Origin of the sequence: Barnesiella sp. B2-R-119 (assembly GCF_023656675.1) — a bacterium.
Taxonomy (GTDB): Bacteria; Bacteroidota; Bacteroidia; order Bacteroidales; family Barnesiellaceae; genus Barnesiella; species Barnesiella intestinihominis.
In genome coordinates this window covers 1-461,373 of the sequence record NZ_JAMOKL010000001.1, presented here as the reverse complement: position 1 = coordinate 461,373, position 461,373 = coordinate 1, and the positions used below count along the sequence as shown (strand labels likewise).

At 42.8% G+C, this 461,373-nt stretch carries 326 protein-coding genes, 8 tRNA genes, 1 rRNA gene and 4 pseudogenes (1 of these 339 only partly in view); 177 read left to right on the top strand and 162 right to left on the bottom strand.

Going from position 1 to position 461,373, the window contains the following annotated elements; translation table 11 throughout:
* From NBH06_RS01690 to NBH06_RS01680, 3 genes are all read right to left on the bottom strand, one after another.
* A protein-coding gene (locus NBH06_RS01690) for an alpha-2-macroglobulin family protein (protein ID WP_250792485.1) crosses the window boundary here: on the bottom strand, positions 1 to 2,839 show its 5' portion. Its footprint begins 2,987 nt before the window's first position; only the first 2,839 of its 5,826 coding nucleotides appear in the window; the start codon lies at positions 2,837 to 2,839; the stop codon falls past the left edge of the window.
* Positions 2,840 to 2,916: 77 nt separating this feature from the next.
* Positions 2,917 to 4,107: a dicarboxylate/amino acid:cation symporter gene (locus NBH06_RS01685; RefSeq protein ID WP_250792483.1), complete on the bottom strand. Its 1,191-nt coding sequence runs from the start codon at positions 4,105 to 4,107 to the stop codon at positions 2,917 to 2,919.
* Positions 4,108 to 4,192: 85 nt separating this feature from the next.
* Entirely contained in the window at positions 4,193 to 4,876 is a 684-nt protein-coding gene (locus tag NBH06_RS01680) for a B3/B4 domain-containing protein (protein ID WP_021892294.1), read from the bottom strand.
* Between the two features lie 404 nt (positions 4,877 to 5,280).
* Here NBH06_RS01680 and NBH06_RS01675 point away from each other — a divergent pair, with 404 nt between their 5' ends.
* On the top strand, positions 5,281 to 6,045 hold the full coding sequence (locus tag NBH06_RS01675) for a hypothetical protein (RefSeq protein ID WP_155012097.1): 765 nt from the start codon (positions 5,281 to 5,283) through the stop codon (positions 6,043 to 6,045).
* Positions 6,046 to 6,703: 658 nt separating this feature from the next.
* Here NBH06_RS01675 and NBH06_RS01670 read toward each other — a convergent pair.
* The 13 genes from NBH06_RS01670 to NBH06_RS01610 all read right to left on the bottom strand — a co-directional run bounded on the left by NBH06_RS01670 (position 6,704) and on the right by NBH06_RS01610 (position 19,743).
* On the bottom strand, positions 6,704 to 7,672 hold the full coding sequence (locus NBH06_RS01670; RefSeq protein WP_008861226.1) for a FimB/Mfa2 family fimbrial subunit: 969 nt from the start codon (positions 7,670 to 7,672) through the stop codon (positions 6,704 to 6,706).
* 114 nt (positions 7,673 to 7,786) lie between these two features.
* Complete coding sequence (locus tag NBH06_RS01665; RefSeq protein WP_040295858.1) at positions 7,787 to 8,041, bottom strand: immunity 17 family protein; 255 nt, start codon at positions 8,039 to 8,041, stop codon at positions 7,787 to 7,789.
* Between the two features lie 110 nt (positions 8,042 to 8,151).
* Positions 8,152 to 8,574 carry a tRNA (adenosine(37)-N6)-threonylcarbamoyltransferase complex ATPase subunit type 1 TsaE gene (tsaE, locus tag NBH06_RS01660; RefSeq protein WP_008861225.1) on the bottom strand — a complete coding sequence of 141 codons (423 nt, stop codon included), beginning with the start codon at positions 8,572 to 8,574 and terminating at the stop codon, positions 8,152 to 8,154.
* Between the two features lie 6 nt (positions 8,575 to 8,580).
* Positions 8,581 to 10,122: a T9SS response regulator signal transducer PorX gene (gene porX / locus NBH06_RS01655; protein ID WP_008861224.1), complete on the bottom strand. Its 1,542-nt coding sequence runs from the start codon at positions 10,120 to 10,122 to the stop codon at positions 8,581 to 8,583.
* A complete protein-coding gene (porW, locus tag NBH06_RS01650; protein WP_284703167.1) occupies positions 10,109 to 12,880 on the bottom strand; it encodes a type IX secretion system periplasmic lipoprotein PorW/SprE in 2,772 nt (923 codons plus the stop codon). The genes porX and porW overlap by 14 nt, the downstream gene beginning before the upstream one ends.
* 50 nt (positions 12,881 to 12,930) lie before the next feature.
* Positions 12,931 to 13,755: a metal ABC transporter permease gene (locus NBH06_RS01645; protein WP_250792479.1), complete on the bottom strand. Its 825-nt coding sequence runs from the start codon at positions 13,753 to 13,755 to the stop codon at positions 12,931 to 12,933.
* A gap of 6 nt (positions 13,756 to 13,761) precedes the next feature.
* On the bottom strand, positions 13,762 to 14,178 hold the full coding sequence (locus NBH06_RS01640; protein WP_250792477.1) for a phospholipase: 417 nt from the start codon (positions 14,176 to 14,178) through the stop codon (positions 13,762 to 13,764).
* Positions 14,175 to 15,419: a 3-phosphoshikimate 1-carboxyvinyltransferase gene (locus NBH06_RS01635; protein WP_250792474.1), complete on the bottom strand. Its 1,245-nt coding sequence runs from the start codon at positions 15,417 to 15,419 to the stop codon at positions 14,175 to 14,177. The genes NBH06_RS01640 and NBH06_RS01635 overlap by 4 nt, the downstream gene beginning before the upstream one ends.
* Before the next feature lie 497 nt (positions 15,420 to 15,916).
* Positions 15,917 to 16,786, bottom strand: coding sequence for a YwqG family protein (locus NBH06_RS01630; RefSeq protein WP_250792472.1), 870 nt, complete (start codon positions 16,784 to 16,786; stop codon positions 15,917 to 15,919).
* Between the two features lie 91 nt (positions 16,787 to 16,877).
* Positions 16,878 to 17,243, bottom strand: coding sequence for a preprotein translocase subunit SecG (gene secG, locus NBH06_RS01625; protein ID WP_046410996.1), 366 nt, complete (start codon positions 17,241 to 17,243; stop codon positions 16,878 to 16,880).
* A 6-nt stretch (positions 17,244 to 17,249) separates the two neighbouring features.
* Positions 17,250 to 17,966: a hypothetical protein gene (locus tag NBH06_RS01620; protein WP_250792470.1), complete on the bottom strand. Its 717-nt coding sequence runs from the start codon at positions 17,964 to 17,966 to the stop codon at positions 17,250 to 17,252.
* A gap of 4 nt (positions 17,967 to 17,970) precedes the next feature.
* Complete coding sequence (locus NBH06_RS01615) at positions 17,971 to 18,468, bottom strand: LptE family protein (protein ID WP_008860999.1); 498 nt, start codon at positions 18,466 to 18,468, stop codon at positions 17,971 to 17,973.
* Between the two features lie 12 nt (positions 18,469 to 18,480).
* The gene (locus NBH06_RS01610) at positions 18,481 to 19,743 is read right to left on the bottom strand and encodes a sigma-54 interaction domain-containing protein (RefSeq protein ID WP_195330351.1); all 1,263 of its coding nucleotides are present in this window, start codon (positions 19,741 to 19,743) and stop codon (positions 18,481 to 18,483) included.
* A 532-nt stretch (positions 19,744 to 20,275) separates the two neighbouring features.
* Between NBH06_RS01610 and NBH06_RS01605 the strand changes: the two genes are divergently transcribed.
* From NBH06_RS01605 to NBH06_RS01565, 9 genes are all read left to right on the top strand, one after another.
* Complete coding sequence (locus NBH06_RS01605; RefSeq protein WP_250792468.1) at positions 20,276 to 24,235, top strand: hybrid sensor histidine kinase/response regulator transcription factor; 3,960 nt, start codon at positions 20,276 to 20,278, stop codon at positions 24,233 to 24,235.
* A 161-nt stretch (positions 24,236 to 24,396) separates the two neighbouring features.
* Positions 24,397 to 25,383, top strand: a complete 987-nt coding sequence (locus NBH06_RS01600; RefSeq protein ID WP_250792466.1) for a hypothetical protein — start codon at positions 24,397 to 24,399, stop codon at positions 25,381 to 25,383.
* A gap of 88 nt (positions 25,384 to 25,471) precedes the next feature.
* A complete protein-coding gene (locus tag NBH06_RS01595; protein WP_046410988.1) occupies positions 25,472 to 28,024 on the top strand; it encodes a LamG-like jellyroll fold domain-containing protein in 2,553 nt (850 codons plus the stop codon).
* Between the two features lie 26 nt (positions 28,025 to 28,050).
* The gene (locus NBH06_RS01590; RefSeq protein ID WP_407934804.1) at positions 28,051 to 31,251 is read left to right on the top strand and encodes a SusC/RagA family TonB-linked outer membrane protein; all 3,201 of its coding nucleotides are present in this window, start codon (positions 28,051 to 28,053) and stop codon (positions 31,249 to 31,251) included.
* 13 nt (positions 31,252 to 31,264) lie between these two features.
* On the top strand, positions 31,265 to 33,100 hold the full coding sequence (locus tag NBH06_RS01585; protein WP_046410984.1) for a RagB/SusD family nutrient uptake outer membrane protein: 1,836 nt from the start codon (positions 31,265 to 31,267) through the stop codon (positions 33,098 to 33,100).
* A gap of 158 nt (positions 33,101 to 33,258) precedes the next feature.
* Positions 33,259 to 34,824, top strand: coding sequence for a sulfatase family protein (locus tag NBH06_RS01580; protein WP_195330346.1), 1,566 nt, complete (start codon positions 33,259 to 33,261; stop codon positions 34,822 to 34,824).
* A 21-nt stretch (positions 34,825 to 34,845) separates the two neighbouring features.
* Complete coding sequence (locus NBH06_RS01575; protein WP_250792461.1) at positions 34,846 to 37,164, top strand: beta-N-acetylhexosaminidase; 2,319 nt, start codon at positions 34,846 to 34,848, stop codon at positions 37,162 to 37,164.
* 121 nt (positions 37,165 to 37,285) lie between these two features.
* Positions 37,286 to 38,803, top strand: coding sequence for a sulfatase family protein (locus NBH06_RS01570; protein WP_407934805.1), 1,518 nt, complete (start codon positions 37,286 to 37,288; stop codon positions 38,801 to 38,803).
* Between the two features lie 43 nt (positions 38,804 to 38,846).
* Positions 38,847 to 41,948: a glycoside hydrolase family 2 TIM barrel-domain containing protein gene (locus NBH06_RS01565; protein ID WP_462976637.1), complete on the top strand. Its 3,102-nt coding sequence runs from the start codon at positions 38,847 to 38,849 to the stop codon at positions 41,946 to 41,948.
* A 147-nt stretch (positions 41,949 to 42,095) separates the two neighbouring features.
* Here NBH06_RS01565 and NBH06_RS01560 read toward each other — a convergent pair whose 3' ends face one another.
* The 3 genes from NBH06_RS01560 to rsmA all read right to left on the bottom strand — a co-directional run bounded on the left by NBH06_RS01560 (position 42,096) and on the right by rsmA (position 45,206).
* Entirely contained in the window at positions 42,096 to 42,914 is an 819-nt protein-coding gene (locus tag NBH06_RS01560) for a lysophospholipid acyltransferase family protein (RefSeq protein WP_008860988.1), read from the bottom strand.
* A gap of 94 nt (positions 42,915 to 43,008) precedes the next feature.
* Positions 43,009 to 44,358: a magnesium transporter gene (gene mgtE, locus NBH06_RS01555; protein ID WP_008860987.1), complete on the bottom strand. Its 1,350-nt coding sequence runs from the start codon at positions 44,356 to 44,358 to the stop codon at positions 43,009 to 43,011.
* A 62-nt stretch (positions 44,359 to 44,420) separates the two neighbouring features.
* Positions 44,421 to 45,206, bottom strand: coding sequence for a 16S rRNA (adenine(1518)-N(6)/adenine(1519)-N(6))-dimethyltransferase RsmA (gene rsmA / locus NBH06_RS01550; protein WP_250792458.1), 786 nt, complete (start codon positions 45,204 to 45,206; stop codon positions 44,421 to 44,423).
* A gap of 136 nt (positions 45,207 to 45,342) precedes the next feature.
* On the opposite strand from rsmA, the gene NBH06_RS01545 reads away from it, so the two are divergent.
* The 3 genes from NBH06_RS01545 (at position 45,343) to NBH06_RS01535 (ending at position 48,554) form a co-directional block, all read left to right on the top strand.
* Entirely contained in the window at positions 45,343 to 46,383 is a 1,041-nt protein-coding gene (locus NBH06_RS01545) for a lysylphosphatidylglycerol synthase transmembrane domain-containing protein (RefSeq protein ID WP_021892039.1), read from the top strand.
* A gap of 29 nt (positions 46,384 to 46,412) precedes the next feature.
* Positions 46,413 to 47,882, top strand: coding sequence for an aminoacyl-histidine dipeptidase (locus NBH06_RS01540; RefSeq protein WP_250792455.1), 1,470 nt, complete (start codon positions 46,413 to 46,415; stop codon positions 47,880 to 47,882).
* A gap of 243 nt (positions 47,883 to 48,125) precedes the next feature.
* Complete coding sequence (locus tag NBH06_RS01535; RefSeq protein WP_229033589.1) at positions 48,126 to 48,554, top strand: hypothetical protein; 429 nt, start codon at positions 48,126 to 48,128, stop codon at positions 48,552 to 48,554.
* Positions 48,555 to 48,577: 23 nt separating this feature from the next.
* Here the strand turns inward: NBH06_RS01535 and NBH06_RS01530 are convergent, their stop codons facing one another.
* Genes NBH06_RS01530 through NBH06_RS01520 form a run of 3 tightly spaced genes read right to left on the bottom strand, consistent with a single transcriptional unit; the run spans position 48,578 to position 50,248 of the window.
* Positions 48,578 to 48,823: a DUF4834 family protein gene (locus NBH06_RS01530; RefSeq protein ID WP_250792453.1), complete on the bottom strand. Its 246-nt coding sequence runs from the start codon at positions 48,821 to 48,823 to the stop codon at positions 48,578 to 48,580.
* Positions 48,824 to 48,879: 56 nt separating this feature from the next.
* A complete protein-coding gene (pssA, locus tag NBH06_RS01525; protein ID WP_250792451.1) occupies positions 48,880 to 49,581 on the bottom strand; it encodes a CDP-diacylglycerol--serine O-phosphatidyltransferase in 702 nt (233 codons plus the stop codon).
* Positions 49,582 to 49,588: 7 nt separating this feature from the next.
* Positions 49,589 to 50,248, bottom strand: a complete 660-nt coding sequence (locus NBH06_RS01520; protein WP_195331286.1) for a phosphatidylserine decarboxylase family protein — start codon at positions 50,246 to 50,248, stop codon at positions 49,589 to 49,591.
* Positions 50,249 to 50,642: 394 nt separating this feature from the next.
* Here NBH06_RS01520 and NBH06_RS01515 point away from each other — a divergent pair, with 394 nt between their 5' ends.
* The 9 genes from NBH06_RS01515 to NBH06_RS13510 all read left to right on the top strand — a co-directional run bounded on the left by NBH06_RS01515 (position 50,643) and on the right by NBH06_RS13510 (position 59,200).
* Complete coding sequence (locus tag NBH06_RS01515; RefSeq protein ID WP_195633073.1) at positions 50,643 to 51,593, top strand: hypothetical protein; 951 nt, start codon at positions 50,643 to 50,645, stop codon at positions 51,591 to 51,593.
* Entirely contained in the window at positions 51,590 to 52,033 is a 444-nt protein-coding gene (locus NBH06_RS01510; RefSeq protein ID WP_008860978.1) for a type II CBASS E2 protein, read from the top strand. The genes NBH06_RS01515 and NBH06_RS01510 overlap by 4 nt, the downstream gene beginning before the upstream one ends.
* A gap of 23 nt (positions 52,034 to 52,056) precedes the next feature.
* Entirely contained in the window at positions 52,057 to 52,266 is a 210-nt protein-coding gene (locus NBH06_RS01505; RefSeq protein WP_008860977.1) for a hypothetical protein, read from the top strand.
* Between the two features lie 6 nt (positions 52,267 to 52,272).
* Positions 52,273 to 53,505 carry a HesA/MoeB/ThiF family protein gene (locus NBH06_RS01500; protein ID WP_250792449.1) on the top strand — a complete coding sequence of 411 codons (1,233 nt, stop codon included), beginning with the start codon at positions 52,273 to 52,275 and terminating at the stop codon, positions 53,503 to 53,505.
* An 11-nt stretch (positions 53,506 to 53,516) separates the two neighbouring features.
* Positions 53,517 to 53,891 carry a hypothetical protein gene (locus tag NBH06_RS01495; protein ID WP_021892045.1) on the top strand — a complete coding sequence of 125 codons (375 nt, stop codon included), beginning with the start codon at positions 53,517 to 53,519 and terminating at the stop codon, positions 53,889 to 53,891.
* A 433-nt stretch (positions 53,892 to 54,324) separates the two neighbouring features.
* Complete coding sequence (locus NBH06_RS01490) at positions 54,325 to 55,269, top strand: RluA family pseudouridine synthase (protein WP_195331278.1); 945 nt, start codon at positions 54,325 to 54,327, stop codon at positions 55,267 to 55,269.
* 133 nt (positions 55,270 to 55,402) lie between these two features.
* The gene (pheT, locus tag NBH06_RS01485) at positions 55,403 to 57,862 is read left to right on the top strand and encodes a phenylalanine--tRNA ligase subunit beta (protein WP_250792446.1); all 2,460 of its coding nucleotides are present in this window, start codon (positions 55,403 to 55,405) and stop codon (positions 57,860 to 57,862) included.
* A 34-nt stretch (positions 57,863 to 57,896) separates the two neighbouring features.
* Entirely contained in the window at positions 57,897 to 58,625 is a 729-nt protein-coding gene (locus NBH06_RS01480; RefSeq protein WP_008860972.1) for a YebC/PmpR family DNA-binding transcriptional regulator, read from the top strand.
* Positions 58,626 to 59,068: 443 nt separating this feature from the next.
* Positions 59,069 to 59,200: a hypothetical protein gene (locus tag NBH06_RS13510; RefSeq protein ID WP_284703166.1), complete on the top strand. Its 132-nt coding sequence runs from the start codon at positions 59,069 to 59,071 to the stop codon at positions 59,198 to 59,200.
* A gap of 42 nt (positions 59,201 to 59,242) precedes the next feature.
* Here the strand turns inward: NBH06_RS13510 and NBH06_RS01475 are convergent, their stop codons facing one another.
* The 3 genes from NBH06_RS01475 to NBH06_RS01465 all read right to left on the bottom strand — a co-directional run bounded on the left by NBH06_RS01475 (position 59,243) and on the right by NBH06_RS01465 (position 62,216).
* Positions 59,243 to 60,508 (bottom strand): leucine-rich repeat domain-containing protein, encoded by a 1,266-nt coding sequence (locus NBH06_RS01475; protein WP_250792444.1) that lies wholly within the window; start codon positions 60,506 to 60,508, stop codon positions 59,243 to 59,245.
* A gap of 197 nt (positions 60,509 to 60,705) precedes the next feature.
* On the bottom strand, positions 60,706 to 61,725 hold the full coding sequence (locus NBH06_RS01470; RefSeq protein WP_195331275.1) for a leucine-rich repeat domain-containing protein: 1,020 nt from the start codon (positions 61,723 to 61,725) through the stop codon (positions 60,706 to 60,708).
* 32 nt (positions 61,726 to 61,757) lie between these two features.
* Positions 61,758 to 62,216, bottom strand: coding sequence for a DUF695 domain-containing protein (locus NBH06_RS01465; protein WP_008860969.1), 459 nt, complete (start codon positions 62,214 to 62,216; stop codon positions 61,758 to 61,760).
* 187 nt (positions 62,217 to 62,403) lie between these two features.
* Between NBH06_RS01465 and NBH06_RS01460 the strand changes: the two genes are divergently transcribed.
* Complete coding sequence (locus NBH06_RS01460; RefSeq protein ID WP_250792442.1) at positions 62,404 to 63,288, top strand: SGNH/GDSL hydrolase family protein; 885 nt, start codon at positions 62,404 to 62,406, stop codon at positions 63,286 to 63,288.
* A 6-nt stretch (positions 63,289 to 63,294) separates the two neighbouring features.
* The gene (locus NBH06_RS01455) at positions 63,295 to 64,653 is read left to right on the top strand and encodes a DNA recombination protein RmuC (RefSeq protein WP_250792441.1); all 1,359 of its coding nucleotides are present in this window, start codon (positions 63,295 to 63,297) and stop codon (positions 64,651 to 64,653) included.
* A gap of 78 nt (positions 64,654 to 64,731) precedes the next feature.
* Here NBH06_RS01455 and NBH06_RS01450 read toward each other — a convergent pair whose 3' ends face one another.
* Both NBH06_RS01450 and NBH06_RS01445 read right to left on the bottom strand, forming a co-directional pair.
* Positions 64,732 to 65,649, bottom strand: a complete 918-nt coding sequence (locus NBH06_RS01450) for a bile acid:sodium symporter family protein (RefSeq protein WP_250792439.1) — start codon at positions 65,647 to 65,649, stop codon at positions 64,732 to 64,734.
* 237 nt (positions 65,650 to 65,886) lie between these two features.
* Complete coding sequence (locus NBH06_RS01445) at positions 65,887 to 66,942, bottom strand: endonuclease/exonuclease/phosphatase family protein (protein WP_250792437.1); 1,056 nt, start codon at positions 66,940 to 66,942, stop codon at positions 65,887 to 65,889.
* Between the two features lie 504 nt (positions 66,943 to 67,446).
* Here NBH06_RS01445 and NBH06_RS01440 point away from each other — a divergent pair.
* From NBH06_RS01440 to gltA, 19 genes and pseudogenes are all read left to right on the top strand, one after another.
* The gene (locus NBH06_RS01440) at positions 67,447 to 70,461 is read left to right on the top strand and encodes a carboxypeptidase-like regulatory domain-containing protein (protein ID WP_250792435.1); all 3,015 of its coding nucleotides are present in this window, start codon (positions 67,447 to 67,449) and stop codon (positions 70,459 to 70,461) included.
* 15 nt (positions 70,462 to 70,476) lie between these two features.
* Complete coding sequence (locus tag NBH06_RS01435) at positions 70,477 to 71,499, top strand: DUF5689 domain-containing protein (RefSeq protein ID WP_250792433.1); 1,023 nt, start codon at positions 70,477 to 70,479, stop codon at positions 71,497 to 71,499.
* Between the two features lie 100 nt (positions 71,500 to 71,599).
* On the top strand, positions 71,600 to 72,754 hold the full coding sequence (locus NBH06_RS01430; protein ID WP_250792431.1) for a DUF6359 domain-containing protein: 1,155 nt from the start codon (positions 71,600 to 71,602) through the stop codon (positions 72,752 to 72,754).
* A gap of 364 nt (positions 72,755 to 73,118) precedes the next feature.
* On the top strand, positions 73,119 to 74,324 hold the full coding sequence (locus NBH06_RS01425) for an ROK family transcriptional regulator (RefSeq protein WP_008860959.1): 1,206 nt from the start codon (positions 73,119 to 73,121) through the stop codon (positions 74,322 to 74,324).
* 134 nt (positions 74,325 to 74,458) lie between these two features.
* Positions 74,459 to 75,544 carry a DUF4434 domain-containing protein gene (locus NBH06_RS01420; RefSeq protein WP_040295819.1) on the top strand — a complete coding sequence of 362 codons (1,086 nt, stop codon included), beginning with the start codon at positions 74,459 to 74,461 and terminating at the stop codon, positions 75,542 to 75,544.
* Between the two features lie 2 nt (positions 75,545 to 75,546).
* The gene (locus NBH06_RS01415) at positions 75,547 to 76,950 is read left to right on the top strand and encodes a sugar porter family MFS transporter (protein ID WP_195492208.1); all 1,404 of its coding nucleotides are present in this window, start codon (positions 75,547 to 75,549) and stop codon (positions 76,948 to 76,950) included.
* Between the two features lie 16 nt (positions 76,951 to 76,966).
* A complete protein-coding gene (locus NBH06_RS01410; protein ID WP_021892059.1) occupies positions 76,967 to 78,130 on the top strand; it encodes a n-acyl-d-glucosamine 2-epimerase in 1,164 nt (387 codons plus the stop codon).
* Positions 78,131 to 78,147: 17 nt separating this feature from the next.
* Positions 78,148 to 81,204 (top strand): SusC/RagA family TonB-linked outer membrane protein, encoded by a 3,057-nt coding sequence (locus NBH06_RS01405; protein WP_250792429.1) that lies wholly within the window; start codon positions 78,148 to 78,150, stop codon positions 81,202 to 81,204.
* A gap of 11 nt (positions 81,205 to 81,215) precedes the next feature.
* Positions 81,216 to 83,003 carry a RagB/SusD family nutrient uptake outer membrane protein gene (locus tag NBH06_RS01400; protein WP_250792427.1) on the top strand — a complete coding sequence of 596 codons (1,788 nt, stop codon included), beginning with the start codon at positions 81,216 to 81,218 and terminating at the stop codon, positions 83,001 to 83,003.
* A complete protein-coding gene (locus NBH06_RS01395) occupies positions 82,996 to 85,050 on the top strand; it encodes a DUF6259 domain-containing protein (protein WP_250792425.1) in 2,055 nt (684 codons plus the stop codon). Before NBH06_RS01400 ends, NBH06_RS01395 begins: the two co-directional genes overlap by 8 nt.
* Positions 85,051 to 85,213: 163 nt before the next feature.
* Positions 85,214 to 86,476 carry a hypothetical protein gene (locus tag NBH06_RS01390; RefSeq protein WP_250792422.1) on the top strand — a complete coding sequence of 421 codons (1,263 nt, stop codon included), beginning with the start codon at positions 85,214 to 85,216 and terminating at the stop codon, positions 86,474 to 86,476.
* 85 nt (positions 86,477 to 86,561) lie between these two features.
* Positions 86,562 to 88,277, top strand: a complete 1,716-nt coding sequence (locus NBH06_RS01385; protein ID WP_250792420.1) for a phosphodiester glycosidase family protein — start codon at positions 86,562 to 86,564, stop codon at positions 88,275 to 88,277.
* A gap of 16 nt (positions 88,278 to 88,293) precedes the next feature.
* Positions 88,294 to 90,594, top strand: coding sequence for a beta-glucosidase family protein (locus tag NBH06_RS01380; RefSeq protein ID WP_250792418.1), 2,301 nt, complete (start codon positions 88,294 to 88,296; stop codon positions 90,592 to 90,594).
* A gap of 17 nt (positions 90,595 to 90,611) precedes the next feature.
* Positions 90,612 to 91,370: pseudogene (locus tag NBH06_RS13670) on the top strand (glycerophosphodiester phosphodiesterase family protein); the annotation flags it as partial.
* Positions 91,353 to 92,384: pseudogene (locus tag NBH06_RS13665) on the top strand (SGNH/GDSL hydrolase family protein); the annotation flags it as partial. The pseudogenes NBH06_RS13670 and NBH06_RS13665, both read left to right, overlap by 18 nt.
* Positions 92,385 to 92,402: 18 nt before the next feature.
* Positions 92,403 to 93,356: a DUF4855 domain-containing protein gene (locus NBH06_RS13660; RefSeq protein ID WP_284703170.1), complete on the top strand. Its 954-nt coding sequence runs from the start codon at positions 92,403 to 92,405 to the stop codon at positions 93,354 to 93,356.
* Between the two features lie 4 nt (positions 93,357 to 93,360).
* Positions 93,361 to 94,578 carry a hypothetical protein gene (locus tag NBH06_RS01360; RefSeq protein WP_250792410.1) on the top strand — a complete coding sequence of 406 codons (1,218 nt, stop codon included), beginning with the start codon at positions 93,361 to 93,363 and terminating at the stop codon, positions 94,576 to 94,578.
* A gap of 325 nt (positions 94,579 to 94,903) precedes the next feature.
* Positions 94,904 to 95,701, top strand: coding sequence for a sulfide/dihydroorotate dehydrogenase-like FAD/NAD-binding protein (locus tag NBH06_RS01355; protein WP_250792408.1), 798 nt, complete (start codon positions 94,904 to 94,906; stop codon positions 95,699 to 95,701).
* 17 nt (positions 95,702 to 95,718) lie between these two features.
* Complete coding sequence (gltA, locus tag NBH06_RS01350; protein ID WP_250792406.1) at positions 95,719 to 97,188, top strand: NADPH-dependent glutamate synthase; 1,470 nt, start codon at positions 95,719 to 95,721, stop codon at positions 97,186 to 97,188.
* A gap of 65 nt (positions 97,189 to 97,253) precedes the next feature.
* Here the strand turns inward: gltA and NBH06_RS01345 are convergent, their stop codons facing one another.
* Complete coding sequence (locus NBH06_RS01345) at positions 97,254 to 98,213, bottom strand: ROK family protein (RefSeq protein WP_250792405.1); 960 nt, start codon at positions 98,211 to 98,213, stop codon at positions 97,254 to 97,256.
* Positions 98,214 to 98,628: 415 nt separating this feature from the next.
* Between NBH06_RS01345 and NBH06_RS01340 the strand changes: the two genes are divergently transcribed.
* Positions 98,629 to 99,486, top strand: coding sequence for an enoyl-ACP reductase FabI (locus NBH06_RS01340; RefSeq protein WP_021892069.1), 858 nt, complete (start codon positions 98,629 to 98,631; stop codon positions 99,484 to 99,486).
* Between the two features lie 68 nt (positions 99,487 to 99,554).
* Here NBH06_RS01340 and NBH06_RS01335 read toward each other — a convergent pair whose 3' ends face one another.
* The 4 genes from NBH06_RS01335 to NBH06_RS01320 all read right to left on the bottom strand — a co-directional run bounded on the left by NBH06_RS01335 (position 99,555) and on the right by NBH06_RS01320 (position 103,737).
* The gene (locus NBH06_RS01335) at positions 99,555 to 101,822 is read right to left on the bottom strand and encodes a hypothetical protein (protein ID WP_250792403.1); all 2,268 of its coding nucleotides are present in this window, start codon (positions 101,820 to 101,822) and stop codon (positions 99,555 to 99,557) included.
* A gap of 18 nt (positions 101,823 to 101,840) precedes the next feature.
* Complete coding sequence (locus tag NBH06_RS01330; RefSeq protein WP_250792401.1) at positions 101,841 to 102,308, bottom strand: hypothetical protein; 468 nt, start codon at positions 102,306 to 102,308, stop codon at positions 101,841 to 101,843.
* Positions 102,309 to 102,312: 4 nt separating this feature from the next.
* The gene (locus tag NBH06_RS01325) at positions 102,313 to 102,822 is read right to left on the bottom strand and encodes a hypothetical protein (protein WP_021892071.1); all 510 of its coding nucleotides are present in this window, start codon (positions 102,820 to 102,822) and stop codon (positions 102,313 to 102,315) included.
* Positions 102,823 to 102,993: 171 nt separating this feature from the next.
* Positions 102,994 to 103,737, bottom strand: a complete 744-nt coding sequence (locus NBH06_RS01320) for a WG repeat-containing protein (RefSeq protein ID WP_008860940.1) — start codon at positions 103,735 to 103,737, stop codon at positions 102,994 to 102,996.
* A 229-nt stretch (positions 103,738 to 103,966) separates the two neighbouring features.
* Between NBH06_RS01320 and NBH06_RS01315 the strand changes: the two genes are divergently transcribed.
* Entirely contained in the window at positions 103,967 to 106,171 is a 2,205-nt protein-coding gene (locus NBH06_RS01315; RefSeq protein WP_250792399.1) for a sodium-translocating pyrophosphatase, read from the top strand.
* Between the two features lie 80 nt (positions 106,172 to 106,251).
* On the opposite strand, the gene NBH06_RS01310 is transcribed toward NBH06_RS01315, so the two are convergent.
* The gene (locus NBH06_RS01310; protein WP_250792398.1) at positions 106,252 to 107,439 is read right to left on the bottom strand and encodes a Gfo/Idh/MocA family protein; all 1,188 of its coding nucleotides are present in this window, start codon (positions 107,437 to 107,439) and stop codon (positions 106,252 to 106,254) included.
* A gap of 316 nt (positions 107,440 to 107,755) precedes the next feature.
* Between NBH06_RS01310 and NBH06_RS01305 the strand changes: the two genes are divergently transcribed.
* Positions 107,756 to 108,268, top strand: coding sequence for a ferritin-like domain-containing protein (locus tag NBH06_RS01305; protein WP_008860937.1), 513 nt, complete (start codon positions 107,756 to 107,758; stop codon positions 108,266 to 108,268).
* A gap of 90 nt (positions 108,269 to 108,358) precedes the next feature.
* Here the strand turns inward: NBH06_RS01305 and NBH06_RS01300 are convergent, their stop codons facing one another.
* A complete protein-coding gene (locus NBH06_RS01300; RefSeq protein WP_250792397.1) occupies positions 108,359 to 110,218 on the bottom strand; it encodes a portal protein in 1,860 nt (619 codons plus the stop codon).
* Between the two features lie 317 nt (positions 110,219 to 110,535).
* On the opposite strand from NBH06_RS01300, the gene NBH06_RS01295 reads away from it, so the two are divergent.
* A complete protein-coding gene (locus NBH06_RS01295) occupies positions 110,536 to 111,138 on the top strand; it encodes a porin family protein (protein ID WP_021892074.1) in 603 nt (200 codons plus the stop codon).
* A gap of 85 nt (positions 111,139 to 111,223) precedes the next feature.
* On the opposite strand, the gene NBH06_RS01290 is transcribed toward NBH06_RS01295, so the two are convergent.
* The 5 genes from NBH06_RS01290 to NBH06_RS01270 form a co-directional block, all read right to left on the bottom strand.
* Positions 111,224 to 111,877, bottom strand: a complete 654-nt coding sequence (locus NBH06_RS01290; protein WP_250792396.1) for a hypothetical protein — start codon at positions 111,875 to 111,877, stop codon at positions 111,224 to 111,226.
* Between the two features lie 16 nt (positions 111,878 to 111,893).
* Positions 111,894 to 112,466: a hypothetical protein gene (locus tag NBH06_RS01285; protein WP_250792395.1), complete on the bottom strand. Its 573-nt coding sequence runs from the start codon at positions 112,464 to 112,466 to the stop codon at positions 111,894 to 111,896.
* Positions 112,467 to 112,651: 185 nt separating this feature from the next.
* On the bottom strand, positions 112,652 to 113,572 hold the full coding sequence (gene miaA / locus NBH06_RS01280) for a tRNA (adenosine(37)-N6)-dimethylallyltransferase MiaA (protein WP_250792394.1): 921 nt from the start codon (positions 113,570 to 113,572) through the stop codon (positions 112,652 to 112,654).
* Positions 113,565 to 114,881: a hypothetical protein gene (locus tag NBH06_RS01275; RefSeq protein WP_250792393.1), complete on the bottom strand. Its 1,317-nt coding sequence runs from the start codon at positions 114,879 to 114,881 to the stop codon at positions 113,565 to 113,567. Before NBH06_RS01275 ends, miaA begins: the two co-directional genes overlap by 8 nt.
* A gap of 21 nt (positions 114,882 to 114,902) precedes the next feature.
* Positions 114,903 to 117,080 carry a S9 family peptidase gene (locus tag NBH06_RS01270; protein ID WP_250792392.1) on the bottom strand — a complete coding sequence of 726 codons (2,178 nt, stop codon included), beginning with the start codon at positions 117,078 to 117,080 and terminating at the stop codon, positions 114,903 to 114,905.
* A 372-nt stretch (positions 117,081 to 117,452) separates the two neighbouring features.
* Here NBH06_RS01270 and ruvA point away from each other — a divergent pair, with 372 nt between their 5' ends.
* From ruvA to NBH06_RS01255, 3 genes are all read left to right on the top strand, one after another.
* Entirely contained in the window at positions 117,453 to 118,034 is a 582-nt protein-coding gene (gene ruvA, locus NBH06_RS01265) for a Holliday junction branch migration protein RuvA (RefSeq protein WP_021892080.1), read from the top strand.
* A gap of 53 nt (positions 118,035 to 118,087) precedes the next feature.
* Positions 118,088 to 125,518, top strand: a complete 7,431-nt coding sequence (sov, locus tag NBH06_RS01260; RefSeq protein ID WP_250792388.1) for a T9SS outer membrane translocon Sov/SprA — start codon at positions 118,088 to 118,090, stop codon at positions 125,516 to 125,518.
* A gap of 176 nt (positions 125,519 to 125,694) precedes the next feature.
* Entirely contained in the window at positions 125,695 to 127,836 is a 2,142-nt protein-coding gene (locus NBH06_RS01255) for a glycoside hydrolase family 97 protein (protein ID WP_008860927.1), read from the top strand.
* A 60-nt stretch (positions 127,837 to 127,896) separates the two neighbouring features.
* Here the strand turns inward: NBH06_RS01255 and NBH06_RS01250 are convergent, their stop codons facing one another.
* Positions 127,897 to 130,470, bottom strand: a complete 2,574-nt coding sequence (locus tag NBH06_RS01250; protein ID WP_250792386.1) for a hypothetical protein — start codon at positions 130,468 to 130,470, stop codon at positions 127,897 to 127,899.
* A 361-nt stretch (positions 130,471 to 130,831) separates the two neighbouring features.
* Between NBH06_RS01250 and NBH06_RS01245 the strand changes: the two genes are divergently transcribed.
* Positions 130,832 to 131,731, top strand: a complete 900-nt coding sequence (locus NBH06_RS01245) for a Ppx/GppA phosphatase family protein (RefSeq protein WP_229090871.1) — start codon at positions 130,832 to 130,834, stop codon at positions 131,729 to 131,731.
* A gap of 3 nt (positions 131,732 to 131,734) precedes the next feature.
* Here NBH06_RS01245 and NBH06_RS01240 read toward each other — a convergent pair whose 3' ends face one another.
* Entirely contained in the window at positions 131,735 to 132,382 is a 648-nt protein-coding gene (locus NBH06_RS01240) for a cytidylate kinase-like family protein (protein ID WP_195633137.1), read from the bottom strand.
* A gap of 180 nt (positions 132,383 to 132,562) precedes the next feature.
* Between NBH06_RS01240 and NBH06_RS01235 the strand changes: the two genes are divergently transcribed.
* The 11 genes from NBH06_RS01235 (at position 132,563) to NBH06_RS01185 (ending at position 149,811) form a co-directional block, all read left to right on the top strand.
* Positions 132,563 to 132,940: a hypothetical protein gene (locus NBH06_RS01235; protein WP_195633139.1), complete on the top strand. Its 378-nt coding sequence runs from the start codon at positions 132,563 to 132,565 to the stop codon at positions 132,938 to 132,940.
* A 307-nt stretch (positions 132,941 to 133,247) separates the two neighbouring features.
* On the top strand, positions 133,248 to 136,910 hold the full coding sequence (locus tag NBH06_RS01230; RefSeq protein ID WP_250792385.1) for a T9SS-dependent choice-of-anchor J family protein: 3,663 nt from the start codon (positions 133,248 to 133,250) through the stop codon (positions 136,908 to 136,910).
* Between the two features lie 8 nt (positions 136,911 to 136,918).
* A complete protein-coding gene (locus NBH06_RS01225) occupies positions 136,919 to 139,510 on the top strand; it encodes a T9SS-dependent choice-of-anchor J family protein (RefSeq protein WP_250792381.1) in 2,592 nt (863 codons plus the stop codon).
* 139 nt (positions 139,511 to 139,649) lie between these two features.
* On the top strand, positions 139,650 to 142,214 hold the full coding sequence (locus NBH06_RS01220) for a T9SS-dependent choice-of-anchor J family protein (protein ID WP_250792379.1): 2,565 nt from the start codon (positions 139,650 to 139,652) through the stop codon (positions 142,212 to 142,214).
* Positions 142,215 to 142,427: 213 nt separating this feature from the next.
* Positions 142,428 to 143,249 carry a peptidylprolyl isomerase gene (locus NBH06_RS01215; RefSeq protein WP_407934809.1) on the top strand — a complete coding sequence of 274 codons (822 nt, stop codon included), beginning with the start codon at positions 142,428 to 142,430 and terminating at the stop codon, positions 143,247 to 143,249.
* A gap of 2 nt (positions 143,250 to 143,251) precedes the next feature.
* Positions 143,252 to 144,520, top strand: coding sequence for a M16 family metallopeptidase (locus NBH06_RS01210; protein ID WP_118687458.1), 1,269 nt, complete (start codon positions 143,252 to 143,254; stop codon positions 144,518 to 144,520).
* 21 nt (positions 144,521 to 144,541) lie between these two features.
* Positions 144,542 to 144,904: a hypothetical protein gene (locus tag NBH06_RS01205; protein WP_250792377.1), complete on the top strand. Its 363-nt coding sequence runs from the start codon at positions 144,542 to 144,544 to the stop codon at positions 144,902 to 144,904.
* Entirely contained in the window at positions 144,895 to 145,383 is a 489-nt protein-coding gene (locus NBH06_RS01200; RefSeq protein ID WP_250792375.1) for a CRISPR-associated endoribonuclease Cas6, read from the top strand. Before NBH06_RS01205 ends, NBH06_RS01200 begins: the two co-directional genes overlap by 10 nt.
* Before the next feature lie 83 nt (positions 145,384 to 145,466).
* Positions 145,467 to 147,269, top strand: coding sequence for a DUF349 domain-containing protein (locus NBH06_RS01195; RefSeq protein WP_046412204.1), 1,803 nt, complete (start codon positions 145,467 to 145,469; stop codon positions 147,267 to 147,269).
* Positions 147,270 to 147,399: 130 nt separating this feature from the next.
* Positions 147,400 to 148,782, top strand: a complete 1,383-nt coding sequence (locus tag NBH06_RS01190) for an undecaprenyl-phosphate glucose phosphotransferase (protein WP_008860914.1) — start codon at positions 147,400 to 147,402, stop codon at positions 148,780 to 148,782.
* A gap of 90 nt (positions 148,783 to 148,872) precedes the next feature.
* Positions 148,873 to 149,811: an EamA family transporter gene (locus NBH06_RS01185; RefSeq protein ID WP_046414407.1), complete on the top strand. Its 939-nt coding sequence runs from the start codon at positions 148,873 to 148,875 to the stop codon at positions 149,809 to 149,811.
* A gap of 8 nt (positions 149,812 to 149,819) precedes the next feature.
* Here the strand turns inward: NBH06_RS01185 and fmt are convergent, their stop codons facing one another.
* From fmt to NBH06_RS01165, 4 genes are all read right to left on the bottom strand, one after another.
* On the bottom strand, positions 149,820 to 150,788 hold the full coding sequence (fmt, locus tag NBH06_RS01180) for a methionyl-tRNA formyltransferase (RefSeq protein WP_250792373.1): 969 nt from the start codon (positions 150,786 to 150,788) through the stop codon (positions 149,820 to 149,822).
* A gap of 5 nt (positions 150,789 to 150,793) precedes the next feature.
* Positions 150,794 to 152,557, bottom strand: a complete 1,764-nt coding sequence (locus tag NBH06_RS01175; RefSeq protein WP_040295909.1) for a chloride channel protein — start codon at positions 152,555 to 152,557, stop codon at positions 150,794 to 150,796.
* Between the two features lie 70 nt (positions 152,558 to 152,627).
* Positions 152,628 to 154,040, bottom strand: a complete 1,413-nt coding sequence (locus NBH06_RS01170) for a sugar transferase (protein ID WP_250792371.1) — start codon at positions 154,038 to 154,040, stop codon at positions 152,628 to 152,630.
* Positions 154,037 to 154,600 (bottom strand): L-threonylcarbamoyladenylate synthase, encoded by a 564-nt coding sequence (locus tag NBH06_RS01165; protein WP_040295907.1) that lies wholly within the window; start codon positions 154,598 to 154,600, stop codon positions 154,037 to 154,039. The genes NBH06_RS01170 and NBH06_RS01165 overlap by 4 nt, the downstream gene beginning before the upstream one ends.
* Before the next feature lie 323 nt (positions 154,601 to 154,923).
* On the opposite strand from NBH06_RS01165, the gene NBH06_RS01160 reads away from it, so the two are divergent.
* The 3 genes from NBH06_RS01160 (at position 154,924) to NBH06_RS01150 (ending at position 158,487) form a co-directional block, all read left to right on the top strand.
* A complete protein-coding gene (locus tag NBH06_RS01160; RefSeq protein WP_021892098.1) occupies positions 154,924 to 155,739 on the top strand; it encodes a patatin-like phospholipase family protein in 816 nt (271 codons plus the stop codon).
* Positions 155,740 to 155,751: 12 nt separating this feature from the next.
* Entirely contained in the window at positions 155,752 to 157,470 is a 1,719-nt protein-coding gene (locus NBH06_RS01155) for an alpha-amylase family glycosyl hydrolase (protein WP_195342484.1), read from the top strand.
* A 78-nt stretch (positions 157,471 to 157,548) separates the two neighbouring features.
* Complete coding sequence (locus NBH06_RS01150) at positions 157,549 to 158,487, top strand: ribose-phosphate pyrophosphokinase (protein ID WP_008860906.1); 939 nt, start codon at positions 157,549 to 157,551, stop codon at positions 158,485 to 158,487.
* 358 nt (positions 158,488 to 158,845) lie between these two features.
* On the opposite strand, the gene dnaK is transcribed toward NBH06_RS01150, so the two are convergent.
* Positions 158,846 to 160,756: a molecular chaperone DnaK gene (gene dnaK / locus NBH06_RS01145; RefSeq protein ID WP_008860904.1), complete on the bottom strand. Its 1,911-nt coding sequence runs from the start codon at positions 160,754 to 160,756 to the stop codon at positions 158,846 to 158,848.
* Between the two features lie 347 nt (positions 160,757 to 161,103).
* On the opposite strand from dnaK, the gene mce reads away from it, so the two are divergent.
* The 6 genes from mce to NBH06_RS01115 all read left to right on the top strand — a co-directional run bounded on the left by mce (position 161,104) and on the right by NBH06_RS01115 (position 166,604).
* Positions 161,104 to 161,517, top strand: coding sequence for a methylmalonyl-CoA epimerase (gene mce / locus NBH06_RS01140; RefSeq protein ID WP_008860903.1), 414 nt, complete (start codon positions 161,104 to 161,106; stop codon positions 161,515 to 161,517).
* 4 nt (positions 161,518 to 161,521) lie between these two features.
* Complete coding sequence (locus NBH06_RS01135) at positions 161,522 to 163,075, top strand: acyl-CoA carboxylase subunit beta (RefSeq protein ID WP_195342485.1); 1,554 nt, start codon at positions 161,522 to 161,524, stop codon at positions 163,073 to 163,075.
* Positions 163,076 to 163,095: 20 nt separating this feature from the next.
* Positions 163,096 to 164,010, top strand: a complete 915-nt coding sequence (locus tag NBH06_RS01130; RefSeq protein ID WP_008860901.1) for an OadG family transporter subunit — start codon at positions 163,096 to 163,098, stop codon at positions 164,008 to 164,010.
* 25 nt (positions 164,011 to 164,035) lie between these two features.
* Positions 164,036 to 164,467: an acetyl-CoA carboxylase biotin carboxyl carrier protein gene (locus NBH06_RS01125; protein WP_021892102.1), complete on the top strand. Its 432-nt coding sequence runs from the start codon at positions 164,036 to 164,038 to the stop codon at positions 164,465 to 164,467.
* A 4-nt stretch (positions 164,468 to 164,471) separates the two neighbouring features.
* Positions 164,472 to 165,629, top strand: a complete 1,158-nt coding sequence (locus NBH06_RS01120) for a sodium ion-translocating decarboxylase subunit beta (RefSeq protein WP_021892103.1) — start codon at positions 164,472 to 164,474, stop codon at positions 165,627 to 165,629.
* A gap of 249 nt (positions 165,630 to 165,878) precedes the next feature.
* Entirely contained in the window at positions 165,879 to 166,604 is a 726-nt protein-coding gene (locus NBH06_RS01115; protein ID WP_250792763.1) for a DUF5131 family protein, read from the top strand.
* Between the two features lie 48 nt (positions 166,605 to 166,652).
* Here NBH06_RS01115 and NBH06_RS01110 read toward each other — a convergent pair whose 3' ends face one another.
* On the bottom strand, positions 166,653 to 167,549 hold the full coding sequence (locus tag NBH06_RS01110; RefSeq protein WP_250792369.1) for a helix-turn-helix domain-containing protein: 897 nt from the start codon (positions 167,547 to 167,549) through the stop codon (positions 166,653 to 166,655).
* A 156-nt stretch (positions 167,550 to 167,705) separates the two neighbouring features.
* On the opposite strand from NBH06_RS01110, the gene NBH06_RS01105 reads away from it, so the two are divergent.
* Genes NBH06_RS01105 through NBH06_RS01095 form a run of 3 tightly spaced genes read left to right on the top strand, consistent with a single transcriptional unit; the run spans position 167,706 to position 173,133 of the window.
* Entirely contained in the window at positions 167,706 to 168,740 is a 1,035-nt protein-coding gene (locus NBH06_RS01105; RefSeq protein WP_250792367.1) for an efflux RND transporter periplasmic adaptor subunit, read from the top strand.
* Positions 168,737 to 171,826, top strand: coding sequence for an efflux RND transporter permease subunit (locus NBH06_RS01100; RefSeq protein ID WP_250792365.1), 3,090 nt, complete (start codon positions 168,737 to 168,739; stop codon positions 171,824 to 171,826). The genes NBH06_RS01105 and NBH06_RS01100 overlap by 4 nt, the downstream gene beginning before the upstream one ends.
* A 14-nt stretch (positions 171,827 to 171,840) precedes the next feature.
* Complete coding sequence (locus NBH06_RS01095; protein WP_250792364.1) at positions 171,841 to 173,133, top strand: TolC family protein; 1,293 nt, start codon at positions 171,841 to 171,843, stop codon at positions 173,131 to 173,133.
* A gap of 103 nt (positions 173,134 to 173,236) precedes the next feature.
* On the opposite strand, the gene NBH06_RS01090 is transcribed toward NBH06_RS01095, so the two are convergent.
* Complete coding sequence (locus NBH06_RS01090) at positions 173,237 to 174,646, bottom strand: prolyl oligopeptidase family serine peptidase (protein WP_250792361.1); 1,410 nt, start codon at positions 174,644 to 174,646, stop codon at positions 173,237 to 173,239.
* Between the two features lie 353 nt (positions 174,647 to 174,999).
* Between NBH06_RS01090 and NBH06_RS01085 the strand changes: the two genes are divergently transcribed.
* The 4 genes from NBH06_RS01085 to NBH06_RS01070 all read left to right on the top strand — a co-directional run bounded on the left by NBH06_RS01085 (position 175,000) and on the right by NBH06_RS01070 (position 181,179).
* Positions 175,000 to 176,562: a M23 family metallopeptidase gene (locus NBH06_RS01085; protein ID WP_157260315.1), complete on the top strand. Its 1,563-nt coding sequence runs from the start codon at positions 175,000 to 175,002 to the stop codon at positions 176,560 to 176,562.
* Between the two features lie 16 nt (positions 176,563 to 176,578).
* Complete coding sequence (locus NBH06_RS01080; protein WP_195633170.1) at positions 176,579 to 178,222, top strand: dipeptidase; 1,644 nt, start codon at positions 176,579 to 176,581, stop codon at positions 178,220 to 178,222.
* 150 nt (positions 178,223 to 178,372) lie between these two features.
* Positions 178,373 to 180,124 carry a phospho-sugar mutase gene (locus NBH06_RS01075; RefSeq protein ID WP_155012259.1) on the top strand — a complete coding sequence of 584 codons (1,752 nt, stop codon included), beginning with the start codon at positions 178,373 to 178,375 and terminating at the stop codon, positions 180,122 to 180,124.
* A gap of 614 nt (positions 180,125 to 180,738) precedes the next feature.
* Positions 180,739 to 181,179 (top strand): hypothetical protein, encoded by a 441-nt coding sequence (locus NBH06_RS01070; RefSeq protein ID WP_008860888.1) that lies wholly within the window; start codon positions 180,739 to 180,741, stop codon positions 181,177 to 181,179.
* Positions 181,180 to 181,391: 212 nt separating this feature from the next.
* Here NBH06_RS01070 and NBH06_RS01065 read toward each other — a convergent pair whose 3' ends face one another.
* The 5 genes from NBH06_RS01065 to NBH06_RS01045 all read right to left on the bottom strand — a co-directional run bounded on the left by NBH06_RS01065 (position 181,392) and on the right by NBH06_RS01045 (position 187,397).
* The gene (locus NBH06_RS01065) at positions 181,392 to 182,972 is read right to left on the bottom strand and encodes a peptide chain release factor 3 (protein WP_118687448.1); all 1,581 of its coding nucleotides are present in this window, start codon (positions 182,970 to 182,972) and stop codon (positions 181,392 to 181,394) included.
* Positions 182,973 to 182,976: 4 nt separating this feature from the next.
* Complete coding sequence (gene rfbD, locus NBH06_RS01060) at positions 182,977 to 183,846, bottom strand: dTDP-4-dehydrorhamnose reductase (protein WP_250792359.1); 870 nt, start codon at positions 183,844 to 183,846, stop codon at positions 182,977 to 182,979.
* 13 nt (positions 183,847 to 183,859) lie between these two features.
* Positions 183,860 to 184,405 carry a DUF4924 family protein gene (locus tag NBH06_RS01055; RefSeq protein WP_195633174.1) on the bottom strand — a complete coding sequence of 182 codons (546 nt, stop codon included), beginning with the start codon at positions 184,403 to 184,405 and terminating at the stop codon, positions 183,860 to 183,862.
* 273 nt (positions 184,406 to 184,678) lie between these two features.
* Positions 184,679 to 185,170 (bottom strand): redoxin domain-containing protein, encoded by a 492-nt coding sequence (locus NBH06_RS01050; protein ID WP_250792356.1) that lies wholly within the window; start codon positions 185,168 to 185,170, stop codon positions 184,679 to 184,681.
* A 238-nt stretch (positions 185,171 to 185,408) separates the two neighbouring features.
* Positions 185,409 to 187,397: a BACON domain-containing protein gene (locus NBH06_RS01045; RefSeq protein ID WP_250792354.1), complete on the bottom strand. Its 1,989-nt coding sequence runs from the start codon at positions 187,395 to 187,397 to the stop codon at positions 185,409 to 185,411.
* 294 nt (positions 187,398 to 187,691) lie between these two features.
* Between NBH06_RS01045 and serB the strand changes: the two genes are divergently transcribed.
* The 4 genes from serB (at position 187,692) to NBH06_RS01025 (ending at position 191,572) form a co-directional block, all read left to right on the top strand.
* Positions 187,692 to 188,918, top strand: coding sequence for a phosphoserine phosphatase SerB (gene serB / locus NBH06_RS01040; protein ID WP_250792352.1), 1,227 nt, complete (start codon positions 187,692 to 187,694; stop codon positions 188,916 to 188,918).
* Between the two features lie 43 nt (positions 188,919 to 188,961).
* Positions 188,962 to 191,250, top strand: coding sequence for a patatin-like phospholipase family protein (locus NBH06_RS01035; RefSeq protein ID WP_250792350.1), 2,289 nt, complete (start codon positions 188,962 to 188,964; stop codon positions 191,248 to 191,250).
* 118 nt (positions 191,251 to 191,368) lie between these two features.
* Positions 191,369 to 191,442, top strand: a tRNA-Arg gene (locus tag NBH06_RS01030).
* Between the two features lie 56 nt (positions 191,443 to 191,498).
* A tRNA-Arg gene (locus NBH06_RS01025) sits at positions 191,499 to 191,572 on the top strand.
* A 101-nt stretch (positions 191,573 to 191,673) separates the two neighbouring features.
* Here the strand turns inward: NBH06_RS01025 and tatC are convergent.
* Both tatC and tatA read right to left on the bottom strand, forming a co-directional pair.
* Positions 191,674 to 192,519: a twin-arginine translocase subunit TatC gene (tatC, locus tag NBH06_RS01020; RefSeq protein ID WP_021892126.1), complete on the bottom strand. Its 846-nt coding sequence runs from the start codon at positions 192,517 to 192,519 to the stop codon at positions 191,674 to 191,676.
* Positions 192,520 to 192,622: 103 nt separating this feature from the next.
* The gene (gene tatA, locus NBH06_RS01015) at positions 192,623 to 192,853 is read right to left on the bottom strand and encodes a twin-arginine translocase TatA/TatE family subunit (protein ID WP_008860878.1); all 231 of its coding nucleotides are present in this window, start codon (positions 192,851 to 192,853) and stop codon (positions 192,623 to 192,625) included.
* Between the two features lie 146 nt (positions 192,854 to 192,999).
* Here tatA and fabD point away from each other — a divergent pair, with 146 nt between their 5' ends.
* From fabD to guaA, 4 genes are all read left to right on the top strand, one after another.
* A complete protein-coding gene (gene fabD / locus NBH06_RS01010; protein ID WP_021892127.1) occupies positions 193,000 to 193,881 on the top strand; it encodes an ACP S-malonyltransferase in 882 nt (293 codons plus the stop codon).
* Between the two features lie 272 nt (positions 193,882 to 194,153).
* Positions 194,154 to 194,870 carry an MgtC/SapB family protein gene (locus NBH06_RS01005; RefSeq protein WP_046410222.1) on the top strand — a complete coding sequence of 239 codons (717 nt, stop codon included), beginning with the start codon at positions 194,154 to 194,156 and terminating at the stop codon, positions 194,868 to 194,870.
* 2 nt (positions 194,871 to 194,872) lie between these two features.
* Positions 194,873 to 197,113, top strand: coding sequence for a monovalent cation:proton antiporter family protein (locus NBH06_RS01000; protein ID WP_250792348.1), 2,241 nt, complete (start codon positions 194,873 to 194,875; stop codon positions 197,111 to 197,113).
* 12 nt (positions 197,114 to 197,125) lie between these two features.
* Positions 197,126 to 198,649: a glutamine-hydrolyzing GMP synthase gene (gene guaA / locus NBH06_RS00995; protein ID WP_008860874.1), complete on the top strand. Its 1,524-nt coding sequence runs from the start codon at positions 197,126 to 197,128 to the stop codon at positions 198,647 to 198,649.
* 90 nt (positions 198,650 to 198,739) lie between these two features.
* Here the strand turns inward: guaA and NBH06_RS00990 are convergent, their stop codons facing one another.
* The 13 genes from NBH06_RS00990 to NBH06_RS00930 all read right to left on the bottom strand — a co-directional run bounded on the left by NBH06_RS00990 (position 198,740) and on the right by NBH06_RS00930 (position 225,955).
* Positions 198,740 to 200,959, bottom strand: coding sequence for a GH92 family glycosyl hydrolase (locus tag NBH06_RS00990; protein ID WP_229037026.1), 2,220 nt, complete (start codon positions 200,957 to 200,959; stop codon positions 198,740 to 198,742).
* A gap of 42 nt (positions 200,960 to 201,001) precedes the next feature.
* Positions 201,002 to 201,973, bottom strand: coding sequence for a glycoside hydrolase family 130 protein (locus NBH06_RS00985; protein ID WP_195331659.1), 972 nt, complete (start codon positions 201,971 to 201,973; stop codon positions 201,002 to 201,004).
* A gap of 70 nt (positions 201,974 to 202,043) precedes the next feature.
* Positions 202,044 to 203,372 (bottom strand): MFS transporter, encoded by a 1,329-nt coding sequence (locus NBH06_RS00980; protein ID WP_250792345.1) that lies wholly within the window; start codon positions 203,370 to 203,372, stop codon positions 202,044 to 202,046.
* Between the two features lie 44 nt (positions 203,373 to 203,416).
* Positions 203,417 to 205,483, bottom strand: a complete 2,067-nt coding sequence (locus NBH06_RS00975) for a glycoside hydrolase family 20 protein (protein ID WP_250792342.1) — start codon at positions 205,481 to 205,483, stop codon at positions 203,417 to 203,419.
* An 18-nt stretch (positions 205,484 to 205,501) separates the two neighbouring features.
* Positions 205,502 to 207,850: a beta-N-acetylhexosaminidase gene (locus NBH06_RS00970; RefSeq protein WP_250792340.1), complete on the bottom strand. Its 2,349-nt coding sequence runs from the start codon at positions 207,848 to 207,850 to the stop codon at positions 205,502 to 205,504.
* Positions 207,851 to 207,889: 39 nt separating this feature from the next.
* Entirely contained in the window at positions 207,890 to 210,160 is a 2,271-nt protein-coding gene (locus tag NBH06_RS00965) for a GH92 family glycosyl hydrolase (RefSeq protein WP_250792338.1), read from the bottom strand.
* Positions 210,161 to 210,206: 46 nt separating this feature from the next.
* Positions 210,207 to 213,554, bottom strand: a complete 3,348-nt coding sequence (locus tag NBH06_RS00960) for a glycoside hydrolase family 84 protein (protein ID WP_250792336.1) — start codon at positions 213,552 to 213,554, stop codon at positions 210,207 to 210,209.
* A 284-nt stretch (positions 213,555 to 213,838) separates the two neighbouring features.
* Complete coding sequence (locus NBH06_RS00955) at positions 213,839 to 217,681, bottom strand: endo-beta-N-acetylglucosaminidase (protein WP_195633245.1); 3,843 nt, start codon at positions 217,679 to 217,681, stop codon at positions 213,839 to 213,841.
* Between the two features lie 99 nt (positions 217,682 to 217,780).
* Positions 217,781 to 219,478, bottom strand: a complete 1,698-nt coding sequence (locus NBH06_RS00950; protein ID WP_008860863.1) for a SusD/RagB family nutrient-binding outer membrane lipoprotein — start codon at positions 219,476 to 219,478, stop codon at positions 217,781 to 217,783.
* 14 nt (positions 219,479 to 219,492) lie between these two features.
* The gene (locus NBH06_RS00945; RefSeq protein ID WP_250792334.1) at positions 219,493 to 223,071 is read right to left on the bottom strand and encodes a SusC/RagA family TonB-linked outer membrane protein; all 3,579 of its coding nucleotides are present in this window, start codon (positions 223,069 to 223,071) and stop codon (positions 219,493 to 219,495) included.
* Positions 223,072 to 223,182: 111 nt separating this feature from the next.
* Positions 223,183 to 224,115, bottom strand: a complete 933-nt coding sequence (locus tag NBH06_RS00940; protein ID WP_008860861.1) for a FecR family protein — start codon at positions 224,113 to 224,115, stop codon at positions 223,183 to 223,185.
* Positions 224,116 to 224,265: 150 nt separating this feature from the next.
* Positions 224,266 to 224,808 (bottom strand): RNA polymerase sigma-70 factor, encoded by a 543-nt coding sequence (locus tag NBH06_RS00935; protein ID WP_250792332.1) that lies wholly within the window; start codon positions 224,806 to 224,808, stop codon positions 224,266 to 224,268.
* 556 nt (positions 224,809 to 225,364) lie between these two features.
* Positions 225,365 to 225,955 carry an RNA polymerase sigma factor gene (locus NBH06_RS00930; protein ID WP_008860859.1) on the bottom strand — a complete coding sequence of 197 codons (591 nt, stop codon included), beginning with the start codon at positions 225,953 to 225,955 and terminating at the stop codon, positions 225,365 to 225,367.
* A 328-nt stretch (positions 225,956 to 226,283) separates the two neighbouring features.
* On the opposite strand from NBH06_RS00930, the gene NBH06_RS00925 reads away from it, so the two are divergent.
* From NBH06_RS00925 to NBH06_RS00900, 6 genes are all read left to right on the top strand, one after another.
* Positions 226,284 to 227,183 (top strand): glycosyltransferase family protein, encoded by a 900-nt coding sequence (locus NBH06_RS00925; RefSeq protein WP_250792331.1) that lies wholly within the window; start codon positions 226,284 to 226,286, stop codon positions 227,181 to 227,183.
* A gap of 294 nt (positions 227,184 to 227,477) precedes the next feature.
* A complete protein-coding gene (locus NBH06_RS00920) occupies positions 227,478 to 228,854 on the top strand; it encodes a tetratricopeptide repeat protein (protein ID WP_250792329.1) in 1,377 nt (458 codons plus the stop codon).
* Positions 228,855 to 229,080: 226 nt separating this feature from the next.
* Positions 229,081 to 230,970 carry a fibronectin type III domain-containing protein gene (locus NBH06_RS00915; protein WP_250792327.1) on the top strand — a complete coding sequence of 630 codons (1,890 nt, stop codon included), beginning with the start codon at positions 229,081 to 229,083 and terminating at the stop codon, positions 230,968 to 230,970.
* Between the two features lie 275 nt (positions 230,971 to 231,245).
* Entirely contained in the window at positions 231,246 to 232,598 is a 1,353-nt protein-coding gene (locus NBH06_RS00910; protein WP_250792325.1) for an MATE family efflux transporter, read from the top strand.
* A gap of 8 nt (positions 232,599 to 232,606) precedes the next feature.
* Entirely contained in the window at positions 232,607 to 233,257 is a 651-nt protein-coding gene (locus NBH06_RS00905) for an AlbA family DNA-binding domain-containing protein (protein WP_250792322.1), read from the top strand.
* Between the two features lie 98 nt (positions 233,258 to 233,355).
* Complete coding sequence (locus tag NBH06_RS00900; RefSeq protein WP_250792320.1) at positions 233,356 to 234,759, top strand: sulfatase family protein; 1,404 nt, start codon at positions 233,356 to 233,358, stop codon at positions 234,757 to 234,759.
* Positions 234,760 to 234,926: 167 nt separating this feature from the next.
* Here NBH06_RS00900 and NBH06_RS00895 read toward each other — a convergent pair whose 3' ends face one another.
* Positions 234,927 to 237,386, bottom strand: coding sequence for a phosphodiester glycosidase family protein (locus NBH06_RS00895; protein WP_250792318.1), 2,460 nt, complete (start codon positions 237,384 to 237,386; stop codon positions 234,927 to 234,929).
* Between the two features lie 487 nt (positions 237,387 to 237,873).
* On the opposite strand from NBH06_RS00895, the gene NBH06_RS00890 reads away from it, so the two are divergent.
* Together NBH06_RS00890 and rpe are read left to right on the top strand one after the other, a co-directional pair.
* Positions 237,874 to 239,373, top strand: a complete 1,500-nt coding sequence (locus NBH06_RS00890; protein WP_250792316.1) for a hypothetical protein — start codon at positions 237,874 to 237,876, stop codon at positions 239,371 to 239,373.
* 251 nt (positions 239,374 to 239,624) lie between these two features.
* Complete coding sequence (rpe, locus tag NBH06_RS00885; protein ID WP_195492100.1) at positions 239,625 to 240,275, top strand: ribulose-phosphate 3-epimerase; 651 nt, start codon at positions 239,625 to 239,627, stop codon at positions 240,273 to 240,275.
* A gap of 271 nt (positions 240,276 to 240,546) precedes the next feature.
* On the opposite strand, the gene NBH06_RS00880 is transcribed toward rpe, so the two are convergent.
* The 5 genes from NBH06_RS00880 to NBH06_RS00860 all read right to left on the bottom strand — a co-directional run bounded on the left by NBH06_RS00880 (position 240,547) and on the right by NBH06_RS00860 (position 244,457).
* Positions 240,547 to 241,740 carry a transglutaminase-like domain-containing protein gene (locus NBH06_RS00880; protein WP_250792314.1) on the bottom strand — a complete coding sequence of 398 codons (1,194 nt, stop codon included), beginning with the start codon at positions 241,738 to 241,740 and terminating at the stop codon, positions 240,547 to 240,549.
* A 13-nt stretch (positions 241,741 to 241,753) separates the two neighbouring features.
* Positions 241,754 to 242,488, bottom strand: coding sequence for a copper homeostasis protein CutC (locus NBH06_RS00875; RefSeq protein WP_229066021.1), 735 nt, complete (start codon positions 242,486 to 242,488; stop codon positions 241,754 to 241,756).
* Between the two features lie 289 nt (positions 242,489 to 242,777).
* A complete protein-coding gene (locus tag NBH06_RS00870; protein WP_195492097.1) occupies positions 242,778 to 243,407 on the bottom strand; it encodes a DedA family protein in 630 nt (209 codons plus the stop codon).
* 100 nt (positions 243,408 to 243,507) lie between these two features.
* Positions 243,508 to 244,089, bottom strand: coding sequence for a uracil-DNA glycosylase family protein (locus NBH06_RS00865; RefSeq protein ID WP_250792312.1), 582 nt, complete (start codon positions 244,087 to 244,089; stop codon positions 243,508 to 243,510).
* Between the two features lie 17 nt (positions 244,090 to 244,106).
* A complete protein-coding gene (locus tag NBH06_RS00860) occupies positions 244,107 to 244,457 on the bottom strand; it encodes a hypothetical protein (protein WP_008860846.1) in 351 nt (116 codons plus the stop codon).
* A gap of 111 nt (positions 244,458 to 244,568) precedes the next feature.
* Between NBH06_RS00860 and NBH06_RS00855 the strand changes: the two genes are divergently transcribed.
* The 3 genes from NBH06_RS00855 (at position 244,569) to NBH06_RS00845 (ending at position 249,306) form a co-directional block, all read left to right on the top strand.
* Positions 244,569 to 245,894: a DcaP family trimeric outer membrane transporter gene (locus NBH06_RS00855; RefSeq protein ID WP_021892155.1), complete on the top strand. Its 1,326-nt coding sequence runs from the start codon at positions 244,569 to 244,571 to the stop codon at positions 245,892 to 245,894.
* 273 nt (positions 245,895 to 246,167) lie between these two features.
* Positions 246,168 to 246,893 carry a polysaccharide biosynthesis/export family protein gene (locus tag NBH06_RS00850; protein WP_195241986.1) on the top strand — a complete coding sequence of 242 codons (726 nt, stop codon included), beginning with the start codon at positions 246,168 to 246,170 and terminating at the stop codon, positions 246,891 to 246,893.
* Positions 246,894 to 246,900: 7 nt separating this feature from the next.
* Positions 246,901 to 249,306, top strand: coding sequence for a GumC family protein (locus NBH06_RS00845; protein WP_046410271.1), 2,406 nt, complete (start codon positions 246,901 to 246,903; stop codon positions 249,304 to 249,306).
* 73 nt (positions 249,307 to 249,379) lie between these two features.
* Here the strand turns inward: NBH06_RS00845 and NBH06_RS00840 are convergent, their stop codons facing one another.
* Positions 249,380 to 250,570, bottom strand: coding sequence for an FprA family A-type flavoprotein (locus NBH06_RS00840; RefSeq protein ID WP_394368618.1), 1,191 nt, complete (start codon positions 250,568 to 250,570; stop codon positions 249,380 to 249,382).
* A 204-nt stretch (positions 250,571 to 250,774) separates the two neighbouring features.
* On the opposite strand from NBH06_RS00840, the gene NBH06_RS00835 reads away from it, so the two are divergent.
* Positions 250,775 to 251,464, top strand: a complete 690-nt coding sequence (locus NBH06_RS00835; protein ID WP_337761901.1) for an MIP family channel protein — start codon at positions 250,775 to 250,777, stop codon at positions 251,462 to 251,464.
* A gap of 55 nt (positions 251,465 to 251,519) precedes the next feature.
* Here NBH06_RS00835 and NBH06_RS00830 read toward each other — a convergent pair whose 3' ends face one another.
* From NBH06_RS00830 to NBH06_RS00815, 4 genes are all read right to left on the bottom strand, one after another.
* Positions 251,520 to 253,250, bottom strand: a complete 1,731-nt coding sequence (locus NBH06_RS00830) for a DUF4153 domain-containing protein (protein ID WP_250792308.1) — start codon at positions 253,248 to 253,250, stop codon at positions 251,520 to 251,522.
* A gap of 91 nt (positions 253,251 to 253,341) precedes the next feature.
* On the bottom strand, positions 253,342 to 254,262 hold the full coding sequence (locus NBH06_RS00825) for an NAD(P)-dependent oxidoreductase (protein ID WP_250792306.1): 921 nt from the start codon (positions 254,260 to 254,262) through the stop codon (positions 253,342 to 253,344).
* Between the two features lie 12 nt (positions 254,263 to 254,274).
* Positions 254,275 to 255,342, bottom strand: coding sequence for a 3-phosphoserine/phosphohydroxythreonine transaminase (gene serC, locus NBH06_RS00820; protein ID WP_250792304.1), 1,068 nt, complete (start codon positions 255,340 to 255,342; stop codon positions 254,275 to 254,277).
* A gap of 154 nt (positions 255,343 to 255,496) precedes the next feature.
* Entirely contained in the window at positions 255,497 to 256,768 is a 1,272-nt protein-coding gene (locus NBH06_RS00815; RefSeq protein ID WP_250792302.1) for a replication-associated recombination protein A, read from the bottom strand.
* A gap of 165 nt (positions 256,769 to 256,933) precedes the next feature.
* Here NBH06_RS00815 and NBH06_RS00810 point away from each other — a divergent pair, with 165 nt between their 5' ends.
* Together NBH06_RS00810 and NBH06_RS00805 are read left to right on the top strand one after the other, a co-directional pair.
* Positions 256,934 to 258,562, top strand: coding sequence for a sialidase family protein (locus NBH06_RS00810; protein WP_195342499.1), 1,629 nt, complete (start codon positions 256,934 to 256,936; stop codon positions 258,560 to 258,562).
* 141 nt (positions 258,563 to 258,703) lie between these two features.
* Entirely contained in the window at positions 258,704 to 259,162 is a 459-nt protein-coding gene (locus NBH06_RS00805) for a DUF4890 domain-containing protein (protein ID WP_250792300.1), read from the top strand.
* A gap of 80 nt (positions 259,163 to 259,242) precedes the next feature.
* Here NBH06_RS00805 and clpB read toward each other — a convergent pair whose 3' ends face one another.
* Positions 259,243 to 261,831 carry an ATP-dependent chaperone ClpB gene (clpB, locus tag NBH06_RS00800; protein WP_250792298.1) on the bottom strand — a complete coding sequence of 863 codons (2,589 nt, stop codon included), beginning with the start codon at positions 261,829 to 261,831 and terminating at the stop codon, positions 259,243 to 259,245.
* A 255-nt stretch (positions 261,832 to 262,086) separates the two neighbouring features.
* A complete protein-coding gene (locus tag NBH06_RS00795) occupies positions 262,087 to 262,908 on the bottom strand; it encodes a hypothetical protein (RefSeq protein WP_250792296.1) in 822 nt (273 codons plus the stop codon).
* Between the two features lie 413 nt (positions 262,909 to 263,321).
* Between NBH06_RS00795 and tgt the strand changes: the two genes are divergently transcribed.
* From tgt to NBH06_RS00780, 3 genes are all read left to right on the top strand, one after another.
* Positions 263,322 to 264,452: a tRNA guanosine(34) transglycosylase Tgt gene (gene tgt / locus NBH06_RS00790; protein ID WP_155012291.1), complete on the top strand. Its 1,131-nt coding sequence runs from the start codon at positions 263,322 to 263,324 to the stop codon at positions 264,450 to 264,452.
* Between the two features lie 11 nt (positions 264,453 to 264,463).
* Entirely contained in the window at positions 264,464 to 265,540 is a 1,077-nt protein-coding gene (locus NBH06_RS00785) for an LptF/LptG family permease (RefSeq protein WP_155012365.1), read from the top strand.
* Between the two features lie 104 nt (positions 265,541 to 265,644).
* Positions 265,645 to 266,139, top strand: a complete 495-nt coding sequence (locus NBH06_RS00780) for an RNA polymerase sigma factor (protein WP_155012292.1) — start codon at positions 265,645 to 265,647, stop codon at positions 266,137 to 266,139.
* Positions 266,140 to 266,229: 90 nt separating this feature from the next.
* On the opposite strand, the gene NBH06_RS00775 is transcribed toward NBH06_RS00780, so the two are convergent.
* Genes NBH06_RS00775 through NBH06_RS00755 form a run of 5 tightly spaced genes read right to left on the bottom strand, consistent with a single transcriptional unit; the run spans position 266,230 to position 271,628 of the window.
* Entirely contained in the window at positions 266,230 to 268,734 is a 2,505-nt protein-coding gene (locus NBH06_RS00775; RefSeq protein WP_250792294.1) for a TonB-dependent receptor, read from the bottom strand.
* Between the two features lie 45 nt (positions 268,735 to 268,779).
* Positions 268,780 to 269,520 (bottom strand): hypothetical protein, encoded by a 741-nt coding sequence (locus NBH06_RS00770; protein ID WP_250792292.1) that lies wholly within the window; start codon positions 269,518 to 269,520, stop codon positions 268,780 to 268,782.
* Positions 269,517 to 269,909 carry a GntR family transcriptional regulator gene (locus NBH06_RS00765; protein WP_046410296.1) on the bottom strand — a complete coding sequence of 131 codons (393 nt, stop codon included), beginning with the start codon at positions 269,907 to 269,909 and terminating at the stop codon, positions 269,517 to 269,519. Before NBH06_RS00765 ends, NBH06_RS00770 begins: the two co-directional genes overlap by 4 nt.
* A gap of 2 nt (positions 269,910 to 269,911) precedes the next feature.
* A complete protein-coding gene (locus NBH06_RS00760; RefSeq protein WP_046410298.1) occupies positions 269,912 to 270,772 on the bottom strand; it encodes a hypothetical protein in 861 nt (286 codons plus the stop codon).
* A gap of 7 nt (positions 270,773 to 270,779) precedes the next feature.
* Positions 270,780 to 271,628 carry an ABC transporter ATP-binding protein gene (locus tag NBH06_RS00755; RefSeq protein WP_250792289.1) on the bottom strand — a complete coding sequence of 283 codons (849 nt, stop codon included), beginning with the start codon at positions 271,626 to 271,628 and terminating at the stop codon, positions 270,780 to 270,782.
* Between the two features lie 166 nt (positions 271,629 to 271,794).
* On the opposite strand from NBH06_RS00755, the gene NBH06_RS00750 reads away from it, so the two are divergent.
* The 3 genes from NBH06_RS00750 (at position 271,795) to proS (ending at position 274,416) form a co-directional block, all read left to right on the top strand.
* On the top strand, positions 271,795 to 272,112 hold the full coding sequence (locus NBH06_RS00750) for a hypothetical protein (RefSeq protein ID WP_021892172.1): 318 nt from the start codon (positions 271,795 to 271,797) through the stop codon (positions 272,110 to 272,112).
* Positions 272,113 to 272,122: 10 nt separating this feature from the next.
* A complete protein-coding gene (locus NBH06_RS00745) occupies positions 272,123 to 272,818 on the top strand; it encodes an OmpA family protein (RefSeq protein ID WP_155012298.1) in 696 nt (231 codons plus the stop codon).
* 116 nt (positions 272,819 to 272,934) lie between these two features.
* Positions 272,935 to 274,416 carry a proline--tRNA ligase gene (proS, locus tag NBH06_RS00740; protein ID WP_195331731.1) on the top strand — a complete coding sequence of 494 codons (1,482 nt, stop codon included), beginning with the start codon at positions 272,935 to 272,937 and terminating at the stop codon, positions 274,414 to 274,416.
* Positions 274,417 to 274,503: 87 nt separating this feature from the next.
* Here proS and NBH06_RS00735 read toward each other — a convergent pair whose 3' ends face one another.
* The 12 genes from NBH06_RS00735 to NBH06_RS00680 form a co-directional block, all read right to left on the bottom strand.
* A complete protein-coding gene (locus tag NBH06_RS00735; protein WP_008860820.1) occupies positions 274,504 to 275,100 on the bottom strand; it encodes a hypothetical protein in 597 nt (198 codons plus the stop codon).
* A gap of 36 nt (positions 275,101 to 275,136) precedes the next feature.
* Positions 275,137 to 275,598, bottom strand: coding sequence for a hypothetical protein (locus tag NBH06_RS00730; RefSeq protein ID WP_147401619.1), 462 nt, complete (start codon positions 275,596 to 275,598; stop codon positions 275,137 to 275,139).
* 385 nt (positions 275,599 to 275,983) lie between these two features.
* Positions 275,984 to 277,174: a hypothetical protein gene (locus NBH06_RS00725; RefSeq protein WP_250792287.1), complete on the bottom strand. Its 1,191-nt coding sequence runs from the start codon at positions 277,172 to 277,174 to the stop codon at positions 275,984 to 275,986.
* A gap of 91 nt (positions 277,175 to 277,265) precedes the next feature.
* Complete coding sequence (locus NBH06_RS00720) at positions 277,266 to 277,454, bottom strand: hypothetical protein (protein WP_008860817.1); 189 nt, start codon at positions 277,452 to 277,454, stop codon at positions 277,266 to 277,268.
* A gap of 11 nt (positions 277,455 to 277,465) precedes the next feature.
* On the bottom strand, positions 277,466 to 278,344 hold the full coding sequence (locus NBH06_RS00715; protein WP_250792285.1) for a pirin family protein: 879 nt from the start codon (positions 278,342 to 278,344) through the stop codon (positions 277,466 to 277,468).
* A gap of 153 nt (positions 278,345 to 278,497) precedes the next feature.
* Positions 278,498 to 279,796, bottom strand: a complete 1,299-nt coding sequence (fucP, locus tag NBH06_RS00710; RefSeq protein ID WP_046416108.1) for an L-fucose:H+ symporter permease — start codon at positions 279,794 to 279,796, stop codon at positions 278,498 to 278,500.
* Positions 279,797 to 279,839: 43 nt separating this feature from the next.
* Positions 279,840 to 280,220, bottom strand: a complete 381-nt coding sequence (locus NBH06_RS00705) for an L-rhamnose mutarotase (RefSeq protein WP_250792283.1) — start codon at positions 280,218 to 280,220, stop codon at positions 279,840 to 279,842.
* Positions 280,221 to 280,236: 16 nt separating this feature from the next.
* The gene (locus tag NBH06_RS00700; protein ID WP_250792281.1) at positions 280,237 to 281,589 is read right to left on the bottom strand and encodes a rhamnulokinase; all 1,353 of its coding nucleotides are present in this window, start codon (positions 281,587 to 281,589) and stop codon (positions 280,237 to 280,239) included.
* Positions 281,586 to 282,224, bottom strand: coding sequence for a class II aldolase/adducin family protein (locus NBH06_RS00695; RefSeq protein WP_250792279.1), 639 nt, complete (start codon positions 282,222 to 282,224; stop codon positions 281,586 to 281,588). Before NBH06_RS00695 ends, NBH06_RS00700 begins: the two co-directional genes overlap by 4 nt.
* Positions 282,221 to 283,375, bottom strand: coding sequence for a lactaldehyde reductase (gene fucO, locus NBH06_RS00690; RefSeq protein ID WP_250792276.1), 1,155 nt, complete (start codon positions 283,373 to 283,375; stop codon positions 282,221 to 282,223). Before fucO ends, NBH06_RS00695 begins: the two co-directional genes overlap by 4 nt.
* A 70-nt stretch (positions 283,376 to 283,445) precedes the next feature.
* Positions 283,446 to 285,218 (bottom strand): L-fucose isomerase, encoded by a 1,773-nt coding sequence (fucI, locus tag NBH06_RS00685; RefSeq protein ID WP_250792268.1) that lies wholly within the window; start codon positions 285,216 to 285,218, stop codon positions 283,446 to 283,448.
* Positions 285,219 to 285,327: 109 nt separating this feature from the next.
* Positions 285,328 to 286,314: a GntR family transcriptional regulator gene (locus NBH06_RS00680; RefSeq protein WP_046416115.1), complete on the bottom strand. Its 987-nt coding sequence runs from the start codon at positions 286,312 to 286,314 to the stop codon at positions 285,328 to 285,330.
* Between the two features lie 382 nt (positions 286,315 to 286,696).
* Between NBH06_RS00680 and NBH06_RS00675 the strand changes: the two genes are divergently transcribed.
* On the top strand, positions 286,697 to 288,052 hold the full coding sequence (locus tag NBH06_RS00675) for an MFS transporter (protein ID WP_021892176.1): 1,356 nt from the start codon (positions 286,697 to 286,699) through the stop codon (positions 288,050 to 288,052).
* Between the two features lie 75 nt (positions 288,053 to 288,127).
* On the opposite strand, the gene gadC is transcribed toward NBH06_RS00675, so the two are convergent.
* Entirely contained in the window at positions 288,128 to 289,642 is a 1,515-nt protein-coding gene (gene gadC / locus NBH06_RS00670; RefSeq protein ID WP_008860814.1) for a glutamine/gamma-aminobutyrate antiporter GadC, read from the bottom strand.
* Positions 289,643 to 289,747: 105 nt separating this feature from the next.
* On the opposite strand from gadC, the gene NBH06_RS00665 reads away from it, so the two are divergent.
* Positions 289,748 to 290,458, top strand: coding sequence for a potassium channel family protein (locus NBH06_RS00665; protein ID WP_195241989.1), 711 nt, complete (start codon positions 289,748 to 289,750; stop codon positions 290,456 to 290,458).
* A 46-nt stretch (positions 290,459 to 290,504) separates the two neighbouring features.
* Here the strand turns inward: NBH06_RS00665 and NBH06_RS00660 are convergent, their stop codons facing one another.
* From NBH06_RS00660 to gad, 3 genes are all read right to left on the bottom strand, one after another.
* A complete protein-coding gene (locus tag NBH06_RS00660) occupies positions 290,505 to 291,824 on the bottom strand; it encodes an alpha-L-fucosidase (protein ID WP_008860812.1) in 1,320 nt (439 codons plus the stop codon).
* 118 nt (positions 291,825 to 291,942) lie between these two features.
* On the bottom strand, positions 291,943 to 292,905 hold the full coding sequence (glsA, locus tag NBH06_RS00655; RefSeq protein WP_250792266.1) for a glutaminase A: 963 nt from the start codon (positions 292,903 to 292,905) through the stop codon (positions 291,943 to 291,945).
* 4 nt (positions 292,906 to 292,909) lie between these two features.
* Positions 292,910 to 294,352: a glutamate decarboxylase gene (gad, locus tag NBH06_RS00650; RefSeq protein ID WP_250792265.1), complete on the bottom strand. Its 1,443-nt coding sequence runs from the start codon at positions 294,350 to 294,352 to the stop codon at positions 292,910 to 292,912.
* A 204-nt stretch (positions 294,353 to 294,556) separates the two neighbouring features.
* Here gad and NBH06_RS00645 point away from each other — a divergent pair, with 204 nt between their 5' ends.
* Positions 294,557 to 295,765 carry an MFS transporter gene (locus NBH06_RS00645; protein ID WP_046414303.1) on the top strand — a complete coding sequence of 403 codons (1,209 nt, stop codon included), beginning with the start codon at positions 294,557 to 294,559 and terminating at the stop codon, positions 295,763 to 295,765.
* Positions 295,762 to 296,694, top strand: coding sequence for a DMT family transporter (locus NBH06_RS00640; RefSeq protein WP_250792263.1), 933 nt, complete (start codon positions 295,762 to 295,764; stop codon positions 296,692 to 296,694). Before NBH06_RS00645 ends, NBH06_RS00640 begins: the two co-directional genes overlap by 4 nt.
* Here NBH06_RS00640 and NBH06_RS00635 read toward each other — a convergent pair.
* The 4 genes from NBH06_RS00635 to NBH06_RS00620 all read right to left on the bottom strand — a co-directional run bounded on the left by NBH06_RS00635 (position 296,687) and on the right by NBH06_RS00620 (position 300,727).
* Positions 296,687 to 297,616, bottom strand: a complete 930-nt coding sequence (locus NBH06_RS00635; protein WP_008860807.1) for an EamA family transporter — start codon at positions 297,614 to 297,616, stop codon at positions 296,687 to 296,689. The genes NBH06_RS00640 and NBH06_RS00635 overlap by 8 nt on opposite strands.
* Positions 297,617 to 297,766: 150 nt before the next feature.
* Positions 297,767 to 298,855 (bottom strand): phosphotransferase enzyme family protein, encoded by a 1,089-nt coding sequence (locus NBH06_RS00630; protein ID WP_046412737.1) that lies wholly within the window; start codon positions 298,853 to 298,855, stop codon positions 297,767 to 297,769.
* 16 nt (positions 298,856 to 298,871) lie between these two features.
* Positions 298,872 to 299,810: a sugar phosphate isomerase/epimerase family protein gene (locus NBH06_RS00625; protein WP_250792261.1), complete on the bottom strand. Its 939-nt coding sequence runs from the start codon at positions 299,808 to 299,810 to the stop codon at positions 298,872 to 298,874.
* A gap of 44 nt (positions 299,811 to 299,854) precedes the next feature.
* Positions 299,855 to 300,727, bottom strand: a complete 873-nt coding sequence (locus NBH06_RS00620) for a CE1 family esterase (protein ID WP_250792259.1) — start codon at positions 300,725 to 300,727, stop codon at positions 299,855 to 299,857.
* Positions 300,728 to 300,954: 227 nt separating this feature from the next.
* Between NBH06_RS00620 and NBH06_RS00615 the strand changes: the two genes are divergently transcribed.
* The 3 genes from NBH06_RS00615 to NBH06_RS00605 all read left to right on the top strand — a co-directional run bounded on the left by NBH06_RS00615 (position 300,955) and on the right by NBH06_RS00605 (position 303,047).
* The gene (locus tag NBH06_RS00615) at positions 300,955 to 301,767 is read left to right on the top strand and encodes a purine-nucleoside phosphorylase (RefSeq protein ID WP_008860803.1); all 813 of its coding nucleotides are present in this window, start codon (positions 300,955 to 300,957) and stop codon (positions 301,765 to 301,767) included.
* A 53-nt stretch (positions 301,768 to 301,820) separates the two neighbouring features.
* On the top strand, positions 301,821 to 302,861 hold the full coding sequence (gene thiL / locus NBH06_RS00610) for a thiamine-phosphate kinase (protein ID WP_008860802.1): 1,041 nt from the start codon (positions 301,821 to 301,823) through the stop codon (positions 302,859 to 302,861).
* A gap of 113 nt (positions 302,862 to 302,974) precedes the next feature.
* Positions 302,975 to 303,047, top strand: a tRNA-Phe gene (locus tag NBH06_RS00605).
* Positions 303,048 to 303,124: 77 nt separating this feature from the next.
* Here the strand turns inward: NBH06_RS00605 and NBH06_RS00600 are convergent.
* A complete protein-coding gene (locus NBH06_RS00600) occupies positions 303,125 to 303,667 on the bottom strand; it encodes a hypothetical protein (RefSeq protein ID WP_250792257.1) in 543 nt (180 codons plus the stop codon).
* A 300-nt stretch (positions 303,668 to 303,967) separates the two neighbouring features.
* Between NBH06_RS00600 and ung the strand changes: the two genes are divergently transcribed.
* Positions 303,968 to 304,630 carry a uracil-DNA glycosylase gene (ung, locus tag NBH06_RS00595; RefSeq protein ID WP_250792255.1) on the top strand — a complete coding sequence of 221 codons (663 nt, stop codon included), beginning with the start codon at positions 303,968 to 303,970 and terminating at the stop codon, positions 304,628 to 304,630.
* Positions 304,631 to 304,649: 19 nt separating this feature from the next.
* Here the strand turns inward: ung and NBH06_RS00590 are convergent, their stop codons facing one another.
* The 19 genes from NBH06_RS00590 to NBH06_RS00500 form a co-directional block, all read right to left on the bottom strand.
* Positions 304,650 to 306,089, bottom strand: coding sequence for a sensor histidine kinase (locus tag NBH06_RS00590; protein WP_250792253.1), 1,440 nt, complete (start codon positions 306,087 to 306,089; stop codon positions 304,650 to 304,652).
* Positions 306,090 to 306,103: 14 nt separating this feature from the next.
* A complete protein-coding gene (locus NBH06_RS00585) occupies positions 306,104 to 307,237 on the bottom strand; it encodes a sensor protein KdpD (RefSeq protein ID WP_250792251.1) in 1,134 nt (377 codons plus the stop codon).
* An 8-nt stretch (positions 307,238 to 307,245) separates the two neighbouring features.
* The gene (locus NBH06_RS00580) at positions 307,246 to 307,941 is read right to left on the bottom strand and encodes a hypothetical protein (protein ID WP_229033601.1); all 696 of its coding nucleotides are present in this window, start codon (positions 307,939 to 307,941) and stop codon (positions 307,246 to 307,248) included.
* Between the two features lie 106 nt (positions 307,942 to 308,047).
* A complete protein-coding gene (locus NBH06_RS00575) occupies positions 308,048 to 308,623 on the bottom strand; it encodes a K(+)-transporting ATPase subunit C (protein ID WP_250792249.1) in 576 nt (191 codons plus the stop codon).
* Positions 308,624 to 308,634: 11 nt separating this feature from the next.
* Positions 308,635 to 310,668, bottom strand: a complete 2,034-nt coding sequence (kdpB, locus tag NBH06_RS00570) for a potassium-transporting ATPase subunit KdpB (protein WP_008860747.1) — start codon at positions 310,666 to 310,668, stop codon at positions 308,635 to 308,637.
* Between the two features lie 16 nt (positions 310,669 to 310,684).
* Positions 310,685 to 312,391, bottom strand: coding sequence for a potassium-transporting ATPase subunit KdpA (gene kdpA, locus NBH06_RS00565; protein WP_250792247.1), 1,707 nt, complete (start codon positions 312,389 to 312,391; stop codon positions 310,685 to 310,687).
* 22 nt (positions 312,392 to 312,413) lie between these two features.
* Positions 312,414 to 312,494 (bottom strand): K(+)-transporting ATPase subunit F, encoded by an 81-nt coding sequence (kdpF, locus tag NBH06_RS13505; RefSeq protein ID WP_083855828.1) that lies wholly within the window; start codon positions 312,492 to 312,494, stop codon positions 312,414 to 312,416.
* Positions 312,495 to 312,793: 299 nt separating this feature from the next.
* Positions 312,794 to 314,131, bottom strand: a complete 1,338-nt coding sequence (locus NBH06_RS00555; RefSeq protein ID WP_195342561.1) for a sigma-54-dependent transcriptional regulator — start codon at positions 314,129 to 314,131, stop codon at positions 312,794 to 312,796.
* Between the two features lie 117 nt (positions 314,132 to 314,248).
* The gene (locus tag NBH06_RS00550) at positions 314,249 to 315,424 is read right to left on the bottom strand and encodes a LamG domain-containing protein (protein ID WP_195554814.1); all 1,176 of its coding nucleotides are present in this window, start codon (positions 315,422 to 315,424) and stop codon (positions 314,249 to 314,251) included.
* 27 nt (positions 315,425 to 315,451) lie between these two features.
* Entirely contained in the window at positions 315,452 to 316,963 is a 1,512-nt protein-coding gene (locus NBH06_RS00545) for a DUF4091 domain-containing protein (protein WP_250792244.1), read from the bottom strand.
* A 10-nt stretch (positions 316,964 to 316,973) separates the two neighbouring features.
* Complete coding sequence (locus tag NBH06_RS00540; protein WP_250792242.1) at positions 316,974 to 318,515, bottom strand: DUF4091 domain-containing protein; 1,542 nt, start codon at positions 318,513 to 318,515, stop codon at positions 316,974 to 316,976.
* Between the two features lie 10 nt (positions 318,516 to 318,525).
* Entirely contained in the window at positions 318,526 to 319,893 is a 1,368-nt protein-coding gene (locus tag NBH06_RS00535; protein ID WP_250792240.1) for a glycoside hydrolase family 27 protein, read from the bottom strand.
* 78 nt (positions 319,894 to 319,971) lie between these two features.
* On the bottom strand, positions 319,972 to 321,069 hold the full coding sequence (locus tag NBH06_RS00530; protein WP_046410334.1) for an FISUMP domain-containing protein: 1,098 nt from the start codon (positions 321,067 to 321,069) through the stop codon (positions 319,972 to 319,974).
* Between the two features lie 27 nt (positions 321,070 to 321,096).
* On the bottom strand, positions 321,097 to 322,566 hold the full coding sequence (locus tag NBH06_RS00525) for a DUF4832 domain-containing protein (RefSeq protein ID WP_250792238.1): 1,470 nt from the start codon (positions 322,564 to 322,566) through the stop codon (positions 321,097 to 321,099).
* Positions 322,567 to 322,625: 59 nt separating this feature from the next.
* Positions 322,626 to 324,155, bottom strand: a complete 1,530-nt coding sequence (locus NBH06_RS00520) for a RagB/SusD family nutrient uptake outer membrane protein (RefSeq protein ID WP_250792236.1) — start codon at positions 324,153 to 324,155, stop codon at positions 322,626 to 322,628.
* A gap of 13 nt (positions 324,156 to 324,168) precedes the next feature.
* The gene (locus NBH06_RS00515) at positions 324,169 to 327,600 is read right to left on the bottom strand and encodes a TonB-dependent receptor (RefSeq protein WP_250792234.1); all 3,432 of its coding nucleotides are present in this window, start codon (positions 327,598 to 327,600) and stop codon (positions 324,169 to 324,171) included.
* Positions 327,601 to 327,618: 18 nt separating this feature from the next.
* Entirely contained in the window at positions 327,619 to 328,632 is a 1,014-nt protein-coding gene (locus tag NBH06_RS00510; protein WP_250792232.1) for a FecR family protein, read from the bottom strand.
* Between the two features lie 116 nt (positions 328,633 to 328,748).
* Positions 328,749 to 329,315, bottom strand: coding sequence for an RNA polymerase sigma-70 factor (locus tag NBH06_RS00505; RefSeq protein ID WP_250792230.1), 567 nt, complete (start codon positions 329,313 to 329,315; stop codon positions 328,749 to 328,751).
* Positions 329,316 to 329,485: 170 nt separating this feature from the next.
* Positions 329,486 to 331,060, bottom strand: coding sequence for a beta-N-acetylhexosaminidase (locus NBH06_RS00500; RefSeq protein WP_250792228.1), 1,575 nt, complete (start codon positions 331,058 to 331,060; stop codon positions 329,486 to 329,488).
* A gap of 118 nt (positions 331,061 to 331,178) precedes the next feature.
* Between NBH06_RS00500 and NBH06_RS00495 the strand changes: the two genes are divergently transcribed.
* Complete coding sequence (locus tag NBH06_RS00495; RefSeq protein WP_250792226.1) at positions 331,179 to 333,557, top strand: TonB-dependent receptor; 2,379 nt, start codon at positions 331,179 to 331,181, stop codon at positions 333,555 to 333,557.
* Between the two features lie 81 nt (positions 333,558 to 333,638).
* On the opposite strand, the gene lpxK is transcribed toward NBH06_RS00495, so the two are convergent.
* Together lpxK and sppA are read right to left on the bottom strand one after the other, a co-directional pair.
* Positions 333,639 to 334,739, bottom strand: a complete 1,101-nt coding sequence (lpxK, locus tag NBH06_RS00490) for a tetraacyldisaccharide 4'-kinase (protein ID WP_250792225.1) — start codon at positions 334,737 to 334,739, stop codon at positions 333,639 to 333,641.
* A gap of 5 nt (positions 334,740 to 334,744) precedes the next feature.
* On the bottom strand, positions 334,745 to 336,490 hold the full coding sequence (gene sppA / locus NBH06_RS00485) for a signal peptide peptidase SppA (RefSeq protein ID WP_155012316.1): 1,746 nt from the start codon (positions 336,488 to 336,490) through the stop codon (positions 334,745 to 334,747).
* Between the two features lie 404 nt (positions 336,491 to 336,894).
* On the opposite strand from sppA, the gene NBH06_RS00480 reads away from it, so the two are divergent.
* A complete protein-coding gene (locus NBH06_RS00480) occupies positions 336,895 to 337,365 on the top strand; it encodes a GNAT family N-acetyltransferase (protein WP_250792223.1) in 471 nt (156 codons plus the stop codon).
* 24 nt (positions 337,366 to 337,389) lie between these two features.
* Entirely contained in the window at positions 337,390 to 337,833 is a 444-nt protein-coding gene (locus tag NBH06_RS00475; RefSeq protein ID WP_155012317.1) for a DUF4186 domain-containing protein, read from the top strand.
* Positions 337,834 to 337,948: 115 nt separating this feature from the next.
* On the opposite strand, the gene NBH06_RS00470 is transcribed toward NBH06_RS00475, so the two are convergent.
* Together NBH06_RS00470 and NBH06_RS00465 are read right to left on the bottom strand one after the other, a co-directional pair.
* Positions 337,949 to 338,272, bottom strand: a complete 324-nt coding sequence (locus NBH06_RS00470; protein WP_250792221.1) for a DMT family transporter — start codon at positions 338,270 to 338,272, stop codon at positions 337,949 to 337,951.
* Positions 338,273 to 338,454: 182 nt separating this feature from the next.
* On the bottom strand, positions 338,455 to 342,963 hold the full coding sequence (locus NBH06_RS00465; RefSeq protein ID WP_250792219.1) for a carboxypeptidase regulatory-like domain-containing protein: 4,509 nt from the start codon (positions 342,961 to 342,963) through the stop codon (positions 338,455 to 338,457).
* Positions 342,964 to 343,076: 113 nt separating this feature from the next.
* Here NBH06_RS00465 and NBH06_RS00460 point away from each other — a divergent pair, with 113 nt between their 5' ends.
* Both NBH06_RS00460 and NBH06_RS00455 read left to right on the top strand, forming a co-directional pair.
* Complete coding sequence (locus tag NBH06_RS00460; protein WP_147401620.1) at positions 343,077 to 344,810, top strand: tetratricopeptide repeat protein; 1,734 nt, start codon at positions 343,077 to 343,079, stop codon at positions 344,808 to 344,810.
* Between the two features lie 24 nt (positions 344,811 to 344,834).
* Positions 344,835 to 345,398 (top strand): annotated as a pseudogene (locus NBH06_RS00455) (Crp/Fnr family transcriptional regulator).
* A gap of 77 nt (positions 345,399 to 345,475) precedes the next feature.
* Here NBH06_RS00455 and NBH06_RS00450 read toward each other — a convergent pair.
* Both NBH06_RS00450 and NBH06_RS00445 read right to left on the bottom strand, forming a co-directional pair.
* Complete coding sequence (locus NBH06_RS00450) at positions 345,476 to 348,355, bottom strand: PD-(D/E)XK nuclease family protein (RefSeq protein WP_250792217.1); 2,880 nt, start codon at positions 348,353 to 348,355, stop codon at positions 345,476 to 345,478.
* 43 nt (positions 348,356 to 348,398) lie between these two features.
* Positions 348,399 to 349,580 (bottom strand): hypothetical protein, encoded by a 1,182-nt coding sequence (locus NBH06_RS00445; protein ID WP_250792210.1) that lies wholly within the window; start codon positions 349,578 to 349,580, stop codon positions 348,399 to 348,401.
* A gap of 230 nt (positions 349,581 to 349,810) precedes the next feature.
* On the opposite strand from NBH06_RS00445, the gene NBH06_RS00440 reads away from it, so the two are divergent.
* Together NBH06_RS00440 and NBH06_RS00435 are read left to right on the top strand one after the other, a co-directional pair.
* Entirely contained in the window at positions 349,811 to 351,769 is a 1,959-nt protein-coding gene (locus NBH06_RS00440; protein WP_250792204.1) for an ABC-F family ATP-binding cassette domain-containing protein, read from the top strand.
* Positions 351,770 to 351,873: 104 nt separating this feature from the next.
* Positions 351,874 to 353,904, top strand: coding sequence for a M13 family metallopeptidase (locus tag NBH06_RS00435; protein WP_021892208.1), 2,031 nt, complete (start codon positions 351,874 to 351,876; stop codon positions 353,902 to 353,904).
* Between the two features lie 63 nt (positions 353,905 to 353,967).
* Here NBH06_RS00435 and NBH06_RS00430 read toward each other — a convergent pair whose 3' ends face one another.
* The 6 genes from NBH06_RS00430 to NBH06_RS00405 form a co-directional block, all read right to left on the bottom strand.
* Entirely contained in the window at positions 353,968 to 354,309 is a 342-nt protein-coding gene (locus tag NBH06_RS00430) for a hypothetical protein (protein ID WP_021892209.1), read from the bottom strand.
* A gap of 409 nt (positions 354,310 to 354,718) precedes the next feature.
* Complete coding sequence (locus NBH06_RS00425; RefSeq protein ID WP_021892210.1) at positions 354,719 to 355,537, bottom strand: META domain-containing protein; 819 nt, start codon at positions 355,535 to 355,537, stop codon at positions 354,719 to 354,721.
* Positions 355,538 to 355,616: 79 nt separating this feature from the next.
* Complete coding sequence (locus NBH06_RS00420; RefSeq protein WP_250792193.1) at positions 355,617 to 357,302, bottom strand: efflux MFS transporter permease; 1,686 nt, start codon at positions 357,300 to 357,302, stop codon at positions 355,617 to 355,619.
* A 1-nt stretch (position 357,303) separates the two neighbouring features.
* A complete protein-coding gene (locus NBH06_RS00415) occupies positions 357,304 to 358,380 on the bottom strand; it encodes an HlyD family secretion protein (protein ID WP_250792189.1) in 1,077 nt (358 codons plus the stop codon).
* A gap of 44 nt (positions 358,381 to 358,424) precedes the next feature.
* On the bottom strand, positions 358,425 to 359,756 hold the full coding sequence (locus NBH06_RS00410) for a TolC family protein (protein WP_250792187.1): 1,332 nt from the start codon (positions 359,754 to 359,756) through the stop codon (positions 358,425 to 358,427).
* A 103-nt stretch (positions 359,757 to 359,859) separates the two neighbouring features.
* Positions 359,860 to 361,134: an NAD(P)/FAD-dependent oxidoreductase gene (locus tag NBH06_RS00405; protein WP_021892214.1), complete on the bottom strand. Its 1,275-nt coding sequence runs from the start codon at positions 361,132 to 361,134 to the stop codon at positions 359,860 to 359,862.
* 184 nt (positions 361,135 to 361,318) lie between these two features.
* On the opposite strand from NBH06_RS00405, the gene NBH06_RS00400 reads away from it, so the two are divergent.
* The 5 genes from NBH06_RS00400 to rplT all read left to right on the top strand — a co-directional run bounded on the left by NBH06_RS00400 (position 361,319) and on the right by rplT (position 366,794).
* Entirely contained in the window at positions 361,319 to 363,400 is a 2,082-nt protein-coding gene (locus tag NBH06_RS00400) for a tetratricopeptide repeat protein (RefSeq protein WP_195329781.1), read from the top strand.
* A 152-nt stretch (positions 363,401 to 363,552) separates the two neighbouring features.
* A complete protein-coding gene (gene thrS, locus NBH06_RS00395) occupies positions 363,553 to 365,493 on the top strand; it encodes a threonine--tRNA ligase (RefSeq protein WP_250792762.1) in 1,941 nt (646 codons plus the stop codon).
* A gap of 56 nt (positions 365,494 to 365,549) precedes the next feature.
* The gene (gene infC, locus NBH06_RS00390) at positions 365,550 to 366,080 is read left to right on the top strand and encodes a translation initiation factor IF-3 (RefSeq protein ID WP_250792761.1); all 531 of its coding nucleotides are present in this window, start codon (positions 365,550 to 365,552) and stop codon (positions 366,078 to 366,080) included.
* A 52-nt stretch (positions 366,081 to 366,132) separates the two neighbouring features.
* The gene (rpmI, locus tag NBH06_RS00385; protein ID WP_008860710.1) at positions 366,133 to 366,330 is read left to right on the top strand and encodes a 50S ribosomal protein L35; all 198 of its coding nucleotides are present in this window, start codon (positions 366,133 to 366,135) and stop codon (positions 366,328 to 366,330) included.
* A 119-nt stretch (positions 366,331 to 366,449) separates the two neighbouring features.
* Positions 366,450 to 366,794 carry a 50S ribosomal protein L20 gene (gene rplT / locus NBH06_RS00380; RefSeq protein WP_008860709.1) on the top strand — a complete coding sequence of 115 codons (345 nt, stop codon included), beginning with the start codon at positions 366,450 to 366,452 and terminating at the stop codon, positions 366,792 to 366,794.
* A gap of 424 nt (positions 366,795 to 367,218) precedes the next feature.
* Here the strand turns inward: rplT and NBH06_RS00375 are convergent, their stop codons facing one another.
* Entirely contained in the window at positions 367,219 to 368,358 is a 1,140-nt protein-coding gene (locus NBH06_RS00375; protein WP_250792186.1) for an HNH endonuclease signature motif containing protein, read from the bottom strand.
* A gap of 49 nt (positions 368,359 to 368,407) precedes the next feature.
* Between NBH06_RS00375 and NBH06_RS00370 the strand changes: the two are divergent.
* The 11 genes and pseudogenes from NBH06_RS00370 to NBH06_RS00320 all read left to right on the top strand — a co-directional run bounded on the left by NBH06_RS00370 (position 368,408) and on the right by NBH06_RS00320 (position 374,765).
* Positions 368,408 to 369,045, top strand: a pseudogene (locus tag NBH06_RS00370) (IS982 family transposase).
* A 294-nt stretch (positions 369,046 to 369,339) separates the two neighbouring features.
* Positions 369,340 to 369,891, top strand: a complete 552-nt coding sequence (locus NBH06_RS00365; RefSeq protein ID WP_155012326.1) for a DUF1599 domain-containing protein — start codon at positions 369,340 to 369,342, stop codon at positions 369,889 to 369,891.
* Entirely contained in the window at positions 369,872 to 371,224 is a 1,353-nt protein-coding gene (locus NBH06_RS00360) for a BT_3928 family protein (RefSeq protein WP_008860707.1), read from the top strand. Before NBH06_RS00365 ends, NBH06_RS00360 begins: the two co-directional genes overlap by 20 nt.
* 26 nt (positions 371,225 to 371,250) lie before the next feature.
* Positions 371,251 to 372,006: a triose-phosphate isomerase gene (gene tpiA, locus NBH06_RS00355; RefSeq protein ID WP_008860706.1), complete on the top strand. Its 756-nt coding sequence runs from the start codon at positions 371,251 to 371,253 to the stop codon at positions 372,004 to 372,006.
* 83 nt (positions 372,007 to 372,089) lie between these two features.
* Positions 372,090 to 372,593 carry an SPOR domain-containing protein gene (locus NBH06_RS00350; RefSeq protein WP_008860705.1) on the top strand — a complete coding sequence of 168 codons (504 nt, stop codon included), beginning with the start codon at positions 372,090 to 372,092 and terminating at the stop codon, positions 372,591 to 372,593.
* Between the two features lie 9 nt (positions 372,594 to 372,602).
* Entirely contained in the window at positions 372,603 to 373,211 is a 609-nt protein-coding gene (gene folE / locus NBH06_RS00345) for a GTP cyclohydrolase I FolE (protein ID WP_008860704.1), read from the top strand.
* Between the two features lie 111 nt (positions 373,212 to 373,322).
* A tRNA-Gly gene (locus NBH06_RS00340) sits at positions 373,323 to 373,395 on the top strand.
* Between the two features lie 46 nt (positions 373,396 to 373,441).
* Positions 373,442 to 373,517: transfer RNA gene (locus tag NBH06_RS00335), tRNA-Gly, on the top strand.
* Between the two features lie 22 nt (positions 373,518 to 373,539).
* Positions 373,540 to 373,621, top strand: a tRNA-Leu gene (locus tag NBH06_RS00330).
* Between the two features lie 24 nt (positions 373,622 to 373,645).
* Positions 373,646 to 373,729, top strand: a tRNA-Leu gene (locus NBH06_RS00325).
* Between the two features lie 187 nt (positions 373,730 to 373,916).
* Positions 373,917 to 374,765: a hypothetical protein gene (locus NBH06_RS00320; protein WP_250792181.1), complete on the top strand. Its 849-nt coding sequence runs from the start codon at positions 373,917 to 373,919 to the stop codon at positions 374,763 to 374,765.
* A 393-nt stretch (positions 374,766 to 375,158) separates the two neighbouring features.
* Here the strand turns inward: NBH06_RS00320 and NBH06_RS00315 are convergent, their stop codons facing one another.
* A complete protein-coding gene (locus tag NBH06_RS00315) occupies positions 375,159 to 375,803 on the bottom strand; it encodes a hypothetical protein (RefSeq protein ID WP_250792180.1) in 645 nt (214 codons plus the stop codon).
* Positions 375,804 to 376,100: 297 nt separating this feature from the next.
* On the opposite strand from NBH06_RS00315, the gene dnaN reads away from it, so the two are divergent.
* From dnaN to rlmB, 6 genes are read left to right on the top strand one after another with little or no spacing between them, the layout of a single operon-like run.
* A complete protein-coding gene (dnaN, locus tag NBH06_RS00310) occupies positions 376,101 to 377,228 on the top strand; it encodes a DNA polymerase III subunit beta (protein ID WP_195342571.1) in 1,128 nt (375 codons plus the stop codon).
* 28 nt (positions 377,229 to 377,256) lie between these two features.
* Positions 377,257 to 378,057 (top strand): 3'-5' exonuclease, encoded by an 801-nt coding sequence (locus NBH06_RS00305; RefSeq protein WP_008860701.1) that lies wholly within the window; start codon positions 377,257 to 377,259, stop codon positions 378,055 to 378,057.
* Between the two features lie 26 nt (positions 378,058 to 378,083).
* Positions 378,084 to 379,292: a bifunctional phosphopantothenoylcysteine decarboxylase/phosphopantothenate--cysteine ligase CoaBC gene (gene coaBC / locus NBH06_RS00300; protein WP_250792179.1), complete on the top strand. Its 1,209-nt coding sequence runs from the start codon at positions 378,084 to 378,086 to the stop codon at positions 379,290 to 379,292.
* Between the two features lie 54 nt (positions 379,293 to 379,346).
* Positions 379,347 to 380,246, top strand: coding sequence for a type IX secretion system protein PorD (gene porD / locus NBH06_RS00295; RefSeq protein WP_046416560.1), 900 nt, complete (start codon positions 379,347 to 379,349; stop codon positions 380,244 to 380,246).
* Between the two features lie 12 nt (positions 380,247 to 380,258).
* Positions 380,259 to 381,941 (top strand): DNA repair protein RecN, encoded by a 1,683-nt coding sequence (gene recN / locus NBH06_RS00290; protein ID WP_250792176.1) that lies wholly within the window; start codon positions 380,259 to 380,261, stop codon positions 381,939 to 381,941.
* A complete protein-coding gene (rlmB, locus tag NBH06_RS00285; protein ID WP_250792173.1) occupies positions 381,928 to 382,680 on the top strand; it encodes a 23S rRNA (guanosine(2251)-2'-O)-methyltransferase RlmB in 753 nt (250 codons plus the stop codon). Before recN ends, rlmB begins: the two co-directional genes overlap by 14 nt.
* 78 nt (positions 382,681 to 382,758) lie before the next feature.
* Here the strand turns inward: rlmB and NBH06_RS00280 are convergent, their stop codons facing one another.
* Positions 382,759 to 383,256 carry a hypothetical protein gene (locus NBH06_RS00280; protein WP_008860696.1) on the bottom strand — a complete coding sequence of 166 codons (498 nt, stop codon included), beginning with the start codon at positions 383,254 to 383,256 and terminating at the stop codon, positions 382,759 to 382,761.
* 49 nt (positions 383,257 to 383,305) lie between these two features.
* Positions 383,306 to 383,875: an N-acetylmuramoyl-L-alanine amidase gene (locus tag NBH06_RS00275; protein WP_250792167.1), complete on the bottom strand. Its 570-nt coding sequence runs from the start codon at positions 383,873 to 383,875 to the stop codon at positions 383,306 to 383,308.
* A gap of 299 nt (positions 383,876 to 384,174) precedes the next feature.
* Between NBH06_RS00275 and NBH06_RS00270 the strand changes: the two genes are divergently transcribed.
* The 3 genes from NBH06_RS00270 to NBH06_RS00260 all read left to right on the top strand — a co-directional run bounded on the left by NBH06_RS00270 (position 384,175) and on the right by NBH06_RS00260 (position 386,410).
* Entirely contained in the window at positions 384,175 to 384,870 is a 696-nt protein-coding gene (locus NBH06_RS00270; protein ID WP_250792166.1) for a hemerythrin domain-containing protein, read from the top strand.
* Positions 384,867 to 385,484 carry a response regulator transcription factor gene (locus NBH06_RS00265; protein WP_008860693.1) on the top strand — a complete coding sequence of 206 codons (618 nt, stop codon included), beginning with the start codon at positions 384,867 to 384,869 and terminating at the stop codon, positions 385,482 to 385,484. Before NBH06_RS00270 ends, NBH06_RS00265 begins: the two co-directional genes overlap by 4 nt.
* Before the next feature lie 143 nt (positions 385,485 to 385,627).
* Entirely contained in the window at positions 385,628 to 386,410 is a 783-nt protein-coding gene (locus NBH06_RS00260; RefSeq protein WP_250792165.1) for a Cof-type HAD-IIB family hydrolase, read from the top strand.
* 53 nt (positions 386,411 to 386,463) lie between these two features.
* Here the strand turns inward: NBH06_RS00260 and NBH06_RS00255 are convergent, their stop codons facing one another.
* The 3 genes from NBH06_RS00255 to NBH06_RS00245 all read right to left on the bottom strand — a co-directional run bounded on the left by NBH06_RS00255 (position 386,464) and on the right by NBH06_RS00245 (position 390,237).
* Entirely contained in the window at positions 386,464 to 388,329 is a 1,866-nt protein-coding gene (locus tag NBH06_RS00255; protein WP_250792164.1) for an alpha-L-fucosidase, read from the bottom strand.
* A 187-nt stretch (positions 388,330 to 388,516) separates the two neighbouring features.
* Positions 388,517 to 389,233 (bottom strand): LytR/AlgR family response regulator transcription factor, encoded by a 717-nt coding sequence (locus NBH06_RS00250; protein ID WP_046410424.1) that lies wholly within the window; start codon positions 389,231 to 389,233, stop codon positions 388,517 to 388,519.
* The gene (locus NBH06_RS00245) at positions 389,230 to 390,237 is read right to left on the bottom strand and encodes a sensor histidine kinase (RefSeq protein ID WP_250792162.1); all 1,008 of its coding nucleotides are present in this window, start codon (positions 390,235 to 390,237) and stop codon (positions 389,230 to 389,232) included. The genes NBH06_RS00250 and NBH06_RS00245 overlap by 4 nt, the downstream gene beginning before the upstream one ends.
* Positions 390,238 to 390,480: 243 nt before the next feature.
* On the opposite strand from NBH06_RS00245, the gene NBH06_RS00240 reads away from it, so the two are divergent.
* The 6 genes from NBH06_RS00240 to NBH06_RS00215 all read left to right on the top strand — a co-directional run bounded on the left by NBH06_RS00240 (position 390,481) and on the right by NBH06_RS00215 (position 401,336).
* Entirely contained in the window at positions 390,481 to 391,581 is a 1,101-nt protein-coding gene (locus NBH06_RS00240; protein ID WP_021892234.1) for an efflux RND transporter periplasmic adaptor subunit, read from the top strand.
* A gap of 9 nt (positions 391,582 to 391,590) precedes the next feature.
* Positions 391,591 to 394,734 carry an efflux RND transporter permease subunit gene (locus NBH06_RS00235; RefSeq protein ID WP_250792160.1) on the top strand — a complete coding sequence of 1,048 codons (3,144 nt, stop codon included), beginning with the start codon at positions 391,591 to 391,593 and terminating at the stop codon, positions 394,732 to 394,734.
* Between the two features lie 17 nt (positions 394,735 to 394,751).
* The gene (locus tag NBH06_RS00230; protein WP_250792158.1) at positions 394,752 to 396,113 is read left to right on the top strand and encodes a TolC family protein; all 1,362 of its coding nucleotides are present in this window, start codon (positions 394,752 to 394,754) and stop codon (positions 396,111 to 396,113) included.
* Between the two features lie 361 nt (positions 396,114 to 396,474).
* Positions 396,475 to 398,061, top strand: a complete 1,587-nt coding sequence (locus NBH06_RS00225; RefSeq protein ID WP_195492015.1) for a sulfatase family protein — start codon at positions 396,475 to 396,477, stop codon at positions 398,059 to 398,061.
* A gap of 56 nt (positions 398,062 to 398,117) precedes the next feature.
* Positions 398,118 to 400,520: a glycosyl hydrolase family 95 catalytic domain-containing protein gene (locus tag NBH06_RS00220; RefSeq protein WP_250792156.1), complete on the top strand. Its 2,403-nt coding sequence runs from the start codon at positions 398,118 to 398,120 to the stop codon at positions 400,518 to 400,520.
* A 345-nt stretch (positions 400,521 to 400,865) separates the two neighbouring features.
* On the top strand, positions 400,866 to 401,336 hold the full coding sequence (locus tag NBH06_RS00215; protein WP_250792154.1) for a hypothetical protein: 471 nt from the start codon (positions 400,866 to 400,868) through the stop codon (positions 401,334 to 401,336).
* A 350-nt stretch (positions 401,337 to 401,686) separates the two neighbouring features.
* Here NBH06_RS00215 and bglX read toward each other — a convergent pair whose 3' ends face one another.
* The 7 genes from bglX to NBH06_RS00180 are packed head-to-tail and all read right to left on the bottom strand — an operon-like array spanning position 401,687 to position 415,517.
* Positions 401,687 to 403,915 (bottom strand): beta-glucosidase BglX, encoded by a 2,229-nt coding sequence (gene bglX, locus NBH06_RS00210; protein WP_250792152.1) that lies wholly within the window; start codon positions 403,913 to 403,915, stop codon positions 401,687 to 401,689.
* Positions 403,916 to 403,937: 22 nt separating this feature from the next.
* Positions 403,938 to 405,716 (bottom strand): DUF5040 domain-containing protein, encoded by a 1,779-nt coding sequence (locus tag NBH06_RS00205; RefSeq protein ID WP_250792150.1) that lies wholly within the window; start codon positions 405,714 to 405,716, stop codon positions 403,938 to 403,940.
* A gap of 27 nt (positions 405,717 to 405,743) precedes the next feature.
* Entirely contained in the window at positions 405,744 to 407,960 is a 2,217-nt protein-coding gene (locus tag NBH06_RS00200) for a glycoside hydrolase family 3 C-terminal domain-containing protein (protein ID WP_407934810.1), read from the bottom strand.
* A 42-nt stretch (positions 407,961 to 408,002) separates the two neighbouring features.
* Positions 408,003 to 409,400, bottom strand: a complete 1,398-nt coding sequence (locus tag NBH06_RS00195; RefSeq protein WP_195554826.1) for an FAD-dependent oxidoreductase — start codon at positions 409,398 to 409,400, stop codon at positions 408,003 to 408,005.
* A 26-nt stretch (positions 409,401 to 409,426) separates the two neighbouring features.
* Positions 409,427 to 410,560: a glycoside hydrolase family 26 protein gene (locus tag NBH06_RS00190; protein WP_250792148.1), complete on the bottom strand. Its 1,134-nt coding sequence runs from the start codon at positions 410,558 to 410,560 to the stop codon at positions 409,427 to 409,429.
* Between the two features lie 47 nt (positions 410,561 to 410,607).
* Positions 410,608 to 412,284 carry a RagB/SusD family nutrient uptake outer membrane protein gene (locus tag NBH06_RS00185; protein ID WP_250792146.1) on the bottom strand — a complete coding sequence of 559 codons (1,677 nt, stop codon included), beginning with the start codon at positions 412,282 to 412,284 and terminating at the stop codon, positions 410,608 to 410,610.
* 44 nt (positions 412,285 to 412,328) lie between these two features.
* Entirely contained in the window at positions 412,329 to 415,517 is a 3,189-nt protein-coding gene (locus tag NBH06_RS00180) for a SusC/RagA family TonB-linked outer membrane protein (protein WP_250792144.1), read from the bottom strand.
* Positions 415,518 to 415,803: 286 nt separating this feature from the next.
* Between NBH06_RS00180 and NBH06_RS00175 the strand changes: the two genes are divergently transcribed.
* The 7 genes from NBH06_RS00175 (at position 415,804) to NBH06_RS00145 (ending at position 426,716) form a co-directional block, all read left to right on the top strand.
* The gene (locus NBH06_RS00175; protein WP_250792142.1) at positions 415,804 to 419,886 is read left to right on the top strand and encodes a hybrid sensor histidine kinase/response regulator transcription factor; all 4,083 of its coding nucleotides are present in this window, start codon (positions 415,804 to 415,806) and stop codon (positions 419,884 to 419,886) included.
* A 163-nt stretch (positions 419,887 to 420,049) separates the two neighbouring features.
* On the top strand, positions 420,050 to 420,886 hold the full coding sequence (locus tag NBH06_RS00170; RefSeq protein WP_250792140.1) for a glycoside hydrolase family 16 protein: 837 nt from the start codon (positions 420,050 to 420,052) through the stop codon (positions 420,884 to 420,886).
* Between the two features lie 324 nt (positions 420,887 to 421,210).
* Positions 421,211 to 421,705, top strand: coding sequence for a DUF8740 domain-containing protein (locus NBH06_RS00165; protein ID WP_250792138.1), 495 nt, complete (start codon positions 421,211 to 421,213; stop codon positions 421,703 to 421,705).
* Between the two features lie 12 nt (positions 421,706 to 421,717).
* On the top strand, positions 421,718 to 422,176 hold the full coding sequence (locus NBH06_RS00160; RefSeq protein WP_250792136.1) for a T9SS type A sorting domain-containing protein: 459 nt from the start codon (positions 421,718 to 421,720) through the stop codon (positions 422,174 to 422,176).
* A 7-nt stretch (positions 422,177 to 422,183) separates the two neighbouring features.
* Positions 422,184 to 423,455: a glycoside hydrolase family 16 protein gene (locus NBH06_RS00155; RefSeq protein WP_250792134.1), complete on the top strand. Its 1,272-nt coding sequence runs from the start codon at positions 422,184 to 422,186 to the stop codon at positions 423,453 to 423,455.
* A 31-nt stretch (positions 423,456 to 423,486) separates the two neighbouring features.
* Entirely contained in the window at positions 423,487 to 425,109 is a 1,623-nt protein-coding gene (locus tag NBH06_RS00150; protein ID WP_250792132.1) for a choice-of-anchor Q domain-containing protein, read from the top strand.
* Positions 425,110 to 425,132: 23 nt separating this feature from the next.
* On the top strand, positions 425,133 to 426,716 hold the full coding sequence (locus tag NBH06_RS00145) for a choice-of-anchor Q domain-containing protein (RefSeq protein ID WP_250792130.1): 1,584 nt from the start codon (positions 425,133 to 425,135) through the stop codon (positions 426,714 to 426,716).
* Between the two features lie 676 nt (positions 426,717 to 427,392).
* On the opposite strand, the gene NBH06_RS00140 is transcribed toward NBH06_RS00145, so the two are convergent.
* The 4 genes from NBH06_RS00140 to NBH06_RS00125 form a co-directional block, all read right to left on the bottom strand.
* Positions 427,393 to 427,465 (bottom strand) — tRNA-Lys (locus NBH06_RS00140).
* A gap of 129 nt (positions 427,466 to 427,594) precedes the next feature.
* Positions 427,595 to 428,287: an LrgB family protein gene (locus NBH06_RS00135; RefSeq protein WP_021892241.1), complete on the bottom strand. Its 693-nt coding sequence runs from the start codon at positions 428,285 to 428,287 to the stop codon at positions 427,595 to 427,597.
* Positions 428,284 to 428,649, bottom strand: coding sequence for a CidA/LrgA family protein (locus NBH06_RS00130; RefSeq protein ID WP_040295795.1), 366 nt, complete (start codon positions 428,647 to 428,649; stop codon positions 428,284 to 428,286). The genes NBH06_RS00135 and NBH06_RS00130 overlap by 4 nt, the downstream gene beginning before the upstream one ends.
* A gap of 36 nt (positions 428,650 to 428,685) precedes the next feature.
* Positions 428,686 to 430,593: a RecQ family ATP-dependent DNA helicase gene (locus tag NBH06_RS00125; protein WP_046412630.1), complete on the bottom strand. Its 1,908-nt coding sequence runs from the start codon at positions 430,591 to 430,593 to the stop codon at positions 428,686 to 428,688.
* A 226-nt stretch (positions 430,594 to 430,819) separates the two neighbouring features.
* Between NBH06_RS00125 and NBH06_RS00120 the strand changes: the two genes are divergently transcribed.
* Complete coding sequence (locus tag NBH06_RS00120) at positions 430,820 to 431,584, top strand: leucine-rich repeat protein (protein ID WP_046412628.1); 765 nt, start codon at positions 430,820 to 430,822, stop codon at positions 431,582 to 431,584.
* A gap of 109 nt (positions 431,585 to 431,693) precedes the next feature.
* Here the strand turns inward: NBH06_RS00120 and recJ are convergent, their stop codons facing one another.
* From recJ to NBH06_RS00100, 4 genes are all read right to left on the bottom strand, one after another.
* Complete coding sequence (recJ, locus tag NBH06_RS00115; protein WP_155012339.1) at positions 431,694 to 433,415, bottom strand: single-stranded-DNA-specific exonuclease RecJ; 1,722 nt, start codon at positions 433,413 to 433,415, stop codon at positions 431,694 to 431,696.
* Positions 433,416 to 433,701: 286 nt separating this feature from the next.
* Positions 433,702 to 434,190: a GNAT family N-acetyltransferase gene (locus tag NBH06_RS00110; protein ID WP_250792128.1), complete on the bottom strand. Its 489-nt coding sequence runs from the start codon at positions 434,188 to 434,190 to the stop codon at positions 433,702 to 433,704.
* Between the two features lie 127 nt (positions 434,191 to 434,317).
* Positions 434,318 to 435,244, bottom strand: coding sequence for a mechanosensitive ion channel family protein (locus NBH06_RS00105; RefSeq protein ID WP_008860660.1), 927 nt, complete (start codon positions 435,242 to 435,244; stop codon positions 434,318 to 434,320).
* 19 nt (positions 435,245 to 435,263) lie between these two features.
* Entirely contained in the window at positions 435,264 to 436,454 is a 1,191-nt protein-coding gene (locus NBH06_RS00100) for a clostripain-related cysteine peptidase (RefSeq protein WP_250792126.1), read from the bottom strand.
* Between the two features lie 113 nt (positions 436,455 to 436,567).
* Here NBH06_RS00100 and NBH06_RS00095 point away from each other — a divergent pair, with 113 nt between their 5' ends.
* The 14 genes from NBH06_RS00095 (at position 436,568) to NBH06_RS00030 (ending at position 452,015) form a co-directional block, all read left to right on the top strand.
* Complete coding sequence (locus NBH06_RS00095; protein WP_250792124.1) at positions 436,568 to 437,386, top strand: tetratricopeptide repeat protein; 819 nt, start codon at positions 436,568 to 436,570, stop codon at positions 437,384 to 437,386.
* Positions 437,387 to 437,476: 90 nt separating this feature from the next.
* Complete coding sequence (locus NBH06_RS00090) at positions 437,477 to 438,472, top strand: HU domain-containing protein (protein ID WP_250792122.1); 996 nt, start codon at positions 437,477 to 437,479, stop codon at positions 438,470 to 438,472.
* 61 nt (positions 438,473 to 438,533) lie between these two features.
* Positions 438,534 to 439,289, top strand: coding sequence for a TrmH family RNA methyltransferase (locus tag NBH06_RS00085; protein WP_250792120.1), 756 nt, complete (start codon positions 438,534 to 438,536; stop codon positions 439,287 to 439,289).
* 5 nt (positions 439,290 to 439,294) lie between these two features.
* Entirely contained in the window at positions 439,295 to 440,668 is a 1,374-nt protein-coding gene (gene radA / locus NBH06_RS00080) for a DNA repair protein RadA (RefSeq protein ID WP_250792118.1), read from the top strand.
* A 17-nt stretch (positions 440,669 to 440,685) separates the two neighbouring features.
* The gene (locus NBH06_RS00075) at positions 440,686 to 442,272 is read left to right on the top strand and encodes an NAD(P)/FAD-dependent oxidoreductase (protein ID WP_250792116.1); all 1,587 of its coding nucleotides are present in this window, start codon (positions 440,686 to 440,688) and stop codon (positions 442,270 to 442,272) included.
* A 9-nt stretch (positions 442,273 to 442,281) separates the two neighbouring features.
* Positions 442,282 to 442,989, top strand: a complete 708-nt coding sequence (locus tag NBH06_RS00070; protein ID WP_250792114.1) for an MBL fold metallo-hydrolase — start codon at positions 442,282 to 442,284, stop codon at positions 442,987 to 442,989.
* A 16-nt stretch (positions 442,990 to 443,005) separates the two neighbouring features.
* Positions 443,006 to 443,398, top strand: a complete 393-nt coding sequence (locus NBH06_RS00065; RefSeq protein ID WP_008860652.1) for a VOC family protein — start codon at positions 443,006 to 443,008, stop codon at positions 443,396 to 443,398.
* A gap of 209 nt (positions 443,399 to 443,607) precedes the next feature.
* Positions 443,608 to 445,044: a carbon starvation CstA family protein gene (locus NBH06_RS00060; protein ID WP_250792112.1), complete on the top strand. Its 1,437-nt coding sequence runs from the start codon at positions 443,608 to 443,610 to the stop codon at positions 445,042 to 445,044.
* A 15-nt stretch (positions 445,045 to 445,059) separates the two neighbouring features.
* Complete coding sequence (locus tag NBH06_RS00055) at positions 445,060 to 445,902, top strand: histidinol-phosphatase (RefSeq protein ID WP_250792111.1); 843 nt, start codon at positions 445,060 to 445,062, stop codon at positions 445,900 to 445,902.
* Positions 445,903 to 446,007: 105 nt separating this feature from the next.
* Positions 446,008 to 449,445, top strand: coding sequence for an isoleucine--tRNA ligase (gene ileS, locus NBH06_RS00050; RefSeq protein ID WP_250792109.1), 3,438 nt, complete (start codon positions 446,008 to 446,010; stop codon positions 449,443 to 449,445).
* A 108-nt stretch (positions 449,446 to 449,553) separates the two neighbouring features.
* Positions 449,554 to 449,937 carry a TraR/DksA family transcriptional regulator gene (locus NBH06_RS00045; RefSeq protein ID WP_008860648.1) on the top strand — a complete coding sequence of 128 codons (384 nt, stop codon included), beginning with the start codon at positions 449,554 to 449,556 and terminating at the stop codon, positions 449,935 to 449,937.
* A 182-nt stretch (positions 449,938 to 450,119) separates the two neighbouring features.
* Complete coding sequence (locus tag NBH06_RS00040; RefSeq protein WP_250792107.1) at positions 450,120 to 450,749, top strand: lipoprotein signal peptidase; 630 nt, start codon at positions 450,120 to 450,122, stop codon at positions 450,747 to 450,749.
* A 4-nt stretch (positions 450,750 to 450,753) separates the two neighbouring features.
* Positions 450,754 to 451,614, top strand: coding sequence for a DUF4296 domain-containing protein (locus NBH06_RS00035; protein ID WP_250792105.1), 861 nt, complete (start codon positions 450,754 to 450,756; stop codon positions 451,612 to 451,614).
* A 17-nt stretch (positions 451,615 to 451,631) separates the two neighbouring features.
* A complete protein-coding gene (locus NBH06_RS00030; RefSeq protein WP_021892258.1) occupies positions 451,632 to 452,015 on the top strand; it encodes a hypothetical protein in 384 nt (127 codons plus the stop codon).
* A gap of 128 nt (positions 452,016 to 452,143) precedes the next feature.
* On the opposite strand, the gene NBH06_RS00025 is transcribed toward NBH06_RS00030, so the two are convergent.
* On the bottom strand, positions 452,144 to 453,988 hold the full coding sequence (locus NBH06_RS00025; RefSeq protein WP_250792104.1) for a glycoside hydrolase family 13 protein: 1,845 nt from the start codon (positions 453,986 to 453,988) through the stop codon (positions 452,144 to 452,146).
* A 143-nt stretch (positions 453,989 to 454,131) separates the two neighbouring features.
* A complete protein-coding gene (gene gdhA, locus NBH06_RS00020; protein ID WP_046412598.1) occupies positions 454,132 to 455,466 on the bottom strand; it encodes an NADP-specific glutamate dehydrogenase in 1,335 nt (444 codons plus the stop codon).
* A gap of 172 nt (positions 455,467 to 455,638) precedes the next feature.
* On the opposite strand from gdhA, the gene NBH06_RS00015 reads away from it, so the two are divergent.
* The 3 genes from NBH06_RS00015 to NBH06_RS00005 all read left to right on the top strand — a co-directional run.
* Complete coding sequence (locus tag NBH06_RS00015; protein ID WP_046412645.1) at positions 455,639 to 458,620, top strand: PEP/pyruvate-binding domain-containing protein; 2,982 nt, start codon at positions 455,639 to 455,641, stop codon at positions 458,618 to 458,620.
* 11 nt (positions 458,621 to 458,631) lie between these two features.
* A complete protein-coding gene (locus NBH06_RS00010; RefSeq protein WP_021892262.1) occupies positions 458,632 to 460,203 on the top strand; it encodes a coiled-coil domain-containing protein in 1,572 nt (523 codons plus the stop codon).
* 765 nt (positions 460,204 to 460,968) lie between these two features.
* Positions 460,969 to 461,373: ribosomal RNA gene (locus tag NBH06_RS00005) — 16S ribosomal RNA — on the top strand; the annotation flags it as partial.

Sequence of the window (461,373 nt, the reverse complement as noted above, 5' to 3'; positions counted from 1 at the left end):
TATAAACGGAATAGAAGACATAGGCGTTTTTGAAAGAGCTTCCTATGGGAATTTTTACCGTTTCGCCTGCTTCGGTGGTCAGTTCGGTGCGGGGAAGCCATAATCCGGCAAAGCGGGGAGGCCGTTTGTCTTTATCGCTGTACAGCACGAAATTAGTTTCATTGCGAATGATACGCCCTGTTTCATCGTCGCTAAATGCCACGATACGGTAGGGGCCCGATTGCCATTTGGTAAAATCGGGATAGACAGCTTTCCCGTCGGCTGCGATGAGAACTTCGCCGACTTGCATTTTTATTTTGAGGCTGTCGAGATTTTCTTCGTCGGAGTCGTATAATGAATAGAATACGAGGCGGCAGGCCCGTTGTACGGTCTGTCCGTTGAGCGTATGAATTTCGGCCTTGATTTGTCCTGCCGATTTATATTTGTCGATATATTGCGGTGCGGAAATAGAAATGAAATAGGGGGAATCGCCCACTTGTACCGAAACGGATTGCTCTACCGTTTCGCCCGTAGGTGCGGTTATGGTCGCTGTGACAGTGTAGATATAGGCTTGTTCCTTATTGATATTTTCTTCCGAAGACTCTCGTTTCGGGATGAACGTGATGGCAAAGTTACCTGCTTTATCGACTACCGAGGAACCAGAAGCGATTTGTTCATGGGGGAGATAAAGCCGGAAGAACGGGTTCGTTCGGCGGGAAATCGTGTATTCGACTTCTGCTCCATCTTGCGGAACTCCGCTGTAACTGACTGCGCTACCTTTTATCGTGAGCGGTTTTCCAAAACTCGTTCCCTCTTTTACGGGGTCGAATTCGACCTTGAACATCGGTAACTTGTATTCGGCTACCGAAATGCTGAGCGCATTGGTCCAAGACCCATTGACTTGTATGGTATAATTCCCAAGCATGTTACCTTGCGGTACTACGAACGAGCCGTTGAACTGTCCGTATTCGTCGGTGGTTACTTCGAGAGTGGATAGTATCCGTGAAGAGGGATCGATGAATCGTACCGTACATTTCTCACGAGGTATCACGCGACTTTCTTCCGTGTTATTGACGTATCGTATTCCCGAGAAATAAACGGTCTGCCCCGGACGATAGAGCGAGCGATCGGAGAAAAGAGCGGTCTTTTTCTCTTTGTCGTATCGATCCCAATAGCCCGTGTAAGATAAGTCTGCAAGAGGTGAATAACCGTCTGTCGGAGTGGATATTTGGGCGAACGCATAATATCGGGTATCGTTCGTGTCGATTATACAGAGTCCATTCTTATCGGTTTTGAGCCGGCTTATCTCTTTGACTTGCTCATAGCTTCTGTTTTTTGCGGTGTAAACCGTGACATCGGCGTTTTGTATGGGTTTACCGGTTTGGGCATCGACAGCGAGCAGTTCCATGCTTTTTTCACCTGCACTGCGGACAATGGTTTTTATGCCCGATACCGTGTGGTTTACAGTCGAACTACCGGGTTTCCCGTCGATGAGCATTTCCACAATGTAATATCCGGGAGCGAGATGGGGAAAGGCGATCTTTTTTTTGTCGGGAATCAAAGAGAGCGGCCGGTTCAGTCCGTATTTGTGGGTATAAACACAGTTACTGCGATCCCAATCGTTTTGTTGCGGCCGGTATTGTTCTCTGGCATAGAACGACAGCGTGTCGGGTTGCCGATAGATATTTACGGTGAGTGTATCGACGTTGCGGAATGAGAGTTCTACGCTATCTGTTTGACCCGGATAAGAGACGTTGGGCAGATTGAAAGATGCTTCTTTCCCAGTGAGTCCGTTGCGTTGATTTTTGAGTGCGTTTATTCGGCGATATTTCGGAAAGTCTTTTATCCATCGGTTGCAAATGTCGAGGGCTTGTTTGGCGTCGTCGTATTTCCCGGATTCCCGTAGTTTCGAGACCAGAACGGTGGCGATTTCGACCGAGTAGGGTTTCGCCCGGTAAGCGTCCAGAATCGTTTTTAATTGACCGATGTAGTCGTAATAGGCCGAACTTTCATCGTAAAAATAGATATCTTCGCCGAGGTATTCGAGCCGATTCAGATCCCACATCATAAATGGAGCGGATAGTTCATCGGCGGCATGGAATTTCAAGGCATCGGCGTAGAGTTGCAAAATGCGGTTGTCCTTGACCGTTTTGCCAGAAGATACAGCGGCTGTAAATTCTTTTGCCGGGGAAAGAAGTTTTTGGCGGACAAGCGGTTGTATTCTGCTATATTCGTCCATTCCCTCGTATATTTCTATGGCTTCGTTCAGCACGAAGTCGTAAAGTGTAGGGCGGAAGAGCGAGTCGGTCCCTATGGAAAGCGCCTCTCGGTAACTCTCGACCGGCGTATTTTGTAAGGCTTCGGCCGGGGCCGTGGCTTGTGCGAGGAGCGTATCTATTTTTTCGGTAAACATGTTTTTGCTCCAAGACTCGACGGGTAACGAGAAATCGTCGATTTCGTCCCGCCAGCGTATCTGATAATTTCTGTCGAGATAGAGATTGTACATCTGAGCTGTTAATAGCCGTAGCAAACTTTGTTCGACAGGGTTCTCGGAACGATCGGCAAGATCGGTTGTCTTATCGATAATCGCCGGAAGACTGTCCCTGTCGATGAGGAGTTGTGCCGCAGATTGTTTGACAAGTGCAGCGATTACAGCCGGAGCATTTTGTTGGGACAGTGCTTTTTTTAAAGCGACCGTTGCCGAGTCGACGGCCGCTTTCGGTGCAATCTTGATTTGTTCTTCGGTCGATAATTTTTTCTTCATAGTATTTACGTTTGTCGTGCTTACCAGAGCATTTGCCCCGATGATAGCCCCTAACGAAAGGAGAGCTGCCACGATGATCCATATTCCTTTTTTCATGTCTGAAAGTGTTAATATGTTGGGTATTTATAAATAAATTTTACTTAATAGTATATATTTGAAAGACGGTTTTTGTTTTAGGAATGCTGCATGAGATTTTCTTTTTTCCCATCTATTCGGTCGACAATGACGGCAATGGCTCCGTCGCCTGTGACGTTGCAAGCGGTTCCGAAGCTATCCATCGCAATATATAGCGCTATCATGAGAGCTTGCGCCGTTTCGTCGAAACCCAGCATGCTTTCAAGTATGCCTAACGCCGCCATAATAGCTCCGCCGGGGACTCCGGGCGCTGCGACCATCGTAATGCCGAGCATGAGTATGAACCCACTGAAATCTGTCGTATTTACGGGCATGCCGCTCATCATCATAATCGCCATAGCACATGCCGTGATTTTCATCGTGCTACCCGATAGATGTATGGTGGCGCATAAAGGAATAACAAAGGTGGCAATGTTTTTGCTCACTCCGTTTTTAATGGTTTGAGCCAACGTGACCGGAATGGTCGCTGCGGAAGATTGCGTGCCGAGCGCGGTGGCATAAGCGGGAAGCATATTTTTCAATAATCGCAGCGGATTTTTTCTCCCGATGATACCGGCTAAGACGAATTGAACGAGCAGCAGAAGAATGTGTAAGATGAATATGACTACGATGATTTTGACAAAAACAGAGATAATCGAGGCGACTTGTCCCGAAACCGTCATGTTGAGAAATATCCCGAAAATGTGTAGCGGCAATAACGGTATAATGACTTTTGCTATAAGCAAGGAGACAATGTCGCGGAAATCGGCGGCGGCCATTCTCAGGGTGTTGCCTTTGACTACGGATAGTCCCAATCCAATACAGAAAGAGAGCAGCAGGGCGGTCATGATGTCGAGAGGGGCAGGCATCTCGACTGTAAAATAGGGCTTTAACGCCATGTTACCGGGGTTGTCTATTATCGCCGCTGTGTGTGCGGATTCGGTAATCAGTTCCGGGAAAACAGCTCTTCCACTGAAATAGGTGAAGAATCCCGAAAATACGGTGGAACCGTAGGCGATGGCCGCCGTGACGAGCAACAACCGTCCTGCGCCTTTCCCCAAATCGGAAATGGCCGGGATAATCAGTCCGATGATAATGAGCGGAATGGCAAAGGTGAGAAAGTTGCCGAACAGCCCGTTGAAGGTGACGAATATACGTGCGACGGGAACGGGCAGAAACTGTCCCAGCGCGATACCTGTCGCTATGGCGATGAGGACTTGCCACAGGAGGGAAATCCGAAATTTTTTCATAACGCTGATGCTTTTAGCAAAAATAGGAAAATATTCCCTTTTTGTCAAGGAAATGCAGCGCTATCTTTTACAGAAGTACTCGATCTTAATCGATGAAAAGGTCGGCCGAAACTATGTCTGTGCGGATATTCTCGGCAGAAGCGTATTGCCGTAGCAGCCCCGTTGTGAAGGCTATGGTTTCGTCGAGAGGCATTTCTTCGCCATAAGCATTGATTATAACGAACAAGTTTTTGGTGTCGAGCGTTATTTTAGTCCGTTCCTCGTCGCTGGTGGGCGTGCCTATACCTCCTTTATCGTCGCGGTAAACCGGGAGTCCTTCGATATTGAGAACGCCCCGGCCGATACCTCGGAAGATTTCTCCTTCTTTCCCGACTCCCAAAATGAGAGTGTCTCCTTCGATACGATCGGCATCGAAAGCTCCGATGGAGTATCCCGAACGGACAGAGACCAGATTGATGAGATCGACCAACGTATCGATGCGATAGATTCCCAGACCTCTGATAATGCGCCTGCAAAGGGCCTCGGAGGAAACTCGATACCGATTGGGGTCTTTACCGAAAGACCGATAGGCTTTTCGTGTGGCTTGTATAGCGGGTCGTTTGTTTATTTCGTCGATTTTGTAGGCGGCTGCGATGCGGGAGGCTTCGTCGTCTATTTGTTCCCACAGACGAGGGTCGGTTTCGGTATTGGTTACTTGTGCTCCGATGATACCAATTTTCAGGCCGGGGCAGACCTGTGCAAAATTGTTTTCGATACGAATGGTTTTCATGCGTTTTTGCTCTTTTGGATAAAAAAGATATTTCAGAAGCTGTTTTAAATTTATTGTAAATAATATTATCATTGCAGGCAGGTATGTTCCGGCCATATTGAGCCCCTGTCTCGCATCTTGAATCCCTTGATTTTTGTCAATAGCCCGCTATTGACTGCGTATCTCGGACTCCAATCTGCTTCAACATAGGTCTCAATCTGTCTCGGAATAAATTTAAAACAACTTCTCAAAATTAGCGAAAAATTACATTATTGTTGTTTTTGAGTTATGTTTTTTTCTTTTAATATATTATATTTGCATACGTTGCGAAAGCGGGTTGCACTCGGCATATTCAGAAGAATTTGTTTCTGATTGCGTTTGCACCTTCTTGGCATGTATTGAAAACACAATTAAATTTTGATGATATGAAATCACTACATCTGTCGCCCTCGGGCGCTCTCAAAAAGGGTTGGGAATTGACCAAGAAGCATTTTATCGTTATGCTCGGTCTGGTTTTGGGTTATATGGTTTTATTGTGGGTCATCAGCTTGCTCAGCGGAGCTGATACAACTACGTTTCGCTATTGGATTTTGTATTTAGTGAATCTGGTTTTGTCTGTGTGGGTCAATGCGGGATTCGCTAAAATTTTATTGAATGCATACGATGGGGAAGAACCTTCGTTCTCAGTATTCGGAGAATTACTCCCGAAATTGGGCGGACTCATAGGGGTGAATGTTATTGTTGCCGTTTGTTATTGTATTCCATTGGTGTTGGGCTTTATCGTTTTGTTTATCGGAGCGGGAGCAAGTGCGGTTTCTTTTAATTTAGCCGATCCTTATTCATTCGGACATTTTATGGGACAGGCATTCGGCGGAGTGACGGGTATTCTGTTTTTGGTGCTGCTTTTGGTGTCTTTTTATATTGCTTTGCGGTTGATGTTCGCCGTTTATGCTTACGTCGAAGATTTTTCTATCGGAGTCATGGGTGCGGTTCGTAAAAGCTGGACGATGACACAGGGAAACATGTGGACTATCCTTCTTTGTATTTTGATGATTATCGTTCTGAATTTATTAGGGCTCGTAGCTTTGATTATAGGTGTATTCGTAACTATGATTATCACTATGTTCATGACGGTGGCTATGTATCGCCAGATTAAAGAGGACGAGGAAATAGTAATCGTGGAGGAATAACGGATTGTCGTTTCTTCGGTATCTTCTCGATATTTGCGGCACACTGGGAGAGAGGTTGATGCCTTGATACGTTTCTCCTATTGCGGATATTTTTTAACCCCTCCGTCACTACGTGCCACCTCCCCTATATGGCTGGCGCCACATAGGGGAGGAGTTTTAAATATCTCCGATAGAGAAAACAGAAACACCTTGTAATGCTACGGGGCACGGCAGAGGGAGAGGTTGATGTCTTGATACGTTTCTCCTATTGCGGATATTTTTTAACCCCTCCGTCACTACGTGCCACCTCCCCTATATTACTCCGCAACACCCCGTAATGTTACGGGACACGGCAGGAGAGAAGGAGTAATATCAACAGCAGCAATAAATAGGGTATGCACCTCTTCCTCTGCTCATCGTAGATAAGATAGGGGAGGTGTTTTGCGACATTCTTTTATCGCGTAATTTGCCGGTAAGACAAGACGTATTCGACCTTCTCCTAAGTATCGAAGCAGGGGAGAAGGATAAATGCAATTCATTGCGTTCGCTAAAATTTATGTTTATTTTCCCCTTTGATTTTCTACTTGATATCCCGAGATAGGGAAATGGGGTTATCATACAAGAAAAGCGGTCAATTCTTTGACCGCTTTTCTTGTGTAAGTATAATATATATAGTTTGTTAATTTATAACAGGGAATTCGATAGTTTCGCTTATCTCGTTCCAGTCCTCGATAGAGAAGTCGCCGGGCGTTTCACCGGACATGATTTCTCCCAAAATGATGTTGAGAGTCAGTTTTGTGTTTTCCGAAAGGGTCGAACTTAAATTTTTGGAGAGTTTATGTTCGCTACCGTCTTCCAATGTAATGATCAGTTCCAAAGGAGGATTCTCGGCGGAGGGGAACAGCATGACCGTAGCGTTGCTCATGATTGTCCCGTCGGTAGAACGTTCCAGATTAAATTTTACTGTTTTGGTCTTGTTTTCAGTTTCGGCTGTATAGAAGTTCATCTTTTCGGCAATACCTCCGATACGAGCTTGAATGTTTGTAATCATAGGGCTGAAAACTTCGTTTTGCTTCATTTTTGCAATTATTTTAAGTCCGGCAGTTACACGCGTCAATGAAGCCTGTAAATCTTCTTTTCCTATTTGTGCCGGTTTTACAGCATGCACTAAATCATATACGGGCATGTAAGTATTATCGGTATTGGCCCTTAATCTGAAATATAAATTGGAAAGGTCAACTCCTTGCGTTATGCCGGGGGAGTTAATGGCCGGTGTATTATAAATGGGGTCATCGTATTTCGGAGTTCCCCAATATACCATATTGTATGTTCCCAGAGGAAGATGGAGCGGTCTATTGTATTCTCCATATACATGCCCGTCTAATATGGTATAGTATCCATTGAACACAGTTTTATTTCCGTTGATAAAGTTCCCGTAATAAATGGAAGTTTCGGCATTACACGGATAAATTTCGAGAATACCCGTAAACGGGTTTTGGTTAAGAGGGTCGGCGATACGGGCTCTTACTTCGGGGGTTACCAGTTGAGTCTCTTCCGGCGGTGTGGTGTTACTGTTTACATTGTCATCGTCTTTACAAGCAGAGAAGAGGACGAGAAAGGAGATTGCTCCCAACAAAAGTTTTTTCATAATGTTATTGTTATATTTTAATATTTGAGTCAATATGACTGAATCTATTTATATAACAATGAGGAAGAATTTTTGTTTTTATGGGGGTAAAGAGAGAAAAGGGGGCAATTTGATTTATCCGTCGATAATCGGGGTTTTTGATAAGATATCGAGAGCGATGACTACTGTCATATAGAGAATGAGACAGCCGATGATTCCATAAAGCCAACGGGCTTTTCGGCGGGAAAGTCTCGATGTGAGCATGCGGCAGTTCTTGCTGTTGAAGAACCAATTCCAGTCGGCTATCGCCGCACAGAGGGACAGTATGCCCGATATGAGAAACAGGCATAGAACGATGAGTGCAGGAATGAGTGCCGGAGTGTCGTTCATTGTGGTAGAGGGTTCAACATTTTTTTCCTGAGTATATTTCTCCTATTTTTCCGATACCTCGCTTGGCAAGAAAAATATAGGATTGGAGTTTCGGGGCGATACTATGATTTTCAGATGTCGAGTGTAATCGACCGGGCTCCGTTTTCGGTCTCGGCGATATGGACATTTACACAATCGTAGGGGAGCAGCTCTTCGATTTTGTCGGGCCATTCGATGAAGCAGAGAGCCCCGCTGGCGAAATAGTCTTCGGCTCCGAGGTCATAGGCTTCTTCGATTTTGTCGAGCCGGTAGCAATCGAAGTGGTAGATGAGTTCGCCGGTAGTAGCGGACCGGTATTCGTTGATAATGGCGAATGTGGGACTATTGACGGGGTCGTCTACACCGAGTTCTTCACAAACGGCTTTAATGAAAGTCGTTTTTCCGGCTCCCATGTTGCCGTGAAAAGCGAATACCGTATTGTCGCCCATGAGCTTAATGAATTGGCGGGCTGTTTCTTGTATTTGGTCGAGATTTTTTATCGTAAGCGTGTGCATGAGTTTTTATTTTTTTGTGAGTGTTATCAAGGGAATCATCATTTCTTCCATAGAGATGCCTCCGTGTTGGAACGTATCTTTATAGTACCCTACGTAGTAGTTGTAATTATTGGGGTATGCAAAGAAGTCGTGGTTCGTGGCGAATATGTAGGTGGAGCTGACGTTGGGCGACGGCAGTCCGTATCGTTCGGGTGTTTTGATTTCATATACCTGCTTGGGGTTGTAGCTGAGCGATTTCCCTACTTTATACCGTAAGTTGGTATTGGTATTTTTATCGCCGATTACTTTGATGGGGTTATTGACGTGTACCGTCCCGTGATCGGTGGTGAGAATGATTTTAAAATCTTTTTCGGCGATTTTGCGGAAGAGGTCGAGCGCCGACGAGTGGCGGAACCAAGACTCGGTAATGGAGCGGTAGGCGGCCTCCGAGGAGGCGAGCTCACGAATCATTTTGGATTCGGTGCGAGCATGGGAAAGCATATCGACGAAATTGAGCACGCAGACATTGAGTTGGTTATTCTCGATTTGCGGGAAGTTTTGAATGAGTCTTTCGCCGAATGCCGATTCGTTGATTTTATTGTAAGAGAATGTATATCGTTTGCGGAACCGGTCGAGCAGTGTCTGAATGAGGGGAGCCTCGTTCAGGTTTTTGCCTTCCTCTTCGTCCTCGTCTACCCATAGGTCGGGGAACATGCGAGCTATCTGGTTGGGCAGCAAACCGGAGAAGATAGCGTTGCGGGCATATTGCGTGGCTGTGGGCAGGATACTGAAATAGAGGTCTTCCTCGGCCGTAAAGTATTCGTTAAGCAGAGGTTTGATCACTCTCCATTGGTCGAAACGGAAATTGTCGATGAGTATGAAAAATACTTTCTCCCCGTTGTCGATGAGGGGGAAGACTTTGGTTTTGAAAAGTTCATGGCTCATCAAGGGATGCTCGCCTCCGGTAATCCACTTTTCGTAGTTTTTCTTGACGAATTTGGCGAAAGCGCTGTTGGCTTCGGTCTTCTGCATGGTGAGCAGTTCGTCCATATCGCTTTCGGCTTGTGTAAGTTCCAATTCCCAGAACACGAGCTTTTTGTAAACTTCGAACCAGTCGTTCCAAGAATAGGAGTCGTTTATCTGGCTGCTAATGTGTTGGAACTCCTGTCGATAGTCGCTCGATGTCTTTTCCAAGATGATCTCTTTGTGGTGGAGATTTTTCTTTATGGAGAGGAGAATCTGATTGGGATTGACCGGCTTGATGAGGTAATCGGATATTTTGTTTCCGATGGCTTGGTTCATGATGTTTTCTTCTTCGCTCTTGGTGATCATGACGACGGGAATCTCGGGATTTTCCATCTTGATCTGGCCGAGGGTATCGAGCCCGCTCAATCCCGGCATGTTTTCGTCGAGGATAATGAGGTCGAAGGTCTCATGAGCTGCTTTTTCAAGCGCATCTCGTCCATTCGATACAGTTGTGACTTCATATCCTTTTTGTTGTAGAAAGAGGATATGCGGTTTCAGTAAATCGATTTCATCGTCGGCCCAAAGTATTTTACCGTTTTTCATAAGGCTCTGTCGGTTGAGGATTGTTTTCAAGGAATAAGAAATAGTCTTCGAAACTGTATCCTTCGAGCAGTTTCTTGAAGTTATCCTCGCTGATCATTACGGGTCTTACTCCCGGCGGATAACGGAATGTTTCGCTGTTATCGAGAACCCGACGATAGTGGGATAACTCGTCAAAGTTATTAAATCCTTTGACAACTAACATACTTATTTCGTTAAAGGTCATTATTTCGAGGTCGAAATCTTTAATGACGAAGCTGGTGAAGTTGTGTTTCGCCACGTCGAAGAGTAATTGATTGGACGATACGCTGTCGGTCGCATAGACCAGAAGCAGCACGTGTGGTGCATTCAGGTCTTGTGTGAACGTTGCCTGAGCGGTATCGTTCGCCAACGTCGTCGTATCGTTGGTGAGCCGTGCCTTCCAAATCATTCCCCGCATGTTCCCGCTGCCTTCGGCAACCTGACGTCCCTGAGCGACTCCTTTGAGCATTGTGGTCGCCATAGGCGAAACGTCGGCTTGCGGGTAACGTTCGAGCAGATCTTTCAAGCCTGCTTTGAAATGGTCGTACTGTTTGTCACCGATGTAGGCCAGCGCATCGAGGAAAAGGAATTTGGGCATAAGCGGCGAGAGCGGATATTTTTCTTTCATGAAGGTCGTGTTCCCGTGTACCGTTCTGTTGTCGTTTTCGAGATAAGCGGCATAGGTGGCTTCGTAAATAGAATCTTGGACAGTGCTCATGCGTCGCAGATTATCCAAATAATGCGGATCGGCCATAGCTTGCGCGTAGGGGCTTTCGGGGAATACAGAACGAATCTTATCCCGGTATATCCCTGCGGTGACGACATCTCCGTTACGCATGTACATGAGGTACATGTTATAGTATACGTCGAGTCGGTAGGGGTTTTCGGGGAACCGCTCTTCCAATAAGTTGAAGTTGGCGATGGCCGCCGGGTAGTCTTCGAGTTTGTTTTTGAGGATAATACCCATATTGAACAAACCTTCGGCAACGACTTCGTTCGATGTTTCCATTGCCTCTGGTGTCATGGGTATTTGTTTGAGGTAGAATTCGGGTTTATGAGGATCGTCGGCCGCGTCGGATTGTATGCTGTCGGGGTTTTCTTCATCGGGGAGAGAATTGTCGGCCAAATCTTCGTTTTCACTGTTTCCCGATTGCTCGGCAAAGTCGCTCATGGAGAATCCCGATTTGTTGCGACGACGCCAGTCGTCTTCGAGTTTTCGGCTACCCCAAATCCGTTGGAATTCGGTTTTACCGGCAGAAACCATAGGCTTGTTATAGAAGTACCATGATTTGTCCCCAGAAAGAATCGTCGTATTTTGTTTGGCCGAGTTGTCGTTGTTGAATTGAGGCCCTTGTTGTTGGGCGAGATATTCTTCTCGCTGTTGTGCTTCGGCCTCTTCTTTTTCTTTTTTGATGAGGTCATCGATGATTTTTTGTATGGCTTTGTTCCGGTCGTCTTCACTCATGGCCGCCAAGTTTTGCAAACTGTCTTGCAGCTCGACATTTTGTGCATAGACAACCAGCTCGTCGAGGACGGACGATCGTCGGGAGAGCAGATCGTATTGGGGATAGTCTTCTTTCAGTTGGGGAATGGCTTCGGCATAGCACGGTTGGGCATCGACATACTTTCTTCTTTCGAAATAGAGATTGCCGAGCGTGATTTGGCAGATGGCTTTTTCTATGCCGTTACGAGTGCTCTTCTGGTTTGCCAAGCGGTAGTTTTCCATCGCTTTGAGCGTATCTTTGCGGGACAGGTAGAGATTGCCGATGGCGTAGTATATTTGATCGAGATATTCTTTGTTACGATCCCGGGAAGCCATACGGGTGAGTTTCTTCACTTCTTTCGAAATATCTTTCCCCGAATAGACTTCGGTTTGTTTGATCCGAGCATTGAATTCGGTTCGATAGGGTGGATTCATGCCGATGACTTTTCCGTATGTCTGGTATGCTTTCGTAGGATTTTGTGTGGCTGCATAGAGTTGCGCCAGCAGGAATGTCATTCGGATGCGTTGTTGTTTGCTCGAAGCAGACTTAATGGCCGTTTCGAGAAAAGGAATGGCTTTTTCGTATTCTCCTTTGTGAACAAGGTAATCGGCATTGACTGTCGCAAACCAGTTGTTTTGGGATTCGGGCAATTTCTCGTTGTTGATTTTGAGCAGTATATCTTCCGCTTCGTACAACCAGCCCATAGCGATGTAACACCGAGCTTGCCAAATGCGCGACTCTGCTACCAAATCGGGCATCCAAGTGAAATGGCGGGATATATAAAGGAAGGTCGCAGCGGCTCCGAGGAAATCGCCTTTGTAGTATTGTGCTTTTCCCATAAGTCTCCATGCGTTGTGAATAAACGGGTTGTATTCGTCCCGTTTCATATACTCCCGGTATTTGGGGTCGCTCATTTTTTTAGAATTTCTTTTCGGCCTTTTCTTAATGGAATGCAACTGTATGGCTTTCTGGCATTTCTCGATAGTCCGATCGAAACTTCCCGATGGTTGCGGATCTTTGGGATTTGCATAGGCTTGTGCCGGATGCATGAGCAGGAGGTCCGTGAAATTATCCTCGTATCCTTCTTCCATCTCTTTGAGTTGTTCTTTGTAATTTTCTATTCCGTTGAAATAGACGTTGTAGCGGGTGGTAAAGCTATGGTAAAAACGTGTCACCGCCGTATTCTTTTTCGTGGAACAAGATACGAGTGTAAGAACAATAAATAAACCGATAGTATGTAGTATTCTTTTTTTCAATCGATGTTATAGGGATAATGCTCCATTTTTTAAACTGAATTTTTCCTGTTTTATTGCTTTTTACCGGTTGCAGAATGTAGGTAGGAAGCTATAATTTTTACAACAAAATAGGCGATTATCAAGGTAAATACGATGGTTGCCCCCGCAGGGACGTCGAGCCAATAGGAGAGTAACAGTCCTCCTATGCCGCAGAGGAGATTGATTGCTCCCGACAGCCAAACGATATTTCGGAATTTGTGACAGAAAAGTTCGGCGATCATTTGCGGTAAAGAGAGTATGGAGATGAGGAGCATGATACCGACCAGACGAATGGTAAGAACCACGGCGGTCGCCACAAAAAATGTCATGATATAGTTGACGAGGCGTGTCTTGATACCGCGGGTGTGGGCAAAGTCGGCATCGAAAGCCGTATATACGATGGTCTTGTATTGCAACACGGTGTAGAAAATCAATAATGCGGCAAAGGCCGCAAAGATGAATATATCCATGCGGGTGATGGTGAGAATGTTTCCGAAAAGAAATTCCGTGAGCCCCGGTGTGTAGCCGGGTGTCATGAAAATAAAAATGATTCCGATTGCCATGCCTAACGCCCATACGACCGCTATGGCAGAGTCTTCACGAACCGATTTGCCCCGAGACAGCCATTCGACTCCCAATGCTGAAAGGATAGCGAAAACAAGAGCCGAAAGCGTGGGATTGATGCCGAGGTAATACCCTACACCCAAACCACCGAAAGATGCATGGGTTATGCCCCCGGTAATAAATAGCATGCGGCGTGCGACGATGTATGTGCCGATGATGGCACTTGTTATGGAAATGAGTAGTATCGCCCACAAAGCATTTTGAAAGAATGTATAATTGAGAATGTCTATCATAAGCAATTATTTGTCGATCGTTCTTTGTTCATTGACAACGAGCAATATTTCGTCTCGCAGTGAATCGGGGACGGCGATTTGCCGTAATTGCAAACTGCGTACCCACCCCGGCACATCTTCCGGTCGTAGCGTATAGAAAATTTCCCGAAAGAGTTCTATTTGTTCGGGTGTATAGCTGTCGGGGTCGATTCCTTTCCAAGCATCGAGCTCTTCGTCGTCGTAGTATTCTATTGTTTTGCTTACTCCGGCGAGCAGGCTGTCGCGTTCGCAAACGAGATGCCGTCCGCAACATTCTTGCGGAGGTTCCTGAATTTTGGTTTGAGCTATTTTATTAGTTTTTTCAACCTGTTTTTTTAAATCCCGTCGATGGAAATAGTAAGTAACAATACCTAAGAGTATGATGGCAGAGATGAGTATAATCATAATCGTGTTCCTTCTTTTTCGTCCTTTTCAAGCGAGAAGCCCGCTTTACAAAGGTCTTTCCAATAGTTGGGGTATGATTTATCCACTACCGAAATGTCTTTAATCTTTATTTCCGGGAAGAGAAACGCAGCCGGGGCAAATGCCATAGCCATGCGATGATCGTCGTAGGATTCTATGACCGGTGCAACCTTCGGAGCGATAGATTCTCCGTCCCATTCGAGCGATCTGTCCGAAGATATTAGTTTATATCCTAATTTAATAAGTTCGTTTTGTAGGGCGGATATGCGATCTGTTTCTTTTATTTTAAGGGTTTGCAGCCCTGTGAATTTGAACGGAAGCCCTATTAAACAGCAAGTTACGACAAGGGTTTGAGCCAAGTCGGGTTGCTCGGATAGATCCTGTTCGTATAATGAAATGGTTCTGTCCGATTTTCTTAGTTTTACGCCTTCCTGAGAAAACAGGCTGGAAACACCCAGAGGTTCGAAAAGTGCGGCTATGCGGGCATCGCCTTGAAGGCTTTTGTTCGAGAGATTCGGCAGGAATATCTCAGCTTCGGGTGCGAGTACCGCGATTTCATACCAATAGGAAGCTGCCGACCAATCCGGTTCTATTCGGAATTGCTTCGGGCAGTATCGGCCGGCCGGAACTCGTATGGTATTGTTGGAGCGGTGTGTCTCTATACCGAAATGAGACATCATTTCGAGAGTCATTTCGATATAAGGCGTAGAAACTATTTTGCCTGTGAGGGTCAGCTCCAATCCGTTTTGCATATAAGGTGCTATCATGAGTAGTGCCGATATGTATTGGGAGCTGACATTGCCCGGTAGAGAAAGCTCTCCGCCTCTTAGTTCTTTCCCAAAAATTTGCAAAGGGGGGAATCCTTCTTTGTCGAAGTATCGGATATCTGCTCCCAGAGAGCGTAGAGCATCGACCAGTATTTTTATGGGGCGTTGTTTCATTCTCTCGGAGCCCGATATGATACATTCGTAATCTCGTTTTTGAGCATAGTAGGCCGTGAGAAATCGCATGGCTGTTCCTGCTCCGTGTATATCGATCGAACTGTTTTTTTCCGTGAAAGCCTGTTTCATGACCCGTGTGTCGTCACAGTCGGACACGTTGGTTATCGGTATCGAATCGTCGCACAGGGCGTTTATGACGAGAGCCCTGTTGCTGATACTTTTGGATGCCGGCAGTTCGACTTCTATGTGGCAATCGTGTGGAGCAAAGACTTTGTAATTCATTTGTTCGCTGTGGGTTTTGTCGCAAAATTAGCAAAAAAAGAGGAATGGTATGTATCATTTCTTTATTTACCGATGAAGTATTTTTCATAAGTCTCTCTTTTCAACATCTTTTGTTTTTGTAGTCTCTTTTATTTTTTTTGTCGCATGGAAGAGAAGGGCGGATAGTTTCCTTGATACGTTTTCCCTGTTGCCGATATTTTTTAACCTCTCCGTCCTTCGGACACTTCCCCTATGACTGATGCCACATAGGGGAGGTGTTTAAAAATGTTCGAAGTGGATTTCACCCTCTCCTCCTGCTGTGCCCCACTGTCTCACGGGGTGTTTGTTGTCAAGCGAGATATAGGGCGGGTGTCGCGTAGTAAAGCAGGGGTTGATTTTTGTCAAAAATCTATTCGGCTGCTTGATTAACCATTCGCCGAGGGAACCGGAATGTGCTTGTCGGCAAGACATCGCTAAAATTCATGTTTCCCCCTTGATTTTCTACTGAGCCGAATTTTCTAATAGCATTGCAGCTCGAATTGAATTTGACTGAAATCTCGCCTTTCCAAGTCTCGTTGCCGGATATAAAAGTAAAGGCTTCCGCAGTCCCCGAACGGTATATCTACCTCTTCTTCCTCGATACAGTTGAGTTGCAGAAGTAAAATCCATTCGCGGGCAGACTTTTTGCTATATGTCTGTTGTTTCTCCTCTTGCGCTCTCGATTCGCATGCTTCGGCTATACCGTTTTGAATGAGTGAGGCGTATCCCAAGATACGTCCGGCCGATTCCATGTGGGGATATCCCCATTTCCCTAATTTTCGTTCTATGATATCCCAATCGGTATATGCGGTGTTGTCATCGCCTGTCATACCGACATAATCTTCCCAATCGGGAGCACAAGTATGTGCTGTGAATTTGAGTGCCATTTCGGGAAGCCTGTGTTCTTCCGGGAGATTGTCGGGGAAATCGGCCGGTACTAATTCGGAAATGGGAGTGGGGGTATATAATAGTTTTGCTCCCTTACTATTTCTCCACGGTTGATTCGTGAGATCATAAAAGAGATAGAACATGCCTTCGTGTGGAAGGAGATTGTCTGTGTCGTAAACCGATAGTTCTTCGCAAGATAGTTGCAGGAAAAACGGGAGAACGATGTGTTCGCCGTATTCATCGGTGTAGTGAGGCCATTCGAATTTTTTCGGTAAGGCCGGTTTTCCCCCGAATTTAGATTGTACGGGGGCTGCTTTTCTTTTTTCAAAATCGAAAAAGATTCCGTTACGAACAAGTGCCTGTATTTGCTCTTTGAGCTTTGCTTCGATTTCTATTTCCGAAGGTTTTTCATCGTTTCGGTTATGTCGGAAAAGATGCCAGAATGGTTTTGTGTCGTCCATGGTAAAAGTAAAATTTCGATTTGTAAAAAAATGCCCGAACACATTACGTTCGGGCTTGATATATGAAAATTTATAAAAGTCTTTTCATATTTTAGTTTGCAGGGGCTTCTTGAACAGGAGCCTCTTGTGCCGGTGCTGCGTTATTTCCGGTAGCAGGCGTTTCAAATCCGGGAAGAGCTGCCGGTGCTTCGGTATTTACAATGTCTTTAATTTCCGATACGGAAGATTGCTGCCCGTTGTGAGAAACGAATACGGTAGCTATGCTCAGAACCATGATAACAATAGCAAGGGTCCATGTCGCTTTTTCCACAAAGTCGGTTGTTTTCCGAACTCCCATGATTTGATTCGATGATGCGAAGTTAGAAGCAAGACCTCCTCCTTTTGATTTCTGAACCAATACAATACCTATCATCAGCAATGATGCCAAGATGATAAAAACGGTTAATACTACTGACATTTTTTATTATTCTGTTTTTATGTTAATAATCAATTTTTCCAAAAATCTTATTTGGTCTGCAAAGTAAATATTTTTTTCTGGATATTTCAAACTTAATTTTTTAATTATTTGCAATGCTTTCTCATATCGTCTTTGTTTGATATAGATTTTTGCTAAACTTTCCGTGAAGAAAGTGTCGTCGTTGCTGCTTTCGGAGGAGGCGGATTGTTCTGTATTCTCTTGATCGCGACCGGTTGTTTTCGGTAGAACGGCAGGAGATGGATTTGTCTCGTGCTCGTGAATCGGCGTTGCGACTAGATTGGCCTGTTCTTCTTCTTTTTGCAGGTTGCTTATATAGTCCGATTGAGCGAGTATATTGCCTGAAATAATTCGGTCGAGGCTTTCTTCTTCATTGCCTCGTTTTTGCTCTTTACGGTATGTCCCCAAAAACAGATCGATCGCTTGCATGGTGCTGTCGGTTCGGGGAGCTTTCGGATAGAGGTCGGCGAAAGATTCTCCTTCGACTCCGAGAATGGTCTCTAAGTGCGCATGAGGACTGGCGTAAATCAGAGCTTGTTGTATGCGCTTCTCGTCGGGCATGGCTCCCGGTGTGAATTTCAGATAGAGAAGTTGCGGGATATTGAAATAGGGATAATCCGCGGCCATTTGGTCGGCATCGGATTTCGAGATTGTTTCATCGCCAATCCCGTTTAGAAGGTTTCGTATTTGTTCCCGGGTTATCATAGTGTTACCAGTTGGCTACCGTCGCGTTGAAAATTTGATCTACCAGCTCGTCTGTGATTTGTTGAATAAGTTCATCTTGCACATCGGTTAACATTCGGTCGCTGGAAAAGTCCTTATACCCGGAGAATGTTTGGTCTATGTCATACTGAGGGTCTTTGGTGTTGGTGAATCTTACCCTTACAGAAATAGTCAGGCGCGTTTGCGATGCGTATGCGTTTTCTGTTACGGCTTGCGGGGTGAGGTCATAATTTGTGATTTCTCCTTCCAATTGCAGATCTCCTCCGCTGCTAACCATTTGTAATCGCGTTTGCCGGGTATAAGCGTTTTTCAATGAATTGGTGAACAACTCTTCCAATGGAGGGTAAACCAATGCCGCTTTAATGGGAAAGTTCGCTACCGATATGGTCTTGGTCGTTTCGTAATTGATCGAAGCTCCGTTGAATTTATAAGAGATACTGCATGACGACAGTATGACGAGTAATATAGTCGTTAAACGTTTCATTGTCGTGCGGCTCTATTCTAAGTTATATTCTTTAATTTTACGATAAAGAGTCCTTTCGGATATTTTTAATTCTTCGGCTGTTTTTTTCCGTTTTCCGTGATTCCGTAATAATGCCTTTTTGATGGTCTCTTTTTCCGTATCTTCGAGTGTTGTAGGTTGTTCCTCGATATATTCGGGTTCGTTGGGTATTATCTCTCCTACGGTGTCTTCTATGGCCGTTCGTTTGGCGGACGGGACATGTACCGGAACAGATGGTACAATAGGAGTAAGAGCCATCGATTGTGCGACAGGAACCGGTTGGGGTGTTTGAGCGTAAGAAGTTTGTCCCTGAATTTTCTCCCTCGTCAGTTCTTCTACTTTCGCATGTAGGTCTGCCAGCTCTTTTTGCATTTCGAACAGGGTCTTGTAGAGCATTTTTCTTTCTTTCTCGAAGAAGGAGTGCTCTTGTTCGTTCGAGGTGGCGCGAGCCGGTAATTTTTCGATATTATATTGGGGCAGATAGTTTTGCAACGTTGCTCCGTCTACGTCTCGATTTGTTTCGAAAATAGAGATTTGTTCGGTGATATTTTTTAGCTGCCTTACATTTCCCGGCCAACGGTAGTTGAGCAGTACGGTGCGTGCATCTTCCGTCAGCTGGATTACGGGCATTCGGTAACGCTCCGCAAAGTCCGTAGAAAATTTACGGAATAATAGGAGAATATCCTCAGACCGTTCTCTCAATGGGGGAATTTCGATGTGTATCGTGCTGAGTCTGTAATACAAATCTTCCCTGAATTTTCCTTCCGAAACGGCTTTTACCATGTCCAAGTTGGTTGCAGCGACGATTCTTACATTGGTTTTCAAAACAGTGGAAGAACCGACTTTTAGAAATTCTCCGCTTTCGAGTACGCGCAATAATCGAGCCTGAGTCGTGAGGGGTAATTCGCCGACTTCGTCCAAGAAAATTGTTCCTCCGTCGGCTTCTTCGAAATAACCTTTTCGTGCAGATAATGCGCCAGTAAAAGCTCCTTTTTCATGCCCGAACAATTCGGAATCTATGGTTCCTTCGGGTATCGCTCCGCAGTTTACGGCAATATACTTTCCATGCTTTCGGGAACTGTTGGCATGTATAATCTGTGGAAAGAACTCTTTTCCCGCACCGCTTTCTCCGGTAATAAGCACAGCCAAATCGATAGGTGCGATTTGTAGAGCTCTTGTAATGGCTCGAATCAGACCCGGAGCATTTCCTATAATGCCGAATCGTTGTTTGGTTTGCTGTATTTCTGCCGGAATCATCTGTTTTCTAATAAAAATGTATTTACAAACATAGCGAAAAGTAAATGCAGAACGAAATGAATAGATTCGTTTTTCATACTGAACCGATGCTATTTCCGCATTTTATGCAAAGATACATATTTTTCTATTTGTCGGGCAAAGCGGTAATGGGATTTATCGGCGAGATTTTATCGGTATCGAGGCTTATTTGAACTTTTTAAGAGAATTGTAATTCTTTTATTACTTTGGGAATAGGATAGAATTTCTTTTTACTTTAAAATTCATTATTCCGAATGTGGTATGGAAATTCTCGTGAAAATATATCGAAAGACATCAAGATTTTCATAATTTTGTTTTTAATTGATATCATTCTATGAAATCGTTTTTGAAATTTAGAGAGAGAGGAATATATTTGTATATGGCTAGTTATTTAGATTACAGAGGTTAATCTAACCGACACCGGGAAGAGATATTTAGGATATCGGAATCGGGGTGATAAAACCATTGAGGAAACTCGCTGTCGCCGTATTTTATTTTTGAATTTTTGTTTTGTATGAGAAGACGCTTGCTTTATATTTATCTCTTATTAATCGCAGGTATTATAGCGTGTGAGACAGTTATTGTCGAAGCGGCTCCCAATTTTTATTTCAAACAATTATCCCAACAAGATGGGCTTTCTCAAAATTTTGTGCGTTCTATCATGCTCGACCACGATGGTTTTCTGTGGGTCGGGACGAAGTCGGGGATAAGTCGTTTCGATTATCACGAGTTCAAGAATTATTCGTCTGTTCCCGATTCAGCCGCTTCTTTACCGGGCAATTTAGTTCATTTCATTGTTGAGGATGCCCGTCATAATATTTGGATTTCGACCGATAAGGGTGTATGTGTTTATCAGCGGGAAAGCGACGATTTCAAGACTGTTCTTTGGAGGCAGAAGGCTTTGCAGGCTCATTCTTATTTGTTGACTGACGATGCTCTTTTTTTGGGAGGAAGGGGAGTAATATACCGATGGGATTATCACCGGGCTGTCATGGATACGGTTCCTGTTCGGTGGAAAGATAAGTCATACGCGTTTTTCAATCACATGATACCGTGGTCGGAGCATTGCTGGGTATTATCGTCGAGATGGAACGGATTGTGGCTATTGGACTGCCGTACAGGGGAAATAGAACGACCGACGTTCTGTAAGGAGAAAGAGATTATGTCGGTCAAAGTCGATACCCAGGGAGATTTGTGGATTTCGCCCTATGGCAAGGGGCTCGACCGGTATATCGACGGCGGTAGAAAACAAAAGCATTACGATGTGTCGAACTCAGATCTAACCAATAATGTGATTCTCGATATAGAAGAGCGGGACGGTTCTTTATGGCTGGCTACCGATGGCGGTGGAATCAGTATCTTGAACTTGAAAGACGAGACTTTTTCCAATATTCGATATACGCCCGGCAATATCTATTCATTTCCGTATAGTTCGGTATTTTGTTTATATAAGGACAGGGACGACAATATGTGGGCCGGAACGATACGAGGTGGATTATTCGGCATCAAAGAGGTACATATGAGAACGTATCGCGATGTTTCTCCGGGCAATCATTACGGCATGAGCGATAAAACGGCATTGTGCTTATATGAAGATGAGGACGGAATTATCTGGGTCGGGACCGATGGCGGGGGACTGAACCGTTTGGAGCCGAAGAGCAATAGATTTACCCACTATCCCAATACTTACGGATATAAAGTTGCCTCGATAACCCGTTATAACGAGCGAGAATTATTGATGTATTTTTTTTCCAAAGGGTTATATTTGTTCGATAAACGTACGGGTAATTTAAGGCCTTTTACTTTATTGAACGATAGGCGTAACGAGGAGATTATACATTCGGGCATATCGGTCAATGTCGATTATTTCGATACCGATAAAATCCATTTATTTGCGGACAAGATATATACTTATGATAAATCGACGGGCTCTTTTACCATTGCGCATGTTGCCGATTCGTCTCGGTATTACGGTACGGTTCAGCGGTTTTATTCCGATAAGGATATTACCTATCTTTTTGGCCGCAATTATATCTTGCGGCTCGACCATGCGGAGAATGCTGCTGTGTGTCTTCTTGCTTTCGGTTCAAAAGCGGTCATCAATGCGGCTTGTAGGGACGACGAAGGAAACTTTTGGATAGGGACCGACAAGGGGCTGTTCCACTACGATGTGAATACCCGGGCGTTGAACGAAATAAAAACAAATATGTTTAGGGAGGTGACTTCGGTTGCCTATGCCAATCAATATCTGTGGTTAGGCGCCGACGGTCTGCTTTTCCGATATTCCATAGGCGAGGATAAATTTTTTATTTACGGCGAATCCGACGGCGCTATACCTAACGAATATTTGCATAAATCTACTTTGGTAACTCGGGACGGAGCTCACATTTATATGGGCGGTGTAACCGGACTTTTACATATCGATCGGGAAATATACAAGGAGTACAATTCCCTCTCTCCTTCGTCGGTCGAGTTGTCTGATGTTGTTCTCGATGGAAAATCGGTGATGAACAAAATGGGCGATACAGACCGGAGCTTGCGTGTTGCATGGAATTATACTTCGCTCACTTTGAAGACGATGGTACGGGAGAAGGATATTTTCAGGAAGAAGATGTTCCGGTTCAACATCGAAGGCCTCGGTCGATCGGAAATAGAAACTTACGACCATACTCTGACTTTATATACTTTGCCGGCAGGCACATATAGGGTAATGGCTTCGTGTAGTACGGAAGACGGCGGTTGGAGCCAATCCCGGTGCATATTGCAGATAGAGGTTGTTCCACCGTGGTGGAAATCGTTTTGGTTTATTGCTCTCGTGGTGATTGTAGCGGCCGGTTTGTGTTATTTGATGATAAGTTACACTGTAAAAAGAAAAAATTCCCGGTTGCAACTCGAAATGAAAGAGAGGGAACGTAAAGTGTATGAAGATAAGGTAAGGTTCTTGATCAACGTTAGTCATGAACTGCGAACACCTTTAACTTTGATTTATGCTCCGTTAAAGCGACTTTTAAAGAGCGGCACTGTCGATGATATGCTGAAAACACAGTTAATGCAGATTTTCAAACAGGCCCGTCGTATGCGCAATATCATCAATATGGTACTCGATATGCGGCGTATGGAGGTGGGATATGAAGCATTGCATTTGGCTCCTTATTCATTGAATGAGTGGGTAAGGGCTGTCATCGGGGATTTTTCGGAAGAGTTCGAGTCCAAGAAAATAATGCTTCTTTTCAATCCCGATGAGACGATAGATAAAATCTCTTTCGATAGAGAGAAATGCGAGATCGTATTGTCCAACCTGTTGATGAATGCATTTAAATTCAGTGAGGAAGGAACTGTGGTAACGGTCATCACCGAACGTAGAGAAAGTTGTGTGCGCATTTCTGTCAAGGATCACGGAATAGGATTGAACGAGAATGACCTATCCCATTTATTCACTCGGTTCTATCAGGGAGATCACCGGTTGAGCGGCAGCGGTATAGGTCTGTCTTATTCTAAGACTCTGCTGGTATTGCATGGCGGGGAAATAGGTGCATACAATAACGAGGACAAAGGGGCCACGTTTTGGTTTGAGTTACCGTTGGCATATAACGACGAAGATGTCGCATGTGCTCCGGGTATGTATTTGAACGATATAGGATATGCAACCGATATGCCGGAGACGACAGTTCCCGAAAAAGATTTTCCTCTCCAAGATTATTCTATTCTCATTATCGATGACGAGATGGATATACGTTCTTTTATTAAAACTTCATTTTCCGGTGTTTTTAAACAAATTTATACGGCCGATGACGGAGTGAACGGTTTGCATGTCGTTCATCAGTACCAACCCGATTTGGTGATTTGCGATATTATGATGCCCCACATGGACGGATTCGAATTTTGTCGTTTGTTGAAGAGCGATATTCAAATCAGTCATATTCCGGTTATCTTGCTCACTGCAAGGGATAACCCCGATAGCCTCGCAGCCGGATATAAATTGGGTGCGGACTTTTATCTTGCCAAGCCATTCGATGACGATGTGCTCTTGACTGTTATACGCAATTTGTTATGGAATAGGGAACAAATAAAAAACTATTATCGCGATGCCGTACAGGTTTCTATCATGCCTAAAAACCAGACATTCAGTAATGCTGACGAACAATTTTTGTTGAAATTGAATAAGCTGGTGTTGGATAATATAGATAACTCCGATTTAGATGTGAAGTATTTAACGGTCGAAATGGGCATGAGCAGAGCTTCTTTGTATAACAAAGTGAAGGCATTGACTGGTTTAGGCGTGAACGATTTAATCAATCGCATAAGAATCGAGCAAGCCATGAGATTGCTTACCGATACCGATATCCCGATCGCAGAGGTATCGGAGCGTATCGGGTTTTCCAATGCTCGTTATTTCAGCACCTGCTTCAAGCAGTTTACATCGATGACTCCTCGGGAGTACCGAGAGCAGAAAAGGAACGAGCCATCGGCTTAATTTCAAACGTTTTGTTTTTTCTCAATAGCCTGTTATACTTGTTTTAGACGATTTCGAAAATGATTTAGACAATTTCGAACATGCCTTTGTTAGGGGTGATTTTATATTTGCATTCGTGAAAGCAAATTATTTTATTGTTTAATTTCTTAATTCTTGTATGTATGAAAACGAAAGCATTACTTATTTCGACTTTATGTTTGCTGGGTGCTAATTATTCATGGGCTGCCGATGAAGATGTTACTCCCGGTCATTTGAAATTTGCCGATCAAGCGGTCGGCTCGTATGAATTTGTTCATTATTCTTCGCAGGGAGCCAATCCTGTTTCACCTTATCCTACCGAGAAGTTGAAAGAGGAGGGTACTGTCGTGTTGACCGGAGGTCAAGTTAAAAATGAAGATGCCAGTGTGGCCGGCTTTAATAAAGGGTGTCACATCGTTGCTTCGGATTATGGAAATATGTTGTTGATAAAAGGGGACGGTAGTGCCGAAGAACCCACATTGTCAGCCGCTGATGCTTTGGCCGGGTATATAAACGTCAGTATGTTTACACAAACAGATTTCCCGGTTAATACTCCGGTACGTTTCCATTTCGTGTCGAAAGTAGTAGGAGGTCCTATAACTGCGGATTATAAGATTTCTGTTTGGAATTTCGGAGGGGCAACGACCAATGTACCACTCCCCGAAACTACTACTTACAGTTCGATCGATACGAAATGGTGGCCGATATATGCCGATTTGAATATTGCCGGAATTACAGGCGACGATAGGATTCCTTTGCGGATACGGTACAATATTCCCGGAGGACACTTGGGCAATCGAGCCATTTATATCGCAACGATACAATTTACAGCTAATCCGAGCGGAGAATGTCCTGAGTTCGATCCTGTGAATTTCGATGGTTGGGATACCCCGAATGGATCACCTGCTACTGGTATTGACGCGATAGGTGAGACCAACGGATTCGTGGCATGGGATAGTCAGTATATCTATTTGAACGATATAGACTTCGGGACCGAGGTATTTATCTATTCGTTGAACGGTGCATTGGTGAAAACCGTGAAGGTAACCGATTCGTTCGTGGAAGTTCCGATGTCTCGCGGTGCTTATGTGGTGAAATATGGAAACAAAGCATCGAAAGTCGTGCTTTAATGACTTATAAATGAGATCTATAAAACCGAGGATAAATTTCCTCGGCTTTATTTTTCTTTGTTTTGTTATACTCTTAAATAAAATATGCATGAAAACGAGGATTCTTTTGCTTATTCTTTTCAGTTCGTTTTTTTATGGTTCGCTGTTTTCACAGACTACAAATTTTGCGTTACGTTTCAATGGTGACGGAAAAGTCGATTGCGGAACTATATCGGACTTAAATAATTTGGATCTTTATTCGGTTCAGTGTTTGGTGAATCCGTCCGAATGGGTGGAAAATGCTTATGTTTTTAAACGAGGAAACGGAGACGAAGAATATTCTTTACGGTTCGGAACCTCGGGGCAGTTGATTTATAAAACAGCGACACAAGAATTTATCGTAGCGAACGATTTGCCGATAGGTTCGTGGACGCAACTTACCATTTCGGCATTTGCCAATGGAATCGATGTGTGGACTAATGGTGAGAAAAAGTGGATTGCCAATACCGGTGGAGCAGTTATTCCTGAGACATCGGAGCCATTTGTCATAGGAGAAAACTTTAAAGGACGTATCGACGAATTCCGTTTCTGGAAAACGGAGATGCCGGGAGCTGAACCCGAGAACCTGATGTTCCGTAATACGGTGAACAAATTCCACCCGAAATATGACGATCTTCTGTTCTATTACAAGTTTGACCAAGACCAGTGCGAAGATATTGTGGATTATAAATTGGCACATCATGGCGAACCCACGAATGTGACGCGTGAAGCCGTTATCGATAACGATTACTTTAAATATAGAGTGGTAACGGGTTATTCTTCTTTCGTGCGTCATTGTGACCGTTTGCAGATAGATAGGGATATGCATTTGATGACTAATGATTTGATATTTCTCGATGCACAAGTGTCGGGCTATACCGGAGCAGTGACGATGACTTACCCCGATAATCAAGGTGTGCTGTCCAATGCTTCGTATGTGGCCGAATATGAAGGGCGAAACGGAGTTCTTCATTTGAATGGCGAAGGCGCCGGCATGAATGTGAGTGAAGAAGTTTTGCAGAATACCGGCGGGCTTCCAGCAATGAATTACGCTACTATCGAGGCTTGGATTTCTATTGAAGAATGGCGAACGGGGGCAGCGATTTTTAATAAGAGCGATGAATCCAATCAGTTTTCCATAAAATTGGGCGATGAGTCGAAGAAGGAATTGTTGGTAGGAATCAACGGTTATACGTATAATTTTGAGAATGCGCTCACTGCCGCAGGTTGGGAACATATTGCCGTGTCTATCGTTTCGACGACCGGTCGGGCTATATCCCGTATTCGGCTGTTTACCGATAGCGGAGCAAGTCAAACTTATGCCGATGACATTACGACGATACCCGACGAAGACGATTTTACATTTATGAATACTTCGGCCGATGCCGTTATTGGGGAGAATTTCAAAGGATACATCGACGAAGTAGCGGTTTGGGGAAATGCCCGGACAAGTGCCCAGATAGCACAGGATGCCGCCGGAACGTCTGGCGACCTCACTTTTCCCAGCGGTGGCGACGGAGCTATTTATTTGTTGTCGTATTGGCAATTCAATGATGCGGATAGCCCCGGGAAAAACACTCGGAGCTGGAAAGAACTGTTGTCGCAGATTAGGAAAATGTATGATGGTTACAGGGGCTTCAAGATACGTTTGGGTTTGATCTCTTCCGACAGTGAGAACGGGAACAAGGTGTGGCCTTCGCATATTTCGGATGCTGCATGGCGCGAACGATTGGCTGCGGACGTCGCCGAGTTGCTGCCTTATTGCGACGGTATAGATGTCGATTTCGAGTGGTTGTATAGCGGCGATTCGAGGTGGACTTCGGGATATGGCCCGATGGTAGAGGCTTTGCGTGCTGTTATTCCCGAGGATAAAGTGTTCAGTGTTTCGTTGCATCCGGTAGCTTATTTTCTGCCTACGAAGTGGATCGATATGCCCGATTATTATACCTTCCAGATTTATGGGCCTCAGGTGACTTGGTTTGCGTATGACAATTATGTTTCGGCGTATAATAAGTTTGTGTCGTGGGGATTTCCGAAAGAAAAAATAGGTATGTCTTATCCTACTACGGCGACGACAGGAAGCAACGTTACAGGATATAAAAATATTGTAGCTGCCAATCCCGATTTGTCTACCGATGCGAATACGGCGACTATGTCGGGGTCCTCTTATACTTTTAATGGTGTCGATTGCGTAAAGGACAAGATGAACTTCATTCTCGAACAGAATAGCGGTACAGTCATGTATTTTGACATGGGGAACGATGTGGCAGTTTCCAACCCGTTGAGTTTGATTCGTGCTGCGAACTCGGTTATTTCGGCCAATGTAGATACACTAATCACTCGGACAGACGGGGTGTCTTCACTGCCGGTTTTATCGAAAGAGGGAAAAAAAAAGACCAATCTCATTTGTAATGACCGGTCGGGGGAAATAGTAGTGCTTTCGACATCGGATGCCGATTTATCGCAGATCGCTTTTTTCTCGGCTTCGGGTGTCCTTTTTCGGGACGAAAGAATATCGGGAAAGCAATATACCATATCGACCGATCGTTTTTCTCCGGGTGTGTATATCGCTCGGGTGAGGTCGTCGGAAGGAGTAGATGTTTTTAAGTTCAGGATTAAATAAGTATCTTAAAATATAATTACATGAAAATAAAGGATATGATTAGACAGGCTTTGTCTGTTGTAATTGTCATGCTGTCGGGCATGCAAATTGCATACGCACAAAGTATAACCGTTCGGGGTAATGTCCGTGACGATGTTGAACCATTGATGGGCGTTACTGTACAGGCGAAAGGTACGACAAAAGCTGTGGCAACCGATTTGGACGGAAATTATACGATTTCTGTACCGGATAAGAATGCTGTACTCGTGTTTTCTTACGTGGGTTATCAGAAACAAGAAGTTAAGGTAGGTGATAAGACCGTTGTCAATGTGGTTCTACAAGGCGATGCCCAGTTGCTGGACGAGGTGGTCGTAGTGGGTTACGGTAGTGTCAAGAAAAGCGATGTGACGGGAGCTATCGCATCGATACGTCCCGATGAGATGGACGCTTCGAAGAGCGTGACTCTCGATAACTTGTTACAAGGTAAAGTTGCCGGTTTGGTGGTAGGGTCTACCAACACGACTCCGGGAGCCGCTACCTCTATAACGATTCGTGGAGCCAGTTCGTTACGTGGCGATAACCAACCGTTATATGTAATCGATAATATTCCTCAGGCCTCTACGGGTGAGTTCGCCGCTTCCGCATTCGGCGATGACGATTATCAAACCGCGGCCGATCCGTTGAGCAGTTTGAATCCTGCGGATATAGAGAGTATTGAAATTTTGAAAGATGCCTCGGCCACGGCGATATATGGGTCGAGGGGTGCTAATGGTGTCATATTGATTACGACTAAAAAAGGAAAGAGCGGTAAACCTCGCATAAACGTGAATGCTAACTTTACTGTTGCGAATGCCACTCGATTGTACGATATGTTGAATTTGAGCGATTATGCCGATTACCGGAATGCTCAGTCTGGTCCCGACGATCGCCAGTTCTTCAAATCGGGGAACGAGGTGCGTTATATTTTCTCGGGTGGAAAATACGACGAGACCGACCCTACTTCGTATCGCATATTGCAGGAACGGGATTGGCAGCGTGAGATTTATCGTACGGCTTTCTCACAGAATTATTCGGTCTCGGTGAACGGTGGTTCCGACAAGGTACGTTATTTTGTGTCGGCTTCTTTCAAAGATATCAACGGTATTGTAAAACAGACTGGTTTACAACAGGGGGACTTACGTGCGAATTTGTCGATGGACTTGTCGAAGACCGTATCGGTGGATTTGTCGTTAAGCGGGTCGTTGAAAAAGAATGATATGATGTCGGGTAGCAATGCCAACGGTGGAGCACAAGGATCGGTATCGGTAACCGCTATTACTTCCCAACCGTTTGAGTATCCCGCCGACGACCCTTCGTTGAGTGGTACGAACGGTATGGAGAAGAGGATCACTGTATTCAGTTGGTTGAATGATTATGACGACCAAACGACTGAGAACGCATTTCGTGCTTCGATGGACTTGAAGTGGAAAATATGGAAAGGCCTCACATATAATCTTCGTGCAGGTGGCAATTTGAGGGACGAATATCGTGCCCGTTGGTTCGGCACGGAGACTTTCCGGGGGAATAACGATAAAGGTTCTTTGGGTATCACCGATTTGAGCCAAAACAATATCACTGTCGAGAATATGTTGAATTATCATCATACGTTCGACCGTATTCTCGATTTAGATGTAACCGGGGCTGTTACTTATGACGATTACAATTATCTGAATAAGAGAACACAGGGCCGTCAGTTCTCCAATATGAGTTTCGGTATAGACGGATTGCACATGGCCGAACGCATATCTTACCTCGAACCCGTACAAAGAGACTATCAGTTACTCTCTTATCTGGGACGCGTGAACATGTCGTTCCTCGAAGGTCGTTATCTGGCGACGGCATCGTTCCGTGCCGATGGTTCGAGTCGTTTCGCCCGTGGACATCGTTGGGCATATTTCCCTTCTTTTTCATTGGCATGGCGTATGGAACAGGAAGATTTTATAAAGGATAATGTGCATTGGCTCGACCAGTTTAAGGTGAGAGTGGGATATGGACAGACCGGAAACTCGGCTATCGATCCGTATAGTAGTTTCTCGAATTATAGTCAAATTATAGACTATGCTAATGCTGTGGGTGACAAGGTTCTCGCTATGGCTGTCGATAAATTACAGAACGAAGGTTTGACTTGGGAAACGACCGAGTCGTGGAATGTCGGTGTGGATTTCGGGGTATTGAAAAACAGGTTGAGAGGTTCGTTCGACTTTTATAATAAAGAGACGAGAGACCTGCTCATTTCCAGAGTATTGCCGCCTTCGGCCGGTTTCCCGAGCATTTATTATAATTCGGGGAATTTGTTGAACCGAGGTATCGAGTTCAGTCTCGAAGCCGATATTATCCAAACGAAAGACTTTACATGGACGTTCGGGGGAAATATCGGAAAAAATAACCCGAAGATCAATAGTCTGGGTGTTTCGAGAGGTAATTTCGGTGTGTATGAGAATATATTGGCTTATGAAGGAAACTCGTTGGGTAACCACTTCGGGAATGCACACTTGTTCTGGGTAGGACATGAGCCGGGGCTATTCTTGGGTTATCAAACCGATGGAATCGTTCAGGAAGAAGATTTGCCGGCAAATGGCGGTTCGTATAATGTAACGCAAGATTTAAGTACGGGTGGAGCGCCTCAGGCTGGTGATATTAAAATCATAGACCAGAACGGAGACGGTGTGATCAATACCGATGACCGTGTGATTATCGGTAACCCGAATCCCGATTTTACTTACGGTTTTCAAACTCGTTTTACTTGGCGCGGTCTGAGTCTTTCGGCTCAATTTAATGGAGTGCACGGGAAGGATATGATCAATACCAATATTCGTTATCAAGCAATCCCGAACCGTACGGGTGGCAACTTGCGAACCGAGGCTTGGGTAGGCGCGTGGACTGCCGAAAACCGTTCGAACGCTTATCCGAGAGTAAATTATACATTGCCTACACCGGCTGTGTTGGATCGCTATGTAGAGGATGCCAGTTTCTTGCGTTGTACCGATATTACCCTTTCGTATAATTTGCCGAAGGCGGTGATGAAAAAGATCGGGTTTAATTCGATCAATATTTTCGGATCGGTTAAAAATGCTTTTATTATAACCGATTACAGTGGTTACGATCCTGAGGTTAACTCTTTTGCATTCGATGGTTTACGTCCGGGAGTGGATATGAGTTCGTTCCCTCATGCTCGGTCGTTTATATTTGGTTTGAATGTTTCATTTTAATATATAGTAATTTATGAAATCGCTAAAATATATAATTGTCTTGGGAATAGTGACGGGTGTCACTTTCTCTTCTTGTGAAGACTGGCTCGACGAGAATCCCAAGTACTCTGTGGATAATACCGTTATATTCGATTCGGAAGAGACCGCTAAGCAGGCGTTGAATGCTTGTTATGGCTATTTGACGACACAAGACTGTTTCGGACAGGGTGTTTATGAAATGTCAGTGGGGTCATCGGGGCTCTCGTGGTCGCAGACAAATGGTTCGGAACCGGACCGTTACGCTTCGTTGAATGCCACTACGGCCGGTGATGCCGTGCTGTGGGCTTGGCGAGGATTGTACAAAGCTATACAGGAATGTAATACTTTCATCGTGAATATGAATAACGGTTCGTTGAGTGAAGATCTGAAAGAAAACTACACGGCGCAGGCTTCGTTTATTCGCGGGTTGTGTTATTACTATCTTTCTATGATGTGGGGTGATGTTCCTTTGCGGATCGAACCGTCGGCGCATGATGCGATTTCGGAACCGAAATCGTCTTTTATCGACGTTGTCGGCCAGATTTTCATCGATTGGAAGTATGCGTATGACAATTTGCCGGAGAATGGCGAACACGTTGACGGATATATCGATAAGTTGGGAGTTGCCGCTTATTTGGCCAAACTAAATTGGATGCTTTCGTGTAATCCCGATTTGGCCGACCGCAAAGCCGATTATTTAGAAGATGCCAAATTCTGGTGCGATTTGGTTTATGGAAAGTATTCATTGCAAAGCCGTTATTCCGATCTTTTTGTAAACCATGTACAGAATTCGCCGGAATCTATCTTCCAGTTGAATTTTACTACTTCGTCGGATTATTCTTGGAATAGATTGAATTGGATTTTTGCTGCCGACAATGCATCGCCGGGTACGGCTTATCAGCGTATCCGTTCGACCAAAGCATTTCACGATCTGTTCCGTGGAACTTATCCGGGAGATCCTCGGTATGATGCTACGTTTTTGACTCGGTGGTACGATGTGAAAAACGGCAGTTCTTATCACTTGATAAGTGATTCGGTATATACTTATCCATATAAGACGTATAAGACCAAATCAACGAGCCGTGTAGCGGATGCAGTTGCTTATATCCCGTATGACCAGATGGCCGATCCTACTAACCCTACCGTAGAGGAATTGACGGTTTTGCAGGAACAGTTTTACACCGAGAATACGACGACAGGCGAAAAGAATGTCGTTAATTTGGTGGGACAGTTTGCGACGTCGGTGGGTGATCATGCCGGGTGGCCTTTATGGAAAAAACAGATCGATTTTAATTGTCAAGCGCAACAGAGCAACAACAATATCATATTGTACCGTTATGCCGACTTTTTGTTGCTAATGGCCGATGTGTATAACGAATTAGATGAAACGGATAGAGCTGCCAATCTGGTAAATGAGGTTTTGAGAAGGGCACGTACTTCGGTTTCGCCAGAAGCTTCGCAACCGGTTGACTTCCCCAGTGGATTGTCCAAAGACCAAATGCGTAAGAAAATATTTTATGAACGGTTGTTTGAGTTGGCTGCCGAGCCCGAGATGTATTTCGATATACGTCGAGGGGGAACGGAGACTTTGAAAATGGCATTGGAAATCGTGAACCGTCATGATATAACTTACGAGCATTGTGAAGGAGAGGCTCAACACAACAATCCGGATCAAAGGTTTAGAGATCGTTATTTCGGAGAGGATGCGACGTTCTATGGAAAAGTGAGCGACGAGAGTTTCTTGAAAAAGAATCTGCATTTACCGATTCCTCATTCCGAATTAAGTGCTAACGACGGATTGTCGGCCGCAGACCAAAACTTCGGATATTGATATACCGTATAAATAATGAATGACTCGGTTTTTCCGGGCATTCATTATTTTACAAAGTGTTTTGTGGAATACTTTCGTACACGATTCGATGTGTCGTAAATTGTATTCCTGTGCTATATTTGTGTCATATAAAATTATATAATATTATACCGTTGCTTATGAAATCGATCAGTCCTAATTTCTTTTACACGGCGGCTTCTTTTGCTGTATTGGGTGGTCTCGTTTCTTGTCAGAGTAGACAGAAACCATTGAATATCGTTTATATTATGACCGACGATCATACGTCTCAGATGATGAGTTGTTATGATACACGGTATATAGAGACTCCTAATCTCGACCGCATAGCGAAAGATGGAGTGAGATTTACCAACAGTTTTGTTTCTAACTCGCTCAGCGGGCCGAGCCGGGCTTGTATGTTGACCGGGAAGTTCAGCCATAAAAACGGGTTTACCGATAATACGACCTGTAAATTTGATGGAACTCAGCAGACCATGCCGAAACTGTTGCAGCAGGCTGGTTATCAAACCGCTATTGTCGGGAAATGGCATTTGGAAACATTGCCTACGGGATTCGACTTTTGGGAAATTCTGCCGGGTCAAGGCGATTATTATAATCCCGATTTTATTACGCAGACAAATGATACCGTGAATAAAAGGGGATATGTGACCAATATCATCACAGACGAGAGTCTCGATTGGTTACAAAACAAGAGGGATAGAAGTAAACCTTTCTGTCTTTTTATCCATCATAAAGCGATACACCGCAATTGGATGGCCGATACTTGCGATTTGAATTTATATGAAGATAAGGAGTTTACTTATCCCGAAAATTTCTTCGATACTTATGATGGTCGTTTGGCTGCCGCTTCGCAAGAAATGAGTATTGCAAAGGATATGGATTTGATTTACGATTTGAAAATGCAGCGATCTGATAAGGAAACTCCTTTAAAGTCGTTATACGAACAATTTTATGGGCGTATGGATTCGGCTCAGAAAGCTGTATGGGATAAATTTTATACTCCTATTATCGATAAATTTTATAAAGATGATTTGAAGGGTGAAGACTTGGTACGTTGGAAATACCAACGTTATATGCGGGATTATGCTAAGACGGTGAAGTCATTGGACGACAATGTGGGAAAGGTACTTGACTACTTGAAAAAGGAAGGATTGCTCGATAATACGCTTGTCGTATATACTTCGGATCAAGGGTTCTATATGGGAGAGCATGGGTGGTTCGATAAACGCTTCATGTATGAAGAGTCAATGCGTACCCCTTTGATTATGCGTCTTCCAGAAGGTTTTGATAAGCGAGGAGACATTCCTCAATTGGTGCAGAATATAGATTATGCTCCGACATTCCTCGAACTGGCGGGTGTTTCTGTTCCTTCCGATATACAGGGGGTGTCGTTGCTCCCGTTGTTAAAAGGAGAGTCGCCTGCCGATTGGAGAACTTCTCTGTATTATCACTTCTATGAATATCCGGCAGAGCATGCGGTAAAACGTCATTACGGCGTTAGGACCGATAGGTATAAATTGATACATTTCTATAACGATATAGATGTGTGGGAGTTGTATGATTTGCAAAACGACCCGATGGAGATGCACAATATTTTCGGACAAGAGGGAACCGAGCAGGTTACAGCCGATTTGATGAAAGAGTTGAAGCGACTGCAAGTCCAGTATGACGACCCTATTTTGAAAGAATTTCCTATTGGTGAATGAATAAAACGGTGAATGGTTAATATGAAGATAAGAAAAGCGTTAGTCTTAGGCTCTTTTTGGTTTTGTGCATCTTTTTGTATAGGAGCTCCGGTCGCAAATACCTTTTTACCTGTGGTTCCGGTTCCAGCAGAGTATTCGGTAGGTGAGGGATATTTCTATTTCAATGCCGATATGAAGTTCGGGGTTGAAAATGAATCTCAGTTACGTATGGTATCCGACTTTGTAACTCTATTGGGGCGGCAGACCGGTTTTATACCTAGCATTATGATCGGTTCCGAAACGGCCGATGTACGATTGAAAACAGTTACGTCTTTGCCCGATGAGGCATATAATTTGATCGTTACCTCGGAAAAAATTCTAATAGAATCTGCGGGCGATGCCGGATTCTTTTATGCTTTACAATCGCTACGCCAACTATTGCCGGTAGGTGTGGTAGAGGGCAAGAAGCAGAATAGAACGATGGAGTATAAAATCCCTGTGATGACTGTTAACGATCGTCCTCGGTTCGGTTATCGGGGGCTTATGATAGATGTATCGCGGTATTTCATGCCTAAGCACAATTTATTGAAGATTATAGATGCAGCTTCGTTTTTGAAAATAAATAAGATACATTTGCATTTGGTCGATGATAACGGTTGGCGATTGGAGATAAAAAAATATCCGCGATTGACGCAAGTGGGAGCTTGGCGGGTGAAACGCGACGAGCCTTTTCCGAATCGTAGGAATCAAGAGGAAGGCGAACCTGTCTCTGTCGGAGGGTATTATACTCAGGACGATATGAGAGAGATTATTCGATTTGCCGCATTACGGCAAATCGAGATTATTCCCGAAATAGAGATGCCGGCTCATACGAACTCTTCATTGGCTGCTTATACTGAATTGGCATGCCCGGTCGTAGATCGTTTTATCGGTGTGTTGCCCGGTATCGGTGGTAAAAATTCAGAGATCGTTTATTGTGCCGGTAATGACAGTGTCTTTTCGTTTCTGGAAGATGTAATTGACGAAGTGTCGGAACTGTTCCCTTCCAAGTATATTCATTTGGGGGGAGACGAAGCCTCGAAGGTAAATTGGGCGAAGTGTCCGAAATGTCGGGCTCGCATGGAGGCCGAGCATATAGAACATACCGAGGAGTTGCAGAGCTATTTCATGACTCGTATGAGCAATTATGTAAGGAGCAAGGGTAAAGAAGTGATGGGTTGGGACGAATTAACGAACAGCACATTGCCCGAAGGTGCGATTATTTATGGTTGGCAAGGTTTTGGAAAAGCGGCGTTGAAAGCTGCCGCACAAGGGCATCGGTTTATTATGACGCCTGCTAGGATTCTTTACTTTATTCGCTATCAGGGGCCTCAGTGGTTTGAGCCTTTGACCTATTTCGGAAATAATACATTAAAAGACGTATATACTTATGAGCCCGTTCAAGAGGACTGGAACCCTGTTTATGAGGATTTGTTGATGGGGGTACAGGCATCGATGTGGACAGAATTTTGTAATTCTCCCGATGATGTGGAATATCAGTTATTCCCTCGGTTATTGGCGTTGTCTGACATCGCTTGGGCAAAAAAAGGGACAAAAGACTGGTGCGATTTTTTGAAAAGGATCGATAAGGTTTTGCCTCATATCGAGGCAATGGACATTACTTGTGCCCGCTCGATGTACAATATAGATCATAAGGTTACCCCAAAGGGGAAAAAGTTGATGGTGGAGCTTTCGTGTATTAGGCCTGATGTAGAAATCCGATATACCGAAGATGGAACGGAACCTGTCGCATCGTCGAGTCTTTACGCTTCGCCCTTGACGGTAAAGAGTACGACCTGTATAAAAGCCGCGACTTTCATGAACGGAGAGAAAATGGGGGAGACTTTACTCCTGGATTTACAGTGGAACAAGGCTACGGGAAAAGAGGTATTGGCTTCGAATGAAAAACGATATGTGTTGACCAATGGTGTTAGAGGCAGTTTGCGTCATACCGATTTTGAATGGGCCGGGTGGTATGACGAAGATGCATCGTTTGTTCTGGATATGGGAAAAAGGACTCCGGTGAAAGAAGTTCGTATAGGGTGTATCACTAACTCTGGAATGGCCGTTCATAAACCTTCGCTAATTCGGTTATCTGTATCGAATAATAAAAAAACATTCGTTCCGGTAGGAGAGATTACTTTTTCTCAGGAGGATATTTTTAAGAATCGTACAGCCGTGGAAGATGCCGTTTTCAGTGGGTTGGATTTGAATGCCCGATACTTGAAGCTCGAAATGGAAAATCCCGGACTTTGTCCCATCGGAGATATACGTGAGGATCAGAAGATATGGATGTATTTCGATGAGTTGATTGTAAATTAAAATAATTAATACTTTTTTCTCCGGTTGTAAATAAATGGCCTGTTCGAGGGAAAGTGTAAAAAAATATGTTTATTTTAGTAGAAAAATAGATATGAAATCGATACCGTTGATATTACCGTTAATGGCACTCCCAATTTCGGGACAAGCCGAAAAGAGAGGGAACGTGGAGATGCCGCAATGTCCGAATGTCGTGTTCATCTATGCCGACGATATAGGCTATGGCGATTTAAGTTGTAATGGATCTAAGACTATAAATACCCCGAACGTGCAACGCATGGCTACCGAGGGAGTGAGATTTACTAATGCTCATAGTGCTGCGGCTACCAGCACACCTTCCCGTTATGCGATGTTGACCGGCGAATATGCATGGCGTAGGGAAGGTACGGGTATTGCCGATGGGGATGCGGGAATGATTATCCGTCCCGAACGATACACGTTGGCCGATATGTTCCGAGATGCCGGATATGCTACCGGGGTTGTCGGTAAGTGGCATTTGGGACTCGGAGATGAAAAAGGGACACAAGACTGGAATCAACGGTTGTCGCCGAATCCTGCCGATATAGGATTTGATTATTCTTATATTATGGCCGCTACGGGCGATCGAGTCCCTTGTGTATTCGTAGAGAATGGGGCGGTTGTAAATCTTGATCCGGAAGATCCTATTTATGTCAGTTATAAGCAGAATTTTCCGGGAGAACCTACGGGGAAAAAGAATCCTGATTTATTGGTTATGCATCCTTCGCATGGTCATAACCAAAGTATCGTCAATGGCATTTCTCGTATTGGATATATGAAGGGCGGAAAATCTGCGTTGTGGAAAGACGACCAAATTGCCGATGAGCTTACAAGCAAAGCCGTTTCGTTTATCGAGAATCATAAGGACGAACCTTTCTTTCTCTATTTTGCCACGCAGGATGCACATGTCCCCCGTGTTCCTAATGAACGCTTTGCCGGGAAATCGGGTATGGGGCCGAGAGGAGATGTCTTGTTGCAGTTCGATTGGAGTGTGGGTGAGATTTTATCGGCCTTGAAGAAAAACGGATTAGATAAAAATACAATTATTATCTTGTCGAGCGATAACGGCCCGGTTGTAGACGACGGATATGAAGACAAGGCTGTGGAGCTATTGGGAGAACATAAACCCGGAGGGCCTTTTAGGGGTGGTAAATATAGTTCTTATGAGGCCGGGACCAGAGTCCCTTGTATTCTTCGCTGGGTAGAGACAGTGAAGCCAACCGTTTCGGATGCGTTGGTATGCCAAATTGATTGGTTCGCTTCGTTTGCCTCGTTGCTGGGAACCGATTTACCCGAGGGGGCTGCTCCTGATAGTGAGAATTATTTAGATACGTGGTTGGGAAAAGAAGCCGAGGGGCGTCCTTATTTGGTTGAACAGAATGCACAAAATAATTTATCGATTACTTCCGGCGAATGGAAGTATATAGAACCCGGAAAAGGAGAACCATTCAATAAAAATGTCGGTATTGAAACCGGTAATAGTTCTCTTCCCCAGTTGTACAATTTGCATAAGGATTTGGGAGAGCGGAAAAATGTAGCCGAACAATATCCCGATGTCGTCGAAGAATTAGCAGCGAAATTATTGGAAATAAAAGACGGGCGAGTTGCTCTTCCGCTTAAATGATAACGGAAAAAATTTGTTGAAATATATCCATTTTAAGAATAAGATGATGAAAAATAATATCCTGTTTTTGATTTGTATGTTGTTGTGCCCGTTGGGAAAGACTTTCGCTCGGGTAGAGACACCGGAGTGGCAGAGCCAATATGCCATAGGCTTGAATAAATTGGCTCCTCATGCTTATGTTTGGCCGTATAAAGAGGGGGATATAAACAGCGTGCGGGCACAAAACTATGAACAGTCTCCTTATTATATGAGCTTGAACGGCACGTGGAAATTCAATTGGGTACGGAATCCCGATAAGCGTCCGGTGAATTTTTACCGTCCTGACTTTTATACCGGTGGCTGGAATGATATACAGGTTCCGGGGAACTGGGAATGCCAGAATTATGGTATCCCTATATATGTGAATGAGACATACGAGTTTGACGATCCGATGTTTCATTTTAAGAAAAACCCTCCTTTTGTTCCCTATGAGGATAATGAGGTCGGTTCTTATCGCCGTACATTCGTTTTGCCTGAATCTTGGATAGGACGTCGTATCGTCTTGTGTTTCGAGGGTGTTACTTCTTTTTATTATGTGTGGCTCAATGGGGAGCTTTTGGGATATAATCAGGATTCCAAAACCCCGGCTGAATGGGATATTACTAATAAGGTGAAACAGGGTGAGAATACACTCGCTGTCGAAGTTTATCGTTGGAGTGCGGGGGCGTATCTCGAATGTCAGGATATGTGGAGATTGAGTGGAATCGAACGCGATGTTTACCTGTATAGCACTCCCGAAGAGTATATTGCCGATTATAAAGTGGTTTCTCCGTTGGATAAAAATTTGTATAAAGATGGGGAGTTCTCTTTGGACGTGCATATAGGTGGTTTGAAAGGCCGACACGGCATAACGGTTCATTATGGATTATTCGATGCCGATCATCGAATGGTCGCACAGGACGGCGGTTCTCCGGTGCGAGACAGTATCGTATCGTTTGATGCGATTATTCCTGATGTTAAACCGTGGAATGCCGAGCATCCTTATCTTTATACGTTGGTTGTCGATTTGAAAGACGAGCAGGGGCAAGTAATAGAAACGACGGGGTGTCCCGTGGGTTTTAAAACCTCTGAGATTAAGAATGGTCGTTTTTGTATCAATGGAGTCCCTGTGTTGGTAAAAGGAGTGAATCGACACGAGTTCTCAGAACAGGGCCGTACGGTTAGTAAAGAGTTGATGTTGAAAGATATACAACTGATGAAGCAAAATAATATCAATACAGTGCGTTGTGCCCATTATCCTAATCAGTCCTATTGGTATCAGTTGTGCGATCGGTATGGTCTTTATGTTATAGACGAGGCGAATATCGAATCTCATGGAATGGGGTACGGTCCGGCGACTTTGGCTAAGGATACATCGTGGTTGAGTGCACACATGGACCGCACCCGCCGTATGTATGAGCGGACAAAGAATAATCCTTCGGTTACGATTTGGTCGTTGGGTAATGAAGCCGGTAATGGGATTAATTTTGAGAAAACTTACGAGTGGCTGAAATCGGTGGAGACTAACCGTCCGGTACAATATGAACGGGCAGAACAAAATTTCAATACCGATATTTATTGCCGTATGTATCGTAGTATAGACGAGATAAAGGCTTATCTTGCACAACCGGATATTTATCGCCCTTTCATTCTTTGTGAATATGCTCACGCTATGGGTAACAGCGTGGGGGGATTGAAAGATTATTGGGACGTTTTCGAGTCAGAACCGATGGCTCAGGGCGGTTGTATTTGGGATTGGGTGGATCAATCTTTCCGAGAGGTAGATTCCGACGGTCGGTGGTATTGGAGCTACGGAGGGGATTATGGTCCCGAGGGTGTCCCTTCTTTTGGTAGTTTTTGTTGTAATGGGTTGGTAAATGCTGTCCGGGAACCACATCCTCATTTGTTTGCAGTGAAAAAAGTATATCAATATATCAAATCTCGTTTGATAGATAACGAGAATTTGACGGTTACGGTCAAGAATTGGTATGACTTTACCGATTTGAAAAATTATACTTTGCATTGGAATGTGACCGCCGATAACGGGAACATATTGGCTCAGGGAGAGGTGATAACGGCTTGTGCCCCGCACGAGACGGTAGAGATTGTTCTTGGGAAAGTGAAACTGCCTCGTGATGTGAAGGAGGCCTATCTGAATCTTAGTTGGACTCCTAATCAAGCCTCGGCTTTTGTGGACACGAATTGTGAAGTGGCATATGACCAGTTTGTACTTCTTGCCAATTCCAAATATGAAGCAAAAATAGATTTACCGTCAGGTACAAAATTAGAAAGAGACGGATATACGTGGTTTAACGATAAAGTATCAGCTACGGTTTCTCCTGAGACAGGTGCATTGATTTCATATAAATATCGAGGTGAAGAATGGCTTTCACAACCGGTGGAACTATCGCTATATCGACCTTTGACCGAGAATGACAAAAAAGACAAACATGGAGGCATGCTTTGGAAGAAAGCGGGGTTGGATAAAATTTCCCAGAAAGTGACATCGATAAAGCCCTCTAAGAATGGTTTTACGGTCGATGTTTCTGTTCTCAACGCAAAAGACAATGAGATAGGAACCGGGAGCTTTGTCTATACATTGGATCGGAAGGGTATGTTAAAGATAAATACTGTCTTTACTCCCGATACAGCTATCGTGAAGTCATTGCCTCGGGTGGGATTGACATTCCGTATGCCTGTGGCGAATTGTTGCGATGTGACTTATTTAGGTCGGGGTGATTTTGAGAACTATGTAGATAGGGCTGCCGGGAAGATAGGAATTTATGAGACTTCGCCTTTCGCTATGTTTCATTATTATGTGATGCCCCAGTCTACCGGTAATCGCATAGATACCCGTTGGCTGGCGTTAACCGGAGAAAAGGGTAGTGGCTGGAAAATAATTTCCGACAAACCGTTCCAGTTCAGTGTATTACCTTACTCGGATATAAACATCGAAGCTGCTACACATATCAATGACCTGAATTTTGACGGTGAAGTGACAGTCCATGTGGATGCTGCACAAACTGGGGTAGGAACTGCGACTTGCGGACCGGGTGTGCTGCCTGTCTATTGGCTGCCGTTAGAATCCTATGAGTTTGATTTTACTTTTATCCCGGTAAAGGAATAAATTCGGATAGGTTTTGAACGGGGCGAAATCGGGAGCCGTATGATTATGGCTCCTTTTTATAGGTAGAGATTTTGCCACGACAGAAGAAAAGGAATCCGTTTTAGTGATTGTTACACTAAAACGGATTCCTTTGTAAATTTATAGTTATTATCGTTTTTTCAATTTATAGGTTTCTTGCTTTAAGAATTTCTCCAATTCTTTAATGGTGGGATATTGAGCCAACGTTTCGGGAGAAATGGCGTCTCCCACAGAGATGCGTATAGTTTTGTGTTCTTTTTTGAATACTTCGGCAGGTAATCGCATGGCGCACATTTTCCAACTGAATATCCTTAATATCGTATAAAATAGCGAGTTATGTCCATGAAAGAAAATGGGGACGACGGGTTTCTTTAATTGCTGAATCAATCTGATTATACTGGATTGCCATTCTCTATCTTCAATGCGAAGGTCCCATCTTAGTTTAGAGACAGCCCCGGCGGGGAAAAAGCCGAGAGGATGTCCGTTTTTAGCTTGAAGTAGAGCCTCTTTTATTCCATTGAGGGAGACTTTTCGTCTGTCTGGATTGGAGTAGGGGTCTACGGCAATGAAATTGTCGGACATGGCTTCGACATGGTTCAATATCCAATTGACCATGACTTTGTAGTCGGGGCGGCGATTGGCAAGTAGTTTGATGAGAATAACGCCATCGAGTGCTCCGAACGGGTGATTCGAGACTGTGATGAAAGCACCTTCGGGTAAGTTATCGAGTTTCTCTTCGTGGTCGATTTGGCAAGTGATGTCCAAATCGTCTATAATAGAATTGCAAAATGCTGCTCCCCGATAATCGCAGGAGCGATCGTACAAAGCATTGATCTCGTTGATTTTGCAAAGGTTGAAAAGGTATTTGAGAATCTTGGTTCCACTTTCGCTTTTGAACTGGGGTGCAATGTCTTGTAAATCGGATATATTTAATACGTATCTTTTCATTTTTGAGCTTGTGTCGGTTAAATCGAAAAGTGCAAAAATACAAATAACTGGCAGAATTTTACGGTTGATAGCGATATTTTATTCAAATAGGGGTTTATATAGAGAGCGCATAGCTGATACTCATGTAAATGAGCATACCTATAATGTCATTGGTGATGGTGATAAAAGGCCCTGTGGCTATGGCTGGGTCTATTTTGAATCGTTCGAGGGTTAAAGGGACGAGAGTCCCGAAAATGGAGGCAAAAATCACTACGGCAAACAAGGAAAGCGATACGGATACCGTAGTCGCTATATTGTCAAGGAAAAACCAGTTGTAAACGAATACGAGTAGGGATATCATGCAGGCGTTGATTAGGGCTACGCCTAATTCTTTGAATAATTGTTTCCCTGCTGTTTTTAAATCTAATTTACCGTTTGCTAAACCTTGTACTACGATGGCCGATGATTGTATTCCCACATTTCCTCCTGTACCGCCGATCAGCGGTATGAAGAGTGCTGTGGCCGGATTTTTAGCGATGTTCGATTCAAAATTTCCTAAGATTACCGAGTTTGCCAACCCTCCGACCATACCGATGAGCAGCCACGGTAGCCGGGCTGCCGTTTGAGTGAAAACAGTATCGTTCGATTCCACGTCTTGGGACAAACCCGATGCCAATTGATATTCACGTTCCGATTGTTCACGAACTTCGTCCATGATGTCGTCGACCGTAATCTGCCCTACCAAACGTCCGATGCTGTCTATCACCGGTACGGCTACCAAGTCGTATTTTTCGAAAGTCATAGCTACGTCATTGATAGGAGTATCGGTCTTTACCGATACAGGGTCTTTACGCATGACATGCTTTATCTTTGAGGCAGAGGGATTGGTAATCATTTTTTTTAGGGGGAAAACTCCTTTCAATCTGTCGTCATCGTCCACTACATAGACATAATAAAGCTGCCCTAGCTCTTCGGCTTGTATCCGCATTTGTTTGACGCATTCGGGCATACTCCAATTTTCGTTTACGACAACCATTTCTGTACCCATGAGACCACCGGCGGTGTCTTCATCGTATTTCAACAAGTCAACGATGTCTCCGGCTTGTTCTACGTCGTCGATGTGGGAGAGGATCTCTTCCTGAGCGTCTTCGTCCATTTCCCGAATGAGGTCCACGGCATCGTCGGAATCCATGTAGTCGATAAACTGTTTGGCGATGACTTCGCTTGGCAGTTGTTTCAACATTTTTTCCCGATCGTCTTCATCTAGTTCGAGAAGTACATCTGCCGCTTTTTCCCCGTCTAAAAGCATGTAGATATACTCTGCTTCATCGAGGTTCAGCTGTTGATATAGTTCCGCTATATCGGCCGGGTGCAAATCTTTCAGTAATTCACGGGCTTTGTCTTTTTCGTCGTTTTTAATGATTTGCTGAACATTTTGGATATATTCGGGTGTAAATTTATCCATGTTTTTCCCTCCTTATACTTTGAGACCGGAATGTCGTTTCCGTAAATATTCCGGTAGATTATTCATTTTATAATGTAACTTTCCAATAGATTTGTCAAATCTATGAATTGTTTGACCGATAGCCGTTCGGGGCGTTCGTTGAAAATCGGTTCTGCCAATATTTTACAATCTTGTCCGACCATACTTTTTAATGAGTTCCGCATGGTTTTTCGCCTTTGATTGAATGCGGTTTTTACGATTCGTTTGAATAGAGGTTCATTACAACCTAATTGCCGGACTTGGTTTCGTGTCATTTTGATGACTGCCGATTTGACTTTCGGTGGGGGATTGAATACGTGTTCGGGGACTGTGAATAAATATTTTATTTCATACCAAGCTTGCAGCAATACACTCAAAATACCGTAAGTTTTACTGCCCGGAGGGGCAGCCATTCGTTCGGCGACTTCTTTTTGAATCATGCCGCTGCAACAAGGTATATGATCTTTGTATTCGAGTACTTTGAAAAATATTTGACTGGATATATTGTAGGGATAGTTTCCTATAACGCAGAAATTTCCAGAGAACAACTTCGATAAATCGAGTTTTAGAAAATCTTCTTCTAAAATGTGTCCTTTCAATTCGGGAAAATTTTCTTGTAAATATTCAATCGATTCATGGTCGAGTTCGACGACTGTCAAATCGTGTCCTTTGGATAGGAGATACTGAGTTAAGACTCCCATGCCGGGGCCTACTTCAAGTATGGGGGTATTTTTGTAATTGTCGAGCGTATCGGCAATGGCTTGTGCGATATTCAAATCGATGAGAAAGTGCTGCCCTAACGATTTTTTAGGTCTAACTATGTAGCTCATGAAGGGTTTGTTTCAGTTGTCAGTCAATAAATTTTTTCTCACAGAGATTTTTCATACCTCTGCCAGCTACAAAGTTGAAGATAAACCTTTATCTTTGCAACCTACAAAAGTATAACAAATTTTTAAAACGGGAAAATTGAAAAGGATAATACGGGATATTGTAAAATATCTGCTTCCTCTGCTTTGTGGTGTGTGGTTGTTTTGGTATGTCTACCAGAAATTGGATATGAATACCATTTTTCAAATCCTCAAATCAGATGTGAATTATTTTTGGATTATCCTATCTATGGTTATTGCAGCATTCAGCCATATTGCCCGTGCGTTTCGCTGGCGTTTGCAGTTGCGAGCGTTGAATATAACCCCGTCGATGCGGGTTTTGATAAACGCTATTTTCGGCACGTATGCCATGAATCTGTTGTTTCCCCGGTTGGGAGAGGTTTGGCGTTGCGGTTATGTGGCCCAGCGAGAAAAGGCATCATTTACGAAAGTATTGGGATCTATGGTTTCCGATCGTCTCTCCGATACGATAATGCTCGCAATGCTTACGTTTGCGGTATTCATGATTCAAATGAAGCCGTTCCGTCAATTTTTGAATGAGAATCCTTCTATCGAAACAGGGGTGATGAATGTATTGACTTCGGTGTGGCTCTATGTTGGAATCTTTGTATGTATTGTCGCTGTCGTTTGGTTTTTCTATACGAACAGTCGGAGCAAGATTGTATTGAAGATAAAGAATTTTATGGCCAACATCTGGGACGGTTTTGCCTCGATTATTACGATGAGAGGGAAATTTTGGTTCGTATTCTATACCCTGTTTATTTGGTTCTGTTATTTTATGCAACTGTATGTCTGCATATTCGCTTTCCCCGGTATGGAAGATTTGACGGTCTCGGCGGTCTTGTTGCTTTATGTATTGGGTAGTTTGGGTATGTTACTTCCCGTGCAGGGCGGAATCGGGCCGTGGCATTTTGCTGTAATTGCCGGGTTGTCCTATTATGGCATAACCGGTAACGAGGCGGGGGCATTTGCTTTTGTGGCACATGGCTCTCAAATGGTGCTAATCGTTCTGATAGGTATATATGCCTTTATTTCGATGGCGTGTGACAAAAAGAAACCAAAGGGTGAAAGGATTATGGCAGAGGTCATGACTGAACTTCCAAAGTCGGATCGCCCTTAAAAATATTATTGGCAAATAAAATTTTCACTATGGACAACAAAATCACATCTCTTCAACCGCAGGCAGTATGGAAATATTTCAATGCGATTTGTCAAGTACCTCGTCCGTCGGGTCATCTCGATAAAATCACCGAGTATATAATGGGTGTAGGTCGTTCTTTGGGATTGGAGACCATTTTGGATAAGGCCGGGAATGTCATTATTCGCAAACCTGCCACACCCGGTATGGAAAACCGCAAGCCGGTTATTCTTCAAGGACACATGGATATGGTTCCTCAGGCGAATAAATCGGTGAACCATAATTTCGAGACCGATCCGATTCTTCCTCGTATCGACGGTGAATGGGTGAGCGCTACCGAAACGACATTGGGAGCTGATAATGGTATAGGTATTTCTTCGATTTTGGCGATTCTCGAATCGAAAGAGATACAGCATGGACCTATCGAAGCTTTGTTTACTAACGACGAGGAGACCGGTATGTATGGAGCCATAGGGCTTGAATCGGGTGAGTTGCAAGGTGAAATATTATTGAATACCGACTCGGAGCAAGATGGCGAATTGTATATGAGCTGTGCCGGAGGGGTAGATGTAAATGTTGAATTTAAATACAAAGAGGAGGCTTATACTCCGGTTGCTGGTGAGATAGCTTTGAAATTGACTTTGGGCGGATTGCATGGCGGTCATTCGGGTGTGGATATTCATTTGGGAAGAATGAATGCTAACAAGGAGATGTTCAGGTTCTTGAAAGAGGCTGTATCGGAGTATGGAGCTCGTTTGGCTCATTATAACGGAGGAACGTTGCGAAACGCCATACCGCGTGAAGCAGAGGCTGTGGTGACTATTTTATCAGAAGATAAAACCGATTTCATGGTCGCTGTCGATGAGTTTTTCTCCACTTTGAGACGGGAATATGGTTTTATTGAAGATAGGTTGGTTTTTAAAGCCGAGGAGGTTTCACTCCCGAAAACTCTTTTGCCGGAAGAGATACAAGACGATCTTATCAATGCCGTTGTCGCTTGTCATAATGGCGTGTATCGTATGATTCCTGATGCCCCAGAGGTGGTAGAAACATCGTCCAATCTTTCTATTGTGCGTACTTCGGAGGGGCTTGTCGAAATACAGATTTTGGTGCGGAGTTCGAGTGAAACCATGAAAATGGCTTTGGCATCGGAATTGGAAAGTACTTTTGCTTTGGCAGGAGCCAGAGTGGAGTTTGATGGTGCATATCCCGGCTGGGAACCTAATTTTAAATCGGATATATTGAACTTGATGAAAAAAATATATCCGCAAGTTACCGGAAAAGAGGCTGATGTAAAAATGATGCATGCCGGATTGGAGTGTGGTATTATCGGAGCTAATTATCCGGGATTGGATATGATTTCCTTTGGGCCTACTATTAAGCACCCTCACTCACCGAATGAAAAAGTTGAGATTTCTACGGTCGAGACTTTCTGGAAGTTGTTGGTGGCAGTCCTTGAAAATATTCCGGAAAAAGATTAAATACAATATTCGTTAAAAGCCGTCGATATGGAAAGCGGTATCGACGGCTTTTTTGTTTGTTGTATATGTCGTATATAAAAATGTTATCTTTGTGTGGAAAATAAGAGCCTTCCAGTAAGTTTTCCGCTGGTGTGAAAACAGGGCGTGCATTTGTTGTTCGACAAAGTGTTTTTTGTAATTGGATAGGAAGATACTTTTTGAAAAGTAGGATAATTTGAGTAAATTTTGAAAAATATAAATGAGATGGATAGTCATGTAAATCAAAATGAATCGAGTAACCAAGTCTCTGGCAAGGTGCGTCGATCATTCCGTCGTTTCATTCGGGTTGCCATTGTATTGCTCCTATTGGTTGGGGGAGCTTTTTTTTATGTACGTTATTATTTTGTCTTTGGGTCGGGGGTAAAAGCCGGTACTTTGAATTATGTCGTAAAAAAAGGATATGTATTCAAAACCTATGAGGGAATTCTCATTATGGAAGGTTTTCGCACCGAGAGCCGGGGAACGTTACAGTCCAATCAATTTGTCTTTTCTGTGGATAATGCCAATTTGGCAGACTCTCTCATGCGATTGAGCGGCCGTCATGTGGAGCTGAAATATAACGAATATCTTGGAGCTTTGCCCTGGCGTGGATATAGCAATTTTATAGTAGAAGAGATTTTATCTGTAAAGTAGAAAATAGATAATAAACTTATTATCTATTTCTCTTTTATATCTTCGAAATCTATATATTCTCCTTCGTCGTCTTGGATAACCTTTTTGTTCTTTTTCGTATGGGTGTACCATGTGGTACGCCCTTTGTTGTTTTGTCCCTGTTGTCCAAAGGGATCCTTGACGCTATTTTTCTTCCCGAAGAAGAACCGGAGGATAAGTTGAAATATACCTATAATGGGTACTATGAAGATAATAAAAGCTATGATGAGGAGCAGTCCAAGAGCATGCATAATTGATACTTGTTAAGTTTATGTATGTTAGAACAAAAATCGTTCCGTTTTTGTTGTTAATGCTTCTTGGCTGTCAACAGCGATAATATTATATACAAGCCTATTGTTGCGGCGAGGCCTGCCAGTCCGAAAAAGATAAGGAAAATTACGGCAGCGATTAAAATCAAGTAACGAAGATAATTTTCTTTTAACTTCAAGTTCTTGAATTTTAAAGAAAACATGGGAATCTCCGAAATCAATAGGAAAGAGAAGAGAATGACTAAGCAGACGATAGCGTATCCACAGGCTTTGTCCTCTATTTGTAAGCCGGCTTGACATATTCCTATCCAAAAAAGAGCGTTGGCAGGAACGGGCAACCCGATGAACGAGGTTGTCTGACGAGCATCGATATTGAATTTCGCTAAACGGAGTGCGGAGAAAACAGGAATGAGCAATGCGCTTAATGCCCACCAGATCTGATAGGAATCGTTTATTCCATGAAAGACACTGTCGTATAGCATGAAATGCATGGCCATGAATCCCGGTGCAAGCCCGAAGCTGATAAGATCGGCGAGTGAATCCAATTCTTTTCCCATCGGAGAGTAAGCATGGAGCAAACGTGCCGCCATGCCGTCTAAAAAGTCGAATAATGCGGATAACCCTATGCATAAAGCAACTATGTCGTACTCTCCTTTGTATGCGAAAAGACAGGCAAAACACCCTGAAAGGAGATTGAGACAAGTAATACTATTAGGGATATTTTTTGTAATGGCATTCATGAGAGCTTTATTTTAGACGGGCTATTTCGGTGAGGTCGCCTATTGTTTTATCGTGTAGAGCTACTTTAATATCGCAATCGAGCGGAAGGTACAAATCTACGCGTGAACCGAATTTTATAAAGCCCATGTGTTCGTCGATGTCACAGGTATCACCGACTTCGGCGTAAGTTACAATGCGACGCGCCACTGCACCGGCAATTTGTCTGACTAAGATTTCCTCACCATTTTCAGCCTTGATGACTACCGTGGATCTTTCGTTGTCTGTGCTCGATTTAGGTAAATAGGCTGCCATAAAGCGGCCTTGTTGATGACTTACATGGATTACTTTTCCGGCAACGGGAAACCAGTTGGCGTGTACGTTGAATATATTCATAAAGATAGAAACTTGCATACGTTTGTCATGAAAGTATTCATCTTCGAGAACTTCTTCAAGAACGACTACGACACCGTCTGCCGGTGCGACTATGGCATTTTTAGGATTACCTTTGAAATGCCGTTTGGGAGACCGGAAAAAATTAACTACCAGAAAGAAAAATATAATGGAGACGGCGTGGATTAGATAAGCCAGCCATGTTATTTTTATCCATAGATATACCGGCAAATTCAAAAGAGCCAGAATGATAAAAAGAATAAGTAATATATTTTTCCCTTCTCGGTGTATTTTCATTTTCATCTTTTAACTCGATTTAGAAGTAGCGAACAAAGGTAATAGTTATTTATGGAAAGACAAAAACAAGGACTCTTTTTTGTATGATTGGGAAAGTGAATGAGAATTATAGACCAGTTTAGAAGCTGTTTTAAATTTATTCCGAGACAGATTGAGACCTATGTTGAAGCCGATTGGAGTCCGAGATATGCAGTCAATAGGGGGCTATTGACAAAAATCAAGGGATTCAAGATGCGAGACAGGGGCTCAATATGGCCGGAACATATCTGCTTGAAATGATAATAGTATTTCTCAATAAATTTAAAGCAGCTTCTTATAATTAAATTTATAGTTATAAGTTTGTAAATGTCGATATCTTTTATTTATATTGCGTAATCATGAAAAACAAGAGATTATGGATATTGGGCGAATAGCTCATGGGGGCGTATATATTTATCGGGGGGAATTAGATTTCATGGCGAGGACAATATTGGATTCTCCTCACATGGAAACCGGCGGTAATTTGTTTGGCTATTGGACGCCGAGCGGAGATGCCGTAATCATGTATGTGTTGGGTCCCGGTAGAAAGTCGGTCTGTCGTTTTACCAGTTTTATACAAGATGCCGATTATTTGCAGTTGCATGCCGATAGATTATTCGAAGAGTACCATCTCTCCCATATCGGTGTGTGGCATTCGCATCATGGTTTGGGATTGTCGCATCCGAGCGGAGGCGATGTGCAATCGATACAAGAGGGTATGCTGGCAGACGGGCTGTCGCGGTGTATATTGGCTATTGGAATTTGCGATAGGGCAGGGGCCTCTGTCAATGCTTTTTCTTTTGTATGTACTGGCGAAGGGGTAAAGATGAACTTAGTGCCGTGGAATGTGGTGCAAGGAGACGGTTCGGTAAGGAGTCGTTATGATGCGGCTTATCGGGATTCTGTGATAATGCCGCAGGTCAAAGAGGCTGTGTATCATGGGTTGAATATGATTCCGGTACAACAGATGCCGCCGGAGAATGGCGTGACGTTCGATACCGGTTTTTGGTTGAATAATAAAGAAAACCGTTTGCAGTTGAAGCGTATCGTCTCTTATATACAGTCGAAATATTCCGCTGTGAAACTGTTGAAAGTAGATGACATGACTATTGAAATCAGATTCGATATACCTCGTCGGTCTTCTTGGAGGATTGTTTTCGATAAAGATTTTCCGAGTCGGGCGCCTTACGTTGTCCGGTATGAGGCGGGAGAAACTACTTCTTGGAGCTTGGGGGCATTGGGAAAAAACGGTACACCTCACTGGCTTTCGTCGTTTTCAGAGATGGGACAATCGGTTATTAACAGTTTAAAATATTTATCGATATGACTTATGACAGATATCAAATAGAATTAGGTGTATTGCAAAATTCGACGATAAAATCGAAACAGTACAAATTTATGGATATGGACACGCCGTATCCGTATTTGGCGGTCGCCATTCAGACTAATTCTCTACGATGCTACGTGGTGAAAATAGACCTTTCGGACAATTATCCCTATAATATACCGAAGGTTTTTATTACGAGTCCTAAACCCTTGTTGACGCGTTCCGGCGGTAGTATGCTGCAAGCCAGTCACAGTATGCATACGCTTACCGGAGAAAACGGCTGTGTGAGGGTTTGTCATTACGGTTATGAGGATTGGGCTCCGAATCGAATAACTTTGTATCAGATTATTATTAAGGTTCGCATTTGGCTCGAAATGTATGAATGTCATCTGAAAACGGGAAAGACGCTCGATGAATTTTTGAAAGGGGCAAATTATTGATCTATTAAAGAATATAACTAACTATGGGACTATTTGGAAAAAAACAAACTGACGATTGTGAAGATTTGGGTGAAGCTCTGGCTCAAACCAACAGTGGACGTAGAGAAGTAGAATTGGTTATCGGAGACGATGGAGAACTGGAAGCGATGACTCCCGATGAAGCGGAAAAAAGCGGAAAGGAAAAAGTGGGCACGACAATAGGAACCAAACCTTATTATAATGATAAAGAATAAGGTGCTATGGAACCGATAGTGTACATTTATCAGGATCATTTGCAGGATTTTTGGAATAGCGGGCAATCACAATGTTTCGGCGCTGCTTTTGAGTGGAAAGGCGAACAGGTTTACCATGTCTACATCAAGTATCCGCAGGTGGCTCCGACAGGATATTCCATGCCTTGTCTCTTTCGGGTAGTCGATACTGATGATTATGAAAAGGCCGAAGATGTGGTTTTGTCTGTTTATGCATCGATGCCGGAAGAGGCAAAACGAGTTCCGGTTGTTATTGTTTGCATTCATGTCGAAGACACGAAAGTCAGCTCTCGTGCTTTTATTGTCGATGACGGAAGAATCATCGAGGCGGTTGTGAAATATGTGCCTCGCAAGAGTGAGCTTTATACTCGCAGTAAAGGGCTACTCGAAGTGGGAGCGTTGGAGTCGAAAAAGGTCCTTATCGTAGGGTTAGGCAGCGGTGGCGCACCTATTGCCGTCGAGTTGGCGAAAGCCGGTGTAGGGCATTTTATACTGATGGATTTCGATCGTATAGAATTGCACAATATCGCTCGTCATATCTGTGGGGTGAACGAATTGGGACGGCTCAAAGTAAATGCCGTGAAAGATGCCATATTATTGAAAAACCCGTATGCGCAAGTAGAGACCTACGATATCGATATGAATAAGCAGCTTGATATTCTTGAAAAATGTGTGGCAGAATCGGATCTTACCATAGTTGCGACGGACGAGTATGCGAGCAGATATAACATCAATGCCCGTTTGGTGAAATTGGGTAAAGTGGGATTGTTTGGCAGGGCTGTCACTCGCGCCGAGGGTGGCGATATATTACGCGTAAGACCGGGTGGACCGTGTTATGCCTGCTTGACGGGGAATCCTATTTATCATCAGAATGACGAGATTACCGATGTGCGTCGGGCCAGAGAGTTGGGAGTTATACCGGCATATGTGTCGGACGAGGATGCTCATGCGATGGTTCAGGTGGGATTATCGACCGATATCGCACCGATTAACAATATGATGGTAAAATTGGCATTGAACGAGCTATCTCGTGGAATCGAGTGCGGCATATCTTCGCTGATAGAAGAGTTGACCTATGATTATTATATTTGGGCCAATCGTCGGGATTTCCAATTTGCCAACTGGGCTCCATTCAATCGGAATCCGAATAGACATTTGACGATACTCCGTTGGTATGGAGTAAAATTGAAAAAAGATTCCGAGTGCTTGGAGTGTAGATAGTTTTTGGGGCTATGGGCGATCGTATCATTACGTTGCGTAACGGGACTCGTGTGAATATGTCGACCGGTGAAATCATTTCACAGGGCAGGCCGCGATATCCTCACCGGCCGAGGCGTTCGTTTTGGCGAAGGGTAGGCGATGGCTTTTCTCGATTTTTCGGTTTTGTTTGGTCGGTGTTGGCATTTATTTTATCGGCTGTGGTTTTCATATGGAAGGCTATGGGGTATATCATTTTGTATGGAGGATTGTTGAGTATTATTGTTACGGTGATTTCTGTTTGGATTAGCGATGGTTTTTTCTCTGCGTTAATTGCCGGTGTCGTCAGTTTCTTTGTGTGGGGACTTGTCGTGGGTGTCGCTGATAAATTGGGAATGTTGCCCGATTAGAAAATGGGCATGGTTTATACTAATATTTACACTTTTTCGAAGCATATAAAAAGAGGGAAGTGAAGTTGTCTTTGCGATTGAATTAAACCTCCTCCACTGTGTTTTGCACAGCAAAATATAGGGGAGGTGTCCGCAAGACGGAGGGGTTAACCCTTACAGCCAAAAAGTCTATAAAATCTTTTCAACCCCTCTCCTCAGAAACTGCCGTTTCTTCGGTGTCTCTCCTATATTGCTAACGCAGCACCTCATAATGTTACGGGAAACGGCAGGGGAGAAGGAGGAACGCAATTCATCGCATTCGCCAAAATTCATGCCTATCCCCGTTGTTTTTTATAGAACCGTGTTAATGCGAAAATAAGCTATACTTCGGCATTTCCAAATAAATTTGTTTCTGCTCTTGGTTTACACTATCTTTGCACAAAAAATAAATAATATGCGCCAACCTTCCGATAAACGGCCCTTACGTCGGTTTTCCGAAAAAGATATCAAGCGTTTCAAAGTAGAGCACGACGATACATTGCTGAATTATCTATTGACTTTGTTTGGAGACAAAAGCCGCACGACAGTTAAATCTTATCTGTCTCACCGGCAAGTCGCTGTCAATGATATGCCGGTTACCCAATTCGACACGATGTTGCATGCCGGGGACGAATTGAAAATTAATTTTAAGCGAGGTTTCAGTGTGTTTAAACACAATCGTTTGAAGATGGTTTATGAAGATGAGTATATCATTGTCATAGATAAGGGGTATGGATTGCTTTCGATGTCGACAGAACGTATAAAGACCGGAACGGCATATAGTATACTCAGCGATTATGTGAAATCCCAGAACCCGGAGAACAAGCTGTTCATCGTGCATCGTCTCGACAGGGATACTTCGGGTTTGATGATGTTTGCTAAAAGCAAAGGAATACAGGAACAGTTGCAGCATAATTGGCACAATATCGTATTGGAACGTAAATATGTAGCAGTAGTAGAGGGCGTGATGGAGCAACCCGAGGGAATGGTTCGTTCCTATTTGACCGAAAATGCGGCTTTCCAAGTTTATTCGACCGATAATCCCGATGAGGGGCAGTTGGCGATTACTCGTTATAAGGTATTGGGAGGAAACAGCCGTTTTTCGTTGGTAGAACTCGATTTGGAGACGGGACGTAAAAATCAGATACGGGTTCACATGCATGATCTCGGTCATAGTATTATCGGAGATCGCAAATACGGTGCGCATGGCAGTCCTTTGGGACGTGTGGCTCTACATGCGGTTAAATTACGCTTTGCTCACCCGGTAACACGGCGTGAGATGAATTTCGAGACTCCCATACCGGCTCGATTCTTGTCGATAACATCGGGGACAAATAGAATAAATACTGCTGAGAAATAGCTTTTAGAACCTTTTAAATTGGTCGATAGCTTGGCTTTTTAAACAGTTTCTTATTAACTTTGGCAAAATTTTCGGAAGAGCTTTTTCAAGGCTTTTTCGGCGTTTTTTAGAAAGAAGATAAAATTAGTTCGTTATGAATATTTCGTATAATTGGTTGAAAGATTACGTGAATTTTGACCTTTCTCCCGAGGAACTTTCGGCAGCTCTCACCTCTATCGGTTTGGAGACCGGTGGAATTGAAGAGGTGCAAACCATCAAGGGCGGCCTTAACGGGCTGGTTATCGGTAAGGTTCTCACTTGTGAGGATCACCCCAACTCAGATCATTTGCACATTACTACCGTGGATTTGGGGGAATCCGAGCCTGTTCAAATCGTGTGTGGAGCTGCGAATGTCGCGGCGGGACAATACGTGGTAGTGGCTACGTTGGGTACTGTTTTGTATAGTGGTGAAGAAAGTTTTACGATTAAAAAATCGAAGATTCGCGGAGTGGAATCTTTCGGTATGATTTGTGCCGAAGACGAAATAGGTATAGGAACTTCGCACGATGGCATTATCGTGTTGCCGGGAGAGGTAAAACCCGGTACACTGGCCAAAGACTATTATAACATAAAGAGCGATTATGTCCTCGAAGTGGATATTACCCCGAATCGTATCGATGCAGCTTCGCATTATGGCGTTGCCCGTGATTTGGCCGCTTATTTGACACAAAGGGGTAAAGATGCCGGATTGCACAGGCCGTCGGTAAACGATTTCGCTATCGATAGAAAAGAGGGCGGTATCGATGTCGATGTAGCGAACCATGAAGCATGTATCCGGTACAGCGGAGTGACGATGCGGAATGTGAAAGTGGCAGAAAGTCCCGATTGGTTGAAGCAACGTTTGTCCGCTATCGGATTGCGTCCGATCAATAATGTGGTGGATATTACCAATTATATACTCCATGCTACCGGACAACCGCTGCATTGTTTTGATTTGAATCGAATTGCCGGAGGGAAAGTCATCGTGAAACCTGCCGTAGAGGGTGAGAAATTCGTCACACTCGATGAGGTAGAGCGTACGTTGACTTCCAACGACTTAATGATATGTAATGAGAAGGAATCGATGTGTATCGCCGGTGTGTTCGGCGGTTTGAAATCGGGTGTAACCAACGATACGACCGATATTTTCTTGGAGTCGGCTTGCTTTAATCCCACATGGGTGCGTAAGACAGCTCGCCGTCAAGGATTGAATACCGATTCGTCTTTCCGCTTCGAGCGTGGTGTCGATCCTAATGATACTCTATATGCTTTGAAACGGGCGGCTCTATTGGTGAAAGAATTGGCCGGAGGTGAGATTTGCGGTGAAGTTGTGGATATATATCCCAATCCGGTAGCTCCGTTCCCTGTAACCCTTACGTATGAAAAAATCGATACTCTCATCGGGAAACATATTCCGGCCGATACGGTCAAGAGCATATTGGACAGCCTTGAAATAAAGATCGTTTCTGAAACAGAAAAGGAACTTTCGTTGCAAGTTCCTACATATAGGGTCGATGTGCAGCGAGATGTCGATGTGATAGAAGATTTACTTCGTATCTATGGATATAATCATGTCGAAATATCCGATCGGGTACATTCCAGCCTTTCTTATAAGACTGTTACCGACCAAAGTCACCAGTTCCAAAATTTAGTTTCGGAACAGCTCACGGGGTGCGGGTTTAATGAAATCATGAACAACTCATTAACCTGTGGCGCTTATTACGACGATTTGCAAGTTTGGCCTCGTGCGCATTGCGTGGCTTTGCTTAATCCGTTGAGCAATGACTTGAATGTAATGCGCCAAACCCTTTTATTCGGTGGATTGGAAAGTATTTCACACAATATAAACCGTCGTCGGGCCAACTTGCGTTTTTACGAATGTGGTAATTGTTATTACTTTGACCCGGAGGCTCATAATGAAGAGAAAGTTTTGTCGGGTTATTCCGAAGAAAAACATTTCGCTTTGTGGCAGACCGGTAATCGAGTGGAAGGAAGCTGGGCGCATGCCGATGAGAAATCTTCGGTTTACGAAATGAAGGCTTATGTGGAGAATATTTTTGCCCGTCTTGGAATCGCCGGTGATATTATCGCGACACAGACAAGCGACGAGATTTATTCGGTAGCTTTGACTTATAGCAACCGGGGAGGAAAGATACTAGGAAAGATGGGGCTTGTCTCGCATAAGGTACTCAAACGTTTCGATATCGATGTCGAGGTTTCTTTTGCCGAGTTGAATTGGGATTCGCTAATGAAAATGGCTGCGAAACATGCGGTATTGTACAGCGAATTGCCTAAATTTCAAGCGGTGAAACGGGATTTGGCTTTGTTGGTCGATCAGGCGGTTTCTTTTGCCGATATCGAGAAAGTGGCTCGGGAAAGCGAGCGTAAATTGCTCAAAGAGGTCTATCTCTTCGATGTTTATGAAGGGAAGAACCTCCCCGAAGGTAAGAAGTCCTATGCCGTTTCGTTTATTCTTCAAGACGAGAATAAGACGCTTAACGATAAGCAGATAGATGCCATCATGAATAAAATTATAGCCAATCTTCAACAGAAATTGGAGGCACAGCTAAGATAATTCGATTTAATAAAATATAAGTAAAAGATATCCTATGGGAAGAGCTTTTGAATATCGTAAAGCCAGAAAATTGAAACGGTGGGGCAATATGGCCCGTACATTTACGAAAATTGGGAAAGAAATTTCTATTGCCGTTAAAGCCGGTGGCCCCGATCCCGATGCCAATCCGCGTCTGCGTGTATTGATGCAGAATGCCAAAGCGGCGAATATGCCGAAAGAAAATGTAGAACGGGCTATTAAAAAAGCTTCGTCGAAAGATGCCGGCGATTATAAGGAAGTGGTTTATGAAGGATACGGTCCTTTCGGTATCGCTATCGTCGTAGAAACTGCTACCGATAACACGACCCGTACTGTCGCCAATGTACGCAGTTATTTCAATAAAGCCGGAGGATCGTTGGGTACGACTGGTAGCCTTTCTTTCTTGTTCGACCACAAATGTGTGTTTCATATCAAACCCAAAGAGGGTGTCTCGGTGGAGGATCTCGAACTTGAAATGATTGACTATGGAGTCGATGAAGTGGAGGCCGATGAGGAAGAAATCGTACTTTATGGCGAGTTCTCGGAGAATAATAATATCCAACACCATCTCGAAGAGGCCGGTTATGAAATCGTCAGTGCCGAATTCGAACGTATTCCTAACGATGTGAAAGATGTAACACCCGAACAACGCGCTTCTATCGAAAAGTTGATCGAACGTTTTGAGGAAGACGAAGATGTACAAAATGTTTTCCACAATATGAAAGAAGAGGAAGACGAAGAATAAGAATAGAGTACAACTGTCTTGTGAAATAAATAAAAAGAGATGTTTTACCGACATCTCTTTTTATTTATAGTGCCATTTCTCCTTTATAGCTTCTCAGTAGGAAATCAGAGGGGATTGTACTTTTATATAATCTAACGATACAGAAGGTATTGCCCTCCTCCCCCCCAGTTTTGTTGTCAAACAAAATATAAGGGAGGTGTTCAAAGGACGGAGGGGTTAATTCTTACAGCCCAAAAATTCTTGAAATCTTTTCAACCCCTCTCCACAGAAACTGCCGTTTCTTCGGTCTCTCTCCTATATTGCTGACGCAATACCCCGTATGTTTCGTACAATAGGGGAGAAGAACAAACACGATAACCTCCTCCCTTGTGTTTTGTTGTCAAACAAAATATAGGGGAGGTGTCCGTCGGACGGAGGGGTTAATTCTTACAGCCCAAAAACTAATGAAATCTTTTCAACCCCTCTCCACAGAAACTGCCGTTACTTCGGTCTCTCCCCTATTGCTGACGCAACACCCCGTAAGGCTACGGGACACGGCAGGGGAGAAGGAAAATACAATCTATCGTATTCGCTAAAATTCATATTTACCCTCACCAATTTTTACTGAGCCTATTTGATTATAATATTATTTTTATGGTTCTCCCGGCATATTTGATTAGATAAATACCGCTGGGGAGGGGTATTTCGCTGTCTCCGTCCACTGCAAATGTTTTTATACATTTCCCGGTTGTGTCGTAGATACTTATATCTGTACCCGGTTCGATATTTCGAAATGCAATACTATTTTTGTTTCCGAAAATTTTTGCTTTGTTCGGTGAGGGGCGTTCTATTCCTGTGAAATCATTCTCCACGATGTTTTTGAAATTTTTCCATACTTCTGCATTTTTGTAGGCTTGTAAACTACCGGCAGGTACGTGCAGAGTGCATTGATTAAAAATGTCTGCGTCAAAGGTGTCCGTATATGAGTTTGTATGATAGGCTATCGGTGGAATTGTCGAGGAAGCGTAAATTTCTTTTAACGGGGCAGCCCTAAAAGCTCCGTAAAATATATCGGTAACACCTGTTCCCAATTTTAGGGAGACCAGATGATTACAATTCCAAAATGCAGATGTTGCTATGGTCGATACCTTATTGGGAATTACGATAGAGGTCAGACTTGTACAATTATCAAAGGTTCCCTCTCTTATTTCTGATAGATTTTCACTGAGTGTAATAGATGATAATGCCTCACAGCCACTAAATGCATTTTTACCTATTTCGTTGATACTATTGGGCAGTTCTATATATTTTAGGCTATCGCAAGAGAGAAATGCTTCTGCTCCGATTGTGGTGGTATTATTTCCTAATGTGATGTGCTTTAAATTCGGACAAAAATGAAATGTTGATTGTTCTATTTGGGTAACTCCATTGCCAATTATTACAGTTTTTAAACCAAAACTTGCATAAAAGGCATGATGCCCTATTCTTGTGACATTATCGGGGATATTGATATGGCCTAAGTTACAATAGCTAAAAGCTGACGGCTCGATTATCAAGACTCCTGATCCTATATCGATGGAGTCTAATGAAGAGGAAGTGAAGGCTTTTTCTCTAATTGCAATAATATTGTTTGGAATCGAAATTGTTCCGATATTGCACCCCAAAAAAGCTAATGGACCAATTTCTGTGACTTGGTAAGTTTTGTTATTAAATGTTGCTTTTTCAGGGATTATAATATCTCCTTCGTATTCATATTCGGTGGATCCTTCGTAAGTGACACTTACCGTCGAATCGGAGGTGATGTCGTAATAGAATCCGTCACATTCAAAGTCATAAGCGTGGATACTGGGATAAATGCAAAGAGCGACGAGGATAACGACTGTTCGAAGTAATGTATTTTTCATGGCTTTATCGTTTAGGATTTTACAAGAATATGAATAGTGTATGTTCTGTTGGTTGATGGAGCAGATTGTTTTTTTTGTTTAATGCAAGTATAATGAAAAAAATTATAAATTAAAATCTTGATTTGATAAAAATACGTTTTTTAGTATTATAATTCCTGTTCATTATAATTGATTCGAATAAAGAACAACGGTAGGCATCATTCTATATAAATGGTAAATTCATTCCAATAGAGGGCTGTACTATAACTTTTCTTCGCTCGTTTCGACGGGACGAATATTTTACAGCCGATGCGATTTACGTCTCGGAATGTATTTTCTCCGATCAAAGGCGGGTTGCTGTTTTTACAATGTATTTCAGTAAGGCTTTTGCATCCGGCAAAAGCGTAGTTGTTGATAGCGGTGAGCTTGCTGTGTAGTGTAAGAGTAGTGAGACTGGTACAGCCTGAGAATGTGTAGTAATTGATTTCGGTAAGAGTAGTTGGCAAGGATATATCCTTTAATTCGGTACAATTTTCAAAGGCTCCGATACCTACTGTTTTGACAGTCGAGGGGATGCTAATTTCTCGGAGTCCGCTGCAACCCGAAAAAGATTTATATCCTATTTCCCGAATATTTCCCGGTATTTTTATTTCGGTAAGGCTGATGCATTTGGAAAAAGTATAGTCGGATATACGTTGTAATTTCGATGGTATTTTCAGGGTATATAAACTTTTACAACCGGAAAAGGCATATTTTTCGAGATGTAGCAAAGAGTTGGGTAATTCTATATCATACAGATTGATACAGCCGGCGAATGCATACGCTCCGATGGATTTAAGTTTTTTGGGCAGGCGGACGGCTTGCAACCTTTCGCACCATCGAAATGCCGATGCCCCGATAGAATCGAGCGATACAGGGAGAATCACGGCCTCTAATTTTTCATGGCTGGAAATGGCATTATCCGGGAAGTAGTTGTTGGGCAGTACGACGCTTCCTACATCTAAGTAAAGTAATTCCGGCATTTGGCGGATATAGGAAATATCGCTATAATTTAGAGATCCTTTTACGGCTAATTTAGTAATACTGCCTCGTTGGCTCGGTACGATGATTTCAGATAGGGAGCCCGGTTCATTGACAGAGATAGTAGTAATATCTTCCGGTTCGTCTTCTCCATGTGAACATGCCATTTGAGCCGAAAACAGAATGAATATGCCTATATGTAAGAATGCTTTTTTCATTGTGCGAATGGACGTTCAGTGCTGTATCGCTTTCATTCATCGAGGTCTTCATCGTCATTATCCTGATCTTGAAGCTCGCACATTTCCCGATATTCGTTCCATTCGGGGTCTTTCTCGGTATAGATGGTGAGAGGTAACGTTTCGAACGGAGCGAGAGTTTCGTTGAGCATACGTCCGAATGCAGGTATATTGCGGGTATAAAATACCCATGTGCGTTCGCCGTCTCCGGTATAGATTCCTGTGAAAATGGCCAGTTTATCTTTTTCCATAGCCTGTTTCAATACGGTCTGCACTTCTTCCATCAGTTTTCCGGTAGTCTCATTGGGCATGCCTTTACTATCGGCCTCGTATTTCCATGTGATTTCAACACGTTCTTTGAACTTGCCCGATTGAATGAACGGTTCTATCTCGGTACGTCCCGAAACGACAATCATGCGGTCACTGTTTTCGGCTTCGGCAATGGCCGAGAACCATACATCTCCTAATTTCATGCGTTGGAATTTTGTCGGTTACTTGTACAAAAGTAATTATAAAAGTGTGAATAGTGAAATTTATCGTCTGTTTGTAGAGGTGTGATGCAGAATATTTATGCGGGAATGATTTTTTCGTTTGCCTCTGTTCGTGTTATTTAATATCTTTGTTGTCACATTGTTCAAATACAATTGTTTGTATAGGCTTATGAAATATTTCTCTTCTTACTTATGCCTTATCATCTTGTCGATAACGATGGCCTCGTGCGACAAATTTTTTGGAGAGGAACTAACCGACTTGATTTTCGATCATGGAAAATTTGAAATGCCTGATAAGGCTCTGTTTATTGGGAATTCTTTGCTATTGGGTAATGGCGCTTTCGGAATGAATGCAACCGACTCGACGAGCGATTATCATGCCGTTATCCAAAGAAAGTTTTTAAAAGCCAATCCAGCCTATACCGATACGAAATTATCGGGAGTCGATTTTGAGACTTGTGAAAACCGGGCTCAACAGATGGATTGGTTGGATAATAGATTGTGCCCCGTGTTGAGCGAAGATTTGGATTTGGTCGTTATACAGATTGGCGATAATGTAAATACATCGAGTAAAAGAGAAGCCTTCGAGCAAGGGGCAAAAGAGCTGATAGCAACCATAAAAGCCTATGCGCCTCGGGCTCGTATCGTGTGGATTTATGGCTGGTATGTATCGAATAGTGTCATCAAGTCTGTAAAAAATGCGTGTAAACAATATGCCGTGACCCTCGTAGCGATAGACGGCATTAACAAAGCCGGTAATCGCAGTTCGATAGGAACGGTTATCACCCGTGTGGAACCGACCTCTCAGTCCTTGAATTATACTCGTTATACCGTGTTGTCGGATAATCGGTTACAAGTAGATTTTAACGTCGGTGGAAAGAAATACAAAGCCATTGTGCAAACGGAAAGTTATAGCGATAATACCGAGGCTAAAACATTGACTTGGCAAGGATATGAAACGATAACTACCGATAAGGATATCGCTTCTCATCCGGGTAATAACGGGTTCGAGCAGATTGCACAACGATTTTTTGAGGTGTTGAATATAGATTAGATCATTATGATAGCAGTAGGGGTTGGTATATTGGTGGCTTTGGTTGCTACCGTGGTATTTTTTGTCGTGTATAATTCGAGTCGTAAAGGGTGGCAGCAGTCGCTGGCGGTACGCGAAAGCGAGGCGGCTGACTTGAAGGTACGCAACGGTGTGTTGGAGGCGCAGGTGAAAAGCTGTACGGCGCGGTTGGCCGAGGTACAGGCACAACTCGATTTTGCTAATCGGGAGCGAGAGAAACTCAATCGTGAGAAAGGCGATTTACAAGCTCGTAATCAAATGCTTTCCGAAAATATGGAAGTTCAAAAGCAGGAAGTCCAACGTATCCGGCAAGAGATGAACAACGAGTTCAAGGTACTGGCTAACGAGATATTGCAGGAGAAATCGAAGAGTTTTTCCGAGATGAACCACGAACGTCTCGCCGAAATACTCAATCCCTTGAAAGAGCGTTTGGAGGGATTTAAAAAGACCGTGGAAGAAACTTATAATAATGAGGCTCGCGAACGGTTTTCGTTGAAAGAACAGATTAAAGAACTGGTAGAGAGAAGCGAATCCATAGGTGCGGAGGCAAAACAGCTGACTCATGCTCTGCGTGGAGATTCCAAAATACAGGGTGACTGGGGGGAGATGATATTGGAAAGTATTCTCGAAAAATCGGGACTTGAAAAAGATCGGGAATATTTCGTACAGGAAACTTTGCGGGACGAAGAGGGACATACCATACAGGGCTCCGATGGGCGGAAGATGCGTCCTGATGTCATTATCCGTTATCCCGGTGGCGAAAATCATCAAATGGTGATCGACTCGAAAGTGTCTCTCACGGCTTATGTCAATTACGTCAATGCGGAAGATGCCGACGAAGCTCGATTGGCATTGAAGCAGCATTTGGTATCGGTGAGGAAACATATAGACGAGCTGGCCGGGAAGAGCTATCAAGATTATGTCGGGAAAGGCGATCATGTAATGATGTTTATTCCCAACGAGGCTGCCTATCTGGCTGCAATGCAGGCCGATCACGCTTTGTGGCAATATGCCTATGAAAAGAAGGTGCTTTTGTTGAGCCCGACAAATTTGATTGCCGCACTGAAACTCGTAGCCGATTTGTGGCAACGGGACAAGCAGACCCGCAATGCAATCGATATAGCCGAGGAGGGCGGAAAATTGTACGATAAGTTCGCCGGTTTTGTCGATGATATGGAGAAGATTGGTAAATCGTTGAATACGACGGCTATGGCTTATACCGATGCCATGAAGAAACTGAAAACCGGCAACGGAAATCTGATAGGACGTGTAGAGAAACTTAAAGTCATGGGGGTGAAAGCGAAAAAGAATCTTCCGGCGGTGAATGAGGAGGAAGAGGAAAATTAGCTTTTTATGTTTGAATTTGGAATAGTTTTGAGGTCGTTCGACCGGAAAAGATTCGATTTGAAAAAATGAAAACAGTTTCTAAGAGCCTTTCATTGTCTGCTTTTCTTTCAAGTAAAGTTGATAGCTATTGATGCTGTTCTGCCAGATGATATATGATGCCGGGCCTATCGATGTGATAGGCGACAAATAAGTGAGTGCCAGCCAAATGGCAAGCACGGTGTTTTTCTGTCCCAATCCTTGCGCTCCTGAAATTTTATCGCCGTATCGTCCACCTAATTTTCGCCCTATATAAAATTGTCCTATACAAACGATCAAAGAGAGGAGGGCGATAGCGATTTCGAGAGGTATAGCTTCCCTCCCTTGTCCGATGATGAATGTGACCGCTTTGCCCACTACAAGAAAAAGCGAAACTGCCCACATGTAAAACGATAGAGATTGCCGCTTATTCAGTACCGTGTGGATTTTGGGTAGGCATTGTCGTAAGAGGATTGCCACTCCTAAGGGTAGGATAAGTAGTGGTAACACTTTACTGCATATAGTTAGGAAAGAGTCGAGGAAAGAGATGTCGGCATGTATTCCCATGAACGAAAAAATAATCGGCGATAAAATGGCCACAGCCATATTGCTGATTAGACTGTATGAAATTAGTGTCGGGACGTTTCCTCCGAGCATTCCGGTAATGACGGGAGCGGCTGTCGCTGTGGGACAGAAAAGGCAGATGAAAGTTCCTTCCGCTATGATAGGATCCCAAAAATAAAGCGCACCGAATATGGTTAATCCACCGATAACCTGAACAGCGAGAAGCCAACCGTGTAGAGGTTTTATATGTAGATCGTTCGGGGAAATTTTACAGTAGGTAACCAACAGCATAGCAAAAATAAGGATAGGGGCCAGAAGTGTAGCCCATCGGGCTGTAAGGTCGGGGAGTAAATATCCCGCCAAACTTCCGGTAGCCATTGCGACGGGTAGCATATAAGTTTTCGCTTTCTGAGTCATGGGGCAATCCCTTTTGAAATTTCGACACAAAGATAGTGCAAATGAGGGCAAAAGCAAGCTCGCTTGACTTTGCCGAATGCAGCTTATTTTCGCATCCTGCGCAAAGATAGTGCAAATGAGAGGGTATATCATCGAATGAAGATAGGATAACTCGTCGTGTTATATTTTAATTCCGGAGAAAATGAAAAGAGGGGTGATAGAACAATATCACCCCTCTTTTTGTGTTTCGAGCTTTATTTATTTTATCTCTTTGGCTAAATAGATGAGAGTGGGGAAGTGGTCGCTGTAACCATTTAGATAAACTCCCGCAGCATGGGTCCGCAAAGGATAACCCTTGTACTTGCCTTCTTTTTGTTTTAGGAAATCCCGGTTGAATACTTCCGACCGGATATATTTCAAGGTGGAGCGATCTTTACCCAACAGATTTCCCGAAATAATGATTTGGTCGAATAAGTTCCAAGAGCCGTTATAAGCCAATGTGCCTATGCCTTTGTCGAACATTCCCCACATGGTATTGAAATATCCGCCAGCCTGAACATCTTGTTGTTTCTTTTGGGCTCCTAATACGGTTTTGCAACTGCGGTTCGACGGGTCGTCGTTGAGGTCGCCCATAATGATGACTTTCGAGTCGGGGTCGGCCGCTAAAAGAGAGTCAGCCAAATGTTTAGTCAGTGCGGCAGCGGCTTCCCGTTTTGGGCTCGATTGTTTTTCTCCGCCGAGTCTTGAAGGCCAGTGGTTGACAATAAAGTGTACCCGTTCGCCGGCCAATATTCCCGAAACGACTAATTGGTCGCGGGTATGAAGGTTGGGGAATTGAGGGGTATGAAGTCGTGCGCTACGGCTCGATTCGAGTGTAAATTGGTCTTTGTCATATATAAGACCCACATCGATTCCTCTAAAATCGGGAGAGTCGTAATGTACGATTCCATAGTTCCGTTTGGATAATTCGCCGGTATGAATCAAATCTTCCAATACTTGTTTGTTTTCTATTTCCGATACGCCGATAACGGCAGGTCCGTTTTTTAATTTGAACGGGCTGCTGTTGTCTGTGGCAAAATTGCTAATCGCATAAGCAAGGTTGTTGAGTTTATTCCGATATTTTAATCCGCCCCAACGGTACGACCCCGAAGGAGTAAATTCTTCGTCGTTCGTATTCGGCTGATTAATCGTGTCGAACAGGTTTTCAAGATTGTAGAATGCTACCGCATATATAGCGTATTGTTTCTTTTGTGCTTGTGTAACAGTCACTCCTGTCAAGAATACGGCTAATAGCAAGAATCCTATTTTTTTCATAGTTTGTGTGGAATTTTGTTTTTGAAATTTTCGACTTAAATTAAAATGTGGCGCAAGATAACTCTAATTTGACAAATAAGCGAAATTTTTTTAGGAATAAATCTCTATCGGCAGGAATAAATGCGTTTAAAGACATCTTTCCGTGTGCGACGTTCGTAAGAATCATATTATATCATTAGCTCTAATGTTTATGATGGAGATAATGTATTAGGACGATGGGTGAGATATGATTTAGCAGTTGTCGTTTAGAAAGGTATTTTTAACATAGTGATAGGTTTAATAACTTGAAAGTTAGCTTATTTCCCAAAATTTCTTGCATTTTGTCCGATAATTAACATTTTATATAGGGTTACAATTTAACACGATTGTAATAAATATTCCCAACGTAGAAGTTTGTATAATGGAAAATAATCTTTTAATTTGCAAATTCCTTTTCTGCCCCTTGATAAAAGGGGGAATAGGGTTGTAAACATAAACACAGTTATAATTAAACCTTTTGATGTAATGAATCGTAAACTATGGTTATTAATGACATGGCTTCTTGTCGTACCGGCTTTTGTTCAGGCCGCATCAGTAAGAGGTGTTGTCGTTGACTATGAAACAAACAAACCTATTGCGAATGTAAAAGTTGCGATACGGAACGTGTCGGCTGTTACGGATTTTGACGGAAATTTCGAGTTGAAGAAAGTTAGGGCAGGGTCTGTGGTTGTTGTATTTACGGCGGCTGATTATAAGGCTTATTCTGTCGACTTTGTGGTAAATGACGGCGTAAATACCTTGAATGCTTCTTTGCAACCTAAGAAAGCAGACAATACACTCAATCAACAGGTTCTCGAAGATAATGTTTTCGAGCTCGACGAGTCGGCGATAGACGATGAGGGCAGTGCCGCATCTCAATCGGCATCCTATCTGTCCGGCGCTGCCGACGATGTTTATTTGCAAGCGGCCAGTTATTCATATAGCCCTATGCGTTTTAATGTGCGGGGATATGAACAACGGGAATCTTCTACCTATATAAACGGACTTAACTTTAATGATTTGGAACGCGGCCGTTTCAACTATTCGAGTCTCGGTGGGTTGAACAATGCCATGAGGAATAAAGATGCCGTGAATGGTCTTGAAATGCCGGGATATGCTTACGGTTCTTTGGGAGGAACGACGAACATCAACACGCGGGCAACCAACTATGCAGCTGGTACGAATGTAAATGCCGCTTACACGAATCGTGCTTATAAATTGCGCGGACAGGCTATCTACTCGACCGGTATTATGGACAACGGTTGGGCTTTTACCGGGTCGGTCGTTTATCGTTGGGCCGACGAGGGACGCACGGAAGGAACCTTTTACAACTCTTTCGGCTATTTCCTTGCTGCCGAGAAAGTATTGGGCGACCATCGGTTTGCCTTGACGACGTTCGGTGCACCGACCAAACGGGCACAGTCGGCTGCCGTTTCACAGGAGGTTTACGATTATCGGGGAATTTATTACAATCCTTATTGGGGATACCAAGACGGAGAAAAGCGTAATTCCCGCATTGTCCACAGCTATGACCCTACGGCAATTTTTAATTGGGACTGGAAAATCGACGATGAGAGCAAATTGTCTGCCGGCGTAGGATTCCATTACAGCCAATACAGTAATTCGGCGATAGCTTTTTATAACGCGCCCGATCCCCGTCCCGATTATTACCGTAATTTGCCCAGTTGGCAATATTATCAGTTGGCGGTAGATGGTCCCGACGATATTTATAATGCCTATTACAAAGAGGTGAATAAGGGATTGGCCAATCAGATTGCCGATTTGTGGAGAGCCGGCGATCCCAATGTGACCCAGATTAACTGGAATGCGATGTATAGCGCGAACTATGCCAACAATGCCATAAATCCCAACGGAAGTGCCAAGTATATTTTGGAGCGTCGTCACAACAACTTGATGGAAATACCTTTGAACTTTTTGTACACCAATCAGTTGAACAGCGAACTCAAATTGACGGCCGGTATCGAAGCCAAATATGCGAAAGGAATGCACTACAAAACCATCGATGACTTGTTGGGGGCTAATCAGTGGATCGATATAGACCAGTTTGCCGAGCGTGACTTTACCGACAATCAGGACATTATCCAGAATGATTTGGACGACCCGAACCGAGCTGTTTATAAAGGTGATAAGTTCGGATATAATTACAATATGCATGTTATCAATGCTTCGGCATTTATACAGAACGATTGGAAATTACCCTTGTTCGATATCTATTATGCCGCACGTTTATCCTATACCTCTTTCCAACGTGAAGGTTTGATGAGAAACGGTCGTGCCGAGGTTGTTGGAGCCCGGTCTAAGGGCTTGGGTAAACAGATGTATTTTATAGATCCCAGTATCAAGGCCGGTGTCGTATATAAGATAGACGGACATAATCGTTTGTCGTTAAATGCTTTGGCGGAATCTCGGGCTCCGTTGGCCGGTTATGCCTATGTAGCGCCTCGTATTAAAGATACTCGTATCAGAGGTTTGAAATCGGAGAAAGTATTCTCGGCCGATTTGACCTATCAATTGAATACATCGATTGTAAAAGGTCGGGTAACAGGATTCTTCACGGAATTCCGCGATGGCGTAGAAAGTACGGGATATTATCACGATGAGTTCCGCACGTATGTAAATCATACGTTGTCGGGCGTGAATAAACGTCACTTCGGTGTCGAGGCCGGTGTGAGTGTGAAGTTGAACAGCAGCTTCACTATATCGGCGGCAGGAACGTATGGCAGCTACAAATATACCAACGATTGTATGGGAACGATGAGCGCCGAGAACGGTATGAATCTCTTTACCGAACAATTGCCGGTTATAGTCGACGGGCGGGCCGCTTCGACCGATTATACCGAAAAAGTTTACACCGAAGGTCTTCATGTGAGCAACGGTCCTCAGTTGGCCGCAAGCATTACGCTGGATTATTTTCACCCGAAGATGTGGTTTGCCGACATAACGCTTTCTTACTTCGATAACAATTACCTCGATTTCTCTCCGTCGCGTTTCACGCACATGAATATGTATGGCGGAAAATATCCCAATGAAGTGGGATTGGAGCAGAATTACAACGGTTATCGCATTATCGGTATCGATAAGAATGGCCAAACTTCCATGCTTTGGAGCTTTGATCAAAAGACCGGTAAACCGGTTCTTGTTAGGGATTATCACGGGAATAAAGGTTCCGATATCGTTAAGTACTATAATCAGAAGGAGATGATCGGTTCGCAGGAGAAACTTAAAGGCGGGTTCTTGCTCGATGCTTCGGTAGGTAAATTGATTTATCTCAACAATCGTAAGCAACAGTTGAATATCAACCTTAGCTTCAATAATATTCTCAATAATACCGGCATGATTACCGGCGGTTATCAACAAGGTCGTGTCAGCCGGGATAACAAGAGTGTAACCAAAGATATACAGTCGGTGGACAAATTCCCCAATAAATATTATTATGCTTGGGGCTTCAATATGTTTATCAATGTCGGTTTCAAATTTTAATAAATCGTTTAGAGTATGAGACAATTAAAATATATCGGTGTCGTATTTGCAGCTCTTATGCTGTTTACGGCGTGTGAAAAAGAGTTCGATGCCATTCCCGAAGATTTTGCTACGGTTCCCGAGGGCAGCGATGAGGCTTGGCCCCAGACGGTAACCATTCACGACCTTATCGAAAATTTCGATACGAAAGAGGGCCTGTTTACAATCGATACGATCGATTCTCCCAACGACATTATCGTTAGAGGCAGGGTGATTACCGATGACCGTGCGGGCAACGTATATAAATATTTCGTTATACAAAGTCTGGACGATGACCATACTTGTTTGAAAGTTTCGGTCGATGCCGGCAGTCTTTCGGGTATGTTGCCGTTGGGACAAGTGGTGGCCATTCGCTGTAACGGGCTGGTTTTGGGACGTTATGCGGCAGCACCCCAGTTGGGAGTACGCGGATATCGCAACGACAACAAGACTCGTGAAGAGCCCGGGCGTATCCCTTATACGCTGGCGATGAAACATATCCAGAAGATAGGAACTCCCGACCCTTCTAAAATAGTTGTGGAAGAAAAGACTTTGAAAGAGATCACCGAAATGGACAAGTATGGTTATTTCAAAATCGTGAAGATTAAAGATGTCTATTTTACAGGATACGATTCCGATGGAAAGGAATTGAACGATGAGATTCTTCCGTTCCCGTCGGACGGAAAGAATGTGACGGCCACTTTGGCGAAGTACGCTTTGAACCCTATTTTTGCGCCTTCTACTTATAGTGCCGATAAAAAATATAATATCGGGTTTCCGCGTTCTCGGGTGATTGCCGATGACAGTGGCAATACGGTAGATGTATATATCTCAACCAGTGAATACGCCCGGTTTGCCGATCGTCGCATTCCTACCCCCCGTAGCGACAACAAAGGAGAAATTACTGCGATTGCAGGCTGGTTCCAAGATAACGAGGATCGTGACGGAACTTGGCAGTTGACCGTACGGTCGCTGGATAAGCCGTTTGCCGATCTCAAAGGATTCGATTTCCCTCAATAGGGTGAGTCGGGCGCGAAATCAAATGAAATTGGCTATGCCGAGGAGCAACCTATTTTTGCATGAATCGTAATAATATTTTTAACCCCAAATAAATTTTAATATGAAAAAGATGAGAAAATTTGCATGGATTTTTATGGCAGCTATGACAGTTGCCGGATTCTCCGCTTGTTCGAACAGTGAAGACGAGGATCTGCCCGGTAAGGGTGGCGATGGAGGTGAGGGAGGAAATCCTAGTACTCCGTCGGTTGTTGTGAAAGATACGATTTATCAGTTCAACAATATCGAGGCAGATTATACGCCTATCAGTGAATTGTGCCCGGGTTGGACTCACGAGATTATTTCCCCGTCTGACGATGACCGTACATGGCAAAGTAAGATTTTTACAAATAAGACCGATAACTCGGTAGATAAATATATTCAGGCTACCGCTCACGATAGCACCGATAAAAATGCCGGTTTGGCTTATGACTGGTGGATGATTTCTCCGGCTTTGAATGTAAAGGATGCGGCTAAAAAAATCTTCTCTTTTTATAGTGAAGGTTCCTATTGGCAAGCATCTACCAAACTTGAAGTTTATGTGTTGAACGAGCCTAAATCTACCGCTTCGAGCAAGGAAAAACTTGATGTGAAGATTGCTACTTCTGCCGATGGCAATTTCAAATGGGTGGCTTCGGGCGATATCAGCTTGGAAGGAAAAGGCGATATCGTTTATATCGGGTTCCATTATGTGGCCGAAGGAGGCAAATCGAAATCTACAACTTATTGCATAGATGATTTTGCTTTTGGCCGTAATCAGGTAGCTCATTTCATCGAGGAAGGTGTAGAACCTGAACCTACTCCCGAAGTGGATTGGACAAAAGCTAAAACTGTTGCCGAGGCTTTGGAAATTGCAAATGGCGAAACTTTTGCGGTTAAAGGATATGTTGTGGGTTGTATTAAAAATGGACCTTCAAAGACTTCTTATAAATCGTTCGATGAAGCTAAACAAGCCGGAGATATAGAATGGGCTGGTGCTGCTGAATTTACTGGTTATAGCCAAGTATTTATTGCAGATAATGCAGAAGAGACAGATGGTTCGAAATGTCTTTTGGTAAAATTAAATGATACTGATGCCGCTAAGAGTTTGAGAGATGCTGCTAAACTTGAAGGCCATCCGGAGAGAATTGGTATGACTGTTTATGTTAACGGTCTTAAAAAAGCTAACTATGGTCTTCCCGGTATCCGTGAGATCGATGCTTTCAAAGTTGAGGAATAAATAAGTAAGAATTTAGATTCGTGGTGGAACGGAGAGTCGAATTCGGCTCTCCGTTCTTTTATTTATGAGATGATAGGGCATATCTAAAAAATAACTTTCTGTTTTGTGCGATGATATAGCGAGTAGATGTGTAGGATTACGGTTGGTTTCTGTCTGTTTGTAATCATAAAGGTGGTCGGTAATGAATTTGTCGATAAAAATATTAATAAATATATTTATTTAATTTCTCTGTTTTGAACAAATTTATTATTTTTACGGAAAGATAGCGCAAGCAGGAATAAAGATAAGTTTGACGGGAGTATTTCGATCGGGTTTGTTTTTTATTCCTATTTTATCAATGTAAGTCGAAAAAAGTAATCTCGTTATGCCTCATTTATTGTTGAAAGAGTTTGAGAAAGGGTCGAAAAATTCTCTTATAAAGAAGAGAATTATTACTCATTATATTCAGAATGGTTGTTCTACGATTACAGAGCTGTCCAAAGAATTGGATTTGAGTGTGCCTACTGTTACGAAATTTATCGATGAGATGTGCGGTAATGGCTACTTGAATGTCTATGGGAAGTTAGAAACGAATGGGGGAAGGCATCCCAATTTATATGGATTGAATCCAGAGTCGGGGTATTTTATCGGTGTAGATATTAAGCATTCCAGCTTGCATATCGGCGTTGTGAATTTCAGAGGCGACTTGATCGATAAGAAATTAGATGTGCCGTTTAAGAATGCCAATACCAAAGAGAGCTTGGATGCATTAGCTGGTATCATACAGAAGTTTATTAAAACTCTCTCGATTAATAGCGAGAAAATTTTGAATATAAATATCAATATATCGGGGCGGGTAAATCCTGCTTCGGGATATAGTTATAGTATTTTTAATTTCGAAGAGAGGCCTTTGGCGGAGGTTCTTCGGGAAAAGCTGGGGTATAATGTGACTATCGAGAACGATACTCGTGCCATGACCTATGGAGAGTACTTGCAAGGAAATGTGCATGGCGAGAAAAACATTATATTCGTGAATGTGAGCTGGGGACTGGGGATAGGCATTATTGTCGATGGCAGAATATATACGGGGAAATCGGGTTTCGCCGGTGAGTTCGGTCATGTCGTTAGTTACGATAATGAAGTATTGTGCCATTGTGGAAAAAAGGGCTGTCTCGAAACCGAGGCTTCCGGTTCGGCTTTAATTAGGAAATTGATGGAGCGGGAGGCGAACGGAGAAATATCTTTGTTGTCTTCCCGAATAAGAGAGAAGAATGCCCTTACATTAAAAGATGTGATTGCCGCAACGGAAAAAGACGATGTGATGTGCATCGATTTGATTGAAGACATAGGTAATAATTTGGGAAAACATATTGCCGGTTTGATTAATATCCTTAACCCGGAGTTAGTAATTATAGGAGGGGCTTTGTCTCTTACCGGGGATTATATTTTGCAACCGATTAAGACGGCGGTGCGAAAATATTCCCTCAATTTGGTCAATCGGGATACGACGATTGTGATTTCTAAACTTGGCGATAATGCCGGTTTGATAGGTTCTTGTCTAATATCGAGAAGTCGAATGTTCGAAGAATAAGTATATATAATAAAAATTTTTATTTATTCTGTGGTATATAAATAAAAATATACTATATTTGTAGGTGTAATAATTAAGTAATTAACATTTTAGCTTAACTATTGCATAAAACACAGTATATTTTTAGATATATCATGAATAACAGGAGAGATTTTCTTAAAAAAGTCGCACTTGCTGGAACCTCGGCGGTAATAGGTTCTCAAATAGAAGCATTGGGTAGTAATGGTGTGTCTTCGTCGTTTTCTGGAACCTCGGAGGGCGGTGGACTTATTGTCCCTAAATCTAATGGGTTGAAAATCACAGGGACGTTTCTCGACGAAATATCTCACGATATTCCACATCAGAATTGGGGTGAGAAAGAATGGGATCGGGACTTCCGGTATATGAAAGCCATCGGAATCGATACGGTCATACTTATTCGTTCGGGATATAAAAAATTTATTACTTATCCGTCTAAGTATTTGTTGAGCAAAGGTTGTTATATGCCGTCGGTCGATTTGGTCGATATGTTTCTTCGGCTGGCCGAGAAATATGGTATGAAATTTTGGTTCGGTTTGTACGATTCCGGTAAGTTTTGGGAAACCCGGGATATGACTTACGAGATCGAACATAATAAATATGTGATTGATGAGGTTTGGAAGAATTACGGGAAGTACAAAAGTTTCGGAGGCTGGTATATAAGCGGGGAAATCAGTCGCCAGACCAAAGGGGCAATCGATGCTTTCCGTGCTATGGGGAAACAATGCAAAGACGTTTCGGGAGGGTTGCCTACGTTCATATCGCCGTGGATCGACGGTAAAAAGGCGGTTCAGGCTTCGAGCGGGCGATTGACAAAGGCCGAATCTATTTCGGTGGAAACGCATGAACGGGAATGGAACGAGATTTTCGATGGAATACACGATGTGGTCGATGCTTGTGCATTTCAAGACGGGCATATCGATTATGACGAACTCGATGCGTTTTTTTCGGTCAATAAGAAACTCGCCGATAAATACGGCATGCAATGTTGGACGAATGCGGAGTCGTTCGATCGGGATATGCCTATTAAGTTTTTCCCGATTAAGTTCGATAAATTACGTTTGAAACTGGAAGCTGCGAAACGTGCCGGCTACGACAAAGCTATTACGTTTGAGTTTTCTCATTTTATGAGCCCTCAATCGGCCTATTTACAGGCTGGGCATCTTTATGATCGTTACCGGGAATATTTCGAAATAAAATGACCATGAAAAAATCATCGTATAATATCGGTTATATCTTGTTTCTGGCCGTTGTGGCTGCATGTGGAGGTTTCCTGTTCGGGTATGATACGGCGGTAATTTCCGGTACGATTAAACAGGTTACGACCTTGTTCGGGCTAAATGATATAGAACAGGGCTGGTATGTGGGGTGTGCTCTTGTAGGTTCTATCGCCGGGGTTGCCGTGGCTGGGACGATGAGCGATTGGATAGGTCGTCGGTTGACGATGATTTTCGCGTCGATTATGTTTTCGGTTTCGGCCATTGGCTGTGCATTGTGTGGAAGTTATCAATGGCTTGTTTTTTATCGTATTGTCGGTGGAATAGGAATCGGTATCGTTTCGATTGTTTCGCCGATGTATATCTCTGAAATAGCGGTAACCGAGTATCGGGGCCGGTTGGTTTCGCTGTATCAGCTGGCTATTACCGTCGGTTTTTTGGGAGCATACCTTATTAATTATTGGTTGTTGAGTGTCTCGGAGAGCACGAGATTCGATAGCGAGTTGATGAATTGGATATTTGTCGATGAAGTTTGGAGAGGGATGCTGGGTATGGAAACTTTGCCTGCACTCTTGTTTTTCATCATTTTGTTTATTATACCGGAGAGTCCGCGTTGGTTGTTGTTGCGAGGGAAGGTCGCCCGATCGGAGTCTATTTTCGGGAAGATTTATTCTCGGAAAGAACGGGCGAAGAAGCAGGTCGAGGAGTTGCAGGCTTATATAGCCAACGAGACGAAATCGGAATTCAAATATTTGTTCCAACCCGGAATTCTTACGGCTGTCGTTGCCGGATTATGTATTGCGATTTTGGGACAGTTTATGGGTGTAAATGCTGTTTTGTATTACGGGCCTACGATATTTGAAAATGCCGGACTGTCGGGAGGCGATTCCCTTTTCTATCAGGTTTTGATCGGTGTCGTGAATATGGGGACGACAATATTGGCATTACTCATCATCGATAAAATAGGGCGTAAGAAATTGGTGTACTATGGCGTCAGCGGAATGATTGTTTCGTTATTACTTATCGCTTTCTATTTCTCGTTCGGGGAATCGTTAGGCCTTTCGAGCATATTGATGCTGATTTTTTTCTTGTTGTATGTATTTTGTACGGCGGTTTCGATCAGTGCTGTTGTGTGGGTGTTGTTGTCCGAAATGTATCCGACGAAAGTGCGTGGTATAGCTATGTCCATTGCCGGATTTGCATTATGGGTAGGAACGTATTTGGTTAGCCAGCTTACTCCGTGGTTATTGGGTACGATAACTCCGGCCGGGACATTCTTGTTGTTTGCAGTCATGTGTGTGCCTTATATGCTGATTATGTGGCGCTATATACCCGAAACGGCGGGGAAATCTCTCGAAGAGATAGAAAAGTATTGGTTGTCGAGGAAATAGTTAAAATTTAGATATTATGGACTTTAAAGTGTTGGCAGAGCAATATAGATCGGAGCTTTTCGATTCTGTATTACCATTTTGGTTAAAGAACTCTCAAGATAAGGAGTATGGAGGTTATTTTTCCTGCCTCGATAGAGATGGTAGCGTTTACGATACAGATAAGTTCGTTTGGCTACAAGGGAGGGAAATATGGCTGTTTTCTATGCTTTACAATAAAGTAGAGAAGCGTCGCGAGTGGCTCGATTGTGCGATTCAAGGTGCAGAATTCTTGAAAAAGTATGGGCATGACGGGAATTACAATTGGTATTTTTCTCTCGATCGTCAGGGAAATCCTCTTGTAGAACCGTATAATATTTTCTCGTATACCTTTGCGGTCATGGCGTTCGGACAGCTGTATATCGCGACAGGTAACGAGGAGTATGCCGAAATAGCCAAGAAGACATTCGATATTATCTTGTCGAAAGCAGATAACCCCAAAGGTAAATGGAACAAGATTCATAAAGGGACTCGTGATTTGAAGAACTTCGCACTCCCAATGATTTTATGTAATCTGGCTCTTGAAATAGAACCCTTGCTCAGTACGGAGTGTCTGAGCAGAACGTTTGAAAATTGTATTCATGAGGTTATGGAGATTTTCCTCCGTCCAGAATTGGGAGGTTTGGTCGTGGAAAATGTTCTTGAAAACGGTGAGCTTTCCGATTGTTTCGAAGGGCGTCATATGAATCCCGGCCATTCGCTCGAAGCGATGTGGTTTATTATGGATTTAGGAAAACGGCTGAATAGGCCGGAGCTTATTATGAAAGCGAAAGATACGGCGTTGAAGATGGTAAACTACGGCTGGGATAAAGAGTATGGAGGCTTGTTCTATTTTATGGATATGAAAGGATATCCTCCGCAGGAGCTCGAATGGGACCAAAAACTGTGGTGGGTCCATATCGAAACGCTCATCGCTATGTTGAAGGGATATCAAATGACCGGCGATAGGGGCTGTTGGGAATGGTTCGAAAAAATCCATGATTATACATGGTCTCATTTTAAGGACAAGGAATATCCCGAATGGTTCGGTTATTTGAATCGCCGGGGAGAAGTGTTGCTCCCGTTGAAAGGGGGAAAGTGGAAAGGTTGCTTCCATGTACCGAGGGGGCTTTATCAGTGTTGGCAGATATTAGAGAGTATATAATAATTAACACATTTTTTATGAAAGCGTCTTATTCGAGTAAAAAAGGAGTTGCGAGAAATTTATTGTTTTTCTTGCTACTCTTCTTCATGCTGCCATCGATGGCGATAGCGCAATCGACGGTGAGAGGAATTGTTACCGATGATAACGGAGAACCGTTGCCGGGTGTAGCAGTTGTAAAGGACGGGACATCGCTTGCTGTTAGTACCGATATCGATGGCCGTTTTGCCATTAAAGCGAGCGAGGGTGATGTGCTGAAATTCTCGTATGTGGGAATGGAATCGAAGACTGTAAAGGTCGGTAAAGAAAATGAACTTAATGTAAAGTTATCTTCTTCTCTGACAGAGCTTGATGAAGTTGTCGTAGTGGGGTATGGTACACAGAAAAAAGTGAATTTGACCGGTGCGGTGCAAAGCGTATCGGGGCAGGACTTGATTCGAAAGAGTACCTCAAATTTATCGACAGCTTTGCAGGGAATTGTGCCGGGATTGTCGGCTGTACAATCGTCGGGTCAGCCGGGAGCCGATAACGCTTCTATCGAGATTAGAGGTATCGGTTCGCTCAATTCATCGACTTCTCCGTTGGTGCTAATCGATGGAGCAGAAGGCGATATGAATCGTATCGATATGAATACGGTAGAGTCTATTTCGATTTTGAAAGATGCGGCATCGGCTTCGATTTATGGTTCACGGGCGTCGAATGGTGTCATTTTGATTACGACCAAACGTGGAGCCGAGGGTAAGGTAAAAGTAAATTACAATGGTTATGCCGGGTTTTCGACACCGACCTACTTGCCCGAACCTGTAAGTGCAATCGAATATATGACTCAGATGGACAAGGCTTATGTCAATAATGGTCAGGATCCTGTGTATAAAGATATTATTGAGATATATAAAACTCAGGGAGCCGATAATTACAACTATTACGATACCGATTGGAAAGATTTGGTGTTGAAAGATTCGGGATTCCAGCAAAGTCATTCGGTGAGTGTGAGCGGTGGAACGAAGTTGTTGAATGTATTTGCCAATGCGGGGTATTATTATCAAAACGGTATAATTCCTAATAATAGTTTTTCGCGTGCTACATTACGTTTGAATACCGATATGCAGGTTCGGAAATGGTTGAAGGTCGGAGTCGATGCCCATATACGGCAAGCTACTGCTATACGTCCTTCTCAGGATTCTGCCTCAGGTATTATCGGGAGCATTCTTACCATGACTCCGATTACATCGGCATTGAACGATGATGGTACTTATGGTTACGGAAGAACCGGATATAATCCTTTGGCCATAGTGAACGATGGAGGTACTCGTAAAGATGTGGCTCCCGAAGTGACTTTCAGGGCTTTTGCCGAGCTTACTCCGTTGGAAGGTCTTTATTTGAAAGCCGACTATACTCGCCGTCAGGTGAATTCCGAGGGTGCTGTATTTATACGGCCTTACGATACTTATGAGGGAGGCCGTTTCATGATGACCTATCCTTCGACGAGCGATAATGGTACTCGACAAGAAGAACGTACGAAAACAGTGAATCAGCAGTTCATTGCTCAGGCTTCGTATGAGAAAACGATAGAACGTAATTATTTTAAGGTAATGGGCGTTTTCCAAGCAGAGAAACTTGATTATAATTATCTATTAGCCAGTCGTCAAAATTTCCAATACGATGGCTATGAAGATTTAATGCATGGCGATGCAACTACTGCCGGTAATTCCAGTAACCGATATGAGCTGGCGCAGTTGTCTTACGTTTATCGGGTAAATTATTCTTACGATAACCGGTATTTGATAGAATTAAACGGACGTTATGATGGAACTTCCCGTTTCCGCCCGGAGAGTAGGTGGGGATTCTTTCCTTCGGCTTCGGCCGGTTGGAGAATTTCGGAAGAGTCATTTTTCGAGCCTGCAAAGACTGTGGTGGACGATATGAAACTGAGGGTTTCGTATGGTACAATGGGTAACCAGTCTATCGGTAGCTATTATCCCTATGTGGCAGCCGTAAATAGTTTGTCGGGTACGGTCAATTATTGGTTCGATAAAAAACTGACGACCGGAATCGCTCAGGCTCAATTGGCTAACGAATTGATTACGTGGGAAAAGTCTAAACAGTTTGACGTGGGCTTGGACCTTACTTTATTCAAATCTCGTTTGTCTTTGACCGCCGATTATTATATTCGTAACATTAGCGGAATGCTTCAGCAATTCGATCTGCCTGATTTCGTAGGTATGAGCGCTCCGTGGCAGAATGCCGGTTCTATGCGCAATAACGGTTGGGAAGTTTCGATCGGTTGGCAAGACAAGATAGGCGATTTATCGTATTATGTGAAAGCGAATCTGTCTGATGTAAAGAATACGGTTACCAATCTTTACGGGAAAGAATATGATTCGTCGCCGACGATTACGCGAGAGGGAGAAGCACTTGGATCGTACTACGGTTATGTCGCCGACGGTTATTTCCAAAGTCAGGAAGAAATCGATATGGCCGATTGCGTGTATGGAGGGAACAAAGCGAATATCAAACCGGGTTATATACGTTATGTCGATGTAAATCACGATGGTGAGATTAACTCCAAAGACCGAGTTATCTTGGGTAATTCCACGCCTCGTTATGAGTATAGCTTTACGCTCGGCGGCCAATGGAAGGGAATCGATTTGTCTCTGTTTTTTCAGGGAGTCGGTAAACGTGATTTGTATTATTCCGGAGCTGGGGCAAGACCTTTGGTTCAAAACAGTACGATTTTCAAGAGCCAGCTCGATACGTGGAGCCCCGAAAACCCGGATGCGGAATATCCTCTTTTGTTAGTCGATGCAGGTTCTACAAATATGAATAATATTGTATCTTCATTTTGGATCAAGAGCGGAGCCTATTTGCGATTGAAAAATTTGACTGTGGGTTATACCTTGCCCAAGAAGTGGACGAACAGAGTGTCCATTGATAATTTGCGGCTCTATTTCACGGCTTCTAATTTGTTTACGATCAATAGTGGTTATAAAGGTTATGATCCCGAAACCGGTGTAACCAGCGGAGCTATGTATCCGGTGATGAAAACATTTAATTTCGGTATAAATCTTGATTTCTAAAAAATATGATTATGAAGACGATAAATAAGATAATAATCGCTCTGGCGGGGATTGCCTTCGTGGCATGTTCCGATTTTCTGGATACTCAATCTCCCTCTTATGACAGCGGTGGAATTTATGAGAGCGAAGCCGGATTGAAGGAGGGTGTCGTAGGTATTTACAATCTATTGTATATGGAGGGGACGTTTACGAACTCGTTGCATCGTCCTGCTGTCGTCACTATCGATAATTTTACGGGATTGAGTATGGAGAGAGCTCAGAATACGACCATTGGCGCAGGTTCGGGGTGTACTCCCGACAATAGTAGTATATTGGCGTATTGGTCTGGTTTGTATAAATTGGTTGCACGAGCTAATGCTGTAATTTATGGAGCCTCGGGAAATATTGAAAATATGAGCGATGAGGCTAAACGTTACTATGCCGAGGCGCGTGTATTGAGGGCTTATGCTTACTATAATTTGGTCGTTGCTTTCGGTGATGTTCCGTTTTTTACGAAACCGGCTACCACTGAGGATTATAATGCATCTCGCACTTCGAGACAAACAGTTATGGATTTTGTTATCGAAGAACTTGGATTGATTGCCGAAGAAATGCCCTGGACGGCAACAGAACGCGGCCGCGTGGATAGAGCTGTAGCTTATGGATTGCAAGCGAGAGCAGCTCTGTTTGCCGGCAGCCTTAATTTCGGTGGTAAAGCGATGGATTATTTTCGTACTGCCGCTAATGCCGCTAATCGAGTGATCGGACAACGTGATTTGGCTAAGAGCTTTGCCGATTTGTTTACCAAAGAAGGACAGACAAAATCCGATGTGCGTAATGAAATGTTATGGGAGTTGATGTATTCCGACCAAATGGCAAATAATACGAATAAATATCATTGGGTTGCATTGGGCAATGGTCCTCGTATGTTCGCTCAGACCGGACAACATCCGGGTAGTCTATTGGCCGATACGTATGAGTGCATCGACGGGCTCCGTATCGACGAGTCTCCATTGTATGACCCGAAAGCTCCGAATAAGAACCGAGACCCTCGTTTCGGTGCTACTTTGAAAATGCATGGCGATACGATCGACTATTATACGGCTTCGGGCACGAATAAATTTATAGTGGAAGCTTTTGCCAATCAGACTCAAATGTACAACGCGGCTTTAAAAAGATGGATGAAAACGAATAATCCCGATGTAAATGGAACGGCAGCATGGACGAGTTTCGTGTCCAATGGTTGCGGTTATTTATGGTACAAATATGTAGGTGGGCTTACCGAAGATTATTCGACGGTTACTTGTAACATTGCTATTATGCGATATGCCGAAATTCTGTTCACTTATGCCGAAGCAAAAATAGAATTGGGAGAACTCGACGATACGGTTTACGATGCGATTAATAAAGTGCGTCTTCGTGCCGGCATGCCAGAGGTTTCGTCCGATCGTAAAGGTAATATAGATAAAATGCGTCAGTTGGTACGTCGGGAAAGAAAGGTAGAATTGGCGATGGAAGGATTACATTTTGCTGATATGAGGCGTTGGCAAATTGGCGATTTGGAAAACGCTAAACCAAGTTATGGAGCGCCTTTGTCGACTGTGACGTATGCAGGTATGGAGGCAACCGATATTCCCAATTTCAAAACTAGCGACCGTCACGATTTGAATGATATCGCTTCGTATGATGCCTATTCGGATAAATTACACGTGAGGGATCAAAGTCGTTATTGGGACGATAAATTCTATTTGTGGCCGATCCCGCAATCAGAGAGAAATAAAGACCCGAATTTAACACAAAATCCAGGTTATAATGAATGATAAATGGTTCTTAGGAGCGAGAAGGGTATTTTTTGCCCTTTTCGCTTGTTGGGTAACTTTGCCGGCTTTTGCAACGCATAGAGCTTTGGTAGAGGAGACTGCTGATGCAGTGAAAGTTGGTAATGGCAGCGTGGAGTTGATAGTCCCGAAAGGAAAGGCTTTCAATATTCAATCGATGAAATTGAACGATGGAGAGGAAATGGTCGTTCCGTCGACGAATGCCATACCGTGGGTACTCACTTATAAAGGTATTCAAGGAGAAAATCCCATGTTGTTTCCCGAACATGGAGTCTATAAAGGTTATGAGGTGATACAAAACGATACCTCTGCTTCTGTCGTGTTCGTATGGGATATGCGTTTATCGTATGAGAAACGTATGTATCCTATTCGTATGAAAGTGACGGCTACCGATCATTCCGAACTGTTGTATTGGGATTTGACCGCCGATCTTCCTAAGGGTTGGGTTATTTCCAAAGCTCAATTCCCGCGTATAGCAGTAGTTCGCCCAAAAGACGGGAAGATGATTACTTCTGCCGGCTGGGGGAATGAATTTGATATGGCGACAGGAGGCGCCTATAAAGTAACTTATCCATCATGTACCGGCTCCATGCAACTGTTGTTGATGCATAACGGGGAGGGTTCTTTTTATTATGCGACCGAAGATCGTAATGCTTGCGGAAAGGAATTGCGGGCCGTGTGTGGAAGCAAGAGTGTTACTTTTGTGACGGAGGTGGTAACTTCCGAGGGGTGGACCGATGCCACGACCGGGCGTTTCGATTTGCCGTGGACTACTGTTGTCGGCTATAATCCAGACGGCTGGCAAGCTGCTGCACTGCAATGGTACAGGCCGTTTACATTTACATGTGAGTGGGGAAATAAATCATTGCAGTCTCGCAATATACCGCAGTGGTTGTTGGATAAAGATTTGTGGATACGTTCGAAAGGTGTTACCGATACCGTTATGGCGGCTATCAATAAGACGATCGACTTTTTCGGTGAAGGTATCGGTGTACATACTTACTATTGGCATAACTATCCTTATGATACACATTATCCCGATTATTTCCCGGCTAAACCGGAGTTTGAAGGAATGATTTCTACCATTCAAAAGCGGAAATGTCATGCCGTCCCTTATATAAACGGTCGATTGTGGGATCCCGCAGCCGATAGTTATACAGCTTTGAATGGAGCTTCTGCATCTTGCCGTAAGGCCGACGGTACGCTTTATACCGAAATTTATCCTACATCGAAAGTTTTGAATACAGTCACTTGTCCGGCTTCAAGTCTGTGGCACGAGATTATTATCGGGTTGGCCGATAAAATTCAAAACGAATTGCATACGAACGGGGTGTATATCGATCAGATTGCGGCTGCGGCTCCTCAGCCTTGTTTTGCGAAGAATCACGGACATGCCGCAGGAGGCGGAGATTTTTGGTATAAATCGTATAAAACTTTAATCGATTCGATTCGGGGCAATCATTTGAGAAAGGATAAAATTGTGTTCTCCGAAGAAAATTCGGAATGCTATATTCCTTTGTTCGATATGTTGTTGACAGTGAATACTCCCCATGCCAATTGTCGTATCGTGCCGTTGTTTCCTACGGTCTATTCCGATCGGGTGATAACTTGCGCCTACACTTATACTCCTACTGCCGACGTGACAAAAGGCGAGTTCCGTTATCAGAACATGCAATGTTTCCTGTACGGTTCTCAACTCGGTTGGGTAGACCCGACTCTATTGATGCGTGACGAGGCGAAGACAGAGGCTACTTTCCTGCGCACTTTGATGGAATTACGAAAGAAACAGCACGATATCTTTATCGAGGGACGATATATCAGAGAGTTTGTTCCCGGTGGTGACAATCCGCAGATCGATGTTCCCACTTTCGGAAAGAACCATGTAGTGATGGGTTCTGAGTGGCAGTCGAAGGGCGGGCAACATGTCTGGTATGTCGTAAATATGGATACACTGGCTCATGAAGTTATTTTACCATCTGGAAAATCCTTGAAAATGAAACCTTTATCGGGGAAAAGAATAAATCTCTGATAAAAAATACTATATAACCAAATTTTTTATACAAAAAAATTTGGTTATATAAATATTAGTCTATATATTTGAAATGTTAATAAATTTATTTATTAAATAAGTGATATATATCAAATAAATTAAATAAGTGAAAAACATATTATTAACTTAAATTGATCTAGAAATGAAGAAACAATTACTTTTAAGTGCAGTTGCATTATTCTCTGTTGTGGGAGTCTCTGCACAGTTAGCAACAATTACACAAGAATGGAAAACGCCAGTGGGTGATGCTACAAACATGCGTCAAGGAACGTATGCGAACGGTAAGTTTTATATTCAGAATAAAAATGATGGTACTGTCGATGTATGGACTAAAGACGGAAAAGAATCTACATTGACTTCCACGCAAGGTAGTATGGGTATTTGTGCCGATGATGCCGGTAATATCATCGTGCAGAATGAGAGTGGAACTTTCGGGACTCAGACGGGAGATTCTCGTCCTATCCGTATTTATCCTGCGGCAGGAGGAGAGGCTGTCGATATAACCTTGATATTGCCTTCTATGAGTGTAACCTGCGGACGTAGCGATTTTTTCGGAAAAGCTTCGGGTAACGTATTGAGCGAAGAAGGAGGTACATTCTATTTGTTGTGTGCGAATAGTCCGTATGTTTATATTCTGCCGATCAAGAATGGTGCACAAGATGTGGACAATATGAATGCAGTCGATGTGTCGGTCGCTTTTGAGAATAGCAATGACGGAACGTTAAAGGGTACAGCCTCTACTCAGACGATTGCTTATGAATATGATGGTGATATCATTATTCATGAACGTAAGTGTGGTGTGAAAAGAATGCATATCGAAGAAGACGGAAATGCTACCAAAGTGAAAGATTATACGATTGTTCCTTTGAAAGAAGAAACGGAAAGTATGACATGTTTTCCTACCGATATGGTTGGAAGCTGTTTCTTTACGATAGGAGATGAAGATTATCTGGTATATAGTCAGCGTTATTATTCGACAGAGGTTGCTTATGAGTCGGGCTTTGCTGTTTTACGTTTGAGCGACGAAGAGAAAGTGGCCGAAATGAAAAGTCAAGGAATGAATATTTTGGCCAATCCGGCGTTCGGACAGTGGTTTGCCGCAGTACCTGTTTCCGATACACAAGCCGAGATTTATCATTATTTCCCGGCCGCAGGAGCCAATAATGCGTTTATTTCGAAATATATATTCGATTTAGCTTCTTCGTCAGTAGAAGGTGTAGAGACTACCACGGCTAAGGTAGTTGCCAACCACGGAGAGATCAATGTAATCGGTAATGCCAATAGCGTGGAAGTTTACAACGTGGGAGGTATATTGATTAGCAAAGATGAAATGAATGTCAAATGTAATGCGGGTATCTATCTTGTAAAGGTAGATGGAAAAGTCTCCAAAGTGATTGTTCGTTAATTTAACAATCGATAAGTCAAAAAGGAGACACTTCATGAAGCGTCTCCTTTTTAATTCCGTTTCATAAACCAATAAATAAAAAACGATGAAAAGGCTGATTTCCTGTGTCTTTGCACTATTATATGTCATGACTGGTTTTGCATCCGGCACGTGGATATTACATGGAAAAGAGTATCGAGTAGATACATTGTATCATGCCTATATCGGTCCGGGCACGACTCAGACTTCTATAAAATTGGCTGGTCCTGTCAATCTGCGTGTGTTTTATACAACGACCGATTTGAAAAATGAAAATGTCGATGTGCGGGCTATCAAACATAAGGACACGCTCACGGGGCTTGGTACGGTATCGAATGCAGCGGAATCGCACAGTACGAGCAACCGTTCTTATTTTGCCGGGATCAACGCCGACTTTTTTTCGAGTTCTATGCCGTGCGGAATCACCGTAGTCGACGGTGAAGTGTATTGTAGTGATCAGGCCAGTGGTTGGTCCTTGTTTGGAATAGATGCCAACAAAATTCCTTACTCGGGAGGAGGCGATTTTTATGTAAAACTTACAGCTCCCGATTATAGTACGGCGGAGCTTAGTGCTATGAATTTGGAACGAGAGACGAATGGTTTGGTTTTGTATTCTTCGAGAAAAGGAGCGAATACAGGAACCGATAGTAATGGTTCGGAGGTCGTTTTGGTTCCCGATGGTGAAGGAAATTTTTTGACACCGGGTGCAACTGTGAGAATGAGAGTTCAGGGGAACCCGAGCCATGCGGGTTCTATGCCTATTCCCGATAATGGTTATATTCTTTCGGGTAGTGGTACGAAAGAATCTTTTGTAAGTAATTTAAGTGAGGGCGATGTGGTCGAAGTTCGTTGTGCGATTCGTTTTAATGGATTTACCGGAGGTAAAATACAACAGGCATTAGGTGGTTGCCCTATGCTTGTTTCGGGAGGTAAGGTTCTCGATACGGAAAATGCACTCGATCATTTGACTTCGGCTCAACCTCGTACTGCCGTAGGGTATAATGCTGAAAAGAATAAGCTGGTGATGCTCGTAGCCGATGGCCGAAGCTCTATATCGGTGGGACCTATTTCAAAAGTTTTAGCCGATATTATGATTTATGCGGGCTGTTCCGAGGCTATGAATTTCGATGGGGGTGGTTCGTCGACATTCTATGTAAAAGGCGAGGGAGTCATTAACCAACCTAGTGACGGTTCGGAACGTTCGGTGACCGATGGATTGTATTTGTCTACCGATGCTCCTCAGAATGATGTGACGATAACGACTATCCGCTTTATGGATTACGCCAAGACTTTGAATCAGGGAGATGCATATACTCCGGTTATTTATGGTTATAATCAGTATGGAGTATTGGTCGATAGAAATGTAGAAGGTGTTACTTTGTCGTGTGGTTCGAGTTTGGGTACAATAACGAATGATGGAACGACATTGAATGCTTCGGGTAGCGGTACTCACATGTTGACTGCTGGTTATGGAAATTTGACTACTACATTGTCTGTGACGGTGATTGGAGAAAGCGGAATTTCTTCGGTCGATAACTCGCAAGCATTAATGATTTATCCCAATCCGGTAGAGCAGGGTACGGCGGTTTCGGTAGATTTGCAGGAGGTTTCCGACGCTTTGTTGTCTGTGTGTCGGAGTGATGGCGTATTGGTAAGTCGTATTGCGGTAAATGCAGGAGAAAAAAGTGTGAGCTTTGATACTTCCGAATGGGATAGAGGTATGTATATCTTGAATGTTATCCAAGATAAAAATGTGAAGTCTCTGAAATTGATAGTAAAATAACGAATAGTTTTTGTGTATGAAGTGTGTAGATAGAGTTTGGATTGTTTTAGGCTTTTTGTTTTGCTCCTTAGGAAGTGCGGGAGGAAGTTTGCGTTTGGCAGAGGATAATATAGATGAGATTGTCAAACAAATGTCGCCTCGTGAAAAAGCAATGTTATTGGTCGGATGCGAGTCGTTGGTTTCAAAAGATTCATTAACAGTTTATGTGCCGGGTGCGGCTGGGTATACAAAAGCCTTTCCGCAATACGGCATACCTTCGACTGTCATGGCCGACGGTCCGGTGGGAGTACGTATTTTTCCTATTAAGGTTGATGGAAAACGTCATTATTGTACTTGTTTCCCGTCTTCGACTTTGCTGGCTTCTACATGGGATACTCAGCTCGTGGAGACACAAGCCGGAGCAATGGGCGAAGAGGCTGCTGTTTATGATGTCGATGTCATATTGACACCCGGAATCAATATTATGAGAAATCCGTTGTGCGGGCGTAATTTCGAGTATTTTTCAGAAGATCCTGTTTTATCTGGGCTAATGGGAGCCGCTATGGTGAATGGAGTACAGAGCCGGGGTATCGGTACAAGTTTAAAGCATTTTGTCGCCAACAATCAGCAGGTGAATAAACTGAATAACGATTCTCGTATCCCGGTTAAGGCTTTGCGTGAAATTTATCTGAAAGGGTTTGAAATCTGTTTGCAGCACTCGAACCCGTGGACGGTGATGTCGTCCTATAATAAAATCGGTGGAATATTGACTCAATCGAATGCCGAATTATTACGAACTGTTCTTCGGGAAGAGTGGGGGTATGACGGTTTGGTCGTATCGGATTGGTACGGGAAAAGGAATAGTCCAGAGCAATTAGAGGGTGGTACTAATTTGTTGATGCCCGGAGAAAAGGCGCAACTTGAAGAAATAGAAGCCGGAATAGAGAGCGGTGCTCTTTCGATGGAGGTTATCGATGATGCTGTGAAGCATATCCTCGACTATGTGGTAAAGACCAAAGCTTTTCGAAAGGACATTCATGCCGCATTACCCGATTTGGAACAGCATGCTGCATTATCCCGTTCGGTTGCCGGACAGGGTATGGTACTTTTGAAAAACGACAGTTGTGTATTGCCGTTGAAAGGGATAAAAAATATTTCTCTTTTTGGTGCAACCGCTTATCACTCGATTGCCGGTGGAGGAGGCTCTTCTAATGTGAATAAATCTCATATTGTCGATATTTCGACAGGACTCGAACAGGTAGGTTTTGTCTTGGATCGTTCTTTGAAAGACCTCTATACCAAGTATAATGCTTACCAAGAGGCGTTGTTGGTCGACCCGAAGGCAACCGATTGGGAACGTCTTTCGTATCGTCGGTATGTTTATCCAGAAATGGATTTGATGCCCAATAAGACACTGGTTGGGGAGCAAGCTAAATCGAATGATATGGCTGTTGTCGTGATAGGAAGAGGTTCGACCGAGGAGTCGGATAGAAAAGTGCATGATGATTTTAATCTTTCCGATTCGGAAATTTATATGATCGACAAGGTCTGCGAGGAGTTTCATGCTCGAAATAAAAAGGTCGTTGTATTACTTAATATCGGAGGTGTGGTGGAAACAGCTTCGTGGAAGAATAAACCCGATGCGATTCTTTCTGTTTGGTTTCCGGGACAGGAGTGTGGGCATGCTGTGGCAGATGTATTGACAGGAACTGTGAATCCGTCGGGGAAACTTCCGATGACATTCCCTGTAAGATATTCGGATATTCCTTCTTCTAAAAACTATCCGATTGTGGGAGAAACTCTAAGCGGGAAAAATTTTGATTATACCTCTTACGAAGAGGGAGTATGGGTAGGCTACCGATATTTTACAACTGTGAATAAAGCGGTTTCTTATCCTTTCGGGTATGGCTTATCTTATACCGAATTTTTGTATAGCGAACCTTCTGTAAAAAAAGAGAAGGGCAGGTGGGTGGCTAAAATAAAGGTTACGAATGTAGGAGCGGCAGAAGGCCATGAGTCTGTTCAGGTTTATGTGGGGGCAGAAAATAGAGCTTCGGAAAATCCTCTTCGTGAGTTGAAAGCTTTCGGGAAAACAAAATTGCTGAAACCGGGAGAAAGTGAGATACTTACAATGAATTTTACAGATTATGATTTGGCTCATTTCGATGAACCCTCTTCGTCGTGGGTATTGGAGAAGGGTCTGTACAAAGTAAGTTTCGGGGCTTCATGTGAAGATATAAGGTCGGTTCGGGATATAAAAGTGAAAAAACAACAAAGATGGGGTGTTAATCGTGTACTTAATCCTGTTGTCCCTGTCCAGACGATGACGATAGATTAGATAATTAATAATGGGAGATGAAGATAAAGTCTTTTTTGTGGATATTGTTGTTCGGGGTATTTTGCTCGAACAGTATGGCCGAGCTTCCTAAGGTGATAGCCCATCGGGGATATTGGAAGACACCTTCTTCGGCTCAAAATTCTTTACGGGCACTTGAACTGGCCGATTCGATAGGTGTGTACGGATCGGAATTCGATGTTTGGCTGACGAAAGATGACGTATTGATTGTAAATCATGATGCTGTTATAAACGGTATGGATATAGAGTCGTCTTCGTCGAAAATGTTGTTGAAGCAAAAATTGAAGAATGGAGAGACTGTTCCTACGCTTGATGCGTTTTTGAATAGGGCTAAAAAGTTGAGTGTGCGTTTGATTTGTGAGTTGAAGCCTCATAAAGATAAACAGAGAGAGGCCGAAGCCGTGAAACGAATTGTAGAGATGGTCAGAAAAAAAGGTCTCGAAAAACGGGTAGAATATATTACGTTTTCGGCCGAGGGTTTGTTGGAACTTATTGAGCAAGCCCCCAAAGGTACACCGGTGTATTATTTGAACGGTTCTCGGCTACCGAAAGATTTAAAGTCTATCGATGCGGCGGGACAGGACTATCATATCAATGTGTTTAGAAAGCACATCGGGTGGATAAGGGAATGTCATGATTTAGGATTGAAGGTAAATGTATGGACGGTCAATTCTTTGGAAGATATGCAGTGGTGTATCGATAGGGGTGTCGATTATATTACGACTGACGAGCCTGAACGGTTGCAAGAATTGCTCCGTTCACAGCGGTCGTTTCATGATGTAGCAGGCTTTCTTCCTGTATATGGAAAAATAAGAGATTGTAAGAATCCATTGTACTCTCGGCTTTCTTCCGATATGCAGCCGGCAGTGCGTAAAGCTTTGTGGAATTTGAGCCAGAATACGGCCGGATTGTATGTTCGTTTTAGAACTAATTCTACGAGTGTGGGAGCTAGATGGACAGTTAAATATAATAATCAGTTCAATCACATTACAGCGACGGCAGTCAAAGGGTTGGACTTGTATTGTCTGCAAGACGGGAAGTGGCAGTTCGTGAATAGTGCTATTCCTACCGGGAAAGAAAACCATGTGACGATCGTTAAGAACATGTTACCCCAAGAAAGAGAATTTATGCTCTATTTGCCGCTTTATGACGGTATCGATAAGCTCGAAATAGGTATCGACCCGGGGGCGGAGATTGTTGCGTCGGAGTTGAACAGTCCCGATCGAGAGAATCCCATTGTGATGTATGGGACGAGCATTCTTCAAGGAGCCAGTGCATCACGTCCGGGAATGGCAGCTACTAATATTATCGGTCGCCGTTTTGACAGAGAAGTCGTAAATTTAGGGTTTAGTGCAAATGCTTTTTTAGATAAGGAGATCGCCGAATTGATGAGCGAGGTGGAGGCTTCGGCATACGTATTGGATTTTGTGCCGAATGCGTCGGTCTCTCAAATAAAAGAGCTGACAATTCCCTTTTATCGTATTTTGAGAAAAAAACATCGGACGACGCCTATCATATTCGTGGAAGACCCTCAGTTTCCGAGTGCTGTTTATAATCGGGTGTTGGCCGATGAGATACGTGAAAAGAATGAAGCTTTGCAATTGGTCTACAAGGAGCTGCAAAAAGAAAAGGAGAAAAATATATATTACGTCCCGTCTCAGGCTTTGATAGGCGATGATTATGAGGCGACGGTCGATGGAATCCATTTTACCGATTTGGGACAATTTCGTTATGCCGAGTGTATAGGCGATTGTCTGGAACGAGCATTTAGAAAAAATACCATAAAGGATTTGGCGTTGATTTATCAGGGCGGAATAAATCGAATGGACTGGACGGAGGAACAGTTTCGTCCGTATGTAATGCATCAATTTCAAGATGGCCGAAAAGAATGGCTTTTTGACGGATTTCTCTTTTTGGAGTTTAGCGATGGGAAAGGCCGGCGTTATGCGCAAGGTTACGGTAAGGATGCAAGGAAGCAAGAATGGGAGTGGTTGTTACAAAGATTATTCGAGGAGGGAAAATCTTTGTCTGCTCTCGATGCTTGTATTGAGACTGTGAAAAAAGAGATAGGCGAGCCCGAATTTCGTCATCGGGTTGTTATCGGGTTACCAGCTGCCATGTTTAGACAGAGAGATTGGGGTGAATTGAATGGTAAAACATTGTGCTTTTTGTATCGGGAAGACCAAGTAGCCGCCACACGGTGGTACGTCGATAGGGTTTTGGAGTCTTTCCGTAATGCCAATTATAAGAATTTGGATCTTGCCGGTTTCTATTGGGTGGACGAGGATATTGCTTATAACGGTGATTTATCCTTGTCGGTGAGCGAATATATACATTCGAAGAATCTATTGTTTTATTGGATTCCTTATTGGAAAGCAGTGGGTTATGATAAATGGAGAGAGCTTGGTTTCGATATGGCCTATCTTCAACCCAACCATTTTTTTGAAGAAAATATTCCAGATTCGAGATTGGAAGAGGCTTGTAAAGAAAGTGAAAAGAACGGAATGGCTATTGAGATGGAGTTCGATTCTCGTGCATTATCTGATTATGAGCCGGTTTCTTTTCGTTCTCGAATGAAATCGTATATCGATGTTTTTAAGGATAATGGAGTCTTTTCTGATCTTCCGATTGCATATTATAGTGGAAGTAGAGCCATTTATGAAATGTATAAATCCGAAGATGAAAGAGATAAGGAAATCATGGACGAGTTGTGTGAATTGATTGTAGAACGACATAAAAAGTAAAATTATGAATAAGTTGATGAAAAGTTTATGTGGAACATTATGGATTGCTTTAATGTGCCAAAGTTGTGATTCGGCCGAGAGTTATGATCCGCCTATCGACTTGCAAAAGAGCTGTGTGGTGGAACGGATTGGAGATGCTCTTTATGTATCGTCGAAACTTGATGAAAGTAACGATATCGTATATGTATTTGAGAAATGTATGTTCAATAAGTTGTACACTTTTTCGAAGGTGGGAGTTGTTGCGAATAGTTCGAGTAAGCCGGTCGCTCACTCTCAAGATGTTGCAAGTATGACCTTATTGAATGAGGCAACTAGTGATAACATTGGTCCGTTTGAATTGATGGCTGGTGGTTGGTGTGGGGGTAATCATTCTTATGCAGATGATAATACGACCCGAACGGCTTTTACAGATAAAGTCATTATTAAATGTAACGATAAAGAGTTGACCGGAGATGCTGTGTTGAATGCTACCGATGTGAGAGTGTATGTGTGGAGTTATATTTACAATCCGGCTAGTGCCTATCAAGAAGATGGGAAATATCTTTTTTCCGATACCTTGTGTAAGGAGTTTAGCAGTTATAATATCTGCCGAAATACTATAAATGTAGAGGTGACTCATACCTATATGAATAAAAGTAGTGTTACTGTAAATCGTTATTATGGCATGCAATCGATGTTTAAAGACGAAGAATATACTTTTACGCCAGAAGGTGAATATATAGGTTGGATTCCACAGGCACAGGTCGATAGGTTTACAAAGACCAATTATCCTAATTTTCACCGATTTATAGAGAAAAGTTCGACCGCTTATCAGTCGGCACACATGTTTAATGAAGGTTTGGGAACAAGAGGAGAGGTTGATGCTTCGGACGTAGTATTTATCGGTAATTCTTATGGAAAGAGTTATCATAAAGTCATAGGCAGCAAATCGCGTTCGAAGGGTGATACGGACTATTGGAAAGGGGCTTATACGTGGTTTGTCTCTCCTGTGGCAGATGATGAAGATTTGCTTTGTTATTGCGGATATATCAGAGACAAAGAGGCTGTTTACATAGATTTTAAAAAAGCGGCTAATAGACAGATTGCTTTGCCGGAACGTTTTGTTGGTAAAGACTTTGCAATTTATGAAAGTAGTGAAGGTGTTTCCTGTAAGTGGAGTGAAACACAAGGAACTATAAGTGTAGTAGCGAATGAGGCAGGTAGCTGTGTAATCGTGTTTTGAAATGGTACAGTAGATGTAGTAGGGGCTGAACTTATTGAAGTTCAGCCTTTTTTTATTAAATTGTTATTGGTATTTGATTTTTAAATGTAATTCATTCCTTTTTAAAGTAATTGGGGTGGATTGTTATAGATGTATAAGCAGGGATAAATTTTATGTAAGGTATCGGAGTTTCATTAAAATTTAGCATCTTTGCATGAGATGTGAAAATGGGATGCGGTTTGGCATGATTAATAAAAGACAGATGAACGTAAATAGTCCTTGTCCGGGGTATTTTTCGGGAAGGAAATTTATAATTTTGTAAGAAAGAGAGATAATATAGAAATCGATGAATAAGATTGTAGCGAAAGAATATTTTTCGGAAAAAGTTGTAAAGTTTGTCGTAGAAGCCCCTCTGATTGCGAAGGCTCGTAAAGCAGGTCATTTTGTTATCGTGAGAGTCGGTGAGAAGGGCGAGCGTATTCCGCTTACGATTGCTGCTGCCGATGTCAAGGCCGGGACAATCACTTTGGTCGTACAGGCGGTAGGAAAGTCTTCTTCGAAATTGTGTGCTCTTAATCCCGGGGATTATATTACAGATGTGGTAGGTCCGTTGGGCAGGGCGACTCATATCGAAAAATTCGGTACGGTAGTTTGTTGTGGCGGTGGTGTCGGTTGTGCTCCCTTATTGCCGATTGTTGCGGCGATGAAGGAAGCCGGTAATCGGGTGATTACGGTGTTGGCCGCACGCACGAAAGAGCTGATTATTCTTGAAAAACAAATGCGGGAACATTCAGACGAAGTAATAATTATGACCGATGATGGTTCGTATGGTAATAAAGGTCTTGTGACACAAGGTGTAGAGTCTGTCATCAATCGGGAGAAGGTAGACCTGTGTGTGACCATAGGACCGGCGGTGATGATGAAATTTGTTTCTCTATTGACTCGAAAGTACGATATACCCACGGTTGCATCTCTGAATACGATAATGGTAGATGGAACCGGCATGTGTGGAGCATGTCGGATTACGGTGGGCGGAAAAACACGTTTCGTATGTATAGACGGGCCGGAGTTTGATGCCCATCAAGTGGATTTTGACGAAATGCTTATGCGATTGTCTTCCTATAAAGATTTGGAATCGAAGTAACAAGTTTTGTTATATTTATGAATAAAGAAGAGTTATCGGCACAACGTGCCGAAAAATGGAGAGAAGAGCTGCGTAAAAGTAGAAAGGCTAAGGAGCGTACCGATATACCTCGGGTGAGAATGAAAGAGCTCGATCCAGCTTACCGCATAACTAATCGGGAAGAGGTGAATTGTGGGCTTACACGTGAACAGGCCGTTTTGGAGGCTACTCGTTGCCTCGATTGCGTAGAGCCTCTTTGTATGACTGGTTGTCCGGTTGGAATCAATATACCGAAATTTATTAAAAATATAGAACGGGGCGATTTTTTGTCGGCGGCTCGTACGTTGAAAGAAACGAGTGCTTTGCCTGCGGTGTGTGGGCGGGTATGTCCACAGGAACGTCAATGTGAATCGAAGTGCTTTTATACTCAAAAATTGAAAAAAGAACCGATCGCTATCGGTTATTTGGAGCGTTTTGCCGCCGATTATGAACACGCTTCGGGAGAGGTCGCTCTCCCTGCCATGAAGCCCTGTAACGGAGTGAAAATAGCCGTAGTTGGTTCGGGCCCTTGTGGACTTTCTTTTGCGGGAGATATGGCTAAATGGGGATATAGAGTCACCGTGTTCGAGGCTTTGCATGAGATAGGAGGAGTTCTAAAATACGGTATACCCGAATTCAGATTGCCCAACGAGGTTGTCGACGTTGAAATAGAGAACCTTCGTCGTATGGGAGTCGAGTTTATGACCGATTGCATTGTCGGGAAGACGCTCTCGTATGACGACCTTCATGAGATGGGATTTAAGGGTATCATGGTGGCCAGCGGAGCCGGCTTGCCGAGATTCATGAATATTCCGGGCGAGAATTTGAATGGGGTGATGTCGAGTAATGAATATCTGACACGAGTGAATTTGATGGATGCCGCTAATCCCGATTCCGATACTCCGGTGTGGAGAGGTCGTAGAGTGGCGGTTATCGGAGGTGGCAATACGGCGATGGATTCAGTACGGACGGCTCGTCGGTTGGGAGCGGAGAAGGTTATGATAATCTATCGTCGCTCAGAGGACGAGATGCCGGCTCGTAAGGAAGAAATACATCATGCCAAACAGGAGGGTGTGGAATTTTTGACATTGCATAATCCTGTCGAGTACATAGGGGACGAACGGGGTAGGGTTTGTCAAATGCGACTTCAAAAAATGGAGTTGGGAGAGCCGGATGCTTCTGGTCGGCGTTCTCCTGTTCCTATTCCGGGAGCTATCGAGACCATCGATATCGACGAGGTGATTGTCAGTGTGGGAGTTTCTCCTAATCCGTTGGTCCCTAATTCCATAGAGGGCCTTGAAGTAACTCTGAAAGGGACGATTGTCGTCAATGCCGACACATTGCAGTCTTCAATACCTGATATTTATGCAGGAGGAGATATTGTGAGAGGTGGTGCTACGGTTATTCTTGCTATGGGAGACGGTCGGCGTGCTGCGGCTGCTATGCACAAGGCTTTGCAGGAGAAATAAATAAGTTTGTATTAAAAGAAAAGGGCTGCATTGCAGCCCTTTTCTTTTAATATATCTAATGCCGATTAGCTGGCTTCCCAGCCCAGAGCACTGGCTCCCAATACGGCGGCATCACTCTCTTTCAATTCCGAAAGTACCAGTTTTACTTTTCCTTTGTAAATAGCAAGCAGATTTTTTTCCATAGCTTCGCGGATAGGACGCATGATCAGTTCGCCCGACTTTGCTAATCCTCCGAACAGGACAATCATCTTGGGGCTTGAAAATGCGATGAAATCGGCGAATACTTCTCCTAAGATTGTACCGGTATACTCGAAAATCTCTTGAGATAGTTTGTCGCCTGACACGGCCGCATCGTAAACGTCTTTCGAAGTGATCTCTTGAATAGGAAGCTGCCGTAAAGTGGATTCGTCGTTGCGAAGTTCGAGGAATTCCCGAGCCGTACGTGCAACACCTGTGGCGGAGGTATAGGCTTCGAGACAACCCGTTCTGCCGCAACCGCAGAGGCGGCCATTTCCACGGCGTACGATTACGTGCCCGAGTTCTCCGGCAAATCCATCGTGCCCATAGACCATTTGTCCGTTAATGACGATACCGCTACCTACACCCGTACCGAGGGTAATCATGATGAAATCTTTTACACCGCGGGCAGCTCCATAGGTCATTTCACCGATAGCAGCGGCATTAGCGTCGTTGGTGATAGTTACCGGAATATTGAATTTTTCCCGTACCATTTGGGCTAAGGGGATTACGCCTTTCCACGGGAGGTTAGGTGCAAATTCGATTGTTCCGTTAAAATAGTTCCCGTTAGGAGCTCCTATACCTATACCGGCAATTTGATCGGTTACGTTTTCTTGCGCCAAAAGACGAGATAGTTCTTCGTGCAGTGCATTTACGTAGTCTGTTATTTCGGTATATTTCTGAGTCTTGATAGAACCTGTGGCTAAGATAGAACCGCGGGCATCAACAATTCCGAATACTGTATTGGTACCACCTATATCAATACCTACAACATATGGCTTACTCATGGTTTTGTGTGTATAAAATTATTATTTTAGTTAATTTCACGATACAAATATAATGAAAGATGATTGGTGGGACAAAATGAACAACAAGTTTTTTTATTTTGTCTTGTCCAAATCGAGACCTATATTTGATAAAGTCAAATATACGGATAAATTTTCGATGGGAGCTGCTTTTTTTATTCTAAAAGTATTTAATAAATGAAATATCCTTTTTGATGGTCGATGTCGTTTGAGCGAGTCATTGGTCGTTTGGTTTTGTCAATTTGTAAGTTGGAGATTATAAAGTGTTGAATTGTAATGTCGAGATAACAAAATCGAACTTTTTGTTTTGCGATTAAAAAAAAGTATCTATATTTGCAGCCGCAAAACGGCACAATATTGCACAAACTGTGCAATATTGTGCTTAAAAGTATAAATTATGAGTTATAACTTATTAAAGGGAAAAAGAGGTATTATTTTCGGAGCCCTTAATGAAATGTCCATTGCATGGAAAGTAGCTGAAAAAGCAGTGGAGGAAGGTGCAACGATCACTCTTTCCAATACGCCTATGGCAGTGCGTATGGGGGAGGTAAATACATTAGGTGAAAAATTAAATGCTGAGATTATTCCGGCAGATGCAACCAGCGTGGAGGATCTTGAAAATGTTTTCAAGCGCTCTATGGAGGTCTTGGGGGGTAAGATAGATTTTGTGTTGCATTCTATCGGAATGTCTCCGAATGTAAGAAAAAAGCGTCCTTATGATGATTTGGACTACGATATGTTATCCAAGACATTGGATATTTCGGCTGTTTCGTTTCATAAAATGATACAGGTGGCTAAAAAGATGGATGCCATTAACGAGTACGGCTCTATTTTGGCTTTGTCTTATGTCGCGGCTCAGCGAACCTTATTCGGCTATAACGACATGGCGGATGCGAAGGCTTTGTTAGAGTCTATCGCCCGTAGTTTTGGATATATTTATGGTAGGGAGAAAAATGTTCGAATCAATACTATATCTCAGTCTCCTACCATGACGACTGCCGGTAGCGGGGTGAAAGGAATGGAATCGTTGATGGATTTTGCGAATCGTATGTCTCCTCTTGGTAATGCCAATGCCGACGAGTGTGCCGATTATTGTATCGTAATGTTTTCCGATTTAACTCGTAAAGTGACTATGCAAAACTTGTATCACGACGGAGGATTTTCGAGTATGGGTATGAGTTTGCGGGCGATGACTCAATATAATAAGAGTTTCGATGAATATCGAAATGAGAATGGTGAGATTTGTTATGGATAAGTTTGGTAATTTGATTTAGATAGAACTGCCCCCGACTGTTGATCGACAGAAACAGCCGGGGGCGATTTTTAATCGTTTATGTCGGTCCTTTCTCCATATACGTGGTCATAGAATTTTTTGTAGTTTTTCCATTCTGGGTCGTTTTCCCACAAGAAACGGTATGTTTCCGGGTCGGATTCGGTTAGTGGTGTCCCTAAGTCGTCCGATTCGTTTAAATGCCGTTGTCGGATTTTTTTGTTCATCTCGGAAATTGAATCGTCCTTTTTTAGTGCGTTTTTGGAACGTATGAGAATGTTACGTATTTCTCTTTCCGAGAAGTTTAGTCCCGGAATGAATATTCGGAGCATATTTCTCAATTCCCCATAGATTTGATCCCATGCGGAAGACGATACGCCGTTACTCGCCAAATCGGCCAAATACTCTTCGGCATCGGTTTTTCGAGCATTCCACGAATTGCCTCTCAATTTCCATTCGGAGGGCATAGACCGATAGACTTTCATTAAAAATTCGTCTTTAAAATAAGAGTCGCCGAAAAGAGCATCAAGGCCTTGATGCCCTATCGCTTCGTGCAATAGGACTCTCTGCAATCTTGTGTAGGAAGGGATATTGTCGAGAACGATACCTATATTACCGTTGTGCATATAATATCCGCCTATTTTACCACCTTGTTTTTTTAGAGATCGGACGGAGACCGGTAGGTCGGACTCATGTTCATAAACAATAACGTTATCGAGCCCCATACGTTCGGCTAAATCTTTGGTTAGTCTGTATTTCCCACGTGTAGACATTTTTTGCCATACTTTATCTTTTGTCTGGTCCGGTATAATTGGGGCGAACGGATCGGGTTCGTTTATCTCTCTTTTTATTTTGCCGGTATTTTTATATTCTCCTACGGAGAAGGAATGAATCATGTCGGGCTCAATATCGGGTACGTTTATTGTATTTTTTCCATTGGGCGAAAGTACTTCGGCGATTTTGTTTTCCGGATCGTAGTCGAGGACTTCCCATGCAAATCCATGTTGGTCTACAAGGGCTGTGGTGGTTTGCTTGTTTCTCCGCATATTTCTTTTTTTCAGATTGATGGCTCGTCCCGTACCTCCAACGGAAGCACCGACCAAACTGCCCGATACCATACCGGTAGTAGCGTTTTGTAGGATCGATTCGAGGGTCGGATATTGTCCCGGTTCGTTGTAAATCGTTTCAGCCATATCGTGAGCGACCGAATTGAGAGCTTCGGCGGTTCCTCCTGTTACCGCATCGTTAAAGGTTCCTGCTATAAGAGCCGATTTATCGGTCTTTGACAGTTTACTCATTATTTTACTTATTTCAGTCTGTGCTGTTTGATTTTTAAGAATCGTCTTTTTGAAATATTCCGATGCTTTCTTTTTGGCTCCCGATTTTAGATTTTTAAGGTATCGGCTTTGTAAGATTGTGTCAAACAGGAGATCGGCTCCCATACAAATAGCTACGAATCCGGTACGTTGTCCATCGGTTAAACGTTGTCCTGTTTCTTGTTCGAAATTATCCAGTTCCATTTGTGCTTGTGCGTGGCTTTCGGCAACGGAAGAGGCAACATTAGCAATACCAGCAGCGATACCTGCCGGAGCGAAGGCGGCTCCGGCGGCAACCGGTATTCCCACTCTCCCTATATTAGCTATGATTTCACCAATAGTTGCCCAGCCTTCGGTTTCGGGAAAAGAGTTATTCGCTATGCGAGCTTCTTCCATGAGTTTTTTCCCTTCGTTTCCCCATCGGGCTGTCTCGGAGAGTTGTCTGTTTATTTCGTTTGGAGAAATATTCTCATTTCTTAATCGACGATATTCTTCGAGTCCTTTTAATTCAAGACGAGGACGATCGGAGGTACTGTGTTCGGTTTCATTTTGTAAAGAGTCTTCTTTATTTTGTAGTTGGGACTCGGTGCTTCTTTGATATTCGGGAAGTCGCTCCAACGCTTTTTGGGCGGCTTCGGACATTTCACTATCAGATAGTTTGTCTTGTATGTATCCTCGGGAATATTTTAGATCGTTCCAAATACGTTCGCCCGCTAGATTTATTCCTTCGGTTAAAGACTTTAATTTGCGAGGTGCTTCGATCGGGGTTTCCGGTTCGGGGTTTATCGGGTAGTCGGGTTTTAGGGGTATTGGTGTTTCTTGTTTAGGAATAGAGGGGAATGGTACAACCGAATTTTCTCCCGGTAACGGAGCTATGAAAGCGGGTGATTCTTCGTTCTCTCCATTTTCTTTTTTTCGATACCATTCTTGTAGATAGGGATTGATTAAATCCCAACCATATATACCATTACCTTCTTGTAGTAAATCGGGGTTTAAGGTGCTCATATTTTTATTGGAAATTTTTTAATGAATATTATTATCTAAATATTTGGCAAGCAGGCAGGCTTGTTGTAAAGGGTATCCGATGGATACCAATAGGTTGAATATGTGATGTTTGCGCTCGAACTCATTACGTCCCATACGAAAGGCTTGCAATAAAATTTTTTCGCTCAAAGGAGGGCAAGGGTGTTTCGGTTTGTTACGGTCAGAGATAAACGTTAACCATGAGAGATAGTTGAGGAACCTCTTTTCTTTTTCGGGATATGTTTTCGGAATTAAAACATCTGTAACCAGCTGTACCTCTGTATTATCCGGTTGATGTAACAGGTTTAACAGCTCTTTCAGCATTTCTACCTGTTCGTATGCTTTGCCTCTGGCCAGTCTTTTGGGTGATTGAGCTTGATAGGCTTCCAAAAAACTTTTCCCTTCGTTCATATAGTCTGCTAATGTTTTGGTCGGTTGCGAATTTTCTGTTGTAAAAATTGTATCCATGATCTTAAAATTGTGTATTTGGGTTGAACAGATTTTGTAGAGGATTGAAGGAGGGAAATGTTTTACCGAGTATATTGTTCATATAATCCGATTTCAACGGACGGTAAAAATCTTCCAAAGCACTACGGGCCGACAAATAATTTTGAAGCGTATTTTCTTTCCATGTCGCCGCTTGACTTGCTATTTGGCTGACGGCATTGCCGTATGCTTGGTTTTGAGATTTTTGGACAGTGACGACGGTCTCGGGTGTAGCTCCGGTAATGGTTGCCTTATTTTTTAGATTTCGGGTCGTTTCCGACATCTGTTCGCGTAGATTACCGAGTAACCCCCTCACGTCGGATCGATCGAGAATGTTACTGTAATAGTTCCTATTGAAGAGACTATCTAGTTGTGATAGTTTTTGTTCATAGCGTTTTTGATTTGTTTGAATGGTTTGTTGAGACTGTTTTTTATTCTTTTGTGAAAACAAATAGTTCCCTAACAGGGGAAGTGCCGTTAAAAATAAGTTTAGCATTTTAGTAAGTTTTTAGTTCGTTCGATTGTATGTATCTACTGCAAATATCTATGAGAAAGAGTGGGAAATTGTGGCAGGATCGAAAAACATACGGGAGGGGAAAATAAAAAGGCATCCGATGAAAATCGGATGCCTGTAAAATATTCAGATCAAGTTATTATAGTAGAGAGGTCAGATGCAATCCTCGTTTTTTACCCATGTACCTGTTTTGTCGATAACTCCCCAAAGCGTATCCATTTTGACTTCGGCGAATCCTTTTGAGAAAGAATCTGCTTCGTCATATAGGAACGGTAGAAATTCTTGCCCCGCTTTATCTATAAAACCCCATTTCCCGTTTTGCTTTACCGCTGCGACATCTTCTTTGAAATTCCAAGCATAATCATATTGCAAAGGTATGAGTAAATGTCCGGTTTTATCTATAAAGCCCCATTTCTCATCGACTCTGACAGCCGCCAATGATTCGTTGAAACACCAAGAATCGTCGTATCGAGGAGGAATGACAACTTTCCCCGAACAATCTACATAACCCCATTTATCATTTAGTTTTACCGGAGCCAGCCCTTCGTGAAAATCGTCGATGTGTTCATAAATAATAGGAACGATTTCTTTGCCTTCTTGATTGATATATCCATATCGGTTGTTTCGTTCTACCATGGCTAATCCATTATGAAAGGAACTGGCCCAGTCGTAGTCGAGTTTGATGACTATTAATCCGTGTCGGTCGATGTATCCATATTTATGATCAACTTTCACTGCCGCTATTCCTTCGTGAAAAGAATATGCTGCATCGAATTGAGGGGCGATAAATATCTTTTGAGTTTTTTTCTCTCGATACCCATATTTCCCAGATTCGTCTTTGAAAGATTCGAGATCGGGAAAACCTCCTAATGAATTGAATTTGGAACTATTTTTCATAAATAATATGGTAAAGATAAAAAGGAAACAAGAACAAATATATTTTTTTTAATTGTAACTTCCAAGAAATATTTCCAAAATGTTTGAATGTAAAAAGGAGGGTTTCATACCGATCGATACTGTTTTTTGAGGACTAAAAAACAAAAATTAGAGAAAAAGATTTGGCAGTTTATGCAAACCAACTTACCTTTAACCAGTCTAAAAATGTTAACTTAATTATATAATTGCTATGACAAATGCATTATTCTGGCTTGTGCCTATTTCTTCGGTATTAGCATTACTCTTTGCTTGGTATTTTTATAAGCAGTTGATGAAAACGGACGAGGGAACGCCTCAAATGAAAAAAATAGCTCTTTATGTTCGCAGAGGAGCTATGTCTTACTTACGTCAGCAATACAAGGTCGTGGGTTTGGTGTTTTTAGTTCTAGTGATATTGTTTTCTATCATGGCGTTCGGTTTTGGAGTCCAGAACAAATGGGTTCCGGTGGCGTTTCTCACGGGCGGTTTTTTCTCCGGCTTATCGGGGTATTTGGGAATGAAGACAGCCACTTACGCATCTGCCCGAACGGCTAATGCTGCCCGTACTTCATTAAATCGTGGACTGCGAATCGCTTTCCGCAGCGGGGCTGTTATGGGACTTGTCGTTGTAGGGTTAGGTCTTCTCGATATATCGTTTTGGTATCTTCTGTTGAATGCAGTGATTCCGGCAGAAGCTATGAATCCTGCCCATAAACTTTGTGTAATAACGACTACGATGCTTACCTTCGGAATGGGAGCATCTACTCAGGCTTTGTTTGCCCGTGTGGGAGGCGGTATTTATACAAAAGCTGCCGATGTGGGAGCCGATCTTGTCGGTAAGGTCGAAGCGGGGATTCCAGAAGATGACCCTCGCAACCCGGCAACGATAGCCGATAATGTGGGTGACAATGTAGGAGACGTGGCCGGTATGGGAGCCGACTTGTATGAATCGTATTGCGGTTCGATATTAGCGACATCGGCTTTGGGAGCTGCGGCCTTTATGGGAGCCGGCGAAACCGACATGCAGATGAAAGCCGTAATCGCTCCTATGTTGATTGCGGCAGTGGGTATATTGCTTTCTATTATCGGGATATTTTCGGTTCGTACACGGGAAGATGCAAAGATGAAAGATTTGTTGAAATCTCTCTCCTTCGGTACAAACCTCAGTTCTGTACTTATCGTATTCGCTACTTTTGGAATTTTATGGGCTTTAAAGTTAGAAAACTGGGCATTTATCGGCGGTTCGGTAATCGTGGGATTGTTAGTGGGGATTGTTATAGGTCGCAGTACGGAATATTATACCTCTCAATCCTATCGTCCGACACAGCGTTTGTCGGAGAGCGGGAAAACGGGCCCTGCAACAGTCATAATTTCGGGTATCGGGTTGGGTATGATTTCAACTGCCGTTCCTGTGATTGCCGTTGTCGCTGGTATTATCCTTTCCTATTTGTTTGCATCCGGGTTCGATTTATCGAATGTCACTCTCGGTTTATATGGTATAGGTATTGCTGCGGTGGGAATGCTTTCGACATTGGGAATCACGTTGGCAACCGATGCTTATGGTCCTATTGCCGATAATGCGGGAGGAAATGCTGAGATGAGCGGTTTGGGCGAGGAGGTGCGAAAAAGAACCGATGCCCTCGACTCTTTGGGAAATACAACGGCGGCTACCGGAAAGGGATTTGCTATCGGTTCTGCTGCACTTACCGGTCTCGCTTTGCTGGCTTCTTATATGGAAGAGATTCGTATCGGGTTGACTCGTATCGGAGAGACTGTGCTCGAATTTGCCGATGGTACATCGGTCTTGATTAGTGAGGCGACATTTACCGATTTTATGCGGTATTATGATATTACGCTGATGAATCCGAAAGTTTTGTCGGGTATGTTCATCGGTTCGATGATGGCATTTCTTTTCTGCGGATTGACGATGAATGCTGTGGGACGTGCTGCTGCACACATGGTGGAAGAGGTGCGTCGCCAGTTCAGGGAGATAAAAGGTATTCTTACCGGAGAATCTGAACCTGATTATGAACGTTGTGTAGCTATTTCTACTCAGGGAGCGCAACGGGAAATGGTATTCCCTTCGTTATTGGCGATTATCGCTCCTATTGCTACGGGATTGATATTCGGTGTATCGGGTGTTGTCGGGTTACTTATCGGTGGTCTTAGCGCAGGATTTGTTTTGGCTATCTTTATGGCGAATGCCGGAGGGGCTTGGGATAATGCCAAAAAGTATGTCGAAGAGGGTAATTTCGGAGGAAAGCACAGTGAAGTACATAAAGCGACGGTTGTTGGAGATACGGTGGGCGACCCGTTCAAAGACACGTCTGGTCCGAGTTTGAACATATTGATTAAACTAATGAGCATGGTCGCTATTGTGATGGCGGGATTGACGGTCGCTTGGAGCCTTTTGTAATAAAGGTTGATTTATAGAGTATAGAAAAGAGTCGCTCCGAAAATCCGGAGCGACTCTTTTCTATGTCTGTTCGAGATGGTTTAGAAATGGGGAAAGGGTATCGAAGTTCCCTTTTGAATGGATATTTTCGAGTAGGGCGATACTGCTGCCCAAGTTGCCATATCTTCCAACGTTGCCGGATAATTTTCCCGGCCTTGCAGAGCTTCACCCAAGACCCTTAGCATGATGTAGTCCATGCCTTGATGATGCCCGTCATAGCGAAGAGCTTCCGATTCCCATTGCTGCCAGAACCGATGTTTGTATTGCTCGATGTATTTATCTTCGGGTTCCCATTCCTCGAAAGGACTTAATCCATCGATGTAAATGGCATTTTTCTCGGCATTCCAAATCCCGTTGGTTCCTTGAACTTCGTAGTTGAGAGAACGGGGCCGCGGGAGAGTGGTATCGTGCAATAAGTTTATTTGAGCCCCGGAATCGGTTTGGAGTATCGAAGTGACGACATCGCCCATTCGAAATATGTGTTGTTGTATGTCGGTATATTTTAATCCTTTTCGCTTGGCCATACAAGCGTGGAGTCCTAATCCCGGTTTTGTGGAGAAAGACATGATGCTTTTTATATGGTCTGTATGATTGATATCAAGGAACATGCACAAGGGGGCTAATCCGTGGGTCGGATATAAATCGCCGTTTTCGGTTTCGTAATATTTCGATCTCCACTCTGATTCAGACCCATTCTGTACACCGAAGTTTCCGGTTTGATCTATGAGTATATGGGTGAGGTCATGTCGGTATCCTCCTTGAAGAAAGACCAAGCGACCGAATATCCCGGCATGTATCATGTTGTTTATAGCCAGAATATCGTTTCTGAATAGTGTGTTTTCAAGAGGAAAGACCTGCTTTTTATTCTGTCGGCTTTCATGGATAATATCGGGGTACTCGTCTATATCCAATGCTCCTTTCACTTCTATTGCGACGTGGCATCCAGATTTTAATGCCTCGATGGTTTGTTCTTTGTGGAGATGCCACGGGGAAGCTATGATGACGAGGTCTATCGTGTTTTCATTTAGCATTCGTCGATAATCGTCAGTCCCAGAATTGTAAATTTTAGGAATCTTTTCTCCCGCGAATAGTTGCGATATAATTTCTGATAGGTTGGGAGATATATCGCTGACAGCGATAATATCGAATAGATTTATTTTTTGCAAAAGGGTTATTAAGTACCGTCCCCGGTAGCCGGCTCCAATAATAGCTGTGCGTATGTTTTTCATTGCAGAAATTTTATAATTAAAGAAAAACTCTACAAATATAGCGAAAGACAAGTGTAAAGGCAAACGGAAATTTCATTTCCGATTTGACTCTGCCGAACCGTATCCTATATTCTACAAATATAGAGAAAGACGAAAAAAAGATAAAGCGACTAATTTCATTTTTATTCGAATCTCCTCTATACTCAATGACTCTAAGTATGGAGACGTGAATATCGGTTATTGAAAATATGGAAGTAGAATTATAGGTGTCGTGGTGAACCAACGAGATATCGCAATTGTTATTAAGGAAAGTTTTTAATCTAAAAGAGATATAATTATGGCAAAAGAAAGTGTAGCTATTTTGAAGGGAAGAATAGATGTATCGGAAGTTCTCGATGAGTTGAATGCCGCTTTGTCGGAAGAATGGTTGGCGTTTTATCAATATTGGGTGGGAGCCCTTGTTGTGAAAGGCGCTATGCGTGGCGATGTACAACGAGAATTTCAGGAACATGCTATGGAAGAGTTCGAACATGCTAAATTGATAGCCGACCGTATTATCGAGTTGGAGGGGGTTCCCGTATTGGATCCTAAGAAATGGTTCGATTTGGCAAAATGTGCTTATACTCCTCCTACTGATGTAGATGTAGTCAAGTTGCTGAAACAGAATGTCGCAGCAGAACGTTGCGCTATATTACGTTATCAGACGATCGCTGCATTGACCGACGGGAAGGATTTTACGACTTGCGATATCGCCAAACATATTTTGGCAGAGGAGGAAGATCATGAACAAGACTTACAAGATTATTTAGACGATATAGCTCATATGAAAGAATATGTGTTACAGAAGTAGTGTCTGTTTTGATTTATATTTATGGTTAGAGTTTAGAGACAGAATCCGCTTGGGATTCTGTCTCTGTTTCGATTAAGATAAACCGATCGTCTAAATTTGCGGTGCGGTGTTTTGTTGTGTCGATTCGGCTTGACTTTGATGGATAGCTTGCAGCAGTTTGTCGGCGAAAGGAAAGGCTCCGTTTTGCAGAAGCATTTCGAGCGATATTTTCCCGGAGCGAAACAGCTCCATAAGAAATTCGTTGGATGCCATTCTTAAAGCGGGTGTCGATAGTGTTTCGGCAATTGATAAATCGAATTCTGTATTACGAACTTCCTCTGGGGTATAGGTAGAGATTTCTTTTCCGTAATTGTTTCCTGCTAAGTTTAAATAACGGTTATCCGAGTAGAATTGCTGGATTGTTTTCATGATTTTTATATCCCGGTCTTCTCGGAATGTTTTGAACGACTCGAATAGATCAAGCAGATTGGTCGAAGAGTATTGTATTTGTTGGGCATATAGAGAGGCCGGAGTACCGGATTGGGCTGCTTTGCCCTGTATAGCACCGTGGACGCCGGATATGTCTTCGAACAAGCGCATTTGCAACGAAAGCATTTCATAAGCTCCCACTTGTGTGGCATTGACCGCTATTTGCTGGGGCATGGGAGAGCCCGGTCTGGGACGGAATAAAATGATACCGTTATATTTGGTCCACTCGTCGGCAATATCTTCGATTGTCATGCCATCGGGAATTTGATCTTCCGGGAATAGTAATACGCCTTTTGCGCTCGAACCCATGATAAAATCTATCATGGTAATCAGTCGGTTGATATACCTCTGCTGGTCGATTACATCTTCGACGAAGGCATGTACTTCACCGTCTATGAGGGGATATAGTTTAAACACGTAAGGGTGTTCTCCATGCCAGTAGGGAGTTTCTCCTTCGTCCAATAAGTCTCCCAGTGGGGAGAAGAAGCGATACCGCCATGTTTGCATTATACTCCATTCTGTTTCGATAAGCTGTGCAGTCTCTTCCGGTTGTCCCGATGTGCGAGCTTCGTGCACTCTTTTCCTATTTTCTTTGTTTATATCCTCGGCTCCTGTCACAGGTATGTGGTAATATTCACCGGAACGGAAATCGTGGCAGTTCAGTACTTCCCGACTTTCGAGTTTCCATATTTCTATGACTCGGCACATATCTTGATTGGCCGGCATAAAAAAATCGAGCCGGTCGATTGCTTTTGCCGTGAGGTTCTCGAAGTTGTGCCGTATCGTTTCATTGTCGGCCTCTGAGTAGATGTTACGTAATTGTATGGCACGAGCCCTTGACCCGAAAGAAAATCTCGATATTACTTCGGCGATAGACATGTCGTGTAGTTCGCCTATGAGAGTGCAATCCCAATGGCGGCTGTCCTCCATAGCGTTGAAGAATATTCGGTTCGGATTTATTTCATCTACCCAGACGTCGGTTTTTCCTCTACGGTGTCCATATCCTATTTTCTGGAAACAAATACCCGAAATCAAAAACTCTTCCAATGTGCGGCTATCGAGTTCTTGTAACCGATTATGCTGGTAGGCGTATTGGACGGCTGTGCTCATCAGTTCCCCCAAGCTCTGTTCCTGCCTGTCGCGAGCTATACATACAGGTTGGGTTTGGTTGTTTCTGAATTGCCCTAAAACGGCTTTGACCATTTGGCGGATCAGGTTGTTTTTCAGAGGAACTTTTCCTTGTTCCCGTATATACTGATCTTCGCTTACGACTCTGCCGTCGGGTAGTTTTATCAAGTCGTTCCATTGTTTTCCATAAGTATAGTCCCTGTTTCGTTTTCGCTTTTGCCTGAAATGTTCTATATTCTCCCATGCTTTTTGAGCCTGTAACAGTATCGGGTAGTGAGAGCGCTCTATTTCGTTTTCGGTTTTTAAAATATCGAGTTGTTTCATCGACGGATTTTTGTACGAATTATTTGCCATAGATTTTTGTTTTTAAGTTCGCTACAAAGAAAATAGTTGGTATTTTTATTTTTATGGCATGATTATATAAATATTCGTATTTTATATTATTATGTTGATGGCTTATGTAGTTGATAGATAATGTGTTGTGGGGTGTATCTTTGTGATGTGGAAGAAAAAGAATATAAATAGTTTTTATATATAGCTTTAATGGCTATATTCGCGCTTTATTAACATGCGATCAGTAAATATTTTGAAAAAAATTACTGAAGTTCTCCCCGCAGAAATTGTATTAAAATACCCCTTTGGAGAACTAGGTGTAACAAAACTAAAAAGAAATGAGAAAGATTTTATTGGTAGTCGCTACCGTGATGTGCATGGGTGGAGCTTTCGCTCAACTTTCTATGGGTCCGAAATTAGGTCTTAACGTCTCTTCTTTGACTGGAGATGGATCGAATTTCAGAGCAGGAATGAATGTGGGGATCTTTGCTAATTATCGTATTAATAAATTATTGGCGATTCAGCCCGAATTTTATTATTCGATGCAGGGGGCTGGTTTTGATGATATACCGGTTCTCACGAAAACTTTGGAATCGAACTATACTTCACACTATCTGAATATACCAGTTTTGTTGAAAATTTATCCGTGGGCAGGTTTGAATGTTCATTTTGGTCCTCAATTCGGCTTCTGTGTCGATGATGAATATAAAGCGAAGTTGGCGGGAAAAGAGATTTCGTCCAAAGATTTGGAACCATATGGATATGGCTATAAGGCTAAAACATTCGATTTTTCTCTTGCTTTGGGAGTTGGGTATGAGTTTGATTTTGGTATGACGATCGATGCCCGTTATAATTTCGGACTTTCTAATGTCTACGATGAGGAGGGTAGTCCTAATAATACAATGTTCATGCTTTCATTAGGCTATAAGTTCGATTTGTAAATAAGAAAGGGTTTTAAAATAGAATAGAAAAACAGAGGGATACATCGTTAACATGTATCCCTCTGTTTTTTAGGCTAATACTCTGCTAATCGAACAGAATTTTGGGGTTCATTTGGGACGGGCTACGCCACTGGATATCGTAGTCTTCGGCCAAAATAGCAGATAACGTCGGCCAATAGGCATGACAAAACCCCATGCCCTGAGGGTGTTCTTGTAATCTGGTATATGCTTTTGCTTCTGCTTCGTCGATAACCTCTTCCCAGCGGGCAGTCCATTCTACCGGGTCGTGTTTCAAATGTCCCTCGTCTTTAATTTTATCATATTCACCACGGTCGGCATACCATATATTTGTTCCTAATAGGCTAATTTCATGTTGAACGTCTTCGGTGATACCCAGTTCGTGACCAGTTTCTGCTTCGATACGATAAAGGGCTTCCCTTTCCAATTCGAGAATTTTTACAGATAGGCGAGGATGTGAAAATATAGTCCTTTTTATTCTGTCGCATGTTTTGTAAACGAGGTCATACATGCTCATTTCTCCCGTTTCGAGTAAAAGAGGCCCATATTGTAATACTTCACGTATGAGATTCGCATTTTGCCATGTGTTTTTGTTTCCCTTTATATTTTCTTCGGCCCAGAGACAGTTACAACGCAGTAGGTCGGCACGGGCTTCCATGTCGTTCGGGCTCTTCGCCAGTCGGCTAAGTAAGGTCTTGTGTTCTTTGGAGAAATCTATCATAATGTTTCATTTTTGGTTAACAGTAAGGTTCTGCAATATCGCTGGGACTGTAATAGTCGCGTAACCATTCGTGAGCCTCTGTACTACCCAGATTATCAGCAACGGCCATATATTCTGCGATAATTTCGAGCGACTCCGGTGATTGTTCGGCGATAGATTCGGCAATGAGTAAAGCAGAGTCTACATCGCCGTCTTGCATGAGATCCCAGTCGATTTTATCGACCGTGAATTGCCGAGAGCATTCGAAAAATTCGTCCCAGTGAGTGAGTCGTACTTGGGAGCAAATCAATTCGATGTAAAAATCTCCTTGACTGCCGGGGAGCACTTGTGGAACTTCGAAATGATATTTTGCTCCATCGGTCAATATTATCTTCGTGCCATTGTGTATAAAAGTTATGGAAGTATCGGTAGTTTCCAGAATTGTTACGGTTCCCCACGATGTTTCGAGATTCAGTCGTTCGATCAAATTCTCTCCGATCGCTAAACCATCTTTATCGAACGTATGGATTCCGGCGACTCTGTAATCATACGACCATGTTAACAACAGGCTATTCCAAAGAATTTCGACTTTTGCTTCCATACTACTCATGAGGCAAACTGTGTGATGAACATTCAATTTAAATAAGATGAAGTAAGGTTAATCCCTACACAGCCTCCCTTTTCGTGAAATTTCTTGCTTACAATATTCGTAAAATTTTTTGATATATGCAAGTAAAAATTTATTTTGTATTCTCGAAAAGAGCTCTTAATATTTATGGAACATATGGTATCGCATTATACCGACTGGGTTATCTTCTCATCTATCTTAGCTATTTTTTCATCGAGAGAGAGGGCTGCATCGAGCCAAAAAATGGAGAATCCCCGACGCTCCATACCCCGGAACCATGTCATTTGCCGTTTGGCGAATTGGTGAATCGCTATTTCGAGCAATGAAACCATTTGATCGTATGAGGTGCGCCCGATGAGGTACTCGGTAATATACTTGTATTCGAGCCCGTAGTAAATGAGAGATTCTGGATCGATGCCGCTGTCGAGCAAACCTTGAACTTCGGCTACCATGCCTTGTTCGAGACGATCGCGCAGACGTTGCGAAATTTTGGCGCGTCGGCTTTCCCTATCTATGTTCACTCCGATAATCAAAGCGTTTTTTACCGGATTAGGAATAAGTTTTTCGGGCTCTTGCCGAGAATAATATTCGGCTATTTCAATGGCGCGGATCGCTCGCTTACAAGTATCGGTGTCTGTTTGGTTGTGTAGAGTCTTGTAGTTTTTGAGTATCTCTTCCAATTCGGATAGTGATTTTTCAGCAAGTTTTTCGCGCAGGGCCTTGTTTTCGGGTACGGGGGGTAACGAGTACCCTTTGAGTACGGCTTCTATGTACAGACCTGTACCCCCGCAAAGAATGGGCGTTTTGCCCCGATTGATAATATCTGCGTAAGCGGTGTTGTAATCCCGGATATATTCAAATAGATTATATTTATATCCGGGTGGGCAAATATCGATTAGATGATAGGGAATAGCGTGTCCTTCATAGGTGTATTCGGATAAGTCTTTACCTGTACCGATATCCATTGAACGATATATCTGACGGGAATCCGCACTGATAATTTCGGTGTCGAGGTGGGCGGCCAGCGCCACCGCCAAAGATGTTTTACCGGAAGCGGTGGGACCCAATATGGTGATTAAATCAAGCATCGCAGCAATTTGATGAGGAACATTTTTTACCTAAAATTTTTCGAATCCATTTGTCTATACGGTATAAAAGGCGGTCATCGTTGTGACGGCTTACGTAAAGCCAAACCGGGTCATCGAATTCGATATCCAGCAAATTGATTCTACGTAATGTAAAGATAGGCTTATATCCTCTTATCGGATATCTCCTTTTTCCATTGCTGTAATAGGTACGGGCCGTATTGACAATCGTATAGAAACGGGCATAGATTTCTTTAAATAGAGGGTAAAGCCTGTTGCTATGGAATAATCTTGTTATTTCTTCTAAGGTGTACCAGCGGCCGTTATATCTGTTTAGTTTATTTTGATCCTCGTCCGAGATAAATAATACGTAATGTCCGACCCTTCGCCAAGAGTCTTCGGCGATAGCCGATGATATGTGGCGTAAATCGGGTTTTTCTATTTGAAGTTCTTCGCGTATGATTTGCCGGGCTTTTTGTTCCTCTTCTTCCTGCGTCGTACAATAGTCTGTATAACGATGTATAGGAATATCGAACCCTTTGCCGCTATTGAATTCTATTTCATCTCCTTTGTTTTCGATTAAGTAGATTTTTTCTTGACCTATGACCATAATACGAATTACCGTGAAAAAGTAATCCATATCGGGATTATTCGTTTTGTCGTTGATATAACGTTTACATTTTTTCTCGTGACTTTCGATAAGTTGTTGGATCAGCAGACGGCGAATAATTTCGAAGATAATGATAGCTATACTTAACCCCAGAGGAAAATAGAAGTAAAAATAATTCCCGGCACGGCTTTGCCTTTCCACGCCAAAAGCAAAGAGTATCCATGATAACATAGTTACTAATATAGAGCCTATTAGAATTAAGCGTACGATATAATGAGTTTCATAGCGGCTGAAATCTCCCAGTAAATGCCGTTCTCGAATCCCTCCTCGTTTCAAGATACACTGATAACAGAATGGGGGGTGTATATTCCGATGTTCGAACAGATATAATATGACAACCATGCAGGGAGCCCAAAAAAGTACGATAGGGATATTATAATACCCGAAAAGGAGCAAGAATGCTTTTGTTATTCCTCCAAATATCATAGACCACCCTGTTATCCACCCTATTATTCCACATCCTTTAAAAAAATGTATGTAAAGCCGGGAGAATATAGTCCATATAATACCGGCGATAATCGATGTCAGGACAATGACATTTTCTTTAAGCGATGGGGCTAATCCCCATACGAGAATAGCAGGCACCAATCCCAAAGAATAGATGGTAGACCAACTTATTTTGTTACTTTTTTTCTTTTCCATAGGGTTGGGATGCTATTCCTTTTATTTCAGTTTATCGAGGAAAAAGTTACATACTTTGGTATACAGATGATGACGGGTGTTGCAACCTCGTATATGGTGGTCTTTATTGGTATATATTTGAGTATCGAATTGTATTCCTGCTTCGATTAAAGCAGCGGAATATTGTAATGTGTTAAGATAATGAACATTATCGTCTGCTGTCCCCGATATAATCAACAAATCTCCTTTTAATTTTTCGGCATGAGTAATGGGGGCGGATTGTTCGTATCCCTCGTTGTTTTCATTCGGCGTACGCATAAAGCGCTCGGCGTAAATCGTATCGTAATAACGCCAGTCGGTTACCGGAGCGATAGCCACTCCGGCTTGATAAGTACCGTTGCTTGTGGACATGGCCATAAGAGTTTCGTACCCACCGTAACTCCAACCATATATACCTATGTGTTTGTCGTCTACATAGGGTAGGGTCCGCATGTATTCCGCTCCCGCTACTTGGTCTTCGGTTTCGAGTTTCCCTAATTGCATATATACAGAGGTTTCGTATGCCCGACTGCGTCCGCCGGTTCCTCTCCCATCGACGCAGGCGACGATAAACCCTTTGCTGACTAAGTAGTATTCCCAGTCTATTGTCCATTTATCCAGAACCGATTGGGAACCCGGTCCGCTGTATTGGGTCATGACTACCGGATAGCGTTTCGAGGGGTCGAAATTCGTGGGTTTCAAAATATAACCGTTCATTTGATCGCCTGCGTGATTGGGGCAGGTAAAAAATTCTTTGCGTGGCAAATCGGTTTGGGCGATTCGTGCTTTTAGCGTGGCATTGTCTTCCAGTGTGCGTATTACTTTCCCTTTGGCGTCGCATACGGTTACGAGCAAAGGTTCATTGCTGTTGCTGTATTTGTTGATAAAATAAGTACACGAGGGATTGAACGAAGCCTGATTTGTCCCGATTCGTTCCGATAATTTGGTTTCTATCCCTTTTTCATTTATTTTGTAAATGGCTTTGTAAAGGGGGCCTTCTTGATTCGATTCGTAAAAATAAGAGCGACTTTTTTCATCATAACCCAAAAATGCCGAAACGTTCCATTCGCCTTTGGTGATTTGTTTAGCTAATGTTCCATTATAATTGTATCGGAAAAGGTGTTGATAACCGCTACGACTGCTGGCAATCACGAAGAAATCGGGATAGAACGAGATATTGTCTAATATAGATTCTTCGATCCAAGCTTTGTCTGTTTCTCTCAATAGCAGTTTGCTGATTCCCGATTTAGGATTGACAGAGTATATATCCATTTCGTTTTGTGTGCGGTTTAGCGTGACAACCGCGAGTCTGTTCGGATCGGTCGTAAATTTGATTCGAGGTATGTAACTGTCTGATGATATAGGCAGTTTCATCGTTTTTAAGGCTCGTGTTTCGACGGTATAAGAGAGTACCGATACTTGTGAATTGGTCTCGCCTGCTACCGGATATTTGTAAGTGAATCTTCCCGGATATAGGGTGTATTCCGGGTATGTGGGACAGTAACCTTCGTAGAGAGAGAAAGAATATTCGGGAACATGGCTTTCATCAAATCTTACAAAAGCTAATGTAGCATCGTCCGGTGACCATTGCAGGGTAGAAGTAAGAGCGAATTCTTCTTCGTAAACCCAATCGGGAATCCCATTGATGATTTTGTTTCTCTCTCCGTCGCGGGTGACGGCTACTTCTGTACCGTAATCAAGTTTTTTGATAAAGATGTTGTTATCTCTTACAAAAGCGACCATTCGGCCGTTAGGAGAGTATACGGCAGCTTGTTGTTTCCCTCCGTCGGAAAGCGGTTTCAATAAGTTCCTGCGTATCTCGAACGTGTAATAAGTGGCTTTGAATGAGCGTCGGTAAATAGGTTCCGAGTCGGCATAAATTAATAGATGTTTTTCATCGGGGCTGAGAGAAAAACCGTCGAATTGTTCCAAATTGCATTCTCTGGCGGTTTTTACGTCAAAGAGGGTATCGACTTCGTGTCCCGTCCGGTATTCACATTTTACGATACGTGTATTCCCGTTTGTCGCTGTGAAATAATGAACGCCATCGGCTGATGGATAAACCTCTGCTATATCTTTGGACTGAAATTTCCCGGAAGTAATATCTTCCAATGTAATAGCTTTTACTTGAAACGTGAAAATAAAAATCAAAGAAAGGAAAATGAGAAATACTTTTTTCATTGTTGTATAGTGATAAATCTATTGTTACATAAGTGATGAACAGTTTCGACACTAAATTTTATTCATTAGATACAAATGTAATAAAGGTTGATAGCGGTTACAAATAAGTTGCTCGGTTTTAATGTCGAGACGTATATTTTATTAGGAATCAAAAGTAGGAAAAAATATGGATAAAAAATTATATATATAATATATTAACTATATCGAGCCGAAAATTCCGTTTGCCTCTGCGCTCGCCTTTCGCTATCTTTGTAAATACGAAGATAGGATGCGGCTCGGCATAGTCAAAACGGAAATGTGATTTCCGTTTGTCTCTGCACTCGCCTTTCGCTATCTTTGCAGTTTGAACAAAATGAATAAAAAGAGAACGATATGATAGAATATATTACGGGAGAGGTTACCGATTTAACTCCCGCCACGGCGGTTGTGGAGTGCATGGGAATAGGTTATTTGCTTAATATTTCGTTGAATACTTATTCTTGCCTTTCGAAAGGGCAAGCTACACGTCTGTATGTTTATGAAGCGATTCGGGAAGATGCCTATCAGCTTTATGGCTTTTATGACCGTCACGAACGTGAACTGTTCATATTGTTGATTTCTGTTTCGGGAGTAGGGCCCAATACGGCCCGCATGATATTGTCTTCATTGAATCCTTCTGAGTTGGAGCAGGCGATTGCGTCGGAGAATCTAAATTTATTGAAGTCGGTAAAAGGAATAGGCGCTAAAACTGCACAGCGTGTAATTGTTGACTTGAAAGATAAAATAAAACCTACCGACAATCCGTTAGTAATAAGTACGCCCGCAGCCTCGGAAATTTACGAGGAAGCTGTGGCTGCGTTGGTGATGCTTGGATTTTCACAGCCCCAATCGCAAAAAACAGTTCAAAAGTTATTGCGTGATACTCCTTCGATGAGAGTTGAAGAGGTAATTAAGCAGGCTCTGAAAATGCTCTGATACCGGCGCCGTCGCCTTTTGGGTAAAGGCGGGAATTTGTGTAGGAGTATCGAATGAGAAGACGGATAAGGATTGGAACAATAGTTGTGCTAGCAGTGAGCGGATTAGGAGCCTATTCCGCTTTTGCTGCTTTGCAGTCGGCCGATCCGCAAAGTTCATCGAGCAGTATATCGGCAACGCAAAGCAATAAAGAATCCGATTCCATACAAGTCCGTTATCCTGTCACTAAAACATCACCCGAATCGTACGATGAAATCGGGCAGTTAGCTCCGATGGATTTGAAAAATCCTTCTAATCTGAAAACAGAAGTAGAGTATGATGCCGAAACGAATTGTTATGTAATCCATACCCGAGTCGCCGGGGTTGATGTTTGCACTCCTTTCATGTTGTCGGCGGCCGAGTATAACGATTATACGTTGCGTAAATCCATGCAGCAGTATTATCGGGAACGAAATGCACAGAATTTTGCAGAGAACAGCAAATCGGAGTTTAATTTTTTGGATATGCAGTTCTCTCTCGGGCCATTGGAAAAAGTTTTTGGACCGGGTGGCGTACAATTGAAGACACAAGGTTCTATCGAGTTGAATATGGGATTGAAACATAACAAACTCGATAATCCCGCACTGCCGATGAGTTCCAGAAAGAAGACTTATTTCGACTTCGACGAGAAGATACAGGCTTCGGTAACGGCGAAAGTCGGTGACAAGATGTCGTTCAATATGAACTATAACACCGATGCGACTTTCGATTTCGACTCGAAAAATCTCAAATTACAATATCAGGGAAAAGAAGACGAGATTATTAAGAATATCGAAGCCGGTAATGTGAGTATGACCACGGGGTCGTCGTTGATACGTGGTAGTACGGCTTTATTCGGTGTAAAGACGACTATGCAGTTCGGTAAACTGACGGCTACCGCTCTTATTTCTCAACAACAGTCCGAATCGAAAACGGTCAATGCGAGTGGTGGGGCACAGACCACGCCTTTCGAAATCCGGGCAGACGCTTATGACGAAAACAGGCACTTTTTCTTAGCTCATTTTTTTAGGGACAATTACGATAAATTTGCTTCCAAACTACCTTATGTCTCATCGGGCGTGAGTATCAATCGAATAGAAGTTTGGATTACGAATAAACAAGGCAATTATGAAGAATCGAGGAATATTGTCGGTTTTATGGATTTGGCCGAAAATGTTCATATCGGTAACGACCATTGGATATCGGCTACCGCACAGCAGAATCCGATGAATAACTCCAACTCGTTGTATGCCGAGATTAAAAACGGTTATCCCGATGCTCGTAATATCAATTTGGTGACACAGGCTTTGGAACCTCTTTCTGTTTATGGTATCGAGGGGGGGCAGGATTATGTGAAAATAGAGAGTGCCCGGAAACTTGCTTCTTCTGAATATACCTTGAATTCCCAATTGGGTTATATCTCTCTGAAAAGTAAGCTGAATGCCGATGAGATGATTGCTGTCGCTTATGAATATACTTATAACGGACAGGTTTATCAGGTTGGGGAGTTTTCGGGAGATGTTACCGATACGGATCAATGTCTTTTTCTGAAAATGTTGAAGGGTTCTACCATATCGACCTCATTACCCATTTGGGATTTAATGATGAAAAATGTTTATTCGCTGGGGGCCTATCAGGTTCAGAAGGATAAATTCAGGTTGTATATTAAATATCAGAATGATTCTACGGGGGTAGCTGTAAATAATATACCGGAGGGGAATATATCCAATCGGACTTTGTTGCAAGTAATGAACCTCGACCGTTTGGATGCGAATGAGTCGGAATATTCCGATGGTATTTTTGACTACATAGAGGGGTATACGATTCAATCTTCGAACGGAAGAATTATATTTCCGGTCATAGAGCCGTTCGGTAGTCACTTGGCCGAAAAAATAGGAAATGCGGCGATAGCGGAAAAGTATGTTTATCAAGAGTTGTATGATTCGACATTGACTATCGCCCAGCAAGTATCGGAGAAGAATAAATTTATTATGACCGGAGAATATAAAGCATCTTCGGGCGCAGAGATAAGATTAAATGCGATGAATGTACCTCGGGGATCGGTGGTCGTTACTGCCGGAGGTATGACTTTGGTCGAAAATTCCGATTATATTGTGGATTATGCGATGGGTGTCGTGACGATATTGAACCAAAGTATAATCGAGGCGGGAACTCCGATTAGTGTATCGCTTGAAAATCAATCGATGTTCAATATGCAACGTAAGACAATGCTGGGACTCGATTTGAATTATGCGTTCTCCAAAGATTTTAATGTAGGAGCGACGATTATGCATTTGTCTGAAAAGTCCCTGACAGAAAAAGTAAATATGGGCGATGAGGTACTGAATAATACTTTGTGGGGAGTGAACTTGTCTTATAATACGAATTTTTTATGGTTGACCAATTTGTTGAATAAAATTCCGACTGTAAACGCAACAGCTCCTTCTACGTTGGCTCTCACGGCTGAATTTGCCCAATTGATACCGCATAAATCCAAAAACGGCAGCTCGCAGGGAACATCGTATATCGATGATTTCGAATCGACACAAACAGGGTTGGACTTGAAGTCTCCTTATTCGTGGACGTTGGCTTCCACTCCGTACGACCCTTCATCTGATGCTTTGTTTCCCGAAGCTCGCTATTCCAATGATATTCGTTATGGGCAAAATAGAGCATTGCTATCGTGGTATTATATCGATAGAATGTTTACTCAGAAAAACTCGACATTGATACCGGCTCACCTGAAAAATGATTTGGACCAATTGTCTAATCCTTATGTACGTGAAGTGAGTGTACGGGAAATATTTCCCAATAAGGAAATCAATTATGGAGAATCGACGACCTTACAGACATTGAACCTTTCATTTTATCCACAGGAACGGGGGCCGTACAATCTCGATGCCGATAATATCGACTCACAAGGACTTTTGTTGAATCCGGAGAACCGTTGGGGCGGGATTATGCGAAAAATGGATTATACCGATTTCGAATCATCGAATATCGAATATATACAGTTCTGGCTCATGGATCCGTTTTTAGATGAGAATCAGACTAATCATAACGGGGGAGAATTGTATTTTAATTTGGGAGAAGTGTCGGAAGATATTCTTAAAGACGGTATGAAGTCTTTCGAGAACGGTTTGCCTGTCGACGGTGATACAACACAGATAGCGACTACGGTGTGGGGAAAGGTATCCAAACGTCAGTCGTTGACTTATGCATTCGATAATACCAGTGGTGCACGGGCTTTGCAAGACGTAGGTTTAGACGGTCTGTCGAATGACGAGGAATATGGGTTCTCATCTTATAGAGATTATTTGAACAAGCTCGAAACTAAACTATCTCCGGCGGTAGTAGAGGCTATGCGACAAGATCAGTTTTCTCCGTTTAACGATCCGGCCGGGGATAATTACCATTTTTATCGTGGACACGATTATGACGATGCACAAACTTCTATATTGGATCGATATAAACGATATAACGGAACAGAAAACAATTCTCGGTCTCCCGAGGAAATGAATGATTCGTATTATCAGTCTTCCAAAAGCGTTCCTGATGTGGAGGATATCAATCAGGATAATACGTTGAACGAATATGAAAGGTATTATCAGTACCGCATATCGTTATGCCCCGATAGCTTGGAGGTGGGAAAAAACTGTATTACCGATAAACGGGAGACAACCGTCCGGCTCCGCAATGGTGAAGAAGGAAAAGCTGTGTGGTATCAATTCAAAATCCCTTTGTCTCGTCCTCAAAAGAAAGTGGGATCTATTCAGGATTTTAAGACGATACGTTTTATCCGCATGTTTATGACTGGTTTTGAGTGTGAGACACATTTGCGTTTTGCCACGTTGGAATTGGTTCGGGGTGAATGGCGGACGTATAACTATGCTTTGAATTTGAAAGGAGATGCTCCGGCTCAGGGTAAGATGGATATATCGGTGGTAAATATTGAGGAGAATGCAGGACAGGTTCCTGTTAATTATGTTTTACCTCCGGGGGTAACCCGTATCATAGACCCGGGGCAATCGCAAATAACTCAGCTTAATGAACAAGCCATGTCTTTGAAAGTAACCGATTTGCAGTCGGGAGATGCTCGTGCGGTTTATAAGAACAGTGGTATGGATATGCGTACGTACAAGCGGTTACAGATGTTTGTACATGCAGAGAAGCTGATTGACGATAAAACTAATTTACGAGATGGCGATGTGTCTGTATTTTTACGATTAGGATCCGATAGCAAATCGAATTATTATGAGTATGAGGTTCCGTTGTCATTGACGGAGCCGGGTAATTATAGCACATATAATGCACAAGATCAGGAAGCGGTTTGGCCACAATCCAATATGTTTGATTTCCCTCTTTCTTTGTTTACCGATTTGAAGCTGGAACGGAATGCAAAGAAGCGTATGGATAATTCGACGGTGACGTTTCAAACTCGTTATTCTAGTTATGATCCCGATAAAAATCAAAATAAGGTGACTATCGTGGGGAATCCTTCTTTGAGCGATGTTCGTACGATGATGATCGGTGTGAGAAATAATTCGAATGCAGCTAAGGATATAGTCGTTTGGGTGAATGAAATGCGTTTGACCGATTTTGACCAATCGGGTGGTTGGGCTGCCAAAGCAAATGTAAATCTCGGTTTGTCGGATATTGCTACGCTGAATATCGCGGGGCATGTAGAAACTGTCGGTTTTGGGGGGATAGACCAAAGCCTTACGGAACGTCGATTAGACGATTACTATCAGTATAATATAGCTACGATGGTCGAGTTAGGGCGTTTTTTGCCTGAAAAAGTCAAATTGAAAGCCCCGTTATTTTATTCGATTACCGAACAACGTACTTCTCCTAAATACAATCCGCTCGATCAAGATATCTTGTTGAAAGATGCTTTGGACAATGCGGGTAGTAAAGCCGAGCGTGACTCTATAAGTGATGCTTCGATAGAGAAATCGACTGTCGAAAGTTTCAGTTTGTCGGGAGTTTCTTTCGATATTAGGAGTAAGAATCCTATGCCCTATGATCCGGCTAATTTTTCTATCAGCTATTCTTATAATCGACAATCGAAACAAGACCCTACTACCGAATTTGAGAATACATACGATTATCGGGGTAGTTTCACTTATTCCTATACTCCTTTTGTTAAACCTTTTGTCCCGTTGAAGGGATTAAAGAGTAAATCTAAGCATTTGAAATTTTTGAAGGAATGGGAATTTAATTATTTGCCTAATAATATTGCGTTTAATACCAATATGTCGCGATATTATTATGAACAGCAGATTCGCGATGTGAGTGGATCGGGAGGAATGGCATTGCCGACGAGTGTAAGTAAAAGTTTTTTATGGGATCGGCAGTTCTCGTTGACATGGAATCTCACCAAGTCGATAAACCTTTCGTTGCAAACGATGACGAACGCTCATATCGAGGAGCCGGTCGGTGTGGTGAATAAACAGCTTTTCCCAGATGAATACGAAGCATGGAAAGATACCGTGTTGACCAGCATCAAGAATTTGGGAACACCGTGGAATTATAATCAAACTTTCAATGCATCGTATACGGCTCCGTTCAGCAAGATACCTGTTCTTGATTATTTGTCGTTTAATGCCAAGTATAACGCTACATACACTTGGGATAGGGGAGCCCAGATTTCAGAGGAAATAGATTTAGGTAACTCGGTGAATAATCAAGGGCAGTTGAGCTTTGACGGGCGTTTCAATTTTGAACAATTATACAATAAGTCGAAATATTTGCAGAAGATAAACAAACGTTTTTCTTCCAATAATAGAGCTGCGGCAGCGAAGAAAAATAGAAAATTCGAACGTACCATTTTGCTTCGGGAAGATACTACGGTTACTTTAAGGCATAATCTCAACAATAAGAAGGTAAAAGTTGTGGCGAGGGACGATGCCGGAAAGAAAGTGGCTCTGAGGACGAAAGTTCTCGATGCCAATAATGTAGTGATTCTCGATAAAGGGACCCAACGCTTGAATGTGATAATTACTCCTTCGAATAAGAATGAACGTAATTTCTGGAAAGAAGCAGCCGAATATTCTTTACGGGGATTGATGATGGTAAGAAATGCGAGCGTGCGTTATCGTAAGACCAATACTACTTCGTTACCTCTGTTTTCCCCGAATGTAGGCGATGTATTCGGGCAATCGACTTCGTATGGTCCTATGGCTCCCGGCCTCGATTTCGCTTTTGGTTTTACTGATGAGAGCTATGTATATCGGGCAAAAGAACGTGGTTGGCTTTTATGTGATTCCACGCAGATAAGTCCGGCGGTTATCGGTCGTACCGAAGAGTTTAATTTCGAAATAGCGCTTGAACCTATCCGGGGCTTGAAAATAAACTTGACAGGAAATAGAACAGACACGCGTAGTTCTCAAATGCAATTTATGTTTGACGATATGCCGACTGTACGAGGCGGAAGCTATACCAAGACACATATTGCATTGAAGACTGCATTTAGGAGTAGTTCTGCAAAAGACGGATATTCGTCGCAAGCATTCGATGATTTTTTGAAAAATCGGGAAATAATAGCGGCTCGGTTAGAAGCGCATTACGGATCGTTGGGCAATTATCCGAATAAAGGTTTTATTGCCTCTACCGGCTTTGGAGATAAGCCCTATGATTCGGCTAACGGCGGTGTGAATCGTAGTTCTGCCGATGTAATGATACCTGCATTTATTGCTGCATATTCTGGCCGTGATGCCCGTAAAATCGATTTGTCTCCGTTCCCGGGATTGTCGGCTATATTGCCGAACTGGCGAATTACTTACGATGGTTTCATGCAAATACCGTTTATAAAGAAACACTTTAAAGCGTTTACTCTATCGCATGCTTACCAGTGTACCTATGCTGTGGGATCATTTACTTCGTTCCTTAATTGGGTGGAATCAGACGGGGATTTCGGTTTCGTTCGCGATGAACTTACGGGCAATCCCATACCCTCTTCTCCATTCGATATATCATCGGTAATGATAACCGAGAGGTTCGCTCCCCTTATCGGGTTAAAGGTGACACTGAAAAATAATGTTACAGGCAATATAGAGTATAAAGATTCCCGCACGTTGACATTGAATTCGGCAGCCGGACAAATCGTAGAGGCGTCGACAACCGATTTTACAATCGGGGCCGGGTATAAGATCGCTAATTTTAATACGATTTTGAAATTGAAAGGGTCTCAAACAGGTGTTAGCAACGATTTGACGATCAATGCCGATTTTTCATTCCGCAAGAATCAGGCTCTTATTCGTCGTATCGAACAGAATTTTACTCAGGCAACCAGTGGAACTCGTACTACGATGTTGAAAGTGACGGCCAATTATGTATTGAGTAAACGTATTACGGTAGGGGCTTATTTCGACCATCAGATTAATACACCGTTAGTATCCTCTTCATCATATCCTATTACGAACAGCAATTATGGAATCTCGGTGAGATTATCGTTATTGAAATAAAAGGAATTTATATTTTAAGTTAAACAGGTCGTTTGTTTAAACTGTTTCTTCAATTATTCGTTTTTCTTAATTAAAGGAGGGATAGAGAAATTTTTGAGTCGGAGCTTAAACTCCTATCTTTGCAGTTGAGATGCTTCTCCGTAGTTTTATAAAACCCAAATAAATGTATTGAATAAATGAAACGACTGATTTTTATTCTTATGGCTTTGTTGTCTTATGGCATTTTGAGAGCCGAGACTTTGAAATCTCCTGACGGGAACATTGTATTAGATTTTGAATTGGACAATGGAGTCCCTGTTTATAAAGTAGATTATAAAGGTCGGCCGGTTATTAAAGAGAGTAAATTGGGATTAGAGTTAAAGTCGGGAAAAAATTTAACCGATGGATTTCGTTTGGCTGGTTCTGAGACATCGACTTTCGATGAAACATGGAAACCCGTTTGGGGAGAGGTAAAAGAGATTAGGAATCATTATAATGAATTGGAAGTAACATTGGAACAACCGTCGACCGATCGTCGTATGATTATTCGTTTCCGGGTATTTGACGATGGGGTAGGATTCCGATATGAATTTCCCGATCAGCCCAATTTGGATTATTTTGTGATTAAAGAAGAGAAGACGCAGTTTGCTATGGCGGGAGACCATACTGCTTTTTGGCTCCCGGGCGATTATGATACACAGGAGTATTCCACTGTGACGTCGAAATTGTCCGAAATCCGTGGATTGATGAACGAGGCTATTACACCGAATTCTTCTCAAACTCCATTCTCTCCTACGGGGGTGCAAACGGCTTTAATGATGAAAACCGACGATGGCTTGTATATTAATTTGCATGAAGCTGCATTGGTCGATTATTCTTGTATGTCGCTCGATTTGGACGATAAAAATATGATATTCGAGTCTCACCTTACACCCGATGCATTGGGGGATAAGGGATATATGCAAACCCCGGCGAAATCTCCGTGGCGCACGATTATTGTTAGTGACGATGCGCGTGATATTCTTGCATCCAAAATGACTCTTAATCTGAATGAACCGTGTGTCTATGAAGATACGAGTTGGATAAAACCGACGAAATATATAGGTGTATGGTGGGAAATGATAACCGGGAAAAGTACTTGGGCTTATACCGATTTGCCTCATGTGAAACTCGATTTGGTCGATTATTCTCGTTTGACGCCTAATGGACGTCATGCCGCTAATACCGAGCATGTAAAAGAATATATCGATTTTGCCGCAGAACATGGATTTGACGCTGTACTGGTGGAAGGTTGGAATATTGGGTGGGAAGATTGGATAGGTAAGTCGAAAGACTATGTATTCGATTTTATCACACCGTATCCCGATTTCGATGTAGAAGAAATAGAGCGGTATGCCAAATCGAAGGGGGTGAAAATGATTATGCATCATGAGACCTCGGGTTCGGTTCGTAATTATGAACGGCACATGGAGAAAGCATATCAGTTTATGAACGATCATGGCTATGATGCCGTGAAGAGTGGATATGTGGGAGATATTATACCTCGTGGGGAACATCATTACGGACAATGGATGGTTAATCATTATCTCTATGCATTGACCGAAGCCGCCAAGCATAAGATTATGGTGAATGCCCATGAAGCTGTTCGTCCTACGGGTTTGAGCCGTACTTATCCCAATCTTATCGGTAACGAGTCGGCGAGAGGAACCGAGTATGAATCGTTCGGGGGCAATAATCCCGACCATACCACTATTTTGCCGTTTACACGGCTTATCGGAGGTCCGATGGATTATACTCCCGGTATTTTCGAAACGGATATTTCTAAACTTAATCCCGATAACCACAGCTATGTTCGTTCTACTTTGGCTCGGCAACTGGCTTTATACGTGACCATGTATAGCCCTTTGCAGATGGCCGCCGATTTACCCGAAAATTATAATCGTTTCCTCGATGCTTTTCAGTTTATTAAAGATGTGCCTGTCGATTGGGACGACAGCCGTTATTTGGAGGCAGAGCCGGGAGATTATATTACGGTGGCACGCCGGGAAAAAGGTGGTAATAATTGGTATGTAGGTTCCACGGTCGATGAGAATGGGCATACGGCTCGTTTCTCCTTAGATTTCTTGGAGCCCGGGAAAAAGTATATTGCGACTATATATGCCGATGCTCCCGATGCTCATTATAAGGATAACCCGCAGGCTTATACGATTTGTAAATATATTGTGACGAACAAGACTCGTATCGTTCAGCCTTGTGCTCCGGGTGGAGGCTTTGCTATGAGTATCGAGGAGGCTACCGATCCAGCAGCTTTGAAAGGATTGAAAAACTATAAACCGTAGATTGCGGTAAGATGTGAATAGGAGGGTAGGACTTATACAATAAGTCCTACCCTTTTTATATTAGCGTAACCGATTGCTGATGATGTTTTCGGAGTAGATATCGACAGACGAAAGATGGAAATCAGAGGAGACGTTTCCGCAAAGAATAAGCCTGAAATATTTATATGCCGGACCTGTAAAACGCATGGGTAATTGCCCAGCTATTTTTGATGCGCTCGATATTTCACAGATTTTGGAAAAGTTGCCTTCGGCATCATTGCCTCCCCAAAGAGAAAGCAGGAGCTTTCCTTCTGACATCGAGAGCCGCCAGAAAACTTCTCTCCATTTTTGGTAATCTTCACTTTGGAGAGTAATTGGTCGGGATACGAGTGCGATTGGGGTTATCTCTGCTGATTCTTTTTGTAAATCGTAAACTTTTCCCTCTGCGTCTTGGGCGAGTAGATGACTGGCATCATAGAATAGGGAAGAGTACTGTCGGCTTATGCGATACATGTAGAGAGAAGAAATATGAATAATGAGACTATATTTGAGATCGGGCCTGCAACATATCAATTCTTTTTCGATTGTATTGTAGGCGATGATACTTCCTTGAATAAACTGAGATAAAGTCGTTTGATCGGTGGTCGCAGGAATTAATGTAGAGTTTATGTCGTGGTGATCGATTGGGCTATTGTTTTCGCAGGCGGTTTCGTCGAACGATAAGAGTTGTTGTATTTCGGAGCCTCGTATGATAAATAATCCTTTTGCCGTAGTAAACATAATCATGTCTTCGAGAGGGACGATAGGGTTTTCCGGCAGTATGGGTTCTCGATTCAGTTGATGTTGTGCTCCGTAACATACGATTCCGTTTCCGTTTTGCAAAGCCCATATTCCTTCTTCTGTAAATACATATAAGGGAAATTCACCGAACTGTCCTTCCGATAAAGCTGCTGTAATGGTCGCTATGCCTGTAATCTCTCCGTTCGAGATGGTATAAGTTTGTTCGGACGGGAATACAAACGGGTTTTCGAGTTCCGAAACCCGCAGTATATTAGGCTGTGTGTAAGTGTCATTTTCGGACAAGGGTATATCGAGTGGGGTAGAGGCCGGCAGAGAATCGTTTTCCAATGTGATTGCAGAGAGTGTCTCGTCAAGATAATCGGCCCTATTTTCATATTCGGAGGCTGTCAGTAGAAAGCTCCCTTTGTATCGGGTTTTCTCGCTTTTTACGACGATTTCCATTTTATAGGCGTTACTGTCGGGGTAAGAAATCAAAGGTGAAAGTTGATTGAAGAAATAGTTCGATTTCCCGTGCCAAACGACTTTGCATTCTCCTCTTTCGGTTTTGAGATAAGTGCAGATATAAGCACTGACAGTCTCGGCATTTTTGTTTCCCACGTTGAACAGACTGAGGGGAAATCCGGGAAAAAGTTTTTTCTTTAAGTTGGCTATGTGTAGTCTTTTGTTGTGTATATAGCTGACATGTGCTCCCGTAGAAAGCAGTGTCGTATTATCTGGCGAAAGAACCTCCTCGTGTATGAGTAAATCTGGCCGTATCTTATTTTCTATGGCGTACGATTCACCTTCCTTCCAGTCGCTCCAATCCTCTATGGTCGCTATTTTATAAAATAGAGAATCTTGTAAGTAGCGTTTCTTTATCTCTTTCAGGTCGAGAAACGAGATGTCTCCTTTCAGTAGAAAAGAGATCGTTTCGTTTTCTTCTGTACGTTCGATCGTAAATTTAAGGCCTTGTTGTTTTTGATCGGGTTCGAAGATCGTGGCTTCGGGAGAGACAAAAAAGTCTATACTTCTTACGATATCTTTCCAGTTGTCGAGATTGAATTGATGAATATAATATTTCAGGCTATAATTCCCGGCGATGATTTGTCCTTCATGAGAACCTAAGCAAAGATTGTTTGAATTTTTCAACCGTATGCTCATTTGATAGGGTTGTATGGGGTGTGGCAAAGAGACCATGACCGGAGCCGATGAAAAAATTCGGCTCCCATCATATAAAGTGAGGGCATAACGTATGAGTATGGGTTGTATGAAATAGTGCCGTTTCCATGCTTTTTCTTGTAGCTGAAAGAATGCATTGTAGTAAGCATCGTTGTAATAATTGATGTCTTCGGTGTCGAGTCGGGTCGGATTGCTGTATCCATGTTGAAAGGTATATTCGCTTACGAAGTAGGCATCGGTATATTCTACATAAGGGAAAAATGAAATTTCAGGTATGTCGGGCTTTTCACCCAAAAAGATATATTTTCCCTCTTTATAAAGTAAATAGTATATACTTTCGGTACAGATGATTATGAGTGTGTTTCCTATGGATTGAATAGACAGAACTTGTAGGTCGTTTAGCTCGAACAACTGGCTTGATTCTTTTTGGATATTTCCGTTTTCTTTTTTTATCAGAGCCTCATAATACAAGGTATTTTCATTTTCCGTTATATGATGCTCTCCGTCGTAGCAGATATGAACATAGACGAGCCGATGGTTTTTCTTTTCCGGAGTGTATAGATATTCCGGTGTCCCGACAGGTTTGAGGCAGTTTGATTGATTTCGTAAATTGACAATAGCTGTGCAATCTCCCGGCTGTGCCGAGTTCGGTGGGGAATAACGGTTCATGCCGTTAAATGTAATTCTCGATTTCATAGAGCTGGTAATTTTTCGTAAAGGTACACCCGGTATGCGGCTCTATTTTGGCATGATGATATTCTTTGAAAAAGAGACTCCTTCCGAAGCTATTGATTGAATTTTTGAAAATAAAAATAGGAAGGAGTCTCCTGTTTCCCGCTTTGGGGAAACTGCGCAATTGCCCAAGTATAACCAATCACTTCATTTATTGCGCAAATTTGTTCTTCTACTATGGTTTTCAAGGTAAAAACAAGTGATATTGAATGAAAGTTCATTTTTGGAGCGATTATAAATTATATGTTTTTGAATGAGACTTTATTTTTAATCGAGATGTTTTATTGGGGAAATGATTATCTTCGCTTATAGAATGAGAAACTTTATGGACAGACTTAATTTTGCGGCCATAGATATTGGCTCGAATGCAGTGAGATTGCTTATCAAAGGTATTTATCCGGGAGAGAGTGTATCGGATTTATCGAAAGTTTTTATTGTGCGTGTACCGCTGCGATTGGGACAAGATACCTTTACAAAAGGTCGTATTTCTACGGAGAAGACAGAAAAATTATTACGTCTCATGCATGCTTTTTCTCAGCTGATGCAGGTTTATAATGTCTTGTCTTATCGGGCTTGTGCTACATCGGCTATGCGGGATTCTTCGAATGGAGCCGATATTGTCCGATATATCTCGGAGAGAAGTGGAATAAATATCGAAATTATTAATGGTCTTGAAGAAGCACGTATCGTATATGACAGTCATATCGTGGACGAGCTGGAACAAGAGGGTGATTTTATCTATGTCGATGTTGGTGGCGGAAGTACCGAGATAAGTATAATTAGTGACCGTTCGTTACTCCAATCTCAATCTTATAATATAGGAACTGTACGTATTTTGAATAAAAAACTGAGCCGTAGTGAATTGTTCCGTATGTATAGGGATTTAAAGCGTTTGAAAGAAACGTATCGGCATATCTCTATTATCGGGTCGGGTGGTAATATCAATAAACTGCATCATTTGGCTGGCGTATCTGCTCGGGAGCCATTGACTGTGGAGCAGCTTTTGACCCTGAGGAATGAGTTGAATAGCTATTCGATCGTGGAACGTATCGACCGTTTTGCATTGAAACCCGACCGAGCCGACGTGATTGTACCTGCCGCCGATATTTATTTACAAATAGCGACGCATATCGGCGCACGAGAAATATGGGTTCCTACCATAGGAATCGTTGACGGTATTATTTATTCTCTTTGTTCCGATTACTTGAAAGAGAAAGAGAATTGATGCCTATTTCCTTTTCTCCCATTTAGGCCTCCCGTCTTTCTTTTGGATAAAATCGCGGATAAATATGGCTGTCTCTTCACTGCCCAATATAGAAGAATCGATAGAGAGGTCGTATGAAGAGGCTACTCCCCAACCCTTATCGGTATAAAAATTGTAATAAGAAGCTCTTAATTTATTTTTCTTTTCGGCGAGTTCGATAGCCTCTTTTCGAGTCATTCCTTGTGAGCGGCTGATGATTCTCTCAATTCTGTCTTCAAGGGGAGCATGTATAAATACATTGTAACATCGGGGGTATTGTCTGAGAATATAATCGGCGCAACGTCCGACGATGACACACGATTGAGTTTCGGCCAAATGACGAATGACGTCGGATTGAAATTTGAAAATGTATTCATTCGATAGACCTCCGTCGCCCCATATTCCTCCTGCTCCTGTGAGCCAGTTTATTGAAAAAGAATTTAATAAAGCGCTTGGAGCCCGCTCGTCGGCTTTCTCGAAATACTCGGTGCTGAGTCCGCTCGATTTCGAAGCCTCGTTGATTAATTCTTTATCGTAATAAGCTATGCCGAATAAATCGGCCAAACGTTTTCCTATTTCTCGTCCTCCGCTTCCGAATTGACGGCCTATGGTAATGATGAGATTGTCATTCATGATGGTTGTAGATTCGATTATTCATAAGCAAACATACATCAAAAAAATATTAATTCCTATATCAAGTATCTTTTTTTGTTTACAGAAGTTGTTTTTTAGGGTTTCTTGAACTGTTTTTGTGAAATATTTTGTTGCGAAGAAAGTTTTTATTTAATTTGTGTCATTCAAAAGAGGTCAGCTATGAATAATGATTTGAAAAAAATATTGAATAGTGATACTGATGGATTGCTCACCTACGAATATATTGCCAATCATATGGGCTCTTGTGATGAAGATATGCCCGTCCTAGCCGATAATATTATACGGGTAGATATGACGGGGCAGATTACGGTGAGTGCCGCATTATATTTGCACGCTACGGGAGCTGAGAAATATAGGGAAATTATTGACAAGCTCATCGCGGCTTCTTTGTCGAAAGATAGAGAACACAAATATATTGTCGATTTGTTGTCGGGGATTTGGGGTGAAGACTATAAGTCGCATGCAGAGGAGTTGAAGCAAGAAAGTGATAATTTCAGGCGTATTTATAAGCGTGTTTATGTGAACGATATAATTTAGTTTTTTGAAAAATAACAAAGCGGAGGCTTTCCCTAACGAGGGAAAGCCTCCGCTTTGTTATGGAACTTGAAGTATCGCTGTTACCATTTAAAATAGATATTGTCCGCTTTTTGGTGAAAATTGTTTTTTATTTGTATAAACATTCGTTTTTTATAAAAAAATAAGAGTGTTACGATAATATTTTTGTTGAAATATATAGATATTAATAATAAATTCTTATATTTGCTGCAAATAAATTAATAGTTATAATATTTCTGTTTGTTGCATGTAATGTAAATTTTATAATGAACCTAATAAATTATTTACAATGACAAAGAAAATTACGCTTGTTTTTGTACTCTTCTTATTTGTGTTTGGATTGCGTGCCGAATCTCTGTTGAATGAGGGATTTGAAGGTTGGTCGACGACGAACTTTCCGACCGGAGGTTGGACTGTAATCAACGACACCCAAGAAGGGGCTATTAATCATTGGACTGTCGATAATAGCAAATCGGCATGTGCCGGTTCAGTGAGTCTTTATTGTAACGGTGGTGAGTGGAATCCTATTGAGCCTGTGAAAGAAGAGTGGATAGTATCTCCATCTCTGACATTGAGTGAGACGAATTATAATTTGAGTTTTCTGTGGAAAGGAGCTTCGGCATCTGCATTTAAGAACGAATATGATTTTCAAGTGCGTATCACGGAAGACGATGGTGAAAGTTGGAAAACTGTTTTCTCTTTCCTTGATCAAAGCATGGTAGAAAATAGCGGGGTTGCCTTTCCCTGGACTGGATGGGTTACAAACACTTCCAAGATAAGTTTAGGCGCTTATTCCGGTAAGACTATAAAAATAGCTTTTGTACATTGTCTATTGGTCAGCGGCGCTGGTAAAGGTAATAGTATATGGGTTGATAATGTTGTCGTGGAAACGGGCGAAGCGATCGATGCTCCTATTGCAGATGTTAATCCCACTTCTTATATATTCGATGGAACCTATATCGGAGTAGGGAAATGGTCGGAGAAATTTGTATTGCGGAATAAGGGCGTGGGCAATTTGACGGTAAGTGGAATTTCTGGATTAGAAGGTTCCGACTTTTCAACCAATATGATTCCCTCGGAGGTTTCGTTGAGACCGGGTGTAGAGTATGAGTTTTATGTGAAATATACTCCCTCGTCTGAGTTGAGTAGTAAATCTGCTACGATGACTATCCATACGAACGGAGGTGACGTCTCTATCGTATTAGAAGGAACAAAGATAATTTTACCCGATGAATACAATCTGGAAAGTTTTGAGAGTGGAACGTTCCCGCCCGTAGGTTGGACTGCCGATAAAGGTTGGACCGCAAGCAGAACTTATGCTACGTCGGGAGACTATTCGGCTTCTTGTAGTTTTGCAGAGAATAACCCGACTTTGGTTTCTCCTCGTCTCGATTGTTCGACGGGTACTCACGAGTTGCAGTTCGACTATGCGAATGTTTGGGAGCCGACGGCAGATGATGCTCCTGCTCCTGAAAGCGAATTTGAAGTCTATTTTTCAAAAAATGGCAAGGAAACGTGGGAGAAAGTTGCTACGTGCGATTCTATCAACCAATGGTGGCACATGAAGCTCGATTTGGGAAGCCCGGCATCCGATAATTGCTATATCATGTTTAAATATGTACTCGATGTCGATTTGTCGGGTGGTTGGGACGATGAGCCTGAGTATGCGTCTACTTTCTTGGACGATGTAGTTTTACCTCCGTTCTATGGTAGAACTTCTGTTCCGGGAGCTGCAACTACCCCTTCTCCTGAAAATGGAGCAACCGATGTATTTAACGAAGATATTGTATTGTCATGGAACGGAGTACAGTTTGCTAAGGGCTATAAGGTATATGTTGGAACTTCTACCACAGATTTTTTGGTCGTTCCGGGTACAGAGGTAGAAGGTTGCACTTATACGATTCCTGTGTTGGACTATGCTACTACTTACTATTGGAAAGTAGTTGCTTATAACGATATGGGAGAGACGCAAAATCCTTCGGTGTGGAGTTTTACGACGCTTGCCGACCAAACGGTGAACACATTCCCGTGGTCTGAGGGATTTGAAGGTGACGTATTTCCTCCGTTAGGTTGGAAGAGCGAGAAAGAGGGATATACGGCATGGGATAGATCTAATTATAATGCATACGATGGTAAAAAATCAGCTTATATTTCTGCTGGGGGATCCAACGAGCAAGGCATTCTTCAAACACCGATGTTCGTTCTTCCTGCCGATAAAGATATGCAGGTTAGCTTCTACTGGGGAAATGCCGTTCCGTCTGGATTGACGAAATCGGTAAAAGAGACGATGACGATTAACAAAGATACGCTTTATTTCGAAATAAAATCCGATGGAACAACATGGCAGGAACTCGCCCATATTTCTTCCGCTCAGGCCGAAGGTCAAAAATGGGTTCGTCAGCGAATCGTTTTGTCCGATTATAGAGGTAAGAATGTGAATTTCCGTTGGCGTTACAGTGCAGTAGATTTTACAGGATCAGGAGGTGCTTTGGATAATATTTTGGTTGAAGAAGCTCCCGTTGGAGGAAAAGCTGTTATTAATGTGACTTCTTGGAATGCGGGTGATGTGAATTATAATAAAGCCGTTACTTCAAAGACATTGAATCTTTTGAACGATGGCGAGCAAACAATGAAAATCACCGATGTGTCATTTAAGAATAAAAATTTCTCTACTTCGTTGCACAAGGATTTAGTGTTAGACAGTCGTGAAAGCGTAGATTTCAATATCACGTTCGCTGCCGGTGAAACAGATGCCCTTGTAGAGGACGAGATGACTGTTACATTCGACAATGCTCCTGCTGTGACGTTGCCTGTTTCGGGTAATGCGTTGGGTATGTACACTCGTTATTTTAGTTTTGAAGATGATGAATTTGGTTCTGTGGCTCCCAAAGGCTTTACAACGGTAGATGCCGATCATAAAGCGACAGTTCAACCTCTTATGATAAACTATCCGAATATTGGGAATGCTTATGCCTATATTGTCATTAATCAACAACCGGAACCAGAAGGAGCCGATTGGAGGAATATCTATCCTCGTTCGGGAGACCAACTGTTAGCGACGATGGCGACTGCCGATGGGACAGAAGCCGTAGACTGGATTATCAGCGACCAAATGACGGCTCGAAATGATGCCAAGTTCCGGTTTTATGCTAAGTCGTATGATGGAGATAACACTTATCATCCGTGGGCTTATTTGACAGTATTGGTTAGTACGACAGATAACGCTGTGTCTAGCTTTACTCCATTGTCTGGATTTACATCGGTTCAAGTTCCTCACAAGAATAATAACGATAGTCAGACATCGTGGACAGAGTTTGATGTGGATTTAAGTGCATATGCTGGACAGAAAATCTATATAGCTGTTCGTAATAATACTCCGTCGAATGGTTTTGTGACTTTCTTCGATGATTTCTATTTCGAAAATTTTGAATATGTCAATAGTGACAATAGTGCTCCTTACTTTACTACGGTTCCTGAGACAACAGCAACGGTAGGGAAGAAATGGACTTATAACTATTCTGTGGCCGATCCCGATGGAGATCCGTTGACGGTGACCTTGCAGGGCAAACCCTTCTGGCTGAATCATACTCCGGGTACTAACGGCGGTACGATTACCGGCATTCCGGGGGCAGAACAAGAAGTGATTATGAAACTATCTGTTTCAGATGGTTCAAAGACAACTGTACAAGAAATTATTCTTGTTGTGACTGATGGTTCGGGAATCGAAGGCGTAAATGGTGATCGATTGACGGTTTATCCTAATCCTGTCGTTTCCACGCTCTATTTGAATGAACTGTGTGACAAAGTAGTGGTTACCGATATTTCTGGTAAACAGCTGCTTTTTGCCGAGCAAGTAGAAAGTGTAGACGTTTCGATGTTATCGTCGGGTATTTACTTTGTAACCATGCAATTGGGAGATCAAGTCAATACCACCCAAGTTATTAAAAGATAATTAATTCTATGGAAACTATGAAAAGTATGTTTTTCGCCTGTGCATTGTTGTTAGGCAGTGCAGAAACCTTTTCCGCTGAAAATCTTGTACTCAGCGAAGATTTTGAGAGCCAAACATTCCCTCCTTCGGGGTGGGTTGTAAAAGGTACTGAATTATCGGAAGATCTTGAATCGGGTTATGCGCATTGGAGCCTTAATTGGAATGAAGTGACGGGTTGCAGTATCGCTGGTTCGGGGTGTGCCGAAGTGATGAGTGACTTTAAAGAAGGACAGGCCGGTATTTCGAAGGAGGAGTGGCTTATTACTCCTGCCGTGCAGGTTGCTGATAATGCGTCGCTGTCTTTTACTTTTTGGTGTAACGCTTCATCGTTTATGACCAATAAATACGGAAGTTTTTTGGTGAAAGTTTCTACCGATGATGGAGATACATGGAGCGATTTGTGGAATGCAGCTTCTCAGGAAGATATTGAAAACTCTGGACTGACATGGCCGTGGAATAAAGATGCTATGGGGATAGAAAATAACTGGCAAAAGTTAACCCCTAATGTGAGCCTTGAAGCGTATGTCGGGAAGACGGTAAAGATTGCATTCTATTTTCGATCTATTCTTGTAAATAATTATACACAAGCGACATTGGCCGTTGACAATGTAAAAGTGGGAAATCAAGAGATTGAAAATTTGCCGGTTATAGAGGGCTCGACTTCTTACGAGTTTTCCAATTCTTATATTGGTTATTTGGCTCAATCCGAACCGATGACTATTCGTAATGTGGGTTATGGCACGTTGACGATAACCAGCATTGAGGGTATTGAAGGTACAGATTTTTCTACGACACTCGATCCCGCTTCCGTTTCTTTGAAGAGGGGAGAAGAGCTTTCATACCGCGTCAATTATACTCCTACGATTACGGGAGCCAAAAGCACGGTCATGAAAATAAATACGAATGGCGGAACTTTGTCGGTCGATTTGTCGGGAACCAAAGTTATGTTGGAAGAAGGATATACTTTGGAAAGTTTCGAAGGTGATATTTTCCCACCGGCCGGTTGGTCTCGTAATGAAGGCTGGAAGACGATGGAAGGTATGGCTACATCGGGTGTGAAGTCGGTTACAGTAGGCGGTATGATGACGTGTGATATCGTTTCTCCCCGTTTGGATTTATCGGCTGGAAACGGTAAAGTGAAATTCGATTATATCGAAACTACCGGTGAAGAATACATCGATGATTCGTTCTTACCGTCAACATATTTCATTCTTTATTATAAGAAAAATACCGATACCGATTGGACGGAGTTGTGGTGTTCTCTTGATGATAGTAAGTATAATGAATGGGTACAAAAAGAAATCGAGATTAAAGACGCAAATGGAAATTTCGTAGTGGACGATAATGTATACCTACGTTGGACCTATGAGTTTGAAATGGGCGACGGTGGTCTCGATAATATGGTGGTGACCGATATCTATTTCGATAATGTAGTGTTGCCTAAGCTATATGGAGAAGGAGAGCTCCCGTTGGCAATTACGACACCCAATCCGGTGAATGGCGTTTCTAACGTCGATTATAGCAGGTTGACTCTTTCTTGGGAGCCCGCTTTGTTTGCCGATGGATATGAATTGTCGGTAGGAACGGATAAATCCAACCCTACCTCTTTGTTGGAAAATGAGAAATTAGAAGGAAATACATCTGTGTCTTATACGATTCCCGAGCTTGAACCTGCTACTACCTATTATTGGAAAGTTGTACCTTACAATGCAGTAGGTAAAAATGAAAATGCTTCGGTTTGGTCGTTTACTACGATGGAAGATCAGTCTGTACGTGATTTCCCCTATACTATGGGATTTGAAGGAAATAACGGAGAATTTCCTCCTATGGGCTGGAAAAACGATCATGAAGGCAAAGGTATTCAGATGTGGAAATCTAATGAGATAGAGCCGTTTGCTGGAAAATATTCTGCTTCGGTATGGCATAATAATGCGGGCGAGGTTTCTATCCTGACTTCTCCTGTGTTCGCAATCCCTGAAACCGGTGATATAGTTGCTTCTTTTGCTTGGGGTGGTGCTCTTTGCAATCGCCTTGAAAAAGGGTATGAAAATGAGGCGATCACCGAAGGGCCTATTTCCGAAGTTAATGATGCCGATGGAACTCTCTATTTCGAGATTCGAGCTGTCGATGCAGCCGATTGGACTCCTTTGGCTTATACTCAGGACCGCACGAAATGGCGTCATAAATATGTTTCACTCGTCGATTATGCTGGTAAGAGTGTGAATATGCGTTGGCGTTTTGTCGCTACTGAAAATGCCGGAGTTTCTTCGGGCGGGGCTTCTCTCGATGAGATATTTGTTGGAGATATAAAAGATATGCCTACCTTAGCCGTTTCGGAAATTAAGAAAGAAAATCTGACTGTATATCCTAATCCTACTTCCGATTATGTCTATTGGGCAGGAGGAAAAGCCGATGTGAAGGTATATGATTTAGCCGGAAATTGTATAAAAGATTTGACCGAAGTCGAGTCTGTGTCTTTGGAAGGATTGGCTTCTGGTATGTATATCGTATCCGTATCGTGTGGCGATTCGGTTTCTACGGCACGAGTAATGAAACGATAAAAGAGCCCGTTTAATCGGGAAATGTATACCAAAGAGGACTCCGTATTGAGGAGTCCTCTTTGTGCCTTTCGAGAAAGATTTGTAAGAATTTGTTTCAAAATTGTATTGAAACTATAAACCCAAACTTTTTGTAGAAAAAATGAAGAGAAAAATTTTGTGTTTTGTAACAGCTCTGTTAAGTTTTTTTATTGTTGAGGCTCAGCAACCTTGTACATTGACTTTGGAAGTGTCGGCTGTTACAGGAGAGGATATGGCTGGGACTCCGTTTCATTTGGAACGGGTAGAGTCGGGATTGATTTATGACCGAGTACTAGGTGAGAATGGAACTTATACAATAAATAACATATATTCCGGTATACACCATTTGGTGATTGAAAAAGAGGGATTAAAGACTTATGATAATTCTGCTTTGGATATAAAAGGCGATACCGTGTTAAAGATTAAGTTGGAAGAACCGGTACGTACACCTTATAATTTGCAATCAGTTTTAGCCCATGATCCTAAAACGGGAGTTAATGATGCTTCGTTGGTTTGGAATGAGGAGACCGATTATTTCTTCGATGATTTCGAGAATTATACCTCTTTTACGCTCGATTTCGCTCCGTGGACCGGAATCGATAAGGATCAGGCAGAAGCTGCTATGTTAATGCAAGGAGGTTATCCGAATAGTAGCTTGAAACAATATGCGACTATTATTGCTCCCGACGAGGCTTATGTTTCTACTACGGGAGGTGAGGTTTCATGGTGGTTTTATGCCCCACAATTGCGAGCTTATAGTGGAAAGAAATATATGGGATTTATTCGTACGGCAAGCGGAACTACGAATAATGACTGGGCGATAACCCCTCAGGTACATGTCGGTGTAAATAACGTCGTTCGATTTAAAGCCAAAGCAGCGGATGCTCCTATTGAAAAATTCAAAGTATGGATATCGACCACCGGAACAGAGGAAAGTGATTTCAAACCTTTGACACAGGGTAATTATGAGTCGGTTAAATGGGAACAATGGCTTACGATGGAGTATGATCTTTCGAAGTACGAAGGACAAGATGTTTATATTGCCATTCAATATATTACACAAGCTGGTTGGATGTTGATGGTTGATGATTTTTATGTAGGGCCGGCAAAGTTAAATCCTTCGTCTATAAAAGCTCGTCTTCCGAAAACACGTCGTGTTCGCAAAGCAGCGGAGAGTGATGCCCCTCAAAGTTATACGGTTTATTTAGATGAACAAGAGGTCGGGTCGGTTAAAACGAATTCGTTTATCTTTGAGAATCTTTCGGCTGGAACACATACGCTGGGTGTTAAGTCGGTTTATAAAGTTTCCGAGTCGGATATAGCGACAACGACGTTAGAAGTTCCGGCGACTTCGGATTATGCCGATGTAAAAGTAAAAGTTTCTACGAACGGAGGTTCTTCCGAGGGAGTGGCTGTGAACTATCTTTCCGGTTCTTATCAGGTGACCGATACAATCAAATTGGGAATATCTCATTTTGCTTCTTTGAAAAAAGGGGAATATATGATTAGTATTAACGATGATCGCTTTTTGGCGGTAGATACGCTCATCGATATAGACAAAGATATGGAGATAAATTTGTCGTTGGTGGAAAAAATTACTGCTCCATATAATCTATCTGTTGATTTTTCTTATCGTGACACGGATAAGAAGACCGATGTCTTGTTTAGGTGGAATCAAGATTTGGGTTGGAGCGATAGTTTCGAAGAGTATGATGATTTTGCGACCCAATTCGGTGGCTGGGCCACTTTCGATAAAGATCGTCTGCGTCCTTACGGTATAACCATAAATAATACGCATATATCTATTCCCGGACTTGAACAGGGCGAATCTCCGGTAATGGTATTCAATCCTGAAAAAACGACCCCCCGGTGTGATAGCGATGCATTTTTAAATACGGTTTTCGGGAAAAAATACATCATGTTTTTTGGAGTCCAAAGCAACCTGTCGGACGACTGGCTCGTTTCTCCGAAACAGAAAATCAACAAGGGGTATGTGGCTCATTTTTATGTGCATGTTTATCCGAGTATGGCTACGGTTTATCCCGAAACCATTAAGGTGTTGGCTTCCACAGGAGCCCAGACCGATCTTTCTTCGTTTGTCGAACTATATAATTATACTTTTACCGAGAGCGGTTGGTATGAAGTAACAGTCGATTTGAAAGATTATGTGGATCAGGAGGTTTATTTAGCGGTTAATTATGTTTCTAATGACGGGTGGATGCTTAAAGTGGATAATTTTTATGTCGGTCCTTCGGACGATGCTCCGGCTCCCGAAGTTGGAAATGCTACCTATGATATATATTTGAATGGAGAGAAAAAAGCATCTGCGATAACTGATAATTCCTATACATTCGAAGCATTAGATGATGGTACATATACAGCTGGTGTAAAAGCAATATATGAATCCGGGGAGTCTGAGGTCGAAGAGTATGTGTTTACAACTCAGTATAGCGGGATTGAAAATGTAGTTGTTCCGACCGTAAAGGTATATAGCCGAGACTATGCTATTTGTCTGGAATCGATAGAAGGCGAAAAAGTGTTGGCGGAGGTTTTTGGCGTTTCTGGACAGCTTGTGGAATTAGTAGAATTTGAAAACAGTGCCCAGATTTCTGTTTCTGAGGGGCTTTACTTGGTACGATTGACAACATCGCAAGGGACAAGCACAGTTAAGGTGTTGGTGAAATAATTACTGTCTATTCATAAAAAACGTCATGAGAATTATTCTCATGACGTTTTTTTATCTACAAGTTTAAATTTCTTTTTCCCTTTGTTAATAATTTATTTAATTTTGTACCTTTGTATATATGATATATCAACGTTAGAAAGTAAATTTATTCGCTTGATTCGGTTTTGAGCCGATATTGCTTTTATGAATGGGAATTGCTAAAACTGCAATTGTATGGATAAGAAGATTTATTTTATTTTGTTATTAACTATAATAATCAGTATGAGTTGTGAGTCGAGAAGTCATAAGGAAACTGTTGTCCTTATGGAAACGTCTTTGGGGAATATAAAAGTAAAATTTTATGATGATACACCTGCTCACCGTGATAATTTTATAAAGTTGGTCGAGGAAGGATATTATGACGGGACTTTGTTTCATCGAGTGATTAATGAGTTTATGATTCAAGGAGGCGATGGTACGTCCAAAAATGCTCCGGCAGGAAAAATGTTAGGTACGGGTGATCCGGGATATACTATTCCCGCAGAGTTCGTTTATCCGAAATATTTTCATAAACGGGGTGCTTTGGCCGCGGCTCGGCAGGGAGACCAGGTAAATCCAGATAAGGCCTCATCGGGTTCCCAGTTTTATATTGTCACGGGGAAAGTTTTTAATCCGGGACAGATTGACCAGCTGGAACGTCAAATGCAGATGCAGCAAGAGCAATCGGTTTTTCAGTCGTTGGCGGCAAATCATAGGGAGGAAATCATGAATATGCGTAGAAATCGTGATATGCAGGGACTGCAAGCGTTGCAAGATACATTGATCGCTCAAACTCATGAACAAATTAAGAAGGAAGGAAAGCGGACGCTCACGCAGGCGCAACGTGAAGCTTATACGACTGTTGGCGGAACGCCTCATTTAGACGGTGAATATACTGTTTTCGGTGAAGTGGTAGACGGAATGGAGGTTGTAGACAAGATACAACAAGTCGAAACAGGCTCTGCCGACAGGCCTAAAACCGATGTCAAAATCTTGAAAATGAAAGTGGTCAAATAGTGATATCGTTTCGTCGTCACATATTGCCTAATGGATTGCGCATCATTCATCATTACGATGGCTCTACGAAAATGACTGCGTTGAATCTGCTTTATGATGTCGGTTCGAAGGACGAATCGCCGGAGCGGACAGGATTTGCACATTTGTTCGAGCATCTCATGTTTGGTGGGTCTGTGAATATTCCCGATTTCGATACCCCTCTACAAAAAGCAGGAGGAGAGAATAATGCGTGGACAAGTAACGATGTGACCAATTACTATACGGTAGTACCTACGCATAATGCCGAGACGGCATTTTGGTTGGAGTCGGATAGAATGTTAAGCCTTGCTTTTTCTTCCGAGTCTTTGTCTGTACAGAAACAAGTCGTTATAGAAGAGTTCAAGCAACGTAATTTGAACCAACCCTATGGAGATTCGTTCTTGCTATTGCGACCGATGGCTTATCGGGTACACCCATATCGGTGGCCTGTTATCGGGAAAAATACTTCGCATATTGGTAATGCATCATTGGAAGAAGTAAAAGAATTCTTTTTTGCCCATTATGCGCCCAACAATGCGATATTGAGTATTTCGGGAAGCCTACCATTCGATGAAGCCATATTGCTTTGTGAGAAATGGTTTGCTCCTATTTCTCGAAGAGAAGTCGCTTGCCGCGATTTACCTCAGGAGCCGGTTCAGACAAAACCTCATAAAAAGATAGTGGAAAGAGAGGTTCCCTTAGATGCGATTTTTAAGGCCTATCATATGGTAGACCGTAAGCATCCCGATTATCAGGGGTATGATGCTCTTTCCGATGTATTGGCTTCCGGTCGATCCTCTCGGTTGTATAGACGGTTGGTGATGGAAAAGAAACTATTTACAGAAATAGATTCTTCTATTACCGGTGATATAGAGCCCGGTTTGTTTTTACTGAAAGGGAAACTATCACCGGGAATTTCGTTGGAGCAGGGAGAAGAAGCCATTGAAATGGAATTGCGACGAATGAGGGAAGAACTGTTGGAGCAAAGGGAATTGGATAAGGTGATAAATCGTTTTGAATCGAACGATTTGTTTTCCAATTTGCACTATCTGAATAAAGCCACCAATTTAGCTTATTATGAATTGTTGGGTGGAGCGGAAAATATTGATACAGAAGTCGAAAAATATAAAAAACTTACCCCTTTCGATTTGCGGCGTATTGCGGAAAAATTGTTTGTCCCGGAAAATAGTTCTACATTATGGTACAAATCGGTACATGCAAAACGAGAAATAATAACAGATGTCTCTGATTGATAAAAGATATAGAATAGTACTATGCGTTTTAAGTTAGTGTTGTCGGTTAAATCGGAAAGTTTTGGTAGTGTTTTGCCTGTAAGCTACCAATACGAATTGTCGGCAGCTGTATATCGTCGTATTCGGGAAAATTTCGAGCTATATTTACACTGGCTTTCGAGCAACGGTTTCGCTCCGATCGATGATTGCCGTAATCGCTTGTTTTCGTTTTCAAATTTATATATCCCCCGCATTCGGGTAGAGTATGACAGATTACATATTTTGGTGAAGAGGGTTCAAATGTGGATTTCTTTTTTGCCTGTTCGGGGGACTCACGAGTTTGTAAAGCAACTTTTTTCGGGAGAAACTTTTGTACTTGGGATAGGCGTAGTCGGGTGGAGTTAGAGGTCGAAGATATCGTTGAATGTCCGGCTCCTGAGTTTGGAGAGGAAGCAGAGTATTTGGCTTTATCTCCAATCGTGTTTATGGTGGCTCGCCCCAATCGGAGCATGGAATATGTCGGGCCCGATTATCCCGGGTATGCCGATTGTTTTTATCGCTCGGTGCTGGGAAAATATGAAAAGATTTTCGGTCGGCCTTTTGATGGTGATACAGGATTTTCATGGAGTTTGCTTTCCGAACCGAAAAGAAAAGGAATTTTTATGATGCGGTTTACTCCCGAAGAGTCGAAAGTTATAGGATATATGTATAAATTCAAATTATCAATGAGTCCTATTCTCCATCAGATAATGTATGAAACGGGAATAGGGGAGAAAGTAAATCTTGGTTTTGGTTGTGTAGAGATTCTTCGTCAAGATACGACTCCTAATGACCAAAATTTCCTTTCTGATGAAAAAGACGATACTTCTGTGAAAATAATATGATTTTTTTGTATGAAATGACAAAATATTTTTTTTAATTTGTATAGATAATAGAGAGTTTATTCCTCATAAAAATAGATTATACTATGACAACAGCGCTTGAAAAACCTGACATGAATACAGAAGAACTTCTTGCAGGTCAAACTATTACTCCCGCCGAGGAGGAACAAAATTCGGTACAATCGACTTCACGGCTTTCGAGAGAAGAAATTATAGACTCGTTGAGAAAACTGGTAGAAGGTTCGGTTGAAGAAGTCAAAGATGAAGTTGACGAACTGAAACAGGCTTATTATAAACAGAAAAAAATTGAAATAGAAGAGGCTCGTAACGCCTTTATAGCCGCGGGTAACCCAGAGGCTGAATTTGTGCCAATGCCCGATGAACAGGAGGAAACATTAAAGTCTTTGTTATCTGTTTTTCGAGAGAAAAAAGCCGAATATACGGCCTTGCTCGAAAAGCAAAGAGAAGAAAATTTGGAGCGTAAGCAACAAATTTTGGAAGAGATGAAATCTATTACCGAAGATTCGGATAATATAAACAGACAATATACCCGTTTTCAAGAGTTGCAGCAATCGTTCAAAGAGCCTTGCGAATTACCCTCGGCGGCGGTGTCTGGTCTTTGGAAAAAGTTCCAGTCTTACGTCGAGAATTTTTATGACTTGTTGAAAATAAATAAAGAGTTACGGGATTATGATTTCAAGAAAAATCTGGAACAGAAGACCGCTCTTTGTGATGCAGCAGAAGCATTATTGGCAAATGACGATGTTGTAGCAGCATTTAAGCAATTACAATTATTGCATGACGAATGGCGCGGAATAGGTCCCGTCGCCAAGGAGCTGAGAGAAGATTTGTGGAATAGGTTTAAAGATGCTTCAACAGAAGTAAATAAACGCTATCAAAGTTTTTTTGAGGCGCGTAAAGAAGTGGAACGTAAAAATGAAGAAGCCAAGATTGCTTTATGTGAGGAAATCGAGTCGATGGATTTAAGTTTATTGACTTCTTTTGCTCAATGGGACGATGCTACGAAGCAAGTTCTCGATTTACAGGGTAAATGGAAAACGTTGGGGTTTGCCTCACGGAAGATGAATAATCAGTTATTCGAGAGATTCCGTAAAAGTTGCGATGAATTTTTTGCAAAAAAAGCCGAGTACTTCAAAGCTGTCAAGGAAAGAATGGCAGAGAATCTCGAAAAGAAAAAAGCGTTGTGTGAAAAAGCAGAGGCATTAAAAGACAGTACTGATTGGAAAGCTACTGCCGACATTCTTGTCGCTTTGCAAAAAGAATGGAAAACAATAGGCCCTGTGGCTAAAAAACATTCCGATGCTATTTGGAAACGTTTTGTTACGGCATGTGATTATTTCTTTGCGCAAAAGAATGAACAATTGGCTTCCACTCGACAAGTAGAACAAGAAAACTTGGAAAACAAGCGGGGTATTATCGATAAATTGAAAGAGATAGATGAATCTATGGATAGTACAGAAGCCGTCAAAATAGTTCGTGACTTGATGGCTCAGTGGAATTCGATCGGTCATGTACCTTTTAAAGAGAAAGATAAAATATATAAAGAATATCAGTCTTTACTCGATACTCTTTTCTCCCGTTTGAATATGAATGAGAATCGCAATCGGTTAAGTAACTTCTCGGCTACGGTACAGCAAATGGCCGATACGAACCACGATAAACTCTATCGGGAGAGAGAAAGACTTTTGCGCATGTATGAACAGAAAAAAGGCGAGTTGAAAACCTATGAGAATAATATAGGATTTTTGAATATATCTTCGAAGAAATCCGGTGGCTTGTTAAAAGAGATGGAACGGAAAATGCAAAAAATTCGAGAGGATATGCAGCTTATCGAACAAAAAGTGCAACTTATAGATAAGAATTTGTAATTAAGAACAACGTATTTTATAAACAGGGCGGCTCAATAAATTGGAGTTGCCCTGTTATTTCCGGGAGAAAAGTAAAGCTCTCTGAAAAATATTTATGTAGTTAGTCGTGTAAAAAAGTAAGAAAGAGAGAATGGCACGTGGGCGGTATGGACATATGATAAAGTCACTGATTGTCATCGGCGACTTCTTTTGCTTGAATATTGCCTATGCCGTAGTTTGTTATTGGGGTGGCGGATTCGACGGCGGATTTGGTGTGAAAATAATATGGCTGTTACTTAATCTTTCTTATTTCCCGGTATTTTCACTTTTTGCAAAAATACATGAATTGCGTATTTTACATGTCGATAGAGTCTTGATAAAAGTTACACAGGCCGTGTTGTGCCACTTAGCGGTTTTTCTATTATTGATATTCTTTTTGCAAATCGATAATATTGGAGCGCGAGTATTGTTGAGGTTCTATTTGCTTCTATCGGTCTTGTTGGCCGTGTGGTGGATCGGATCGAGAAAACTTTTGAAATATTTTCGACGGAAAGGCTATAACTTCAAGAAAGTAGTTATTGTAGGAGCCGGGGCTATGGGTATAAAATTATTAGACGAGTTACGTTCCGATGCCGGATATGGCTATAAATTTATGGGCTTTTTCGATGATAATCTGTCGTTAAAGAAATCTTTGCCGAATTTTCAAGGGGACTGTTCTTCTGTCGAGGATTTCGTGATAGAAAATAAAGTCGATGAGATTTATTGTGCGTTACCGATGAGGCAAGAAGAAAAGATAACTCGGTTATTGAAGTTTTCCGAAGCCAGTAATATCTCGTTTTATATGGTTCCTGATGTCGGTCGATATATTCATCGTCAGCTCGAATTTCAGTTAGTAGGTAATGTCCCGGTTCTTTCGTTGCATCCAGAACCTTTACAAAATATCTTTTCGCGTTTCTTGAAGAGGGTGTTCGATCTATTGTTTTCATCAATTGTACTGGTTTGTTCTCCCATTATTTTCACTCCTATTGCTATTGCCGTTAAATTGTCGTCTCCGGGTCCAGTATTTTTTAAGCAGAAACGGACAGGATTTAAGGGGAAAGAATTTAATTGCTATAAGTTTCGGACGATGAAAGTCAATGCTAATAGCGATCAGTTGCAGGCTTCTCGTCATGATCCTAGAAAAACAAGAGTCGGAGAATTTTTACGGAAGACGAGTTTGGACGAATTACCTCAATTTATCAATGTTTTTGTGGGGGATATGTCGGTCGTTGGTCCGCGTCCTCACATGGTGAAACATACGCAGGATTATTCGAAGATTATAGATAAATACATGCTTCGTCATCTTATTAAACCGGGCATTACCGGTTGGGCACAAGTAAACGGGTATAGAGGGGAGACTCGGGAGTTGTGGCAGATGGAACGTCGGGTAGAATATGACGTTTGGTATATCGAACATTGGAATTTTTGGCTCGACATCAAGATTATATTCCTCACTGTCGTGAATGCTTTTCGTGGAGAAAAAAATGCATTCTAAGAGGGTTTTATAACAAGCAGAAAAAGTCCTATAAAAATAATTCTTTCTTTTGGAGATTTGCTATCTTTGCACCCCAAAAAATAAAGTAAGATGAATCTGAAAGTCAAGGGTACAATATTAGGAATTGTTTCTGCGGTCAGTTATGGAACAAACCCGTTGGGGGCATTATTCTTATATCAAGAAGGATTGAATTCGAATTCGGTTTTGTTTTATCGTTTTTCATTGGCGGCAGTTGTTTTGGCATGTATTCTGTTTATTCAGAAACAGTCATTTAAATTGTCTCGCAAAGAGGTGAAAACATTGTGTTTGTTAGGAATCTTGTTTGCTGTGTCTTCTCTGACTTTTTATACGAGTTTTCACCACATGGATGCCGGTATAGCTTCGACTTTGTTGTTTGTGTATCCTATAATGGTAGCTGTCATTATGTCTCTATTCTTTAAGGAGCGTATATCGCCAGTGACTATGTTTTCGATTATTCTTGCTCTATCGGGGATAGCCTTGCTTTACCGGGGAGGAACAGGAGCCGGATTAAATGGTTTGGGCGTATCGTTGGTTATGATTGCATCGTTAACTTATGCCCTTTATATTGTCGTAATCAATCAGTCGTCGATAAAACTTTCATCTATAAAGCTGACTTTTTATGTCTTGCTGTTTTGTATGGTAGCCATAGTCTTTCATTCGTTTTTCGACGGAAGTAATTATTTGCAACCGCTTACTACTCCACGTATGTGGCTGTTTGCTATTATGTTAGCTTTGGTCCCTACGGTTATTTCTTTGGTGACGATGACTATGGCCGTTCATGCTATCGGTTCTACACCTACGGCTATTATGGGTGCATTGGAGCCTCTCACTGCCGTGATTATCGGTGTGACTGTGTTTGGTGAGATTTTTACGTTGCGGTTGGGAATCGGTATATTTATGATCCTTGTTGCCGTAATTCTCATCGTTGCGGCGAAATCATTTTCTCCCCGTAAAATTGTTTCTTTTATCGGACATGTTGTGCATACTGTTCCGGTACGTAGGAAGTAGTCGGCTTTTTATTCGCAACGAAATTCGTCGTTAAGATGAAAACCCCGTAATAAATCGGGTGCAGCCATTCTCTTTTTCCCAGCGAGTTGTAACTCTTCTATCCGTATAAATCCGTCGGTACAAGCTATGTCAATATGATTTTTTCCATCTGTGTGTATAGACCCCGGTGCATAGTTATGTTTGGAGGGTAGGGGGGTTGTACGGTATATTTTTACTCCGAAACGATTATTATCCGGCGATATCCATTCGCACCATGCGGCCGGATAGGGAGACAGTCCCCTTACGAGGTTATGGATTTGCTCGCTTGTCTTTTTCCAGTCGATATGGCATGTTTCCTTAAATATTTTGGGCGCAGGCCGTAAGGGTTCGTCAGTTTGGATAGAGGCTTGATCGATAGGGGTGACATTCCCGGAGATAATGGCGTCGACAGTTTCGACTACCATATTGGCTCCCAATGTCATTAATTTGTCGTGTATTGTCCCTACATTATCTTCGGGAAGTATAGGGATTCTTCGTTGCTGTATGATTTCGCCCGTATCGATTTCGTGTTTGAGGAAGAATGTCGTGATTCCTGTTTCTGTGTCGCCGTTGATAATAGCCCAATTGAGAGGAGCGGCTCCTCTGTATTGAGGTAAAAGCGAAGCGTGTAAATTGAAAGTACCCAGACGGGGCATGTTCCATACGATTTCGGGAAGCATGCGAAAAGCTACTACAATTTGCAGGTCGGCGTGTAACTCTCTCAACTGTTCGATAAAGCACTCGTCTTTCAGTTTCTCCGGTTGTAGAATCGGTAAACCTCGGCTAAGAGCGTATTCTTTGACCGGAGAGTATTGTATTTTGTGGCCTCTGCCGGCCGGTTTGTCAGGCATGGTAATAACAGCCACGACATTGTATCCTCCTTCGACAAGGCGTTTCAGACTCTCGACAGCGAAGTCGGGAGTACCCATATAGATGATGCGTAAATCTTGTTTTTCCATTGTTTTTAATCTTGAGAAAAGTGAACGAGTACCCGCCGGTACGAATTGAAAATTTTTGATTTGGAAACAAACCCGATATATTTCCCGTTTTCTACGACAGGTAGATTCCATGCGTTGGTTTGGTCAAATAATTTCATGACATTATCCATGTTGCTCCCTATTTCTATTTTGGCTGGGGGCATGGTCATGAATTTTCTGACATAGAAACGGTTATACAGTTCTGGCCTAAACATGATATTGCGTATGTCGTCGAGTATGACGATGCCTAATAATGTATTGTCATTGTCGGTTACCGGGAATATGTTACGATGGGATTGCGAAATAACCTTTACCATGTCTCCGAGACTCATATTCGGGTGTACTTCGATAAAATCTTTTTCGATGACACTGTCCATCTTCAAAAGAGTAAGTACGGCTTTATCCTTGTGATGGGTGAGTAGTTCTCCTTTTTTTGCCAGACGCATGGTATATATGCTATGTGGTTCGAACACTTTTATCGTTGCATAAGCTACGGTCGAGGTAATCATTAACGGTAGGAATAAATCATACCCACCGGTAAGTTCCGTTGTCAAGAAAATAGCCATGAGCGGGGCGTGCATAACGGCGGCCATGACTCCTGCCATACCCATCAATGCGAAATTTTTGTCAGAAAGCTCCATGGGTAATAGTCCTGTATGATTAAGAACATAGGCAAAGAAGAAACCTGCGAAACACCCTACGTACAAACTGGGTGCGAAGGTTCCTCCTACACCACCTCCGCCATTGGTCGCACTGGTCGCTAATACCTTTACGAGTATGATGAGTCCCAAGAAGAGCATCATGACCCACATATTTCCATTCTCAGTATAAAATAAACTCCCTTCGGCCAGTTGTTTGAGATTGTCGTTCAGCAAGCTGGTAATGGCTCCATAACCTTCGCCGTACAGTGGCGGTAATAGAAAAATAGAACAACTTAGAATGAGCGAACCGAGAATGAATTTTTTCCATGGAGTCCCTATCCGGCGGAATATATCTTCCATACGGTTCATAATGCGGGTAAAATAAAGAGAAACAAATCCGCAAAAGAAACCGAGAAAAATAACGTATGGTATGCGGGCGGCGACGAACGGTTCGGTTTGGACGAAACTAAATTCGGCATTGTATCCGGTAAAGATATAAGAAACAGTGACTGCGGTAATCGACGAGATGAGTAAAGGTAAAACCGAAGTTGCAGTCATATCGATCATCAGTACTTCGAGTGTAAACAAGATTCCGGCGATGGGGGCCTTGAATATTCCCGCAATGGCGGCGGCAGCTCCGCAACCCACCAAAAGCATTAGTAATCGTTGGTCGAGGCGAAACAACCTTCCTATATTCGAACCGATCGCAGCCCCGGTATAAACGATGGGAGCTTCCGCTCCGACTGATCCTCCGAATCCGATTGTGATAGAACTCGCGATGACCGATGTGTACATATTATGTGGTTTAAGCCGGCTTTTCTTTTGCGATATGGCATAAAGTATGCGGGTGACACCATGACTGATATCGTCTTTTACAATGTAACGTACGTACAAGCCGGCCAATAAAATACCTATTATCGGGTATATGAGATAAAGATAGTTGGCGCTGTCGGCATTGAAATGCGATGTTAGCAACTGTTGTATAAAATGTATGAGAAATTTAAGAATGAGAGCAGCGGCGGCAGTACAAATTCCGATAATAAAACTGAGAATTAAAACGAAATTGTGTTCATTGATGTGTTTTTCCCTCCACATCAACAGCCGCATCATCAAATCGTGCCTATCTTCCCTTTGGGTATCTTCTATTTCTATATCTTCGTCTTCAATCATATATGTTTATTTATACTCCTTTTCCTGTAATAACGGTTCTGATGGTGTAGATGATAATTTTGAGGTCTACCAGCAAAGACATATTTTCCAAGTAAAGAATATCGTATTTCAACCGAGCTATCATTTCATCGACGTTTCGAGCATATCCGTATTTTACCATTCCCCAAGATGTGATTCCGGGGCGTATCTGATGCAATAATACGTAATAAGGAGCTCGTTCGACGATTTGACGGATAAAGTATTCCCGTTCAGGTCTCGGCCCTACGAGAGACATGTCTCCTTTCAATACATTCCAAAACTGTGGTAATTCGTCCAATCTGTATTTCCGTAATACTTTCCCTATTTTAGTAACCCGCTTGTCGTTTTCTTCCGATAACAAAGGGATTCCGTTCTCTGCATGGGCTTTCATCGTTCGAAATTTGTAAATTTTGAACGGTCTGTGCCTGTAACCTATGCGCTCTTGTTTGTAAAATATAGGACCGTTCGAGTCTTTTTTAATTAGTATGGCTAAGAGTAGAAACAAAGGAGAAAGTAAGATCAATGCGATAAAAGAAACAAAGATATCGATTACTCGTTTCATATTCTTTTCTCCCTCGGAGATAGCGCAATTACTCATGTCGATGAGCGGAGCCCCATAGATGTTGGTTAGTCTTACTCTCGAAGAGATAATGTTAAACTCGTCTGTCCCCAATTTTATGGGTAAGTTGAGTGGATATAGTGTATTGATAAGTTTATGAAGCTCTGCTAAATCGTTTTCTTCCGGGGCAACGACAAGCTCTTGAATGTTCTTTTGTTTACACAGCGAGGATAATTGTTTTATCGGGTATGTCCTTCCTTCGGCTTCCGGGGCAGGCGTTTCGTGGTTGACCCGAATGAATCCGACGATATGATAACCGAGCGATTGTCTGGGTTCTTCGAGTTCTTTCATTTGCTTGATTGCTTTGGGACCGCAACCGATGATAAGCGTGTTGAATTGCCATTTTCGGCGGTGAATCATAGATGTGGCATTTCCTGTGACAATGGCCCGCCCTGTATATACACAGACAAATTGTAAAGCATATAAAGCAAGTAGCAATTCGTAATTGTCTATTCTTATTCGTAGAACATCGTTGATGAGGGCAATAAAAAATATAAACAGTGTATTGACCAATACAGATCCCAATGTCTGTATTAATTCTTGAATGCGAGATTTGAAAAAAGGCTGGTTGTAATATCCCGACAAATAATAAACGCACATCATTAACAGCGGGAAAAGTATTTGTCCTTCTATGACACGAGGCGAAAGCAAATACATTTTCAATGATTCGCCCGCTGCAATTCCCGGAAAATGGAAACGGACAATATTGAAAAGGAACCACGATACATTCGATGTAAGGTAATCCCCCAGTACGTATCTCCGTATTTGTCGTTTACCGTTGATCACTCTCGTATAATCTTGATAGTTCCGTCGGCTTCGAGTTTGATGATACTCGACGGGAGGGACTCTTTTATTTCGTCTCTGCGTGCCGTTACGATATAATCGACGGCATTTTTTATTTCGTCCGATATTTCGGAAAAGTTATGGGGAGCCGCATTCCCGCTGATATTGGCCGAGGTTGATACGATAGCTTTTCTGAACTGTCGGCACAATCGTTGTGAGAACGGTTCTTTTGTGATGCGTATGGCTATGCTTCCGTCATCGGCGAGCAAATTCGTTGCAAGGTTGCGTGCTCCGGGATAGATGAGGGTAAGAGGCTTTACGGCCACATCGAGTAGTTGCCACGCCGTTTCGGGTACTTCCGAAACATAATATTCCACTTTCGCTTCACTGTCTGTAAGTATAATAAGGGCTTTGCTGTCGGCTCTCTGTTTGATTTTATAAACTCGTTGTACCGCTTCTGCATTGGTAGCATCGCAACCGATACCCCATATTGTGTCGGTGGGATATAAAATGATTCCCCCCCGCTGCATGACCTCGCAAGCCTGTTTTATATCGTCGTTGATTGTCATGGACATATCCTCTTGTTTCTGTTCAAGAAACAAAGATAATACAAACGAAAGCATAATGGTGAACAAATCTTCGTTTTTTAGGAGCTGTTTTGAAAAAAACTCCCGGGTAGTATTTCTTTTTTTGTTTGCCGGTATGCGCGCTTTGGGGGAACTTTTCATTAATGAGACGATAGGCGGTGTATTGGTGATAGTTCGTCGTACGCTTTGATTTAAGTTCCCCGACATATTTTTAAAGCATTATTTATAAATGGTTTGCTACATAATATATTGTGGCTTTATTGAAAAATGCTATCTTCGCACAGTAAACGAAAATGAAAATGGCAAGAGAAAGAGAGAATCTGCCGGTAGAAGTTCGCCCCTATCGTGTAGGCTTGACGTTGAGCGGGGGAGGAGCCAAAGGTTTTGCCCATGTAGGGGCATTGAAAGCAATGGAAGAATTGGGGATTCGGCCGGATATAATATCCGGTACGAGCGCAGGAGCTGTTATTGCGGTACTTTATGCCGACGGCTATTCACCCGATGAAATCTTAGACCTTTTTTCAGGTTTGTCTTTCAATGATTTGGCCGAAATAACTTTGCCCCGTTCCTGCTTTTTTAAAATAGATCGGTTTAAACATTTCTTGCAAAAGTCGTTGCGAGCAGTCAATATCGAGGATTTGTCTATCCCGGTTGTCGTTACGGCTACCGACCTTGATCATGGAAAGTATGTAGCATGGCGATCGGGAGAGATTGCCGAGCGGGTAACGGCTTCGTGTAGTATTCCTATTATATTTCCTCCGGTTCTTATCGATGGTACGCATTATGTCGATGGAGGTGTCTTGCGTAATTTGCCGGTTTACCCCATTCGTCCCGAGTGCGATGTCGTTATAGGTATCAATGTGAGCCCGTTAGTTAATAAGCAATATAAGCAATCGATATTGGATATAGCGGTTCGTTCATATAGCTTCATGTCTAAAAGCAATGTGATCGAGGATATGAAATTGTGCGATCTTTTTATTCCTATGAAAGAGGCTGCACGATATGCCGTATTTGATATTCATGCTTTGCGTGATATCGCTAATGTCGGCTATCAGCAGACATTGAAACTTTTTACAGGAAAACATGCTTCCAAAATAAATGAATTGAATAAATAAAAAACGCGCGATATGTCCGATGAGAAAATAGTTATCTATCAGGTTCTCCCCCGATTGTTCTCCAATATGTGCGATACATGTGTCCCTAATGGTACTTATGTGCAGAATGGAGCCGGTAAGTTAAACCATTTTACCTCGAAAGTCTTACGAGAGATAAAAAAGTTGGGTGCGAACTATATTTGGTATACGGGGATTATAGAACACGCAACCAAGACAGACTATTCGAAATATGGGATTCGAAAGGATAATAAATATGTGGTTAAGGGTGAAGCCGGGTCGCCTTATGCTATCAAAGACTATTATGATATAGATCCCGATTTGGCCGAAGATCCATCGGCACGTATGCAAGAATTCGAGGCGTTGGTAACCCGTACACATGAAGTCGGATTGAAAGTAGTACTTGATTTCGTGCCGAATCATGTGGCTCGTCAATATCATTCTGATACTGCGCCAGAAGGTGTCGATGATTTGGGTGCTCATGACAACAAGGAGATGCATTTTTCTCCTTCCAATAATTTTTATTACATACCTCGGCAGGCATTTACGCCGCAATTTTACATAGGTGAAGGAGAGGATCGCTATTTCGAATATCCTGCGAAGGCAACCGGAAATGATTGTTTCGGGGCTTTCCCGGGAGAATATGACTGGTATGAAACGGTGAAGCTGAACTATGGAGTGGATTATACAGGAGGTGGCCGTTGTCACTTCGACCCTATACCCGATACATGGTACAAAATGCTCGATATTCTCCTATTCTGGTGTGGGAAAGGTGTTGATGCTTTTCGTTGCGATATGGCCCACATGGTTCCTGTCGAGTTTTGGAATTGGGCTATTTCGAAAGTGAAAGGAAATTATCCCTCGGTTATATTCATTGCAGAGATTTATGATCAGGCGTTGTATCGGGTTTATATCGAGAAAGGTAAATTCGATTACCTATATGATAAAGTAGGATTGTACGATAAATTGAGAGGGGTATTGTGTCATCAGGTATCGGCTGCGCAGCTCACTTATTGTTGGCAGTCTGTCGATGGAATAGGAGGAAAAATGTTGAATTTTCTCGAAAATCATGACGAACAGCGCTTCGCTTCCGACCAGTTTGCCGGTGATGCCGATAAAGTCCTCCCTGCATTGGTCGTTTCGTCGATGATGAATACAGGACCTATGATGATATACTTCGGACAGGAATTGGGTGAGCGTGCAGAGGATGCCGAGGGATTCAGTGGAAAAGATGGTCGTACGACGATATTCGACTATTGGAGTGTGCCCACGGTTAGACAGTGGTACGATAGCGGGCGTTGCTCGGTATCTAAATTGTCAGCAAAGCAGAAAAAACTACGAAATTTGTATAAAACGGTTCTTAATATTAGTCGTTTGGAATCAGCTGTTGTTCATGGCGATTTCTTTGATTTGATGTATGTCAATGGGGAAAATCCATGTTTTAATCCGCATCGGCAATATGCATTCCTTCGTAAATATGGAAATGAGTTATTAGTTATTGTTGTTAATTTCGATGACCGGCAGGCGAATGTGAAGATCAATATCCCCGATCATGCATTCGAAACGATGAAAATAGTTCCGGGTAAATACGAGGCATTAGAACTGATTGGAGGAGATAAAGAGATGAAGGAGTTGAGTCCCGAAATACCGTTTGCTTGCGCCCTTTCGGGGTATGGAGCTGCGGTTTGGAAAATAGAGTTAAAAAATTTTTCCAAAGAGATACAGAAAAAATAAAAAAGTACAGGAAAATTTTGAAATAGAAATTGTACCTTTGCCGTACAATTAATAATCTCTGTTTTACACACAAAAATCATGAGTCAAACACCTCCTTTCAAGGTATTTTCGGGAACCAATTCAAGGTATCTCGCTGAGAAAATTTGTAATAGTCTGGGTTGTGAGTTAGGTCAAATGAACATTCAGCATTTTGCCGATGGAGAATTTGCCGTTTCTTTCGAAGAGTCGATCCGTGGTTGTCAAGTCTATTTAGTGCAATCGACATTTCCCAATTCCGACAATCTGATGGAATTGTTATTAATGATCGATGCTGCCAAACGAGCTTCTGCCAAGTCTATTGTAGCTGTTGTTCCTTATTTCGGGTGGGCTCGCCAAGATCGCAAGGATAAGCCACGTGTTTCCATTGCTGCGAAATTGTTGGCCGATATATTGAGCGTTGCAGGTATCAATCGCCTTATAACGATGGATTTGCATGCCGATCAAATACAAGGTTTCTTCGATGTTCCGGTAGACCACTTGTATGCTTCGTCTGTATTTATTCCCTATATTCAGTCTTTGAAATTGAAAGATATGGTGGTTGCTACCCCCGATGTGGGTGGTTCCAAACGAGCCAGTACTTATGCCAAATACTTGGGTGTACCTTTGGTTTTATGCCATAAACAACGGGCTAAGGCCAATGTGGTAGAAAGCATGACAGTGATAGGAGATGTAGAAGGAAAGAATGTCATTTTGGTAGACGATATGGTCGATACGGCCGGGACGATAACCAAAGCAGCCGATTTAATGATGAGCAGAGGAGCTCTTTCGGTACGTGCCATAGCTTCTCATGCCGTGATGAGCGACCCTGCCAGCGAACGGGTTCAAAACTCTTCTATGACCGAATTGATTTTCACGGATAGTATTCCTTACACCAAAAAATGCGATAAGGTACATATCCTCAGTATCGCTGACTTGTTTGCCGATACTATTCGTCGGGTCTACGAGAATAAGTCTATCAGTTCGCAGTACCTCCTGTAATTGGGAAGTATAGAATCTAATATAATGTTACCGGGTCTATTGCAAAAAGCAAATAGGCCCGGTAATTTTTTAGGAGAGAGGGTAAATTCATTTTGAACGCTTTCCCTGTATTTTTTCGAATTGAAAAATATTGATAAGAAAACGAGGAATATAACAATGGATAGGGAGGCTGAACCTATGTCTTAAAGGTTCGAGAATTAATCACCCTTTATTATCCTTAGCTTTCGTGTGTGAGTAGAATTTAGAGTCTGAATTTTGGATTATTGGGGATAATGGAATGAAGGAAGAGGACGTTAAAAAAAATAATCTGTGTAACTACTACACAGATTATTTTTTCATTATCGTTGTTTGTTGCAACTTACTTCACTTCCTCGAAATCGACATCGGTAACATCTTTACCATTATTTCCGCTTTGTGAAGCATCTGCACCCGGTTGAGCTTGTTGTGCTCCGGCAGCTTGTTGTTGAGCCTGAGCATTGTACAAGTCTTGGGCGGCAGCTTGCAATACATTGTTCAATTCGGTCGAAGCGGCATCGATACCGGCAATATCCTGAGCTTTGTGAGCTTCTTTTAATTTAGCCAGAGCCGACTCGATAGCGCTTTTTTTGTCTGCCGGAATCTTGTCTCCCATTTCATTAAGCTGTTTTTCGGTTTGGAAGATGAGAGCATCGGCATGATTCAGTTTGTCGATACGTTCTTTTTCCTTTGCATCGTTTTCAGCATTGGCAGCAGCCTCGTCCTTCATTCGTTTGATTTCGGCGTCGGTCAACCCGCTCGATGCTTCGATACGTATGCTTTGTTCTTTACCTGTACCTTTGTCTTTGGCCGATACATTCAAGATTCCGTTGGCATCTATATCGAACGTGACTTCGATTTGAGGCACACCCCGCATGGCTGCCGGAATTCCGTCCAAGTGGAATTTACCGATAGTTTTGTTGTCTTTTGCCATAGGGCGCTCACCCTGTAATACATGGATTTCAACTGAGGGCTGGTTGTCGACAGCCGTCGAGAAGACTTCCGATTTACGGGTAGGAATAGTCGTGTTGGCGTCAATCAATTTGGTCATTACGCCACCCAGTGTTTCGATACCCAATGAAAGGGGAGTTACATCGAGTAATAATACATCTTTCACATCACCAGTCAATACCGCACCTTGAATGGCAGCACCTACCGCAACTACCTCATCGGGGTTAACACCCTTTGAAGGAGTTTTTCCGAAGAATTTTTCTACAATCGCTTGTATAGCAGGGATACGAGTAGAACCACCCACGAGAATTACTTCGTCTATGTCAGAGGCACTTAAACCCGCATCTTGCAAAGCCTTGCGACACGGTTCGATAGTAGCCTGAATCAATCGGTCGCTCAATTGCTCGAATTTGGCACGAGTCAATGTTTTAACCAAGTGTTTGGGTACACCGTTCACCGGCATAATGTAAGGTAAATTAATCTCGGTCGATGTCGAGCTCGACAATTCTATTTTAGCTTTTTCGGCTGCTTCTTTCAAACGTTGCAAAGCCATCGGGTCTTCTCTCAAATCGACACCTTCGTCTTTTTTGAATTCATCGGCAAGCCAGTCGATGATAACGTGGTCGAAGTCATCACCGCCGAGGTGAGTATCACCGTTGGTCGATTTTACTTCGAATACACCGTCTCCCAATTCAAGAATAGAAATATCGAACGTACCACCACCCAAGTCAAATACGGCGATTTTCATGTCTTTATTTGACTTGTCAAGGCCGTAGGCCAATGCGGCAGCAGTAGGCTCATTGACAATACGACGTACATTCAAGCCTGCGATTTCACCGGCTTCTTTCGTGGCTTGACGTTGAGAATCGTTAAAATAGGCCGGTACGGTAATAACGGCATCGGTTACTTCTTGCCCTAAGAAATCTTCGGCTGTTTTTTTCATTTTTTGAAGAATCATTGCCGAAATTTCTTGTGGAGAATAGAGACGACCGTCGATGTCTACACGCGGTGTATTATTATCGCTTCTTACTACTTTGTAAGGTACGCGAGAAATTTCGTTAGCTACCTGATCGAATGTTTCACCCATGAAACGTTTAATCGAGAAAATAGTCCTCGTAGGGTTGGTGATGGCCTGACGTTTGGCAGGTTCTCCCACCTTGCGTTCACCACCATCTACGAAAGCCACGATCGAAGGAGTCGTACGACGGCCTTCACTGTTGGCAATTACTACCGGCTCGGTTCCTTCCATAACGGCGACACACGAGTTGGTTGTTCCTAAGTCAATACCAATAATCTTTCCCATAATTTTATATCTTTTATTGTTAATTCGTTATTTTGTTTACTATCTGTTTTTTTATAGACACAACATCTTGTTCAAATGTTATGCCAAAAAACGAAAGCAAGGAAAATGTTTTTTTTTGTCAGACTTTTCCAAAGTGCTTTGTTGTCCTGTGTCAGTAATGCTGTCGATTTGTCATATTGACTTTGCTCTTTTGTTTATCTAAAAAACGCAAACGAGCGAGTATGGGTTGGTTCTGTTTGTACTTATTTCCCCGATTTATTTCGTTATTAAACCGAAATGATGTAAATTTGCCAATCTTATAAACAGGAATTTTTATCGAAAGTATAGTTAACTAAATACTAATTATTATGAACATTTCTCACATTGAACATTTGGGAATCGCTGTGAAGAGTCTCGAAGAAGCCATTCCTTATTATGAAAACATTTTAGGTCTTAAATGCTATTCTATTGAAGAGGTTGCCGACCAGAAAGTGAAGACGGCCTTTTTCAAAGTGGGGCAGACCAAAATCGAATTATTGGAGCCGACAAGCGAGGATAGCACTATTGCCAAATTTATAGAAAAACGCGGCGAGGGAATTCATCACATGGCGTTTGCTATCGAAGACGGTGTCGCCAATGCTTTGGCCGAAGTAGAAGCCAAAGGGGTACGCCTTATCGATAAAGCTCCTCGCAAAGGAGCCGAAGGGTTGAACATCGCATTTCTTCACCCCAAATCCACTTGTAGCGTATTAACCGAACTTTGTGAAAATCCTAATAAATAAGAATATGAGCAATCAACTTGAAAAGGTACAAGAGCTGATAGAACTACGCGCTCAGGCTCGCTTGGGCGGTGGACAGAAAGCTATCGATAAGCAACACGAGAAAGGCAAGTATACGGCTCGTGAACGTATTGCGCAACTCCTTGATGAAGGCAGTTTTGAAGAATTGGATATGTTTGTGAAACACAGATGTACCAATTTCGGACAAGAGAAAAAATCATTTTTAGGCGACGGTGTCGTTACAGGTTATGGTACGATAGAGGGTCGCCTTGTTTATGTTTTCGCTCAGGATTTTACTGTGTTCGGTGGTTCTTTGTCCGAGACAATGGCTTTGAAAATTTGCAAAGTCATGGATATGGCCATGAAAATGGGGGCGCCTTGTATCGGTTTGAACGACTCGGGTGGAGCTCGTATTCAAGAAGGTATCAATGCTTTGGCCGGTTATGCCGAGATTTTCCAACGTAATATCATGGCTTCTGGAGTTATACCTCAGATTTCAGCTATATTGGGTCCGTGCGCCGGTGGTGCGGTATATTCTCCTGCTTTGACCGATTTCACGATCATGGCGAAGGGTATTTCGTATATGTTTTTGACCGGGCCGAAAGTGGTAAAGACCGTTACAGGTGAAGATGTTACACAAGAGGCTTTGGGTGGAGCCGAAGTTCATTCTGCTAAATCGGGTGTAGCTCATTTTGCTGCCGAGAATGGAGAAGAAGCTCTGTCTATTATTCGTAAACTCATCAGCTATATACCGCAGAACAACTTGGAGGAAGCTCCTTTGGTTCCTTGTAATGATCCTATCGATCGTTTAGAGGATTCTCTCAACGAAATTATTCCTGATAGCCCTAATCGTCCGTACGATATGTACGAAGTAATCGGTGCTATTATCGATAATGGTGAATTTTTGGAAATACAGCGAGATTATGCTAAAAATATCATCATCGGTTTTGCCCGCTTCAATGGACAATCTGTCGGTATTGTCGCTAACCAGCCTAAATATTTGGCCGGTGTTCTCGACAGTAATGCTTCCCGCAAGGCTGCTCGTTTCGTGCGTTTCTGCGATGCATTCAATATTCCTATTGTAAGTTTGGTCGATGTACCGGGTTTCTTGCCGGGAACCGGACAAGAATACAATGGTGTGATCCTGCATGGAGCCAAATTGCTTTATGCTTATGGTGAAGCTACTGTGCCTAAGGTGACTATCACGTTGCGTAAATCGTATGGCGGTTCGCACATCGTGATGAGCTGTAAGCAATTACGGGGTGATATGAACTACGCATGGCCTACTGCCGAAATCGCCGTTATGGGTGGGGCCGGAGCCGTGGAAGTTCTTTATGCCAAAGAAGCCAAAGAAGCTGAGGATCCAGCTAAATTTATGGCCGAGAAAGAAGCCGAGTATACCAAGTTGTTCGCTAATCCTTATAATGCGGCCAAGTATGGATATATCGACGACGTTATCGAGCCTCGTAATACCCGTTTCCGTATTATACGTGCATTACAGCAATTACAGACTAAGAAGTTAACAAATCCGGCTAAAAAGCACGGAAATATTCCTTTGTAATACATTAAAGTATATAAGCGATGAATAAAAAAATCTTAGGGGTATTCCTGTTCGCCGTTTTTACGATGTCTTCGGTGTGGGCACAGGGCCGCAAAGGATTGCGTATTAATGAAGTCTTGGTTACGAACGAGACGAATTATCAGGACGATTACGGTTGTCAATCGGCTTGGATAGAGATATTTAATACGACCTTCGGTACTGTCGATATACGCAGTTGCTATTTGACAAACGATAGGAATAATCCCAAAAAGTATCCTATTCCCAAAGGCGATGTACTTACAGAAATGCCTCCTCGTCAGCATTTGCTGTTTTGGGCAGATGATATGCCCAATAGAGGGACTTTTCATGTGAATTTTAAATTGGATCCCGATAAGGATAATTGGATTGGGCTTTATGATGCTAATGGAAAAGATCTGATAGACTCGGTGACAGTTCCTGCCGGTATTCCTGCCGATCACTCCTATGCTCGTATCGAAGATGGTGTAGGGCAGTGGATCATCAAAGGCGGTGATGAGACATCGGGGTATGTGACTCCAAGTACGAATAACGTTACGCTCGACTCGAATGAAAAGATCGAAATGTTTTCGGAACATGATCCTTTTGGTGTAGGCATGGCTATTATGGCGATGGCTATTGTATTTTCCGGATTGTTACTGCTTTATTTGATGTTCCGCTTGATTGGTCAAATAACGGTGTTTGTTAAAAAGCGTAATGCTATGCGGGTTCACGGAATATCCGATAAGGAAGAGGCTAAGGAAAAAGGTCTTGGTCGTGAATCGGGCGAAGTGTATGCCGCTATTGCTATGGCTTTATATCAACATCTCGAAGTACACGATGTGGAAGATACTATACTAACCATAAACAAAGTGAAGAAAGCGTATTCGCCGTGGAACTCTAAAATTTATTCTTTGAGGGAAGTTCCCAATAAAAAGTAATTCTCAAAATAACGATTAAAATCTTATGAAAGAATATAAGTATAAAATCAATGGAAATCTTTACAAAGTTTCCGTTGGAGAGATAGAAAAAAACATAGCCCATGTCGAGGTTAACGGTACTGTTTATAATGTCGAGATGGAAGAAGCTGCACCTGTAAAAGTGAGTGCACCTAAACCCTCTTCGGCTCCTCGTACGGCTACGGGAGAACCTGTTATTTCCAAACCCACGTCTGTAAGTTCTGGTGCAGATGCTGTAAAATCGCCGCTGCCCGGTGTTGTCAATGATATTTTAGTAAAAATTGGCGATACGGTGAATGTGGGACAGACTGTGCTTATTCTTGAAGCTATGAAGATGGAAAATAATATCAATGCTATCAAGAGTGGTAAAGTTACAGCCATCAAAGTAAATAAAGGTGATTCGGTACTCGAAGGAACCGAACTTATTATAATAGAATAAGGCTATGGGATTTATAGATTTCTTAGGAGATAATTTGGTTCAATTTTGGGAATATACAGGTTTTGCCAATTGTACACTCCCTCATTTGGCCATGATATTGGTCGGATTGTTCTTTATCTATTTGGCAATAAAGAAAAATTTCGAGCCAATGTTGCTTGTGCCCATCGGTTTCGGTATTCTCATCGGGAACATTCCTTTCAAAATCGATGCTGGTCTCGAAGTTGGTATTTATGAAGAAGGCTCGGTACTTAATATCCTTTATCAGGGAGTGAGTGCCGGTTGGTATCCGCCGTTGGTCTTTTTAGGTATTGGAGCAATGACCGATTTCTCGTCGCTTATCGCTAATCCTAAATTGATGTTAGTAGGTGCGGCTGCCCAGTTTGGTATTTTCGGGGCTTATATGGTTGCTTTGGCTATTGGTTTTGCTCCCGATCAAGCTGGTGCAATCGCCATTATCGGTGGAGCCGATGGTCCTACGGCTATATTCCTTTCATCGAAACTGGCGCCGAATCTTATGGGGGCCATTGCGGTTTCGGCATATTCTTATATGGCCTTAGTTCCGGTTATACAGCCTCCTATCATGAGGTTGCTTACAACGAAGAAAGAACGGGTTATTCGTATGAAACCGGCGCGTGCGGTTTCTCAGAATGAGAAAATTATGTTTCCCATTATTGGGTTACTACTTACCTGCTTCTTAGTGCCTTCGGGTCTACCGTTGTTGGGTATGTTGTTCTTTGGTAATTTACTTCGTGAAAGCGGTGTTACCTCTCGTTTGGCTAAGACGGCGAGTGGTCCTTTGTGCGACATTGTGACTATTCTGTTAGGTATGACCGTGGGAGCATCTACGCAAGCATCCGAGTTTTTAACACCCAGTACACTCGGTATTTTCGCCTTAGGTTTCATGGCATTTATCATAGCTTCTGCTTCGGGTGTATTGTTTGTCAAGATATTTAACCTTGTATTGCCCAAGAGCAAGAAGATTAATCCGCTTATCGGTAATGCAGGTGTATCGGCTGTACCTATGTCGGCGCGTATTTCCAACAATATTGGTCTTGAATACGATTCGACAAACTATCTGTTGATGCACGCTATGGGACCCAATGTAGCCGGTGTTATAGGCTCGGCCGTGGCTGCCGGTGTTCTACTTGGATTCTTATCGTAATTACACGATTGAATAAAAAATGGAGGAGGTATGTCTGTTATCATGACATACCTCCTCCATTTTTTATGTCTTTGTAACTACGAAAATAGGATGCGGTTCGGCATGGTCGAATTGGAAACAGGAATTCCGTTTGTCTCTGCGCTCACCTTTCGCTATCTTTGCATAAAATGCAGGGTTGTGTCTTGGTATAATTGTGGTAATTTTCTGTATGACAGAGACTGCCTTTGCAAAAAAATAGGGAGTGTGAGTATGTCGGTTTCGTGGAATTTGTGGCATGGTTGTCATAAAATAAGTGAAGGGTGTAGGCATTGTTATGTATATAGGCAAGATAGCCGATATGATAAGGATAGTAGCGTCGTGACACGTACGGCAGCTTTCGATTTACCTTTGCGTCGTAAACGTAACGGTGATTTTCGTATACCCTCGGGTGAAATGGTATATACGTGTTTTACTTCCGATTTTTTTCTTGAAGAAGCCGATGAATGGAGAGCCGAAGCATGGGCTATAATTAGGGAACGCTGTGATCTATCGTTTCTAATTCCGACGAAACGTATAGACCGTTTCAGAGTATCTTTGCCCAGTGATTGGGGCGATGGTTATGACCATGTCGCTATTGCTTGTACCGTAGAAAATCAAGACAAGGCGAATTATCGGTTGCCTCTTTTTCGTTCGTTGCCTATACGGCATAAACTATTGTTTTGTGCTCCCTTGTTAGGAGCGTTGGATTTGTCTGGCTATCTCGATGACGATATAGAGGAAGTGTCGGTCGGAGGAGAGTCGGGTATGGATGCGAGGGTTTGCGATTATGATTGGGTGTTGGATATACGCCGACAATGTATAGCAGCCGATATCCCGTTTAGCTTTCACCAAACCGGAGCCCGATTGCGTAAAGGAGGGAAGGTATATCGTATTCGTCGGGAATTCCAGCATTCACAGGCGCGACGTGCGGGGATAAATTATAAAATCGATAGGTAATTCTTTCCAAAAAGCAAAGTAATTTCTCGGTGGGTGTATGAAAAAAATTTATTCGCTCGATCTATATTCGCTAGGGGAGAGTCCGGTTTGGTGCTTAAAATATTTCCCGAAAAACGATTGAGTCGAAAAATTTAAATGATAGGCGATTTCCTGTATACTCATGCCCGAAAATTTCAGAAGATTTTTGGCTTCGAGTATTACATAATCATCGATCCATTGAGCCGCTGATTTTCCTGTTTGTTTCTTTATCAGAGTCGAAAAATATTTGGGTGTGATACACAATTTTTCTGCATAAAAAGTAACGCTTCGTTCTTGTGTGTGATATTGGGTGAGTAGGGTGATGAATTTTCCGAAAAAGATTTCCTGTCGACTCATTTTAACGTCATTTTTGGAGGGTGAATCATGGGTAAGTATCTTGTCATGAATTTTATACGCAAGAGCAGAACCGAGTCTTAGGAGCGTTGCAGTCTTCTTGGGTGTATCTTGTGTGTGGCAAATGAGCTGCATGAGAGAGATAAACCGACAAAAAATATCAGTATCTTCATTAGATAAATGAAAGCAAGATTCTTTTTGTATTTGCATGTATAGAGGAATCATGTCTCGTGCGTCTAGGAAGGATTGTTCGAAGAAAGCGCTTGCAACGGCTATCCCGTAGAATTTACAATTGCCTATATCTTTTACCTGTATAATATTTTCAGGAGTGTTTATAATCATCATGTTGGTAGTGATGCGATATTCCTTTAAATTAATATTGCATATTAGTTCTCCTTCTAAACATATTACAGCTACCAGAGCATCAACTCGACAAGGATATTTGAACAATTCGGTGTTCGGTAAATTTTCTCCGATAATGATGAAGTCATCATCTAATCCCGTGGGATTATTTCTTTTTATCAATTTCGAAAGTTGGGCAAGAGTGAAACTTTCGATGCCTTTTTTATCCATAAATACGATATTTTGCCCAAATGTAACTAAATAACTTAGAATTTTAGCTGTGAATATTATTTAAATACGACTTTTAGAACATCAACTGTGAAAAAGAGGACTTTGTCGATGGAGGGCTTTGCGTCATCTTTGTATCAAAATTTAATGGAGAAAAGTATGAAAAGGAATGGTAAATCATTTGCTTATTTGTTTTTGGCAGTATGGTCGATGACGAGTATAGGATGTACGTCTTCGAGTAAGGAAGAACGAGCTGTCAGGGAGATTCCGGTGAAGACATGGACGGTGTCTCTTCGAGAAGGAGTCTATACTCGCAGTTATATAGGAGAAATTGAGGGCGAATCTTCTTCCTCGTTGAGTTTTCAAGTCCCGGGGTATGTAGAGTGTATATATGTAAAAGAAGGTCAACGGGTAGAGCGAGGCGAGCTGTTGGCTCGATTGGACGAGACTACGTTACAAAGCACTTATGATGCGGCATTGTCTACTTTGAAACAAGCCGAGGATGCTTATGCTCGTATGGAGCAACTGCATAAGAGCGGAAGTTTACCCGAAATTAAGTGGGTAGAGGTTCAAAGTTCTTTGCAACAGGCTCGTAGTATGGAGCAAATAGCCAAGAAAAATTTGAAAGATGTCGAGTTGCGAGCTCCATATTCGGGGATAATAGCTCAGAAAAGTATAGATACGGGGAGTACTGTGCTTCCGGGTGTACCGGCATTTAAACTGATGAAGATCGATTGGGTGAATGTGAATATTTCTGTTCCTGAGAATGAAGTTGCCGATGTGAAGATGGGAGCCGATGTAACGGTTACAGTAGCTGCTTTGGGTGGTAAATCTTTCTCTGGAAAGATTACGGAAAAAGGAATTGCTGCCGATCCTCTGGCACACACTTATAAGGCGCTTGCAAGGATAGAAAACCGGCAGGGAGAGTTGTTGCCGGGTATGGTGTGCGTGGTTAACATGGGAAGTCGGAACAATTCGCAGATAGTGATTCCCAATTCTGTCGTACAGGTAGATTATAATGGCGATCACTTCGTTTGGCTTTGCTGCGACGGGGTAGCGGTGAAACAGACCGTATCGGTTGGCGCTTTGTCGGGGAATGGTGTCATTATTTCTTCTGGTTTGGCAGTCGGTGATAAGGTGATTGTCGAGGGTGCGTCGAAAGTGAGTGAAAATATGAAAGTATCGGAACAATGAAAACAAAAGGTGGTATTATAGAAGCTGCGATGAAATATCGTCAGATTGTCATTCTGATTGTTTCATTGATGTTTTTCTTGGGTATATATGCTTTGATAAAGATGCCCAAACAGGAATTCCCTGTTTTTACAGTGCGTCAGGGAGTAGTGATAGCCGTTTATCCGGGAGCCACTTCCGACGAGGTGGAAGAGCAGGTGACTAAACCGCTTGAAGATTTTATTTTTGAGTTTAAAGAAGTAAAAAAGTCTAAGACCCATTCACTCAGTCGAGATGGCATGGCGATCGTTTTTGTCGAGTTGAACGACGACATAACCGATAAAGATGAATTTTGGGCTAAATTCAAACATAGGGCTGCGGCTTTTAAATCCGAGTTGCCGACCGGGGTATTGGCATTGGTTACTAACGATGACTTCGGCGATACGTCAGCCATGTTGATAACGATCGAATCGAAAGATAAGACCTATCGGGAGCTGGAAAATTATCTCGACGAACTTAAAGACCGATTAAGGAGCATTGATGCGGTAAGTAATTTACGAACATTCGGTGTGCAGAAAGAACAGATAAGCGTTTATCTCGACCCTGCGAAACTAGCCCGATATGCTATCGGTAACACGACATTGGCAACAAAGTTGTTAGCGCAAGGTTTTACGACGATGAGCGGGGCGGTTGATAATAGCAAGTTTGTGGCCCCCATTCACATATCCGAGGCATATGATTGTGTGAATGATGTGGCTGATCAAATAATTTTTAGCGATCCGCAGGGGCATGCTATACGTCTAAAAGATGTGGCGCGTGTCGTGCGGGAATATTCCGAGCCGGATTCTTACATTACGAACAACGGAACGAAATGTTTGGTCCTCTCTATGGAGATGCGCGAGGGGAACAATATCGTTCAAATGGGTGAGGAGGTCAATAAGGTATTGGAAGAATATGAGAAGGAATTACCCGATGATGTTTCTATATTTCGTATTACCGACCAATCACAGGTGGTGGGAGATTCAGTGACGACTTTCCTCAGAGAGTTGTTGATCGCTATTATTGCGGTTATTATTGTAGTTATGCTGTTAATGCCTTTGAGGGTCGCTTCGGTGGCTGCATCGACGATTCCTATTACTATTTTTCTGTCCCTGTTGGTATTTTATGCTTGTGGATTGGAATTGAATACGGTGACTTTGGCGGCGTTGATTGCTACATTGGGTATGATTGTCGATAACTCCATAGTGATTATCGATTGTTATATGGAAAAATTGGATAGCGGAATAGACCGTTGGACTGCTGCGATAGAAAGTGCAAAAGAGTTCTTTAAATCGATCCTCTCGGCTACATTGGCGATTAGTATCACGTTTTTCCCGTTTTTGATAACCTCGCAGGGAATGATCAACGATTTTTTGCAATCCTTCCCGTGGGCGATAACTATTATTTTGTTTTTATCCTTGCTGGTAGCTGTTTTGCTAGTTCCTTACATACAATATCATTTTATTCATACGGGGTTTAGAAAACAGCCCAAAGAGGAGAAAAAGCAACGTCGTTCGTTCTTGACGATTCTTCAATCTTCTTACGACAAATTGATTGTTAAGTGCTTTGCTCATCCGATTCGGACGATGGGGGTGGGACTTCTTTCTATTGTTGCTGGTGTTGTTATATTTTTATCATTACCGATGAAGTTAATGCCGTTTGCCGAGCGTAATCAATTTGCGGTGGAAATATATATGCCTTTTGGTACGGCACTCGAACAGACAGCCGCTGTGGCGGATAGTTTGGAGTCCATACTTCGGCAAGATAGTCGAGTTGTTTCGGTAGCTTCGTTTAAAGGTGACGGTTCTCCTCGTTTCCATACTAGTTATGCTCCTCAAATGCCGGGTTCTAATTATGCCCAATTTATTGTCAATACCATTGGTAATAAAGCTACGGAAGAGATGATTGCCGAATACAAGGACAAATATCTCAATTACTTCCCGAATGTCAGAGTCCGGTTTAAACAACTCGAATATTCCGAAGCAGCCTATCCGATTGAGATGAGAGTGAAAGGGAATAATCGGGATAGTTTGCGCTTGGCGGCCGATAAGGTAAAGTCGGTAATGTCCGAATTTGATGGACTTTCGCTGGTTCATGATAATTGGGAAGGGCAACTTCCCGGAGTATCGTTGCGATTGAAAGACGACGAGATGAGCCGATTGGGTATTGACAAGGCATTGTTATCGACCGGTTTGTCCATGCATTTGGGGAATGGGTTGCCGGTAACTACCGTATGGGACGGAGATTATCCTATCGATGTAGTCTTGAAAGACGGTGGCAACATAGAACCTTCGTATGAAGATGTGGGCAATCAATATGTATCGGCATGGGGGGGTACGGTTTCTGTCCCGGTAAGGCAGATTGCCGACATTGAGCCTGACTGGCACGATGCCCAAATCGCGCATCGTAACGGTATACCGTCTATTTCGATACAATCCGATGTAAAGGAGGGGTTCAATGCGGCTGCGTTGACTAAGGAGATCGTAAAGGCGATTGAAAAAATCGATTTGCCCGATGGGGTTGATTTTGAAGTCGGTGGTAGTGAGGAGACAGACAATGAGATGTTGGATATGATATTGAGCGGTCTGTTTATTTCCATTGTTGTTATATTCTTTATTTTGCTGTTTCATTTCCGCCGAATCAATATGGCGTTGCTTGTTTTGGGCTCCATTTCATTGTGTCTATTGGGTGCGGCTCTCGGCATTTGGGTAATGGGACTCGATGTGAGTGTGACAGCCGTATTGGGTATTGTGAGCTTGATGGGTATCCTTGTACGTAACGGCATTATTATGCTCGACTATGCCGATGAGCTAAGGGAAAAAGAAGGTTTGACGGTTAGGGAAGCCGCTTTGCACTCAGCGAAGCGTAGAATGCGCCCTATTTTTCTTACTTCTGCTGCTGCATCGATGGGAGTTATTCCTATGATTCTTGGCGGTAGTCCGTTGTGGTCCCCTATGGGTTCGGTAGTGTTTTTCGGGACTATTGTTTCTATGGTACTGACTGTAACGATATTACCCGTAGCCTATTGGTTAATATTCAGCAGAGCCGATCGCAAAAGTATAAATCATTGAAAGAAAGAACAATTATGAGAAATCGAATTATATATCCTGCGCTATGTTTGATGTTAAGCGTGGTATCTTCAAATGCGCAGAAACTTTATACACTCGAAGAATGTAGAACATTGGCATTGGAAAATAGTGCAAAAATGAAAAACAGCCGGTTTGAAGTCGAGGCTGCCAAACAAACTTCCAAAGAGGCTTTTACCAATTACTTTCCGAATGTGTCGGCGGTAGGTGCGATTTTCAAGGCCAGTGAAGGAATGGCTCAGATGGATATGGCACTGCCGGTTCCGGGAATACCGCCTTTATCTATGGAGATGTTGAAGAAAGGGAAGACGGCAGGGGTGACTTTGGTTCAACCTGTATTTATGGGTGGTCGCATTGTCAATGGGAATAAGTTGGCAAATATAGGAAAACAAGTGAGTAAATATCAGCTTTCTCTTACAGAAGATCAGGTAGAAGCCTCTGTTAATCAATATTATTGGCAGATTGTCGCACTAAAAGAGAAGTTGCGTACGTTGGAGACGTTGGAAACTCAACTCAAAGGAATATATAAAGATGTAAAAGCAGCGGTTGATGCGGGGCTTACTACACGAAACGATTTGTTAAGAGTGGAGTTGCAACAGCAAGACATTATGGCGAATCGATTAAAAGTAGAGAATGGTTTGTCAGTGACAAAGATGCTATTGTGCCAACTTATAGGTGTCGATAAGAGTGAATTCGATATTGCTTTCGATGATTTTCCTTCGGCTGTATCTCCGTTGGACTATTATGTTGCCCCCGAGACGGGACTTGAAAATCGTGCCGAAAGTAAACTGCTCGATAAGAGTGTAGAGGCTGCTAAATTGCAACTGCGCATGAAGCGAGGAGAAAATCTTCCTTCTGTGGGGGTAGGAGCCGGGTATATTTATCATGATTTGATGGAAAAAGATACCGATTTCGGAATGATTTTTGCCAGTGTGTCGGTTCCTATTTCTTCATGGTGGGGAGGTTCGCACGCCATTAAACGGGAAAAAATAAAAAAACAGCAAGCCGAAAATACCCGGCAGGATTCCCGGGAAATGATGTTGGTTGAGATAGAAGTCAAATGGAACGATTTACAGGAAGCCTATCAGCAAGTGCTTCTTTCCGAGAAATCCATAGAATCTTCTACCGAAAATCTTCGTCTCAATAACGATTATTATAAGGCGGGGACAGTCTCTCTGTCCGATTTGCTCGATGCTCAGTCGCTTATGCAGCAAAGCCATGATCAGTACGCCGAGGCATGTACGGCTTACCAACAGAAACTTACAGCCTATTTGCAGGCTACCGGGCGATAATTAGTTGCGTTAGATTCGTGTAAAACAGTCCGGTCGATAATGAATCTATATCGGTCGGACTTCGTTTATTGTATGTAAGAAGAAGTTTTTTTGGCAGGGAAGTTTATAACGAAATTTTCGAATGGTATCGCTTCTCTCCTTGAAGAATCTCTATAATATAAATCCCCGGTTTCAATGAGGTGAGAGGTGAAACGATAGAAGACCTGTTGTAGCAAGATGAATGAACTAGCGCACCTGATGTCGTATATACATTGGCTTTTAGTGGCGTTTGATCGTTCGTGTCGATATACAACATTTGTTTATAACAATAACATCGTAAAGATGTATCGGTTTTACTCGTTTCAACATCGCTTCCTCCTGTCGATTGACGTTTTTTGGCGAATATCCAAGATAAAAAGTCTTCTCTTTTAAAAACCTCGTCCCATACGAAATGGCTTGCACCGGGAACTTCTATATATTCTGCGTCAGCTTTGATATTTGTAAGTTTCTGGTAGGCTTGGCGGGAATTGTTTACGGGAACGACTCCGTCTGCGTCGCCGTGGAAAAGTCGCCAATATATGTTTTTTACCTTGTTGTCTAGTCTTTCTACATTCACTCCGCCGCAAATGGGTATAGCTGCGGCGAAAGTCTCGGGATACCGGCAGGCTATATCGAATGTACCCATGCCACCCATCGAAATGCCGAGGATATATATACGGTCTTTATCGATTTCTTCCATTTGAAGGTAAGAATCGATAAGTTCTTTTACCAGTTTGGTCGGTGTGGAGGTTGGATAATCGATTGGGAAAGTTGTAGCATCATAGGAGGCCGGTTGTGACTCGAATGGCCAAAAATTGGACGGAGGACATTGTGGGAATAGTACGAATGCAGGATAATCCTTTCGGTTTTGGGGATTTGTGAACATTTCGGAACCGTATCTCAGTTGACTTTCATTGTCTGAGCCTCTCTCTCCCGCACCATGCAGGAAAATAACTAAGGGATACTGTTTACCCTTTTCTATGGTTGGTGGTTCCAATTTCCTGTAATTTAGCAACCCTTCCGAGGTTGAATGGAATGTTTCTTTGGTAAATACAAGATTGGGATCTTCATAATCGGCGATTTTGGTGCATTTCATCTTCATGGACGATGTATTCACTTCTATCGTATATATTCCGGTTTCCGCTACTTGGAAAGCGTTATCCGGTTTACCGTCGGTTTCTAATTTTATGTATAAATCATACTCTCCGCCCGAAGTAATTATTTGATGGCCTGCTTTTTCCAAGTTACAAGTCAGTGAGGTTGTCCAAGACCGTGCTGTGAGTAATTTAAATCGTTCTTGATTCCCGTTGTCTTTTTTTAATGGGCCGCTCCACGTAAAAGTATTTTCACTTTCTTGAACCATGACGAGTGCTCCGTCTGGATTCCAACCGGCCGAACAAGCATTGCCTACTACATATAAATTATCATAAGTAACGGCAAATATAGGATCTAGAACAAGAAAGATGAAAATAGATAAAAGTGAGACTTTTTTCATGGTTTTGAGCTTTTTGAATTTTGTTTATTATTATGACACAAAAAGAATGTATAACCCTTATAGTTACATTCAAATTTTTTCGAACTATAAAAAATAGAAAATTGTATGGATAAGAACTTGTTTAAATTTTCATATTGCCCCTGCTTGCGTTATCTTTGCATTATGCGAAGATGGGGATACAGATAAGTTGTGTTCCGGCAATTTCAAGCCTGATCTTTTATATTATTTGCATGTTATAGAAAAGAATGAGGAATATTATGTATTTACGTCCTATATTTTTAGGGATATTTTCTTTTTTAATTTTAACGGTGAGTAGAGGTGAGATGATATCGCCTTTGAAAATTCCGTTATTGATGAGTGCTAATTTCGGAGAATTACGACCGAATCATTTCCATTCGGGGATTGATTTGAAGACACAAGGACGTATCGGATTGCCAGTATATGCTATGGACGACGGTTATGTTTCTCGGGTCGTTGTTTCTCCGTGGGGATTTGGCAGAGCTGTGTATATCAATCACTCGTCGGGTTTGACTACGGTTTACGGACATTTGGACCGGTTTGCGCCTTTTATCGATGAAATTGTTCGCCGTCAGCAGTATGAGCAAGAGGATTTTTCTATCGATTGTGAATTTGCCGAAGGTGAAATCCCTGTCGCACAAGGCAATATAATCGGATATAGCGGGAATTCGGGATCGTCTGGCGGTCCTCATTTGCATTTGGATATACGGGATACCGATACGCAAGACCCGATGGATCCTCAGGAATGGTTGTCTCCTTTAATCACAGACGATGTAGCTCCCGAAGTTCGTAACCTCGTTTTTTATACGCATGAAGGGGTGATGGGAAATACGACTCGTCGCATGGAAAGAAAAGCGGTGCGCGCTTCGGCCGGTTCTTACTCGATAGGGGAGTCGGTTCCGGTATGGGGCGATGTATCGTTTGGTATCGAGGCGTATGATCGAATGACGGGTACGACGAATAAATATGGAGTCCATCAAGTCGATTTGTATATCGATGACAGCCTGTTTTTTTCGACCTATATCTATCGTTATTCGTTTGACGAGACTCGTTATATTAATAGCTTTGCCGAAGAAGGAGTGATTATGCGCACTTATATTGCACCGGGTAATCGGTTGAAGTCTATTTATAAACAAGTAGAAAATAGAGGCATTCTTCATGTCGATGAGGAGCGAGCCTATCGTTGTCGGTATGTTTTGACCGATTATGACGGGAATAGTTCCTCTGTCGAATTTTCATTGATTGGAAAATTGCAGGAACCTCCACTCCCTAAAAAAGAGGGGATATATTTCTCTTATGCAGTAGATAATCTCTATAAAAAAGACGATTTTGGCATTTTTGTGCCGGCCGGAGCTTTGTATGAAAATCTCGATTTTACGAGAAGAAAGATTCCTTCGAAAAAATATTGTTCCGATATTCACATTATTGCACCTTCTGTACCCCCTTTGCATAAAGCTGCCGAAATTTCTGTACGGTTGACCGAGGATAAATTGTCAGATAAAAGGCAATATTATTTGGTTCGTTTGGACGATGATAGATCCTATCCGGTTTGCGGGGAGTATGCAAATGGTTGGTATAAGGCTAAAATTACGGAGTTCGGGTCTTATGCCGTTTCGGTAGATACATTGCCTCCGACGATACTTCCGATTGCACCAGACAAATGGTCGACTCGGGAAAAAGTCATTTTGAAAATAAGCGATGACCAAAGTGGTTTGAAAAGTTATCGGGGAGAGATCGACGGGAAATTTGTTTTGTTCGAATTAGACGGGAAGACAGGTAGAATTTCATATCGTCTCGAAAGTAACAGGGTAAAAAAAGGTAGCGAGCATACGTTGCACGTTGTGGTTTACGATATGTGTGGCAACGAGCAGTCTTATACGAACTCTTTTGTGTGGTAAATAAAAATTATTTGATATGAAGAAAATTGCGATTTTAGTTTTTTTTACGGTAGGATTTTTTGTCCACGTGTGGGCTTGTACGGGATTGATTGCCGGGAAGCAGGCTACTGTCGATGGTAGTGTATTGGTTACTTATTCGGCAGACTCTCATACTTTGTACGGAGCTTTGACTTCTTCTCCTGCTGCCGATTGGCCAAAGGGCTCTATGCGTTCGATTGTAGAGTGGGATACGAATAAACCATTGGGAGAAATAGAACAGGTAGAACATACCTACGCCGTGATAGGCAATATGAACGAACATCAGCTTACTGTTGTGGAATCGACATGGGGTGGTCGTCCCGAATTGGTCGATACGACAGGTATTATCGATTATGGCTCGTTGATGCAACTTGCACTTGAACGGGCGAAAACCGCACGCGAAGCTATAAAGGTAATGACCGGACTTGTAAAAAAATACGGATATTATAGTAGTGGAGAATCGTTCACGATTGCCGATCCCAACGAAGCATGGATTTTGGACTTGATCGGCAAGGGCCCCGGACGCCGGGGAGCCGTTTGGGTGGCGGTTCGTATTCCTGACGATTGTATCGCCGGTCATGCCAACTATCCTCGTATTCACAAGATTCCTATGGACGATAAAGAGAATTGCCTGTACTCTCCCGATGTGATTTCTTTTGCTCGGGAGATGGGGTATTTTGATGGGCTGAATAAAGATTTCAGTTTTGCGCGAGCCTATTTACCCGCCGATTTCGGAGCTTTGAGAGCTTGCGATGCTCGGGTGTGGTCTTTCTTCCGTAAGTACGATAGTTCGATGGACAATTATTTGCCCTATGTCAATGGAGAATCGGCTGAACCGTTTCCGCTTTATGTTAAACCCTCGCGAAAGTTATCTGTACAAGATATGAAAGAGGCTATGCGTGACCATTTCGAAGATACGCCTTTCGATATGACGCAAGATGTAGGGGCTGGGCCATTCAAAGTCCCTTATCGTTTCCGCCCCATGTCATTCGAGGTAGATGGCAAATCCTACTGCATGGAACGAGCCATTGCCACGCAGCAGACCGGATTTACGTTAGTCGGACAAATGCGGAATTGGTTGCCCGATCCTGTCGGTGGTGTACTTTGGTTCGGAGTCGATGATGCCAATACATGTGTTTATATTCCGATGTATTGTGGTATTACACAGGTTCCCGAATGTTTTAGTCCGGAGAATGGATCGATGTATGATTTCTCATGGACCTCGGCTTTTTGGATTCATAATTGGGTGGCGAATATGGCTTATGCTCGTTATGAGCCTATGATAGGAGATATTCGCAAAGTCCAGTCGGCTGTCGAAACCTCGTTGAATCTCCGTCAGCCGGCGGTCGATAAGGCTGCTGTCGAGTTGTATGCGACCTCTCCCCAAGAGGCTATTGCCTACCTCACGCAATATAGTTGCGATGCCGCCGAAGCCTCGACCGCTCGTTGGAAGAAGTTAGGTGAGTATCTTATGGTGAAATTCCTCGATGGAAATGTAAAGCAAGAAGAAAATGGAAAATTCAAGGATAATGGTTATGGATTGCCCGATTCTCCACTTTTCCCCGGATATTCCCAAGAGTACTATGAAGAAATCGTGCGGCAGACGGGCGATCGCTTTCTCGAAACGCCTCCGAAGTATTGAGTCTTGTCGGGAATTGTTTGGGGGAGTGAGGTAGCTCTTGGATTACTGAATGTTAAATTAATGAGAAACTTTTGCTTAAATAGTGTGGTGGTCTCGTTGAAATAACTAAATTTGTGACAGAAGATAATTAACTATTGAATTCTTTACGATATGGGAAATGAAGATTTATTGAAACAGGTGACCGCCAAAGCTCAAATATGGTTGGGCGATGGCTATGACGAAGAAACAAAGGCCGCTGTGCGTGCCATGCTCGATAACGAAGATAAGACCGATTTGATAGAGGCGTTTTATAAGGATCTCGAATTTGGTACGGGTGGTCTGCGTGGAATTATGGGAGCCGGAACGAATCGTATGAATATCTATACGGTGGGAGCTGCTACTCAGGGATTGTCCAATTATTTGAAAAAGGCCTTTGCCGACCTGCCCCAGATAAAGGTTGCTATCGGTCACGATTGCCGGAACAACAGCCGCAAATTTGCCGAGGTCGCTGCCGATGTTTTTTCGGCGAATGGTATTAAAGTATATTTGTTCGATGCTTTGCGTCCTACTCCCGAAGTTTCTTTTGCCATTCGAGAGTTGGGGTGTCAGAGTGGAGTGATACTTACAGCATCGCATAATCCCAAAGAATACAATGGATATAAGGCTTATTGGAACGACGGGGCACAGATGATAGCACCTCACGATAAGAATACCATAGACGAAGTAAATAAAATCACTTCGGTGAAAGATGTGAAGTTCCGGGGAAATGCAGAGCTGATCGAGATTATCGGAGAGGAAATAGATCGTCGGTATCTCGACCGTATTAAGACTCTATCGCTTAGTCCCGAGGCCATTGCTCATCATCACGATATGAAAATCGTATACACGCCTATACATGGTACGGGTGTGAAGTTGATTCCTGCTTCGTTGAAAAACTTCGGATTCACCAACATCATTCACGTTCCCGAACAAGATGTTGTAAGTGGAGATTTTCCGACTGTCGTTTCTCCCAATCCCGAAGAACCTGCGGCTCTCGATATGGCTATTAAGAAAGCCATTGAAACCGATGCCGAGTTGGTCATGGCTTCTGATCCCGATGCCGATCGTATCGGTATCGCTGTGCGTAACGATAAAGGTGAATTCGTTTTGGTGAATGGTAATCAGATTGTGATGATATTCCTCAATTACCTGATGACCCGTAATAAAGAATTAGGGCTGCTGAAAGGTAACGAATATATCGTTAAGACTATTGTGACGACCGAGACTATCAAGACGATCGCCGAGCAGAACGGATTCAAAATGTACGATTGCTATACAGGCTTCAAATGGATTGCTTCTGTTATTCGTGAGAACGAAGGCAAAGCCCGCTACATAGGTGGCGGAGAAGAAAGCTACGGATTTTTGCCCGAAGATTTCGTTCGCGACAAAGACTCTGTATCGTCTATTTCTTTAATGGCCGAAATCGCCGCTTGGGCGAAAGACAAAGGTATGACTATGTACCAAATGTTGCAGGATATCTATATTAAATATGGATATTCCAAAGAAAAGGGTATCTCGGTCGTTCGTAAAGGGAAATCGGGAGCCGAGGAGATAGTCGCCATGATGAAGAATTTCCGTGAGAATCCTATGAAAGAACTCGGTGGTTCTCCTGTGATTCTTATAAAAGATTATGCATCGCTTGAAGCTACCGATGTGGTGAATGGTACGAAATCGAAACTCGATATGCCTGTAACTTCCAATGTCTTGCAATATTTTTCGGCAGATGGTTCCAAAGTCTCTATTCGTCCTTCTGGTACAGAACCTAAAATCAAATTTTATATCGAAGTGCGTGGTATCAAGATGGATAACTATGCCGATTATGATGCAGCCAATGCAGCGGCCGATGCCAAAATCGAAGCGATTAAAAAAGAGTTGGGTATTTAATCGTTTTTGATTGAAATAGAGCCTTCTTGGCAGTAGAGAGAAATTAAATTTTTGAAACACTCTCCAAGTATATATCCCCGGAAAGAATTTCTTTCCGGGGATTTTTTTATTAAATGACTTTATTAACTTTTTCTTACTGTTCTTGTAATCGAGTTCAATAGTCAGCATTCAAGTATGGTTAGTTCCGTGGGATTTTCTCTGTATCGTATACATATAGGCTTTATGTAATTAGGAGATAAAAACACAATATAAAACTTGTTTTTAATTTCCCTTTACACTATCTTCGCCAAGTCGTTCGGCTGTTTGGTCTGTTCGACAGACATATTTTTTTGAAGCGTTTTGTTTTATCCTTTACAAGAAAACGACCAATTTTTAGCAGAAGGATAAGCAGTGCAAACGCTCATGCTTGCCATATATGCGCACGGGAGTGCAGGTATATATCGGTCGGCGTGGGGGAGCTGTTTATTTCTGCGTGGTTACTTGGTCGTACCTCTTGTAAGGTAAACAGGTAAGTTCCCTACGCTTTTTTAGTTTTAAACGTCTGCCGGAGGGGAATAGGGAGGCAAAAATCGATTGTATTTTATATGATTAACCTATCGAAAAACAACGTTGAAATGAAAAAGCCTTTTATTTATTCGGCTATTGCTTTTGTTCTTTTCTTGTTCGGTTGTGAGGAAGAATATGATAAATCGGGTATTTATTCTGTCGATATTGTGACGATGAATAAAACGGATGCTTATGCGGTTGTCGATTATAGGACTTTGTGTGGCTCCGGGAGGCTTGATACAGTTCCTCCTCATTCAAAAACGGTCAATAAGATATTGATTTGGGATACACATTTGGTCAAAGATTCTATGTGGTTGGAGTCGGAGCAACGTTTTGAGTATGTTCCCGATAAAGATTCGAGAGTATATACTCCTGCCGAATTTACATTAAATTATTATCGAGGGACGAATATGGACGGTCGGTTGGTCTTGTCGTCTATGAATAAAAAGAAGGTTGTCTATTTCAAGAGAATAGAACCTAATCAAATATGGGGTATTGAAATTCCCTGATGGTATAAGGTTGCAATTGTTCTTTTTGGTTGGCGACCGAGGATAGGGTCTCGATATTTCATGTCTTACGAAAGAGGGCATTATCAACCCCTCTCTTCGGGACTATTGTTTTTCAGCTTCTCCCCTATGGCACAACGTGCCATAGGGGAGAAGTAGATTACTTTTAAACCCTTCCTTTGTGGGGCGTTAGCCATATAGAGGAAGAGGCCCGGTTAGAATTCACTTGTGAAGTGGAATTTTATCTTGGGAAAATCTGTTTGAGCCATTTGCAGAACATAGTTCGAATCGGCCATGAAGACATCGCGACCATCGCGGTCTACACTCATGAACTGGTGTTTCCGTTTTTTGAATGCTTCGAGAGCCTGTGGGTCGTCGCTTTCTATCCAACAAGCCTTGTAAAGGCTAATGGGCTCCCAACGGCACTGCGCTCCATATTCGTGTAGCAATCGGTATTGGATAACTTCGAATTGTAGTTGTCCTACTGTCCCGATGATTTTACGGCCGTTGAATTGACTGACGAATAATTGGGCTACACCTTCGTCCATTAGTTGATCTATACCCTTGTTCAATTGTTTCGACTTCATCGGATCATCGTTTTCGATGTATTTAAACATTTCGGGCGAGAAACTCGGTAGCCCCTTGAAGTGCAATTCTTCGCCACAGGTGAGCGTATCGCCTATTTTGAAGTTGCCTGTATCGGGCAACCCGACGATGTCGCCGGGATAAGCTTCGTCGACCACCGATTTCTTCTGTGCCATGAATGCCGTGGGACTCGAAAAGCGCATCATCTTGTTACTGCGCACATGCTTGTAATTGGCATTTCGTTCGAATTTTCCCGAACATACTTTTACGAAGGCAATACAACTGCGATGATTGGGATCCATGTTGGCGTGTATCTTGAATACGAACCCTGTGAAGTTTTCCTCTTCGGGTCGGACGATTCTTTCTACCGCTTGAATGGGTTTGGGCGCAGGTGCTATTTTCACAAAGCAATCGAGCAATTCTTTTACTCCGAACATATTTAGCGCCGAGCCGAAAAATACGGGAGCCATTTTGGCTGCTAAATAATCCTCCGTGTTAAATTCGGGATAGACGCCTTCGACCAATTCGAGGTCGGCACGTAACTTTTCGGCATCTTGTTCTCCTATGTAGGTCTCCAATTCGGGACTGTTCACATCGGTTAATTCGATGCGTTCGGTGACGACTTGTTTATTCGGTGTAAATAGGTTTAGGTTCTGTTCGTAGATATTGTAAACTCCTTTGAACTTTTGTCCGATGTTGATAGGCCAACTGAGGGGCCGTACGTTTATTTTCAACTCTGCTTCCAATTCGTCCAGAATGTCGAACGGGTCGCGACCCTCACGATCGAGTTTGTTGACAAACACGATTACCGGTGTATTGCGCATACGGCACACCTCCATGAGTTTGCGAGTTTGTGTTTCAACACCTTTTGCAACGTCGACTACGATAATTACGCTATCTACTGCTGTCAGTGTGCGGTATGTGTCTTCGGCGAAGTCTTGGTGACCCGGGGTGTCGAGAATATTTATCTTGTAATCGCCGTAATTGAATCCCATGACCGAAGTAGCGACCGAGATACCGCGTTGCTTCTCTATCTCCATCCAGTCCGAAGTGGCGGTCTTTTTGATTTTATTCGATTTTACAGCTCCGGCAATGTGAATAGCTCCTCCGAAAAGAAGCAGTTTCTCGGTTAGTGTCGTTTTTCCTGCATCCGGGTGGCTGATAATAGCGAATGTTCTACGTTTACTGATTTCTTCTGTAAGTGTACTCACGTTATTAATGGGTTTCTTGTAATAATTTTATGCAATTCGACAGGCTTTCGTACCAGTGAGGAATAGTCAGCCCGTATGTTTTTTTAATTTTACTTTTATCGAGGACACTGTAAAAAGGTCTGTGTGCCTTACTGGGATATTCGTCGCTTCGTATTGGTGTCACTCGACAGGTCGTGATCCCGGCCAGCCTGTGAATAGTTACTGTGAAGTCATACCAACTGCATGCCCCTTCGTCGGAGAAATGGTATGTTCCCGGCACGAATGTATCCGCTTGCAGTATGACAAGGATTGCTTGTGCGAGGTCGGCGGCACAAGTGGGCGTGCCTATCTGGTCGGCGACTACCGATAACTCCTCCCGTTCTTCTCCTAAATGCAGCATGGTTTTGACAAAATTGTTGCCGTAAGGAGAGTATAACCATGCTGTGCGAATGATAATGCTTTCGGGACAGATGTCGGTCAATATTTTTTCGCCTTCCAGTTTGGTCGAACCGTAAACCGATTGCGGGTCAGGGACCACATCTTCGGTATAAGGACGGTAACCTCTTCCGTTGAAAACATAGTCGGTGGAGATATGAATCATGCGGGCTCCGTAATCGGCAGCCGCGCGAGCAAGGTTTTCGACGGCATCGGTATTGATTTTTTTGCAAAGTTCGGCATTGTCTTCCGCTTTGTCTACCTGAGTATAGGCGGCACAGTTGACGATATAGTCGATGTGGTTGTCGGCTATGGTTTGTTTTACGGCTTCGGCATTGCAGATGTCCAATTCGGCGACATCGGTAAAGATACATTCAAAACGGTTGTTCCCTTTCAATGCGTTCCGCATTTCATGTCCCAACTGTCCGTTAGCGCCCGTAATAAGAATTTTCTTAGTCATCGCATTTTATGTTTTATTCCAGTTCCAATTCACCGGCTTTTTCCTGTTTGTATTTTTCGGCGAGAATCGAAAGGAAAGTCGATATCTGTTGAATCGCTTTCAGTGTGTCGGATTGGATTTCTTTTTTCTGCAATCGCAGTAACAATACTCCGTACAACGCATTGAAACAGGTTTCCAATTCACCGGTCTTTCCTTCTCCCGATTTGGCTCTCAGCTCCACTATATAGGGAAGAGTCTTGAAAAATGCTGCTCCGTAAAACGGTTCTCGGGTAGATTTCAGCAAACGTAGGTGCAAATCTGTCAAGTCGATAAGTACGTTCTTGTTCAGTTGTAAATGGCCTTTCTTTTCTACACCCTCCGAGTGCATCATATCGATGAGTGATTCGTACCATTCCCGCATGCTCTTTTTTTGTTCCTCGGGTAAGTCATAAGAATTGATGATATGCTTTTGTATTTGGTCTATATCCAGCCCGTAAGCTCGGATAATATCCTCAATTTGCCACATATACAGCAAGTATTCGGCAATATTTTCCTTTTTTTTCTGACTGGCTATAATCATTGATAATGAAATTTTAAGTATATATCTGCGTTGCGACCTTCTGTAAGGTTGTAGGGATTCCTTTCCCGAAATTGTCTGCAAAGATAATGTAAATCGTTTGCTGTCGCAATGTTATGTAATGAAAAATATAAAAGTTCAAAGAGCCCTGTTAAGGTGGTTGAATGGGAAGAAATAATTTGTAGAGTCGGAATGCGTTGTTCCGAAATTCGAAAGGTGTTTAGGGGAGAAAGAGAAAACCTCCGTTATGCTTCATTTACATAACGGAGGTTTTGATTATTGACGAATAAGTTTTGTCAATTGTTCTGGATTCGGGTCTTTGGCGATGATGACACCCTCGGGCGAAATCAGATAACTGGCGAATCCTTTGTTCAGACGGTAGTTATCGAATATATCCGATTGAGAACCGTCTTTGTCATAGAATTGGGTAGCGGTGTTTAGCCCGTCTCGTTTGATTGTCTCTTCGAATACTTTTCGACTGGTATCGAACGATACCGATACGAGACTGATGTTTTCGATTTTGCTTTTGTCTATTTCTCGGGCAAACCGTATATTTTCCATACGAGACGGAGCATCGTATCCGGCCCAGAAATTCAGCAAAACATATCGGCCTTTTAATTCACTGAGAGTAACTGCCCCCTCTGAATTTTTTAATTTCAACATCGGGGCCTGTTTCCCTTCTTTTAATCCAGTTTCTACCGGATTGAAAGCCGACGAAAACAATAAAACCAACGCCAGCATACCAATAACTGACTTTGTTTTCTTCATAATGAAGTATTATGGTTCATACTAAATCTGACGTCAGGGTATCGCACCGAAACGGCAGACCCCGCTGATTTTCAGCGGTTAGTTCCTCTTGCTTAGGACGCTTCCTTCACTACCGGGAACCCATAAAATCGGGACAAAGTTGGAGGTTTTTCGGGAATTAACCAAATGTGTTTCTTGTTTTAACAATTTAAAATTTGATAATTATCTGGTTATTAGTCTTTTTTGAAGGAGCTAATTGCTACTTAAAACGGCACATTCTGTATCCTATTGCTTCAAACTTTTCGCCATAAAGGGGGATTTTGTTTTTTTCTGTCCCTTGTGCATCGTAGTCGATGAGGTAAAGTTGGTCATTTTCGCTCACGACCATACTGCATACGTTTTGGAAACTTATGCAATTTTGAATATATCCATCGCCATTGTAGATGAGTTGTTCGTTACCGAATGGGACAATGCTGCGACGATAAACTTTATTGTCCTCGGTTATGATATAATCGTGGTTACTTAAATAGGGGAATTTCTGTATATCCCAATGGTTTATAATGTTAGAGAATTGCTCTCGGTCGATAGGTGTAGCTTCAAAAGAGTCTACACCACCGGTCGGAGTAATGGTGATGGCGAAGAGAGTACTATTGCCATTCTCGATGTTGCCGGGGAGTAATATGGTTTTGTCGGGATATTGGTAGGCTTTGTAGTAGGGATACCAAATCATAGTGGTATTGTCGGGGGCGGGATCTACCCAGTCGGTCTCCCACATTGAGGTTCCTTCGGGAGTTTCTATACGGAGGGTCGAGTGAATGTGCGAGGCATCTTCCCAATAATGTAAATAACGCAACCGATATAGCATTCCCGAACCGTAACAAGTGAAAACTTCGCTTTTGGCTTGCCCTTCGGTAGGAGGTGTAAATTCTTTGATTTTCCCATATTTGTTCATGATCTGATTCTCGTTGAGGTAGATAGAACCGTCACTTGCGCCTATCCATTTGCCCCAAATGCCTATGGCATCGGGAACTTGGGTTTTGTAAGCACGAGCGGTGACATACAGTCCGGGGTTGTGTTGGGATAATTCTTTCCAATAATTCAAGTCTCCCTCAGGCAGTTCTATGATATAAATGCGTGTATTGAAATCAAGATCTTCTTGGTAACGTTGTAGGTTCGATACATAGAAACTGCGTTCATCGCGTTGTTGGAACTGAGCATTCATGCGTATCAGAACATCTTGTTCGTCTATGTAATAGACAAGTCCTGTGGCGATGTCGATAATGACTTGTTGAGAGGAACTGCTCCACAAACTGGCTGTATAGTTTGTGGTGTCATAATGGATCATCTCGTCTTCGTTGGCTCCGCATACAATTCTTCCATAGATGTATCGGGAAGAGATTTGTTCGAGGTCTCTAAACGAACAAAAACCGAGTGCTCGGCCATCGGCGTTGCGAAACAAAGGGAGAGATATTGCGCCGTTGGAGTCAGAAGCGAACGAGTAGTCGTAAGAGCCACTATTGCAGGTGACGAGGGTTGTGATGTTGTCTACGTCCATGCTGAACGGAAAACCTACGACGAAATTGTTTATCGGCTCACCGCTTGTGTATATCTCGACTTCCCCGAATTGGTATTGCTCTTCGCCGATAGTCACATACATGGAGTGTGCTCCTTTGAGACGTGCCGGCAACTCAAAAATTCCCTCTTGGCGGGAGAGGGGAGTCACGTCAAATTTTTCATCGTTGATGTATAAGGCAATAGGTTTTTGGATTAAGTCGGTCGATTTGGAAGAGACAATGGTCTGGTAGTCGGCGATGATGCGCCGGGGAATTGCGAAGTCTAGTATCGTGCCATTTTGAGTGCGGGTGCTTTGTTTTACAATGATAAGAGAACTGTTTTCGCCACAGGTGAGCCTGAATGCAGCCTCTCTTTCTTTACCACTGAAATTAGCTTGGGCGATAATCCCGATGGAGTGTATGCCTTTTGAACCGTGCTCGGTGTCGACTGTTACCCAGTCGGAGCCTTTATATTCGGTCTCCGGGTTAGTCTCGGGAGCGATATACCAATCGTCTGATACAGTAAATTCGATACTGTTTGGCTTTTGGGTCTCATCGGCCGATAGAACGACAACATCGTTAACCAACTCGATCGAATATGGCTCATCGTCTTTATTTTTTTCCGAAGGATCAAGACAGCTAGTTAAGAGTGCTACTGAAAAAAATAAGGCAAAAATGTAAATGAAAGATTTCATAGAGTCCTTTTTGTTGGAACAATATTTTTAATTATATTTTGCAAATATAAATCAAAGAAAGTGTAATAAGAAGGTTTATATTGTTTTTTAGGTAATTCTCTTTGAGGAGCTGTTTGGCAAGGTTACTTGTATATCTTTTTGAGGGTTGGAATTTGTCTTTTCTTTTCGGGGCGTTTTTTGAGGAATCATTTATTAGCGGAAGATAATACCATAATAGGGAAACTTCTAAATAAAGTTTGTCGCTGCTATTCTTTACGCTATATTTGCAGAAATAAATCGGAATAGTTCTTTTTAATGAAACCAAAAAACGAAATTATACTTATTAATATATCGGGTGACGATAAACCGGGAGTAACGACCGCTTTGGCAGAAGTGTTAGCCCGGTACGATGCTTTTATTTTGGACATCGGGCAGGCCGATATTCACCATACGCTTTCGTTGGGCATATTATTTAAAACTGACGAAACCAAATCGGGCGATATACTTAAAGATCTCCTGTTCAAAGCCTATGAGCTTGATGTGAACATTCGTTTCTCCCCTATTAGTGAAGAGGAATATACGCGTTGGGTGGGGTTACAGGGAAAGAACCGCTATATCATTACGATATTGGGGCGTTGTATTACAGCCCGTCAGATAGGTGAGGTCACCCGTATTGTGGCAGAGCAAGGATTAAATATCGATGCCATTCAACGGCTTACGGGGCGTATTCCGCTCGATGAAACGGTTCGGCCTCCCAAATCATGTATTGAATTGTCTGTGAGGGGTACGCCGAGAGATAAAGTGGCTATGCAGTCCGAGTTCATGCAACTCTCGGCACGTTTGGGCATGGATATATCTTTGCAGGAAGATAGTATATATCGCCGTTGCCGTCGGTTGATCTGTTTCGATATGGATTCTACACTAATAGAAACCGAGGTTATCGACGAGTTGGCAGTGAGAGCCGGGGTAGGCGACGAGGTGAAAGCGATCACCGAGTCGGCTATGCGAGGGGAGATCGATTTTTGCGAGAGTTTCGCACGACGTGTCGGTCTGTTGAAAGGACTCGACGAATCGGTTTTGAAAGAAGTGGCTGAATCGCTTCCCGTCACCGAGGGCGTGGATCGTCTGATGCAAGTGTTGAAACGGGCAGGATTCAAAATTGCTATTCTTTCGGGTGGATTTACCTACTTCGGAAACTATTTGAAACAACGTTATGGAATCGATTATGTGTATGCCAATGAGTTGGAGATAATCGATGGGAAATTGACGGGACGTTATGTCGGCGATATTGTCGATGGGCGTCGAAAGGCTGAGTTGTTGAAACTGATAGCGCAGGTAGAAAACGTGGATATAGCTCAGACGATAGCTGTCGGAGATGGGGCGAATGACTTGCCAATGTTGAGTACGGCAGGGTTAGGTATCGCTTATCATGCTAAACCGAAAGTGAAGGAAAACGCGAGTCAGTCCATCTCGACGATAGGCCTCGATGGGGTTCTCTATTTTATCGGATTTAAAGATTCGTTTATTTCCGAAGCCAATTGATGAAGTATATTTTGCTGGGTTGTTGCAAATGATAATATGAAGTATGAAACGGATTTTGTCGATTCTCTTTACAGTGGTTTGCGGATTGGCTTGTTTGCAGTCCCAGACCGTGGGCTTGGTTTTGAGCGGAGGCGGAGCTAAGGGAATAGCGCATATAGGTATTATCAAAGCCCTCGAAGAAAATAATGTGCCCATCGATTATGTAGCCGGTACGTCGATGGGGGCTATTGTGGGGGCATGGTATGCTATGGGATATACCCCCGACGAAATGCTGGATTTGATTCTTTCCGAAGATTTCAACTTGTGGTCTCGTGGAATTTTTGACAAAAGATACGTCTATTATTTTAAGAAACCCGATCCTACTCCCGAGATCGTTACATTTAATGTCGCTTTACAAGACTCGACTAAATTCGAACCGCATTTCTTGCCTAATAGCCTCATCAATCCGTTCCCTATGAATTATGCGTTCATGAGTATATTTGCACCTTATTCGGCACAGTGCGAAGGGAATTTCGATAATTTATTCGTTCCGTTTCGAGCGGTTGCCTCCGATGTATATCACAAGCGAGAAGTCATATTGAGGAATGGTGATTTGGGTGATGCCGTGAGAGCTTCCATGAGTTTTCCTTTCGTATTCAAACCGATTGAAATCGACAGCGTATTGGTCTATGACGGCGGTATTTATAATAATTTCCCTGTCGATGTGATGAAGTCCGATTTTAATCCCGATATCATCATCGGGAGTATTGTTGCCGCTAAACTGGATAAACCCAAAGAAGACGATTTGATGAATCAAATCGAGAATATGGTCATGCAAAAAAGCGATTATACTCTCGATCCCGAAGATGGGATTTTGATGCGTTTCAATTTGAGTGATGTAGGACTTCTCGACTTTCCCAAAGCACGGCAAATTGCCAAGATAGGATATGACCGTACGATAGCTATGATGGATTCTATCAAAAGTCGTATTCCCAGAGAACTATCTCAGGACACCCGCCAATTGCAGCGAATGGTTTTCAAAAGTAAAACCCCCGACCTTGTATTTGATAAAGTTTCGGTAGAGGGAGGGAATCATCAACAACGGGAGTATATTCGTCGGCAATTCGATTCAGATGAACCTTTTTCCGATGAGCAGGCTAAGGCTGCTTACTATAAAACCATATCCGATGGAAAAATATCCGATTTGATACCTCATGCCCGATACGACAAGGAAAGTGGCATGTTCAATCTCGATATTAAAGCAAAAGTGCACGATCAACTGGCGATAGGAATGGGAGGATTTATTTCGTCGACTAGTTCCAATCAAATATATATAGGTGCACACTATCGCACGGTAAGCCTCAATTCTCTCGATCTCGATTTAGGTGGGCAAATAGGACAGTCTTATACTTCTGGCATGTTATCGGCTCGTTTCGATTTGAAGACCGTTATACCTATGTATCTGAAACTGCAAGCTGTGGCTTCTAAACAAAAGTTTTATCAAAATGAAACGTTGTTTTATTCCGACCGTATGCCCTCTTTTATCACACAATCCGAGCAATATGTGAAGTTACGGTTGGGGTTGCCGTTTTTGACCGGTTCAAAAGCTGTCGTTTCTGTTGGATATGGTTCGATGAACGATAAGTATTACCAATCCAATACGGTAGATTTTTCCAAGAATGAACAGGATCGCAGTCGTTATAACTTGCTTGTAGCATCGATGAAATTCGATCAAAATAATTTGAATAATTACATGTACCCCACCTCTGGTACAGATTGTTCCGTATTAGGGCTATTGGCGTATGGAAAAGAACGATTCAAACCATATAACTCGAATTTGCAACCACATAGCAAACAGACACTTTCGTGGTTACAGATAGAAGGAAATATTCATACCTATTTCCCTTTGGGAAATAAATTCGTGTTGGGTGTTCGGGGAAAAGCCGTGGTATCGAGTAAAGGACTGTTGAGTAATTATACTTCCACACTAATCCAAGCACCGGCATTTACTCCTACTCCGCATAGTAAAACTATCTTCAATCCAGCTTTTCGTTCCACACAATATTTGGCTGCGGGAGTGATACCCATTTGGAAAATCCTGAATAATTTGCAATTTCGCAATGAGTTCTATGTTTTTGCTCCATTTCGGCAGATTTACGAAGGTGAAAATATGGTTCCCTATTATGGAAAAGCCTTTACGAAGTATCATTTTATGGGCGAGAGTTCCTTAGTGCTCGATCTCTCTTTCGCTTCGATTAGTCTTTATGCCAATTACTATGATTATCCAGCACGTAACTGGAACTTCGGTATAAATATCGGTCTGTTGGTATTCAGTCCTAAATTCTTGGAATAAGAAAAAATCTATTTATCTGAAAATGGGTACGATAGAAAAAAATCATATATTAGAGGTAAAAAAATAAGATAAAAAGATACGTCGGAATAAAATTATTCCTATCTTTGCAACCGCAAACGGCTCCGTAGCTTAACTGAATAGAGCATCTGACTACGGATCAGAAGGTTACAGGTTTGAATCCTGTCGGAGTCACTCAATGCAAGGTTGTTCAAGCGAGAACAACTATATGAAAAAACAGATTTGGAAATGGCTCCGTAGCTTAACTGAATAGAGCATCTGACTACGGATCAGAAGGTTACAGGTTTGAATCCTGTCGGAGTCACAAAAAGGGTCCCATATAATCTATATGAGACCCTTTCTTTTTGGAATTCTGTCCTTATTTTTAGCTCTCTTATTTCCGATTTCGTCGGAATAAGAGGGGATTTAATGTTCGTCTAAAATCTCGTTACTATCTTCTTCGCTATTTCCGTCGTCTTTTTGAGAAGCCGGTTTAACCACCCATGCGCTCAATTCATATAATGCATATAAGGGAACGAATACGACAGACAAAGTAAATGGGTCGCTCGATGGTGTGATAAACGCAGCTAATATAAGTAGTATGACGATAGCATGTCGGCGATAAGTTTTGAAAAAACGTCTTGTGATAAGCCCCATGTTCGACAACAACCAGCACAGCAGGGGTAATTCGAATACGAGTCCCATAATAAAATTAAGTGTGAGGAAGTTGCTCATGTATGAGTCCAGTGAGATTTGGTTAGGAACCATTTCGCTCACTTGGTACTCTGCCAAAAAACGCAACGTTAACGGAAATACAAGAAAATATCCCACTCCGATACCGATAAAGAACATGATATTTCCTGCGAGAAATGCCCCTCTGGCATGTCGTTTTTCGCCGGCGTATAATCCCGGACTGACGAAAGTCCACAGTTGATAGATGACATATGGAAACGCAAACAACAAGGCAATCCACATGGACGTGCTCATGTGGATAAAAAACTGGGAAGCTAATTGTATATTGATAAGTTTTACCTCGAAATGGTCGTTGCAAAAATCCGGTAAGATGGACGTGTGTTGGCTCAGGTCACAAAGTAGCCGATATAATATGAAATCAGAATGACAGGGCGCAAGGATAATGCTGTCGAATATTCGAGGCATGAGAGTAAAAAACACGACCGATAAGAGGATAATTGCACCGACCGAGCGTAGTATGACTCTGCGCAGGTCATCGACATGATCCCAAAAACTCATCTCTTTCAGCTCGTTATCCATGAATGTGTCGTGGCTCTACAAGTGTGGTAAAACCGTAAAATATCATTTATACATGAGAATGCAGAAATGATAATGATTATAATTATAGTGAACGATCGAGTAATTATTTCCCTTCTTCCTTTTTCTGTTCCTCGTTTTTGGAGACCGGAGCATTTATTTCCTCTTCGATTTCGTTCATTCCCTTTTTGAAACTACGTACACCCTTCCCGATACCGTGCATCAATTCCGGTATTTTTCTACCTCCAAAAAGAAGTAAAACCACTACCAATATAACAATAAGCTCTGTCGTACCGAGGTTCCCGAAGAGTAAAAGTATCGCAGAAAATGTGTTCATTTATTTTATCGTTTAAGTATTATTTCGTTCAATGGGAACAAAATAAGAAAGAATATTTGTATAATACAACAAATCTATATCAAAATTGATTAACTTTGCAGCGATTTTTGAATAAGGAAAATTTTCCGTAATTAAAAAAGAAGAAAATGAAAGCATTTGTATTTCCCGGACAAGGGGCGCAATTTGTAGGTATGGGAAAAGACCTCTACGAAAATAACCCCGTAGCCAAAGAGATGTTCGATAAGGCCAACGAGATATTGGGCTTCAATATCACCGACCTGATGTTTAACGGAACAGACGAAGATTTGCGTCAAACCAAAGTTACCCAGCCTGCTATATTCTTGCACTCGGTAATTTTGGCAAAAACGATGGGTGACGATTTTAATCCCGATATGGTAGCCGGTCACTCGTTGGGTGAATTTTCGGCATTGGTAGCCGCCGGAGCACTTTCTTTCGAGGACGGTTTGCGTCTTGTCTCGGCACGTGCGCAGGCTATGCAGAAAGCTTGTGAAAAAACACCGTCGACAATGGCGGCTGTGTTGGCTTTACCCGATGCGAGAGTCGAGGAATTGTGCGCTTCGGTAACCGAAGGTGTCGTGGTTCCTGCCAATTATAATTGCCCGGGACAAATTGTTATATCGGGTTCTATCGAAGGTGTAGATGCTGCCTGTGCAAAGATGTTGGAGGCCGGTGCAAAACGGGCTTTGAAACTCAAAGTGGGTGGTGCTTTCCATTCTCCTCTGATGGAGCCGGCTCGTGCTGAATTGGCAGATGCCATCGCTCATACCGATTTCCATGCTCCGAAATGTCCTGTTTATCAGAATGTGAATGCAGAACCTCAAACCGATCCTGAAACGATCAAGAAGAACCTTATCGCTCAATTGACCGCTCCGGTACGTTGGACACAAACTATCCAAAACATGATCGCCGCCGGAGCCGATACGTTTGTCGAGGTAGGACCGGGAGCTGTGCTGCAAGGTTTGGTAAAGAAAATTTCGTCGGAAGTAGCGACTTCGGGAATCCAGTAAGTCGTATACAATATTAGTAAAAGAGCGGTAACGAAAGTTGCCGCTCTTTTTTTGTTTCCGGTTTATCGGGAAAATCGCTTTCTGATAAATTTGTTTTGCACATTGAGCTGTGAGGGAGTTTGGCGAGAAAAGTGAACATGTTTGCTTTGTCTTTCTCTCACCTTGTACTATCTTTGCAAAGTTGCGAAGACGGGCTGTGGTTCGGCATAATCAAATAAATTTGCTTCTGCGCTCACCTTGCACTATCTTTGCATAATCAAAAGAATTGTGATATGAACCTCTTCAATGATTTTCTGAATACTATTTCGGATACAGAGGTTACGACGACCTCGGCTATATTCAAGTTGATGCTGAGTTTGTTGTTGGGGGGTATCGTGGGCTTTGAGCGAAAGCGGAAAGGCCAAGTAGCCGGTGCTCGTACATTTGCGCTCATCTCTATGGGTGCAACGTTGGCGATGATTATCTCTATCTATATTCCACAGGTTTATTTGGGATTGAAAAACGGAGACCCGGGACGAGTTGCCGCACAAGTGATTACAGGTGTCGGTTTCTTGGGTGCGGGAGCCATCATTCAAACAAAAGGTTCGATACGAGGTCTGACCACAGCTGCCGGTATTTGGATGGTGGCGGCTTTGGGTTTGGCGGTAGGTGTAGGTCTTTATGTTATTGCGATTATTTCGACCATATTGATATTGTTCACATTGGTGAGTTTGGAACAATATGAACGTCGGACGAATTTAGACCGGGAAGGAAAAATTATACATTTGAAAGCGGCCGAGATTGTCGAGGATTTGACCCGGTATGAAAAATTATTGGGTGAGTATAAGGTTTCGTTACACAATGTGTTGGTAGAATATAATTATTCGGAACAGAAGACCGATTTGAAATTTATCGTTTTGTCTCGGTCTACGACCGATTTTGTTTCTCTTTTTTCCCATATGCGTAATATTTACCGAACGGAATATATTTCACTTCAAAACGAGATTTGATTATGGAATTGGATGCCCTCATTACCGATTTGGCTCTTATTTTGATTGTGGCTGGGGTAGTGACATTACTTTTCAAGAAATTGAAACAGCCCGTTGTATTGGGTTATATTGTCGCCGGTTTTTTAGTGGGTCCCAATTTCGTTTTTTTTCCTACTATAGTAGATGAGGGTGATATAAATTTATGGGCAGAACTGGGTATCATTGTACTTCTGTTTTCTTTGGGATTGGAATTCAGCTTTAAAAAACTTTTTCAAGTAGGGGCATCGGCCGTTCTTACAGCGCTAGTCGTTGTATCGGGTATGATGCTGGCAGGCTACGGAGCCGGTCGGTTATTACATTTTACGTATCTCGACAGTATCTTTTTGGGAGCCATGTTATCCATGTCGTCGACGACGATTATCATCAAGGCCTTTACCGATTTGAATTTACGCAAGAAGGCTTTTACGAATTTAGTTTTTGGAGTGTTGATTGTAGAAGATTTGTTTGCCGTGGTGATGATGGTGGTACTTTCTTCTATTGTCGTGAAGAACTCGTTCGAAGGGGCGGAACTGTTGGAGAGTATCGCTAAATTGGTCTTTTTCCTGATTATTTGGTTTGTTGTGGGGATCTCCATATTACCCCTGATTCTGAAAAAAACACGTAAGTTTTTAAATGACGAGACTTTGTTGGTCGTTTCTATGGGGCTCTGTTTGGGTATGGTCGTTTTGGCTACTTATGCCGGATTTTCTTCGGCTTTGGGAGCTTTTGTCATGGGATCTATATTAGCCGGTACGAACGAAGCCGAACGGATAGAGAAAGTCGTTCAACCGGTAAAGGACCTGTTTGGAGCCATATTTTTCGTATCGGTAGGTATGTTGGTCAGCCCGGCGGCTCTCAGTCAATATGCATTGCCTATCTGTTTGCTCTCTATTGTTGTTATTGTAGGACAGATATTCTTCGGTACGGTGGGTATGTTGGCTTCGGGACAGACTTTGAAAATATCAATACAATCGGGGTTCAGTTTATCTCAAATCGGTGAGTTCGCTTTTATTATAGCCTCGTTGGGAATGTCGTTGAATGTGATCGACAAATTTCTGTATCCGATAGTTGTGGCAGTATCGGTGATAACTACTTTTTTGACTCCTTATTGTATTCGGTTGGCCGACCCTGCTTATAGTTGGATTGAGCGACGTTTGCCGGAGAGGTGGCTTGCAGCTATTGACCGTTATAGTCAGAGTCGAACCGAAATAAAGCCTCATAAGGCAGTATGGAAAGAGGCTATTGCACAATATTTGTGGAGAGTACTGCTTTATTCGTCGCTGATCGTAGCGATAATTATGGTCTCTAAAATGTGGTTTATACCGTTGATGGTGGAAATTTTGCCTGAGTGGGGGCGTATGATCGCCGCTATCGTAACTTTTGTAGTGATGTCTCCGTTCTTGTGGGCTTTGATGGTTAAGGAGGTAAGCATGTCCTTGATAAGGAAATTGGGAGAGGGGAGTGTAAACCGGGTTCCATTGACTTTGATGATAGTTTTCCGCATATTGCTGGCTTTGTTTTTCGTTATATATTATCTTTCTATTGTCCACTCTCAACGTACCGGTGTGTTGTTGGGACTGGGCATATTCATTGTTGTTCTCATTTTATTGTCTAAGCGCATACAGAAGCAGTTCATGCGTATCGAAAATATATTTATGGATAACTTGAACGAAAGGGAATTGCGAAAGACAGGACGGAATACGAGCTTGGTGAGCGATATGCATTTGGCCTATATGGATGTAAATGCTGACTGTCCGTTTGCCGGACGTCGCCTAATGGATTCCGATTTACGCAGAGAATATGGAATCAATGTCGTAAGTATTCAGAGGGGAACTCGGCGAATCAATATCCCGAAGGGGGAAACCCGAATTTTTCCGGGAGATACGATCGGTGTTATTGGAACAGATGATCAGATTCAATCTTTGCTTACCGTAGTGGAAGGTAGTGAATCGCCCGAAGAGGAAACCGATAACAGGGAAGTCACATTTACGCATGTTGTTGTTCCCGGGAATTCGCCGTTGATCGGGCAAACGAGCTCGTCGTTGAGCATTCGTAATAAGAATAATTGCCTCGTTGTGGGAATAGAACGTGCAGACGGAACATTTCATCAGCCCGACGGACAAACTTGTTTTGAGGCGCACGATGTGATTTGGCTTGTCGGGGAGCCGGATAATATCAAACAGTTGATTCAGGATAAAATAGAAAATCATATACAACATACATAAAGACCTACGATTATGCAGGAAAAAATTATTATTCTCGATTTCGGTTCTCAATACACGCAGTTGATTGCCCGTCGGTTGCGGGAGCTGAACACGTATTGCGAAATCTTGCCGTACAATAAATTCCCTTACGGAGAAGAGGGAATTAAAGGAGTGATTCTCTCGGGGAGTCCCTATTCGGTGAACGATCCTAATGCCCTTTTTGTCGATTTGAGTCGTATCCGTGGTGTCTATCCGGTACTTGGCGTTTGTTACGGGGCGCAATTTTTGGCTCATACGTCGGGGGGAAAGGTCGAGTCTGCCGATACCCGGGAATATGGTCGTGCCAATTTGGCTTGGCATGATGAGAACGATCCCCTCATGCGCGGTGTGCGGGAGAATTCCACCGTATGGATGTCGCATGGCGATTCTATTACGGTAATTCCCTCTACCTTCACCCTTGTGGCCAGTACCCATGAAGTAAAGACAGCGGCTTTTCATATCGAGGGCGAACCGACATGGGGTGTACAGTTCCACCCAGAGGTATATCACAGTGAAGACGGCACGCTTCTGCTGACGAATTTCGTACGTGATATCTGTCACTGTGATATGGACTGGACACCGGCATCGTTTATCGAACATACGGTAGCGGAATTAAGTACGAAATTGGGAGACGATAAAGTGGTATTGGCTTTGTCGGGAGGTGTCGATTCTACTGTGGCTGCCGTGTTGCTTAACAAGGCGATCGGTAATCACCTTACCTGTATCTTCGTCGATAACGGTTTGTTGCGGAAAAACGAGTTTGAGAGCGTTCTTGCCAACTACAAGGATATGGGGCTCAATGTCTTGGGCATAGATGCTAAGGATTATTTTTACGAACAGTTGAAGGGGGTGACCGAGCCGGAAAAGAAACGGAAAATTATCGGTAAAGGTTTTATCGATATTTTCGATCGCGAGGCTCGTAAGCTGACCGATATAAAATGGTTGGCGCAAGGTACTATTTATCCCGACGTGATCGAATCGCTTTCGATTACGGGTATGACTATCAAATCGCACCATAATGTGGGAGGATTACCCGAGAAGATGAATTTGAAACTGGTGGAGCCGTTGCGTCTGCTGTTTAAAGACGAGGTGCGCCGGGTCGGTCGGGAACTGGGTATCAGCGAGAAACTCATCGGACGTCACCCTTTCCCCGGTCCCGGATTGGCTGTCCGTATACTTGGAGATATCACACCCGAGAAGGTACATATCTTGCAGGAGGCAGATCATATTTTCATACAAGGACTTATCGACAACGACCTGTATAATAAAGTGTGGCAGGCGGGAGTCGTTTTGTTGCCGGTACAGTCGGTAGGGGTGATGGGCGACGAACGGACATACGAGCGGGCTGTCGCCCTCCGAGCCGTTCTTTCGACCGACGGTATGACTGCCGATTGGGCTCATTTGCCTTATGAGTTCCTTGCCAAGGTATCTAACGACATTATTAACAAGGTGCGTGGCGTGAATCGGGTTGTTTACGACATCAGTTCTAAACCGCCTTCGACTATCGAGTGGGAATAGTCGATAGATTTCGGAATTTATAAAACAAGCGGAGCCAATTCCCTCAAATGGAAATTGGCTCCGCTTCTGCATTATGGAGAAAGATTGAATTTATTTTTTCTCGGTAAGAGTGAACCTGATTGTACCGGCATTGACTAAATCTTCGTGGAAAATGAATCGTCCTTTATGTTTTTTTCCGTTTACCGTGATACGGTCGGTGTAGATAGCCTTCGGAGAAGGCCGTTCGCACTCGATGACCAGGGTGTCTTGGGTATAATAACGAGGATCGAGATGGAGTATAATCTTGTCGAAGGCAGGAGCTACGAGGGTATAACGGGGTATTCCCGGACAATCGGGATAAAGTCCCATCATACTGAATACGGCCCATGCTGACATCGTTCCTGTGTCGTCATTGCCGGGTATGCCATCGGGTTGATTCTTGAAGTATTTTTTCAAGAGCGAGTTGACTAGCGAGTCGGTTCTCCATTCTTCACCTTTGACTTGGGCAAAAAGGTAGGGGTAAGTGATGTCTGGCTCATTTGCCGGATCGTAGAAATTTTCATCGAATACTTTGCGCAACTTGGCGGCGAATTTCTTTTCTCCTCCCATCAATCGTTTTAGCCCGCCGATGTCGTGGGGGACATAGAAGGTGTAATTCCATGCGTTGCCTTCATGGAATCCGGGAGCCGGTTCGAAGTTAAGTCCTTGCAGGGGATCGAACGGTGTGTAGAATGAGCCGTCTGGCAGTATGGGACGCAGTGTCCCGAATTCTTTGCAATAGTAGTGTTTGTAGCCCAACGAACGTTTGGCGAAGGTTTGGGCATCTTCTTTGAGTCCTAAACTTTCGGCGAAGCGGGAGAGTGCGAAATCTGCCAGATAGTATTCGAGGGCGTGGGATACGGAGTTGTCGAATTGCTCGCGTAAGGGTACATATCCCAGTTTCATGTAGTCGTCGTTATCGGTGCGTAAAATATTTTCGCTACTGGGAGCAGTCGCCGATTTTACCATCGCCTCATAGGCTGTTTCTGCATCGAAGTTTTTAAGTCCTCGCAACCATGTGTCCGCCAACATAATGATAGCCGGATCTCCCGACATGGTGAGCGTTTCGTTTCCATAAAGTTCCCAGCGAGGTAACCAACCCCATTCTTTGTACATGTCGATGAGGGTCTGTACCATGTCGAGTTGCTTTTGGGGATAAGCGAGGGTAAAGAATGGGTGTACGTTGCGGAATGTATCCCATAGCGAGAAGACGGTGTAGCGATCGTGCCGGGTGGTGAGTATCTTGTCGCTCTCCATAGCGGGATATTGCCCATTGACATCTTGGAGAATGTTGGGGTGAATAAACATGTGGTATAGTGCCGTATAGAAGATGGTTTTTTGTTCATCGGAACCTCCTTCTACTTCTATTCGGGAGAGTATATCGTTCCATTGATTCCGGGCATCGAGGCACACTTTGTCGAATTGGAATCCTTGCTGCTCACTGTCGAGGTTTTGGCGGGCATTCTCGATGCTGACGAACGATACGCCCATTTGTACTTGAATCTGTTCTCCGGGTTTGGTATCGTAGGAGAAGAATACTCCTATATCATCGCCCGACATTTCTTTGGTGTACCGGGTGTAGATTTTGTATTTCCCGTTGTCGGGATCCCACTCGGCTTCTACACCGGTCATAGGTCTTTGTTTTTTCCAGTATCCCGATTGTAGGGGGGGGGTGTCGACCCGTATCACGAAATAGATAGGGAATACTCCCTGCCGGTTGTAGTAACAAAATCCACCGAGGAGCTTGCTACCTTCGTATTCGGTATCGCTTACTTTACGGACGGTCGCTCCACTCTCGTTGGTGAGTCCTTCTCCTAAATTGAGCAATATGTGGCTTTCACCGCCCGGGTAGGTAAATCGGGCGATGGAGGTGCGGGGAGTAGCACTCACTTCTGTATCGATACCGTAGCGAGTGAGCCGGTTGGCATAGTAGCCCGGGTGAGCTTCTTCCAAAGCGTATTCACTACCGTATTGCTTGTAATCGACATTGAGTTCTCCGCTTGTCGGCATTAATAGGAGGGAGCCTAATTCGGGGCAGCCCACGCCGCTAAGGTTTACATGAGAAAATCCGGTAAAAAATGTGTTGTGGTATTCGTAGGGGGTGGACCACCAGCGCGCATCTTTGTCATATACGTTTTTGTCGGAACCCATTACATTGAATGGTGTGACCGACATAAGGCCGTTAGGACAGATTGCACCCGGATTCGTCGTTCCGAAGTTCGTTGTTCCGATGAAAGGGTTTACATAAGCGACAGGCTCGTCTGCCGATAGTGTGGCGGACGAGACTGTCATTATGATTCCCGCAACGATGAGATTGCGAATGTTCATAAAAAATCAGATTGTTGAGTTCTTTTTGGTAAATTCGATGATTTCCGAAATATATCCGAATGCCATTCCCACGACTGTGTCGGCCGCGCCGTAATAGACCGCTACTCGATCTTCGTTGTGAAGGGCTGCACAAGGGAATATAACGTTGGGTACGTCGCCTTGCATCTCATAGGGCATTGCCGGGGCAAGGAGATAGGGTTGTGTACGATAAAGCACTTTGGAGGGGTCTTCACGGTCGAGAATTGCCGCTCCCATAGAGTAACGGAATCCGTTACAAGTGGTAATGACACCGTGGTAGAACATGAGCCAGCCTTCGTCGGTGAGGATAGGGATAGGGCCAGCACCTACTTTGGTACATTGCCAAGCGCTCACGGGGAAAGGTGTGGGAGAGAGTACGTGCCGATGTTCGCCCCAAAACTTCATGTCGGGGCTGTAACTGATATAAATATCGCCGAACGGAGTGTGTCCGCTGTCACTCGGGCGGCTCAACAAGGCGTATTTCCCGTTGATCTTTTGCGGAAACAGTACTCCATTGCGATTAAAAGGCAGAAGGGCGTTTTCACATTGGAAAAACTCTTTGAAATCGAATGTGTAGCCTACACCGATGGTCGGACCGTAGTAGCCGTTACACCATGTGATCCAGTAGCGGTCTTCGATCCAAGTAACACGGGGATCATACTTATATTCAGATTCTATCATATCGGTATTTCCTGCTTTGAATTTAATGGGCTCATGTTCGATGTCCCAATGAATACCGTCTTTGCTGAATCCTGCAAAGATATTCATTTGCACGGCTTTGTTATCGCAACGGAACACTCCGGCGAACCCGTCTTCAAAAGGCACTACGGCACTGTTGAAGATGCTGTTGGAAGAGGGGATATGGTAGCGGTCGATTACCGGATTTTTAGAATAACGCCACATGACGTCCGCACATCCTGCCGGACGGTCTTCCCAGGGCATAACCATTTTTTTTGTCATATCGTTTTTTCTTTTTTTAATGTATATGTGTTTAATGTTTAATCGCGATTGAACGTAGGTCTGTTTTTTGTCATCGATTACTTTCTTTCTTCGAATCATCGTAGGTGAACGGAATGAAGTAGGTGATTAGTAACGACGGTATTGTAGCCAATAATACATAGATGAAGAATCTTTCATAGCCTAGCCAATCACTGAAAAATCCACTCATCATACCCGGAAGCATGACACCGAGGTTCATGATACCCGAAGCGAAAGCGTAGTGTGACATTTGGTGTTTGCCCGGCGCTATCTGTTGCATCATGAAGAGTGTGAGACCCACGAATCCGAATCCGTAACCAAAATATTCGATAACGATACCGGTTCCTATCAGATAGAGATTTTCGGGCTGGAATATGGCTAATAATGTGTAGGCTACGAATGGAAAGTTGAATACGCAACAGAGGGTGAAAAGCGTTTTCTTCAATCCTCGACGCGAAACGTAAACTCCTGCCAACAATGATCCTAAGACAAACGCAGCTGAACCGAACACTCCATTCAATGTGCCGATTTCGGTAAGCGAAAGTCCCAATCCACCAATATCGCGTGAAGAGCGCAGAAATAGCGGAGCGATTTTCATGATAAATCCTTCGGCAAAGCGGTAGAGTATGATGAAACAGATATAGTAAAAGATGTGTTTTTTGGTAAAGAAGTTTTTAATGACCTCCCATAGCTCTTTCGCCACATCGGCACTTGAACGCTTTTCTTGGTTCGGTACTTGTGTGGAAGGAAGTATTTTTGAGTGGTATAGCCCCAATAGCAACAACAGTGCCGAAATGATGATAAAAATAATCATCCACGCTTCTTTATAGGCGGGCATATTCGCTTGAATAGAGGCTCCTTCGGATGCGCCGAAATGTTCAGCTAGCATTCCCGCTGCTGCTACCAATCCACCGTTGGCTACTAATTTCGCAATGTTGTAGAAAGCTCCTTGTACACCGATGTATTTTGCCTGATCTTCGGGAGATAGTTCGGCCATATAGACGCCGTCACAAGCTATATCATGAGTGGCTCCACTCAAAGCGATGACTGCCATCGTGGAGATACTGATAGCGAAAAAATAGTCGAAGTTCAATGAGAGAGCTACTATACCGAATAATAACCCACTCAGTAACTGAGTGACGACAACGAAAAATTTTTTCGTACGATACATTTCTAAAAAAGGACTCCAAAGGAACTTTAATGTCCACGGTAACATGATGACAGAAGTCCAAAAGGCAATTTGGGTATCGGATATTCCTAAGTCCTTGAACATGAACGTAGAAACGAGATTTACCGCTATAAAAGGAAGCCCCATGGCAAAATATGCCGTGGGGACCCATGCAATAGGATTTATCGATTTTTCTTTACTAACCTTCTTCATTTTCCCAGATTTTGTCTTTTTCTGTTCTATAAATGAGATATCGATTATTTGATTCTGATTTCATCGGTGAATAGCCAGCCTCCGGCGATGCCGTTCGATAATGCCTTGTAGCGGATATAGCGAGCTTTTGCATTACCTTCCCAACCGAATTCTTTGAATTGAAGCGTTTCGATGTCGGGTGAAATGTCATTGTCGATAGTCGCGAGGGTATCGTAATGTTCTCCATCGACGGAGCTCGATATGATAACTTGTTTGGGTAACCATACATAGGGACCTTTAAGCTGTATGAATTCTGCACAGACTTGTTTGATGTCGGTTTCTTTACCGAGATCAATCGTTACATCGAAATCACAATCGATAAAGCCTTGCCAACGGTCGTCGTTGTACATCCAACCACCCCGGACGCCATCGACTAATGTTTTCTCTCCCTGAGCTGCGTAATGGTTACTATAAGGATTGGCATAGGATACTTTTTTCCCGATAGCCAGATGGTTTACCTTTTGGTAGGATTCGGGTTTATCGCCTATTTCTTTTTCGAGAGGGAAAGGATTATAACCCTGTTCTCGAAGTATATTTACCGCTTGAAGGGCTCGGGTGTGGAAATTGTCCCACTTTTTGACCTCGGAAGGAGACCACCCGATTTCGGCGAGTGCCAATATCCGAGGATATATCATGTATTCGTAGTGTTCGGGTGTGGGTATGTGCTCGGTCCATACATTTCCTTGTACACCTAGAATAAGCTCGGCTTCTTTCGTGGAAAGCGAATCGGGGACTGGTTCGAAAGAGTAGACTTTTTCCAAAGTAAGATATCCGCCTATGGCCATCGGTTGAGTGTTGGGGGCATCTTGAAATGCATCGAGGTAGCAGTATTTACCGGGTGTCATGATGGCTTGGTTTCCGGCTTTTACAGCTTTGATTCCACCTTCTTCTCCTCTCCATGACATGACTGTGGCCGTAGGAGATAGACCGCCTTCTATGATTTCGTCCCACCCGATGATTTTACGACCGTGATCGTTTAAGAACTTTTCAATGCGGTGTATCATGTAACTTTGCAATTCGTCTACCGAATTTAAGTGCTCGTCGGCCATGCGCTTCTGACAACGGGGGCATGTCTTCCAACTACTTTTGCTTGCTTCGTCACCTCCGATGTGAATGTATTCAGAGGGGAAAAGGTCGATTACTTCGAGTAAGACGTTTTCGAGGAATTCGAAAGTTTTTTCGGTTCCTATGCAAAAGTCGGCATTGACATAGGGTTTACCGGAACAAGACAACTCTGGGTAAGTAGCCAATACTTCTTCGGAGTGTCCCGGCATTTCGATTTCGGGAATGATGGTGATATGACGTTCGGCAGCGTAAGCGACAACTTCCCGAATGTCGTCTTGTGTGTAATATCCGCCGACGGCACGAGGATCGTCTTGCTCACAGAAAGTGCGACCTCCTACCCACCAGTCGTTTAATTTATCGAATGGCCTCCACGCAGCGAAAGAGGTGAGGCGGGGATATTTCTTTATTTCGATTCTCCAACCAGCACCGTCGGTCAAATGCCAATGCAACCGATTCATTTTGAAATAGGCCATCGCATTCAATTGTTTTTTGACAAACTCTTTATCAAAGAAGTGGCGCGAAACATCGAGGTGCAATCCTCGGTATGGGAAACGAGGGGAATCGTTGATCGTCAGAGCGGGAAGAGTTTTGTTATCGCCGTTGTTCAACAGTTGCAGAAGTGTTTGGAGCCCGTAGAATATCCCAGTCTCGGTATTTGCCGATAGTCGAACACCTTTTTTATCGATTTCGATCCGATAGGCTTCATTTCCTGTCACGATAGAACTATCGCAGAGGTTCAATTCGATTCCGTTATTTCCGGTAGCCGATTCGGCAAAGGGAACGGAACCGAGCGATGTCCCTTCGAGATAGTCGGTCAGAGCTTGACGACTTTCTGCGGAGAGGTTTGTATAGAACTTAGTCTCGGGTGAAATTGTAAAATTTCCGCTGTGATACTCTACCGATCGAGGCATCGGTATAACATCTATTTCTTTTCGCTCAGAACAGCTGTTTCCGATAAGTAACAGTGTAGAGAAGAGAACAGATTTGAATATATTGTGTGTATTCATACGTTTCAGTAATAATCATTAGTTAACAGAAATTTCATCGACAAAAAGCCAACCTTTTTCACCTTTGGCTCCGTGCCATGCCGGTATTTTGTCTGTGGTGTCGATAACCACTCGGATTTTCGAGGCGGGGACGGCAGGAAATTTGCAGGTATATTCCCGTACTCCGTCTTGGTCTTGTTTTTGTGTTACCGGAATTTCGAGTTTTCCGATTTCGGTCATCGGGTTGTCTCCATTCGTCGCATAGACTTTTATTTGGGTGGGCGGGAAAATGTACTCGGAATATTGTACGAGCGATCCTATTTTGACCTGACTTATCGTTTGCGTTTTTCCTAAATCGATTGTTGCATCTAACGGCGTATCGATGAATCCGAGCCAACAACCGTTGCTGTAATTGAAATCTCCATGTATGCCATCGGTGAGTACACCGGCTCCTCCGAAAGTATATTTTTCACTGGGTGCATCTTTCAGTTGGGGCATGTGTCCTGTGGCTTTATTGAATTTGAAGGGGCGCACGAGTGTGCGGGTTTCGATGCCTTCGCGTACGACGATAGCTTTCAATGTGCAAGAATCATTTTCGGTACGGATTTCTATCGGCTTGGTATATCGGGTACTGTTTGTCGTTGGTTCGGATCCATCGAGGGTATAGTAGATGGGTGCATTGCCTTGTGTGCGGAGTGTCGCTTCTATACAGCCTTTGGTTTCATTTACCGAGTATTCGCCTTTAACTTCGAGTATATGTTTGGCATAGTTGAGTCCCATTACATCGTAGATGGCAAGGATATGGCCTATATTATCGAGGAACCGGTCATAACTTTTGTTTTCGACTTGATCCCATTGTACTTCGCTCAGTGCTGCTAATCTGGGAAGTATCATGTATTCGAGGTGTTCGGGAGTAGTGATATATTCTGTCCAGATGTTAGCTTGTGTACCTAATATGAATTTGGCTTGTTCTTCTGTAAGACTTTCGGGTATGGGATTGAAATTGTAGACCATATCGACCGGATTATAACCGCCGATAGCCAAAGGCTCGTTTTGTGTATCTCGTGATTGATAATAGTCGAGATAAAGAGGTGCAGTCGGTGTCATGATGGCATAATGCCCTTGTTTCGCTGCTTCGACACCTCCGGCAACACCTCGCCATGACATAACAGTCGCGTTGGTGGTGAGTCCGCCTTCGAGCATTTCGTCCCATCCGATAATTTCGCGCCCGTGTTCATTGAGGAATTTCTCTATCCGTTCGGTCGTATAGCTTTGCAGATAGTGTTCGGCCTTACCATGTTCGTCGTCTTTGAGTCCTAATTTTTGGATACGGGCTTGGCAAGCAGGACATTTTTCCCATCGAATTTTGGGACATTCGTCACCTCCGATATGTATGTATTTCGAGGGAAATATATCTATGATTTCGAGCAAAACGTTTTCAATGAATTCGAATGTTTTTTCTTTTCCTACGCAGAGCACATCGTCACGGATACCCCACTGTCCGGAAACTTCGTATGGGCCACCCGTGCAACCTAATTCGGGATAAGAGGCTAATGCCGCCATCATGTGTCCAGGAAGGTCTATTTCGGGAATGATGGTAATACCCAAATCGGCGGCGTATTTTACCATATCGCGTAATTCGTCCTGTGTATAGAATCCACCATAGGGGGTAGTGTCGTAGTTATCCCATTCTTTACGAATCATGGTTTTGTTGCGAATACTGCCCACTTCGGTCAGCCGTGGATATTTTTTTATTTCTACGCGCCAGCCTTGATCGTCGGTGAGATGCCAATGCAATGTATTTAGTTTGTGAACAGCCATTACGTTGAGAATCCGTTTTACTTCGTCTAATGTGAAAAAATGACGGGCAACGTCAAGGTGAATTCCCCGATATCCGAAACGAGGAGCATCGTTTATCGTGGCGCAAGGAACCGACCAATTTTCATCTGCGGAGAGGGTTTCTCCATAGATAGCTACCGGAAGGAGTTGTTTAACGGTTTGTAGTGCATAGCGTACACCGTTGGGCGTAGCTGCGGTTATTTCGATTTTCTTTTTGCTTATGTTTAGCCGATAAGCCTCTTGGCTCATAGTCGTGTCGATTTTTACGATCATCATATTTTTGCTTTCTTTTTCGGCTATTTTTAAGTCCTTGCCGGCTGTTTTACCGAATTGTTCTGCAAACCGAGCCAAGATTTCGTTTACTTCGTCTCCACATTCCGGTGAAATAAAAATCTGTGTGTTGTCATCGAAAGAAAAGCGTCCCGACATCTGTTCCATGTCATTGGGATAGGGTATTAATTCATAACGGTTTGGGTTGTCTTCACTTTGGCAGGAGATTAAGGAGATTATCAAGGCCACAAGTGCGAGATAACGATTCATATTTTTCATAACTGTTTTGGATTATGTGATGTTAATATCTGATTTCGCTTATTGTTTGACCGGGGTGTTTCCCATTTCCATTACAATTTTTCCGCCTTTCATAATGTCGCTATGCATGAAGAAAGGAGATTCGAGCAAGATATTATCAAGGCGAATGCTCTGTATATATTTATTGGTTCGGGAATTGTTGTTGGCGATAATTTCGAATACTTTCCCGTTGGGTAGATTTATGGTTACCTTATCGAAGATAGGACGACCGACAGAATATATGGGCGATCCGGGACATACTTGATAGAATCCCATCGCATTGAGCACATACCAAGCCGACATTTGACCGCAATCTTCGTTGCCCGACAATCCGTTGGGGTTGTTGAAGTATTGGGTATGGAGAATCGTATCGATCAACTGTTGGGTTTTCCACGATTGATTCACGTAGTTGTAAAGGTGAACGATGTGATGGCTAGGCTCGTTTCCGTGCGCGTATTGTCCGATGAGCCCCGATATATCCGAAGATACGAGAGGGCCTTCTATCTTTGATTCGGCGATAAAGAGAGAATCGAGTCGACCAATGAATTTTTCCTGACCTCCCATCAAGGTGATAAGTCCTTCTATATCGTGAGGAACGAACCAAGCCCATTGCCAAGCTGTCCCTTCGCAATAATCGTCATTGCGGTGGTCGGAGTAACGGGGATTAAATGGAACGTGCCAATTCCCTTTCAAGTCTTTGCCACGCATGAATCCGGTTTGCGAGTCGTAGTAATTGATGTATGATTTAGAGAGTGCCTTGTATTTTTCGTAAGTGGCCGTATCGCCAATTTCTTCTGCCAATCGAGCGATGCACCAATCGTTATAGGCGTATTCCAAACCTTTGGCTACCGACTCGTTTTCTTTTTCGTAGGGAACATAACCTATTTTATTTTTGTAGTATTTAGAAATGGGAACCAACCCGTTGACCATTCTGCTCGATGCGATAATACCGGTCGTATCATATACCGAGCTGCGGATACAGGCTTCGAGCAATTCTTTTCCATCGATTTTGTCGAATCCCTTCATATATGCGTCGACGATTACGGGGATAGCATGATAACCAATCATCGTAGCCGTGTAATTCCCTGCTAATTCCCACATGGGCAGAATACCCCCTTCGTGGTATTTTTGCATAAGAGACATCACCAATTTTTCATTTAAATCGGGTTTGATGATGGTCAATAGCGGATGCAATGCACGAAAAGTATCCCATAGGGAATAAACCGTGTATATTTCTTTGCCGGATTTGGTTTGATGTATCATTTGGTCGAGCCCACGATAGCGTCCGTCCGCATCGGAAAAAAGGCTGGGGTGTATAGCCGTGTGGTATAGTGCTGTGTAGAATATCTGTTTTTGGGTTTCGTTATTGCCTTCGACTTGAATGGTTTCCAAGTAGTCGTTCCACTTATTTTGTGTAGCGGTCATTATACTGTCGAAGTCCCAAGATGGGATTTCGGTTTCGACATTCCGCTGTGCTCCTTTTATATCTACGGCCGATATACCGACTTTTACAAGCACTTCTTCGTTTTGTGCCGTCGGGAATTGGAGCAGTGCTTTTTTCTGTTCCAATTTACAGGATTTTCCATCGCGCACGATATCGATGACCGTGTCGACGATATGGCAAGTGAATGGTTTGGAAAATTTCATGTAAAAGCCTATACATTGATTTTCCGCCCAGCCTCTGGTCTTTTTCCACCCGACTATTTCGGTATCGCTGAGCGAGGCGAGCTTCATATCGATGTTTTCTTGTCCTTGTAAACTGTAATCCAAATCGACGATAAATCCTGCTTCTTTACTTTCGGGGAAACGATAACGGTGCAGGGCCGCCCGAGGTGTCGCCGTTAGTTCGGCTGTCACGTTGTAACGATCGAGTTCTACCGAATAGTATCCCGGTTTTGCCACTTCTTTGTAGTGCGAGAACGGTGAGGCATAGGCGGTTTGTTGGCAACCGTATCCCAAGTAACGATAGTTTTGTTTTCCTACGGTGGGCATTAACAGAACGTCTCCGTAGTCTCCACAGCCCGTACCGCTCAGATGGGTATGAGAGAATCCGTTTATCGTGCTGTCGGAATAGTGATATCCCGAGCAGGCATCCCACCCGTATATACGGGTATCGGGACTGGGCTGTATCATTCCGTGGGGGGCGACGGGGCCGGGGAATGTGTGTCCGTGACCTCCCGTACCCACGAACGGGTTTACATAGTCGATGTATTGTAACTGCGTTTCTGTGAGGTTAGAACAGCTTGAAAAAAGCAGTAATCCCAAACCTATCCATAGCGTTGTTCGTTTCATGTCCTTTGTTTATATGTGATGATCTTTTTATTCTATCTTTTTGCTTTTATCGTATTATTTTACAGGTCGATAAATTCCCGTTTGTATGCACAACTTGCACGATTAATATTTGTGGAATATTCGAGCCGAATGTTGTTTCAAAGATACATCTATTCACGTTAAAATGGTTTATTGTTTTTCCGTTTAAGTCGAATAAAATTATATTTTGTATCATATCGTCCGATTGTACGATCAGTCGATTATCGTTTGTATATATGGTTAGACCGTCTTTTTTCATGTTATTTATGGCGGTGGGTTTTCCCGGTTTTTCTACATAAGGAGTCCCAACGGGAAGTATTTCGTAAAGATTGGGAATATTCTCTTTGTTCCACTCTATTTTCACGGCTGTTACCGTATCTATTTCGTGGGTGTCTATGACTGTGCACAACGGTTCCAAAGACCCTTTTTCGATCCATTCGGAGCCATTGTTGACATATATCGAGGGGAGTTCGCTACCGGAATCGAATACTGTATTGTGGAAAATTTCAATCGACTCTATCGTTATATTTTCGATAAAACGGTGTTCGATATATCCTGCTTCGCCAGCTTGGTAGTTGGTCGAAAGGTCTTTGTCGGCGAGGGTGGCTATTTGCACTCCGCTTTGGTCGGTCGTTTGGGTGTATTTTTCAGACATATCCGCTTTAAATTCGGCTACTTGTAACCAATAGCTACCTACGGTATTACGAATGATAAAGCGAACATATCGTGCCATGAGTCCGTTGGCATTGCAAGTAAACGAACGGGTAGAGTCGAGATAGCCGTTTGTAAATTCGGTTACCGTTTGCCATTGGTTGTTATCGGCGGAGACTTCTATCGCTGCGGTTCCTGAGAGCTGGTCGGTCTCTGTAAATGTGATGCTTATCTCGTAAATGGGCTGAGCCGAAGGGTAGGTGAGAAGAATATAATCGCCTGCGGCTTGTGCTTCGCTGCTCCAAAAGAATGTCGAGGAATTTCCATCGACGACGTTGTTTATGGAGTAAGATTGATATTGTGACATATTGGTGGATGCCTCGGCTTTGACTTCTACGGAGGTGAGGATACGGGAAACCGATAGTTGGTTAAAATCTACGGCGACTTCTTCTTCCGAAATATTCTTAATTCGGATATATGCGGTTTTTTGTTCTCTGATGGGTAATTGTATCGGAGTCCACTGTTTTCCATTTTCCGAAATCTCTACTCGAAGCGTTTTGTCGGCCGTGATTTCTTCCACATTTATTTTTTCGATGTTTCCGAAATAAATACCTACGTATTCGTCTTTATCGAGATCGAGTCCGTTCAATCCGGTTAATCGGACCGTTTCGTTCTGAGCCGTCAATTCTACACCTTGCAAATTCTCGATGTTGGTAATTATTTGCAAACTGTCTTTTGCCGGCCATAATCCGGGGATACTGTTTCCTATTTTTTCTACCAAAAAGTCTGTGAACGGGCGCAAATGGCTATCTCCCGGTTTCACTTCATAGAATTTTTCGGTGGTCGAAGTTCCATATCCTTCGAGAGCGCTTACGAGATAGGTAGAGTCGGAACTCATACCGGTGTATAGTTTTTTCAATCGTAGGTATTTTTCCCAACCTTCGGAGCGGGACATGGAGTTTCCATATTCGAGCATATCCAATGCGTCGAGCGCTATCGTACTTATGTTTTTCAACTTGGCGTTCCAACAGCGAATGTCCTCATACATCAATCGGTAATCTCTGTGCGGACTGTCTTTTAGGGTTTCGATGTACGTGCAAGCCTGTTTAAGATTTTCCAGTTCGTTTCGCAGCTTGTCGGATTCCGGCGGGAAACTTTCGCCGCCGAATTTCTCCATGAAATTGTCATAGAGCGTTATCATTTCTTCGTCCTCGACCAACGTGTTCGAGAAGCGGGCGAAGCATTTGATCGCTTCGGCAGTCTGCGTATCGCCGGGATCGGCTATTCGGTGAAATACTTCTTCCCAGTTTTTATGAACGTCGAAAGCGTTGGGATTCCAACTGTAATCGGCCGCTCCGAACAAGGCGATTTTCGAAGCCTGTGCTTGGTTCATCGGGTTCAGAATAAGCCCGTTGAGCGTATTGATTGCACCGGGTTTTTCAATTGTCCAGTGAGTTGTTAACTCCCGCATGTAGATGCGGGAGTCATGATCGTCGTTTACCGGATTGTTCCACCACATGACAGGATTTCTTCCCACGCGTCCGGCCATATCGTCGATGGCCGAGGGGCGGATATTGGAGAAGCAGTCGTATCCGGTAAAGGCGATGACCACTTCGCTGTCTACATTGGCCAAATATCTGAGGGTGTATGATGCTCCGTAGTTAAGAGCGTAGGCCGTAGGGACGAAAAATAGGGGGGATATTTTATCGTCGATGTTGTCGGTAGCGTATCGCTCGCGTATTTTTACTTGCACTTCGTTGGCTAAATGAGCTTGCATGTCCCCACTGGGAGTGTAGGTCATGTCGTCGATGAAAACACCGAATCCCCGTACACCGAGGCTATAAAGGTGATCGAATTTTTTCATGAGGGCGTCGATACCGGGAGCCATAGCCGATTCGTTCGAAAAACTGATCCCTTGTTGTAATCCGGGGTGTGCTGCCCAGATGAAATCGACGTTGCATGCTTTTGCTGCTTGCACCATTGTTTTCAAATCATCTTGGGTAATCATACCGAAAAACCGTTGCTGTTCGGTGAGCGAGGTAGGATAATCGTCCCTCCAATTACCGAGGTGGTAGGGATCCGATTTCGGTCCATACACGAATACGTTCATTTTGAATCGTTTACAAAATTCAAAAAGACTGATACGGTTTTCCACCGAGTAGGGGTGTCCGTAGAATCCTTCTACGATTCCCCGATATTGAGTGTGTGAATAATCTTCGAAAGTAATTTGACGAATCGAGTTGCCGTCGGTTTGCTCCAAAATTTGTTCGAGCGTGGCAAAGGCATAAAATTCGGAACCTTTATCATTACCCAGAACGACGATGTCGCCGTGAGGGTGTAGGTCGTTTATTTGCAGGAGATAGGGGTCGAATTTATTATCTCCCGTGTCAAAAACGGCAAGGGGCAAATTGTTTTCTACGGCATAGCGGTCTGCTGCGCCGTCCGAGCCGTTGATTCCTATGTAGAGGTTCGTATTCGTCTGCGACGGGTTTGTGGAGAATGCGATGGTATATCCTGCTTCTTCGAGGACTTCTTTCATGCGGTTACGGGTCACTTCTCCGATTCCACTTTCGCAAATGACATTTATTTGTTGCGTCAATTCGATAGCTTCTCCGGTTTCGACAACTTTTTGCGGAGTGGGATATATGGAGTATGTTTGAGCATGGTTTTTACTCAGTATCGTACCGAATACTAACAAAGCAAGCAGGGTGAATATGTTTCTCATCGCTAAATGTGTTTAAGCAAAAAGCTTTTGTTTTTGATATAAAAAAGATACAGACTATATTTTGTGTTTCATGGTTTTTCCGAGTTTCGATATAAACCGGTAGGGTGTATTGAATCCCGACGAAATCGGGGCGAACCGTGGTATTTTTTGAAAACACCCCGCACTCACACGAGGCAGGCGGGTACGGGGTGTGGCCATGAAAACCTAATATTTATGAAACAAATGATTTGTTTCCCGAATTTTCAACAGCCTCCGTGCACAAGGCGCGGAGACTGTGAAGTAGATTATTCGGCTACCACTTTGAAAGATTTCACGCGTTTGCCGTCTTTCGACACGACTACATAGTACATGCCTTTGGCAGCATTTACCGTGAGCGTGCAGATTTCGCCGGCCATAGCTTGGTGCTTTTTGGTAGTTACCTGACGACCTTGTGCGTCGAAGATGTCGATAACGTAGTTACCGTCGGCTGCGAATTGCAGGTTGACATTTTCGATGAAGGGGTTGGGGTATACCGTGAGGTTATCTACCAAGTTGCCATCGATACCCGAAGAGGGGAGAACTACGATATACTCTTCTTTCGTCTTCGTATCCGAGCCCCAGCCGTTGGCAAGCGTCAAGGTGACGTTATATTTACCGTCTTTGTTGAATGTAACCGATGCGTTGTCACCGGTGTTTTGAACTTCGGCATCGGCAACGGCGAATGTCGATGTCGTAGTGATGGGCAATGTACCCGACATGGCCGGGTTACCTTGAATAGCGATATTGGCCGGTAATATGTGTTCTTCGTTTGCAGAGGTGTTTTCACCGCCTGCACCTTTCACTTCGATATAGGCAGCCTTGTTGTCGGTAACCAAAGTACCTTTGTTTTCAAACACTTTTTCGCCTTCGTTGTAGTTGTCCGATTCGAACGTCCAGTAACCTTTCAGGTCAGAGGGGATTTCTTTACCGTCGTAACCTTTCATGGCTTCTATTACTTCGGTATCGCTCAATGCCTTGTGCCAAACTTGTACATCGTCGATGACACCGGAAAATCCGGCATAGTAAACGCGAGAACCACCGATGTAGATGTTTGCAGCTTTAACGTTTCCAGTTCCACCGTTATTATCGTTGTAATTGTATTTTGAAGCATTACCTTCTCCTACTTTCTTACCATTGAAATAGATTCTTTGTTTGCTGCCGTCGAATGAAATGAGGACGTGTGCCCATTGACCTTCGGATAAACTATAAGATTCGGTTCCGGTACGGTTACCGTCTGTACAACAAGCCAAGTTGGGAATTTCGTGTTTGTTGTTGTTTCCGTTGAAATAGTATTGCGATTCATTTCCCCACATAGTATAAGAAATGATATTGTTATCCAAAATGCGTTGTCCTCCGTTGTTGAATGTCTCAGGCCATACGTCTACCCAAAGGGCTCCCCAGTTATTATCGGGCCAGTGGATATCCATATTGCGTTGCTCGATCAATCCCATACCGAATTTAGCGAACGTGAATTTTTCGGGTTTTATCCAAAGACAGATTGAATATTGACTTTGATTCATCGGCAAGAAATCCGATGGAATACGGAACATATAGGGGTCGTCTACCTGCAAACCACGAGAAACCGTACCTTCGTTCTTTTTGCCGGTGTAGCTGAGTGTTACTTCGGCAGTACCGTCTTCGAGGGTTACGTTGGTGTCGGATGCTGTGAAATCGGTAATCGAAGGAATTGCACCTGTGCTTTCGGGAGAAATTTGTACATAGCCGCGATAAGAGAGTACACTCAAATCTCCTTTGGTGAGTTTTACATCGTAATAACCTTCCTCTGACAGTGAAGTGGTTATCGAACGACCGCCATCTTGGGTGAATACGGCATTACCGCCGGTGGTTGCGTTAAAGATTTCCCAAGAGAAAGGTTCTTCTTGGTTGGGGTCGATCAACGAGAGGGTAAATTCCTCACCGGCTTTGATTACCGCTTTGTTACATTCGATACCGTCGACGAGTGTGAGGTCGGTAGTCAGATAGCTGGTCCATGTCGTTTCGCTCTTCGTTTTTCCGTCGGGAGCTACGGCACAAACACCGATTCGGTAATCCGAGATTTCGTTGTTGGCCGATACCGGAGCGCCTACTACGTAGTGTGCCCAAGAAGAAGTCGTTCCGCAAAGAACGGGCTCTCCGTCTTTTGCTTGTACGTAAACTTCGAAGTACCAAGTATCTACATCTTCGTTATAAACGGGTATGGAGGGATCGGAATCGTTTTTGGAGGATTCGCAATCCCAGCTAAATTTGAAATCGATCGAGTTATAAGTACGTTTTTTCAAGATTTTGCTTTCTTCGGTAGTGATGACCGGTTTGATCGGTGCAAAAGTCTTTGCCGGAACAATAGCCATTTCGCCGATGAATACATCGTAGTTTGTCGGGGTATTTTCGAATTTGAGACCGATGAGGGCTACATTTCCGTTCATACCGATTTCAGAGGCTTTCTTGGAGAAGGTTGTCCATTGTCCTTCTTTGGCTCCGGTAATGTCGCAAGAGTGCAATGTAGATTCCGACCCTACGAACGACCAGAAGAGTTTCATGTGCGTATCTTCGCCGCTATTTAATTTGAAAGTCATCGATACGTCGTCGGTTTCAGAAACGTCGAAGTTGGTCTTGAAGAGACGAACGTTGGATACTTTCGTAGCTCCGCTCATGTGTAGGGCCGAACCGGCATACCAAGCATCTTCGTAAGTGAATCCGCATTCGATACCGTCTTCGGGTACGTTATTGCTGTCGTCTGTAATCCACCAGCGCCATGTGGGCAGGTAGTCCTGTACACCTACGTTGAACCATTTGTTCCCGAAGGTTACTTTTCCTTCGTTACGGAAGGTTTTTCCGTTACCGAGCCCGAAACGGGTTACGAAAGGCAACTCTTGCAGTACGCTTCGGGCGGGCAGGTATTCTGCTATACCGTGAAAGTTGTTCATAGCCGCTTCGCTGGAACTGGAAATTCCGTCTTTAATAGCCGGGCGTTTTGCCGGGTTCCGGTTACCGCCGGAGAATACTTGCTCTTGCTTTTCGAGGTAACAGGCTTGTACAGCTTCGTCACCCGAACCGAATTCGGAAGAGTTCTGGTAAATCATATTGGTGGTGTGGTTTCCCCAAAATGCGATAGACATTTTGGTGTTTTTCAACGTAGACCACGGACCTCTTGCCAACCAGTTTCCTTGAATGTCGTAACCGGCATAAAGGGTGTAGGGATTGGCTCCGATTTGTTCGGCGTAGCTAGCCGAACTGCTTGCAGAATATCCCCAATCGTAGTTGAGCATATACATGTCGACTACTTGTTTGTTGTTTTTCCACAACCAATCTTGTTTGCTACTACCGAAAGAGGAACCTAAATCCATAGATCCTCCGTTAGAACCTACTCCATACCAATATACGTGGAATTGCCAACCGATCGATTCTGCATATTCCCGACATTGGGAGAAGAAGTCTTGCAAAGCAGAGGCTTGGGGAACCGGACCTTCGGGGTTGATACCGACACCATCGAGACCATAATAGCGAAGGAATTTTACGAATTTTTCTACGTATTTGAATTTTCCGCCTTCTTTTTTCACCAGCATATTTACATTAGCTGTTGGGCTGGTGTTATCGCCTCCCCAAGAGTCGAAGAAGATGAGACCGCCGCTATTGGCTACACCGTTACGGTGAGTAACGTCGCTGTATGCACCCGGTACACGTACCCACGGGAGAGACCAGCCGCCTTGCGAATCCACGTAGGACCACATACTGAAATTATCGCCGTCGAATACATATCGCGGTAGCGATTGCCAGTAAGTGTCGGATATACCCATCGGCGTCCACATACTGAATTTGCGGTCTTGCGTCATGGTGGGATCTACCTGTGTTGCCGTGTTCACGAAACGTTTTTTCATGGGGACACGGGCGATGTAGAAGTTCTCGTCTTCGGAAAGGGGGACTCCCGGTTCCCAAGATTCAAAATAGTCATAAAAATCGAGATAGACTGTTTTTTTATCACCTCCGGCGATAGAAATTTCTTTGGTCGGTAAGAGTTCTACATAGGGAGCGTGGGTAGGAATGTTTTGTGCATAGTTTCCCACAACTACCGAACAAGCCAATACCGATAATACTAATTTCGGTGTTTTCATGTTTTTTGTTTTTAAGTTAATAATAGGATCTCAAAAAAAGTTGTTTTTTATTTTAGGGGAGAGAGTGTACGTTTCTATACGCTCTCTCCGATTAAATTTTTAGTTAGAAACTTCGGTTTCCCAACGACGATTGTCGCCCAATCCGGCAGGGTCTTCTACGTCCCACCAAAGGGTAGTACGCATCAGGTTACTTCCTCCGAGGGCTTGGATCCCCGACGTATTGACATCTTGGGCGGCTGCCGCATCGGTCATGTTCCACGGAATACGGCGAATCATACGACCTTTTCCCAACGAGCCGTCTCCGATATCGTTGACGGGGAATATGCGAGGATAACCGGTACGGCGCAAGTCGTTCCATGCTTCAAGTCCCATAGGGAACTGAGCGAGCCATTTTTGGGTGATGATTTTTTCGAGCTTTACTTTATTGTCGTCGCTGTTGTTGATTTTTACTCCTACGGTAACCAGACCTTTGGTGTTGTTGCGTGAGTTGTGCGGATCCACATAGTCGATAGAAGTATCTGCCGATTCTTGATTCCAATAGGTTTGGAAGTCGGGTTCGGTTTGTGCGATGTCGTAATCGTCGAACATGGCAGCAACACCTCTCAGATAGTTTGTATTGACCGATCCGCCGATATTCCATCGAAGGGCTGCCTCGGCTTGCAGAAAGTAACGCTCGGAGAGTTTGAAAATGGCGAGCGGGAAATTTGCGAAAGCACTTGTGACACCTGAAAATTTGGTGTATTGGTTATTATCGTCCCGAGGTGTGAGTTGGATTCCCGTGCGGACTCCCACAATGTCTTGTTGTGCTTGCCACGTCGTTTCTCCGTTTTCGTCTCGTATGGCATCGCTATTTTTTTCAAAAATTTTATCCATGAAAGGTACTTTGAGTCGTTTCATGATGTTTTCGAGCGAAGCGTTTATACGTGTGTCGTTCCAAAGAATGGAGATGAATGCCAACGGGTGATTGGTTCCGTTATTAACCATCGTGTTGTACTCGATGCTTTTTTCGATAAGTCCGTCGTCGATAGCCGATTGCGCTTCGGTTTTAGCTCTATCGGGATTGACGTTGGACATACGCATGGCCATGCGCAGACGAATGGAATTGGAGAATTGTTCCCATGTTTTTACATCGCCGCAGATTTTGTCGTATTGAGCCAGAATCTGATTAATGGTATCTTGATGTTCTTCGGAGGTAGAGGTAAACTCTTTCAATATTTTCCCCGCATCTTTGAGATTGACGAACAGGGAGTCGTAAATTTGATCCATCGGTTCGTAGGTTACGGGAGGTTCCTGCACATCGTTTTTATAATCGGTCCACGGGAAAGGTCCGTACACATCGGAAAGTTCCAATGCAGAGAAACAATACATGATGTTGCACATGGCTCCGATTTCTCGCAGATTGAGGTCGGCAGCCGAGCGCATTACAGGTAAGGCTGCTTGTGCTACGTTGAAAAAACTGGCTTTGGGACCATCGCAGTATTGCGCAAAATACCGGTAGGTAGAGGGCAGGTTCCCGCTAAAATTTTGTGTTCCGGCCATGTATCCCGAATAATTGTCGATGTGAATGTTGAATTGTACTTGATAGACGTGTGCACCGTTCGATGCTCCGACATCGTGCATTTTTTGCTGTGCCGTCAGGAACATACCGGCTGCCTGTTCATAGTTCTCGGCAATAGAGAGGTCGCCCGAACCGACTTCGATGTTGGAGTTCAGATCGTCGAGCAGAGGGTCGCCGCAACCGATTAAGGAGATTGCCGCGGCAAAAACGAATGCTGATAAATATACTGTTTTTTTCATGATGTTATGTTTCGTTAGAATGATGCTTTAAGTGAAATACCGAAAGAACGGGTAGTAGGCATACTGAAAATATCTACGTTACCCAGAGCATTTTGTGTACTCAACGAAGTATCGGGGTCGATGGGTGCATCGATGTACAAGAAGAACAAGTTACGGGCATTGGCCGATACCGTGAGGTTCTTGCTTTGTCCGAAGAGATTGCGGAACGTATATGCCAATGAAATCTCACGAAGACGGAAGTTCGTAGCATCATATACGTAGTTGCGTCCTACGGGTGATCCACCGCCGATGGTCTGATAATATTGGTCGACCGGAACGACTTGGTTTGTTCCCGGGATATACATGCCGGGCTTGGTGACAACACCGTCCTCGGAGGTCCAATAGAGGTTGTTGTTAAGTGCATAATCTCGTGCATCGGCCGTACGTTGCGATGTGCCGAAATAGTCGAGGTATGCCTCGGTGAAGGAGATGACTTTACCGCCAATTTTCCCATCGATAAGGAAATAGAAGGAGAAGTCTTTGTAATTGAAGGTGTTGGACCAACCGAGGGTGTGCTTGGCATTCATGTTGCCGAGGTATTCGTTGGCTTGTCCATTGAGTTTGAATGGAGCTCCGGTTTGAGGGTCGACAACGATTTCTCCGGTTATTTCGTCTCTCATAAAGTCGACGGCATAGAGGTCGCCATAAGAACCGCCTTCTTCGAATTTGATTTTCAGACCGCTGAGGTTACCCATATCGATTTCGTGGATATATTTTTGTCCGTTTTGCTTACGGGCCACCGTGAGGATTTTGTTGTCGTTGTAGGCGTAATTGAAGTTGGTAATCCAACTGAAATTGTTGTTGGGAGCGAAGATATAGGATGCGGTTAACTCGATACCTTGATTCCGTACCTTACCACCGTTGATATATATTTCCTTGCCGGCAGCACCTTCGTATTTCATGAATTGGTTTTTCATGATGGCGTTGTAGTAGGTGGCTTGCAACGAGATGGAGCGATCGAGCAAACTGATGTCGAAACCAGCTTCGAACGATTGTGTGGTTTCGGGTTTGGGATTTTTGAAGTTAATGATCGCACTGCTGATGTAGGCTCCTGTCGCCGGATTACGTTTTGCCGATGCGAGGAATAGGTTATTAGGAATAGAGTTACCGACCTCGGAGTACGAAGCCCGTAGTTTCAATTCGTTGATTTGTTCGGGCAAAACAAGTATCTTGTTCATTTGAGCGGATGCACCTGCCGAATAGTAGGCAAAGTGGGGATCCATATCTTTGAACTGTGTAAAGGCGCGATACCAGTCGTCTCGATAACTACCCTCGACCGTTACTTTGTCTTGCCAGGTAACTTGTGCCGTAGCGAAAATGGCTCGTTCCCAGTTTTTGGTAGTAAGTCCTCCGTAGTTTTCGCTACTGTTGAGATAAATATCGGAAAGAACGAATTGGTTGCACGAGAGGTCTTCGGTATAGGGTGCTCCTGATTTGGCAATAGGAGTAATCATCCATTGATCGTAGGAAGAATTCATCATGCTACCGCCGGCATTGACCCCGATGGTGAAATCTTTGAATGTTTTGTTGTAGCTTAGCATGAAATCGCCGTAGAAGTCTTGCGACTTGGTATGGTCGAGAATAAGACGACCCCGGTCAATCATTTCGGCATTACCCCATGTGGTGGCGTATTGTCGGTTTTCATCGTTGCGTTCGTTGTAATCATATTTGATACGAGCTTGCAAGTTGAGGCCGTCGATGATTTGCCAGTTGGCAGCGATACTACCGAATGTGCGGTTAATCACTTCTTCGCTGGTCATACGGTTGAGCAACCACCACGGGTTATTGAGGTTGATGGCATCGGTGAACCAAACTTGTTTGCCATAGTTGGCATCGGAAAGGGTAGATGTCTTGCCCGATTGTATCACCGATATGGGTAACCCGTCTGCTCCGATTTCGGAAGCGATGTAGCTATATGGATTGGACTGCCATGTTGCACTGGTGTCGTAATAGTTTTTGCGATACCAATTCATATCGATGTTACGCGGTGATGTATATACTTGATAGATGGGGTTGAAGAACGTACCACCGGTGGGACGGTTTTTTGTTTTTTGATTGATGTAATTCGCCGAAATATCGATTTTCAGTTTGTCCTTGAAGAAGGAGAAGTTTTGCCGCAACGAGATGTTGTGCCGTTCGAATTTATTGGTTTCGACGATACCGTTGGCTGTGGTATTTCCATAAGAGAAATAGGTTTGTGCCACTTTTGTACCTCCGCTCAATGCGATGGAGTTGTTGAAGTTGGTTCCTACCCGGTAGAAGTCGCTGATGTCGTAAGCATTGCGGGTGAGGTGATAGGGGGAGTTTGCGGTGTCGTAATATTCGTCACCGAGAGTGTTCATGCGTTGTCCCCAGCTATTAGAGTTCATGGTGAATCCGTTTTCGACCGACCCGGACATTTGTGCTCCATATCTGTTTTGTAACTTGGGGAGTTTCAGAGGAGTCTCGAATGTCGTACTGCTTGATACATCGATACGGATTTGTCCTTCCTTACCTTTTTTGGTAGTAATCATAAGTACGCCGTTAGAGGCGGCACTCCCGTAAAGCGCTGCGGAGTTTGCTCCTTTCAGCACGGTAATCGATTCGATGTCGTCGGGGTTGAGTTGGGAAAGGGCATCGCTACTTTCTTTCGAACCGTCGACCATCATTGTAGCACCGCCGCCGTCCATGTCCATTTGTCCGGCCACGCTGTTTTGCATGGGCACACCGTCGATTACGATAAGCGGCGAGTTGTTACCCAACATAGACGCATTACCCCGTAGAAGGATTTTGGAGGCTCCACCGGCTCCGCCGGAGTTAGGCGTGATGACCAGACCTGCGCTTTTCCCTTGCAACGAGTTGATGAGGTTGGCTTCTTTTGCACGAGTGAGCTCGTCGCCTCCGACGGTTTGCGTCGAGTAGGAAAGGGTTTCTTCTTTACGAGCGATACCCATAGCCGTGACTACGACTTCGTCGAGCAACTTCGTGTTGTCTTGCATCACTACATTGATTTTATTTTGTCCGTTGATGGGGCGTTTGATAGTTTGGTAACCGATGTAGGAAAATTCCAATTCGTTGCTTCCTGCCGGCACTTTGATAGAGTAGTTACCATCGATATCGGTTGCCGTCGCTACACTGGTTCCCGCAACCTTTACGGTGAGGCCGATGAGTGTTTCGCCGGAGGCATCGGTAACGTTACCGGTTATAATTTTCGTGTTGGCACTTTGAGCCGTGGCACTTGCGCTGGCGACATTTCCTTGCGCAGATGCGGCTTTTTTCGACAACATGATGTTGGGGTTCTGTATCGAGTAAGAAACGTCGGTCCCTTTGAACATGATATCGAGTATTTCGCTGACCGTCTTATTTTGAACGTTAAGGTTTACTTTGCGTTTCGTGTCCACTTGGGTGTTGATAACAAACAGACACTGAGCTTCTTTCTCGATTTTTTTCAAAACTTCGTCTATCGGAGTATTTGCCTCGGATAGGGATATGCGTGAATACGCATCGGCACTTGCTTCGAATGCGTAAGCCAGTGCTAAAACTGCAATAATTGCTTTTAAACTTTTTCTATACATACGTGTGTTTTGTGGTATTCAAAAGTTTTGTAACTGAAATAAATAAATTGTTGATTTTAAAATGATAGATAAGAGATGGTGTGCTTTTATGTATTCATAGGCTTTTGGATATTATTTGTGTTTAGAAGTGATTTGTATTGTATTGAGTTCTTTATCCCATTTGAAATCGAAGTTGAAATCGTGTTGAAGAGCTTGCAACGCATGTTGAATGCCATTGTAGCGATAGAACTTACCGGTGTAGTGCTCGGTGCTTTTGATGTCTTTGTCGATACTGATTTTTACACCGAAACATTTTTCAAATCCTTCCATCAATTCGTCGAACGATTTGTCCTTGAAGTAGTAGATGCCGTCTTTCCACAACTCGGTTTCGAAGGTGCGGATTACCGATTGCTTGAACTCGCCGTCTTTGAATTGTGCCCGGTATCCGGGTTTGAGCATCGCGCTTTTTTCGCCCGACGATATTTTTACAGAACCCTCGATGAGCGAGACCATGAAGTCTTTTTCTTTGAGTGTGGAAGTTACGTAGAATTTGGTTCCCAATACTTTAACTTTTCCGTTAGGCGTATTTACGATAAATGGTTTCCAACGGTTGTGGGCGACTTCGAGATAGGCTTCGCCTTCTATTTCTATATTGCGTTGCATTCCCAAGAACGACGAGGGGTATTTTATCGTGGAACCTGCATTGAGCCATACTTTCGTACCGTCGGGCAGGAGCAGGGTATTGCTGTTACCGGCGGGTACGGTCAATGAATAGAGGGGAACGATGCGATCGCCCATCGTGAGATAGAAACTGCCGAATGCTACCGACAACAATAGTATGACAACGGCGGCGATACGTAGAAGTTGTGCACGGTAGTGGCGGCGGAAGTCGTATTTGGTACGCTGTATATTGTCGGTCGATAATAAAATGGCATTGTATATGTTGCGTTCACGACAGAACTCTTTGAGGTTTTCGGGAGAGGCTTTTGTCCACTCCAAAACTTGAATGCGCTCCTCTTCGGTTGCGCAATTTCCGAAATATCTATATAATGTTTTCTTTTCCATACATTATATAAACCGAAAAACAGGGTATATCCCTAGTAATAAAATAAAATTTTTTTGAGAAAAATGAAGTGTGGATTTGTGTTTTTATAGTTTGTTGGTTGGTTTTCGTGGTATTTTAGTCGGATTTCGTTACAGCGTGGCTCGGAATTTTTATAAATAGTCTTTTAATTTTTTTCTTAGGACATTCAGGCTTTTTGTGACATGGAATTCTACGCCTTTTACCGAAATCCCGAAGTTTTCGGCAATGGTTTTGTAGGATTTTTGTTCGAGGTATCTTTCGTAAAAAATTTCACGGGTGCGATTAGGGAGTGTTTTGATAGTATCGTTTACTATATTTTCTATTTCGCTGGTGAATAGTTCGGAGGGATCGCATCCTTTCAATGAGGATATATTGAGTTCTATTTCACCTATTGTGTGTTTATAGAGCTCGTCGTTTTTTTGTAATAAATATTTTCTCTCTTCCAGAATATCGATACATCGGTTTCTTATAATTGTAAAGATGTATCCTTTTATATTGGAAGTTTGGAATGTCGCTTTGTCCTTGTTCTCCCAATATTGGATATAGGACTCCATGACTACGTCTTCTGCGTCTTGCATGTTCCCAAGATAGGAATATGCAAACTGGATAAATCCATTTTTAGAAGTTCTAAAAATGTTTGTGAAATCACTATCTTCTTGAGTAACTAATGTCATTCAACTTTAAATTAAAATAAAATGTATAGCTTGTCTGAAAAATAGTATGGAGACAATAATCGTGTTAAATATGGTTTTTGTTACATGATATTCAGTTGTTTAGGGCTTTATGAGTAATGAGAAATAAAGAAAATCGCAGTGCTAATATACTAATATTATAAGATAAAAAAGAAAACTTACATTCTTTTTTTATAAAAAATTATAGTATTATATAAAGAAAGAAAAGAGGAGAAAAAAGGAGTGGTTACGGGAAAGTTTTCTTACTGAGGTTAATAGAGTAGAAAAGAAAAGGGGAGCAGATTATCTGCTCCCCTTTTCTTTTTAGTTATTTACCAATCCTCCTAACGAGGCCGGCAATCGGGAATCGAATGAATATACTCTGGCAAATTGCCTAATAAAATCGATTGTCGAGGCCGTTGGTTGTAATACTTTTGCGTTTTGTACTCTCGTTGTGTTTTTAGAGGTAGAGATTTTTTTCATAGGCTAATAAAAATTGATGTTTATGTATTATAAACGTCGGTAGCCTTGTAATTATTATCTGTACCTGCTTGTTTTTTTATAATGTCAGTACGATGTTGTTTTCCTCGGCCATTTTTCTCAGGTTGAGAATGGCATAGCGCATCCGCCCTAAGGCTGTGTTAATACTGACTTTGGTATGGTCTGCAATTTCTTTGAAGCTCATGTTTTTGTAATAACGCATGACAAGTACTTCCCTCTGGCTGTGTGGAAGGGCCTTGATAAGTTTGCGAACATCGGCTTCGATCTGGTTTTGTACAATTGTATCTTCGACGGTTCCTTCGCTCAATTCTTTGCGATTAAAGATATCCATGTTTTCATTATCGGTGATAACATAATTATCGGCTTTTTCCTGTCGGAAAAAATCGATAATGAGATTATGGGCGATTCGGGAAATCCATGCAGGGAACTTACCGTTTTCGGTATAGCGTCCTTGCTTGATAGTCATGATAGCCTTGACAAAAGTTTCCTGAAAGATGTCATTCGCCAATTCTTTGTCTTTTACAATATAATAAATGTAGTTGAAAGTACGGACCTGATGTCGTTTAAGCAAAACATCAAAAGCTCCATTATTACCTTCGGCATACAACGCAACCAGTTCTTCGTCGGTGCGATCGAATAAATCGTTCATTACTACCTCTCTTTTTTTTGATTCAAGCGTAATGTTTTGTCGATAGGCAATCTTTATTTAGAGTGATTCGATAATTATTATTCGTTGCAAATAAAGATGTTTTTTTTCAAATCAGAAAGTAAAAAGGAATTTTTTTCGACCTATCGTTCCATTTTTAACATTATTCTCGTGAACAAAATGGATTCTCTTTATTGAGCGTTGGGGTTTAACAGGTAGATAATATTTGTTTTAGGAACACTTGGGTGAAAGTTGAAGGTGTATTGCTGATTTTTATCATAAAAAATAATTACTTTTGCAATTCATGGAAAACTAAAAATAAGTAACTGCTATGAAACCAACTCTTTTTGTATTGGCTGCCGGTATGGGTAGTCGTTATGGAGGACTGAAACAGCTCGACGGTCTTGGTCCTAACGGTGAAACGATTATGGACTATTCGATTTTCGATGCTTTACGCGGAGGATTCGGTAAAGTCGTTTTCGTAATTCGTAAGGATTTCGAGCAAGATTTCAAGGATAAGATTCTTTCTAAATATGAAGGTCATATTCCTTGTGAATTGGTATTCCAATCTATCGACGATTTGCCGGAGGGCTTCACGTGTCCCGAGGGACGTACTAAACCGTGGGGAACTAATCATGCCGTGTTGATGGGTAAAGATGTAATTAAAGAGCCATTTGCCGTTATTAATGCCGATGATTTCTACGGTCGCGAAAGTTTTGCTATTTTGGCCGATTATTTGAAAGGTCTGGAAGGAAAGAAAAACGAGTATTGTATGGTGGGTTATCGTGTGGGAAATACACTGTCTGAGAGCGGTTCTGTTGCTCGTGGCGTGTGCGAGACCAATGCCGAGAAACATCTTACATCTGTTGTAGAACGTACTCAGATAGAACGTCGCGACGGCAAGGTGATGTTTAAAGAAGGGGATACTTGGACTGCTATCGATGACAATGCTCCTGTTTCGATGAATATGTGGGGATTCACACCCGATTATTTCAAATATTCCGAAGAGTATTTCGTTAAGTTCTTGAAAGAGAATGCAGATAATATTAAAGCTGAGTATTTTATACCTTTGTTGGTAAATGATTTGATTCAAACTGGCAAGGCCTCTGTAACGGTTCTCGATACTCCGTCGAAATGGTTCGGGGTAACTTATGCTGCCGACAGGCAGTCGGTTGTTGACAAAATTCATGCGTTGATTGCTGCCGGTGAATACCCAGAGAAATTGTTCTGAAAGAGTCGATGAAATAGAAATTGAAGGAGAGAGCTTATCGTGTAAAAATCGGGCTCTCTCTTTTTTGTTATTTTATCCGGCTGAATAGATGGTGGTTTTCGTATGTCGAGGAGAGTTCGGGTATAGTCGATTTGTACCTTAGGTTTGCTGGGGCACTTATTGTCACCTTTTTACCTATTTGTATAAATTGTACTTTTTTGCTGTTTTTTATTCACATTTTATAATTTTCCCGGCTGATAAAATTATCTTTGCTAAGATTTTCGTTGTTGTTACTTATACCAAGCAGTTGCACTCATGAATTCCCGTATATGTTATATTGTCATTTTGCTTTGTTTTTTTGCTTGCCATAGTGACCGATATCAAGAAAAGGCAACACGCTTATATGAATATGGGATTGAAATAGAATCTTTTCAACCCGATTCGGCTGCATATTTATATCGTCGGGCATTGAGCCTTACTAGCCCGAATTCGGATCTATCGGTTGCGTTGCATTTGCGTCTCGGAAACTTACTGCGCACGCATCATCTGTACAATAGAGCGTTAGAAGAGCACACTATCGCCTTGAAAGAATGTATGGCGAACGATTCGACGAAATATACGGCTCGAGCTTTACGGGAAGTAGGGAAAGATTATTTGTATAAGAACAGTCCCGACAGTGCACTCGGATACATTAAAGAAGCTTTGTCGTTATCGGAAGCTGCTTCGGATACTTTGGAAATGACAGCTGCTCATAACAATCTGTCGGTTGTTTACGGAGAACTCAAAGATCTCGAACAGGCTACAAAGCATGCGTATAGAGCTATTTCTTTGTCTAAGGATAGTACTTTGATATATCGAACGTATTCTGCCATAGGTAAGATGTTTTTATTATCTGGACGGTATGATTCTGCATATCATTATAGCCGGCAAGGAAGTTTAAGCCCCAATATTTATACAAGGGCCAATAGCTATAAGCAGCTTTGCGAAGTTGCTCTCGAAACAAAAAACGGTGCGCTCTATGAAGAATGTGTAAATTTATTGAATCTTGCTAATGATTCTATTGAAAAAATTAATCGTACCGAGTCAATGGGAGAGACAGAATATCAATATGATTTGGAGCAGATTCTTTATACCGAGAAAACTCGATATTATCGTTGGATTGCCGTAGTTATTATTGGAGCTTTGCTTATCTTATTTCTGTATATTCAAAAAAGAAGGTCAAGAGATAAAGCGTGGAAAGCTCAGGTGGAGGCGTTGCGTCAAAAGATAGAAACGGCTCACGAGTGCGATGAGGGTAATATAAAGGGGAATATGGGCGAATCGAATGTCGTCGCCCGGCAGGTCGATAACGAGCGAAAAGAACTACAATCACTCATCGATAAAAAGGGTGATGTATGTGCTTTATCTTTCATGCGAACCAAAGCATACAAAAATATGAAATCGATGATCGAGGTGAAATCGGAATCGGTATTGAGTATTGATGAACGACAGATGGTCTCGCAGTCTATACACAAAGCTTTTAATGAATATATCGATGCTTTGAAAAAACATACTAAATTAACGCAAGATGAGGCGGTTTTATGTTGTTTGGTCAAGTGCGGACTTAATACCAAAGAATGTGCTGTTTGCAAAGGAGTAAGTCTGAATGCTATCCGTACTCAGAAAAGTCGGATTAAAAGTAAATTAATGTAAAAATATCGGTTGGAACTATTTGATGTGTAAATTGTTGATAATTAGTGTTTAACAAATATTATTTGTAATATTCTATTTGAAAATATCTGATTATCAATACAATATAATGGCTTAATTGTAACGTCGATTATTTTTAATAAAGAATTATCGGCGTTACTTTTGTTTAAAACTTATTCCTTCATTATCATAGAGAACACTTCCTAATTATAAAATCATATTATTGCTTATGAAAAAAATTACATCAATCTGTTTGACTATCTTCTTTGGTGTCAACATTGTTTCGGCTTATGCTGCTCGTGGCGAGCAACTCGCTATTTTATCGGAAGATTTTTCGGCTTTTACCGAAGGAACCGAATCCACGCCTGCCGAGAGTGAACTTTCGACAGGAAATGCAATGATTCCTATGGAGTTCACGCACGGCATACAGTGGAAAGGACGAGGTATTCATCAAGCCGGAGGAGTTTGCGCTGTACTCTCTTATGATGACTATACATATGGGGAGACACAAGGGTGGATTCAAACGCCGTATACCGATGTGCGTTTGGACGATGGTAACTTTATACTGCGATTTCGAGCATGTTCGATTGCCCAAACGAAGGACTCGCTTATCCTTTATTTGCAAGATCAATACAGTAGCAACTACTATACGAGTGAGAAACGCACCATTACCGACCAATGGCAAACGATCGAAGTCCCTTTTCAGCACAATTTCGGTATGGGGAGTCGCTTGGCCTATGTACAAATCGGGGCATACAATGATTCGTGGCTGATAGACGATATTGAAATCATACAAGACGTGTACGATATTTGCTCACCCCACGCGATCTCACCCAAAGATGTAACATTCGAGCATTTTACCGCTCGATGGGATGCCGTGTGGTCGGCAACCTCTTATCTTACGTCTGCTTATTATTATGCCGATGAAGAGAAAACACAACGTGTATATATTGCAGAGAATATCGAAACGACGGAATGTGAATGTCAAGTTACCGGTATGGAAAAAGGAAAAACTTATTTCTTCACGGTAAAAGCCAAGAATGACAAATACACTTCTGTTGAATCGAACGAGGTACAAGTGTATGTCCCCATTCGTACTATGCCAGTGCCCGAATTAGCCGATCCGACCGATATAACCGATACAGGATATACTGCTCGATGGTATCCTGTTGAGCGTGCAATGGGATATGCCGTGCGCCACTTTTTGAAACATACAGTCCGATCCGATGAAGAATACACGCTGGTGCACGAGGATTTAGAAACGATCACGGAGGGAACATTTGAATGGCCCGGTTACTTTTATGATTATGACCTTAATAAATATAGCAAAGTGCCCGGTTGGGGTGTCAATATGGGTTGTACGGTTAAAGGAATGATAGGTATCGATAATTACTACCGTGATTTTGAGGAAGGAAAAATCACGTCTCCCGAATTTGATTTGTCTCGTAACGATGGCAAATACACGGTGCAACTGAATGTGTATGCGATTCATGCTGGCGATACTGTCTATGTGGATAGTTATCGTGAAGGTAAAAAAGAACATCGCGAGTATCTGATGAAAACCGTGGGAGAGCATTCTTTTTCCGTAGATTTTACTAATGGGTCGGCTCAAACTCATTTTACCGTTACTTTCTCGGGAACGGATAAAATGTTTATCGATGATATTTTCGTAAAGCAAATTCTAAGAGCCGGAGAGAGTTATACTTCTGCATTGGCATCGTTCGAAGTGGAAGGTATCGATAACACCTCGTACACCTTTACCGACCTTACGGGTTCTGAAAGCGATGAATATCTTTATTCTGTAGCTTCTTGGTCCTATTCGTTAGATGAAGAAGGAATTTGGGGACCCAACGTATATTCGGAGTATTCAGAACCTCAAATCGTACGACTCTCTTCCTCCGTCGAAAATGTTGATGGTATAGACTCTGATAAAGTTTATGCTCATAACGGAATCTTATATGTAGGGGTTGCCCGAGATGCTCTTGTCCGAATATATACTATCGAGGGTAAGTTGATACTTAGTAGACAAATTACAATAGGCAAACATGAACTGGATTTACCGATACACGGATTTTACCTTGTATATATAAATGATCATTGTTATAAGGTGAGTTTGTAGGGGACTTTGAACCGGAAAGTCGGTATTCAAGTCAGTTAAGCATAATCCAGTTATGACAACTTTCTATCAATCGGTATCTATCTATTTGTCGGATAGATACCGATTTTCATTCTGAGAAATGAATAGAAGTTGTTTCTGTATTCGATTTACATGAGCGATTGACAAAAGCCCAAGATTGGCAAGGCGAGAGAAAGAAAAGTAAACAAGTTCACTTTGTCTTTCTCTTGCCTTGCATTATCTTTGCACTTCATTTAATTTTTGTAAGATTGTATGATATGAACTCAATGCAATTACTCCCTTATAAACAGCAAGTTAGTTCTTTACTAAGACTAGGTTTACCGATTGTCGTAGGACAGTTGGGTATGATTATATTGGGGTTGGCCGATACGATAATGATCGGGCATCATAGTACGGAGGAGTTGGCTGCGGCTGCGTTCGTGAATAATGTATTCAATCTGGCAATCATCTTTGCGACCGGTTTTTCTTATGGATTGACTCCTCTAATCGGTATGTTGCAGGGTGGGGGAAACACACAAGGGATAGGACGAGTATTTCGTAATGCTTTGGCTGCTAATGCATCGGTTGCAGTATTGTTGACTGCTGTAATGTATACGGTCTATTGCTTTGTCGATAAGTTGGGACAGCCAGAGGAATTGTTGCCTCACATACGTCCGTATTTTGTTTTGCAACTGATTTCTTTATTGTTTATCATGCTGTTTAACGGTTTCCGGCAGTTTGCGGAAGGGTTGACCGATACTCGTACACCAATGTGGATTTTGTTGGGTGGAAACGCATTGAATATTTTCGGAAATTATTTGTTGATTTACGGAAGTTTCGGATTCCCTGAATGGGGCTTGTTCGGGGCGGGTGTGAGTACATTGGTCTCGCGTATTGTCATGCTGTTGGTCTTTATCGGGGTCGTTGCTGTTACGCGACGGTATAAAGTATATAGGGAGGCGATTTTACGCTCTCGATTCAATCGTAATGATTTTATGCAACTCAATGCTTTGGGGTGGCCTATCGCTTTGCAAATGGGTATGGAAACTGCGGCTTTTTCGTTGAGCGCTATTATGGTAGGGTGGCTGGGCAGCATTCCGTTGGCGGCCCATCAGATAATGATTTCGGTCAGTACTATCGGGTTTATGGTATATTATGGTATGGGAGCTGCTTTGGCTGTGCGGGTCAGCCATTTTATGGGGCAGAAGGATTTCCCCAATTTGCGTAGAGCTGTAAATTCGGGAATGGGGATTATTTTATCGCTTGCCATTGTTGCCAGTCTATTCTTCTATTTGGCGAGGACTCCCATTATATATAGCTTTACAGAAGACCATGAAGTTATGGTAGTTGTTTCTTCGTTGATATTTTCGCTGATTGTTTATCAGTTCGGAGATGCTTTGCAGATTACTTTTGCCAATGCTTTGCGAGGAACGACCGATGTCAAGCCCATGATGTGGATTGCCTTTTTCTCGTATTTTATAGTTGCTTTGCCTGTGGGCTATTTGTGTGGGTTTACATGGGGCGGAGGTGTCGTAGGCGTGTGGGTCGCATTTCCTGCAGGGCTGTTTACGGCCGGATTTCTATTTTGGCTACGATTTCGTTATCGGTTGCAACAGTTGATGAAAAAATAGAGTAACCCATGAGACCGAATTCCGACAAGGTGTATTTACAACAACTTATTGCAGAAGGAGAACACCAGCAGCAGGATTTTAAATTCGAGATTTCCGATGCTCGAAAAATAGCCCGTTCCTTGTCTGCTTTTTCCAATACGGACGGGGGACGTTTATTGATTGGTGTGAAGGACAACGGTAGAATAGCCGGGGTGCGTTCGGAAGAAGAGATTTATATGATAGAGGCTGCTGCCAAACTTTATTGCCGGCCTAATGTGGAGATAGGTGTGCAGACTTATGAAGTGGACGGTAAAACGGTGCTTGTTGCAGAGATTCCGAAAGCCGAACAAAAGCCCGTACAAGTGCAGGACGAAACCGGGAAGTATTTAGCTTATGTGCGGATTGCCGACGAGAATATATTGGCAACACCTGTGCATTTGGCTGTGTGGCGACAGAAAAACAGCGCTCAGGGAACTCTTGTGAAATATACCGAACGAGAACAATTGTTACTTGATTATTTGGCGGAACATCAAGAAATAACAGTTAGTAAATATAGCCGGTTGGCTCATATTTCTTATCGGTTGGCGATAGAGTATATTGCTCGGTTTGTACGATTTGGAATTCTCGATATTTGTTTCGAGCGTCACCGGTTTTGTTATCGGTTATCTCGGGAGGGATAAATAGATGTGTATGAGGATAAGATATTTTTAGTGTAAAACGATGAAGTGTAAAAAAAACTTTATCTTTGTGGAAATCTTAATCTTATATCAAAACTATTATGATCAATTCAAGAAAACTTCAAATCACAGGGCTTTCGATGCTTTCACTTGTCGGTAATGGTTGTACCGACAAAAATGGTTCGATTGAGAATGGGGTACGTCCCAATATTGTTTTGTTTTTAGCAGATGATATCGGGGCCGAGTGTTTCGGCTGTATGGGTGGTGTGTCGTATGATACACACATTATCGATTCTTTGGCTGAAAAGTCGTTGTTTTTCCCGAATATGCATGCCCAGCCTCTTAGTTCTCCTTCTCGTGTACAGCTTATGAGTGGATTGTATAACGATAAAAATTATGTTTGTTTTGGCTATATGAACGACGATGAGCCTACTTTCTCGCAGTTGGCACAGCAGGCTGGTTATACGACTGGTATGTTTGGTAAATGGCAGTTGGGGCGTTCACGTGAGATGCCGACCCGGTTGGGGTGGGACGAGTGGTGTTTGTTTCAACTTGAAGTATATAAAGAATTCAATGGTCCGACTGGTACAGATCGTTATGCCAATTGTATGATGGATAATCACGGTCATTATGAGTATTCGATTTATGGCCCTGATGGTTTCGAATCGGCCGCTTTTGAATTTTTGGATAAACAGAAAGATTCAGATAAACCATTTTTGCTTTATTACTCTACTCCCTTAGTACATACGCCGCACACGCCTACCCCCGATTCAGAGAGTTGGGATTTGGATTTTGCAGGTCGTTTTCAGAAAGATACGGCTAATTTCAAAGATATGGTAGCTTATCTTGATAAGAAAGTGGGGCGCATGATTGATCGGTTGAAACGTAATGGACAATGGGAAAATACGATATTTATCTTTACGTCCGATAATGGGACTTCTACGCGTATTGTTTCACAAATGTCCGATGGTACTTTGCGTCGAGGCGGTAAAGGAGACCCTCGGGGTATAGGTACTTCTGTCCCGTTGATTATATGCTGGGGAGATAAATTAGAGCCGAGGGAAAGCCAGCGATTGGTCGATTTTACTGATTTTTTCCCGACTTTTGCCGATGCCATGCGTATAGCAGTACCAGAAGAATATGGTTTAGATGGGGTGAGTCTTTTCCCGGAAATCGTTGGAGAAAAACCTCTTGAAAAGGAAATTTCTTTGATGCACTATAATCCATTATGGCCTGTGGCTGCGGCTCCTTATGCGTCTCGTGCTGCACGCACCACTGAGTGGAAATATTATTGGGATGGCCGGTTCTATAATACAAAAACAGATTTTATGGAAGAGCATCCTATTGATATAGATACGTGTAGTAACGAAATTAAGACCATTTATGCTAAATTGAAGGCTAAGGTGGAGGAATGTCCTAATTTTTATCCGGATATGCCGGGGGCTCCTCGTCGTGGTAATTATGGAACATTTTACGATTTTGCCGAGCCCAATAACCCGTTCTAAATTTGCTGTTGTGGTTTATTGTTTAAAGGGAAAAGTTCCTTTATTATTGATTTTGAACCTGTTTCTCGTTTGTGAGTAGATTTATTATGAATTAAAATTTTATTTCATTGAGATAAATGATAAGGGATATTTCCATTGGAAATATCCCTTATCGATAAAAAACAATCTTATTTTACCCTGAATTTTAGACTTTGGTTTTTTCCGTTTGCTCGGATTGTCAATATATATATTCCGGGAGAAAGGAATCGGTCTGGAATATTATAGGTATAAGTTCCCGGGAGTTCTCGGTTGGAGATATATTCGGAAATTTGTTGTCCTGTGGTGGTCCAAATAGAAATATCGGCACTACCGGTTTGTTGCAAATTATAGTGGAGGCGAAGTTCTCCTTCGGCAGTGATCCATGCAAAGTTATTTTCGGTATATACATTATTTATCGCGGAATTTGCTTTGACTGGATAGTAGGCTTTGAGTTCCCGCAGGGGAATCGTGATTTCAGAACGGCTGCCCGGATTTAGTACGAACCGTATCGCTTCTAATGTGAGAGGAAAATCCTCAGTGGGAAAAGCTATGCCGTTTTTGGAGAAAGCCCATACGATGGTTTGATCGCCCGTGTCCGATGGAATATATTCGGGTTGCCAGTAGCTCTTTCCGTTTTTATGCGTGAAATCGAAACGGATATGTTTGATGGCTGCCAGTGCTTCTTTCGACAAATTCAGTTGTAGGGAGATTGAGTCGGGTAAACTATATAGACGATAACTTTTACCCATTTCTACATAAGGGTTTCTTCCTGTTTTTTGATCGAACTGCAATACGGCTCCATCTGGCCAGCCGGTCGGTAATTCTTCGTGAGAAATTGAGAGCGTGTTAGATACGGTCGAGGATAGTGGGAAGTCTGATAGATCGGAGAAATTTTCGTGTACAAGAGTCTCCGGAGTTACTTCGACGGTAACCTTTAAGCCGACGGTAATTGTGTCGAGTGTCCCGACGAGCGACGTTTCTCCGTTTTCTATTCCTTTTAAGATACCGTTTTCTATACGGCAACAAGATGGATTGGACGAGGTCCATGCGAAAGCGGCCGGGTCGAGCGTATATACTTGACCGTTGATGTTTCCTTCTAAATTGATTCGGTAGGGACGTACACTGTCTATGAGAATTTCGTCGGCTGCTATATGTATGTCTTGTACCGGCCGGGTCGAAACGGAAAGTTCGGCCGTGATTCCGTTTTTCTCGGCTATAATTTTGCCAGACATGACCGTTTCTCCGGCGTGGAAAACAGCTTCTTTGTCCACCCAACCCAATTCGGCCGGTTCACATCGGAATGCGAAACCTTCTACTTCTACGTTGCGTTCGATCACATCTTTGTATTTATTTTGAGAAATTAATGTGAGGGATGCAAGGGAAATTATCGGTACATTTAATTGTGTTTTTGAGAATGAATAATGGGCCACGCCATTGTCTTCGGGAGCAGTTGAAACAAGAAGAACTCCGTCCATAACTGGGCGTAAAGATCCTCTTCCCGGAAGGTTCAGCATGGTGTGGTCGACGACAATGGCAGTGGAGCCACCGCTATCGAAATTGACTACATTCCAGACTCCATGAGCCAACATCCAATTAGCGATGTCGATACAGTTGATACCGGCACTATTTTCCGATAATTCCGTAGCTACGAAATAGACGGTTTTTCCATCTTGTGACATGCCTGCCATTGTGCGACAAGAAGTTTCATATTCCCGTCCGTTTTCAAAGTCATTATATTCTCCGTCGTGGAGTTTTCCTTCATAGGCTATGCTGGGGTATCCGTGGAATGCTTGTAAGATATTGTCTGGTGGTGTTCCGAATTTTCCGGCAACTAATTTTTGCGAGATGGTTATTTCTTCGCCCACTTTTATATCGGGGAGTGAATTCAGTTTTGTATTACGGAGATATAGAACAAAATCGGTGTCGGAAGTTTGTAGGGGTAAATCCGAGACTTCGAGTACATCGCATACCGTGGGAGTTCCATTCACGATCCAATTGGATCGGGGGCGTATTTTTATGTATCTTCCCTCGGCATCCAGATTGAGCGAGTTCATATTTGTGAACAGGACGCAATCTCCGTTGCGGATTGTTTCTGCGCCCCAGTTGAAATGGTCGATTGTCACTTCGTCACCCGATGCCGAAATTGCTTTGCATTCTGGAACGGGAAAAAAGACCGATGCCGTTTTATCTTGGGTAATAGCAAATGTAGATCTTCCGCTACCTGCTGGCATAGAGATGACACCGTTGCTAATGTTTAGTCCGATACAGACGCCTTCGTCATAACTGAAAAAGTCATGATTGAAGGCCGCGCATACTTTATGCCCCGGGGTGGTTAGCCGCTTTGACATGTCTTGTACCAATTCCCGTTTTAAATCAGGAACGGAGTTGTTCGACTGTACTTGTTCAATTACATTGTAAGGATTGGTCATGTCGATAGTGGTCGCCCACAGTGTGAGGGGAACCGATTCGTATCTGATTTTGATGTACTCTATACCGGGGCCTATTTCGTAGTGTTCCAATGTGTCGGCTACGCCCCAATTGGGAGCCGCGGCCGTGACGGAGAAAATTCCTATCACTATAAAAACGAAGAGCGTAAGGTTCTTTTTCATGTGTTTTAATATTAGTAAGATCTTGTGATAAAACTAAATTAGTTTTAATAACAACAAAGATATACTACTTTTTTGAATTTTAGAGACTGTTTATTCTAAAATATTGTATTTAAATATTATTTATTGTGTCGATTTTCTGGCGGGTGATCGTTTTATCGTTCCTTTGAAAAGTTTGTGTTAGGATAAGATATTGTTTAATAGTGCTTTGTCGCTTCATTTTTTCTTGTAGTAGCCGTGATGGTAAAAAAATTGACACTATTTAATTTCCATTATTATAACGAGATTCATATATTTGTTTAATATTATAGAATAGGGCTATAATTATTAAATTTATAGTATAGTTATGTCGGTTTATAGTAATTGGAAATATTTCTTCGATTCTTTTTGGAAATTTGTGTCCCGTAATAGTTATCCTATTGTTTTAGTATTGTTTTTTATATGGATATGTATAGGTATTTTCCCGTTGACATGTTATGAATCAGATAGTATGCATGTTATTGCGGGGTGTAATATCATGTATAATCAGGGACTTACATTCCCGCCAGTATATTCTTATTTATATGAAATGCAACCGTTGGTAACCTATACGGTGGTAGGATTCAAATATGTATTTCCGTTTTTAACATGTGAACAAATCTATTGTTTGCTGTCTGCCATATGCGGGGCTCTATTTATCGTGGAAAGTGTGAATTTCGTTTATCGGATTACATCTTTTAGAAAAATATTTATTTTGCTTTCTCTGTTTCTTATTTCAGAATCTTTTGCCATTTCGATGTATCCCAATTCGGCGATTTTTGCGGCTGTGTTTTTTGTTTGCGCTCTAAACAGGTTATTAGATGGAAAGTTTTATGTGGCAATGGTGTTGATGGTAATCGCTCCTTTATATAGGATAGATATCTTGATAGTTTATCCGGTGGTATTTTTTATTTTTTTGTTTCAAAGGAAGAGTGTAAAAGAGAGTATAACGAGATCGGTATTTTTAGCTGTTCTCATACTTCTATTTGTGACGATTGGATATTGGGGGCTGCGGGCAAATCCTTTAACCGCATTGACCGGTTATAACGGTATGAATGAAACACACAGTTTCGCTTCGCAAGTAAAGTTTGCGGTATTTACGTTTTATACGATTCTCAATTTTGTTTTTGTCCCTATGGGTTTGGTTGTCCTTTTCCGGGAAAAGAAGTTTGGAATTATGGGGATAGCGTTGATTCCTATTATTCTCATTCATTTTATGTTTCGTTATACAGGGTGTGCGCCTAAACATTATTTATATTTGATTCCTTTTGTTTCTCTCATAAGCGTCTATGCTATGAGGTGGATATATGAGAGGGTCAAAGGGAAACCGGTTTTAAAGTACGGTATAGTTTCTATTGTAGTTTTGTTTTTATGCCTCGGTATAAGAATAGACTTTCCCGACTCGCCGTGGAGAAATGTTCCTGATTCGGATGCGAAGTTAGGTCCTTATGTTCAATTTTGTAGGGAAAATTATACGAAATATCATGTCACGATAGGAGTGGGTGCAGGTCAACTGATACCGACGTTAGACGAGTATATGTTACTTAGCGGGAATTTATTTTATCCGTTTTATATTCATGAATATAAAACGGTAAAAGAGGGTAAGCGAATCGCAGTAAAAAAATGGTTCGATGAGAAAAAAGACTATAATTTATTGGCATGTAGTTGGGAAGATATATTTTATTTTCCCAACTACATGCTCGAAGAAGGGTATGAATTTAGAGAGTTGCCTTGTGAGAATTTTACGTATGAATTATTAAAAGGCGATAGGCGAGTGACATTATACACCCGAGAAATTCTGAAAGGCGATATACAAGGAATGGTTCAGGCGATTGACGAAGTTAATGAATATTCCAAAGGCGAAGACCTTTATATTGTATCGGCTCTTGAAAATCAAGACTATTTGTTGAATAAACTATCTGTTAGCGGAAAAGTTCGTAAGCAAATGGATAGACTCTATAAAGTAAATTAGATAGTTTCTCAATATTTTTTTTCGAGGATATATCGAATAATTCTGCGTTTGTATAAAATGTGATTATGGAAGCCATCTGTAATGCTAAATAAATTTGTTTTTGCTCTCATTTGTATTACCTTTGATGAGAGTTAAGATTCGTTGAAACTCAACAGACCTGTTCTGTATTTGCTCTGTATTATATTTGTGTGAATACGAAAGCAGACGGAGTGTCTGTATGATACCGAAAAAATCGTTTATACGTAAAAAATATGAGTGTGATAATTTCTCCATCATTGTTGTCGGCAGATTTTGGAAATCTGAACAGTGAGATAGATATGATAAATGCTAGTGCCGCCGATTGGTTGCATATCGATGTGATGGACGGTGTGTTTGTCCCGAATATTTCTTTCGGGTTTCCGGTGTTGGAATTTGTGAATCGGCGATGTGAAAAACCTCTTGATGTGCATTTGATGATCGTCGAGCCTCAAAAGTTTATACCAGAAGTCAAGCGTGTGGGCGGAGCTATCATGACGGTTCATTATGAGGCTTGTACACATCTTCATCGGGTTGTTCAGCAGATACATGCAGCAGGTATGCAAGCCGGAGTTTCATTGAATCCTCATACACCGGTGTCCTTGTTGGAAGATATTATCGAAGATGTCGATTTGGTTTTGCTGATGTCGGTAAACCCCGGCTTCGGCGGGCAGAAGTTCATTCCTCGCATATTGGATAAGGTGAGGGATTTGAAAGAGATGATCGCTCGTAGAAATTCGCATGCGGTTATAGAGATAGATGGCGGGGTAAATTTGGATACCGGTCGGCAATTAGTTGAGGCAGGGGCCGATGCATTGGTTGCCGGTAGTTTTGTTTTCCACTCGGATAATCCTATCGATACGATTGCTCGATTGAGGCAGTTGTAAAAGGAAATATATGGGATAGCCCCTATCGCATATTCGTGTGCAGAGGAGGAGGGTGGAACATTTTTTATTTCGTTACAATCCGACGAGTTTTCTATACAATAATATAAAACATTCTAAATTTCTCCCCTGTGTTTTGCAACGTAAAATATAGGGGAGAGATCGAAGAAATGATAGTTTCTGAGGAGAGGGGTTAGATGTATAAAACCACAATCCCCTCTGATTTTCTACTGAGCCGTTTTTTCAGCTCCGGGAGGTTTAATCCGTTATCAGATTATTGCATATAACCTTTGACTGTCATCGGGTCGTTACCTACTAAAACTTCAACCGTTGTTTTTTCACCTCGGCTGTTCTCGTAGGCGAATGTATAAGTATGGCCTTTTTCCAATAAGAAACTCAGTGCATCGTTCATATCCTGCAAAGGACCGGCTGTGCGGCCTCCACCCACTTGTATGCCATTGCAAAATACATCGACGTTTGCTTCTACTCGATCACCGGAATCGGAGCTATGCCGTTTATCTCGGAACATCATGAAAGTCACATTCGTATGGGTCCCTTGTTTCGTAAGGATTTGGGTCGATTCGGTGTATATATCTCGATAACGTTGCGATACATCGATACCATGAACACTGCGTGCATCTTCATTCCACGCCATTGGAAACCAGTCTCCCGTAGGTCGGAACGATACAGCATAAATTCCGTGTGTATGGTCTCCCGATACTGATTTTCCTGCATCGGCCATAAACCAAGCCTTGTCGAGTACAGGAGGTTGATAATATTCTGTGGAGAACCATGTCCCATCTATCCAAACTTCTGTCCAACTGTGGTTACCTCGATTGTCGTGCCAAGCGGCAGTCCCTGCAAAACGAGCCGGAATACCTACGGAGCGAAATGCGTCGACCAAAAGAATGGATAACCCGGTACAGGAAGCCATACCTTGCCTTATCGATTCAGCAGGACTTTGGTTGGTCTTTTCCCGAAGCGTGTTGTATTCCACTCCGACCACTTCGGGGATAATTCGGTTTATTGTGTCGATGGCCGCTCGTATGTCTGTGCATTTGGCTACACGAGGAGCGAAACGATTATAAAAATTTTGTCTCCACGAGTCCCGAGTTTCATCTACCACGGCATAGGGCAAAACTTCGTTGAGGAAGATAGAGTCTGGTAGTGCTTTTGTCCATGAAAATTCAGACCGAACCCGACAGGCGTATGCCACGTTCTCTTTTAAAAGATCGAGATTCATCGTGTCGCGGTCTCCCTGTGGCATCCAAACTATCAGGTAAGCCATCGCTTCTTGTTCGTCGTGTGGCGTTTTGTGTAATAGTAATCTTAGGCTATCTGCACGAGACGACTGGTTTAAAACGGTTTCGAGTTGTCGTTTATAATCGGTTGAGATACCAGAGGTACAGGCAGAGAATGAGCAAATCAACCCGACAAGCAGTAGAAAAAATGGAGCTTCTTTTCTCATGTGAGAGTCGTTTTTAGATTAGTTGGTTCAGAATATTACGAATCATGGTTGGGTCGATTCCGATTGATGCATATTCGGGAATCCCCTGTACTCCGCCCATTGAGATCGACGGATTTTTATAGGTCATACGGCTTTCTGTTAAGTTTCGAGCACTGAAATGTATGGCATCCACTCCGGTGTCGGCAAGCAGTTTGACGTTCGATGCATTCACTCCGCTTCCTGCCATTACGGCTATTCGTCCTGCGGAGGCTTTGACTAACGAATGAATGTTCTTGATTCCTTCCGGTGCTGTGTTACGTCCTCCCGAAGTGAGTACCCGACAGCAACCGACTCTCACGAGGGCTTCGAGGGCTTCGTTGGTATCGCAGGTCATGTCGAAAGCCCGGTGGAATGTAAATTCCATTTCTTTGGCTGCGGCGACCAATTCTGCTGTGCGGATTTCGTCTACTCGTCCGTCGGAAGTGAGTATTCCCGCTACCACACAATCTGCTCCGCAGTCATGGGCAAAACTAATTTCTTCGAGCATTTGGTGAAATTCTTTGTCGGAGTAGAGGAAGTCTCCGCCACGGGGACGAATCATTACACTCAGTTTCAAATGAGGAATTCGACGAGCCATGCGAATGAATGCGGCCGATGGGGTAGTGCCTCCCTCATAAGGAGATGCACACAGTTCTACACGGGTGATACCCATATCGGCGGCTATTTGGCAGGCTTCGAGTGTGAAAGTGCAAAGTTCGGTTTCTATCATGATTACCGTTTCTCTAAATTGTGTATCGAATTTTCATTTTCAAAGGATTTTACAAAGATAGTGAAAGGTGAGTGTAGAGACAAGCGGAAATATTGTATCCGATTTGGCTATGCCTAACCGAATCCTATCTTCGTAGTTGCAAAGATAGATATTTATTGATGGGATGCAAGAGGGAAAAGTGGGTCATTGGTTATGTGTAGTCATACCCTATGTATTGTATCATTCAATAAATACGAACAGCTATGCGATTATCGCATAGCTGTTCGTATTTTTACAAGTGGAAATATGCTTATTTCAACTTTTTCATTCCCTTATAAATGAGAAATCCTACGATAAATACACAAATAGCGATGAGTATATAGAGTATTTCGTGGCTATACATCTGTACTTTCGAGATAAGTTCGTCTTCGGGGATAACAGCATGGAATCCATATCCTATGGCGGCCAATACGATATTCCAACACATGGCGCCAAGAGTCGTGAAAAGAATAAATTTGGAGAATTTCATACGTGCCAATCCTGCCGGTATAGAAATAAGTTGACGTACAGCCGGTATCAGTCTTCCGATGAGGGTGGATATACTACCATGCTTGTCGAAATAGCGTTCGGCTGTTTCGACTTTTTTCTGGTCGAGCAGACAGATATGTCCGATGCGGCTGTTGGCGAATTTATAAACGAGCGGACGTCCAATCCAACGGGCTAAATAGTAATTAATGATTGCACCGAGGTCTGCTCCGAGAGTCCCGAAGATAACCACCAAATACATGTTTAATTCTCCGTAAGCGGCTTTATATGCGGCCGGTATAATGACGATTTCGGAAGGGAAAGGAATAAAGGAACTTTCTATCATCATTAGAAATGTAATAGTCCAGTAGTTTAAATTATCGAGACACCACTGAATGAAAGATAATGATTCCATAAAAAAGGATTATAAAATTTGCACTTTTATGGCTGCAAAGGTAATATATTCGTGTTACAAATTTGAATTTTTGTGAAAATGTAATCGTATTTTAATATGGCTATTGCTCGAAGTTTTGGAAAATGGTACGGTATATTTTCGCCTTATCGGTTAGAGGCTTGGGATAAGCGCGGGAAGTGGAGGGCATACGGTAAAGCCGGAGGCGGCGATTATGGTAAAGAAAATCGACGAACCCTCCGATCGCAGGAGCTGGTGAACCTGTGATAGAAAGTAATGTGTCGGTTGCCTTTTGTCCTGTGGTCACCAGAGTATGACAGCGAGGAATTTGATCGAGTATTCCGGCCAGATTTAATGGCTCGACGACTTCGAGGGTTAAGTCTGAGGCATTTCCGTTTAGGCGATTGGCAACGGCTACTGTATCGCTTACAGCAATGGCTTTTTCCCGTAGAAATTGTTCGATGTTGTCTTTACGGAATTTTTTCTTTTCTATATCTACAAAATGATCTTTGTCATCGAAGAAGATAAGCCCAAAAATTCTCCACATATCGTTGGTGTAATTGGGATAGAAAAAATCCATCGACCAGCGCTTGCGGGGAGGCGGAAAACTTCCTAGCAATAGGAGCCGGGCATTGGGTGGAAGAAATGGGGCGAGGGGGTGTATCTCTGGTTGAAGTGGATTCATCTTTTTATCGTAAATAGTTAAAAGGAGAGGTCGCTTGGTTCGTCGTTGATTTTCCAGAAAATGTTCTCGGCGGCATCATATCGATATTGTCCTTCTCGTAATGTTTCTGTTTGGAAATCTTCTTTCTCGAAAACGTCTTCTCCCTCGTCGAGTATATAAAATTCGTCGTTCGTATCCGTTGCTTGTATGGTCGCTATGTACCCCTCTGGGATTTCGAAGATTTCGTTTTCTTCTACTTCTATCATTTCTCCGTCATAACCTTGTTGGAATAGAATGTCGTAGGCATCGAAATCGTCGTTCTCATCGTAGCCCATTTCGTCCCTGATCGTATCGAATTCGGGGGTTAAGAATAAAGTAATTGTTTCCATAATTATGGGGATTTATTCAAAATACAAAGGTACTTATTTTTACGATTGTTTCAACAATTCATGTACCTCGTTGTTTTAATTATCGATGAAACGTTTAAATCCCAAGAAAGTATGAAAAAATTATTTGTTTCTTGTTCCTGTTTTTTGGTGACGGCATTATTATCGGTACAGGCTGATAATAAAATGGATAAACAGACCGATGTCGTTGTAGAAGAGTGTGTTTGTCAAGGCCCTTCACAGTCGCCGGCTCGAGTAATTCTTTTGTGGGGGGAAACCCCACCGAATGACGAATTGATGGCGATGTTTTACGACACTCGGTTATTGCATTTCCAAGACCCGCGAGCCCCTCGTTTTTTGCTGATAGATCGTAAAGGGCGTGCGGCATTGGGTATAGGTGGTTATGTAAAGGCTACTGCTTCCTATGATTTTGACGGGGCTCTGCCTAACCGGGATTTTGTGACATACGATATCCCTGTTCCCCGTAATCCGGCGGAACGTAATCAGTATCAAATGGATGCTTCTACCACACGTCTGTTTTTGAAATTAGTCGGGGCCAATTCTGTATTAGGAAAATATACCGTTTATGTAGAAAGTGATTTTCGGGGAGGACAGGATTACGGTTTTCGTCTCAGACAGGCTTATGTGAATGCCCGCGGCTTTTTAGTCGGACAGACTTGGAGTACCTTTGTGGATCCCGCAGCAGCTCCTCCTACAATCGATTATGAAGGTCCAAATGGTATGACTAGTGTGCGTAATGTTATGTTGCGTTATACTCTTGATTTAAGTAAACATTGGCAGGTGGCATTGGCGGCCGAAGCACCTTCGGTGACTTATACGCTAAGTGATGGTAACAATATGGCTATTCGTCAGCGTATGCCCGATATTCCGTTTTATGTCCAGTATGGTTGGAACGAAGGGAACAATCATATACGAGTTTCTGGTCTTATACGAGGTTTGTCCTATCGGGATTTGATGGCCTCTCGAAATAAATCTGTTTTGGGTTGGGCCGTGCAACTTTCGGGATTAGCTAATATTACACCGAAGGTAATGCTGTATTATCAAGGGGTTTATGGACGAGGATACGATAGATACTTGAACGGTTTGAACGGGAAGGGTTTCGATTTGATTCCAGATCCCAATAATCAAGGGAAACTTTATGCACCAGAAACATTAGGCTATGTGGCTGGCATACGGTATTCATTCTCTCAAAAATTCTTTATTTCGGCATCTTATAGTCAAAGTAGATTATACAGCAAAACCGGGTCGCTCTCGGAAAATTCCTATCGATATGCTCAATATATTGTCGGGAACGCTTTTTATAATTTAACTCCCGATTGTAGTATTGGACTTGAATATCTTTATGGTCGTCGTTCCAATATGAATAGGGAAGATGGTCAGGCCAATCGAATCAATGCAATGATTCAATATAATTTCTGAAAAAGGGGAATTATTGTTGAGCCCGTTCTCTTTGTTTAGCGATAGTGAAGAGGGAACGGGCTTTGTTGTGCAATGTCATGAATCGCGTTTGGATCGTGGTTTTTCTGATAAAAATATTGTTCGCCATGTAAAAAGTGTTATTTTTGCATGGCGATTATATAATTGGGCCATTATTTAGAAACAGAGCACATAATGAGATATTTGTATTTGACGTTTTTTATGATACTTCTTTGGGGGATAACGTCTTGTTCTTCTTCGAAGAATGTTCCCTATATGGTTGATATTGAAGATATACCTGCCGAAGTATTGAATGCTGCGACGGTTCAGTCTTCTCCTGTTTTAGCTCCGGGGGATATTATAGATATATCGGTAGTGGCTAAGAATCAAGAGGTTGTTATCCCGTTTAACAAGAGGTTGATGCAAGGAGAGGCTTATCTGCGAGGAAATGCATCGAAAGCCGTTGAATATTATTTGATTGATCAGGCGGGTAATATCGATTTCCCGGTGATTGGGCGTATTCACGTAGCGGGAAAAAGTAAGATGGAGGTAGAACATTTGATTCAAGAACTCCTTTATCCCGAATATCTGAATGAACTACCCCAAGTGACTGTGTGGATACAAAACTTTTCTATATCGGTATTAGGAGATGTGAATAGACCGGGATTGTTTACCATAGAAAACGAACGAGTGAGTATATTGGATGCGATCGCTTTGGCCGGAGATTTGGCTATAACAGGTCGCCGGGATAATGTGCTGTTGGTGAGGGTAAATTCAGATGGAACTAAGAGTATAGCGAGAATAAATTTGAATGATAAGAATTTGATATCTTCGCCTTATTTTTATTTACAGCAGAATGATGTATTGTATGTTCAACCAAACAAATCCAAAGCCAATTCTGCTGTTGTCGTACCTCCCACGACTTCATTGATTTTTAGCGCGACTTCAATTTTATTGACTATCGCTAACCTTATTATTACAGCTTGGAGTATTTCGAAATAAAAGTTTTATGGAAGATAAGCAGAATACATCTGTAAAAAATGCATCGGAAGAGGCATTTGATGTTACGGGCTTCTTTTTAGAATGTATTTCATATTGGAAATGGTTTGTGGCCAGCGTGGTCGTACTTGCTGTGGCGGTAATGTTTTATTGTTTCAGGCAGACTCCGGTTTATGAGGTCACATCTGCAGTATATATTCAAGACAATAAAGGAGATAACAGCAATATATTATTGGAAAGCCTAGGACTATCTTCCTATAAGAAAAATATAGATAATGAAATAGAAGTCTTACGTTCGAAAAATCAGATTACAGATGTCGTCGAAGCTCTTAATTTGTACACGTCTTATTCTTGGAATTCTTTTTTGAGAAATGTTCCATTGTATGAAGAGACTCCGATAGAAGCAGTTCTTGATTCGATTGATGTGCGTTCGTTAAAGGCTTCTTTGAATATTAGAATAAAACCGCAAAACGGAGTATTCCATTTGGAGGCGAAGACTCGAAATGTGAGGGGCGATGAGGTAGAAATTTGTAACACTACGGTCGAAACTTTTCCATATTCCATACCTTTTCACAAGGGATTTATCCGACTAAGATATACTGGCGATACGATTCCTACCGTGGATAAAACGTTGAATATATCTTTATCGAATCCGAGAAGCGTGAGTAAGTCTATTGCCGGAAATTTGACAGTGGCTTTTGCTTCGAAAGATGCAACGATTTTGAAGGTCGTATACCGAACTCCGGTAATAAAAGCGGGTGAGGATTTTATAAAAACACTGGTCGATTTTTATAATATCGATGCGGCCAAGCAAAAAAATCAAGGGACTGAAAAAACGCAACAGTTTATTGATGCTCGTTTGGATTCTATTTCAAAAGATTTATCGGTTGTAGAGGCGCGAGTAGAAGAATATCGCCGTCATAATAATTTGATTGATATTTCGTCTGAGGCGAAATTATATTTGGAGCAAACCGGATTTACCGATGAGAAGTTGGCCGAGTTGGAGTTGCAGAAAAGCCTTGTCGATTATGTAGAGAAATTTTTATCGATACCTCAAAATGAATATATGCCCATTCCTGCGTTGGGAATTGACGATAAAGATTTAGCTAAATTAATAGGAGAATATAATAAAAGTCTGCAACAACGAGAAAGATTATTACATTCATCATCGGAATCCAATCCTGTTATCGTTGAGTTGACGAGAGATATACAGACTCAAAGGTCATTGGTACTGAAAGGTGTCGAAAGCATTCGTAAAGGAGTAGAAATTAAAAAGAGAGATTTATCCCGTCAGGATAAGATTATCGAAGACAAGATTAAGAACGTACCTCAATACGAGCGGGAATTATCCGATATTATGCGTCAGCAAAGGATAAAGGATAATCTGTATGTATTCTTGTTGGAAAAAAGAGAAGAGAATGCATTGGCCAAAAGTATGACCGTACCGGTAGCACGCATTATCGACGATCCGGATTCTACGGGAGAACCAGTTTCTCCTAAGAAAATATTGCTGCTTTGTGCTGCTGTTTTATTGGGCGTTTTGTTGCCGGCATTTGTGATTTACCTCAGAATGTTGTTATTCCCTGTGTTGAAAGATAAGAAAATGCTAGAACGTCTTACTTCCATACCTGTTTTGGCTGAGATATCTAAGAAGCCGGGAAATAAATTTTTTGTGGTTGAGAAAAAGAGTGTGGAGCCCATTGCCGAACTATTCCGATTGTTGAGGAATAATTTACAGTTTGTCCTTACTGGTCCAGAGAAAAAGGTGATAGCGGTAACATCGTCGGTAATGCATGAAGGAAAGACATTCGTTTCTTGCAATATGGCTTTGAGTTTTGCCCTAACGGGAAAACGGGTGCTTCTGATAGGTGTGGATATACGACGTCCTCGTTTGGCTCAGCATTTCCAAATGTCCAATATGAGGGGTGTTACTACCTATTTGTCGGGTGGAGATTCTGATCTTTCGGCTCTTATTCAATCTTCTGGAATTGATTCTAATTTGGACGTTTTGCCGGCAGGGCCTGTTCCTCCTAATCCGAACGAATTGTTGATGAGTTCTCGTTTTGAGCAGTTGGTCGATTATGCACGATCCCATTATGATTATGTGATTTTGGATACAGCACCATTGGGTATGGTATCCGATTCATTTTTGTTGACCCGGGCTATCGATGTGGTTATTTATGTAGCGAGGGCTAATTATACGAATAAAGCGTCGATCGAGATGTTGAATGCATGGATTGACAATAAGCGTATCAATGTGCCGGTTTATCTTATTTTGAATGATGTGAATATGAATTCAAGGACTTATTCATATCGCCAATATGGTAGCGGAAAATATGGTTATGGATATGCTTCTTCGCGGTCGGAATATGTTATTCCGTGGTATAAACGTTTGTTCAGAAAAAGTGATAGTTAATAGAAATGATTTTGAGTATAAAAGAACGGGAAAGAATAAAATTCTTTCCCGTTCTTTTATTGGATTTGTTGAATCATCGAGTTAACCGAGCTGCCATTTCTTGTGCAAGGTTTCTACATTGCTCCTTTATAGCTGGAGTAATGCTTTGTTTCATTTCTATACAGCAGGGGATAGTTTCCCATTTCATGGATTCGGCGAATGCGGCGAGGTGTTTTACTGCCGCACCGGCCCAAGTGAAAGAACCGAAATAGGCAAACGTGCGATTCTTGATATCCCGTGTAGCAATCATTTCGGTGAGGGTTTCGACTGCCGGAAATAATCTGTTAGAATAAGTAGGGCTGCCTATAATGAGCCCCCGGTAGCGGAATATGTTTTGGAGGATATACGATGGGTCTTCGTGGGAAACATTGTGGAGTACAATCTCTTTGATTCCGTTGGCTGCTAGTTCACGAGCTATTTCTTCGGCCATCTGTTCGGTATGCCCGTACATACTGCCATAAGCGATAACAACACCCGGTTCACCTTCATATCGACTGAGGCGATCATAAATGCCAATGACTCTGGTTATTTCTTTTTCCCATATGGGTCCGTGTGTGGAACAAATCGTTTTGATTTCTATGTCGGATAGTTTTTTCAGTGCCGTTTGTACGGCTGGCCCGTATTTCCCCACGATATTGGAGTAGTAACGCACCATTTCGCTCCAATACTTATCCGTGTTTAATTGACTGTCTGTAATGCCTCCGTCCAAAGTACCGAAGCAGCCGAAGGCATCCCCTGAAAAAATCAATTTGTCTTCGTTAACGTAGGTCATCATTGTCTCGGGCCAATGAACCATCGGCGTAAGATGAAATGTGAGAGTCCTTTTCCCGATAGACAAGGATTCTCCGTTTTTAATACAAAGAGTATTGTCGTCTATTCCATAATATCCTTTAACCATTTCGAGGGTTTTGATATTGCCTACAATTGTCATTTGAGGATATTTTTGACGAATAAATTGTATCGAGGCAGAATGATCCGGCTCCATGTGGTTGATTATGAGATAATCTATTTTCCCGTCCCCGATAATCTCGGCTATGTTGTCGAGTAGTCTATCGGTATAAGCGGCATCCACAGTATCTATTAATACATTTTTTTTATCGGTTATCAAGTAAGCATTATAGGATACTCCGTATGGAAGCGGCCAAAGATTTTCGAATTTATATTTACACCGGTCATTTACTCCTACATAATGTATACCATTTGTAATTTCTGTTATCTTCATAATCGTATAATTAATTTGATATTTGATGATAGTCCTCTTGTTTGTAGATTATCGCTTATTTGAAAATGATTCCAAAAATACGAAAAAATAGAAATCTTTGGGAAGTTCAAAATTTATTTTTTCCTTTGTAATAGAAAACCTTAAATGGTTATATAGTTTATTAACAAATTTACTAATAGGTGCATATTGTACCAGAAAAACATTAAAATCATGAAAAAGTATTTGGCAGAGATGGTGGGTACTATGGTACTCGTGTTGATGGGTTGTGGAAGTGCTGTATTTGCGGGCAATATAGCAGCTGCTTGCGGTGCGGGAGTAGGAACGTTGGGCGTTGCTATGGCATTCGGCCTTTCTGTGATTGCTATGGCTTATACAATTGGCGGTATATCGGGTTGCCACATCAATCCGGCTATTACGTTGGGTGTATGGTTGTCTAAACGAATGAACGGGAAGGAGGCCGCCATGTATATGGTCTTTCAGATAATCGGAGCGATTATTGGATCGTCTATTATTTATGCTTTGGTTTCTACGGGCGGTTCATCGGGAGTGACTACGACGGGAGCCAATAGTTTCGGAGACGGAGAAATGTTACAGGCATTCATCGCCGAGACAATCTTTACGTTTATTTTTGTATTGGTGGTATTGGGTGCGACCGATGAGAAAAAAGGAGCGGGCAATTTCGCAGGATTGGCTATCGGTCTTACTTTGGTGTTGGTTCATATTGTTTGTATCCCTATTACGGGAACATCGGTAAATCCCGCTCGTAGTATTGCTCCGGCTCTGTTTGCAGGAGGAGAAGCTCTTTCACAGTTGTGGTTGTTCATTGTAGCGCCGTTTTTCGGAGCTGCGTTGTCTGCAATGGTTTGGAAAGGACTGATGGGTGACAATAAGGAATAATATAGTTTTTCTACGATAAAATAAAGGGGCTGCTTTTCAAGGCAGCCCCTTTATTTTATGGATTGTAAAAAACGATGCCTTTAATATATAACCCTCCAATTTCTTGCGGGTTGTTCATATAGCCGTCCAAAGACAGAGGAAGTATGTATGTATTGTTGCCTCGGAAAGACCAAATCGTGTCGTTGGAATTTACTTTGTAGTTTTGTTTTTTTAGTAGGTCGACTAGCGGATAAACGGCGACAACGGTACTGTCTGGCCCCAATATTTCCACATTGTCGCTGTTTGTTCGGATATTTGAATTTTCATCGAAAAACAGGGCGTATTGGTAATCTTTTATATTTATGTTTTTGCCTTCGTAAGAATCCGATTGGTAGTAGGAAAAATAGATGCGATGATTTTCCTGTGAGCGATTCAATGCAGATGTTATCCCTTGTGTGAGTTTGGAAAATTGCATCGAGGAAACGGAATCGGTGAACCAGACTTGTATATCTTTTGCCCCATAATTCTCTGTGAGATAGAGAAGGTCATCTTGTAGTCGGGTGGCATCAATAGAGTCGAGCTGGGTGCACTGGGTTTCTAAACTGTCGAATGTAAGAAGATTGTTTGTCCCGAGTTTGTTATTTTGAATGAGTGTATCTATCCGCTTGTGCATGGTATACCGGGTAATTTCGCTGAATCTCCACGGGCCGATTGATGAGATGAGGAAAAGAAGAATAAATGAGATGAACGGGATTTTTATTTTTTTACCAGATGTAAAAATGGTATACAAGGCAGTCGTATAGCACCAAAAGTTGAGCAGCAGTATGTATAGGCGGTTAGTCGTGATACCATAGTCTTGAAAGCGGCGGATTATACCGACAGTCATTAAGATTAATAGTGGGAGAAGCAGTATGCCGAACCATTGCCTGAAAAATTTCAAAGGACGATTCTCTTGTATGCATAACGGATATAGTATAAAAAGGGTGATTGTTCCGCCTATGGTGAGAATGGAGACTAGTGCGGAGACCCAACCATCGGGAAGTTGCCACTGAATTATGATTTTTATTAAATAGGCATAAAGGATTGTTCCGTAGAGTATGAGGAGGGGTAATAGTATATATAAACCTAGAATTTTCCATGCTTGGGCAAACGAATGCACCTTTGTTTCGGTTATCGAGGCGATAGGAATGTTGCCTAGCAGATAGAAAGGAAAGAACAAGGTATAGCAAAGTACATGTATGTTTGAATACATCTCGCTTTTGAATTCACAGCCGAACAGAGTATCGGTAGAAAATAACGCCAGAGAGAGGCCGGCTGCCAAGACCGATGCAAAAAGTAAGCCTGTTAGTATTTGAATACACAACAGATAGGAGAAATTCCAAAAAGAGGTATCGGTGTCCTTTTTCAAAAAGGCAACCCAAAATAAGGACGAAAAAAATGTTACGATAGGAGCTATGAAAGCAAGTGCCCCGAAGAAATGTTCGGGAGTATCGTTCGAAATGTAGCCGTACAAGCTCCATAATAGTACAGCGAGTAGGGATACTGAATGTCGTATAGTGGGGTTCAAACGGTTCTCGAAGCAGAGGACGATACTTGCAGCGAGAGGTAATGCTCCTACCCATACGTACCAATAGGAGGGTTCGTAGAGTATGCTTCCTTTTAATTGCTCATAGGGGAGGTTGACGAGTAATAGCAGAGAAATACACAACCCGATTGTTGCTGTTGCTGCGACCGGAAATCGTTTGAGCGCATTCAAAAGGGTTTCGGTGATGGATTGCCAACGAAAGGTATTTATTCTGTTGAGCATAGTTGAATGATGTTGTTGGTGAAGAATAAATCCCCTAAGTACACGTGTTGTTAAGAACGTACTTAGGGGATTCGGAAATATGTCAACAATGTTATTTATTGACTTTGAACTTCTCTATACCGTCTTTTAGGTATCCGACCGATTGTCGGGCGGCAGCGATACCTGCATTGATGTTCGCTTCGGCGGTTTGGGCTCCCATTTTTTTCGGAGTGAAGAATACTCGGTTGCCGAATTTCTCTTTTAAAGTGTCGGCAATAGTCGGTGCAACATCGGCTACATAGTGAAAATCGGTACGTTCTTCGAGTATGCGTGCCAGATCTTCTTCATATATCACCTCTTTACGCGCCGTGTTGATGAGAAGAGCTCCTTTGGGCATAAGCGAAAGCAACGAGTAGTTGATCGATTGCTTCGTTTCGGCCGTAGCCGGGATATGCAGCGATACGAATTGACATGTTTTATAAAGCTCTTCGGCCGATGCGACAGGCGTTACACCGTCTTTTTTCATCACATCGTCGGGGCAATAAGGATCGAATGCATAAACTTCCATGTCGAATCCTTTGGCGATACGGGCCACATTACGACCTACTTGTCCGTAGGCATGGATTCCTAGTTTTTTCCCCTTCAATTCCGTACCCGATGTTCCGTTGAAATGATTTCGTATCATTAAGATAGTCATACCGAACACGAGCTCGGCCACAGCGTTGGAGTTTTGTCCGGGGGTGTTCATTACACATACTCCTTTGGCAGTAGCCGCGTTGAGGTCGATATTGTCATAACCCGCTCCGGCACGTACTACGATTTTTAATTTTGGGGCAGCGTCAAAAACTTCGGCATCGACGATATCGCTGCGCACAATGAGGCCTTCAACATCTTCGACTGCTTTTAGTAGAGCGGCTTTATCGGGGTATTTTTCCAAAAGAACCATTTCGACACCTGCGTTGTCGAGAACTTCTTTGATTCCATTTACTGCAACGGCGGCAAATGGCTTTTCAGTAGCAACTAATACTTTCATGGTTTTTCTATATTAGTGTTTCTTTTCAAATTCTTTCATGGTAGCTATGAGGGCTTCGACACTCGATTTAGGCATAGCGTTATAAATGGAAGCTCTGAATCCACCTACCGAACGGTGTCCTTTAATACCTACCATGCCTTGTGAGGAGGCAAATTCGATAAATTCACTTTCGAGGTCTTTATATTCTTCTTTCATAACGAAGCAGACATTCATGATGGAGCGATCTTCGTGAGCTGCTGTTCCGACGAAAATTTTACTGGAATCGATAGCATCGTAGAGGATTGCTGCTTTTTCCAAATCACGTTTTTCCATCTCTTTGATACCTCCCATCTCCTTATAATATTTCAAGGTCTGCAATGCCGAGTAGATGGGGAGACAAGGAGGCGTATTGAACATCGATCCTTTTTTGATGTGGGTACGATAGTCGAGCATGGTGGGGATAGCCCGGTCTACATGTCCGAGAGCCTCTTCTTTGACAATTACGATAGTAACTCCGGCAGGGGCTAAATTTTTTTGAGCTCCGGCGTAGATGACGTTATATTTGGAAACGTCGATAGGTCGGGAGAAAATATCGGAAGACATATCGGCTACAAGAGGTACATTTACGTCTGGGTCAAATCGCATTTCTGTTCCGTATATCGTGTTGTTGGAGGTAAAGTGGAAATAATCAACATCATCGGGGACAGTATATCCTTTGGGGATATAAGAGAAGTTGGCTTCTTTCGAAGAAGCGACGACATCTACTTCTCCGAACAATTTAGCTTCTTTGATTGCATTTACAGCCCATGTTCCGGTTTCGAGGTAAGCAGCTTTACGGTTCAACAAATTATATGGAACCATACAGAATTGCATGCTAGCCCCTCCACCTAAAAATAGGACATCATATCCGGCAGGGATTTCGAGCAACTCTTTTACTAGGGTTTTAGCTTCTTCGATAACCGCTGTAAATTCTTTGCTACGATGTGAAATTTCCAACAGAGACAGACCTGTATCTGCGAAATTAAGTACGGCATCCGCTGTGTTTTTAATGGTGTATTCGCTCAGAATAGAAGGGCCTGCATAGAAATTGTGCTTCTTCATAACGATCTTTGTTTAGTAGTTTGGTATAATTTGGTTTTGATAGATTACAAAAGTAATTCTTTTTTTTCTTAGTTTTTCTGCGCTTTGAAATATTTTGTTACAAAAATTTACAAAATGACGGCTATTTGTTAGCCCGAGATGGCATTTCGACAGATTATTTGTATCGGTCTTTCCATAGCTTATTTAGATGATCTTTTAGCTTGTTCTCCGCAACGTTATCCTGAGGCTTCCACCAATTATTGTTTTTCAACTCGTTTGGTAAATATTGCTGATTGACGAAGTTACCCGTATAATCGTGTGCATATTTGTAATTTTTTCCATACTCCAACTCTTTCATCAATTGTGTCGGTGCATTCCTAAGATGTAACGGAACAGGAAGGTTTCCTGTTGCTTTTACCGTTTCCAGTGCTTGATTTATCGCCATGTAGGCCGAATTGCTTTTGGGTGAACTAGCCAGATAGATTGTCGTTTCGGCCATGATAATGCGGCTCTCCGGCCACCCTATATTTTGTACAGCATCGAAGCAAGCGTTGGCTAAAAGTAGGGCATTGGGGTTTGCGAGTCCTACATCTTCGGAAGCCAATATAACCAATCGTCGTGCGATGAAAGCGGGGTCTTCACCTCCTTCGACCATGCGGGCAAGCCAATAGATTGCGGCATCCGGGTCACTACCTCGTATGGATTTGATAAAAGCCGATATGATATCGTAGTGCATTTCACCGTTTTTGTCGTAGGCAGCAGGATTTTGTTGTAACCGTTCCGTTACAATCGCATCGTCGATGATTATTTTTTCGTTCTCTCCGACCGCTTGGGATACGAGATCGATGATATTTAGTAGCTTTCGGGCATCCCCTCCTGAATAACGAAATAGAGCATCGGTCTCTTTTACTTCTATATCGCGTTCTTTTAGATAGATATCGGAATGTATAGCTCTGTCGAGCAGTAGCTGCAAGTGCTTTACTTCAAGCGATTTGAGGACATATACTTGACAACGAGAGAGCAGGGGGCGTATTACTTCGAAAGAGGGATTCTCGGTCGTTGCTCCGATGAGCGTCACCGTACCGTATTCGACCGCGCCGAGGAGAGAGTCTTGCTGTGATTTACTGAACCGGTGGATTTCATCGATAAACAATATGGGACGTACTTTGGAAAAAATATTGGCTTTGCATCGGTCTATTACTTCGCGAACTTCTTTTACGCCGGATTGTACAGCACTCAATGTGAAGAACGGTGCTTGTAATTGTTGCGATATGATGTGGGCCAGAGTTGTTTTCCCAACACCCGGAGGCCCCCAAAGAATGAAAGACGAAATTTTTCCCCCATCGATCATACGCCGCAGTACGGCTCCCGGTCCTACCAGATGTTCCTGTCCGATGTATTCGTCTAAGTTTTTGGGTCTTAGTCTTTCTGCCAGAGGTTGTAACATAAATTACTTATTTCTGTTGATACAAATATACTTGTTTTGGACCGTTTTTGCAAGGAAAGAAACGGAAAGATAGATCCGTTTATGAGAAGTATGAAAATCGGCTGGTTTTTGGAGTAATAAGTAAAAAACTGTTATCTTTATTCCGCAAATTTAATTAGATATGTCATGAAGAGACTTTTTCTTTTTTTCTTGTTAATTGGATATTGGTCGGTAGTAAGAGCTTCGGATACAGTTTTTATAAAAGAGGCACAAGTCCCCATTTTGATAGAACGGCAGGATAATCTATTATTTTATCTTCGATTCGATGCACGAGACAGCCGAATGCTTGATGGAGTAACAGTAGATTTGTCGAGGTGTAAAAATCTCGACGATATTCAATCTGTGAAGCTCTATTATGGTGGAACAGAAGCCCGTCAAGAGGAAGATAAGAATCGATTTGCTCCGGTTAGTTATATTTCGAGTTTCAGTCCCGGTAAGACATTGTCGGCATATCCTTCTTATTCGATAAAATGTGCCGAGGAATCGAATGTGTCTGAGTCGGTGGTTTTGAAATGTAATTACAAATTATTCCCGGGAGTTAATTTCTTTTGGGTGAGTTTGCAGGTGAAACCCGGCACATCTCTTTTATCTAAGGTGACGGCCGATTTGAGTTCTGTGACAATAGACGGGAAAGAGGCTGTTTGTAAAAAAATGTCGCCCGACGGTATTGTACACCGCATGGGAGTAGGCGTTCGTCATGCTGGTAACGACGGTGTTTCGGCGTTTCGTATTCCCGGATTGGTCACTACGAATAAAGGTACATTGTTGGGTGTGTATGATGTGCGTTATAATAGTAGCGTGGATCTGCAAGAACATGTAGATGTTGGATTGAGCCGTAGTACCGATGGCGGGAGAACATGGGAGAAAATGAGATTGCCGCTTTCTTTCGGAGAGACCGGAGGCTTGCCGGCTGCCCAAAATGGGGTAGGAGACCCTTCTATCTTGGTTGATACAAAGACAAATACAGTGTGGATTGTCGCGGCGTGGACACACGGTATGGGGAATCAACGGGCATGGTGGAGTTCACAGCCGGGAATGGAAAAGAGCTATACGGCTCAACTCGTGATGACGAAGAGTACCGATGACGGCAAAACTTGGTCGAAGCCGATTAATATAACCGGGCAGGTGAAAGATCCTTCTTGGTATTTCCTACTTCAAGGGCCGGGACGAGGTATTACCATGCAGGACGGCACGTTGGTATTTCCCATTCAGTTCATAGATTCGACTCGTATTCCGAATGCTGGTATTATGTATAGTAAGGACCGGGGTAAAACTTGGAATATACATAATCTGGCACGGACAAATACGACAGAGGCTCAGGTCGTGGAGATAGAGCCGGGGGTGTTGATGTTGAATATGCGGGATAACCGGGGTGGAAGCCGAGCCGTAGCCATAACCGAGGATTTGGGAAAAACATGGACCGAGCATGAGTCGTCCCGAAAAGCTTTGCAAGAACCTGTGTGTATGGCGAGTCTGATTCATGTTCGTGCCGAAGATAATGTATTGGGTAGGGATATCCTTCTTTTCTCGAATCCCAACACGAAGAAGGGGCGCAACCATATTACGATTAAAGCCAGTTTAGATAAAGGCCTGACGTGGTTGCCAGAAAATCAAGTGATGTTGGACGAAGATGAGGGGTGGGGGTATACCTGTCTGACCATGATCGATCGTGAGACAGTGGGTATTTTATATGAGAGTAGCGTGGCTCACATGACTTTCCAAGCTATTAAGTTGAAAGACTTAATTCGGGAGTAACAATTCTCCATTTTGTTAAAAGTGCTAAATTTAAACATTCCGCAGAAAGTGTGGTTAAACCTTTGGACAAAAACAGAGTCTTATAAACAGATTCGCGAATAAATAAATTGAAGAAAACTTTTTAATGAAAGGAGAAAATTTATGAAAAAGGCAATAGTATCGTTCGCTTTTGTTCTCGTTTTATCGATGAGTTCATTTGCCGGTAATAAAGAAAAGAACGAACGGAGAGAGAAATGTGAATTCCCTTGTGAACAAATGGTGAAAGATTTGAATCTTAGCGAAAAACAGCTTTCTCAATTAAAAGAAGCCGATAAGACGTTCGATACGGAAGTAAAAGCGATTCGAGAGAAAAAGAGGGAATTTGAGAAATCGAATCGAGAATCGATGAAAGCAGCTAAGGTTCGTCGGGATTCCACATTTAAATCTATTCTAACCAAAGATCAGTATATTCAGTATTTGGAACAGAAAGTGGCACGATTGGAAAGACGAGCAGACCGCGATTCTTGGCGTGAAAGATTTAGGGCTCCATTTATGGTGAAAGATATGAAGCAGGGGCGTCTTAATCCCTTGCCGTGGAGTGAAAAGAATGTAGAAAAATAAAGAACAGTGAATAAATAGGTTTTCGGTAGGAAAGAAAGGCTGCTATGCATTGCATAGCAGCCTTTGCTTTTTATCTCGTTTCAGTTACGAAATACGATTTTGTCATTTTCGGTATCGACTATGATAGGCTTCGATCGGTCTACTTTCTGGGCCAGCAGGTCTTTCGACAACTGGTTCAAGATAAGCCGGTGTATCACTCGTTTTACCGGACGTGCTCCAAACTCAGGGTCGTAGCCTTCGGCTGCAATCAAGCCCAGAGCTTTGGGTGTAATTTCGAGTGTGACACCGTTTTTCTCCAACATCTTTTTGATGTTGTCGATTTGTAACGACACAATCTCTTCGATTTCTTTCTCGCTCAACGGGGTGAACATAATCGTTTCGTCTATACGGTTGAGAAATTCGGGACGTATGGTTTGTTTCAACATATTCAAGACCGCTTCTTTTGTTTTTTCGATGACTTCGGTTTTGTTGGCAGGAGTCATCTTTTCAAAATTTTCGCGTATCAAGGCAGAACCCATATTCGAAGTCATGATGATAATGGTGTTTTTGAAATTAACCAATCGGCCTTTGTTATCGGTCAATCGTCCGTCATCGAGTACCTGCAACAGAATGTTGAAGATGTCGGGGTGAGCCTTTTCTATTTCGTCGAACAAAACCACCGAATAAGGTTTACGCCTGATCGCTTCGGTCAGTTGACCGCCTTCATCGTATCCAACATATCCCGGAGGGGAACCGATGAGACGAGTGGCACTGAATTTCTCTTGATATTCACTCATGTCGATACGAGTCATCATGTTCTCGTCGTCAAACAGATATTCGGCAAGAGCTTTCGCTAACTCGGTTTTACCCACACCGGTCGTACCGAGGAAGATGAACGACCCGATAGGCCTACGAGGATCATTCAATCCGGCACGACTCCGACGAACAGCATCGGCAATGGCAGTGATGGCCTCGTTTTGACCTACAACTCGTTTGTGCAGTTCCTCTTCGAGGTGGAGCAGTTTGTCTTTTTCGCTTTGCATCATTTTGTTTACCGGAATGCCCGTCCAGCGAGATACGACATCGGCGATGTCCTCGGCATCGACTTCTTCCTTAATCATAGCTTTGTCGCCTTGCAACTCGTGTAGCTTTTGTTGCGTGGCATGGATTTCGTCTTCTTTTTGTTTGATTTTGGCATACCGTATTTCGGCTACTTTACCATAATCGCCCTCTCGTTCGGCTTTATCGGCTTCGAAACGTAAGTTCTCGATGTCGATTTTGTTTTGCTGTATGCGGTTAACCAGTTCTTTTTCCGATTGCCATTTGGCTCTGAATTTAGTTTCCTCTTCTTTCAGGTCGGCAATTTCTTTGGCTAACAGTTGCAGCTTTTCGGTATCGTTTTCACGTTTGATAGCTTCGCGTTCGATTTCCAATTGTTTGATCCGTCGGGATATTTCGTCCAAAGCCTCGGGAACCGAATCTACTTCTATGCGCAGTTTTGCTGCCGCTTCGTCCATCAAGTCTATGGCTTTATCGGGTAGGAATCGGTCTGTTATATATCGTTCGGATAATTGTACGGCTGCTATGATTGCATCGTCTTTAATCCGCACTTTATGGTGATTTTCATACCGCTCTTTCAGACCTCTCAAAATCGAGATAGAGCTCATTTCGTCGGGTTCGTCGACCATGACGATTTGGAACCTACGTTCGAGAGCTTTGTCCTTTTCAAAATATTTTTGATATTCGTCGAGCGTGGTAGCGCCGATAGACCTCAATTCTCCTCTTGCCAAAGCCGGTTTCAGAATATTGGCAGCATCCATTGCTCCGTCGCCTTTACCGGCTCCCACCAACGTGTGTATCTCGTCGATAAAGAGGATAATTTCTCCCTCGCTTTGAATGACTTCGTTGACTACCGATTTCAACCTTTCTTCAAATTCTCCTTTGTATTTGGCTCCGGCAACCAAAGCTCCCATGTCGAGAGAAAAGATTTGTTTGCTTTTCAGGTTCTCGGGAACGTCTCCGCGTACGATACGATGCGCCAGTCCTTCGGCTATGGCTGTTTTACCCGTACCCGGTTCACCTATCAAGATAGGATTGTTTTTGGTTCGGCGACTCAAAATTTGTAATACTCGTCTGATTTCTTCGTCTCGTCCGATAACAGGGTCGAGTTTCCCGTTACGGGCACGTTCGTTCAAATTGATTGCATATTTGCTCAATGCATTGTAGGTGTCTTCGGCCGAAGCTGCGGTTACTTTCTTCCCTTTTCGCAATTCGTCGATAGCTGCGCCCAGTTCTTTTTCGGTTATGCCTGCATCTTTCATGAATGCAGAGGCCGGACTTTTCACGAGGAATAATCCCATGAGCATGGCTTCCAATGCCACGAACTGGTCTCCGTGTTTATTGGAATAGTCGATTGCTTTTTGTAAGGCATCGTTAGTTTCCCGACTCAGATAGGGCTCACCTCCGTTCACTTTCGGAAGCGATTCTATTTCTCTGTCGACTTGGTTGTTTAGCAACCCTGCGTTGACTCCCAATTTTTGAAAAAGGTATGAGGTAAGACTTTCGCCTACTTGCAAGATACCTTTTAGAAGGTGTACCGGTTCTATGGATTGTTCGTTGTGATTACGAACAATCTCCACAGCCTTTTGGATAGCCTCCTGCGATTTGATTGTGAAATTGTCGAAATTCATATATTTATTCTCCTTTCTATTTTATCTTTTTTTTGTTTTTACATTGGGATATAGTCAAAAGAAATGCCAACCGTGTTTTAATGAAATATTGTCTGATAATCAATCTGTTAATATGACATAATGTCTGTATTCCCGATACGATGGAAAGGTTCGGATCTATAAGAAGTTCATTTATAATTCTTTTTGTTTCTGACAAAATGACTTGTTTATTTTTTACAACACGGATGCAGCATAGAAAGTTCGAAGGAACAGAGGCTATCGGGTCTCGTTTATTTTCGGTGAAGATGCTGCGGAGATGGTATCGATAGCCGTTTGGGGACGCTCTTTTCCAAAGAGCGGTGCTGTAAATTTCGGCTTGGAAGGTTCGACGATGGTATCGTTTTTCAGTAAGGTGGATATCTGAACGGGATTGGCAATCGTACTTACCGGGACATTACGTTTCCATTCGATGCTTCGTTCTATTGAATCAGTCTCATGTTTGGTGAGCGGGCGGGTAGTGTTCCCGAAAAGGGTCATTAAAACCATTTTGGTGCGTAGGGCCCTTTTCTTGCGTTGCCAGTTACGGTATATTTCGACAGGGTCGAGGAGTCCCACATAAGAGACACCTATACCGAAGGGCATGGTGTTGGGTGCACTCATCGACCAGCTGTTGACAGGAGCGGGTTTGTCATTGGAGAGAGGCTGTAACAAGTTACGTAATACAAACATATCGACCATTCGCGCGATTGTTTCGTCGTGAAGGCTGGCTATGCTGTCTTTCACTGCGTGCAGTAAAATTACGTTTAACATGAATTCCGATGGATTTTCGGGAAACATGGTTGAGGGACGCATGATGTTTAAAGAGGCGGATTCGAGGTGCTCGTTCAGCTTTTTCTGCATGAACCGATCGTTGGGTGTAGAAGAGGGTAGCTGTTCGGTACGGGGCCACGACAATTCACCTCCTTTTATTTCCAATTCCGACCCATTGCCCGGCCGCATGGGAGGAGGCGTGGAAGATTGGGCATATGCGGTGTGGCAGAAAAAAGACAGCCCGCATGTCCAACATAAAAAAACTATTATCGTTCGAGGCGTCAGCATAACAGCTGCAAATATATCTTCTATTTGATAAACTACTCGATGTTTAAAAAGAAATTAACCGATATAATATTATATAAACGTATTTGTAAATACTCCGTAGGATAAAGATATCGAAGTAATTCTTTTTAATGTTTTTTATGTTTATCGGTGTGTCTTGTCGTTTTTAGTGAAAATCAAGTTTATTTGATTTTGTCCATCATTTGCTTCTGACAGCAGTTCGCATTTTTTTGACGACAGTCCAAGACAGGCATGACCCAACAGGGCTAAAATAAATTTTGTTCTATATTCGCCTTGCATTATCTTTGTTCCCGAATAAAAGAAAGAAACTGTTTTGAATTTTTTCGAGCAGATGTTGTCAATCAGTTTTTCTGTTTTTTCATTTGTGTTATTTTTTCGAGTAAAAAGGACGGACAATGGATTTTGAACTGGTACAAACCGATGAGTGTACCCATGCGAGGGCCGGAGTGATAACGACCGATCATGGGAAGATACAGACCCCTATATTTATGCCGGTAGGGACGGTGGCCTCGGTCAAGGCTGTGCATCAACGCGAGTTGAGGGACGATATTAAGGCGCAAATAATCTTGGGGAATACCTATCATCTGTATTTACGTCCGGGATTGGATATATTGCGTCAGGCCGGTGGACTGCACCGGTTTAACGGTTGGGAACGTCCTATTCTTACCGATAGCGGGGGATTTCAGGTTTTTTCTTTGTCCGACCGTCGGAAATTGACAGAAGAGGGGGCTCACTTTCGTTCGCATATCGATGGTTCGAAACATCTTTTTACTCCCGAAAATGTGGTAGATACCCAACGTATTATCGGTGCTGATATTATGATGGCGCTCGACGAGTGCACTCCGGGCGATGCCGATTACGACTATGCCAAGAAATCATTGGCCTTGACACGCCGTTGGCTCGACCGGGGCTGGAAACACTTTTGCGAAACAGAGGGTTTGTATGGTTATAAGCAAACTTTTTTCCCGATTGTACAAGGCTGTGTCTATCCCGATTTGCGTATAGAGGCCGCGAAGCATGTCGCCGATTTGGGAGCTGACGGTAATGCCATCGGCGGATTGGCGGTGGGTGAGCCTACGGAAAAAATGTATGAGATGATAGAGGTTGTCAACGAGGTCTTGCCTCGGGATAAACCACGTTATCTAATGGGGGTGGGGACACCGGCCAATATATTGGAAGGTATAGAACGGGGTGTCGATATGTTCGACTGTGTGATGCCTACTCGCAATGGACGCAATGGTATGCTGTTTACCCGTAACGGTATCATGAATATGCGGAATAAAAAGTGGGCCGATGATTTTTCTCCTCTCGACCCGGAGGGAACTTCTTATGTCGATACATGTTACAGTAAAGCCTATTTGCGCCATTTATTCATTAGTGAAGAAATACTGGCCATGCAGATAGCCTCGATACATAATCTGGCATTTTATGTATGGCTTACTCAGGAGGCACGTCGTCAAATTTTAGCCGGTACATTTAAATCGTGGAAAGACGAGATGATCTGCCGGGTGACTACACGATTGTAAAGAGGAACGAGATGAAGATATTGAAAAAAATAGATATCTATATTATCAAGAAGTTCTTGGGAACTTACTTTTTCGCGATAGCTTTGATTCTCGCTATCACGGTCATGTTCGATATTAACGAGAAATTGGATTCATTTTTGAAAGCGCCTTTGTCGGCGACGATATTCGACTATTTTTTCAATTTTCTTCCCTACTTTGCCAATTTGTTTAGTCCTCTGTTTACTTTTATCGCTGTTATATTTTTTACCTCCAAGTTGGCCGACAACTCCGAGGTTATAGCCATGTTGTCGAGCGGTATCAGTTTCAAGCGATTGTTTGTGCCTTATATGGTTTCGGCTGCCATTATCGCTGCATTGAATCTCTATTTGAGTTGCTATGTAATACCACCGGCCAATGTGACTCGTATCGAGTATATGAATACGTATGTCAAAAATAAGCGGGTAGATTATGCCAGTAATATTCAGTTACAGGTAGAGCCGGGGGTAATAGCCTATATATCGCGCTATGACAATAGCAACAAAACCGGCTATCGTTTTTCTTTGGAGAAGTTCGACAAGAAAGTCCTTCAATCCCGATTGACTGCTCAAACCATTCATTACGATTCGGCTTATCACTGGCGGGTTAACAATTATGTGATTCGTAATTTCAACGGTATGCGGGAGGAATTGATAAAAGGGGCGACTCTCGATACGATTGTGCCCATAGAGCCTTCGGATTTCTTGATTTCTCAGAACGATAGCGAAGTGATGACTACTCCCGAGCTACGGCGTTATATTATCCGTCAAAAAGAGAGAGGGGTCGCCAATATAAAAAATTTTGAAATAGAATATGAGCGGCGTTTCGCAATGGCTGCCGCGGCATTTATCTTGACAGCCATCGGCATGTCGTTGTCTTCCCGCAAGGTAAAAGGGGGTATGGGTATCAATATCGGTATAGGCTTGCTGTTAAGTTTCTCATATATATTATTCTCTACCGTGACCTCTACCTTTGCGGTATCGGGTGCTACTTCACCTATGTTGGCGATGTGGATACCCAATATCATCTATACGGTAATAGCGATCGTGCTATATAAGAAGGCTCCTAAGTAGCTTCGCTTTCGAACATATTAGTAAAGAAAGGCAGCTTAAATTTTTTATTATAAAAATTAATAGTTATCTTTACTAAATTATTTTTTAAATTTTCAGATATAATAATGATTCAAGAAGATTTTGAGCAGCATGTGGTAAAACTGCAAAATGCTCTGTTAGGCTTTGCCAAAAGTCTGACTCACAATGAAGACGAGGCGAAAGACCTATTGCAAGAAACATCGCTTAAAGCGTTGAGCAATAAAGCGATGTATGATGATTCCGGAAGCATTAAAAGCTGGTTATATACTATTATGCGTAATCTTTTCTTGAATTGTCGTCGCCATTCGTCTCGGCAAGAAGCTCTCCCTATCGACTTTGAGATACCGGATACCGATGATGTGCAAAGTGGAATAGAGGGAGAAGACTCTTTTTCTACAACCGACGTTCAACGCATTATGGATTTGTTGTCTATTGACAATCGTATTCTTTTTGGTTTATACTTGCAAGGATATCGTTATGACGAAATAGCCGACCGTTTACAAATGCCTTTGGGGACGGTGAAGGTGAGAATATATCGAATCAAGCAAGAATTGAGAACATATAAGAAGCAGTTGGTATAACTTATCGCTTGTTGATAATAAGATAAAAAGCCCCGGATTCTCACGAGCCCGGGGCTTTTTCGTTTATTTAAATCAGGAAGTCGAAAGAGTCTATTGAATATTGGCCCCGCCTCCCATACCGCCGGATCCACCACTGCTTTCGCTTTTTACATCGTCGTTGGTGATACTGCGTCGAGCTTTCTTAACCGATTCTTTCATTTGCCCGAAACGATAGGTGACTCCTAAGCGTACGTATTGACAAGGATTGTAGTTGTAGCTATCTATACGATATGCATCGTTTTTAATGTGCATGGTAAATTTGCGTTCTTTTGAAAAGGGATCGCTTACCGAAAGGTTCAGTTGAAGTTTCTTTTCAAAAAATGATTGGCTGACACTGAACCCGCAAAATGCCATTGGTGCAGATGTTCCTACCAGCATGCGAAATCCGGAGTAGTAGCCGACGTTGGCACTTATTGCACCGTCTTTCCATGCGTTCCAACGTGCGCCGAGGTATCCGTTGTAATTCCAGCCTTTGTTGGAATATCCTGCCGCTTTGGAGCTATAATCTCCATATCCTCCGGAGAGGTTGGTGTAGATGCTGAGGGTGGGAATGATATTTCCCGAAAAAAATACGTTCAAGTTACATTCTCTGGCTTTTCCGATATTGTCGTAGGTTACGTTGGCTACACCGTCTTCGTCCATGAAAATAGTTTGTTCTATCCCATTGTTTTGTATGCGTCCATTCAGTTCGGTGGACAAGTTCAGCCCTTTTGCCGTAAATAATGTGTATCCTAAGGAAAAAGTATGTGATATTTCCGATTCCAAATTAGGGTTACCATATACCAGTTGCATGGGGGTCGAACTGTCTTTAAACGGATTTAGCTGCCAAATTCCGGGTCTGCTAAGCCTTTGAGTATAGGATAGTTTGAAAGTTTGCATGTCTCGGGGTTGCCACGATAGGGTGACGTAAGGTACAATGTTGAAAAAATTGTTATCGAACTTTGTTTTTTGGGGTGTTTCCGAGACGTCGTAACTTGTGGTGCGGCCATCGTTCCAAGTCGATTCTAATCGGGCTCCCACTTTCCCGCTCCATTTCTTAACTTTTAGTACATATCCGGCATAGACGCCTAAGATATGTTGTGTATAGTCGAGGTCATTGACCGGGAGCGGTGTTTGTTTCCAATCTTCGGTTGTTTCGTCCCAAATGTTTTTGTCTCTATCTCCGTCGCTTACGTTACAGCGCATGATGTATTTTACTCCGCCCTCGATTTGATGCATATCGGTCAAGGGGTCGAAATAGTCTATCTGTATGGTTTGTTCGGTTCCGTGAGCTTTGTTTTTACTTTTTTCGATGTAGCTTTTTGAATTGATAATCCCTTGATTTTCGGTTGTGTAGTCCGAGTTGTTGGGATTGTACTCGAATTGATACGAGGCTGTTAGCGTGCGGTCTTTTTTTGCGAAGGAGCGTTGATAGTCGAGAGTACCCGATACAGAACCGTAGTCGCTGCTGGAACTTCCTAACGAAAGATATTGACTGCTGATATCGTTGGAGCGATTGAAATAGGTTTGATTCAAGTCATTTGTCGATTTGTTGTTTCCCAACCAGCCCCATGCCGAGAAACTGATGAGGTTAAGCGTGTCTATTTCATAACTGGCTTCGATGGACATGTTATGTCCGGCTCCCCGATATTTGGAAGAACCATATGCTTCGGAGCGGTAAAATTCATCGTTGGCAAACGTCTCCATAAAAGCTTTCGAGTGACCTCCGTCACCGTTGGTATAACGATTCCCGGAGTATCTGCCGGAGAAAGCGAATTTCCCGATTTGGGAAGAGAGATAGACGTTTCCCCCGAAGCCTCCATAGGTGTCGGCATTTGCACCTACACTACCTACGATGCCGTTGGTTTCCCGCCGGGAAACTGTGATGATGTTGATGATACCGCCTACACCTTCGGCCTCGTATTTGGAAGAGGGATTCGTGATAACTTCGATATTTTTAATCGTATTGGCCGGCATACTTTTGAGAACTTCTTTGACATTGTCTCCCGACATTACTGCCGAACTTTTTCCATTGACCAATACTTTATAGTTGCTTTGTCCGTTCAACCGTATATTTTCTTCGGCATCGACTGTAATCATGGGAACCTTCCTAAGCATATCCAGTGCATTGTTGCTGGCAGCGTCTGGATCGGCTTCCATATCGTAAGTGATTTTATCGATGTCGCTTTTTATTAAAGGTTTTTGAGCGACCACTGTTACCTCGGATAACTCTGAACTTTCTGTAAGTTTTATGGTTCCTAAATCTTTATTTTTTTCATTTTCCGAAAGTGATATATCGACGTATTTTGTTCCGTAGCCAACCGATGAGACGACCAGACGGTAATTTTGACCCGCCGAAGCTGTGATCGTAAACTTCCCTAAGGCATCCGAAGCGATTCGGCTCAATACTTTTCCTTCGTTGTTCTCTATCCCTATGGTGACAAACGGAATAGCTTCTCCGCTAATCGAATCGGCAACAGCCCCGTTTATTTTACAAGCGGTAGGGGCTGCTTGTGCCGCAGTACATAATGAGAATATAAATCCCAATAATATACCTAATTTGAAAACTCTTTTCATTTTTTACCAGATAAAATGTATTGTAGTTTAGTGAAATGATTTGTATTATTCGTCGGTTTTGACATTGATTTTCATTTTGAACGTTCCATGAGTTTCGGTACTGTCGTTATTCGTTTCGGAACCTATGGTTATATTATATTCATTGGACCATGTGTTAACACCGATATTATTGTTGACGAGAGAGAAATCTCTGTATTTTTCTGGAAAAATGGCTGTGCCTATGTTGTTCTCGGTTATTTCCATCGGACGGTTTGTGCAGCTCAATGCAATCAGTCCACCGATGTTATTTTGAAGGAGGCGGATAGGAGCGGTATTTATGCTGTCTTGGAATATTAAGGTCCCTAAGTTTGATGAGACGATATCTGTTTCGCCCGAGGAATTGAGACTAATCTTACTGAGATTGGCATTTGCGATCTTGAATTTTATGTTCGGATTTTTGTTTTCGATAATTAGATTTACTTCTTCCTCATAAATGATTTTGTAACTACTATGGGCGTTTCCCGATATACGAATCGTATCTTCGTCGTATCTGTGATTGTCGATAAGAGTCGACTCAGAATCGGCATCGGTCGTAATATTGATTGTAGTGCCGATACTGTCGCTCCCGAAATATTCTTCGGTAATGATATATCGGGTAGGGGTATTCGGATCCGATTTATTCCATAGGGTTTGTATGCCTTTAAGTTTTGATTCGGGAGATAGGTTGTTGACCGTTTTTACGATTACGATAGGAGTGATTATTAGCAAGACGAGGAAAATAATCAGTATAATAGTAGAGCGTTTCATAATTGTGTGTTTGATGTTTTGGAATTTAATTTATCGATGAATTGTTTATACATGAGATCGATTTCTTCCATAGAAATGTTGAGTGTATATATCTGTATGAAGAAACGTTGTAATTCGTTTTTAAGGAACTCGTTACGGCGGTAGCTCTTTATTTTTATTTTGGCATCGGGCGAAACGAAGAACCCTATGCCTCGTTTGTTGAAGATGATGCCCTGGGTCTGCAAGAATTCATAAGAGCGCATGACCGTGTTGGCATTCACTTCCACGAGTGCGGCATATTCGCGTACCGAAGGTATACGGCTCCCGATGGCATAGTGCCCTAACAGAATCTCGTCGCTGATTCGTTCGGCTATTTGTAAGTAGATGGTTTGGTTCTCTTTGAATTGCATGGCTATCGTTTGGTTTCATTTATTTCCAATTCTTTCAGTCTCAAATATCCGATGTATCCTAAAATAGTTGTCTCGGCGATTTGGACGGTATTTATAAGCCAAAAGAAATTTGAGCTGTTATCGAAAAATTTTCCTATAAAAAGGTAGGAAACGGCTGAGCCGATTTCTTCATTTGTCAGAAATAAGGAGCAAGAAAATGAAAATACAATAGAAAAAAGAAAAAGAGCCGATACCGTTTTCAAGAAGCTGTTCTTCTGCCACAATGTGGCGCCGAGTGTGAATGTCGCGATTGTGCTAAGTACGGAGGTAACAAAGAATATCGTGGTAAACCCACTGTTTTTCCACATCGAGAAGCAACCCTGCAAAGGTGTTCCCGGATTGAATATTTCGCCTCTTATGGTAGAAGATATTAGCTCCGATGCATATTGGGCTACGACAATGGCTGCGAAAAATAGTAAAGGATATAGGACAATGATCGACAATAGATGTGCGATATATTTTTCGGCTGTCGATACTGGAACGGTAAGATAGACTACTCGTTTAGGACGTATCCCTATTTGGTCGGCGAGACTTGAACTACTTTTGGCGATATAGATGAAAAATCCGAGCCAAATAAGCATTTGTGCACCGCTTGATGTAATGAACGGCTGGCCGTCCGTATGGAAAATAAACATCAATAATGTATAAATGCCGGTCAAGGATATAAATTGCAGGGAGAGTCCTCTTTTCCATTCATATACTTGTTTGGTGCAATATTTCCAAAAACGTTTGGGCTGGAATATATGGGCCGTCACAGACCATCTGAAATAGCCTAAACTGAATTTCCCGATTCGTACGGGATCGATGATATCGGTTTCTTTCATGTTCGTATTATTTTGCGGAGGAATTGAATATATTATGAATTACTTCGGGGTCACCTATTGTACAGTTGAAGAGCATTTCAATATCGATTAGCGACTCTTCATCGGTTTCATTGGGCAATATAGCACTATATCCCGCGATAGTCGATACTTTATAGAATGCACCGGCAATCTCACTTTCGTTGCCTCCTTTAATGAACCGAAGTCGAGAGCTTATCGTGTGGGTATCGGCATCGAGTAGTAGAAGTCCGTTGTCGAGTATGGTGATGTGATCGATCATGTTTTCTAAGTCGCGTACTTGATGGGTAGATATGGCTATGCTTTTTTGCTCGTTCATACCCGATGCAATGACTTTACGGAATTGGCTTTTTGAAGGAATGTCCATACCGTTGGTCGGTTCGTCCATGAGTAATAAAGGTGTGTTTGTCGCAAGAGCGAAACTGACCAAATATTTTTTCTTTTGTCCCATAGAAGTTTTGGCTAGATTTTTTGTGTGTTCTAACTCAAAATCGGAAAGATATTGATTGAATTGATCGATGTTGAAGTTGGGATAAAACACACTGTTCCGACGGACATAATCGTCGATCGATATGGAAGGGAGATCGAATTCTTCGGGCACAAGGAAAATTTTTTCTAAGGTTTCGGGTAATCGGCGTTTTACTTCAATCCCGTCGAACCGGATAGAACCTTTGTGAGGAAACATCAATCCGCACATCATGTAAAGAAGGGTCGATTTCCCGATCCCGTTCTTCCCTAAGAGCCCGTAAACCGAGCCGGGCTGTATAGTCAGGTTTATCCCATTGAAGATAGGGTTCCCTTTTTTGTGATAACTAAATTCAAGATTTTCAATTTGTAACATGGTGTTTACAATTTGTAGTGTTATACTGTTTATGTGTATTAGTTTAATAGTACACTGCAAATGTAGATAATATTTTTTTTATAGCAACAAAAAAACTTATTTTTTTTTCATCGATTTGCAAAAGACATTTTGGATTTGTACTTTTACCCAATAAAAAAATGAAGCTATGAGTCAGGAAGAAGATTTGTTTGCATACGACGAAGACGATGCTGTTCGATATATATTAAATGTATTGCCGCAAGAGTTGAAGGAAAAATATACCCATGACGATATTATCTATGTTACCGATGTTGTGTATGATTACTACGATCAAAAGGGATTGTTCGACGAGCAGGCCGGAGAAGAAGTAGAACTTGATGAAGAGGACATTATTGCTTTTGCTTGTAAAAGCGCACGTAAAGATGGGGTGAAAATAGAAGACGAGGATATGCCGTTTCTGGTTCGGGGAGAATTGGATTATGAAGAGTCTTTGGGCGTTTTTTGATTAGGGTTCTATGAGAAAAATCGTATTTATATTATTGGCGGTCGTTATATGTTTTTCCCCGGTAGGTGTTTCTTCACAGAATATTTTTCAGAAAGCTGCGAATAAAATATCTTCTTGGTTTTTGGGTGGGGAAAAGGAGCGAGCTTCCGATAAAACGGGACATATAGATATTACGCAGTTGACTCTCGATGAAAATCTTTCTATTCCAGATTTAGGTAAACAGGCTCGTAAGATACGGACTGCCCAATCTAGGGAAATGAAACGTTTGCAAAAAGCTCGGTTGTCCGATTTGAAGTTAATTCGCAATTATGAAGTTCTTAAAGCGACCTTATCGGCTTCGAATCTTTTTTTACCGAACGATACCGTGTTGAGCGATAGGGCCGACATTTATTTGCGACCTTTTTTGGCCGCTTTGCGAGTACCCGATTTCTATCATGTCATGTTGGTGATGCATAGTGACGATACGGGTTCGGAGGCTTATAGTCTTGATTTGACCCGAGCCCGTGCTCATGCTGTTCGCGATTGGTTTACGCGAAATGGAGGAAATACGGATTTTGTCGTTATTTATGAAGCCGGTGCGTTCGATCCGATTGCTTCGAATGAAACTTTGGAAGGACGGGCACGGAATCGTCGCCTCGATATATATTTGATTCCGGGAGAGAAAATGGTAGACATGGCTCGTCGGGGAGAATTGGATAAACGATAGCTCTCGTTGTTTCACAGGAATTTGTTTTTAACTTATCGGCTTTTTCTCTATTTTTGCACGAAAATGTAGAATAGAGGATATAAAAATCTTGTGTAATAAATTAACAGCATAAAATAATGGCAAAAGAGTTGAAAGATTTGACCAAGCGTGCCGATAATTATTCTCAGTGGTACAACGACTTGGTTGTGAAAGCCGATTTAGCGGAGCAATCGGCAGTACGGGGGTGCATGGTAATAAAGCCCTATGGATATGCGATTTGGGAAAAAATGCAACGTCAGCTCGACGATATGTTTAAGGCGACAGGACATGTAAATGCTTATTTTCCGTTGTTGATACCCAAGTCGTTTTTGAGCCGGGAAGCCGAGCATGTCGAAGGATTTGCCAAAGAATGCGCCGTGGTTACACACTACCGGTTAAAAAATGCAGCCGACGGTTCGGGCGTGGTCGTAGACCCGTCTGCTAAATTGGAAGAGGAATTGATTATCCGTCCTACTTCTGAAACAATTATTTGGAATACTTATAAGAACTGGATACAATCCTATCGCGATTTACCTATTTTGTGTAATCAGTGGGCAAACGTGTTCCGTTGGGAAATGCGCACCCGCCTGTTTTTGCGCACTGCCGAATTTTTGTGGCAAGAGGGACACACGGCACATGCTACTCGTGAAGAAGCCGAAACCGAAGCTCGTCGAATGCTTGATGTTTATGCCGATTTTGCCGAGAATTTTATGGCTGTACCGGTAGTGAAAGGTGTCAAGTCGGCCAACGAGCGATTTGCAGGTGCTCTCGATACTTATACGATCGAGGCGATGATGCAAGATGGAAAAGCGTTGCAGTCGGGAACTTCTCATTTCTTGGGACAGAACTTTGCTAAGGCCTTCGACGTTCAGTTTATCAATAAGAATAATGAACTCGAATACGTATGGGCTACCTCTTGGGGCGTTTCTACTCGTTTGATGGGTGCACTTATCATGACCCATTCCGATGATAACGGGTTGGTATTGCCACCGAAGTTGGCTCCTATACAGGTGGTTATTATTCCTATCTATAAGAATGCAGAGCAGTTGCAAGCTATCGATGCGAAGGCGAACGAAATTGCCGATAAGCTGCGAGCTATGGGAATATCCGTAAAATATGACAATGCCGATAACAAGCGTCCGGGATTCAAGTTTGCCGATTATGAGTTAAAGGGAGTACCTGTACGTTTGGTTATGGGTGGCCGTGATCTCGAAAACGGAACTGTCGAGGTGATGCGCCGCGATACGTTGGAGAAGGAGACCATGTCTGTCGAGAATATAGAGCAGGTGGTAAAAACATTGCTCGACGAGATACAAGCTAATATTTTCCAAAAGGCTCTTAAATATCGTCAGGAACATACGATTACAGTCGACAGCTATGATGAGTTTAAAGAGAAAATCGAGGAAGGTGGCTTTATTCTCGCTCACTGGGACGGAACCACCGAAACGGAGGAACGTATTAAGGAAGAGACGAAAGCGACGATTCGCTGTATCCCGTTCGATGGCGATACGACTCCGGGTGTTTGCATGGTTACCGGAAAACCTTCGGCTCGTCGGGTTTTGTTCGCCCGTTCATATTAAGGGTCTTTATTTGGTAAATGTATAGAAAAGTAGACGACTGTTTGAATTTACTCAAACAGTCGTCTACTTTTTAACTTTCGTTGAGTTCTACCACTGGAATCCTATTTTAACTTGGAACTTATTTCTTGTCCATAGTTCATCTTCAAAAGTATTGTTATAATAGTCTTCACCGGTTAATCCTGTGCATTCATGGTGTATGAATCCTATACCCACGCAAAATTTCCATAGTCGTATTCCTATACTGGCATCGCAATAGAATCCGGAGTATTCGTCTATATTGTATGCATAACCGAGGGATAAACTGACGTATGGTTCTATCTTTTTAGCTACTGGATAGTATCCTTTTAAGTTGATGAATAAAGGTATATTGGAGGTCTCACATAGCCAATCTTTATATCTGTCGTGATAAAACCACAGGTCGCCGTATTCTATACCGATTCCCGCTCCGGCAAACAGGTATTTGTTAATACGTATGCCGTGAGTTGTCGTTAAAGAGAGGCAAATATCGTCACCTGCATAACCTAAGTAGATGTCTCCTTGATAGCGGGGATATCCTTTTTCGGGAATTTTCTTTTCAGGAACGAATAATGTTTGAGTAGTAGTCGATTCTCCTTGAATGATTTGAGCCGAAGAAAACAGAGGGAGCCATATCAGACAGAATGAAAGGAAGAGTAATTTTTTCATGATGCAATGTATTATTCTGTGAGGGTGAAAGAATCGTTATTTTTTTATGGCGTCAGTATTTTTACTTTTGTTTCCGTAGTTGATAAAGTCGAGCATCCACAAGTCTTCCCGTGTAGCAGGACGTATTTTGCTATAACGAGCAGGGAATCCTTCGATGTTTACTTCGATATATTGGGCAGTCATACGGGTGTTCATCAAAGCACCGACAATGATGTCTGCGTCATGATGTTTTTGAAAGGCCGACAGTGCTAATGCTCTGGCATTTTGAAGGTCGACAGTACCGTCATGGTCGAATCGGAATGTAGTGTCGCATTTTGTTTGGCTTACTTCTAATTCGGCGATTTGGGGTGCAGTGATAACCTCGGATTGGGGATCGACCATACGTCCCTGAGAAGTTTTTTTCTCTGTGATTATTTTTCTGGTTGTTCCTTGTGCGGAAACATTGAGGACATTTGCGAGTAGGATGGTTCCTACCATCAAGTAAGATGTTTTTTTCATAAGGCTGAATTTAATGTTCGTTGCCCGCCAACTCCGATCGGGCATAATAAAAGAAGAAAACGCAGAGTTGTCCGCCTGTTCTGAACTTTAAATATGGCGAAGCGTTTTCGTCGAGTAATTTTTATCGCCCAGTAGCAACACTACTTGTTGTCATGAAAATGATGATACTGCGATATCGACCTGCAAATTAATAAAATTTAAATGAGAAAAAGATGTGGATTATTTGTAATGTGTTGATTTTTAAATATTATATAAAGAATAGAGCACTTTGGAGTATACCTGTTTTTATAAAAAAAGTGAATGATATGCAAGTTTTTTTATTCATTTCAACAATATTCGTTTTTTGATACTGTTGCACCTTTGGCTTCTTTTTTTCGGATAATATTTACAATGAAGAGATAAAGAAAGACGGTATGAGTGTAGTATTGTAGAGTATATCTTGATACATGGAATAATGAAAAGGAGTGTCGAATTCTTTCTTATTGCCGGTTTGTGCCCATTTTAGTATCACGCCTTCTTTATCGAAGTAGATAGAAATGATATGATTGGACAATATGACAGCTTTTACGCCATCTTTCAATGGTTTATGTTCAGCATCAAACCAAGTGACATTGAAGATGTTCACAAGCCCGGTAGGTTTTAAAATTGCTTTGATCATACCGGTTTCCCATTGATCTTGGAATCTTTGTGCTCCATTGACGTAAAGGAGCAGAATATGCTGTTGAGTAGAAATTGCAGCGAGTTGATAATTCCCGCCTAATCGAATATTGTCCGAGGCAGAAACGGATTGTAGAGGTTCGTAAAAACCTTCAATTTCGTTTGTGCTTATATTCAAATATTCATATAATTTGTCGGCTGTCAGAAAGACTTTTCGCTCTATATATTCAACCGGAGAAAGGGACCAGTTTTTCATTTTTATTTTCGCTCCGCTTCCTATATAGACTCCTGCCGAACTTCCGAAGAGTCTGTCGTCGTGGCAGATTCCTATGCGGCATTCCCGCTCTTTTCCGATGAATATTTCGTATCCTCCGTTAACGGGAACAACGTGTATGCGGTTGTAATCTGTTTCGGGATTGATATATGGGGAAGACAATGTATTCCACGGCGCATGGAAGATTGTATCTCCCTCGGCAACAGTGATGATGCTGTATTGTAATTCGGGAATATGGTAGCCGTATGGATCCGGGTTGCCGGCTCGGAGAAGCAATGCGTGGAAATTTGAAGAATCGCCATATCCCCATACCACTCCCCATACAGTTTTTTCTACATATCCGGCTTTTGTGATTGTCCCTGTTTGGTTTTGCCGATATACCGGATATTTTTTGTTTTCCCGATTATTTCGATTGGCAATGTCCAACGATAAAGAAGGACGAAACCCTTCTCCCGGGTGTATATCGGTTTCGGTTACGTTGACGATATCTTTTTCGGCTTGATAATTGTAATCGGATAGAATACTGTCTTGGAAAATTGCCTGACGAAAGTTGTCTTTACCTGTGTACCATGTTTGGGCAATGCATTGTCCAATAGAGAATACGCATAAAAAGGTTATGAGGAGCAGACGTGTATTCATACTCATACGATTTGAGGATTATAGATAAAATCTGTCTGTTTCCTCAAAGGTATGAAAATAACTGTAAAATTATCGGGAAAGAGAAAAATTTATCTTTCTATTTGTTTTTCTCTTGCGGATCATTGTACAAAGGAGACGAGTTGGCATTGTTGTTCATAATTTTAGTCCAATCTTTGACCATTTTTTTACTCGTTTTGCAATCGTCGGCTATATTGATAGCTACACCGGAGTAAATAGACGACTCGTCGTTTTTTTTCTTTGTACTCTTTTTCTTTACTTTTGCCATAGTTGATATTTTTAGTCGTTCAATATACCATATTTACCCTTGTTGAAATCTTCGAAGGCTTGAACCAATTCTTTTTGTGTGTTCATTACGAATGGCCCGTATGCTGCGATAGATTCTTTTAAGGGCTCTCCTGAAACTATTAATACAACGCTATTTTTCGATGCAGTGATTGAGAATGTTTCTCCTTCGTATGCAAATAGCAATAAATGGTCTGCTTTTACATCGATAGATTCATTTATATAGATGTTCCCTTCGATGACTAATAAAAAGGTTGTATAATCTTTGGGGAAGGAAAATTCGGCTTTATCACCTTGTGTGAGTCGGGCATTCATTAAATGAATCGGAGAGAATGTCATTGCCTTTCCTTTTTTCCCTGCATATTCTCCGGCGATTATTTCTATATAGCTATTATTCCCCGATAGATAGACTCGTTCGAAATCATTGGACGCTAAGGCTTGATAACGAGGTTTCTCTTCTTTGTACTTCCGTGGCAGGTTTACCCATAGTTGTACCATTTGAAAATCACCGCCTTCCCGAGCCCATTCTTCTTCGTAATATTCCTTATGGAGGACTCCCGAAGCCGCCGTCATCCATTGAACATCACCTTCACCGATAACTCCTGCATTTCCGGCACTATCGTGATGGGCGATCCGGCCTTTGTAGGCTAAGGTTACGGTTTCGAATCCCTTATGCGGGTGAACTCCTACACCTTTGGGTTTCGAACTTGCTTCGACATGCTGTTTGGCATTGTAGTCGAGCATCAGGAATGGGTCCATACGCTTCATGTCCAGCCCCTTTACACTAGGAATGAATTGGTGTACCTTGAATCCGTCGCCGACCATGTGAGAGGCCGGCGGGGTAAATATTGCTTCTATACGTTTTAATTTCATGATTACTGTTTTGAATAATAACAAATATGTAGTGATGAAAGTTCTTTGTGGGTGAAAAGTATAAAGGGGAAATTATATGTTTACATTATTGTTTCTCTACCTTTCGGGAATGTGAGTATATTAATTATATTTCAATTGTTATACCAATAATAATTATTTCTCGTGTCTTACAGCATATCCATAAGATATGATAACAATGAAACACAATAGAGGTATTAGGAATGACACATTAACGGCCGGCATGCCAAACAATGTCTTGCAGTCAATAATGGAAGCCTGCAATGGCGGTAATATCGAGCCTCCCAATATAGCCATAATAAGACCCGCAGCCCCGAATTTTGCATCATCTCCCATTCCTTTCAGAGCAATTCCATATATAGTAGGGAACATAAGTGACATACATGCAGACACTCCTACCAGACAATATAGGCCATATATACCATCAATAAATATTACGCCTGTGGTCAAGATTGTGGCAGCTACGGAAAGCGTCGCCAGAAGTGCCCCAGGATTAAAATATCTAAGAATGAAAGTACATATGAAACGGCTTATGCAGAATATTACCATTGCTATAATGTTGTATTTTTGTGAAAGGACCTCAGCATCAATCTCCTCCATTCCCTGAGCCATGAACAATCTTGTGCCGTATTGTATGATAAATGTCCAGCACATAATTTGTGCACCTACATAGAAGAACTGTGCTATAACTCCATATCTATATCTTTTTCTTGAAAATATTCGCTTCAAAGTAGAAATGAAATCAATGGAATGAGACTGGTCGGCGTTTTTAGGCATTCTAGCGACCATTATCACCACGAACATCATAAGTATTACAATACCGACGGTGAGATAGGGTGCTATAAGTACAGACAAGTCTGAATCTCTTATAGCCTCGAATTCAGCCTGTCCCAACTGAGCCCTTTCTGCCGTATCCATCGGATTAAGCTTGTTCTGTATGAAGTTCATCGCCACATACATACCCATCAATGAGCCTATGGGATTGAAAGCCTGTGCCAGATTAAGGCGGCGTGTAGCTGTTTCTTCCGTACCCATCGAAAGAATATATGGATTACAGCTTGTTTCCAGAAACGATAGCCCGCAAGTCATTATGAAATAGGCCAGTAGGAACGGATGATAGTCCCCGGTAAGTTTTGCCGGGAAAAAGGATAGTGCCCCGATGGCATAAAGTCCCAGCCCCATCAGTACCCCGGCTTTATAACTATATTTTCTTATAAACATTGCCGCAGGAAAAGCCATCGCAAAATATCCCCCATAGAAGGCCACCTGCACCAATGCACCGTCGGTGACGCTCATTCTGAATATTTTTGAGAAAGCTTTTACCATAGGATTGGTTATATCGTTTGCAAATCCCCAAAGAGCAAAGCACATAGTTATCAATATAAAGGGCAAAAGATAACTTACCCCATCTTTACTGATAAGAGATAGTTTCATGGTTAGTTAGATTTTAATATAATATTCGTATTAGGTATAGTAGTTAATATAGATGAAACATTCTTTCCATCTGTTTCCACTTGTCAGAAGAAGTAGAACCGGGTAGTGCACTCTGGAATATTGACATATAGTCTTCCCATTCCTGCTGCCGAGGTAAAGCAGACAGTTTTTCCATTGCCGAATCCCAATCAAAATTCAATGGAGTTTCTACGATCATAAACAATCTTGTCCCCCAAATATATATTTCCATTTCGAGTATGCCTACGCTTTTTATACCTTCTATGATTTCGGGCCATATCTTTTCTCTGCTGTGGTTCAGCTTGTATTCACTTATCAGCTCTGGATTGTCTTTTAGGTCAAGAGTCTGACAATATCTCTTTACCTCACATCTATATTTCTTTTGGGTATATCCTATATTTTTCATAATAAAAAACAGTAATTTATTTGAATGTATTCATCTGTACCTTGATATTGCCTATGGCAGTAGCTTCTACTGGGCCTGCTTCCACTTCAAGTCCTGTAAATATTGACGTTAGCTTGTTCAGGTATTTGTTCTGAGACCCTCCGCCTATAATTTGAATTTTCTTTATGGGGGACGGTAACAGTTTGTTAATATCTTCTATTCCCTTTCTGTATCTTTCGGCCAAAGACATCAAAACACATTTTACAAACTCTTCTTGGGACTCGGGAATCTGCTGTCCGGTTTCACGGCAGTAGTCGGATATTGCAGAAGCCATGTTTGCTGGACAGACAAAACGTGCATCATCTACATCAATCACTGATGAAAGCGCTGTGTTTTCTGCGGCAGGAATCAGCACATCATATTGGGTGCATTTACCTTCGTCAGCCCATTCCGACATCAGTTTCTGCAAAATCCACAAACCTGTTATGTTTTGCAGGAAACAAATCTTTCCGTCCACGCCACCTTCGTTGGTAAATCCGTTTACTCTCGCTTCTTCGGAAAGTATCGGATTATCGGTTACAACACCTAAGAGAGACCATGTTCCGGAACTAAGGAATGCAGTAACCCCGTCCTCTTTTTCTTCGGGTACTGCATACACAGCACTTGCCGTATCGTGTGACGCTACTGCCACCACTTTCACATCATAGTCTATACCAAGTTCCTCTTTAATCTCCGGTTTCAGCATACCACGGTCTTCACCGGGCATGACTATATCACAGAAGATATGCTTGGGAAGCCCCAGTTCGCATATAAGACTGTAATTCCACTTACGGTTCTTTATATCCATTAACTCCGATGTAGAGGCTATACTGTATTCGTTGTTGGCCACTCCGGTGAGATAGTAGCTGAAAAGGTCCGGCATGAAGAGAAGCTTATCTGCCACAGAAAGCATACTGCTGTCTTCCATCTTCATGGCATACAGCTGGAAAAGTGTATTGATATCCATTACCTGAGTTCCAGAAACGGAATAATGCTCCTTTCTGTCTATCATAGAAAACACTTTTTCTGGCATACCTTCTGTACGCAGGTCTCTGTAACATACAGGGTTCCCTAAAAGGTTTCCGTTCCTGTCTATTAATCCGAAATCCACCCCCCAAGTGTCTATACCTATACTCAATATACGATAACCTTTGTCTACGGCCATTCTTAGTCCCTTCTTCATATCTTCGAATAAGGCAAGGAAATCCCAGTAGATATGTCCACCCATACGTACCTGGCGGTTCTGAAAACGGTAAATCGTATCAAGTTCAAGTCTACCTTCGGAGGTGTACCCGGCAATTACTCTGCCACTACCTCCCCCGAAGTCAACTGCTATATACGCATCTGTCATTTTGTTTTCTTTCCTAATACGTAAGTTTCCAAATCAGCTATTTCCTTCTTGGACAGAGTCATGTATTCACCCTTTGTAAGGATAATTATACGGCAAGCCATTTCGAAGAACATAGCCCTTTCGAATGCTTGGTCGAAATCCTTTCCGCATACTACCTGTCCATGTTTTTTCAGCAATACGGAGTTGTGATCTTTCATTGCGGCAATCACAGCCTCAGCCAGTTCCTTAGAGCCCGGACGATAATAAGGGATTACAGGAATTTCCTCACCTACATGACATGGAACCTCGGCCGTAACATTGAAGTCCTTTGGAGTTTCCTTCATGCAAGCTACAACAGTGGCATAAGGAGACTGAAAGTGAAGAACCACGTTCACATCTGGTCTTTCTTTGAGTACTCCCATATGGAATACACTTTCCATTGAAGGTTTTACACCGTTTAGCACTTCTCCTGTTTCAAGATTGCAGATGGAAACCTTTTCCTTCAGAAGTGAAGGAACCCATGAACCGGTCCCTGATACAAGGATTTTATCACCGACTCTCCATGATATATTTCCGCTACTGCAAACTGTAAGACCGGCATCACCCACACGATGAGCCTCAGCTATAAACTTTTCTATATGTTCGTTGGTTATCATAAAACTTTCTTATATAAATCCAAAATAATTTCTTCTGTAACTTCTTGTGGATTTCCTGGGGTACATACATCGGCAAATGCAGCCTTTGCCAATACCGGAAGGTCTTCTTCCTTGATACCTAGTTCCGACAAATGCTGAGGGATACCTACTCTTACCGACAGTTCTTTTACTGCTTTTACGGCAGCAGCGGCAGCCTCTTCCTTGCTCATTCCAGCAGAATAAACATTCAAGGCTTTTGCTATATCGACATATTTGTCAAGGGCTGCCGGAGCATTGAACTCCATGATGGTAGGAAGGAGCAGAGCATTTGCTACGCCATGAGGTATGTCGAATATTGCACCAAGAGGGTGAGCCATGCCATGAACCACACCGAGGCCAACATTCGAGAATGCCATTCCCGCTATATACTGAGCCACAGCCATTCCGTTTCGTGCATCAGCATTACCGGGCTCGTTTACGACTGTTTCCAGATAACGGTTAATCATTTCTATGGCCTTTATTTCGAACATGTCGCTCATTTCCCATGCGTTCTTGGTTATAAGACCTTCTATGGCATGAGTGAGAGCGTCAAGACCCGTAGAAGCTGTCAGGCTCTTAGGAAGGGTATACATCAGTTCTGCATCAACAATAGCGATGGCAGGAATATCGTTAGGGTCTACACAAACCATCTTCTTGTGGTTCTCCTCGTCGGTGATTACATAGTTTATGGTTACCTCGGCTGCAGTGCCGGCAGTAGTGGGAAGAGCTATGATAGGAACCGACTTCTTCTTCGTATCTGCTACACCTTCAAGCGAAACTACGTCACTGAATTCCGGATTGTTTGTAATTATACCTATAGCTTTGGCTGTGTCCATTGAAGAACCACCACCGATGGCAATGATGAAATCCGCCCCCGAAGCTGCATAAGCTCGCAGTCCGGCCTTTACATTGGATACAGTAGGATTAGGCTTGATTTCGCTGAAAACCTCATAAGGAATACTGGCTTCACGAAGTACGGAAAGTACTTTTTCGGCAACACCAAATTTGATAAGATCTTTGTCAGTAGCTACAAAAGCCTTGTGAAGACCCAACCGTGCAATTTCCTTTGGAAGGACTTCCCTGGCTCCCGGCCCGAAGTATGACACTTCGTTCAATATAAATCTGTTAATCATAAGTTCGTTCTTTTTTAAGTTTAGGGTTGCCGGTTAAAACCCGACAACCCGTATATATTCATGTAATATTTTATTTATAGATAGGACCGTAGTTCTGGCATGCCCGATAGTCCGATCCTTCCTTGTCCATACCGAAAGCATTCCAAGCCGAAGGACGGAAAATCTTATCTTCGTCTACATTGTGCATACATACAGGGATACGCAGAATAGAGGCCAAAGTAATCAAGTCCTGTCCAATGTGGCCATAGCTTATAGCACCATGATTCGCACCCCAGTTGTTCATTACAGAATAGACATCTTTGAAGGCCGGCTTATCGCAAAGACGAGGAACGAACCATGTAGTAGGCCACGTACGGTCTGTACGCTCATCAAGAGCCTTGTGAATTTTAGGGTCTATTTCTACTGTCCAGCCTTCTGCAATTTGAAGTACAGGCCCAAGTCCCTTGACAAGGTTAAGACGGCTCATGGTAACAGGCATTCCACCTTTTGACAGGAAGTTTGAAGAGAAACCACCACCGCGGAAATAGTCCCTGTTGGCAGGATACCATGTAGTGGCTTCGAGACATTTTTCGACTTCTGCATCGGTAATCTCCCATGAAGGTTTCATTACAGGATTTCCTTCTACATCTGTCTGCTGTCCTGTACCGTCAAGAGTAGTGGCGCCCGAGTTGATAAGGTGAATAATACCGTTCTCTGCCAGACCGGTCAGTTCCACTCCTGTTACACGTTTCACGGCTTCGGGACTCCAATAAGTACGTACATCGGAGAATATTTGAGCACGGTTTGTAAGCAAGTGTCCGAACAGCATTGCAACACCATTGCAAGCATCGTTTTCAGTAGCCACTACATAAGCCTCGCGAATACCGTTCCAGTCGAAAGAAGTGTTGAGCAGAGCCTCCGAGAAGTCTCCGTTAGGATAGAAGTCGGTCCACTGGCGCTGTCCCTGGAAACCGGCGGCTATCGCATTATGTCCAAGAGCCTCTTCCTTGAATCCAAGTTCTCTCAGTTTGGGATTACCGGTCATCAGGTCACGCATGATTATAGTCATCTTGACAATGAATTCCCAGTCTTTGTCTTTCTGTTCGCGAGTCTTTACCTTTTCAGGAATATTATAGTCATGGCCTTCGTTCTTCTTGCAGTGTTTCTCTGTCCATGCCATAGCCTTTTCAAACTCATCTTTGTCATAGATACCCTCTGTCATGCGACGGATAATTTCAGTAAGGTCTACCGACTCGCATCTCATGCCCAAATATTCCTGAAAGAAATCGGGGTTGACTATAGAACCTGCAATACCCATCGAGACACTACCCATTGATAAGTAAGACTTGCCTCTCATAGTGGCTACTGCCTGAGCCGCACGTGCAAATTGCAAGATTTTTTCAGCTACATCCTTAGGAATAGTATTGTCTTCGATATCCTGTACATCATGCCCGTATATTCCGAAAGCAGGCAATCCCTTCTGTGCATGTCCGGCCAATACGGCTGCAAGATATACCGCGCCCGGTCTTTCGGTTCCGTTGAATCCCCATACAGCTTTCGGATAATGGGGGGTCATGTCCATTGTTTCTGCGCCATAGCACCAGCATGAAGTGACGGTAATGGTGGAGCCGACGCCTTCGCGCTCGAATTTCTCTGCACATGTGGCACTTTCTGCCACACGTCCTATAGTGCCATCTGCTATCACACATTCAACAGGACTTCCGTCGCCATTCCTCAGATTAGAGGAAATAAGTTCTGCCACTGCTTTTGCCAGATTCATCGTCTTTTCTTCAAGACTTTCACGAACGCCACCCTGACGGCCGTCGATAACGGGACGAATCCCGATTTTAGGATACTTTTTCATTGCCTTTTTTATTTTAAAGTTAATATAATTCTGTTTTATAATATGATTATTAGCTCTTTATCTATGCTGAACTGTGCTGATTTTATGGCAAAAAAATTCAATCGGCCGCCTACACCGAGTTTCTGATGTGTACATCTGTTGGAAGATACTCCTGTATAGGTTCCCCGTCGGTTATAAATTTTGCGGCCTTTGCCCCCATCGATTTCCAGTCTACACTCAATGAGGTTATGCCAACATCTATTACCTCGTATGCCGGAGTCTCGTTATAAGCTATCACTCCGAAATCTTTGCCACATACCATATTCTGTTTTCTGCTCTGTTTGATGATGTCCACCACATCGGTCTGCTTTATCACTATGTATGCCACATTCCTTTCTATTTCTCCTATTTCCTCGTCGTTTATTACCTCCGAGACGATGTCATTGTCATAACAGAAACTTTTGAAACTCTCAATCGAGGCCTTAGGATGTTTTGAGCTTTCGGGAAATTGGAAAACGATTTTTCTATATTTTTTCAACTTGTCCAGCAATTGTGACAATGCGTTATAAAACGCCGTGTCGAAATTCTGGCAAATATATGAATAGTTTTTCTTGTCGAATTTCCCGAAATCCAGTAGCAACAACTTTGACGGCGTGATCTTGTGCAGCAGGGGAGAGAACTTCTCGTTATCGAAGTTCATGACGACATAATAGTTATATCTTCCTATGGCATCATGCATGATGATATTGAATATGCGTTCGTTATACTGATGAAACCAAAGGTCTACTTTATAAGACTGCGAGAGTTTCTTGATAAAGCTATTGTATAATGTGTTCTTGAAAGCGGAATATTCGTCCAGCAGCAGCAAGATGTTCTTCTGTCTGTTGATGACATAATAGCCCTTGCCCGGAGTGGAATCTATCAGCCTCTTTTCGCGTAGATCTAGAAAGGCCTTGAAAACGGTATCCCTAGAAACATTATAGGTCTTGCTGAGGTAGTTTATCGAAGGCAGACCTGTGTCTGTCTTGTATTTACCCAACGCGATATCCTGTGATATCATGTCCGACAACTGCTTTACCTTAGTGGAATGATGACCGAAGTTTGCCTTTTCACTCATGTTCTTTCAACTGTGCTGAACTGTTCTGAGGCAAAGGAATGAAAAAATATTTATCAGAGCAAAAAATTATATATGTTAAAAAACATAAGTTGCATGATGAAGTACTTTATATATCAGTATTATATGTACAAGTGTTATTCTCATTAATGCGATGACTGATTATGGGAAGAAGAGATGAAAGAATTTTGTCGTGTGTCTTTATGGCAATAGTTCGTTATCACTTTTTAAATGGTGAATCGAAGTTGATTTTCAACTACTGGCTCGCATTAATAGGTAAAAAATATTTTTATAGTTCATTTTTTCATTACATTTGCATACAAAACGAAACAAAAACAATATAGAACGAAACGCACGATTAAATCTAATTCAAAAATAAAGAAAGATGCTAAAAAAAATTATTGACTTTTATCGGGCTTTACCTCCGGCAGAAAGGCCCGTGTCATTAACTGATGAAGAGGCTGTGAAGCTGACAAAGAAATTGAGACTACAAAGTTTTTTTGCCGGGACATTGGGGTATAGCCTTTATTATGTTTGCCGTACGGGACTAAATGTGGTAAAGACACCTATCGTTGAAAGCGGAATGTTGAATGATCAGCAATTGGGTATTGTCGGTTCGGCTCTCCTTTTTGCGTATGCTATTGGAAAATTTGTCAATAGTTTTATGGCCGACCACTCTAATATTAAGCGATTTATGGCAACCGGACTAATTGTCTCGTCGGTCGCTAACCTTATTGTAGGGTTATTAGGTATGACGAGTGGGTTAGCCGGGCTATCGTCTATGGCGTTTTTTGTCTGCTTTTTTATTATGTGGGCGATAAACGGTTGGTCTCAATCGATGGGGGCTGGTCCTGCCATTATTGCATTATCTCGCTGGTTTCCGCCGAAAGAGCGAGGAACTTATTATGGATTTTTCAGTGCCAGTCATAATTTAGGAGAGTTTTTATCTTTTATATTCGTTGGGTCTGTTGTAGGTTGGCTCGGGTGGCAAGCCGGTTTTGTCGGTTCTTTTATAGCAGGTGCAATAGGAGTCGTTATTATTATTTTCTTTTTACATGATAGTCCGGAAAGTAGAGGGCTTCCTCATGTAGGAAATCCGCCGAAAGAATCGACCAATAAGGCTCAGAAAGGTGTATTGAAGAATCCGTACGTTTGGATTTTGGCGTTGGCCAGTGCGTTTATGTATGTTAGCCGATATGCGGTGAACAGTTGGGGAGTACGTTTCTTGGAGATGGAAAAAGGGTATTCGTTGGAGTTGGCAACTACGGTGATTGGCATAAATGCTCTGTTAGGAATATTCGGAACTGTGCTTTCTGGCTGGTTTTCCGATAAATTTTTTAAAGGGAAAAGAAATATGCCGGCCTTTATTTTCGGTGTGCTCAATACGATTGCATTGACCTTATTCCTGTTGGGAGGAGATAGCCTTGTACTCAATGTGATAAGTATGATTCTTTTCGGTATCGCTATCGGGGTACTGATTTGTTTCTTGGGAGGGTTGATGGCTGTCGATATTGTTCCTCGTAATGCGACCGGTGCGGCATTAGGTGTCGTTGGTATGGCGAGTTATATTGCAGCCGGTTTACAAGATGTGATATCGGGTACACTAATAGAGAATTTTAAGGTTGTATCCGATGGTGTTGTGACGTATGATTTTTTACCGGTTTCTATTTTCTGGATAGGGGCTTCGATTTTATCATTCGTTTTAGCTTTGTTCGTATGGAATGTTAAGCCGGCGGAGTAATTATATTTTACTATCGACAAAAAAAGCTGACACGATTTTACGTGTCAGCTTTTTTTTGTTTGTATTTGTATGAGATTATTTACCGGGAGAGGTTTCATTCGATTCATTTGCCGGGCTTGAAGTTGGTGTGTTCGGTGTGGTTTCTTCCCAATGGAATGGTTCGAATTGGCTATCGCTGTTTGTCCAACTGGGTTTGCGAGATGAATAAATAATAAATGGTGCGATAACGACTATCAGGGCTCCTATAATGAGAACAGAAAACCATACGGCATTACTGCCGACCGATATTTGACTGGGGGGAATAAAACTTAGAACGAAGGCAAGAAGCGAACCGCAGAATCCCAATCCTCCTATGAACCACATTAATCCGTTGCCTTTGTTTCCTATTCGGAATGGGCGATTGGTTTTTTTCATATTGTATCGTAGATAAATTGCGGCAGAGAACATTAACATATACATAATCAGATAAAGAACTACCGTTAACTGAGACATGATTTGGTAAAAACTTTGTACCGAAGGCATAATAACGAATAATAGACTTAATAATGTAACTGCACCTCCTTGTAAATAAAGAATATTTTTCTGTACTCCTATTTTATTGGTTTTTTGGAAAAAAGGAGGAAGGTATCCGGCACGGCCTACTGCGAAGATACCTTTTGACGGACCGGCTACCCAAGTCAGTACTCCGGCTAAAACACCGAATGCAAGAGCTATGGCTATTATGGGGGATAGCCAAGACGCTTTAATAAAGTTGAAATAGTTGTCGAATCCGACTAAAAGACTTTGTGTTAGGTTGATATCTTTTTGAGGGATAATGATCCCGAGGGCGAATGTACCTAAAACAAAGATTAGGACTGTAATGGCGGAGCCTATGAAAACGGCTTTGGGATAATTTTTAGACGGATTATTTATATCTTTTACGTGTATACCGCCCATCTCCATTCCGGCATAGAATAAGAAGATACTGGCGGCTAAAACGAGATTGTCGAAATTGGTGAAATCGGGGAGGAAGTTGCCTGAAAAATCCATTTGTGATTTACCTCCCATTAGTAGATATACAATTGCCAAAATGACTAAAAGTCCGGCGGGAATGATCGTACCGACCAAACCGCCTATTTTGGCGACTTTCCCTACCCAGCCTAAACCTTTCAATGAGATGAATGTCGCTAGCCAATAAATGAATAGTACGACCGCTAATGTGTAGAAACGGTTGGAGGCCAATAACATGTCCCCTGTATGATCCATGCCTATAAATGCAATGGCGACAGCTCCAAAGGTTAGTACGGTAGGATACCAAATGGTACTTTCTATCCATTGTAACCAAATGGCAAGGAATCCGGCTTTTTTACCGAATGCTTCTCCTACCCAACGAAAGACCCCGCCTTGCTTGTCTTGAAACATGGCAGCCAGTTCGGCTGCGACTAACGCCGTAGGAATGAGGAATACTAAGGCTGCGAATAGATAATAGAAAGCTGAACTGACTCCATATTCAGCTTCGGCAGGCAGTCCCCGGAGGGATACGACAGCCGTTACATTCATAATTGCAAGCGTAAATACGCCTAATTTTACTGATTTTCCGATGTTTGCCATATTTGTTGATATTAAGTTTACTAATAGGAGCATCTACATTCGTGTAGATAAACAAACGTCGGTCGCTTGTTGTTTTATCGTCGCATAATTTATGAGGAAAGAAAAATGGGAAAAAAGATAATCGGGGGGTGGAGAAATTATGAGTCGAGAATTTATGGCATATTGCACATATTTATTTTATTGTTATCGGTTTTTCTGATTATAACCATATCGATAGATACATTTCGTAACATATCTTTCTTGAATCAAGGGAATTATATGGAAATACAATTATGGATATGCAGTTTCTTTATGTTCGATTTTTGGTTGGAATTTGTTTTATCTGATCATAAATGGAAATATCTTAGAAATCGATTTATCTTTTTTCTCGTATCGATACCTTATTTGAATATATTTTCCTATTTGAATTTAAATTTTTCTTCCGAGACTTATTATTTTCTTCGGTTTATTCCGTTAGTGAGAAGCGGATATGCTTTGGCTATCGTGGTAGGGTGGTTATCCTATAATAAAATATCGAGCTTGTTTATTTCGTATGTTACCATGCTTATGGCGACAGTTTACTTTTCGAGTCTTATATTTTTTGTTTTAGAACATGCCGTTAATCCAATGGTTACTCGGTATACCGATGCTTTGTGGTGGGCTTTTATGGACGTGACGACAGTAGGTTCGAACATCTATGCCGTTACCGCTACCGGAAAGATTCTTTCGGTCGTTTTGGCTGCATTGGGTATGATGATGTTCCCTATTTTTACGGTCTATGTGACGAGCCTATTGCAAAAATTCAATGCACAAGATAAGGAGACACAAAAACCGTAGGCCGGCAGGTATCGGTTTTAGCATCGTCCTTTTCGTTGATTTTGTGCTATTTTAGTACGAGCTCTACGATGTAGTCGATTTCGTCCGGTATTTGGGGAAATTTCAATAATGTACCGTCTTTATCTTGTTTGAATTCGATGGGAGCTTGATTGGAAAATTTCATTGCCTTTTTTATTGGGACTTTCAGTGGTATATAGAGTCCATTTTCTTTCAAGTCCAAAATATGGATAAAGAGGCGATTCCCTTTTCGGGTGGATACTCCCCAGCTATGTGGGGGAATATCGCCACCTCTGCTGTCGTAAATGGTTTCGCCGTATTTCGATAGCCACTTACCCATACCATTTAAACGGTCTATCGCCAAAGCCGGGAGCTCTCCATTGGGCTGCGGACCTATATTTAATAACAAGTTAGCGTTTCGTCCGGCCGTGCGAACGAGATAATGGATCAGAGCCTTAGTAGATTTGTAATTTTGGTCGGTGATTTTATACCCCCACATACCATTCATAGTTTGACAGGTCTCTAATGGGAGGGCGCTTATTGCCTGAGTAGAATAGCCTGCTGTGTTTTCACCGGGGACGTCTCTTTCGAAGATTTGTATATCTTCTCCTGCATATACGTCTCGGTGGTGATTATTCCCAATGAGGCATGCCGGTTGTAGCTTGTGTATCAAATCATATTGCTCTTTTAGTTGCCAATCGAAATCGGAGGGACGGTCCCATACTCCGTCGAACCATATAGCTCCGATCGGCCCGTAATTGGTTAGTAGCTCTGTCAGCTGGTTATTCATGAACCGATAATAACTGGGCCAATCTCCGTGTCCATTGGGACGACCGGTTCCTTTTCCGGTATTGCCTCCGGCCGGGTAATCTTCTCTACGCCAGTCTATATGAGAATAATACAAATGGAGCTTAATGTCTTGTTTATGGCATTCGTCGGCCAATTCTTTTAAAATATCGCGTTTAAAAGGTGTCGCATCTACGATATTAAAGTCGGACTGTTGGGTGTGAAACATAGAAAATCCATCATGGTGTCGGCTGGTAATACAAATGTATTTTGCCCCTGATGCCTTGATTGCCGATACCCATTCGGCTGCGTTAAACCGTGACGGATAAAATCCTGATGCTAATTTTTCATATTCTCGCCAGTCGATGTTGTGATTGGTCATGTACCATTCTCCTTGTGCCAACATGCTGTAAATGCCCCAGTGTATGAAGATTCCGAATTTGTTGTTTTGAAATTCTTTTCGAGCTTCGATATTCTTTTGCGATGGTATATAACTGTCGATTGTCTGTGCGAATGAAATATTCCAAGATAAAAGAGAGGTAGTAATGGCTAAACCTATTTTTTGGATCATTTTGTTTTTCATGTTATGTGAATTTTCGGTAAAGATATGGATAATATGGAAAAAATATTGAACAAAGATAGCAAAAAGAAACCCAAATAGTTTACTCTATTTGGGTTTCTTTTTGCTATGAAAGATGTTTTTACTGGACATTAACCTGATCGCCACTGAATACCGACAGGTCGAGTTTATTCATAATATGTTTGATTGCCAGTTGAGCCTTAACCGAGTTGCCTGCTGCATCGATAGGGGGTGCAAAGGCTGCAATACCCATGATTCCGGGTAGAACTCCCATGACACCTCCGCCTACTCCGGTTTTTGCAGGAATTCCCGAAGTGAAGAGCCAGTCTCCGGTGTGTTCGTAAAATCCTACTGTCGCTATCAGCGATGTAATTTGAGGAGACAGCGAGGCATCGAATACTCTTGCTCCGTTTTTTGGATTGACTCCTTTATTGGCTATGGTCGCACCGCATACAGAAAGCTGTTCTGCCGTGATTCCCAAAGAGCATTGACGAGTATAGAGGTCGAGCGACAGATCGGGATCGTCATAAATACGGTTGTAGTTTTTCAATAACCATGTAATTGAGCGGTTGTTGAAGTTCGTAGCCGATTCGGAGCGATACAATTCATCTATCAATTCGGGAGCACTTCCCGAAAGTTCAGTGATATTTTTCACTATCGCAGCCCATTTTTCTTTTGGATTACCAACTGGTTGAACCATACTGCATGCGGTGATAGCTCCGGCATTAACCAATGGGGTCGAGGGGTGATCGTTTTCCAACAAAATAGCGATTATCGAATTGAACGGTAATCCTGTCGCATCGGCTCCAATCATGGAAAGGAGCTTTTCTGCGCCATATTGGCGTAATACCAATATGGCGGTGTGCACCTTAGAAACCGACTCTATACCGAATTTATATTGAGTATCTCCGACTTCGATAATTTGTCCGTCCAGTAGACATACGCTGATACCGAACAAGTTTTTGTCGATGTTGGCAAGATAGGGAATATAGTCGGCATTCTTACCGTCTTGGTTATTTTTATAGAGATCGTACGCTTCGTTGACCGCTTGTTTGATTTGGAAAACCGAAATAGTTTTTTTCATATTCCTATTTTTTTGTTTTATGGCGGTTCCCCGTATGGGTAAATACCGAACCTTTCACTTCAATATTTTTGTCTTGTGCGATACGAGTATTGGTCGGGTATTCCAATTTTTCGAGAGACGCGACGGCATCGCGAATATCGTTCAGCAACATGTCGGCCATATCCCTGCTGAACCCTTGACGTACGACGATACGCATGACTACATAGTTTTGAATATTTTCGGGTAGAGTATATGCCGGAACCATCCAGCCGCCTTGTTTCAATTTGTCTTGCAAGTCATATAGAGTCCATTTTGCCGTTTTTGCGTAATCGGGCTTCATATACCAGATGAACAATGGGTTTTCAACATGATCGCTGTAATTGACAAATGGAGCCATTTTACCGATTTCGTCGTGGAGGTATTGGGTTATTTGCATACTATTGTATTGGACGGCTTTGTATCCTTGAAATCCCAATCGGATAAATTGGTAATATTGTCCCAATATTTGAGCTGCCGGGCGTGAGAAATTGAGCCCTACTTGTGTGATATTCGCTCCTAAATAGTTTACACTGAATGACATTTCGTCGGGGAGGTATTTTTTGTCTTTCCAAACGACCCAGCCTAGACCGGGGTATACCAATCCGAATTTGTGCCCTGATGTACTGATTGATAGAACCCATTTTAATCTGAAATCCCATTTTTTGTGTGGATCGAGGAAAGGTAATATAAATCCACCGGAAGCTGCATCTACGTGGATAGGAATGTCATATCCTGTTTTTTTGTTGAATTCGTCGAGGGCTTTGTCGAGAGCTTCGACGTCATCGTTCAATCCGGTCCAAGTTACGCCCTCGATAGGAACGATGAAAATTGTATTTTCATCACACATCTTTAAAGCTTCTACCGGGTCGAGGGTCGTTTTTTCGAGAGTCAGGGGAACTTCTCGCATCTCGATTTGCCAAAGTTGTGCAAATTTTTCCCAAACGACTTGAAATCCCGAAGAGATAACAAAATTGGGTTTATCGGTAGGCTTCCCTTCTGCCTGACGTTTTTTACGCCAACGTAGCCATGCTGCGACACCGCCGAGCATACAGGCTTCGGAAGAACCTATGGCCAAAGCTCCGCTTTTCCATTTTTCCTCTTCGGGAGAGTTCCAAAGGTTAGCCATGATATTTATACATTTGGCATTCATGACAGCGATACGCGGATATTCTGTTTCATCGATATAGTTGATGTTGATCGCTTCATTCATCAATTTGGTTGCGTAGTCGTCCATGTAGGTGGTTACGAATGTAGCCAGATTTAATCGAGGTTGTGTTTGAGCGAATGTTTCGTCTTTAACCATTTGGTATGCAATCTCTGGTGTTGTAGGTGCATCGGGAATACGATCTACCGGTGATGGTTTCAACATTTCGTTGGACCCGAAGATACTTGTCTTGGCATCTCCTTCTCTGAAATTCAAATCTTTCATTGTATAAAATTTTATGAGTTAGAACTATAAAGCCGGATTATTTTGTACGGCTCTTCGATGAAACAACAGCCTTGTAAGGTGAAAGTTTGACCGATTTGTCTATTCATACACAATTTGGCACTTATTAAAATATTAGAATAGTACCGGTAAACATTCGAAGGTGATTATTGTTTTTGAAAATGCAAGCATAAAAAAGATGTGATTATGAAAATAGAAACTGGACAAGGGACTATACCTTTGATTACGCTTTTGGGAATATGGTCTATTTCAGCTTTAAATGCATTACCGGGTCTAGCTGTTTCCCCTATTTTGGGACAGATGTCTACAATATTTCCGCATTCTTCGGAGTTCGACATACAACTGTTATCTTCACTACCTTCGCTATTGACTATACCTTTCATCTTGTTATCCGGGAAGTTGACCGAACGTATTAATAACATCGTCTTGTTACAAGTTGGATTAATTATTTTTGCATTAAGTGGTTTGCTATATATGCTTTCTTCCCGAATGTGGCAGTTAATAGCGGTGAGTGCGTTGTTGGGTATTGGCTCGGGTATGATAGTTCCGTTGTCAACGGGTTTGATTTCTCGCCATTTTATAGGTCGATATCGTACTCGACAGTTTGGTTTGAGTTCTGCGATTACAAATATAACGTTAGTGACAGCGACTGTATTGACTGGATATTTGGCAGAGATTAATTGGCACTTGCCTTTTATTGTTTATTTTTTCCCTGTGGTATCGTTCTTTTTGTCTTTTTATTTGAAACGAGATACTATATCGGTAGCCCCAGTAAAGGTGACTGTATCGGGTAAAATAGAAGTGAAAAGGTTGGTTTCTCTCATGTTGTTTTATGGCCTGGTAACTTATTTAGCTGTTATCGTTAGCTTCAATTTACCATTTTTGATGAAGGAATATCATTTCGACACGGGAGCCTCGGGAATTATTATTTCTTTGTTTTATTTAGCTATTATGGCTCCCGGTTTCATATTGAATCGAGTGTTATCGATTTTTGGGTCGTTTACAAAATGTGTGAGTCTATTGTGTATGGCAGGAGGTATGGTTCTGATATTGTTGTCGGGCAATGAATGGATATTGGGACTTGGAGCCATATTTATCGGGTTCGGGTATGGGGTGATGCAACCTGTTATTTATGATCAGACAACGAGAGTAGCTACACCAGATAAAGTGACTTTGGCCCTCGCATTTGTCATGTCTATGAATTATTTGGCTATCTTACTTTGTCCTACGATTATCGATACATTACAATCTCTATTCCATATTCATACTCAGCAGTTTGCATTTATATTTAATTTGGTTATAACACTACTTGTCGTTTTAGGGGCATATTATCTTCGCCATACGTTTTTGTTTAATGATAGTTGTGATAGTGATAAATCTCTGGAAAAGTTATGACAAATAAAATTCAGGAAGCCAATTTGGCTATGGTCGTTTCAAAAACGTTTAGCGGATTAAACGTAAATGCGTTACGATATTTGTTGCCTTTGTGGATCGCCCCGCTAACCGGTGTGACTTTTCGTTGTGTTTTTGCAGCCGTGGCTTTTTGGATCATAGGGTATTGGGCAAAACCGGAGACGGCTTCGGTAAAAGATAAAATTTATCTGTTTTTGTTGGGGGCCGTCGGCATTTATGGTTATATGTTTTCCTATTTAATGGGACTTAGTAAAACGACTCCGGTATCGGCGGCTATTTTTACTTCTATGCAGCCCATTTGGGTTTTTATTTTGTCGGTTTTCTTTTTTAATGAGAAAGCGACTGTGATGAAAATTGTCGGTATTTTAGTAGGATTAGGTGGGGCTCTACTCTGTATTTCAACACAAAAGAGCGATGATTTGGCTTCGGATGCTTTTTCCGGTAATCTTTTTTGTTTGGTGAGTTCTGTGATTTATGCCGTATATCTGATATTGAGTAATCGGTTTTTGAAACGAACGGGCCCTTATACACTTATGCGTTATACGTTTTCAGGAGCGGCTGTATCGAGTCTTATCGTTATGGCTTTTGCTGGATATGAGGCGCCTTTAACTACACCTCCGTTACATTTTTGGCCTATTGCCTTGTTGCTGTTTGTGTTGATATTTCCAACTGTTATCAGTTATTTACTAATACCGACAGGTCTCAAATATCTGAGTACGACAGTCGTGGCTATATATGGGTATTTAATTTTGGTCGTCGCTTCGATTGTTTCATTTCTGGTAGGACAGGATATATTCTCTTGGGAACAGTTGGGTGCTATGCTTCTTATTTGTGTGGGTGTTTATTGGGTAGAGATAGCTGAAAATAACGGTCATGAGAGAAAACGGCCCCATTCGCCATCTATCACTTGACTCTTGATTTATGCAGTAGTTTGGGGATAAGTTGCAGACCCTTTTTTATTTCGTGGGGATTACGAGCTATGATAACAGTGGTTACAGCGATGAGTATGATACAAATACCGATACTTTGTATGAAGTTACAACTTTCATCCAGAAATAATACACCCATAATGACTGCTGTTAAAGGTTCCATGCAACCCAATACTGCCGTTGTCGTCGAACCGACATGCTGGACGGCAAGAATAAGGGTTAGATCAGATATAAGTGTAGGCACTAAGGCTAGAAGAATAAGATCAACGCCGATTTCCCAAGAGGGTATGGGAGTAAGCATTTCCCGATTTACGATTAAGTTCAACAAGAAAATGAATGCACCCGATAGTAAAACGTAGAACGTGAGTTTTAAACCGTCCATATCGCTTACGCTCGATTTGTTTATTCCGACGATATAAGAGGCATAGGTCAATACGGTTGTGAGAGCTAATGCCAATCCTGTGGAATTAAGTGTACCGCCTTCGCTTCCGCTTAATAAGTAGACACCGCCGATAGCCATTATTGTTGCAATGATGATGGAGACGGAAACTTTGTCTTTGAAAAAAGTAACCATCAGTAAGGTTACGAGTACAGGATAAAGGAAGTGTAGGGTAGTAGCCAATCCGCTAGGAATGTACAGATATGATTTTGTCAGAAGAAGGGAAGTGGCCGCATATAAAAACGCCAACCCGAAAATGATGAGGGCTTGTTTCCCTGAGATTTTGAAGTTCGTTTTTCGTATACAGAGTATAATGCCGAGCAAGATCGAGGAAAATAGGAATCGATAAAATACTACTGAGTTGAGGGGGATACCGGCTTGTAAAGCAGGTATGGCAAATAGGGGTACAAGCCCGAATGTCGATGAAGAAATGATAGCGTAGAAGAGTCCTTTGGGGGAGTTCATGATTCTTGGTTTCGAATTTGAGTGTGCAAAGGTAACCAAAACCAAGAGGAGAAAGAGTGGGTTTTGAATTTTTTTAAGGAGTTTTCAATGAAAGAAAAAGAGCTCCCGAATTATTCGGGAGCTCTTTTTCTTTCATTGGGCAGTATGGATTTATTTACCCAAACATTCTTTGATGTAAGCCTTCATTTTGGGGATAGCGGCTTCGGCACTTTGTAGAAGTTTGAATTGAGCCTTTGTACGAACTAAATTGTGTTCGGGGTATTTTATCTTGTAATAGGTGTCGCCGTTGATATAGTCTGTCAGGAAACGTACGGTTTGCATATAAGGAAACAAGGTAACAGCATAGGGCAGATTGTCGATTTCGATGTCGGTGAGAAACGATTTAGCAGTTTCTAAGTATCCTTTGGTAAATGCTTTAAATATTTCCATATTGAAATTGACGTTGTCCAAATTCTTGTCGTCCTCTTCTCCGGTATTGGCTGCCGTTCGCATGAAATCACCGAAGTCGGAAAATATGTAGCTGGGCATGACTGTATCGAGATCGATCACGCATAATACATGACCGTTTTCATCGAACATCATGTTATTCACTTTGGTGTCGCAGTGGCAAATGCGTTTGGGCAATTTCCCTTCTCGATGCAATCTTTCGGCCAAACACATGGCGTCGGCTCGTTTGTCTAGCTCGTCGATGATGGGTTTGACGGAGGCCACACGACCGACAGGATCGGCTGTTATGGCTTCTTGCAGTTGTTTTAATCGGAATTCCATATTGTGAAAATCTGGAATCGTTTCACCCAGTTCCACTGGAATATCCGACAGCATAGCTTGGAAATTACCGAATGCTTGTCCGGCATAATATGAGAATTCCGGGGTTACGGCTTCGTAGCTTTTTGCGTTTGGAATGAAGATGAGTATTCTCCAATAACTTTCTCCATCGAAATAGTATAATTTACCATCGGTTGTCGGTATTAAGGTTAAAACCTTGCGGTCTATGTCGGTTTCTCCTTTGGTTTCTAATTTGTGGCGGATATGAGTCGTGACTTGGTAAAAATTATTTTGCAGCATATCCACATCTTTGAAGATCGAGTGATTGATTCTCTGTAAAACATAGTCGGGGGTATCGGGGGCGGCGGTGGTTACTTTATAAGAATCGTTGATGAGTCCTGCTCCTAATGGCTTAATTTCGAGAATTTTTCCGGCAAGAGAAAAATGCGATAATATGTCTTTCAAATCTTTCATAATAGTATATGTGTTTTTATTTGTTTGAGTCGATAAAATTTTGATAGAGGTTTTGATAACAGTTATAGAGATCTTTGAACTCTTTGTATTCCGATGTTTTTACTTCATACATAAAAGGCCCTGTATATTCGGCTTTGTAGAGCTCTTTCAGTATTTTTATCCAATCGTTGTCTCCTTTTCCGCTACAAGGGTTAGGCATGTAATGACACTCGTGTCGTCCGTCACCGTCGGCGATGTGAACAGATTTTAATCGTTTGCCCATAGCCTGTATGAGCAGTTCTGGGTTATCGATGTGATTCATGTCGATGGCAGAATACACATTTTTAGGAAGTTGTTTCATGATGAGTTTGACTTCTTCTACTGTACGACCTAAGGGACGTTCATGTTGTTCGTTTCTCACGAGTTCGTATCCTAACATATTTTCTATAACCATTTTGGCTCCCAGTTCTTTAACTTTGGGATTGAGCTCATTTACCGAGCGTACTAACTGAGCGATACGTTCATTCCGCTCGTTGTGGCCCAGATACCAGCTTGGGTGGAAAAGAATGATTTTAGGTTGTATGATTTTACAAAATTCGAGCACTTTCATGTGTAGAGCGACACTGTTTTTCCGTATTTTTTCGTCGGTTTGCGAAATATCGATGTCTTTTCCGAAAGGCATGTGTATAGACCAAATTTCAATACCGGCAGAGTCGGCTGCTAATTTGGTACGAGTCAACAACTCCGTAATTTCGGCATCTGTTTTGGGTTTCTTCGTGGATATGAATCCACCCGTTGTAATTTCTATGCAGTCGATACCGGCATCTTTCATCGCTTTGAGACGTTCGTAGTTCATGTCTTTGATACCGATGGAGTTCCCAATTCGGAGTGGAGGATACTTTGTTTTACATGCCGAAGGGAACGCAATGGTAATAACCATTAGAAGCACTAAAAAATTTTTGATTTGTGTGAACATGATGAATTTGTTTTGATGTAATTATTATATTGTTTTTGTGTATCCTAACGGACAAATTTGCTGAAAAATAGCCAAATATGTTCGCTTGTATTCAAGTCTTTTTCTCCCCATGAATGTTTACCCCCTTTTATTTCGTATAACCAAACTTCGTTTCTGTTTATACCGTTGACGTATTTATGGCTGATAATAGTATGATTGGATAAAGAATCAATAGAGGCAATCGTATCGGTAATTTCATGAGTGCATCTGTTTTGAATAGCCCAATAGTTTACAGCGATAGGTACTGCTATATATTTCCCCCAGCCTCCTTCATTATTCGGGTCTCCGTTCCACATAGAGGTTTTGTCTTCGGTTCCGTGTATTTCGAATAGAGGGATAGGGCGGTTTGTTTCTAATTCCCGATACATCCATTCGAGCGTAAGCCCGGCAACAGGAGCTACTGCTGTAAATATATCGGGACGTTTGTACGCTAAAAGATAGCACATTTCTCCTCCATTGGAGTAACCCGTGCAAAATGTATTGTGCGGGCTTAGTCGGTAATTCTTTTGAAGGTGTAAGGCGAGATCGCATAAAAAGTTTATATCGTCGATAGTCATATCGGCCTGAAATGGATAGCCGACATTCCAGCAGTTTTTCCCTTTTTTATCTTGTTCGCCTTGCGGATAACACACGGCGAATCCGTATTTATCGGCGATAGGATTCATACCGAATCTTTTTGGATCGGCTGTGCCACCATAGCCATGAAGTACAAAGACAAGAGGAGCCCCAGATGAGAGATTGGCCGGCTGATAGTATTTATAACTACGCTCGATTCCTCCTGATTGAAATTTATGAGAGGTTAGTGTCCCGGTGGTTTGTCCCACAGCCAATATGCTGCCATATAGAGAGATAGTTAGACAAAATAAAAACTGTTTCATTTTTCAGGTATTATTATTCAAAGGTAGAGAAAAAGTAGATATTGGAAAGAATTATTTACTGAAAATTTAAGAAAAATGTTTTGGAGGGGAGCCGAAATACCGGAGGTTGTGCTATATTTGTAAAACGAACGGAAATAGATTGTAGCTCATTGGAATCGATAGGGATATTGTATTTGCCTTCGGGTTACTCTATTTTTTAGAATATTATTCACCAAAATATTTACGTGATGATTGAAAAGATTAAAGAAACAGCCGCCTATATCGCAGCAAAAGTTCAGGTGATGCCTAAGACCGCCATTATATTGGGAACTGGGTTGGGCGAGTTGGTAGACCACATTACAGACAAGACTGAAATTCCTTATACCGAGATTCCCAATTTCCCGGTGTCGACAGTAGAAGGGCATCAGGGGAAGTTGATATTCGGAAAATTGGGAAAGAAAGATGTCATGGCTATGCAGGGGCGTTTTCACTATTACGAGGGATACGATATGAAACAAGTTACCTTCCCGGTGCGTGTCATGAAGGAACTGGGGATAGAGCATCTCTTCGTTTCGAATGCAGCCGGAGGTATGAATCCCGATTTTGCCATCGGCGATATTATGATTATCCGTGACCACATCAATCTCTTTCCCGAACATCCGTTGCATGGACGCAATTATAAGGAATTGGGTGTACGATTCCCCGATATGAGCGAGGCGTATTCTCGCCGTTTGATTGCAAAGGCTCTTGAAATAGCTGAAAAAAATCATATAAAAGTACAGCAAGGTGTGTATGTGGGTACACAGGGACCTACTTTCGAAACCCCGGCCGAGTATCGTTACTTTCATATCATAGGCGGTGATGCCGTGGGCATGAGTACGGTTCCCGAAGTCATTGTCGCGCGTCATGCCGGTATCGAAGTCTTTGCCGTTTCGGTGATTACCGATTTGGGGGTAGAAGGTATTGTGGAGAAATGTTCTCACGAAGAGGTGCAAAAGGCAGCGGCAGAAGCTCAGCCCAGAATGAGCTTTATTATGAAAGAACTGGTAGAACAATTTTAATATGAAATAGAAGAAGTCCATGAGCCATGAGCTTGTGGACTTTGTTATAATTTATGGAAGAAATAAAACGTACAGAAATTGCCTCGTTAGGCGAATTTGGTTTGATAGAGCGTTTGACCGGGCATATACAGTTGAAGAACACTTCTACTCTAAAAGGGGTGGGAGATGATTCGGCCGTGCTCGACTATCAAGGAAAACAGACGTTGATTACAACCGATTTATTGCTCGAAGGTGTTCATTTCGACCTTACCTATGTCCCGTTGAAACATTTGGGGTATAAATCGGCGGTGGTTAATTTTTCCGACATATATGCCATGAATGGGACACCGCGTCAGATAACTGTTTCGTTGGGTGTCTCCAAACGTTTTTCGGTAGAAAATCTCGAAGAACTTTATGCCGGCATACAGCTCGCTTGCGATATCTACGGGGTGGATTTGGTCGGGGGAGATACATCGGCTTCGATGACGGGGCTGACTATCAGCATTACCTGTATCGGAGAAGGAGAACCCGGGAAGGTCGTCTATCGTAACGGAGCGAAAGAAAACGATTTGATTTGTGTCAGCGGCGATTTAGGAGCAGCCTATATGGGATTGCAACTATTGGAACGGGAGAAGCGGGTGTTTGCCGGAGAAACCGAATTCAAGCCTGCGTTCGAAGGACATGAATACCTGCTCGAACGCCAATTGAAACCAGAAGCCCGTAAGGATATTGTTGCCGAGTTGGATAAAGCCGGGATCGTTCCGACAGCCATGATGGATATTTCTGATGGGCTCTCCTCCGAATTATTGCACATTTGTTCGCAGAGTCATGTGGGCTGCCGTATATATGAAGACCGGATACCGATCGATTACCAGACGGCAGCTATGGCGGAGGAATTTAATATGAATCTGGTGACTGCTGCATTGAATGGAGGCGAGGATTATGAATTGCTTTTTACCGTACCTCTCGAAAAGCACGACATTGTCGCTGCTATCCCCGGAGTGCGAGTGATAGGACATATTACAAAACCAGAATTGGGTTGTTGCATGATAACCCGTGACGATACCGAGATAACCCTTCGGGCACAGGGGTGGAATTCTCTTGCCGAAGAATAAGAATTTATTCGTCCCTTGCGTCGTTTGCATATTTATATTTTTGAACGGAAAAATTCGACAATATATTTGGTAAATTGGAATAAACCTATTATCTTTGCACACGCAAAAATGATGGTGCCATAGCTCAGTTGGTAGAGCAAAGGACTGAAAATCCTTGTGTCACTGGTTCGATTCCCGTTGGCACCACTTGAAAAAAGAGAGTTACAGTTTGGTGACTCTCTTTTTTATTTCTTTGCTTTTGTCTATTATAGAAAATTCGGCTTTCACCACGGACGGTGCGGTGGTCTTGTCGGTTGAAAATCGCGAGGCGAGTCGTGATAGTCGCTTATTCGCTTTCCGGCAGTGTTCAATAAGTACCACCCCATGATTTTGTCTTTCACCAAAGCGACGCCCCGGTGAAACGGATAGGCTTCTTCGTAATAGTCGCCGAGTCGATGACCGTCCCTATTGATGAAACAATAGCCCATGATTTTATCTTTGACAAGTGCATACCCTTCGTGGAAGTCGTCGACGAGAAGGTAATAATCGGTGCATCGTTTACCGTCGAGGGAAATGAAACACCAACCCATGATTTTGTCTAATGCTGCTGCCCGACCTTGCCTATAAGGTCGGATTTGTTCGTAATAGTCGCTTATGCGGTTTCCGTTTATGTCGGAAACGTACCAACCCATGATTCGGCTTTTCTGAATGATAAGACGAGGGGTATTATCGTGGTAATGATTGCCGCTATCGTAAGGATAGTCATATTGGGCTTGTATGGATAGGAATCCGAATAAAATCGAAATAAGTATAAATAGTGGTTTCATGTGTAATCTTTTTTCATTTGACGAAGTTAACGAAAAAAGGTTTAAACGCAGTCATAACTTATTATTAATCTCTGCTGGGAATATGTGATTTTCTGTATTCGAATAGAAGTCTGTTTGTATATCGGCGAGTGTTTATCAGTTGTTGTAATGACTCTAAAAATAAAAAGGTAGGCCGTATGAATCTTTTAGAGCATTGTTTGTGTAACTTTGCAAGAGGCAATGCGACAAGGAAGATTTCGGTACGAGTGTATTTATTGTTGTCCGAAGCTGCGCTGTCGTTGGAGAAATAATTTATAAGATATGAATGTGAGGATAGAGGAAAGTTGGCGAAAGAGGCTGCAAGACGAGTTCGATAAGCCCTATTTCGAGCGATTGGTTTCTTTTGTGCGGGGCGAATATGGCCGTGCGCATGTTTTGCCTCCGGGACATTTGATATTTCATGTATTCGATGCATGTCCTTTCGAGTTTGTGAGAGTTGTTATTTTAGGCCAAGATCCCTATCCCAATCCCGGACAGTATTACGGTGTTTGTTTTTCTGTACCCGAGGGGGTGGCTATTCCCGGTTCTTTGTTTAATATGTTTAAGGAGATACATGATGATTTGGGCAAGCCTATTCCCGCTTCGGGCAATTTGGATCGGTGGGTGAGGCAAGGTGTATTTCCTTTGAATTCTGTGCTTACCGTGCGAGCTCATGAAACAGGATCGCATCGAAACATGGGCTGGGAGATTTTTACCGATGCGGTCATTCGAAAGTTGAGCGATGAGAGAGAAAATCTCGTGTTTATGCTGTGGGGGAGTTATGCTAAGGAGAAGATTGCGCTTATTGATGCTCGCAAGCATTTGGTTTTAACAGCCGCACACCCGTCGCCACGATCGGCTGATCGTGGCTTTTTCGGATGTCGGCATTTCAGTAAAGCGAATGCATTTTTACGGAGTAAGGGAATACGGGAAATCGATTGGTGAGATTTTTAGTCCCCGTTTATTATGATTTCAATCTTAGTATAAAACGGCTCCCTTTTCCTAATTCGCTTTCTACGGAAAGAGTCCCCCCATGTGCTTCTACAAAATCTTTGGATATAGACAATCCTAATCCGCTGCCTTGTACTTTTGTTCCCGGCACTCGGAAATAACGGTCGAATATGCTTTGATGATAGCGAGGGTCGATTCCCTTCCCAAAATCTTGTACATAGATTTCGACCATATTGCCGTCTTGGTGAGTGCCGATAATGACGCGGCCATTTTCTTTGGAATAACGTATGGCATTGCTTACAAGATTGGTAAGTACCCATGCTATTTTTTCGCTGTCGATGAATAGTTTCTTTGTATTTTCGTCATAGTCGACTTCGATGTGTATGTTGAATTTGTCGGCTTGTACCTGATTGGCCTTGATCGCATATTCGATCAATTCTATGGGCCGGGTTATCTTGGGCATCAGTTGTAGTTTTCCGGCTTCTACTTGGGTCATGTTCAGTAATTCTCCGGTGATATTGAGCAACCGTTCTCCGTTTTCCTTAATACTTTGGGAGAGTTGTTCTTGTTCTTTGTTAAGAGACCCGATACGTCTGTCTTCCAATAATTGCAGACTCATCATAATGGCTGATATGGGAGTCTTCAATTCATGAGATATCGTCGAGATAAATGTTGTTTTCGCAGAATCCAGCTCTTTAAATTCCGTGATGTTTTTCAATATAATTACGTGCCCCAGTTTTTCGGGCTCTTCACTGTCGTGATTCGTGTTGTCTATTTCTATATAGGAGGCTTTGAAGTAACTTTCTTTATTGTCGGCATATATTTTGATAGGCTCTTTCTGAGGATTGGGAGAAACCAGTTCTCGTATTAATTTCCTTAATAAATCATTCTTCAAAGAAATCTCTTCGGCCGATTTGAAGATTGTGTTTTTTTTTTTCAGATTCAGTATGTTCAGAGCTTCACTATTTATGAAAAGTATTTTGCGGTCTGGATCTAATCCTATTATGGGATCGCTGATGCTATTGATAATTGCTTCGAGAAATTTTTTATGTGCCAGTAGTGTCGATAGGGTGGTAGATCTGTATTCGGACAAGTGTTGAGCCATTCTATTGAAACTATCGACTACATTTTTAAATTCTTCGTTTTTATCCGATATATTCAGTCTTTTTTCATAGTTGCGGTTCGCTATTTCGAGGATGCCGTCGGTTAGCTCCTTGATAGGTCTATTTATCGATTGAGGAAGCCAGATAGCTAACGTGATACCGCAGACTATACAGATGCCTCCGATAATTGCCACCCATACAACGGCTTGTTTTAAGCCTGTCGAAGCTATCGGGCTGTCTGGTTCGGCAGCCGTCAGCATCTGTAAATAGATAACTGATAAGGAGACCAGCAAAATAATCATTCCGGTCAGGAGCCCTATACTTAAAAGCAACTTTGTTTTTATATTCATGATGGGTATTTTTATTAGGCTAAGATAATTAAATCTATATTGTTCTCGGATAAAGATTTCATGAAATTTTTATATTTGGACACCGTAAATATGGTTTTGGGCAATTTCAGTGCTGGAATTCCTGTACATATTGTTGTAATTTGTTTTTCGATTGCGACCTTTATAATGCTTTCGAGAATGTGTGGGGAATGTACCTGTATGACTTCTCCACCTAATTCAGTGGCTAATTTGAAATGGTTTAACAGATGTCGCTGATCTGCCAGCGAGATGCGATCGGGATCCTCTTTGGGTGTTTGTACATATAGTACGAAAAATTTTGTGTTATATCGTGTAGCCAATCGAGCGCAGCGTCGAATGATTTTGCGGGGCGTTTTTTCGTGGGAACTGATACACGCCATGAATTTTTCATGACGTACGTGAGATGTATCTAAGGGGAGTTCGTTTTCTACTTTTTTTTCGACTCGTAAAGCAACTTCTTTGAGTGCGAGTTCTCGTAGTTGTAAAATATTCTCGGCCTTGAAAAAATTATTCAATGCCAATTCTATTTTTTCCGGCCTATATATTTTCCCGGCTTTTAACCGTTCGATCAATTCTTCTGCTGTGAGGTCTATGTTTACGACTTCATCGGCCTCTTCCAAAACACGATCGGGAATTCGTTCTCGAACTTCGATTCCCGATATTTCCTGCACCTCTTCGTTCAGGCTTTCGATATGTTGGATATTTACTGCCGATATGACGTTGATACCGGCATCGAGTAACTCCATGACGTCTTGCCATCGCTTTTCATTGCGACTGCCTTCGACGTTGGTATGAGCCAGTTCATCGACAATGACCAATTCGGGACGCATTTGAAGGATAGCATCCAAATCCATCTCTTCCAATTCTTTCCCTTTGTAGAAAATTTTTTTTCTCGGGATAATGGGAATCCCTTGTAGGATAGCTTCTGTACCGGTACGTCCGTGTGTCTCTATGAAACCCACTTTCACATCTACGCCGTTTTCTAAGAGTTCGTGGGCTTCTTGTAGCATTCTATAAGATTTCCCTACACCGGCAATCATGCCGATGTAGAGTTTAAACTTACCTCTCCTCGATTTTTTTATCAAGTCGAGAAAATATTGTACATTTTTTTCGTTTTCAATTATATCCATTCTCCCTGTTATGGTTTAAGAGTGATTCCGAATACGATATGAGCATCTTCCATACGAGGGTTCCATATTACTTGTGAAAATATCGGAAGGGAGAACGAATCTGTGATTTTAATTGCGTAGCTTCCTTTCAATGCTACATTAGTAACGGCAAATCCGTTGGTATAGTATTGTGGTGCTTTATAAGGTACTATACCACATGTTACATTGAGATCGACCGATTTTACACTGAACGGATAATTGAGTTCTACATAAGACGAGTAGTTGTTTTTATCGCCTTTTTCATTTTTATCCATACCGGCAAACATGGTGTACCATGCGATCGAAAGAGGAAATTTTTCTACCGGAAGTACATAAGCAAGACTTGCTTCGAAATGATGAGCTGTCGTCTTGTTATTGAAATCGAAATATTTTCCAGCTCCTTGTCCGGCCCACCACATATCGGCAACCGAAACTGTTAGTCCCAATTTGGGGAAGGTATAAGCCAGAGTCAAATCAAGTTCTTTATTCGCAGAGGGAATATTACCATTCCGGTAACCATCGAAGTCGGTGGATCCCCATGCCGTCAACGATAGGTTTTCAACACTGAAACTCAAAGTCGGTTGAATACTAGCACCTGTTTGATACATACCTCTCCACACATAGGAACTGACTAAATCTCCTTGTACATTGAATCGTACTTGGGCAGATGCTTTATTGGTAAACATGGCAAGGAGCCCTATAATCGAAATGATTATCAATGCTCTGATGAGTCTGGCTCCTTCTTTATCTATTGATTGTTTCTTTTTCATGATAGCTATTGCTGAAATGTTCTTATTTGTTTTCATAATTTTCTAAATTAATGTTCAATTTTAATACGTTTACTTTCTCTGTTCCGAATAATCCTAAAAATGGTTTTTCGATTGTTTGGTCTACTATCTCTTTCACGGTAGCTTCGTCCATATTTCTGGCTGCGGCAACACGCTTTACTTGTACGTATGCGCTTTCTGGCGTGATATCAGGGTCGAGTCCAGAACCACTGGCTGTGACCATTTCGGCCGGTACATCTTTACGTTCCAAATAAGGGTGGTGTACCAAGAAAGTGTCGATACGAGTTTCTACTTCTGCCAAGTATTCTTCGTTCGTAGGTCCTTTGTTGCTACCAGAAGAACTACTGGCATCATATCCATCTCCGGCACAAGAGGGACGGCCCCAGAAATAGATGTCTTCGGTGAAGACTTGCCCTACATTGGCTGCACCCACTACTTTTCCGTCTAAGGTCGCAACCTCGGCGTTTCCAGAGTTTGGCCCTGCGAATTGGGCGAATATCCATAATATCAGTATATAAAATACTGAGAAGAAAAGGCAGAAAACTAATGTTAGCCTGATTGATTTTATGAAGTTTTTCATTGTTGCTTTTATTAAAAGAATAATCCTATTACTAAATCTATGAGTTTAATGCCGACGAATGGAGCTATTATACCACCTAGTCCGTAAATGAGCAGGTTGCGGCGGAGTAAAGCCGAAGCTCCGATAGGCTTGTATTGAACACCTCTTAAAGCCAATGGAATCAAAATGGGAATAATGATTGCATTGAAAATAATGGCCGATAGAATAGCACTTTCGGGGCTATGTAATCCCATAATGTTCAGTGAAGCTAATTCTGGTACGGCTATCATGAATAGAGCCGGAATAATAGCAAAGTATTTTGCGACATCATTGGCGATGGAGAATGTGGTAAGGGTTCCGCGAGTCATTAATAATTGTTTCCCGATTTCTACAATTTCGATTAATTTCGTCGGATCGTTGTCCAAGTCTACCATGTTTCCAGCTTCTTTGGCTGCCTGAGTTCCACTATTCATAGCTACACCAACATTCGCTTGGGCCAAAGCAGGAGCATCGTTGGTTCCGTCGCCCATCATGGCTACCAGTTTACCGGCACTTTGTTCTTTCTTGATGTAATTCATCTTGTCTTCGGGTTTGGCTTCTGCGATGAAGTCATCTACACCGGCTTTTTCTGCAATGTATTTGGCCGTTAATGGGTTATCCCCGGTAACCATGACTGTTTTAACTCCCATTTTACGCAACCGTTCGAATCGTTCCTGTATTCCCGGTTTGATAACATCTTGTAATTCTATGACACCGGCAGGTTTTTCATTGACGCTAACTACAAGAGGGGTTCCTCCATTTTTTGAAATCTCTGTGATACGATTTTCCAAATCTTGTGGAATTTCGTAGCCTGCGTTTTGAGCAATTTTTCGAATAGCTTCTGCTGCCCCTTTTCTAATCCGAGTACCGTCTGCTAAATCTACACCGGAACATTTTGTTTCGGCACTGAATTTGATAAGTTTGCTACCGGTTGTATTCAAGTTATGTACTCTTAAACCCGATTCACGAGCCAGTTCTACGATAGATTTACCCTCGGGAGTTTCATCGGATAGAGACGACATCATACAAATTTCGGCGAAAGCATGATTTTCCAAACCGTTGGCGGGATAGAAATGGGTAGCTTTACGGTTTCCGATTGTAATAGTTCCTGTTTTATCCAAAAGGAGAGTATCGATATCTCCGGCAGTTTCTACTGCTTTTCCCGATTTGGTAATTACATTTGCTCTCAGAGCTCTATCCATTCCTGCTATACCGATAGCTGAAAGCAAACCTCCGATTGTCGTCGGGATAAGGCAGACAAATAACGATAAGAAAGATGCTATTGTAATAACGGTTCCTGTATAGTCGGCAAACGGTTTAAGGGTTACACATACGATTAAGAATACCAATGTGAAGCCGGCTAAAAGAATTGTCAGCGCAATTTCGTTAGGAGTTTTTTGTCTGGAAGCGCCTTCGACGAGAGCAATCATTTTGTCCAAGAAACTTTCTCCCGGTTGTTGTGTAACAAGTACTTCGATGCGATCCGAAAGGACTTTTGTTCCACCGGTCACTGAACTTTTGTCACCACCGGCTTCTCGAATTACAGGAGCACTTTCTCCGGTAATCGCACTTTCGTCGATAGAAGCCAATCCGTTTATGATTTCACCATCGGCTGGTATGGTATCACCTGCTTCACAGATAAATACATCACCTTTTTTCAGTTGAGAGCTACTTGTCGTTTTTATTTGTCCATTGACAAGTAGTTTTGCCGGAGTTTCTTCGCGGGTTTTTCTCAAACTATCGGCTTGTGCTTTGCCTCGGGCCTCAGCGATAGCTTCGGCGAAGTTGGCGAATAATAGTGTGATAAACAAGATAACAAAAACCCATGCATTGTACACGAATGAACCTTGAGCGTTGTCAAAGATGGAATAAATCATCACAAGGAACATAATGGCTGTACAAACTTCTACCGTGAACATGATAGGGTTTTTCACCATGATTCGGGGATTCAATTTAACGAATGATTGTTTTAAGCTCGTTAAAACTTGCTCTTTTTCAAACAAAGAAGCTGATTTATTATTTTTCATATCTATCGTTCTGTTATTATAAGCTGAAATGTTCTGCAATAGTACTTAATGCTTGAACCGGGAAGAATGACAGAGCTGCAACGATAAAGATGACAGCGAAGGTCATGACACCGAAAGTAATGGTATCGGTTTTTAAGGTTCCTGCACTTTCTGGTACATATTTCTTGTTGGCCAATAATCCTGCAATGGCAACTTGTCCTACGATGGGAAGGTATCGGCTGAGTATCAATACTATACCGCAAGAGTAGTTCCAGAACCATGTATTATCGCCCAAACCTTCGAACCCGGAACCATTATTGGCGGCACAGGAAGTAAATTCATAAAGCATTTCGCTTAGTCCGTGGAATCCCGGGTTATTCAACCAACCGCCTTCGTTTTCGACAAAGGAAGGTGCATGGACATATAAATAGGCCGCTAATGAGGTTCCTACTAAGATGACAAATGGGTGTAACAAGGCAACGATCGTAGCGATTTTCATTTCTCGAGCTTCTATTTTTTTGCCGAGGAATTCGGGAGTACGACCAACCATCAATCCACTGATAAATACGGCGATAATGATAAAAGTAAAGTAGTTCATCCAACCTACACCTACACCACCGAACCATGTATTGATTTGCATGTTCAGCATTTCGATCATGCCGGAGAGAGGCATGGTAGAGTCATGCATACCGTTTACAGAGCCGTTGGAAGTAACGGTGGTTGTCACGCTCCAAAGCGCCGTAGCAGCAGAACCCAGTCGGACTTCTTTTCCTTCCATAGCACCGTTGTCTTGTGCTATACCCATTGCGCCGATGCGCGGGTTGCCACCTGTTTCTTGGGATACATTTATCCATACCCCGGCTAAGTAAGCAAATAGCATTATTCCGAAAATACTGTATGCTAATTTCTTTCGTTTAAGGTAAAACCCAAAAGCGAATACCATAGCCATAGGTAAAATCAATATGGCCCAACATTCTATCATATTAGTGAGATAGGTAGGATTTTCAAGAGGGTGCGATGAATTTACTCCGAAGTATCCACCTCCATTCGTACCTAATTGTTTGATGGGAACTATCGCCGCAGTAGGACCTTGCGATACATATTGTGTTTGTCCTTCTATTGTAGTCACTTCCATCTTTCCGTCAAAGCCCATAGGGGTCCCTTCTATAATCAGTATGAATCCGATAACGAGGCAAATAGGAAATAAAACACGGGTACAGCTCCTTACTAAGAAGTACCAGAAGTTTCCAATTGTTTTGGTCGTTTTAGCGGCCAATGCTTTCATGATACCTGCCATTGCCGCCATACCGGTTGCAGCGGTAATGAATTGGAACAGCATGATAACGAATAACTGGGTGAGATAGCTTAGCCCACTCTCTCCGCTATAATGTTGTAAGTTACAATTCACGAGGAAGCTGATACATGTGTTGAATGCCTGATGAACAGACTGTCCTAAATTGCCGTCTGGATTTAGGGGCAGTGCTCCCTGAGAAACTAATAATATCATTCCCCAGAAAAACCAAAAGAGGTTTATCACGAGCAATGCTTTCAGGAATTGTTTCCAGCTCATCTCTTCTGTTGGATCGACACCTCCCAGTTTGTACATGATTTTTTCGATGGGAGTCATGAAGTCCGACCAAACTTTCTTACCTTTGAAAACCTTTGAAATGTATTTCCCGATGGGGTAGGCGAGTACGACCATCAGGACAATTTGTGCAATAACACCTAATATCTCTGTATTCATTGTGTTTAATCTTTATAAATGACTAAAACTTTTCGGGTTTTACTAATACATACATCAGATACCCGAACATAATTACGCTGATAATAAATAATGCAGTGTACATGTTAAATCTCCTTTTAATTAAATTTTTTCAAACCAGTCTATGCACTTATAGAAGAGCCAGAAACAGGCAATTCCACTGAGTATACAAACTCCAAAACCTAATGCGTCAAATTCCATGTTACATTTTTTTAAGTGAATACTAAATTATTTTTTTCGGTTTGGGGTATGCCAAAGTTGTGCCAATATTGTTTTTGAATATTTTAATTGATTCATAATTAGTATTGTAAATGAAAAGGGAGTATCTGTTCACCAGATACTCCCTTTTCATTTTGGTAGGGTTGTGTATTATTTTGAAAAGAATTAGAGTTTATATTCTTCTATTTTTCGATATAAAGTGGTAAGTCCTATTTTTAGGAGTTTTGCAGTTTCGGTTTTATTGCCGTTCGTATAGTCCAGTACTCGGGCGATGTGGCGTTTTTCCATAGCCGATAATTCGAAACCACTATTATTGCAGCTTTTTTCCTTAAAAGCTGCATTTTGTATTTCTATGGGTAAATCTTCGGGGTGTAACTCATCACTTTCACAAACAATAAGACTCCTTTCGATAACGTTTCTGAGTTCACGCACATTGCCTTTCCATTCTTGTTGTTCGAGCATGTCGATGAATGCTTTGGAAACCGTTTTCGAGGAATGGGTCATTTTTTCGGATAAGGATTGTACAAACGCTTCGGTTAGAAGCCTAATATCTCCCGGACGTTCTCTCAACGGCGGTAAATGGATTTGGAAAACTGACAGCCGATAAAACAAATCCTCCCTGAAATGCCCTGCATTTATTTCTTCCGGCAAGTTTCGGTTGGTTGCTGCAATGATACGAACATTTACAGATGTCGGTTTGGTTTCACCTATTTTGATATATTCTCCGGTTTCTAATACTCGAAGCAACTTGGCTTGCAACTCTATCGCCATCTCTCCGATTTCATCTAAAAATATCGTTCCGTTGTGAGCCTCTTCGAAAAGTCCCTTTTTGTCTTTCAAGGCTCCGGTAAAGGAGCCTGCTTTATGTCCGAATATTTCGCTTTCCAAGAGTTCTTTGCTAAATGCCGAACAATTTATTGCAACGAAATTTCCTTTATTTCGTTTGCTCTCGTGGTGAATCGCTTGGGCGAAAACTTCCTTTCCTGTACCGGTCTCTCCGGTTAAAAGAACCGGTACATCGGTTGATGCCACTTTTCGTGCCAACGCGATAGCTTCCAGCAAAGGCTTTGACTGACCAAGAATAGAATTGAATGAATATTGCTGAAAGGTTTCTTTTTCGGGACGATTTTTTACTCCGTTAGTTCGAGCTTTTTCCATAGCCCGACTAATCAGAGGAATAATTTTGTTATTGTCGTCACCTTTGGTTATGTAGTCGAAAGCTCCGTTTTTTATGGCTTGTACCCCGTCGGGTATATTTCCGTGGGCTGTTAATAAAATGATTTCCGATTCGGGCGATATTTTTTTTATTGTTTTTATGAAATCTACACCATTCCCGTCGGGGAGAAAAACATCGCATAAGATAACATTGGGAGAATACTCCATTTGTTTTACTGCCGCTTTACAGTCTCCTGCCTGTAAAACTTCATATCCTTCCAGCCCTAAAATGCGGGCTAATAACTGTCTTATCTGTGGTTCATCGTCGATGATTAGAACCTTATTCATAATATTCTCATTCTTACTCATGCGTGCAAAGATAGGATATATTTTTGTTCCGAAAAAGCAGATACAGAAAAGGCGAGACATTGCATGTTCCCGCCTTTATAGTTTATGGAAGATTTATTAAAGAGCAATTTTAAATGTCGGACCGTATCCTTCTATGGAGATGAAATATATGCCATGAGGGAATCCTTCTATACTGAGAACCGTTGTCTCGTGTTCGGCTGAAATTTGTCGGCTCAAAATGCCTTGATCGGTATATATCGAAATCAATTTTCCAGTTTGAATGCCGTCAATTTGGATTGCGTTATTGTGTCTGACAATAGAAATATTTTTATGAATATTGGTTATGGCCGAGGAGGTAGATAGATTGACCGAGAAAGCATCGGAGAATGCAGTTTCCATAAACGAATGTGCCTTTACACGTACTGTGTAATCTTTTTTATCGAGATTAGAGAAACTGGCCTTCTTTTCGGTAAGTCTGGTTTTCGTGTCGACAACTTGTCCATTGGCAGATAATTCGACACTCCATGTGTTACCGTCGGTTCCGTCCCATAAAATGTCGAATGAATTTTCGGTTTGATTTTCTGTCCGTAGATTCGTAGGAGTCTGCGCTACTGTTTCCCAACTGTAATCGGTATCGATAGTGCCCATACACCATGCTTGATTACCTTCGGGCTCTGCTAAGTTGGCCGTGTGGTCTCCATTACCTTCTGCGAAATTGAAATTTTTAATCAGTCCTGTCGTGGACGGTTCTATTTGTTTCTGATAATTATTTTTTATTTCTTCTGCTGTGCGGGCTACACTCCAAAGTCGAAAGTCTGCCATTTTGCAATTGCAAGGATTGCCCCACGGAGCAGTTCCCAAAAAAAGAGGCTTTCCATCGGCTTCCGTATTATATCCTGTTGTATTCTCCTGTGTTCCGGCTACTTCACCGTTAACATAGACAATCATCTGACTTCCGTCGGCGACACAAGCGATGTGAGTCCAGTTCTCTTTCCAAGAAGTAGGATCGATCCATATAGATGCTCCGTCCAACTGAAATTTAAACCACCCGTCGAATCCTAATGCGAATCCCTTGTCGTTGTGCATATTGCTAGCGAAAAATCCGGTACTATTGTCTATATATAACCATGTTTCTAAAGTCATTTGATTAGACCCGATTGTTGTTTCTAACGCATTCATACCGGCAGCCGATGTTTTGAAAGAAATAGCTCCGATGTCCGCTTTTGTAGGCATAGCTGCAAAAAGACAGGCTGTTATTAAACCTGCGATTTTGAATGAAGTAATTGTTTTCATAGATTTGAAATTTAAATGATTAAAGAATTATTTACTGAGAATTTCTAAAATGGATTTTCTGAATTTTTCTATTTCTGCGTTGTTTTTTGAGTATTTTTCGGGCGATTGGTATATAGATTGGAAAAGGGTTTCGCTTTTGGCTCTTCCTATTTTCTTTTCGAGCTTGGCAAGGTATTCATAGTCTTCCATACTGTCTCTCCAACGTTCCATTCGTATTGATACTACGGGGCTTGTGCTGTTGAAATATTGGCCGGGGTAAATCAGCACACCGTCGCCCTCGGGGAGGTCTTTGCGAAAAGCCAATGTGTCGGATTCGGCATAGGCATTGACTGCCCAATATAGGAATCCGGTGGTACGCTCTTTCCAGCTGCGCCATAATACAGCTCGATGCTGGTATCCGTCCATCGTGAGCAATAGATTGGGCTGCTCTTCTCCGGGGCCCATGCAGACATAAGTCCACCATTCTTCATTGCCTCGGAGAAGAGAACGGCATGTGTCTGCGTTGGCTTCGTTCGCTTGTAAAGCCCAAGCGCTCATACTGAAAATTTGAGTGTCTCCTCGCCAAAGGTCGAATACGGAAAACAACCGGTCTTTGTATTTCCCGTCTTTCGGTCCACAGTAAAAGGTCGTGAGGACCTTTGCTTCGGGCATGAGCTTGTGTATTTCTTGGGAATATTGACCGATGAGGTGATATTCTTTCATATAAGCAGGTTCGTCCCATAAGTAGAAGTAGGATTTATCGAGTAAATCGGTTTGTTTTAATCGCTGCAACAAGCTGTCCAATTCGTTGTATGACAGAGAGTGGTAGGGGACAGCGAACCGATTGAATCGTTTGTCCGATAGGAAAGGAACTGTTCGCTTGTCGTTCCATTTCCACGGAGATGAAGATGCCTCATGTTTCATGCTGTTGGCCAACCATGTGGAGAAATAGGGATTCATGCGATAATCAAGGCATAATTCTGCCCATTCCAGTTTGTTTTGCAAAGTTTGTTCTTTCGAAGTCGAGTCGATGAGATTCTTTTCTATGATACCGAATGCTGCTGGTAACGAAGGTGTCGAGGGTAATGCCGTGTCGTACACTTGCAGATCGATTTTTATTTTTTGCCGTTTTCCGTTACCATCGATCGAAATTTGTTCTTCGTATTTCCCCGGTCGGATCGACTCGGCCGTACGGAATGTAATCCATAGTTTAGCGATAGAGTCATTTAAAGTAATTTGTTCTCCATCTATGGGGACTAAGGCATCGTCGAATCCATATACCGATTTGATTTGCCGACAACTATATCGGATAGAATTGTCGTCATTTCCGTTTCGATGTATTTTATAAGTTTCTCCTGGACAGCCTTTGAAAACGATTTGGATATGTTCCGCTTCATTTTTAGCGAGGAATAACGTGCCGGAATTTTGGGGTTGAACTTTATGAAAATCAGATGCTTTGTCGGTCGAAGGTATAAGGTAACATTCGATTGTTTGTTGACAAGAGATTAAAAAGAATGTACAGCTTATGATGAGAAGCCGATAGAAAAGGTGATGTTGCATATCGAAATATTTATTCTGTGATGTTTTCAATTAAATTTTTACGTAGAGCCAATGCGTATTTGCTTTGATCTGTGTAGTTCGAGGGACTCTTATAGACGTTGTTGAGAAGAGATAAGGCGGCCGATCGTCCGAGTTTTTTTTCGTACAAGACCAGCATGTCGTAATCTTCGGCTCCATCGCGCCATCGTTCCAACCGGACAGAGGTACAAATTTTGTTTGTGCCGAACGATTCACCGGGATAGATGAGTATCCCGTCTCCTTCGGGCAGTTCAGGGCGAGGTCTGAGGGGATAAACGCTGGCGAATCCGTTGACGACCCAATATAGGAATCCGGAATTTTGTTCTTTATAATTACGCCACATGGTCGCCCTGTTACCGATAGCGGTAGAATTTGAGGCAAGCCCCGGAGTGTTGGACATGCACACGTAGCTCCACCATTCTTGTCCTGATTTTAATTTGGCTTTGCATTGCTCCGAGCGATTTTCATTATCCTGCAACGCCCATACGCCAGTACAATAAATAGATGTCGCTCCATTTAGAATGTCGAATACGGCGAATAAATCGTCTTTGTGTTCTCCGTCGGTAGGGCCGCAATAGAATGTAGTGAGCACTTTGGCTTCCGGTGCATATCGATGAATGCGATCCGAAAGAGTTTTGATCTGTTCATATTCATCGGTCTTTGTAGGTTCGTCCCATACATAGAAAAATGCTTTGTTTAGCAATCCGGTTTTGCGAGCTTTATTCAGCATCATCTCTAACTCACCGTCGGATAACCCATGCGATGGCAAGGCAATACGGTTAAAACGTTTGTCTGCCAAGTATTCCCAGGTGCGATCGTCATTCCATGCGTATGGCGAGGAGAAACATTCAGTTTTCATCGTTCCGCTCAGCCATGTGGAAAAGTAGGGTGATATGCGATATTCCAATAAAAGATCCGAAGCTGCTTTGCGCTTTTCTATTTTTTGTTCTTCCGATAGACCGGTGAATATGAAGTTTTGAGGGTTGATTCCGAATACCGAGGCAATAGATGGAGTTTCTGGCAAAGAGGCGTTAACGACATTAATCGATATAGCTACGGCATATTCTTTGTCATCGGTTTTGAATCGTATGATTTCTTTATGTCGTTTAGCCTCGGCTTCGGACTTGACTTTAAAAGTGAGCCAAGCTCGCACTACTTTGTCGTCGGGTTCTATTTCGTTATCGCAAGGAATCAGAACATCGTATTTCCCGTTGAAAGCTTCCAGTTTCCGACATTGAAATTCAATGGCATCGTTGTTGCCGATACGTTCTATTTTCAGACTTTTTTTACTATCGGTTTGTATAACGAGCTGTACACTTTCGTATTCGTTACGAACCATATTTATATCGTATCGGTTTTCTGGATCCGAGTTGGAATAATTTTCTATGTTATCCAGACTGTTTAATAGCCAAGTATTGGTCGCTACGGAGGGAACGTCGTTGTCCGAATTTTCTTTTTCACCCGGCCCGTCGTCTTTACAGGCGGCAAGTAAAAACGAGAATAGTATTATATAATAAAAATGTGATGATTTCATACCTACAAGACTATTTAGTTAGTTTAATCAGTTTTACGCCATGCGCAGGAACAGAAAACGAGACTGAGTTATTTTTGATTTCCATTGATTCGTTTTTCCACAAATCGGTGATGTGACCGTCTCCGATATAATTTATGGTTTGTAGTGGAAAGGTGTAAGATTCTATATCTTTATCGGTAGTGTTAAATATGGCGATATAGTGGGTCAATTCGTCTTCGCTTTGAGCATACCAAGCGATTATTCCATTTCGATCGAACAATTCTTTATTTCCTTTGGAATATTGATTAATGTCAAGTACCTCTTTATTTGTAATCAAGTTTAGCGTGAAATCGTCTATTTCGGGTAGATTACAGCCAATCATCAGAGGGGATCTAAACATGGCCCATAGTGTGAGCATTGTGTATTGTTCGTCTGGTGTAAAATTACTCATTCGGGGAGTCCCTCTCATGGCTCTTTGTGCCATTGGGCCTATGGGGAGCATATCGGCGTCGGGCCAGTGCCCTTTACAAATATACTTTTGCCATTTCCGGCAAAGTGGAAATTGTTCTTTCAGAGCCTCCCAGTCGTCCCAGAAGTCTTCGGAAATGCGCCATAGTTGGGCTACGCTTTGCAAATGTTTTATGTTCTCGACAGGGGCAGGGCCGGGAGAAAGGCTCAGGACAAAGGGCCTTTTTCTTTTTCTTGCGGCTTTGGTTATCGCTTCTATTTCGTCGTGTGCATAAATGGGAGATAGTAAATCGTCGGCCTTTATATAGTCTATTCCCCATGATTCATAAAGTTCGAAAAGCGAATCGTAGTATTCCTGAGCTCCGGGCTTACTCATGTCTATCCCATAAAATCCGAAATACCATTTGCATCGAGAATCGGTATTGACAATGTCTCGTGCTCGATATGATGTCCCTTTTATGGGAGTATTAGCTTCGACCGCTTGAATGGGAATACCTCTCATGATGTGTATACCCAATTTTAAGCCTCTGCTATGCAGATAATCGGCGAGAGGTTTCAACCCTTCTCCGTTTTTTGCAGATGGGAATTTTTCCGTATCGACGATGAGGCGTCCGAATTTGTCGATGATTTGATGTGGCGTTGACGATTCATATTGCTCCAAAGTCTCCATGCCGGGTGCATACCAACCGGCATCGATAACAATGTATTCCCAACCGTATTTTTTCAGATTTTCGGCCATGAAGTCGGCATTGGCTTTAACTTCGTCTTCTGTTACAGAAGTTCCAAAGCATATCCAGCTGTTCCAACCCATCGGTGGGCGTTCGGCTAATATTGCGGTGGATTCCGGTTGGTTGGTTTTGTTGACGTTGGTGCAATTAGAACAAAGTAGGAGTATGAGTAGCCCTATTGCAATTGAGGTTTTGATGTTCATGATATTCAGTTATCGGGGTTAGGATAAGTATGTTATACGTTATTGCCGAAGGATCCGGCAATAACGTATAGCAATAGTTTAATCTAATACGCAGCGGACACTATATCCTCTGTTCCTGTCGTAAGGATAAAGGGCGGCTCCTGAATCGTTAAGTGTGAATCCGTATGTTACTCCCTGATTGGGGAAGTTTACGGGATCGGGATTCCACGGGTACACATCTCCGTCTTTGGGAGCTGTCGAGGTCCAGAAATAGGTATTGGCAAAGGCTTCTATTACATCGTTTTCAGGTATGCTCCAAATGTATCCAGTCCCAGCCATATTGAATCCGATAGAGTTCATACCGACATCTCCGGCATTAGGATCCCAATAGCTTTTTTCTTTTAATATGGTGGCGGGCATAGTGGGGTCACCGCAAGCATTGATTAAGAAGTCCCATTCAGTTTTAGTCGGTATGTGCCAACCTTCGGGCGCTATACCTTGAATTTTTTCACCTTCTTCTGCTCCACGAGTGCCCCGCATGGTGGCGGTCCATGTGTAATACCCTCCGAAAACTTTTGTCCAAGATTCGTCTTCTCCTTCTTGGGGAGTATAGAATTTTACATCATTTTCTCCAAGAGGAGTTCCGTCGGAATAGGTCGTTGCTCTTAAATTGTCGGCCAACCATACGGCATAATCTTCGGATATGGGATCGAAAACACGACATACGCGATATTCTTCGTTGTCACGAGGATCGATGAAAGGTTTATAAAAACGGAACAATTTCATGCTGCGAATTTCGCTGCGGGACAAGGTTCCTTCGTTTTCACTTTCGACCGCCCAATATAATTCACCTCTTTTGTATTCGCCTACGCCCAGTTTACCGAGTAAGTCGTCGAGGTCTTGATGGGTGAGAGATGTGTACATTTCGGTTCCGATATCAATTCTTTCGATGTTGTTCATCTCTTCATCGAGGCTGAATATAAGAGCGTATGTAGCCCCTTCTTTATCGCCTTCCCATTCGAATTTCAGTTTTCGTGTGGGATTTTCGTACAAAAGATCAAACTCTTCCAAATCGTCGGGAGCGTATAGTGTAATGTTGCTCTCTTGCCCTTTGGGGGCATCGTCATTGTTGTCTTCGGAACATGAGGTCGTAGCAATGAGTAGTGTTGCTGCTAAATAAAAAAGTGATTTTTTCATTGTAATTGTGTTTTTAGGGTTGATGAATTATTTAGTGATTTGTATAGTACCGATTTGTAGCCAGTCGTTTATGAATTTCCCGTTTTTTACGGCAAGATTCAATCCCGGTTTTTGATTTTGGGTATCGTCTGTAATGGCAACTGCCAATATGTATTGTCCGGCTGGGACAATTAAAGATTCGCTGGTTTTATACGTTTTATCGGTTCCTTTTATCCATGCCGACGGTTCTGCGTTTTCATCGGTGATCCGTTGTTTTATTTCATGGCTTTCGGGATCGAGTAGGGCAAATGAAACTTTATATTTATAGTTCCATCTTTTGTTATTGTTGGGACATACGCCTACCCCGCTATTTCGCCATATATGCTTTATGGATAATGTATTTCCCATTTGTACCGATACTGGATATTCTATTTGGATAGGGGTTAATCTGTATCCACCGTTACTAATGAAGTCTTTTACCAAATCTTTGGCGTGGGTTATCCAACCTCTGGTTTCGGTAGCCTCTCTCAAATCGAGTGTATTGGCATGTCCTCGTATAGCGTCTTTATAAGCCTGAGCATAAAAGTCGGACCATGATTTGAATTTGTCGGCATAAAGCGGATCGGTGTTCCACGGTTGATAGCTGTCGGAATTTCCTCCCCAATAGCAGCCTTCAGCTATGAATGCTTTTTGTGGGAAAAGCGAGTTGATGATATTGACTTCTGCATCTTGGAACCAATAACTGCCGATTCCGTCGCGGCGAGTCAAAAAATCGTGTTTGTCGATAGCCAATCGTTTTTCATATTCGAATCCTATTTCTGTTCCAAAGTTCACGACAAGCAAAACATTTTTGAAATTCTTGGCATATAGGTCTGTAATCCATTGATATACTTTGAATTTATTATTGTTGTTCAAATATTGTACGTGATGCCCTTCGCCCCACCAGCCTAAATTGTAAGCGTCGATAAAATCTACTTGTTTGGGATTGTCGAATTCTTTGGCGAAAGCACGGATAAAATTCCCGAATTTTTCCTGAAAGACGGGGTCGTCGGCATAGGGAGTCCAGTTGTTGTTTTCATTTGCAGGGTCCCAGAGCTTATGGACTGCATAACCTTTGGCTCCGGCCTCTCTTACGAAGTCGGGAGTACCGTTATGAATATTGTCTTGTCCGTCGATGTAAACTCTGAATGCCAATTTCAATCCTCGGTCAAGGGCGCCTTGAATGAGCGCTTTGAAATTCTCGTCATGTTCCCATGCGTATTTACCTTCTTCTGGTTCGAGCTCAGACCATCGGGAACGCCAATAGAAAATAGAAGCATATTTTTCTGCTGCGGCTCCCTGTTGATTCCAATAGGTATTCGCTTGTGCGACGTAGTCGTTTGCATCGTCGTATAAAGTCCAACCCGATGCTGGATTGCGGATAAGTGTATCCAGGTCGGGTTCGAACGAGATTATTTCATCTCCCGATTGTAAATTGTCTCCGCTACTGTTCTTTTCACTGCACGCTGTAAGGTTCATGCAGATACAAAATAGGAATAAATTAGGAAACAGATATTTAAAATTTAATTTGTTCATAACTAAAAACCTTCGTTATTTTTGAGATTTGGATTTTCATAAATTACCGATTGTGGTATTGCATATAGAATGTGTTTGGGTTCGGCCATAAGCTTGCCACGATCAATGGCATTGGATATTAGTTCTCCATGACGAATCAAATCGGGGCGACGCATGCCTTCCCAACAAAACTCCCAACCTCTTTCTTTTAATAGGTGTGCTCTGAATGCATCTTTATCGGTTATATCATTTATCTCTTTTTCGTATTTGCTGCCTTTGTAATTATCGAATGCTCGTTCCCGTATTTCATGAACGAGGTCTTTGGCCTCTTGGGTCGGACCGTATATTTCGTTCAGAGCTTCGGCTCTGGCCAATATTACTTCGGCATATCGGTTTATTACGTATTCGCTGGCATCCCATTGCCCTGTCGTGCTAGGATTTTCTTGGTATTTCATTGGAACAGCACCCGGTTTACCCGTGTATTCAGTACGGCGGTCGACCATCTTTTTTCCATTCCAATAGGTCGCCAACAAAGCATTTCTCCGTTTGTCTTTGGGATCATAGGTGTCGTAAAAATCCCAGGGAACAAGGAAACCTCCCCATTTAGTCAATGCTATTCCGTTTTGCGATACATAATCGGCGGGTAATGCATGTGCGAGGAAACAGTTTCCTAAGCCGCCTTCGGGGAAATTGGGTATTGGGAAAATTACTTCGCTGTTCCTTTGATTCGAAGGAGACCATATTGACATGTAATCTTTTTGCAGGGAGTATTCTCCGTCTTTTATCATGACTTCGGTAATCGAATCTACCCGATTCCACCACATCATAGCTTTGCCTTCGTCGTTTCGATAGTGGCGTTCTTGACCGGCTTCATGCATATAGAGTTTCAACATATACATTTGAGCGATACCTTTGGTCATTCTCCCGTATTCGCTTGCCGCGAGCAGACTGGCCGGTTTCAAATTTTCTTCTGCTTCTTTTAATTCAGTGTCTATGAAGTTGACATACCATTCTATCGAGGGCCGTTCTGGCATATAAGATTGGGCTTTTTGAGGATCGAGGGCTATATCTGGATCGGTAATTAATGGTACTGTTCCGTAGAGATCATATAGATCATATGCCCACATAGCTCTGAGACATCGGACTTCGGCCATATATCTGCGTTTTATTGGAGCGGATATAGATATTTTTCGCATGCGTTCCAGCAGAGAGGTCGCTTTGGTAACAGCGGGAACTAGTCCGGTATAAAATTGCCCTAAATCGGTTGTTTCAGCAGTCCACAGAAAATCGAGTTGTTTGTCCCATACCCAGTTGCAGTCACATTCATCGGTACAACCGATTTGCATAGTTAGTAGAGAACCCCATGCACAATTATAGCGATCCCAGCCTCCGCCACGTAGTTCGTGGTATATCCCGGTGACAGCAGCTTTGACATCGTTTTCGGTAGTCATCACGTTATCGGAGCCAAGTTGATCATAAGTTTCGTTTTCCAAAGAGCACGAATATGCTGCTATGAGAAACAGCGAGGAGAAAAATATATTTTTAGTTTTCATAATTCATATAGGATTAAAAGGTTATGTCCACTCCAAAAGAATAGGTACGTTGATTGGGGTAACCGGCTTTGAAATCGGTTTCCGGGTCATTGCCAGAGTAAGGTGTAATTACGAAGGGATTTGAAACATCTGCAAAAATCCGGGCTCTGGAAAATACTTTCCGTATCCATTTTTGAGGAAGTGTATAACCCAGAGTGATATTTTTACAGCGTATGAACCAAGCGTCTTCCCACAGATAATCAGATGGCTGCGGGTATTGGCTTACGAATCCAGACGGATATTTGCTGTGTGGGTTTTCACTAGACCAACGTTCGGATATTTCTTTCATCATGTTTTGTCCGTTTAGAATAAAACGAATATTGGGAATGGAGAATTTTCCACGCGTGGCGTTGTTGACGATTCGGTCGAACATGCCGTAAAAGAATATATTCAGATCGAAGCCTTTGTATTCGAATGTATTTCCAAATCCGATTGAGAAGCCTGGATCGTATGTTCCCAATAATACGATATCCGCTTCATCGATAATCCCGTCCGGGGCATCTGTGTATTGAACGTTTCCGTTTTCATCGGGTATAAGGTTCCCGAAGTCGTCTCGGAGATAACCGTTTATGTCTTTTATTTTATATTCACCGGGCAGCAGGTTGGGCATGGAAGCGGGAGGTGTCTCGTCTATACCCAGAACTCCGTCGGATAGGTATCCGTAGTGAGCTCGAATGGGATCATTCGCTTTTTGCCAAGGGCTTAGTTCGTCTTCGGGATTACGCTCTTTCCAACGGTCTACATATCGGGTGAAATTAAGTTCAGTGTCCCATTTGAATTCTCCTGTAAAATTTCGGCTTTTCAAGGAGATTTCTATACCGGTACTTTGAGTTTTTCCGATGTTGGCGGCTACCGTAGATACTTCCATGAATGATTTTAGCGAGCGGTAACCCAAAAGGTCTTTCACTTCTTTTTTAAAATATTCGAATGTACCACTTAACCGTTGGTTGAAGAATCCGAAATCCAAACCGAAGTTAAATTCGGTTGTTGTTTCCCATTTTAAATCTGGGTTGGCGATTTGCGATTTTGCCGTTCCGGTGTTAATCGAATTGCCAAACACATATTGTTGCCATGCTGCCGTATAGTATTCAAAGGCGTTATTCCCGATTTCACTGTTACCCGTCTGACCTAAACTTATTCTCATTTTTAAGTCGGAGAGGAAGTCGACGTCTTTTAAAAAGTCTTCCTGTTTGATACGCCATGCAAATGCTCCCGACGGGAATATTCCGTATCGATTGTTTTCACCGAATCGGTTTGAGCCATCGACACGAGCAGTGAGAGTGAAAAGATATTTATCGAACAAGTTATAATTTATTCGACCGAAGTAGGAGATGAACATAGTTTTTGACTTGTTGGAAGCTACCGTGGGGCGGGCTGCTTCTCCGGAAGCCAGTGAGTTGTATTTGAATATATCGGTGAAAAATTGTGAATTGGCGGCAGAGAATCCTTCATTGTTGAAATCTTGATAGGAATATCCTGCTAAAATATTGAACTTGTGCGCTTTTGCAATATTGAAATTATAGTTTACGGTTGCTTCTAACAAGCGGTCGAATTGCTGTGCCATACTTTTGCTGGCTTTTCCTCCTTCTTGCTTACCGTATAATGTAGTAGTGGGTATGTAGGAATTTCTTACACCGTTTTGGTCATCGAATCCTATATTGATTTTCGCAACCAATCCTTTTATAATTTCTGCTTGAAGAAAAGCGTTCACCAATAATCTTTTAGTTTGTGTATAGTCATCTATTTCGAGCATGGAAACAGGATTGGGTACAGTAGTCATTCGATCGCTTTGCGCATAATCCCCGTTTTTGTCTCTGACAGGTGTCGTCGGGTCGTACGACATAGCCGAGTTTATCAATCCAGAGTTTTCGAAGTCTTCTGTTCCCAATGGAACATTCGAGGACTTGATGTAACTTTGAGTCGCATTGATTCCGTATTTGAATATTTTATTTATTTGATGTTCGATGTTCAGACGTCCGGTATAGCGGGTGAAGTCGCTGTTTCTAACAACTCCGTTTTGATCGAAGAAGTTGAATGATGCCATGTATTTCAGGTTGGAAGTTCCGCCAGATACCGATAAATTGTGTTGGTGAATCATACCTTCTCTGGTAATTAAGTCATACCAGTCGGTTCCTTTCCCCGCATTTTTTATATCTTTTGCGTCATAAGGATAGACGATGGGGTCTTTTATCGACGATGGGTTCGTATTTCCGTATGGATATACTCTGTTGTTATAGAGCCATTGCTCTTTGGCGAATTTGTTGGCTTCGGTCATGAATTCTTCGGCTGTCATCATTTCCGTCTTGTTGGCAATTTGTTGGACGCCATAGTTTGCGCTGTAATTGACAACGGGTTTTCCCTCGCGTCCCTTTTTAGTCGTAATGATGATAACACCGTTCGCAGCTCTTGCTCCGTAAATAGCCGTGGAAGAAGCATCTTTTAGAATCTCTATGGATTCGATGTCGTTGGGGTTGATAGAGTTCAGAGGATTACGAGACCCGAAATCGCTATATCTGTTGTCTACTGCCGGTTCGACTTGGGATCCTCCTACTGGAAATCCGTCGATGATGTATAAAGGTTCGTTTCCGGCTCCGGTAGATGCTTCGCCTCGTATACGTAGAGTGACGCCGCCACCCGGTTGTGCGCTGTTTTGAACCGATGTTATCCCGGCGGCTTTTCCCGATAACATGTGAGAGATCGATGTGTTGGCTGCCATCGGAAGGTCTTCGGTTTTTACCGAGGTAACAGCTCCTGTCAGGTCACTTTTTTTCATACTGCCATATCCGATAACGACCACTTCGTCGAGGTCATTTATCTTTTCTTGTAGGGTGGCGTTCAATATATTCCCTTTTCCTAATTTTAGTTCTTGGGTATCGTAGCCTACATAAGAGAATTGTATAACCGATTTGTCGGGTACAGTTAAAGAATAATACCCGTCTATATTGGTTATCGTGCCTTTGTTAGCTCCTTTTGCAATGATACTTACCCCGATGAGTGGTTCACCTTGTTTATCGGTTACTCTACCGGAGATTTTTTTGCTTTCGGCTGTGCTTCCTGTTTGTTTCGAATCTTTTTCAGGGGCTTTAATGATTCTTACCATTTTACCTTCTATTTCGAAAGAAACCGGTTGGTTTTGGAATATGGTTTCCAATACCTTTTCGATAGGTTGGTTTTGCAAATCGGCATTGACTTTTTGTCGTAAGTTTACATCATTTGTTTTGACAGAGAAAGAATACCCTTCTTGATTCCGAAGAATTTCCAAAGCTCTTTCTACTGTTATATTCGGGAAGTTGACAGATATGTTTTGTCCGTATCCCATAAAGACGAAGCATAATAAAAATGGGATTATGCCTTTCTTGCATCTCCCGACAATGTCGGCGAAGTGATGAATTTTGTGCCTTTTCATGATAAATTAGTTTGATTGTCAATAAATTTCTATGATTTTACCATCTCGTTTGATTGTTAAATATCCGTCTAAATTCATGGCCGATAGAATGTCGTCTAAAGTTTCGTTGTTGACAAATGCCATGTGATAAGGAATTTGTTTGAGTGAATCGTTTTTGATAATTATGTTGACATCGAAATTCCGCTCTAACTGTTTGGCAATATTTTCCAATGTTTCGTTTTTGAAATAGTATTTTCCATCTTTCCATGAAGAATAGTCGGATAGGATAAAATTTTTCTTTTCCAGATTGTGGGTTGTGCGATTGTAATAAACTTGTTCGCCCGGAGAGAGGATACATTTCATTTCTTGGTCTGTCGTACTCGGATAACAGAACGCTACCGATCCATCGAGAAGGGCTACTTCTATTCTGTTGTCGTTGCTGTACGATTTTAAATTGAATTGGGTTCCTAAAACTTCTATACTGCTTTCGTTCGATTTAATGATGAATGGTTTTTCTTTATTTTTTGCCACAGAAAAATGACCTTCTCCCGTAAAGAATATTTGCCGGAAACGGCCGATGAACTCTTCGGGGTAAATAATAGTGCTGCCGGCATTCAACCATACAGTGGTGTTATCGGGCAAAGTGATATGTTTGATGTCGCCATATCCGGCACTTTTTTCTATCCACACTATGTTTTCTTCTTTTTGGTGTTGATAGAATAAGTACCCCGAAAATATAATCAGAGGGAGAATGAGGATTGCCGCAATACGTTGTATCCAGAGAAACAAGTTTGGTTTTTTAGACTTGTTTTCTTGGGGTGCGGAGCTTAGTAGTCGGGCTTTGAATTGCTCGAAAGCGGCTTGTATCTCTTCGGGAGAAGTAGATGATGTAGTATCTTCCAATTCTTCCCATAAGGAGAATAATAACTTTTTGGCTTCTTGGCTGTTACCGTTCTTGAAAAACCAACGTTCGACCTTATTGCTTATTTGGGGCGTGCTCCGGTCGAAAAAATAACTGGATAGTTCTTGTCTGGTTGGAGTTGGATTCTGCATAATTTTATCTTATATAATATTATACGATTGAAGGAAATTACACACGTAACGACCGTGAAAAAAAATTAATATAAATCTTTATCGGAAAGAAAATGACGATAGGAGATAACAGCTATTTATTTAATAAAGAATATAAACAGCCAGAAAAGGAAGTCTCCTAAATTTTTTTTTATGGTAGCCAATGCGAGACTGATGTGTTTTTCTACCGTACGTTTGGATAAACCGAGGGTTTTGGCGATTTCGTCATTGCTTAGGAATTGTTCTCGGCTCATTTGGTATATTGTCCTCCGTTGCGGAGGCATGTTTTGCAACGTGCGATTGACAATGGATTTTATTTCTTTGATGTTATATTCCGAATCGATTTCGTATTGTAAATTTTGTGGAGTAGACAACATTTTTTCTTGGTATCCGAGCGAATAGTGTTTTTCTCGAAAAAAGTCGTAAACTTCATTTTGTACGATGGTGAATATGTAACTGCTCAAAGTGTTGTCGGACGAGAGTTTTTCCCGATTGGACCACAACTTTAAGAATACATTTTGTGCTATTTCCTCGGCTTCGTATTGATCTTTTATCATACCGAATGCAAAGCTTTTAACCTGAGGATAATATGCGTTGAACAAAATCTCGAATGTTTTGATTTTGCCTGCACGTATCTCTTCTATTTGTTGACTGGTGATTTGCATAAAGTGATGCTGTCGAGGAGCAGCTTGTTTTATCGGCATCAAATTACGGTAAAAAATGATAGAAAAACAATATTTAAGGAATGAAAAGAATGAAGTTTTATAATTCTAAAAAATCTACATAGATAAATCAATAATTACCTATGTGGATTTTTTAGAATAAATATTAATATTTATTGGTATAATTGTTCCCAACGGAGATTTTCTTTGTAGGCCGCTTGATTAAAACGTTTCCATGATTTATTTGAAGGTGAGGTCCAGCCACATTCGGCAAAAGCCGCTATACGAGGATATAATTTACGGTACATGTCCGAAGGGGTAGGTATCCATTCTCCCCACATTTGGGCTCCTATTCCGATAATTAAATCCGTTTCTTTTCCGGTGATACCCGCCAAAGGATCGAAATGGTATGCTTTTTCGAGAGAAGTGTATGCCGTGTCATAATCGAGGTAGGTATATTCGTGATAGGAGTTAACCACTTGGTATCCTTTTTTGACTGTTTGTTTGATCAAAGAAGGGTCTCCTCTCCAAAAATGTACGATGGTTCCTTCTGCAAGCGATGCTCCGGAGGCTGCATCCTCAAAATCGGTGTAATCGTGTATTTTAACTCCGGTAATTTCATTCCAGCCCATCATGTGCTTTTTTTTGCTTTCCAGGTAATGGGAAATGGTATTTGTGAACCATATTTGGAGATCGGCAGGTGTTTTTATATTCTGTTCTTTCATGAAATTACGTACCTGTGCCGATTTTTTCCATTGGTCGTATTTGACTTCGTCTCCTCCGATGTGAATTGTTTCCGAGGGGAAAAGGTTACATACTTCGTCTAAAACATCTTTTATAAATTGTATGACTTTGGGATCGGCGACGTTATAAGCATGGTATTGTACTCCGAAGCGTGTAGGAACCTTGATAGATTGTTTTTCTGTTCCTAACTGGGGATAAGCTGCAATAGCCGCAGAAGCATGCCCCGGCATTTCGATTTCGGGAACGATAGTTATTTGTCGCTTGGCTGCATAGTCTATTATTTCTTTGATTTCTTCTTGTGTATAAAATCCCTCGTGTACTTTTCCATCGTAAATGTTACTGTTCCAGTTCCCTATTTGGGTAGAAGCTCGTTTCCCTCCGATTTTGGTCAGTAACGGATATTTTTTTATCTCGATTCGCCACCCTTGATCGTCGGTCAAATGCCAATGAAACGTATTCATTTTGAGACGAGCCATTTCGTCCAATAGCTTTTTAACTTCTTCTTTTCCTTTGAAATAACGGCCTTCGTCCAGCATGAGAGCCCGCCAGAGAAATTTAGGGCTATCGGCTATTTCGACGAACGGAATAACAAGCGTATTGTTTTGAGATGTTATTAGTTGTCTGAATGTCTGTAATCCATAGAATAGACCTTTTGTATCGGAGGCCGTAATTTTTGTTCCATAGTCGTTGGATACGAGCCGATAGCCTTCTAGGCCGATTGTATCGGGTTCTATGTCGAACATTAAATCGGCTATCCATTTAAAATTAGTAAACTTACATTTGACACCGGTATCGGACAAGAGGTCTTCGATATAATCTTTGTCCATTCCACTTTCGGGAGATAGGTAAATCGATAAGTTTTTCCCTATTGGCCTATATTGAGTTCCGATGGCGATTTGGTTGGGGTAGGGGATTATGTGGACTGTTCCTGTAAAGGGCTGTTGTCGGCAAGACGAGAATAATAAAATGATAATCAGCAGATTGAAATTTGATAAATTTTTCATGGTACTATTGTTTTTTATTTATACGGATAATTTTTTGAACGTACGTAATCGGTTATTTTCTTTTTTGAATCGAGAACAAAAATATATTTATCTTTGTACTCTTAAAAAAGGATTGTTTATGTTGCGGTTGCATACACTTTTTGTCTTTCTCTTTTTTGTATTTATTTCGGCTTATGGAGCTCAAACGTATTCTGTAAAAGGAGTCGTGACGTCTCGTGCAACGGGTGAGGGATTGCCCTTTGTCAGTGTGGGTATTTGGAATACTCCGATGGGGACGATGACCGATTCTTTGGGTAATTATTTCATTGGAAATTTATCTCCGGGAATGTACCGCATACAGGTTTCTTCTGTCGGATATAAAACTTATGTCTCTCCTGAGTTTCGTATATCGTCTTATGATTATACGCTTGATATAGCGTTGGAAGAATCGCAGGTGGCTTTAAGCGAGGTAAGTGTTGTGGCCGCTCCGTTTAGAAGTTCGATAGAGAGTCCTATCGCTATGAGGGTTATCGGTGTGCAGGAGATAGAAAAAAGTCCGGGCGCAAACCGGGATATTTCGAAAGTCGTAAATTCTTTTCCCGGTGTGGCTTCGGCTGTGGGAAACGGGTACAGGAATGATTTGATGATAAGGGGTGGAGGTCCTTCGGAAAATAAGTTTTTCTTAGACGGGGTAGAGATACCTAATATCAACCATTTCAGCACACAAGGGGCATCGGGAGGACCGGTTGGGATTATCGATGCCGATCTTATCCGTGAGGTCAATTTCTATACGGGGGCTTTTCCTGTGAGTCGGGGAAATGCTTTAAGTTCTGTATTCGATTTTAAACTGCTCGATGGTACTCCCGATAAATATACTTTTAAAGGAACCGTCGGAGCTTCGGAGTTGGCTTTGACCTCGAAAGGACATATTGGGAATAAAACGACTTATATCGTTTCAGTAAGGCAGTCTTATTTGCAACTACTGTTTTCCTTGCTCGATATGCCGTTTTTGCCCCGTTATACCGACGCTCAGTTCAAGGTAAAGACTCGTTTTTCACAGGAACATGAGCTTACGGTCTTGGGATTGGGCGCGATAGACGATATGAAGTTAAACACGGAAACGGATCCCGAAGATGAATCGAAACAATATCTGTTGAACTATTTGCCTACCATTAAACAGAATACCTATACTCTGGGTGCAGTCTATAAGCATTATTCGGGTAATCATACACAGACGGTCGTGTTGAGCCGTAGTTTTATGAATAACAGTAATATTAAGTATAGGGATAATGATGAATCTTCTACCGATAATCTGACTTTGAGGCTTAAATCGGACGAGATTGAAAATCATTTGAGGTTCGAGAACAGGTCATTGGTGGGGCTGTTTGATTTGACCGCAGGATTTAATGTCGATTATGCCGTTTATAGGAATAATACGTTTCAACGTGCATTTACCGATATCCCTAAGGAAATAAGATATAAAACGGATTTGGGTTTGTTCAAATGGGGTATCTTCGCAACTTCTGGATATAAGTCGGCCGACGATCGTTTTTCGGCTTCATTTGGATTTCGTCTCGATGCTTGTAATTATTCTTCTTTGACGGATAATCCTTTCAAGCAATTTTCTCCCCGGTTGTCGCTTTCGTATAATTTGATAGGGAATTTCTTTTTGAATGGTAGCATAGGTCGGTTTTATCAGCTACCGGCATATACGACAATGGGGTATCAAGAGGATAATGTTTTGATAAATAAATCGAGATTGAAATATATTTGTTCCGACCAAGCTGTCGTTGGAGTGGAGTATTATATCAACAAGTGGGCACGTTTGACGGTTGAAGGGTTTTATAAAAAATATACTCATTCACCGTTGTCTCTAAGGGATAGTATTCCATTGGCCTGTAAGGGGACGGACTACGGTGTGTCGGGTAATGAGGCGGCAAGCTCGACTGCGCGAGGCAGAGCCTATGGTTTGGAAGTGATGCTCCGTTGGTTTGGTATGGGACGGTTTACGGCATTGGCTTCTTATACATGGTATCGTAGTCAGTTCGAGGATCCGGCAACCGGGATTTATATACCGTCGGCATGGGATTATCGTCATCTTTTTACTTTGTCCGGGACGTATAAGTTACCTAAAAACTGGGATATAGGATTGAAATTCAGGTTGATGGGAGGGGCTCCATATACTCCTTATGATGAGTATACTTCGTCTCTTGTTCTGGCGTGGGATGCCACGGCTAGACCTTATTATGATTATGACCGGTATAATACAGGACGTTTGAAAACTTTCTATGAGGCTGATATCAGAGTGGATAAGTCGTTTTATTTCAAAGGTGTGATGTTGGGATTTTATGTAGATTTACAGAATGTGCTGAATTTTAAATACGATAATCCTCCGGTATTGATAAGCACGGGTGAAAAATATGTGGATAATGACGGGACAGAACGGTATCGCATGAAATACATCGCCCAACAAAGCGGAGTGATTCTGCCGACGTTGGGAATTACCGTGGAGTTTTAAGAAGCTGTTTTAATTTTTGTAGATAGATATTTTGTGCGATGATCTTAATCTGACATAAAAAAACTCGATACGGCTTCGAAGTTATTTTTTCACTTGTTTCGATCTGCGGTTCTTATAGATTATGTCTGAAATTTTTTCATCGAATGATGTTCCGGTATGTTGCATGAAACGAACATGTATCGGAAGAAAATAGAGCGCTTTTTTTATTGCGTCATCGAATGGGACCGATCGTAGTCTCGCTGCATCTTTTTCTGTGGTGATGATGTATTTTTTCTCTCCTTTCAAGGCCGAAAATCGTGTCGTTATATCGTTCAGATCGTTCGAAGTAAAGTTATGATGATCGGGATAAAGTAACTTTTCTCGCAGGTCGTGAAAATGAGAGATGTATTGCAGCATGGGAGCCGGGTTGGCGATTCCGGTTACTACCATCAATCCGTCTTTTCTCGATATATCTTTTAGCGATATTTCTCCTGTGGCAGTATCGGGGAATACTGCTTGCAGATGACCGTAAGAAAGAGTGGAGAAATATAGATTTTGGTAGGGAAACAGGTGTAACCAACGAGATATAATATTATATTCAATAGGTTTCATATCTATTGGACACTTGGTTACGATGACCATATTGGCTCTCGACAATTCGTGTCGAGATTCACGTAATCGTCCCGCCGGTAATAGTTTGTCGAGATGTAAAGCTCTATTGTAGTCGGTCAATACTATCGAGGACAACGGCGTAACATAGCGATGTTGGAAAGCATCGTCGAGTAGAATCACATCGATGTCGGGTATTTGTTTTTTTAATTGTTTGATACCTCGACGGCGATTGGCATCTACCGCGACGGTTATATTGGGGTATTTTCTTTTTATCTGGTAAGGTTCGTCTCCTATTTCACGGGCGGTAGACTTGTCATCGGCCAATATGAATCCTCTGCTTTTTCGTTTGTATCCTCTGCTGAGTACGGCAATATGATATTTATGACCGAGTAATTCGATCAGGTATTCGATGTGAGGCGTTTTGCCTGTCCCTCCTACGGCAAGGTTGCCTACTGATATGACGGGTATGTCAAACTCTTCGGCCGGGAGAATGCCCCAGTCGAAGAGTTTGTTTCTAATCTCTACTCCGAGTCCATATAGCCAACTGACCGGAATGAGCCAATGGTTTATCTTAACCGATTTTCCGTACATAAGACTTAGTAGAGCTCAATGTCTTCCATACGGTATTGTACGGGATCTATATTTTGACATTGCTCCAACGCTTTGAAATATTTATAATTTTCACCTAAATAAGAAGCGGCTATTTTTGAGCGAACATTCATTCCCAGCTCGTCCATTAATTGTTCCATAGCCGTTTTTTGTTTTGGATAAGCACTTGTTTTATATTTGTCGAGTTTGGCTTTTTGAGCAACCCATTCGATAGCAGCATCCAAATCTCCCAATTCATCGACCAGACCTATTTCGAGGGCTGTTGCACCGTCCCACACACGACCTTCGGCGATTTTTTTGATTGCCTCGATGCTCATGCCACGGCCTTCGGCGCAACGAGTGGTGAATAATTCGTAGCCTCGTTCTATGTATTGTTGCATTTGCCGATGTTCATCGGTTGTCATAGCCCGGCTTACCGAGGGGAAATTACCATATTTATTGGTTTGTACGCCGTCGAATGTAAGGCCTAATTTACCAGTCAATAAACCTTTATAGTTAGGGATTAGGCCATAAATGCCGATCGAGCCTGTCAATGTAGTGGGATTTGCAAAGATACGGTCGGCATTGCAAGAGATGTAATATCCACCCGATGCAGCGACATCGCCCATCGATACGGCTACTGGTTTTCCAGCAGCTTTAATAGCTTCGATAGCAGCCCATACTTGTTCCGAACCATAAGCACTTCCACCCGGAGAATTAACCCGGAGAACAACTGCTTTTACGTTTTTATCGTTTTGTATTTTGGTTAAATCTTCGACCAGCTTGGCGGTGTTCACTCCGTTGGTTTCACCCATATCGATGCCTCCCTCGGCATAGACGATAGCAATTTCGTCTTTGGCTTTATTTGGGGCTTGCTTGATCGATGCTACTTCGTTGATTGATGCGAAGATTAAATCATCGTCTTTATCTATTCCCACTTTGGCTTTCAGAAATTCGTTCATTTGAGGACGGTACATTAACGTATCGACCAATCCTTTGGCAATTAATTCTTTGGCATCGACTGTCACCAATAGAGTGTCGGCCAGATTGTTCAGCTGGTCCACCGATATGTCTCGGTCTTGCGAAAGTTGTTCGAGAAGATGATTCCAAATAGGAGTCATGTAGGCCATCGTCTGCTCGCGGTTCGCTTCACTCATTTGCGTGTTGATATAAGGTTCTACTGCCGATTTGTATGTTCCTACTTTTAGGACTTGGACTTCGATACCCAATTTATCGTAAAGCCCTTTTACAAACATTATTTGACTTGCCAGCCCTCTGAAATCGATAGCTCCTACCGGATTTAGAACGACACTGTCGGCTACCGCACTCAGTAGATATTCGCGTTGTGTGTAGTCGTCGGCATAAGCATAGATGAATTTATCGCTCTCTTTGAAATCTTTCAGAGCCCGGTGTATGCGGTCGAGAGTGGCAACACCGAGGGAAGAGCCGTTAGCATCGATGTATATGCCGGCAATGTTCGGGTTTGTCTTGGCTGTTTTTATAGCTTTAATGATGTTGTCAAGACCGTCTGTTTTTTGTTGGTTCCCAAACAAAACGCTCATGAAATCTTCTTGGCTACGGTCGGTAACGATACCTAAATCCAATTTCATGATAGTGTTTGGTTTCGCTGTGTATTCGGTTTCTGTCGAAACCGCCATTCCGGTTAATGCGGCGATGGACAATAATGTTAATAATATTCCTGCAATCATTACGCCCAATACGCAGGCGAATGTCGTGGTGAAAAATTTTTTCATTGTTCCTTGTTTTTATTTATTGTTTGTTTCATTCTATTTTTACAAAGATAGATTTTTTGTGAATAAAAAGGATTGTAACTGGTTTATCTTTCATTCTTAATATGGTGCAAACATACATATAAAATTTTAATTCAAAAAGAAAATCAATAAATAATTATCGTTTTTCGATAAAATCTATATATTATACTTTGCTCTTGGGTATTTATTTTGATTGATATTTATGAATTTTTATTTGTACTGGTTTGATTATTAGTGAAATATATCCTTTTTATTGATTCTTCGATGATTGTTCCGCAGAGTGATATGTGCCACGAGATTGGAGAAAGATAGATTTTTGGGGGCGGTGACATTTCTCTTTATATTCAAGAATCAGTATCTTCGTAATGAAAAAAAGTATAAGCACAATGATAATAAGGTTTGCAGAAGAAAAGGATATAGAGCAGATAAACAAACTTTTGGTACAAGTAAATAGTATTCATCATCGAGGACTCCCCGATTTATTTAAATCCGGGAAGAAAAAATATACAGATGAAGAATTAAGAAAAATTATGTCCGATTGCGATACCCCGGTTTTGGTAGCGGCAGATGATAAAGATAGAGTCTTGGGATATGCGTTTTGTATTTTTCAGCAACATCGGGATAGTCATATTCTCACGGACATAAAGACTCTGTATATCGACGATTTGTGTGTCGATGAAGGCCAACGGGGCAATGGTGTGGGTAAAGTGATTTATGATGCGGTGGTTCGGTTGGCTAAGGAACAAGGGTGTTACAATGTCACTTTAAATGTGTGGTGTTGCAACGAACCGGCTATGGCGTTTTATGAAAAGTGTGGTTTAAAACCGCAAAAAGTAGGAATGGAGATGATTTTGTAGGTCAACATCTGTCGTTTTTGTTTCATGAAGAAGGTTAAAGGAAGCGATTTTTTCTGCGGTGAGTTATTCCCAGAATCGACTTCTGTCGAAAAAACAGAGGCTTTACCCAATTCCTATGATTGGGGAGACCTTTTCGAACGACTTTCACAGTCCCGGTTTCGCAGCAAATTTCGTTTAACGACTAAGGAAATAGTGTATCTGAAAGAAAAAGGAGTGGATACGATTGCCCGTCATGCCGCCGATTTTATTCGTAAACGATTGGCTCCGGCCGTGATTCCCAACGATGGTAAACAAACTCCCATGCGCGGGCATCCCGTATTTATAGCTCAACATGCCACCGGGTGTTGTTGCCGAGGTTGTTTCGAAAAATGGCATCGTATACCGGCCGGTCGAGAATTGACCGATGAGGAACAACATTATGCCGTGGCTGTGGTGATGGAGTGGATAAAACGACAGCTCGGAGAATAGTAAAGAACACGGTTGTAGTTTATTTCTCATTTATTTTTTGTCTGTATCGATTTAAGGTTGTTGTGTTCGGTGGCAGCCATTATCTCTTTGAACATATATTACTATTTATTTCTAATTAAACCATTTTCAGACCTATGATTGATGCAATTAATGTCGTAACGAAAAACAGTCGACCGAAAGTTGCAGGTTCATGGAAAAAGACGATGCCTACTATCACCGTACCGACAGCGCCGATTCCTGTCCATACAGGGTAGGCCATGCCGATAGGAATTGTCTGTATGGCTTTGGCCAGAAGTATCATACTTAGAGCCAGACAAGCTAGAAAACCTATGCCCCAAAAGTAATATTCGAGGCCTACAACTCCTTTCATTTTTCCTAAGCAAAAAGCGAAACACGATTCGAAGAATCCTGCTACAATCAAAATAATCCAGTTCGTCATAAAATCGAGAGGTTAATTTGAAAACGGTGCAAAGTTATTCCAGTCCCGCCTATTTTTACTTTACATTTGATAAGAAGTGAAATAAGTTTTTGACGATTAATGATGAATGATATCGAACGTAGTAAAAAAATCCCGATACATAACGATGTATCGGGATTCTTCGAAATATAATTAGAAAATTATTATTTAGTCACGACCAATTTGGTTACCTCGGTTTGGCTGCCGGAAACGATTCTGACGATGTAGATACCCGATGGCAGGTTCCGTACGCTTATTGTTTCCCCGTAAAAATAACGAGACTTTTCATTCCCGGATATATCGAATATGGACAAGTAGTCATATTCACCGGAAACTGTTACTGTCTCTTTTGCCGGATTGGGGTGAATCGTTCTGCCGTTTAATTGGTTTTCTTCTATTCCGTTACCTTCTTCTACATCAAACTCTATTTCTGTCATAGGAGTCGTTACCGAAGAAAAGACAGCTTTCACACCTGCTTTATGTTTACCTTTATTCAGACCGGAGAACAGATAATTGCTCTGTTGGGTCGTGTTGATTTTTTCACCATCTAAATAGACTTCGAAAGAGATATTTTCTTTCATGTTGTTTAAATCGACTCCTTCTGGTAACTCTACTCCGATGAATATATCGTCGACCATAAAGATGAAAATATTATTGGAGACGCAGTTAATCGTTATATATTTGGCTTCGGCAGGAATGGTATATTTATATTCCGTCCAATTTCCCATCGGAACTTCTATCGGGTTTTCTCCGTTCAGCCAGATGAAATCGGTTGCGTCATTACCGGAGACCGAATATCCTACGTTCATCAACTCTTTACCATAATCTTCCGTATAACTCTTGGCATAAAACTTCAATATAAAGTCTCGATTGAAGTTCAGTTCGGGAGAAATGATAAAGTCATTGTTCGCACCTGGACGTGCAGGGAATGAAGCTAAGTATTTTTCTCCGCTACGTGGTCTGATATTGGAATCGAAAAGTGCGATGTTGGGGTCGGTAGCGTATGGGTTAAAGATCATATAGGCTTTCGGAAGAGTCGCATTGATGTAGTCTACGTCGTCGATTCCATAAGTTTCTTGACCGTCACCGTCGATATAAGTCCAGCCTATGTTTCCAGCCGAGTTGATAACAAAATCGGTATGAGTTTCGAAATCGTCGAAAAGATGTTCCGACACGTTCCATTTGAATATGCGCTCCTGTTCATTGTCGGTTTTCACCACTTCGAGATTGAATGGATTGACGATATATTCTTGTAATATGTAACCAGATTTTTCGTAACTGTTTTCAGTGGAAAAGTCTTCGGATTCGGCTGTGTAGTTATTGAAACCTTTTAATGAAATGTTTATATCGTAAGTTCCTTTCCATATATTGGAGAAGACGATTTTACCCGAAGCATCGGTTGTACCGGTGTATATATGTTCGCTGTTTCTATCAATATTTGTCAGAACTACTTGGGCTCCTTTCGCTTCGTTGGTAGGAGTGTTCGTTTTTATATTGAGAGTGATCTGAGTGTACATATCTTTCGTTAACGCTTGCGTGAATGCTGCCGGCGAAACGATTTCTCCGTTATTGTAAACGGTTTTGACTGCATAATGATAAAATCCTTGTTTCAAGGAACTCCAATTTGTATCGGTATAGGAATATGCCTCTACTGTTTCGGCAGTTAATAATTCCCATTGTTCCGGAGTATCTTTCTGTTCGGTGGTTAGTCTCCATACTTGGTATTTTTTATCTGTCGTGGCAGGCGGTAATTCGTCTTCACCGCTCAGAATACCGATACCGCGAATCATCAGAGAACGTTTGATATCGTGTTCTTCCGTATAAGTGAACTTTCCAGTCGTGTAATCTTCTGAAAAACAATTTGTTTTTTCGGCAAACGGATAGTCGGGTCCTTCGCCTGTATCGAGTCCTAATCCGACGTGGCCTTCATAGCTGAGAGCCAACATGTATCCATTCGGTGCATTTATCGGTTCCGGGAATTCAAAGCTGCTCCATTCCATATCTTTGTTGGGAACATTCGTTTGAGAGTATAAGATGGTCGAAGTGGGCTCTCCTTCGGCATCTAAATCGAACACAAAAATATTGACCGTATGATGTGTGGTAAGGTAATTTTCTGTGAACCATGTCATTCCGGTTAGCTTGGTCGGTGTTCTGAATACCGAACCATATACACTTTTTACTGTCGATCCTGTTGTCCCGAGTCTTCCACCATGTATCCCGTTATCGTGACGGAATAAACGGGTATCCATAGGTTCTTTCCACTCTAATTTTACCTGTTCTCCCTGAATTTCAGCTTGCAATGAATAGGGTGGCAGAGGCTTGTCTTTTAGTATGATGTCGTCTAAAACGATATTACTGTTCTCTACGTTCAGAGTCAGTGTATCGTTGCTTAACCCGTAACGTTCGATGGTTAGTGCGTATAGGTTGGATTGATATACTTGTGGGAATATAAATGTACCGTTGGAACCGGATTCTGTCGAGTAATCGGTATATCCGGTTATCGATACTTTCGCATGACTGATAGGTTCGTTTTTACTGTTTACTATTTTACCGCTTACGGAATAAGTAGGCAGTTCCTCCAACGTCGTATTTATTTTCGCGGTATCTCCCATTTCGACGATTATATCGCTCTGTTCGATATAGCGGTAACCTGTTTTATTGAACGTCAATGTATAGTTCCCTGCTTCCAGTTCTTTAAATTCATAGAAACCTTTTTCATCGGTAGTGCATTTGGTTTCAGCGTCTTTTATGGTTACTTCCACGCCCTCCAAAGGTGTTTGTCCGTTTGTTACGACACCCGATAAGACCCCTTCGCTGACTTCTTCTAATAAGACGTCGGTTACATAAAGGATAAACATGTACGGCTCAGAGTGGCAATGGAAAGAAATGTGATAATTTCCTGATTCCAACTTTTCGGGGAGAATGACTTTATATTCGACGAATGTATTGCTTTCGATTTCGTAGTCGCCGAGTAAGGTCGTCTGTTCAGCGACAGAAGCTCCTGTACCCAGATGTACGGCGACCTTTTCGGGATAACCTACGTCATAGGATTGTAATTTAAACTTTAAGCGATAGATTTTGTCTTTTTCCAAATGAATCGGCGAAGAAACCAACCAATCGTCTCCCCCGGTTTCTCCATCTTCATTATAGTAATAATAAGCGGCTGCAAGAGTCGTTTCCCGTTTCCATGTGTATTCGTCATTATTGGCGTCGATCACATTCCAGAGAGCGAATTGGTCGTCTGTCGCGAAATTACATCGGTAAGGTACAGTTAATGCCGGACCCATGACAAGCCTGTCCGTGGTTGCGGTTGGACCTGCGCCATCGAGAGTAATGGCTTGTATCTGATAAGAATAGATATTTAGTTTTGTGATGGAATTATCTATGTATTCATTACCGGTCGTAGTTTCGGCTACAACGATAGAATCCGGAAGACGAGTAATTTTATAGGTGAGAGCAGAGGCATCTATCCAACCTCCGTTTGCACCGGTTTGTGGAGTAGTCCATGTTATCTTTGCTCTGTTTTCATCGAGGACAATCAATGATAGTTGGGAAGGAGCTGCCGGTACGTCACGTCCTATGAATATTGATTGTGCCGTGGTGCTGCTTGTTCCCTCGTTATTGATTGCGGTAATTCGATATACGACCGATCCATTTTGTTGTATTCCGGTATCTTGCCAATTACTTTTTTCTCCGATTGCCGGGTTTGTGATTTCGTGAACGAGTTGTTCGTTTCTATAAATTTCTATCTTTGTTAAGTTGGTTAGTTTATTCCCTCCGAAAGTTAAAGATGGATTTGTCCAACTCAATTCGGCAGATAATTCTCCATTAGCTCCCGGTGTGATTTGTAAATCCGAGATTTCGGCAGGAGCATTAGGATTCGTTTTTTTGAAGGGTATATAAAGTCCTACGACTTGTGCATAGTTCCCTAATTTACTAATCCCTTCTGCTGCTCCCGTAGAGGTATCTATCGTTCCCCAAAAATTATATCCGGCCCAATAAAGAGTATTTGTTTCGTGATCGAACTCCATAGATTGAAGATCCTCGCTTACCCGTTCACCGGTATAGCCGATGTCTGTGGCTGCCCCCGTAAATTTATCGATACTCCATAAATCTCCATAGTCTACATCGATGGCATATAATTGACCTTCATAAGAACAGGCTAAGGCTACATATTTGCTTTCGCCTATCTCTCCTGCAATGGTCGTTTCTCCGGTGGTCAGATTTACTTTCAATAGCAGCGTTGTATAGACGCTTTCATCATACCCGATGGCATACATGGTTTGGGTCGAATAGTCGTATGTCATATCCTGAAATAAAAATGGCATACCTCTATAATCTGCGACCTGTGTGGACTCTCCGGTGGAAAGATCTATGCGATTGAATGAGTAAGGGGTGGCATTATAACCGTCGGTCTCATATAGATAAACATAATAGAATCCTTCGGCGAATGCACCTGCACAGGCTACTCTTGCTTGGTCGTAAGGCCATACGGGTTGAATGTCATCGGCCGCATCGGTTTTGAATTTACAAATACCGTATTCGTCTTGGTTGTAATCGTCATATCTCAGCCAACCGTAAACATCACGACTGTCGGTTTGGGCAGAGATGGTCATGGATAATAAGGTAAATCCTAATAATACTAATAAATGAAAAAGTTTTTCTTTTCTCATATTAACCACTATTTTTTAGTTTTAATATACAAATGTAAACTAATATGCTGCTTTTCTCGAAAAAAAAGAATGGACAATCGGTGGACAGATGGCATTTTTCGTATATTTGTATCATGAAAAGAGGTTTTTTATTCGTTTGTTTATGGTTATATTCCTTTAACTTTTGGGGGCGTGAGGTTATAGGGACGTATTGGAAGCCTATCGATAATACATTCGATTCGATTGCAGATGTGCTTGAATTGGAATTTATATCTACCGATAGTATTTATTATCGGGATTCGTTGATACAGGAATTATATACCATAGCCCGAGCTCACCATAAAGAAACGGTGTACCTGTGGCGAGCTAAATTTTGGGATGCAAGGTCGCAGCTTAAAAAGAACAATTCCGATTCTACAATTCATTTAATTGATGAGGCCTATCAGCAGGTAGATTCCATACGTTATGTTTATGATTATATGCGTGTTTTTCATTTATGGACAATTATGCATAAAAATCAGCCGCATGTTGCTTATAAGAATTTAAAGAAAATATCGGAGTATTATGCCCGGACGAACAATCTGTTCATGTTGGCTCATGCTTATATCGATATGGGAAACATACTGAGTCGCCTGAAAGATTATCCTAAGGCGTTGGAGTATTTGCAGAAAGCAGATTCTTATTATAAGAAACTGAATAAGCCGGTTTATCGGGCAAAAAACCAGTTGAATATTTCGAATGTTTTATATTCGATGAATGAAGAGGTGCAGGCCGAAAAAATTCTTTATAAACTGTTGGAAAATCCTGTTTGTGTTGAAGATACGTCTTTCTATATCAATACTTTGTTATTGTTGACTGAACATGATGTACCTCTGAGTAAAAAATATGTTTCAGAAGCGTATCGATTGTCTACCGAATTTGCGAATAAAAGACTGTTGATTCAGTCGGAGTGTTTTATGGGGCGTTTTTACCAAAATAATCATAGACAGGATAGTGCTTTGTATTATTATAGAAAGGCATGCCGTAGAGTGAATATTCGGAATATCGACCTCATCGTTCCTGTCATAAAGAATATGTCGGAATGTTTTGCTGCCATACAGCAGGAGGACAGTGCTTATGTTTATTTGAACAGGTATGAACAATATAAAGATTCGTTGGACCAAGTAAACAGTTTGGCTGAAATTAGACGTATGGAAAGCCGGGCGGCCATAGAGAAACAGGAACTCGAATTGCAGCAGGCGGAAGAAAGAGGCAGGTTCCGGTTCGTTTTGATTCTTGTCGTTTGTGCATTCATACTTTGTATTGCCGCATTGGTTTGTTATATATTTTGGAAAAAGAGTAGGGAGGAGAAGATAAAGAAACAATTGAAAGAGTTGGAAAATAAAGAATTGGTGACTCGGTTGGAGAATGAGATGTTGCAGAATAATTGTTTCAAAGTGGAATTGGAGTACAAAGATAGGGAGCTTGCCTCCAATTCGTTGATCATCATGGAGAAGAACCAAGTATTGAAATCTCTTGTCGATGAATTGGAAAAAGAAAAAGATGCCGGAAATATTCAATCGAACACGGCTTTGCAAATTAGTAACAATATAAGAATGCACTTGGGGACCGACGATGAATGGGATTTCTTTAAAATGCAATTTGTAAAGGTACATCCCGATTTCTTTGTTCGGTTGAAGACTTTGTGTCCATCTATTACCGAAGGGGAGCTTCGTTTATGTGCATATATCCGTACAGGTATGGAAAATAAACATATAGCCCAAATGCTCTCTTTACAACCTGAGAGCGTTAAGAAAAATCGTTATCGTTTGAGACAAAAGTTGAATTTGGGGAAAGAGTCGCTCGAAGATTTTTTGAGAGGTATTTAATATACTTGGAATGAGTCGTGTTTTATGGATTTACGAGATATAATCAACAGCATATATCCGATATCGGAGAAATCGATGGATAGGGTGTTATCTTGTTCTTTGGAACTCGGACGCCCTAAGGGGCATCGCCTATTGGAGGCAGGGAAAATCGAGTCGGATATATTCTTTATAAAAAGAGGAATTGTGAGGGCCTATGTTTCGCACGAAGGTAAAGATATAACGTTTTGGATCGGGAAAGAGGGGGAGACTATCATGTCATTGAAAAGTTATGTAAAGAATGAGGCTGGATACGAAACCATAGAGCTTATGGAAGATTCTCTTTTGTATTGCTTAAAGAGGAGCGATTTGTATCGCTTGTTTGAGGAAGACATCGATATAGCGAATTGGGGGAGAAAACTCGCCGAATTGGAATTTTTGCGAGCAGAGGAAAAACTAATTCCACTGTTATTCACGACGGCTTCCGAACGTTATAGAGTTTTGTTGGAGCGTACTCCCGATTTGTTATAAAGAATTCCCTTAGAATGTCTTGCCTCGTATTTGGGAATTACTCCTGTAAGTTTAAGCCGTATAAGGGCGAAGTTAAAATAAATTGGGTGATACCATGTTTCTTGGAGAAAGAACATTAGCTTATGTAGAAAAATTTATTCGCTTTTCATTTGTTCGAGTTATCGTTTGCACAACTGTTTGAAATCGCAATATTTACAATGCGATTCAACAGTGGTTTGTGAAAATGGTTTGTCGAGGTCGAATATATCTTCTAAACAACGAGTAAGGTATAGGTCGAATTCTTTTTCTACAAGGTTAAAGTCGGTGAGAGGCTCTTTGTCGTATTTCAAGAAGGATTCGAATTTATCGAATAAGTTACGGACAATATAAATAGACGGCTGTAAAGGTTGCATAGGTGCTTTGTCTAGTTTATACAATTTGCAGTAAAATAACACCTGCATGATTGCTTTTTTACGATCTTTTTCAGAAGGGTCGAAAAGTTCTGTTACCGATTTGAAATCGAGTCTTTCTCGTCCGGTTTTATAATCGACGATACGAATAAGTCCGTTATGTTCATCTACCCGGTCGATAAAGCCTTTCAACTGTATGGATCGGTTGTTTCCGATAGATATGTTTTTATGTATGGGAAGTTCAGAAGCTACATAGGAAAAAGGCGTAAGGACTCGGTCTTTTTCCAGAGTTTTGTCAATCAGTTTAAGAATGATTTCCCCAGTCAGGTAATCATACCCGGTTAGCGGTTCGGGGCTATGTGGAGTTTTGTAATACTCTTTGGCAAAACATTCTTCGAGATACCGGGTGAGCAAGCCTTTGTCTTTGCGTATGGCGTCGATGTGGTCGACGGTGACAGTTATTTTTTCTTTTTCGCCTTTGATACGGTTGTAGATTTTTTGCATCATACCGTGATAAATGCTACCGAAAGTACTGCTATCGACGCTTTCTGCGACTTCGTCGGTTTGTTCTATCTTTTCGATGTATTGCAGATAAAATTGTAAAGGACAGTTCAAATAACGATTTATTGCACTGGCCGATAATGCGCTATTTCCTCCTTGCATGAAATCGGCTAATTTTTTTTCTATGCCATATTTCCATTTATCGATGGAGATTGTTATCGGAGAGAAGGTCGCTATGTCGCAATTGATCTGTATTTCTTGTATGGGTATGCGGTAATGGTATTTCAGTTGGTATATATATCGGCTCACTTCTCCGCTTTTGAGTCCGTCGGTGCGACTGTCGTATAATAAGAATACCCGTTTAGTCCGGCTTATCATGCGGTAAAAGTAGTAGGCATAAATACTATCTTGATGCTCTGTCGTAGCCATGCCAAATCCTTTTCTTAAATTGTAGGGAATGAATGTGGCAGCTACTTTCTTAACGGGGAACACCCCTTCGTTCATGGAAAGGATAATAAGATTATCGAAATCGAGCGCACGAGTTTCGAGTACGCCCATGATTTGTAATCCCGATAAAGGCTCTCCTTGAAACGGTATGGAAATCGAATCGGCCATTTTCCCCAATAGCCGAAAGAATGTTTCTACGGTCATCTCTATGTCTTGTTTGGCGATAACATCACGTAACCGTTTGACGGTAATGTAGTAGTGATACATAAATTCCAGTTCTATCGCCGAGAATCCCATAGGAGTTTCTTCGTCGCCGGCTTCTGATGAATCGCTCCTATTTCCACCTTGTTGCAAATATTCGAGCAATTCTATCAGATAGGCTGCCGCTTCATCTGTCGTACAGGGGATAAGAAACAGAAGTTTTATCAGTCGATGATTCCCTAATTCTTTTGGGGAAACGAATGTGCGATTGTTTTCGTTGATGAAATTCGTTATTTGATAGGCTTTTTCGCCTATTCGGGACGCTATGAACCGGTGTCCCAATAATTGCTTTACATCAAGATGATAGAATCTCGGCTCTCCTTTTGAGAACCGGACGCGGCGCTGCATTTGGTATATCGATTCCATGAGTGCTGCGACAGTGGTGTGTTGCAACGTATATCCCATAGTGATGTTTACCGTAGAGATTTCCGGTGGAATGGAGTATAGCATAGGAAGCAGCAATTCTTCGTCGGGGAGAACGATGGCTGTATTGATGGCCTTTTCGGGAGATAAATGATTATTGTCGATAAGGCTTTGAAGTATATCTGTCGCTTGCTTTGCCTGCCCGACAGCCGACGGTATCGATATTAATTCGATCTGAGGCGTTTGTTCGATATGCTCGTCGATCTCGATTTTAGAGGGGAATCTTCGTTTATTATCGTTGAGAAAGAACGCTGCTTTGTTATATGAATCCTGCAAGGTGGGAGCGTAATAATCCCAATAGAAATCTCCTATGCCGATGTCGCGTAAATATTCCATGAATATTTTTTCGGCTTCGGTGATAGCATTGAATCCGATAAATACCACTTGTGTATAAGGTAAGTTGATAGATTCTTTCCGTTTACTTCGTTCGGCGACGTCTCGGAATATCATGCCTTCATAGGCTTTGTTTCGGGAGGATAGCTCATCTCGTAATCCGGTATAAAGATCGAAAAGGATTTGCCACAGTCGAATGAATTGCTGTTTATTATCGCTTTCGGTGGAAGGAAAAAACAGATGCCCCCAGAAACGTTTGACGATTTCTATTTGTTCTTCGGTCAGATAAAATTCGTCTATCTCTTTCAGATCGTGTATATTGGTAAATAATTGCCGAGCATCAACCATGTATTTATCCACATCGTCGAAATCACCTAACAGCATGTCTCCCCAAAAGACGAAATTGTCGAATGTCTCATCGCTCTTTCTCAATTCGATGTATTTTTTATACAACGTTACAAGTAGGCTGATTCGGTCTATTAAGGTATAGGGCGATAGCTCGGCCATTAGGTCGTTTATCGTGGTTACTTTGGGCGAGAAGATCGGTTTCCCGGAAACTTCGGCCAAATATTTTTGAAAAAAAATGCCGCTTCGCCGGTTGGGAAAAACAAATGCAAGTCGAGAGATTTCGTTACCGTACTTTTTGTAAAAGGCTTGGGCTATGCGATATAGAAAGGGTGTCATGATTTTCCCGGTTTATCTATATGATCGGTTTGAGGAATTTTTATTATATTAAGTATTCAGTTATGTCGACAGGATTATGATCGGTAGTTTTGGGCTGCGATAAAAGGAATTTATCGTTTTTGTAATTAATAATAACGTGCCAATACATTCTATTCTCCTTTTCAGTCGTCCACATATTTTTGACCAAAGGACCAAATAGGGCATAGGGTATGAGGAGTGTCTTTTGAGAATCTCCGCATCCAAATGCTACGTAAGCCGTAGGATATTCTTCCAACATTTTTTGTTGATGAGGGTGAAATGCAAACCAAAATCGGCCTTGTCTATCGGTTGTATTATGATTTCGGGATATGGTGCACATCACGCAGAGACTATTGTCTTTGGTCGTATATGTTATTTTTGTTTGTTTTATAAGCTGTTGTTTAAGGTGGTTCTGTATTTTATGAATACAATCTAAATAAAAGTTGACCGGAATAGCTTTTTCTTTTTTAATAGGTGATAGCGATGGTGTTTCTACTGTATCGATATCGTCTAACTGTAAGTCTTTTGACGTTTCGAATATCAAATCGATGAGTTTATCTACTCGTGTATATTCTCTTGGTTTTAGTAGTTCTGTGATTTGGAGAATAGTTTTGGCATCATTAAATGTTTCCTTCAATTTTAGTAGCTGTATCAAGGCATCGGTACTGATAATCCTTATATTCCAAGCATAGCGGGAACCTCGTACCTGAGATTCTAAATCTCCGGTATCTTCGCGACCTACGACGATTAAAATAGAAGAATTTTCTTTATCTATTTTCCCCGCGTCGATAAGTGCGCTTCTATATTTTGCAACCGATTCGCTTAAATTGATTCTGATGTAATCGGTTGTTTTGACTTCGATAATGATATTATATCCGTCTTTTGTAGTCCATATTCCATCAAAACCAATACTGTTCTTTTTCCCTTTGTATAATCCGTATTCGACATTGAAATTAAGCCTTTTACCTATTTGATTGACAATGTCTTGTAAGGCAAGACCACTATTTTCAAAAGGGTTTGAAAGACAATAGTTTGCGAATTCGAATAAAATATTCGGTTGTACTATATCCAGTAGATTCCTAAATTCGGAAGAAGTGGTATTCCCGTCTTTTAACTTTCCGTCTCCTGCAAAAGATAAAATTTGAGGTAAAGACTTGTCTTTGAATATGTCTGGTGTTTCGTTGTAAAGGGTGGCTATCGTGTTCATGATTGGAATATAGGGCGTTTTGTATCTTGTGATATATTTGTTTTTTAAGTTTAATGGCAAATTTAATAATTTTGTTGTGAGTATGAAAAGACACTTTTAAAAATTAGAGATTTATGATTGGGGTAAAATAATCTTTCCCAATAACTATAATTAAGTGTTTGTTGTAGCTTATTCTGTATTATCTTTTCATTTTATTATCTATCTTTGCATTTCGATAAGGTAGAAGATATATGATATCGATAGAAGGACTTTCGGTCGCTTTTGGAGGAAATACACTATTTGACAATATTACTTATGTAATTAATAAAAAGGATCGCATTGCATTGGTGGGGAAAAATGGTGCGGGGAAATCGACTATGTTGAAAATCATAGCCGGGTTGCAGGCTCCGACATCGGGTAATGTGAATATGCCGAAAGACCTTACGGTGGGTTATCTTCCGCAGCAGATGAATCTATCCGATACTCGTACGGTAATGGAAGAGGCGGAACAGGCTTTTTCTCATATATTCGAATTACAGTCGCGTATAGAGCGCATGAATACCGAATTGTCCGAGCGTACCGATTATGAGTCGGAATATTATCAGGAGTTGATAGAGCGGGTTTCCAATGCTAATGAGCAATTGGCTCTTATCGGGGCATCCAATTATCAGGCAGAGATAGAGAAAACTTTAATAGGGCTGGGATTTACACGAGAGGACTTCGGACGGGATACGTCGGAGTTCAGCGGAGGGTGGCGTATGCGTATCGAATTGGCGAAGTTGTTGTTACAGCGTCCCGATGTGCTTTTGCTCGATGAGCCCACCAACCATTTGGATATAGAGTCTATACAATGGCTTGAAAGTTTTTTATCGACTCGCGCCAATGCGGTCGTATTGGTTTCTCACGACCGGGCGTTTATCGATAATGTGACAACACGGACGATTGAAATCTCTTTGGGGCGCATTTATGACTATCAAGTCAATTATTCCCGTTATGTTGTTCTCCGGCAAGAGCGTCTCGAACAGCAGATGAGAGCTTATGAGAACCAGCAGAAACAGATACAGGATACCGAGGCTTTCATCGAGCGTTTTCGTTATAAGGCAACGAAGTCGGTACAGGTACAGTCGCGTATCAAGCAACTTGCCAAACTCGAACGAGTAGAAGTGGACGAAGTAGATACCTCCCGGTTGAATCTAAAATTCCCACCGGCGCCTCGTTCGGGCGATTATCCCATTATCGCCGAAGGAGTAGGAAAAAATTATGGCAGTCATGTGGTTTTTTCGAATGCCACGTTTACGATTAAACGTGGCGAAAAAGTCGCTTTTGTCGGGAAAAACGGTGAAGGAAAGTCGACTTTGGTAAAATGTATCATGGGCGAAATTCCCTATACAGGAACTTTGAAGATAGGGCATAATGTAAAGATCGGGTATTTTGCTCAAAATCAAGCGAGCTTGCTTGACGAATCTATTACGGTTTTCGATACGATCGATCGGGTCGCGGTAGGGGATATTCGTACAAAAATACGAGATATACTCGGTGCTTTCATGTTTGGGGGCGAGGCTTCGGACAAGAAAGTAAAAGTCTTGTCGGGAGGGGAGAAAACCCGATTGGCAATGATACGTTTATTGCTCGAACCTGTCAATTTGCTTATTCTCGATGAGCCGACTAATCATCTGGATATGCGTACCAAAGATGTGTTGAAACAAGCGATTCGTGATTTTAACGGGACGGTAATTCTTGTTTCCCACGACCGGGAATTTCTCGATGGTTTGGTTTCGAAAGTATATGAGTTTGGTGGAGGACAGGTGCGAGAGCATTTGGGCGGAATTTATGATTTCCTGGAAAGTCGTAAGCTGGATTCTTTGCGAGAGCTTGAACAACGAGCCACAGTTTCGAAAACAGAGAAGGACGGAAATATTTCGAAAGATTCTGCTTCCTCGGCCAAATCGGAGGATTCTAAGTTGTCGTATGGAGAGCAAAAAGAGTTTGCCCGTCGTTTGAGAAAGGCCGAAAAGGTGGTTGCGGATATTGAATCGGAGATTGCTGGTTTGGAGAAACGAATAGCCGAGGTGGAGGAAAAGTTGGCAACGCCCGATGGTGCGGCGGATACTTCGTTATACGAACTACATGGACAGTTGAAGAAGCAACTCGATGATGTGATGTGGAAATGGTCCGAGGCCTCCGAAGTATTGGATAAATTACAGAAATAAATATAGCAAAAGTCGAATGCAAAAAGCTAAGTTCGATTAGAATCTTTGAGGAAACGCATTCTATATTCTACAAAGTGAATGAAACATATAAAAATGAAAGTAAAATGAAAAGAGTAATGATTTTATCGTTTGCTGCTGCTTTGCTTGCTACTGGTTGTACAAGCAAATCGACCGTAAAGACTCCGGGTATCGATCTTTCCAATCTCGATACGACGGTAGCTTGTGGTGATGATTTTTATGATTATGCGTGTGGCGGCTGGATGAAGAAAAATCCGTTGAAGCCTGAGTATGCTCGTTTCGGATCTTTCGACCAATTACGTGAAAATAACCGAGAACAAATTCGATTGTTATTCGAAGAATTAGGTAAACAAAAGGCTGAACCGGGTAGTATCGCTCAAAAAATTGGCGATTTGTACAATATGGGATTGGATAGTGTGCGATTGAATGAGGAGGGAGCTTCTCCTATTGCGGAAGAATTGAGTCGTATACAATCACTTTCCGGTAAAGAGGCGATAAGTGCCATGATAGGAGAGATGCATCGTACCACATCAGCCCCATTTTTTGCCATATATGTGGATGCCGATGCTAAGAACAGTACGATGAATATCGCAGGTTGGTATCAGGCGGGTATGAATATGGGTGACCGTGATTACTATATAGCCGACGATGAAGCCAATAGCAAGATACGGGATAGTTATCGCAACTATATTCAGAAAATATTTACATTGTCGGGATACAGTGCCGAGTCCGCAGCGCAAGCAGCTGCTACCGTATTGAAGGTGGAGACCGAAATCGCTAAGGCCGCTTTTACTCGCGAAGAGTTGCGTGATCCTCAGGCGGGTTATAATGTTATGACAATCGATGAATTGAAAAAGCAATTCGGCGGTCTGGATTGGGATATCTATTTTAATACGGTGGGTTTAGACAGCTTGAAAAAGATAAACATCGGTCAGCCGCGTACATTGAAAGCTGTAAATAATTTGCTGAAAACATTGAGCGAGCAAGAGATTCGCGATTATTTGGCGTTCAACTGTATCGATGGCGCAGCTCCCTATTTGAGCGATGACTTTGTAAATGCTCATTTCGATTTCTATTCGAAGACTTTATCGGGGAAAGAACAAATTGAACCTCGTTGGAAACGTGCTCTCGATGTCCCTAACAGTCTCTTGTCGGAGGCAGTGGGCGAAATGTATGTTGCTAAATATTTCCCTCCTGAGGCAAAAGAGCGTATGGTACAACTTGTTGCGAATTTGCAGACCGCACTGGGACAACATATAGACAGCCTTGAATGGATGAGCGATGAAACCAAAGCGAAGGCTCATGAGAAACTAAACAACTTTTATGTAAAGATCGGTTATCCCGATAAATGGCGCGATTATACTGGTTTGACGGTGAATCCGAAAGATAGCTATTATGCTAATATTCGTCGTGCAGCCGAATTTGAAACTTTATATTCTCTGAAAGATGAAGGGAAACCTGTGGATAAGACCAAGTGGTATATGAGTCCTCAAACCGTTAATGCTTATTATAATCCGAGCTCTAACGAAATTTGTTTCCCTGCCGGAATTTTGCAGCCTCCATTCTTTAATTTTGATGCCGATGATGCCGTTAATTACGGGGCTATCGGTGTCGTTATAGGACATGAAATGACTCACGGATTCGATGATCAAGGGCGACAGTTCGATAAAGATGGTAATCTTAATGATTGGTGGACTTCTGCCGATGCCGAGCAATTTACTAAACGAGCTGAAATTTTGGCTTCGCAATATGATAACATTGTTGTGCTCGATACAGTGCATGCCAATGGTCATTTTACATTAGGTGAGAATATTGCTGACCATGGAGGTTTACGCATTGCTTACACTGCATTGCACAATACTTTCGATGGTGTGGAGCCGGCTCCGATCGATGGATTTACTGCCGATCAACGTTTCTATCTGGCGTATGCTGCATTGTGGGCCGGCAATATTAGAGATGCCGAAATTCTCCGGTTGACGAAGATTGACCCTCACTCGTTGGGCCGTTGGCGTGTCAATGCTGCGTTGCGTAATATGGAAACTTTCTTTAAGGCTTTTGATATTAAAGAAGGAGATGCCATGTACATGGCTCCCGAAGATCGGGTGATTATTTGGTAATGGATTGTAGCAAACAAAAAAGGAGATAATCCTTTTAGGATTATCTCCTTTTTTGTTTATATCTTAATTGAAATATCGGGAAATTTGGAGAATATCTAATTCTACGAGATCGAGATGTTTTTGTATTTTGTGTAACGGTAGATTTAGTTTGCGAGATATTGCCTCGTCGCTTAGTCCCTTTTTTCGCAGTTGATAAATAAGTTTTTGTAGATCGCTCATTCGCTCTGAAATTCGTACGAGTTCTTTATCGTATAAGTCTTCGGGTGTGATGACTCTTAAATATTGTTCCATTTGACGTTGAGTCGTGTAGGCTTGTCGATATTGCCTTAATACATTTTTGTAATCGTGAACAAAAATGGAGATGAGTAATTTGAAGAAAAATTGCTTGACTGTCGGCGGCAGCATAAACTTTTTTGTTTTTTAGTTGTATATATTAAAACCTCCGCCTAATTCACATTCTTCAAAAGATGTCTTACTTGCTTTCACAGAATGGTGTGGGTTACACATGATTAGGCGGAAGGTTTAAAATCCTTCTTCCTATTTTGTAACACACACATATTTTCCCTAATGTAAGCAAGTAAGACGACTCAAAATTAAGCAATAGATTTGAATAAAAGGAGGTGCTTGATTTCATTTTTTTGAAAAAATGGCTATTCTATTATAACCCGAATTTTTTAATGGTTTATAGACTATTTAAATGGGTTTCTAAATAAAAAACGCAGGTTGATAACGCCTGCGTTTTTTATTTTTATAAGAATAATTTTTTTATCCTGCTCTTTTTTCAGTGGACATGTAATCGTTGCTTTGTATTTTCTTATTGAACTTTTTCGATGATGATTATCGGAGTTTGGGGTTGTTGATATAATGCTGCATGAAAGTTGTCTATCATGTAAAATCCGGTAACTTTGCCGAGTGCCGATAAGAATAATTGCTCCGTTTTCATGTCTGGACAAGCCATGCGGGTAGTTGCTACTTGTGTAAAAGCTATTCCGAAAGCGGTTCCATCTAAAGAAATCCCTCCGAACATACGGTTACAGCCCGCAAATCCAGATAATTTTGCCTCTGGGATATCGATAACCATAGTCGGATTTTCTTCGGTGATTTTTTTCCCGTCGATAGTTGTGACTTTCCAAGAACCATTTAATAGATCTACCATTCGTTTTTCAAGGGTCATCACAGATTTCCCTTTTTCGTCACAGAATTTGATAGATAGCTCTTTGGTATCAGCTCGTTTATAAGAGCGGGTTTCGTTCAAAGCATTGAGGACAGTACGATCTGTAACTTCTGGCCGGCAAGCCTTCATCGTCGAGATGAGCGATTCGAAACGTAACCCATTCTCATTTTCGAAAAATGCAGTGCCGTTTATTACGTTGCAACCGTCGTTGCCGTAAATACGTCCGTTTGTGAGATCGAAAGTGATTTCTACTGGTGAATCGCCTATAACGGTTTTACCTTTGGCTGTTTTTATAATCCATGTCCCGTTGAGTTCTTCTCGATTTATAGAAATGTTTTTCTTCTCATTGGTTTGTGATGTGGAAGTTTGAGTTTGTGTCATACTTCCTTTTTCAGTCGTTTTACACGATACTGCGGATAGAAGTAAAATAATGAATCCGGTAAAAAGAAAATTTTTCATTATATATATTTGTTTTGGTTATATGCAAAGATAACAAATAAATTCTCGAAAAGTAGGACATTTTTTTATTTGTTATATATTAGGCTAATTCTTTCCCTACATAAGCTCCTTTTTCTTTGAGATTCAGTATTCCCGGATATTCTGGTTGCTTGTACCGGACACAGAGAACTATAATAATGAATAATATGCTTGCAAAGATTGTCCAGCCCGTGATTTCTTTGAGAGCCGACAACATGGCTTGTACTTGAATGCGTCCTGATACTTGCATGGTCGCAAGAGTAGTCGCGGTTTCGGCACTATGTCCTTGCATGAATTGACTGCCTTTCACCGTTTGATTGAAGCTGCCTGCGATTTCTGGATTCATCAAGTCTACTCCTGTCGATAGTGTGGCCATATAATGTTGCTGACGTTCGTTCAATAAGTTGGAATAAATCGCTGTTCCTACGGTCGGCCCGATAATTGACCGGGCAAAGAGCATTACAAAAATCCAAGACGACATATATTTGAGAGGCAGGCGTATACTACCCAATACGGCACACATGGTATAGAGTATCATCATACCGGTCGAGCGCAGTATCGTGGCCCATATCATGTGTTCATAAAGACCCATGCTTTGGTATTGGAAATACATATATATGGCGTAGGCTGTGATGAAACTGAACCCGAATGCGAAGATATATTTGAAGGGTATCTTGAAAGCCGATAGAATCATGCACAATATGGCTCCTATTACATATCCTACCAATGAATAGTTTCCCAACATGGCATTTTGAAAATTGTCTATTTTCATAGATATGCTGGTGAATACGCTCACGAACATGGCGCTGCAATTAATCATCATAAGCATGATGAATGTTATTGAAGCGAAAATAACATTCTTCTGTTTGAATACTCCTAGTTTCAGATAGGGGTGTTTCAAGTTTCCCTCAATAAAAATGAGAGCGGCAGTGGACAGTAGGAATAATATGGCGGCCAGCCGTATGTAGTAGTTGTCAAACCAGTCGAGTGTTTTACCATAAATCAGTATGAATGACCCAGCCATCATCATCAATGATGCGGCAATTACATCGCCGAATTGACGGAGATTGAAGTTGAGTTTTTTCAGATGCCTCTGATATTTCATGGTGGAAAGAACAACGACGATTGAGAGCATCAACATTCCCATCATATAGTAATAGACATATTGCCATTCATATTCATAGGCAAGCCATGCGGTCAACGAATTACCGGCTTGCGCGAAGAGCATGAAAAAGAGATAAATGATAGGTTGTGTGAGGCCTTTGGCTTGATCGTTCTTGTCGGCAACTACGGGATCGGTGGCTTCGGCTCCCGGGGTGATGATGTCGCTGGCCTCTATCTTAAATGCATACAGTATGAGAGCAAATAGATTTACCAAAGTGAGAGCCATGCGGATAAAACCCGTAATGAGACTGCATAACATGAGTAGTAACCAACTGTCTGTAATTGCACAAATATAGCTGAGCCAAAATAACAGAATGAAGCCTGTCATTAACATCATTTTGGGTCTCCTCACAGCCAAGACTCGTTGCATAAATGGTGCGAATACTACCATGCCGATTGCTCCGGCATAGCTTGCATATTGAATGTGCTCCGAGATAATTCCAAGACCAGACGACATCTCTCCACTATTTATGGTATATGCCCCGTTAATGAACATAATAGGGCAGAATAGCATGATGAGTATGATGATTCCCAGTGGTTTTGGAACCCAGTCGTAAAAAGGATAATTTTTTGTGTGAGCCATTTTACAATTTAGCTTTTATAATAACCATCATTCCGGCTGCTAAGAGCCGGTTGTCTTCTTCCGACAATTCGTCAAACTCGATTCTTACGGGAATGCGTTGTTGTATTTTTACGAAATTCCCGGCTGAATTATCAGTAGGTACTAAGGAGTATTTAGAACCCGTGGCTCCCGATATGGCCGATATGTGTCCCGAAAACTCTTTATCGGGAAAGGCATCGACTTTGATGCTTACTTTTTGACCTTCGTATAAATTGGCTATTTGGGTTTCTTTATAATTGGCAATCACCCATTTTTGAGTATCGGGTATGATATAAGTGAGACTTTGGCCACCTTGTACAAATTGTCCGTCCTCTAAGGCCCGTCTTCCCAGTGTTCCGTCACAAGGGGCGGTAACTACTGTATAGGACAAATTTAATCGAGCCATTTCCAAAGCTGCTTGGGCTCTTAATATTCCGGCTTCGACCGATGCTTTGCGGTTTGTAACTTCGTTTACTCCCGAAGTGGCTGCGGCTTTCTGTTTTTTCAGAGCTTCTAACTTGGCGAGTGTCGCTGTTAACTCGGTTTCGAGTTGTTCCACTTGTATGGGGGTAGCCGCATTACGTTGTAATAAGTTGCGGTAACGAGTCAAGTCTTTTTGCAATTTGCTTATGCGTGTATTTATTTCCTCGATAGAGGCATCATAAACCGAAGCAGTCGCCTGTGTCGTCGTCAAACTGGAAGATAAGATTGCAATTCCGTTTTCGGCATCTTTCAAAGCCGCCTCGGCTTCCGATACTCGTATACGGTATTCTCTATCGTCCAGAACAAGTAATGTGTCGCCTTTGTGTACGAATTGGTGTTCGGTGAAGTAAACTTTCTTTACATATCCCGGTACGCGTATGTTGATTGGTGCTATATATTGTTCTATTTGGGCATCGTTGCTGGTTTCGCAGCGTTTGTAATTGAGAAAAAGGCAAGCCGCTTCATAAACTCCGTAGCATAGAACGATGATACCGATTGCATTTAATGTATATTGTCCGAAACGCAATGCTTTTAATTTTTTACTCCGTTTATAATGAGAGCTATTTTCTTTTTTCATAATTGTAAAAGTATTTATATATACTGATTATTAATTTTACAGGATTATTGGGTGAGAATATCGAGTTGTTGGGTTAATTTCAGCAAATTCAATTCTGCTATTTTATAATTGTAGTGCGCGCTCAAATAGCCGTTTTGGGCTTCGGTTAATCGGAGCTCATCTTGTAGGAGCTCGGTCATGGAAGCTATTCCTTCTTTGTATTTATCGGTTGTAACCAAGTAAACTTCTTCGGCCAACTTGTAGTTGCTTTGTTGTTTTTCGTAATTGCGTTGATTGTTCATCAAATCCGATACCGAGTTGGTGTACTGTGTTTCTAGTTGTTTGCGGGTATTTTCCTGTTGGAGTACAGCTTTTCGGTATTCGACGTTGGCTTGTTGTTTTTTGGTGTGTTTGCTCAGACCATCGAAGATGGGTATTTTCAAGGACAGGCCGAAGTTGAATGATTCGTACCATTTGTTGGATATATGAGAGTGGAAGAAATGTTTGAATTTATCTGTATAAGCCGAATAAGCCAGTTGGCTGGTGAAATTGAGCGAAGGTATGTAACCTTGATTGATTATTCGTCCTTGTTTCTTTAATAATTGGGTTTGAGTATCCAGTAATTGGAGTTCGTATAGCGAATCTGATAAACCATTGAAACGCACATTCCCGGTTATGTCGGGATTGAGCGGGGTAAGAGTTATCTCGTATTCCGAGGGAAGGTCAAGCGTATATTTCAGAAGGTTGAGTTGCTGGTTAAGCATAGCTTGGGCGTTGTGATATTGAATCCTCATATTTTCGAGATTTATTTCAACACGTTTTACATCTACGTCCATAGCCATTCCATTATCGAAGAATGCTTGTGTGATGTTGCGAAGGGAATCTAGACGGGCGATATTTCCTTCGATAATTTGTAATTGACAGATGGTCGTTTGTCCCAAGAAATAGAGTTTCCCTATTTCGACGATAAGATCCTCTTTGGCTTTTTCGTAAGACAATAGGTCTATTCGATTTACTAATTCCGAGATGGCGATACTTGTATATAGGGTCTGATTATATAATGGTAATTGCAGTTGTAAACCGCCATTGGCATTGTATCGTAGTGTCTTGGTGACGTTATAGGGAGTTCCATATTTGCTTCCGTCGGTTACCGAAACGGCCGGTTCGGGACTATTGGTAAAATTGGCGAAAGCATTGATGACCGGTAACAGTTTGAACCTGTTTTCAGAGATCCCGTATTTGCTTTTTTGGACATTTAGATTTTTATTTTGCAGGGAGAGATTATTCGCTATGCCCATTTCGATGCATTCTTTCAATGTCATCGCTTGTCCAGATTGGGCATAATTGAGTGCAATAAATAAAAAACAGCACAAAAATACGCTAGTGACTTTTTTCATAAATTAATACCTATTTGTTCGGGGGACAAAGGTAGATTGAAAAAAGTCACTTTTTTAGAGGAAAAACAAACCAAAATTGTTCTAAAACACGGATTAAATATGGTTATTCTTCATTCCGTTTCGGATATCGGGTCGGGCGTATCAACAATCGTAAGGTGGCGTTATAGGTAAAATAGTACCAACACCAGTTTAGAAAAGTGATAATTTTATTTTTCATGCCTAATATGGAAACCAAATGAACTCCCATCCATGTGAACCAAGCCGGCCGCCCGTATAATTTTAGATAGGGCAAGTCGGCTACGGCACGATTACGGCCGATGGTTGCCATGTTTCCTTTATCTTTATAATGAAAAGGCGTTTCGAAACTGTTCCGGTTCAAATTTTTTGCTAACAATTTGCTTTGTTGTATGGCTACCTGAGCTACTTGCGGGTGACCTTTGGGATAGTTTTTTTCGGTAAGCAGGGCTATATCGCCGATTGCGAAAAGGTTTTCACACCCGACGACCCGGTTGTATTCGTCTGTGACGATTCGTCTTCCTTTCCCTATGGACGTTTCTGGAATTCCTTTCAAAGGTTCGCCGGTGATACCTGCTGTCCAGATGAGGGTATGGCATTTTATTTTATCGCCGTTGTCAAAACTCACGTAAGTCCCGTCGAACGATTTCATGGTATGTCCGGTAATGACTTCGACTTCAAGTTGTTCGAGGTATTGTCGAGATTTGGTAGAGGCTTCTGTACTCATATTCTGTAATAGGCGGTCTGAACCTTCGACGATAACGACGCGCATATCGCAAGGACTGATCTCGGGATATTCTCGAGACAGAATGTACTTTTTCATTTCACCCAAAGCACCCGCTATTTCGACTCCGGTCGGGCCTCCGCCGACAACCGTGAAGCAGAGAAGCGTGCGGCGCGATTCGGGATCGGCGCAGGTACAGGCCCGCTCTAAACAGAATAGTATTTCATTTCTTAGTCGGATAGCCTCGGCAGTAGATTTCAGAGTATATACTCGTTCCCTTAATTCGGGCATATTGAAAAAATTATTGGTTGTGCCTGTGGCGAGCACCAAATAATCATAATTTATATTTCCTGTATTGGTCGTTAAAATTTGCTTTTGAGTATCTACTGCAAGAGCTTCTCCCATATGGAAACGGACGTGACGTAATTTACGTAGCTCTTTCCTGAAAGGAAAACAAATGGCGGCCGGTTCAAGTCCCGACGAGGCTATTTGATAAAACAGAGGAGGAAAGGCATGAAAATTTTTTCTATCGACTAAGGTCACTCTGAACTTTTCGGGATTAATTCGTTTGGCCAGTAAAAATCCGGCAAATCCGCCTCCGACGATAACGATGTGTTGTAGTTTTTTTTCTGTGCTCATGTCTGTGCAATTTTGAGGTATAAAGATACGAAAAAAGTTTCTTCTTTTTTTATATAAGACATTTTGGCGTAAAAAATGTTCATTCGATGCGTTGGGAAAGAAAAATCTTATAAAATGCTCTCAGGGTTGTGTTGTTTTGTCATTATTTACGTACATTTGTCTGATAATCATGTTAAGGCATTTAATGAAACTTATATTCAAGTCAAATATCATATTTCTATTGCTGTCGTTTTCCTCTTTTTTATCTGTGGCGCAGATTAATACCGATAGAGTGATGAATATCGGACGTAATGCTCTTTATTTTGAGGACTATATTCTGTCGATGCAATATTTCAATCAAGTGATAAAGGTAAAGCCGTATATGGCCGAGCCTTATTTTTATAGAGGAGTTGCGAAGTTGAGCCTCGATGATTTTAAAGGGGCAGAAGAAGATTGTACCCTTTGTATCGAACGTAATCCTTTTATTGTCAATGCCTATCAAGTTCGGGGGATTGCCCGACAGAATCTTGGGGATTATCAAGGCGCTATCGACGACTATACCGAGGGTTTGCGTTATGCCCCCGAAGATAGGTCTTTTTTGAATAATAAGGCTATTGCCGAGGTGCAGTTGAAAAAATATGACGAAGCCGAAAAAAGTTTCGATAAACTCATAGCTTTGCATCCGAACTATTACAACGGTTATATGAGTAGGGCCCAGTTTTATTTGGAGAAGGGCGATACGATAAAAGCGATTGATGATATAGATAAAGCTATTTCGATAGATAAATACATATCGGGAGCATATGCTCAACGGGCTATTATTAAAGTGTTGCACGATGCCGATTATGATTCGGCTTTGGCCGATATGAACGAGGCTTTGAGGCTCGATCCCAAAGAAGTGTCTTACTATTTCAATAGGGCTCGTATAAAATATCATCAAGATGATTTGCAGGGAGCTATGGCCGATTATGATTATATATTGAAACTTGATCCCGATAATACGATGACCTACTACAATCGGGGATTATTGCGTATGCAAGTAGGTGAACGGAATAAGGCTATATCTGACTTTACAAAAGTAATAAAGGCTGAACCGGACAATTATTTCGCAATTTATAATCGAGCTTTGTTATATGATATGATCGGGAATTATGGGAAGGCTATTTCTGATTTTAACGTAGTTTTGGAACAGTACCCCGATTTTGCCGCGGGTTTTTATGCTCGCTCCGAGGCGAAACGGAAAATGGGTGATATGAAAGGCGGTGAAAAGGATTTCATGCTGGCTATGGATTTGCAAAAGAAGACCCAGTATGAACCGATCGATGAAAATACAGTAGCTTCGAATAATAGTAAAAAATCGGGACAAGCAGCCGATGAGCGGTCTGAGTCTGATAAAAATATTAATAAGTTCAATCAAATATTGGTAGCCGATGCCCATACCGAATATAAGCCGGAATATGAGAATAAAATTCGGGGACGGGTACAAGATCAGAATGTGCAAGTATCCGTACAGCCAATGTATGTGCTTACTTATTATGAAAGGCCCGATGCCGTTCGTCAGAATATTTATTATGTAAGGGAACTCGAAGAGTTGAACGATACCCATGTGTTTAGCAAGAAATTATTGCTTACGAATGCCGAGGCGGCACTGCTATCCGATCAGGTAAACTATCATTTCTCTTCCATAAATGATTATTCCCGTCTTATAGAGATAAATCCTTCTAATCCATTGGCCTATTTCGGTCGAGCTGTCGATTTTATGCTTGTTCAGGATTTTTCTAGTGCTCTTGACGATTTGAATAGAGCTATTATGACGAGTCAAAATTTTACGTTAGCCTATTTCCTTCGGGCTGTTGTAAGAGCGAAACAAATAGAATATCAACTTTCGGCGGAGTCTGTACAGAGTATAGATTTTCAACAGGTGCGCTCGAAAAACTCCAAAGATTTCTCTTTGTCTGGATTACCGGCAGTGGGAAATGAGAGTTTGAAAATGGAATATGAGATGGTGCTGCGTGATTATGAGAAGGTGATAGAGTCTGCACCGCGGTTTATATATGTATATTACAATCGTGGAAATCTGCGTTGTTCCCAGCAAGATTATAGGGGTGCTATTGCCGATTATACCGAGGCGATACGGTTACGTCCCGATTTTGGAGACGCTTATTATAACCGAGGGTTAGTCTATTTGAAACAAGGCGATACGGTTAAAGGTACGGCCGATTTGAGTAAAGCGGGAGAGTTGGGAGTTGTGGCTGCGTATAACTTGTTGAAACGAATGAGCGATTAAAAGATTTTTATAAATATCCGTTTGGGTAATGAAATAATTATTATTTTTGTGCCTTGGAAAAAGAGGCGCAGTCATGTGTCTCTATTATTAAATGTATAAAATAGAAACGTTTTTTTTGAAAAACGTTGAAAATAGATAAGGACAGAAAAATGATGATTAAGATTACGTTTCCCGATAATTCGGTAAAGGAATTTGAATCTGGTATTACACCTTTACAAATAGCAGAGAGTATAAGTCCCCGATTGGCTCAGGAAGTTCTTGCGGCGACAGTCGATGGACAAGAGTGGGATCTTTCTCGTTCCATAAACGCAGATGCTGCGGTTAAGCTTTTCAAGTGGGACGATCCAGAGGGAAAACATGCTTTTTGGCATTCTTCGGCACACTTGTTGGCCGAGGCATTACAAGAACTGTATCCCGGTATTAAATTCGGTATAGGCCCGGCTATCGAAAATGGATTTTATTACGACGTGGATCCGGGGGAGGCTACTATTACGGCGGCCGATTTTCCTACGATAGAGGCTAAAATGCTCGAATTGGCGAGCCGTAAAGAACCGATTGTTCGGAAAGAAATATCGAAGGCCGATGCTCTCGACCGATTCGGTAAACGTGGAGAAGAATATAAAGTTGAACTTATCAGCGAACTCGAAGACGGTACGATAACTACTTATACGCAAGGTGCGTTTACCGATTTGTGCCGGGGACCTCATTTGCCCAATACGGGGCTTATCAAGGCCGTGAAGATAACTTCTTTGGCCGGGGCATATTGGAGAGGCGATGAGAAGCGTAAACAATTGGTTCGTGTATATGGCATCACGTTCCCGAAGAAGAAGTTACTCGATGAGTATCTTGTTTTGATGGAAGAGGCGAAAAAACGAGACCATCGTAAAATTGGCAAGGAAATGGAACTCTTTGCTTTTTCTTCCAATGTGGGGCCGGGATTACCTCTTTGGTTGCCGAAAGGGACACAACTGCGGGATCGCCTTGAAGCTATGTTGCGTAAAGTTCAAAAACGTTTTGGGTATTTGCAGGTGATTACTCCTCATATAGGAAATAAGATGTTGTATGTGACATCGGGGCATTATGCCAAATATGGGAAAGATTCTTTCCAGCCCATTCATACGCCGGAAGAAGGAGAAGAATATTTGTTGAAGCCTATGAACTGTCCGCATCACTGTGAGATTTACAAGGTGACACCGCGGTCTTATAAAGATCTTCCTCTTCGTTTTGCAGAGTTTGGTACAGTTTATCGATATGAACAAAGTGGCGAGTTGCATGGTTTAACTCGTGTACGTAGCTTCACCCAAGACGATGCGCATATATTCTGTCGCCCGGATCAGTTGAAAGACGAGTTTTTGAAAGTAATGGATATTATATTCATTATCTTCAAAGCTTTGAAGTTCGATAATTTCGAAGCCCAAATCTCTTTGCGCGACCCTAACAATCGCGAGAAGTACATCGGTAGCGATGAAAATTGGGAAAAAGCGGAGCGGGCTATTGTCGAGGCTTGTGAAGAGAAGGGGTTAAAAGCCAGAGTCGAATATGGTGAAGCTGCATTCTATGGTCCTAAACTCGATTTCATGGTTAAAGATGCCATCGGCCGGCGTTGGCAATTGGGAACCATACAAGTGGATTACAACTTGCCGGAACGTTTCGAACTCGAATACACCGGTAGCGATAACCAGAAACATCGTCCGGTAATGATTCACCGGGCTCCTTTCGGTTCTATGGAAAGGTTTGTTGCAGTTCTCATCGAGCATACGGGCGGAAAATTCCCGTTGTGGCTTACTCCCGATCAAGTGGCTGTTCTGCCTATAAGCGCTAAATTTAACGACTATGCGCAACAGGTTGTTAGCGAATTGGCCGAGAAGGATATTCGGGCATTTGTCGATGACAGGAATGAAAAGATAGGGCGGAAGATTCGCGATAACGAGCTGAAAAGAATTCCTTATTTGCTCGTTGTCGGTGAAAAAGAGTCTGAAAATGGTGAAGTTTCTGTAAGAAAACAGGGCGAAGGTGATAAAGGTTCGATGAAAATTGCTACCTTTGCCGAAAATTTAAATGCAGAAGTAGAAGAATTACTCAAAGAATGGTAGTCTGAATGGATAAAAAACCGCAACCGCAACCGCAGTCCAGTAGGCCAAACAAGCCTATGTTTGCAAAAAAGAATGATATAAAAGACCAATATCGTGTCAATGAACGTATTCGGGCGAAAGAAGTTCGTTTGGTCGGTGACAATGTAGAGCAAGGGGTATATACCATACAAGAAGCTATACATATGGCTGACGAACAAGGCCTTGACTTGATAGAAATTTCGCCTAATGCAGTGCCGCCGGTATGTAGGATTTTAGATTATCAAAAGTTCCTCTATCAGCAGAAAAAACGTCAGAAAGAGCAGAAAGCTAAGTCGACGAAGATTGTTGTTAAGGAGATCCGTTTCGGGCCTCAAACCGATGATCACGATTATAATTTCAAATTGAAACATGCCATCGGTTTTCTGAACGAAGGAGCAAAAGTGAAGGCTTATGTCTTTTTTAAGGGTCGTTCTATTCTGTTCAAGGAACAGGGTGAAGTGCTCTTGTTGCGTTTCGCGAACGATTTGGAAGACTATGGAAAAGTGGAGATGATGCCGGTTCTGGAAGGTAAGCGTATGATCATCATGATAAGCCCGAAGAAAAAATAAATAGGATATTTGACAAACTATTCATTCAATTATAAAATTAAAATTTAGTAAAATGCCAAAGATTAAAACTAATTCCGGTGCCAAAAAGAGGTTCGCCCTTACCGGAACAGGAAAAATCAAGAGAAAACATGCTTTCAAAAGTCACATTTTGACTAAGAAAACGAAGAAGCAAAAAAGAAATCTTACTCACATGGGAACGGTAAATACCGTTGATGTAAACAATGTAAAAGCATTGTTGGGTATGAAATAAGCTTCGGCGATTTCTAAAATTTTTCTCAAAAAAGAGTAGTTTCAAATTTTATTAACCGAATGTTTTTAGCTTGAAGTTTACCTTGAACGGTAGCGCTAACATTCAAAACAGAAAAAACTATGCCAAGATCAGTAAATCACGTTGCTTCAAGAGCAAAAAGAAAAAAGATTCTTAAACTTACCCGCGGTTATTATGGTTCTCGTAAAAACGTTTGGACCGTTGCCAAAAATACTTGGGAAAAAGGTTTGACGTATGCTTACCGTGACCGTAAAAATAATAAGCGTAATTTCCGTGCGTTGTGGATTCAACGTATCAATGCGGCTGCACGTCTCGAAGGTATGTCTTATTCTAAGTTAATGGGTGCACTGCATAAAGCAGGAATCGAAATTAATCGTAAAGTCCTTGCCGATTTGGCAATGAACAATCCCGAAGCATTCAAAGCTATCGTTGAGAAAGTAAAATAAGACAGAGGGATTTGTAGTTTTATAAAAAAAATAGGGGTTGCCTTTTTGGCAAACCCCTATTTTTTTTATTGAAAATATTTTGTTTATTCAAAGTATTTGGTTAGCTTTGTATCAAAGACAAGAGAAAGCCCGGTCGTATCAAAGTAGATTGGGAAACTCATCAAAAATTATGAAATGCCGAGACAAGCTTTTCGTTCCAATGGCGGGCCACGCCTTTCGAGGTATGCTTAGCACGGTGGATTACAAAGGGGCGAAGGCTCTCAAATCCTGTCTTTCGGAGTTTCATCGCATCCTTTGATACGACCCCTTATATAGCCCGACTTTTATAGAGTCGGGCTTTTTAGTGTAGAATTTGATATTATGAATAAAAAGTTGAACTTTGGCGAAGTCGATAAACTTTGTCCCAAACAACATTGCATAATACTTATCCACTCGTCTTTGTGTATTTAGCAAATATCTCCTCTAAATACTCTTTGGGCATAAAGTCGGTTTCTACCCTTTTATGTACGAATAAATTATCTTTGTACACAATCTCTCCGAGTTGATAATCTAACTCATCTTCGCTGACTTCGCCTTTATTGAGGTTCGCTATGAGGACAGCAATCCAGTCTCCGTCATCTTGTCTTCGCCATACGTATGCGGATTTAGTCATTACATATAGAGAATTTCGATCTTCCGAAAATCCAAATTTGTCTACTACATACTCCCGATCTCTGTTATTATTCCGCCAAAATACAGCGTTTTCGGTCAGATTGGCTGCATAAGCTATCAAAGGATCATCATTGTATTCCTGCGGGGTACATGGGTATTCATTAGGTTTATCATTATAGAAATAGATTTCTTGGGCTGCTCCGGGTGTTAACGAGAGCATAACATTCTGCTTTCTTTGTTCCGGCTCATCGGGACGTTCATATGAACGAGGCGGAATTTGACCCCAACCGTTTAAGGAATCGGATTGCAACTTGTCAATTTCGTCTACATTCGATGGCTGACCGTCATTTTGCGAAATAGGTTGCTGACTATATACCCATGCGCCCAAAGCACCGCCAGATGTCGGCTTGTCGCTTTCAGCCCATGCCAATAATCGCTCTTTACTGACTTGAGCTTCGGCATTCGTAACGGCTCTCATCCAACTGAAATCGGAGGTAACATCGCTTTCTCTCAACAAAGACGGATTGGCCAAAAACGCTTCGATACTACCGCAACGCATAATGATACGTTTACGAGTAATTGGGTTATCGAGTGCGTTTTCTAATCGAGTAACCCATCGAAGATTGTCCGGACGATTGTTGCGACGATTCGTATCTATATGATCGACAACATGTTCTTTCGTCGGTTTCGGGCCATGAAAGGCTGTTGCAACAATGATATGAACACGGACAGAGGCGATTTCCATATATCCGTGTGTGTCATTGGGCTTTCCGAAAGTCCAAAAATTGTCATATTTGCGAGGTCGTTTCCCATCACGAGGATGACGGAAAACAGCTCCATTATCTCGGACAGAATATTTTTCATCCTTATAGATGCACTCTATTTCTTGTTTAAAATCATTAACATCAATCATACAAAACGACTAAAAAAAACGTTGGCGGAATTGGAAAGTTAAAAGATTTATGTTTAGGAAGTTGTGTATGTTGCTAATAATTAGTAAATTAGAGGCGTCCAATCATCTGATTTACCATTATCATATGCACAACTTATATGCAATATTCGCAAAATTTCTCGACATCTGCAAACAGATGGCAGGAAAGATGTTGGAAAAGCTCCTTCATTCGGTTATTGTGCCTCACAGGGTATTTACTATTACGGGTATAAACTTCACGCTGTCTGTGGATTAAGTGGAGTAACACATTCGTTGGACCTGACTAAGGCAAGTGTACATGATATTCATTATCTGAAAGATATCAAAGTAGAATTTAGCAATTGCACCGTCATTGGTGACAGAGGATATATCAGCGCAGAAGTGCAACTGGATCTTTTTGAAACGGAAAACATACGTTTGGAAGTGCCTTGTAGGATAAATCAGAAAGAATGGAAACCGACATTCCTTCCCTTTGCCAAAGCAAGAAAAAGGATAGAGACTTTATTCTCGCAACTGTGTGACCAGTTCATGATCATACGCGATTATGCAAAAGATACACAAGGGTTGTTCACCCGAATCATTGGGAAGATTAGCGCACTGACAATCCTGCAATATATTAACTACAAAAATAGGAAACCGATTGGCAGAGTCAAATATGCGCTAATTTAATTCCGCCAATGGGTTTAAATAAAGTAATTAAATAATCTTGTTTATCTCTTATTCTTCCGAATATGATTTGATATATCTTATGTTTTTTATCTAAAAAAGAAAGTATCAATAGGGGCTAATTAATTTAATATTAATCTTGCTGGAATAAATGTCAATCATTGTTTAGATACGCAAGTATTTAGAATAAAATTGTATCTTTGTATGCGAAAGTCGGAAGTAGTTGGGCTTTGTGTAAAGCGGGTATATTTTCACCTTTGCATGTAGTCGGTTGCTATCTTTGAAAATACATTTATCATGGCAGATACTATTGCACAGTTCGAACACGTTATCTCTATTTGCAGGGATTTATTCGTCAAGAAGCTGAAAGATTATGGCGCTTCATGGCGGATTATGCGTCCGCAGTCGGTCACCGACCAAATCTTTATTAAGGCAAAACGTATAAGAAGTATAGAGACGAAAGGCGAAAGCAAAATAGATGAGGGTATCCGTTCGGAACTAATCGGAATTGTTAACTATGGTATTATAGGATTAATTCAATTGCATCTCGGATATTCCGATTCGGAGGATATAACTGTTGAGAGGGCTTTGGATCTGTATGACAAATACATGACGGAAACAAAGGAGTTGATGTATGCCAAAAATCATGATTACGACGAGGCTTGGAGAAGTATGCGCATCAGTTCATATACCGATTTGATATTGACAAAGATTTGTCGGACTAAGCAAATAGAGAATAACAACGGTAAAACTCTTGTCTCGGAAGGAGTCGATGCCAACTATATGGATATGATTAACTATTCATTGTTTGGTCTTATAAAAATAGAATATGGCGAACAAGACGATTAAAGATAATAGGAAATCTTCTTTGATTCAATGGCTTGTTTTTCTATCTCGCTTGATCGTAGGCGGAACGTTTGTGTTTTCGGGGTTTGTGAAGGTTATCGATCCCTATGGCACGGTTTATAAGTTTCAGGATTATTTTTCGGCGTTTCATCTCGATTTCCTTTCTTCTTTTGCCATGCTTTTTTCGGTGGCTCTTTCTGTCATCGAGTTTGTGTTAGGAGTACATCTGCTGTTTGGATCTTATCGTAAGTCTACCCCTCGGCTGATCTTTATTTTTCTTTGTGTGATGACTCCTGTCACTCTTTATTTGGCAATAGCCAATCCTATATCCGATTGTGGTTGTTTCGGGGATGCGGTTCATCTAAGTAACTGGGCTACATTTTTCAAAAATGTATTGCTATTGATTATCGTATTGTTTTTAGTTTACCGGAATACCTCTTTGAGAGCTTTGTATAATCAGCAGGTGCAATGGCTCACCGGATTGTATTCGCTGTTGTTTGTCTTCTTTTTTGTTTATATTGGTACGTATTATCAGCCCTATCTCGATTTTCGGCCTTATAAAATAGGCGTAAATATACCGGAAGCATTGGCTGTCGAAGAGCCGGAGCGTGAATTTGTGTTCATTTATGAAAAGAACGGCGAGAGGAAGGAGTTTTTACTCGATAATCTGCCTTCGGAAGAAGAGGGGTGGGTATTTGTAGATAGGTATGAAAAGACAGTTTCGGGACAGGAATCCGTAACACCGATAATCGAGGATTTTACTATCTATCGTGGAGCGACCGATATAACCGAGGATATTATTTATGACGAGAACTATCGTATTCTATTGCTTTCGCCAGATCTTGAAACTGCCGATGATAGTGAGGTCGACCGAATTAACGAGCTTTATGATTATTGTGTCGAGCATGGATATGAGTTTGCTTGCGTTACGGCTTCTACCCCGCAGGGTGTAGAGGCTTGGCAAGAAAATACAGGGGCGGAATATCCGTTCTATTTTATGGATAAAACGGTTATCCGCACTATTGCGAGAGGAAATCCGTGTGTGCTGTTATTGAAGGGGGGGACGATATTACGAAAAACTTCTCCTTCACAATTGCCCGATGAGACATTGTTGGTTCAGCCGCTGGATAAGCTTACATACGGTCAGCCGGAAATTTATCGACCGGAAAGACGGATATGGTTTATCGTTTTGTTATATGCCATGCCGATGCTCTTTTTGTTGTTGACCGAGAAAACCGTGGCGATGATAATCGGACGCGTACGGCAGTGGCGGGATGCCCATCGTCGAAAGAAAAAAGAGAATGAAAATGATATGATAGAAAAAAATAATGTATAGTTTTAACCAATAAAAATTTATTTGTTATGAGAAAAAACATTGTTGCAGGAAACTGGAAAATGAATACTACTCTTCAAGAAGGAGTAGCATTGGCTAAGGAAATAGATGCCGCTTTGGCAGGGGTATCTACTAAGTGCGATGTTATCATCGCTACTCCGTTTACTCATTTAGTGTCGGTGGTCAATGCCGTAGATACCAAACGTATCGGGGTAGGTGCTGAAAATTGTGCCGATAAAACGGAAGGCGCTTATACAGGAGAGGTTTCTGCCAAGATGGTGGCATCGACGGGTGCTCAATATGTTATTCTCGGTCACTCCGAACGTCGTGCATATTATCACGAAACTCCCGAAATCTTAAAAGAAAAAGTTCTTTTGGCTTTGGCTAATGGACTGACTCCTATTTTTTGTATCGGGGAAGTTTTGGAAGAACGTGAAGCCGGAAAACATTTCGATGTCGTGAAAGCTCAGGTGGAAGAATCTTTATTCAACCTTTCTGCTGAGGATTTCGGAAAAATCATTTTGGCTTATGAGCCGGTTTGGGCGATCGGTACAGGAAAGACTGCAACTGCCGACCAAGCTCAAGAAATACATGCTTTTATCCGTAAGACCATTGCCGACAAGTATGGAAAAGAAGTGGCAGAGAATACTTCGATCCTTTATGGTGGAAGCTGTAAGCCGAGCAATGCAGCCGAGTTGTTCGCTAAACCCGATGTAGATGGTGGTCTTATCGGTGGTGCTGCTTTGAAAGCCGATTCATTTATGGGCATTATTACTGCATTCTGATAAAATAGACTTTATAAAGGCTGCAAAAGTAAGAATAAATACTTATTTTTGCAGCCTTACTATTTTGAATGAAAACGTTGGTTATGCGCAAGTCTCTTTTTTTTATTTTGCTGTTGTCCATGATTGGTTTAACGAATGGGGCGCAAGCTCAAATTGCCGTTATGGATACCTCGATCGTTCAATATCTCGAACGACCCGAGACGGGTGGTAAAGTCAAGGTCGTACAACCGGCTCAGTTGGCTAAGCGGGTAAGTCGGGCAGAAGGGGTGATAAAGTACGACGGAAATAAAGGTTATGCCCAGTCCTCGGGATTTCGTATACAAGTATTTTCCGATAATGACTATCGTACGGCTAAAAATAATGCCTTATATAAAGAGGGACTTATTCAACAGGCCTTTCCCGAATTGGAAACATACGTGACTTTTACGTCTCCGTTTTGGCGATTGAGAGTGGGCGATTTTCGTTCTTATGAGGAAGCCGGAAATGCGTTGATACAATTAAAGAAAGAGTTTCCCCAAATGGCACGGGAGATGCGTGTCGTTCGGGACAAAATACATATACAGATACATCAGGGATTTACAGAATAACTTTGAGCGATGGAGGAAGAACAGTCTGTTTGGGCCTCGGAGGAGCAACGCCGCATTTGTAAAGAATTGGCCGAGCACTATCGAGCTATTATTTCTTTGTTGGGCGATGATCCTGACCGTGAGGGATTACGCAAGACTCCCGAACGTACGGCGAAAGCGATGATGCAATTAACGAGAGGATACCGTCAATCGGCGCAGGAAATTATATCATCGGCAGTATTTGAGCATACGGGATCTCGCATTGTAGTAGTACGCGACATTGAGTTTTATTCTTTTTGTGAACATCATTTACTTCCCTTTTTCGGGAAAGTCCATGTCGGGTATATCCCGTCTGGCGGTATTGTCGGTTTGAGTAAAGTGGCTCGTTTGGTCGAAGTGTTTGCCCGGCGTTTTCAGGTGCAGGAGCGTCTTACGGCACAGATTTGTCAAAGCCTTACCGATACGCTTTCTACCGAGGGTGTGATGGTCGTCGTGGAAGCTCGCCACCTTTGTATGCAAATGCGAGGAGTCGAGAAGCAAGGAGCCGTTACGGTTACATACGATAGTAGTGGTAAGTTCGAGCAAGAAGAGTGGAGACGAGAATTTTATTCGCTTATCGGGAAAAATTCTATCGGGTAATAACTTTCTATGATTCAAAAGCTAATTGTTTTGTAGGAGCTTGTCCGATGAAAAAAAATAGTAAACCATTTGCATAAACCGAAAAGTAAAACTATCTTTGCACTCGCAATTGCGAAAATAGCTCAGTTGGTAGAGCACAACCTTGCCAAGGTTGGGGTCGCGGGTTCGAGTCCCGTTTTTCGCTCTCGATTTGGATAGCGTTCCAGAAGAATAAATTGAAATTTTGAAAGGCGAAAATAGCTCAGTTGGTAGAGCACAACCTTGCCAAGGTTGGGGTCGCGGGTTCGAGTCCCGTTTTTCGCTCCATCGGTATCTTTCGGTGGTATATGCCCAGGTGGCGGAATTGGTAGACGCGCACGTTTCAGGTGCGTGTGTCGAGAGGCATGCAGGTTCGAGTCCTGTTCTGGGCACCTTCTAATAGATACTGTAATACTGTCCGGGTGGTGGAATTGGTAGACACGCTACTTTGAGGGGGTAGTGGGCGTTGGCTCGTGTGAGTTCGAATCTCATCTCGGACACTTAAAAGGGGATAAATATTATTTATCCCCTTTTCTTTTTTGTTGTCTACTTATTCATATTTACTTTCACTTCTTTTGTTTTGTTTGGTCGAAAATTTTTGAATGAAAGGTGGATTTTGACTTAGCGACATGATTATTCTCCGAAAAATTTGTAGATTTACATTTATGTAAGAAAACTCTTTATGGTATGGTTATACGTAGGCAGCCTGTAATTTCTTGGCTTTTGGAAAAGAATTATTTTTTTGATCCAACTAAAATCTCAATTCTTAGGGTTGAAAATATAATACATCAGGAGTATCTTTTAAATGGTATGAGGCATCTTGCGCAAGTTCGTGAGATGAATCCTGATTGGGGACTTCCTGAGTTATTGATGCCTTCGTTTAAAAAAGTGATGGGGAAAAGTGAGAAATCTTTTTCAACGATAGAACCCCAACTTTTTCAAGAGTTTTACCGAGAGAAGGTGTGCGGTATTTTAATAGATGGGGAGATTACGATAGTTTATGGTTTTGGCGAAAATCAAGCGTATGTTTGGCTTTTTAGGGTGAAAAATGATGTTAGTTATCTATGTAATTATTTTTATTTTGGCCCTAAAGAAGCAGATTATAGAAATATCGGTTGTAGTCAAACGATATTGGGTGACCCTATTTTCCGAGGTGGGTCTTGGGAGGAAAGAAGCCGGGTGTATGTTGCTGTGTCTAGTTTACTTGTGACATATCTTGCTGTCAAAAAGTATGCTAAGGTAGAAACAATAGTTGTTCCTGTAAATGCTGTACGGGTTGTTGAAGATACCATTCAAGGATATAAGGGCAGAGAAAAAATTCGAAACAATAGTGGGCAGGAAGTCATTGTCATGGATTCTCGCTGGTTTGTTAAAATTGTCAACGATAATGATATTTTTGTGCGAGGGTTTTTTCGCCTTCAAAACAAGAAAAATGAGCTAGGGGATTGGTATAAAGAGTTGATCTTTGTGGATTCTTATGTGAGACATGGTTATCATAGAAATGCTAAGATTGAGGATAATTTGAGTGATAAATAAAATCTTTTCGAGGTTTAGTGTCGTGAGGAGAGGATTGTTTATTATTTGTAGTATATATGAATAAGCTAAGTTTTTGTATAGGGGCTTGAAAAATAATCTGTTATATTGGGTATCAAATAGTAAAATATTATGTTTGAGTTGATATTCAGACTGATAGTATAGGCTTGTTTCACGGTTTTTAGTTTTCCGTTATGGGGCAAACGGTTATTTCTTCTCAATCGTTGTTAGATGGATAACTGTTTTATTTTTTATCGAGCCGATGATTCATTCCGTTATTTTGTAGTTTCAGAGAGTGATGTGGTTGTAGCTGCTGTTGCGGTTGAGTCATTGGAGAAGGTTGCTACTTTCTCGTCGGCTTTCTTTTCGAACAAATAGATATTTTCCCCTTGCCATCTACCTGAGTTGCGGTGCGAATTTTCTGGTATTTGCCGCAAAAGTCTTGCCGCAGCTTGGGAATCGAGAGTTTGGCGTGTGTGTGAATTGTTCTCGTCGGCTTAATTTGTCTACGGTTTGTTGGGCTTCCCGGAATAAAGAAGATTCGAAAGAGATAGCAGTGACGCCCGGAGCAAAAAGCACATGCAAAAAAGAACCGTTGTGCAGAGCGTAGTGGTTGACAGTAATCGAACCTTTGGTTTCGCAAACGGGGCGGTAATTATTCGATATTAGCCGGGGTAGTATCTTTTTTAGATTTTTTTGTTTCTGTCGGGGCATGCAGTACCAGATCGCAGCCTCCCCTGTTTCCGAAAAAGAGATGGTTATAGCGCTGGTTTCGGGTAATCGGGCCGAAGAAAGTATTTCTTGCCATAACGATAGGATAGGGGATACTCGTCGTAAAATGGGTAAACGAGATGTAAAGGAGTCGATTTGCGATACTTGCTCTATTTCAAGAATTATTTTACTTTCTTCTGCGGGAATATAATCATATATACCGGCCGTTTTATATGCTTTTTCGAGTAGGTAATTTTGCCGGAGGATATAGCCTCCTATCAGAATTAGGCATAAGGCTATACAAATAATACTTATATTCTTTTGATTCATCTTATATTCTACAAATATAACGAATAAGTGAGCGTAAAGCCAAATATAAAAATAATATTCGAGAAATGAATAAGTTTCGAGGAAAAACCGGGAGGGGGCAATCTCGTCGTTATTGTCTGTTGATAACTTCTTTATTTATTCTGTCGAATTAGTCGGTAGAGAAAAAAATTTTCATTACATTTGTTCGTTAAAGATATAAGAACAAAGTACCGAGTAGGTTGCTTTGTTCGGGCTTGATAGTCAGTGAAAGAGCTATCGAGAGAATGTAGTGAAACAAATAAATAAAAAGATATATTTATGAAATTTATCGTATCCAGTACGTTGTTGCTATCGCATTTGCAAACTATTAGCCGAGTAATTAACTCGAAAAACTCGATGGCTATTCTCGACAACTTTTTATTTCGTCTCGAAGGAACTCGATTGTCTATGACGGCATCGGATCAGGAGACGACTATGACTACGGCTATCGATGTAATGGAAGCCGAGGGAGAGGGTGTTTTTGCTGTCAATGCGAAAATATTGCTCGAACCGTTGAAAGAGTTGCCCGATCAACCATTGACGTTTGAGATCGACGACAATAATTTGGAAATATTCCTCTACTTCCAGAACGGACGCTATAACTTTATCGGGGTGAATGGTGACGAGTATCCTACCAAAATGCCGATGGATTCTTCTGCGGTATCGTTTTCTGTCGAAGCTCAACAATTACTTAACGGTATAGGTTGCACGTTGTTCGCTACTGCCGAGGACGAACTTCGGCCGATTATGAATGGTATATTCATGGATATTTTTGAAGATAGCGTTTCTTTCGTCGCTTCCGATACACACAAACTGGTTCGGTTCAAAAATCAGGGCATTGCCCCCGGTGTACGGGCATCGTTTATACTACCGAAAAAACCGGCCAATTTGTTGAAGGCTATACTCCCGAAAGAGAGTGGAAAGGTAGAGTTGGCTTTTGATTCGAAAAATGCATGTTTCAAACTTTCGGATTTTGTTTTGAATTGCCGGCTTATCGAGGGTAATTATCCCAATTACAACTCGGTTATTCCGACGAATAATCCCAATCGTTTAATTATCGACCGCGCTTTGTTTGTCAACGTCTTGCGTCGTGTATCCGTATTTGCCGATGCTGCTTTGGGATTGGCTAAATTACAACTGAAAAACGGGGAGTTGGTCGTATCTACCGAGAATAAGGACTACTCGATTTCGGCAGAGGAAAAAGTGGCATGCAATTATACCGGCGACGATTTGACTATTGGATTTAAAGCTTCGTTTTTGATAGAAATCTTGAATAATATATCGGCAACCGAGGTACTCGTAGAACTTTCGGATCCGACTCGCGCCGGGGTGATCCTGCCGCTGGAAAATAAAGAAAATGAAGATTTGTTGATGCTGTTAATGCCGATGATGCTCAGCGATTTTTAATAAATTCTAAGCGATTGAATAACAGAAAATGAATTTGAACTTAAAGAATCCGCTTGTCTTTTTCGACTTGGAAACGACCGGAACGAATATAACGACCGACCGAATTATAGAGTTGGCTTATGTAAAGGTGTTTCCGAACGGAAAAACAGAAGAAAAAGATATTTATATCAATCCGGGAATGCCCATTCCTCCGGCTTCGACGGCCGTTCACCATATTACGGACGAAATGGTGGCCGATAAGCCGTTGTTCAAAGATGTGGCGCGGAATATTGCGAAGGTGTTCGAGGGAGCCGATATTGCCGGATTTAACTCCAATCGTTTTGATGTTCCTCTACTTATAGAAGAGTTGTTGAGAGCCGGGGTCAATCTCGATATATCGAAAAGGAAGTTTGTCGATGTACAAACTATCTATCATATCATGGAGCCTCGCACGTTAAAAGCCGCTTACAAATTCTATTGTGGAGCGCCGTTGGTCGATGCCCATTCGGCTTTGGCCGATACGCGGGCGACTTATGAGGTGTTTAAGGCTCAGCTCGACCGTTATACGGAGGAGATGAAAGAAGAGTATGAAGGAAAGTATCTCACGAACGATATAGACTCGTGGGTATCGTTTTCGACTCAAAATAGAAATGTAGATTTCGCAGGGCGTATTATTCTTAATGAGTACGATGTGGCTGTATTTAATTTTGGGAAATACAAAGGGCGTTCCGTCGAGGAAGTTTTCCAATTAGAACCGAGTTATTACAGTTGGATGATGCAGGGCGATTTCCCGTTGAATACGAAAAACGTCATAACTGAAATATATACTCGCGCACGCCGGCGTTTCTAAATTGCGTAAAAAATAGAGCTTCAACGATGTTGAAAGGAAAACATATCATATTGGGTATTACGGGTAGTATAGCCGCGTATAAAGCAGCCTATTTACTGCGTCTGCTGATAAAGCGGGGAGCCGAAGTACAAGTGGTAATGACTCCCTCGGGGAAAGAATTCATTACGCCGGTTACCTTGTCTTCGCTGAGCGGCAAGCCTGTGGTTAGTGAGTTTTTTACGGCCAATACCGGCGAATGGCATAGCCACGTCGATTTGGGGCTTTGGGCAGATGCTTTGCTCATTGCACCGGCCACGGCTGCGACAATCGGTAAGATGGCCAACGGGATAGCCGATAATATGCTTGTTACGACTTATCTGTCTTGTAAAGCTCCCGTTTTTGTGGCTCCGGCTATGGATTTGGATATGTATGCCCATGCTTCGACACAACGTAATTTGGATATGTTGAGGTCATATGGAAATCATATCATAGAACCGGCTACCGGTGAGTTAGCCAGTCATCTTACCGGCAAAGGACGTATGGAAGAACCCGAGAAGATAGTCGAAATACTCGATCGTTTTTTTGAAACTTCTAAGCCGCTTTCCGGGAAAAAAGTCTTGATTACAGCGGGACCTACTTACGAGAAAATCGATCCGGTGCGTTTTATCGGTAACTACTCGTCCGGGAAAATGGGATTTGCCCTTGCCGAAGCCTGTGCCGAGGCAGGAGCCGAAGTTATGTTGGTCGCTGGCCCGGTGAGTCTGAAAACGAATCATTCATCGATCGACCGTATCGATGTCGAGTCTGCCGAAGAAATGTATCGGGCTGTGCTATCCGAGTACGACCGGTCGGATATAGCGATCATGTGTGCGGCCGTCGCCGATTATGCTCCTGAAACGGTAAGCGATGTGAAATTGAAACGAACAGGGGAAGACCGGATTCTTCGGCTTCGACCGAATCCCGATATAGCGGCAGAGTTGGGACGAAGAAAAAGACCCGGACAGTGTTTGGTGGGTTTTGCTCTCGAAACCAATGACGAGGAAATGAATGCCCGTTTGAAGATGGAGAAAAAGAATCTCGATTTTATCGTTTTGAATTCGTTGCGGGATGCGGGTGCGGGATTCCAATGTGATACGAATAAAGTAACTGTTATCGGCAAGCAGGGAGAACCGGTGGAGATTCCGTGTAAGCCCAAGATCGAGGTCGCTGCTGATATTGTGGATATTATCGGCCGTTATGTGTCGGAGGATCGTTGAATCGTTAAACGGTAGAAACTTTTCCATTTGAGTGTCTTGAATAAGAGAGATGATATGAAAAGAAATGTCTTGTATTTTTTACTTCTCCTCCTTCCTTTCCTGTCAGCTGCACAGGAGTTGAATTGTCGTGTAGAGGTGAATAGTGACCAGATACAGGGCACGAATAAAGAGGTGTTTACGACTTTAAAGGAAGCTATAACCGAGTATATTAACGATAGAAAATGGTCTACGGCTCAAATTTCGCCGGTCGAACGGATAGATTGCTCCATGCTTTTTACCGTTAAGGAATATACCGATAATCGGTTTGTCTGCGAGTTGCAAGTGCAATCGCGGCGTCCGGTATATAACAGTTCCTATACGACGACACTCATCAATTTCAAAGATACCAAAGTAGAGTTCAATTATCAGCAATACGAACCGCTTGTATTTTCCGAGACAAGTATAGAGAGTAATCTCACGGCTGTTATCAATTTTTATGTTTACATGATTCTCGGAGTCGATTTCGACAGTTTCTCGCCTATGGGGGGAACTCCATTCTACGAATTGGCGCATCAAGTGGTGAATCTTGGACAATCTTCTATGGAAGCCGGGTGGAAGGCTTTTGAAGATACCCGTAATCGCCATGCTTTATTATCGGCGTTTATCGAGCAGGGCACTGCCGGATTTCGACAGTTATGGTATGACTATCATCGAGGCGGTTTGGACGAAATGGCTTTGAGTGTAGATAAAGGACGGGCAAAAATAACCGATGCTATACAGCAATTACAGAAAGTATACGAAGCTGCACCGATGTCGGTACTCATTCCTTTATTTAAAGATGCGAAACTCGATGAATTGGTAAATGTGTATTCAAAAGCTCCGGTTTCGGAAAAAGAATCGGTATATGAAACGTTGAGTGGTATCTATCCTACTGAGAATACGATACTCGAGAAAATACGTCAGACAGAAAGATAAAGTGTAGTTACTATGATCAAGAAATTGAGTATTCGCAATTATACGCTTATCGATGAACTCAATATTGAATTTAACTCGGGTTTTTCGGTGATAACAGGTGAAACGGGGGCCGGTAAATCTATCATATTAGGTGCATTGTCGTTGATATTGGGGCAGCGTGCTGATTTGAAATCATTGAAACGTACCGATGAAAAGTCGGTAATAGAAGGTCTTTTCGATATATCGTCGTATCATCTGCAATCTTTTTTTGAAGAGAACGAACTGGACTATGATGCTAAGGAGTGTATTTTGAGAAGAGAGATTCTTCCGTCGGGCAAGTCGAGGGCTTTTATCAATGATACGCCGGTTTCTGTGACTCAGTTGAAATCATTAGGAGAACAGCTTATCGATATACATTCTCAGCATCAGAATCTTTTGTTGGCCGATTCTCATTTTCAGTTACGTGTCGTCGATACGATGGCCGGAAATTTTAGTTTATTGTCCGATTATCAACGGGAGTATCGTTCGTGGCATGAATTATTGAGAGAATATGCTCGATTACAAGATGAAAATCGATTGGGTAGGGAAGAAGAAGATTACTTGCGGTATCAGTTGTCCCAGTTAGAGGCGGCACAATTGAAAGAAGGAGAGCAAGAAGAATTGGAGGTAGAGCAGCAAACGTTGCAACATGCCGAGGAAATAAAGGGCGAGTTGGCGGTTATTCAGGGATATTTGCATGAAGAAGAGACTGGTGTTGTTCCTCTCCTGAATGCAGCATTGTCCAAAATGAAATCTCTCTCCCGGTTATACCCCGAAATCGATGAGTTGGTGGGACGGATTGAATCGGATTATATCGATTTGAAAGATATTGCTTCGTCGGTCGATCATTCCCAAGATAGCCTGAGTGTAGATCCCGACCGATTGTCTTGGGTTGAAAATCGTCTGGATATTTACTACTCTTTGCAGCAGAAGCATAGGGTGAGTACGGCCGTTGAATTGTTGGCTCTGAGAGATTCTTTTGCCGATAAGTTGACCCGTATTGAAAATTTCGATGAGGAACTGTCGGAGCTAAGGAGAAAAATCGAGGTGCGGGAGCGAAGGGTGAGTGAGCTTGTTGGCAAACTTTCGGCAGAACGGAGAAAAGCTGCCGATCAAATATCCCGAACGTTAACTGAAAGGGTGAAACCTTTGGGGATGCCGAATCTGCGGTTCGAAATAGAAATTTCTCCTCGTCAGCAATATGACGAAAATGGAGGTGATATTATTCGTTTTTTGTTTTCTGCCAATAAAAATCAACCGTTACAATCGGTATCCGAGGTCGCTTCTGGTGGAGAAATATCGAGATTGATGCTTTCGTTAAAAGCTCTCATTGCTCATGCTATGGCATTACCCTCGATTGTTTTTGATGAGGTCGATACGGGTGTGTCGGGAGAGATTGCCGATAAGATGGCCGGAATTATGAGAGAGATGGCCGAGTGCATGCAGGTGATCAGTATCACTCATCTGCCGCAGGTCGCTTCTCTGGGACAAACGCATTATCGGGTTTATAAAAGTGATACGGAAACATCGACAGCCACTCATTTGATTAAGTTATCGGAAAAAGAGAGGATCGAGGAAATCGCTCGTATGCTGAGTGGTTCCTCTTTGACAGCTGCGGCTTTGGATAATGCTTGTGAATTATTGAAACGTAATGACTTGAAAGATGGAAAAAAATGAAATGATTTTTGGCATCCGAGCTGTAATAGAAGCAGTGGAAGCCGGAAAGGAAATAGATAAGATTCTGATAAAGAAAGACCTTCAAGGCGATTTGGCGAAAGAACTTTTCGATTTGATAAAAGGTCGTGGATTTTTCGTTCAGCGTGTACCGGTCGAACGATTGAACCGGATTACCCGCAAAAATCATCAAGGAGTGATCGCTTTTATCTCGGCGGTGTCGTATCAGCGGTTGGGAGATATAATCCCTTCTTTGTTCGAGGAGGGGAAGGTTCCATTCATTGTTCTTCTCGATGGAATTACCGATGTACGTAATTTTGGAGCGATTGCTCGAACGTGTGAATGTACAGGCGTAGATGCCATTGTGTTACCCGAACGGGGAAGTGTCAGTGTGAATGCCGATGCGGTAAAAACTTCGGCGGGAGCTTTGTTGCATATCCCTGTTTGTCGGGAGCGCTCGATACATAGTGCTATTCGTTATTTGAAAGATAGCGGGATTAAAGTGGTCGCCGCTTCTGAGAAGGCTGTTATGAATTACACACGGGTGGATTATACGGTCCCCGTAGCAGTGGTTATGGGCGCTGAGGATACAGGGGTCGATGCCGATAATTTACGTTTGTGCGACGAGATGGTTGCTATCCCTCAGGTTGGGAACATCGGTTCGCTCAATGTTTCTGTGGCAGCAGGCGTCATGATGTATGAAGTGGTTAGACAAAGATTTAGCGGCGATTCAGTTTTTTGATTTATAGAGAAGAAGGAATAAAGTTTTACAAATAATAAACTTCATTCCTTCTTCTCTATAAGCCTAAAACATCGTATTTTACTTTTTATTCTTAACGGTTTTTAATCTGTAATGCTCTGGTTTAGCAGGGGTATTCATTTGGTCGTCAAGAATAACGACCGTTGTATCGCTTTCTACCCACAAATTGACGGTTTGATTCGATCCGCTGTCGGGGACTAGCTTGTAAACTTTGGCTGCTTTATCTTTTTTAGTCCCTTTATGTGATAGCTTTTTCCCTTTACTGTTTATTTTTTTCCCGCTTTTCCCATCGGCTGTTATATAGGTTGTTGTCATTTGGTATACGCCATTGACACTGTCTATCTTTTGGGTAATGATTACCAAGTAGTCCATACTGTCTTTTTTCCCAGAAGCTGTCGGTACTGTACCTTCATAAGCGAATACATCTACCAGTCCGGTCGAATCGGTTCCTACGATTTCTACGGCTTCGCCTTCGCCGGTCATCTGATTTTGTTTATTGTTTGACTGGCAAGCGATAAGAGCTGCCACGGCGAATAATGTAAAAACAAATTTTTTCATATCGTTATATATTGGTTTTTCCCTATAACATGTCGAAGCAATAAAAAGTTTACCCGAGTTGATAAAATCGCCTCAAAATTGTTTGAATAGATTCTGCGTGCCAACGGGCTATTTTTTCTCGTCCGCATTCCGATAGAAGTATTTTGCAATCTGCGTAGTTATCCATAAAAAGGTTTTCGGTGAGGAGCGCGGGGCAAACAGATTCTCTTAATATACAGAAATTCTCTTCTTTACAACCTCGAAAACGAAGTTCGGGAAAATGATTTTTCCAGAGGTCTTGAAATATTTCGGCGTATGATTTGCTTTTGTGACTACCTGAATAGGTAAACATTTCTCCACCGCTTCCTCCACCAGCATTCGCATGGATAGAGATAAGTAAACAATCACTTTGTTTGGCGATCGTATTGGCCCGTTTGCAGCGTTCCGATAAAGAAATATCTTCTTTTTCGGGTACTAGTCGGACACAAGAGATACCGGCCTTTTTCAATAGAATTTCTATTCGGGATACGATGTCGCGGTTAAACTCCCATTCGAATAGTTGACTACCGTCGGGCCATATAGGAGACCTCTTTCCCGGTGTATCGTATCCGTGCCCGTTGTCTAAAAGAATTTTTACCATAGTTCGATTTTATTTGGGTGGACAAATTTAGGGGGCTAGATGTTTATATTTATGGCATAATGATATACAGTAACAACAATTAGGTATGGCAAAGTACTTATTTCACCTAAAAAGGGGATTGTATAACTCTTGGGAATGCTGTTCCTTTGTCATGTCGAAACAATGATATTTCGCTATATTTGTAGAATATAGGATGCGGTTCGGCAGAGTCAAATCGGAAATGAGGTTTCCGTTTGCCTTTGCGCTCACCTTTGGTTATATTTGTATTTCAATGATACAAAAAAGTAAAAGAAAAAAATATGTATAAACTCGGAGCATATAATCAGAATAACCGAATGAGCGATTTGGTTTGTGACAATTACCCTGTGTTGTTAGTCATGAGCCGTTTCGGCATCGCGTTGGGTTTCGGCGATAAAAGTATCGGGGAGGTTTGTCGGGAAAATGGTGTACATACCGAAACATTTTTGGCCGTAGTTAATTTATTGTTAGACGAGGGTGATGTTGATGACTATAAAAATGTTATATCTGCCGGGGCTTTATTGGAGTATTTACATAATTCTCACGACTATTTTCTGAATTTCAGATTACCGGCTATTCGTTGTAATCTACTGAATGCGATAGATGGAGGAGAGAAAGATATTTCTATTGCAATTCTTCGGTTTTTCGACGAGTATGTAGCCGAGGTTCAGAAACATATGCGGTATGAAGAGAGTACTGTTTTTCCTTATGTAAACTCTTTATTGGCAGGTGTAAAGCCCGATATGTACAATATTGCGATATTTCGAAAACGACACGATCAAGTTGAAGCGAAATTGACCGAACTGAAAAATATATTGATAAAATATTATCCGGCATCGAGTAGTAATGAGCTGAATAGCGTGTTGTTCGATATATTTACATGCGAACAAGATTTAGCTTCGCATAATTATATAGAGGATTATCTTTTTATTCCGGTCATTCAAACGCTGGAATATAATATAGAAAGAAAAAAATGAAGCCTGTATTAAAAGTCGTCATAGCAGAACCTTCATTGATTATCCGTAAGGGATTATTGACTGTGTTGAAAAAACTGTCGACTCTCAATATCGAAGCGGCCGAAGTTGCCGATATGCAGCAGCTCCCAGCATTATTGTCGTGGCGTAGGCCAGATATATTGATTATAGATCCGGGATTGGCAGGTATATCGTCTATTATACAATTTAAGAAGAGCCTTGAAGGTCTCTCATTGAAATGCATTGCTTTACAGCATTCTTTGGCAGATGCTTCGGTTTTAAAAATGTATGATGGAGTCATCTCGGTGTACGATTCGGCAGAGCAGATTAAGGAAACGTTTGAATCGATGGTGCAGACTTCTTCTGAAAAAGAAGAACGACAAGAACCGCTCACCGAGAGAGAAAAAGAGATTATTATAGGCGTTGTGAAAGGAATGACCAATAAGCAGATCGCTGAAAAATTGTGTTTGTCTGCCCATACAGTCATAACCCATAGGAGAAACATCGCAGGGAAATTGCAAATACATAGTCCGGCTGGATTGACGATCTATGCCATAGTGAATAAATTTGTGGATATCAATGATATAAAAGATTCTATTTATAGCCGTGAGGAGTGATTACTTCGTTATATAAGTTATTTGATGTTGTTTTTGGGAAAATCCGCCTATTGGTTAGGCGGATTTTTTCATGGTGATAAATGGTAGGAAGTTGGTATGATGTAAATTTGTTTCGACTATCTTTGCATTATAAAAAAGAAAGAATGATTAAAGCCCTGTTTTTCGATATTGACGGTACGCTTGTGAGTTTTCATACTCATCGTATTCCTCGTTCTACGGTAGAATCGTTGGAGAAAGCTAAAAAGAAAGGATTGAAAATCTTTATCTCTACGGGACGACCTTTGACTTATATCAATAATCTCGATGATATCAAAAGCCTTATTGATGGATATATTACTACGAATGGTGCTTATATATTGGTCGGAGATAAGGTAATCGCTTGCCATACAATTCCCAAAGAAGATGTTTGTGCAATGATGAAATTTTCCGATGAGCGGAAATTCCCGTGTATATTGGTGGGAGAATCGGCAGCTCTGGTCTATAACACGACTCGGGAAATCGAAGAATTTTTCCATCGGTTTCTCGATTTGAACGATATCTCCGGTAATATCTCTTTGAGTGCTCTTTTGCAACAACGCATTATACAGATGACACCGATTATTACAGCCGAGGAAGAGGCAGAGATTATGCCTTGTTTATCTTCTTGTGAGTCCAGTCGGTGGTATCCTGCTTTTGCCGATGTAACCGCTAAGGGAGTAGATAAAGGAGAGGGGGTGAAATCGGTTGCAAAATATTGTGGTTTTTCCATAAGCGAAGTAATGGCGTTTGGCGATGGAGGAAACGATACCAATATGTTGAAAGTCGCGGGTATTGGTGTCGCTATGGGTAATGCCGGAGATTCGCTAAAAAAGGTAGCCGATTATGTGACAACTACTGTCGATGACGATGGTATAAAACGAGCTTTGGAGTATTTTCATGTAATATAAAAACCGCCCGATAATATAAAATCGGGCGGTTTTCTATATATGATCGGTTGTTTTTACGGTATTACCACACTAAACTCAGCGATAGAGGTCTTTTGGTTTCCGTTTATCTCTTCGATGGGTTCTAATTTCAAGTATCTTGTTTCCAAGACTTTCCCGAATGTGACGAATTGAGGAATAGGATTGTTCTTTATGTTGCTGAATTCACCGTTAAGTATAATGCCTTTCCATTCTTTTCCGTCGTTACTTTGATACAAATTATAGTGGAAAATAGTCCCATCGGTATTCCCTTCTTGTACCGGTGTGTAACAGAACCCTTTTATGCTTCGTATTTTTCCGAGATCGATGAGGATAGGAGAAAGACCGTCGCTGTAAATAGCAGTCTCGATTTTTTTGTCAATAGCTTCTACTGCTTCTTTATCTCCGATAAGACACTCTTGGGGAGTGAAAACCGAATTTTGTGCTTCTTCTGATTTTTCTATAATAGGGTTTGCATAGAATATTCCGGTTCGTAATATGGAGAAATCGGCTCTTGTCCGATTAATAGTCACTCTTAATTTGTCGGCGATAACATCGTCGAATCTCACCAGTCGTTTATATCCTATTGTTGTGCCTTCGGAGATTTTTTCCCATACTCCGTTTATCGAAGCCTCTACGGTAAATGCTTCAATTCGTTGCCCGTTCTGTATATCCTCTTGCAGTAAGAGTGTATTCACGGGAGTCGTAGCCGTTATATTTATCTCGAAGGAATCGCCCTCTTTCCCGGTAATTTTTTCGTGAGAAGTTTTTCCATAATCGGTTGCAAATGTATGGCTTATATATTGAGCCAGTTCTTGAAGCCGTTTGGTGTCGTTTTCATGAATCAACCCCCTTGTGTCGGGAGGAATATTGAGCAGTAAAACAGAATTGTATCCTACCGATTTGAAATAGATGTCCACCAATGTAGAAAGCGATTTTACCTTATCGTCTTCTTCCCGATGATAGAACCAGCCCGGACGAATCGATACATCGACTTCCGACGGGTACCAAAATAATTCGGTCGCTTGTTCTAAAAGGGCTCGACTGCCGAGGTCTTTGGATAAATGGGATATACCTATTGCATTACAAACGCTGTCTGAACGGGAGTAACTACTCGGAATGAGGGCTGTTGCGCTCCATTCGGTTTCCCGCCCATATCCTTTTTCGTTTCCTACCCATCTCACGTCATCGCCCATAATGGCTGTGACAGCTTGGGGTTGCAATTCTCGTATGGTTTTAAGGATCGAGTCCCAGTCATATTCTTGTTTTTTACCATTAGGACCTTCACCGCAAGCCCCGTCGAACCAAACTTCGTGTATTTCGCCGTAGTTTGAGAGTAACTCGGTAAGTTGTTCGATGAAAAATTTATTGTATTCGGGCGAGTTTCCGTAGCAAGATGCATTTCTGTCCCACGGAGATAGGTAAACACCGAATTTGATACCATATTTGTCGCAAGCCTCTTTCATCTCTTTGACTACATCGCCTTTTCCTTCTTTCCAGGGTGATGAAGCGACCGAGTGACTGGTTGTAGCAGTGGGCCATAAACAAAAACCGTCATGATGTTTGGCTGTGAGAATCACCATTTTAAATCCGGCATCTTTCAGCGTTTTTACCCATTGTTCGGCATCTAACTGAGTGGGGTTAAAAAGTTTGGGATCTTCCTTCCCGTCTCCCCATTCCCGATTGGTAAAGGTGTTTATACCGAAGTGTAGAAATGCGGTCAGTTCCAATTGCTGCCATGCTAGTTGTTGGGGTGTAGGAGTCAGGTGTGCTGCCATTTCGACTTTTTGTTCGATTGTCGAGCCTTCGGGAAAAACGAGATGTTTTTCGTAATATTGTTTTTTGTTTGACTGACAACCTACGAATAGGGCACAAATAGTGAGAAAAACACATGTATTTTTCATTGGGTATAAATAATTAGTTTCCGTACAAAGATAATGATTCTATACAAAAAATAAAATACCTGTAAAATGTATGCTTTTTAAAGTCAAAAGATAATGAGCGTTTAGTAGGTGCATATCGAATATCGGATTTCATTCGCTTATTCCATAGTAGTTTCCATTTCCTCGTTCCGTATTTTACCTTGTATTCTTATGAGTTTGGAAAAATATGCCCGGAATTTCGGGAGATAAGTGTGTCATATATGTGATTAGCGTAAAGTCTTCCTATGGGGAGAAATATTTCTTTCCCAATAAGTTTTATTTTTTTCTTGGAAAACATTTCGATTTTTTCGATAGGTACGATATATGAACGGTGAATGCGGAGAAAATTTTCTTCGGGCAAAATTTCTTGAATCGTTTTCATGTTTGTTCGGGACAGTATGTATCCCCCGTTTTCCCGGAAAATTTTAGTATAGTTTTCCATCGCTTCGATATATAGAATGTCATTAATGGGAATTGTTACGTTGGCATATTCTTGTTTGATAACGATATTCTCGGGGACTTTTTCTGTTTCTATTCTGCGAATGGCTTTCTCGACAGCTTTTTTAAATCTTTCGTAAGCAAACGGTTTGTGTAGGAAATCTACGGCATCGAGGTCGAATCCGTTGAGTGCGTATTGAGCGTGTGCAGTGGTGAATATAAAGCAACACTCTCTGGGTAGAGCGTGAGCGATATCCAGTCCGTTGATACTATTCATTTCTATGTCGAGGAAAACCAAATCGGGTTTGTGTCGTTTGATCTCTTCCAACCCAATACGAGGTTCGCTGAATGTCGAAAGATCCAAATTTCCAAACCGTTCACAAAATTGAGTGATGACAAGTAAAGCTAGAGGTTCGTCGTCAATAGCTATACAAGAAAATTTTTTCATTGTAGTCGAATAGTTAGTCTGATTTTATATTGTCGGTTTTCTTGGACAGTCGTTAAATTAAAACGACCCGGATAGAGCAATTCTAATCGCTTGCGGCAATTTTCGATGCCGATAGCAGGGGTCTTTTCCTTTTTTTCTTTCATGACCGTATTTTCTGTTTCGAAAAGGAGTTGTCCGTTTTTCACTATAATTCTGATGAGTACAGTGCAATCTATATCGGAAGATGTACCGTATTTAAAAGCGTTTTCCACGAATGTAATAAGGATCATAGGGGGAATTGGAGCTTGGTCATCGTCGGTTTGTGTTTCGAAAGAAATGTGGGTATGTTTATTTAGTCTGAGAGCTTGTAAATCGACATATTGGCGAATATAATCTATCTCGTTACAAACGGGAATGGTTTCTGATGTAGTTTGTGCATACATATATTTGAGAATGTTGGAGAATTGAATAAATGCCGATTCTGTTTTATCGGATTTGGTCAATACCAAACCATATAATGCATTGAGTGTATTGAATAGAAAATGAGGATTGATTTGTGCCTTGTAAAGAGCCAATTCCGCTTTATTCTTTTCTGCTTCGATTTCTTGTTTGGATAGAATTTGGCGAAATAGTTCGAATGTCAGTTCTATGGCGAGACTGAATCCGGTGACGATGAGAAAGAAAAACCATACGGTTTGTGTTCGCATGTGCTGTCGTATACCCAAGTCCAGAGAAGAAGTGGAAAACTTGTCTTTTGGAATAGGTATCTGGCTGAGTCCCCATGTGATTATCAATAGAGCCGCTATAAGAAAAAAAACTTGTCCGAATTTATGTCTTAAAAAAAGTGAGGGTATGTTGGCTTTGCGGTAAGTAAAATAAAGGGCATATAAGTAAACGATCAATGTTAACATGAAATAGGTGTGGTGTATGATCCATTTTTCCACAGGAACTAACATGATAATCAGTGGTAGTATAACCAAACAAAAAAGTAAGTCTATGTATGTACTGATACGAGTCTGCCTCATATTTTCATTTATGTGTCGGTTTATATTGAAGAGAGAGTAGTCGTTGAAAAATTTCTTTTATGACAAAGGTAGAGCTTTCTTGTGAATTTGTCAATTGTCATCATTTGCTGTTCGGCATCACTTTTTAGTCGTTTATCAATACATGTTTATATGGTAGCAATATAATTTATAAATTTGAGAATTACTTTTCGGGGTAACGAAGATTAATCGCAAATTAAATAATCATCACATAAAACAGTAAAAATGAAACAATTTATTATTGCTATGGCTGTATTGTCTATGCTCTCGGCATGTAAAGAATCCCAACGAAGAGAAGGCACAGCAATGTACAAAACAATTACCGTAGAACCGACAAATAGGACTTTAAAGTCGGGATATACGGCGACACTGCGTGGACGCCAATTTGTAGAAGTACGTCCGCAAGTAAGCGGAATTATTACCGAAATAAAGATAAACGAAGGTGATGCTGTTCATAAGGGACAAACACTTTTTATCATAGATCAAGTGCCTTATAAAGCAGCTCTTGAAACTGCTGTGGCTAATGTGAAAAGTGCCGAAGCCAAGTTGGCTACGGCTCGACTTTCAGCTGAAAGCAAGGCCGAACTTTTTAAAGAACAGGTCGTTTCTGAATTTGATCTTCAAACGGCAAAAAATGAATTAGCCGAAGCAGAAGCGGCTTTGGCCCAAGCGAAAGCACAAGAAACAAATGCTCGTAACGATCTTTCATATACAGAGGTTAAAAGTCCGGTAGACGGTGTTGCTAGTATGATTCCTTATCGGGTGGGGGCTTTGGTGAGTAGTACTATTTCCGAACCTTTGGTATCGGTGTCTGACGATCAAGAAGTGTATGCTTATTTTTCCATGTCGGAGAATCAAATTCTCGACTTGCTTCAACAATATGGTTCTCTGCAAAAGGCGATGTCGCAAATGCCTGACGTAGAACTTACATTGAGCAATGGTAAGGCTTATGTACAACAGGGTAAGATTGATGCCATTAGTGGAACCGTCGATGAAAGTACCGGAGCAATCAGTTTGCGAGCCTCTTTTTCTAATCCCGATGGACTGTTACGTAACGGTGGAAGCGGGACGGTTCTTATTCCTACGGTAAGAAAAAATTGTATCGTTATTCCTCAGACGGCCACTTATGAGTTACAAAATCGGGTATTCGTTTACAAAGTTGTTGAAGGAAAGGCGAAATCTGCTCCGGTCGAGGTATTTAAATTGAATAACGGTACAGAGTATATCGTAGAATCGGGTCTTAATTCGGGAGATGTCGTTATTGCCGAAGGAGCCGGATTAGTACGAGAGGGAACGATAATAGAAAGTCAGACGACCCAAGAATAACGTGTTGCCATGAAAATAAAAGTATTTATAGATCGCCCCATATTGGCGGGCGTTATATCCGTCGTGATACTCATTATTGGATTGATAGGTCTTTCCCAGTTGCCCATAGAACAATTCCCGGAGATAGCTCCTCCTACGGTTAGTGTTTCGGCCAGTTACACAGGGGCTAATGCCGAAACTGTGCAAAAGAGTGTGGTCGTACCTTTGGAAGAAGCTCTCAATGGAGTGGAGAATATGATGTACATGGTTTCATCATCTACGAATACTGGCTCTGCGAGAATTACAATCTATTTTCGTCAGGGTACAGATCCCGATATGGCGATGGTCAATGTACAAAATCGTATAGCTAGTGCCCAGGGGCTTTTGCCTGCCGAGGTTACGCGGAGTGGAATTACGGTTCGTAAACGACAGACGAGCAATATTAAAGCATTGGCTCTTTATAGTCCAGATAATTCATTCGATGAAAGTTTCTTGAACAACTATTTGAAAATAAATATTGAACCCCGTCTTTCTCGTATAGCTGGCGTCGGCGAGGTGAATGTGATGGGAGCCGATTATTCGTTGCGTATTTGGCTCGATCCGGGTAAGATGGCAAAATACGGGTTGGTCCCGACAGATATAACGACGGTTCTCGATGAACAAAATTTGGAGGCTCCTACCGGGACTTTGGGTGCGGAGTCGGAAAATATGTTTCAATATGTATTGAAATACCGGGGGCGTTATGAAGACGAGAAAGATTATGAAAATTTGGTAATCAAGTCTCTTGCCAGTGGAGAAGTGTTAAGATTGAAAGATGTTGCTCGGATAGAGCTGGGTTCCCGTACTTACACTTATATTGGAGAGGTGAATGGACATCCTGGCTCTAACTGCATGATTGCGCAAACTTCCGGTTCGAATGCGAATGCGATTATCGAGGAGGTAGACAAAGTCGTAGCCGAAATTTCAAAATCTTTGCCTAAGGGTATGGAGTTGGTAGATTTGATGAGTTCCAAAGACTTTCTCGATGCTTCTATCAAGAACGTGATAAAAACATTGGTCGAAGCTATCCTTTTGGTGATATTTGTTGTGTATGTATTTTTGCAAAGTATGCGTTCGACGCTCATACCTTCTATTTCTATCATTGTCTCTCTGATAGGTACGTTTGCTTTCCTTTATGCGGCCGGTTTTAGTCTGAACATGTTGACTCTGTTCGCACTGGTGTTGGTAATCGGGACGGTGGTTGACGATGCGATAGTTGTGGTCGAGGCTGTACAGGCTAAATTCGATGAGGGATATAAATCTTCCTATTTGGCAACCGTCGATGCAATGGGAGGTATAACATCTGCTTTGATTACGACCACTTTTGTTTTCATGGCAGTGTTTATACCTGTTTGTTTCATTGGCGGTACGACCGGAACGTTTTATACGCAGTTCGGTCTCACTATGGCAGTAGCGGTAGCGATCTCAATGGTCAATGCGTTGACTTTAAGTCCGGCATTGTGCGCTTTGATTATGACCCCTCACGTGATTGGAAAAGGAGGCAAAATGAGTTTTTCTTCTCGTTTCCATATGGCATTTGATACGGCATTTCATCGTATCGTGATGAAATATAAAACAGGAGTGTTTTTTATGTTTAAACATAAATGGTTGGCTGGTGTATTGTTGGTAATTGCTGGCGCCGGATTGTTTATTTTGATGAAAACGACGAAAACCGGACTTGTGCCGCAGGAGGATATGGGAACTATTTTTGTAGATGTACGTACTTCTCCCGGAACGAATTTGGAGCAAACTAAGATTGTAATGGACGAAATCGACAGGCGTATCAAGGATATTCCTCAGGTTCGTATATTCTCTAAGGTGACAGGTAATGGTATGATTAGCGGTCAAGGGGCATCGAACGGTATGTTTATCATTCGTTTGAAACCCTGGGACGAACGGACGGGCGATGAAGATGAAATAAATGCCGTTATCAATGAAATATATAAACGTACAGACGATATATCTTCGGCACAGATTATGGCTTTTGCACAACCGATGATTCCCGGCTATGGCGTAAGCAGTGGATTTGAAATTTATGTGCAGGATCAAAAGGGTGGTACGATTGAGGATTTGTTGAAATATACGCGTCAGATGATCGACGCTTTGAATGCCAGACCCGAAATCGCACGTGCCACGACTTCGTTCGATACTAAGTTCCCTCAATATTTGGTCGAGGTAGATGCTGCCCGCTGTAAACGTAACGGAGTATCGCCGTCGGAAGTGCTGAATGTATTGTCGGGATATATAGGAGGAAACTATGCATCGAATATGAACCGTTTCTCGAAATTATATCGAGTGATGGTGCAGGCTTCACCGGAATTTCGGTTAGATACGGAAGCATTAAATAATATGTTTGTCCGTAATTCAGATGGTGAAATGTCCCCGGTTAGTCAATATTTGACACTGACTCGTGTGTATGGGGCTGAAACGCTGTCTCGTTTTAATCTTTTTTTGGCTATTAGTGTTAACGGCACACCTGCGGCAGGGTACAGCTCGGGACAAGCTATTCAGGCAGTTCGAGAGGTCGCGGAAGAGACACTTCCCGAAGGCTACGGATTCGAGTTCGGAGGAATGTCTAGGGAAGAGGCATCGTCGGGTAGTACCACTACGTTGGTATTTGTGATATGTGTTGTATTTATCTATTTGATTTTGTGTGCTTTATATGAAAGTCTTTTCATTCCCATCGCGGTAATTCTTTCCGTTCCTTTTGGTTTGGCCGGAAGTTTCTTGTTTGCTAAAATGTTTGGCTTGGAAAATAACATCTACTTGCAAACCGGACTAATCATGTTGATAGGATTGTTGGCGAAAACGGCGATTTTGTTGACAGAATATGCTTCGGAACGTCGTCGGCATGGTATGACAATTACCCAAGCGGCAATCTCGGCAGCTCAGGTTCGGTTACGTCCGATCCTTATGACTTCGCTTACCATGATATTCGGTATGTTACCTATGATGTTTTCGTCGGGTGTAGGAGCTAACGGGAATATTTCTATCGGTGTAGGAACTGTCGGTGGTATGTTAATCGGTACGATAGCTTTATTGTTTATTGTTCCTGTGTTGTTTATCGTATTCCAGACTTTACAAGAAAGATTAATGCCGGAACGTAAGTTACCCAAAATTGAAGAAAATAAATAAACTTGTGAATCATTGATATGAAAAGGATAATTATAGGTTTGTTATTATTGACCGGATTGAGCGGTTGCCACATATATAGGACGTATGAACGTCCTGAATTATCGGGAGTCGATAGTCTGTATCGAGTTCCGGCAATGACAGAAGATACGATGTCGCTTGCTGATTTTTCGTGGAAAGAACTTTTTACCGATACGGTTTTACAGCAGCTTATCGAAAAAGGAATAGCAAATAATACCGATTTGAATATAGCTCGATTGAAAGTGCGTGAAGCAGAAGCTTTGTTGACCTCTTCTAAGTTGGCGTATTTGCCTTCCGTTTCTCTTACTCCGCAGGGAACAATCAAGAGTATAGAAGGAAATAGTCCGACTAAGACGTATAATTTGGCTGCATCGGCCGATTGGGAATTAGATATATTCGGACGTCTCACTAATGCCAAACGAGAGGCAAAGGCTGTGTTAGAGCAAAGTCAAGCTTATAAGCAAGCCGTCCAGACTCAGTTGATCGCTACGATCGCAAATAGTTATTATACACTGTTGATGTTGGATAAGCAACTCGATATTAGTAAACGAACGGCCGAGATATGGGCAGAGAATTTACGCGTTATGAAGGCTTTGAAAAAAGCGGGGCAAACTACTGAAATGGCTGTTGCTCAAATCGAAGCAAGTAAATTGTCGGTCGATGCTTCTTTATTGTCATTAGAACAGCAAATTACTGAGGTGGAAAATTCTTTATCGTCTTTATTGGGAGTAGTTCCTCAGAGGATAGATCGTTCGACATTGGATATGCAGTCCTTTCCCGATACTTTATCGGTAGGAGTACCTTTGCAGTTGTTGCAGAGACGTCCAGACGTACGCCAAAGCGAAGCTGTATTAGCCGAATCTTTTTATACGACAAATCGGGCTTATTCGGCTTTTTATCCTGCCATTACGCTAAGTGGTTCGGCGGGGTGGACGAATGCAGCCGGAGCTATTATTTCTAATCCGGGGGAATGGTTGTTTTCTGCGGTGGGGGCATTGGTACAACCGCTTTTCAACAGAGGACAGAATATAGCTAATTTGAAAGTTGCAAAAGCTCGACAAGAGGAGGCTTTACTCACTTTCCGCCAGACACTCCTTAATGCTGGAACAGAAGTAAATGATGCTTTGTTACAATGGCAAGTTGCACGCCGACGATTGGATTTGGATCGACAGCAAATTATCTCGCTTCAATCGGCAGTCAGGAGTTCCGAACTACTGATGCGTCATAGTTCACAGAACTATTTAGAAGTACTTACCGCACGCCAGACTCTTTTGGATGCCGAGTTATCGGCCGTATCCGATCGTTTTGAAGAGATACAGGGAGTTATTAATCTTTATCATGCGTTAGGCGGAGGATATTAGGTAAGAAATAATTTTATTATAATAAATGACTCACCCTAAAAGTTCGAACTTTTAGGGTGTTGTTTTTTGTGATTAGTATAGAAATCAAGGTCATAAATAAATCGAAATGACAAAAAAACTTTCGTTTACTTTCGATTTATATCTTTTTGAGAAAAAATATTATCTTTGGCAAAATTATATATAAGTCAAATATAACAGTAAACTCTATATAGAGTTCGTTTTGTATTTGTCGCAAAGAAAGTACCAATGAAAGCAGAAACAAAATGTTGGATTATGGAGAGTTGTTTCAGTATTTTCACGGAAATAAGAAATAGTTGTTTAATATAATAAATACAAGACCTTCTAATATTTAAATGATTCTATGAAAACATTATTCCAATCTTTTTCTCCCTATTTAACGGGAGTAGCAGCGACTACTGTTGTTTTTTCTTTTTCGTCATGTAAGAAAGAAAATAAAGTTCCTCCTCGTTATAATATTGTTTATATTATGACAGATGACCATACCGGACAAATGATGAGTTGTTATGATACTCGCTATATCGAAACTCCTAACTTGGATAGAATTGCTCGGGACGGAGTTCGGTTCACGAATAGTTTTGTAGCGAATTCATTAAGTGGGCCGAGTAGGGCGTGTATGCTTACGGGTAAACACAGTCATGCGAATGGGTTCACCGATAATACGACTTGTGTATTCGATGGTTCGCAGCAGACGCTGCCTAAACTTTTGCAGACTGCGGGTTACCAAACCGCTATCGTGGGGAAATGGCATTTAGAGAGTATGCCTACGGGATTCGACTATTGGGAAATTCTTCCCGGTCAGGGCGATTACTATAATCCCGATTTTATAACGATGAATAATGATACGGTTCGAGAAAAGGGTTACTTAACTAATATTATTACCGACAAAAGTATAGATTGGTTGGAGAAAGGTCGTGATAAGGAGCAGCCCTTTTGTTTGTTTATTCATCATAAAGCTATTCACCGCGACTGGCTGCCTGAATTGAAATATCTCACGTTATATGAAGATAAAGAGTTTTCAATGCCCGATAATTTTTATGATGATTACGAGGGGCGGCCGGCTGCTGCTGCGCAAACGATGAGTATTGCAAAAGACATGGATATTATTTATGATACGAAAATGTATCGTGAGGGAATGAAGTCACGTTTGAAGAAAGCCTATGGACGTAAGATAAAACGGCTTACTCCCGAAGATCGGGTAGCCTATGATGCGGTATATGATTCTATAACTGATGTATTTTTTCGGGAGAATCCACAGGGGAAGGAGCTGGTTGAGTGGAAATATCAACGGTTTATGCGTGATTATGCAAAAGTTGTGAAGTCGTTGGACGATAATGTCGGACGAGTGTTAGACTATTTGGAAAAGGCCGGGTTATTGGATAATACGTTGGTTGTCTATACTTCCGATCAAGGATTTTATATGGGAGAACATGGCTGGTTTGATAAACGGTTTATGTATGAAGAGTCTATGCGAACACCGCTTGTTATGCGTTTGCCGAAAGGTTTTCAAAAGCGAGGCGATATTACCGAATTGGTGCAGAATATAGATTATGCACCGACATTCCTCGAATTGGCCGGTGTGGAGATTCCCGATGATATACAAGGTATTTCATTGATGCCGTTATTGGAGGGCGAGCATCCGCAAGACTGGCGATCTTCTCTTTATTATCATTTTTATGAATATCCGGCAGAACACATGGTAAAACGCCACTATGGCGTTCGTACTGAACGTTATAAATTGATACATTTCTATGACGATATCGATCAATGGGAACTATACGATTTGCAAACTGATCCCACGGAAATGAACAATCTTTTCGATAAGCCGGGATATGAAAGTATAATCGAGAAATTGAAACAGGAATTGGTCGGACTTCAAACTTTATACGGAGATTCGATAGAGTACCGATTACGGGATAAAAAATTATAGGATAAAAATTAGGGAGAGAAATTTAGAAATAAGTTATTCAATATAAAGTTATGGTGATGAAGAAAGTTTTTTGGATTATTTTGTGTATGTTTTTTATCCCCCTAGTTACTTTTGCCGGGAATATGAAATTGCATTATGATCGTCCGGCAGAGTATTTCGAAGAGGCTCTCGTGATAGGGAATGGGACGATGGGAGCGACTTTATATGGCGGTGTAAAAAAAGATAAGATTTCATTTAACGATATAACACTTTGGACAGGAGAACCCGAAAGTGAAAATTCTTCTCCCGATGCTTTTAATGTTATTCCCGAAATCAGAGCTTTACTGGATAATGAGGATTATGAAGGGGCAGATAAGGCTCAATACAAGGTACAAGGACATTACAGCGAAAATTATCAACCACTTGGAACATTGACGATAGAATATCTTGATGATACAGCAGGTATTTCTGATTACCACCGATGGCTCGATATTGGTAATGCTACGGCACGAACGCAATACTTGAAGGACGGAAAACTTTTTACGAGCGATTATTTTGCATCGGCTCCCGATTCGGTGATTGTCATTCGTTTGAAATCTGAAAATAAGGAAGGAATTCATGCGTTGCTTTCGTTCGATTCTCCGTTACCTCATAGCTCGCAGGTGGCCGATAATGAAATATCTGTTGAAGGTTATGCGGCTTATCATTCGTTTCCGGTTTATTATAAGGCGGAAGATAAGCATCGCTATGATCCGGAAAGAGGCATTCACTTTAAGACTCTTGTGAGGGTTTTGAGTGTCGATGGGAGTGTAAAGAATCGATACTCGGATAGTCGTATCGAGATTGACGGGAGCACAGAAGTGCTCATTTTGATAGCGAATGTTACGAGTTTTAATGGTTTTGACAAGGATCCGGTTAAAGAGGGGCGTAATTATCGCAGTCATGTAGAAAAACGTATGAAGTGTGCCATCGGTAAAACTTATGATGCTTTGCGAGAGGCACATATTAGAGACTATAAATATTATTTCGACCGTGTAAAACTCGATTTAGGAAATACAGATGATGATATTGCGGCATTGCCGACAGACAAACAGTTACTTTTTTATACCGATTGTAAGCAACAAAATCCAGATTTAGAGGAACTTTATTTTCAATTTGGACGCTATTTGCTCATATCTAGCTCTCGTACTCCGGGAGTCCCGGCCAATTTGCAGGGCCTGTGGAACGAAAGTGTGCTTCCGCCTTGGAGCAGTAACTATACAGTCAATATTAATCTCGAAGAAAATTATTGGGCTTCCGGTACGACTAATCTGATAGAGATGCAATATCCGCTGATAGAGTTTATTGCTAATCTCAGTAAGACGGGAAGAAAAACCGCAAAGGATTATTATGGAGTAGAGCGAGGTTGGTGCTTGGGGCATAATTCAGATGTTTGGGCGATGACGTGTCCTGTTGGTCTTAATGAGGGGGACCCTTCATGGGCTTGTTGGACGATGGGGGGTACATGGTTGTCTACTCACATTTGGGAGCATTATCTTTTTACATTGGACAAGGAATTTTTGTGTAAATTTTATCCTGTGTTAAAGGGGGCAGCAGAGTTTTGCATGGATTGGTTAGTCGAGAAAGATGGAAAACTTGTGACCTCTCCCGGAACCTCTCCCGAAAATAAGTACATTACGCCTGATGGGTATGTGGGAGCTACTTCCTATGGAAACACTTCCGATTTGGCGATGATACGCGAATGCCTTATTGATGCCGCCGAAGCCTCGAAGGTGCTCGGGGTGGATAAGTCTTTCAGGAAAAGAATTAAAAAGACTCTTTCTCGGTTGTATCCGTATCAAATTGGGAAGGACGGTAATTTGCAAGAGTGGTATTACGACTGGCAAGATCAGGACCCATATCATCGGCATCAATCTCATCTTTTCGGGTTGTATCCGGGACATCATTTGTCGGTTGAGGAAACTCCCGAATTGGCGGCAGCTTGTGCCCGTACACTCCAAATTAAAGGAGATGAAACGACCGGTTGGAGTACCGGGTGGCGTGTAAACCTTTTGGCTCGGTTACGAGACGGAGAAAAAGCCTATCATATGTATCGTAGGCTTCTTCGGTATGTCAGTCCCGATAACTATAAAGGAGAAGATGCGCGGCGTGGGGGTGGAACTTACCCGAATTTGTTGGATGCTCATTCGCCTTTTCAAATAGATGGTAACTTTGGCGGGTGTTCGGGTGTTATAGAAATGCTCATGCAATCTTCAACCAATAAGATCGTTCTTCTTCCGGCATTGCCAGAGTCTTGGGCCGATGGTAAAGTACAAGGTATTTGTGCTCGTGGCGGGTTTGTCGTCGATATGGAATGGAAAAATAGAGAAGTTGTATCATTAATTGTCTCTTCCCTTAAAGGAGGACGAACTGAGATTTGCTTCAATGGAGTTTCGAAAAAAGCCGTATTTAAAGCCGGTGAGAAGAAAAGATTGTTGTAGTTGAAAAGTAGTATGCATTATTCTATTTTTAGTTAAATAGTTATCTTTATTTTAACATCTGTTTTAACTTTATGAATTAACACTGCGAAATTCTTCTCTTTATCTAAATTTGAAAACTTAAAAGGTCATAAAGACTATTGATTCTGAAAAATATCGTTTAGCTATCAATCGGGTAAGCGTTATTTCCCTTTTTGTGCTAAAAACATATTAAAATGTTTGGTTATAAAGAACAAAACACCCAAATGAAAATGATTGGTATGTTGATTATTATTAGTTTTTTTGTGAAAAGTTAATACCATTGATTATAAAAAATTAATATTATTATTTATCCTTACTTTATTCGGAATGAGTTGTGTAGTTGCTCAAGACAATAATCTATCTCAAACTTCCGACTTAAAAGCTTATGTAGATAGCCTTTCTACAAAGTTAAATACATTGCAACATGATTATGATTACCTGTATTGTCGTCATGAAATTAATCAGCTACAGTCTGAACTTAACGATTTACAGCATGATGTAAATATTAGGTCAAATGCTATTCTTATCAAGTGTTTTCTTGGAAGATATGATTCTGATTTATACTCTATTTATAGAAGTGGTTACAACTCACAGGTTGACTTATATGACTCTTTTAAGGAAAGTGTTGAACTTGTTCAAAGGGCAGTAAGATTAAGGATTCTTTCTTCTAATTTTACCCAAAATGAAATAGACGTTTTGATGAATGGCTGTGAAACTCTTGATCGTTGTTTATCAGCACTGCAATCTGCATTAGATTATTGTGAGCTTGTTATAGGCATATATAGAGATTTGAAATAATTTTCGTCTTTTAATAGCATGAAAAGTTAGAGTATCTTTGTGGTACTCTAATTTTTTTGTACTATGAAAATAATTATCAACGGTAAAACTGCTATTCTAAGGAAAGGAACATCGTTTAAGTTCGTTTCTGAAAATTACTCTGTAATGCTACGGAGTATTTCAGTTTTCATTATCGTAGATATTTTAAACCTCCTCCCCTGTGTTTCCTGCAAGAAAATATAGGGAGGGTGGCGTAGCCGGAGGGGCTGTGGAATACAGAAGTTAAAAACTATTACTCTTTAAAAAAACATAGAGTGTCTCATGGGGAGAGGCACTCTGTGTTTTGAATATTCTAATTTTAAATAATGAGGTTATTCCTTCACGGTGAAAGAGCCTTTAAGTCCTTCGGTACTGTTCGGGGCAACCCAGATGTCAAACTGTCCGGCTTCTACCTTCTTGATTAAATCTTTACCGTAGAAGGCCAGTTCCGAGATGGGCAATTTGAACGATACGGTTTGAGCTTCGCCGGCTTTCAAGGCAAGGCGTTGGAACCCTTTTAACTCTTTGACGGGGCGAGTGATAGATCCTACCAAATCGCGAACATAAAGTTGCACGACTTCGGTACCGTCGATGTCGCTCGTGTTTTTGATCGTAGCGGTGACTGTAAGCGTATCGTTGGCATTCACTTCGTTGCTCGACAGGTTAAGATCGGAGTATTCGAATGTGCTATACGAAAGACCGTATCCGAATGCGAACAACGGGTCTTTTCCCGAATCCAAGTAGAACGATGTGTTGCCGAGCGATGTTTGCGGGGCTTCCAGCGGAATGTCGTTTATCGGGGTAATCCAATTTTGTGCCGGCCGGCCGGTATTGTTGTGATTATAATACATGGGGATTTGTCCCACTTCGCGCACGAAGGTCACCGGCAGTTTTCCACTGGGGTTGGCCTTTCCGTAGAGCAAGTCCATGATAGCCAATCCGCCCATCGTACCCGGGTGGAAGTTATAGAGAACCGCGTCGGCATAGGGCAGGTCGCGCTCGATCGTGAGCGGCCGGCCGGCCATAACGACCATAACGACCGGTTTGCCGGTGCTTTTTATGGCTTTGAGCAGTTCCGATTGTTTGCCTATCAAGTTGATGTCGCTCAACGAGTGAGCCTCTCCCGACAGGATAGCCTCTTCGCCGACAAAGACAACAGCCACATCGGCTTGGCGGGCGATGCTTTTTGCCCTTTCGAAATTACGGGTGCTCTCGTCTCTCGAATGACCCAGCCCGGCCTCGTAGTAGTATTTTATGTGTTTGTATTCGTCGCTTTGCAAGGCTTTCAACGGAGTTACGGTGTGGTTTTTGTCGCCGTCGAACGACCATGTGCCCAGTTGGTCGTAGGGTGCGTGAGCCATAGGGCCGATAATGGCTACGGTCTTATTCTCTTTCAACGGAAGCACACCGTTGTTCTTCAATAAGATAGCCGATTCGGTAGCGGCTTGCCGAGCCGTTTGCAAATGTTCGTCGGAGTAGATTGTCGAAGTTTCCACTTCGTCGACATAGGGATTTTCAAATAATCCCAGCCGATATTTAATGCGCAGGATATTGCGAACCGCATTGTCGATGACGTCTATGGAAACTTTGTTCTCGGCGATTAGTTCGGGCAAGTAGTCGACGTAGGTCTGGCTCACCATTTCCATGTCGAGACCGGCATTGGCCGAGAGGCGGGCCACATCTTTTCGGTCGGCGGCAAATCCGTGGTTAATCATTTCGACCATGGAGCACCAGTCCGAAACGACAAAACCGTCGAATCCCCATTCATCGCGCAATACCGTGCGCAGGAGGAAATCGTTGCCCGAGGCGGGAACCCCGTCGTTGTCGTTGAACGAGGTCATTAGCGTGGCGGCTCCGGCTTCGACCGTTTTTTGGAACGGAGGCAGATAGACGTTGCGCAATAGGCGCTCGGGGATATTGGTCGAGTTGTAATCCCGTCCGCCTTCCGAGGCGCCGTAGCCGACAAAGTGCTTCACACATGCGGCGATGGCGTCGTTGTCAGAGAGGTTGTCCCCTTGGAATCCACGCACCATGGCGACACCCAGTTCACTGGCCAGATAGGGGTCTTCGCCCAGACTCTCGGCAATACGTCCCCAGCGGGCGTCGCGAGAGATGTCGAGCATGGGAGCGAAGGTCCATGTAATACCTTGCTCGCGGGCTTCGGTAGCGGCCATGTGGGTGCCTTTCTCCACGAGTTGCGGGTCGAACGAGGCTGCCATGCCCAGCGGAATGGGCAGTACCGTTTTGTAGCCGTGGACAATATCCCGCCCGATGATGAGGGGGATACCCAGCCGTGACTCTTCGACGGCAGTTTTTTGTATTTCGTTGATTAGTTTCGGGTCTATGTTGAGCATCGAGCCCAACTCACCATTGCGCACTTGGGCTTTGATGGAGTCCAAGGATTTATCGAAATGGATTTGGTTCATTTGTCCGATTTTCTCTTCGAGCGTCATTTGGCTCAACAGATCTTCTATAAAACGATCTTCTTCGGTTTTTCCTGTTTGTGTACAGCTTGTAGCGAATAAAGCGGCCATGCAGATGACAAACAATCCTTTTTTCATTGTATAAGAGGAATTAAGTGGGTTATAAAACTATTTTGCAAGTATGATGTTGTGTCGCGTTGCGCAGTTGGAGCAGATAGACGCCCGAAGCGTTGGCGGGCAATTGTATCGTTTCGTCGTTTTCTATCGTTTTGGAGAACAGGGTTTGTCCGCATAACGAGTAGCACGAAACAAGGCAACTCCCGTCTATCCCCTTTATGACGAGTTCTTTTTCGACCGGTCGGGTATATACTTCGATATTTGATTTTGTCATTTCGGTATAGCCCGATGAGTTGTCCGATGATACGAGCAGTTGCAGTTTCCGTGTGTCGTCGGCCTCCGACGAATAGAAATAGAGCAGGCCGGTGGCGTCGGTATCGTTCATCTTCAACTGTAATGTGACGAGGGATTGTTGGGCTTCGATTTGCTCTTTTACCCAGTCGGTCACGTTCCATTCCACATAACTGTCGAGCTCATTGCCCAAAACTTTCGTTTCGCCGATGGTGGTGAAATCGGTGGGTTTCGTGTCCCAAGTCATGGTGGTATATTGCTGGGTATTGCCCGCTATGCCTACCGGGTGAGTCTCTTTCCGCACCCAACTCGGGTAGATGCAGTCGTAATAGTAGGCACGCAATACGATGCGGTTGGCCTCGGGATCGATTTTATCGATTGGGAACGATAGATATGCCTCGCGGGTATGGGTGTCGGAGTTTCCTTTTACCTCCAAATGGTCATCGTCTACATAAGCCGTTGTTTTGTTGGCTTGGTGCACATAGGTGTCGAAAGTAGGCGAGATCGCTTGTTTGCCGATAAAGATTTCGGCTTTTCCCGAAACCTCGCCGCTCTCGGTGGTGCGGTTGCTTATGGCCACGGGCAAGATAGAGGTTTGGGCTGTTACGGTAGGAACTGTTACGATGTACGGGTTTTCCATGATGCTGTCCAACTTTTGTTCCACCCCGTTGACCGAGTAGATGAGATTCCAAGGCGAAACCCCGGTGAAGCGGCAAATGAAAGAGGCGTTTTCGCCGCTTTCGACAATGCTGTTCTTTTCAGAAATTTCGACCGAGGCGGGCATGGGGTCGAACAATTTTTCCAGTTCTTCCATGCAAATGGCAGCCATTTTTTGTTGTATGTATTGCTCTTTTCCGCGCAGCGGGTGCCACCCGAATGTAATGTCGTATATCTTCTCGGTGTCGGCGGCATACTTGATACTCGGTTGTCGTCCGTCTTCGTCTACTACTTTGCGGGTGAAGCCTATATTATCGTCCCATTTGATGAGCGGCAGTTGCCAGCGTTCGGCCAATTCCCTGATGCTTTGGTTGTACGAGATACGGGAATCGTGCCAGTGGGTACACAGGATAATCGTGGCGGGTTTGCCGTTCTCGGTTTGGTAATATTTCGAATTGGGGTTGTTTTTCAAGTTGTAGCAGTCGGCTTTGTATCGCTTGATTACATAGTCGTACGCCGTGTTGTATTGTTGAATGTCGGCGTGTGTGTAGTCTTCGTAATTCTCTTTGATGCCGGTTGTGCTGGCTACGTCTTGGTTGTGTACATGCATGATGATGAATGCGTCGGTGCGTTCGAGTTCTTCGTCGGTGTAAAACCTGTCGTAGAACATATCGGAGGCGGTGTGTTTAATGGCGTCGCCCGATACGGCTTTGTTCATAGCCTCGGCGTTGAAGGCGTCGCACACCAGTTCGAACCACCCGTTCTCGGGGACTGCAAACGAGGCCCCGGCAAGCAGGAAGTGGTATTTATATTCCTGTGCGTATGAAAACAGGGCAAAAAGGGATAAAATCCCCGCTAAGACAGTACGTTTCATATTCATTTGTGTTTTTTGTAATAGCGACTAATTTTTCACTTGGATCTTTGCGGTGGCCTGTATCGCTTTCGACGATGAAGCGACGTGGAGCGAGTAACTGTCGTTCTCCAATTTCCAATCGGCGGTTTGCTCGTCATAGAAAGCGAACGACCGAACCGGTATTTCTATTTCCACTACTTGCTCTTCTCCGGCTTGCAGGAAGACTTTTTTAAATCCTTTGAGCTCTTTGACCGGGCGTAGCACACTGGGCTTTTTCTGGCTCATATATACCTGCACGGTTTCGGCTCCGGGGGTGTCGCCTGTATTTTTCAGGGTAAACGAAATCTTTACAGACTCGTCGGCACGGTATGTTTTTTTATCGGTTCGAGCCTTCCCATATTGGAATGTCGTGTATGAGAGCCCGTATCCGAAGGGGAACAGCGGATCTATTTTTTTTGTGTCGTGCCAGCGATAACCCACCAGAATATCATCTTTGTAATATTGCGTGCCGTTTACACCCGGGTAGGACTCTGCCCCGAAATAGTGGGCGCTGTTGTCTTCCAGTTTTACCGGAATGGAGAACGGCAATTTCCCCGAAGGATTGGCTTCGCCGCAGATGATATTGGCGGTAGCCGTGCCGGCTTGGGAACCCAAATACCACGATTGCATGAGCCCGTCGATTTGCGAGAGCCACGGCATGCTCACGGCATTGCCGCTAATCAGTATGACACCGGTATTGGTATTCACTTGAATAATTTTCTCGATCAACTCGTTTTGTCCGAAAGGCAGGTCCATGCTCCGGCGGTCATCGCCTTCGCAATCTTGTTGAAAGTTTTTGTTGAGGCCTCCGAAGAACAGGACTACATCGGCTTCGCGAGCCACTTTCAAGGCCTCTTGCACGAGCGAGTCGGCGTCGAGTCCCGAGGGTAACTCGTTACTGTAATTGGGCTCGCCCGAAGCATAGCCCAGAGTGAACAGAATATGCTCTTTGCCGTATTTTTCGATCATACCCTCCAACGGCGAGATTTCTTTTTGTGGCTTCAATTCGGAGGAGCCGCCACCGAGGCTCAACTGTTTGACCGCATTCTCGCCAATGACGGCGATTTTCTGGTAGCGACCTTTCTCGATAGGAAAGAAATGATTTTCGTTTTTCAGCAGCACAATACCCTCCTCGGCTATTTTGCGGGCAATCTCGGCGTGTTCGGGAGTAAGTTTACACCCGTAGGGACGGTTCCGGTTCATACTGGTGCGGAAGGTTAGACGCAACACCCGGCGCACTTTCTCGTCCAACAGCGATTCGGGCAACTCCCCGCTCTCTATCTTTTTTAGGAACGGTTGAGCCAAATAATAATCGTCGTAGGCCGAACTCAATCCCCAAGTCAATCCGTTTGTCCAAGAGCCCATTTCGAGATCGAGCCCGTAGCGCGCCGCCTCATCGGTATCGTGAGCCGAGCCCCAGTCGGTCATCATAACCCCATCGAAGCCCCAATCCTTTTTTAGGATTTGGTTGATAAGCAGGTCGTTGTGACTGCAATACTGGCCGCGGAACTTGTTGTATGAACCCATCACTGTCCACACTCCACCTTCCTGTACACCCGCCTTGAATGCCGGTAGATAGATTTCATATAAAGCCCGGTCGCTCACCTCGACATTGATTTTGTCTCGGTCTTTCTCTTGATTGTTCAAGGCTAAGTGTTTCAAGCAGGCGGCGACACCGTTTTGTTGCATACCTTTTACATAGGGGACAACCATGCGGGACGACAGGTAGGGGTCTTCGCCCATATATTCAAAGTTGCGTCCGCTCAGCGGCGTGCGGTAGATATTGACCCCCGGCCCGAGAATGACGTCTTTTTCCCGATAGCGGGCTTCTTGGCCTATGGCGTTGCCATATTTGAATGCCAATTCGGGATTGAACGTGGCCGCCAGACAGGTCAATGCCGGATATGCCGTACAAGAATCGTTGGTCCAGTCGGCATGATCCCAGTTGTCCCATACAAATTCCATGCGCACGCCGTGGGGGCCGTCGCTCATCCACAATTCGGGGATACCCAGCCTCGGGCAGCCGGGTGAACTGAATTTAGATTGGGCATGTATGATGGCGATTTTTTCCTTTAAGGTCATGCGCGACAAGGCATCTTCGACACGAACCTCGATGGGTTGATTGTCGTCCAGATAGGGCGGCGTAGGTTCTTGTGCCATCACTTGCGCTGTCATGGCCAGCAGAACAGCCGAAAGAGTGTTGATTCTTAAAAATGAATGCTTCATAATGATTTTTAGTGAAAAATAGGTTTATCGACACAGACGATATTATTTGAAATATTGTCCTTCTTCCCGCAGCCGTTTGCGCAGGAAATCGACATCTATATTGTGAACATCGTTTTTGGACTGTTTGATAGCCAATGCTGCGGCCAGACCGGCAGCCTCGCCGGTGACCAGCGAAGGGGGCATGACACGCAAACTACCCAAAGCCTCCTCGTCGGTCGAGATGCAGCGTCCCGCTGTCAGCAAGTTCTTTATGCCTTTGGGAGTAAGTATCCGGTAGGGGATACCGTGCGACTCGCCTCGTCCGTAATGCTTGGCTTCGTAGCCTTTGATGTGTATATCCACGAAGTAGCAATTCCGGCCAATCTCGTCGTCGAAGCTCTTGCGGTCCAACCAATCTTGAATCGTGAACACATAGTCGCCCTCGATGCGCCGGCTTTCGCGTATTCCCAGTAACGAAGCGGTCTTGACGATAAATGCGTTCCCATACACTTGCGGCTGGTAATCTTTGAGCATGCGCAGGTATTCGGCGGCCACCTTTCGCCCTTTCACCATGGCGTCCGATATTTGCCACGGGTCGGTCGAGTTGGTCATGGCGATATGCCCCGCATTGAATTGCACCACACTCGGCCCGATGAGGTTGTTGCAGCTATGTTGGTCTATCAACGGGTATTTGCCCGATTTCAAAGCGTCGTGAATGGGGCTATCCTTGTTTTCCCAATAAAGGTTGGGATTTGTCGTGTAGCCGTATGAATCGACATTGGCCACCGAGAAACAGAGGGTGGAGAGCTGCACTTGGTCGCTGTTGTTGCCCATGAAATAGTTGGCTCCGGCCCATACCGAGAGGTCTCCGTCGCCGGTACAGTCAACGAATACTTTGGCTTTGAACGCCGTCAGCCCGTTTTTATTGGCGACGATAATGGCCTCGATGGTGTCGTCCGATGCCATTTCCACATCGGCCAAGCGGGAGAAAAACAATACCTTTGCACCCGATGAGCAGACCATATCGTCATAGACGGTCATGAGTTGCTCGGGGTTGATAGATACCCAGTCCAGTTTATCGGCCGGTTCGTGGGGTACCCCTTTTTTAGCGGCGCGGAATACCTTCTCGGCCAATCCCCGGTAGATGATTTTTTCTCCGTCGGAGAAGGGGCACCAAGCGGGAATCATTCCGGTAGTACCCATGCCGCCCAGTTGGCCTGTCGCTTCGATGAGCAAGGTTTTGGCTCCTTCACGGGCGGCGGCGGTAGCTGCGGTACAGCCGGCGGGGCCGCCACCTACCACAATCACGTCCCATTGACTGTCGATTGCGATTTTTTGGTTTTTGATCGAGAGGGTAGGCTGTTTCTCCCCAGCCTGTAAAAACGAGGGTACAGAAGTGGCCGCTAAGAGCATGCCGCTTTTTTTAATGAAATCTCGTCGGTTTATATTCGTGGGTTTCATAGCTATTTTGTGTGTTGTTGTGAATGTTATTTTTTGATGTCGTCGCAAGTAAGAATGTCGGGATAAGAGACAAAGCGAATGAAATCTTCGCTGGCCGGATGTCCCGGAACCGGTATGAAATAGTGCTTCTCTTGGTTCCATGCGTTTTTTTCAAACAGCACGAACGACAGTTTGTATTGTGAAATGACAGGATAGAGATACTTCGAAAAGAAATCGGATATCTTTATCCCTTCCAGTCCGGTCGAAGTGACGGCGGCTATTTTTTTATTTTTCGCAGCAAATTGAGTAACGAAAGCGATGCCCTCGTTGAGCTCTTGTATAAATTCGCGCCCGCTGCAACCGTCGCCTTGTAATAGGTGCGAGTTGATGCCGATAATATCCACAAAATCGTTGCCGGGGTAATATGCCGGCAATATGTCGGCCGGGTCATTGCTGTAAACCGAGTAGGCGTATAATAGGTTGTGCACGCCTTTTTCGTTTTGTAAATAGTTGACGGTCAGTTTCCAAAGATTCTTGAAGTTACTGGCCGAGCATTGAGTGGTGCTCCACCACAGAGCGGTGTCGGAGTCGTGGCCGTGGAATGGCTGGAATATTACCGGAATCGGTTCTCCCGCCTCGTCTTTCAGGTTGCCCAGAAACTGGGCAACCTTGTCCAACGAAGCAAGAAATTTCTTTTGAACCGAATCATTTTCGATAACCTGTTTGACCGCGTTTTGTGTACTGCAATCACTGGCGGTTTTCCCTGTGACGGGGTTGCTCGCATGCCAAGTGAATACCGATATACCGCCCCATTGTTCCACCTTGCGCACATAGTTTGCGAGGGTCGTAAATGGAATCGATTCGCAGTTGGCCAAATTCCCTTTTTCTATGTCGCCGATGTCCCAGCCGAATACGGCCGGATAATCGCCGCACACCGATTTTACATCGGAGCGCCCCTCGTCCAAGAACCAATTGCTGCCATAGGCCAAAGCGTCTTGATGCCCGAGCATGATGCCTCGCTCTAAGTTCTCTTGTAGTTTGAGGTATAGCTCCACGGTTTCGGCCGAGGCTTTCTTGTCGGATAAGGCAAGGGCGTTCTCGTCTATTTTGTGGCTCGAAGCGCACGAAATAGAGAGTGTCACGGTGAGGACAAATAGAAACTTGGTTGCGTAATTTCCCATTTCCTTTTAGGTTCGGTATGACGACAATATGCGGTTGACAGGAGTTATCAATTCAGATAGATGTCTCCGCCTTCCCAGCCGGCGTTTTGGGTCAGCACGCCACCCGACAAGTCGATTTGAGTTTGCGGGATAGGCAGGAATCCGCCGGTCTCTTTACGGAATGTAATCGATTTTGTCTCGGCATTGGCTTGGCCACGGCGGTTGTAGGTTACGATACCGGTTTGGTTGATGGTAATCAGGTCCTCGTCGTGCCAGCGCAACAAGTCGTAGTAACGCACGCCTTCAAAGGCCAGCTCGAAACGGCGTTCGGCTTTGATGTTTTCGAGGGTGACAGGCACCGATGCCAGTCCTACACGGTTTCTTACCCGGTCGAGATATTGTTGGGCGTTGGGCGCTCCAAGCTCGGCAGCCATCAGCAATACATCGGAGAAACGTATAAGAATCAAGTCTTGAATGTTGTCGCGTTGGTAATCGGTACCGGTCATGCTGTACAATTCGTGGCTGAAATTATATACGGCGGTTTTTGTCTCGTCGGTCCATACGTTTATGGGAATGTATTTCTTTTGCCAATAGCAAGTGAGGTCTTGTTGGTTGCCACCACCGAAATCGAAATCTGCGACCTCGTCGGTATTTCTTGCATCGAGAACCGAGGCGTCGCGTCGCAGGTCGTTGGGATCCCAGTCTTCATAGATTTTGGGATTGACTGTACCCATACCCCAGCCTTGTCCGAAGGGGAACGTTTTGGTGTAGTTTTGGTTGCGGAAACCCGAGTAGAGGCATATTTGGTTGCTCTTTTGTTGAGGCGAGTTCCAGTCATTGGCCAGAGACGAGTATTTAATGGAGAACACCGTCTCTTTGCTGCCGTCGCCCACCCATTCGAGGTTGTTGTCGGCCGTGTATTTGTAATCTTTCACATAGGAGTAGGCCCACAGGTTGCGGAAGTCCTCCACTAAGTCGTGGCCACTGTTTTCGATACAGTCGACAATCCAAGTGACTACTTGGTCTTTGGTCACTTGGCCGCCGTCGTTCAAGGGCAGAGCGTCGGTTCTGTAATATCCTGTGTAGAACAGGAATACACGAGCCATCAAGGCTTCGGCCGCCCACTTGGTTACCCGGCCGAGGTCTTTGGCGCGGTCTATGTCTTGGAATTTTACACTGGGCAACAACTCGATGGAGGTTTTCAAGTCCGTGGCGATTTGGGCATAGATCTCGGAAGCCGGCGATTTGGGTATGTTGACCGGCTCGGGATCGATCATCAAAGGCACTTCGCCAAACATGCGGACAAGGTCGAAGTAGAAATAAGCCCGCAAGAAATGAGCCTCGCCGAGGATTTTGTTTTTCGACTCCTCGCTGTTCCATTCCACATCGTCCAAACTGGACAACAGGTAGTTGCTGCGATACACCCCGAAGTACATGGCGCGCCACGGGTTGTTGAATGTGTCGTCGCCGTCTTTCTTGAACTGGTCTATGGCTTTGCAGCTTTTGTCGTCGGTGCCACCGCCGCCCAAGCGGTCGTCCGACATCAGTTCGGAAACGAAGAAGAGGCTTCCGAGCGGCTCGGGACGACCCAGAATGGAATATACACCCGTCAGCAGTTGCGAGACATCGGCTTCGGTTTGCGGGAAGTTGCTTGAGTCTTTTTTGGTTTTGTTGCTCGAGTCGAGAAAATCTTCACAACTGGTGAGCAACATGGCACCGATTATAAAATACAATATCTTTTTCATATCGTTGATTCTTTTTGCAGATTAAACGTGTTTTGAAATTTGAATTAGAATTTGAGGTTGACGCCAAACATATAGGTGCGGGCTCCGGGATAGTAACCGAGGTCGATACCCGAGGTCCAATCGTCGCCGCCTCCATATCCGATTTCGGGGTCCATGCCCGAGTAGTTGGTGAAGGTGAAGAGATTTTGCACACTTGCATACAGGCGCAGTTGCGAGATATATTTCGACTTGAACAAGCGGGTGAAATCATATCCCAGCGTGACATTGCTGATGCGGAAGTAGTCACCGTCTTCGATATACAAATCCGATACATAGCCATAGTTGATGGCGCTTCCGTCGATTGCGGGCAACCGGTTGGAAGTTCCCTCGCCATGCCAGCGGCCTAAGATTTCGGTTGTATAGTTGTCGAAGGTGGTATTGGTATTGTTGCGGTACGATTTGGCAATTTGGTTGCCGGCTACTCCGTAACCTGTAACTGCGAAGTCAAATCCTTTGTATCCCAACGTGATGGAGAGGCCGTAGGTTACATCGGGGTGCGGGTCGCCGATAAAGGTCTTATCACCGTCATCGATAACGCCGTTGTTGTTCAAATCCTTGAAAATCACGTCGCCGGGTTGAGCGTCGGGCATGATTTTTTGAGTGGCGCCAGTCTCGGGATCGGTCCAGATGTATGCGTCTATCTGCTCTTGATTCTGGAAGATACCGTCGGTCTTGTAACCGTGGAAGAAACCCAACGGTTGCCCCACTTCGGCGCGTGCCAGATAAGTGGTGTTGTGGGTCAATATGTTTGAAGTACCGTTGATGAATCCTTGGTCATTGTCGATGCTGAGTACTTCGTTGCGGTTGTACGACATGTTGCCTTTGATGCTGTAACTGAAATCGCCTACGTTGTCGGTCCAGTCCAAACTGATTTCGACACCGGTATTTCTGATATCACCACCGTTGATATAGGGAGCCGCTGTTCCCCAAATGCCCAATCCTGTGGGTTGAACGAGCCAGCCGAGCGTCAGTTTTTCATACCAGTCGAACGAGAATCCCAATCGGCTTTGGAAGAAGCGGGTATCCAATCCGATGTCGGTTTGGCGGGAAGTTTCCCACGTCAGGTCGGGATTGGCGATTCTGTCGGCATATGCGCCGATGGCATATTGCGATTTGTCTTCGCCGAAGTAATAGATAGCGGCATTATATGCGCCGCCGATGGCGATTGTTTCGAGATAGGCGAGACGGCTTATGTTGCAGTTACCGTTTTCACCCCAGCTGGCACGGATTTTCAATTGGTCCATGAAATTGACATTCTCTTTGAAGAAGTTCTCTTCGTGAATATTCCAACCGGCCGATACCGAGGGGAAGTAGCCCCAGCGGTGTCCACGGGCAAAGTTGGACGAACCGTCGGCGCGCATGGTCACGCTGGCCATGTACTTGCCGGCATAGTCGTAATTGACACGGCCGAAGAACGAGACGAGACCACCGTCGTCCCACGGCGAGCCGGTCACTGTGGTTGTCCCGCTGGCTACGGTTTTCACATTGTTCAGATAGGCAAATTCAAAGGAGTTAAATTCCGAGCCTTTGTTCGATCCTCCCAAGTTCTCGCCGAAGCCCCAGCGCTCGAGCGAGTTACCTACCAAAGCGGTGAACTTGTGGTCGCCCAGTTTGAAATCATACGATACCGTGTTGTCCCAACTCCATTGCAATCCGTTCCACGAGCTTTGAGTCACTTTGTCGAGATCCTCGAAAGTCACTGAGTTGAGGTAATGCACCGGAACATATTCCCGGCTGGTGCCGCCGTTGTAAGCATAGCCGAAGGTCGAGCGCCATTTCAAGTTTTTAATCGGCTCGAATATCAGGTAGAGGCTACCGCGAATCGAGTAGTTTTTGCTGTTCACGCGCGAACGCAGGTAATCCATTTGTGCAATCGGGTTGACCGACTGATAATCGAGGCCTTCGAGGGGTTTGTGATAATCTCCGGTTTCGTCGTCATAGACGGGGAGCAACGGGTTTCCGGCCAAGGCGCTACGCACGTCGTTCCAATAGAGGTTTCCGGTTCCCATACCCAGACCCGTGCTGCTTGTGTGACCGGCGGTCAAGGTTTCACCGAAGGTAAGTATGTTGCGGTCGCCGTTGCGGATAATGTTGTGTTCCGAGTTCAACCGCAGGGTGTAGCGTTCATACATCTGTTTTATCTCAGGCTCTTCCAAACCGATGACCGGTTCTTGTGAGGTGTAGGAGAAACCAAACGAGAAAGTAGAAATATCACCGCCGCTGGTCACATTTACGGCGTGTCCCATTTGAGGGGCGTTCTCGAGAGTCATTTCTTTCAGCCAGTTGGTCCCTTTGAAAGTACCGTTGTCGACACCTTCCAGAATGCTTCCCGGGATACGGTCGGCGAAATATTGGCGGTCATAGCCGGCTTCGTTCAGGATTTCCAGATATTGCTCGGCGTTGAGCGGGGTGGCTGTTTTGGCCAAATTCTGGAACCCGATGTAGCCGTCGTATTGGATAGAGGCTTTTCCCTTTTTCCCTTGTTTGGTCGTAATCAAGATTACACCGTTGGCGGCGCGGGCACCGTAGATGGCGGCCGAAGCGGCGTCTTTCAATACATCGACCGACTCGATGTCCGAGGGATTCAGCATGCCGATGTCGCCGTTGGGTACACCGTCTATAATATAAAGAGGTGCCGAGTTGCCGATTGTTCCGAGACCACGAATCGTCACCTTGAATCCTTCGCCCGGTTTACCGCTTTGTTTGGTAATGTTCACACCGGGAGTTTGGCTTTGCAAGGCTCCGAGGGCATTCACCGTGTTCAGCTTGGCGATGTCGTCGCCTTTGACCTGCACGGTAGCGCCTGTGATCAATTTCTTCTGTTGTACACCGTAACCGATAGCCACAAACTCATCGAGCATGTTGACGGCTTCTTGCAGTTCGATGTCTAAAAACGTTTGATCTTTTACATCTATCGACCGGGTCTCATATCCCAAGTAGGATACTTGCAGGGTCGCATTGGGCGCTACTTTGATGGAGAAGCGGCCTTCGATGTCGGTAATGGTCCCATTGGTCGTTCCTTTTTCTGCGATGCTGGCTCCGATTAGCGGTTCTCCTGCCGAAGTGACAACACCCGAAATGGTTTTCGACTGGGCAAATACAGAACTGCTGCAAGCCACGAAAAGCAACAAGAAGACAAGAAAACGTTTCGTTTTGTTCCTTGTGTGTCTTTTGGTTAGAATCTCTTTTTCCATGATTAGATTGTGTGTAATAATTATTTTTGTTTTTGCACTGTTATTTTATTTTTCTTGCGATTGAAATTCCGGGAAATTTCGTATGTCAAAAATAGTCGCTTATTCTCTTTATGGCTTGCACATATACCTATTACTATTTTCGTATCGGGACGGGCGTTTGTAAAAATGTAGCGAAGAGTTAAAGATTTGTAGCCCGGTTGCTACATTTATTATATTTGAATAAAAAATATTATATTTGTATTTGAAACACGCCGATGTGGTTTTTTTTAAGAGGATTTTTATTTAGATGAGGATATATAAAACAATTTTCTTAATATTATTATACTTCACGGTCTTTCCGGTTGCCGCCAATACCGATAGATTCTATGGTTTGCAGGAGGGATTGTCCAATAGTCATGTCAATAGCATTTATCAGGATCGCACGGGGCTTATATGGATTTGTACCGATAATGGATTGAACAGTTTCGACGGGGTGGAATTTAAGACCTATTATCATGTCTTGGACGACACGACCTCGCTCGGGAACAATTCGGTCTTGTCGATTTACGACGATACCAAGGGCAATCTGTGGGTGGGCACGACGGGCGGTTTGCAACGGCTCGACCGGGAAACCGACAGGTTCTCGACGGTGCATTTCTCGTATCCGTATATAACCGATTTCAGTTATGTGAGTTGCATTATCGAAGACAGCCGTGGGAACATTTGGCTGTCGACCAGCCGGGCCGGCGCCATTTGTTTGAAGGGCGACGAGCATAGCCCGGTCTACTATTTGCCTACCAACAGCAATATATGTTCCGATAAAATCAACACGATATACGAAGACCGGTTTGGGAATATATGGATCGGGTCGCAGGACAACGGAATAAGTGTGCTGAATATGGAGACACACACGATTGTGAATTATGCGCACGACCCTGCCGATGTGAACTCATTGTCGAGCAACAAAGTGTTTTCGTTTGTCGAGTTGCCCGATGGCAACATGTTGATAGGCATGATCGATGGCGGAATAGACCTGTTTGACTATTCTTCCAAGAAGTTTATACGCAATTATATCCCTTCGGTCAAGGGCGCTTTTACTTTAAAAGAAGGGAAGGACAATGATGTGTGGATAGGAACCGACGGCAACGGGCTTAAAAAGTTCGATTATCGCACTCGGGAAGTGAGTACATATGATTCCGATTTGACCAGCATTGACATGCACCACGCCAAGGTGCATGGAATACTCGAAGACCGGCAAGACAATTTGTGGCTCGTGCTGTACCAGAAAGGTATTCTGATGGTACCCCAGCAGGAGCGCACTTTCCATAACTGGGGATTGAACTTCTTCCACCCCGAGTTGAATATCGGGTCGGAGTGTGTGCTGAGCATTCTCGAGGACTCGTCGCGCAGGGTGTGGATAGGAACCGACGGCGACGGGATATACCGGTTGAACGCCGACCGTGAAGTGGATCGCCACTATACCGCGGACAAACTGTCTGCCGGAGTGGTGCTGACGATTTTTGAGGATAGCCGCGGGCGCATTTGGCTGGGAACCTATTTGCACGGGCTGTTTCTGTATGACGAGCGCTCCGACAGTTTCCAAAGCATACGGTTGCAGACCGGAGGGAGAGAGATAAAAGATATTTACATTATCGAGGAAAATACCGATGGAACCCTTTGGATAGGAACCAACGAAAACGGCTTGTGCCTGTATAACCACGACACGAAAAAACTTGAAAGCTACACCTACGACATGTTGTCCAAAGGCAATCAGATACCCAGCAACTCGGTGCATACGATTCTCTTCGGGAGTGACAGTTTGGTGTGGATTGGTACCAGCAGCGCCGGCATCGCTTGTTTCGACCAGAAAACCGGCCAGTTTCGTGACTACAATGTCGAGAACGGGAAGCTGAAAAACAACAACATTTATGCCGTGGCGCAAGATTCGGCTGGCAACGTTTGGGTGGGCACGAAAGGCGGTTTGCACTATATCGACTTGGCGAGGGACACCACCTTGCTATATACCGAGGCCGACGGCCTGTCCAACGCCTCTATCGCCGGGATAGAAATCGACGATCGTGGAAATCTGTGGATAAGCACGTCGCTGGGACTATCGTTTTACGATGTGAAAAGCCACACGTTTTCCAATTTTTACACTTTCGACGGCTTGCAGAACAACGAGTTTAGGCGGGGGGCGCACTTCCGCTCAAAGACGGGCGAGATGTTTTTCGGCGGGATAGTCGGTCTTACGGCGTTTTATCCGTTTGCCCTTCATGCCGAGCATGAATTGATGCACCTCATGTTTACCAACCTCTATTTCTACAACGAGAAAATAAAGGTGGGCGATGATGAGGCCGCTGTGTTGAAACGCAATATCAATGCGACGGAGCGGATAAAGATAGGCTACGACATACGGAGCTTCTCGATCGAGTTTGCTGCCTTGGAATATAATTCGCCCGAGAAGGTCGTCTATCAAGTAAAGATGGACAACTTCGACACCGAGTGGCGCACCTTGCCGACCGGTAGCCGTCTGGCGACCTATACCAATTTGAATCACGGTTCATATACCTTTATGGTAAGGGCTTTCTTGCCGGGAACCAAACCGGTAGAGCGGAGCCTGTCGATTGTCGTGACGCCCCCGTTTTGGCTCACATGGTGGGCAAAGACATTCTATCTCTTGTGTGTCTTGGCCGCATTGTGCCTGTTTGTCTATATGATGGAGCGCCGTATCCGCCGCAAGAAAATAGATATACAAAAGGAGAACGACAACCTCATCATGCAGTCCAAACTTCAATTCTTCACCGATATATCGCACGAAATCCGAACTCCTTTGACCTTGATTCTCTCGCCCATAGAGGCGCTCATTAAAGAGACTCCCGAGGGCCCTTTGCAAAATGTGTATAAAATGATTAACCAGAACGGACAACGCATTTTGCGGCTGATCAACCAAGTGATGGAAATGCGGAAACTCGATCGCGGGCAGGTGCGGCTGTTGACCGTGCCCACCGATGTCGATTCGTTCTTCCGGGCGATAGCTTCGTCGTTCGACAACATCGCCGAGGAGAAGCATATACAGTTCGAGATACATGTGGAGCCGGGCTTGCCCACGGTTTGGATCGACCAAGAAAAATTGGACAAGGTGGTGTTCAATGTCCTTTCCAATGCGTTTAAATACACCTCCGAGGGCGGGAAGGTAACAATTGAGATAGGGAAGGACGGCGGTGACTTGAAAATCCGTATCGCCGACTCTGGCGAGGGTGTCCCGGCCGAGCAGCGGGAATTGATATTCAATCGGTTCTATCAAATACCTACAAAGAATAACCGCAATAAAATGGGCACGGGCATAGGGTTGCACCTCTCCCGCAGCCTTATGGAGATACACCACGGGCGCATTTATGTGGAAGACTCTTCGGCGGGAGGGGCGGTGTTTGTCGTCACATTGCCGTTGGGCAACGATTACTTGAAGAAAGAGGAGATGCAGACCGAGGCCTCGGAAGACAGCTTGGCCACGCTCGTGCAGCCCGCTTTGCAGGATTTTGTGGAGGAGGTGCAGGAAGAACCGTTGCAAGGAGCCGCCTCGATGTTCCGCTACAAACTCTTGGTGGTGGAAGACGACAAAGAGATACGCAAATATTTGAGAGAGATTCTGGGACGTGAATATCAAGTGATCGAGGCCGAAGACGGGTTGCAAGGGCTCGAACTCGTCATCAAGGAATTGCCCGACTGTGTGATTACCGATGTGATGATGCCCGAGATGGACGGTATCGAATTGTGCAAGAAGATAAAGACCAACGAGAAAACCTGCCATATCCCGGTGATTCTGCTCACGGCGAAAACCGCTATCGAGCAGCGCATCGAGGGACTGGAAGTGGGCGCCGACTCTTATATTCCCAAGCCGTTCAATGTGACGCACCTGAGAACTCGGGTGCGCAAGCTCATCGAGCTGCGGCGCGCGATTAAGGAAAAATACGAGGGAAAACACGAGTTGCGGGAAGAGGACATCAAGATAAAATCGGTCGATGAAAAGATGCTCGAGAAAATCGACCAGATTATTAAAGAGCAAATCTCCGACCCCAATCTTTCGGTCGAGACCCTCAGCCGGCAAATCGGGGTAAGCCGCTCGCAATTGCAACGCAAATTCAAGCAGCTCACCAACCAGAATCCGAGCGATTACCTCAAAACAGCCCGGTTGCGCTATGCCGCTTCGTTGCTTGTCACGAAAAACCTTTCGATTTCCGAGGTGACCTATGAAGCCGGTTTTTCGTCGCTGTCGCATTTCTCCAACAGTTTCCGCGATTTCTACGGCATGTCGCCCAGCCGTTATGTGGAGCTGAACCGCGACTTGGGGCAACCTTCGTCGAAGACTGTGGACGACAAGGAGGAGCCATAGACCTGTCTTTGGAGACAGTGGTGAAATCCCCGTCGGGACGAGCCGGCGGCGTTGGGGTGTGCTTTATACATAAATTGAAATCTGCGCTACATATTTGAAAATCCCGCCGTCGTATAGTCTCTATCTTTGCGACACAAACCTTTATAACGAATCGATATTTATCATGAAAAAAGTGCAATTGTTTTTAGTTAGCCTGCCGCTGGCGCTCTCGGTGGCATGTGGTACGACAAATGAGTTGGTGTTTGAAGATGATTTCGAGGGAACCGGGCTCCCCGATTCCTTGCGCTGGAATTACGAAGAAGGCTATGTGCGTAACGGCGAATTACAATATTACACGGTAGCCCGTCCCGAGAACTGCTATCGGCGGGACGGCTATCTGCACATCGTGGCTTGTCGCGACAGTGCAGTGATAGAGAACGGACTGTTCGCCAAACAGTGGGAGACGTCGGTCGATACGATCCGCAGCACGGCGGTTGCCCCGATTAGCTCGGCCAGCATTACCACCAAGGGTCTTGCCGAATGGAAATATTGCCGGGTAGAGGTGCGCGCCAAATTGCCCGATGGAATAGGCACTTGGCCCGCTATTTGGATGATGCCCGCCGACGATACCTATGGCGAATGGCCCAAGAGCGGCGAGATGGATATTATGGAGAATGTAGGATATGAATTGCCCAAAGTCCATTATGCCATACATACCGAAAAATACAACCATACCAAAAACAATCAAAAACGCTATACCGTCGATTGCGCCACGGTGGCCACCGATTTTCATGTATATGGTTTTGAATGGCGGGAGGATAAACTCACATGGTATCTCGACGGGGTTGAAACCTATTCGGTGACAAAAGACGAAAACGGCTGGGAGGCATGGCCGTTCGACCGTCCGTTTTATCTGATACTCAATTTCGCTTTCGGCGGAGGCTGGGGCGGAAGTCAGGGTGTCGACCTCGACGCGCTCCCGCAAGAGTACATTATCGATTATGTGAGGGTGTATCGCTGACGTGAACAGGCCCTGCCGGGGGCTCGCTGCCGAAACGCCGTTTGCCCTTAACTCCATGGGGTGCTGTGGCGAAAAACGATGACCCGGCGAGCCTTGTGGTCGAAACGGAAAAACGGGGCGAAAACCTCTGTTTGAGGCGGTCGAAAGCCTCGCTGCAACATAAATCTAAATTTTCGCTACAATTTTTCAACTGCGAATGCAAAACTTCAAACAATGTCGTATTCGTTGTAAAACGGTTGTTGCAATTGAATTTATATTTGTCATGTTAAAAAGTGTGCGACAAATACATTATGTTAGTAGAATTATAAATTTAAATTATTATTCATGAAAAAGAAAATTATTTCGGTTTTATCCACCTTCCTTTGTATTATAGGAATGTCGGCACAGGTGCCGGGTTCGTTTCAGTATCAGGCTGTGCTCCGCAATGACGACGGTAGTATAGTTTCCAATAAACCGCTCGAAGTGAGAGTGCGAATCCACCAAGGCGCGGCCGATGGCACGGTAGTCTATGAAGAAGACCACACGACATCGAGCAACGCTTCGGGAATTATCACCTTGAAAGTGGGCGAGGGTGTGAACACCTCGCGCGAAACTTTGTTTGTCGATGTCGATTGGAGCGAAGGCGTTTATTTCTTCGAGACGCTGGTCAACCGGGGTACCGGTTACGAATCGCTGGGATCCCAGCAGTTGCTGAGTGTGCCGTATGCCAAATGTGCGGTAACCGCCGACAACGTGCATGTGAAATCGCCCGATGGGAAATTGTGGAAAATCAAAGTAAGTAACGACGGAACGGTTTCGGCCGAAGCCGTAACAGAATAAAACAGCGGTTTTATGAAAAAGGCAATCCTATTATTATGTATAGCGTCGGCTTTGTGCGGAAAGTCGGTGGCTCAATCGGTCGTGTCGAGTGCCGGCAGTAGTACCGACATGTTGACATGGACGCTGGGCGAGATATTCACCGAGTCGGTGATGCGTTCCAATGTCGTGCGTTTCTCGCAAGGATTCAATCAACCTATAGCCATATCGACCTCGGGTATCCTGAATATCAAGGGCGATAACCTCACCTTTACTGCCGGACCCAATCCCGTAGTCGACGAGTTGTATCTCTCGATTTCGGGGAGCCGTGCCACTTCGTGGTGGTTATACGACATGCAGGGGCGTTTGCTCGGTTCGGGCGAGTTGGCCGATACGCAAGCCGTGATTGATTTCTCCGATAAGACTACTGGGGAGTATGTGTTGAAGATTACGAACGAGGTCGGCAGCCGTTCGGTTTTGATTATTAAAAAATAAGTGACAGATGAAAAGGATCCTATTAATCATATTGACCATGGCTCTGTTTCCTGTGGTCGAGTTGTGTGCCCAAACTATAAAGGGCATTCCCTATCAAACGGTTGTGCGCGATGAGCAGGGCAATCCCGTGGCCGACCAAGAATTGACCGTGCGGTTCTACATTCAGCGCACGCTGTCGACACGCTCCGGTGCCCAACCGGTCACCCTGTACAGCGAAACCCACACGGCCACGAGCGACGCCAACGGTTTGGTGCGCCTGCAAGTGGGCGAGGGTACACCTATCGAAGGTTCTTTCGGTGCGGTCGACTGGTGGGGCAAAGTCTCTATCGAGACCGAGATCGAACTGGCCGGTAGCGGCGAGGCGGTATTTACCTCCACGCAAGAGTTGGGCACAGTGCCCTACGCTTTGTCGGCCGAGAATGCTTTGTTGCTGAAATCGGACGACGGCACACAATGGAGCTTGGAGTGCGATAGCGACGGCACGTTGAAAGCCGTGGCGATTCCCGAGCGCTTTACCAAACTGGTTTTCTCCGACGAGTTCGACGGCACCGGTTTGCTCGACGACAGCAAATGGGGTTATGAAGAAGGCTATGTGCGTAACGGCGAGGAACAATATTATACGGTGGCTCGTGAAGAAAATGCCTATATGGCCGACGGCTGTCTGCACATCGTGTGCCGCAACGACAGCGCCTTGATAGAAGACGCGTTGTATGAGCAGCAGTGGAGTGGGTCGCATGGTTATCGCGCCGATACGATTATTCCCATTACCTCGGCCAGCGTCGTGACCAAAGGGAAATTCGCCTTTACCTATGGCCGGGTGGAGGTGCGTGCCAAACTTCCGGTGTGCTTGGGCTCGTGGCCCGCTATCTGGATGTTCCCGCAAGACCGTAGCGACTGGCCCGCTTGTGGCGAAATCGACATCATTGAGCATGTGGGATACGACCCCAACAACATCTACTTCACGGCTCACTGCACCGACTTCAATAGCAACAACCAGCCCAATCGCTACGCTAACAGCGCTCCCATCGAGAACCCCGAGGATTGGCATGTCTATTCCTTTGAGTGGCACCCCGATCGGTTGCTTTGGTTCATCGACGGGGAGCTGCAAGCCACCGTTTTGCGTGGAAGAACCTATTCCAATACCAACTGGCCTTATACCAAAGATTTCTATTTGTTGCTCAATTTCGCCTTTGGCGGAGGTTGGGGCGGTCGTGAAGGAATCGACGTGACGGCTCTTCCCTTGGAGTATGTGATCGACTATGTGAGGATATATCAATAAACCTGAATAATACGAACTAAAATTTGAAATCATGAAAAAACCGATTACGCTTGTAAGTGCGGCCCTCGTGGCTGCCGTATGCGGTTTGTCCGTCCATGCGGATAAAGTGTATTATGTGGAGCCCGACGGGAATAATCCCGAGGGTATGACCGTAGATGCTGTATATACCAAGATTGGGACAGCTATAAACAATGTGACGGCTGATGAGCCTGTGACCATTTATTTGAAACCGGGGCATGTCTTCTCGGAGAACAACATGAATACCAATACAAACCGGATCGACCTGACCATCATCGGCGAGAACACCACGATCAATGCCAATGCGGCGCAACGTATATTGCGCACCGAGGCAGCCCGGTTGGTGTTGAAAGGCATCACTTTCACCGGGGTGAAGAACTATTCGAGCATGGGCGGTGTGCTCTACTTTGCAGGAAATTCCGGTGCCGCTTCCGAGTTGGTAATCGATAGCTGTGTCTTTGACAGCAACACTTTGACCGAGGGTGCCGAGGGCGGAGCCGCTATCGCTACCGGAACCAACGCCATGAATGTGATCATTACCAATAGTGTGTTCAAGAACAATCAGGCCGGCAAGTATTCCTCTACGATGAGCGGTGCCGTTATCCGTTTCCAAGGGAAGGACGGGAACTTTGTCGTAGAAAACTCCACTTTTCACAATAATGCCGTCAATTCGAATAATGGCGCTACGGCCATTGGCTTTGACAACGGTTCGAATGTGAAGGCCCGCTTGGTCAACAACACCTTCTATAACAATACGACAACGGGAGTTCCTTCGGGATCGGTGCCCAATATTTTGATAAAAGGCTCCTCCAATACGGTTGCGGTGGCCAACAATACTTTCTATTTTGATTTGAGAGAGGAAACAGACGAAACCGAGAGCGGAGCCGATATGATGAAAGATGTGTATCGCAGAACCTCGGCGGTCAATATCGCCGAGACTGGTGACAACGCTTTGCACTTTGTCAACAACGTGGTCGTGGGCTTGCGCAGTGCTGTGATCACCCCCGCCGCTACTGGCCGTACCATCGTTTGCCAAAACAATTACTGCGTGGTGCTGGAACCTCATGGCTTTGTATCCGAATTGGCCGATGGTGAGAACTGCAACGTGTTGTCGACCGCCCGTGCGGCCAATATTGGTGACCCCGTTGTCGAGGATATCGACAACTTGACCGCTATGCTGTCTTCGGCCGGATTGGTCGCAGAACTGAGCGATGATAATTTCGTGTCCTATCTGGCCGTGGAAAAAACGAGCCCGCTTGTGAATGCCGGTGCCAACGAATATTTGGTTGCCGAGGAGAACATCGTGCCCGAGTTCGACGTCGTGGGCACTGCCCGTGAAGACGGTTATGTCGATATAGGTGCGTATGAGTATGTCGATGATGACGATCCCACCGGTATAGCAGGTAACGAATTGAGCGATGAACTCACGGTCTATGTACAGGCCGGCAACGTGGTTGTCGAGAATCATACCGATGCCGCCTTCGAGGTACGTTTGGTACAAATCGACGGCCGCCAGGTAGCCGCCATGAAGGTGCAACAAATGGCTGTCATCGACGGGAGCGCCCTTCCGCACGGCGTGTTGTTGGTCGTAGCTAATAACGGAACTTCGCAAATCACCAAAAAAGTAATTTTATAAATCAAAGATAACAATTAAAACGTATGAACAAAAAAGTATTATTTGTAGGATTGTTGGCCTGCTGTTTCGGTATGAACGCCTTTGCGGCCACAGAAATCTATGTGAGCGCCTCGACGGGTAACGACAGTTACAACGGCGCTTCGTGGGAAACCGCTTATAAAACCTTGCAATATGCGGTAGCCAGTGTAAAAGAGAACGAAGAGACCATTATCTATTTGGAAGCCAATACTACTTTCGATACGGGCGGCCAATTGGATTTCGGTGAGAACAAAAACGTAACTATTATTGGGGAAAATACGACGCTTCGCGCCGCTTTACAAGCTGGTAAGGACGGCGGTGAGGGCGCTCGTATTATGCGTGCCGCGACCGGTTGCAACCTTACGGTAAAAGGCCTTACTTTCCTCAATGGTCGCCAAGTTACTTATCAACCGGCCGGAGGCCTTTACTTTGCCGGTAATACGTTGGTGGTAGACAGCTGCCAGTTTATCGACAACGAGTCGGGCTCAGGAGGTTCGGGTATATGCGCTCGCGCCAAAGATGTGACCGTGCGCAACTCCTATTTCGACGGCAACTATGTGTACAGTAATTATGGTACGGGTGCCGCCCTTATACAAGCCGGTGTAAACAATGGCGATGCTGGGTCGCTGCTGGTAGAAAACTGTACTTTCTATCGCAATGATGTGCCGGGAGCGGGAACAGCGATTTCGACTTCCGATGCAGCTGTGGGATACTCCAATGTGGAAAGTGTAAAGGTTGTCAATTGTACCTTTGTAGGCAATACCTCCGAAGCCGTCTATACTCCCGATATAGAGAGTTCTGTTTCCAATCAAGGAGCTATCGATGTGACAGAATCTGCCGATGCGACGATATATGTGATCAACAACACCTTCTACGACAACGATGGCGCATTGCGTATCGGCGATATTTATAAAGGTGAGCTTGTGATGCTCAACAACCTGATCTTTGCCAACGGAGCCGGTATTTTTGGCGATCCCAGCTACACGGTAGCCAATTTGCGCACTCCTATCGAAGGTTACAACAACATTATCGTAGGCGCTGAGCAGGGTGTTAATGACGCTATCGACGACGAGTGCTTCAACAGTGGAAAAGCCCAGTACAACAACACGGTAGAGACTTTGGCTACCTACCCGCTGTCGAATGTGGCTTTGTCTACCGTATTGTCTACCGACAACTTCGTACCCTACTTGGCGTTGACCGCCGAGAACAGCAGTGCTGTGAACGCCGGTTATGCCACAGGCGAATATGTCGACCTTGTCCCCACTACCGACATTCGTGGCTTGGCCGTTGTGGGCACGAGAGACATCGGTGCCTATGAATACGGCGCTACCGCCCCGTCGGCTATCTCGTCGGTTGCAGCCGATGAATCGGACTTCGTGATTGTGGCCAATGGCGACCAAATCTCTGTCATGAATACGGCCGACCGCAATTTCACGTTGACCGTGGTAGATATGTTGGGTCGTGCGGTTTACGCCGGAAATGGCGCTGGCATGATGACGGTCAATAAACAAGACATCGACGCTCATTGCGTAATCTTCGTGTTGACTGACGGTGTAAGCAAGAAAGTACAAAAAATGATGTTGCATTAATCGATTTCCCCGGAGGGGAGCTTGTTTTATAGAAGCCGCCCGAACTCGATGTATTTCAAGTTGGGCGGTTTTGTTTTCATTTTTCTTTGTAGGGGCAAGAAAATGAAGCACAAGGTCTAAATTCAATTTAATTTTGAGATAACATCTGTTTAATTCGTATTTAATTGGGATTAGATCCTCTTAATATCGGTTATGTTTTGAGAGGTCGATAGGCTCTATTGTATTCTCTTTTTTGTAAGAATACTTCACAAAAAGTCAAAAAAGACTTGTATGGAAAGATAAATGTAAAATTATGGCGCTAGGTCTGTGTTTAGATAATGCTTGAGCAACCATTAAATGGAAGTTGGAGATACGTTTAAAAGCAGGGTTAGAAAGCGAGAAATAATGTACATTCCGTAGTAAAAAGTGGTGTTGGGAGTACTGTTTTCTATATTATATGAATATTTTATAAATTTATAATAGGCTTTTTATTTAGAAGAGCCTTTAAATTTTGGAATAAAAGTAATAACGATGATTTATAGAATGGATAAATTAAGACAACAAATCGCCGATTTTGGACATTAATCTAATTTTAGGGAGGAGACAGGTCACAGACATTATACAAAAAAACTCCTACAATATTTGATATTGTAGGAGTAGTTGTACATTTACTGTCCATTGCTGTCCAGCGTTTCTGTGATCCGCTTGGGGCTCGAACCCAAGACCCCAACATTAAAAGTGTTGTGCTCTACCAGCTGAGCTAGCGAATCTAACCTTGTTGCTTTTTGTAAAAGCGTTGCAAAGATACGTCTTTTATTGGAATATGCAAGCGGTATCTGTAAATTATTATACTTAATTTTATCGGTATAAAGTCATATTTTTATTTTATGCTTTGATTATTAGCGCATAATACTTTCAAAAAGAGGTATAAGTAAAGAGGTGATAACTCCCATCAGCCCGATGGCCAAGCCACTGATAGCTCCTTCGACGGCTCCCAATTCGATGGCTCGTGCCGTTCCTAGCCCATGTGCCGCCGAACCTAAGGCAAGCCCTCTGGCTACTCGGCTGTTGACGTGGCAGCGGTCGAGAATGGCAGGACCGACGATCCCGCCTAAAAGCCCGCAGCCAAATACGATAACTGCGGTGAGCGACGGTATGCCATTCGAGTGTTCCGACAAGGAGATAGCGATGGGTATGGTTACCGATTTGGGTTGCAGTGACGAGGTGATAGTCTCGTCTACTCCCATGATTCTACAAATAGCTATGACACTTACTATACCTACGATACCGCCCGCAAAGACGGCAGTAAGTACGGGTATCTCTTTCCCTCTGATTTGCTCGATTTGTTCGTAAAGGGCATATCCCAGTGCAACGACCGAGGGTCCTAAAAGAAAGCTGATGAAACTGCTACCTGCGCAAAACGTGTCATAGTCGATGTCCAGTAATGAAAGGAGAGCTATGATAAGCACCATAGCGACTAGAAGAGGGTGAAACAGAGCTATGTGTTTTTTTCGGTACAATTTGCAGCCGGCTAAATAGCTTCCCAATACCAATAGGAGTATAAAGGGAGTAGAAGAAAATATTTCACTCATATTTTTTCACCTCCTTTCTTATGGGATAATTTGCGGTCGAGCTGTTCTTCGGTTACTCCGACAACAACGATCACCAGCAATGTTGTCACAACCGATACGGTGAGTAATACTACCCAATTGCTCATGAGTATTTTATATTCGTGCATTAGCCCTATGCTGGCGGGAACGAAAAATAGTGCCATATTGCGGGTGAGTGCCGAGGCTGCTTTATCTACATCGTGCGGACGGATCCATTTTAAAGTGAGCGCGATGAATAGCAATATCATGCCGCATACGCTGCCGGGAATGAGTTTCCCGATTAGCAGACTCATCATCTCTCCTAATACATAGAAAAGCATGATGTAACAAAAACCTTTAATCATTTTTACTTAATCTTGATAATACCTGAATACCTTCTGTTATTTATTTTTATAGTGAATACCGTCTTCGCAGGCGGTAATGAATCCTTCGTCCTGTAAAAAGCGCAAGCTCTCGATAACCTCGTTCTCTGGATAGGGGAGGCTTTCCACGATTTCGTTTCGGCTGATTGCCCCATTTCCGAGCAGTCGCTGTATCTCTTTCGCAATTTGTATCGGAGAATTTTTTGAGGCGGCCTCTCGTTTTTTTCGTTCGATACAGTTGTCGCAATAGCCACATTCATAATCTGCTTTTTCTCCGAAATATTCTAGAAGCATTTGTTGGCGACAGCATGAGGAGGTAGCGTATGTAATCATACTTTTTATGCGATCTGCCATACGCTCTCGACGCTCTTCATAAGCTTCGCGGGTAATTTGTACATAGCGGGGTTCCATGCGTTCCTGGGTATAGACGATGTATGGGGTGCGACGCCGGGGAATATAATGCAGTACATGCATGCGGTTCAGTTTTAGCAGCGATTCATACACTTCCTGCTGGTTCATGCCGAGCCGTTGGCACAACAAATCTTCATGAATATATGTGTAGTCGGCGAACAGTCCGGTATAAGATCGCAATAGGCATTGCAGCACACGGTCGGTTTGGGGATCACTTTCTCGTAATTCGTATAGTTCGTCCTTGTGTACCAGAATCATGATCCGGGATAGAGAGTCGGTTTCCTCGATAAATTCGATATATCCCGAAATGGTAAGTATTTTCAGCGCGTTGAGTACAGGTGTGGCAGCATACTTGAATGTGGTGCAAAAGCGTTTCAAGTTAAACTCGTAAATCGAATCCATGCCACAGCCTAATGCTATTTCGAGAAAATTGCCTACGCGTTCGTAAACTTTCAATATAAATTCCTTATCGGGAAATTCCTCGGTCAACCTTTTGTGCAACGTGGCTTTATCTCTTCGGGCATAAAGCAATACCGCATAGGAACGGGTTCCATCACGCCCCGCTCGTCCCGCTTCTTGAAAGTACTCTTCGGGGGCGTTCGGCATTTCGATATGGACGACAACCCTTACGTTTGGTTTGTCTATACCCATGCCGAAGGCATTTGTCGAAACCATAACCCGGATTTCGTCTGCTTTCCATTTTTGTTGTTTATCGGCTTTTTCTTCCGAGTTCAATCCAGCGTGAAAAAAATCTGCCGATATACCAGCTTTGCGCAATTCTTCGGCGACTTCTTTCGTCCGTTTTCGATTCCTCACATACACGATAGCGCTGCCCGGCACACGGTTGAGTATGCGTAGCAGTTGTTGGAGCTTGTCTTCTCCTTGTCTTACCACGTATGAAAGATTGGGACGTGAGAAACCGGTGCGGAAAACTTGCCCGTTGCGGAAGGATAGTTTACGTTGTATATCTTCGGCTACTTTGGGGGTAGCAGTAGCTGTGAGTGCCAGTATAGGGACTTCGGGCAGAATATAACGTATGTCTGCTATTTTCAAATAGGCCGGACGGAAATCGTATCCCCATTGAGAAATGCAGTGAGCTTCGTCCACGACGGTAAAGGAAACCGGCAATCCTTTAATACGAGCGATGAATAATTCCGTATCCAGACGTTCCGGTGAAATGTACAGAAATTTATAGCGTCCGTACAGGCAATTGTCGAGAGTGACGATCATCTCACGGCGCGTCATACCGGCGTGCAGATAAGCTGCCCGTATCCCTCGGCTGCGTAGGTTATCTACTTGGTCTTTCATCAAAGCGACCAATGGGGTAATTACTAAACAGATGCCTTCCCGGCTAAGGGTGGGAACTTGGAATGTAAGGGATTTTCCTCCCCCTGTCGGCATTAATCCCAACGTGTCATGCCCGTCGAGCAGTGAGGTGATAATCTCTTCCTGCATAGGACGGAATTGGGAATAGCCCCAATATTTATGCAATACTTCGTGGATAATTTCGTTCATTCCTTTTGCAGATTCGGCGCAAAATTACAATTTTATCTTTTATGATGTAGAAATAGCGAAATAAATCTGATTGTTATCGATTCGTTCAAGGTCAGAGGGGCGTTTTTTGAATTTTTTTAGTTCTTGATTAGTATAAAGTAAAGAGGGTTGCAATATCTAAAAAAAAGCAATATATAATAAAAATAAAGTTTGACCGTTATTATGATATGTGTTTTTAGTTAGAAAGATGAATCAAATACGGAGAATTTTATTATTCGGCTGCTTTTTCTCTACTATTTTTAACATAAAGGCTTATGACTTTGAGCATGAGAAGATTTATTATAAAATTACATCTGAGTCTAAGGCGACTGTTGGTGTAGATAGGGGAGCGACTGAGTATATTGGGAAAATTGTTATCCCCGAAGAGGTTCAAGGTGGAGATGGAATTTTTATTGTTGGGCCGGGTGGAGAGATTGTTGGGCCACCTGTGGTTGATTATTCAAAGACGTATAGAGTGACATCGATTGAAGAAAATGCTTTCGGAGGCTGTTTGGGGGTGGAAACTGTGACTTTACCTGAAAGTATCGTTTCAGTTAATAAATGTGCTTTCCAAAATTGTTTGTTTTTGGTGCAAATCTATTGTTTGGGACAGGTTCCACCTGTTTGTGATTCTAGTAGCTTTGATAATGTAAATAAGAAGGATTGTGTACTATATGTTCCGAAAGGACGATTGGCTGCTTATAGAAATGCACATGTTTGGAAAGATTTTCCTATGATTGTAGAATCTGATTTTTCAGGGATTGTAGAAATCCAAAATTCTGTGAGAATATCGGGGAAAGAAGACCGAATAATAATAGATGGTATAACCGAAGGGTATGTTTGGATTTATGATATAAACGGAGTATTGGTAAAAACTTTGCCGGCAACTGGCGAGCGTATGGAGATTCGGTTACAAGAAAGAGGTATTTATCTTGTTAAATATGCAGGTAGAACGGTTAAGGTAAAGATATGATTATATTCAATCCTGTCTTGTAATTTTATTTTTGAAAATGTAAATGGTAAACAGTAGGGAGAGATTTCTTGTAAATCTTTCCCTACTGTTTATATTGTGTCAAATAGGATTATTCCGAGGGGCGCATATCTTTGATAAATAACTGTATCGAACCATTGTTGTGAGTATTCTCTTCTATGGTGTAACAAATATCGAATGGTTTGCCGGCTTTGATATGTTCGAAATGCTGGCTCATATTAAATGCGATTCCATTCATGATATTTTTCGATTTGCTATCTACCAGTTCCAATTTCACGTGTTCGTTCTTTTTTCCAACAAGGCGGCTTGTTCCGTAATCGGTTACACGCCGGGTGCAGAAAATAGGTTTTTGGTTTCCCGGGCCGAACGGATTAAATTGTTTCAGCATAGTAAAGAAATCGGGTGTGATTTCATTGAAATTGATTTCTGTATCTATGTCGATTTGCGGTTCCATCTGGTCTGGTAAGATGTGCCGGGCGACGTGTTCCTCGAATCGAGCCGTAAATTCCTTGATGTGTTCTTCTTTCATCGATAATCCCACGGCATAGGTATGTCCTCCAAAATTTTCGAGTAAGTCTCGACAAGATTCTACGGCTTTATAAATATCGAATCCTTGTACCGACCGAGCCGACCCTGTGGCCAGTCCGTCGGATAGGGTAAGAACGACGGCCGGGCGATAATATAGTTCCGTCAGGCGTGAGGCCACGATACCTATAATTCCTTTGTGCCAGTCTTTATTGTAAATAACAATCGATTTCCTTCGATTTATGTCGATATGTTCTTCCAATATTCTGCTCGCCTCTTCGGTGATACGTTTATCGAGCTCTTTACGATCCTCATTGTACTGGTCGATATTTTGACTTTTTTCCAAAGCTCCTGCCATGTCTTTGGCGACCAGCAGGTCTACCGCTTCTTTTCCCGATTGCATACGTCCCGAAGCATTGATGCGAGGCCCTATTTTGAATACGATGTCGCTGATTGTAATATTTTTGTTATTCAATCCGCATACTTTCAATATACCTCTTAAACCCATGCTAGGATTGGAGTTGAGTCGTTTAAGACCGTGATAGGCAAGGATTCGGTTTTCCCCGGTTATGGGTACGATGTCTGACGCTATGCTCACGGCGACGAGATCAAGCAGCGGTTCCAGGTCGGAAGTTATGTCGATACCGTTATTGATGGCAAACCCTTGCATGAATTTGTATCCGACGCCACACCCCGATAAGTGTTTATAGGGATAGGTTTCTCCTTCTAATTTGGGATTGAGTATAGCTACGGCATCAGGCAATTGGTCATCGGGCATGTGATGGTCGCAGATGATAAAATCGATTCCTTTGCTTTTGGCGTAAGCTATTTTTTCTACGGCTTTGATGCCACAGTCGAGAGCGATGAACAGCGTGATACCGTTTTCGGCGGCATAGTCGATACTTTTGTCGGAAATACCGTATCCCTCTTCATAACGGTCGGGGATATAGTAGTCGAGTCCCGAATAATAGTTTTGTAAAAACTTATATACCAGAGATACAGCAGTCGTCCCGTCTACGTCGTAGTCTCCGTAAATCATAATTTTTTCTTTACTCCCTAATGCACGATTAAGCCTAACTACAGCTTTTTCCATATCTCTCATTAAGAACGGGTCATGGAGATCGGACAGCTGGGGCTTGAAAAACTTCTCCGCTTCGGCGGCAGAAGTAACCCCTCGTTGAGCGAGTAGCTTACAGAGTGCAGGGACCTTTGGATATCGGTCCCCTAATGTCTGGGCTATTTGTTGTTCGTTTGATGTAAGGGGTAAGTAATTCCATTTACTTATCATTTATATGTTTTTTATTTTTTATCTGTCTTAATGCCCCATTATATAATCGAGAAAGATATTTTCGACGATATAACCGGGAAAGTGTACGAGGTAGGATTACCTTAAATTCCTTACCCTCATGAGGCTATTGCGGTGAGAAGGAGATGTATTTTTTACAGACAATCCTTTTACACCTTATTATTGCCGTAAAGTTATAAAAAGACATTCAATGTTGAGCCGTTTTTAGGAATTAAAATTATAAATCTTCAAATTTTTAACCTCCTTCAAACAATGAGTGTAAATAGTGTTATGGCGTTAGTAATAATTCATAGTCCACGACATCTAACCATCGGTCGAATTTTAGTCCCACTTTTTTGAAATGGGATACTTGTTTGAATCCGAGTCTGATGTGGAGTGACTTGCTGGCTATATTGTCGTCTGTTATGCATGCTATCAATGCGCGGTAATTTTTGTTACGGCACTCTTCGATTAATTTTTGCATGAGCAGAGTCCCTATGCCTCTGCCTGTGTATGCGGGAGATAAATAAATGGTTGTTTCTGCTGTATATCGGTAAGCAGCTCTTTCTTTCCATGCATGGGCATAACAGTATCCGACCACTATGCCGTCTGTTTCATAGACAAGATAGGGATATTTCGACGATATTTGCACGATACGTGACAGCATATCTTCTTCGGTTAAAGGTTCGGTTTCGAATGAAATTATGCTGTTTGTGATATATTCGTTATAAATTTTCGTGATTGCTGTGGCATCTTGTGGCTTTACGTCTCTTATCATTGTTTCTCTGTTTTACGATACGGATATATAAAGAATCGGTAAACTGTTATATACGTGGGTTCGTGTTTTATAAGAAAACGAGAAAGGGGCAAAAATTTATTCGCCCCTTTCTCGTTCGATACGATGGTTATTGATTGTCTTGTATCATGTGTACATCTACTTGTGGATAAGGGAAGTGCAGCCCGTATTTGTCAAACTGTTTATAGACTTGTTCGTTAAAGTCGAAGAATACTCCCCAGTAATTCTCGGAAGCTGTCCATACTCGTACGGTTATTTCGATCGCACTATCGGCTAGACTGCTTAGGACTACAAACGGAGCCGGGTCATCGAATACTCGTTTGTCTGCTGCAAGCAGTTCGAGAATGGCTTTGCGAGCCGTATCGAAATCGTCGCCGTATGCGATGCCTATTTTCCAGTCGACACGTCGGCGTCCCTCTTTGGAATAGTTGTTTAGGCTGCCTGTCGATAATCCTCCGTTAGGTATGATAATCGTTTTGTTATCCGGTGTATTGAGTATGGTATTGAATATCTGTATCTCCTTTACGGTTCCCGAATAACCTTGCGCTTCGATAAAATCTCCGACTTTATAGGGTTTGAACAGAAGTATCATGACCCCTCCTGCGAAATTTTGAAGCGTACCGCTCAAAGCCATACCTATGGCAAGTCCGGCGGAGGCGAATATGGCTAAAAACGAACTGGTGTTGATACCGAGTATTCCTATCACGATAACGATGAGGATAAGCATCAAGATGATGCGTATCAAGCTGAGTAGAAAGGTCCGCAGGGATAGTTCGACGTTACGGCGTATGAATGCTTTGGAGATAAAATGATAGATACGGTTGATGATCCACTTCCCGATAAAAAATACAGCCAGTGCGATAGCTATTTTTACCGCTCCGTGTAATATGGCACTGATGGCTTGTTCCATGAATTGCTGGAACGATAGAGACGAAAGTGCCGATAATTTTTGTTGCCACGTTTGGGCGATCTCTTCCGGAGCCGGAACTTCTGGCGTTTGAGCCAGTAAGGATTGTAAAGAATTGAAAATTGACATTATGAATAGAATTAAGAGTTTAATTATTGTCGGGATAGACTCGTTTGTACCAATCAAGGGTCGTATAGTATCGGTCGAGGGTCGTGTTTCCTGTTCCTAAAATGTAGCAGCTCAGGCCGCAATGTTTGTAAATGGAGACATCTCCCATGACCGAAGGGGTTGCCGCATGGTAGAGTATAGCTTGGGAGAGGGCTTGCTCCAACCCTGTATTTTCATCGGGAGTAGCGATTCGCGATAGAAAATCTTGTAAATCGAAACAAATATATGGCGGTTGACGATCGAAATGTTGGATATTGGAAATATCGGGCATGGCATCGTTTCGATGAGCCTCGAAAATTTCATGGATACTATCGGCTAATGCTTCCAATCTATGGCAGTCCGCCAATCCCACGGTAGATGTGCGATATGCTCCGCTTTGAGCATTGTAATAAGTATAGATTGTATTGCAAACATCTTTGAGATCGAGATGATAATCGAATAGTTTTGGAATGGTCAACGAGTAGGGCATTCCGGCTCCCAGAACTTCGGCTGCCGATCCTATATAATAATCGGCCTTGTTTCGTAATTGGTAGGCACATTCTATTCCACCCATGAAACAAACGTCCGTGAGAATGAAGTGGAATTGTTTATCGGGTATAGCTTCTGCCAGCTCGTCTATTTCCATATAATTTTTGCCGTCTTGCCCGAAAGAGCGTGTGGGCAATTCGTACCGTCGAGCCGGTGAAAGAGCTAACGAGGAGTTTCCCGGAGCCCAGCCGGTGCTGTGAGACCAAAGTATCAATCCGTATTCTTTCGCTGGAAATAGTTCTTTCGTTTCATCGATTACCGAACGCATGACTTCCGTGGTAGCCGAGTTGCGGTCCGGGTATTCCTTTATAATCGCTTTTTCAGCCGAACCAGATTCGTTTTTCCTAATCTGTATAAGCTGGGGATTTGTATCGTATCCGTCGCGGTAAATAATGAGATTTCCTCCATTTAGACCTCCCGATGCGGCGACTTGTAACATGTCGTTGATATTTTGCGTATCGAAACGGTATGTCGATCCTAAGTTGTTGTTCGACAACATATAAATCAGTACCGTACGGTTTACAGGTTCTTGCTCCGGTTCATCTTCGTTGGCGCATCCCGAAAACAGAATGACAATTCCTAAGAGGAGAATAATCTGATGGCTGAAAAAAATACTATATATAAATTTATGATTACTCATCATTTGCAAAATTAACAGAAAAATTTAGAATGTCTGTTGCTTTTGATTCGTTTTTGCATATCTAATATGTGAATGTAACGTCTAAACCCGTACCTTTGTTATATAAAATATGGGATATGAAAAATCTTTTGGTTCTCGTTTGTGTGGTAGGGTTACCCTTTTATGTATTGTCACAGTCCTATTATCAATGGGTAGAGAGGGCCGATAGTTGCATCAAGGCGAAAGATTGGGCGGGAGCAGAGTCGGCATTGGTAAGTGCGTTGCGAACCGAGCCCGCGAATGGGCAAAATTCGTTGCTTATGTCCAATTTGGGTACGGTACAACGTTATGCAGGTAATTATGAAGCTGCACTTCGGAGTTATACGAACGGATTGTTGATGACACCTCATTCGGTCACTTTGTTGCGGAATCGGGCGGCTCTTTTTTCAGAGATAGACAGCATAGACCGTGCCTATCAGGATTATAGCCAGATACTGTTAATTGACGATACCGACGAAGATGCGCTGTATCACAGAGGTTTGATTGCATTGGAGCGGGGAGATACGATTTCGAGCCGTGCCGATTTTGAACGAATCTTGAAATTGAATCCGGCGAGTGCCAACGGTCGCATAGGTTTTGCTTCGTTGTTGAAAGTGATGGGTTATTATCCCGAAGCCATAGAGGTCTATTCGCAGGTAATTCGGGTAAATCCCGAGAAGGAGATTCTCTATGTAGGGCGGGCGGAAGCCTATTTGTTCGCCGGACAATATGCCAAAGCCGATAAAGATATAGAAAAGGCTATCGAGTTGGCTCCCGATGACCCGGTAGTATATGTATTGAGGGCGTTGGGCAAATTGGCAAGGTATGAAAGAGAATCGGCGAAGGCCGATTTGAAACGAGCCGTGGAACTTGGTTATGATTCCAAAGAGGCCGAGCGTTTATTGGAAGAGGAATAGAATCCTTTTTATATTTTTCAGGGACAAGAATAAAGAGAGATTTTTGTTCGTTTTGTTGTACCGGCAAAAGAAAATATATACCTTTGTTGTATGATTGGATTGGTACGCCATATTGAGTATTTATTGTTGCATAACGATGATGTTTTTATACCCGGTTTGGGCCGTTTTACAGTTCTCTGTGACGAAGCGAAGATACAATCGGGCGGTACATCGTTTCTCCCACCTGTGAGAAAAGTCGCATTTGAATCCGTTGCGACGGGAGATTCCGGGTTATTGGTTCGTTCGGTTATGCGTGCCGGTTTTATTTCTTGGGACGAGGCTGTTGAGGCTATTGCCGAAGAGGTCGAATCTGTTTATAAACACTTGGAGCAAGGTGGCGATTATGGTTTCGGGCGGTTGGGACGATTGGTCTTAGTCGATGGTAACGTGTGTTTTCAGCCACAGGAAAATAATTCTATCGAGAATCCCCGCTTCGGTTTCACCCCATTGGAAATAACTCCTCGTGAGGAAGATGTGGAAGATAGGGAGATACCGACGGTTGAAGCCGAAAAAGTTCGTGACCGTGTATATATATCGTTTCATCGTCGTACGGTGCGTGCGGCAGCAGTAGCAGCGGCAATAATTGTGTTTTTATTAATGCTTTCTAAGCCAATCAATACACCCGATACCACTGCCAATTATGCCGGATTATTGTCTGCCGAGTTATTCGGTCAGGCGGATACTACGACCGACGAAGCTGTCGTTAATGATTTTGAATCCGTTTTGGGAATCGATGAAATGCCCGATACGATTGCCGCCGGGGAAGAAAATGTTTTGGAAACCGCTGTACACGATATCGAAACAGCGAGAAATACCTACTATATTATAGTGGCTTCGCTTCCGTCAAAACAGATGGCCGAGAAGCAAATCGAGTGTTTTCACCGACAGGGCGTTTCTGCCGATTTGCAGATTTATGAGACGGCACGTAAATCACGACTCTATGTAGCATCGTTCGATGATTTTGATGAAGCTCGTCGATACCATTCTCATTTGGTACAGGAGCAGCCTCTTTTTGCGAATGCATGGATTATGAGGGCGGGAAACTAAGAGAGCCTTTGGGTTACCTCGGGAGAAAAATCTTGTTTTAGTTTCGAATTACCGGATAAGAATGCTTAGTAAAAATCAAATTAAACGCATACAATCGTTAGCTCGAAAGAAAGGACGGAGAGAGGAGGGCTGTTTTATTGCCGAAGGTAATAAACTCGTGGAAGACACACTGTCGGTTTTCGAGTGTGATTTGATATTGGCTACTCCGTCTTGGATTGTTTCGCACGCTCACAAATCGTTGCCTAAGATACAGGAAGTCGATGAACAAGAGATGTCGAAAGTCTCTCAGCTTGTTACGCCGCCCGATGTTTTGGCTGTATATCGCATACCCGAATATCATTTAAATATCGAGACTCTGAAAAAGGAGTTGGTGTTGGCTTTGGATACGGTGCAAGATCCCGGCAATTTGGGTACTATCGTTCGCTTGGCCGATTGGTTCGGTATTCGCCATATCGTTTGTTCTCCCGATACCGCCGATCTTTATAACCCTAAGGTTGTGCAAGCCACTATGGGGGCATTAGCTCGGGTAAAAGTTTATTATAGGTCGTTACCCGATTTTCTCTCTCAGGTGGATTCGTCGGTCGTGTATGGTACATTTCTCGATGGGGAGGATATTTATCATACCTCTTTGACGAAATCGGGGGTAATTGTGATGGGGAACGAGGGAAATGGTATATCGGCCAAATTGGAACCTTATATTGGGAAACGGCTGTATATTCCTAATTATCCGGTCGGGCAGCCTACTTCCGAGTCGCTCAATGTGGCGGTTGCAGCAGCGATTACATGTGCTGAGTTTCGTAGGAGGCAAATAGTATAAATAGTATGGCAAAGACAAAATCGGTTTACTTTTGCAATAACTGTGGGGCAGAGTCGCCCAAGTGGATAGGACGTTGTCCCGTTTGCGGCGAGTGGAATACCTATGTGGAAGAGGTCGTGAGCACGAAATCCGCGGCCGGTGGTCGGGGCGAGTTCGGCACGATGGAACAGAGTAAAGTACGTCCGCAACGGATAGACGATATTCAGATTACGGAAGAGTCGCGAATCGATTTGGGAAACGGCGAATTGAACCGAGTATTGGGTGGTGGTCTTGTGCGGGGATCATTGGTGCTGATAGGCGGTGAGCCCGGTATCGGTAAATCGACGTTGATTTTACAAACCGTACTTGCTCTAAAAGGACAGAAGATATTATATGTATCGGGGGAGGAAAGCGCAAGGCAATTGAAATTGAGAGCCGAGCGAATAGGAGGGAACGCACCCGACTGTTATATCGTGTGCGAGACATCGCTCGAAGATATATTCGTGCATATTCGTAATGTTGCTCCCGATATTGTAGTTATCGACTCCATACAGACGATTGCTACCAGTGCGATGGAGTCTTCACCGGGTAGTGTGGGACAGGTGAGGGAATGCGCCGCCTCGTTACTCAAATTTGCGAAACAGACCAATACGCCGGTTCTTCTCGTAGGCCACATTAACAAAGAAGGCAGCATTGCCGGGCCGAAGGTGTTGGAGCATATTGTCGATACAGTATTGCAGTTCGAGGGGGATAGACACTATCTATACCGTATTCTCCGCTCGATAAAAAATCGGTTCGGAAGCACTTCTGAATTGGGTATTTACGAGATGAGGCAAAACGGGTTACGTGAGGTGAGCAACCCGTCGGAAATGTTGTTGACTCAAAATCACGAAGGTTTGAGCGGTGTTGCCATTGCTGTCACGATAGAGGGCATACGCCCTTTCCTCATTGAGACACAGGCGTTGGTCAGTACGGCTGCTTACGGTACGCCGCAACGATCGGCGACAGGATTCGACCTGCGGCGCATGAATATGTTACTTGCCGTTTTGGAAAAGAGGGTCGGGTTCAAATTAGCACAAAAAGATGTTTTCCTCAATATAGCCGGAGGCATAAAAGTCAATGACCCCGCGATGGATTTGGCCGTAATCAGTGCGATACTTTCTTCCAATATGGATATGGCGATTGAGGCAGGAACCTGTATGACCGGCGAGGTTGGGCTTTCGGGAGAGATACGCCCGGTCAATCGGATAGAACAACGCATTCTAGAAGCCGAAAAATTAGGTTTTAAACGTATGCTCATACCGCAAAATAATCTGAAAGGCTTCGATACTTCCCGATTGGCGATAGAATTAGTTGCCGTCCGTAAAGTCGAGGAGGCCTTCCGGCAACTGTTCGGATAAATAAGGATATAGAGGTTATGATTCGAGAATTGCAGTTAAGAATTCTGCCCGAACAAGCAGCTTCGGAACAAAGCATAGCAGCATATGTGGCTCGGGAGCAGAGTATGGATATACGGTCGATAAAGTCTGTGAGGGTATTGAAACGCTCGATAGATGCCCGTCAGCGTACGGTCATGGTGAATTTGAAAGTGCGGGTATACATCGACGAATTCCCGCAAGATGACGAGTTCCCCCGTATCGAGTATGGCGATGTTTCGAGTAAGCCTCGGGCGATTGTCGTGGGGGCAGGGCCAGCGGGGCTTTTTGCGGCATTGCGTCTGATTGAGTTAGGTATTTGTCCGGTCGTTGTCGAACGAGGAAAAAACGTGCATGACCGTCGCAAGGATATAGCTCTTATCAGTCGGGAACAGAGAGTCGACCCGGAGTCGAATTATAGTTTTGGAGAGGGGGGAGCCGGAGCGTTTTCCGACGGTAAACTCTATACTCGCAGCAAGAAGCGGGGAAGTGTCGAGCGTATTCTTCAAATTTTTTGTCAGCACGGGGCATCGGTTTCAATCCTTTCTGATGCTCACCCTCACATCGGGACCGACAAGTTGCCGAGGGTAATCGAGCGCATGCGGAATCGTATTATCGAATCGGGTGGTGCGGTACATTTCGAGACCCGAATGGAGCGTTTGATTATCGATGGCGATGAGGTGTGTGGAATCGTTACAGCCGATGGTCGTGAATTTACCGGCCCTGTTATTTTGGCAACGGGGCATTCGGCTCGCGATGTTTATTATATGTTGCACGAGAACGGGGTGGAGTTGGAATCCAAAGGTATTGCCGTAGGTGTGAGATTGGAACACCCGCAACAGTTGATAGATTCCATTCAATACCACAATCCCGAAGGTCGGGGGAAATATCTTCCGGCTGCCGAATATAGCTTTGTCACGCAGGTGAAAGGGCGAGGTGTCTATTCGTTCTGCATGTGCCCCGGCGGATTTGTAGTCCCGGCAGCCAGTGGTCCCGAACAAATTGTTGTAAACGGTATGTCCCCGTCGAATAGGGGTTCGGTATGGGCCAATTCGGGTATGGTTGTGGAGTTGCAGCCGGAGGATTTCGGAGCCCGGTTTTCTATGTTTGGAGTTTTGGCGGGGATAAAATTTCAGGAGGATCTCGAACGGCAGTGCTATTTGAACGGGAACTGCAAACAGACGGCTCCTGCCCAACGCATGACCGATTTTGTCAATCGTCGCAATTCGTTCGATTTGCCTCGCTCCTCTTATTCACCGGGACTCATCGCTTCGCCGTTGCATTTCTGGTTACCCGATTTTATCGCCGCCCGGTTGCAGGAAGGATTCAAATATTTTGGGAAAGTATCTCATGGATTCCTCACCCGGGAAGCCGTGATGATAGGGGTGGAAACTCGCACCTCTTCTCCTGTACGAATACCACGTGATAGAGAGTCGATGACTCATATTCGTTTGCGGGGATTTTACCCATGCGGCGAGGGAGCTGGTTATGCGGGAGGAATTGTTTCGGCTGCTATCGATGGGGAACGTTGTGCCGAAGCTCTGGCTATGCAAATTAAACAATCGTCGTCTTTCGATCGTTCTGTTTAAAACGAATATATGAGGCTGATTTATCTTTTTCATAGCGGGTTTTTGATCGAAGCCGAGGATTTTTCAATCATATTCGATTATTATCGAGGAGGTGAAAATATCATAGAGAAGGCTTTGCGTAGGCGGCAGCCTATGTATGTTTTGGTATCCCACGAACATCGCGACCATTATAATCCCGAAATACTGACTTGGAAAAATTTGAAAAACAATATACATTATATTTTCCCTTGCGAAATGTCCTCGTTGGACGAGCTTTCGGGGTTGCCGAATATCGTGTATCTCGATCGAGGAGAAAGTTATGAAGATGACCGATTACGGGTGAATGCATTCGGCTCCACCGATATGGGGGTGTCCTATTTGGTAACGGCCGAGGGTAAAACAATTTTTCATGCTGGGGATTTAAACAATTGGCATTGGCGTGACGAGTCTACCGAAGAAGAGGTGCGGGAAGCTGAAACTGCTTATTTATCGGAATTGTATTATATGAAGCGGACTATTAAGTCTATCGATGTGGCGATGTTTCCGGTCGATGCCCGATTGGGAAAGGATTATATGAGAGGTGCAGAGCAGTTTGTCGGGGAATTTAATGTAGGTATGTTTGTCCCTATGCACTTTTATCCGGCAGTGTGTAAAGCCGAATCCTTTGCTCCGATAGCGAAGCGATACGGTACAGAATTTGTTTTATTAAGTAGTACGGGAGATTCAGTAATTATATAATAAATGCTTATAAATCATGGAGGTAAAAGCAAAATTCGACCATTTTAATGTGAATGTGACAGATTTAAATCGCAGTATAGAATTTTATTCGAAGGCATTAGGTTTTACCGAAGCTCGTAGAAAAGAGGCTGCCGATGGTTCTTTTGTATTGGTGTATCTTACCGATGGAGTTTCTCCGTTTTTGTTGGAACTCACTTGGCTGAGAGACCATAAAGATGCATACGAGTTAGGCGAAAACGAAAGTCACTTGTGTGTGCGGGTATCGGGCGATTATAATAAAGTGAGAGCCTATCATAAAGAAATGGGATGCGTATGCTTTGAGAATGAAGTTATGGGACTCTATTTTATTCACGATCCGGACGACTATTGGATTGAGATACTTCCAGCCAAAGAGGGTATTGCTTTATAAATAGTGAAAAGCTGCATTTCTTGACGTAAGGATGCAGCTTTTTTTTAATTGAGTTGATAGAATGGCAAAAAGATTTTACCTTTGTAACATTCCATTACATAAGATGGTATGGAAATTTGTTCGATTGGATAAATAGCTTAGATGAATCGGGTAATTGATTTTCATTGAAGTTAGTTTGTCAAGACCATGAATTTACATAAGAGTTTGGTATGATCACATTTTGCATTGCTTTGTTGCTGTTAGTTGCCGGATACTTCGTTTACGGTGCTTTGGTTGAAAAAGTTTTTGGGGTTAATCCGGGGAGGCAGACACCTGCCTATACCTCGACAGACGGTATCGATTATATTCCTATGCCGACATGGAAAGTTTTTCTCATACAATTTTTGAATATAGCTGGGTTGGGGCCTATTTTCGGAGCCATTATGGGTATCCTTTACGGGCCTTCGGCCTATTTGTGGATTGTGTTCGGGACTATATTCGGTGGTGCTGTGCATGATTATCTGTCGGGTATGCTTTCGGTTCGTCGGAATGGGGCTAGCCTGCCCGAGTTGGTCGGCGATGAACTGGGGTCGGTAGTTAAGCAAGTCATGCGGATTTTCTCTCTGCTTTTAATGATATTTGTAGGGGCTGTGTTTGTCGTAAATCCGGCTAATCTACTCGATTTACTTACGGGGGAAAATACGACCACGGCCATGTGGATTGCTATTATATTCGGGTATTATATATTGGCTACGTTGCTTCCTATCGATAAACTGATAGGGCGGCTTTATCCTTTATTTGGATTTGCTTTGCTGTTTATGGCGATCGGGATTATGATATCTTTGTTTTTGCGTCCAGACAGTTTACCGGAATTTCACGAAGCGATAGGTTATACACGACCGGACTCTGATGTAAATCCCATATTTCCTATGATGTTTATTTCGATAGCTTGTGGTGCTATTTCTGGTTTTCATGCTACACAATCTCCGATGATGGCTCGTTGTCTGAAAAATGAAAAAATGGGACGTCGGGTATTCTATGGGGCAATGGTTGTCGAGGGTATCGTCGCTTTAATTTGGGCGGCTGCGGCGATTGCCTTTTTCAATGGGTCATTCGATGCACTTTCTGAGTTCTTGAAAGGGAAAACTCCGGCTATTTTAGTCAATGATATATCGGTGGGCTGGTTAGGAACTTTCGGTGGAATTTTGGCTATGCTCGGTGTCATTGCGGCGCCGATAACCTCGGGCGATACTGCGCTCCGGTCGGCGCGTTTGATTGCTGCCGATTTTTTGCATATTCCTCAAAAGAAAATCCGAAATAGACTATTGGTTTCTATTCCGATTTTTATTCTTGCATGGCTCGTGATGATGATCGATTTCGAAGTGCTTTGGCGCTATTTTGCATGGTGTAATCAAACTTTGGCTGTGTTTACATTGTGGGCATTGACTGTTTGGTTGGCTAAGGAACATAAATGTTATTGGCTCACTTTGATTCCGGCGCTGTTTATGACGATGGTGACGGTTACTTACATATTTTTTGCTCAGGAAGGGTTTCGATTGTCCTATTCGGTTTCGCTGGGCATAGCCGTCTTCGTTACGTTGTTATTGTCATTTTTGTTTATCCGGTTTCTCCGTACTCTATCGAAGAGGGGGGCTATAAAGAAATAATCGATTAGTGTCGTTATGAATAATTTGACTAACTATCATTCTCATTGCGATTTTTGTGATGGGCATGCCCCTATGGAACTTTTTGTACGGGAGGCTGTGAAAGAAGGGTTTTCTTCATACGGTGTTTCCTCTCATGCTCCATTTCCTGTACAGAATGGTTGTAATATGCAAAAAGAGAAAATGACGGCCTATTTGGAAGAATTTCGTCGTTTGAAGCAACTGTATTCCTCCGAGATAGATTTATATATAGGTCTTGAAATAGATTTCTTAGACGATTCGTTCAATCCTTCTATCGACTATTTTCAATCCCTTCCTCTCGATTATCGTATCGGGTCTGTACACTATATCGTTGCGCCCGACGGTACGCCTGTCGATACAGATGGATCACCGGAACGATTTCGGAACTATGTGGATACGTATTTCGATGGAGATGTTAAAGAGGTAGTTCACCAATTTTATCGTAGTTCCTTTCGTATGATCGAGCTGGGGGGCTTCGACTTTTTGGGACATTTGGATAAGATAGGGTTGAATGCCTCTCTCTATTGTCCGGGATTGGATCGTGAATCGTGGTATAAAAAATGGGTGACAGACTATCTTGAAGAAGTCGCTTCTCGAAATTTATTGGTCGAAGTCAATACGAAGGCTTGGGAGACTCGTGGACGTTTTTATCCGAATTATGATTATTTCGAGTTGATGAATGATTTGGGAATTCGGGTAGTCGTTAATTCGGATGCCCATTATCCCGAGAAAATAAATGCCGGCCGGATAGAGGCTTTGTGCGCTTTGGCACAAGCCGGGTACACCAATGTCTGGCAATTTTGTAAAGGTAATTGGGTCGACGTTCCTATTGAGGATTAAATCCCGTTCGCTCCCTTTCTGTAATAATGTAATTGTTTCTTTCTTAGTTACAGCTTTTTTTGTATCTTCGTGCCGATTTTTACGCAAAGATTATTTAAGAAATATATGGGCAAGAAATTCACCGAATATTCTCGTTTCGACCTCTCGGAAATCAATAAGGAGGTTTTGAATCAATGGGATAAGCAAGATCTTTTTCACCAAAGTTTGGAAACGCGCGAAGGGTGTCCTTCATTCGTATTTTACGAAGGTCCGCCTTCGGCCAATGGTATGCCGGGCATTCACCATGTGATGGCTCGTTCCATTAAAGATATATTCTGCCGGTACAAAACCATGAAGGGATTTCATGTGAAGCGTAAAGCCGGGTGGGATACCCATGGATTGCCCGTTGAACTTGGGGTTGAAAAGGCTTTGGGTATCACCAAAGAAGACATCGGTAAAACCATTTCTGTGGCCGATTATAATGCGACTTGTCGTAAAGACGTAATGAAATTTACCCGCGAATGGGAAGACTTGACACACCGTATGGGGTATTGGGTAGATATGAAGAACCCCTATATCACGTATGACAATCGTTATATCGAGACTTTGTGGTGGCTGCTCAAACAGTTGTATAATAAAAATTATCTTTATAAAGGATATACTATTCAACCTTATTCTCCGGCAGCAGGTACGGGATTGAGTTCACATGAGTTGAACCAACCCGGTTGTTATCGCGATGTTAAGGACACGACTTGTATAGCGCAATTCAAGGTTAAGAATCCGCGTACGGAAATGACCGCTTTCGGAGAACCCTATTTCTTGGCATGGACCACTACTCCGTGGACGTTGCCTTCCAATACGGCTCTTTGCGTAGGCCCGAATATCGATTACAATCTTGTACAGAGCTATAATCCTTATACCGGTGTACCCATTAGTGTAATAGTGGCGAAAGTTCTCGTGCGGACTCTATTCAATCCGAAAGCCGAGGGGCTTTCGTTGGAAGATTACAAGCCCGGTGACAAACTCATTCCGTGGAAAGTCGTTGCAGAATATAAAGGTAACGATTTGGCCGGAATGGAGTATGAACAACTGTTGCCGTGGGTAAATCCGGGAGAAGGAGCTTTCCGGGTTATTACCGGTGATTTCGTGACAACCGAAGAAGGTACAACCGGTATCGTGCATATTGCGCCCACATTCGGTGCAGACGACGATCGTGTAGCTAAGGCCAACGGTATTCCTCCTTTGATGATGCTCGATAAAGACGGCAATCGCCGTCCTATGGTCGATATGACCGGTAAATTCTATCTGATAGAAGACCTCGATCCTGATTTCGTTAAGCAGAACATAGATGTGGAGGCTTATAGCGAATATGCCGGCCGTTATGTGAAAAATGCTTATGATGCCGCACTTACTGCCGATGATGCCACGCTCGATATCGATATTTGCGTTTTGTTGAAGCAAACAAACAAAGTATTTAAAATCGAGAAACACGTGCATAGTTATCCGCACTGTTGGCGTACCGATAAGCCTGTGCTTTATTATCCGCTCGATAGTTGGTTCATTCGTACGACGGCTTGCCGTGATCGCATGATAGAACTCAACAACACGATAAATTGGAAACCGCAGTCTACTGGGTCGGGACGTTTCGGGAAGTGGCTCGAAAATTTGCAAGATTGGAATCTTTCCCGTAGTCGTTATTGGGGAACTCCGTTACCTATTTGGCGTACCGAAGACGGGAGTGAAGAGATTTGTATTGGTTCGGTCGAAGAATTGTATAATGAGATAGAGAAATCTATTACTGCCGGATTGATGAATGAGAATCCTTATAAGAAACAGGGTTTTGTTCCCGGCGAATATACGGCTGAAAATTACGATAAGATAGATTTACATCGCCCGTATGTAGATGGTATCGTGTTGGTTTCCCCTTCGGGAAAACCCATGAAAAGAGAGAGCGACCTCATCGATGTTTGGTTCGATTCGGGTGCTATGCCTTATGCGCAGATACACTATCCTTTCGAGAATAAAGAAGTATTTGACAAGCGGGAAGTATATCCTGCCGATTTTATCGCCGAAGGTGTAGACCAAACGAGAGGGTGGTTCTTCACGTTGCATGCCATCGCCTCGATGGTTTTCTATAGCGTGGCCTATAAAGCAGTTGTTTCGAACGGACTTGTTTTGGATAAGAACGGAAACAAGATGTCCAAACGATTGGGTAACGCTGTCGATCCGTTCAGTACAATCGAAAAGTATGGTTCCGATCCGTTACGTTGGTATATGATTACCAATTCTTCGCCGTGGGATAATCTCAAATTCGATTTGGAAGGTGTGGAGGAAGTTCGTCGCAAGTTCTTTGGAACGTTGTATAACACCTATTCTTTCTTCGCTTTGTATGCCAATGTAGACGGTTTCACATTCAGTGAACCCGAGGTTCCGATGGAAAAACGGCCTGAAATAGACCGTTGGATTATCTCTCTTTTGAACTCTTTGATTAAAGAAGTCGACGAACAGTTTGCCGCTTACGAACCTACTCGTGCAGGGCGGGCTATATCGGATTTTGTAAATGACAATCTCAGTAACTGGTATGTTCGGTTGAATCGTAAACGTTTCTGGGGCGGAACGATGACGGAAGATAAATTGTCGGCATATCAAACGCTTTATACTTGCCTCGAAACAGTTGCCAAGCTCATGGCTCCTATTGCGCCTTTCTATGCCGATCGGCTCTATACAGACCTTACTGCGGCAACCGGACGAGATACTCGATCGGTACATTTGGTCGATTTCCCGGTAAGTTGCAACGATTATATCGATTTGGCTCTCGAAGAGCGTATGCAGATTGCTCAGACTATGACTTCGATGGTATTGGCTTTACGTCGTAAAGTGAATATCAAAGTACGTCAGCCGCTCACGACCTTGATGATTCCGGTATTGAATAAAGAGCAACAGGATCATATCGAAGCCGTGAAAGATTTGATTCTGAGTGAGGTGAATGTGAAAGAAATGAACTTTGTCGATAATGCGGCAGGTATATTGGTAAAACGGGTCAAACCCGATTTCAAAAAGCTTGGTCCGCGTTATGGAAAGATTATGAAACAGTTGGCAGCTACGATAGCTTCTATGTCGCAACCGGATATTATCGAATTTGAGAAGAACGGAACTTTTACTTTCGAGATAGATGGGCAACAGGCTACTATCGAAGCGAGCGATGTAGAAATTATCTCCGAGGATATTCCAGGGTGGTTGGTTGCTAACGAAGGTAATCTTACGGTAGCTCTCGACATTACGGTGACCGACGAATTGCGTCGCGAAGGTATTGCCCGCGAGCTGGTGAACCGTATACAGAATATTCGTAAAACTTCGGGCTTCGATATTACGGATAAAATCGATGTATATATCGCTTCGAACGGGGAGACCGATTTGGTTGTGGAGGAATATCGCGACTATATGTCTCGACAGGTCTTGGCCAATACGTTTGAGATATTGGGAACTCTTTCTGGAGAGGCAGTCACCGAGCTGGACTTCGATACGTTTAAGGTGAATATCAGAATTGTTAAATCCTTGAAATAATGGAGGTCCATAGGGATATTTCTGTTATATTTGACCGGATATAGAACAATTTCCGTTTGTGGTCGGTTCTTTGAATAATTGAATGTGGAATTTTAAGTAGCAATAATTATGAGTGAAAAAACACGTTATTCCGATGCTGAACTTGAAGAATTTCGGCAGATTATTAATGAAAAGCTCGAAAAAGCATATCGTGATTATGATTTGTTGAAAGCCTCGATTATGAATACCGATGGCAACGATGTTACCGATACGTCGCCTACATTTAAGGTGTTGGAAGAAGGTGCTAGCACTCTCTCCAAAGAAGAGGCAGGACAGTTGGCGCAACGGCAGATGAAGTTTATTCAGCACTTGCAGGCTGCGCTTGTACGCATAGAAAATAAAACATACGGGATTTGTCGGGAGACCGGTAAGCTGATTCCGAAAGAGAGACTTCGTGCTGTTCCTCATGCAACTTTGGGAATTGACGCGAAGGAAGATGGAAAAAGAAAATAGTTTGCCGATATCCATATCAATCTGTTCTTTGTGGAAACAGGTAAAGAGGATTGGCAGTTTTTATGAAACTTGTTGAAAAGTGATATTAAAATTCGACCTTCGGGGGCTGTTCTTTGGGTAGAAAGCACGAAGGTCGAATCTTTTTGAGATAGGATAAAAGTGAGAATCTTTTTATTTTGGATATGAAGAAATTAACCAAAGGGCAGGTCGCTCTTATTACGATTGTTCTTGTACTCATTGTCGACCAAGCCGTGAAGATATGGGTGAAAACTCACATGTATATCGGTGAATCTATACGAGTGACCGATTGGTTTTATATAGCGTTTATCGAAAATAACGGTATGGCTTTCGGTATGGAATTGGGAAGTAAGTTGTTCTTGTCTCTGTTCCGTATTGTTGCCGTTGTTTTTCTGTCGTGGTGGATGCTGAAAATTAAGAATCGTCCCCAAGTCGCTACGGGATTCATCGTTTGCTTGGCTTTGATTATAGCGGGAGCTGCGGGAAATATTGTAGACTGCCTGTTCTATGGATTGATGTTTAACGATCCTGTCCCCCCTTTGGTCGCTTCTTTTGTGCCGGGAGACGGGTATGCCGGGCTATTCTATGGGCGAGTTGTGGATATGCTCTATTTCCCTCTGTTCAGTTTTTATTGGCCCGATTGGATACCGTGGATAGGAGGTGAGCGGTTCAAGTTTTTCCGTCCGGTATTCAATATTGCCGATTCGGCGATTTCGGTCGGAGTGGTTTGTATGATTCTCTTTTATCATCGTTATCTCTCTTCCGAAAATAAACAAGTTGAGAAATCCGAATAGCTTTATGAGAAATCCGATATGGATCATATGGTTGGTTTTATGTTTGTCGGCATGTGGCAGCCGTACTCCGGATTATGTCATTAATGAGAAAGATATGGAGGATTTGTTAGTCGATATACACAAATCCGAAGCTGTCATAGAATCGAACTATAATATCTATAACAACAATGCCGATAAGAAAAAGATAAGAGAAGCCGTATTTTTGCGTCATGGAGTCACTCGGGAACAGTTCGACACGACTCTTGTATGGTATGGGCATCATATTGAAACCTATATGAAAATATACGATCGTGTGGTGGAACGATTGAAAGCCGAAAATGAGGAGGCCAAAAAACTGTTAGCGGAAGAAAATTCCCAAACGATGTCGCAGCCGGGCGATAGTGTAGATGTATGGAAACAAAGGCGGAGCCATATCTTCGACTCCCGGTTATCTACCAATTTGTTAGCGTTCGATATCGCTCCCGATGAAAACTTCCGTACTCGCGATTATTTCGAGTTGAAATTTAAAGTCGTCATGCTTCCTAAATTAAGCGTGAACCCGCAAGTATATATGGCCGTACGTCATACCGATAATGGGGTGGCATACAACAGAATCGATATAGATAAGGGAGGGTGGTTCTCTTTGCCGTTACAATCCGATTCTGCTACGGCGTTGTCCCGTCTTTACGGATATATCGTTCTTCCGGAGCAATCGGTTCGGGAGAAGGTATATATCGATAGTTTGATGTTGATTCGTAAGCACTATAACGATCGTATTCTCGATGTGAATAATCAGGTGTATATGCCAGAGCAGTCGGTCGTAAGTGGCGAATCTAAGAAAGCCGTTGCAAAACGGGTTACCAAATTAAAAAAGTTAGGTTCATAAGAGAAGATCATTGGATTATGAAGAAAGGATTCTTTTCGCATCAGTTGTGTTATAGGCGGTCGTTGCTCAATAAACACATTCTCTATCTCACTTTCGACAATAAAGTTGATAATATATTGCCGTTTCAGCGAGAAGTATCCTTGACTACCTTTTGTGAAGGTGTGTTGTTTGTCGTGTCGCCCGGTTTCGAACAGGAAAAAGAGGAGTTCTGTCGCATATTGCGGGAACAGCTCTCCGGCAATCCTTTGCTCACGGTAGGAGAGGCTATTATTCATAATCCCATCTATCTTCGTAATATGGCCGACGACATCGCCCCTTGCAGTCTGTATACTGTCACATCGATAAATTGGGCGACAGCTCGGTTAAGAGACGACGAACTCACGTTGGTGAAAGTACTCTGAACAGACTCTTGTTTTATCAGCATGATTATGTTTTAGCTGGTGAGAAAAAGTATTCAACCTTTTCCCGATTCCAATGATTATCGAAGATAGGGAAAATATCGCTTGATGTCGTTCTCGGTTTCGCCCGGTTAATACTCTAAGATATATAAAGCTCTTGGGGGAAACTCCATAATGGGGGAGAACTCGATCTGTCGGTGTGTAATAATATCATGGGCGGATTGTACTTCCGATAAAATCTCGTTATAACGGCTCATGTCGACCGTCAGTGGAGAGTCGTTCCCGTTCATGATAACCAACACATTTTTCCCTTCGTAGCTGCGGCGATATACATACAATCCGTTGTTCGGCATGAAGTGCATCATCTCCCCGTGTGACAGACAGGGATTGTTTTGTCTCCATTTCAAGAGAGTCCTGCAAAAGTCGAAGGCTTCGTTTTGCAGGGGAGTGCGGTCTTGGGATAAGAAATCGTTAATCGTATCGCCCGGAAATCCTCCCGGAAAATCGAGGCGGACCAATCCGTCGGTCTTTTGCTTGCTCCCGTGCATTAGAATTTCTGTCCCGTAATAGATTTGGGGAATTCCACGGGTTGTCAATAGGAATGCGATGGCTTGTTTGTAAAAGCCCAAGTGGGAGGGTTCGGACAACAGAAAACGATCGGTGTCGTGGTTGTCGAGGAAGTTAAGTACATTCATTGGGTCGGCAAACATGAAGTCGAGTGCAAGGTGGTCGTAGATCAGATTCAGCCCGCCCCAACTGTCGGTTTGCGAAGTAAACGCATCACGGGTTATACCTTGTAGCGGAAAATCCATAACGCTTTTCAAGTGGGAGTTACGTGACGTATCCAAAATGCTGTTCCGTTGCCAATAGGCCGAACCGGCTTCGGTTCCGTACCAGCATTCTCCCACGATGTTGAAATTAGGGTATTCCCGGTTGATGGCGGCACACCATTCGGACATGGAATCGAAAAACACATACGGGTGAGTATCCATACGTATGCCGTCGATTCCCGAAAATTCTATCCACCAGATACTATTCTGAGTCAGATATTTCATTAAATGCGGATTGTGCTGGTTCAAGTCTGGCATGCTCTCTACGAACCAACCTTCTACGGTCATGCTTTTGTCATATTCCGATACGTAAGGATCGAAGTGGGGAGTAAGACGGTAGGACGTTTGTCGATAACCGTCGGGGAAGTTGAACCAATCGTGCGATGGTCGGTCCAAGAACCAGATATGTTGGTCTCCGCAATGGTTGAATATCATATCCATGACGACTTTCATACCCCGGTTATGGCATTCGGTTATCAAATCCCGGTAATACATGTTTGTCCCGAACCGAGGATCGACCCGATAATAATCGGTTGTTGCATATCCATGATACGACCCTCCGGGCATATCGTTTTCGAGAACCGGATTCAGCCAAATGGCCGTTACGCCCAAGTCTTCGATATAGTCCAAGTGCTCGGCGATACCTTTTAAGTCCCCTCCATGCCGGGCATCGGGATTGTTCCGATTTACGGGTGAAGGAAATCGCATGGACGGAATGACGTTTGTAGACGGGTCGCCATCGGCGAAACGGTCTGGCATAATCAGATAAAGTACGTCCGTTGCGTCGAATCCTTTCCGGTTTTTTCCCTGTATGGTTCTTGCATTGAGTGCGTATGGGATATTTTGTTTCTCTCGTTTTCGGCTCAGTTGAATATCGAAATTGCCGGGTTGGGTCTCAGGGGCGATACTCAGATAAAGGAATAAATAATTTTTACTGTCCAGACTGACAGCTTTTGTTAAGGTTACGCCCGGGTAATCTATCTTAATTTTACAGTCGGCGATATTTTTCCCGTATAACATGATTTGTAGCTCTCGGTCTTGCATTCCGGTCCACCAGAATGGAGGGTCGATTCGTTCTATATCTATCTTTGCATAACTTGTGCTTAGGGTGCAGAATAGCAGGAATGATAGGAATATCTTTTTCATACGTATGGCATTTATGGGTTTTTCTGTTGGAGAAACAATTATATGCAAGACTTGGTTCGTAGGCAACTTCATTATAATAGAGAAAGGGAGGAGATAATCTTTATCTCCTCCCTTTCTCTATTATGTTCGCATTATTCGAAATCTTAAATGACTCCTTGTGCCATCATGGCTTTGGCTACTTTCATGAAACCTGCGATGTTGGCTCCTTTCATATAGTTGATGTATCCGTCCGCTTCGGTTCCGTATTTTACACATTGAGTGTGAATGTCGCTCATGATTTGGTGCAGACGTTGGTCAACTTCTTCGGCGCTCCATGAAATGTGCATGGCGTTCTGTGTCATTTCCAATCCCGAAGTGGCTACGCCGCCCGCATTGACAGCCTTGCCCGGTCCGTACATGATACGATGTTTGATAAATAAATCGATAGCTTCGGGGCGACAACCCATATTGGAGATTTCACCCACACAGATAACGCCGTTTTCAATAAGCCTCTTGGCATCCTCTTCGTCGAGTTCGTTTTGTGTAGCACAAGGAAGAGCGATGTCGACTTTTTGTTCCCAGGGGCGTTTTCCGGGGAAGAATTGTACTCCGTATTTTTCGGCATAAGGTGCGACTATATCTTCGCCCGATGCGCGTAGTTCGAGCATATAATCTATCTTTTCACCTGAAATACCGTCTGGATCATATACATAACCGTCAGGTCCCGAAATGGTGACTACTTTCGCTCCTAATTGTGTAGCTTTTGATGCCGCACCCCATGCTACGTTGCCGAATCCGCTGATGGCGATTCTCTTTCCGGCGATGTCTATTCCTTTGGTTGCCAGCATTTGTTTTACGAAGTAAAGTCCACCGTAGCCGGTTGCTTCGGGACGAACAAGGGAACCTCCGAATTCGAGACCTTTTCCGGTAAACGTTCCGGTGTGCTCATGCGTCAGTTTTTTATACATACCGAACATGTAGCCGACCTCACGGCCTCCTACGCCTATATCGCCCGCAGGCACGTCGGTGTCGGGGCCTAAATGACGCCACAATTCCAACATGAATGCTTGGCAGAATCTCATGATTTCGGCATCTGATTTACCACGAGGGCTGAAATCCGAACCACCTTTTCCACCACCCATAGGTAGAGTGGTCAGTGCATTTTTGAATGTTTGTTCGAATCCGAGGAATTTCAATATGGAAAGATTTACCGATGCATGGAATCTTATTCCTCCTTTGTACGGGCCTATGGCATTGTTGAATTGTACCCGGTATCCTAAGTTTACTTGTATTTCGCCGTTATCATCTACCCAGGGCACTTTGAAGGTGATGATTCTGTCGGGTTCGACAAGCCTTTCTATCAATTTGGCTTTTTCGAATTCGGGGTGTTGGTTATAAACTTCCTCTATGGAAAGTAACACCTCGTGTACCGCTTGTAAATACTCCGACTCACCGGGGTGCTTTGCCGCCAATGATGTCATGATGTGCTCGATGTTCATAGTCGCGATATTATTAAGTTAAATTCTTGGTTGGGCATCTCTTTGGAAGATGCTCGTTTCTCTTATCGCAAATGTACATATTTATATGGATAAAAAAATTTTTTTTACTACTTTTGAACAATAAAATCGCAAAAAATAAAATGGCAATTTGAAAGCCGGAATCGACACAAAAATAATGAATCGACCGAATATTAACCAATTATATCTGAAAGATACCTCTTTTGCTAACTTAATGCAAAAAAGAGTGTTCAATGTCTTACTTGTTGCGAGCCGATATGATGCTTTTATCATGGAAGAAGACGGGCGGGTGGAGGAACAAATTTACTTCGAATATGTTTCTCTGAATCTGAGTTCGCCTCCTCGGGTGAAACAGGTAACGACCAATGAGGAAGCCTTCGAGGAATTGGCTTTGAAACGTTATGACTTGATTATAACTATGCCCGGAGTCGATTGTTCCGAGACCTTTACGCAGGCAAAGGCGATGAAACGTCTTTACCCTTATATCCCTATTGTCGTTCTGACCCCTTTTTCTCACGAAGTTTCAAGGCGTATAGCAAAGGAAGATTTGAGTGGGGTGGACTACGTGTTCAGTTGGTTGGGTAATGTCGATTTGTTAGTGGCTATTATTAAGCTGATCGAAGATAAAATGAATGCCGAAGTCGATATTACTTCGGTAGGTGTGCAACTCATTCTATTGGTAGAAGACTCTATCCGGTTCTATTCTTCCATTTTGCCTAATTTGTATAATTTTGTGTTGAAGCAATCCCAAATATTTTCGACCGAAGCCTTGAATGATCACGAGCGAATGCTGCGTATGCGGGGGCGTCCCAAAGTAATGTTGGCACGAACTTATGAGGAAGCTATGCAGATATATGAAAAATATTCGGGAAACATGCTAGGTATCGTATCCGATGTTTCGTTCGTTAGGGCAGGCGAAAAAGATAAAAAAGCAGGAATAAAATTTTGCACCTATGTGCGTTCTTGCGATCCTTACTTGCCTCTTATTATCGAGTCTTCCGAACGCGAAAATCAAAAAGAAGCCATTAAGCTCAACGCTTCATTCTTGGATAAAAATTCTAAGAAATTGCCGGTCGATTTGAGAAAAACGATATTGAAAAATTTCGGCTTCGGTGATTTTACATTCATCAATCCTAATACGGGAGAGCCTATCGTGACAATAAAAAATCTAAAAGATTTACAAGACAATATAGATATTATTCCCGACGACTCTCTTTATTATCATGCCTCTCGTAATCACATATCCCGATGGCTCTATTCGCGTGCTATTTTTCCTATGGCCGAAGCCTTGCAGCCTCGACAAATTACCGATTTGAGTGAGATATCTGAGATTCGTAAACTCATTTTCGACGCTATTGTGCAGTATAGAAAAATGAAGAATAGGGGAGTAGTTGCCATTTTCAAGCGTGACCGTTTTGACAAATACTCCAATTTTGCTCGTATCGGTAATGGTTCTTTGGGGGGGAAAGGACGAGGCTTGGCGTTTATCGACGCCATGATAAAAAGAAATCCGACTTTCGATAATATCGAAGGCGTGAATGTGACCGTTCCCAAAACGGTAGTTTTGTGTACCGATATATTCGATACCTTTATGGAGAGTAATAATCTCTATCAAATAGCTCTTTCCGATATTTCCGATGAAGAAATTTTGGAGCATTTTCTTAAAGCGAAGCTCCCCGAAGAATTAAAGCCCGATTTTTTGGCATTTTTCGATGTGGTGGGTAAGCCCATTGCCGTTCGTTCGTCGAGTCTGTTGGAAGATTCCCACTATCAACCTTTCGCCGGTATCTATTCTACCTATATGATACCCTCGTTGGACGATAAGAACGAGATGCTCCGCTTACTGTTAGATGCTATAAAAGCTGTTTATGCCTCGGTTTTTTACGCCGATAGTAAAGCCTATATGACAGCTACGTCGAATGTTATCGATCAAGAAAAGATGGCGATTATATTGCAGGAAGTGGTAGGTACGCAATACAACGATCGTTATTATCCGTCATTTGCAGGAGTAGGGCGTTCGATAAACTATTATCCTATTAATGACGAAAAGGCCGAAGATGGAGTTGTCGATTTGGCCATTGGGTTAGGAAAATATATTGTCGATGGAGGACGCAGTTTACGATTCTCTCCACGGCATCCCAATAAAGTATTGCAAACCAGTACACTCGATTTGGCGTTGAGAGATACACAAACACGATTCTATGCGTTGGATATGAATAGAGGTGAAAAACCTTTCTCTATTGACGATGGCTTCAATTTGTTGAAACTCTCCGTTCGTGATGCCGAGAAAGACAATTCCCTTCGTTTGATGGTTTCTACTTACGATCCTGTCGATCAGATGATCCGGGACGGTTATTATGATGGGGGGCGCAAAGTCGTTACGTTTGCCAATATCTTGCAACATGAAGCCTTTCCGTTAGCCTCTATTCTCGATTCTATGCTTACCATTGGCAGTCGTGAAATGGGACGGCCGGTAGAAATAGAGTTTGCGGGAAATCTTGTAGGGCCGGGTAATACTCCCGGTACGGTCTATTGGTTGCAGATAAGGCCTATTGTCGATATGAAGGAAATGCTTAGCGACGAAGTAATGGATTTACCCGACGAAAGAACCATTCTTAAAAGCAATACGGCGTTGGGACACGGCGTGATGGATAATGTATCTCATATTGTCTATGTAAAATCATCGAGTTTTAAGTCCTCAAATAATGTAAATATAGCACGTGAAATAGAGAAAATAAATCGTACCTTTACCGAGCGGGAAGAAAACTATATTTTGGTAGGGCCCGGGCGATGGGGGTCGAGTGACTCTTCACTGGGAATTCCGGTTAAATGGCCGCATATATCATCAGCCCGTCTCATTGTAGAGTCCGCACTTGATAATTATAGGATAGAACCAAGTCAGGGAACGCATTTCTTTCAGAATTTGACTTCGTTTGGTGTTGGCTATTTTACGGTAAATACATTTGCAGGCGATGGCTATTACGATGAAAGTTATCTGAATGAGCTCCCTGCTGTGTACGAATCGGAATCTTTGAGAATTGTTAAATTTGATGCTCCTGTATTGATAGAGATAAACGGACGCAAAGGGAAAGGTCTGGTGACAAAGCCCGGAGTGGAACAAATTGAAAATAAATAAGGTAGAAAATTATGTCTATATTTAGAAAAACGATGAAAGCGTTGGGGTTTTCTGGCGAAGATGATGAATTCGAGGCTCAACCTTATACTGCTGAAAATATTACGAATGCATGTATTCGGGAAAAAGAGCGACAGGATAATGAGAGTGACGTTACTCCGTCTGCTTCGAGAGTTGGAGAAGACAAAGAGGAGGAACTGCAACTCCCCGATACGCTGCTCGATACATTGTTAGAATTATTGAACAAATCGCTTCCCGATTATATATTGGCCGCACTGGATAAGGAAGCGGAGAAAAAATATCTCTTCGATCGATTAGATAAACCGTTTAAAGAATTTATCTGTGCGGTAAATGAGCGTGCCCGTGAATCCGTTTCACGGAAATGGAAAACAGAACACCTCAATTTAACGAAAGAAATGGAAGAGGCACGGGTAAAAATGAAAGAATTGGAAGAGCAGCGTAATACTATGCAAAGTGCTCAATTAAGCGCCGAACGACAGAAACGGGCGGTGGCGGAAAAAGTGCATGAGCTGGAAGCTCGTATCGCTGCGTTAGAAGCCGAAAAAGAGCAGTTTGAACTGGAAAATAAAAGTTTGGTGAATAAATTGAAAGTCTCTAATGTCCATCAAGAAGAATTGGAGGCAGCTTCTGCCGAAATTGAGAGGTTAAGAGCCGAACTTAAAACACAGAAAGAAAATATATCCGATGTAGAGCAACTTCGCATGGATTTACAGCAGGCTCGCAAAGAACTATCACAGGCAAAAGATAAAGAGACCGAGATTGCAAGTCAGTTGGAAGCAGCTCGACAAGACTTAATGCAACGAGAAGATAAAAATTCACAACTCTTAAAGCAGATAAAAGAGCTTGAAATTCAGCTATCCGAAGCACAGAATGGGTTGAAGGTAGTAGATGAAGTCGAAATTAAATTGCAACAGTTTGAGCAGATAAAAGCATCGAAAGATGAAAAAATAGCACAACTCTTAGACAACTTGCAATCCGTGGAGGAAGAAAACAAACAACTACAAGCTCGACTGAATGATCTGATAGAACAAAAAGAAAAATTAGAACAGGCTGTGACACAGGGAAATGTCGGTAATAAAAACGAAATTGAGTCGCTGAAAAGCGATTTAGAAAATGCCAATGCAATGGTAGCCGCATTGCGAAATCAACGACAAGAACTATTAGCACAGATAGAGAATTTGAAATTTGTGAAAAACACGAATGAAAAACAAGAGCCGGAAACCGTTACGCCAGTCGAAGAGAAACAAGACACATCGTCCGTAATTAGTTTTGAAGTTCGTCAGGACGAAAGTGAAACAAAAAGCAATGTAAAAACTTCGGTAGAGGAATCGAAGGAAGTTACGGAGAATCCCCCTAAGAGTGTTGATACAAACACAGGGGAAGACGATTTTCCGGGTCTCGATTCATTCGATGATAACTGGTTAATTCCTACCAGACCCGATACACCCGAGATGATTGCAAAACGGAAAGAAGAGGAGAAAAAGAAGCGTGAAGCCGAAGAACAGGCTGCTGTGGAGCAAAAGAAAGCGCAGCAAGTTGATTCCTCTCAAATGTCTCTTTGGTAAAATAAATGTAATGTATGGAAAGAGTCCCGTTTAGAGAATGGGACTCTTTTTTTTAGAAGCTGTTTTAAATTTATCCGAGACAGATTGAGCCCTATGTTGAAGCAGATTGGAGTTCGAGATATGCAGTCAATAGCGGGCTATTGACAAAAATCAAGGGATTCAAGATGCGAGACAGGGGCTCAATATGGCCGGAACATACCTGCTTGCAATGATAATATTATTTCTCAATAAATTTAAAACAGCTTCTTATTAGGAGGAAAGAAAAAAAACTCGATAAAAATGATAGGAGGAATAGATTACGTTCGACTTTGTCTTCGTTACCGAGGGCATCATATCTTCTCCCCTGTGCCGGGGAATAGTATGGGGAAGAAACCCAAGAAACGATAGTTTCTGAGGAGAAGAGTTGTAATATACAAGGACAATCCCCACAAATTATCGACCGAACTAGCTTTTAGGTGTAGCTCACTTAAATAGTATTGGGATTTTTTTTGGAAAAAATGTTTAAGTATAAATGGTTGAAGTACAGTCTATTGTAAGAAAGTTATGTTATACAGCATAAAAAACATTGAAAAAAATTTGGAATGTAATAGAGAAAGGCAGTATCTTTGCAGCACTTTCGCAAAACGGGGAGGCCACGAGGCCGCCGTTGGAGAGAGAAGTTCATTGAGGAAATTGAAGAAGCAAGTGTAGTACAGGAAATAAGAGAGAAAGAAGTCAATTCGGTCAGGTGACGCTTCGAAGGTATAATAAAGAAAAAGAAAAGATACAACGAAGAGTTTGATCCTGGCTCAGGATGAACGCTAGCGACAGGCCTAACACATGCAAGTCGAGGGGCAGCGGAGAGGTAGCAATACCTTTGCCGGCGACCGGCGCACGGGTGAGTAACACGTATGCAATCCACCTGTAACAGGGGGATAACCCGGAGAAATCCGGACTAATACCCCATAATATGGGCTCTCCGCATGGAGGGTCCATTAAAGAGAGCAATTTTGGTTACAGACGAGCATGCGCTCCATTAGCCAGTTGGCGGGGTAACGGCCCACCAAAGCGACGATGGATAGGGGTTCTGAGAGGAAGGTCCCCCACATTGGAACTGAGACACGGTCCAAACTCCTACGGGAGGCAGCAGTGAGGAATATTGGTCAATGGTCGGCAGACTGAACCAGCCAA

Bases quoted from the DNA above. Each gene is read 5' to 3' on its own strand.
- NBH06_RS01685 (WP_250792483.1), bottom strand. From the start codon at position 4,107: ATGAAAAAATTTCGGATTTCCCTCCTGTGGCAAGTCCTCATCGCCATA.
- NBH06_RS01680 (WP_021892294.1), bottom strand. From the start codon at position 4,876: ATGAAAACCATTCGTATCGAAAACAATTTTGCACAGGTCTGCCCCGGC.
- NBH06_RS01675 (WP_155012097.1), top strand. From the start codon at position 5,281: ATGAAATCACTACATCTGTCGCCCTCGGGCGCTCTCAAAAAGGGTTGG.
- NBH06_RS01670 (WP_008861226.1), bottom strand. From the start codon at position 7,672: ATGAAAAAACTTTTGTTGGGAGCAATCTCCTTTCTCGTCCTCTTCTCT.
- NBH06_RS01665 (WP_040295858.1), bottom strand. From the start codon at position 8,041: ATGAACGACACTCCGGCACTCATTCCTGCACTCATCGTTCTATGCCTG.
- tsaE (WP_008861225.1), bottom strand. From the start codon at position 8,574: ATGCACACGCTTACGATAAAAAATCTCGACCAAATACAAGAAACAGCC.
- porX (WP_008861224.1), bottom strand. From the start codon at position 10,122: ATGAAAAACGGTAAAATACTTTGGGCCGACGATGAAATCGATTTACTG.
- NBH06_RS01645 (WP_250792479.1), bottom strand. From the start codon at position 13,755: ATGATAGACATTCTCAATTATACATTCTTTCAAAATGCTTTGTGGGCG.
- NBH06_RS01640 (WP_250792477.1), bottom strand. From the start codon at position 14,178: ATGATTATACTCATCTCTGCCATCATACTCTTAGGTATTGTTACTTAC.
- NBH06_RS01635 (WP_250792474.1), bottom strand. From the start codon at position 15,419: ATGAATTACAAAGTCTTTGCTCCACACGATTGCCACATAGAAGTCGAA.
- NBH06_RS01630 (WP_250792472.1), bottom strand. From the start codon at position 16,786: ATGGACGACACAAAACCATTCTGGCATCTTTTCCGACATAACCGAAAC.
- secG (WP_046410996.1), bottom strand. From the start codon at position 17,243: ATGTCAGTAGTATTAACCGTTTTTATCATCTTGGCATCATTGCTGATG.
- NBH06_RS01620 (WP_250792470.1), bottom strand. From the start codon at position 17,966: ATGATAACCCGGGAACAAATACGAAACCTTCTAAACGGGATTGGCGAT.
- NBH06_RS01615 (WP_008860999.1), bottom strand. From the start codon at position 18,468: ATGAAACGTTTAACGACTATATTACTCGTCATACTGTCGTCATGCAGT.
- NBH06_RS01610 (WP_195330351.1), bottom strand. From the start codon at position 19,743: ATGATTCCGGCAGAAATACAGCAAACCAAACAACGATTCGGCATTATA.
- NBH06_RS01605 (WP_250792468.1), top strand. From the start codon at position 20,276: ATGAGAAGACGCTTGCTTTATATTTATCTCTTATTAATCGCAGGTATT.
- NBH06_RS01600 (WP_250792466.1), top strand. From the start codon at position 24,397: ATGAAAACGAAAGCATTACTTATTTCGACTTTATGTTTGCTGGGTGCT.
- NBH06_RS01595 (WP_046410988.1), top strand. From the start codon at position 25,472: ATGAAAACGAGGATTCTTTTGCTTATTCTTTTCAGTTCGTTTTTTTAT.
- NBH06_RS01585 (WP_046410984.1), top strand. From the start codon at position 31,265: ATGAAATCGCTAAAATATATAATTGTCTTGGGAATAGTGACGGGTGTC.
- NBH06_RS01580 (WP_195330346.1), top strand. From the start codon at position 33,259: ATGAAATCGATCAGTCCTAATTTCTTTTACACGGCGGCTTCTTTTGCT.
- NBH06_RS01575 (WP_250792461.1), top strand. From the start codon at position 34,846: ATGAAGATAAGAAAAGCGTTAGTCTTAGGCTCTTTTTGGTTTTGTGCA.
- NBH06_RS01570 (WP_407934805.1), top strand. From the start codon at position 37,286: ATGGCACTCCCAATTTCGGGACAAGCCGAAAAGAGAGGGAACGTGGAG.
- NBH06_RS01565 (WP_462976637.1), top strand. From the start codon at position 38,847: ATGATGAAAAATAATATCCTGTTTTTGATTTGTATGTTGTTGTGCCCG.
- NBH06_RS01560 (WP_008860988.1), bottom strand. From the start codon at position 42,914: ATGAAAAGATACGTATTAAATATATCCGATTTACAAGACATTGCACCC.
- mgtE (WP_008860987.1), bottom strand. From the start codon at position 44,358: ATGGATAAATTTACACCCGAATATATCCAAAATGTTCAGCAAATCATT.
- rsmA (WP_250792458.1), bottom strand. From the start codon at position 45,206: ATGAGCTACATAGTTAGACCTAAAAAATCGTTAGGGCAGCACTTTCTC.
- NBH06_RS01540 (WP_250792455.1), top strand. From the start codon at position 46,413: ATGGACAACAAAATCACATCTCTTCAACCGCAGGCAGTATGGAAATAT.
- NBH06_RS01535 (WP_229033589.1), top strand. From the start codon at position 48,126: ATGGATAGTCATGTAAATCAAAATGAATCGAGTAACCAAGTCTCTGGC.
- NBH06_RS01530 (WP_250792453.1), bottom strand. From the start codon at position 48,823: ATGCATGCTCTTGGACTGCTCCTCATCATAGCTTTTATTATCTTCATA.
- pssA (WP_250792451.1), bottom strand. From the start codon at position 49,581: ATGAATGCCATTACAAAAAATATCCCTAATAGTATTACTTGTCTCAAT.
- NBH06_RS01520 (WP_195331286.1), bottom strand. From the start codon at position 50,248: ATGAAAATACACCGAGAAGGGAAAAATATATTACTTATTCTTTTTATC.
- NBH06_RS01515 (WP_195633073.1), top strand. From the start codon at position 50,643: ATGGATATTGGGCGAATAGCTCATGGGGGCGTATATATTTATCGGGGG.
- NBH06_RS01510 (WP_008860978.1), top strand. From the start codon at position 51,590: ATGACTTATGACAGATATCAAATAGAATTAGGTGTATTGCAAAATTCG.
- NBH06_RS01505 (WP_008860977.1), top strand. From the start codon at position 52,057: ATGGGACTATTTGGAAAAAAACAAACTGACGATTGTGAAGATTTGGGT.
- NBH06_RS01500 (WP_250792449.1), top strand. From the start codon at position 52,273: ATGGAACCGATAGTGTACATTTATCAGGATCATTTGCAGGATTTTTGG.
- NBH06_RS01495 (WP_021892045.1), top strand. From the start codon at position 53,517: ATGGGCGATCGTATCATTACGTTGCGTAACGGGACTCGTGTGAATATG.
- NBH06_RS01490 (WP_195331278.1), top strand. From the start codon at position 54,325: ATGCGCCAACCTTCCGATAAACGGCCCTTACGTCGGTTTTCCGAAAAA.
- pheT (WP_250792446.1), top strand. From the start codon at position 55,403: ATGAATATTTCGTATAATTGGTTGAAAGATTACGTGAATTTTGACCTT.
- NBH06_RS01480 (WP_008860972.1), top strand. From the start codon at position 57,897: ATGGGAAGAGCTTTTGAATATCGTAAAGCCAGAAAATTGAAACGGTGG.
- NBH06_RS13510 (WP_284703166.1), top strand. From the start codon at position 59,069: ATGAAATCTTTTCAACCCCTCTCCACAGAAACTGCCGTTACTTCGGTC.
- NBH06_RS01475 (WP_250792444.1), bottom strand. From the start codon at position 60,508: ATGAAAAATACATTACTTCGAACAGTCGTTATCCTCGTCGCTCTTTGC.
- NBH06_RS01470 (WP_195331275.1), bottom strand. From the start codon at position 61,725: ATGAAAAAAGCATTCTTACATATAGGCATATTCATTCTGTTTTCGGCT.
- NBH06_RS01465 (WP_008860969.1), bottom strand. From the start codon at position 62,216: ATGAAATTAGGAGATGTATGGTTCTCGGCCATTGCCGAAGCCGAAAAC.
- NBH06_RS01460 (WP_250792442.1), top strand. From the start codon at position 62,404: ATGAAATATTTCTCTTCTTACTTATGCCTTATCATCTTGTCGATAACG.
- NBH06_RS01455 (WP_250792441.1), top strand. From the start codon at position 63,295: ATGATAGCAGTAGGGGTTGGTATATTGGTGGCTTTGGTTGCTACCGTG.
- NBH06_RS01450 (WP_250792439.1), bottom strand. From the start codon at position 65,649: ATGACTCAGAAAGCGAAAACTTATATGCTACCCGTCGCAATGGCTACC.
- NBH06_RS01445 (WP_250792437.1), bottom strand. From the start codon at position 66,942: ATGAAAAAAATAGGATTCTTGCTATTAGCCGTATTCTTGACAGGAGTG.
- NBH06_RS01440 (WP_250792435.1), top strand. From the start codon at position 67,447: ATGAATCGTAAACTATGGTTATTAATGACATGGCTTCTTGTCGTACCG.
- NBH06_RS01435 (WP_250792433.1), top strand. From the start codon at position 70,477: ATGAGACAATTAAAATATATCGGTGTCGTATTTGCAGCTCTTATGCTG.
- NBH06_RS01430 (WP_250792431.1), top strand. From the start codon at position 71,600: ATGAAAAAGATGAGAAAATTTGCATGGATTTTTATGGCAGCTATGACA.
- NBH06_RS01425 (WP_008860959.1), top strand. From the start codon at position 73,119: ATGCCTCATTTATTGTTGAAAGAGTTTGAGAAAGGGTCGAAAAATTCT.
- NBH06_RS01420 (WP_040295819.1), top strand. From the start codon at position 74,459: ATGAATAACAGGAGAGATTTTCTTAAAAAAGTCGCACTTGCTGGAACC.
- NBH06_RS01415 (WP_195492208.1), top strand. From the start codon at position 75,547: ATGAAAAAATCATCGTATAATATCGGTTATATCTTGTTTCTGGCCGTT.
- NBH06_RS01410 (WP_021892059.1), top strand. From the start codon at position 76,967: ATGGACTTTAAAGTGTTGGCAGAGCAATATAGATCGGAGCTTTTCGAT.
- NBH06_RS01405 (WP_250792429.1), top strand. From the start codon at position 78,148: ATGAAAGCGTCTTATTCGAGTAAAAAAGGAGTTGCGAGAAATTTATTG.
- NBH06_RS01400 (WP_250792427.1), top strand. From the start codon at position 81,216: ATGAAGACGATAAATAAGATAATAATCGCTCTGGCGGGGATTGCCTTC.
- NBH06_RS01395 (WP_250792425.1), top strand. From the start codon at position 82,996: ATGAATGATAAATGGTTCTTAGGAGCGAGAAGGGTATTTTTTGCCCTT.
- NBH06_RS01390 (WP_250792422.1), top strand. From the start codon at position 85,214: ATGAAGAAACAATTACTTTTAAGTGCAGTTGCATTATTCTCTGTTGTG.
- NBH06_RS01385 (WP_250792420.1), top strand. From the start codon at position 86,562: ATGAAAAGGCTGATTTCCTGTGTCTTTGCACTATTATATGTCATGACT.
- NBH06_RS01380 (WP_250792418.1), top strand. From the start codon at position 88,294: ATGAAGTGTGTAGATAGAGTTTGGATTGTTTTAGGCTTTTTGTTTTGC.
- NBH06_RS01360 (WP_250792410.1), top strand. From the start codon at position 93,361: ATGAATAAGTTGATGAAAAGTTTATGTGGAACATTATGGATTGCTTTA.
- NBH06_RS01355 (WP_250792408.1), top strand. From the start codon at position 94,904: ATGAATAAGATTGTAGCGAAAGAATATTTTTCGGAAAAAGTTGTAAAG.
- gltA (WP_250792406.1), top strand. From the start codon at position 95,719: ATGAATAAAGAAGAGTTATCGGCACAACGTGCCGAAAAATGGAGAGAA.
- NBH06_RS01345 (WP_250792405.1), bottom strand. From the start codon at position 98,213: ATGAGTAAGCCATATGTTGTAGGTATTGATATAGGTGGTACCAATACA.
- NBH06_RS01340 (WP_021892069.1), top strand. From the start codon at position 98,629: ATGAGTTATAACTTATTAAAGGGAAAAAGAGGTATTATTTTCGGAGCC.
- NBH06_RS01335 (WP_250792403.1), bottom strand. From the start codon at position 101,822: ATGAGCACCTTAAACCCCGATTTACTACAAGAAGGTAATGGTATATAT.
- NBH06_RS01330 (WP_250792401.1), bottom strand. From the start codon at position 102,308: ATGGATACAATTTTTACAACAGAAAATTCGCAACCGACCAAAACATTA.
- NBH06_RS01325 (WP_021892071.1), bottom strand. From the start codon at position 102,822: ATGCTAAACTTATTTTTAACGGCACTTCCCCTGTTAGGGAACTATTTG.
- NBH06_RS01320 (WP_008860940.1), bottom strand. From the start codon at position 103,737: ATGAAAAATAGTTCCAAATTCAATTCATTAGGAGGTTTTCCCGATCTC.
- NBH06_RS01315 (WP_250792399.1), top strand. From the start codon at position 103,967: ATGACAAATGCATTATTCTGGCTTGTGCCTATTTCTTCGGTATTAGCA.
- NBH06_RS01310 (WP_250792398.1), bottom strand. From the start codon at position 107,439: ATGAAAAACATACGCACAGCTATTATTGGAGCCGGCTACCGGGGACGG.
- NBH06_RS01305 (WP_008860937.1), top strand. From the start codon at position 107,756: ATGGCAAAAGAAAGTGTAGCTATTTTGAAGGGAAGAATAGATGTATCG.
- NBH06_RS01300 (WP_250792397.1), bottom strand. From the start codon at position 110,218: ATGGCAAATAATTCGTACAAAAATCCGTCGATGAAACAACTCGATATT.
- NBH06_RS01295 (WP_021892074.1), top strand. From the start codon at position 110,536: ATGAGAAAGATTTTATTGGTAGTCGCTACCGTGATGTGCATGGGTGGA.
- NBH06_RS01290 (WP_250792396.1), bottom strand. From the start codon at position 111,877: ATGATAGATTTCTCCAAAGAACACAAGACCTTACTTAGCCGACTGGCG.
- NBH06_RS01285 (WP_250792395.1), bottom strand. From the start codon at position 112,466: ATGAGTAGTATGGAAGCAAAAGTCGAAATTCTTTGGAATAGCCTGTTG.
- miaA (WP_250792394.1), bottom strand. From the start codon at position 113,572: ATGCTTGATTTAATCACCATATTGGGTCCCACCGCTTCCGGTAAAACA.
- NBH06_RS01275 (WP_250792393.1), bottom strand. From the start codon at position 114,881: ATGGAAAAGAAAAAAAGTAACAAAATAAGTTGGTCTACCATCTATTCT.
- NBH06_RS01270 (WP_250792392.1), bottom strand. From the start codon at position 117,080: ATGAAAAAAGTATTTCTCATTTTCCTTTCTTTGATTTTTATTTTCACG.
- ruvA (WP_021892080.1), top strand. From the start codon at position 117,453: ATGATAGAATATATTACGGGAGAGGTTACCGATTTAACTCCCGCCACG.
- sov (WP_250792388.1), top strand. From the start codon at position 118,088: ATGAGAAGACGGATAAGGATTGGAACAATAGTTGTGCTAGCAGTGAGC.
- NBH06_RS01255 (WP_008860927.1), top strand. From the start codon at position 125,695: ATGAAACGACTGATTTTTATTCTTATGGCTTTGTTGTCTTATGGCATT.
- NBH06_RS01250 (WP_250792386.1), bottom strand. From the start codon at position 130,470: ATGAAATCGAGAATTACATTTAACGGCATGAACCGTTATTCCCCACCG.
- NBH06_RS01245 (WP_229090871.1), top strand. From the start codon at position 130,832: ATGGACAGACTTAATTTTGCGGCCATAGATATTGGCTCGAATGCAGTG.
- NBH06_RS01240 (WP_195633137.1), bottom strand. From the start codon at position 132,382: ATGAATGACAATCTCATCATTACCATAGGCCGTCAATTCGGAAGCGGA.
- NBH06_RS01235 (WP_195633139.1), top strand. From the start codon at position 132,563: ATGAATAATGATTTGAAAAAAATATTGAATAGTGATACTGATGGATTG.
- NBH06_RS01230 (WP_250792385.1), top strand. From the start codon at position 133,248: ATGACAAAGAAAATTACGCTTGTTTTTGTACTCTTCTTATTTGTGTTT.
- NBH06_RS01225 (WP_250792381.1), top strand. From the start codon at position 136,919: ATGGAAACTATGAAAAGTATGTTTTTCGCCTGTGCATTGTTGTTAGGC.
- NBH06_RS01220 (WP_250792379.1), top strand. From the start codon at position 139,650: ATGAAGAGAAAAATTTTGTGTTTTGTAACAGCTCTGTTAAGTTTTTTT.
- NBH06_RS01215 (WP_407934809.1), top strand. From the start codon at position 142,428: ATGGATAAGAAGATTTATTTTATTTTGTTATTAACTATAATAATCAGT.
- NBH06_RS01205 (WP_250792377.1), top strand. From the start codon at position 144,542: ATGCGTTTTAAGTTAGTGTTGTCGGTTAAATCGGAAAGTTTTGGTAGT.
- NBH06_RS01195 (WP_046412204.1), top strand. From the start codon at position 145,467: ATGACAACAGCGCTTGAAAAACCTGACATGAATACAGAAGAACTTCTT.
- NBH06_RS01190 (WP_008860914.1), top strand. From the start codon at position 147,400: ATGGCACGTGGGCGGTATGGACATATGATAAAGTCACTGATTGTCATC.
- NBH06_RS01185 (WP_046414407.1), top strand. From the start codon at position 148,873: ATGAATCTGAAAGTCAAGGGTACAATATTAGGAATTGTTTCTGCGGTC.
- fmt (WP_250792373.1), bottom strand. From the start codon at position 150,788: ATGGAAAAACAAGATTTACGCATCATCTATATGGGTACTCCCGACTTC.
- NBH06_RS01175 (WP_040295909.1), bottom strand. From the start codon at position 152,557: ATGATGCGGCTGTTGATGTGGAGGGAAAAACACATCAATGAACACAAT.
- NBH06_RS01160 (WP_021892098.1), top strand. From the start codon at position 154,924: ATGGCAAGAGAAAGAGAGAATCTGCCGGTAGAAGTTCGCCCCTATCGT.
- NBH06_RS01155 (WP_195342484.1), top strand. From the start codon at position 155,752: ATGTCCGATGAGAAAATAGTTATCTATCAGGTTCTCCCCCGATTGTTC.
- NBH06_RS01150 (WP_008860906.1), top strand. From the start codon at position 157,549: ATGAGTCAAACACCTCCTTTCAAGGTATTTTCGGGAACCAATTCAAGG.
- dnaK (WP_008860904.1), bottom strand. From the start codon at position 160,756: ATGGGAAAGATTATTGGTATTGACTTAGGAACAACCAACTCGTGTGTC.
- mce (WP_008860903.1), top strand. From the start codon at position 161,104: ATGAACATTTCTCACATTGAACATTTGGGAATCGCTGTGAAGAGTCTC.
- NBH06_RS01135 (WP_195342485.1), top strand. From the start codon at position 161,522: ATGAGCAATCAACTTGAAAAGGTACAAGAGCTGATAGAACTACGCGCT.
- NBH06_RS01130 (WP_008860901.1), top strand. From the start codon at position 163,096: ATGAATAAAAAAATCTTAGGGGTATTCCTGTTCGCCGTTTTTACGATG.
- NBH06_RS01125 (WP_021892102.1), top strand. From the start codon at position 164,036: ATGAAAGAATATAAGTATAAAATCAATGGAAATCTTTACAAAGTTTCC.
- NBH06_RS01120 (WP_021892103.1), top strand. From the start codon at position 164,472: ATGGGATTTATAGATTTCTTAGGAGATAATTTGGTTCAATTTTGGGAA.
- NBH06_RS01115 (WP_250792763.1), top strand. From the start codon at position 165,879: ATGTCGGTTTCGTGGAATTTGTGGCATGGTTGTCATAAAATAAGTGAA.
- NBH06_RS01110 (WP_250792369.1), bottom strand. From the start codon at position 167,549: ATGGATAAAAAAGGCATCGAAAGTTTCACTCTTGCCCAACTTTCGAAA.
- NBH06_RS01105 (WP_250792367.1), top strand. From the start codon at position 167,706: ATGAAAAGGAATGGTAAATCATTTGCTTATTTGTTTTTGGCAGTATGG.
- NBH06_RS01100 (WP_250792365.1), top strand. From the start codon at position 168,737: ATGAAAACAAAAGGTGGTATTATAGAAGCTGCGATGAAATATCGTCAG.
- NBH06_RS01095 (WP_250792364.1), top strand. From the start codon at position 171,841: ATGAGAAATCGAATTATATATCCTGCGCTATGTTTGATGTTAAGCGTG.
- NBH06_RS01090 (WP_250792361.1), bottom strand. From the start codon at position 174,646: ATGAAAAAAGTCTCACTTTTATCTATTTTCATCTTTCTTGTTCTAGAT.
- NBH06_RS01085 (WP_157260315.1), top strand. From the start codon at position 175,000: ATGAGTGCTAATTTCGGAGAATTACGACCGAATCATTTCCATTCGGGG.
- NBH06_RS01080 (WP_195633170.1), top strand. From the start codon at position 176,579: ATGAAGAAAATTGCGATTTTAGTTTTTTTTACGGTAGGATTTTTTGTC.
- NBH06_RS01075 (WP_155012259.1), top strand. From the start codon at position 178,373: ATGGGAAATGAAGATTTATTGAAACAGGTGACCGCCAAAGCTCAAATA.
- NBH06_RS01070 (WP_008860888.1), top strand. From the start codon at position 180,739: ATGAAAAAGCCTTTTATTTATTCGGCTATTGCTTTTGTTCTTTTCTTG.
- rfbD (WP_250792359.1), bottom strand. From the start codon at position 183,846: ATGACTAAGAAAATTCTTATTACGGGCGCTAACGGACAGTTGGGACAT.
- NBH06_RS01055 (WP_195633174.1), bottom strand. From the start codon at position 184,405: ATGATTATAGCCAGTCAGAAAAAAAAGGAAAATATTGCCGAATACTTG.
- NBH06_RS01050 (WP_250792356.1), bottom strand. From the start codon at position 185,170: ATGAAGAAAACAAAGTCAGTTATTGGTATGCTGGCGTTGGTTTTATTG.
- NBH06_RS01045 (WP_250792354.1), bottom strand. From the start codon at position 187,397: ATGAAATCTTTCATTTACATTTTTGCCTTATTTTTTTCAGTAGCACTC.
- serB (WP_250792352.1), top strand. From the start codon at position 187,692: ATGAAACCAAAAAACGAAATTATACTTATTAATATATCGGGTGACGAT.
- NBH06_RS01035 (WP_250792350.1), top strand. From the start codon at position 188,962: ATGAAACGGATTTTGTCGATTCTCTTTACAGTGGTTTGCGGATTGGCT.
- tatC (WP_021892126.1), bottom strand. From the start codon at position 192,519: ATGGATAACGAGCTGAAAGAGATGAGTTTTTGGGATCATGTCGATGAC.
- tatA (WP_008860878.1), bottom strand. From the start codon at position 192,853: ATGAACACATTTTCTGCGATACTTTTACTCTTCGGGAACCTCGGTACG.
- fabD (WP_021892127.1), top strand. From the start codon at position 193,000: ATGAAAGCATTTGTATTTCCCGGACAAGGGGCGCAATTTGTAGGTATG.
- NBH06_RS01005 (WP_046410222.1), top strand. From the start codon at position 194,154: ATGAACCTCTTCAATGATTTTCTGAATACTATTTCGGATACAGAGGTT.
- NBH06_RS01000 (WP_250792348.1), top strand. From the start codon at position 194,873: ATGGAATTGGATGCCCTCATTACCGATTTGGCTCTTATTTTGATTGTG.
- guaA (WP_008860874.1), top strand. From the start codon at position 197,126: ATGCAGGAAAAAATTATTATTCTCGATTTCGGTTCTCAATACACGCAG.
- NBH06_RS00990 (WP_229037026.1), bottom strand. From the start codon at position 200,959: ATGACAGTCTCGTCCGCCACACTATCGGCAGACGAGCCTGTCGCTTAT.
- NBH06_RS00985 (WP_195331659.1), bottom strand. From the start codon at position 201,973: ATGACAAAAAAAATGGTTATGCCCTGGGAAGACCGTCCGGCAGGATGT.
- NBH06_RS00980 (WP_250792345.1), bottom strand. From the start codon at position 203,372: ATGAAGAAGGTTAGTAAAGAAAAATCGATAAATCCTATTGCATGGGTC.
- NBH06_RS00975 (WP_250792342.1), bottom strand. From the start codon at position 205,483: ATGAATACACACAATATATTCAAATCTGTTCTCTTCTCTACACTGTTA.
- NBH06_RS00970 (WP_250792340.1), bottom strand. From the start codon at position 207,850: ATGAAAAATATGAATCGTTATCTCGCACTTGTGGCCTTGATAATCTCC.
- NBH06_RS00965 (WP_250792338.1), bottom strand. From the start codon at position 210,160: ATGAAACGAACAACGCTATGGATAGGTTTGGGATTACTGCTTTTTTCA.
- NBH06_RS00960 (WP_250792336.1), bottom strand. From the start codon at position 213,554: ATGAGAAACATATTCACCCTGCTTGCTTTGTTAGTATTCGGTACGATA.
- NBH06_RS00955 (WP_195633245.1), bottom strand. From the start codon at position 217,681: ATGAAAACACCGAAATTAGTATTATCGGTATTGGCTTGTTCGGTAGTT.
- NBH06_RS00950 (WP_008860863.1), bottom strand. From the start codon at position 219,478: ATGAAAAAAACAGTATATTTATCAGCATTCGTTTTTGCCGCGGCAATC.
- NBH06_RS00945 (WP_250792334.1), bottom strand. From the start codon at position 223,071: ATGTATAGAAAAAGTTTAAAAGCAATTATTGCAGTTTTAGCACTGGCT.
- NBH06_RS00940 (WP_008860861.1), bottom strand. From the start codon at position 224,115: ATGGAAAAGAAAACATTATATAGATATTTCGGAAATTGCGCAACCGAA.
- NBH06_RS00935 (WP_250792332.1), bottom strand. From the start codon at position 224,808: ATGACATTAGTTACTCAAGAAGATAGTGATTTCACAAACATTTTTAGA.
- NBH06_RS00930 (WP_008860859.1), bottom strand. From the start codon at position 225,955: ATGAACGATTTATTCGATCGCACCGACGAAGAACTGGTTGCGTTGTAT.
- NBH06_RS00925 (WP_250792331.1), top strand. From the start codon at position 226,284: ATGAAACCAACTCTTTTTGTATTGGCTGCCGGTATGGGTAGTCGTTAT.
- NBH06_RS00920 (WP_250792329.1), top strand. From the start codon at position 227,478: ATGAATTCCCGTATATGTTATATTGTCATTTTGCTTTGTTTTTTTGCT.
- NBH06_RS00915 (WP_250792327.1), top strand. From the start codon at position 229,081: ATGAAAAAAATTACATCAATCTGTTTGACTATCTTCTTTGGTGTCAAC.
- NBH06_RS00910 (WP_250792325.1), top strand. From the start codon at position 231,246: ATGAACTCAATGCAATTACTCCCTTATAAACAGCAAGTTAGTTCTTTA.
- NBH06_RS00905 (WP_250792322.1), top strand. From the start codon at position 232,607: ATGAGACCGAATTCCGACAAGGTGTATTTACAACAACTTATTGCAGAA.
- NBH06_RS00900 (WP_250792320.1), top strand. From the start codon at position 233,356: ATGATCAATTCAAGAAAACTTCAAATCACAGGGCTTTCGATGCTTTCA.
- NBH06_RS00895 (WP_250792318.1), bottom strand. From the start codon at position 237,386: ATGAAAAAGAACCTTACGCTCTTCGTTTTTATAGTGATAGGAATTTTC.
- NBH06_RS00890 (WP_250792316.1), top strand. From the start codon at position 237,874: ATGCATGTTATTGCGGGGTGTAATATCATGTATAATCAGGGACTTACA.
- rpe (WP_195492100.1), top strand. From the start codon at position 239,625: ATGAGTGTGATAATTTCTCCATCATTGTTGTCGGCAGATTTTGGAAAT.
- NBH06_RS00880 (WP_250792314.1), bottom strand. From the start codon at position 241,740: ATGAGAAAAGAAGCTCCATTTTTTCTACTGCTTGTCGGGTTGATTTGC.
- NBH06_RS00875 (WP_229066021.1), bottom strand. From the start codon at position 242,488: ATGATAGAAACCGAACTTTGCACTTTCACACTCGAAGCCTGCCAAATA.
- NBH06_RS00870 (WP_195492097.1), bottom strand. From the start codon at position 243,407: ATGGAATCATTATCTTTCATTCAGTGGTGTCTCGATAATTTAAACTAC.
- NBH06_RS00865 (WP_250792312.1), bottom strand. From the start codon at position 244,089: ATGAATCCACTTCAACCAGAGATACACCCCCTCGCCCCATTTCTTCCA.
- NBH06_RS00860 (WP_008860846.1), bottom strand. From the start codon at position 244,457: ATGGAAACAATTACTTTATTCTTAACCCCCGAATTCGATACGATCAGG.
- NBH06_RS00855 (WP_021892155.1), top strand. From the start codon at position 244,569: ATGAAAAAATTATTTGTTTCTTGTTCCTGTTTTTTGGTGACGGCATTA.
- NBH06_RS00850 (WP_195241986.1), top strand. From the start codon at position 246,168: ATGGTTGATATTGAAGATATACCTGCCGAAGTATTGAATGCTGCGACG.
- NBH06_RS00845 (WP_046410271.1), top strand. From the start codon at position 246,901: ATGGAAGATAAGCAGAATACATCTGTAAAAAATGCATCGGAAGAGGCA.
- NBH06_RS00830 (WP_250792308.1), bottom strand. From the start codon at position 253,250: ATGCTCAACAGAATAAATACCTTTCGTTGGCAATCCATCACCGAAACC.
- NBH06_RS00825 (WP_250792306.1), bottom strand. From the start codon at position 254,262: ATGAAAGTATTAGTTGCTACTGAAAAGCCATTTGCCGCCGTTGCAGTA.
- serC (WP_250792304.1), bottom strand. From the start codon at position 255,342: ATGAAGAAGCACAATTTCTATGCAGGCCCTTCTATTCTGAGCGAATAC.
- NBH06_RS00815 (WP_250792302.1), bottom strand. From the start codon at position 256,768: ATGTTACAACCTCTGGCAGAAAGACTAAGACCCAAAAACTTAGACGAA.
- NBH06_RS00810 (WP_195342499.1), top strand. From the start codon at position 256,934: ATGAAGAGACTTTTTCTTTTTTTCTTGTTAATTGGATATTGGTCGGTA.
- NBH06_RS00805 (WP_250792300.1), top strand. From the start codon at position 258,704: ATGAAAAAGGCAATAGTATCGTTCGCTTTTGTTCTCGTTTTATCGATG.
- clpB (WP_250792298.1), bottom strand. From the start codon at position 261,831: ATGAATTTCGACAATTTCACAATCAAATCGCAGGAGGCTATCCAAAAG.
- NBH06_RS00795 (WP_250792296.1), bottom strand. From the start codon at position 262,908: ATGCTGACGCCTCGAACGATAATAGTTTTTTTATGTTGGACATGCGGG.
- tgt (WP_155012291.1), top strand. From the start codon at position 263,322: ATGGATTTTGAACTGGTACAAACCGATGAGTGTACCCATGCGAGGGCC.
- NBH06_RS00785 (WP_155012365.1), top strand. From the start codon at position 264,464: ATGAAGATATTGAAAAAAATAGATATCTATATTATCAAGAAGTTCTTG.
- NBH06_RS00780 (WP_155012292.1), top strand. From the start codon at position 265,645: ATGATTCAAGAAGATTTTGAGCAGCATGTGGTAAAACTGCAAAATGCT.
- NBH06_RS00775 (WP_250792294.1), bottom strand. From the start codon at position 268,734: ATGAAAAGAGTTTTCAAATTAGGTATATTATTGGGATTTATATTCTCA.
- NBH06_RS00770 (WP_250792292.1), bottom strand. From the start codon at position 269,520: ATGAAACGCTCTACTATTATACTGATTATTTTCCTCGTCTTGCTAATA.
- NBH06_RS00765 (WP_046410296.1), bottom strand. From the start codon at position 269,909: ATGCAATTCAAAGAGAACCAAACCATCTACTTACAAATAGCCGAACGA.
- NBH06_RS00760 (WP_046410298.1), bottom strand. From the start codon at position 270,772: ATGAAAGAAACCGATATCATCGATCCCGTACGAATCGGGAAATTCAGT.
- NBH06_RS00755 (WP_250792289.1), bottom strand. From the start codon at position 271,628: ATGTTACAAATTGAAAATCTTGAATTTAGTTATCACAAAAAAGGGAAC.
- NBH06_RS00750 (WP_021892172.1), top strand. From the start codon at position 271,795: ATGAGTCAGGAAGAAGATTTGTTTGCATACGACGAAGACGATGCTGTT.
- NBH06_RS00745 (WP_155012298.1), top strand. From the start codon at position 272,123: ATGAGAAAAATCGTATTTATATTATTGGCGGTCGTTATATGTTTTTCC.
- proS (WP_195331731.1), top strand. From the start codon at position 272,935: ATGGCAAAAGAGTTGAAAGATTTGACCAAGCGTGCCGATAATTATTCT.
- NBH06_RS00735 (WP_008860820.1), bottom strand. From the start codon at position 275,100: ATGAAAAAATTACTCTTCCTTTCATTCTGTCTGATATGGCTCCCTCTG.
- NBH06_RS00730 (WP_147401619.1), bottom strand. From the start codon at position 275,598: ATGAAAAAAACATCTTACTTGATGGTAGGAACCATCCTACTCGCAAAT.
- NBH06_RS00725 (WP_250792287.1), bottom strand. From the start codon at position 277,174: ATGAGTATGAATACACGTCTGCTCCTCATAACCTTTTTATGCGTATTC.
- NBH06_RS00720 (WP_008860817.1), bottom strand. From the start codon at position 277,454: ATGGCAAAAGTAAAGAAAAAGAGTACAAAGAAAAAAAACGACGAGTCG.
- NBH06_RS00715 (WP_250792285.1), bottom strand. From the start codon at position 278,344: ATGAAATTAAAACGTATAGAAGCAATATTTACCCCGCCGGCCTCTCAC.
- fucP (WP_046416108.1), bottom strand. From the start codon at position 279,796: ATGAAACTATCTCTTATCAGTAAAGATGGGGTAAGTTATCTTTTGCCC.
- NBH06_RS00705 (WP_250792283.1), bottom strand. From the start codon at position 280,220: ATGAAAAATATAGGATATACCCAAAAGAAATATAGATGTGAGGTAAAG.
- NBH06_RS00700 (WP_250792281.1), bottom strand. From the start codon at position 281,589: ATGACAGATGCGTATATAGCAGTTGACTTCGGGGGAGGTAGTGGCAGA.
- NBH06_RS00695 (WP_250792279.1), bottom strand. From the start codon at position 282,224: ATGATAACCAACGAACATATAGAAAAGTTTATAGCTGAGGCTCATCGT.
- fucO (WP_250792276.1), bottom strand. From the start codon at position 283,375: ATGATTAACAGATTTATATTGAACGAAGTGTCATACTTCGGGCCGGGA.
- fucI (WP_250792268.1), bottom strand. From the start codon at position 285,218: ATGAAAAAGTATCCTAAAATCGGGATTCGTCCCGTTATCGACGGCCGT.
- NBH06_RS00680 (WP_046416115.1), bottom strand. From the start codon at position 286,314: ATGAGTGAAAAGGCAAACTTCGGTCATCATTCCACTAAGGTAAAGCAG.
- NBH06_RS00675 (WP_021892176.1), top strand. From the start codon at position 286,697: ATGCTAAAAAAAATTATTGACTTTTATCGGGCTTTACCTCCGGCAGAA.
- gadC (WP_008860814.1), bottom strand. From the start codon at position 289,642: ATGGCAAACATCGGAAAATCAGTAAAATTAGGCGTATTTACGCTTGCA.
- NBH06_RS00665 (WP_195241989.1), top strand. From the start codon at position 289,748: ATGGGAAAAAAGATAATCGGGGGGTGGAGAAATTATGAGTCGAGAATT.
- NBH06_RS00660 (WP_008860812.1), bottom strand. From the start codon at position 291,824: ATGAAAAACAAAATGATCCAAAAAATAGGTTTAGCCATTACTACCTCT.
- glsA (WP_250792266.1), bottom strand. From the start codon at position 292,905: ATGAAAAAAACTATTTCGGTTTTCCAAATCAAACAAGCGGTCAACGAA.
- gad (WP_250792265.1), bottom strand. From the start codon at position 294,352: ATGAAAGATTTGAATTTCAGAGAAGGAGATGCCAAGACAAGTATCTTC.
- NBH06_RS00645 (WP_046414303.1), top strand. From the start codon at position 294,557: ATGAAAATAGAAACTGGACAAGGGACTATACCTTTGATTACGCTTTTG.
- NBH06_RS00640 (WP_250792263.1), top strand. From the start codon at position 295,762: ATGACAAATAAAATTCAGGAAGCCAATTTGGCTATGGTCGTTTCAAAA.
- NBH06_RS00635 (WP_008860807.1), bottom strand. From the start codon at position 297,616: ATGAACTCCCCCAAAGGACTCTTCTACGCTATCATTTCTTCATCGACA.
- NBH06_RS00630 (WP_046412737.1), bottom strand. From the start codon at position 298,855: ATGAAAGATTTGAAAGACATATTATCGCATTTTTCTCTTGCCGGAAAA.
- NBH06_RS00625 (WP_250792261.1), bottom strand. From the start codon at position 299,810: ATGTTCACACAAATCAAAAATTTTTTAGTGCTTCTAATGGTTATTACC.
- NBH06_RS00620 (WP_250792259.1), bottom strand. From the start codon at position 300,727: ATGAAACAGTTTTTATTTTGTCTAACTATCTCTCTATATGGCAGCATA.
- NBH06_RS00615 (WP_008860803.1), top strand. From the start codon at position 300,955: ATGATTGAAAAGATTAAAGAAACAGCCGCCTATATCGCAGCAAAAGTT.
- thiL (WP_008860802.1), top strand. From the start codon at position 301,821: ATGGAAGAAATAAAACGTACAGAAATTGCCTCGTTAGGCGAATTTGGT.
- NBH06_RS00600 (WP_250792257.1), bottom strand. From the start codon at position 303,667: ATGAAACCACTATTTATACTTATTTCGATTTTATTCGGATTCCTATCC.
- ung (WP_250792255.1), top strand. From the start codon at position 303,968: ATGAATGTGAGGATAGAGGAAAGTTGGCGAAAGAGGCTGCAAGACGAG.
- NBH06_RS00590 (WP_250792253.1), bottom strand. From the start codon at position 306,089: ATGAATATAAAAACAAAGTTGCTTTTAAGTATAGGGCTCCTGACCGGA.
- NBH06_RS00585 (WP_250792251.1), bottom strand. From the start codon at position 307,237: ATGGATATAATTGAAAACGAAAAAAATGTACAATATTTTCTCGACTTG.
- NBH06_RS00580 (WP_229033601.1), bottom strand. From the start codon at position 307,941: ATGTTTACCAATAAAGCATCTGCCCAAGTACGATTCAATGTACAAGGA.
- NBH06_RS00575 (WP_250792249.1), bottom strand. From the start codon at position 308,623: ATGAAAAACTTCATAAAATCAATCAGGCTAACATTAGTTTTCTGCCTT.
- kdpB (WP_008860747.1), bottom strand. From the start codon at position 310,668: ATGAAAAATAATAAATCAGCTTCTTTGTTTGAAAAAGAGCAAGTTTTA.
- kdpA (WP_250792247.1), bottom strand. From the start codon at position 312,391: ATGAATACAGAGATATTAGGTGTTATTGCACAAATTGTCCTGATGGTC.
- kdpF (WP_083855828.1), bottom strand. From the start codon at position 312,494: ATGTACACTGCATTATTTATTATCAGCGTAATTATGTTCGGGTATCTG.
- NBH06_RS00555 (WP_195342561.1), bottom strand. From the start codon at position 314,131: ATGAATAAGGTTCTAATCATCGACGATGAACCACAGATAAGACAGTTA.
- NBH06_RS00550 (WP_195554814.1), bottom strand. From the start codon at position 315,424: ATGAAAACAATTACTTCATTCAAAATCGCAGGTTTAATAACAGCCTGT.
- NBH06_RS00545 (WP_250792244.1), bottom strand. From the start codon at position 316,963: ATGCAACATCACCTTTTCTATCGGCTTCTCATCATAAGCTGTACATTC.
- NBH06_RS00540 (WP_250792242.1), bottom strand. From the start codon at position 318,515: ATGAAATCATCACATTTTTATTATATAATACTATTCTCGTTTTTACTT.
- NBH06_RS00535 (WP_250792240.1), bottom strand. From the start codon at position 319,893: ATGAACATCAAAACCTCAATTGCAATAGGGCTACTCATACTCCTACTT.
- NBH06_RS00530 (WP_046410334.1), bottom strand. From the start codon at position 321,069: ATGAAAAAATCACTTTTTTATTTAGCAGCAACACTACTCATTGCTACG.
- NBH06_RS00525 (WP_250792238.1), bottom strand. From the start codon at position 322,566: ATGAACCTTACAGCGTGCAGTGAAAAGAACAGTAGCGGAGACAATTTA.
- NBH06_RS00520 (WP_250792236.1), bottom strand. From the start codon at position 324,155: ATGAAAACTAAAAATATATTTTTCTCCTCGCTGTTTCTCATAGCAGCA.
- NBH06_RS00515 (WP_250792234.1), bottom strand. From the start codon at position 327,600: ATGAAAAGGCACAAAATTCATCACTTCGCCGACATTGTCGGGAGATGC.
- NBH06_RS00510 (WP_250792232.1), bottom strand. From the start codon at position 328,632: ATGCAGAATCCAACTCCAACCAGACAAGAACTATCCAGTTATTTTTTC.
- NBH06_RS00505 (WP_250792230.1), bottom strand. From the start codon at position 329,315: ATGCAAATCACCAGTCAACAAATAGAAGAGATACGTGCAGGCAAAATC.
- NBH06_RS00500 (WP_250792228.1), bottom strand. From the start codon at position 331,060: ATGAAAAATTTATCAAATTTCAATCTGCTGATTATCATTTTATTATTC.
- NBH06_RS00495 (WP_250792226.1), top strand. From the start codon at position 331,179: ATGTTGCGGTTGCATACACTTTTTGTCTTTCTCTTTTTTGTATTTATT.
- lpxK (WP_250792225.1), bottom strand. From the start codon at position 334,739: ATGTACGGAAAATCGGTTAAGATAAACCATTGGCTCATTCCGGTCAGT.
- sppA (WP_155012316.1), bottom strand. From the start codon at position 336,490: ATGAAAAAATTTTTCACCACGACATTCGCCTGCGTATTGGGCGTAATG.
- NBH06_RS00480 (WP_250792223.1), top strand. From the start codon at position 336,895: ATGATAATAAGGTTTGCAGAAGAAAAGGATATAGAGCAGATAAACAAA.
- NBH06_RS00475 (WP_155012317.1), top strand. From the start codon at position 337,390: ATGAAGAAGGTTAAAGGAAGCGATTTTTTCTGCGGTGAGTTATTCCCA.
- NBH06_RS00470 (WP_250792221.1), bottom strand. From the start codon at position 338,272: ATGACGAACTGGATTATTTTGATTGTAGCAGGATTCTTCGAATCGTGT.
- NBH06_RS00465 (WP_250792219.1), bottom strand. From the start codon at position 342,963: ATGAGAAAAGAAAAACTTTTTCATTTATTAGTATTATTAGGATTTACC.
- NBH06_RS00460 (WP_147401620.1), top strand. From the start codon at position 343,077: ATGAAAAGAGGTTTTTTATTCGTTTGTTTATGGTTATATTCCTTTAAC.
- NBH06_RS00450 (WP_250792217.1), bottom strand. From the start codon at position 348,355: ATGACACCCTTTCTATATCGCATAGCCCAAGCCTTTTACAAAAAGTAC.
- NBH06_RS00445 (WP_250792210.1), bottom strand. From the start codon at position 349,580: ATGAACACGATAGCCACCCTTTACAACGAAACACCAGACATATTCAAA.
- NBH06_RS00440 (WP_250792204.1), top strand. From the start codon at position 349,811: ATGATATCGATAGAAGGACTTTCGGTCGCTTTTGGAGGAAATACACTA.
- NBH06_RS00435 (WP_021892208.1), top strand. From the start codon at position 351,874: ATGAAAAGAGTAATGATTTTATCGTTTGCTGCTGCTTTGCTTGCTACT.
- NBH06_RS00430 (WP_021892209.1), bottom strand. From the start codon at position 354,309: ATGCTGCCGCCGACAGTCAAGCAATTTTTCTTCAAATTACTCATCTCC.
- NBH06_RS00425 (WP_021892210.1), bottom strand. From the start codon at position 355,537: ATGAAAAATTTTCTTTTTACCGGATTCATTATTTTACTTCTATCCGCA.
- NBH06_RS00420 (WP_250792193.1), bottom strand. From the start codon at position 357,302: ATGGCTCACACAAAAAATTATCCTTTTTACGACTGGGTTCCAAAACCA.
- NBH06_RS00415 (WP_250792189.1), bottom strand. From the start codon at position 358,380: ATGAAAAAAGAAAATAGCTCTCATTATAAACGGAGTAAAAAATTAAAA.
- NBH06_RS00410 (WP_250792187.1), bottom strand. From the start codon at position 359,756: ATGAAAAAAGTCACTAGCGTATTTTTGTGCTGTTTTTTATTTATTGCA.
- NBH06_RS00405 (WP_021892214.1), bottom strand. From the start codon at position 361,134: ATGAGCACAGAAAAAAAACTACAACACATCGTTATCGTCGGAGGCGGA.
- NBH06_RS00400 (WP_195329781.1), top strand. From the start codon at position 361,319: ATGAAACTTATATTCAAGTCAAATATCATATTTCTATTGCTGTCGTTT.
- thrS (WP_250792762.1), top strand. From the start codon at position 363,553: ATGATTAAGATTACGTTTCCCGATAATTCGGTAAAGGAATTTGAATCT.
- infC (WP_250792761.1), top strand. From the start codon at position 365,550: ATGTTTGCAAAAAAGAATGATATAAAAGACCAATATCGTGTCAATGAA.
- rpmI (WP_008860710.1), top strand. From the start codon at position 366,133: ATGCCAAAGATTAAAACTAATTCCGGTGCCAAAAAGAGGTTCGCCCTT.
- rplT (WP_008860709.1), top strand. From the start codon at position 366,450: ATGCCAAGATCAGTAAATCACGTTGCTTCAAGAGCAAAAAGAAAAAAG.
- NBH06_RS00375 (WP_250792186.1), bottom strand. From the start codon at position 368,358: ATGATTGATGTTAATGATTTTAAACAAGAAATAGAGTGCATCTATAAG.
- NBH06_RS00365 (WP_155012326.1), top strand. From the start codon at position 369,340: ATGGCAGATACTATTGCACAGTTCGAACACGTTATCTCTATTTGCAGG.
- NBH06_RS00360 (WP_008860707.1), top strand. From the start codon at position 369,872: ATGGCGAACAAGACGATTAAAGATAATAGGAAATCTTCTTTGATTCAA.
- tpiA (WP_008860706.1), top strand. From the start codon at position 371,251: ATGAGAAAAAACATTGTTGCAGGAAACTGGAAAATGAATACTACTCTT.
- NBH06_RS00350 (WP_008860705.1), top strand. From the start codon at position 372,090: ATGCGCAAGTCTCTTTTTTTTATTTTGCTGTTGTCCATGATTGGTTTA.
- folE (WP_008860704.1), top strand. From the start codon at position 372,603: ATGGAGGAAGAACAGTCTGTTTGGGCCTCGGAGGAGCAACGCCGCATT.
- NBH06_RS00320 (WP_250792181.1), top strand. From the start codon at position 373,917: ATGGTTATACGTAGGCAGCCTGTAATTTCTTGGCTTTTGGAAAAGAAT.
- NBH06_RS00315 (WP_250792180.1), bottom strand. From the start codon at position 375,803: ATGAATCAAAAGAATATAAGTATTATTTGTATAGCCTTATGCCTAATT.
- dnaN (WP_195342571.1), top strand. From the start codon at position 376,101: ATGAAATTTATCGTATCCAGTACGTTGTTGCTATCGCATTTGCAAACT.
- NBH06_RS00305 (WP_008860701.1), top strand. From the start codon at position 377,257: ATGAATTTGAACTTAAAGAATCCGCTTGTCTTTTTCGACTTGGAAACG.
- coaBC (WP_250792179.1), top strand. From the start codon at position 378,084: ATGTTGAAAGGAAAACATATCATATTGGGTATTACGGGTAGTATAGCC.
- porD (WP_046416560.1), top strand. From the start codon at position 379,347: ATGAAAAGAAATGTCTTGTATTTTTTACTTCTCCTCCTTCCTTTCCTG.
- recN (WP_250792176.1), top strand. From the start codon at position 380,259: ATGATCAAGAAATTGAGTATTCGCAATTATACGCTTATCGATGAACTC.
- rlmB (WP_250792173.1), top strand. From the start codon at position 381,928: ATGGAAAAAAATGAAATGATTTTTGGCATCCGAGCTGTAATAGAAGCA.
- NBH06_RS00280 (WP_008860696.1), bottom strand. From the start codon at position 383,256: ATGAAAAAATTTGTTTTTACATTATTCGCCGTGGCAGCTCTTATCGCT.
- NBH06_RS00275 (WP_250792167.1), bottom strand. From the start codon at position 383,875: ATGGTAAAAATTCTTTTAGACAACGGGCACGGATACGATACACCGGGA.
- NBH06_RS00270 (WP_250792166.1), top strand. From the start codon at position 384,175: ATGTATAAACTCGGAGCATATAATCAGAATAACCGAATGAGCGATTTG.
- NBH06_RS00265 (WP_008860693.1), top strand. From the start codon at position 384,867: ATGAAGCCTGTATTAAAAGTCGTCATAGCAGAACCTTCATTGATTATC.
- NBH06_RS00260 (WP_250792165.1), top strand. From the start codon at position 385,628: ATGATTAAAGCCCTGTTTTTCGATATTGACGGTACGCTTGTGAGTTTT.
- NBH06_RS00255 (WP_250792164.1), bottom strand. From the start codon at position 388,329: ATGAAAAATACATGTGTTTTTCTCACTATTTGTGCCCTATTCGTAGGT.
- NBH06_RS00250 (WP_046410424.1), bottom strand. From the start codon at position 389,233: ATGAAAAAATTTTCTTGTATAGCTATTGACGACGAACCTCTAGCTTTA.
- NBH06_RS00245 (WP_250792162.1), bottom strand. From the start codon at position 390,237: ATGAGGCAGACTCGTATCAGTACATACATAGACTTACTTTTTTGTTTG.
- NBH06_RS00240 (WP_021892234.1), top strand. From the start codon at position 390,481: ATGAAACAATTTATTATTGCTATGGCTGTATTGTCTATGCTCTCGGCA.
- NBH06_RS00235 (WP_250792160.1), top strand. From the start codon at position 391,591: ATGAAAATAAAAGTATTTATAGATCGCCCCATATTGGCGGGCGTTATA.
- NBH06_RS00230 (WP_250792158.1), top strand. From the start codon at position 394,752: ATGAAAAGGATAATTATAGGTTTGTTATTATTGACCGGATTGAGCGGT.
- NBH06_RS00225 (WP_195492015.1), top strand. From the start codon at position 396,475: ATGAAAACATTATTCCAATCTTTTTCTCCCTATTTAACGGGAGTAGCA.
- NBH06_RS00220 (WP_250792156.1), top strand. From the start codon at position 398,118: ATGAAGAAAGTTTTTTGGATTATTTTGTGTATGTTTTTTATCCCCCTA.
- NBH06_RS00215 (WP_250792154.1), top strand. From the start codon at position 400,866: ATGAGTTGTGTAGTTGCTCAAGACAATAATCTATCTCAAACTTCCGAC.
- bglX (WP_250792152.1), bottom strand. From the start codon at position 403,915: ATGAAAAAAGGATTGTTTGTCATCTGCATGGCCGCTTTATTCGCTACA.
- NBH06_RS00205 (WP_250792150.1), bottom strand. From the start codon at position 405,716: ATGAAACGTACTGTCTTAGCGGGGATTTTATCCCTTTTTGCCCTGTTT.
- NBH06_RS00200 (WP_407934810.1), bottom strand. From the start codon at position 407,960: ATGAAGCATTCATTTTTAAGAATCAACACTCTTTCGGCTGTTCTGCTG.
- NBH06_RS00195 (WP_195554826.1), bottom strand. From the start codon at position 409,400: ATGAAACCCACGAATATAAACCGACGAGATTTCATTAAAAAAAGCGGC.
- NBH06_RS00190 (WP_250792148.1), bottom strand. From the start codon at position 410,560: ATGGGAAATTACGCAACCAAGTTTCTATTTGTCCTCACCGTGACACTC.
- NBH06_RS00185 (WP_250792146.1), bottom strand. From the start codon at position 412,284: ATGAAAAAGATATTGTATTTTATAATCGGTGCCATGTTGCTCACCAGT.
- NBH06_RS00180 (WP_250792144.1), bottom strand. From the start codon at position 415,517: ATGGAAAAAGAGATTCTAACCAAAAGACACACAAGGAACAAAACGAAA.
- NBH06_RS00175 (WP_250792142.1), top strand. From the start codon at position 415,804: ATGAGGATATATAAAACAATTTTCTTAATATTATTATACTTCACGGTC.
- NBH06_RS00170 (WP_250792140.1), top strand. From the start codon at position 420,050: ATGAAAAAAGTGCAATTGTTTTTAGTTAGCCTGCCGCTGGCGCTCTCG.
- NBH06_RS00165 (WP_250792138.1), top strand. From the start codon at position 421,211: ATGAAAAAGAAAATTATTTCGGTTTTATCCACCTTCCTTTGTATTATA.
- NBH06_RS00160 (WP_250792136.1), top strand. From the start codon at position 421,718: ATGAAAAAGGCAATCCTATTATTATGTATAGCGTCGGCTTTGTGCGGA.
- NBH06_RS00155 (WP_250792134.1), top strand. From the start codon at position 422,184: ATGAAAAGGATCCTATTAATCATATTGACCATGGCTCTGTTTCCTGTG.
- NBH06_RS00150 (WP_250792132.1), top strand. From the start codon at position 423,487: ATGAAAAAACCGATTACGCTTGTAAGTGCGGCCCTCGTGGCTGCCGTA.
- NBH06_RS00145 (WP_250792130.1), top strand. From the start codon at position 425,133: ATGAACAAAAAAGTATTATTTGTAGGATTGTTGGCCTGCTGTTTCGGT.
- NBH06_RS00135 (WP_021892241.1), bottom strand. From the start codon at position 428,287: ATGAGTGAAATATTTTCTTCTACTCCCTTTATACTCCTATTGGTATTG.
- NBH06_RS00130 (WP_040295795.1), bottom strand. From the start codon at position 428,649: ATGATTAAAGGTTTTTGTTACATCATGCTTTTCTATGTATTAGGAGAG.
- NBH06_RS00125 (WP_046412630.1), bottom strand. From the start codon at position 430,593: ATGAACGAAATTATCCACGAAGTATTGCATAAATATTGGGGCTATTCC.
- NBH06_RS00120 (WP_046412628.1), top strand. From the start codon at position 430,820: ATGAATCAAATACGGAGAATTTTATTATTCGGCTGCTTTTTCTCTACT.
- recJ (WP_155012339.1), bottom strand. From the start codon at position 433,415: ATGATAAGTAAATGGAATTACTTACCCCTTACATCAAACGAACAACAA.
- NBH06_RS00110 (WP_250792128.1), bottom strand. From the start codon at position 434,190: ATGATAAGAGACGTAAAGCCACAAGATGCCACAGCAATCACGAAAATT.
- NBH06_RS00105 (WP_008860660.1), bottom strand. From the start codon at position 435,244: ATGTCAATTTTCAATTCTTTACAATCCTTACTGGCTCAAACGCCAGAA.
- NBH06_RS00100 (WP_250792126.1), bottom strand. From the start codon at position 436,454: ATGATGAGTAATCATAAATTTATATATAGTATTTTTTTCAGCCATCAG.
- NBH06_RS00095 (WP_250792124.1), top strand. From the start codon at position 436,568: ATGAAAAATCTTTTGGTTCTCGTTTGTGTGGTAGGGTTACCCTTTTAT.
- NBH06_RS00090 (WP_250792122.1), top strand. From the start codon at position 437,477: ATGATTGGATTGGTACGCCATATTGAGTATTTATTGTTGCATAACGAT.
- NBH06_RS00085 (WP_250792120.1), top strand. From the start codon at position 438,534: ATGCTTAGTAAAAATCAAATTAAACGCATACAATCGTTAGCTCGAAAG.
- radA (WP_250792118.1), top strand. From the start codon at position 439,295: ATGGCAAAGACAAAATCGGTTTACTTTTGCAATAACTGTGGGGCAGAG.
- NBH06_RS00075 (WP_250792116.1), top strand. From the start codon at position 440,686: ATGATTCGAGAATTGCAGTTAAGAATTCTGCCCGAACAAGCAGCTTCG.
- NBH06_RS00070 (WP_250792114.1), top strand. From the start codon at position 442,282: ATGAGGCTGATTTATCTTTTTCATAGCGGGTTTTTGATCGAAGCCGAG.
- NBH06_RS00065 (WP_008860652.1), top strand. From the start codon at position 443,006: ATGGAGGTAAAAGCAAAATTCGACCATTTTAATGTGAATGTGACAGAT.
- NBH06_RS00060 (WP_250792112.1), top strand. From the start codon at position 443,608: ATGATCACATTTTGCATTGCTTTGTTGCTGTTAGTTGCCGGATACTTC.
- NBH06_RS00055 (WP_250792111.1), top strand. From the start codon at position 445,060: ATGAATAATTTGACTAACTATCATTCTCATTGCGATTTTTGTGATGGG.
- ileS (WP_250792109.1), top strand. From the start codon at position 446,008: ATGGGCAAGAAATTCACCGAATATTCTCGTTTCGACCTCTCGGAAATC.
- NBH06_RS00045 (WP_008860648.1), top strand. From the start codon at position 449,554: ATGAGTGAAAAAACACGTTATTCCGATGCTGAACTTGAAGAATTTCGG.
- NBH06_RS00040 (WP_250792107.1), top strand. From the start codon at position 450,120: ATGAAGAAATTAACCAAAGGGCAGGTCGCTCTTATTACGATTGTTCTT.
- NBH06_RS00035 (WP_250792105.1), top strand. From the start codon at position 450,754: ATGAGAAATCCGATATGGATCATATGGTTGGTTTTATGTTTGTCGGCA.
- NBH06_RS00030 (WP_021892258.1), top strand. From the start codon at position 451,632: ATGAAGAAAGGATTCTTTTCGCATCAGTTGTGTTATAGGCGGTCGTTG.
- NBH06_RS00025 (WP_250792104.1), bottom strand. From the start codon at position 453,988: ATGAAAAAGATATTCCTATCATTCCTGCTATTCTGCACCCTAAGCACA.
- gdhA (WP_046412598.1), bottom strand. From the start codon at position 455,466: ATGAACATCGAGCACATCATGACATCATTGGCGGCAAAGCACCCCGGT.
- NBH06_RS00010 (WP_021892262.1), top strand. From the start codon at position 458,632: ATGTCTATATTTAGAAAAACGATGAAAGCGTTGGGGTTTTCTGGCGAA.